424 protein-coding genes, 7 tRNA genes, 4 pseudogenes and 1 riboswitch (2 of these 436 running past the window's edge) are annotated in these 461,373 nt (G+C 41.2%); of the genes and pseudogenes, 246 read left to right on the top strand and 189 right to left on the bottom strand.

What is annotated here, in order from left to right; genetic code table 11:
• Window positions 1–93, top strand: partial view of a DEAD/DEAH box helicase gene (locus EES38_RS02430; protein ID WP_124935567.1) — the 3' end only. 1,242 nt of this gene lie to the left of the window's left edge; only the last 93 of its 1,335 coding nucleotides appear in the window; its start codon lies beyond the left edge, outside the window; its stop codon occupies window positions 91–93.
• A 35-nt stretch (window positions 94–128) separates the two neighbouring features.
• On the opposite strand, the gene EES38_RS02425 is transcribed toward EES38_RS02430, so the two are convergent.
• Window positions 129–1,775 carry a methyl-accepting chemotaxis protein gene (locus EES38_RS02425; protein ID WP_124935566.1) on the bottom strand — a complete coding sequence of 549 codons (1,647 nt, stop codon included), beginning with the start codon at window positions 1,773–1,775 and terminating at the stop codon, window positions 129–131.
• A gap of 345 nt (window positions 1,776–2,120) precedes the next feature.
• On the opposite strand from EES38_RS02425, the gene EES38_RS02420 reads away from it, so the two are divergent.
• The 4 genes from EES38_RS02420 to pstB all read left to right on the top strand — a co-directional run bounded on the left by EES38_RS02420 (window position 2,121) and on the right by pstB (window position 5,643).
• Window positions 2,121–2,942, top strand: coding sequence for a phosphate ABC transporter substrate-binding protein (locus EES38_RS02420; protein ID WP_124935565.1), 822 nt, complete (start codon window positions 2,121–2,123; stop codon window positions 2,940–2,942).
• A gap of 98 nt (window positions 2,943–3,040) precedes the next feature.
• Complete coding sequence (gene pstC, locus EES38_RS02415; protein ID WP_124935564.1) at window positions 3,041–3,988, top strand: phosphate ABC transporter permease subunit PstC; 948 nt, start codon at window positions 3,041–3,043, stop codon at window positions 3,986–3,988.
• 5 nt (window positions 3,989–3,993) lie between these two features.
• A complete protein-coding gene (gene pstA / locus EES38_RS02410; protein ID WP_124935563.1) occupies window positions 3,994–4,857 on the top strand; it encodes a phosphate ABC transporter permease PstA in 864 nt (287 codons plus the stop codon).
• Window positions 4,858–4,893: 36 nt separating this feature from the next.
• Window positions 4,894–5,643, top strand: coding sequence for a phosphate ABC transporter ATP-binding protein PstB (pstB, locus tag EES38_RS02405; protein ID WP_124935562.1), 750 nt, complete (start codon window positions 4,894–4,896; stop codon window positions 5,641–5,643).
• A 37-nt stretch (window positions 5,644–5,680) separates the two neighbouring features.
• Here pstB and EES38_RS02400 read toward each other — a convergent pair whose 3' ends face one another.
• From EES38_RS02400 to EES38_RS02390, 3 genes are all read right to left on the bottom strand, one after another.
• A complete protein-coding gene (locus EES38_RS02400) occupies window positions 5,681–6,739 on the bottom strand; it encodes a GGDEF domain-containing protein (protein ID WP_166434191.1) in 1,059 nt (352 codons plus the stop codon).
• A 34-nt stretch (window positions 6,740–6,773) separates the two neighbouring features.
• The gene (locus EES38_RS02395) at window positions 6,774–7,250 is read right to left on the bottom strand and encodes a putative pterin-binding protein (protein WP_124935560.1); all 477 of its coding nucleotides are present in this window, start codon (window positions 7,248–7,250) and stop codon (window positions 6,774–6,776) included.
• 138 nt (window positions 7,251–7,388) lie between these two features.
• Window positions 7,389–8,666, bottom strand: a complete 1,278-nt coding sequence (locus tag EES38_RS02390) for a YjiH family protein (protein WP_243694148.1) — start codon at window positions 8,664–8,666, stop codon at window positions 7,389–7,391.
• 522 nt (window positions 8,667–9,188) lie between these two features.
• Here EES38_RS02390 and EES38_RS02385 point away from each other — a divergent pair.
• Together EES38_RS02385 and shyA are read left to right on the top strand one after the other, a co-directional pair.
• Window positions 9,189–9,485, top strand: coding sequence for an isoamylase early set domain-containing protein (locus EES38_RS02385; protein ID WP_124935558.1), 297 nt, complete (start codon window positions 9,189–9,191; stop codon window positions 9,483–9,485).
• Between the two features lie 181 nt (window positions 9,486–9,666).
• Complete coding sequence (shyA, locus tag EES38_RS02380; RefSeq protein ID WP_124935557.1) at window positions 9,667–10,983, top strand: peptidoglycan DD-endopeptidase ShyA; 1,317 nt, start codon at window positions 9,667–9,669, stop codon at window positions 10,981–10,983.
• On the opposite strand, the gene EES38_RS02375 is transcribed toward shyA, so the two are convergent.
• Window positions 10,980–12,812, bottom strand: a complete 1,833-nt coding sequence (locus EES38_RS02375; RefSeq protein ID WP_124935556.1) for a putative bifunctional diguanylate cyclase/phosphodiesterase — start codon at window positions 12,810–12,812, stop codon at window positions 10,980–10,982. The two genes, shyA and EES38_RS02375, sit on opposite strands and share 4 nt — an antisense overlap.
• Window positions 12,813–12,957: 145 nt before the next feature.
• Here EES38_RS02375 and EES38_RS02370 point away from each other — a divergent pair, with 145 nt between their 5' ends.
• Window positions 12,958–13,308 carry a hypothetical protein gene (locus EES38_RS02370; RefSeq protein WP_124935555.1) on the top strand — a complete coding sequence of 117 codons (351 nt, stop codon included), beginning with the start codon at window positions 12,958–12,960 and terminating at the stop codon, window positions 13,306–13,308.
• A 30-nt stretch (window positions 13,309–13,338) separates the two neighbouring features.
• Window positions 13,339–13,953 carry a fumarylacetoacetate hydrolase family protein gene (locus tag EES38_RS02365; protein WP_124935554.1) on the top strand — a complete coding sequence of 205 codons (615 nt, stop codon included), beginning with the start codon at window positions 13,339–13,341 and terminating at the stop codon, window positions 13,951–13,953.
• A 12-nt stretch (window positions 13,954–13,965) separates the two neighbouring features.
• Here the strand turns inward: EES38_RS02365 and EES38_RS02360 are convergent, their stop codons facing one another.
• From EES38_RS02360 to EES38_RS02350, 3 genes are all read right to left on the bottom strand, one after another.
• Window positions 13,966–14,283, bottom strand: coding sequence for an AzlD domain-containing protein (locus EES38_RS02360; protein ID WP_124935553.1), 318 nt, complete (start codon window positions 14,281–14,283; stop codon window positions 13,966–13,968).
• Complete coding sequence (locus tag EES38_RS02355) at window positions 14,280–14,987, bottom strand: AzlC family ABC transporter permease (RefSeq protein ID WP_124935552.1); 708 nt, start codon at window positions 14,985–14,987, stop codon at window positions 14,280–14,282. The genes EES38_RS02360 and EES38_RS02355 overlap by 4 nt, the downstream gene beginning before the upstream one ends.
• A 106-nt stretch (window positions 14,988–15,093) precedes the next feature.
• Complete coding sequence (locus tag EES38_RS02350) at window positions 15,094–16,791, bottom strand: phospho-sugar mutase (RefSeq protein WP_124935551.1); 1,698 nt, start codon at window positions 16,789–16,791, stop codon at window positions 15,094–15,096.
• 366 nt (window positions 16,792–17,157) lie between these two features.
• Between EES38_RS02350 and aroG the strand changes: the two genes are divergently transcribed.
• Window positions 17,158–18,216: a 3-deoxy-7-phosphoheptulonate synthase AroG gene (gene aroG / locus EES38_RS02345; RefSeq protein ID WP_124935550.1), complete on the top strand. Its 1,059-nt coding sequence runs from the start codon at window positions 17,158–17,160 to the stop codon at window positions 18,214–18,216.
• Between the two features lie 45 nt (window positions 18,217–18,261).
• Here aroG and EES38_RS02340 read toward each other — a convergent pair whose 3' ends face one another.
• Window positions 18,262–19,578: an MATE family efflux transporter gene (locus EES38_RS02340; protein WP_124935549.1), complete on the bottom strand. Its 1,317-nt coding sequence runs from the start codon at window positions 19,576–19,578 to the stop codon at window positions 18,262–18,264.
• 215 nt (window positions 19,579–19,793) lie between these two features.
• Between EES38_RS02340 and EES38_RS02335 the strand changes: the two genes are divergently transcribed.
• Window positions 19,794–22,154 (top strand): Lon protease family protein, encoded by a 2,361-nt coding sequence (locus EES38_RS02335; protein ID WP_124935844.1) that lies wholly within the window; start codon window positions 19,794–19,796, stop codon window positions 22,152–22,154.
• Window positions 22,155–22,211: 57 nt separating this feature from the next.
• Here the strand turns inward: EES38_RS02335 and EES38_RS02330 are convergent, their stop codons facing one another.
• Together EES38_RS02330 and EES38_RS02325 are read right to left on the bottom strand one after the other, a co-directional pair.
• Window positions 22,212–23,315, bottom strand: coding sequence for a mechanosensitive ion channel family protein (locus EES38_RS02330; protein WP_124935548.1), 1,104 nt, complete (start codon window positions 23,313–23,315; stop codon window positions 22,212–22,214).
• Window positions 23,316–23,427: 112 nt separating this feature from the next.
• Window positions 23,428–23,841: a DUF2850 domain-containing protein gene (locus EES38_RS02325; protein WP_124935547.1), complete on the bottom strand. Its 414-nt coding sequence runs from the start codon at window positions 23,839–23,841 to the stop codon at window positions 23,428–23,430.
• A 218-nt stretch (window positions 23,842–24,059) separates the two neighbouring features.
• Between EES38_RS02325 and ppnP the strand changes: the two genes are divergently transcribed.
• Entirely contained in the window at window positions 24,060–24,344 is a 285-nt protein-coding gene (gene ppnP / locus EES38_RS02320; RefSeq protein ID WP_124935546.1) for a pyrimidine/purine nucleoside phosphorylase, read from the top strand.
• A 58-nt stretch (window positions 24,345–24,402) separates the two neighbouring features.
• On the opposite strand, the gene EES38_RS02315 is transcribed toward ppnP, so the two are convergent.
• Window positions 24,403–25,251, bottom strand: coding sequence for a pirin family protein (locus tag EES38_RS02315; RefSeq protein ID WP_124935545.1), 849 nt, complete (start codon window positions 25,249–25,251; stop codon window positions 24,403–24,405).
• Window positions 25,252–25,479: 228 nt separating this feature from the next.
• On the opposite strand from EES38_RS02315, the gene EES38_RS02310 reads away from it, so the two are divergent.
• Entirely contained in the window at window positions 25,480–25,806 is a 327-nt protein-coding gene (locus EES38_RS02310; protein ID WP_124935544.1) for a hypothetical protein, read from the top strand.
• A 4-nt stretch (window positions 25,807–25,810) separates the two neighbouring features.
• Here EES38_RS02310 and EES38_RS02305 read toward each other — a convergent pair whose 3' ends face one another.
• The gene (locus tag EES38_RS02305; protein ID WP_124935543.1) at window positions 25,811–26,938 is read right to left on the bottom strand and encodes a DUF3541 domain-containing protein; all 1,128 of its coding nucleotides are present in this window, start codon (window positions 26,936–26,938) and stop codon (window positions 25,811–25,813) included.
• 274 nt (window positions 26,939–27,212) lie between these two features.
• Between EES38_RS02305 and EES38_RS02300 the strand changes: the two genes are divergently transcribed.
• On the top strand, window positions 27,213–28,598 hold the full coding sequence (locus EES38_RS02300) for a diguanylate cyclase domain-containing protein (RefSeq protein WP_124935542.1): 1,386 nt from the start codon (window positions 27,213–27,215) through the stop codon (window positions 28,596–28,598).
• A gap of 2 nt (window positions 28,599–28,600) precedes the next feature.
• Here the strand turns inward: EES38_RS02300 and EES38_RS02295 are convergent, their stop codons facing one another.
• Window positions 28,601–30,103 carry a DUF3612 domain-containing protein gene (locus EES38_RS02295; RefSeq protein WP_124935541.1) on the bottom strand — a complete coding sequence of 501 codons (1,503 nt, stop codon included), beginning with the start codon at window positions 30,101–30,103 and terminating at the stop codon, window positions 28,601–28,603.
• 151 nt (window positions 30,104–30,254) lie between these two features.
• On the opposite strand from EES38_RS02295, the gene EES38_RS02290 reads away from it, so the two are divergent.
• On the top strand, window positions 30,255–30,803 hold the full coding sequence (locus tag EES38_RS02290) for an aldolase/citrate lyase/malate synthase family protein (RefSeq protein ID WP_124935540.1): 549 nt from the start codon (window positions 30,255–30,257) through the stop codon (window positions 30,801–30,803).
• A 13-nt stretch (window positions 30,804–30,816) separates the two neighbouring features.
• Here EES38_RS02290 and EES38_RS02285 read toward each other — a convergent pair whose 3' ends face one another.
• Window positions 30,817–31,833 (bottom strand): GGDEF domain-containing protein, encoded by a 1,017-nt coding sequence (locus EES38_RS02285; RefSeq protein ID WP_124935539.1) that lies wholly within the window; start codon window positions 31,831–31,833, stop codon window positions 30,817–30,819.
• 117 nt (window positions 31,834–31,950) lie between these two features.
• Between EES38_RS02285 and EES38_RS02280 the strand changes: the two genes are divergently transcribed.
• A complete protein-coding gene (locus EES38_RS02280) occupies window positions 31,951–33,168 on the top strand; it encodes an alanine racemase (RefSeq protein ID WP_124935538.1) in 1,218 nt (405 codons plus the stop codon).
• Between the two features lie 31 nt (window positions 33,169–33,199).
• Here EES38_RS02280 and EES38_RS02275 read toward each other — a convergent pair whose 3' ends face one another.
• Window positions 33,200–34,117 carry a chemotaxis protein gene (locus EES38_RS02275; RefSeq protein ID WP_124935537.1) on the bottom strand — a complete coding sequence of 306 codons (918 nt, stop codon included), beginning with the start codon at window positions 34,115–34,117 and terminating at the stop codon, window positions 33,200–33,202.
• A gap of 173 nt (window positions 34,118–34,290) precedes the next feature.
• Here EES38_RS02275 and ppiC point away from each other — a divergent pair, with 173 nt between their 5' ends.
• Entirely contained in the window at window positions 34,291–34,569 is a 279-nt protein-coding gene (gene ppiC / locus EES38_RS02270) for a peptidylprolyl isomerase PpiC (protein WP_124935536.1), read from the top strand.
• Window positions 34,570–34,682: 113 nt separating this feature from the next.
• On the top strand, window positions 34,683–35,285 hold the full coding sequence (locus EES38_RS02265; RefSeq protein WP_124935843.1) for a 2OG-Fe(II) oxygenase: 603 nt from the start codon (window positions 34,683–34,685) through the stop codon (window positions 35,283–35,285).
• A 31-nt stretch (window positions 35,286–35,316) separates the two neighbouring features.
• On the opposite strand, the gene speG is transcribed toward EES38_RS02265, so the two are convergent.
• The 4 genes from speG to EES38_RS02245 all read right to left on the bottom strand — a co-directional run bounded on the left by speG (window position 35,317) and on the right by EES38_RS02245 (window position 37,139).
• Complete coding sequence (gene speG, locus EES38_RS02260; protein WP_124935535.1) at window positions 35,317–35,853, bottom strand: spermidine N1-acetyltransferase; 537 nt, start codon at window positions 35,851–35,853, stop codon at window positions 35,317–35,319.
• 13 nt (window positions 35,854–35,866) lie between these two features.
• Window positions 35,867–36,262 (bottom strand): DUF2391 family protein, encoded by a 396-nt coding sequence (locus tag EES38_RS02255; protein ID WP_124935534.1) that lies wholly within the window; start codon window positions 36,260–36,262, stop codon window positions 35,867–35,869.
• A 57-nt stretch (window positions 36,263–36,319) separates the two neighbouring features.
• Entirely contained in the window at window positions 36,320–36,565 is a 246-nt protein-coding gene (locus tag EES38_RS02250; RefSeq protein WP_124935533.1) for a hypothetical protein, read from the bottom strand.
• Between the two features lie 88 nt (window positions 36,566–36,653).
• Complete coding sequence (locus tag EES38_RS02245) at window positions 36,654–37,139, bottom strand: acyl-CoA thioesterase (RefSeq protein WP_124935532.1); 486 nt, start codon at window positions 37,137–37,139, stop codon at window positions 36,654–36,656.
• Window positions 37,140–37,481: 342 nt separating this feature from the next.
• Here EES38_RS02245 and EES38_RS02240 point away from each other — a divergent pair, with 342 nt between their 5' ends.
• The 8 genes from EES38_RS02240 to EES38_RS02205 all read left to right on the top strand — a co-directional run bounded on the left by EES38_RS02240 (window position 37,482) and on the right by EES38_RS02205 (window position 44,465).
• On the top strand, window positions 37,482–38,063 hold the full coding sequence (locus EES38_RS02240) for a class I SAM-dependent DNA methyltransferase (protein ID WP_124935531.1): 582 nt from the start codon (window positions 37,482–37,484) through the stop codon (window positions 38,061–38,063).
• A 117-nt stretch (window positions 38,064–38,180) separates the two neighbouring features.
• The gene (locus EES38_RS02235; protein WP_124935530.1) at window positions 38,181–38,777 is read left to right on the top strand and encodes a thermostable hemolysin; all 597 of its coding nucleotides are present in this window, start codon (window positions 38,181–38,183) and stop codon (window positions 38,775–38,777) included.
• A gap of 6 nt (window positions 38,778–38,783) precedes the next feature.
• Window positions 38,784–40,277 carry an AMP-binding protein gene (locus EES38_RS02230; RefSeq protein WP_124935529.1) on the top strand — a complete coding sequence of 498 codons (1,494 nt, stop codon included), beginning with the start codon at window positions 38,784–38,786 and terminating at the stop codon, window positions 40,275–40,277.
• An 11-nt stretch (window positions 40,278–40,288) separates the two neighbouring features.
• Window positions 40,289–40,951: an iron-containing redox enzyme family protein gene (locus EES38_RS02225; RefSeq protein WP_124935528.1), complete on the top strand. Its 663-nt coding sequence runs from the start codon at window positions 40,289–40,291 to the stop codon at window positions 40,949–40,951.
• Window positions 40,941–41,753 (top strand): SDR family oxidoreductase, encoded by an 813-nt coding sequence (locus EES38_RS02220; RefSeq protein WP_124935527.1) that lies wholly within the window; start codon window positions 40,941–40,943, stop codon window positions 41,751–41,753. Before EES38_RS02225 ends, EES38_RS02220 begins: the two co-directional genes overlap by 11 nt.
• Window positions 41,754–41,762: 9 nt before the next feature.
• A complete protein-coding gene (locus EES38_RS02215; protein WP_124935526.1) occupies window positions 41,763–42,395 on the top strand; it encodes a tetratricopeptide repeat protein in 633 nt (210 codons plus the stop codon).
• A gap of 2 nt (window positions 42,396–42,397) precedes the next feature.
• Entirely contained in the window at window positions 42,398–43,054 is a 657-nt protein-coding gene (locus EES38_RS02210) for a response regulator (RefSeq protein ID WP_124935525.1), read from the top strand.
• Window positions 43,044–44,465 (top strand): ATP-binding protein, encoded by a 1,422-nt coding sequence (locus tag EES38_RS02205; RefSeq protein ID WP_243694133.1) that lies wholly within the window; start codon window positions 43,044–43,046, stop codon window positions 44,463–44,465. The genes EES38_RS02210 and EES38_RS02205 overlap by 11 nt, the downstream gene beginning before the upstream one ends.
• A 162-nt stretch (window positions 44,466–44,627) precedes the next feature.
• Here the strand turns inward: EES38_RS02205 and EES38_RS02200 are convergent, their stop codons facing one another.
• Window positions 44,628–46,073, bottom strand: coding sequence for an AMP-binding protein (locus EES38_RS02200; protein WP_124935524.1), 1,446 nt, complete (start codon window positions 46,071–46,073; stop codon window positions 44,628–44,630).
• A 607-nt stretch (window positions 46,074–46,680) separates the two neighbouring features.
• Between EES38_RS02200 and ectA the strand changes: the two genes are divergently transcribed.
• The 5 genes from ectA to idi all read left to right on the top strand — a co-directional run bounded on the left by ectA (window position 46,681) and on the right by idi (window position 51,088).
• Window positions 46,681–47,217 carry a diaminobutyrate acetyltransferase gene (gene ectA / locus EES38_RS02195; RefSeq protein WP_124935523.1) on the top strand — a complete coding sequence of 179 codons (537 nt, stop codon included), beginning with the start codon at window positions 46,681–46,683 and terminating at the stop codon, window positions 47,215–47,217.
• A gap of 39 nt (window positions 47,218–47,256) precedes the next feature.
• Window positions 47,257–48,522 carry a diaminobutyrate--2-oxoglutarate transaminase gene (ectB, locus tag EES38_RS02190; protein WP_124935522.1) on the top strand — a complete coding sequence of 422 codons (1,266 nt, stop codon included), beginning with the start codon at window positions 47,257–47,259 and terminating at the stop codon, window positions 48,520–48,522.
• A gap of 24 nt (window positions 48,523–48,546) precedes the next feature.
• Window positions 48,547–48,939 carry an ectoine synthase gene (locus EES38_RS02185; RefSeq protein ID WP_124935521.1) on the top strand — a complete coding sequence of 131 codons (393 nt, stop codon included), beginning with the start codon at window positions 48,547–48,549 and terminating at the stop codon, window positions 48,937–48,939.
• Between the two features lie 58 nt (window positions 48,940–48,997).
• Window positions 48,998–50,416: an aspartate kinase gene (locus tag EES38_RS02180; protein WP_124935520.1), complete on the top strand. Its 1,419-nt coding sequence runs from the start codon at window positions 48,998–49,000 to the stop codon at window positions 50,414–50,416.
• 147 nt (window positions 50,417–50,563) lie between these two features.
• A complete protein-coding gene (gene idi, locus EES38_RS02175; RefSeq protein ID WP_124935519.1) occupies window positions 50,564–51,088 on the top strand; it encodes an isopentenyl-diphosphate Delta-isomerase in 525 nt (174 codons plus the stop codon).
• Between the two features lie 13 nt (window positions 51,089–51,101).
• On the opposite strand, the gene EES38_RS02170 is transcribed toward idi, so the two are convergent.
• Window positions 51,102–52,130, bottom strand: a complete 1,029-nt coding sequence (locus tag EES38_RS02170) for a substrate-binding domain-containing protein (protein WP_439333235.1) — start codon at window positions 52,128–52,130, stop codon at window positions 51,102–51,104.
• Between the two features lie 181 nt (window positions 52,131–52,311).
• On the opposite strand from EES38_RS02170, the gene EES38_RS02165 reads away from it, so the two are divergent.
• Both EES38_RS02165 and EES38_RS02160 read left to right on the top strand, forming a co-directional pair.
• Window positions 52,312–53,433, top strand: a complete 1,122-nt coding sequence (locus EES38_RS02165) for a substrate-binding domain-containing protein (RefSeq protein ID WP_124935518.1) — start codon at window positions 52,312–52,314, stop codon at window positions 53,431–53,433.
• Window positions 53,433–55,886, top strand: a complete 2,454-nt coding sequence (locus tag EES38_RS02160; RefSeq protein WP_124935517.1) for an EAL domain-containing protein — start codon at window positions 53,433–53,435, stop codon at window positions 55,884–55,886. Before EES38_RS02165 ends, EES38_RS02160 begins: the two co-directional genes overlap by 1 nt.
• On the opposite strand, the gene EES38_RS02155 is transcribed toward EES38_RS02160, so the two are convergent.
• The 5 genes from EES38_RS02155 to proV all read right to left on the bottom strand — a co-directional run bounded on the left by EES38_RS02155 (window position 55,883) and on the right by proV (window position 60,123).
• Window positions 55,883–56,086: a hypothetical protein gene (locus EES38_RS02155; RefSeq protein ID WP_124935516.1), complete on the bottom strand. Its 204-nt coding sequence runs from the start codon at window positions 56,084–56,086 to the stop codon at window positions 55,883–55,885. The two genes, EES38_RS02160 and EES38_RS02155, sit on opposite strands and share 4 nt — an antisense overlap.
• Window positions 56,087–56,252: 166 nt before the next feature.
• Window positions 56,253–56,723 carry a MarR family winged helix-turn-helix transcriptional regulator gene (locus EES38_RS02150; RefSeq protein WP_124935515.1) on the bottom strand — a complete coding sequence of 157 codons (471 nt, stop codon included), beginning with the start codon at window positions 56,721–56,723 and terminating at the stop codon, window positions 56,253–56,255.
• Between the two features lie 74 nt (window positions 56,724–56,797).
• Window positions 56,798–57,805, bottom strand: a complete 1,008-nt coding sequence (gene proX, locus EES38_RS02145; RefSeq protein ID WP_166434203.1) for a glycine betaine/L-proline ABC transporter substrate-binding protein ProX — start codon at window positions 57,803–57,805, stop codon at window positions 56,798–56,800.
• A 45-nt stretch (window positions 57,806–57,850) separates the two neighbouring features.
• A complete protein-coding gene (proW, locus tag EES38_RS02140; RefSeq protein WP_124935514.1) occupies window positions 57,851–58,930 on the bottom strand; it encodes a glycine betaine/L-proline ABC transporter permease ProW in 1,080 nt (359 codons plus the stop codon).
• A gap of 5 nt (window positions 58,931–58,935) precedes the next feature.
• The gene (proV, locus tag EES38_RS02135; protein WP_124935513.1) at window positions 58,936–60,123 is read right to left on the bottom strand and encodes a glycine betaine/L-proline ABC transporter ATP-binding protein ProV; all 1,188 of its coding nucleotides are present in this window, start codon (window positions 60,121–60,123) and stop codon (window positions 58,936–58,938) included.
• 248 nt (window positions 60,124–60,371) lie between these two features.
• Here proV and EES38_RS02130 point away from each other — a divergent pair, with 248 nt between their 5' ends.
• The 3 genes from EES38_RS02130 to EES38_RS02120 all read left to right on the top strand — a co-directional run bounded on the left by EES38_RS02130 (window position 60,372) and on the right by EES38_RS02120 (window position 62,616).
• A complete protein-coding gene (locus EES38_RS02130; protein WP_243694132.1) occupies window positions 60,372–61,286 on the top strand; it encodes a tetratricopeptide repeat protein in 915 nt (304 codons plus the stop codon).
• Window positions 61,287–61,391: 105 nt separating this feature from the next.
• The gene (locus EES38_RS02125) at window positions 61,392–61,739 is read left to right on the top strand and encodes a helix-turn-helix domain-containing protein (RefSeq protein ID WP_124935512.1); all 348 of its coding nucleotides are present in this window, start codon (window positions 61,392–61,394) and stop codon (window positions 61,737–61,739) included.
• 157 nt (window positions 61,740–61,896) lie between these two features.
• Window positions 61,897–62,616, top strand: coding sequence for a carbonic anhydrase (locus EES38_RS02120; RefSeq protein ID WP_124935511.1), 720 nt, complete (start codon window positions 61,897–61,899; stop codon window positions 62,614–62,616).
• A 72-nt stretch (window positions 62,617–62,688) separates the two neighbouring features.
• Here EES38_RS02120 and nadE read toward each other — a convergent pair whose 3' ends face one another.
• Complete coding sequence (nadE, locus tag EES38_RS02115) at window positions 62,689–63,519, bottom strand: NAD(+) synthase (protein WP_124935510.1); 831 nt, start codon at window positions 63,517–63,519, stop codon at window positions 62,689–62,691.
• 96 nt (window positions 63,520–63,615) lie between these two features.
• Between nadE and EES38_RS02110 the strand changes: the two genes are divergently transcribed.
• A complete protein-coding gene (locus tag EES38_RS02110; protein WP_124935509.1) occupies window positions 63,616–64,137 on the top strand; it encodes a nicotinate-nicotinamide nucleotide adenylyltransferase in 522 nt (173 codons plus the stop codon).
• Between the two features lie 6 nt (window positions 64,138–64,143).
• On the opposite strand, the gene EES38_RS02105 is transcribed toward EES38_RS02110, so the two are convergent.
• Window positions 64,144–66,138: a methyl-accepting chemotaxis protein gene (locus tag EES38_RS02105; RefSeq protein ID WP_124935508.1), complete on the bottom strand. Its 1,995-nt coding sequence runs from the start codon at window positions 66,136–66,138 to the stop codon at window positions 64,144–64,146.
• A gap of 189 nt (window positions 66,139–66,327) precedes the next feature.
• On the opposite strand from EES38_RS02105, the gene EES38_RS02100 reads away from it, so the two are divergent.
• Entirely contained in the window at window positions 66,328–67,875 is a 1,548-nt protein-coding gene (locus tag EES38_RS02100; protein WP_124935507.1) for a DUF3369 domain-containing protein, read from the top strand.
• 54 nt (window positions 67,876–67,929) lie between these two features.
• Here EES38_RS02100 and EES38_RS02095 read toward each other — a convergent pair whose 3' ends face one another.
• On the bottom strand, window positions 67,930–69,876 hold the full coding sequence (locus EES38_RS02095) for a PAS domain-containing sensor histidine kinase (RefSeq protein ID WP_124935506.1): 1,947 nt from the start codon (window positions 69,874–69,876) through the stop codon (window positions 67,930–67,932).
• A gap of 162 nt (window positions 69,877–70,038) precedes the next feature.
• On the opposite strand from EES38_RS02095, the gene EES38_RS02090 reads away from it, so the two are divergent.
• Window positions 70,039–70,383: a HopJ type III effector protein gene (locus tag EES38_RS02090; protein WP_124935505.1), complete on the top strand. Its 345-nt coding sequence runs from the start codon at window positions 70,039–70,041 to the stop codon at window positions 70,381–70,383.
• A 50-nt stretch (window positions 70,384–70,433) separates the two neighbouring features.
• Here the strand turns inward: EES38_RS02090 and EES38_RS02085 are convergent, their stop codons facing one another.
• Entirely contained in the window at window positions 70,434–70,736 is a 303-nt protein-coding gene (locus EES38_RS02085; RefSeq protein ID WP_124935838.1) for a cysteine-rich CWC family protein, read from the bottom strand.
• Between the two features lie 126 nt (window positions 70,737–70,862).
• Between EES38_RS02085 and EES38_RS02080 the strand changes: the two genes are divergently transcribed.
• From EES38_RS02080 to EES38_RS02065, 4 genes are all read left to right on the top strand, one after another.
• On the top strand, window positions 70,863–71,126 hold the full coding sequence (locus tag EES38_RS02080) for a hypothetical protein (protein ID WP_124935504.1): 264 nt from the start codon (window positions 70,863–70,865) through the stop codon (window positions 71,124–71,126).
• A gap of 346 nt (window positions 71,127–71,472) precedes the next feature.
• The gene (locus EES38_RS02075; RefSeq protein ID WP_124935503.1) at window positions 71,473–72,243 is read left to right on the top strand and encodes a siderophore ferric iron reductase; all 771 of its coding nucleotides are present in this window, start codon (window positions 71,473–71,475) and stop codon (window positions 72,241–72,243) included.
• Window positions 72,244–72,293: 50 nt separating this feature from the next.
• On the top strand, window positions 72,294–73,202 hold the full coding sequence (locus EES38_RS02070; protein ID WP_124935502.1) for an ABC transporter substrate-binding protein: 909 nt from the start codon (window positions 72,294–72,296) through the stop codon (window positions 73,200–73,202).
• 151 nt (window positions 73,203–73,353) lie between these two features.
• Complete coding sequence (locus EES38_RS02065; RefSeq protein ID WP_124935501.1) at window positions 73,354–75,432, top strand: TonB-dependent siderophore receptor; 2,079 nt, start codon at window positions 73,354–73,356, stop codon at window positions 75,430–75,432.
• 40 nt (window positions 75,433–75,472) lie between these two features.
• Here the strand turns inward: EES38_RS02065 and EES38_RS02060 are convergent, their stop codons facing one another.
• The gene (locus EES38_RS02060) at window positions 75,473–75,817 is read right to left on the bottom strand and encodes a winged helix-turn-helix transcriptional regulator (RefSeq protein ID WP_124935500.1); all 345 of its coding nucleotides are present in this window, start codon (window positions 75,815–75,817) and stop codon (window positions 75,473–75,475) included.
• A gap of 112 nt (window positions 75,818–75,929) precedes the next feature.
• Here EES38_RS02060 and EES38_RS02055 point away from each other — a divergent pair, with 112 nt between their 5' ends.
• A complete protein-coding gene (locus tag EES38_RS02055; RefSeq protein ID WP_124935499.1) occupies window positions 75,930–76,583 on the top strand; it encodes a nitroreductase family protein in 654 nt (217 codons plus the stop codon).
• Window positions 76,584–76,622: 39 nt separating this feature from the next.
• On the opposite strand, the gene chrA is transcribed toward EES38_RS02055, so the two are convergent.
• On the bottom strand, window positions 76,623–77,774 hold the full coding sequence (gene chrA / locus EES38_RS02050) for a chromate efflux transporter (protein WP_124935498.1): 1,152 nt from the start codon (window positions 77,772–77,774) through the stop codon (window positions 76,623–76,625).
• 819 nt (window positions 77,775–78,593) lie between these two features.
• Between chrA and EES38_RS22885 the strand changes: the two are divergent.
• Window positions 78,594–78,962 (top strand): annotated as a pseudogene (locus EES38_RS22885) (methyl-accepting chemotaxis protein); the annotation flags it as partial.
• 44 nt (window positions 78,963–79,006) lie between these two features.
• On the opposite strand, the gene EES38_RS02040 reads toward EES38_RS22885, so the two are convergent.
• Window positions 79,007–79,393, bottom strand: coding sequence for a DUF2061 domain-containing protein (locus EES38_RS02040; RefSeq protein ID WP_124935496.1), 387 nt, complete (start codon window positions 79,391–79,393; stop codon window positions 79,007–79,009).
• A 437-nt stretch (window positions 79,394–79,830) separates the two neighbouring features.
• Here EES38_RS02040 and EES38_RS02035 point away from each other — a divergent pair, with 437 nt between their 5' ends.
• Window positions 79,831–81,369, top strand: a complete 1,539-nt coding sequence (locus EES38_RS02035) for a sugar porter family MFS transporter (RefSeq protein WP_124935495.1) — start codon at window positions 79,831–79,833, stop codon at window positions 81,367–81,369.
• A gap of 40 nt (window positions 81,370–81,409) precedes the next feature.
• On the opposite strand, the gene EES38_RS02030 is transcribed toward EES38_RS02035, so the two are convergent.
• Both EES38_RS02030 and EES38_RS02025 read right to left on the bottom strand, forming a co-directional pair.
• Complete coding sequence (locus tag EES38_RS02030) at window positions 81,410–82,786, bottom strand: GGDEF domain-containing protein (RefSeq protein ID WP_124935494.1); 1,377 nt, start codon at window positions 82,784–82,786, stop codon at window positions 81,410–81,412.
• 193 nt (window positions 82,787–82,979) lie between these two features.
• Window positions 82,980–83,405, bottom strand: coding sequence for a DsrE family protein (locus EES38_RS02025; RefSeq protein ID WP_208020385.1), 426 nt, complete (start codon window positions 83,403–83,405; stop codon window positions 82,980–82,982).
• A gap of 352 nt (window positions 83,406–83,757) precedes the next feature.
• Here EES38_RS02025 and EES38_RS02020 point away from each other — a divergent pair, with 352 nt between their 5' ends.
• Window positions 83,758–84,669 (top strand): sugar phosphate isomerase/epimerase family protein, encoded by a 912-nt coding sequence (locus EES38_RS02020; protein WP_124935492.1) that lies wholly within the window; start codon window positions 83,758–83,760, stop codon window positions 84,667–84,669.
• A gap of 33 nt (window positions 84,670–84,702) precedes the next feature.
• Window positions 84,703–85,629: a sugar phosphate isomerase/epimerase family protein gene (locus EES38_RS02015; RefSeq protein WP_124935491.1), complete on the top strand. Its 927-nt coding sequence runs from the start codon at window positions 84,703–84,705 to the stop codon at window positions 85,627–85,629.
• A gap of 57 nt (window positions 85,630–85,686) precedes the next feature.
• Here EES38_RS02015 and EES38_RS02010 read toward each other — a convergent pair whose 3' ends face one another.
• The 3 genes from EES38_RS02010 to EES38_RS02000 all read right to left on the bottom strand — a co-directional run bounded on the left by EES38_RS02010 (window position 85,687) and on the right by EES38_RS02000 (window position 89,504).
• Complete coding sequence (locus tag EES38_RS02010; RefSeq protein WP_243694131.1) at window positions 85,687–86,016, bottom strand: hypothetical protein; 330 nt, start codon at window positions 86,014–86,016, stop codon at window positions 85,687–85,689.
• Between the two features lie 208 nt (window positions 86,017–86,224).
• Window positions 86,225–88,141 (bottom strand): PhoX family protein, encoded by a 1,917-nt coding sequence (locus tag EES38_RS02005; protein ID WP_124935490.1) that lies wholly within the window; start codon window positions 88,139–88,141, stop codon window positions 86,225–86,227.
• A gap of 190 nt (window positions 88,142–88,331) precedes the next feature.
• Complete coding sequence (locus EES38_RS02000) at window positions 88,332–89,504, bottom strand: Gfo/Idh/MocA family protein (protein ID WP_124935489.1); 1,173 nt, start codon at window positions 89,502–89,504, stop codon at window positions 88,332–88,334.
• Window positions 89,505–89,827: 323 nt separating this feature from the next.
• Between EES38_RS02000 and EES38_RS01995 the strand changes: the two genes are divergently transcribed.
• Entirely contained in the window at window positions 89,828–90,706 is an 879-nt protein-coding gene (locus EES38_RS01995) for an AraC family transcriptional regulator (RefSeq protein WP_124935488.1), read from the top strand.
• A 53-nt stretch (window positions 90,707–90,759) separates the two neighbouring features.
• Here EES38_RS01995 and EES38_RS01990 read toward each other — a convergent pair whose 3' ends face one another.
• On the bottom strand, window positions 90,760–92,196 hold the full coding sequence (locus tag EES38_RS01990) for a sugar porter family MFS transporter (RefSeq protein WP_124935487.1): 1,437 nt from the start codon (window positions 92,194–92,196) through the stop codon (window positions 90,760–90,762).
• Between the two features lie 425 nt (window positions 92,197–92,621).
• Window positions 92,622–92,900: a hypothetical protein gene (locus tag EES38_RS01985; RefSeq protein ID WP_124935486.1), complete on the bottom strand. Its 279-nt coding sequence runs from the start codon at window positions 92,898–92,900 to the stop codon at window positions 92,622–92,624.
• Between the two features lie 308 nt (window positions 92,901–93,208).
• Here EES38_RS01985 and sbmA point away from each other — a divergent pair, with 308 nt between their 5' ends.
• From sbmA to EES38_RS01935, 10 genes are all read left to right on the top strand, one after another.
• Window positions 93,209–94,486 (top strand): peptide antibiotic transporter SbmA, encoded by a 1,278-nt coding sequence (gene sbmA, locus EES38_RS01980; RefSeq protein ID WP_124935485.1) that lies wholly within the window; start codon window positions 93,209–93,211, stop codon window positions 94,484–94,486.
• A gap of 80 nt (window positions 94,487–94,566) precedes the next feature.
• Window positions 94,567–95,478, top strand: coding sequence for a bifunctional helix-turn-helix transcriptional regulator/GNAT family N-acetyltransferase (locus EES38_RS01975; protein WP_243694130.1), 912 nt, complete (start codon window positions 94,567–94,569; stop codon window positions 95,476–95,478).
• A gap of 101 nt (window positions 95,479–95,579) precedes the next feature.
• The gene (locus EES38_RS01970; RefSeq protein WP_124935484.1) at window positions 95,580–97,169 is read left to right on the top strand and encodes a methyl-accepting chemotaxis protein; all 1,590 of its coding nucleotides are present in this window, start codon (window positions 95,580–95,582) and stop codon (window positions 97,167–97,169) included.
• A gap of 156 nt (window positions 97,170–97,325) precedes the next feature.
• Entirely contained in the window at window positions 97,326–99,467 is a 2,142-nt protein-coding gene (locus EES38_RS01965; protein ID WP_124935483.1) for a TonB-dependent siderophore receptor, read from the top strand.
• An 82-nt stretch (window positions 99,468–99,549) separates the two neighbouring features.
• Window positions 99,550–100,458, top strand: coding sequence for a Fe(3+) dicitrate ABC transporter substrate-binding protein (locus tag EES38_RS01960; RefSeq protein WP_124935482.1), 909 nt, complete (start codon window positions 99,550–99,552; stop codon window positions 100,456–100,458).
• A complete protein-coding gene (locus tag EES38_RS01955) occupies window positions 100,458–101,447 on the top strand; it encodes an iron chelate uptake ABC transporter family permease subunit (protein ID WP_124935481.1) in 990 nt (329 codons plus the stop codon). The genes EES38_RS01960 and EES38_RS01955 overlap by 1 nt, the downstream gene beginning before the upstream one ends.
• Window positions 101,444–102,403 carry a Fe(3+) dicitrate ABC transporter permease subunit FecD gene (fecD, locus tag EES38_RS01950; RefSeq protein WP_124935480.1) on the top strand — a complete coding sequence of 320 codons (960 nt, stop codon included), beginning with the start codon at window positions 101,444–101,446 and terminating at the stop codon, window positions 102,401–102,403. Before EES38_RS01955 ends, fecD begins: the two co-directional genes overlap by 4 nt.
• Window positions 102,400–103,173, top strand: coding sequence for a Fe(3+) dicitrate ABC transporter ATP-binding protein FecE (gene fecE / locus EES38_RS01945; RefSeq protein WP_124935479.1), 774 nt, complete (start codon window positions 102,400–102,402; stop codon window positions 103,171–103,173). The genes fecD and fecE overlap by 4 nt, the downstream gene beginning before the upstream one ends.
• A gap of 105 nt (window positions 103,174–103,278) precedes the next feature.
• The gene (gene ggt / locus EES38_RS01940) at window positions 103,279–105,024 is read left to right on the top strand and encodes a gamma-glutamyltransferase (protein ID WP_124935478.1); all 1,746 of its coding nucleotides are present in this window, start codon (window positions 103,279–103,281) and stop codon (window positions 105,022–105,024) included.
• Window positions 105,025–105,228: 204 nt separating this feature from the next.
• On the top strand, window positions 105,229–107,106 hold the full coding sequence (locus EES38_RS01935; protein WP_124935477.1) for a hypothetical protein: 1,878 nt from the start codon (window positions 105,229–105,231) through the stop codon (window positions 107,104–107,106).
• A 41-nt stretch (window positions 107,107–107,147) separates the two neighbouring features.
• Here EES38_RS01935 and EES38_RS01930 read toward each other — a convergent pair whose 3' ends face one another.
• From EES38_RS01930 to EES38_RS01910, 5 genes are read right to left on the bottom strand one after another with little or no spacing between them, the layout of a single operon-like run.
• Window positions 107,148–108,245, bottom strand: coding sequence for a DmpA family aminopeptidase (locus EES38_RS01930; protein ID WP_124935476.1), 1,098 nt, complete (start codon window positions 108,243–108,245; stop codon window positions 107,148–107,150).
• 18 nt (window positions 108,246–108,263) lie between these two features.
• The gene (locus tag EES38_RS01925; RefSeq protein ID WP_124935475.1) at window positions 108,264–109,106 is read right to left on the bottom strand and encodes an ABC transporter permease; all 843 of its coding nucleotides are present in this window, start codon (window positions 109,104–109,106) and stop codon (window positions 108,264–108,266) included.
• 9 nt (window positions 109,107–109,115) lie between these two features.
• The gene (locus EES38_RS01920) at window positions 109,116–110,006 is read right to left on the bottom strand and encodes an ABC transporter permease (protein WP_124935474.1); all 891 of its coding nucleotides are present in this window, start codon (window positions 110,004–110,006) and stop codon (window positions 109,116–109,118) included.
• A complete protein-coding gene (locus EES38_RS01915) occupies window positions 110,003–111,124 on the bottom strand; it encodes an ABC transporter ATP-binding protein (protein WP_124935473.1) in 1,122 nt (373 codons plus the stop codon). Before EES38_RS01915 ends, EES38_RS01920 begins: the two co-directional genes overlap by 4 nt.
• Window positions 111,125–111,181: 57 nt before the next feature.
• On the bottom strand, window positions 111,182–112,219 hold the full coding sequence (locus EES38_RS01910) for a polyamine ABC transporter substrate-binding protein (protein WP_208020384.1): 1,038 nt from the start codon (window positions 112,217–112,219) through the stop codon (window positions 111,182–111,184).
• Window positions 112,220–112,495: 276 nt separating this feature from the next.
• Here EES38_RS01910 and EES38_RS01905 point away from each other — a divergent pair, with 276 nt between their 5' ends.
• The gene (locus EES38_RS01905; RefSeq protein WP_124935472.1) at window positions 112,496–113,365 is read left to right on the top strand and encodes a MurR/RpiR family transcriptional regulator; all 870 of its coding nucleotides are present in this window, start codon (window positions 112,496–112,498) and stop codon (window positions 113,363–113,365) included.
• Between the two features lie 10 nt (window positions 113,366–113,375).
• Here EES38_RS01905 and EES38_RS01900 read toward each other — a convergent pair whose 3' ends face one another.
• Both EES38_RS01900 and EES38_RS01895 read right to left on the bottom strand, forming a co-directional pair.
• Window positions 113,376–115,400: an EAL domain-containing protein gene (locus EES38_RS01900; protein WP_124935471.1), complete on the bottom strand. Its 2,025-nt coding sequence runs from the start codon at window positions 115,398–115,400 to the stop codon at window positions 113,376–113,378.
• Window positions 115,401–115,561: 161 nt separating this feature from the next.
• On the bottom strand, window positions 115,562–115,960 hold the full coding sequence (locus tag EES38_RS01895; protein ID WP_124935470.1) for a GFA family protein: 399 nt from the start codon (window positions 115,958–115,960) through the stop codon (window positions 115,562–115,564).
• Between the two features lie 482 nt (window positions 115,961–116,442).
• On the opposite strand from EES38_RS01895, the gene EES38_RS01890 reads away from it, so the two are divergent.
• Window positions 116,443–117,057 carry a LysE family translocator gene (locus tag EES38_RS01890; RefSeq protein WP_124935469.1) on the top strand — a complete coding sequence of 205 codons (615 nt, stop codon included), beginning with the start codon at window positions 116,443–116,445 and terminating at the stop codon, window positions 117,055–117,057.
• 87 nt (window positions 117,058–117,144) lie between these two features.
• Complete coding sequence (locus EES38_RS01885; protein WP_124935468.1) at window positions 117,145–117,630, top strand: cupin domain-containing protein; 486 nt, start codon at window positions 117,145–117,147, stop codon at window positions 117,628–117,630.
• A 54-nt stretch (window positions 117,631–117,684) separates the two neighbouring features.
• Here EES38_RS01885 and EES38_RS01880 read toward each other — a convergent pair whose 3' ends face one another.
• From EES38_RS01880 to gcvH, 4 genes are all read right to left on the bottom strand, one after another.
• Window positions 117,685–118,074 (bottom strand): universal stress protein, encoded by a 390-nt coding sequence (locus EES38_RS01880; RefSeq protein ID WP_124935467.1) that lies wholly within the window; start codon window positions 118,072–118,074, stop codon window positions 117,685–117,687.
• Between the two features lie 172 nt (window positions 118,075–118,246).
• Entirely contained in the window at window positions 118,247–118,627 is a 381-nt protein-coding gene (locus tag EES38_RS01875) for a hypothetical protein (protein ID WP_124935466.1), read from the bottom strand.
• A gap of 437 nt (window positions 118,628–119,064) precedes the next feature.
• Window positions 119,065–121,926, bottom strand: coding sequence for an aminomethyl-transferring glycine dehydrogenase (gcvP, locus tag EES38_RS01870; protein WP_124935465.1), 2,862 nt, complete (start codon window positions 121,924–121,926; stop codon window positions 119,065–119,067).
• A gap of 42 nt (window positions 121,927–121,968) precedes the next feature.
• On the bottom strand, window positions 121,969–122,349 hold the full coding sequence (gene gcvH, locus EES38_RS01865) for a glycine cleavage system protein GcvH (RefSeq protein WP_124935464.1): 381 nt from the start codon (window positions 122,347–122,349) through the stop codon (window positions 121,969–121,971).
• A 196-nt stretch (window positions 122,350–122,545) separates the two neighbouring features.
• On the opposite strand from gcvH, the gene EES38_RS01860 reads away from it, so the two are divergent.
• Both EES38_RS01860 and gcvT read left to right on the top strand, forming a co-directional pair.
• Window positions 122,546–123,169 carry a helix-turn-helix domain-containing protein gene (locus EES38_RS01860; protein ID WP_124935463.1) on the top strand — a complete coding sequence of 208 codons (624 nt, stop codon included), beginning with the start codon at window positions 122,546–122,548 and terminating at the stop codon, window positions 123,167–123,169.
• A 201-nt stretch (window positions 123,170–123,370) separates the two neighbouring features.
• Complete coding sequence (gene gcvT, locus EES38_RS01855; protein WP_124935462.1) at window positions 123,371–124,504, top strand: glycine cleavage system aminomethyltransferase GcvT; 1,134 nt, start codon at window positions 123,371–123,373, stop codon at window positions 124,502–124,504.
• On the opposite strand, the gene EES38_RS22090 is transcribed toward gcvT, so the two are convergent.
• The 3 genes from EES38_RS22090 to EES38_RS01840 form a co-directional block, all read right to left on the bottom strand.
• On the bottom strand, window positions 124,501–125,250 hold the full coding sequence (locus EES38_RS22090; RefSeq protein WP_166434189.1) for a GGDEF domain-containing protein: 750 nt from the start codon (window positions 125,248–125,250) through the stop codon (window positions 124,501–124,503). The two genes, gcvT and EES38_RS22090, sit on opposite strands and share 4 nt — an antisense overlap.
• A 582-nt stretch (window positions 125,251–125,832) precedes the next feature.
• A complete protein-coding gene (locus EES38_RS01845; protein WP_243694129.1) occupies window positions 125,833–127,584 on the bottom strand; it encodes a GGDEF domain-containing phosphodiesterase in 1,752 nt (583 codons plus the stop codon).
• Between the two features lie 224 nt (window positions 127,585–127,808).
• Window positions 127,809–128,285, bottom strand: coding sequence for a CreA family protein (locus EES38_RS01840; protein WP_124935460.1), 477 nt, complete (start codon window positions 128,283–128,285; stop codon window positions 127,809–127,811).
• A gap of 167 nt (window positions 128,286–128,452) precedes the next feature.
• On the opposite strand from EES38_RS01840, the gene EES38_RS01835 reads away from it, so the two are divergent.
• The 7 genes from EES38_RS01835 (at window position 128,453) to cutA (ending at window position 134,587) form a co-directional block, all read left to right on the top strand.
• Entirely contained in the window at window positions 128,453–128,977 is a 525-nt protein-coding gene (locus EES38_RS01835; RefSeq protein WP_124935459.1) for a hypothetical protein, read from the top strand.
• Window positions 128,978–129,109: 132 nt separating this feature from the next.
• Window positions 129,110–130,021 (top strand): siderophore ABC transporter substrate-binding protein, encoded by a 912-nt coding sequence (locus tag EES38_RS01830; protein WP_124935458.1) that lies wholly within the window; start codon window positions 129,110–129,112, stop codon window positions 130,019–130,021.
• A gap of 19 nt (window positions 130,022–130,040) precedes the next feature.
• Window positions 130,041–130,979, top strand: a complete 939-nt coding sequence (locus tag EES38_RS01825; RefSeq protein WP_124935457.1) for an ABC transporter permease — start codon at window positions 130,041–130,043, stop codon at window positions 130,977–130,979.
• A complete protein-coding gene (gene vctG / locus EES38_RS01820; protein WP_124935456.1) occupies window positions 130,969–131,919 on the top strand; it encodes an iron chelate uptake ABC transporter permease subunit VctG in 951 nt (316 codons plus the stop codon). The genes EES38_RS01825 and vctG overlap by 11 nt, the downstream gene beginning before the upstream one ends.
• A gap of 2 nt (window positions 131,920–131,921) precedes the next feature.
• Window positions 131,922–132,683 (top strand): iron chelate ABC transporter ATP-binding protein VctC, encoded by a 762-nt coding sequence (gene vctC / locus EES38_RS01815; protein ID WP_124935455.1) that lies wholly within the window; start codon window positions 131,922–131,924, stop codon window positions 132,681–132,683.
• 296 nt (window positions 132,684–132,979) lie between these two features.
• Window positions 132,980–134,173: an acetate/propionate family kinase gene (locus EES38_RS01810; protein WP_124935454.1), complete on the top strand. Its 1,194-nt coding sequence runs from the start codon at window positions 132,980–132,982 to the stop codon at window positions 134,171–134,173.
• Window positions 134,174–134,263: 90 nt separating this feature from the next.
• Entirely contained in the window at window positions 134,264–134,587 is a 324-nt protein-coding gene (gene cutA, locus EES38_RS01805) for a divalent-cation tolerance protein CutA (protein WP_124935453.1), read from the top strand.
• A 63-nt stretch (window positions 134,588–134,650) separates the two neighbouring features.
• Here the strand turns inward: cutA and EES38_RS01800 are convergent, their stop codons facing one another.
• Window positions 134,651–135,403 carry a BUD32 family EKC/KEOPS complex subunit gene (locus EES38_RS01800; protein ID WP_124935452.1) on the bottom strand — a complete coding sequence of 251 codons (753 nt, stop codon included), beginning with the start codon at window positions 135,401–135,403 and terminating at the stop codon, window positions 134,651–134,653.
• Between the two features lie 280 nt (window positions 135,404–135,683).
• Between EES38_RS01800 and EES38_RS01795 the strand changes: the two genes are divergently transcribed.
• The gene (locus EES38_RS01795; RefSeq protein WP_124935451.1) at window positions 135,684–136,307 is read left to right on the top strand and encodes a DNA-J related domain-containing protein; all 624 of its coding nucleotides are present in this window, start codon (window positions 135,684–135,686) and stop codon (window positions 136,305–136,307) included.
• A gap of 35 nt (window positions 136,308–136,342) precedes the next feature.
• On the opposite strand, the gene EES38_RS01790 is transcribed toward EES38_RS01795, so the two are convergent.
• The 3 genes from EES38_RS01790 to EES38_RS01780 all read right to left on the bottom strand — a co-directional run bounded on the left by EES38_RS01790 (window position 136,343) and on the right by EES38_RS01780 (window position 140,191).
• On the bottom strand, window positions 136,343–138,121 hold the full coding sequence (locus EES38_RS01790) for a putative bifunctional diguanylate cyclase/phosphodiesterase (RefSeq protein WP_124935450.1): 1,779 nt from the start codon (window positions 138,119–138,121) through the stop codon (window positions 136,343–136,345).
• A 208-nt stretch (window positions 138,122–138,329) separates the two neighbouring features.
• The gene (gene fabV / locus EES38_RS01785; protein ID WP_124935449.1) at window positions 138,330–139,481 is read right to left on the bottom strand and encodes an enoyl-[acyl-carrier-protein] reductase FabV; all 1,152 of its coding nucleotides are present in this window, start codon (window positions 139,479–139,481) and stop codon (window positions 138,330–138,332) included.
• A 104-nt stretch (window positions 139,482–139,585) separates the two neighbouring features.
• The gene (locus EES38_RS01780) at window positions 139,586–140,191 is read right to left on the bottom strand and encodes an SGNH/GDSL hydrolase family protein (RefSeq protein ID WP_124935833.1); all 606 of its coding nucleotides are present in this window, start codon (window positions 140,189–140,191) and stop codon (window positions 139,586–139,588) included.
• Between EES38_RS01780 and EES38_RS01775 the strand changes: the two genes are divergently transcribed.
• From EES38_RS01775 to EES38_RS01750, 6 genes are all read left to right on the top strand, one after another.
• Window positions 140,190–140,873 (top strand): ABC transporter ATP-binding protein, encoded by a 684-nt coding sequence (locus EES38_RS01775; RefSeq protein ID WP_124935448.1) that lies wholly within the window; start codon window positions 140,190–140,192, stop codon window positions 140,871–140,873. The two genes, EES38_RS01780 and EES38_RS01775, sit on opposite strands and share 2 nt — an antisense overlap.
• Window positions 140,863–143,295: an ABC transporter permease gene (locus EES38_RS01770; RefSeq protein ID WP_124935447.1), complete on the top strand. Its 2,433-nt coding sequence runs from the start codon at window positions 140,863–140,865 to the stop codon at window positions 143,293–143,295. Before EES38_RS01775 ends, EES38_RS01770 begins: the two co-directional genes overlap by 11 nt.
• Before the next feature lie 322 nt (window positions 143,296–143,617).
• Window positions 143,618–145,045, top strand: coding sequence for an FAD-dependent oxidoreductase (locus EES38_RS01765; protein ID WP_124935446.1), 1,428 nt, complete (start codon window positions 143,618–143,620; stop codon window positions 145,043–145,045).
• A gap of 113 nt (window positions 145,046–145,158) precedes the next feature.
• Window positions 145,159–146,172: a UDP-glucose 4-epimerase GalE gene (galE, locus tag EES38_RS01760; RefSeq protein ID WP_124935445.1), complete on the top strand. Its 1,014-nt coding sequence runs from the start codon at window positions 145,159–145,161 to the stop codon at window positions 146,170–146,172.
• Between the two features lie 35 nt (window positions 146,173–146,207).
• Window positions 146,208–146,813, top strand: coding sequence for an acyl carrier protein phosphodiesterase (locus tag EES38_RS01755; RefSeq protein ID WP_124935444.1), 606 nt, complete (start codon window positions 146,208–146,210; stop codon window positions 146,811–146,813).
• A 13-nt stretch (window positions 146,814–146,826) separates the two neighbouring features.
• The gene (locus EES38_RS01750) at window positions 146,827–148,080 is read left to right on the top strand and encodes a DEAD/DEAH box helicase (protein ID WP_341824377.1); all 1,254 of its coding nucleotides are present in this window, start codon (window positions 146,827–146,829) and stop codon (window positions 148,078–148,080) included.
• Window positions 148,081–148,083: 3 nt separating this feature from the next.
• Here the strand turns inward: EES38_RS01750 and EES38_RS01745 are convergent, their stop codons facing one another.
• Window positions 148,084–148,800: a TetR/AcrR family transcriptional regulator gene (locus EES38_RS01745; RefSeq protein WP_243694128.1), complete on the bottom strand. Its 717-nt coding sequence runs from the start codon at window positions 148,798–148,800 to the stop codon at window positions 148,084–148,086.
• 99 nt (window positions 148,801–148,899) lie between these two features.
• Window positions 148,900–149,418, bottom strand: a complete 519-nt coding sequence (locus tag EES38_RS01740; protein ID WP_124935443.1) for an NUDIX hydrolase — start codon at window positions 149,416–149,418, stop codon at window positions 148,900–148,902.
• Between the two features lie 209 nt (window positions 149,419–149,627).
• Between EES38_RS01740 and EES38_RS01735 the strand changes: the two genes are divergently transcribed.
• The 6 genes from EES38_RS01735 (at window position 149,628) to EES38_RS01710 (ending at window position 153,270) form a co-directional block, all read left to right on the top strand.
• Window positions 149,628–151,289, top strand: coding sequence for an ATPase RavA domain-containing protein (locus EES38_RS01735; RefSeq protein ID WP_124935442.1), 1,662 nt, complete (start codon window positions 149,628–149,630; stop codon window positions 151,287–151,289).
• 18 nt (window positions 151,290–151,307) lie between these two features.
• Window positions 151,308–152,762 carry an ATPase RavA stimulator ViaA gene (gene viaA / locus EES38_RS01730; RefSeq protein ID WP_124935441.1) on the top strand — a complete coding sequence of 485 codons (1,455 nt, stop codon included), beginning with the start codon at window positions 151,308–151,310 and terminating at the stop codon, window positions 152,760–152,762.
• A gap of 146 nt (window positions 152,763–152,908) precedes the next feature.
• Window positions 152,909–152,984: transfer RNA gene (locus EES38_RS01725), tRNA-Gly, on the top strand.
• A 41-nt stretch (window positions 152,985–153,025) separates the two neighbouring features.
• Window positions 153,026–153,112 (top strand) — tRNA-Leu (locus tag EES38_RS01720).
• A gap of 6 nt (window positions 153,113–153,118) precedes the next feature.
• Window positions 153,119–153,194 (top strand) — tRNA-Gly (locus EES38_RS01715).
• 2 nt (window positions 153,195–153,196) lie between these two features.
• A tRNA-Cys gene (locus EES38_RS01710) sits at window positions 153,197–153,270 on the top strand.
• 4 nt (window positions 153,271–153,274) lie between these two features.
• On the opposite strand, the gene EES38_RS01705 is transcribed toward EES38_RS01710, so the two are convergent.
• Window positions 153,275–154,063 (bottom strand): lipase family protein, encoded by a 789-nt coding sequence (locus EES38_RS01705; protein ID WP_124935830.1) that lies wholly within the window; start codon window positions 154,061–154,063, stop codon window positions 153,275–153,277.
• A gap of 173 nt (window positions 154,064–154,236) precedes the next feature.
• On the opposite strand from EES38_RS01705, the gene EES38_RS01700 reads away from it, so the two are divergent.
• Window positions 154,237–155,784: a methyl-accepting chemotaxis protein gene (locus tag EES38_RS01700; RefSeq protein ID WP_243694127.1), complete on the top strand. Its 1,548-nt coding sequence runs from the start codon at window positions 154,237–154,239 to the stop codon at window positions 155,782–155,784.
• Window positions 155,785–155,814: 30 nt separating this feature from the next.
• Here EES38_RS01700 and trxC read toward each other — a convergent pair whose 3' ends face one another.
• Window positions 155,815–156,249, bottom strand: coding sequence for a thioredoxin TrxC (trxC, locus tag EES38_RS01695; RefSeq protein ID WP_124935439.1), 435 nt, complete (start codon window positions 156,247–156,249; stop codon window positions 155,815–155,817).
• 147 nt (window positions 156,250–156,396) lie between these two features.
• A pseudogene (locus tag EES38_RS01690) lies at window positions 156,397–156,714 on the bottom strand (DUF496 family protein); the annotation flags it as partial.
• 196 nt (window positions 156,715–156,910) lie between these two features.
• Between EES38_RS01690 and EES38_RS01685 the strand changes: the two are divergent.
• From EES38_RS01685 to EES38_RS01665, 5 genes and pseudogenes are all read left to right on the top strand, one after another.
• Complete coding sequence (locus tag EES38_RS01685) at window positions 156,911–157,102, top strand: hypothetical protein (RefSeq protein WP_124935437.1); 192 nt, start codon at window positions 156,911–156,913, stop codon at window positions 157,100–157,102.
• An 83-nt stretch (window positions 157,103–157,185) separates the two neighbouring features.
• Window positions 157,186–157,687: pseudogene (locus tag EES38_RS01680) on the top strand (YceH family protein); the annotation flags it as partial.
• Window positions 157,688–157,828: 141 nt separating this feature from the next.
• The gene (locus tag EES38_RS01675; RefSeq protein ID WP_124935435.1) at window positions 157,829–158,122 is read left to right on the top strand and encodes a GIY-YIG nuclease family protein; all 294 of its coding nucleotides are present in this window, start codon (window positions 157,829–157,831) and stop codon (window positions 158,120–158,122) included.
• 124 nt (window positions 158,123–158,246) lie between these two features.
• On the top strand, window positions 158,247–159,341 hold the full coding sequence (locus tag EES38_RS01670; protein ID WP_124935434.1) for an autoinducer 2-binding periplasmic protein LuxP: 1,095 nt from the start codon (window positions 158,247–158,249) through the stop codon (window positions 159,339–159,341).
• A gap of 14 nt (window positions 159,342–159,355) precedes the next feature.
• Entirely contained in the window at window positions 159,356–161,920 is a 2,565-nt protein-coding gene (locus tag EES38_RS01665; protein ID WP_124935433.1) for a LuxQ periplasmic sensor domain-containing protein, read from the top strand.
• A 2-nt stretch (window positions 161,921–161,922) separates the two neighbouring features.
• Here EES38_RS01665 and EES38_RS01660 read toward each other — a convergent pair whose 3' ends face one another.
• Together EES38_RS01660 and EES38_RS01655 are read right to left on the bottom strand one after the other, a co-directional pair.
• Window positions 161,923–162,582 (bottom strand): flagellar brake protein, encoded by a 660-nt coding sequence (locus tag EES38_RS01660; protein ID WP_124935432.1) that lies wholly within the window; start codon window positions 162,580–162,582, stop codon window positions 161,923–161,925.
• A gap of 19 nt (window positions 162,583–162,601) precedes the next feature.
• A complete protein-coding gene (locus EES38_RS01655; RefSeq protein ID WP_124935431.1) occupies window positions 162,602–163,120 on the bottom strand; it encodes a hypothetical protein in 519 nt (172 codons plus the stop codon).
• 197 nt (window positions 163,121–163,317) lie between these two features.
• Here EES38_RS01655 and EES38_RS01650 point away from each other — a divergent pair, with 197 nt between their 5' ends.
• The gene (locus EES38_RS01650; RefSeq protein WP_124935430.1) at window positions 163,318–164,796 is read left to right on the top strand and encodes a cobyric acid synthase; all 1,479 of its coding nucleotides are present in this window, start codon (window positions 163,318–163,320) and stop codon (window positions 164,794–164,796) included.
• A 25-nt stretch (window positions 164,797–164,821) separates the two neighbouring features.
• Here the strand turns inward: EES38_RS01650 and EES38_RS01645 are convergent, their stop codons facing one another.
• The 3 genes from EES38_RS01645 to yccS form a co-directional block, all read right to left on the bottom strand.
• Entirely contained in the window at window positions 164,822–165,082 is a 261-nt protein-coding gene (locus EES38_RS01645) for a hypothetical protein (RefSeq protein WP_124935429.1), read from the bottom strand.
• Between the two features lie 100 nt (window positions 165,083–165,182).
• Complete coding sequence (locus tag EES38_RS01640; protein WP_124935428.1) at window positions 165,183–165,401, bottom strand: hypothetical protein; 219 nt, start codon at window positions 165,399–165,401, stop codon at window positions 165,183–165,185.
• A gap of 85 nt (window positions 165,402–165,486) precedes the next feature.
• A complete protein-coding gene (yccS, locus tag EES38_RS01635) occupies window positions 165,487–167,640 on the bottom strand; it encodes a YccS family putative transporter (RefSeq protein ID WP_124935427.1) in 2,154 nt (717 codons plus the stop codon).
• 145 nt (window positions 167,641–167,785) lie between these two features.
• Here yccS and helD point away from each other — a divergent pair, with 145 nt between their 5' ends.
• On the top strand, window positions 167,786–169,855 hold the full coding sequence (gene helD, locus EES38_RS01630) for a DNA helicase IV (protein ID WP_124935829.1): 2,070 nt from the start codon (window positions 167,786–167,788) through the stop codon (window positions 169,853–169,855).
• 1 nt (window position 169,856) lies between these two features.
• Here the strand turns inward: helD and EES38_RS01625 are convergent, their stop codons facing one another.
• The 3 genes from EES38_RS01625 to EES38_RS01615 all read right to left on the bottom strand — a co-directional run bounded on the left by EES38_RS01625 (window position 169,857) and on the right by EES38_RS01615 (window position 172,815).
• Window positions 169,857–170,312, bottom strand: coding sequence for a methylglyoxal synthase (locus tag EES38_RS01625; RefSeq protein ID WP_124935426.1), 456 nt, complete (start codon window positions 170,310–170,312; stop codon window positions 169,857–169,859).
• Window positions 170,313–170,576: 264 nt separating this feature from the next.
• Complete coding sequence (glgC, locus tag EES38_RS01620; RefSeq protein ID WP_279432204.1) at window positions 170,577–171,827, bottom strand: glucose-1-phosphate adenylyltransferase; 1,251 nt, start codon at window positions 171,825–171,827, stop codon at window positions 170,577–170,579.
• Window positions 171,828–171,945: 118 nt separating this feature from the next.
• A complete protein-coding gene (locus EES38_RS01615) occupies window positions 171,946–172,815 on the bottom strand; it encodes a sensor domain-containing diguanylate cyclase (RefSeq protein ID WP_166434188.1) in 870 nt (289 codons plus the stop codon).
• A gap of 463 nt (window positions 172,816–173,278) precedes the next feature.
• Between EES38_RS01615 and EES38_RS01610 the strand changes: the two genes are divergently transcribed.
• A complete protein-coding gene (locus EES38_RS01610) occupies window positions 173,279–173,944 on the top strand; it encodes an SH3 domain-containing protein (RefSeq protein ID WP_124935423.1) in 666 nt (221 codons plus the stop codon).
• Between the two features lie 163 nt (window positions 173,945–174,107).
• Window positions 174,108–174,674 carry a NanQ anomerase/TabA/YiaL family protein gene (locus tag EES38_RS01605; RefSeq protein WP_124935422.1) on the top strand — a complete coding sequence of 189 codons (567 nt, stop codon included), beginning with the start codon at window positions 174,108–174,110 and terminating at the stop codon, window positions 174,672–174,674.
• Between the two features lie 40 nt (window positions 174,675–174,714).
• Here EES38_RS01605 and EES38_RS01600 read toward each other — a convergent pair whose 3' ends face one another.
• The 4 genes from EES38_RS01600 to EES38_RS01585 all read right to left on the bottom strand — a co-directional run bounded on the left by EES38_RS01600 (window position 174,715) and on the right by EES38_RS01585 (window position 179,960).
• On the bottom strand, window positions 174,715–175,335 hold the full coding sequence (locus EES38_RS01600) for a LysE family translocator (RefSeq protein ID WP_124935421.1): 621 nt from the start codon (window positions 175,333–175,335) through the stop codon (window positions 174,715–174,717).
• A gap of 102 nt (window positions 175,336–175,437) precedes the next feature.
• The gene (locus tag EES38_RS01595; protein WP_124935420.1) at window positions 175,438–176,823 is read right to left on the bottom strand and encodes an efflux transporter outer membrane subunit; all 1,386 of its coding nucleotides are present in this window, start codon (window positions 176,821–176,823) and stop codon (window positions 175,438–175,440) included.
• A gap of 9 nt (window positions 176,824–176,832) precedes the next feature.
• Window positions 176,833–178,776: a MacB family efflux pump subunit gene (locus EES38_RS01590; RefSeq protein WP_124935419.1), complete on the bottom strand. Its 1,944-nt coding sequence runs from the start codon at window positions 178,774–178,776 to the stop codon at window positions 176,833–176,835.
• 2 nt (window positions 178,777–178,778) lie between these two features.
• Entirely contained in the window at window positions 178,779–179,960 is a 1,182-nt protein-coding gene (locus EES38_RS01585) for an efflux RND transporter periplasmic adaptor subunit (RefSeq protein ID WP_124935418.1), read from the bottom strand.
• An 892-nt stretch (window positions 179,961–180,852) separates the two neighbouring features.
• Here EES38_RS01585 and EES38_RS01580 point away from each other — a divergent pair.
• Window positions 180,853–182,517, top strand: a complete 1,665-nt coding sequence (locus tag EES38_RS01580) for a putative transporter (RefSeq protein WP_124935417.1) — start codon at window positions 180,853–180,855, stop codon at window positions 182,515–182,517.
• Window positions 182,518–182,566: 49 nt separating this feature from the next.
• Here EES38_RS01580 and EES38_RS22685 read toward each other — a convergent pair whose 3' ends face one another.
• Window positions 182,567–182,758 (bottom strand): DeoR/GlpR family DNA-binding transcription regulator, encoded by a 192-nt coding sequence (locus EES38_RS22685; RefSeq protein ID WP_369333373.1) that lies wholly within the window; start codon window positions 182,756–182,758, stop codon window positions 182,567–182,569.
• Between the two features lie 21 nt (window positions 182,759–182,779).
• Between EES38_RS22685 and EES38_RS01570 the strand changes: the two are divergent.
• Window positions 182,780–183,097, top strand: a pseudogene (locus EES38_RS01570) (GntT/GntP/DsdX family permease); the annotation flags it as partial.
• 36 nt (window positions 183,098–183,133) lie between these two features.
• On the opposite strand, the gene EES38_RS01565 reads toward EES38_RS01570, so the two are convergent.
• Window positions 183,134–184,444 carry a hypothetical protein gene (locus EES38_RS01565; RefSeq protein WP_124935416.1) on the bottom strand — a complete coding sequence of 437 codons (1,311 nt, stop codon included), beginning with the start codon at window positions 184,442–184,444 and terminating at the stop codon, window positions 183,134–183,136.
• Between the two features lie 313 nt (window positions 184,445–184,757).
• Here EES38_RS01565 and EES38_RS01560 point away from each other — a divergent pair, with 313 nt between their 5' ends.
• From EES38_RS01560 to EES38_RS01550, 3 genes are all read left to right on the top strand, one after another.
• Window positions 184,758–186,533, top strand: a complete 1,776-nt coding sequence (locus EES38_RS01560) for a sensor domain-containing protein (RefSeq protein WP_124935415.1) — start codon at window positions 184,758–184,760, stop codon at window positions 186,531–186,533.
• A gap of 89 nt (window positions 186,534–186,622) precedes the next feature.
• Window positions 186,623–188,998 (top strand): glycyl radical protein, encoded by a 2,376-nt coding sequence (locus EES38_RS01555; RefSeq protein ID WP_124935414.1) that lies wholly within the window; start codon window positions 186,623–186,625, stop codon window positions 188,996–188,998.
• The gene (locus EES38_RS01550; protein WP_124935413.1) at window positions 188,998–189,897 is read left to right on the top strand and encodes a glycyl-radical enzyme activating protein; all 900 of its coding nucleotides are present in this window, start codon (window positions 188,998–189,000) and stop codon (window positions 189,895–189,897) included. Before EES38_RS01555 ends, EES38_RS01550 begins: the two co-directional genes overlap by 1 nt.
• Here the strand turns inward: EES38_RS01550 and EES38_RS01545 are convergent.
• Complete coding sequence (locus tag EES38_RS01545) at window positions 189,894–190,439, bottom strand: helix-turn-helix domain-containing protein (RefSeq protein WP_124935412.1); 546 nt, start codon at window positions 190,437–190,439, stop codon at window positions 189,894–189,896. The two genes, EES38_RS01550 and EES38_RS01545, sit on opposite strands and share 4 nt — an antisense overlap.
• A gap of 15 nt (window positions 190,440–190,454) precedes the next feature.
• The gene (gene nagA, locus EES38_RS01540; RefSeq protein WP_124935411.1) at window positions 190,455–191,603 is read right to left on the bottom strand and encodes an N-acetylglucosamine-6-phosphate deacetylase; all 1,149 of its coding nucleotides are present in this window, start codon (window positions 191,601–191,603) and stop codon (window positions 190,455–190,457) included.
• 441 nt (window positions 191,604–192,044) lie between these two features.
• Between nagA and EES38_RS01535 the strand changes: the two genes are divergently transcribed.
• From EES38_RS01535 to EES38_RS01525, 3 genes are all read left to right on the top strand, one after another.
• On the top strand, window positions 192,045–193,052 hold the full coding sequence (locus EES38_RS01535; RefSeq protein WP_124935410.1) for a tripartite tricarboxylate transporter substrate binding protein: 1,008 nt from the start codon (window positions 192,045–192,047) through the stop codon (window positions 193,050–193,052).
• Between the two features lie 77 nt (window positions 193,053–193,129).
• Window positions 193,130–193,624, top strand: coding sequence for a tripartite tricarboxylate transporter TctB family protein (locus EES38_RS01530; RefSeq protein ID WP_124935409.1), 495 nt, complete (start codon window positions 193,130–193,132; stop codon window positions 193,622–193,624).
• 10 nt (window positions 193,625–193,634) lie between these two features.
• A complete protein-coding gene (locus EES38_RS01525) occupies window positions 193,635–195,170 on the top strand; it encodes a tripartite tricarboxylate transporter permease (protein ID WP_124935408.1) in 1,536 nt (511 codons plus the stop codon).
• A gap of 45 nt (window positions 195,171–195,215) precedes the next feature.
• Here the strand turns inward: EES38_RS01525 and glpD are convergent, their stop codons facing one another.
• The 4 genes from glpD to EES38_RS01505 form a co-directional block, all read right to left on the bottom strand.
• On the bottom strand, window positions 195,216–196,760 hold the full coding sequence (gene glpD / locus EES38_RS01520) for a glycerol-3-phosphate dehydrogenase (protein ID WP_124935407.1): 1,545 nt from the start codon (window positions 196,758–196,760) through the stop codon (window positions 195,216–195,218).
• Between the two features lie 254 nt (window positions 196,761–197,014).
• Entirely contained in the window at window positions 197,015–197,803 is a 789-nt protein-coding gene (locus EES38_RS01515) for a DODA-type extradiol aromatic ring-opening family dioxygenase (protein WP_124935406.1), read from the bottom strand.
• The gene (locus EES38_RS01510; protein ID WP_124935405.1) at window positions 197,800–198,750 is read right to left on the bottom strand and encodes a glutathione S-transferase family protein; all 951 of its coding nucleotides are present in this window, start codon (window positions 198,748–198,750) and stop codon (window positions 197,800–197,802) included. Before EES38_RS01510 ends, EES38_RS01515 begins: the two co-directional genes overlap by 4 nt.
• 34 nt (window positions 198,751–198,784) lie before the next feature.
• Entirely contained in the window at window positions 198,785–199,261 is a 477-nt protein-coding gene (locus EES38_RS01505; protein WP_124935404.1) for a DoxX family protein, read from the bottom strand.
• 125 nt (window positions 199,262–199,386) lie between these two features.
• On the opposite strand from EES38_RS01505, the gene EES38_RS01500 reads away from it, so the two are divergent.
• Window positions 199,387–200,295: a LysR family transcriptional regulator gene (locus EES38_RS01500; protein ID WP_124935403.1), complete on the top strand. Its 909-nt coding sequence runs from the start codon at window positions 199,387–199,389 to the stop codon at window positions 200,293–200,295.
• Window positions 200,296–200,341: 46 nt separating this feature from the next.
• On the opposite strand, the gene yjfF is transcribed toward EES38_RS01500, so the two are convergent.
• The 9 genes from yjfF to EES38_RS01455 form a co-directional block, all read right to left on the bottom strand.
• Window positions 200,342–201,334: a galactofuranose ABC transporter, permease protein YjfF gene (gene yjfF / locus EES38_RS01495; protein ID WP_124935402.1), complete on the bottom strand. Its 993-nt coding sequence runs from the start codon at window positions 201,332–201,334 to the stop codon at window positions 200,342–200,344.
• A complete protein-coding gene (gene ytfT / locus EES38_RS01490; protein WP_124935401.1) occupies window positions 201,327–202,352 on the bottom strand; it encodes a galactofuranose ABC transporter, ATP-binding protein YtfT in 1,026 nt (341 codons plus the stop codon). Before ytfT ends, yjfF begins: the two co-directional genes overlap by 8 nt.
• A 9-nt stretch (window positions 202,353–202,361) precedes the next feature.
• The gene (locus EES38_RS01485; protein WP_124935400.1) at window positions 202,362–203,864 is read right to left on the bottom strand and encodes a sugar ABC transporter ATP-binding protein; all 1,503 of its coding nucleotides are present in this window, start codon (window positions 203,862–203,864) and stop codon (window positions 202,362–202,364) included.
• An 89-nt stretch (window positions 203,865–203,953) separates the two neighbouring features.
• On the bottom strand, window positions 203,954–204,913 hold the full coding sequence (gene ytfQ / locus EES38_RS01480) for a galactofuranose ABC transporter, galactofuranose-binding protein YtfQ (protein ID WP_124935399.1): 960 nt from the start codon (window positions 204,911–204,913) through the stop codon (window positions 203,954–203,956).
• A gap of 286 nt (window positions 204,914–205,199) precedes the next feature.
• The gene (gene grxB / locus EES38_RS01475; protein ID WP_124935398.1) at window positions 205,200–205,850 is read right to left on the bottom strand and encodes a glutaredoxin 2; all 651 of its coding nucleotides are present in this window, start codon (window positions 205,848–205,850) and stop codon (window positions 205,200–205,202) included.
• 617 nt (window positions 205,851–206,467) lie between these two features.
• The gene (locus EES38_RS01470; RefSeq protein ID WP_124935397.1) at window positions 206,468–207,427 is read right to left on the bottom strand and encodes a sugar phosphate isomerase/epimerase family protein; all 960 of its coding nucleotides are present in this window, start codon (window positions 207,425–207,427) and stop codon (window positions 206,468–206,470) included.
• A gap of 9 nt (window positions 207,428–207,436) precedes the next feature.
• Window positions 207,437–208,435: an inositol 2-dehydrogenase gene (iolG, locus tag EES38_RS01465; RefSeq protein WP_124935396.1), complete on the bottom strand. Its 999-nt coding sequence runs from the start codon at window positions 208,433–208,435 to the stop codon at window positions 207,437–207,439.
• Window positions 208,436–208,471: 36 nt separating this feature from the next.
• A complete protein-coding gene (locus tag EES38_RS01460; protein ID WP_124935395.1) occupies window positions 208,472–210,178 on the bottom strand; it encodes a purine-cytosine permease family protein in 1,707 nt (568 codons plus the stop codon).
• Between the two features lie 363 nt (window positions 210,179–210,541).
• Window positions 210,542–212,542, bottom strand: coding sequence for a sigma-54-dependent Fis family transcriptional regulator (locus EES38_RS01455; protein WP_124935394.1), 2,001 nt, complete (start codon window positions 212,540–212,542; stop codon window positions 210,542–210,544).
• 334 nt (window positions 212,543–212,876) lie between these two features.
• On the opposite strand from EES38_RS01455, the gene EES38_RS22085 reads away from it, so the two are divergent.
• From EES38_RS22085 to modD, 4 genes are all read left to right on the top strand, one after another.
• On the top strand, window positions 212,877–213,047 hold the full coding sequence (locus EES38_RS22085; protein ID WP_166434187.1) for a hypothetical protein: 171 nt from the start codon (window positions 212,877–212,879) through the stop codon (window positions 213,045–213,047).
• A gap of 30 nt (window positions 213,048–213,077) precedes the next feature.
• Window positions 213,078–213,254: a hypothetical protein gene (locus EES38_RS22080; RefSeq protein ID WP_166434186.1), complete on the top strand. Its 177-nt coding sequence runs from the start codon at window positions 213,078–213,080 to the stop codon at window positions 213,252–213,254.
• A 350-nt stretch (window positions 213,255–213,604) separates the two neighbouring features.
• On the top strand, window positions 213,605–214,738 hold the full coding sequence (locus tag EES38_RS01450) for a glycerate kinase (protein ID WP_124935393.1): 1,134 nt from the start codon (window positions 213,605–213,607) through the stop codon (window positions 214,736–214,738).
• 130 nt (window positions 214,739–214,868) lie between these two features.
• Window positions 214,869–215,705, top strand: coding sequence for a ModD protein (gene modD, locus EES38_RS01445; protein ID WP_124935392.1), 837 nt, complete (start codon window positions 214,869–214,871; stop codon window positions 215,703–215,705).
• Here the strand turns inward: modD and EES38_RS01440 are convergent.
• Window positions 215,702–217,228, bottom strand: coding sequence for an EAL domain-containing protein (locus EES38_RS01440; RefSeq protein WP_124935391.1), 1,527 nt, complete (start codon window positions 217,226–217,228; stop codon window positions 215,702–215,704). The genes modD and EES38_RS01440 overlap by 4 nt on opposite strands.
• Before the next feature lie 188 nt (window positions 217,229–217,416).
• On the opposite strand from EES38_RS01440, the gene EES38_RS01435 reads away from it, so the two are divergent.
• Window positions 217,417–218,478 (top strand): FAD:protein FMN transferase, encoded by a 1,062-nt coding sequence (locus EES38_RS01435; RefSeq protein ID WP_124935390.1) that lies wholly within the window; start codon window positions 217,417–217,419, stop codon window positions 218,476–218,478.
• Between the two features lie 147 nt (window positions 218,479–218,625).
• Window positions 218,626–219,174, top strand: a complete 549-nt coding sequence (locus EES38_RS01430; RefSeq protein ID WP_124935389.1) for a DUF2301 domain-containing membrane protein — start codon at window positions 218,626–218,628, stop codon at window positions 219,172–219,174.
• Between the two features lie 72 nt (window positions 219,175–219,246).
• On the opposite strand, the gene EES38_RS01425 is transcribed toward EES38_RS01430, so the two are convergent.
• Window positions 219,247–219,429 (bottom strand): hypothetical protein, encoded by a 183-nt coding sequence (locus EES38_RS01425; protein WP_124935388.1) that lies wholly within the window; start codon window positions 219,427–219,429, stop codon window positions 219,247–219,249.
• A gap of 406 nt (window positions 219,430–219,835) precedes the next feature.
• Here EES38_RS01425 and EES38_RS01420 point away from each other — a divergent pair, with 406 nt between their 5' ends.
• The 3 genes from EES38_RS01420 (at window position 219,836) to EES38_RS01410 (ending at window position 221,655) form a co-directional block, all read left to right on the top strand.
• Window positions 219,836–220,300, top strand: coding sequence for a DMT family transporter (locus EES38_RS01420; RefSeq protein ID WP_124935387.1), 465 nt, complete (start codon window positions 219,836–219,838; stop codon window positions 220,298–220,300).
• 50 nt (window positions 220,301–220,350) lie between these two features.
• Window positions 220,351–220,833 (top strand): NUDIX domain-containing protein, encoded by a 483-nt coding sequence (locus EES38_RS01415; RefSeq protein ID WP_124935386.1) that lies wholly within the window; start codon window positions 220,351–220,353, stop codon window positions 220,831–220,833.
• A 162-nt stretch (window positions 220,834–220,995) separates the two neighbouring features.
• Window positions 220,996–221,655, top strand: a complete 660-nt coding sequence (locus EES38_RS01410) for a cyclase family protein (RefSeq protein WP_124935385.1) — start codon at window positions 220,996–220,998, stop codon at window positions 221,653–221,655.
• A 52-nt stretch (window positions 221,656–221,707) separates the two neighbouring features.
• On the opposite strand, the gene EES38_RS01405 is transcribed toward EES38_RS01410, so the two are convergent.
• A complete protein-coding gene (locus tag EES38_RS01405) occupies window positions 221,708–221,920 on the bottom strand; it encodes a TOBE domain-containing protein (RefSeq protein ID WP_124935384.1) in 213 nt (70 codons plus the stop codon).
• A 508-nt stretch (window positions 221,921–222,428) separates the two neighbouring features.
• Between EES38_RS01405 and EES38_RS01400 the strand changes: the two genes are divergently transcribed.
• The 3 genes from EES38_RS01400 to EES38_RS01390 are packed head-to-tail and all read left to right on the top strand — an operon-like array spanning window position 222,429 to window position 226,268.
• Window positions 222,429–223,157: a gluconate 2-dehydrogenase subunit 3 family protein gene (locus tag EES38_RS01400; protein ID WP_124935383.1), complete on the top strand. Its 729-nt coding sequence runs from the start codon at window positions 222,429–222,431 to the stop codon at window positions 223,155–223,157.
• Window positions 223,158–223,178: 21 nt separating this feature from the next.
• Entirely contained in the window at window positions 223,179–224,942 is a 1,764-nt protein-coding gene (locus EES38_RS01395) for a GMC family oxidoreductase (protein WP_124935382.1), read from the top strand.
• A gap of 12 nt (window positions 224,943–224,954) precedes the next feature.
• Window positions 224,955–226,268, top strand: a complete 1,314-nt coding sequence (locus tag EES38_RS01390; RefSeq protein ID WP_124935381.1) for a c-type cytochrome — start codon at window positions 224,955–224,957, stop codon at window positions 226,266–226,268.
• A 94-nt stretch (window positions 226,269–226,362) separates the two neighbouring features.
• On the opposite strand, the gene EES38_RS01385 is transcribed toward EES38_RS01390, so the two are convergent.
• From EES38_RS01385 to EES38_RS01375, 3 genes are all read right to left on the bottom strand, one after another.
• Window positions 226,363–227,265: a DMT family transporter gene (locus EES38_RS01385; RefSeq protein WP_124935380.1), complete on the bottom strand. Its 903-nt coding sequence runs from the start codon at window positions 227,263–227,265 to the stop codon at window positions 226,363–226,365.
• Between the two features lie 183 nt (window positions 227,266–227,448).
• A complete protein-coding gene (locus tag EES38_RS01380; RefSeq protein ID WP_124935379.1) occupies window positions 227,449–228,480 on the bottom strand; it encodes a methionine synthase in 1,032 nt (343 codons plus the stop codon).
• 30 nt (window positions 228,481–228,510) lie between these two features.
• Window positions 228,511–229,485 (bottom strand): DUF1852 domain-containing protein, encoded by a 975-nt coding sequence (locus tag EES38_RS01375; RefSeq protein ID WP_124935378.1) that lies wholly within the window; start codon window positions 229,483–229,485, stop codon window positions 228,511–228,513.
• A 400-nt stretch (window positions 229,486–229,885) separates the two neighbouring features.
• Between EES38_RS01375 and EES38_RS01370 the strand changes: the two genes are divergently transcribed.
• Complete coding sequence (locus EES38_RS01370) at window positions 229,886–231,829, top strand: FAD-dependent oxidoreductase (RefSeq protein ID WP_124935377.1); 1,944 nt, start codon at window positions 229,886–229,888, stop codon at window positions 231,827–231,829.
• Between the two features lie 53 nt (window positions 231,830–231,882).
• Here the strand turns inward: EES38_RS01370 and EES38_RS01365 are convergent, their stop codons facing one another.
• The 4 genes from EES38_RS01365 to EES38_RS01350 form a co-directional block, all read right to left on the bottom strand.
• Window positions 231,883–232,833, bottom strand: coding sequence for a helix-turn-helix domain-containing protein (locus EES38_RS01365; RefSeq protein ID WP_124935376.1), 951 nt, complete (start codon window positions 232,831–232,833; stop codon window positions 231,883–231,885).
• Between the two features lie 249 nt (window positions 232,834–233,082).
• Entirely contained in the window at window positions 233,083–233,799 is a 717-nt protein-coding gene (locus EES38_RS01360; protein ID WP_124935375.1) for a helix-turn-helix transcriptional regulator, read from the bottom strand.
• 186 nt (window positions 233,800–233,985) lie between these two features.
• On the bottom strand, window positions 233,986–235,542 hold the full coding sequence (locus EES38_RS01355) for an amidase (protein WP_124935374.1): 1,557 nt from the start codon (window positions 235,540–235,542) through the stop codon (window positions 233,986–233,988).
• A 108-nt stretch (window positions 235,543–235,650) separates the two neighbouring features.
• Complete coding sequence (locus EES38_RS01350; protein ID WP_124935373.1) at window positions 235,651–236,268, bottom strand: LysE family translocator; 618 nt, start codon at window positions 236,266–236,268, stop codon at window positions 235,651–235,653.
• A 138-nt stretch (window positions 236,269–236,406) separates the two neighbouring features.
• On the opposite strand from EES38_RS01350, the gene EES38_RS01345 reads away from it, so the two are divergent.
• On the top strand, window positions 236,407–236,964 hold the full coding sequence (locus EES38_RS01345; protein WP_124935372.1) for a helix-turn-helix domain-containing protein: 558 nt from the start codon (window positions 236,407–236,409) through the stop codon (window positions 236,962–236,964).
• A gap of 97 nt (window positions 236,965–237,061) precedes the next feature.
• Here the strand turns inward: EES38_RS01345 and EES38_RS01340 are convergent, their stop codons facing one another.
• The 3 genes from EES38_RS01340 to EES38_RS01330 form a co-directional block, all read right to left on the bottom strand.
• Window positions 237,062–238,192 (bottom strand): 5-methyltetrahydropteroyltriglutamate--homocysteine S-methyltransferase, encoded by a 1,131-nt coding sequence (locus tag EES38_RS01340; RefSeq protein ID WP_124935371.1) that lies wholly within the window; start codon window positions 238,190–238,192, stop codon window positions 237,062–237,064.
• 129 nt (window positions 238,193–238,321) lie between these two features.
• Complete coding sequence (locus EES38_RS01335) at window positions 238,322–239,320, bottom strand: DUF2955 domain-containing protein (protein ID WP_124935370.1); 999 nt, start codon at window positions 239,318–239,320, stop codon at window positions 238,322–238,324.
• Entirely contained in the window at window positions 239,320–240,225 is a 906-nt protein-coding gene (locus tag EES38_RS01330; protein ID WP_124935369.1) for an HlyD family secretion protein, read from the bottom strand. Before EES38_RS01330 ends, EES38_RS01335 begins: the two co-directional genes overlap by 1 nt.
• Window positions 240,226–240,500: 275 nt before the next feature.
• Between EES38_RS01330 and EES38_RS01325 the strand changes: the two genes are divergently transcribed.
• The 6 genes from EES38_RS01325 to EES38_RS01300 all read left to right on the top strand — a co-directional run bounded on the left by EES38_RS01325 (window position 240,501) and on the right by EES38_RS01300 (window position 247,722).
• Entirely contained in the window at window positions 240,501–240,887 is a 387-nt protein-coding gene (locus EES38_RS01325) for a hypothetical protein (RefSeq protein WP_243694126.1), read from the top strand.
• A 1-nt stretch (window position 240,888) separates the two neighbouring features.
• Window positions 240,889–241,590, top strand: a complete 702-nt coding sequence (locus EES38_RS01320; protein WP_124935368.1) for a helix-turn-helix transcriptional regulator — start codon at window positions 240,889–240,891, stop codon at window positions 241,588–241,590.
• Window positions 241,591–241,653: 63 nt separating this feature from the next.
• Entirely contained in the window at window positions 241,654–242,034 is a 381-nt protein-coding gene (locus tag EES38_RS01315; protein ID WP_124935367.1) for a VOC family protein, read from the top strand.
• A 155-nt stretch (window positions 242,035–242,189) separates the two neighbouring features.
• The gene (locus EES38_RS01310) at window positions 242,190–244,151 is read left to right on the top strand and encodes a metallophosphoesterase family protein (RefSeq protein ID WP_124935366.1); all 1,962 of its coding nucleotides are present in this window, start codon (window positions 242,190–242,192) and stop codon (window positions 244,149–244,151) included.
• A gap of 169 nt (window positions 244,152–244,320) precedes the next feature.
• Window positions 244,321–245,784, top strand: a complete 1,464-nt coding sequence (locus EES38_RS01305) for a catalase (RefSeq protein ID WP_124935365.1) — start codon at window positions 244,321–244,323, stop codon at window positions 245,782–245,784.
• Window positions 245,785–245,910: 126 nt separating this feature from the next.
• A complete protein-coding gene (locus EES38_RS01300) occupies window positions 245,911–247,722 on the top strand; it encodes a SulP family inorganic anion transporter (protein WP_124935364.1) in 1,812 nt (603 codons plus the stop codon).
• Between the two features lie 7 nt (window positions 247,723–247,729).
• On the opposite strand, the gene EES38_RS01295 is transcribed toward EES38_RS01300, so the two are convergent.
• Together EES38_RS01295 and EES38_RS01290 are read right to left on the bottom strand one after the other, a co-directional pair.
• A complete protein-coding gene (locus EES38_RS01295; RefSeq protein WP_124935363.1) occupies window positions 247,730–248,338 on the bottom strand; it encodes a LysE family translocator in 609 nt (202 codons plus the stop codon).
• A gap of 26 nt (window positions 248,339–248,364) precedes the next feature.
• A complete protein-coding gene (locus EES38_RS01290) occupies window positions 248,365–249,120 on the bottom strand; it encodes an AraC family transcriptional regulator (RefSeq protein WP_243694124.1) in 756 nt (251 codons plus the stop codon).
• Between the two features lie 224 nt (window positions 249,121–249,344).
• Here EES38_RS01290 and EES38_RS01285 point away from each other — a divergent pair, with 224 nt between their 5' ends.
• From EES38_RS01285 to EES38_RS01275, 3 genes are all read left to right on the top strand, one after another.
• Window positions 249,345–250,277 (top strand): AraC family transcriptional regulator, encoded by a 933-nt coding sequence (locus EES38_RS01285; RefSeq protein WP_124935361.1) that lies wholly within the window; start codon window positions 249,345–249,347, stop codon window positions 250,275–250,277.
• A 138-nt stretch (window positions 250,278–250,415) separates the two neighbouring features.
• A complete protein-coding gene (locus EES38_RS01280) occupies window positions 250,416–251,402 on the top strand; it encodes a quinone oxidoreductase family protein (protein ID WP_124935360.1) in 987 nt (328 codons plus the stop codon).
• Window positions 251,403–251,407: 5 nt separating this feature from the next.
• Complete coding sequence (locus tag EES38_RS01275) at window positions 251,408–252,292, top strand: arginase family protein (protein ID WP_124935359.1); 885 nt, start codon at window positions 251,408–251,410, stop codon at window positions 252,290–252,292.
• Window positions 252,293–252,362: 70 nt separating this feature from the next.
• Here the strand turns inward: EES38_RS01275 and EES38_RS01270 are convergent.
• Window positions 252,363–252,449: transfer RNA gene (locus EES38_RS01270), tRNA-Leu, on the bottom strand.
• Window positions 252,450–252,695: 246 nt separating this feature from the next.
• On the opposite strand from EES38_RS01270, the gene EES38_RS01265 reads away from it, so the two are divergent.
• Window positions 252,696–253,142 (top strand): thioredoxin domain-containing protein, encoded by a 447-nt coding sequence (locus EES38_RS01265; protein WP_124935358.1) that lies wholly within the window; start codon window positions 252,696–252,698, stop codon window positions 253,140–253,142.
• Between the two features lie 131 nt (window positions 253,143–253,273).
• A complete protein-coding gene (locus EES38_RS01260) occupies window positions 253,274–254,032 on the top strand; it encodes a transporter substrate-binding domain-containing protein (protein ID WP_124935357.1) in 759 nt (252 codons plus the stop codon).
• A 52-nt stretch (window positions 254,033–254,084) separates the two neighbouring features.
• On the opposite strand, the gene EES38_RS01255 is transcribed toward EES38_RS01260, so the two are convergent.
• Window positions 254,085–256,115, bottom strand: coding sequence for an extracellular solute-binding protein (locus EES38_RS01255; RefSeq protein ID WP_166434185.1), 2,031 nt, complete (start codon window positions 256,113–256,115; stop codon window positions 254,085–254,087).
• 319 nt (window positions 256,116–256,434) lie between these two features.
• Between EES38_RS01255 and EES38_RS01250 the strand changes: the two genes are divergently transcribed.
• Genes EES38_RS01250 through EES38_RS01235 form a run of 4 tightly spaced genes read left to right on the top strand, consistent with a single transcriptional unit; the run spans window position 256,435 to window position 259,558 of the window.
• Entirely contained in the window at window positions 256,435–257,670 is a 1,236-nt protein-coding gene (locus tag EES38_RS01250) for an ABC transporter substrate-binding protein (RefSeq protein WP_124935355.1), read from the top strand.
• Entirely contained in the window at window positions 257,670–258,356 is a 687-nt protein-coding gene (locus EES38_RS01245) for a GTP-binding protein (RefSeq protein WP_124935354.1), read from the top strand. The genes EES38_RS01250 and EES38_RS01245 overlap by 1 nt, the downstream gene beginning before the upstream one ends.
• Window positions 258,353–259,381 (top strand): ATP-binding cassette domain-containing protein, encoded by a 1,029-nt coding sequence (locus EES38_RS01240; RefSeq protein WP_124935353.1) that lies wholly within the window; start codon window positions 258,353–258,355, stop codon window positions 259,379–259,381. Before EES38_RS01245 ends, EES38_RS01240 begins: the two co-directional genes overlap by 4 nt.
• Window positions 259,382–259,390: 9 nt before the next feature.
• Window positions 259,391–259,558, top strand: coding sequence for a 4Fe-4S dicluster domain-containing protein (locus EES38_RS01235; protein WP_124935352.1), 168 nt, complete (start codon window positions 259,391–259,393; stop codon window positions 259,556–259,558).
• Here the strand turns inward: EES38_RS01235 and EES38_RS01230 are convergent, their stop codons facing one another.
• The 5 genes from EES38_RS01230 to iolG (EES38_RS01210) form a co-directional block, all read right to left on the bottom strand.
• Window positions 259,559–261,487 carry a sensor domain-containing diguanylate cyclase gene (locus EES38_RS01230; protein ID WP_124935351.1) on the bottom strand — a complete coding sequence of 643 codons (1,929 nt, stop codon included), beginning with the start codon at window positions 261,485–261,487 and terminating at the stop codon, window positions 259,559–259,561. It lies immediately after the preceding gene.
• Between the two features lie 181 nt (window positions 261,488–261,668).
• Window positions 261,669–261,998 (bottom strand): DUF2750 domain-containing protein, encoded by a 330-nt coding sequence (locus tag EES38_RS01225; RefSeq protein ID WP_439333234.1) that lies wholly within the window; start codon window positions 261,996–261,998, stop codon window positions 261,669–261,671.
• A gap of 261 nt (window positions 261,999–262,259) precedes the next feature.
• Entirely contained in the window at window positions 262,260–263,156 is an 897-nt protein-coding gene (gene iolE, locus EES38_RS01220; protein ID WP_124935349.1) for a myo-inosose-2 dehydratase, read from the bottom strand.
• 108 nt (window positions 263,157–263,264) lie between these two features.
• Window positions 263,265–264,977: a solute:sodium symporter family transporter gene (locus EES38_RS01215; RefSeq protein ID WP_124935348.1), complete on the bottom strand. Its 1,713-nt coding sequence runs from the start codon at window positions 264,975–264,977 to the stop codon at window positions 263,265–263,267.
• A gap of 92 nt (window positions 264,978–265,069) precedes the next feature.
• Window positions 265,070–266,056 (bottom strand): inositol 2-dehydrogenase, encoded by a 987-nt coding sequence (iolG, locus tag EES38_RS01210; RefSeq protein WP_124935347.1) that lies wholly within the window; start codon window positions 266,054–266,056, stop codon window positions 265,070–265,072.
• Between the two features lie 339 nt (window positions 266,057–266,395).
• Between iolG (EES38_RS01210) and EES38_RS01205 the strand changes: the two genes are divergently transcribed.
• The gene (locus EES38_RS01205; RefSeq protein ID WP_243694123.1) at window positions 266,396–267,241 is read left to right on the top strand and encodes an AraC family transcriptional regulator; all 846 of its coding nucleotides are present in this window, start codon (window positions 266,396–266,398) and stop codon (window positions 267,239–267,241) included.
• 206 nt (window positions 267,242–267,447) lie between these two features.
• On the top strand, window positions 267,448–268,563 hold the full coding sequence (locus tag EES38_RS01200; RefSeq protein WP_124935346.1) for a Gfo/Idh/MocA family protein: 1,116 nt from the start codon (window positions 267,448–267,450) through the stop codon (window positions 268,561–268,563).
• Between the two features lies 1 nt (window position 268,564).
• On the opposite strand, the gene EES38_RS01195 is transcribed toward EES38_RS01200, so the two are convergent.
• The 3 genes from EES38_RS01195 to EES38_RS01185 form a co-directional block, all read right to left on the bottom strand.
• The gene (locus EES38_RS01195) at window positions 268,565–270,139 is read right to left on the bottom strand and encodes an EAL domain-containing protein (RefSeq protein WP_124935345.1); all 1,575 of its coding nucleotides are present in this window, start codon (window positions 270,137–270,139) and stop codon (window positions 268,565–268,567) included.
• A gap of 158 nt (window positions 270,140–270,297) precedes the next feature.
• Window positions 270,298–273,075, bottom strand: coding sequence for a beta-glucosidase (locus tag EES38_RS01190; RefSeq protein ID WP_124935344.1), 2,778 nt, complete (start codon window positions 273,073–273,075; stop codon window positions 270,298–270,300).
• 11 nt (window positions 273,076–273,086) lie between these two features.
• Window positions 273,087–273,317: a hypothetical protein gene (locus EES38_RS01185; protein WP_124935343.1), complete on the bottom strand. Its 231-nt coding sequence runs from the start codon at window positions 273,315–273,317 to the stop codon at window positions 273,087–273,089.
• 622 nt (window positions 273,318–273,939) lie between these two features.
• Here EES38_RS01185 and EES38_RS01180 point away from each other — a divergent pair.
• The 4 genes from EES38_RS01180 to EES38_RS01165 all read left to right on the top strand — a co-directional run bounded on the left by EES38_RS01180 (window position 273,940) and on the right by EES38_RS01165 (window position 278,976).
• Entirely contained in the window at window positions 273,940–274,842 is a 903-nt protein-coding gene (locus EES38_RS01180; protein ID WP_124935342.1) for a formate dehydrogenase accessory sulfurtransferase FdhD, read from the top strand.
• Window positions 274,839–277,151 carry an FdhF/YdeP family oxidoreductase gene (locus EES38_RS01175; RefSeq protein ID WP_124935341.1) on the top strand — a complete coding sequence of 771 codons (2,313 nt, stop codon included), beginning with the start codon at window positions 274,839–274,841 and terminating at the stop codon, window positions 277,149–277,151. Before EES38_RS01180 ends, EES38_RS01175 begins: the two co-directional genes overlap by 4 nt.
• 150 nt (window positions 277,152–277,301) lie before the next feature.
• Window positions 277,302–278,489 carry an MFS transporter gene (locus EES38_RS01170; protein WP_124935340.1) on the top strand — a complete coding sequence of 396 codons (1,188 nt, stop codon included), beginning with the start codon at window positions 277,302–277,304 and terminating at the stop codon, window positions 278,487–278,489.
• A gap of 250 nt (window positions 278,490–278,739) precedes the next feature.
• The gene (locus tag EES38_RS01165) at window positions 278,740–278,976 is read left to right on the top strand and encodes a hypothetical protein (protein ID WP_124935339.1); all 237 of its coding nucleotides are present in this window, start codon (window positions 278,740–278,742) and stop codon (window positions 278,974–278,976) included.
• 237 nt (window positions 278,977–279,213) lie between these two features.
• Here EES38_RS01165 and EES38_RS01160 read toward each other — a convergent pair whose 3' ends face one another.
• Window positions 279,214–279,690, bottom strand: coding sequence for a GNAT family N-acetyltransferase (locus EES38_RS01160; protein ID WP_208020383.1), 477 nt, complete (start codon window positions 279,688–279,690; stop codon window positions 279,214–279,216).
• Between the two features lie 96 nt (window positions 279,691–279,786).
• Here EES38_RS01160 and EES38_RS01155 point away from each other — a divergent pair, with 96 nt between their 5' ends.
• The 5 genes from EES38_RS01155 (at window position 279,787) to EES38_RS01135 (ending at window position 283,488) form a co-directional block, all read left to right on the top strand.
• Window positions 279,787–280,704: a LysR family transcriptional regulator gene (locus tag EES38_RS01155; protein ID WP_124935338.1), complete on the top strand. Its 918-nt coding sequence runs from the start codon at window positions 279,787–279,789 to the stop codon at window positions 280,702–280,704.
• 216 nt (window positions 280,705–280,920) lie between these two features.
• Complete coding sequence (locus EES38_RS01150; protein WP_124935337.1) at window positions 280,921–281,223, top strand: antibiotic biosynthesis monooxygenase family protein; 303 nt, start codon at window positions 280,921–280,923, stop codon at window positions 281,221–281,223.
• A 14-nt stretch (window positions 281,224–281,237) separates the two neighbouring features.
• The gene (locus EES38_RS01145) at window positions 281,238–281,621 is read left to right on the top strand and encodes an amino acid-binding protein (protein ID WP_124935336.1); all 384 of its coding nucleotides are present in this window, start codon (window positions 281,238–281,240) and stop codon (window positions 281,619–281,621) included.
• Between the two features lie 59 nt (window positions 281,622–281,680).
• Window positions 281,681–282,334, top strand: coding sequence for an ArsR/SmtB family transcription factor (locus EES38_RS01140; RefSeq protein WP_124935335.1), 654 nt, complete (start codon window positions 281,681–281,683; stop codon window positions 282,332–282,334).
• A 203-nt stretch (window positions 282,335–282,537) separates the two neighbouring features.
• On the top strand, window positions 282,538–283,488 hold the full coding sequence (locus EES38_RS01135) for a helix-turn-helix domain-containing protein (protein ID WP_124935334.1): 951 nt from the start codon (window positions 282,538–282,540) through the stop codon (window positions 283,486–283,488).
• A 51-nt stretch (window positions 283,489–283,539) separates the two neighbouring features.
• Here EES38_RS01135 and EES38_RS01130 read toward each other — a convergent pair whose 3' ends face one another.
• Window positions 283,540–283,872, bottom strand: a complete 333-nt coding sequence (locus EES38_RS01130) for an EthD domain-containing protein (RefSeq protein ID WP_124935333.1) — start codon at window positions 283,870–283,872, stop codon at window positions 283,540–283,542.
• A gap of 261 nt (window positions 283,873–284,133) precedes the next feature.
• Here EES38_RS01130 and EES38_RS01125 point away from each other — a divergent pair, with 261 nt between their 5' ends.
• Together EES38_RS01125 and EES38_RS01120 are read left to right on the top strand one after the other, a co-directional pair.
• Window positions 284,134–285,378 carry an MFS transporter gene (locus EES38_RS01125; protein WP_124935332.1) on the top strand — a complete coding sequence of 415 codons (1,245 nt, stop codon included), beginning with the start codon at window positions 284,134–284,136 and terminating at the stop codon, window positions 285,376–285,378.
• 70 nt (window positions 285,379–285,448) lie between these two features.
• The gene (locus EES38_RS01120) at window positions 285,449–286,318 is read left to right on the top strand and encodes an arginase family protein (RefSeq protein ID WP_124935331.1); all 870 of its coding nucleotides are present in this window, start codon (window positions 285,449–285,451) and stop codon (window positions 286,316–286,318) included.
• A gap of 239 nt (window positions 286,319–286,557) precedes the next feature.
• On the opposite strand, the gene EES38_RS01115 is transcribed toward EES38_RS01120, so the two are convergent.
• Window positions 286,558–286,989, bottom strand: coding sequence for a DUF2000 domain-containing protein (locus tag EES38_RS01115; protein ID WP_124935330.1), 432 nt, complete (start codon window positions 286,987–286,989; stop codon window positions 286,558–286,560).
• A 251-nt stretch (window positions 286,990–287,240) separates the two neighbouring features.
• Between EES38_RS01115 and EES38_RS01110 the strand changes: the two genes are divergently transcribed.
• Window positions 287,241–288,032 (top strand): CLCA_X family protein, encoded by a 792-nt coding sequence (locus tag EES38_RS01110; protein WP_124935329.1) that lies wholly within the window; start codon window positions 287,241–287,243, stop codon window positions 288,030–288,032.
• Between the two features lie 32 nt (window positions 288,033–288,064).
• On the opposite strand, the gene EES38_RS01105 is transcribed toward EES38_RS01110, so the two are convergent.
• A complete protein-coding gene (locus EES38_RS01105; RefSeq protein WP_124935328.1) occupies window positions 288,065–288,982 on the bottom strand; it encodes a GlxA family transcriptional regulator in 918 nt (305 codons plus the stop codon).
• A 117-nt stretch (window positions 288,983–289,099) separates the two neighbouring features.
• On the opposite strand from EES38_RS01105, the gene EES38_RS01100 reads away from it, so the two are divergent.
• A complete protein-coding gene (locus EES38_RS01100; protein WP_124935327.1) occupies window positions 289,100–289,624 on the top strand; it encodes a cysteine hydrolase family protein in 525 nt (174 codons plus the stop codon).
• Window positions 289,625–289,662: 38 nt separating this feature from the next.
• Here EES38_RS01100 and EES38_RS01095 read toward each other — a convergent pair whose 3' ends face one another.
• The 8 genes from EES38_RS01095 to EES38_RS01060 all read right to left on the bottom strand — a co-directional run bounded on the left by EES38_RS01095 (window position 289,663) and on the right by EES38_RS01060 (window position 297,510).
• Window positions 289,663–289,971 (bottom strand): DUF1272 domain-containing protein, encoded by a 309-nt coding sequence (locus tag EES38_RS01095; RefSeq protein ID WP_124935326.1) that lies wholly within the window; start codon window positions 289,969–289,971, stop codon window positions 289,663–289,665.
• 246 nt (window positions 289,972–290,217) lie between these two features.
• Entirely contained in the window at window positions 290,218–290,802 is a 585-nt protein-coding gene (locus EES38_RS01090) for an NAD(P)H-dependent oxidoreductase (RefSeq protein ID WP_124935325.1), read from the bottom strand.
• A 229-nt stretch (window positions 290,803–291,031) separates the two neighbouring features.
• A complete protein-coding gene (locus EES38_RS01085) occupies window positions 291,032–291,214 on the bottom strand; it encodes a hypothetical protein (protein WP_439333233.1) in 183 nt (60 codons plus the stop codon).
• 76 nt (window positions 291,215–291,290) lie between these two features.
• Entirely contained in the window at window positions 291,291–291,503 is a 213-nt protein-coding gene (cspE, locus tag EES38_RS01080) for a transcription antiterminator/RNA stability regulator CspE (protein ID WP_124935323.1), read from the bottom strand.
• Between the two features lie 306 nt (window positions 291,504–291,809).
• Window positions 291,810–293,054, bottom strand: a complete 1,245-nt coding sequence (codA, locus tag EES38_RS01075; RefSeq protein ID WP_124935322.1) for a cytosine deaminase — start codon at window positions 293,052–293,054, stop codon at window positions 291,810–291,812.
• 71 nt (window positions 293,055–293,125) lie between these two features.
• Window positions 293,126–294,382, bottom strand: a complete 1,257-nt coding sequence (gene codB, locus EES38_RS01070) for a cytosine permease (RefSeq protein ID WP_124935321.1) — start codon at window positions 294,380–294,382, stop codon at window positions 293,126–293,128.
• A gap of 207 nt (window positions 294,383–294,589) precedes the next feature.
• On the bottom strand, window positions 294,590–296,188 hold the full coding sequence (locus tag EES38_RS01065) for a pectate lyase family protein (RefSeq protein WP_124935320.1): 1,599 nt from the start codon (window positions 296,186–296,188) through the stop codon (window positions 294,590–294,592).
• 161 nt (window positions 296,189–296,349) lie between these two features.
• Entirely contained in the window at window positions 296,350–297,510 is a 1,161-nt protein-coding gene (locus EES38_RS01060; RefSeq protein WP_124935319.1) for an MFS transporter, read from the bottom strand.
• Between the two features lie 129 nt (window positions 297,511–297,639).
• Here EES38_RS01060 and EES38_RS01055 point away from each other — a divergent pair, with 129 nt between their 5' ends.
• A complete protein-coding gene (locus EES38_RS01055) occupies window positions 297,640–298,389 on the top strand; it encodes an IclR family transcriptional regulator (RefSeq protein WP_124935318.1) in 750 nt (249 codons plus the stop codon).
• Window positions 298,390–298,418: 29 nt separating this feature from the next.
• Here the strand turns inward: EES38_RS01055 and EES38_RS01050 are convergent, their stop codons facing one another.
• Together EES38_RS01050 and EES38_RS01045 are read right to left on the bottom strand one after the other, a co-directional pair.
• Complete coding sequence (locus EES38_RS01050; protein WP_124935317.1) at window positions 298,419–299,234, bottom strand: DeoR/GlpR family DNA-binding transcription regulator; 816 nt, start codon at window positions 299,232–299,234, stop codon at window positions 298,419–298,421.
• 219 nt (window positions 299,235–299,453) lie between these two features.
• Window positions 299,454–300,794, bottom strand: a complete 1,341-nt coding sequence (locus EES38_RS01045) for an aspartate aminotransferase family protein (protein WP_124935316.1) — start codon at window positions 300,792–300,794, stop codon at window positions 299,454–299,456.
• Window positions 300,795–301,181: 387 nt separating this feature from the next.
• Here EES38_RS01045 and EES38_RS01040 point away from each other — a divergent pair, with 387 nt between their 5' ends.
• The 11 genes from EES38_RS01040 (at window position 301,182) to EES38_RS00990 (ending at window position 312,300) form a co-directional block, all read left to right on the top strand.
• Window positions 301,182–302,756 carry an ABC transporter substrate-binding protein gene (locus tag EES38_RS01040; RefSeq protein WP_124935315.1) on the top strand — a complete coding sequence of 525 codons (1,575 nt, stop codon included), beginning with the start codon at window positions 301,182–301,184 and terminating at the stop codon, window positions 302,754–302,756.
• Between the two features lie 52 nt (window positions 302,757–302,808).
• Window positions 302,809–303,789, top strand: a complete 981-nt coding sequence (locus EES38_RS01035; RefSeq protein ID WP_124935314.1) for an ABC transporter permease — start codon at window positions 302,809–302,811, stop codon at window positions 303,787–303,789.
• Window positions 303,789–304,706 carry an ABC transporter permease gene (locus tag EES38_RS01030; protein ID WP_124935313.1) on the top strand — a complete coding sequence of 306 codons (918 nt, stop codon included), beginning with the start codon at window positions 303,789–303,791 and terminating at the stop codon, window positions 304,704–304,706. Before EES38_RS01035 ends, EES38_RS01030 begins: the two co-directional genes overlap by 1 nt.
• A gap of 1 nt (window position 304,707) precedes the next feature.
• A complete protein-coding gene (locus EES38_RS01025) occupies window positions 304,708–306,570 on the top strand; it encodes an ABC transporter ATP-binding protein (protein ID WP_124935312.1) in 1,863 nt (620 codons plus the stop codon).
• Window positions 306,571–306,650: 80 nt separating this feature from the next.
• Window positions 306,651–308,018 carry an amidase gene (locus tag EES38_RS01020; RefSeq protein WP_166434184.1) on the top strand — a complete coding sequence of 456 codons (1,368 nt, stop codon included), beginning with the start codon at window positions 306,651–306,653 and terminating at the stop codon, window positions 308,016–308,018.
• Window positions 308,019–308,033: 15 nt separating this feature from the next.
• Window positions 308,034–309,017 carry a phosphotransferase gene (locus EES38_RS01015; RefSeq protein ID WP_124935310.1) on the top strand — a complete coding sequence of 328 codons (984 nt, stop codon included), beginning with the start codon at window positions 308,034–308,036 and terminating at the stop codon, window positions 309,015–309,017.
• A 4-nt stretch (window positions 309,018–309,021) separates the two neighbouring features.
• Window positions 309,022–309,930, top strand: a complete 909-nt coding sequence (locus EES38_RS01010) for a choline/ethanolamine kinase family protein (RefSeq protein WP_124935309.1) — start codon at window positions 309,022–309,024, stop codon at window positions 309,928–309,930.
• A gap of 80 nt (window positions 309,931–310,010) precedes the next feature.
• Window positions 310,011–310,256, top strand: a complete 246-nt coding sequence (tatA, locus tag EES38_RS01005) for a twin-arginine translocase TatA/TatE family subunit (RefSeq protein ID WP_124935308.1) — start codon at window positions 310,011–310,013, stop codon at window positions 310,254–310,256.
• A 2-nt stretch (window positions 310,257–310,258) separates the two neighbouring features.
• Window positions 310,259–310,564, top strand: a complete 306-nt coding sequence (gene tatB / locus EES38_RS01000) for a Sec-independent protein translocase protein TatB (protein ID WP_124935307.1) — start codon at window positions 310,259–310,261, stop codon at window positions 310,562–310,564.
• 29 nt (window positions 310,565–310,593) lie between these two features.
• Window positions 310,594–311,355 carry a twin-arginine translocase subunit TatC gene (gene tatC, locus EES38_RS00995; RefSeq protein ID WP_124935306.1) on the top strand — a complete coding sequence of 254 codons (762 nt, stop codon included), beginning with the start codon at window positions 310,594–310,596 and terminating at the stop codon, window positions 311,353–311,355.
• Window positions 311,356–311,409: 54 nt separating this feature from the next.
• Complete coding sequence (locus tag EES38_RS00990) at window positions 311,410–312,300, top strand: DMT family transporter (protein ID WP_124935305.1); 891 nt, start codon at window positions 311,410–311,412, stop codon at window positions 312,298–312,300.
• 23 nt (window positions 312,301–312,323) lie between these two features.
• On the opposite strand, the gene rarD is transcribed toward EES38_RS00990, so the two are convergent.
• Entirely contained in the window at window positions 312,324–313,223 is a 900-nt protein-coding gene (rarD, locus tag EES38_RS00985; RefSeq protein ID WP_124935304.1) for an EamA family transporter RarD, read from the bottom strand.
• Between the two features lie 335 nt (window positions 313,224–313,558).
• On the opposite strand from rarD, the gene EES38_RS00980 reads away from it, so the two are divergent.
• Window positions 313,559–314,530 (top strand): calcium/sodium antiporter, encoded by a 972-nt coding sequence (locus EES38_RS00980; RefSeq protein ID WP_124935303.1) that lies wholly within the window; start codon window positions 313,559–313,561, stop codon window positions 314,528–314,530.
• Between the two features lie 57 nt (window positions 314,531–314,587).
• Window positions 314,588–315,445, top strand: a complete 858-nt coding sequence (locus EES38_RS00975; protein WP_124935302.1) for a mechanosensitive ion channel family protein — start codon at window positions 314,588–314,590, stop codon at window positions 315,443–315,445.
• A gap of 253 nt (window positions 315,446–315,698) precedes the next feature.
• Here EES38_RS00975 and EES38_RS00970 read toward each other — a convergent pair whose 3' ends face one another.
• Window positions 315,699–316,865, bottom strand: coding sequence for an MFS transporter (locus tag EES38_RS00970; RefSeq protein ID WP_124935301.1), 1,167 nt, complete (start codon window positions 316,863–316,865; stop codon window positions 315,699–315,701).
• A gap of 49 nt (window positions 316,866–316,914) precedes the next feature.
• Window positions 316,915–317,916 (bottom strand): aldo/keto reductase, encoded by a 1,002-nt coding sequence (locus EES38_RS00965; protein WP_124935300.1) that lies wholly within the window; start codon window positions 317,914–317,916, stop codon window positions 316,915–316,917.
• Window positions 317,917–318,015: 99 nt separating this feature from the next.
• On the opposite strand from EES38_RS00965, the gene EES38_RS00960 reads away from it, so the two are divergent.
• Window positions 318,016–318,924 (top strand): LysR family transcriptional regulator, encoded by a 909-nt coding sequence (locus EES38_RS00960; RefSeq protein ID WP_124935299.1) that lies wholly within the window; start codon window positions 318,016–318,018, stop codon window positions 318,922–318,924.
• 246 nt (window positions 318,925–319,170) lie between these two features.
• On the opposite strand, the gene accD is transcribed toward EES38_RS00960, so the two are convergent.
• A complete protein-coding gene (accD, locus tag EES38_RS00955) occupies window positions 319,171–320,037 on the bottom strand; it encodes an acetyl-CoA carboxylase, carboxyltransferase subunit beta (RefSeq protein ID WP_124935298.1) in 867 nt (288 codons plus the stop codon).
• Window positions 320,038–320,145: 108 nt separating this feature from the next.
• Between accD and EES38_RS00950 the strand changes: the two genes are divergently transcribed.
• Window positions 320,146–321,045, top strand: coding sequence for a LysR family transcriptional regulator (locus EES38_RS00950; protein ID WP_208020382.1), 900 nt, complete (start codon window positions 320,146–320,148; stop codon window positions 321,043–321,045).
• 146 nt (window positions 321,046–321,191) lie between these two features.
• On the opposite strand, the gene EES38_RS00945 is transcribed toward EES38_RS00950, so the two are convergent.
• Window positions 321,192–322,094, bottom strand: coding sequence for a LysR family transcriptional regulator (locus EES38_RS00945; protein ID WP_124935296.1), 903 nt, complete (start codon window positions 322,092–322,094; stop codon window positions 321,192–321,194).
• A gap of 110 nt (window positions 322,095–322,204) precedes the next feature.
• Here EES38_RS00945 and EES38_RS00940 point away from each other — a divergent pair, with 110 nt between their 5' ends.
• Window positions 322,205–323,206: an aldo/keto reductase gene (locus EES38_RS00940; RefSeq protein WP_124935295.1), complete on the top strand. Its 1,002-nt coding sequence runs from the start codon at window positions 322,205–322,207 to the stop codon at window positions 323,204–323,206.
• A gap of 246 nt (window positions 323,207–323,452) precedes the next feature.
• Here the strand turns inward: EES38_RS00940 and EES38_RS00935 are convergent, their stop codons facing one another.
• Window positions 323,453–324,646, bottom strand: a complete 1,194-nt coding sequence (locus EES38_RS00935) for a multidrug effflux MFS transporter (RefSeq protein WP_124935294.1) — start codon at window positions 324,644–324,646, stop codon at window positions 323,453–323,455.
• Between the two features lie 139 nt (window positions 324,647–324,785).
• On the opposite strand from EES38_RS00935, the gene EES38_RS00930 reads away from it, so the two are divergent.
• Window positions 324,786–325,631, top strand: coding sequence for an MmyB family transcriptional regulator (locus tag EES38_RS00930; RefSeq protein ID WP_124935293.1), 846 nt, complete (start codon window positions 324,786–324,788; stop codon window positions 325,629–325,631).
• A gap of 181 nt (window positions 325,632–325,812) precedes the next feature.
• On the opposite strand, the gene pip is transcribed toward EES38_RS00930, so the two are convergent.
• The 3 genes from pip to EES38_RS00915 all read right to left on the bottom strand — a co-directional run bounded on the left by pip (window position 325,813) and on the right by EES38_RS00915 (window position 328,634).
• Window positions 325,813–326,763, bottom strand: coding sequence for a prolyl aminopeptidase (pip, locus tag EES38_RS00925; RefSeq protein WP_124935292.1), 951 nt, complete (start codon window positions 326,761–326,763; stop codon window positions 325,813–325,815).
• 433 nt (window positions 326,764–327,196) lie between these two features.
• Entirely contained in the window at window positions 327,197–328,027 is an 831-nt protein-coding gene (locus EES38_RS00920) for an AraC family transcriptional regulator (RefSeq protein WP_124935291.1), read from the bottom strand.
• Window positions 328,028–328,040: 13 nt separating this feature from the next.
• Window positions 328,041–328,634 (bottom strand): LysE family translocator, encoded by a 594-nt coding sequence (locus EES38_RS00915; RefSeq protein ID WP_124935290.1) that lies wholly within the window; start codon window positions 328,632–328,634, stop codon window positions 328,041–328,043.
• A 373-nt stretch (window positions 328,635–329,007) separates the two neighbouring features.
• On the opposite strand from EES38_RS00915, the gene EES38_RS00910 reads away from it, so the two are divergent.
• Window positions 329,008–329,346 carry a cytosolic protein gene (locus EES38_RS00910; RefSeq protein ID WP_124935289.1) on the top strand — a complete coding sequence of 113 codons (339 nt, stop codon included), beginning with the start codon at window positions 329,008–329,010 and terminating at the stop codon, window positions 329,344–329,346.
• Between the two features lie 63 nt (window positions 329,347–329,409).
• Here EES38_RS00910 and EES38_RS00905 read toward each other — a convergent pair whose 3' ends face one another.
• Window positions 329,410–329,967 carry a helix-turn-helix domain-containing protein gene (locus EES38_RS00905; protein ID WP_208020381.1) on the bottom strand — a complete coding sequence of 186 codons (558 nt, stop codon included), beginning with the start codon at window positions 329,965–329,967 and terminating at the stop codon, window positions 329,410–329,412.
• Between the two features lie 86 nt (window positions 329,968–330,053).
• On the opposite strand from EES38_RS00905, the gene EES38_RS00900 reads away from it, so the two are divergent.
• Window positions 330,054–330,965, top strand: a complete 912-nt coding sequence (locus tag EES38_RS00900; RefSeq protein WP_124935288.1) for a DMT family transporter — start codon at window positions 330,054–330,056, stop codon at window positions 330,963–330,965.
• A gap of 88 nt (window positions 330,966–331,053) precedes the next feature.
• On the opposite strand, the gene EES38_RS00895 is transcribed toward EES38_RS00900, so the two are convergent.
• From EES38_RS00895 to EES38_RS00885, 3 genes are all read right to left on the bottom strand, one after another.
• Window positions 331,054–331,596 (bottom strand): DUF3592 domain-containing protein, encoded by a 543-nt coding sequence (locus EES38_RS00895; RefSeq protein WP_124935287.1) that lies wholly within the window; start codon window positions 331,594–331,596, stop codon window positions 331,054–331,056.
• A 131-nt stretch (window positions 331,597–331,727) separates the two neighbouring features.
• A complete protein-coding gene (locus tag EES38_RS00890) occupies window positions 331,728–332,276 on the bottom strand; it encodes a sugar O-acetyltransferase (protein WP_124935286.1) in 549 nt (182 codons plus the stop codon).
• 16 nt (window positions 332,277–332,292) lie between these two features.
• Window positions 332,293–333,228, bottom strand: coding sequence for a LysR family transcriptional regulator (locus EES38_RS00885; protein WP_124935285.1), 936 nt, complete (start codon window positions 333,226–333,228; stop codon window positions 332,293–332,295).
• Between the two features lie 96 nt (window positions 333,229–333,324).
• Between EES38_RS00885 and EES38_RS00880 the strand changes: the two genes are divergently transcribed.
• From EES38_RS00880 to EES38_RS00870, 3 genes are all read left to right on the top strand, one after another.
• On the top strand, window positions 333,325–333,759 hold the full coding sequence (locus EES38_RS00880; RefSeq protein ID WP_124935284.1) for a DMT family transporter: 435 nt from the start codon (window positions 333,325–333,327) through the stop codon (window positions 333,757–333,759).
• 3 nt (window positions 333,760–333,762) lie between these two features.
• Window positions 333,763–334,215, top strand: coding sequence for a DMT family transporter (locus EES38_RS00875; RefSeq protein ID WP_124935283.1), 453 nt, complete (start codon window positions 333,763–333,765; stop codon window positions 334,213–334,215).
• 104 nt (window positions 334,216–334,319) lie between these two features.
• Window positions 334,320–335,264, top strand: a complete 945-nt coding sequence (locus tag EES38_RS00870; RefSeq protein ID WP_124935282.1) for a cyclase family protein — start codon at window positions 334,320–334,322, stop codon at window positions 335,262–335,264.
• A 304-nt stretch (window positions 335,265–335,568) separates the two neighbouring features.
• Here the strand turns inward: EES38_RS00870 and EES38_RS00865 are convergent, their stop codons facing one another.
• The gene (locus tag EES38_RS00865; RefSeq protein ID WP_124935281.1) at window positions 335,569–337,113 is read right to left on the bottom strand and encodes an EAL domain-containing protein; all 1,545 of its coding nucleotides are present in this window, start codon (window positions 337,111–337,113) and stop codon (window positions 335,569–335,571) included.
• 283 nt (window positions 337,114–337,396) lie between these two features.
• Window positions 337,397–337,487: transfer RNA gene (locus EES38_RS00860), tRNA-Ser, on the bottom strand.
• A 323-nt stretch (window positions 337,488–337,810) separates the two neighbouring features.
• Here EES38_RS00860 and EES38_RS00855 point away from each other — a divergent pair.
• A complete protein-coding gene (locus tag EES38_RS00855; RefSeq protein ID WP_124935280.1) occupies window positions 337,811–338,488 on the top strand; it encodes a MaoC family dehydratase in 678 nt (225 codons plus the stop codon).
• Window positions 338,489–338,535: 47 nt separating this feature from the next.
• Here EES38_RS00855 and EES38_RS00850 read toward each other — a convergent pair whose 3' ends face one another.
• Complete coding sequence (locus EES38_RS00850) at window positions 338,536–340,284, bottom strand: methyl-accepting chemotaxis protein (protein WP_166434183.1); 1,749 nt, start codon at window positions 340,282–340,284, stop codon at window positions 338,536–338,538.
• Window positions 340,285–340,403: 119 nt separating this feature from the next.
• The gene (locus EES38_RS00845) at window positions 340,404–340,868 is read right to left on the bottom strand and encodes an Lrp/AsnC family transcriptional regulator (RefSeq protein ID WP_124935278.1); all 465 of its coding nucleotides are present in this window, start codon (window positions 340,866–340,868) and stop codon (window positions 340,404–340,406) included.
• A 201-nt stretch (window positions 340,869–341,069) separates the two neighbouring features.
• Between EES38_RS00845 and EES38_RS00840 the strand changes: the two genes are divergently transcribed.
• The gene (locus EES38_RS00840; protein WP_124935277.1) at window positions 341,070–342,086 is read left to right on the top strand and encodes a 1-aminocyclopropane-1-carboxylate deaminase; all 1,017 of its coding nucleotides are present in this window, start codon (window positions 341,070–341,072) and stop codon (window positions 342,084–342,086) included.
• 127 nt (window positions 342,087–342,213) lie between these two features.
• Here the strand turns inward: EES38_RS00840 and EES38_RS00835 are convergent, their stop codons facing one another.
• Window positions 342,214–343,044: a phosphate ABC transporter substrate-binding protein gene (locus tag EES38_RS00835; RefSeq protein ID WP_124935276.1), complete on the bottom strand. Its 831-nt coding sequence runs from the start codon at window positions 343,042–343,044 to the stop codon at window positions 342,214–342,216.
• A 202-nt stretch (window positions 343,045–343,246) separates the two neighbouring features.
• Here EES38_RS00835 and EES38_RS00830 point away from each other — a divergent pair, with 202 nt between their 5' ends.
• On the top strand, window positions 343,247–343,597 hold the full coding sequence (locus tag EES38_RS00830) for a DUF3024 domain-containing protein (protein ID WP_124935275.1): 351 nt from the start codon (window positions 343,247–343,249) through the stop codon (window positions 343,595–343,597).
• A gap of 74 nt (window positions 343,598–343,671) precedes the next feature.
• Here EES38_RS00830 and rnb read toward each other — a convergent pair whose 3' ends face one another.
• The gene (gene rnb / locus EES38_RS00825) at window positions 343,672–345,681 is read right to left on the bottom strand and encodes an exoribonuclease II (protein WP_124935274.1); all 2,010 of its coding nucleotides are present in this window, start codon (window positions 345,679–345,681) and stop codon (window positions 343,672–343,674) included.
• A 472-nt stretch (window positions 345,682–346,153) separates the two neighbouring features.
• Between rnb and EES38_RS00820 the strand changes: the two genes are divergently transcribed.
• From EES38_RS00820 to EES38_RS00790, 7 genes are all read left to right on the top strand, one after another.
• The gene (locus EES38_RS00820) at window positions 346,154–348,019 is read left to right on the top strand and encodes a DEAD/DEAH box helicase (RefSeq protein ID WP_124935273.1); all 1,866 of its coding nucleotides are present in this window, start codon (window positions 346,154–346,156) and stop codon (window positions 348,017–348,019) included.
• 336 nt (window positions 348,020–348,355) lie between these two features.
• On the top strand, window positions 348,356–350,284 hold the full coding sequence (gene thrS, locus EES38_RS00815) for a threonine--tRNA ligase (protein WP_124935272.1): 1,929 nt from the start codon (window positions 348,356–348,358) through the stop codon (window positions 350,282–350,284).
• A 3-nt stretch (window positions 350,285–350,287) separates the two neighbouring features.
• On the top strand, window positions 350,288–350,839 hold the full coding sequence (gene infC, locus EES38_RS00810) for a translation initiation factor IF-3 (protein ID WP_124935271.1): 552 nt from the start codon (window positions 350,288–350,290) through the stop codon (window positions 350,837–350,839).
• 101 nt (window positions 350,840–350,940) lie between these two features.
• Window positions 350,941–351,135, top strand: coding sequence for a 50S ribosomal protein L35 (rpmI, locus tag EES38_RS00805; protein WP_124935270.1), 195 nt, complete (start codon window positions 350,941–350,943; stop codon window positions 351,133–351,135).
• A gap of 41 nt (window positions 351,136–351,176) precedes the next feature.
• A complete protein-coding gene (rplT, locus tag EES38_RS00800; RefSeq protein ID WP_009841742.1) occupies window positions 351,177–351,530 on the top strand; it encodes a 50S ribosomal protein L20 in 354 nt (117 codons plus the stop codon).
• A gap of 217 nt (window positions 351,531–351,747) precedes the next feature.
• Entirely contained in the window at window positions 351,748–352,671 is a 924-nt protein-coding gene (locus EES38_RS00795) for a zinc dependent phospholipase C family protein (RefSeq protein WP_124935269.1), read from the top strand.
• A 189-nt stretch (window positions 352,672–352,860) separates the two neighbouring features.
• Window positions 352,861–354,096 carry a sugar efflux transporter gene (locus tag EES38_RS00790; RefSeq protein ID WP_124935268.1) on the top strand — a complete coding sequence of 412 codons (1,236 nt, stop codon included), beginning with the start codon at window positions 352,861–352,863 and terminating at the stop codon, window positions 354,094–354,096.
• On the opposite strand, the gene EES38_RS00785 is transcribed toward EES38_RS00790, so the two are convergent.
• On the bottom strand, window positions 354,093–354,983 hold the full coding sequence (locus EES38_RS00785) for a LysR family transcriptional regulator (protein ID WP_124935267.1): 891 nt from the start codon (window positions 354,981–354,983) through the stop codon (window positions 354,093–354,095). The genes EES38_RS00790 and EES38_RS00785 overlap by 4 nt on opposite strands.
• Before the next feature lie 108 nt (window positions 354,984–355,091).
• Here EES38_RS00785 and EES38_RS00780 point away from each other — a divergent pair, with 108 nt between their 5' ends.
• From EES38_RS00780 to EES38_RS00765, 4 genes are all read left to right on the top strand, one after another.
• A complete protein-coding gene (locus EES38_RS00780) occupies window positions 355,092–355,877 on the top strand; it encodes an SDR family NAD(P)-dependent oxidoreductase (protein ID WP_124935266.1) in 786 nt (261 codons plus the stop codon).
• A gap of 66 nt (window positions 355,878–355,943) precedes the next feature.
• A complete protein-coding gene (locus EES38_RS00775) occupies window positions 355,944–357,356 on the top strand; it encodes a DHA2 family efflux MFS transporter permease subunit (protein WP_166434182.1) in 1,413 nt (470 codons plus the stop codon).
• Window positions 357,357–357,638: 282 nt separating this feature from the next.
• Window positions 357,639–358,181 (top strand): GNAT family N-acetyltransferase, encoded by a 543-nt coding sequence (locus EES38_RS00770; RefSeq protein ID WP_124935264.1) that lies wholly within the window; start codon window positions 357,639–357,641, stop codon window positions 358,179–358,181.
• A 64-nt stretch (window positions 358,182–358,245) separates the two neighbouring features.
• The gene (locus EES38_RS00765; RefSeq protein WP_124935263.1) at window positions 358,246–358,845 is read left to right on the top strand and encodes a beta-phosphoglucomutase family hydrolase; all 600 of its coding nucleotides are present in this window, start codon (window positions 358,246–358,248) and stop codon (window positions 358,843–358,845) included.
• A gap of 46 nt (window positions 358,846–358,891) precedes the next feature.
• Here the strand turns inward: EES38_RS00765 and bamJ are convergent, their stop codons facing one another.
• The gene (gene bamJ, locus EES38_RS00760) at window positions 358,892–359,368 is read right to left on the bottom strand and encodes a BamJ family beta-barrel-assembly machinery protein (protein WP_124935262.1); all 477 of its coding nucleotides are present in this window, start codon (window positions 359,366–359,368) and stop codon (window positions 358,892–358,894) included.
• A 163-nt stretch (window positions 359,369–359,531) separates the two neighbouring features.
• On the opposite strand from bamJ, the gene EES38_RS00755 reads away from it, so the two are divergent.
• Window positions 359,532–360,179 carry an OmpA family protein gene (locus tag EES38_RS00755; RefSeq protein ID WP_124935261.1) on the top strand — a complete coding sequence of 216 codons (648 nt, stop codon included), beginning with the start codon at window positions 359,532–359,534 and terminating at the stop codon, window positions 360,177–360,179.
• A 60-nt stretch (window positions 360,180–360,239) separates the two neighbouring features.
• Here the strand turns inward: EES38_RS00755 and tkt are convergent, their stop codons facing one another.
• Entirely contained in the window at window positions 360,240–362,231 is a 1,992-nt protein-coding gene (tkt, locus tag EES38_RS00750; RefSeq protein ID WP_124935260.1) for a transketolase, read from the bottom strand.
• 74 nt (window positions 362,232–362,305) lie between these two features.
• On the bottom strand, window positions 362,306–363,256 hold the full coding sequence (gene tal, locus EES38_RS00745) for a transaldolase (protein ID WP_124935259.1): 951 nt from the start codon (window positions 363,254–363,256) through the stop codon (window positions 362,306–362,308).
• Between the two features lie 420 nt (window positions 363,257–363,676).
• Between tal and EES38_RS00740 the strand changes: the two genes are divergently transcribed.
• Window positions 363,677–364,684 carry a sugar-binding transcriptional regulator gene (locus EES38_RS00740; protein ID WP_124935258.1) on the top strand — a complete coding sequence of 336 codons (1,008 nt, stop codon included), beginning with the start codon at window positions 363,677–363,679 and terminating at the stop codon, window positions 364,682–364,684.
• A 32-nt stretch (window positions 364,685–364,716) separates the two neighbouring features.
• Here EES38_RS00740 and EES38_RS00735 read toward each other — a convergent pair whose 3' ends face one another.
• Complete coding sequence (locus EES38_RS00735; RefSeq protein ID WP_124935257.1) at window positions 364,717–365,544, bottom strand: sulfurtransferase; 828 nt, start codon at window positions 365,542–365,544, stop codon at window positions 364,717–364,719.
• A 218-nt stretch (window positions 365,545–365,762) separates the two neighbouring features.
• Here EES38_RS00735 and folE point away from each other — a divergent pair, with 218 nt between their 5' ends.
• Window positions 365,763–366,416: a GTP cyclohydrolase I FolE gene (gene folE / locus EES38_RS00730; RefSeq protein ID WP_124935256.1), complete on the top strand. Its 654-nt coding sequence runs from the start codon at window positions 365,763–365,765 to the stop codon at window positions 366,414–366,416.
• Between the two features lie 71 nt (window positions 366,417–366,487).
• On the opposite strand, the gene eat is transcribed toward folE, so the two are convergent.
• From eat to EES38_RS00715, 3 genes are read right to left on the bottom strand one after another with little or no spacing between them, the layout of a single operon-like run.
• The gene (eat, locus tag EES38_RS00725; protein WP_124935255.1) at window positions 366,488–367,876 is read right to left on the bottom strand and encodes an ethanolamine permease; all 1,389 of its coding nucleotides are present in this window, start codon (window positions 367,874–367,876) and stop codon (window positions 366,488–366,490) included.
• 28 nt (window positions 367,877–367,904) lie between these two features.
• Complete coding sequence (gene eutC, locus EES38_RS00720) at window positions 367,905–368,759, bottom strand: ethanolamine ammonia-lyase subunit EutC (protein ID WP_124935254.1); 855 nt, start codon at window positions 368,757–368,759, stop codon at window positions 367,905–367,907.
• Window positions 368,756–370,159 carry an ethanolamine ammonia-lyase subunit EutB gene (locus tag EES38_RS00715; protein WP_124935253.1) on the bottom strand — a complete coding sequence of 468 codons (1,404 nt, stop codon included), beginning with the start codon at window positions 370,157–370,159 and terminating at the stop codon, window positions 368,756–368,758. Before EES38_RS00715 ends, eutC begins: the two co-directional genes overlap by 4 nt.
• Window positions 370,160–370,332: 173 nt before the next feature.
• Here EES38_RS00715 and EES38_RS00710 point away from each other — a divergent pair, with 173 nt between their 5' ends.
• Window positions 370,333–371,364, top strand: coding sequence for a helix-turn-helix domain-containing protein (locus EES38_RS00710; protein ID WP_166434181.1), 1,032 nt, complete (start codon window positions 370,333–370,335; stop codon window positions 371,362–371,364).
• Window positions 371,365–371,367: 3 nt separating this feature from the next.
• Here the strand turns inward: EES38_RS00710 and elbB are convergent, their stop codons facing one another.
• Together elbB and EES38_RS00700 are read right to left on the bottom strand one after the other, a co-directional pair.
• Entirely contained in the window at window positions 371,368–372,021 is a 654-nt protein-coding gene (elbB, locus tag EES38_RS00705; RefSeq protein ID WP_124935251.1) for an isoprenoid biosynthesis glyoxalase ElbB, read from the bottom strand.
• 231 nt (window positions 372,022–372,252) lie between these two features.
• Window positions 372,253–373,092: an enoyl-CoA hydratase/isomerase family protein gene (locus EES38_RS00700; protein ID WP_124935250.1), complete on the bottom strand. Its 840-nt coding sequence runs from the start codon at window positions 373,090–373,092 to the stop codon at window positions 372,253–372,255.
• Window positions 373,093–373,378: 286 nt separating this feature from the next.
• On the opposite strand from EES38_RS00700, the gene EES38_RS00695 reads away from it, so the two are divergent.
• On the top strand, window positions 373,379–373,726 hold the full coding sequence (locus EES38_RS00695) for a RidA family protein (RefSeq protein ID WP_124935249.1): 348 nt from the start codon (window positions 373,379–373,381) through the stop codon (window positions 373,724–373,726).
• Window positions 373,727–373,907: 181 nt separating this feature from the next.
• Here EES38_RS00695 and EES38_RS00690 read toward each other — a convergent pair whose 3' ends face one another.
• On the bottom strand, window positions 373,908–374,837 hold the full coding sequence (locus tag EES38_RS00690) for a LysR family transcriptional regulator (RefSeq protein WP_124935248.1): 930 nt from the start codon (window positions 374,835–374,837) through the stop codon (window positions 373,908–373,910).
• A gap of 99 nt (window positions 374,838–374,936) precedes the next feature.
• On the opposite strand from EES38_RS00690, the gene yjjG reads away from it, so the two are divergent.
• Window positions 374,937–375,611: a pyrimidine 5'-nucleotidase gene (gene yjjG / locus EES38_RS00685; RefSeq protein WP_124935247.1), complete on the top strand. Its 675-nt coding sequence runs from the start codon at window positions 374,937–374,939 to the stop codon at window positions 375,609–375,611.
• A 69-nt stretch (window positions 375,612–375,680) separates the two neighbouring features.
• Window positions 375,681–376,355 carry a GntR family transcriptional regulator gene (locus EES38_RS00680; RefSeq protein ID WP_124935246.1) on the top strand — a complete coding sequence of 225 codons (675 nt, stop codon included), beginning with the start codon at window positions 375,681–375,683 and terminating at the stop codon, window positions 376,353–376,355.
• Between the two features lie 25 nt (window positions 376,356–376,380).
• On the opposite strand, the gene EES38_RS00675 is transcribed toward EES38_RS00680, so the two are convergent.
• Together EES38_RS00675 and EES38_RS00670 are read right to left on the bottom strand one after the other, a co-directional pair.
• Window positions 376,381–377,157 carry a siderophore-interacting protein gene (locus EES38_RS00675; protein ID WP_124935245.1) on the bottom strand — a complete coding sequence of 259 codons (777 nt, stop codon included), beginning with the start codon at window positions 377,155–377,157 and terminating at the stop codon, window positions 376,381–376,383.
• A gap of 66 nt (window positions 377,158–377,223) precedes the next feature.
• Window positions 377,224–377,901 carry a hypothetical protein gene (locus EES38_RS00670; protein WP_124935244.1) on the bottom strand — a complete coding sequence of 226 codons (678 nt, stop codon included), beginning with the start codon at window positions 377,899–377,901 and terminating at the stop codon, window positions 377,224–377,226.
• Between the two features lie 266 nt (window positions 377,902–378,167).
• Here EES38_RS00670 and EES38_RS00665 point away from each other — a divergent pair, with 266 nt between their 5' ends.
• The 5 genes from EES38_RS00665 to EES38_RS00645 all read left to right on the top strand — a co-directional run bounded on the left by EES38_RS00665 (window position 378,168) and on the right by EES38_RS00645 (window position 384,278).
• Window positions 378,168–378,692 (top strand): NUDIX hydrolase, encoded by a 525-nt coding sequence (locus EES38_RS00665; RefSeq protein WP_124935243.1) that lies wholly within the window; start codon window positions 378,168–378,170, stop codon window positions 378,690–378,692.
• A gap of 61 nt (window positions 378,693–378,753) precedes the next feature.
• Entirely contained in the window at window positions 378,754–380,559 is a 1,806-nt protein-coding gene (locus EES38_RS00660; RefSeq protein ID WP_243694143.1) for an extracellular solute-binding protein, read from the top strand.
• Window positions 380,560–380,572: 13 nt separating this feature from the next.
• Entirely contained in the window at window positions 380,573–381,658 is a 1,086-nt protein-coding gene (locus EES38_RS00655; RefSeq protein ID WP_124935822.1) for a microcin C ABC transporter permease YejB, read from the top strand.
• Window positions 381,659–381,660: 2 nt separating this feature from the next.
• Complete coding sequence (locus tag EES38_RS00650) at window positions 381,661–382,692, top strand: ABC transporter permease (protein ID WP_124935242.1); 1,032 nt, start codon at window positions 381,661–381,663, stop codon at window positions 382,690–382,692.
• Window positions 382,692–384,278 carry an ABC transporter ATP-binding protein gene (locus tag EES38_RS00645; protein ID WP_124935241.1) on the top strand — a complete coding sequence of 529 codons (1,587 nt, stop codon included), beginning with the start codon at window positions 382,692–382,694 and terminating at the stop codon, window positions 384,276–384,278. Before EES38_RS00650 ends, EES38_RS00645 begins: the two co-directional genes overlap by 1 nt.
• Here the strand turns inward: EES38_RS00645 and EES38_RS00640 are convergent, their stop codons facing one another.
• Complete coding sequence (locus EES38_RS00640; protein WP_124935240.1) at window positions 384,279–384,857, bottom strand: TetR/AcrR family transcriptional regulator; 579 nt, start codon at window positions 384,855–384,857, stop codon at window positions 384,279–384,281.
• Between the two features lie 84 nt (window positions 384,858–384,941).
• Between EES38_RS00640 and EES38_RS00635 the strand changes: the two genes are divergently transcribed.
• The 3 genes from EES38_RS00635 to EES38_RS00625 all read left to right on the top strand — a co-directional run bounded on the left by EES38_RS00635 (window position 384,942) and on the right by EES38_RS00625 (window position 387,569).
• Window positions 384,942–385,556, top strand: coding sequence for a glutathione S-transferase family protein (locus EES38_RS00635; protein ID WP_124935239.1), 615 nt, complete (start codon window positions 384,942–384,944; stop codon window positions 385,554–385,556).
• A gap of 57 nt (window positions 385,557–385,613) precedes the next feature.
• Entirely contained in the window at window positions 385,614–386,018 is a 405-nt protein-coding gene (locus tag EES38_RS00630; RefSeq protein ID WP_243694122.1) for an RNA-binding S4 domain-containing protein, read from the top strand.
• Window positions 386,019–386,135: 117 nt separating this feature from the next.
• Complete coding sequence (locus tag EES38_RS00625) at window positions 386,136–387,569, top strand: mannitol dehydrogenase family protein (RefSeq protein WP_124935238.1); 1,434 nt, start codon at window positions 386,136–386,138, stop codon at window positions 387,567–387,569.
• 21 nt (window positions 387,570–387,590) lie between these two features.
• On the opposite strand, the gene EES38_RS00620 is transcribed toward EES38_RS00625, so the two are convergent.
• Complete coding sequence (locus EES38_RS00620) at window positions 387,591–388,793, bottom strand: MalY/PatB family protein (protein WP_124935237.1); 1,203 nt, start codon at window positions 388,791–388,793, stop codon at window positions 387,591–387,593.
• 144 nt (window positions 388,794–388,937) lie between these two features.
• Here EES38_RS00620 and EES38_RS00615 point away from each other — a divergent pair, with 144 nt between their 5' ends.
• From EES38_RS00615 to aphA, 10 genes are all read left to right on the top strand, one after another.
• The gene (locus EES38_RS00615) at window positions 388,938–389,414 is read left to right on the top strand and encodes a LabA-like NYN domain-containing protein (RefSeq protein WP_124935236.1); all 477 of its coding nucleotides are present in this window, start codon (window positions 388,938–388,940) and stop codon (window positions 389,412–389,414) included.
• 65 nt (window positions 389,415–389,479) lie between these two features.
• Window positions 389,480–389,935, top strand: a complete 456-nt coding sequence (locus EES38_RS00610; protein WP_124935235.1) for an Hsp70 family protein — start codon at window positions 389,480–389,482, stop codon at window positions 389,933–389,935.
• Between the two features lie 111 nt (window positions 389,936–390,046).
• Window positions 390,047–391,216, top strand: coding sequence for a Gfo/Idh/MocA family protein (locus EES38_RS00605; RefSeq protein ID WP_124935234.1), 1,170 nt, complete (start codon window positions 390,047–390,049; stop codon window positions 391,214–391,216).
• A 70-nt stretch (window positions 391,217–391,286) separates the two neighbouring features.
• Window positions 391,287–391,574 carry a YciI family protein gene (locus EES38_RS00600; protein WP_124935233.1) on the top strand — a complete coding sequence of 96 codons (288 nt, stop codon included), beginning with the start codon at window positions 391,287–391,289 and terminating at the stop codon, window positions 391,572–391,574.
• A gap of 489 nt (window positions 391,575–392,063) precedes the next feature.
• The gene (locus EES38_RS00595) at window positions 392,064–392,804 is read left to right on the top strand and encodes an SDR family oxidoreductase (RefSeq protein WP_124935232.1); all 741 of its coding nucleotides are present in this window, start codon (window positions 392,064–392,066) and stop codon (window positions 392,802–392,804) included.
• Between the two features lie 13 nt (window positions 392,805–392,817).
• Window positions 392,818–394,026: an acetyl-CoA C-acetyltransferase gene (locus EES38_RS00590; protein WP_124935231.1), complete on the top strand. Its 1,209-nt coding sequence runs from the start codon at window positions 392,818–392,820 to the stop codon at window positions 394,024–394,026.
• Between the two features lie 39 nt (window positions 394,027–394,065).
• Entirely contained in the window at window positions 394,066–394,413 is a 348-nt protein-coding gene (locus EES38_RS00585; protein ID WP_124935230.1) for a phasin family protein, read from the top strand.
• A 70-nt stretch (window positions 394,414–394,483) separates the two neighbouring features.
• Window positions 394,484–396,256 (top strand): class I poly(R)-hydroxyalkanoic acid synthase, encoded by a 1,773-nt coding sequence (phaC, locus tag EES38_RS00580; protein ID WP_124935229.1) that lies wholly within the window; start codon window positions 394,484–394,486, stop codon window positions 396,254–396,256.
• A 167-nt stretch (window positions 396,257–396,423) separates the two neighbouring features.
• On the top strand, window positions 396,424–396,801 hold the full coding sequence (locus EES38_RS00575) for a SpoIIAA family protein (RefSeq protein ID WP_243694121.1): 378 nt from the start codon (window positions 396,424–396,426) through the stop codon (window positions 396,799–396,801).
• Between the two features lie 98 nt (window positions 396,802–396,899).
• Window positions 396,900–397,616, top strand: a complete 717-nt coding sequence (aphA, locus tag EES38_RS00570) for an acid phosphatase AphA (protein ID WP_124935228.1) — start codon at window positions 396,900–396,902, stop codon at window positions 397,614–397,616.
• Window positions 397,617–397,655: 39 nt separating this feature from the next.
• Here aphA and EES38_RS00565 read toward each other — a convergent pair whose 3' ends face one another.
• Window positions 397,656–398,837 (bottom strand): MFS transporter, encoded by a 1,182-nt coding sequence (locus tag EES38_RS00565; protein ID WP_124935227.1) that lies wholly within the window; start codon window positions 398,835–398,837, stop codon window positions 397,656–397,658.
• Between the two features lie 97 nt (window positions 398,838–398,934).
• Window positions 398,935–401,043 (bottom strand): 5-histidylcysteine sulfoxide synthase, encoded by a 2,109-nt coding sequence (ovoA, locus tag EES38_RS00560; RefSeq protein ID WP_124935226.1) that lies wholly within the window; start codon window positions 401,041–401,043, stop codon window positions 398,935–398,937.
• A 184-nt stretch (window positions 401,044–401,227) separates the two neighbouring features.
• Here ovoA and EES38_RS00555 point away from each other — a divergent pair, with 184 nt between their 5' ends.
• The 6 genes from EES38_RS00555 to EES38_RS00530 all read left to right on the top strand — a co-directional run bounded on the left by EES38_RS00555 (window position 401,228) and on the right by EES38_RS00530 (window position 408,551).
• The gene (locus EES38_RS00555) at window positions 401,228–402,355 is read left to right on the top strand and encodes a conjugal transfer protein TraF (RefSeq protein ID WP_124935225.1); all 1,128 of its coding nucleotides are present in this window, start codon (window positions 401,228–401,230) and stop codon (window positions 402,353–402,355) included.
• A gap of 172 nt (window positions 402,356–402,527) precedes the next feature.
• Window positions 402,528–402,941 carry a phosphate-starvation-inducible protein PsiE gene (locus tag EES38_RS00550; RefSeq protein ID WP_124935224.1) on the top strand — a complete coding sequence of 138 codons (414 nt, stop codon included), beginning with the start codon at window positions 402,528–402,530 and terminating at the stop codon, window positions 402,939–402,941.
• A 64-nt stretch (window positions 402,942–403,005) separates the two neighbouring features.
• Window positions 403,006–403,644 (top strand): 5,6-dimethylbenzimidazole synthase, encoded by a 639-nt coding sequence (bluB, locus tag EES38_RS00545; protein WP_124935223.1) that lies wholly within the window; start codon window positions 403,006–403,008, stop codon window positions 403,642–403,644.
• 199 nt (window positions 403,645–403,843) lie between these two features.
• Window positions 403,844–405,001, top strand: a complete 1,158-nt coding sequence (gene ercA, locus EES38_RS00540) for an alcohol dehydrogenase-like regulatory protein ErcA (protein ID WP_124935222.1) — start codon at window positions 403,844–403,846, stop codon at window positions 404,999–405,001.
• Window positions 404,985–407,162, top strand: coding sequence for an EAL domain-containing protein (locus EES38_RS00535; RefSeq protein ID WP_124935221.1), 2,178 nt, complete (start codon window positions 404,985–404,987; stop codon window positions 407,160–407,162). Before ercA ends, EES38_RS00535 begins: the two co-directional genes overlap by 17 nt.
• A 72-nt stretch (window positions 407,163–407,234) precedes the next feature.
• Window positions 407,235–408,551, top strand: coding sequence for an MFS transporter (locus EES38_RS00530; RefSeq protein WP_124935220.1), 1,317 nt, complete (start codon window positions 407,235–407,237; stop codon window positions 408,549–408,551).
• A gap of 4 nt (window positions 408,552–408,555) precedes the next feature.
• Here EES38_RS00530 and EES38_RS00525 read toward each other — a convergent pair whose 3' ends face one another.
• From EES38_RS00525 to EES38_RS00490, 8 genes are all read right to left on the bottom strand, one after another.
• Window positions 408,556–409,170, bottom strand: a complete 615-nt coding sequence (locus EES38_RS00525; protein WP_124935219.1) for an alpha/beta hydrolase — start codon at window positions 409,168–409,170, stop codon at window positions 408,556–408,558.
• A 117-nt stretch (window positions 409,171–409,287) separates the two neighbouring features.
• Window positions 409,288–410,952, bottom strand: a complete 1,665-nt coding sequence (betA, locus tag EES38_RS00520) for a choline dehydrogenase (RefSeq protein ID WP_124935218.1) — start codon at window positions 410,950–410,952, stop codon at window positions 409,288–409,290.
• Between the two features lie 63 nt (window positions 410,953–411,015).
• A complete protein-coding gene (locus tag EES38_RS00515; RefSeq protein WP_124935217.1) occupies window positions 411,016–411,741 on the bottom strand; it encodes a FadR/GntR family transcriptional regulator in 726 nt (241 codons plus the stop codon).
• Between the two features lie 200 nt (window positions 411,742–411,941).
• Window positions 411,942–413,408 carry an aspartate ammonia-lyase gene (aspA, locus tag EES38_RS00510; RefSeq protein WP_124935819.1) on the bottom strand — a complete coding sequence of 489 codons (1,467 nt, stop codon included), beginning with the start codon at window positions 413,406–413,408 and terminating at the stop codon, window positions 411,942–411,944.
• A gap of 385 nt (window positions 413,409–413,793) precedes the next feature.
• Window positions 413,794–413,982 carry a hypothetical protein gene (locus EES38_RS00505; RefSeq protein WP_124935818.1) on the bottom strand — a complete coding sequence of 63 codons (189 nt, stop codon included), beginning with the start codon at window positions 413,980–413,982 and terminating at the stop codon, window positions 413,794–413,796.
• 130 nt (window positions 413,983–414,112) lie between these two features.
• Window positions 414,113–415,720: a VRR-NUC domain-containing protein gene (locus EES38_RS00500; protein WP_124935216.1), complete on the bottom strand. Its 1,608-nt coding sequence runs from the start codon at window positions 415,718–415,720 to the stop codon at window positions 414,113–414,115.
• Window positions 415,717–416,577, bottom strand: a complete 861-nt coding sequence (locus tag EES38_RS00495; protein ID WP_124935215.1) for a GHMP family kinase ATP-binding protein — start codon at window positions 416,575–416,577, stop codon at window positions 415,717–415,719. The genes EES38_RS00500 and EES38_RS00495 overlap by 4 nt, the downstream gene beginning before the upstream one ends.
• Window positions 416,570–417,649: a pyridoxal phosphate-dependent aminotransferase gene (locus EES38_RS00490; RefSeq protein WP_124935214.1), complete on the bottom strand. Its 1,080-nt coding sequence runs from the start codon at window positions 417,647–417,649 to the stop codon at window positions 416,570–416,572. Before EES38_RS00490 ends, EES38_RS00495 begins: the two co-directional genes overlap by 8 nt.
• Window positions 417,650–417,861: 212 nt before the next feature.
• Window positions 417,862–418,037: riboswitch (cobalamin riboswitch) on the top strand.
• A 109-nt stretch (window positions 418,038–418,146) separates the two neighbouring features.
• On the opposite strand from EES38_RS00490, the gene EES38_RS00485 reads away from it, so the two are divergent.
• The 16 genes from EES38_RS00485 to EES38_RS00410 all read left to right on the top strand — a co-directional run bounded on the left by EES38_RS00485 (window position 418,147) and on the right by EES38_RS00410 (window position 432,100).
• On the top strand, window positions 418,147–419,520 hold the full coding sequence (locus EES38_RS00485; RefSeq protein WP_124935213.1) for a cobyrinic acid a,c-diamide synthase CobB: 1,374 nt from the start codon (window positions 418,147–418,149) through the stop codon (window positions 419,518–419,520).
• Window positions 419,517–420,461, top strand: a complete 945-nt coding sequence (gene cbiB, locus EES38_RS00480) for an adenosylcobinamide-phosphate synthase CbiB (protein WP_124935212.1) — start codon at window positions 419,517–419,519, stop codon at window positions 420,459–420,461. Before EES38_RS00485 ends, cbiB begins: the two co-directional genes overlap by 4 nt.
• A gap of 33 nt (window positions 420,462–420,494) precedes the next feature.
• The gene (locus EES38_RS00475) at window positions 420,495–421,148 is read left to right on the top strand and encodes a cobalt-precorrin-8 methylmutase (RefSeq protein ID WP_124935211.1); all 654 of its coding nucleotides are present in this window, start codon (window positions 420,495–420,497) and stop codon (window positions 421,146–421,148) included.
• Window positions 421,135–422,280 (top strand): cobalt-precorrin-5B (C(1))-methyltransferase CbiD, encoded by a 1,146-nt coding sequence (gene cbiD, locus EES38_RS00470; protein ID WP_208020379.1) that lies wholly within the window; start codon window positions 421,135–421,137, stop codon window positions 422,278–422,280. The genes EES38_RS00475 and cbiD overlap by 14 nt, the downstream gene beginning before the upstream one ends.
• A complete protein-coding gene (gene cbiE / locus EES38_RS00465) occupies window positions 422,277–422,894 on the top strand; it encodes a precorrin-6y C5,15-methyltransferase (decarboxylating) subunit CbiE (protein WP_124935209.1) in 618 nt (205 codons plus the stop codon). The genes cbiD and cbiE overlap by 4 nt, the downstream gene beginning before the upstream one ends.
• Window positions 422,881–423,459: a decarboxylating cobalt-precorrin-6B (C(15))-methyltransferase gene (locus tag EES38_RS00460; RefSeq protein ID WP_124935208.1), complete on the top strand. Its 579-nt coding sequence runs from the start codon at window positions 422,881–422,883 to the stop codon at window positions 423,457–423,459. Before cbiE ends, EES38_RS00460 begins: the two co-directional genes overlap by 14 nt.
• Window positions 423,446–424,228 carry a cobalt-precorrin-4 methyltransferase gene (locus EES38_RS00455; RefSeq protein ID WP_124935207.1) on the top strand — a complete coding sequence of 261 codons (783 nt, stop codon included), beginning with the start codon at window positions 423,446–423,448 and terminating at the stop codon, window positions 424,226–424,228. Before EES38_RS00460 ends, EES38_RS00455 begins: the two co-directional genes overlap by 14 nt.
• Window positions 424,215–425,288 (top strand): cobalt-precorrin 5A hydrolase, encoded by a 1,074-nt coding sequence (locus EES38_RS00450; RefSeq protein WP_124935206.1) that lies wholly within the window; start codon window positions 424,215–424,217, stop codon window positions 425,286–425,288. Before EES38_RS00455 ends, EES38_RS00450 begins: the two co-directional genes overlap by 14 nt.
• Entirely contained in the window at window positions 425,288–426,013 is a 726-nt protein-coding gene (locus EES38_RS00445) for a precorrin-3B C(17)-methyltransferase (protein WP_124935205.1), read from the top strand. The genes EES38_RS00450 and EES38_RS00445 overlap by 1 nt, the downstream gene beginning before the upstream one ends.
• Window positions 426,010–426,801, top strand: coding sequence for a precorrin-6A reductase (gene cobK, locus EES38_RS00440; RefSeq protein ID WP_124935204.1), 792 nt, complete (start codon window positions 426,010–426,012; stop codon window positions 426,799–426,801). Before EES38_RS00445 ends, cobK begins: the two co-directional genes overlap by 4 nt.
• 10 nt (window positions 426,802–426,811) lie before the next feature.
• Window positions 426,812–427,609: a sirohydrochlorin cobaltochelatase gene (cbiK, locus tag EES38_RS00435; protein ID WP_124935203.1), complete on the top strand. Its 798-nt coding sequence runs from the start codon at window positions 426,812–426,814 to the stop codon at window positions 427,607–427,609.
• Complete coding sequence (locus EES38_RS00430; RefSeq protein ID WP_124935202.1) at window positions 427,603–428,316, top strand: cobalt-factor II C(20)-methyltransferase; 714 nt, start codon at window positions 427,603–427,605, stop codon at window positions 428,314–428,316. The genes cbiK and EES38_RS00430 overlap by 7 nt, the downstream gene beginning before the upstream one ends.
• Window positions 428,317–428,386: 70 nt before the next feature.
• Window positions 428,387–429,136: an adenosylcobinamide-GDP ribazoletransferase gene (gene cobS, locus EES38_RS00425; RefSeq protein WP_124935201.1), complete on the top strand. Its 750-nt coding sequence runs from the start codon at window positions 428,387–428,389 to the stop codon at window positions 429,134–429,136.
• An 8-nt stretch (window positions 429,137–429,144) separates the two neighbouring features.
• A complete protein-coding gene (gene cobT, locus EES38_RS00420; RefSeq protein WP_124935200.1) occupies window positions 429,145–430,200 on the top strand; it encodes a nicotinate-nucleotide--dimethylbenzimidazole phosphoribosyltransferase in 1,056 nt (351 codons plus the stop codon).
• A gap of 133 nt (window positions 430,201–430,333) precedes the next feature.
• Window positions 430,334–431,848 (top strand): arabinosylfuranosidase ArfA, encoded by a 1,515-nt coding sequence (gene arfA / locus EES38_RS00415; protein WP_124935199.1) that lies wholly within the window; start codon window positions 430,334–430,336, stop codon window positions 431,846–431,848.
• Between the two features lie 178 nt (window positions 431,849–432,026).
• Window positions 432,027–432,100: transfer RNA gene (locus EES38_RS00410), tRNA-Gly, on the top strand.
• Between the two features lie 604 nt (window positions 432,101–432,704).
• Here the strand turns inward: EES38_RS00410 and EES38_RS00405 are convergent.
• On the bottom strand, window positions 432,705–433,373 hold the full coding sequence (locus EES38_RS00405) for a Crp/Fnr family transcriptional regulator (protein WP_124935198.1): 669 nt from the start codon (window positions 433,371–433,373) through the stop codon (window positions 432,705–432,707).
• A 189-nt stretch (window positions 433,374–433,562) separates the two neighbouring features.
• Here EES38_RS00405 and EES38_RS00400 point away from each other — a divergent pair, with 189 nt between their 5' ends.
• Window positions 433,563–435,629, top strand: a complete 2,067-nt coding sequence (locus tag EES38_RS00400) for an oxidoreductase (RefSeq protein WP_124935197.1) — start codon at window positions 433,563–433,565, stop codon at window positions 435,627–435,629.
• A 254-nt stretch (window positions 435,630–435,883) separates the two neighbouring features.
• On the opposite strand, the gene EES38_RS00395 is transcribed toward EES38_RS00400, so the two are convergent.
• The 3 genes from EES38_RS00395 to EES38_RS22300 all read right to left on the bottom strand — a co-directional run bounded on the left by EES38_RS00395 (window position 435,884) and on the right by EES38_RS22300 (window position 437,598).
• A complete protein-coding gene (locus tag EES38_RS00395) occupies window positions 435,884–437,035 on the bottom strand; it encodes a cytochrome-c peroxidase (protein ID WP_124935196.1) in 1,152 nt (383 codons plus the stop codon).
• Between the two features lie 78 nt (window positions 437,036–437,113).
• Complete coding sequence (locus EES38_RS22660) at window positions 437,114–437,269, bottom strand: hypothetical protein (RefSeq protein WP_341824384.1); 156 nt, start codon at window positions 437,267–437,269, stop codon at window positions 437,114–437,116.
• A gap of 167 nt (window positions 437,270–437,436) precedes the next feature.
• Complete coding sequence (locus tag EES38_RS22300; protein ID WP_208020378.1) at window positions 437,437–437,598, bottom strand: hypothetical protein; 162 nt, start codon at window positions 437,596–437,598, stop codon at window positions 437,437–437,439.
• Window positions 437,599–438,027: 429 nt separating this feature from the next.
• On the opposite strand from EES38_RS22300, the gene EES38_RS00385 reads away from it, so the two are divergent.
• The gene (locus EES38_RS00385) at window positions 438,028–438,267 is read left to right on the top strand and encodes a hypothetical protein (RefSeq protein ID WP_124935195.1); all 240 of its coding nucleotides are present in this window, start codon (window positions 438,028–438,030) and stop codon (window positions 438,265–438,267) included.
• Window positions 438,268–438,428: 161 nt separating this feature from the next.
• A complete protein-coding gene (locus EES38_RS00380) occupies window positions 438,429–439,985 on the top strand; it encodes an HD domain-containing phosphohydrolase (RefSeq protein ID WP_124935194.1) in 1,557 nt (518 codons plus the stop codon).
• A gap of 62 nt (window positions 439,986–440,047) precedes the next feature.
• Here EES38_RS00380 and EES38_RS00375 read toward each other — a convergent pair whose 3' ends face one another.
• Window positions 440,048–440,839: a sensor histidine kinase gene (locus EES38_RS00375; protein WP_124935193.1), complete on the bottom strand. Its 792-nt coding sequence runs from the start codon at window positions 440,837–440,839 to the stop codon at window positions 440,048–440,050.
• Between the two features lie 26 nt (window positions 440,840–440,865).
• The gene (locus EES38_RS00370) at window positions 440,866–441,672 is read right to left on the bottom strand and encodes a PAS domain-containing protein (RefSeq protein ID WP_124935192.1); all 807 of its coding nucleotides are present in this window, start codon (window positions 441,670–441,672) and stop codon (window positions 440,866–440,868) included.
• Between the two features lie 331 nt (window positions 441,673–442,003).
• Between EES38_RS00370 and EES38_RS00365 the strand changes: the two genes are divergently transcribed.
• A complete protein-coding gene (locus tag EES38_RS00365; RefSeq protein WP_124935191.1) occupies window positions 442,004–443,221 on the top strand; it encodes a cyclic di-GMP phosphodiesterase in 1,218 nt (405 codons plus the stop codon).
• Between the two features lie 102 nt (window positions 443,222–443,323).
• Here the strand turns inward: EES38_RS00365 and EES38_RS00360 are convergent, their stop codons facing one another.
• On the bottom strand, window positions 443,324–444,814 hold the full coding sequence (locus EES38_RS00360) for a sugar porter family MFS transporter (RefSeq protein ID WP_124935190.1): 1,491 nt from the start codon (window positions 444,812–444,814) through the stop codon (window positions 443,324–443,326).
• 141 nt (window positions 444,815–444,955) lie between these two features.
• Window positions 444,956–446,134, bottom strand: a complete 1,179-nt coding sequence (locus EES38_RS00355) for a Gfo/Idh/MocA family protein (RefSeq protein ID WP_124935189.1) — start codon at window positions 446,132–446,134, stop codon at window positions 444,956–444,958.
• 406 nt (window positions 446,135–446,540) lie between these two features.
• Between EES38_RS00355 and EES38_RS00350 the strand changes: the two genes are divergently transcribed.
• Window positions 446,541–447,557, top strand: coding sequence for a LacI family DNA-binding transcriptional regulator (locus EES38_RS00350; protein ID WP_124935188.1), 1,017 nt, complete (start codon window positions 446,541–446,543; stop codon window positions 447,555–447,557).
• Between the two features lie 122 nt (window positions 447,558–447,679).
• On the opposite strand, the gene EES38_RS00345 is transcribed toward EES38_RS00350, so the two are convergent.
• The gene (locus EES38_RS00345) at window positions 447,680–447,907 is read right to left on the bottom strand and encodes a hypothetical protein (protein WP_124935187.1); all 228 of its coding nucleotides are present in this window, start codon (window positions 447,905–447,907) and stop codon (window positions 447,680–447,682) included.
• 218 nt (window positions 447,908–448,125) lie between these two features.
• Entirely contained in the window at window positions 448,126–449,157 is a 1,032-nt protein-coding gene (locus EES38_RS00340; protein WP_124935186.1) for a LacI family DNA-binding transcriptional regulator, read from the bottom strand.
• 311 nt (window positions 449,158–449,468) lie between these two features.
• Between EES38_RS00340 and EES38_RS00335 the strand changes: the two genes are divergently transcribed.
• The 4 genes from EES38_RS00335 (at window position 449,469) to EES38_RS00320 (ending at window position 454,730) form a co-directional block, all read left to right on the top strand.
• Complete coding sequence (locus tag EES38_RS00335; RefSeq protein ID WP_166434180.1) at window positions 449,469–450,395, top strand: AraC family transcriptional regulator; 927 nt, start codon at window positions 449,469–449,471, stop codon at window positions 450,393–450,395.
• A gap of 130 nt (window positions 450,396–450,525) precedes the next feature.
• A complete protein-coding gene (locus tag EES38_RS00330; RefSeq protein WP_124935184.1) occupies window positions 450,526–451,887 on the top strand; it encodes a PTS transporter subunit EIIC in 1,362 nt (453 codons plus the stop codon).
• 29 nt (window positions 451,888–451,916) lie between these two features.
• A complete protein-coding gene (locus EES38_RS00325; protein WP_124935183.1) occupies window positions 451,917–453,329 on the top strand; it encodes a glycoside hydrolase family 1 protein in 1,413 nt (470 codons plus the stop codon).
• A gap of 99 nt (window positions 453,330–453,428) precedes the next feature.
• Window positions 453,429–454,730 carry a carbohydrate porin gene (locus EES38_RS00320; RefSeq protein ID WP_124935182.1) on the top strand — a complete coding sequence of 434 codons (1,302 nt, stop codon included), beginning with the start codon at window positions 453,429–453,431 and terminating at the stop codon, window positions 454,728–454,730.
• Between the two features lie 149 nt (window positions 454,731–454,879).
• On the opposite strand, the gene EES38_RS00315 is transcribed toward EES38_RS00320, so the two are convergent.
• The 3 genes from EES38_RS00315 to EES38_RS00305 form a co-directional block, all read right to left on the bottom strand.
• A complete protein-coding gene (locus EES38_RS00315) occupies window positions 454,880–455,557 on the bottom strand; it encodes an energy-coupling factor ABC transporter permease (protein WP_124935181.1) in 678 nt (225 codons plus the stop codon).
• Between the two features lie 117 nt (window positions 455,558–455,674).
• Window positions 455,675–456,403 (bottom strand): helix-turn-helix domain-containing protein, encoded by a 729-nt coding sequence (locus EES38_RS00310; RefSeq protein ID WP_124935180.1) that lies wholly within the window; start codon window positions 456,401–456,403, stop codon window positions 455,675–455,677.
• Window positions 456,404–456,591: 188 nt separating this feature from the next.
• Window positions 456,592–458,121 carry an amidase gene (locus EES38_RS00305; RefSeq protein WP_124935179.1) on the bottom strand — a complete coding sequence of 510 codons (1,530 nt, stop codon included), beginning with the start codon at window positions 458,119–458,121 and terminating at the stop codon, window positions 456,592–456,594.
• A gap of 166 nt (window positions 458,122–458,287) precedes the next feature.
• Here EES38_RS00305 and nthA point away from each other — a divergent pair, with 166 nt between their 5' ends.
• The 6 genes in view from nthA to EES38_RS00275 are tightly spaced (at most 53 nt apart) and all read left to right on the top strand, a layout consistent with a single transcriptional unit that may run on beyond the window.
• The gene (nthA, locus tag EES38_RS00300; RefSeq protein ID WP_124935178.1) at window positions 458,288–458,902 is read left to right on the top strand and encodes a nitrile hydratase subunit alpha; all 615 of its coding nucleotides are present in this window, start codon (window positions 458,288–458,290) and stop codon (window positions 458,900–458,902) included.
• Window positions 458,902–459,225, top strand: a complete 324-nt coding sequence (locus EES38_RS22570; protein WP_166434179.1) for an SH3-like domain-containing protein — start codon at window positions 458,902–458,904, stop codon at window positions 459,223–459,225. The genes nthA and EES38_RS22570 overlap by 1 nt, the downstream gene beginning before the upstream one ends.
• Window positions 459,225–459,572, top strand: coding sequence for an SH3-like domain-containing protein (locus tag EES38_RS22565; protein ID WP_124935176.1), 348 nt, complete (start codon window positions 459,225–459,227; stop codon window positions 459,570–459,572). Before EES38_RS22570 ends, EES38_RS22565 begins: the two co-directional genes overlap by 1 nt.
• A gap of 1 nt (window position 459,573) precedes the next feature.
• Complete coding sequence (locus EES38_RS00285) at window positions 459,574–460,041, top strand: nitrile hydratase accessory protein (protein ID WP_124935175.1); 468 nt, start codon at window positions 459,574–459,576, stop codon at window positions 460,039–460,041.
• Between the two features lie 53 nt (window positions 460,042–460,094).
• Window positions 460,095–461,273: a substrate-binding domain-containing protein gene (locus tag EES38_RS00280; protein WP_124935174.1), complete on the top strand. Its 1,179-nt coding sequence runs from the start codon at window positions 460,095–460,097 to the stop codon at window positions 461,271–461,273.
• A gap of 42 nt (window positions 461,274–461,315) precedes the next feature.
• Window positions 461,316–461,373, top strand: partial view of a sugar ABC transporter ATP-binding protein gene (locus EES38_RS00275; RefSeq protein ID WP_124935173.1) — the 5' end (the start) only. Its footprint extends 1,454 nt past the window's final position; 58 of the gene's 1,512 nt are visible here — the first part of the coding sequence; the start codon lies at window positions 461,316–461,318; its stop codon lies off the right edge, out of view.

Below are 461,373 nucleotides of genomic sequence, written 5' to 3'. Positions count from 1 at the left end.
AAACAGGTTAAACGTGATAAGAGTTTTTATCAAAACGTTCCTGTGGGAGATAGCGTTTTCATGCCGAAAAAGAAGAAACCTGAGAACGAATAACAATGAAAAGAACGGCCAATGGCCGTTCTTTTCGTTTATACCACTTTAAATTCGTTTAACTTTTGGTTCTGTTGTTCTGCTAGATTGGAAAGTTCATGGCTTGCCGCTGCCGATTGGGTAATCCCTGTCACATTCTGACTGACTAGCTCGTAGATATTTGAAATATTACGACCAATATCCTCAGTGACTTGGCGCTGTTCTTCCGATGAAGACGCTACTTGAGTATTTACCGAGCTAAGGCTTCTGATTGAGTCCAAGATATCATCAAGCGATATTTTAACTCGGCTTGCGACTTCACTATTTTCCTGAAGAGCAGAAAGAGTCAGTCCCATGCTGTTATTCGCTGAGCCTGATTGTTCCTGCAGTTTATTGATAATCGCCTGAATTTCTTTAGTTGAGTCCTGGGTTCGTGATGCAAGCATACGAACTTCATCAGCGACCACAGCAAAGCCTCTTCCGCTTTCACCCGCTCGAGCCGCTTCTATAGCAGCATTTAGCGCCAGTAGATTGGTTTGTTCGGAAATACTTTCAATTACCTCGATCACGCTCCCAATTCGGTCGGATTGCTCTTTTAGGGAGTTGATAATCTGCGCAGCGCTATTCAACTGAACCGACATCTCATCTGTTGCCTTAAGGCTACTATCGAACATGATAATACTTTCGGACACTAATTTATTGGCTTGAGAGGCGGCTAAGTCGGCTTCTTGAGCATTTTCAGTTACAGATTTCGCTGTAACTTCCAGTTGAGCAATCGCTGAAGAAACCTGCTCAATTTCATTTTTTTCCTGATCAGAGTTCGCACTCGACTGAGTCATGACTGCAGCTAATTCAGTAGAAGCAGAAGCAACATCAACGCTAATTCGATTCAGTGAGTCTACCGTAGACTTGAGTTGGCCGATGGTCTGGTTTACATCAAGAGCCAGAGCTGAAAGCTCATTATTGCCTTTAACTTCGATAGACGAAGTTAAATCACCTTGCGCTACTTTTTTCATTATGTGTTGTAAACGTTTTATCGGTTCAACAATAAAGCCCGAAACAAGCCAACCTAATCCAATAGCGATAAGAAGAATAACAATCAGTGAAACGATGGAATAATCCACTGTATTTGTGTGTTCTTGTTCATGGACATGTAACGAGTTGAGCGATAACTCATTCAGCCTCTGTGACAGTGCGCGAATGGCGGCAACCATTTGCTTTCCAGCATCGCGATAGCTATCACTCGCTTGAGCGTAGGTTTGCTCGAACGATTGAGGTAATGTGGTAGACCCTTGCTTAGTTCTTAGAAGAGGTAACATTGTGTTAAGTGAATACTCAACATAATGATCCATTGCCGATTTAAGATCGTCGACTTCATCTTGAATATCGGGGAGTTCTGCTATCTTATCAAGAAGCTGATTATTTGCTTCTTGATTTTCCTTAAGCACTTTGGGCAAAACATCGAGTTCGGACGATTTAAAGAGACTGTAAATCGCACTGATGCGCATACTGTAGATATTGTCGATTACCGTTGTGAGGTTATCTTTGTAGGTTATGGTATTCGTGGTAGACACGGATACCGAATTAAATGCTTCCTTTATCTTAGCTGAACTAATAAGAACACCTGTCGTTAGTAACGCGAGAGCGATGATAACAGGGACAACCACTTGAACTCGAATAGACAGTTTGCTTAACAACTGACGCATAAGTTCATACCTCTTTTATGTGAATAATTATCGTTTATTTTCTCATCATGATTCTATCTGTTTACGGTTATATTTCAATATTCAACCGCTTAAAATGAGTTTTTATTTATAATAAACAATAACTTGTATATGTAACACATTTCATTTGAGCTACGAATTAATTTGATGGTTTATGCAAGAAATAAACTGTTAATCTCGTTCAGATATTGAATGTATAAATTTCATGAATTTGCGATTTGTCATCTACGTTTAAAGTTACTGAAACACAACTGTCACATAAGCCGCCTAAAGTGACCCTCGTTGAATGAAAACATAAAGGCATAACGCCAATTAAGGATTCTAGTAATGAAAAAAACATTTATCGGTGCAGTAGCTCTTATCAGTGCTCTTTCAGTTAACGTTGCTTCAGCAAAGGAAACAATTTCAGCTGTAGGCTCAAGTAGTGTTACTCCTCTCATGGAAGTGTTTGCGGAAACTTACATGAAGACAGATTCAAATGTATTTATCGAAGTTCAGGGACCAGGTTCTTCAGCGGGTGTTAAAGCGGCTAAAAATGGTAGCGCAGATCTTGGTATGTCATCTCGTGAATTGAAGTCGTCTGAAAAAGAGCCAACGTTGGTAGAAGAAGTTATCGCTCGTGATGGTATCGCCGTCGTCGTTAACCCTAAAAATGGTGTTAAAGGATTAACATCCGAACAAGTAGCATCAATCTACAAAGGCGATATCACTAACTGGAAAGATGTTGGTGGCAATGACAAACCAATCGTAGCGATAACTCGTGATACAGCTTCAGGTACACGGGGTGCTTTTGAAGATATCTTAAGTCTGAAAAAAGAAATTAATGGAACGAAAGTATCTGCTATTTCTCAACGTGCACAAGTTGCAAATGGTAACGGTGGTCTGAAAACGATGGTTGCATCTAACCCATATGCTATCGGCTACATCTCTTTAGGTTCGGTTGATTCATCTGTTCACCCACTATCAATCGACGGTGTTGAGCCATCAGTAGATAACGTTAAAAACGGCTCTTATAAAGTCGCTCGTCCTTTCCTTGTTTTATACAAAGAAGGCAAACCATCTGCTGAAACTCAAAAATTCTTAGATTGGATGCTAACTGCTGATGCTCAGAAAATCGTGAGCGAAAAAGGCTACATCTCAATTCACTAATTAATAGTTAATTTAACGATTTGGCTCGGCTAGCGAAAAGAAACTCGTTAGCTGAGCATTTTACTTTGTATTCAAATTCTCTGTAGTTTGAGATAGATATGACCATCGCAACGACAAATAGTGAAACATCTATGAACGGTAGACAAAAAGTGAGTAATGCTGCCGAAAGTCCACGCCCTCTTCGTACGAAGAAACGTGTTGACTGGAAAGAACGAATTTTTCATTCGTTATTTCTCACAAGTGCAGTAATCGGAATTGTGTCTCTTTTTATCATTGCCTATTTTATTGTTAAAGAGAGTCTTCCCGCGTTTCAAGAAGTTGGTGTGTCCGGCATCGTTCTTGGTACCGATTGGCTTCCACCTGCGTTATATGGCGTTGCCACCATGATTGTGGCTTCAATAGTCTCTACGTTAGGTGCAGTACTGATTGGTGTGCCTGTCGGTGTACTAACTGCAATCTTTATTGCTGAAATAGCCCCCAAAAAACTGGCGGATATTATCCGTCCAGCTGTTGAACTTTTAGCTGGTATCCCTTCTGTAGTGTATGGATTTTTCGGCCTGGTTATTATCGTTCCTTTAATACAGCAACTATTCGATATTCCCGCAGGTAATACCATTCTTGCAGGAATGATAGTTCTGGGGGTTATGATTTTACCGACCGTTATTACCGTGTCCGAAACATCAATTCGCGCGGTTCCGAGAGCTTATAAAGAAGGTTCACTGGCTCTCGGGGCTTCTAATATTTTCACCATATTTAAGTTGTTGGTTCCCGCTGCTCGCTCAGGGATCATGACCGGCGTTATTCTCGGTATAGGTCGTGCTCTAGGGGAAACGATGGCCATTATTATGGTGATGGGAAATGCGCCAGCAATGCCACATAGTATTCTGGAATCAGCCCGTACTCTAACTGCGAATATTGCAATAGAAATGTCCTACGCCAGTGGGGTTCACGCGAATGCATTGTATGCGACAGGTGTGGTGTTGCTGGTTTTCATTATGGTACTGAACGGTGCGCTTCTGTATCTCAATCGTCAGAAAGCGAGGTAATTGAGATGGATAGAGTTAAATTAAAAAAACAGCGTGAATTTAAGGATGCTGTTTTAAAAGGGTTTATCTGGCTTTCAGCTGCGTTTACCGTTGGATTTTTATTCTGGATTATCTGGTACATTTTATCCAATGGCCTCAAGCACGTTGACTGGAACTTTATCACAGATAACTACACGCGTACTGGCGAAGAACATGGTATTTATCCGATGATAATCTCAACCATTTATATGGTTGTGGCGTCTATCGCTGTTGCTGCACCGCTTGGCATTATGACGGCGATTTATTTAACCGAATATGCGAAGGTTGGGAGTCGATTAGTCAAAGTTATTCGATTCTGTACCGAGTCACTTGCAGGAATACCATCCATTATATTTGGTTTATTTGGCATGACGTTCTTTGTAGCGATACTGGGATTTGGTTTTTCAATCTTATCAGGTGCGCTTACACTCAGTATTCTGATTTTGCCTGTCATCATTCGTACGACGGAAGAAGCGCTTATGGCCGTGCCTTCAACTTACCGTGAAGGTTCTTACGGACTGGGAGCATCGAAAATCTATACTATTTGGCGATTAATATTACCAAGCGCTATCCCTGGTATTCTGACCTCAATTATATTGAGTATTGGTCGAGTGATTGGCGAATCTGCGCCAGTGTTTTTGACTGCTGGTATGGTTGCTCGTATCCCGGACTCCATTATGGATTCAGGGCGTACATTAACAGTGCACCTTTATAAATTAACAACAGAATTGTTTACTGTTGAAGAGTGGAATCAGGCTTACGGAACTGCCACTGTCCTTATTGTTGTCGTCCTAGTGATCAATATGGTCACGAAACTTATTGCTAGACGATTTAATACAGCAACATATTAATTGACGACTATTTAAAAGAATTTCGAGATAGAGAATATGAATAAATTTAATATTGAAAACTTAGATCTTTACTACGGCGAAAACCAGGCACTTAAGGCAATTAACTTGCCGATTCCTTTACGTCAGGTCACGGCGCTAATTGGTCCATCTGGTTGTGGTAAATCGACATTATTGCGTTGTTTGAACCGCATGAATGACTTGATTGAAGGCGTTAAAATTACTGGTCGTCTCGAGATGGACGGTGAAGATATTTACGGCAATATAGACGTGGCTGATCTCAGGATTAAGGTTGGAATGGTTTTTCAGAAACCCAATCCATTCCCAATGAGTATTTATGAAAATGTAGCTTATGGGCTTAGAGCTCAAGGTATCAAAGATAAAAAACACATAGATGAAGTGGTTGAGCTCTCACTGCGTGGTGCAGCGTTATGGGATGAGGTAAAAGACAGACTTAAATCCCACGCCTTTGGTTTATCTGGTGGTCAGCAACAGCGTTTATGTATTGCCCGTACAATCGCAATGGAACCGGATGTCATTCTTATGGATGAGCCGACCTCCGCTCTTGACCCGATTGCAACACATAAAATTGAAGAATTAATGGAAGAGCTCAAAAAGGACTACACCATTGTTATCGTGACGCACTCAATGCAACAAGCTCGAAGGATTTCAGACAGAACTGCCTTTTTCTTAATGGGAGAGCTTGTGGAACATGACGACACATCCGTCATTTTTTCAGAACCTAAAGATGATCGTACTCGTGGTTATGTGAACGGTGATTTTGGTTAATTAAAGAATAATAATAAGCGATGGTAAATTTTGCCCCTTATCTCGAGGGGCCTTTTTGTATCCGCTTCATTTGATACATTCGACTATCCGCGATAAACATCAGTTCATTAATGTCTTTTGTATCATTGGGATAACAACTGACACCTAGACTTGTCGAGATATCCGCTTTTTTCCCTGTAGGCAAGCTAAACTGTTCTTCGAAGCACTGGTTGATCCCTTTTATTAGTTCAAGAATATCGGCTTCTTGAGTTACAGGGGAAAGAATCGCAAATTCGTCTCCGCCAATACGAAATATTTCCTCTTCACCCTCAGCCAGCCTCTCTGTTAGTCGCTTCGAGACGAGTTGTAATATCAAATCTCCAGCCTGGTGGCCATCGGTATCATTGACGGCTTTAAATCCATTTAAATCCAGTAGTACGCATGAAAAGCGTCTTTGCTTCTTGAATTTCTTAATATGACGGAATAGGGCGAGGCGATTATATAATCCTGTTAAAGGATCTGTAAGTGATAGGTTCCGATGAAAATGTGCATCTTTATAAAAAGTGAATATCACTATGCCAATAAAAACAAACGTGACAATCATGAGATAATATTGAGTCTGAGTTAAAGACTGGACATCTTCTTTACGTTCTGCATTAAACGGGCTGCTTAATCTGAAGTTTTTATTCACATACAGTAATGTATCTTTATATAAAGGTTTCATTGCCTCGTAAAAGGCTTGTAGTGTTTTTGTATCGTGGACTGCGTGGAGCTGTGACTCAAGAGCCTTATAGCGATTGAATAGAGTATTTACTGAGTGTTTAAAACTACTTGAAGTTTCGATGTCTCTCCAGCCATCAATATTTAGGATAACGTCGAACCTGCTCCAAGTGAGATCGTATTTTAACTGAACTCTTTGTTTCTCATGTTCGGAATAGGTTACCGGAGTAAAGGCGACTAATTCAGAAAATTCTTTGGCAAGCTGATATATATGCCAAGTCGCTTCGGTCTTTGCTTCGTTATAAGCATTAGAAAGCGTACGAGTTTCCTGAATAGTATAAATATTACTGACAATAAGGATAACAGAAACCACAACCAGAAGAATTCTGGCCTTCATAAGGGTTTGACTTAAGTGGTTATGGTTATGGTCTTTAATCATTGGGATTGATTTGTATTGACTTTAATTGCCATACCATGTGTGACTGATACTTAAGGCTAGTCAGATCTGGATATTTAGATAAATCATATAACATCCAAAATGGCCCTTTCTTCCTCACTGTCATCATGCCCCCATCCATTTTATAGGTAATGATGGGTTGGTATTGAGTGATATCCTCAATAGAAATTTCAGAAGTATAATCGTTTAACGCAGTTAAACGAACCGCGTGAACATTTTTGATGTTCAAGCTAGACAGTAGGTCAGTTAATTTTACGCCGATAAACTTGTGTTGTCCTTTAACCCAAGGTAATTCAATTGTGAACTTCTGTTGTGGAAGTTGGGATAGCTGCTCAAGAGTTACTGCTGCAATGTTAGTTCCCGTGTTCGAAACGAGATTGAGTTCACTTGCCTGTACTGAGCTAAATGAGCATAGCGTTAGCAAGAGAATAGAGATCCAGCTTTTCATCATCTTCAACTGTCTAAAAATAGAACATAGGTTTATCGGAATGGCGTATTATAGAGATGTTAATTCGTAAAATAAACGTATTTTGTTGACACATAAGTTAATAAAACTCTGTGTCAACAAATCAAAAATCAGTTTTAGTATTTAAAATATAAAGTTAGCTGCGATACAAATAATTGGCATTGTGATCAATGTCCTTAAAATGAAAATTATAAATAATTCAAATATATTTATTGGAATTTTACAGCCCAGTAATAAAGCGCCGACTTCCGACATATAAATTAACTGTGTTACTGACATTGCTGCGATAATAAATTTGGTTATGTCACTATCTACGGATGAAATGACAATAGCCGGAATAAACATATCAGCAAATCCAACCATTACCGTTTTGGATGCTTCAACAGCATGAGGAACGCCAAGCCACTCTAAGAATGGAATAAAGGGTTGTCCCAGAATAGAGAATGCAGCTGTATGTTCTGCCAGGACTAGTGCTATCGTACCGAGTGCCATAACCACAGGTAGTACGCCTAAGACCATATCAAGTGAATTTCTAACTCCTTCGAATAGTATGTTTCGTAGTGATTTAACACTCTCGGCCTTATTAATCGCGAGTTTAAAGCCCCAGCTAAAATAAGAGTGCCCTTGAGGAATATGATGATGTTCCTCTTGAGGTGTTGACCCATCGATATAAAGATCGTGTTTTAAGCTCAGTGGTGGAATTCTTGGGAGAATGACTGCGGCGACTAAACCAGCAAAACAAATAGTAAAATAGAACGGAACAAAGAGTGACTCTAGCTTGACCTGGGCAAGTACGATTAGAGTGAAAGTAATTGATACAGCTGAAAAGGTTGTTCCTACTACCGCCGCTTCACGTTGAGTATAAAATTTTTCTTCAAACTGCTTACTGGTTAATAAAATACCAACGCTACCATCGCCCAACCATGAGGTCATACAGTCAATGGCACTTCTTCCCGGCAGATTGAAAAGAGGGCGCATTACTTTCCCTAAAAGGGTTCCGAAAAATTCAAGCAGTCCAAAGTTTAATAGAAAAGGTAAAAGCAGGCCGGCAAAAGTAAAGACTGAAAATAGTGTAGGAAGTAGATCGTTAAGAACTAAGCCTCCAGTATTGGCATCCCAAATCCATTGAGGCCCGACTTTTTGTGATATGCAGAAAGCACAAAACCCGCCTATGAGTCTGACAAAAATCCATGTAGGGGAAGGTGATAGCAGTTGATGTATAAACGTAACGTTGCGTAGAAATTTCGGCTGATATAACGAATAAGCCAAAGAAATCAGAGCCATGAAGATAATAGTGTTCGCTACGATTATCGTGATGTTTTGTCCAATCAAGCTCCTCATCATAGCGGCTAATACAGCGACGGGAATCGTCGTATCTCCGTTATATGTCAAAGGCATCATAAACAGAAATAACCCGAATAAAGAGGGTATGCTAAAACGAAGAATTTGTTTGATTGAATAGGGTTTTGCCTGATGACTTGAGGTGTTGTCGATATTATCACTCATCTTATTACTCATTATTACTTAAATCGTTGCGCATCATCCTTGATTCGTTTCGGCTTGAATACTTAAAGAAGCGGCGAAGAATATAATGAATTAAAATTTATGGCAATATTAAAGATTGATATTGTGTTTATTTTTAAATGATTATGTTGTTAAAGGTTAAAGTGTAGATTATTAATCTAAAAGCTGGATCTGTATTTTATACGGCGTAAAGACCCAATTTTTATTTAGCTGGAAAAGAGTGATATAAGAAGTTGTAGATATTAGACAAATTTCTTATTATTCATTATATCCGGACAAAAAATCACCACTTTAAGCTGTCGTATAGCAGTGAAGATGATTGTCTGAATGAATACATCTGACATAAAAGTCGTGATGTTTATGTGTGGTTCTACCATCAGGGTTAAATGGAGTTTGCAGATGATTAATAAACGTTATTTCAAAACCAAAGACGAAGTGGAAGTGACTTTTGAGTTAGAAGTACCTGAATCCTCCTCAAAAGTATCTATAGTTGCTGACTTTTTGGACTGGCAACCAGAACCAATGAAGAAGATTGCAAAGTCCAGTATGTTTAAGTTCAAAACGCGTTTGCCAAAAGACGGCGAATTTCAGTTTAGATATCTCCTTGATGGTCAGCAATGGGTCAATGATCCAAACGCTGATAACTATATTCCGAATGGTTTTGGTGAAGACAACTCGTTGGTATCAACTTACTAGTAATGAAACCAGTCTAGTATTATCTGCCAATATCTAGTCTTGAAATGGTAGTCTCTGTCGATAATTTAACACGGCAGGGGCTTCTAGTTGTGTTTTTTGTCGTTTCTTTGACCTGTTCTAGGTGACAAGTCTGTTACAAGCATTTAATCTTGTGCTTTTGTGAAATCAGCTTGGATTTATTGTGGTACTAAAATCAATAAACGAGAGAGTTCTTGGGTTATCGAAGCGTCCCAAACTCATTTTGGCAAGCCTGCCTATTGTTGCCATTATTGCGTTTTGGGGAACTCTTAACTCAGAGACGTCAAGAACAGTTATTAATATAGAAGTGCCTGAACAAGAAATTGTTGAGAATATAATGACTGAGAATCAGAGTGAGACTATCTCTCACCCTGACTATGAATATCATATCCGTCCAGGTGATTCGCTAAGCACGATATTCTCCCATCTAGGCTTTGCCTATAAAGATTTAATGAAGGTCATGGAAACTGACCTAAACTATCTTGCCTTAGATACCATTAAGCCAGGCGATGTATTGCGTTTGTGGAAAACATCAGACGGCACTAACACGTTAGAAAAGCTGTCTCTGCAACTTAGCTTGGTAGAAAGTGTTGAGTATACTCGTCTGACCGATGGTACATATGAGTATAAACACGTTACGATTCCTGGTGTTTGGAAACCAGAAGCATTACTTGGCCGTGTGAGTGGATCGTTCTCCCAATCGGCTTATGATGCTGGCTTAAATAGCAATGAGATTGAGCAGATCGTTCAATTGCTCAAAGATAAAGTTAACTTCTCCCGTGATATTCGTGCCGGAGATAATTTTGAGGTGGTTAAATCTCGTCAATACGTTGGTGATCAATTAACTGGCAATTCAGAGATACAGGCAATAAAGATTGAAACTCGTGGTAGTACTGTTTCAGCCTATCTATATAAAGATGGGCAGTACTATGATGAGAAAGGACAGAGTTTGCAGAAAGCATTTCGTCGCTATCCGACGACTCAGCATTGGCGAGTAAGCTCTCCATTTAATCCTCATCGTCGTCATCCAGTAACAGGGCGCTTAGCTCCTCATAACGGTACTGACTTTGCCACACCAACAGGCACATCGGTTCTTTCAACGGGGGATGGTGTAGTTGAAATGATTCGTCATCATCCGTATGCGGGGAACTATGTTGTTATCAAGCATGATAATACCTATACCACGCGCTATTTGCATTTGAGTAAGATTCTGGTTCATAAGGGACAACGAGTGACTCGTGGACAAAAAATTGCTCTCTCTGGAGCAACAGGCAGGGTAACTGGACCGCATTTGCACTATGAGTTGATTGTTCGTGGACATCCAGTAAATGCTATGACGGCAAAAATTCCGATGGCAACCTCTGTCCCTAAGAATGAGATGAACCAATTTTTATCTCGCAGAAAAAAAATGGATTCGTTGATTGAGCAGCAAGAGCTTGCACTGAAAAACCACTCGGGAGATACGGTAACTAGTGGCTAATCTTTTGCCGGATTGTCGCTCAGACGTTTAATCATCGCTGTGGGGTGGAGAGGTTTGCTATAAAAGTAGCCTTGAATCCTTTGACACCCCATAGCATGAAGCCTTTCTAACGCGGTATTATCTTCAACGCCTTCCGCAACCAAATCAAACTCTAGTTGTTCAGCCAGCTGTATTATCAGCTTAACGATTTTTTCTGATGTCGGATTGATGAGCATATTTTTGACAAAAGAAGCATCTATCTTAATACAGTCTACTGGGTATGAATGGACGTAGTTTAGGCTAGAGTACCCTGTCCCAAAATCATCCAAGGCAATTTTAAATCCTGCATCTCTCAATTGATGCAAAATGTCGTTGACCATTTGATTATTTGTCAGTAATGCTGTTTCGGTGATTTCTATCGTGAAATCACAGGGTGAGAAACCCCATTCTCGAATCATATTGGTAAATGTTTCGAAATAGTTCTGAGACTGATTTAATTCCTGAGCTGAGCAGTTAATCGATAAATGAATGGGCCTTCCAATTTTTTCTTCTACCAGAGCTTTAGCCTCACAGGCTTTATGCAAGATGTGCTTACCCAGCTCAATCATCAGTCCAGATTGTTCTGCTGATGCAATGAATTCGGCTGGGGATACTGTGCCTAAACGAGCATTTTGCCACCTGGTTAAAACTTCAAAACAGTCCCAGTCTTGCCGATCTCTATGTACGATAGGTTGAAATACCACAAACAGCTCTGAATCTGATTTGGATTCCTTATTTAATTCATTTTTTAGTTCTTCAATCACCAGAGTTCGACGATGATATTGATCCAGAAGCAATGTATTGAAGCAGGAAATTTTACGAGACGAGTTTTTGCCTTCTTTCAACGCAAGACTTGCATTGAGTATTAACTGATCGGCTTCAAGTTGCTGCTCCAACTGAGTCGCTAATCCAACTCTGGCACTCAGTTTGATAAATAGTGAGCTGTTACTATAGCCCCGAGAAATAGTATTAAGGATTGTCTCACATACTTTTATTGGCTCTTCATTGAAAGTAATAAAAGCAAATTCATCCGCGGCGATGCGAAAAGACAATTTTTCGTCAGTGATAATCGACTTAATCGCAACTGCAATTGATTTTAAAACCTGATCACCAATGTAATTACCGTATATGTCATTAATGCTTTTAAAATTATCGATGTCTAACAAAACCAGAGTAAATTGTAAGTTGGTTTGAGATACCGATACTAAGCGCTCTAGCGTATCTGCAAGATAACTTCTGTTCATCATGCCGGTAAGGTTGTCATGTGATACCTCATAATTTAATTTTTGAAACAGGCCTTCCGTTTTGCTCTGACAACGAAGACAAAATGCATGTTTGATAATGAGTTGACTAGCGAAGTTATGCCAATCGAGAATGTCATCGGGCTCAGTAATCGTGTCTTTGGTAAGTGAAATAAGTACGCCCAATACTTCTCCTTTGTCCGTCAGAATTGTAGTCCCTACATACCCTTCAATCTGATTGTTCGTTAGAACATGCGAGTCAGGAAACTGGGCTGAAATCCCTTGGGGGATTATATGATCCTGTTTGCGATGGGAATTAAAATGCCTGGAAATAATAGGTTGTAGCTCGTCTAGTAGGTAATAATTTGTTGGGAAGACAGATGATATGGCTCGAATGTGACTACAGTGGCCACGATGGTCTAACGTTATAACGGTAGTGAGAGATGTTGAAAAAAGCTCGTGAATAAGAGCAACCGCGCGAGAATAGACATCATCGTCGGTCATATCATGGATCAAATTGGTAACTTGTTTAATCGCAGCCATTGACGTTAAACGAGACTTTGAATTCATATCGTGCCTTCGTCGTCTTATCCTTGTTCTTATTCATCTTTAAATGTGGTGTAATGACGAGGTTTTTTCCAGTGCGAAATGATAGTTGATGCATAACAGGCTGGAAAGGCTGGTATACAAATTAGGCATTAAATAAGGGCAATAGATGCAAGAGTCTGAATTCAATGAGCTTGTTAAGCAAGCTAGTGACAAGTCTTCGCTTCCTGAAGCGTTAACTTTTCTTAAAGAGTGTGAACTGGATGAGGTTTCATCTGCTGCTCAGGAGTTGACTGGTCAGTTTGCTTTAGCTGAAATGGACGGTGAAAAAAGAATTTACCATGTTTCAGTGGAAACGAACGAGCAGGATGAAGCAGAAGAGTTACTCGAGTTTATTATGAAAGAAGGCGATGATACATTAGTCTTTGTTTCCTGGTTTTTTTACAGTCAGTTTGATATCAAACACAGAGATGTTTATCGAGCTGTAGGGAAAACGTATAAGCAGCCAAAACGCGTTTAATTAAAAGAGTCGTCATAACAAGGAAGTTCGATGAAGCAAATTAAAGCTGGTGGTACTGTTGTAACACCATCTAAAGTAGTGTGTGTAGGTAGAAACTACGTTGAACATATTAAAGAGTTGAACAATGCCATTCCGGAACAGATGGTGTTGTTTAACAAACCGAATGCCTCAATTTCATCCGTCCTCTCTTCATTTCATGAAGAACAACTTCACTATGAAACTGAAATATGCTTTGTCGCTGAGAAAGGAAAATATCAGTATGTTGGCTTAGGTCTAGATTTGACTAAACGAGGTTTACAATCTTTCCTCAAAGAGAAGGGATTGCCGTGGGAAAGAGCGAAGGCTTTTAATGGGTCTGCCGTATTTAGCCGCTTTATCCCATTGGACAATATTGATATTGATTCGTTAAGCCTTGAACTTTTTATCAACTGTACCCGAGTTCAGTGTGGCGGTGTGAAACAAATGATGTATTCTCCAGATCTTATCCTGAGCGAAATTCAAACATTTATCCAGCTAGAAGACGGCGACGTCATTATGACTGGTACGCCCAAGGGTGTAGGTATGGTACATCAGGGGGATGCATTTTTAGCTCGGCTTAAAAGTAACGATGCAACACTGCTTGAGGTTGAATGGATTGCGCAGTAACTGTGTCAATCTTTATTGAAATACGACCAGATTGAGTGTTAAAAAAATCAGCATACTCAAGATGGTTGTTAGTAGGACATTCTTGGTTAACCAAGCGATTACGCCTGCTATCAGGGCAGACCAAATGTATGGGTTCGTGGTACTAAGGGCTAAGACGTTATCTGATGTGAAGACAATCGGTGCCCAAATCGCTGTTAGTACTGCGGGGCTTGAATAGCTAAGAAATCGTTGAATGGATGGACTCAATTTCAGAGGTAACTTGGGTTCAAGAAAAAGATAACGACTGAGAAAAACAAGGGCAGCCATTAGGGAAATCTGTAGTAATATCATTTTCTTCTGTCCATCGTTATCTCTGTTACGTACCCTGAAACCATGGCTAATACACTTGTTATGATAAGGCCGCTCTCAACATTCATCACAGTAAAAAATACGGAACTCAGGATAGCAACAAGTACCGTGACTAAAATGGGTATATTTTTAATCGTAGGAATAATAATGGCGATGAAGGTGCCCACGATGGCGAAATCCAATCCAATCGAACTCAGATCTGGTATCGATGACCCTAGAAATATTCCAACGAAACTTGCAATATTCCATATCAAATAAAAGCTAAGACCTGCTCCTAAAGCATACCAACGTTCAAAACACTGCGACTTTTTATTCCCAATAACGGCAAATAGTTCATCTGTGAGTAAAAAGCCAAGCGTAAGGCGCCACTTTAATGGGAGCTGACTGATATTCTGTCTCATTGAAATACTGTACAACAGATGACGTGATGTAATGAAGAATGTGGTTATAATCATTGTAAGAGTAGAAGCACCCGCTTTGAGCATACCGGTAGCAGCAAGTTGTGCCGCGCCCGCATACAAAACGGTTGATAAAGCCTGGCTGTCAAAAGGACTCAGACCTGAATCGACAGCGTATGATCCTGCGAGAAGCCCCCATGGAATAACCGCAATACTAAGAGGTAGAATGGCAAGGGCACCTTTCAAAAATAAGTCTAATTTTGACTGCTGTACCAGAGCGGATTCCATAACTATTACGATTATGTTGAAAATGGGATAGGCAAGATAACAGGGTGGCAAAAAATAGCAAGAGTCGGTTAGGGAGGATACGATCTTGACCCTCCCTAACTGACGTTTAACTGCTTATTTCAGATTGATGCTCTGAAATCAACATCGCTATTTGTTCATCTGCTATCGACTGTGCATCCCAATATAATTGGTTTGGTTCCATTGGGTAACATAATTCGTAATAGCATTTTATTTTGGGTTCTGTACCTGATGGCCTGACGATGACTCGACAATCTCCTTCAAGATGATAGATCAAAACGTCGCTCGTTGGGTAATCAAGCGGTTGTGAATTATTATTTACGTCCACGCTTTTCAGCGATTTAAAATCTTCAGTTAATACAACTGATCGACCGGCAATATGGGTTGGTGGAGTCGCGCGCAGCTTATCACCGATTGAATCATCCGATGACGTGAGAGCGATGCTTTTCTGTGCTGTGACATAAAATCCATGCTGATGATATAGATCAGATAACTTATCCCATATTGTTCTGCCTTGTTGTTTGAGTTCGTCTGCCAGCGATACAAACACAGCAAAAGCACTTAGACCATCTTTGTCCGAAACCAAGCTATTTACCGCATAGCCGAGCGCCTCTTCATAAGCAAACACAAATGGCTTATCTTTCGATTCTTTGCCCATTGCAACGTTAGTTAACCATTTAAAGCCAGTGAGAGTTTTGAAGTAATTAGCATTGTAAGAATTAGCCACCTTTCCCAAAAGGCTGGACGAAACAATTGTGTTTCCTATCCAACAAGGACCATCCTTCTTCGCTAGAATATAATCCGCAAGCAATATACCGACTTGGTCACCTGTTAGCATTCTAAATTGATCGTCTTCTGTTTTAGCTGCGACAGCAAAGCGGTCAGCGTCAGGGTCATTTGCACAGGCTAAGTCAGCTCCGTTTTCTTTGGCAAGTTTGATGACGAGATCCATTGCGCCAGGTTCTTCTGGATTTGGAAACTTAACCGTTGGAAATAGACCATCGGGCTGATACTGCTCCGCTACAGTAAAAAACATATTAAGATTGATTTGAGCTGCAATCGAATCAATGAACTTGCCGCCAACGCCGTGCATAGCCGTGTAAGCGACACTGACCTGCTTATGGTGCTGCGATATTGACGGTGTATTTACAAGAATGGCATCAAGGTAAGTTTGATTAAATTCTTTTGATAACCAGACCAATTTATCATTCGCTTTTGATAGCGCTATTCTCTGTAATGGTAAAAGCGTCGCTGCATCGATGCATTCGGCAATACCTTCATCATGAGGTGGAATGATTTGAGCGCCATTGCCCCAATACACTTTAAATCCATTGTATTCGGGAGGGTTATGACTTGCGGTCACAACAATTCCGGCAGCCGTTGAGTAGTTCTTGACACCGAAAGCAATCAAAGGCGTTGGAACGATATCATCTGTAAGATATACGGTAAATCCCAATGACAGTAATACTTCAGCGGAGTCTTGAGCGAATTGTTTAGAATCTGGTCTCGCGTCAAAGCCTATAATCACGCCTTTTTGTTTTGCTTCAGGAACATTTTTTATCAGGTAGTGGCCAAGTCCAAGACTCGTTTCTTGTATAACGAGACGATTCATTCTATTCGGTCCTGCTCCCACTTTACCTCTTAATCCAGCTGTGCCGAACGCGAGGCGAGAGGAGAAGCGATCTTTAATTTCAGCAACCTGATTCTCTGTAATTAAAGTTTGCAACTCAGCCTGAGTTGTCGGATCGGGGTCTTTCTCAAGCCAGCGGTCCACCAATTGTTTCATAAAAATCTGCCTCTTTTCTGTCACTTAGGATTTCATAGTGATTAAATCAGTCTACGTTAACTTTTTCCAATGTAATGTGCACGCAATCGTTAAACAGTGTATATCGATTAGCTAATTTCACCATAAAACCTGATCAATATTGGTATTAACTGAGAGTTCTATGATTTATTTAATCTCGGTGTACACTTTAATTTACAATGTGGTTTACACCTAATATATATCAATCTATTGCATTAAATATTAAATAATGCTTGCAAGAGTTTGGTTCAGCCGTTAACTTACAGAGGTCAAATAACACTGACTTATAAAAACAAGCTAACAACGAGCCTGAGAGTGCACTAATAGTAGTAAAGGATGTAGAGCAGAATGTTTCAAACAGACGATGTAAAAATTAAAAAAGTTAAAGAATTATTACCACCAGTTGCTATTTTAGAGAAATTCCCTGCGACTCATACTGCGTCATCCACTACGTTTAACGCACGAGAAGCGATTCATAACATCTTAGAAAGTAAAGATGACCGCCTTGTTGTGGTGATTGGTCCTTGTTCTATCCACGATACCGAAGCTGCGCTTGACTATGGTCGCCGACTAAAAACCCTGCGTGATGAACTTAGTGGTGATCTCGAAATTATTATGCGTGTCTATTTCGAGAAACCTAGAACGACAGTTGGATGGAAAGGATTGATCAACGACCCGTATCTAAACGATACCTATGAGATTAATGATGGATTACGAATCGGTCGAAAATTACTTCTTGATTTGACTGATATGGGAGTTCCAACTGCGAGTGAGTTCTTAGATATGATCACTCCTCAGTATGTTGCTGACCTTATTAGTTGGGGAGCAATCGGTGCTCGTACAACTGAATCACAGGTTCACAGAGAATTGGCTTCTGGCTTATCTTGTCCGGTTGGATTTAAAAATGGTACTGATGGAAATATCAAGATTGCTGCGGATGCGATTCGTGCAGCTGAAGCGTCACACCATTTCCTTTCTGTAACGAAATATGGTCATTCTGCTATTGTTGAGACAGCTGGAAACCCTTATTGCCACCTCATTTTACGTGGTGGTAAGGAGCCAAATTACAGTGCAGAGCACGTACAGGAAGTCAGTGAGAAACTGGGCGAAGTTAAATTGCCTAAAAAAGTCATGATCGACTTCAGTCATGCTAACAGTCTTAAACAATATCAACGTCAAATGGTTGTCGCTGAGGATATTTCTAATCAGCTAGCTAACGGTGAACAATCTATTTTTGGCGTTATGATTGAGTCACATTTAGTCGAAGGTCGTCAGGACCTTGTCGATGGTAAAGCGCCTGTGTACGGACAATCTATTACTGATGCTTGTATCGGGTGGGAAGATACCGAAGCCGTACTCCGTCAACTTGCAAGTGCGGTTGCAAAGAGAAGACAGCTACGCGGTTAATTTTTGTATCATTAGCGAAGCAGCATGGGTAACCATGCTGCTTTTTTATTGCTTCGCTCTTAAGACATCCATTGTATTTCTATAGAGTAACCATGCTGCTAGTCCGGCAAGAACATTACCTAAAAGTGCCCCTAAGTAAATTCCCTGAATATCAAAAAGGTATGATCCGAGCCATAGCGCGGGTAGGAAAAAGGCGAACAGCCGAAGACCTGAAATCACTAGGGCTCTATAAGAACGGCCCAAGGCATTAGATACTGAAACGATTAAAATACATATGCCGAGTGGACCCAAGCTGATAGGGACCCAGGTTAAATGCCATTCTAGAAGATGACGCACGCTATCGTCTCCTGACATCAGTCTGGTAAGTAGACCAGAGAAAATAAGAGTCACGATTGCCAAAATGGTTTGAAAGCCTAAAATGAAACGAACGGCGATGCGAACCAGTGATTCAATTTGCGCAAACTGCTTTTGTCCTAATAACCGCCCGATCATCGGTGGCATTGACATTGTCAGAGCAAGGACTGATACGATGGAAAAGAATTCGAATCTTGATCCTACTGCCCAAGCTGCGACTGCTGCAGGCCCAAATGTGGCCAACAATTTTGTGGCTAACATTGAAGAAACAGGTGGGAGTAGCTGGCTTATCATCGCAGGTCCCATGATTGAGAGTATGTTACCAATACTCTGCTTTATATCAAAATCCGCCCAATGGAAGGTCATCCAGTGTTTCTTATAGACCTTAGGAAAAACGATTAGTATACCGATAAAGAAAGATAAGGTTGTCGCAACGGCCGCACCATTAATCCCCCAATCAAGCGTAAATATGAATATTGGGTCGAGTACTAAATTCAGTAAACTTGTTACCATCATCATCGACCCTGGCAGCATTGTGTTGCCGTTAGCTCGACATAGGCTATAAAGAAAGTATAACGCTGCTCCAGTCCAAGCGCTCACCAGCCATATAGGCCAGTATCCATCAACGATAGGTAAGACTTCTGCTTGAGCATCCAATAGATTTAGGATTGGGATTCTTATTAAGTAAATAACAGCACATAGAATCGCAACAGATAAACACCCCAGTAGCAATATAAGACCGCCAAGCTGCTTCGCTAAAAGGATGTTCTCTGCCCCAATCGCTCTTGAAATGATGGCTGTTGTCGCAATTCCCAGCCCCACTTGTATTCCGATGATGATCATCTGAATCGGTAAGGTGAATCCCTGAGTTGCTAGTGGTAATACGCCTAGTTGACCAATGAATGCGCTGTCGACTAGTTGGAAACTCATCAAAGAAAGCACGCCAAAGAGCATTGGCCAAGTCATAGAAAATAGCTGTTTTGACAGTTCTTTATTCTGCTTTTGCATATTCAGTAATTAAGTCTTCTCTTATGAATTGGCGCCTAGTAGAGCATATTAAACAACGAAACCCAAGAAATTGGCTCTGAGATATTCGATAAATTTTATGATTTGTGGTCACTATTTGCGCACTTAAACCTGATTTGGAAATAAGTCACTATAAATTCAACAAATTGCATTTAAACTAGGATTCAACAAGCATGGATCGTGAAGTAGGGAAGGTTATGGCAATAAAATGTATGAATTCTGAGCAGTTATATCGTACTGCCGAGCTGGAAAACTTGCCTTGCAAATCGACTAAAGAACTGGCTCCAATTGATGAGATTATCGGTCAGGAAAGAGCACAGAAAGCGGTTGAGTTTGCAATGTCAATCAAGGAAAAAGGTTACAACATTTATGCCATAGGCCGAAATGGTTTGGGTAAACGAACCATGGTGCTAAGGTACCTTAATCGTCATCAATACAACTCAGAGCATTTGTTTGACTGGTGTTATGTTGCAAATTTTGAGGATATCCGTACCCCGAAAGTACTCAAATTACCACGCGGTGTGGGCAATAAATTGCGCGTGGACATTGAAAAGCTTTTAACCAAACTGGTTAATGGCATTCCATTGGCTTTTGATAACGAAATCTATATTAGCCGTGCTGAGAAATTAAAAAACCAGCTTTCAGCCAAGCAGCAGGATGAATTGGATGCCATCACGGCTGATGCTAAAGAAAAAGGCGTGAGCCTCACCATTACTCCTCAAGGTGACTATCAGTTCATTGCAATGAACGGAGAAGAACTGCATACAGAGGAAACATTCGACGAGCTGGATATCAAAGAGCAGGAGCGCTTTGGTAAAGTGATTGATGAATTGGAAGTCAATCTACGTAATATGGTCCGGTTGCTGACCGAGTTGGAAGAAGATTACAGCAATAAAATCAAGAAACTGAATGATGATGTCACACTTGAGGTTATTGCACATTTTATTAAAGACTTGAAAGCAGACTATTCTAAATTCCCAGAGATAAAGCAATATCTTGATGATTTACAGAAAGACATTCTTGATAACGTAGAAGTCTTCCTTGATGAAAGCAATGAGCAAGGGGAATTGGCGACTGCTTCTCTGGATAAAAAACTGCCGAGACGTTATAAAATTAATGTCATGGCTTCACATTCTGATGACTCTTTCCCTATCGTGGTTGAAGAGAACCCGAATTATCATACGTTGTTTGGATACATTGAAACCGTTACTTATAAAGGAACTGTGTTTACCGACTTTTCCCTTATCCGTCCGGGTAGCATGCATAAAGCGAATGGTGGCGTACTGCTTATGGATGCGATTAAGGTTCTGGAGCGTCCTTATGTGTGGGACGGTTTAAAACGAGCACTTCGTTCTCGCCAACTTAGCATGACGTCTTTGGAGAAAGAGGTAACTCTGACTGGTGCAGTCTCTCTAGACCCTCAACCTATTCCCCTCGATGTGAAGATTATCTTGTTTGGGGACTATCATACTTATCAACTTTTGACGAATTACGACTCTGAGTTCAGTGAGCTATTTCGTGTTACGGCTGATTTTGAGGATGAAATGAATCGCAACGAAGATTCAGAGCTGCAATATGCTCGATTCATTTCGAGCTTTGTTCATGATAACCATCTGCTACATTGCGATAAAAAGGCCATAGCCAGACTCATAGAACACAGCTCAAGACTGACAGGAGACCAAAATAAATTATCTTTGCACTCAGCGCATATTGGTAATTTATTACGTGAGTCAAATTACGTTGCTCGTCAGGCTCACTCAAATATGATTCGTCAGAGCCATGTTGATGAGGCATTGTACAATCAGGAACATCGAGTAAACCGTCTGCAGTTCGGAGTGATGGAAAGTTTTACTAATGGAACGACTTTAATCCAAACTGACGGTTCTTCAATTGGTCAGGTCAATGCCCTTTCCGTGCTGGCAACGACAGATCATGATTTTGGGGTTCCAAACCGGATAACAGCAACAACATCCTATGGTAGTGGAGAAATTATCGACATTGAAAGAAGTGTCGATTTAGGTGGTAGTATTCACTCGAAAGGTGTGATGATTTTAACCGCTTATCTTCATTCGATTTTTGGTAAAACTGCCAATGTTCCATTGACTACAACTATCACCTTTGAGCAGTCGTATGGTGGAGTCGATGGTGATAGCGCCAGTATGGCTGAAGTTTGTGCGATAGTATCGGCTTTCTCCAAGATACCAAACAGACAGGATATTGCTATCACTGGCTCTATGAACCAGTTCGGTGAAGCGCAGCCTATTGGTGGCATAAACGAGAAAATTGAAGGTTTCTTTGATGTCTGTGTTATCAAAGGTAGAAAAAATACTCAAGGCGTTGTAATTCCGCAGTCTAATATGCACAACCTGATGTTAAGACCCGACATTGTCAAAGCTGTCGAGAAAGGTGAGTTCCATATTTGGGCTATTGAGCATGTTACGGAAGCTATCGAAATTTTTACTGGCAAAGTCGCAGGACAATCTGGAGACGATGGAAGTTATCCTGTTGAATCGGTTTTCGGTATTGCACAATCGAAGCTTAATGCACTAAGAAAGTAACACTAACCCAAAAAAACGAAAGCGCATTCCTAGAATGCGCTTTTTTATGCCTAAAAATTAAACTGTTTTATCGACATTTCTCATCGTGGTGTCACCCTCCAACTCTCGTTGTAATTTGATGGTTTGTGTTGGGTAGGCGATGTCCGCACCATGTTCATGAATGATGTTCATTATTTTTATCAGAACATCTTGTTTCACTTCGTGATAACGAATCCAGTTCACCGTTTTTGTAAATGTGTAGACAAAAAAGTCGAGTGAAGACGGTCCAAATTTATCAAAGTTAACAATGAGAGTTTGTTGAGCATCAATGTCAGGATGCTCTTCAAGCATTGTTTTTACTGCTTGAACAATTTTGGCAATATGATCTGCATCGTCATAACGTACACCAATCGTCTCGTAAATTCGACGGTTTAACATTCGGGACGGGTTTTCTACGACAATGCTACTGAAAACAGAATTTGGTACATAGAGTGGCCGCTTATCAAAGGTTCTGATAATCGTCATTCGCCAGCCAATGCGTTCAACAGTACCTTCAATTGATCTATCAGGGGAGCGAATCCAGTCTCCGACTCGAAACGGACGGTCAAAATAGATCATTAAGCCACCGAAGAAGTTTGACAGTAAGTCCTTTGCGGCAAGACCGACGATCAAACCACCCACACCACCGAAGGTGAGAAGACCCGATAAGCTCAGACCAAAAGCCTGTAAAAAAGTAAGCAAACCGATAACGACGAAAAATAGCTTAGCGACCTTAGCTACGGCCTGTACGGTTGTTTCATCTTTGCTTTTAGTGGCTAAAATATAATATTCAATATTGTTCGTCAGTCGTATTAGTGTCCATATGAAAATGGCTACGACCATCAGTCGCTTACAGGTTTCTAACCAATTTAGCTTACTTGCAATATTATCTTCTAAGGCTAATCCAAGGGAAATAGTAGCTGGCCAGCACCATATCAGGACACTGATTGGGGTTTTAAGAGAATGGAGCAGCAAATTATCCCACTGAACATGAGTTTTTTCTGTGATGACGATGAGACGGCTGTACAACAAACGCCAGACACCCCAAACGACAAAACTCGCTAAAGTAATGAATAAAACACTATTATTCCAATTCTCGGGTAATGCGATGCTATCCAGATGTAGCGACTTTAAAAATTCCATAAATAGCAGAATCCATACTGTTCATATGGCGTAGAAAGCTAACAAAAATTCGCTGTTAACTCTAGAACTTAACCTGCATGTTCGTAAAAATTCTCAAAAGCGTCATCAAGCATTAGTTAAATTGATCACTGAGAGATACTTTGGGTCTGAGTATGTGACTCCTCTCAGGCTCCAGTTTTTCTTCGTCTTCCTGACGAACAAGCGTTTGGGGTGGGCTTTGGGGCTCAATTCTCTTTAGCTGAGGAATATTTTTTGTGCCTGAGATTCGGTATAAGTAGTCGCCATCTCCTGTCTCGAAGCTAATCTTAGTGCCGTTGTAATCAAAATTTGTCGTAATAAGGTGATCATTACGATAGACACCAAGTTCGTCAAATCGAAAGACGTCTCTACGTGACTCCATCACATTTAACTCAACCCAAACGCCATAAACATGTTTGGGGTCTACGTAGCTGCGATAACTAAAAAATAGTAACGCGCACAGTAGTGCCGTCATCACTAACACTATGATTGGTATAATTGTTTTCAAAAGACAACCTTGGCATTTTTATTATTTATAAAGTTAATAATTACATAATTACGACAAATGTGAAATGCATTCTGTTGTTTTTATAATCAATATGCTCTCCAAGTGTAGCATGTTGAATTTTATTGGGATCAATATATCTTGTGCATTGTTTTGATTTGAGTTAAAAAGTTGTCCCTTAGATAATGAAGAAACAGACCAGTTTAAACACGGAAGGTTATATGATTAAAGAAAACCGCTATTTTGATGATCAGGTTAAATCGCTTGGTTTTGAACAGAAAGGTGAAGCGCTTTCTGTTGGTGTGATGGAAAAAGGTGAGTACACTTTTGGCACGGCAGCGGCAGAAAAAATGACAGTCGTAACCGGTGCGTTGACTGTAAAACTGCCTGGAAGTGACGAATGGGCTACTTTTGTTAACGGTCAGGCATTTGATGTCCCAAGTGACTCGTCTTTTGACGTAAAAGTAGAAGAGCCAACAGCTTACTTGTGTGAATACATCAAGTAAATGTTTCTAGAAAGCTTCTAAAAAAGGTCGCTTGCGCGACCCTTTTTGTTTCTCTCACTTAGTAGGTCTCAAATTTCCCACTATTAAAATCTTGTATCGTTTGTTCAATCTCATCAATTGAATTCATAACAAATGGACCGTAGTGTACGACAGGTTCATGGATTGCTTCGCCAGATAAAACCAGCATTCCAAGATCTTGCATAGCTACGACACTTAGATTCTTGCCCGCAGAAAGGGTTGCCGCGACTCCCTCTTTAATGATCTGGCCAGCAACAGACGCTTCACCTTTGTATATATAAACAAAGTGTTGATGGTTACTCATTAGGTTCACTGTTGTCTCTGAACCACTAGACATCATTAAGTCAGAAACGGAATACGGAATGCTTGTGTCTTGAAGTGGACCCTCGATCCATTGGCTTCCCAGTCCGGCTTTGCCTGAAATGACTTTAAGCTGAGTTCCTGCATCGCTAGTGAGAGTTGGAATTCTCTCCGGCTGAAAATCCTCATATTTCGCTGGCATCATCTTAGATTTTGCTGGTTGGTTAATCCAAATCTGAAAACCAAGCAGTTGACCTTCTTTCATGATTGGCATTTCGCTGTGAATGATACCTCGGCCAGCCGCCATCCATTGAGCGCCACCAGACTTCAGCTCTCCTTTATTACCAAGATGATCTTGATGCTGAAAATGACCATTAATCATGTATGTTAGGGTTTCTATACCACGATGAGGGTGAGGTGGGAAACCGCCAACGTAATCGGCGTGATCATCTGACTTGAGCTCGTCTAACATTAAAAAGGGTGAAAACGATGCATCGTTAAATACAGGTATGCGGCGTATTTTTACACCATCACCATCAGATGTAGGTTGAGCCTTCATCATACGACGAACAGTAATTTCTTGTGACATAGTCGCTCCAGCGAGTTGAACAATCGCGAAATAGTATATTGATAGGCAAATTATAACGTGTATGCGAGAACACAAGCACTCTATGGATTCGCTCTTCATCATCAATAAATTCGAACGTATTGGAAATCAATAAGCTATTTAATGTATTACTTTGTTGCAAAGTTCCCATACCACTTATTGATATGTGTATATAATTAAGACAATAGGGTCCATGTTAGGGAGGTTTTTATGGCTGTTGTCCCTAAACATAATGATAGAAATAAAAAGTATGATCCAAAAGACGATTTGACGTTGGATCAAATTCATCGTTTTACTAAGGTGGCGAACCACGTTCAACATGAGAGAGATGAACAGGAGGTCATCGATAGACTAAGTGGTACGACTCAGGAAGCGTTGGAAGAGACGATAGAGCAAAAAGAAGAAGAGTTTGTTCAACAGCAAATAGAGCAAGCTAAAACCCATAAAAAGCGCCGAAGAAGCAAAAAGTTTGCTTACGCCAGCTTAGCACTGAGCTTGGCAATACTAAGCGTGGCGATCATGATGTTGTTTGGGTAGTCCATCACTTTGTCTTTGGATGGACGCCAAAAGGCAACGTTAACTTTGGTTCTGGCGTTTTTTGAAAGTTCGGGGCTGCGTTAGGCTGCTGCCAGTTGAGAAACATAATAGCAAGTACATTTCTGTGCTCTCCAAACGGAATGTCATCACTGCCATTGCTAGATGGAATCAAACGTTTATTGGGGTCATATTTCTTTATTAGGGCTTGTCTTATTTCACTTACTACAGGGTCATCACTCTGGTTTGTCAGTAAAAAACTGATTCCTATTTCTGCCAAAATGTCGGCTTTCGCTCGCAATAATAAGGTACTCATATTGGCCCTGAAATAATCGAAAATCCATGAATAGTTTCGCGGGTCGACATAGCGTTGGTAATACATAGAATCGGCAAGAATGATATGAGTTAAGCCATAAATCTTATTTTCATATTGTTGACGTGTCAGGTTTTTATCTTCGCTATCCGGATAGGTTTCCCTAAATGTCGAAATAAACTCAGATGTGTAGTCATGTTCTCCCAGTTGCTTCAACCAGAATACTTGATTTGCGAGCTGTGCAGCCCACGCTTTCATCATATTCTTATCAGTAACAAAGCGCTTGAAATCATAGTTATGCAGTATTTTTCTTAGTGCATCATTATCAACATGCTCAAGCCCATATTCGTTTAAACGTGCCAGAGATCCAATGAGTTCCGGGCCAAGAAAGAAATACTCAGGTGTATTTTTTGTCGCATCATAACGAATTTGAGAGCGTACATCTTTCGAGTTTTTATATTTCGCCAAGTGCTTCTGTGAATACAAATATATTTTTTCTGGGGTATTGATATCCTCGGCAATCCGATTGAGGTTATCAGTAATACGATAGAGATCCGCATTAACGCCATTGAGAAATTGTTTGTTTAAAGTTTGTCGGTATAGGCGTAATGAGAAATGTCCCTGATTGACGATATCCAGCTGGTAATAGTTTTGTAAATAGTTCGACAAAATATCTTGAGAAATTGTTTTTGCATCGTCTACTTGTTGCTCTTGCGCTGCTAACGTTTGCGGGGGAGATTCCGCTTCTTCACTGAAAACAGGACAGGTAAATAAATAGGAGATTGAACAGGCCACGATGTACATTTTTGGTAACAATTTCATAGATCTCGTTTTTCGCCTCCCTCAAGGAAAAACTCTCCGTCTATAATAAGACATTACAATCAGCATGTGTTAGTGCTTGGTGATGAAATGTTCCGAAATCGTTCAATATTTTTTCACTTTCCCTAGTGTGTTATTCACGGTTTAGACATAACCAGGCAGTCAACAAGTGATTGTATTCTTAAGCAAGTATGTGATAATGAAATGACTGTTCTTATTGTTCGTATCTATAGATCCGATTTTATGCTGCGTGAATCCCATTTTGAGAGAAGAATGAATGAATAAAAGGTATGGTCGTTGGCTCTTCATCTCTCTTGTCGTTGTTATTTCGATCATCAGTGCAGTGTCGATTGAGGTCCTGTCGATCCGTCATCAATATTCTCTCCAGCAGCTTACTCATCAAAAAGCCAATGAACAGTTATCTACCTTCCGCTACAAGTTAGAAGCGAGAATATTTTCTGATATTTATATAGCTAAGACGTTGGCTACGCTAACGACAGTCAATGCTGATTCTGTCGCTAAACATTGGGATAGTGTTGCACGAGGCATTATTACCCAATCTCATGATATTAGTTCAGTTGCTATCGCGCCCAACGATGTCATTCAATACGTGTATCCTTACGAAGCGAATAAAGCCGCCATCGGTACTGATTTTCGTTCAATTCCGGATCAATGGGCAACCGTTTCAAAAGCGAGAACAGTCCGGCGTGTATATCTTGCTGGACCAGTAAACCTAGTTCAGGGCGGTGTGGCCCTCATTGCTCGTTACCCAGTTTTTCTCGATCCGCCGGATAACCAGTTTTACTGGGGGGTCGTTAGTGTCGTGCTTGATATCAAAAAGTTATTTAGTGAAACGGGCTTGGAATCGCTACAGAAGCAATACGAAGTGGCAATTCGAGGTAAAGATAGTAAAGGACCTGATGGTGATGTTTTTGTTGGTGATTCGAACGTCTTTGTTGATCCTTTAGCCATTGAATCGGTTTACTTCCCTTATGGAAGCTGGAGTATCGCGGTCACAAATCGGTTTGACGATGAATCTAACGGTGGTTGGGCTAAACGAAATAGTGTCAGATTAGTTGGGTATCCAATTTTGATACTCTTTATGGTTGTTCTATCGGTTGTCTATTTCTTGTATAGCAAAGCTCGGTGGGCGTCCTTATACGATGAACTGACTCAGTTGCCAAATCGTCGATTCTTTATGGAAAAACTTGAGCGTGCATTTACTCGTTGTCAGATGACGAAAGACAAGGATAAAGACGATAAATCATGTTTTGCTCTAATTAACATTGATTTAAATGATTTTAAAGAAATTAACGATGTGTATGGACACCTTGCTGGCGATATTGTCTTAGCTCAAACAGCAAGTAGAATCATTCATTCAGTACGGCCAAATGACTTTGTCTCACGTATTGGCGGTGATGAGTTTCTCGTGATGCTGTTTCAAGTAAATTCTGAAAAACAAGTTGTTGAAGCGATTGAGCGGATTCGTCGTTCAATCGTGGAAAATCGTATCGATGTCGATGGTACCTCTTTGACAATTAGTGCAAGTCTGGGCTTTGCACTCTACTCTGATTCGTTTAAAGACGCTGAGGATATGATGATCCACGCGGACGTAACAATGTATGAAGAGAAAAAGCATAAGCACGACTCATCACCAAGCTAAAATTAGTAGCAGCATGGTAATCTGGGACAACGATTGCCTCTAGAGCAGATCAGTCTCGCCTCGTTCTCAAGTGAACGCTCCAACCACTGAATATTAAGTATTTTGGCAAGAGCAATAATCTCTTTCCTAGCCGCAATTGGTACTGCGGCGCTACCGCCGCTATTTTGACATGTTCGCTTTATCGTCTCCGCTACATCAAACATCATATCACCTTTCGCTTCGAGTGCTGGAATCAAGTCAATACCGGCGCAGAGAACACGCTTATTACCTGCGGGGTCTGTAATGTTAATAGATTCACAGCAGTACAATCTTGGCTCTCCATTTACATCCAAAACAGAGAGCTGTGCACTTGTGCCTGAGCTTGGCTGAGAAAGGGTACGAAAGACTGACCAGTGTTGGCAGGGATCTTTAACCAAACGCATATTTCCCCATGGAAGAGGGATGCCATTACCGCGATAAACGGCTTTCAATTTTCCTTTGCCAAAGGCATCAAAATAATGCCAGTGAGGGTAAGGTGAAACCACCGTCATTCTGCGCATTGCCACAGATGGTGAAACCCCAATTTTTTCATGTACACTGATTTCGTAGCCAGAACGATCAAGCAGTTGCCGATAAGGTACTTTCGGACACAGCAGTGCCCCAGCAAAAAAGCTCGATTCAAAGCTTTGCCACGCTTGCAGAATTTCACTTGGGTTTATTTCATTTTCGTTAGTTAATTGGGTCGACGTTTCCCAACTACTGGTATGCCCGATCGCTAATAGGGCTTTGCACGATTGGATGTCATGTAAGATTGAATGACCAATGAAAACACTTAAGTCATATTTTAGACGGGCCGGAAACTGCTTCATGCTCTTGTTGATATGCAGCATGTTAGGCGCTTCAAAATACGAAGTCAGTAGGTGATTGGCGGAGTTACCCAATTCATCCAAAACCTCCTTGGGAGGTTCTTCAAACCAACGAATGATGAGTCCCATTTTCTTAATAAAACCAACCAATTGTTTGACTGAAAGATTGAGCTGTTTCTTACCAATATTTTCCGCGGCTTTTTCCAGATCGGGAAATTGGTTTTGATGACTTTCCTGATGAGCTCGAATCAGTAACTGAGCAAATTCCTTTCCGGTCGTTCCGGTTTGTGTGAGGAGTTCTGGTATCGCACTTTGCAAGATAACATCAGAGAACAAAAAGTGTGGTTCTAACGCCATCCCTGCGATACCACCTCGGTTCCCTTTGACCGGATTTATATCATCGTCGGTTTGATGCCCGTCCAGAAACCACGCAATGGGTTTTTGAAAAACTTCGGCGATGACTTCCAACATTTCTGCGCTGGGAACCCGCTTACCACGTTCTATCATCGAGAGGTACGATATCGAAGGCGCGTAATCAGCACTAATACGTATACATCGGGCAGACAAGTCTTCCATTGTTAAGTGGTTGCGTTTGCGCAGATTCCGTATCTTGTTACCCAGAAAATGAGACTGTCGTATGAGGTTTTTACTTATGGTCATATTTGTAAAATTCACAATGTGAAATTTTTGTTGTGAAATTGTATCAGTAAATCGTCTAGTCTTACTTCATGCCACAGACAAATGTGACAAATATGTGAACCAAGATAATAAGTAATGCAATGGACGAGAGGGTCATACAATGAATATGAAAATGGAACGACATTTTTTTGAGGGACATTTTACCCAACATTTTTCTGAGTTAGCCGTCGCTGTCGATGCGATGCGTTCCGACAAAGACCAGGAAAAACATATGCGGGCAGTTGAGTTTTTGGATGACTCATTCCCCTTGGATGAAGGTTCACATCAGGACGTGACGCAATATGTAATGGACTATCACCATCTTCTCGCTTATTTCTCAGACGGAAGTCATTGTGGATTACGTTATCCTCAACAGTTCACTGGAATCGATGGAGAAGCCCATGCTCCGGGAGCTATTTTGTTCTCGACAGAGGAGGGTAACCATATTGAAGTAGAATTGTGTAGTGATTGTCAGCTTGCGGGACGGGTGCGTATTACCGATATTCAGGTGGAAGTTATTTCTCGACCCTTTGCTGAATTTACAGCGCAAGAAACTGATACCTTTCGCTGTTGGATCAGTTTATTGAATAAAAATTCAGCAGGACGTGCGATTATGACGTTGGAAGACAAAGAGTTTATTCACAAAGATGGCCATGAATTTACTATTTTGGTTCAGGACTAAACCTCATTAGGATCTACAGTGGCATGACCCTATTTCTACCCAATTTCTTGGCCTGATAAAGTAGCTCATCGGCTTTACTTAGTGTCTGGTCAAGAGATTGGGTAGCATTATGTTCCACTACTCCAAAAGATGCAGTAATGCTGTTTACTGACTCACCTGATTTTCGGTCCTTAATTTTGAGCTTTTCTATTCCTCTTCTTAATGCATCAGCGAGCTGTCTGGCGCTGCGCAGAGGACGGTTTGGTGCGATAATCGCAAACTCTTCTCCTCCATAACGATAAACGGAGTAATTACTGTCCGGTGTCTCTAACCTCTTCGCGACCGCTTTAAGTACGCTATCCCCAAATAAGTGGCCGAATCGGTCATTGAGACTTTTAAAATGGTCAATATCAGTAAAAATCAAACAAAATGGAATTTGACCTTCCACCATTGTTTTAAGGTCATGATCAAATGCTCTTCGATTGTGAACACCAGTAAGCGAGTCGTTTAATGCTGTGCTTTGTAAAACAATAAGTTGCTCTTTTAGTTTATCTATTTCTTGTCCTGCAGAGTTCAGGCGTTCATTGAGGAATTGAGTGGATTGGCGGATTTCTCTTGATTCTGTAACAAGCTGTCTGACTAACGACATGACCTCATCTAGGGAAAGTGATTGTTTTTCAGCGATTTCAAGTTGTTTAAAGCTCTTATCTAACATCAATGAAAACTTTTGAGTGTCGTTTGATGCATCGAACATGGAGGTGGATAACTCGAGTAGCATAATTTCGATGTCTTTTCGTAGTGATTTGAGGTCAGCCTCCGAGCGAGACGCGACGAAGCGGTCGTAGAGATCATCGCATACTGAAGGTGGACAATATCCGAGTTTGGAAATGGTTGCGTCGATCTCCCTGCAAAGATCTTTATCGATATTTTCCACATAGGAATACCAAAGTGCATAATTTTGTGGAGACGGAGCAACTTTGTTCTTTACCATTAATGGCACAGCTTGTTTAAATATCTGATTACTATTTTTTATATCGATATCGTTTTTCATAGGAAACTTTTGTAAAAAGACAGGTAATTATTAGTGTAGCCTAGGAACAGACCATTACGACAACTTAGTATATGATAGTGATTGATTTCACACGAAAAGGACATGTAGGTAGAAGTTATGTTGGATAGAGAATTTCCATTAGGGACAAAAGGAATTGCGGTCGCACTAGAGCAATACTCTCTTCGAAATGATGCGATATCGCTCCCATGTGCTGTGATTGATGAATCAACAATGACGAGTAATATTCAATGGATGCAGTCGTTCTCAGAACAATTTAATACTCAATTATGTCCTCATGGGAAGACAACCATGGTGCCTGAAATATTTAAACGCCAGTTGGCGGCAGGAGCATGGGGAATAACCGTAGCAAGTCCGGCACAGGCTGAAGTCGCTCTTAGTGCTGGAGCCGAGCATATTATTATTGCCAATCAAATTGTAGGCAGAGGAACTGCCCGTCATCTGGCGAGGCTCATAAAAGATTCGTCGGCGACTCTTTATTCTTGTGTCGATTCTATAGAACAACTAAAGCAACTCGAAAATATTGCTCAGGAAGAAAATGTTAAGTTTCCTTTATTGATCGAATTGGGGATAAAGTCTGGCCGTTGCGGCTGTCGCACTCAGGAGCAGGCGAGCGAACTGGCAGAAATGATACGTCAATCCGCCAATCTTGATTTAATGGGTGTTGAGTTATATGAAGGAGTCGTCAATGGTGAGAATGCTGCTGAGAATGTGAGAACTTTTCTCGACCGAGCATTATTGTTTACTGAACGGTTGATAAAACATCATCAGGTCACTATGCCCATTCTTACTGGTTCAGGCTCAGCTTGGTACGATGTTGTTGCCACGACATTCGCAGACAGAAATGATATCAATGTTGTTTTAAGACCAGGTTGTTATGTGGTTCAAGATTCCGGTATTTATGCTAAAGCCAAAGAGGATATTGAGAAAAGACTGGTTGGTTCGAAAAATGCGTGCTCTGTGGTCAATCTCAAATCATGTCTTGAAGTCTGGGCAAGTGTTATCTCTACGCCTGAACAAGGAAAAGCTATTATAGGGGCAGGTAAGCGTGACATGGCTTATGATGTTGGGTTACCAGTGATACTGCGCATTATTCGTGATGGTAATGAGATAGAGATAAAGTCAGGCACTTCGCTAAAAGGTGTTCATATCATGGACCAGCACTACTTCGTTCAGGATGACGGAAGTCAATTACGAGTGGGCGATATCGTCGTGTTAGGGACATCGCATCCTTGTCTAACCTTTGATAAATGGCGTTTTATTGCATTTCGCGATGCCGAAGATAATATTACTAACTGGTATCCAACTTATTTTTAGAATAACAATTCCAATAAATAGGCAATGCAGATTAGCTCTGCATTGCTTTTTCCTGAAGAGTTTTCGCCCCTTTTAGCATCGCGACGATAAGCTCTGTGGCGTTAAATTTTTCTAGAGCTTGCTGCGCCCCAACTTGTTTTGCTCTGTCGACACAGATTTCACTGGATAGAGATGTATGCAATATGGTGTAACAGTGGTTTAACTGACTGTCGTTTTGAACTTCAAATGCCAGCTCATAGCCATCCAGCCCGGGCATTTCAATATCACTAACGAGTAAATCAATCGGACGATTCTGATTTGCTCGTAGACGCATCATTTCAAGTGCTTCTAAACCATTTTTACAAATATCGTAGGAGATATTGATGCTATCAAGTGCATCAGAGAGTTGTTTACGGGCTATGGTTGAATCATCTACCAGCAGAATATTAAACGAACGTAACCTTTCTCTCTCTATATCCGTCAACATAGGGACCTTAGTTGACTCATATTGCGGATAAATTTTGGAAAGAAGAAGCTCAACATCCATCATTTGTACGATCTTATCGTTGTAACGGGTTATCCCTGTAACGAATACATTGTGCCCGGCACTCTCTGGAGCTGATTCGATGGTTTTCCAGTCACATTCGATAATTTTTTCAATACTTCTGACCATAAATGCCACGACTGTTCTTAAGCAATCCGTGACAATGAGATAGCAATCTTTGTACTCTTCGGGAGCGATTGGACGAAAGCCAATGGCGGCCGCCATATCAATGACAGGAACGGTGATCTTACGAATCGTGATCGTACCGATAACGTTTCTATGAGAGTACGGAATCTGAGTCATTGGCATATAAGAGACAATTTCTCGTATTTTTAGAGTGCCAATCGCAAAGAGCTGTTTTTGAGAGTTCAGGGTGAACATCAACATGCCTTGAGACTGATTTGCTTTGCTCGCTACTTTTGCCATAACTGCCTATCTTTTTATAAACAACCTTAAGTAAATAGTAAACGAACCTCGTAAGGGTTCAACCCTATATTTTTGATATTGATATTTTTATTGATTCACATGCTACTATTTTGAGGTGACACGCGGTAGGGATTTCTTTAAACTTCGCGTCGTTTTAGATTTGAGGATTCATTATGGCGAGAACGGCAGCGGCCTTACATATTCTTGTAAAGCACAAAAACCAAGCTGAAGACATTCTAAAAGAACTGGCGAAAGGCGCTAAGTTCCAAACGCTGGCAAGAAAATATTCTCTCTGCCCGTCAGGTAAGAAAGGCGGCGACCTCGGAGAATTTCGTCAGGGCCAGATGGTGCCAGCATTTGATAAAGTTTGTTTCTCAGGCGAGGTCTTAAAACCCACGTTAGTAAAAACCAAATTTGGCTGGCATATTGTGAAGGTTCTATACAGAACCTAAAGGTTGTTGTGCATAAGAATTATTTGTTCTTTTGACAACTTATCTTTGTTTGTCACCCAGACATAGTTAGCTTATAAAGCGGCATCTTTTTATTAGAGCGTAATTTGATGTCCATAGATCGAATGATTGACCAACTTGCCGATGTGGGTTGGTATGTTTGGGATGACTTTCTAAGCCATGACGAAGTTATCGCTTTAAAATCGTGTTTGCCAGAAAACTGGAAGCCTGCTGGAATTGGTCGTGATGATCAGCACACGCTGGCCGAATCGGTTAGACGAGATGAGATAAAGTGGATTCAACGCGATATGGGCTTACCCGTCGCGCACTACCTATCTCAGATGGAAGATATGCGTCAGCAGGTGAATCGAGCTTTATATTTGGGTCTCTTTGAGTACGAAGCTCACTTTGCTCATTATGCTGCTGGCGACTTTTATAAAAAGCACCTGGATGCCTTTCAGGGTATGAGCAACCGACGTTTAACAACAGTAATGTACTTAAACGATGAATGGGTTGCAGAAGATGCCGGAATATTAAAGGTATACAACCAGGACGATAGTGAACTAATGGACATCGAACCCAAAGGTGGCCGTCTGGTTGTATTCTTATCCGAGAAGTTTCCTCACGAGGTGCTTCCAAGCCGAAAAGATCGCTATAGCATTGCTGGCTGGTTTCGAGTGAATGGCGTTTCTGAATCTGTATTGGATATAGCACGCTAAAAAATGGCAGAGTTAACTCTGCCATTTCGCGTTATTCACCTTTCGTTGTTACAAACTTCGCAAGATAACTGTTTTGCAACATGTACATCCGTTTAACATCTTGATATCGACCATTGATAAAGAACTCCTCAATTAAGTGTCCTTCTTCGATAAAGCCTGCTTTTTCATAAACGTGCACCGCGACTTCATTTTCTATTGCCACATGTAAGTAAACTTTATGCAGGTTGAGAATCATAAAAGAATAATCCAGCGCTTTATTGAGAATATCTCGAGCAAACCCTTGCCCTTGATAGTCGGGCGCGACGATGATCTGGAATTCTGCGCTGCGATGAATGTAGTTTATTTCAATCAACTCCACTAGACCGATTAGCTGCTGATTTGAGTTTTCAACCACAAAGCGGCGCTCAGCGTTGTCATGGATGTGCTTATTGTACAGTTCTTCCAACTCGTCAAAAGACTCGTAAGGTTCCTCGAACCAGTAGGTCATAACATTGCGGTTGTTGTTTAGGTTATGAATAAATCTCAAGTCATCTCGTTCTAATGCTCTGAGTTTTAATACGTCTTTCATTTATATACCTTAATTATTCTTTATCGAAACTATCGACAACTATTGCACCCATGGATGCCGGCATTGTGATGACAATGATTCGCTTCAAACTGAGAAGTGGGTCCTGGTATAAAGGTAACTTATCCAGGGAAATTAATACCAACGCGACCACAACGGATGCAATCACATATGCGATAACAATACGAAAAATAAACACAGGTATTCGTTTGCGAATATTTCGTTGAAAAACGCTTTGGTGGGCAAACACAGCCAAAAAACACATGGACAAAAAAATAATAAAGCATAGGTTGGCGTTAGGAAGTGTTTGAGCTAGGTGCCATGCTTCTTCAGAAAAAGAAATCGGGACGGCTAGGGCGAAAGCGCCAACACAAACTTGTCCTACATCTTCCATATTAAATGAGAGTTTCATATAGCCCCATTCTCGCTTTTCATTACCACTATAATAATGAAAAATCGGGAAAAAGGATCAAAATTCTCTACAAGATGGAGCATGTCCCATATATTGGAGTAGTACGTAAAGGCTTTCTTGATTCAAGGCCACTTTGCGAAAAAGATTAGCAAAGATGTCGTCTCCACCAAAACACTGCTGTATATAGTGATTAATTTGTTCTTCGTTGTAGCCACTAACGTAAAGAGAGCGAACCCATTGATATTCAACAGACTTTGTGTTCTCAAGTGTTGAATGGCTGAGGGTCACATTCAAACTGTTCAAAGCCGCTCCTTTAATCTGATTCTATTTTCATAAACCAGATTAAAGCGGAGTTACATGAACTTATTATGACAAGCCAGATATTTTAGTATCAGAGTAAATATTTAACGTGCGCTTGCATTTCTTCTCCAATTTCTTTGCGCATATTCATTAATTTGATTGCGGATTTCTGCAGCTCTATATCCTGTTTTTCCACTGGTATCCACTCTGGAACATCTGTTGGTTTTCCCTGTTCATCTACCGCGACCATGATAACGATACAGTGTGTAGTGAGTCTGTTTTCCAACATCTTAGGATCGCTAGCCTGAACATCTATTGCAACGTGCATTGATGTTCTTCCGGTATAAACAATTTTTGCGTTCACCTCGACTAGATTCCCTACAAGAATTGGTGCGACGAAGCGAATCCCACCAGCATAAGCAGTAATACAATACTTACCACTCCACGCTGCTGAGCAGGCATAAGCAGCAAGGTCAATCCATTTCATGACGGCGCCACCATGAACTTTACCACCAAAATTCACGTCACCTGGTTCTGCTAGGAAACGAAGGGTTAACTCTCTTTTCTGCTTAGACATAGGCATACCATTTTCTGTTTAGATGGATTAGCAATGATAAATTTATTATTGTCTGAATTTATTAACAATTGAAACAAATATTTTTCATTTTAATCTTGTTGGTTATCGATTTAGAGTAAACACAGGGTAGTTACAAAAGAAAATTGAGAGTTAGTGTGTATATGTTTCAATGATTAGTGGTGAACTGTGATGAGCACGACGTTAACAATTATTTTTTGTTGCGAGAAAATCGATGTTTCAGGACTATGTTGTTGATGTAACTCTATGAAGTTCACACTGTTTTGGTTTATTCTCTGTATATTCTCCCAAAAGTAAAAAAGTTGAAGCATGATGGAGGCCACGATGGCAAACGATTGGGATGCACTTGCAACACAATGGGAAAGTGACGACGTTAATATTGAGTTCGTAGATAGAGCTTATGAGTTGCTAGATAAGACCGTCAACATCGAGGGTAAACATATTCTTGATTTTGGCTGCGGGACTGGGCTGATGACTGAGTTTTTAGCAATGAAAGCAAAATCTATTGTCGCTCTAGATGGTTCTGAGCTAATGATTGAAGAATTAGATAAAAAGGATTTAAGTAACGTCGAGCCTGTCGTGGATTTTTTAACGCGAGGCCTTGTTGCTCAGCATCCAGCATTTCGTAAGCAGTTTGATATTGTCGTTGCCAGCTCAGTTTGCGGATATTTAGATAATCTTTCTGAGGCTGTTGAAATCATTTATTCGCTTTTGGATAAAGGTGGTTATTTTATTCACTGGGATTGGATAAATGATGACGAATATCGTTCAGAAGGTGTCAGTACGATTCAAATGCAGGATGAGCTTATTCAGGCTGGTTTTAGTCGCGTTAAAATGTCGCATACATATCGTCTTAAAACAGCTAAAGGTGGCAAATCAGTAATGATGGGCGTGGCGGTCAAATAGTGATTTTCATCGCGCCTCTTCACTTCTTTATATAAAACTGGGCTTGCCCAGTTTTTTCTTAAGATTCTCTTAAGTTTACCGCGTTAATCTTTTCATCAGTGAAGTGAGGATTAACGTATGAAAACGGCTTATTCTGGATTTGAACTCAAACTTGTTGATGGGAAACATCCCCAGAAATCAGAGATTGAGAACTACATATATCAGCGATACTCTCGGGCATTTCAAGCAACCTTGAATGAGTTCATGCCTCAATATCTCGTGCTTTATCAACACGAGAAGCTGATCTCTGCTTGTGGCTTTCAACATGCTCAATATCGGCCTCTTTTTCTAGAGCAATATCTCGATGAACCAATAGAATTACTTATTAAGCGTCACTTTGGTGTAGCGACTCGTTCATCCATTATCGAATTTGGGCAACTGGCGTCATTCTCAAATCGTTTCTCTCTCATTCATTTTTCTCTTATGACCTCGTATTTAATTGAGCAGGGTTTTGAATGGTGCGTCTGTACTGTTACTGCCCCATTATTTGCGTTGATGGAGCGTATGGGCTTAAAACCATTATCGATTGGCAGTGCTGATCCTCTACGTGTGGATGGCTACTCTAATTGGGGGCAATACTATTCGCATCAACCGCAACTAGTGTTAGGAAACCTCAAGGTTGCCCAATCTCAACTGACCTCCTTAGCCACCAATGTTAATCGAAAATTTGGGTAGCCAATCATGTCTAATATAATTGAACGATTACGGATACTTGCCTCTGAAAGACCCCATGAGCTCGCGTTTGTCACGACAGAAGTTTTAACAAATAGTGATCGGCTAATTACCTATAAACAACTTATAGATGAAGTCGATAGAGTCTCTAGCCTACTTACTCGCAACGACGTACGCTGTGTTGCTATTGAGATCGAGAATGGATATGAGTGGCTAATTGCAGATTTGTCTGCATTAGCAGCTAATGTTGCTTGTGTACCCGTGCCAGTATTTTTTAGTGAATCGCAAAAGCAACATCTCTATCGAAGCGCAGGTATTGATTGTCTTGTTACGACTAACCGCTCGTCTTCCGAGCTTTGCCTTGGGCAACTCTCACCAAATGTTGATATCCAAACTTTGACCGGTTTCTCACCAGATAACGTATTGGAAGGAACAGCTAAAATTACCTTTACGTCAGGATCAACAGGAACGCCTAAAGGCGTGTGCTTGAGTGCAGAACAGTTAGGAAGAGTATCACAATCACTCTATGACCAATTACCTCAACTAAGTCAGAATCATGACCGACACTTGGTCATGTTGCCTCTGTCAACATTACTGGAAAATATTACTGGCATTTATGTACCAATTCTAGCGGGTATACCCTCGGTTATTTTGTCTGGTGATAAGGTTGGTCTTATCGGTTCGAGTCAGTTTAACCCACAACAATTTTATGCTGCCCTTGAGCAATATAGACCTGCTACATTGGTGTTGACACCTGCGTTGTTGGAGGCTCTTTTGTGGGTAACCCACGAAGCACCTGAGCTCAAGCGAGGACTTAAGTTTATTGCTGTTGGCGGAGCTAAGGTTCCTCTATCGCTTCTCGAAAAAGCTCAGTTAGCAGAGCTTCCTGTGTATGAAGGTTACGGTCTTTCCGAGTGTGCATCGGTCGTCAGTGTTAACTCACCGCAGCATGCAAAAGTCGGTACGGTCGGCAAGCCGCTTGATCATCATACTGTTACTATCGAGAGTGGGGAGATTTGTGTTTCTCCTCCTGGTTTTCTCGGATATCTCGGCGAAAAGTACACTGCCACAACTTACCCTACTGGTGATATGGGTGAATGGACTGAAAGTGGTTTCTTGCGCGTGATTGGGCGTAAAAAAAATATCATTATCTCGAGTTTTGGTCGAAATATCTCCCCGGAATGGATTGAAACTCAAGCATACTCATGGACAAGTCTGCGCAAGATTACTGTTGTTGGCGAGGGAGAAGATTCTTTATCGGCAATGGTAATAGGGAACGAAGTTCCAGAAATTGTTGAAGCGTTATACGAGTTAAATAAAACATTGCCAGACTACGCTCGCATACATAGCGTTACCGTTGTATCTGACCCATCGCAAATTACCCCACTTTTTACCCAAAATTGCAGACCCAAAAGGCAAGATATTCAGCAACAATTGCAGCACTGGAAACAAAGTGTTCAGCGTCCTGCTTATTTATCGATGTGCGAAATTAAGGCCAACTAAAAGAGGATTCTATGATGTTTTTTGAAAGACTAATAAATGAAACGGCCGGAGCCAGAGAGAAAATGTTGCAGGCTCCAATTATAGGAAACTGTCTGGCAGGAAATATTACTCTCGACCAGTATACTGCCTTTCTCAGCCAAGCTTATCATCATGTTAAGCATACGGTACCTTTGCTTATGGCGTGTGGTAGTCGTTTGCCAGCGAACTATGAGTGGTTAAGAGAAGCTATCGCAGAATACATCGATGAAGAAAAAGGACATCAACAGTGGATTCTGAATGATTTACGAGCTTGTGGATGTGATTCAGATCTGACTGAATTTGGTCATCCGGGTCGTGATATCGAGCTTATGACATCTTATTTATATCATCAGATTGATCGTCAAAATCCTATCGGATTTTTTGGTATGGTTTGGGTGCTTGAAGGGACTAGTGTCGGTATCGGTGGACAGATTGCTAAACAGGTACGAGATATTTTAGCTTTGCCCAATTCTGCACTGACTTACCTTTCATCGCATAGTGAACTCGATCAAGACCATATTCAGTTCTTCGCAGAAATCGTAAATAAGATTGATTCAGTTGAAGATCAAAATGCCATTATTGCAAGTGCAAATATGGTTTTTCATCTTTACGGTAATATGCTTCGTTCTCTCCCAGGAGAATATAATGGACGTTAAAGGTAAAGTCGTTTTACTGACTGGCGCAACAGGTGGTATTGGTGAGCAAATTGCACGACAGTTTGCCGAACAGGGAGCAAAGCTCATTTTAGTTTCGCGAAGTGAAAGCAAGTTAAGCCAATTAAAAAACCAGCTTGCTAGTGCAGAACAACACATTTGTATGCCTTGCGACATTACAAAAACAGACGCTATTAGTGATTTAGACCGACGAATCCAAGAGAGAGTTTCCACTTCAGGGCAGCGCATAGACATCGTGATTAATAACGCGGGCTCTAACCAGTTTCAACTGCTCAGCCGACGTGAGATGGATAATATTGAGAGCGAAATAGCGTTAAATCTCGTCGCACCAATTCTAATTAGCAAACTGGCAATCTGTGGTTGGCTCAAGCAGCCAGGGATAATTCTTAATATTGGCTCTACTTTTGGCGGTATTGGCTATCCGGGCTATACCGTATATGGCGCGGCTAAAGCGGGTTTATATCGTTTTAGTGAGGCGCTCAATCGGGAACTTTATGGCTCGAATATCAAAGTGCTGTATCTCGCCCCTCGAGCGACCAAAACTTCCTTGAATTCTCACTCTGTTAATAATTTAAATACTGAACTTAAGAACCACGTTGATTTACCTGAATATGTTGCCAAGAAAGCGTTGCATATCGTTGAAAGAGAGGCGTCATGTCACTGGTTAGGATGGCCTGAAAAACTCTTTGTGCGCATAAATCAATTACTCCCAAACGTTGTATCACGATCGATTCATAAGCAGTTACCTGTCATTTATCGATATATTACAGCGGCGAGGAATTAGGAGCATCTCATGAAATTTTTCGTTATTTTACCGATTATAGCGGTATCGATGAGCACATTTTATGCTCAAGCATCTATCCCTGACCCTTTGACTGGCATTCAGAAAAAATGGGCGGAGTGTCAGTATCAAAGTAAAGACGAAGACAATCAGATCTTTTGTTTTGAAAATTTGATCAAACGTAATCAACAAGCTGTTTCCAATGCGCCTGACAGGACCGATCTAAAAATATGGTTAGCCATTAACAAAAGTTCTTTAGCCGGTGCTAAGGGCGGGCTCGGGGCTCTTCCTTTAGTGAAAGAAGCAAAAAAACTTCTTGAGGACGCGATAGATGCAGATCCTAAAGCATTAGACGGGTCTGCGTATACTAGTCTTGGCTCGCTTTATTATAAAGTTCCCGGTTGGCCTGTTGCCTTTGGTGATGACGATAAAGCAGAGCAGCTTCTTAAAAAAGCATTAGAAATTAACCCTGATGGGATCGACCCTAATTATTTCTATGGTGATTTCTTAGCTGAAGATGGTAGAAACGATAAAGCTATCATATATTTAACTAAGGCTCTTAATGCTTCCCCAAGACCCGGGCGTGAGTTGGCGGATCAGGGGCGACAGCAAGAAATTAAAAAACGTTTAGCGGAATTAAAATAATCGTGAGAATTCTTTTAGTTGAAGATGATGTCATGTTAGGTGAATCGATGGTGGCATCTCTTTCTCGACAGGGATACACCGTAGACTGGCTGGAGAGAGGTGCGGGGGTTGTATCCGCTCTAAAAACGGAGACGTTCACCGCTATGATATTAGATATCATGCTACCTGATATCAGTGGTTTTAACGTCCTAAAGCAGGTTAGACAAGCTGGATTTTCGATTCCTGTCATGATTCTAACCGCGAGAGACGAAATCGAGGATAGAGTCCGTGGGCTTGATAATGGGGCTGACGATTATCTTGTAAAACCTTTTGCGTTAGAGGAACTTCTTGCGCGTCTCCGAGTGATGATTCGCAGGCTATCCGGGACGACGGAAAATAATATCGAGGTACAAGAATTATTACTAAATCTCGATAATCAGTCCGTAAGTTTTCAAGGGAACACTCTAAAATTAACCGTTAATGAATATAAGATTCTTTCTACGCTTATAAGTTGTGCAGGGAGAGTATTGAGTAAAGACCAGCTGATTCAGTCTTTACACGGATGGGATGATGGCGGGAGCGATAATTCGATTGAGGTGCATATCCATAATCTTCGTCGTAAGATAGACTCATCGGTTATTAAAAATATCCGCGGGGTGGGTTATATCATTGAAAAATAAACCCTACTCAATTAAGCGTCGACTGACTTATTCGGTCATTTCTCTCACGCTAATATTCATGTGTGTAGCTCTTTACTTTAGCTACCAATCTTCGAGACACGAGGTTTATGAAGTTTACGATGCACGCTTAAGTCAAACAGCAAAACTGTTCCTTTTGACAGTCGCATCTGATAACAATGACATCAATCTTCAGCAGTCCAACAAACGCTTAGAACACTGGCTTGAGCAAATTAAGACGCTTGCAAAAGGAAGTGATAAGAGTACAACCTATGGTCATCCTTATGAAGAGAATATCCTTATTCGGGTATACCGCGATAATCGCCTAGTTTGGAACTCACAACCCAAGGCGGGTCCTATTCCTCATAGTGATGAGTTTTCCGGTTTCGGATATACCTTCGCTGATGGGCAAGAGTGGCGCTTTTTCCAATTGCACGATATATCTCAAGACGGAATTAAAAATAATCTGTACATTATTGTCGCGGAAAAACAATCTATCCGTAATGAAATGATGGCTGAATTAGCATTATCGAGTTTATTACCACAGGTTATCTTAGTTCCTTTCATTGCATTTTTGCTGTTCTGGTTGATAGAACGTAATTTTAAGCCGATAGCCGAGTTACGTTGGGCTATTATGCAGCGGAGTGTAAACAAGCTAGATGCAATATCCGTTAGTCAAGATACTACTGAGCTATCGCCACTTGTTAACGCACTTAACTCCCTTCTTGATGAACTTGCTAATGCTTGGAAGAGAGAAAAGCGCTTTACTCGAATGGCGGCGCACGAACTTAAAACGCCATTGGCAGTACTTAGATTGAATGTCGAAAATGCACAGCTCAGCCGAACTAAGGAAGAATTAAATTCAGATTTTAAACAGATGATCAGAGGCATTGAGCGTTCGGACCGTCTTATTCAGCAACTGCTCACTTTGGCAAGAGTTGAGAGTGTGCATGAACTTCATTTTTCCAATATTGACCTGTCTTCTTTGTTGCGTGAAGTGATATCTGATCTTGTGCCACTCGCGTTGAAAAATAGCCAGGATTTATCCTTTATCGGTGAGGATGTAATAGTCGAGGGTGATGAATCATTTTTACGCCTACTCTTCACAAACTTAGTCGATAATGCAATTCGGTATTCCGGTAATAACACTCAAATCAGCGTTGATATAAAATTTGATGATGACGATTTTGTAAATGTCTTTGTCTCTGATACTGGGGCTAATGTGAGTGATGAAACTCGTGAAAAACTGTTTGAGAGTTTTTATCGTTCTAATCGAGAGCGAGGAGATGGTGCAGGTCTTGGTTTGGCAATAACAAAAGATATAGTGGAGCTGCACAATGGAAAAATTGAACTTTTACCAAGAAGTGAGGATAAGAACACGTTTTTGGTTGAATTAAAGCGCTTTAATAGTTGAGTTTCTAAAACGGAATAGGTTTTTAACCTGTCTTTATCTATGAGTTTTCAATATCGCTGATACTGAGTTAGTAACACCACTAATAACAATGGCTAGAAAGAATAGCGAAAATTAAAAACTAAATAGAAAGGTGACTGAAATGTCACCTTTTCTTTTATGATTTTAGTCTTCATGCATACTAGGTTTCAGCAGTTTGGACGAGTGTGGATAGATATTTAAGCTTTTAAATGGCTGTGATTTATCTAGTTGATAGCCTAAAGCCGTGAAACGCTCGTTTGCATGATCGGCATATTGTACAAAATACAAAGTTTCACAATCTGAGTTGTTAAAGGCTCCTCCTATCAGTTTGACCTGGTGACCAAACACGCTGCGTAGTTTGTCCTGATTTGCTGCATCCCAATCTGATTCAGGAAGCAAAGCCGTACTTATTTCTGGTAATACGCTCTCAAATGTGGCTATTGAGCCCACGGCTCCTGTTAGCTTATTGACTAGCGTGCTTTCAATAAAAAGAAAGTTAGTACTCGATTCTTGCAATGATTTAAAAAATCGTTCAGTTGAAGGAAATGCTGGATTACCTTCATATAGGACTAATGATGCGCCACTTGCTAACATTGTAAGAGACCATAGCGTTCGTGGATCAGACATTTTGAACGAAGAATAGCAAACTGTTTTCTCCGTTATTCCTAACTGTAGTTGCTGATCTTTAAGATGATTTAATATCACCGTGCCTACGGAGTGTTCTCGAATTATCTGTTCCTCGTCACAACATAAATAAAGAGGGGCGTTAAACCAGACACGTTCGTACTTGAGGCTTCTTGGAATGTAACTCGCCAGCACGGCTTCCCAGTCAGAAAAGTCGTCATTGAAATCATTACTTTCTTCATCATAGCGGATGTGTTCTACCTGACATACGATATTGAGGGAACTTAATGCTGAACAGATATGTTGGTTTAGGCGAGAGAGGTCTACTATTTTCCCATCATCGATATACCCATTCGCGCAAAACATCGCTTTAGGGCGAAGTTGTTTGAGTAAGGTTGGCGTTGCCGTTGAATCAATACATTCAGGTGCTATTGATGAATAAACAGCACCAAGACTACTGACTGCTAAAAAGGCAATGATATTCTCAATACCGACAGGCAACATCGAGGCAACAACATCAGATTTGCCAATATGATTTTGTTGTAGCCACTGTTGAATGATAGATACCTTATCTGAAAGCTCCTGCCAAGTCATTGTTTTGGCGTCGCCACTCTCACTGTAGTAGTAAATAGCAACACGTTCAGGCTCTTGATAGGCGAATGAAAGAAGATTTTCCGCATAATTTAATTGAGCGTCAGGAAACCAAATGGAGTCGAGCAGCGGATCAAAGCTTCTTTCTGAAGGTACTTTTTCTCCTAACACACATTCTCCTCGATACCCGATGACATCACAGTACTGCCAAACTTCCTGCCAAAATCTTTGGCTATGGGAAATCGACCATTGGAGAAGCTGTGAGTAGTCTGAAATTGCTTCACCCTGCATGTTGATATGTTGGATAAATTGATGCACTGAATGACTGATGGGGTAGTTTGCCAAAGTCACTGAGTTTGCTTTCCTATCGTCCATCTAGGTTGCCTACTTAATCTTTATAAGTAATTGATTAAAGTCTTATTAGATAACCTCGGAAAGTCAAATTTGCCTGCTTAATAGTGGTAAATACAGCAAAAAAAAACCACCTGTACAAATATACAAGTGGTTATAACTCGTGAACAAATTTAATTCACTAACAACGTCAGTTGGCTAGGTGACCCTTTAGCTAATAAAGGGTCATCTAATATTAAGCATGATCTATGCCAGATTTTAAGGGGGATTAAATGTCTGAATTTGGTTAATTGTGCATCATGTTGGCTATGTTATTAGCAAGATTGTTGCAATTTGCAATTGCAAAATGCAAGGGGGAGTCAAAGTGCTAATGATAATTTTATTCTTACTTGTTAGAGCAAATTTGATCTTGAGAACAAACTTAATATTGTTAATAACTAATATTTCATTTATATGTCTAAATAATTTAATTTAAATGATTTAATTAATTTTCTTGTATTTATTCTTAAAATATCAATCACTTAGAGGTTATTATGCGATTTTTACCTAAAATTAACCTTGAAATGAGGCGTTATTATGTTAGTGTTGTAAAGGAATTTTGTTAGAGTTCTAAATAATTAATGGATTGAACATGATTACTTCAGCACCAAGGGTTGCAGAACCTGTAAAACAAGAAAGAAAAAATAGCGGTACAACTTTTAGGAAGCCAACGCGTAGCGATGGCAAGCAGATACATGAATTAATCTCGAATTGTCCACCATTGGACGAGAACTCCGCGTATTGTAATTTTTTACAATCAACGCATTTTCAAGACACCTGCTTGATTGTTGAGCAAGACGGTAAGGCTCTTGGATTCATTTCCGCATACTTAAAGCCTGATGAAGAAAAGACGTTATTCATTTGGCAGGTTGCGGTTCATCCCAAGGCTAGAGGGCAAGGGCTTGCATTTCGTATGTTACAGCAGCTTTTGATACGCGATGAGCTTAGAAATGTCGCCAGCATCGAAACAACAATTACTGAAGACAACGAAGGTTCTTGGAACCTGTTCAAAAAGTTGGATAAGGCACACGGTAAACGAGGTCAAGTTACCACGTTTCTTGATGAAATTCGCCATTTCAAAGGGGAGCACGATACCGAATATTTGTATCGAATCCCGCTTAACCAATAATTCAATTTACTTACTAAACGAGGTCAATAAAACCTAGTTATGGATATCTTTAAGAAGAAAGAGTCAAACGTAAAATCTTATGCAAACAACTTCCCAGTGGTATTTAAAACTGCGAAAGGAAGCTGTCTATTCACTGAGTCAGGTGATCGTTACCTAGACTTCCTAGCGGGAGCAGGGGCATTGAACTACGGTCACAATAACGCGATTTTAAAGCAAGCGTTACTTGATTACATCGATCAAGATGGGATTACGCATGGTCTTGATATGCATTCTGAGGCTAAGGCTGAGTTTCTTCAAGCGCTTCAGAAGCATATATTGGCTCCAAGAGAACTGGACTATAAAGTTCAATTTACTGGACCAACTGGTACCAATGCCGTTGAGGCCGCGATGAAACTGGCACGCAAAGTTAAAGGGCGCTCAAATATCGTTGCGTTTACGAATGGTTTCCATGGTTGTTCTTATGGTGCGTTAGCTGCAACAGGTAATCAGCATCACCGAGGTGGAGCTGGTCATGCGCTAACTGGCGTATCACGGATTCCGTATGAAGGCTATGCGGATATTGATGGTCTTACTTTATTTGAGACTCAGTTAAACGATAACTCTTCTGGTTTGGATAAACCTGCAGCTGTACTCGTTGAAACAGTACAAGGAGAGGGTGGGTTAAACGCTGCATCAACGACTTGGTTGCAGCGTCTAGAGAAAATCTGTCGTCAGAACGACATTCTTATGATTGTCGATGATATTCAGGCGGGCTGTGGCCGAACTGGTACATTCTTTAGTTTTGAACCTGCGGGTCTTAAGCCTGATATCGTAACCTTATCCAAGTCGATTGGTGGTTACGGTCTACCTATGGCAATCGTATTGCTTAAGCCTGAACTGGATGACTGGAAGCCCGGTGAGCACAACGGTACTTTCCGCGGTAACAACCATGCCTTTGTGACAGCAACGAAGGCGATTGAGACGTACTGGCAAGATAGTCAGTTTGAAGAACATATTCAAACATGTAGCTCAATCGTGTCTAAAAAAATAAACCAGTGGATTCGTCAGTATCCGGAAGTATTCGAGCGCCAAAAAGGTCGCGGTTTAATGCAGGGTATTGAATGTGTATCCGGTGACGCAGCGAGTGATGTTGCTCGTGAATGTTTTAAAAACGGCTTAATTATAGAAACTGCAGGCCCCAATGATGAAGTGATTAAATTCTTCTGTCCTCTGACAATTAGTCAGAATGAATTAGAAGAAGGTTTGAGCATCTTTGAGAATGCAACTAAGTCAATTGCCGCTCAGTACTTGAAAAAAGCATCTTAATAAGAATTTAGCAAGGGATTAAAAATGATTGTAAGAACATTAGAAGAATGTATTAACAGTGAACGTCGAGTTATTGCCGAAACTGGCACATGGGAAAGTGTCCGTATGTTATTAAAAGATGACAATATGGGATTTTCTTTCCACATTACGACTATCTACAAAGAGTCGGAAACTCATATTCACTATAAAAACCACCTCGAATCTGTGTACTGTATTTCTGGTACTGGTGAGATAGAAGTTGTTGGTGGTGAAACGTACCCAATTAAACCGGGAACGCTTTACGTATTAGATAAACATGATGAGCACTATTTAAGAGCCTATAAAGGCCAGGATATGGTGATGGCTTGTGTTTTCAATCCTCCATTGACAGGTAAAGAGGTTCACGACGACTCTGGTGTTTATCCTATTGTTGACTAAGTAAACAATAATAGCATCGTTTCGTTGTCACCATTAGTAACTTGATCGAGGAGATATCATGTCTTACACCGTAGAGAAAATCGGTGGTACATCTATGACGGCATTTGATGCCGTCCTGGATAATATTCTATTAAAACCTGAAAACCCGTATAACCGAGTATTCGTTGTCTCAGCTTATTCCGGGATTACCGATGCACTTCTTGAGTGTAAAAAAACCGGTAAACCGGGCATTTATCAGCTTATCGCTAAGCGTGATGAGGCGTGGGAAGAGGGAATGTCTGAGTTGGAGCAGCGAATGACGCTGATCAACCAGAACATCTTTGCGGATCCGATGAGCAGAATGAGAGCGGATAAATTCATCCGAGCTCGTATCGCTGAAGCGAAAAGCTGTATCCAGAACTTGATGGAAACCTGTCAATACGGGCAGTTTTCATTGTCTCACTATCTTCCCCAGATAAGAGAATTCTTATCATCTCTTGGGGAAGCTCAAAGTGCTTTCAATACAGTACTCAAGTTGAAATTGCATGGTGTGGAAGCAACGTTTGTCGACTTATCAGGTTGGAATAAGCATAAAAACGGCTCACTTGATGACGTTATAAAAGATGTATTTAACGAAATTGATGTATCTAAAGAGTTACCGATCGTGACAGGGTATGCGTATTGTGATGAAGGGCTGATGAAAACGTATGATCGCGGTTATAGTGAGATGACGTTCAGTAAGATCGCATCACTTACCGGTGCAGATCAAGCTATTATTCACAAAGAATATCATCTAAGTACGGCTGACCCGAGAATTGTCGGACCTGATGACGTTAGGCCTATGGGTAAAACGAACTTTGACGTTGCTGATCAATTGGCGAATTTGGGAATGGAAGCCATTCACCCAAATGCGGCAGCAGGATTACGCGAGAAAGATATCCCTCTTGTTGTGAAAAATACATTTGAACCGGAACATGATGGGACATTAATCTCCAACCACTTCAATCCAGTGGAAGACAACGTTGAAATCATCGCTGGTCGTAACAAGGTATTCGCGTTACATATTTTCGATCAGAAAATGGTCGGAGTGATTGATAACGTGAGTTATGAGTTGATGGAAATTATTGCGGAAGAGCAGGTACATCTTATCGGTAAAGAGATGAATGCTAACTCAATGACGTATTACCTGAATGGTAATAGTGAAAGCTTAAATCGAGTGTTATTCCGCACTGAAAATCGTTATCCGAAAGCATCGGTTTCAGGAAAAATGGTCGCGTTGATTTCGGCGATTGGTGCTCAAATGAATACCAACCGTGTTCTTAGCGAGGGTATGACCGCCTTGAAAAACGCTGATGTGAAACCTATGGCTGTTCATTCTTCAATGCGCAACGTGAACGTTCAGTTCAGTGTCGAAGACAGTGATTATAATACGGCGATAAGGGCGTTGCATGATGCACTTATTGAAACAAAAGCCGTGCCAGAGAAGTCTGCAGCTTAATAGCATAAAATGCGGGATTGACATAAAAAGCAGGAGAGAGATCTCCTGCTTTTTCTATTTATGGCTATTCTCATATTCGAGCCCTCTTTACATTGAGCATATAGTTCCATTAAGATCCGTCGCCCTGATATCAATAGGAAAATCGCAATGAAAGATGCCAACGAATATGTTGTGTTGCTAAATGATGCTTTAGAGCCGATTGGGCACGCAGATAAAGCGACAGTTCATACCCACGACACGCCCCTGCATCTTGCTTTTTCTTGTTATATAAAAAATGGACGAGGTGAACTTTTAGTAACTCGCCGTTCGTTATCTAAAATCGCTTGGCCCGGTGTTTGGACAAATTCTGCGTGTGGTCATCCAATGCCTGGTGAAAGCTTCGATGCTGCTATCAGACGGCGAATCAAGTTTGAGTTAGGGCTCGAATTAGAACGAATTGATATGCTTTTAGAGCACTTCCAATACTGTGAACGGGATGCCTCTGGTATCGTAGAACACGAATTTTGCCCAGTATTTCTCGCAGTGACAAATTCAGAGCCAGACGTGAATCCTGATGAAGTCATGGATTACAAATGGGCTGAACCAGTGGATATTCAATCTGCGGTGAAACTAACGCCATGGGCTTATAGCCCATGGATGGTTCAGCAACTCGCGCTCATCAAATCACTTTGACACGCTATAATTTTCATTCGCCTGAATAACGAAAGGCCTCTTGTGACAGCATTTCAAGTTGTTCAGGTGACATTTTACTGCTTGCTACCGTTATTCGGCCCAAATAAATGGTGGGGACTTGATCTGCTCGACCTTCCAAATAGTATTTAATCGCTTCGGCAGTGGCCACACCCACATCGTCACTCATGCGCATTGGTGTCGCATTGAGAACACCTTCCTTGATTTTCTCCACTTCTTTTGCCGTACCGCCCCATCCAGTAATGAAAATATCATTTACCTTACCTAACTCTGTTAAAGCGTCTATTGCACCCATCGTCATAGCCGTATTCGCGTTATGGAGCATCGTCACTTCCGGAAAGTTCTTGACGATCAGTTTTGCACCATCTTCACCCCCTTTCTTTTGATACTGTCCAAAGTGCTCATACATGTTGAGCCAATTACCGTTCTCTTCGACACAGTCTGAGAATTCTTGGGAGCGTTGGTCATCCGTTACACCTGGAATACCTCGATTCAGCGCAAAATTAACATCGGTACCAAGATCCTCGATCAGATAGTGACACAAGACTTGTGCACCCATTGAACTTGAGAAATCAAACCAGGCATCAGGTGTGTAATGCCAACTCGGATTGGGTGTATGAAAAGCCCAAATAAAAGTTTTGAACTCTGTTGATTTTGACAGTTTCTGAATATTCTTTGATTGAACTTCGAGTTCTGATGGGCCGAATATGACAAAGTCGTAGGAAGAGGCGTTATCGAGAACATCATCGATATATTTTGTTTGTAGTGCGTGCTCTATTTGTCGCGACGAGAATTCTTGTATCTCGTAAGGAATATTGAGTTCGTTCAATCTCTTAATAAGAGCTTTATAATTCCTTATCCAAAAATCTGAAATATCGGCACTAGGATATATTAGTGCGATTTTTACTTTATCATCTAGATTTAATGTAGTGGGTTTACTGTTACTACTTACGGTATTTTGAAAATTACGAGTTATTACATCGCTATTTTGTTCCGATTGATTTATCGATTGTGCGGTTTTTATGTTATCTTTGCCGCTGAATGAGGGTGTTGAAAAAAACACCAGACTATAAAGTAAGATTACAAGTGGATTTAGTCTAAAAATTAGCACGATAGCAGTCCTGTTCTAGAGGGATTCTTATAGCTTTAATCATTCATATGGTGATTGTGTTGTACCAATTATATATAAATTTAGCTTCTTATTTATGAAAAATATCGTATTTTTGATCTTCACGACTTTTGGTCTATTTAGCTCAATAGTCAGTGCGAATTCTCAGCTACAAGCTGTACCCAGCTATGTAGACTACGCGAAGGCTCGCGTTGAAAGTGCAATAAAAAGCAGTACAAGTTGGGATGGACCCGTTACAGGACCAAAAATAGTAAATAATAAAACCGTTATATTTGTGGCCTCAGATCTTAGGAATGGGGGTGTGAATGCAGTAGCGAAAGGGGTGTCAGAGGCTGTATCACATACAAACTGGAACCTGAGATTTCTTGATGGACTGGGGTCTGAAGTTCGCCAAGGCGCCGCAATTCGAAAAGCGGTGGGGTTTCAACCAGACGCCATCGTGCTGTGCGGAATCGATGCTCGTCGACATGCTGATGTTCTGTTGGTCGCGAAAAAGTTAGGTATTACCGTCGTCGGATGGCACGTTATTGATGAGGCCAAATCAGACGAGAGCCTTGGTCTTTTCACCAACATTACGACCAACCCAATTGAAGTTGCCGAGGTTGCATCTCTACTAGCCGTTGCACAGTCAAATGGTCAGGCAAAAGTAGTCGTATTTACGGACCCTAACTACAGTATTGCGCTATTAAAATCCAATGCCATGATTGAAAATATCAACAAATGCGATGGTTGCCAGATACTTAACATTAGAGAGGTACCTCTGGATGAAACGGCTAAGCGAATGCCTGATGTTGTTGAAGAACTGCTAAAGCAATATCCGAATCAAATTACGCACTTTCTCGCTATTAACGACCTCTACTTTGACTTTGGAACACCGTCGTTAGAGAGTGTGCATGAAAGGAAGGAACAAATTCCTCAGAGTATTTCTGCTGGGGATGGTAGTAAAGCGGCTTATAAACGTATCAATACGGGACTATATCAATTAGCAACTGTTCCAGAGCCTTTGCATATGCAAGGCTGGCAGATAGTTGATGAGTTAAATAGGGCATTTAACCACCTCAAGCCGAGCGGATATTCTGCCCCTGTGCATCTCGTTACGGACAAAAATGTCCAGGAGCTTATCGGAAAAGGCAAAGTTGATATTTATGATCCTGACAATGGTTATCGGCACGCATATCTAACGATTTGGAATAAATAATGAAGTTTCCATCGGTTTCTATCGCAAAACGCCTTTTGTTTACGGTTATCGCATTGATCGTGATCAGTGGTTTCGGTTTTGGTCTGGTCATCAATTCGCTTTATAACGTCGAGTCAGTACTGGAATCTGAGTCTTCTCAGCATATTGAAAAATTGACAGTGAATTCCGTTATCAGTCGCCAAGTGTTTGAGTTAACGACTCGAGTTCAGTTACTCGAACAAGCATTTTTGTACAGCGAGTTAACGCTCGCGGAAGAAGGTTTTAGCATTGATCAGCAACTACAAAAGATGAGTGAACTCTCAGCAAACCCCCAGTTGAAGCTAAGAATGGATCGATTTATTGAAGATTTTCATCGTTTTCTGGGAAGCTCTCTTACGCTTAACCGTATTATTCGTGAAATGAAAGAAATTGATCAGACGTTAGCCGAGCAGTTGGATACCTTAGATTATCTCGTCGCTGACAATAAACTGAATTTGTTGTCTCAGGCAAATCAAGCTGTAGACAATAATACCCTCGATTTAGTCGACTTATTAAGAGAATCCTTTCTTATTGTGGGTAAAAGGGTCGGCACTATTCGTAGTCGAATTACCCCTGAAACGGAAAAAGTGGTGATCATCGAAGTTCAAAAAGAACTCGATATTATGGCGTTACATTTAGCTAATTTACCTGGAACGGATGAAAAGCTCATTTTACAGAAGAAAAAATTGAATCGCTCTTTGAAGAAATTCAATGCAGCTTTGCGTAAGATGCAAGCCAATCTAGAACAGCGATGGAATGTTATGGCCGCGCTTGTTACTTCTCAAAATAATCTTCTCAATTATGTTGAGTCGACCGAACATAACGTGACGTCAAGCGCTATAAATTTAACGCAAAAGCTTGAGTCAGATATAGAACAGACCCGATTAGAAGCACTGATTGTCGCATTGCTTGCCATGTTGTCTGGACTGTTTCTGATTAGTCGTGTTGTGCAGGTACATATCCGTAAGCCTCTTAAAAGTTTGGGATCAGGTTTCGAACAATTAGAATCGTCGAAGTTTCATCAGAGAATTGATTTGGGGCGCGACGATGAATGGAATGATATTGAGCGTGCCTTTAATAATATGGCGGAGAAGCTTGAAGAAACGTATTTCCAACTGAATGAAGAGAAGAAAAACTTCGATTTTCTCGCCCATCATGATCCATTGACTCATCTTGCTAATCGCTTGCTAGCAACAAAGATGACACAAGAAACTATTGATGATTCAACCTTATCTGAAAGTACGTTTAGTGTGCTGTATCTCGATGTTGACCAGTTTAAAACCATCAACGATTCATTAGGGCATTTGGCCGGAGATCAGCTATTGATAGATGTTGCAAATAGCCTAAAAAATATTATTGATGAAAAAGGATTCGTTGCTCGAATGGGAGGGGACGAATTTATGATCATTCTGAAAACAGCGCATACGATGATACAAGCGGAGATCGTTGCCGAAGCGATTAATCAGGCTCTGAGAAAACCCTATTTTGTTAATAATAAAACGATTTTTGTTTCGAGTAGCATCGGTGTCTGCATGTACCCAGAACATGGTCATGATGTTGAGACGTTAATACGTAACGCGGACACGGCTATGTATCACGCGAAAAGGAACGGGCGTGACCAATATTGTTGTTATACCGACCAAATGACGTTAGAAGCTAAGGACCTTGTGGAAGTGAGCTCTGGCCTGCGTCAGGCACTGGCTAAAAATGAGCTATCGATTCTATTCCAACCACAAATCGATTTAGCGACAAATAAAGTGGTCGGCGCTGAAGCGTTAATACGATGGGATCATCCAGAATATGGCCGGTTGTGCCCGGCAGACTTTCTTCCCATTGCAGAAAAAACCGGGTTCATTAGTGAAATTGATGACTGGGTCTTTTCTCAAGTTGTGGCGTATATCACCCGTTGGAAGAAGGCAGGTATAGACCTTTCCGGTATGAAATTCTCGGTGAATTTTTCAGCCCGGAAGTTTTACTCTGCTAATTTAGTCAATAAACTTGACTCAGTACTCGTAGGTACTGCGTGTCAGGCAGAGCAAATCATGCTCGAAATTACCGAACGTGACATGATGAGTGGTATTGAAACAAGCGTCGAAACAATAAACGAATTGAGAAAGCGCGGCTTTCTCATTGGGATTGATGATTTCGGTACAGGTCATTCGTCACTGGCTCTTTTAAAGCAACTTCCAGTCGATGTTGTTAAATTAGACAGAAGTTTTATCAAGGACATAGCTGTGGCGGATCGAGATTTTTCTATCGTTCGTTCTATTATTACTTTAACTAAAGAACTTGAATTAGATGTTATTGCTGAAGGTGTTGAATGCAAGCACCAAGCGGAAAAGTTAGTTGATATTGGTTGCCACTACGTGCAGGGTTACCGTTATTCTAAGCCGCTTGATGAGCAACAATGGCTAAAACTACTGGCGTCCGATTAGTGTAAGCTAATTACTGGCTTTACTGTTTCCCACTGGATCGGTAACACGAAAAATCGAGTGTTGTTTCTAATAATTGTGTTGTACGGACGAAAAATAATATCGTACTGATACTTTGGAAATGTCATAGACGCAGGCCAGTGTCTTTTGTCTGGCTGACTACTACTCTCTTGAATATGTATGTGTAATGCAGGCAATTTCATGGAACTTTCCTCCGAATACATTCGTTACATTTCGATGATTAGTTAATTAAACTGTCTTATTAAAATATTTGGGTGCTTGGTACGAATTCAAGGTGTGATAAGAGGACGTTGAGTCAGAATATCGTAAAAAAGCTGACTCAGCGGGAGAAATACAAGGCGTGAGAACTTATTCTGTTTCGTTGAGTAGCAGAACCAATGACTCTTTGTCATCGATCGGGGCATTCATCATTGATGCGAGTCTTTGTAATGATGAGAGGATTAGATTCTGTTCCCATGATTCGAGGTTTTGAAACTGATCGATAAAGTCCTGTTCCATTATCTGCGGTGCGTCATTTAGTATTGCTAGCCCTTGTTCAGTTAGAACAGCGTGGACCTTTCTTTTGTCTTTCGTATCTCGTTCGCGAACAACAAAGCCTCTGGCTTCTAAGCGATCCAATATGCTTGTTGCGGTCGCTTGGCTCATATTCGTATTGCTTGATAACTGGCGAATCGTAATGTTACTAGAGTGGTGGATGGCCTTCATCAGTAACAATTGAGGGCTAGTTAACCCATACTCGCGTTTGATTTTTTTTGAATATAAATCAATGGCTCTTATTATTTGCCTCAGTGATACCAGCACCTCTTCATGCGTTTCCAAAGGGGCTCTCCTCTTTCAATGACTTTCTCTACAAGGCTACGGGAGTTCCGTAGCCTTTATTATTATTTTCGTTATTATTTAGCGGCTTTTTTTGCTTCTTCAATCCAAGAATTGAACAGTTTTTGATGAGCTTTAATCCAACCGTCAGCATGTGCTTCAATGTCTTTTTCACTGTTTGCACCCTGACGCATCATCATATTTTCAGCGCTCACGTCGTTGATACTTAACTTCATGATTGTGAAAAGTTTTGCTGCTGCTGGATTTTCATCGGCAAATTTTTTATTAGCGATAATTTTCATTGTGTTCATTTGGAAGCCATAGTTCTTCCCATTTGGCAACGTTGTATCGATATCTGAACGATCTCCTGGTAGAGAAGAGAATGGAACTTCTAGCCATACAACGTCTTTTCCTGGGACAAGAACGCCACTTACCCAGTAAGGTGTCCAAGTGTAATATAGGATAGACTTGCCTGCCTTATAGCGTGAAATAGTGTCTGCCATAAGAGCCGCATATTTACCTTGGTTGATTTCAACCGTGTCACTTAGACCATAGGCTTTATTCTGATGGTTTGTGACTGCCTCACAGCCCCAACCAGGGTTACAGCCAGTCAAGTCAGCTTTTCCATCACCATCGGCATCAAATAATTTGGCAAGTTTCGGATCTTTCAACTGGCCGATATTTGTGATGTTGTATTTTTCTGCTGTTTTCTTATCAATTAAATAACCTTGAGCGGCACCTGAAATATAGTCACCACCAACAAAGAACGCTTTATCGCCACCCGCTTTTTGGAATTTTCCATCGTGCAGTGGAGACCAATAAACCGCGTGGTAAGTCGCATCACCTTCTGCTACAGATGTATAAGCCACGTTGTAGTCAACTTCTTTTGTTGGCTCTACGGTGTATCCCAATGCTTCCATTGCCTTATTTACAATTAACGTCTGAAAAGTTTCTTCTGCAACAGTGGACTGAACGGGTTGAACAGTAATGCCATCACCGGGAAGCTTTTCAGCAAAAGCGGCAGCAGACAGGGTAGAGGAAAGAACTAATCCTGAGGTTAGTATGCTTTTCCATGCAATCTTCATCATTTTCTCCTGTTTTGAGTGCTTGTTTGGTTTCATTTAAATTAATTAACGTTGTTTTCGTGCTTTGAAAAAGATTGAAACGGGGCCTTTTTCATACCAATGGGTTTTGTTATTTCTTGTTTCCGTACCTAGAGTTTGAGTAATTCGGTCTAGAAGAATCGCCAGGATAACAATGCCAACACCACCTACGGCTGCCATCCCCATGTCTAGGCGTCCAATACCACGCAGTACCATTTGACCTAAGCCACCTACCGCAATCATTGATGCAATTACTACCATTGATAGTGACAGCATAAGTGTTTGGTTTACCCCAGCCATAATAGTTGGCATCGCGAGAGGCAACTGGATTCGATAAAGCATCTGTTTTGGGCTGGCGCCAAACGCGTGTCCCGCTTCGATTAGATCTTCAGGGACCTGTTGAATGCCTAAAATGGTGAGCCTGACGATAGGCGGTAGGGCAAAGATGATCGTTACAACAACCCCAGGTACGTTACCAATACCGAATAGCATGACGATTGGTACAAGGTAGACAAATGCGGGTGTCGTTTGCATTGCATCTAATATCGGTCGGATAATTTTTGCTGCAGTATCACTCCTAGCAAGCCATATTCCAAGCGGTAGGCCGAGCAACAGACAGAAAAAGACAGAGGTTAAAACCAGAGCCAATGTAATCATTGCGCCATTCCACGCCCCGATGAGGCCGATAGCGATTAAAGAACATAGAGTTCCAATGCCGAGTCGCGGCCCTGCCAGCTGCCATGCGATTAAGAAAAGAATAAGCAACATGATTGGAGCAGGGGTTGATGTTAGCGCCGTTTGAAATGACGTTAAGATCAGATCTATCGGCACACGAATGGCCTGAAATACTGGTCGACCATGTTGAACGAGCCATTCAAGAGCAGTCTCTACCCAGTGGTCAAAAGGAATAACGGCGTCTTTAAATGGATGTAACCAGCTAAACGGATCGGGTGCTGCTGTTGCATGTAACCAATCATTTGCACCTGTGCCTCCACCAGTCGTCACTTGAGTTGCTGTTGACCACGGATCGGATGTTGCTGCCTGAGATGCCGCTCCCCATGGATCGCTATTTTGTGCTGCTTGGCTTGCTGTTTCAGTTGCTGCCATAATGATTACTCCCTATCTAAAGTCTGAAGCAGACGTGACTTAGTGATTACGCCGAAATATTTGCCATCGTCATCGACGACTGGAACGGAATATGGAACACCTGCAACCACACCAATTAACTCACCGACAGAAGTATCTGGAGAGATTGTTACTGTGTCTTGGAGTAGTGCTCCTGTTAGCGGCTTATCACCTTTCCTTGCTTCTTTGAGAGATTCGACGGAAATGATTCCTGAAAATTTGTTTGCTCTATCAACGACTACGCCATATTCACGGTCATTATCAACCAGTAATTGCAATGCAGCGCCTGGACCATCGTTATCGTGTTTTTTAAATATTGCAGCGGGATTTTTACGTGCGATATCTTTGGCTGAAAAGACACTGGCGACATTCACGCCTTTAAAGAAAGAGCTTACATAATCGTTTGCCGGCTTATGTAAAATCTCGTCTGGTGTCCCAACCTGCACTACGACACCATCTTGCATAATGGCGATTCGATCACCTATCCTCATTGCTTCATCAAGATCGTGCGAGATGAAAACGATGGTGCGTTTGTCATCGTTTTGAAGACGAATTAGCTCATCCTGCATTTCTGTTCTAATCAATGGATCGAGTGCCGAAAATGCTTCGTCCATTAATAAAATATCAGGGTCATTAGTGAGGGCTCGAGCTAGACCAACTCGTTGCTTCATACCGCCGGATAGCTCATCTGGATAAGACTCACAGTAGGCATCAAGCCCCACCCTTGCTAAAGCTTCAATCGCTACTTTGTGTCTTTGCTCTGTTTCAATACCTGCCAACTCGAGTCCAAACGCTGCGTTTTCCAATACGGTCATGTGCGGCATTAAGGCAAAGTTTTGAAATACCATAGAGATATTTTTACGACGTACCTGACGCAACTCCTCCTCAGAAATTTTTGCAATGTCTTTGCCTTTTAACATGACACTACCTCTGGTAGGCTCAATTAAACGGTTTAGGAGTCGGACTAGAGTGGATTTACCGGACCCTGACAGGCCCATGATGACGAAAATTTCTCCTTCATTAATACTGAGAGAAACGTCTTTTACGCCAACAGTCAGACCTGTTGCTTCAAAAATTTCGTCTTTGTTCTGGCCTTTTTCCATTAGAGGAAACGCTTGGTCAGGTGTTTCGCCGAACACCTTATAGAGCGACTTGACCTCGAGTATAGGTTGCATAGAACATATCCTTTGTGTAACACATAAAATTATGTATAAATTTTAAACTTATATAATGTACTCTAAACATTAAAAATTCATTATTCAAGGCTTCACATTCGGTCTCTTTCCATTTTTTAACGTTAAGTGCCTGTTTTTATCCACATTATTAATGCTATTTTTATTTTTAAATCTTTGAGTTAGAATGTTTTGAGTGCAAAATATTGTTGTAATAAGAATAATTTCAGCAAAAATGAAAGGAAGGCTGTGTGAAAAAACTTTATCTATTTCTCGCCATCGTCATCAGTTGTTGGGGCATTGCAGCGAACTCGGCTGAAGATGCAAAAGAGTCGGGACCATCTTCCGATAGTCATGCGGAACAAACGGCTGAGAAGTATTCAAATACTGACTTACTCGATCGTCCACTAATGGAACGTTATATTCTTGATGAGTTAAAATCTCTGAGGCAGGACCAACAGGATTTAGAACGCAGAGTAACTGTGCAGATTACTGATAGAGAACTCTCGGTTGCCGACAAGTCTATGAATTATGCCAACGTTACGGTCACTTACTTTTTTTACGTCATCGCAGCCGTCGCTTCACTTATTGCCTTGTTTGGCTGGCATTCTTTGAAAGAAGTAAAAACTAACACGAGAGAATTAGCGGATAAGCAACTCAACAAGATTGCCCAAGACTATGAGAAAAAATTCTTGGCGTTAGAGCGTGATTTAAAAAGAAAGACGAGAATCATTACGGAGAACAACAGAGAGATTGAGATTATCAATGAAATTCACAATCTCTGGTTACGTGCCCAAAGTATGCAAACTCCAGAACAACGAATCGAGGTTTACGATGAGATTCTCAAGATTCGACCAGGGGATCTCGAAGCTCTAACTTACAAAGCCGATGCGGTTATGGAAATGAAAGAGTATCATTGGGCAATGAGCCTTTGTAATCGTGTACTTGAACTGGACGAGACAAACGGTCCTGCACTTTATCAGCGAGCGTGTGCTTACGCTCGTTTGGGGGCAGAAGAGCAGGCTATTGATGATTTGATACGTTCTGTCGAATTAAGTCCTTCTTTGAGGGAACTCATTTCTGAGGAGCCCGATTTTGATTCTCTTCATGGCAACACTCGTTTCGATGATTTATCGTCGCCAAACATTTCAGCTGAGGAAAAATAGGGCTGAGATATGCAGCAAGTCTTATGTTCTGACTATAAAATGACATACAAGAGAGAGGTTTTTGTCATCTTTAAACCTCTCTTTTTTCACTACTAATAATGCAACATGGAACTATCAAACGAAGACCGTCTCGCCTTACAAAATGTCTGGATGTCACAAAAAGCAAAGATGCAATTAACTCAAATGGAAATGTCGCGTCGCCTTGGATTTACTCAGATCGAATTTGCCGACATCATGAAAGGCAAAAATCCATTATCGCTCCAATTTGTCCAGAATTTTTGTCAGCATCTACATGTAGACCCTTATACATTTTTACCCTCTCTAATCGCACTACGCAAAGAAAATAAAGAGCCTGTTATCATCACAACGACTGTCTCAGTTCAGGGACAAGTGCAAAATGTAAGGGTAGAAGACAACCAAGTTATTATTCAATATCAATATATTAACAATTAACTCTATGTGGTTATTTCCTCTTAAAGAGAATCCATATATACTCACGCCAAATTGAAATGTTACAAGATGTTTCAGGTGCCAGTTTTAAATAAAATTACAATAGAGCCAGTCATGCTAGCTGGCTCGATGGCAATGTCGTATTAATGGAGATAATAAGATGAAAAAACTATTAGTCGCTCTTTCTGTAAGTGCGCTTTTGGGTGGCGTAGCTCAAGCATCTGATTGGGGATATGAGGGCGAGCATGGACCTGCTCATTGGGGTTCAGTTTCAAAAACATGTGCTGAAGGCGTAAACCAAAGTCCAATAGATATTACTCGCGTAGCGCAGTCACAGCTTGAACCTCTAAACATACACTATACAGGTAAAGTGACCGCTCTTACTAACAACGGCCATACTCTACAAGCGACCGTCACTGGCGATAATACGTTGACTATCGACGGTGATGTATTCGAACTTAAACAGTTCCATTTCCATACTCCATCAGAGAACTTTATCAACCATCACCAATATGCTCTAGAAGCACACTTTGTTCATGCTGACAAAGATGGCAATCTTGCTGTTGTTGCTGTGATGTATGATGCAGGATCTGATGACGCTGACTTGGACAAGCTCACTGCTAAGATTCCAAGTGTGAATGAGACCCAGACTCTTGCAACGTCTTTTGATGTGAAAGAAATGCTACCAACATCAGTGGCTAAATATTACCGTTTTAACGGCTCTTTAACTACACCACCATGTAGTGAAGGTGTGCGTTGGTTTGTGATTAAGCAACATAAGACACTATCTAGCGATCAAGAAAAAGCTTTTTCAAGTGTAATGGGTCACAACAACCGTCCTCTTCAAGGTCTGCACGCTCGTATTGCTGACGCAAACTAAGTGAATCTTTCCTCGTTACTAAAAAGCACTTCAAATTTGAAGTGCTTTTTTGTTATCGAGAGCCAACCCTAATTAATCATAGATAGTCGGAATAGGCTGGCGCTTGTGTTGAGTTGCAAGATATATACTGACTAATTTATCTGACACTTCTTTTGGCACTGGCTTACCTTCTAAGAAATCGTCTATCTGGTCATAAGTAATGCTGAGCGCATCTTCATCTGCTTTTTGCGGCGCCAGTTCTTCTAAGTCAGCCGTTGGTGTTTTCACAACTAACACTTCAGGTGCACCTAGAGTCGCAGCAAGTTTACGTACCTGGCGTTTACTCAGGCCAAAGAGTGGCACCAAGTCACAAGCTCCGTCACCAAATTTAGTATAGAAACCAGTAATGTTTTCGGCTGAGTGGTCCGTTCCCAACACTAAACCGCCAACCAAACCAGCTACTTCATACTGAGCGACCATACGAGCACGCGCTTTGACGTTACCTTTAACGAAATCAAGCTTTGCTGCATTTGTTGGAAGTAGTCCCGTACCTTCCAGTGCCGCCTGAGAAGCGGCGTGAATACCATCAACACCTTCTTTGATATTAACGGCAACAGAATGGGTAGGCTGGATAAACGAAAGCGCAAGCTGAGCTTCGTCTTCATCTTTCTGTGTTCCGTAGGGTAGGCGAACAGCGATAAATTTGTACTCTTTAGATTGAGTTTCATCATTTAGCTGAGTTACTGCCAGCTGGGCTAAGCGACCACAAGTGGATGAATCAATACCACCACTTATGCCAAGTACGAGTGCTTTAGCACCAGATTCCTTCAATTTTCTTTTGATGAAGTCAACGCGGCGATTAATTTCAAATTCTGGGTCGATCGTAGGAAGTACGCGCATTTCTTCACGTATTAGCTGTTCCATAAGACATTCCTTTTCAAACAAGCAATAAAAAATCTATCGTAGTATCATACCGCAATACGGCCGAGAGAAAACAGACAAAACCGCAAAAGGAGTAATATGAATAAGATAGCAGTTTTTGGCAGCGCTTTTAATCCACCGAGTCTTGGGCATCAAAGTGTTATCGAATCAGTATCTCATTTCGACCTGATACTTTTAGTACCCAGCATTGCTCATGCGTGGGGAAAAGACATGCTTGATTATTCTATTCGCTGTTCCTTAGTTGATGAGTTTATCCGAGATCTAGAGCTAACGAATATCAAGCGCTCAATGGTCGAGGAAGAGCTGTATCAGCCTGGCAGTCCGGTCACGACCTATCAAGTGCTTGATGAGCTGAGTAAAACATACCCAGACAGTGAGCTAACATTTATTGTGGGGCCGGATAACTTCTTTTCTTTCGAACGGTTTTATAAAGCAAAGGAAATTATGACGCGTTTCTCTGTACTTGCTTGTCCTGAACGGGTATCCGTTAGAAGCAGTGATATCCGTGCGAAACTTTTGGACGGACGTTCTATTGAATCGTTGACGACGCCAAGTGTCGTTAAGAAAATCAACGCACTTGGCTTGTATACAGATAGTTAGCGCATACTAGATTTTAAATATGCTTAAGTTTCGTTTTACGTCTTTTGCTTCATTTTGATATTCCTTAACAATATCTGAGAGCTCATTGGCAATTCGGTCTGTTTCATGGGCGATTTCGACCAATACGTCAACATCAATGTTGACTTCTTCACTGGCTTTTGATTGCTCTGTGGTTGAATTCGCTATCGTTGTGATGTGTTCATTGACGAAATCAATCACATGCTCTAAATCCGAAATACTGGTATTAACGGTCGATACCGACTGGAAAGTGTCCTGCGTAGCTGATTTACTTTTTTCCATGCTCTCTGACGCAATAGTCGTATTTTTACTCATATTATTGAGCAGTTCACTGATATGCTCAGTAGCACTTTTACTCCTTTGAGCCAAATCACGTACTTCTGTGGATACGACAGCAAATCCTCGACCATGTTCGCCTGCGCGAGCGGCTTCAATTGCTGCATTCAGAGCGAGCAGGTTAGTTTGTTCAGAAATCCCTGTGATTGTGTCGACTATTTTACTGATACTTAGAGCATCTTTTTCCAGCTCTTGCATGCAGTCTTGGGTTTGGTCTATCTGGGTCACTAATCCTTCAACTACTTTGAAAGCATTTTGACTTTGATCCTGACAACTGGTCACTTTATCACGCATCTGGTTTGTCTCTTCTAGTGCGCGCTCAGCAGACACAGCTATCTCAGAGCTGGACTGCGAAAGTTCAGTCATTGCGGTCGCAATGTTTTCACACTTAGAAATGGTTCGTTGGCTGCTATTCTCCATGGATGTGGCTGAATGAATGATAGAAGCAAGTCTTGCTTCGCTATGATCATTTGCGTTTTTAGCATTGAGAAGGATATCGCGCACTTTATGATTAAGTGTGTAAATACTATTGCTAATGGTAGCGAGCTCGTCTTTGCCGACAGCACTGAAGTCCTTAGTTAGGTCGTGGGTCTCTGCAGATAGGCGGATATTGTTTGTCAGATTGTTTACTCGACGACGAAGACTGCCCGCACATAAGATTAAAATAATAATTAATAGTAATGTAATTGCGCCAGAAATGAGCAGAAATAGAAAGATAAGATTACTAGCTGACTGGGCAGCTTCATCTGAAGCCTTTATAATATTTTTTTGAATATTTAACCGTAACCCATTAATAAGTTTAATCTTATCTGTGGCTATCGGGAACCACTCGGTAGGGCTTGGTCCTTTGAGTTGATCTAGGGTTTGGTCCTGATTGAGGTAGCTAGTTTGAATTGTATCGACTTCTTTCCAGGCTGGTGCATTTTGAAGATTACTTAGATCTTGGCGAAACTTGACTGGAAGCGTCAGTTCAAGTTTTCTATACGCGTAGCGAAAGTCATCGATGTAACTTAAGATAGATTGGTACTGGCGTGGAGAAGAATTTTTTCTTGCAAAAGCCCCATTTAAAGCGCCGCGTATCTGTCCGGTCTTTTCTTTCATATCAACGACAGCCATTAAGCTCACGCCCAACGTTGCGATATCAACTTTACTGATAGACGCGACAAGTGATTTCGCATTATCAATTAGGAGATGATTTATATTGGAATAGTAGTCGAACGGCGATAGCTCAAGTTTCAAAGAGTCGACCTGTTGCCGAACTACGGGCAACGTCTCAAGTTCTTCGTATATTGTCTGATTAAGCGATTGAATAAACGCATTATCAAGGTATTGAGGTTTAAATTCTCTAAGGAGAGATATTTTGTCATCAACGATTTTACGTTGAACTTTAAGTTGTTCGATTTGAGCCCCCGCGCCTTTGCTGCCTATGACGCCTGCTGTTAGCCCTCTTTCCACAGCCAAATTGTGAGCTAACTCGTCAGCACGCAAAGCAAATTCAACCACTTCTTTATCTCTTAGACTGTCAGCTTTATCCTCCAGCAATTCCGCCATATCCTCGATAAAAAGAACTATACTTAGCAAAATAGGGACAGAGGTTAGGAAAATAACCATCCAGAATAAGGGGATTTTACTTAAGATTCCTTTCATTGAAACTCCTGACAATTGATATATCTTTATTGTTGTTTTACTCAAGTTTAGACAAAATTTCAGAGTGCGCTAATGCATATGTGAAATCGTGAAGTATCTATAAATTATTTGTTCTTTTTCGACAGCATTTCGGCACAATTTTTATACTGTGCTAAACCTTAGTATGTGAAGTTATGTTTAGGGGACAATATGGAACTTTTTGCCGACAAAAAGACCGATGGGCAACAGGATACGACTCCTGACACTCTTATAAAAAAGCCTTGGAAAGTCTTGCTGGTAGACGATGATGAGCAAATTCATCAGGTAACAAAACTAGCGTTATCTGGCTTTAGATTTCAACAACGTAAACTCGAACTTATTTCAGCTTATTCTGGGGAGGAAGCTAAAGCGATATGCTCGAAGATTGACGATATTGCATTGGCTTTGGTTGATGTGGTTATGGAAAGCGAGCACGCTGGACTTGAAGTTGTCAAATTTGTAAGAGAAGAACTCGGAAATAAAATGATTCGTTTAGTATTGAGAACGGGTCAGGCTGGGCAGGCTCCTGAAGACAAAGTTATTCAAGAATACGAAATTGATGATTACAAAGAAAAGACCGAACTGACTTCCCAAAAACTTCGCACGCTTTTGTATTCAATGCTAAGAGCGTATCGTGATCTTTGTTTGATTGAAACGCAGAAAGAAGGGTTGAGTCGCGTAATTCAAGCATCAGCAAACGTACAGAATACTCGTACACTCAGTAGCTATGCATCGACTGTTCTTGCACAGTTAACGTCTCTACTTAGGCTCGAGTCTTCGGCCTTCTACTGTATTGTTAAGCCCATCAATGATGATGGTGAAGACAACAAGACATTAATGGTTGCCGCAACCGGTGATTTTGTTTCCTTCTATCGGAATAGCTGTTTGAGTCTTTTACCTGACACGGTTGTGAAAAGAGTCAAAGAAGTACTCAATATTCATCAATCGATGCAGTTTGAAGACAGTTACGTTTTCTACATAAATGACGATCGTGGTTACGATAATCTGCTTTATGTGAAATTGGAATCGGATCTTAGCGAGCATGACATTCAGCTGCTCGAAATTTACATGCACAACATTGCGTTGACCTTTGAAAATATTAATCTCATGGTCGACTTGCAAGAGACATCTAAAGAGTTGGTTTTCAACCTATCGAATGCCGTGGAAGTGAGAAGTCGCGAAACTGGCGCTCATGTTCAACGGGTATCTCTTTTTAGCGCGAAGCTTGCTCGATTATATGGATTGGACGAGACGGAAGTTACGTTGATTCAACATGCTTCACCTCTACACGATGTCGGTAAAGTTGCGATACCTGACAGCATTTTGCATAAGCAAGGTAAACTCGACGCGGAAGAGTGGGCAATAATGCAAAAGCACGTCAGTTTTGGCGTGGATATTCTAAGTCGTTCAGAGCGTCCTTTAATGGTAGCAGCGAAAGAAATTGCTGGTTATCACCATGAAAAATGGGATGGTAGTGGCTATCCAAATGGTCTTACTGGAGAAGATATTCCGATCTCTGGGCGGATTGTCGCTCTGGCGGACGTTTTCGATGCCTTAGGTTCGGTACGAAGTTACAAGCAGCCCTGGAAAGATGAAGATATACGGGCGGAAATTTTAGCGCAACGCGGAAAGCATTTTGATCCAAGGTTAGTGGATCTATTTATTGAGAACTGGGATGAGTTTGTCGCGATAAGGGCTGAATATCCCGATCAATATTAAAAGCGAATGAGATAGGTGTAATAAAGGGAAGCTCAACGTTTCCCTTTATTTTATTTATTGTGAAATATTGGCTTCAACGTCAGCCATCAAAACTTTAGGTAAACTGATCTGATAGTGGACACCTTCACCTTCGATGGAGTTAAAAGAAAGATCCCCTTTAAGCTTTTGATGGACCAGGTTATAGACTAGATTCAATCCCAGACCTGAACCTCCTTTACCACGTTTTGTTGTAAAAAACGGCTCGAAGATCTTTTTGTGTAAATGTGCCGGTATACCGCAACCGTTGTCTGTGTATTCGAAAACGATGTTGTCTCCATCTTGATGGAATGTAATAACGATTTTGGGCGTTGCTGGTGGAACTTCAAACCCGTGTTTGACACTGTTCATCACTAGGTTGGAAATGATCTGTGTCAGAGTCCCAGGAAGGCTATTCATGGTTAGATCACTGTCACCTATAAGTTCAGGTGTTACCGGGATTTTTCGGGTTGCTGGATGGAGACTAGTAATTAGAGAGGAAAGAACCTGAGTGATGTTAAACTGATCTCGCGTTTCAGAAACTTGGTCAACCGCAGTTTGCTTGAAGTCCTTAACTAATTTTGCTGCTCTATTTAAGTTTTGCTCCAAAAGATTACTTCCCCCTTGAAGCTTCTCGATTTGATCCTGAAACTGCTCTGTAGTTAACGTTTGGCTATGGAATGCTTGTGCAAGTTCAGTTACGGACTCTTTGATAACAGAGGATGCAGTAACGGAGATTCCAAGCGGAGTATTAACCTCATGTGCAACACCAGCAACGAGTCCACCAAGTGCTGCTAGCTTTTCGCTTTCTATCAATTGATTCTGAGCTTTTTGGAGTTGTGTTAGACTGTCTTTAAGCTCGTGCGTTCTTTCTTGCACCAAAGCTTCCAGATTTTCGTTCATTTCCTCCAGACGAAGTTGTGCTTCTTTTAACTCAGTAATGTTGATTGCGGTACCGCGATATCCAAGGAAATAATCTTCTGAATCGACTAGCGCTTTCGCCTGAAATAAGACGAACTCTTTGCCTTTTGGATAGTTCATTTCGATTTCTAATAACTCGAACGAGCGTTTAGCCTGAATATGGGTAATAAACGTTTTACTTTCTTTTAAAAAAGGAACGTCGGTGATCTTTGGTTTAGGAATATCGTCCAGATAAAGTGCTGATGTCATTTCGTCTGAGCAATAAGTCAGCTCAAACTCGTTATTGGTTTCCCAAAGCCAGTCTGAAGCAACATCGGTAAAGTCCTGAAGTCTTTTTTGTTCCGATTTCAGGTTAGTATAGAGCGTAGCTAAGTTACTGGTAAGCTTATTGACGTCATACGCCAGCATCGAAATTTCATCGTTATCCCGAGTGATAATTTTCCGATTCGCGAGTTTTAATGGTTGCTGGGTATGCCGCGGGTTATAGCGGCGTAGATACTTCATGATGGCAAACAGTCGATCGTTAATACTGTAATGGAATATAACTAAGATGATGTAACATACGATGACTGTTTTGACTAAGTTTATGAAAAAAGTGGTAATAAATTGATTAAGAAGAGAAGAATAGATTTTTGAAGTATCAGATTCAACGATCAGTAACCCCAGTTTTTCCTGGTTATTATTAAACTTGTCATGGTAGACAATATTAAAGTTTTTACGCAGCATTGCCGCTTGAGGGCGGTGTCCTGCCGAGAGCTTATAGATTTCAGAATCTATTTCTAAATAATCGATATGAGGAATTTTTACCAATGCATTGAGTCGTTCCTGAAGCAGCTCTTGGTCAAAATTCCACAGTGAATTCGCTAATAAGTCCAGTTGAATATTTTCTATTTCTTTATGCCTTTTCTCCACATCATTAAATTGCTCAGAGTAAGACATGTAGATTTGTCCTAATGTAGTCAACAAGGTAATCGACCCACTTATGATCACCAACAGTAATATAATTCTACGGCCAAGTCGGCTGTCTGTTGGTTTATCCAGAGAATTTGGTTCCAAAAATGTCATTAAAAGATGTCCTCCGAAATCTCCCCGTATTAAGTATCGGAGTTTTTTAGAAAAGTACCTAGTCGATCTACAAAATTTGAGGGGTGTATAAGACTTTACAATCACACTGACATGCTTAAACTGAGCAAAGTTTATGAAAGCCAGAAAGTAGGAATGGAATTAATGGATGTAACTCAATTAAAAGCACAAATAGAAACAAGCCCACAGACGGTTCAATTTTCAGATGTGATTGAAGTAATCGATGCTCATTTTGAATTTACCCCAACTCATTTTATCAATGGGGATACGGTGAACGAAGCAAATCAAAATAACGGATCTTGTAAAATTTTTGCGTTTGCAAAACTCCAGGGGTTTAATGAGTCTGAAACGTTAGCGTGCTTTGGCGATTTTTATCGCAATGATGTGTTACAACATCCAGAAAATCAGGATCACCAGAATATTCGTAATTTCATCAAATATGGGTGGAATGGTATTACGTTTAGCGGAACTGCACTTACTTTGAAATAGTAAGGTTTATAGAAAGGTTTAAGGAGGCATTGCCTCCTTATTATTTTGATTTATGCCACTGGTCTACTTTTAAGGCATGAACGACAAACACATTGTTCAATACCATTGATACTCTCGCGCTCTTCCACATCAAAACACCAACACTTTTCTTCACCATTCGCGATTCCACAATAGGCTGGCTCGCCGCATTCCGGGCAACTATGTGTGGTAAGTTGACCATGTAATTGTTCGATAACCTGCTCACGGTATTCTTCTGAATAGTTTTTCCAGCCAATTATCTCTTTGATGGTTCTATTACATCCATTGCATATACCACCGTTGTTTTTACATGCTGCGACACATGGGGATTTAATCAAAACGCGACTCCTAGTATTGAGGCGGTACTATACCGTATTTTTTTGTGAGATCGCCAGTTGAAATAGAAGAGATTTCTGCATATACTAAATACAACTGATAATTATTATCATTTGAGGTTGTTAATGATGAATACACTATTATTTATTGCCTTCATTGCGATTTTGGCGGTAAAACTCTCTATTAAAAAGCGTATTGCAGCGCTATGTGCGGTTGCTATATTTGCCTTATATTTGACGACTCATCTTGATATGTTGCCAAGTTTAGTCATTCTTTATCTGATCACGCCGCTTTTACTTACTATCAGAGAATCACGCTACTTGCGCTATTCTTATGGTTTGGCAATTTGCGTTCCTGTCGGTGTAAGTTTGCTTTTAGGTCTATATTAAGTTTTTGCAAATTGCCAATTAGATATTGTTTTGCGAATGCATTATTCAACTAATGACTGTAAAATAGAGATACTTTATTTTTAGTGATTGATTTTATTGAGTTTAAAAGTTGGCATTGCTATTGCATTACCAAAAGAGATCCTTCTAAGCCGAGGATCATCTAGCCAAACTGACGTTGTTAGTGAATTTTAAAATTGTTCACATTGATGGCCAATTGCTTACTTGCAATTGGCTTTTTTATTTCCTGAATACAATTATTAAATAATAACGATAATGAGAATGATTGCCAATTGCTTTGTTCGTGAGTACAGTAGGGCTACCCGTTCGACCGCTATGTTCTTAACTCATGTATGAAATTGACTCCGATATCACTCCAAAATTTATCGCATTAATACAGCGTTACATTCCGTCCATGAAGGGAGAACTAAGAGATCCCACTCCAAGCGATATTTGTTTTTTGAACGACAATAGCATCGCGATACACAAATTGAGTGCGCATTTAAAAGATCTGCATCCTGAAGCTGGTGAAAGTTACGCAATTGTACGGAGTTGGGGAACCATAATCTGGCAGCCAGTAGTATTAGCCATTGCCGCTACGCACGGAATGGGGATGGAACTCCGTCAGACTCATATGGGGCAACATATAGAGAATGGTTCTGCTGCTAAATATTCCCTTTCTAAGGACTCTCTAAATCCTCCTTTATGGCGTGATAGAGATAAATTAATCCTCTCGAATGCACATCAACTAAAGTCGTGCATGAATCATTATTTAATCCAGACTGTAGATGCTTTGGGCATTCGTCAACTCGAGGCAAAAAGACTCCTAGCAGACCGAGTCCTATCGAGTTTGCTTTCATTTAACGAAACGCTTTTGCGCTTGGATAATGATGAACTCATTTATGTCGCGAATTTATGGTTAAACGCTTTGGATCTTGCAGGGCAAAGTGCGCTTATGACAATTTCACTGAACAATGGAACGGACAAAATAACGTTGAACCGCAAAGGGTGTTGCCTCCATTTTAGAACTAAGGGAGGAGATCTATGTGCGACGTGTCCAAGGCAAAAACAATCTATAAGGATTAAACGTTTGCAAGAAATAGGGAATGGCCATGCTTAGGGCCAAAGTATTCAGCGGGAATTATTCAGATAACAAGAGAGTTTATATACATGAGTTGGTTAAATAAGAGCGTTTTTCTGAGTTTATTACTGTGTTCGCTTTCTAGTAAGGCTTTTACTGTCACAGATAGTTTGGGTGAGCATGAATTTGAGAAAGCAGCGGTACGAGTTATTACCCTCAATTGGGGAGCGACGGAAGAGGTGATAGAACTTGGGCTCGTACCCATCGGAATTGCCGATATGAAGGGATATCGTGAATGGGTATCTCAACCCAGTTTGCCTGATAGTGTTGATGTTGGTAGTCGTGGTGAACCCAATCTCGAAGTGCTCAGTGCACTCAAACCGGATCTGATTGTCATCGGGTCAGGACAAAAAGATCTGCTAGAGCGCTTACAAGGAATAGCTCCTGTTTTATTCTTTGATAATTTTCGCAGTGATCATAAGAACTCCAAAGCAATTGATGCGTCTTTTCTGCAACTTGCCAAGGCTCTTGGTGTGGAGAGAAATGGTCAGCAACGATTGGCTCGCAGAGATGAAGTGATTAAACAATACTCTCAGCAACTCCACGAGATGTATGGCGCTAATTTACCCAATACCACGCTGATACGTTTTGTCAGCGAATCGCATGCACGAATGTATGGAAAAAACTCGACAGTCGAGTTTGCATTGCAACAATTGGGTATTAGGGAGGCGTTAGTAACAAAAAATTCCGTTTGGGGGCAGACCCAAAGGCCACTAACTGATCTGGCGAAAATTGAAAATGGTATCGTTTTGTATATTCTTCCGTTTGCTTATGAGGAGAAACTAAAATCGCTTCCCTTGTGGCAGCATTTGCCAGTGGTGAGGAAAGGAAACGTTGGAACTGTTGGTCCTGTGTGGACGTATGGTGGGGCTCTATCGATAGAATATCTTGCCCGAGAAATTACCCAATCTCTTTTGAATTTAAATCGGAGCAAATAAAAACATTAGTAGTATTAATGTTTTGCATCTACCAATAAAACTATAAATAAGAATTGTAATGATAATAATTATTATTTAAAATTTAATAATTCGTCGTTACCTTTACTATTTTAATTATTAAACGGCGAAATTTTCTGATGAGGAGTTAATCATGTTTATTCGCCGTAAAATACTGGCGAATGCGATACTTATCGCGTTCGCTAGTGGCAGCCATTCTTTTGCTTATGCCGCTGATGAGCAAAAAGACCAAGTCGATGATGTTATTGAAGTGACAGCCAGTAAGTCTGATATAGCATCGAACTACAAACCTAAAGAAACCACAGCAGCAACAGGTCTTGCTCTCAGTGCTTTAGAAACCCCGCAAGGTTTAACCGTTATATCTCAAGAGCAGATGGATGACTTTGGTATTGAAGGGCTACGAGAAGCGTTAGATCTTGTGACGGGCGTTAGTGTTGAGAGAGTTGAAACGGACAGAACGTATTACAGTGCGCGCGGATTCGATATTACTAACTTTCAACTGGACGGCACGGGTATTCCAGCCGTATGGGGTAATCAACAGGGCGATATTGACACTGCCATCTATGAGCGTGTTGAAGTGGTTCGGGGAGCAAATGGATTAACTTCTGCATCAGGTATGCCTTCTGCTACCGTAAATTTAGTTCGCAAGCGCCCCACGAAAGAGTTTAAAGGCAAATTAAAAGGTTCTGTTGGTTCTTGGGAGAAACGCAGAATTGAGGGGGATATCTCTGGGTCATTAAATGAGGATGGTTCTGTAAGAGGACGAATGGTTGGGGTTTACGGTAATAAAAACTCTTATTTAGATCGTTATGGTAAAGAAAACTATTTGTTTTATGGTGTTGTCGATTGGGATATATCAGATCAGTCGACGTTAACTGTGGGCTATTCTGACGAGACGAACAAAGCAAAAAGTCCTATGTGGGGAGCGCTGCCATTTTCAGAAGACCGTTCTGATTTTGATGTTTCCGCTAGTACTTCTGCTGATTGGGCATACTGGAATACGAACAACAAGAACGCTTTCGCCGAAGTAGAACATCATCTGGATAATGGGTGGACAGCAAAAGCTAAGTTGAACTACACAAAAGTTACAGGCGACAGTAAACTTTTATATATCTACGAAAGTTCTGGTTTGCGCGCATATTCGTCTGCTTACAGTAACGATATAGACCAAACGTTATTTGATTTTCAGCTTTCTGGAGATTACCAAATGTTCGGCCGTGAACATGAAGCAACATTCGGCTACCAATGGTATCACTCGGCGATCTGGAACCAATCGTTATATGGTCCCACTTATGATGCAATTTCTTTAGACGATGCTTTGAATGGAAGTTATTCAGAGCCCGCAATGGACAATTCCGTTAATGGAAGTAACTATGATCAATACCAGCGTGGTTTATATGGTGCAACTCGTCTGAGCGTGACCGACAAGCTGTCTCTTCTTTTGGGCGCACGAATGACGCAGGCTAGCATAGCGGGTATCGCGTACAATGAGGATAAATCGGCTGATTTTGATTACAAACTGGCGCCCTACGGTGGTGTGACATACGAGCTTCTGAATGATCTAATGCTCTATACCAGTTATTCAAAAGTCTATGAGCCGCAGAATAAGTTTGATGTTAATAATGAAGTCCTTGACCCAGTGGAAGGTTACAGCGTTGAAGCAGGAGCAAAAGTTAACTTCGCACAAGATCAGGCCTATGCTTCTGCTGCTGTTTTCCAGGCTAAACAAGATAACGTCGCTGTGGCCGCAGGTAGCAATGGCGGAACAACCTACTACGAAGGTGAAGATGGTATCACGAGTAAAGGGGTTGAGCTCGAAGTCGCGGGTGAGCTAGTTGACGGGTTGCAAGTACAGGCTGGATACACGTATACAGATGCTGAGGATTCTGATGGTTCAAGGGCCTTAACTTACGCTCCTCGTAATATGATTAAATTAGCGGGGACCTATCGATTTACCTCTATTCCAGAATGGAAAGTAGGTGCGACTTATCGTTGGCAGGACGATGTATACAGTCCGACTAATGATTATCTAAAACAGGATGCATTTGGGGTATTGGGGCTGATGACGAGTTATGAAATCACGCCTGCACTTAAAGCTTCATTAAATGTAAACAACGTTACTGATGAAAAATACCTTAATAGTGTGAAATGGGGACAAGCTTATTATGCAGCACCATTAAACGCAGTGGCGAGCGTCAGTTGGAATTTCTAGTCGTAAAAATTAAGACGGTTACCTTTATAGGTGGCCGTTTTTACAGTTCATTTTCTTCCACCCAGAGTTTTAGATCTTCAAGAAATGCTAGTGCTGTTCTACCAAATTCGGTCAGTTCATAACTCACTGCAATCGGACGGGTATTCAGCACATTTCTCGTCACCATTTTTTGCTGCTCAAGTTCTTTAAGGCGTTGATCGATCATCTTTTTACTGGCGCCACTTATCATCCGAGATAAATCGTTAAATCTCACTGGTCCATCTTTTAAATGCCAGAGTATGGTTCCTTTCCATTTACTGCCTAAGATCCGCATTCCACGCTCAATTGCACAGGGTGACTGACATTGCGGAAAATCTGATGGAGTGTCGCAATCTTTAACGGGCATAAATATGTTTCCTTGTAGGTTACTAAAAGTATACTGGTTGACTTTGGTTACCTAATCATACAAAAATAATTACTCAACAACAATTACTGGTTTTCGATTAACGGGACAAGATATGACTCATCCAATTATTTCAGATTTATCTAAACGCTATACTGTTAAAAAATATGATGCGACTAAAAAAGTATCGAGTGATGATCTGGCGACGGTTCTTGAAGCGTTGAGACTGTCGGCATCATCAATAAACTCTCAGCCTTGGAAGTTTGTTGTTATTGAGTCTGACGCTGCAAAACAGCGTTTTCATGAGACATTTGCCAATAAATTTCAATTTAACCAGAGTCATGCAAAAGAAGCGTCTCACGTTATTCTCTTTGCGCACAAAGAAGTCTATCAGGAACAAGATTATGATGCTGTTTTGAATAAACAAGTGATTGATGGACGCTTAACTGCAGAGAAAAAAGCGGATGCCTTTGCAGCTTATGGCTTTGTAAAAATGAACGAAGACGAAAAAGGGCAACACGCAGCCTGGACTAAAAATCAGACTTATATTGCGTTAGGTAATGCTCTTCACACACTTGCTCGACTCAATATTGACTCTACGACAATGGAAGGTATTGACCGTGACTTGATCAAGGAGAAGTTTGCCGATGAATTAGCTGGTTACGATTGTCATGTCGCACTAGCAATTGGCTATCATCATACTGAAGATCGTAACGCTACCGCACCAAAATCTCGTTTGGCAACCGAAGATGTAGTGACGATTCTATAGGCGATAGAAAGGGACGCCTCTTTGGCTGTCCCTGCCTTTTTACTTGAGGAACAGAACACCACTTAACGCAAAGAATAAAACGGTAATAAGGATTGGTAATTTCATTTTTCTCATGAGAATAAATCCAATCACAACCAACGCGATTTCTGATGTACCCTTCACACTACTAGTAATGACTGGGTCATAGAGCGTAGCTAATAGAAACCCGACGACTGCGGCATTGATTCCACTCATCGCCCCAGAAACCCAAGGTATCAAAGCAATTTCTTGCCAGTTCTTGAGCATAGTGAGTAACAATAAAAAGCCAGGTATAAATATGGCGAGTGTAGCGAGCAGTGCACCGATTATTGGGTTTGATGGAAGTAAGAAATATCCGAGGTAAGTTGCCAATGTAAACATCGGCCCCGGAACCGCTTGCGCCATTGCGTAACCACTTAAAAAGATATCAGGGCTGATTTGGTTTTCTAGACTCGACTCCAATAGAGGTAGAACCACATGTCCACCGCCAAATACTAGCGTTCCAGTTTCAAAAAATGGTTTGAATACAATGAATTCATGTCGATTGGAATCCAGCATAATCACGCCAAGTAGTATTGTTAGAAAAAGAATAAGTGGCGTATACGCAATTTTACTAAATACAGTAGTCCAGCTTGTAGTCGTGTTTTCAGCTTTAGTGAGCATGATACTGACGATAGCGCAGCCCAGCATCGCGAATATTTGCATTGCAGTCGAAGGAAGCGTGAGAGTGATTACCGCACTGAATACAAACAGTACTTTCGTCACATTTGATTGGCAGAAGCTCCGGAACATGCCCCATGTTGCATCAGCAACGACAATCACAGCAAGCAGCTTTAAGCCTGATAATAAGCCGATAAGAACAGTTGAATCGAGGAAGTGACTACTCACTGTAGCAAAGAGCAGCATGAGAAGAATTGACGGTAAGGTAAATCCCAAGAATGCAGATATTCCGCCTAACACGCCACCTCTGATGTAACCTATTCCAAACCCAACTTGGCTTGAACCTGGTCCCGGAAGAAACTGACTAAGCCCAACCAAATCAGCATACTGCTTATCTGTAATCCAGGCTTTTACTTCGACAAATTCACGGCGAAAGTAGCCAATATGCGCTGCAGGACCACCAAAAGAGATCCATCCGAGGGTGAAAAATGAGCGAAAGATAGAAAATAGCACAGTGAAATTCCGATTTAATCATTTAACTGGCGCAAATTTAGCTCAGATAAATGACAGAATTAAGAGTCCTAAACAGTTGGTTACAATTTCAGCGAACAGTATCATGAATAAGAATAACGTTATATTTATATATGAATTTCTGATTTAATTCGCATCACGCTATATGAATCAATGTTGTATCATAAAGAGATTAAAATGAACTTTCGTGCTTCTGTCTTTCGTAAACTGCTTATTCTTGATGCGGGAATGATCCTCGCTCTGTTTGTCGTCTTTCTTATGCTCCAGTTTTTACCATCAATTGGACTCACCATAACTATTATTAGTGTAGCTATCGCCATTAACGCTGTTGTTGCTTTGGGCGATTTTCAACGTGCGGTCGATAGTATTAATCAGGAAATATGTACTAAGACTATTAGCCAAAAAGGGTTCAGTTCTTATGGTGTAGATGGACTCAAAAGCCGAGTAGACTCGTTGTTAAATCAATACTCAGATGCCTTACAGGCGGAGCAGGAAGCTAAACAGCAAGCCGTTAACTATGAAGCTGAGATTCAAGTGTTAGAAAGGGATTACCAGAATCAGGCAACAAGACTCAGTGCGACGGTCGATTCTGCAGAGCAGAAACTCGAACAACTTACGGGTTCTGTTCAAGTTATTCTCGGTGAGTTTGATGTTCTCGCGGAGAAAAGTGTTGTGGTACAAAAAGGGGTAGAAGCCAGCTATCAAAATTTGGTTAACTCAGCCGTTGCAACGAAAAACGATGCTGATTTTATTCGCGGATTTAAAGGTCAGATTGAACAGCTAGGGACCAGTGTATTAGTCATTAGTGAGCTCGCATTAGAAATTAGTGATATCTCAGATCAGACTAATTTATTAGCGCTAAATGCCGCGATTGAAGCTGCGAGAGCAGGAGAGCAGGGGCGAGGATTTGCGGTTGTTGCTGATGAAGTGCGTAACTTAGCGACCAGAGCACGCTTGTCTAGTTCTAAGATAGAGCAGAGCATTGAATCTATTGTGAAAGAAGCTCAATCTTCTGCTGAGGCGATGCAACGCATTAGTGGGAATGTTGATCAAGCTGTTGTCTATACCAACGCTGAAAAAGAATCGGTAGGTAAAATCGAGCAGAAAGCTTGCGAGTTAAACGAGCAGTTAAGAGAGTTAACTCAACGACTACGTACTCAGTTTATTTAATGACAATCAATAATCCCAGTGTTTTGCTGGGATTATTGATTTTTTCAATGGGTGCACGTCAAACTTGGTAGCGAACTTTTCTTAAACCAAACACGTTCATGTAAATAAAATGCGAATGTGTTGATACTCGGTTCAATCAACGCCATTACTCCACCAATCAGCCAGCTTCCTGTTAATAAATAAGCGACAGAAAACGCAACAAGAAAGTGTACACAGGCGAACGATAATGTTTTTATGGATAGCTTATGAGCATTACGTTGTAACTTTGGTAGTGATAGCCAAAACTTTTCATGGCAATAAAAAGCGACTGTGTTAATTGTGGGTTCCAGCATTGCAATCATGCTACCCAAGATAATATCTCCAGTAAGCACATATGCGACTGTAAATGCGATAGTAAAATGAATTCCAGCAAATGTGATGGTCTTTTTCATATTACCTCTCCTATATGACTTAACCTTGGTGTTATTGTTGATAATAATTATCATTATTGCTATTGGTTGTTGTCTATCAATTTGATAGGAGAAAGTTAACTCAGATCCAAAATAAGAGAGTTTTTGTGATAATTATCGATATTTGACTGCAAGTTAAATTATTGTTACGGTAAAAGTGTGTTATCAACAAAAGGAATATTGTTTTGAGTACATTTCAAACGACATTAGCATTAGAGCGAACGCGTTCATTTAAATCCATTACCCATAATTTGTTCCCTTATCTAGTCCCTTAGCTTTTCTCTCAAAGTTTCTTAGTTCGTCATCACACGAATTTTTGCCGAATCACGGTACATACTATTTTGTTACATTTTGCCTTACGAGGCTCATAAGACTCGTCATTAAAGGACTGTAACTTCAGTACGCTGAGGGAATCCGTTATGTTATCTTCTAAAAGCTATAATTTACGTTACATTTTACTTATTTGTGGGGTCGCTGCATTAGGCGGTCTGTTACTTGGCTATGACACGGCCGTTATCTCTGGGGCAATCAACCCAATTCAAACCTTTTTTCAGTTAGATTCTTTCGGTGTCGGTTGGGCTGTGTCTAATGTTGCAATCGGTTGCATTTTGGGTGCGCTTGGCTCGGGCTCGCTCGCGACTAAAGTCGGACGTAAGTATGCACTGATTATTGCTGCTGTCTTATTTACGATTTCTGCACTCGGTGCCGCATTGGTTGATAGTTTTTTCTGGTTCATTGTCTACCGTATGATTGGTGGTGTCGCGGTCGGTATCGCATCTGCTGTTTCTCCGATGTACATGACGGAAATCTCTCCCAAAGACATTCGAGGTCGTGCATTGAGTATGCAAAACTTTGCGATTGTTGGTGGGCAAGTTGTTATTTTCTTCGTTAACTTCATGATTGCCAAAGGGGCGACTGAGGCATGGATGGTTGATTACGGTTGGCGAGTTATGATTGGCTCGGAAGTCATTCCATGTCTGGCCTTTTGTTTCTTTGCAATCTTTATACCTGAGTCTCCTCGTTGGTTAGTCATGGAAAGTCGTGATAAAGAAGCTCATAAAGTACTCACAAAAATTGGTGGCAACGCATATGCTGACAAGCTATTACTGCAGATCAAAGACGCTATCGCTGAGGATGAGAAAAAGCATGCAGAAACGCTTTCAGCCAGAGATTTAATGAAGCAAGGACGTTTTTGGTTTTTCGCTTTCCTTGCCTGTTCTGTGGCATTTTTCCAGCAAGCTAGTGGTGTCAATGTCATGATGTACTTCGCGCCAGTCGTACTCGAACGAGTAACGGGTAGTACAGAAACTGCGATGTTTTTAACTATTTGGGTTGGTGTTATTCAATTGCTTGGTACCGCGGTGGGTTCGGTTCTGATGGATAAAGTGGGTAGGATTCCACTGCTGAAAATCGGCTCGTTGGGTTCTGTTGTCGGACTCATGGTCACTTCATATTTTATCTACCAGTCAAGTGCTGTTACTGGCGGGTCTGCCATGACAAGCGGTTATCTGACATTGTTCGGTATGATGCTATTTATGTTGTTCTATTCATTCTCATGGAGTTTGGGAGCATGGATAGTCATATCTGAGTTGTTCCCTAACCGTATGCGCTCATTTGGTATGTCACTTGCTGTCACTGCACTTTGGTTAAGTAACTTTTTGGTTGGTCTCGGATTCCCGATTCTCAATGATAATGCTTGGTTAAACGAGCATTTCCACGGTGCATTTCCAATGTGGCTCTTTGCTGGCTTTATGGCGATATCGTACTACTTCCTTTATCGTTACCTTCCTGAAACGAATGGTATTCAGTTGGAAAAAATGGAAAAGCACGTTATCAACTATGCCAATCGGTTTAAGAATAAAGGTAAGTCTGAGACTACAGTACCAGCTCCGATGAGTAAAAAATCCAAAGCTTCAACCACTAAGTGGAAAGACGGCGGTAAAACCGAAGTGGCTTAACAGCTGATGATAAAGGCTCTGACAACATCAGAGCCTTTATTTAAACATTCAATTGTTCTTCTGTGACGACTTGATTTCTGCCCTGAGCTTTAGCTTGATACAACGCCATATCCGCACGTTTAAATATTGAAGCACTATTATCCAAATCCTGATAAGTAGCGACACCAATACTCACAGTGAATCCTGGTAGGTTTTCAATATCCAGATTTTGTACTGTACCGCGAATTTCCTCTGCGACTTTTTCTGTATAGGACACATCTTTCATTGGACAGATAATCGCAAACTCTTCTCCGCCAAGACGAAATATCATATCAACATCGCGAACACGGTTTGAAAGTGAGTGAGCCAGCACTTTCAAGACCTTATCTCCGGCTAAATGGCCATATTTATCATTTATCTTTTTAAAATAATCGATATCTAATAGCATTAGACCAAACGGGCAATCTCGCTGCGCAAGGCTAATGTGCATATTGATCTCTTCATCCCATTTGTGGCGGTTGAAAAGCCCAGTCAGTTTGTCTCGTGTTGCAAGGTAGAGCAGCTGCTTTTCTACCTGCTCTCTGGTGGCTATCTCTCGAGTTAATTTGGACATGAGAGTTTGTACATCAAACTCGAGTTCTTCTAGTTCATCTTTTGTTGTTTGAGGCTGAGGCTCGGTACTCAATTGAATGTCGCTATGCGTTTCAAGTTTTCTATCAAAAGATTTGATTTTAGTTTGAATGCTTTGAATTCGGGTCACGATGATCTGGATAATATACAGGGTAAGAAACAATCCCAGCACGAGCGCACTGGCGCCTAATACTGAATTAATGATGAAAAAGTTTTCTTCGTGCTGTTCTGTATAATAAGCGTCTTTAGTCGCGAGATTACCTAATAACGTGATGAGCTGTTTTTCTTCTGTTTCTAATTTATCAGCAAGGTTCTCGGTCAGTTTCAATTCAGTCTGACTCATACCATCCTGTTGGTAGATGTGGTCTAGATGTTGCTCATACTGCTCGCTTTGAATTCGATATATTTCAAGTTGATTTAGCACCGTTTGGTGATCTGCGGGATCCAATACAATTGAATCATTCTTCAGATTTGTTTCAAGTAAGTTGACCGCCTTATCAACCAGTTTTTTCAGTTTCTTCTTCTGAAAAACGAACTCCTGATGAGGCTTTAAATCTTGCTTCTGCCCCGATTGTTGCAGTTGATACTCTTCCAATTGGAGATGTTGTTCTAACTCAATGAACTCAATTTGAGTAATAATCTGGCTTAACGGTATATCCAGATAAGCCACTTCCTTCATATCTTGCTCGAGTTCATGAAGCTTATATGCTGAAAAGATAATGACGCAAAATAAGAAGCCAAGTAGGACGACAAACAAACCGCCTATTTTTTGTTTGATTGAGGCATGTTTTAGATTAAATAGCGTCATATTGGCCTGTGTATTTCATTGTTTTAGGTAAGGATTTTATTTTACCGAATGCTAAGGGTTTAAAACAATTAATATTTTTCTTAATAAGGTCTAATAGAATTCATTTTGCTGTAGGCCAATGAGTCAAATATCTTAGTTCATTCTTATGAATATTTTCCGTAGGGCATGAGCCATCGGTTCATACCCATGACGATCACCAAGAAAGGGTTCTCGTGTTCGTTTTAAAGAGTTCGGCCTCTATCGCATTGGGATTACTGACTTTGACCCCATCGAGTAGCTCTGATTTTTCAACATTGTAAAACTTCATGCAGCTAGGGCAGGCATAAATCACACCACCTGATTCAATGATATCTAATAGCATTCGTTGTTGATTCGTGTATTCAACATTGTTCTGCTTTGCTGCAACTAGAACACCTTTGTCGTTCAAAAACACGATGAGTGGATGACCGCGTTCCAGTTGGTTCTTACCAAACCCAATAGCCATCTCAGACCGATGGCTATCGTCACTGGTCATGTTAATAAATAATGGGTCAGCGTTTACCGCCGCGTAAGAGTAGCTGCAGACGAGTCCATAAATCGCCATACATATTGCGACCACGTATTTCAGACTTTTCATCATCATGATTCCCTTGTTGTTCGCATAGATCACTTAAAATATGGATTACAAAACTCCATTTGTGATTCTAAATAGTTAAAAAGATGAGATTTTTAGCATTAATGGTTTAAATAATAGAGTGATATATCGATATCAGGAATGCGATACGTTGCTAATGTTGAAGTTACTTCAGATCACACTTTAAACAGAATTATCACTTGATGAAGCTATTGTGCTAAAGACTCATTTTTATGTGCTAACGACCTTAATTTGACTGGTGCTAACCTTTTATTCGTACTGAAAACCGTAAAACAAACTAATTCGCAGTTGACTGGAATTACGTTGTTACGACTGAACGAAACTAAGGAACAGCCTGATGAAAATTACATTTGATACCAGTGCGTTTTGGGAAATTCAAGGCAGCAGAATACGCTCATCTATCCCTTTCGAAGAAGTGTATGAAAAAGTAGCGGAAGCTGGTTATGAGTATATCTCTCCTTATGATCTTTATTTCCCTGGTTATTGGAAACGACCTAAAGCGACAAATGAAGAAGCGTTATGGCATGCAAAAGAAATTGAAAAGAATGGCTTAAAAATCGCTTCTCTTACCACAGGTTTCCGTATTGCCGACCCCGATGAGTTCGTCCGAGAGTATGCTGTTGAATGTTGGAAACGCATGATCGAAATTGCTGATGTGATGGGGGTGAAGGTATTTAACTCAGAGCTTGGTGGCGACCGCAATCAGCCTGAACTTTGTGAAGCTAAGTTGATGCGCTCTCTCGACGAGATATTGCCGATCATGGAAAGCAAAGGAATGCGTTTGGATATGCAGGCCCATCCGAACGATTTTTATGAACGCAATGATGATACCTGCGATATCGTGCGTTGCTACGATAGCCCGGCATTTGGCTATCTTTTTGCTATCCCTCATACGTTTCATTATGACGAGGGTATTGGCGACGTCGAGTCGATGTTGAAATACGCCGGTAAGCATTTAAAACACATCATCGTTGCTGACACTTATAACTACAGCAAGTTATTCCGTTACAACGTCAATCCACCAGAGCTTTATTGGAGTGGACAGGTGCGTTGTCATGCTCATATCGGTGAAATTGGCGCTGGAGATATTCCATTCGACCGGATATTCGCCACATTGCGTGAAATGGGGTTCGGTGATCAACCCGACACGATCGCGACATTTAATCCACTTGGTTTCCCTGAAAGAGCAGTGGAAGACGGCATACAAGCCAAGTCGGTGCTTGAAAAAGAGCTACTCAACATTCGTTGATGATGATTTATTTACGATATCGAGGTATACACAATGAGTATCAGGTTTGCTAGTGCGCCCTGTTCATGGGGCGTCGAAGATCCAAATAATCCCTACATTCCTTCCTGGGAAAACGTTCTTGATGAAGTAGCTGAGGCTGGTTACAAAGGAATTGAATTAGGCCCTTATGGCTACTTTCCTCTTGATCCACCACTTGTCTCTGAATCGCTACGGAAAAGAGGCTTAAACATCATCGGAGGAACGTTGTTCGATGATTTTGTTTCCGAGAAAAACTTACCACAGCTGATAAAAAAAGCGGAGGACATATGCTCACTTATTTCTCAGTTACCTAAAGAAAAACTGGTAAATGGTGGTAAGTTTGCACCGCCATATTTGGTACTGATCGATATTATCAAACCAGAGCGCAGTCCTTATGCTGGAAATCCAGATAAGGCGCCTAGGCTAGATGATACACACTGGGCATCTTTGTTGACAAACATTGAATTTATATCGACGCTTGCCTGGACCAAATATGGGGTTCGCGCGGTCTTGCATCCACACGCTGGTGGGTATATTGAATTTGCAGATGAAATCGATAGATTTCTAGACAATTCAAGCTATGAAACGACGGGACTTTGTTTGGATGCGGGTCACCTTTACTACTCACGAATGGATCCTGCCCAGTGGCTTAAAGACAAATACGATCGAATAGATTTTATTCACTTTAAAGATATTGATAGGGCGGTTTATGATCGCGCGATTACGGAAGAAATGGACTTCTTCAAAGCTTGCGAGAATAAGGTTATGTGTCCTATCGGCAAAGGAGCAGTTGATTATGGTGCGATAATAAAGACGCTATCTGAATTGGGCTACAACGGCTGGATAACACTAGAGCAAGAACGAGATCCTCGTGAACATCACAAAACGCTGAATGATATAAAAGAGAGTCTGACTTACTTGCATGAAGTGGGGTTTAATTAGAGCGTAACCCTCGGTCGAAGCTAAGTGATTGCGGTGTGACACCGCAATCATAGTGGATTAGTGTCGGTGGCCCTCAGTGTAATACCATTCTTCTTCATATGTTACTTTTTCACGCTTTTCCCAGTGACCCGGTGGTTTACCTTTCCCATTATGTTTCCACTTAGCGCGGTGTTTCCACTCAGGGCCTCTCGGACCATCATGGTAATGGTACTCGTCGTAATGGCGAGCTGGTTCATGATAGTGTCTCTGTGGACCACAATCTCCGCTGCCAATACTAAGCCCATCCACTTTCACTTCAAGGCATTTGGTTTCAATCGAAATAGTGTCTGCCTGAGCAATACCAATAGGCAAACCAATAATAGCCGCGATCAGCCATTTTCTTAACATAAGATAGTCCTGCTGTTCTCCATCTCAAAGCATTAGATATTTGGATGGAATGAGGCGCAAGTTATGGGGCAGGTTTATGACTTAACTTTTACTGGGTATCAACGTATCGTTTGAATAAGTGGAGAAATGAAAAATAGATGTCAGTCGTTTGATGAGAAAACAGCCAGACGACGCTGGCTGTTTAAAGTATGTTATGACAAGAAAATGTCTAAGCTATTTTGGGCATTCCCGTAATATAGCCCACCGTTGAACCGTATCGATCTTTGTAATTAGCTCGGATAAAGGGATCGAGTGTTTCTTTAACCTTGTCATGTAATGGACTTTCCCAGTCGCCGGGATGTTGCGAGTTGCTCATAATGTATGTCCAGCCGTTAATCTCATCGACAGCATGTAAACCGGTAGATTCAGCACCCGCAGGGCAGGAGAGAATTCGCGCAAGATCACCGGTATCGACATTATATGCCCAGAGGAAATTATTGACGTGGTTACCACTATCTTCACCGATAAAGAGTGTTCTCAATTTTTCAGAAAACTTGATGTTGTCAGGGTTAGCGATACGATCGGCATGTGCTGTGTTACCCAGAGCATCTGGTTGAGCTAAGTCTTCACCGATTAAGTTATATGGGACTTCCATGTGTGTAGAAACCCATTCACTATCAATATTGGCGCCGTTGTTGTCCTTTTGACCGCCTTTTAAGGTGTGTTCAAAAACAGCGCCTGCTTTTGGTCCCTCTACATGGATATCCGTTGTACCGTCTGTCATACTTTTATAGATATATGACATGGCGGAGTACGCTTTCTTGTCAGCGATATTAACGGTTGTACCTTCCATTTTGGTGAAACCAAGAGATCCGCCTGCCAGCGCGGCGTAGCGATGTGTTTCTAGGAAGGCCGCGGCTTTTTCTTTCCCAGGTTTGAGTTTAACCCAGTTGTCTTTTCCGCTATAACGTATGTGAGTAAAGCTGCTGTCTTTCGGATCCTTAGTTCGAATATCCATGATATCCGTGGCTTTGATTCCGCTGTCGATTAGCTTTTTGATTTCATCGCTAGTGGCGTGTCCCAGTTTTATCCAACTGATGTCCCCCGCACCGGCACCTTTGCCCGATGTCTGAGTCCACTTCGCGACGTAAAGAGTACCAGAAGAAAGGTTACGCTTTTTATCGGCGATAAACATAAATAGCCCGCCGTTCGTCGCATCGTCACCCATGATGACTGTTCGTTCGTCTGGCATCACCTGAACAAGCTCGTGCGAAATACGTCCCATGCAGTAATGTTTTTCAATACTACCCGTTCCATCTTTATGGACCGTCACTTCTGGTAGATGTCCGTAGTTGTATGGATTGGCTCTGTTTTTATCACCGAATAAATGCTGACTAAAGCTTTTGAATTCAGCATTGTCCAGATCAGATGCATCTGGCTCATATTCTTCGCTAGATAGGTGCGTTCCCCATGGCGACAGACTTGCACCACAGGTAATCCAAAGTCCTTCAACGCCTGATGTGTCAACGTTATGGTATTTAACCAGCTTTAATGCTCCCGTTGCCGGGTTTTGATCCAAGGTTAATACCGCAATTGGCGAAGGAAGCTGACCGTACATATCTTCGTCAGCACCATTGCGACTGGTATATTCAAATTGAACAACCGCAAAAACAGGGTTGCCGTACACACCGTCTACTTTCGCATTTTCAACCATTAGAAGACTTGAACCATCTGGACAGTCGGAGAAAAACTGACGGTTTCCAGCCGTTGGGTCCAGAATTGGCTTGTTGTTGATATCATAGTATCCGCCTGCAATAACAGTTTTACCCATACCATCAGAAACATGATCGCCAGTAATAAAAAACGGTTCATATGCAAGCCTGACTTCTCTGCTGCTTCCATCTTTGAACTTGAGTTGCAGTGCCGAGCCAATCGTGGTTGTCGACATTGCTGCTGGATTGTCCAGAGTCGGAGCATCCATGGGTAAGAAGCGAATAAATTCGAGTTCTGAATTTGAGTCAGCTAAAGCAAGAGAGCTAAATCCTGCTCCCATTAGGCCTCCGGCGAGAGGTAGCATTGGCGCTCCAGCAAGAAAACGAAGCATACGACGGCGGCTGGAATCGATAGATTGAGAAGAGTGAGACATTTTTGTTTTCCTAGTACAAAGACTGACAAAGTATCTTAATGACGCGCTAAACCGAGCTATCCATTTCGGTTTTCTGGCACGTAACTAAATCCAACAAAAATGTAACAATGGAATATGACGTTCTGCTTACGCTCGTGTGACGAATTTATGTAAGCGTAAGCAGAACGAGGAGGAGCGAAGGAGAGATTAATTATTGTTGAAAGTCTACCCAGACTGCGCCTTTGTCGGCTGACTCAATACAGGTATTCACAAATTTGACTCCCATCGCTCCGTCTTTCACTCCCGGATACCATAAAGAATTAAGTGTTGCCTGATCGTCTTTGTCGGTTGCGTCCATCGCGATAGCAAAACGTCGGTACAGGTTAGCCCATGATTCAAATAGACCCTCTGCGTGTCCACCGCCGATTCGGTCATCAACCAGAGCATTATCGTAAAGATAGTCTGCGCCTCTTTCGAGTAATTGAACGGGTTTACCAGCAACTTCATATTTTAATTGGTTGGGCTGTTCATCCCACCATTCAATGCTGGCTTTTTCGCCAATGACTCTAATGATATGGCCATGTTGCGCACCGCAGTTGATACCGCTAGCCCAAAGTGATGCGAATATACCATCGTTACACTTCATCATCACTTCAGCATTGTCTTCTAGCTGGCGGCCTTCAACAAATGCTTGGGCAGCACATAACAATTTTTCGACTTTAAAATTAGGAACGATAGTTTCGCCTAAAAAGAAAACATGTGTGCCAACGTCACCCAAGATAAAGCTCGGTCCCGCAAATTTAGGATCCAACCGCCATTTGGCTCCTGGGATATCCTTTTCGATCGCTGTGTTGAAACCACCGTGTGCAAATTGCATTTTAACGAGTCTGACTTTACCTAAATCGCCATTAACGATCATTTCTCGCGCCTGATGAATCATTTGATGGCCTGAATAACCATAAGTAACACCTACGATACGGTTTTTACTTTGGGCCAATTCAACCAGTTCATCCGCTTGTTCATTGCTAAAGCATAGTGGTTTCTCGCAAACCACATGAAGGCCTGCATTCAAGGCTGCTTTACATATTTCATAGTGAGTACCATTTGGTGTGGCGATTGAAACAGCTTCTATACCGTCTGGACGCTTTGCTTCAGCAGCAAACATGCTTTGGTAGTCTGGGTAGCATCGATCTTCATCTACACCAAGCATGGTTCCGAATTCTTTGCCTCTTTCAGCATTAATATCGAATGCACCAGCGATCAATTGAAACATGTTATCGCGAGAAGCGGCAGAACGGTGCATGTAACCGATATTGCTGCCTTTACCTCCTCCAACCATAGCCCAACGAATTGGATGAGTTGTTACTTTTTCTCCATTTATCATTATCTTACTCCAAGAAATTAAAACCTAATCAGATGACTTTCTTGATTCTCTGATAAAAGCTGTTGATATTTCCTATCAACTAAAGACATCAATCAAACTTAAATTAAGCTTTCCTCACTATCAAAAAAAGAACAAAACGTAATTTCACTAGCACAAAACAACGATCAATAATTCTTAATTAATTTTTTGTGATTAAAGTAATATTTTTAATGGCACATAAATGAGTTTTTCTGAATTAAATATAAGTTTAAAACTAAAAATAATATTAAAATTATCTAGAGTTGATATTTAACTGACCAATAACGTGAATAAAGAGATAAATAATGGATTATTTTCAAAAAAATCGAAATGTTATCAATATATTCGAAGTTGAACGTGTCGTATGCTCGCAGAAAGTAGAAATGCATTCCCATAATTACTATGAACTTTTTTTGGTAGAGAAGGGGTCATGTACTCATGAGTTTAATAACAGTAAAGCTCTCTTAGTTCCAGGAGACTGTTTTCTTCTTCCTGCAAATAGGGCACATGGTTTTACGATTCATAGTGTCTCATCGATTTTTAACTGCCAGTTTTTCCTTGAAGAGCTAAGTGATGAAATAGCTTCTATGGTGATTGACCTCGAAGATATGCTTCCTAAAGATATAGCAACACCTGTCAATCTGGACTTTGATATCAATGATCAGGGTATTATTCATCTTGAGCCACATGAGATGAGCTTCCTTATCACGATGCTTTACAATATGTTGGAAGAGCAAGATAAGGGATATGAGAATTATGCGTTGATGAAGACTAAGTATCTGGAAATTCTCATCTTGATGATCAAAAGAAAAATGAAAGCTCAATATGAAAGCTACATCTATCAACTGGAAAAGAACGATAACCTTATCTTTAAGATACTGAATTCAATAGAGATGAATTTGGATGGTGACATTGATTTTCAAGCCATTGCCCAGAAACACAATATTAGCCTCAATCATTTCAGAAGAATTTTTAAAGAAACGACAGGATTGACGCCTGTAGATTATCTGAATCGACTGCGGATTACCCGAGCCAGTCACATGTTGGTATCGACAGATAAAATGATTAGTGAAATTGCTTTAGAAGTGGGGTTATACGACTACAACTATTTTTCTCGCTTATTTAAGAAGTATGTTGGCTGTTCTCCTCGTTTGTATTCTAAGTCTGCAAGAAAGTTAGCCTAAGAGAAATACGTAATGGCCAGTGAACTTCGCAGTTCACTGGCCATTTTTATCAACTACTGAACGACTTTAGCTGCATGATGGTCTTTTCTTGACGCATTATGCTTTAGGACTAGGTCTTCCATTTCTTCCAATGGAATTCCCTTTGTTTCAGGAACATAAGCTTTTACAAACCACCATGATATAGCTCCGCCTACTGCGAACACAAGCAGTGGGAAGCCACCGTGGAATCGGTCTACTAACCAAGAACTTTCATTAAGCATTGGGAATGTTTGGCTGATAACGAAGCTTGAAATCCACATTGCTGAAATTGAGAAGCCAGTGCCGACCGCTCTTAAATGGTTCGGGAATATTTCGGAGATAACGGCCCAGATAACCTGTGCCCAGGTGATACCGAATATGAACATGAAACCAAGTAGGCCAATAACAGATGCGAAGCCTTTGACACCCATAAAGAAGGTAACAAATGTGATCAACAAGCAGATTGCAGTACCGACAGAACCCCATAACAACAGTGGACGACGACCCAGGGTGTCGATAAGTTGTAGACCTACGATAACGCCTGCGAACTGTAAACCGACCAAGAAGATAGACATAAACATCGCTTCTTGTACGGAATCCGTTACATTCATGAGCAGTGTAGGGCCAAAGTACTGGATTACATTGATACCAGTTAGTTGGTTAAAGGTGGCAAGACCTACACCAATGACCAAAAAGATAACAGTACGTTTAGTAAATTTAACTTTCTCTTTTGGTTGATTCTCTTCTTGAATAGTGGAGCGTACAGATTCTTTAATCTGTTTTAATAACTCTAAAGCATGAGATTCATTAGAGATACGAGTGAGTGTTTTTAATGCTGATTCATCGCGATTTTTCATCACGTTCCAGCGTGGAGATTCTGGGATAAATCCAATCAATAGAAGGAAGAGCACACATGGGATAAGTTCAGAACCAAGCATCCAACGCCATCCCATATCTGCGAGCCAAAGGTCAGTTGCGCCGCGAGCAATTAAATAATTTGAAATAAGAACGAGGAGTTGCCCGCCGACCAAGCATACCAGATTCATGGTCGAAGCACGGCCACGCATATCTTTTGGTGCAACTTCCGCAATATAGACGGGAGAGACAACACATGCGGTACCGATAGCAAGTCCACCTATCATACGGAAAATGACAAAGACGGTGAAATCCGTTGCGATTGCAGAGCCCAGCGCCGATACAGCAAACAGTAGAGCTGTTATAATGAGGGCAATTTTTCGACCATATTTATCTGCGAGACTACCCGCGGTGAAGCAGCCGATAATACAGCCGATAATGACGTTTGATACTGCCCAACCTTTTTCAGACGCAGTGAGTTGGTAGTGTTGACTCAGTGGCTCGATAGCACCTGATATTACCGAAGAGTCAAATCCTAGCAACAATCCTCCAAAAGCAGCAACTAGGCATACGTATAGTACATACGCCACGTTGTGCTCAGACTTGGTAGTAGACATTGAGTGCTCCTTATATTTCACATAATTGCATTAGTTATTATTTTCGAAAACGATATTTATGGCATCGAGCCATATTTATCTATCTAATAAATAGGTTATGTAGAGATATAGAGAGCCGATAGAACAATAAAATTACGAATTAGCACAAAACAAGCTTATTTAATTGTTATTGCAATATTAGAGATCTTGATCAGATAATATTTTATAGGAAATAATAAAAATTGAGACTTACATTAAATTGAAATGTTTTTTATTTTTGAAGTAAATAATATTTCATTTAATTTAAAATTTATGCGAGTTTTTAATTTGGAAACTATCATGAAAATGATAGATCTTTGAAAGAGAGTTAAATTTATTTTGATAGAAACATCTAACGTGAATTTGGATTTTCAGGTTTAAAAAAACCGGCTTCAGCCGGTTTTCATTTAATTCTTTTGTTCGGACAGAGTCTTCATCTGCTTCTGTTCTTTTTTAAGCTCATCCTCTAACTTCTGATAGTCCTTATTGGGAGCACTATTCTGATCTTTGGACAACGATTTTACACATTCCTTTTGTCCAGTTTTGCAGTCAGTTACAGCCGATTGTGATTGTTTCATCTGATGAGGAACATCAGTACTAGCCAACGCGTTATTTATCCCTATGCCCCAAAATGTGAGCAGTACAGCCAGAGCAGCAAAGGGAACGATTTGTTTTATTCTTATCATGTTCTTACTGTTTCTTCTGTAACCAAAAGTACAGATTCATAGTAAAGTGAAGAAAAATGATGATCGTGAGCTGAATGAATGAGTTATGTGAATTTTATGTCAGTATTATTTTTAAGTCGTTGAACATTTGGAGTGAATTTTTGTTTACTTCAGCGGTCAAAACCTTCAATACTCTTCAACAGCTCAATTCAAAAAGCGGGGTGGGTAAGTGAGTTGCCTGCCACTGGAAGTGTCATTTTAAAAATCATAAGAAAAGTCTCTGAGTGCAGTTTGGTTTTCTACGCACAGTCAGAAAAGAGGTATACATAGTGTTCGATTCATTTTTTCCAAAACCTAAGCTGTTTTTTCTCAGCTTCGCGTTGTTCTCATTAGCTTGTGTCATTTCCTGGTATATCTTTGTTCAGGACTTGGGACCTCATCTCAGTCTTGCTTCTGCGTTTGGGGTTGAGTATCCCGCTGCTTTAGGTGAAAAAGCGTCTCAAGCGGCTAAAATGCAGTTTCAGGAAGCACAAACTAATGCCAATAATTACTGGCTTTACCAATATATGTTCGTTTGTTACGCCATTTTTGTGGGTCTATGGATGAAGTTTGGCGGTCAGAAATGGGCAAAATGGTCCGTTATGGGATCGGCATTGATCGTTTTTATTACGTGGTTCCAGGTAGAAGTCAGTGTGATGCTGAATGAATGGTACGGAGATTTTTATAATCTGATTCAAAAAGCGCTATCGGCTCCCAATAGCATTACGCTTACCGAGTTTTATTCTGAGCTATCAACGGTTATGGTCATTCTTATGGTGGCAATCACCGTGGCGGTGTGTAACGCATTCTTTGTCAGCCATTATGTGTTTCGCTGGCGTACGGCAATGACTGATTACTATACCTCTAAATGGCAGCATGTGCGCCACATAGAAGGGGCTTCACAGCGTATTCAAGAAGATACGATGCGCTTTGCGTCCATCATGGAAAGTTTAGGTGTGAGCTTTCTTAATTCGATTATGACGCTGATAGCGTTCCTGCCGATTCTATGGGGATTATCGGGTTATGTTAAAGAATTACCCATTGTCGGAGAAGTCCCCCAAGCCCTAGTCTTTGTTGCCATTCTATGGTCTATTTTCGGTACCATCCTGCTCGCGATGGCTGGTGTGAAACTGCCTGGATTAGAGTTCAAAAACCAAAAAGTAGAGGCCGCATATCGTAAAGAATTGGTCTATGGCGAAGACCATGAGGATCGCGCTCAACCTATTACGTTAAACCAGCTTTTCAGCAATGTAAGACATAATTACTTCAGGTTGTATCTGCACTATGTGTATTTCAATGTCGTACGTTATGGGTATCTGCAGTTTGGACAGTTTATTCCTATAATCGCTTTGGCCCCATCGATTGTTGCTGGTGTATTTACCCTAGGTGTTATGCAGCGAATCCTAAATGCGTTCAGTCAGGTAGAAAGCTCATTTCAGTACTTAGTTAACTCGTGGACGACGATTGTTGAACTGTTATCTATTTATAAACGTTTGAAAGCATTTGAGCACGCTGTTGATAACGGACCTGATGGTGTCGCCTTAGAAGAAGCGTATCAAAACGATTAGCCCTTTTTTGATAAAACCACTTGCATAAATTGCGTACCGCAACTAAATTTGTTGCGGTGCGCAATTTTTTTGGGTGAATTATGCAGGATTCAATATTACGTCAATACTCTAGGCAGTTAGTTCGACTGTTGGGAATGCTTGATCAAACATGTGGCGAGGTTGATTTAACGCCCGTTCAAGCTCACGCTTTGGGAGAAATTAAGTTATTACCGATGTCAGTCAATCAGTTGGCTGAGCAACTGCTAGTCGATAAGTCTAATGCAAGTCGTACTGTGAAACGTCTAGAAAACCTTGGGTTAGTCCAATTAGATGTGCATTGTGGTGATAAGCGCAGACAAATTATCTCAGTGACTGCAAAGGGGGAGACCGTTTTGCATCAGTTAGACTGTCAGCAAAGCGCTTTTTTCTCTTCTGTCCTCGCAACATTATCAGAAAACGAGGCCGACGAAATAAGGGCTGGGTGTGAGAATCTGATTAAGGGTCTGGTCAAGGCATGTCAGCATGACAGGTTTGTGATCCGTCCGCTTTGTAAAACCGATAATCCTTATATCGCTCAAGTAATCAGAGATGTTTCAGCCGAATATGGGCTGACAGCAGACAAAGGATATGGCGTTGCCGATCCGACGTTAGATGATATGTATGGAGTATACAGTCAACCTAATTGCGGTTACTGGGTCGTTGAATTGGCCGGAAAGATCATTGGCGGTGGAGGATTTGCGCCTCTAAAAGGTCGGCCCGACGTTTGCGAGCTGCAAAAAATGTACTTTTTACCGAGTTGTCGAGGTCAGGGATTAGCAAAACGAATTATCAATATGGTAGAGCAGCATGCAGTACAACTTGGATTCACAACAGGTTATCTGGAAACAACCGCATGTCTAAAGGAAGCGATTTCTTTGTATGAGAAACTTGGCTATCGTCCGTTATCAGGACCGCTTGGCAATACAGGACATGATGCATGTGAGGTTGTAATGGCTAAAGATCTGATCAATTAGTTTAAAAGACTGACTTATTTGCAATCATCAGCTAAATTTTTACTAAGAAAATAATAACAATTGAAGGGAGTATGACTCCCGTTGCGTAGTGAGAAGATAGTATGAAAATTAGTACTAAGTTGTATGCGTGTATTGCTGCACTAATCGTTTTAGTGATTGCGAGCTCTATGTTGAGTCGTTCTGGTGTTAATCGTTTGGTTTCTGCACTCGAATTCGTTACTGGCCCCGCTTGGTCAACCGCGGACGGTGCGATGGAAGGCACTATTGGATTGCAAGAGCAAGTTATCTATCTCCAGAGATTTGCAGCTGGAGAAATTGATCAAACTAAAGCCAAACAGCTTCTTCAAGATGCCGAAGCCTTAGTTGATGAGTCCTTTGCTCGCCTAAAAGCGGCGGGCTTAATTGAATCTGCTCAGACTAGCAAGCTAGATAGCTATGTCAGTCAATTTGAGCAAGCTAAACGTGGTTTGCTGCAAAGTACGCCGGAATCCCGCTCCCAGTCTTTGGTTTCTCTGCTCAATATCGTGGATGAAATGCATCAGTTTATTTCTGAATTAGAAGAGGCTGGAGATGCTAAGGTAGAAAAAACGGCTGAAGAGCTTGAGACAACTATAGCGACCATTAAAACCTCTGGCGTTTTCATCATCGTCATATCCATCATTGTTGCCATCGTTGTTCTGTGGGTCATTCAAAGCTTTATTGTCAAACCGCTTCATATCATGATTGATAGAATTGCTGAACTGGGTAGCTCGAGCGGGAATTTGAACAAGACCCTTGATGTGAAGAGCTCAGATGAAATGGGAGAATTGGCAAAGCACATTAATCAATTCATTAACGTGGTATATGGGGTCGTTTCTCAGGTATCTAATACCATTCATAAAACTACGAGTCTTGCTGATCGAATCGGTGAAAACATGCAGCAGATAGATGCGCGAGCGAGAGAGCAAAATACTGATACTGAACAGGTCGCTACGTCCATACATGAAATGTCGGCTTCCCTAAATGAAGTGGCAACTTCTGCACAAAAAACTCAACAAAGTTCATCGGACGTACAGAATCGTTCACTTTCAGGACAAAAGACACTGAACAGTACGATGAATTCATTACATTCGGTCGTTGCATCGATGGAGGAGGCGTCTTCGGTTGTGAGCACTCTGGAGCAGGATGGGCAAAATATAGGATCGGTATTGGAAGTGATCCGAGGGATCGCAGAGCAAACCAACTTGTTGGCATTGAATGCGGCCATTGAAGCCGCTAGGGCAGGGGAATCGGGTCGAGGATTCGCTGTCGTTGCCGATGAAGTTCGTAACCTTGCTAACCGAACTCATCAATCAACTATCGAAATTCAAACGGTAGTTGAACGTATTCAGAAAGGTTCCAGTGATGCGGCTAAAGCTATGCGCGACTCAAAAGACCAAACTGAAAAAGTCTCACAACAAGCAGGAGACGCCATTAGCCTATTTGATGAGATTATCGCTTCGATCGTCAGTTTTAACGACTTGAATCATCAAATAACGGCAGCAACAGAACAGCAAAGTTATGTTGCTGATGACCTCAATACTCGTGTCGGTAACATTTCTGAAGTCGCAAAAGTAAACACTCAGCTCACAAAAGAGAGTGTTGAAGTTAAGGATAAATTATTAATGGAGCTGAAAGAACTGCGAGGGCAAATCCAGCGCTTTGGCGTTTGATATCGATAATTCAGGATAGTAATTATTCATTTTATCGTGCATATGCGACCTATTTAGGTCGCATTTTCTTTACTTACAAAACTGTAATTAAAATTGTAATGAGAATGATTCTCTGTTAGTTTTTGTGAATGAGATAAATAATTCCTATACAATCTAATGATTACTCAACGATTTTCTTTAACACCACTCATGCTTGCGATGCTGGCTGCATCTTCTTTCCCAACATGGGCGACCGACGATAGTGGTAGCGTCGAGTCAAAAACGAATCAACAAATATCCTCTGACGATAGTTCTGAACCAAGCAGCTCAGACGATGTCGTCAAAGTCTATGGCCGTGCATTATCATTGTATCGAGCACAAGAAACGACTTTTGCAACGAAAACGCCAACCGATATTGATAAGACACCACAATCTGTTCAGGTTTTGCCAAGACAGCTCATCGAAGATCAAGGCGCTCGTGAGATTACCGATCTCTATCGTTCGATCAGTGGATTAAGTGCGTACAATTATTCCTACGTAACCTTTCGTGGCTTTCGTCAAGATGAGACACTTTTTGATGGCGTGAGAGGAAATCCGTTTGAAGGTTTCTCTATTCCGCAGTTGTTTAATATCGAACGAGTTGAAGTCCTCAAAGGTCCATCCGCAGCACTTAATGGTGGTGGGGAACCTGGTGGTGTCATTAATTATGTGACCAAGAAGCCAACGGTAGATACGAAACGCAAAGTCAGTGTGACAGGTGGTAATGACGATTTTGCCAGTGGAAGTGTAGAGCTCTCTGGATCGGCAAATGATGCACAAACACAACGATACCGTATTGGCGTGTATCAGGACCACGAAAACCCAGCACGTAAGAATACAGATGTAAGAAATCGAATCATCGATTTAGGTTATGAGATTGATACGTCTGAAGATACCACTCTTGGTTTGCAGTTTATGGACGTTCAGCAGCATAACGGTGGCTACCGTCTTCGTGGTATTCCTGTGGATGATAATGGTAATTTCCTGACCAGTACAGATTGGAATGCAAACGAAGCTTCGGATTATCAAGATTTAGATGCCCAGGTTTATCAGGCTCGTCTGGATCATTACTTTGATGAGCATTGGAGTGGAAATCTGACTCTGCGCTACTTCGAAAATACGGAAACACAGCGTTATCATGAGCCAAATGGTCTGTTAGATACCGATAGCGACGGTGTTTATGACACAACCAAGCGTCAGTTACGCGATCAACTTTGGAAACATAAAGCGGGTTCTGTCACAGGCAATCTAATCGCAGAATACGGTGATCATACTGTATTGATGGGCGCTGATTACTACCACATAGATACTCACTATGTTTATTACCGTGGGACGGCAAGTAATCTTAGCCTGACGGATCCCGTTTACGATGAAGATACCAGCAGTGTTGCGACGACACTAAATAAAGAGACGAATACTCGCTCTGAGCGTTACGGCTTATATCTGCAAGATCAATGGGATGTTACAGCGCGCTGGAATGTCACCAGTGGATTACGTTGGGACGGATTCAGTGATCATATTGATGATATAAAAAATGATGCTACTGACGAGTATGACGGTGGCGGGATGTCCTACCGTCTTGGTTCTACTTATGAATTGACCCAGAATGTCCATCCTTATGCTGTCGTGGCTACAGGGTTTGTACCTCAGGATGCCGCTAAACAAGCATCTTCCGCTGGTGGACCATTTGATCCAGAAGAAAGCATCATGAAAGAAGTCGGCGTTCGTACATATTGGTTGGATAACAAAGTCAACCTTAATCTTGCGGCGTACCACATCATAAAAGAGAACGTGTTGCAGGAAGATCCTGAGGATGACGATAAATACGTAGCTTATGGCAAAGTTCGTAGTCAGGGTATTGAAGCGGACGTTCTCGCTGATTTAACCGAAAACTGGGCGGCTAACCTTTCTTATGCCTACAACGATACTCGTGTAAAACAAGCTTATGACGGAATAAGCCGCAGTGTCGGTACGCGATTCGCGAATGCGCCTCACCACCAACTCGGTGCCTGGACTCGTTATGATCTTGCCTCACTCAACTCGTCAGTTGGCTTTGGAGCAAGTTATGTTAGCGAACAGCTAAGTCAGGATGGACAACGAGTCAAACCATATACTATCTACGACGCCTCTTGGCAAACGAAGGTGGATGATTGGACCGTACAGCTCAATATTAAGAACCTATTTGATAAAGAGTACGCTGTGAGTGGGTTCTTAGAAAGAACGGGTCATTTTGTGGGTGAAGGCCGTCGTGTCTATCTGACAGCAAGTTACGATTTTTAAGATAATCGATTCAATAATCCAGGTCTGACGTCATGTCAGACCTTCGTTGTTTTTGACTCACTCAACTTGAGCAGGGAGAAAAATGAAAAACTCGATCAACGCTATTTTTAAAGTCCTATGTCTATGGTCGTTCGGCATTATGTCAAGCTATGCGGTTACTGTTACCGATAGTCATGGTCAGTTTTCTATCGATCACACGCCGAAGAGAATTGTTGCTCTCGAATTCTCATTTGTTGATGCGTTAGTTTCTGTTGATGTCAGTCCAATAGGAATCGCGGATGACAATGATCCATCTCGTTTATTGCCAAGTGTACGCGATAAATTGAATAACTGGCGCTCCGTGGGTACGCGTTCTCAACCTAGTCTTGAAGTCATTTCATCTCTTAAGCCTGATTTAATTATTGCTGATGTGGATCGCCATTCGGGAATCTATAAAGAATTAAATAAAATAGCGCCAACTTTGCTGCTGCCTTCTCGTCGTGAAACGTATGAAAGCAACCTCAAATCGGCCGCTATTATCGGTAAGGTCGTTGGTAAAGAGAGCGAAATGACTCAGCGTTTAAAAGCGCACAATGAATTGATGGATGAATACAAACAACGTCTTGCTCATGCTGGATTAAATGATAAGACCGTGCAGTTTGGCGTTGCTCGTGAAAATGGGTTTTATGCTCATTCACGAGATTCCTACGCAGGTGGCGTCATCCATGCGCTGGGACTAAAAGGCTCGACGGTATTGAAAAATGAAAATGCCTCTCGTCAGATTAGCTTAGAGCAGTTATTAGCAATCAATCCTGATTACCTTGTTGTGGGTGACTATGTTGCCAATAGCATTGTTGCTAAATGGGAAAAACAACCTCTTTGGAAAGTGCTAAAGGCTGCAAAAAATCACCGTATCTATCATGTTGATGGTAACTTATGGGCTAGGTGCCGTGGCATTATGGCTGCTGAATACATGGCAAAGGATTTGATGAAGCTAACTCAGAGTAACTAATGATTCGTTATGTTTCTATTGTCCTAATACTGATTGTCGTTACAGTCCTTACCTCATGGTGGGGACTGTCTGCGTTTTCGGCGTTTCCTATTTCAAGTCATGATGCGCTGTTGGGATTATTTAGACCCGATCAGGATAGTGTTGCTCAGGTTTTAGTTCAGGATGTGCGTTTACCTCGGATTTTGGTCGCACTACTCGTCGGTGCAAGCCTTGCAGCAGCTGGGTGCTTAATGCAAGCACTGACGCAGAATCCACTCGCCTCTCCTGGACTGTTTGGCGTTAATGCAGGAGCTATTCTTGGGATTGCTCTTGTTTCAACCTTTGCTGCTGCAAGTTCTCCAATATCCAGTGCAGTGGCGGCGATGATAGGCGGTGCCACGACCTGGACATTAGTTATGATGATCGGGGGTGGTTTCAATAGGAAAACAAATAAAGCGCAGTTGGTACTCGCTGGGATTGCGATATCAGCGTTGTGCGCAGCAATAACCAAAGCATCCGTTATTTTGGTTGAGGATCAGGCATCAAGCGTTATGGTGTGGCTGGCGGGGTCGTTCGCCAGTGTTGAATGGTCCGTCGTCGACTGGTTAGCCCCTATAATCCTTGTTTCTCTATTGGTTTGTACCACCTTAGCGCCACGGCTCAATGTGTTGGTCATGGGTGACGAGAGAGCGATGACTCTTGGTGTCAACCTATCTCGGCTTAGATTTACCATCAGTATTGCGGTGTTAATTTTAGTGGGTATCAGCATCAGTGCGGTTGGTTCGATTGCCTTTGTTGGTCTGCTTGTACCGCATATCGGTCGTTATCTTGTTGGCTATGATCATCGCAAACTGCTTCCAGTTTGTATGGTTTTAGGCAGTTTTCTATGCGTGTTAGCGGATGTATTAAGTCGCGCTGTTATCTTTCCAACCGAAACACCTGCTGGGGCTGTACTGGCTCTTATTGGCGCGCCATGCTTTCTTTACCTAGTAAGGAGAAGAGCGGTATGAATCCTACCTATAAAATAGGCTCGCTTTTTATACTGATCGTCGTTATTGCAATTTCAAGCTTGATGTTAGGGGCCGTCGACCTCTCTCTAGCTCAAGTTTGGCAAGGTCTATTTGTGGGAAGCGAGTCGTACTTTACCATTCATGAATATCGTTTACCTCGCTTGATTCTGGCCATTGTCGTGGGGGCTTCGTTGGCTGGTGCTGGCACGCTCGTACAAGGGGTTGTGCGTAATCCACTGGCCTCTCCAGATATCTTGGGCATCAGTCATGGTGCGGGTTTAGCCGCGGTTTTATGGATGGTTTTTGTCCCAGGACTGAGTGTGTTTTGGCTCCCTCTGATTGCGTTAATCGGTGGTCTTTTCAGCGCCATATTACTGCTAATGCTATGTCGTAAGATGACGCAGCCGATTCGTTTGGCGTTGTCGGGTGTCGCGTTGTCTGCTTTTTTTGGATGTGCAATCGATTTTGTATTGCTCACGCAACCGATGGAGGTGAACAACGCATTACTTTGGCTAACAGGAAGCCTTTGGGGAAGAACATGGTCCCAACTTTGGATGCTAACTCCCTGGTTAATTCTAGTGCCTTTTGCCTTATGGCGATGTCATGCACTGAATTTACTGGTGCTTGGAGAGGAAAAGGCAAACACATTAGGTATTAAAGTGAACAGAACCAGACTTTCTGTTTTGTGTATTGCCATCGGGTGGACATCGGCATGCGTTGCGGTTGTGGGACCTCTTTCATTCCTAGGCTTAGTAAGCCCTCATCTTGCGAGACAAATAATTGGTGGTCGTCATCAGCGGTTATTACCAGTTTCAATGTTAGTGGGCGCGCTCCTCCTACTTGTTGCTGACCTGTGTGCTCGTATTATTCATCCGCCTCTTGAACTACCCGCAGGTATTCTTACCGCCATGCTTGGTGCTCCTTATTTTCTCTATCTATTGGTACGTTTAAAATGACAAAACAACTTTCTACGGCAAATCTCTGTGTTGGTTATCAGGATACGATTATCGTAAGTGATGTCTCTGTCACTGTGCCTCAGGGGAAGATAACGGCTCTTATCGGACCTAATGGCTGCGGTAAGTCAACCTTGTTAAAGTCCCTCGCCAGAATCCTGATACCCGTATCTGGTCAAATCCTGTGTGATAATCAAAATATCAAGCAGTGGTCTGCCAAGCGCTTTGCGCAAACACTCGCTTTACTTCCGCAGTCTCAACTGCCTCCGGAAGGGATTACTGTGCGCGAAGCCGTCGGTTATGGTAGAAGTCCCTACACAGGTTTTTGGGGACAATTATCTGATAAAGATAACCAGTTGATAGAGAAAGCAATGCAAGCAACGGGGGTAGATAGTCTGGCAGAAAAGAGAGTGACTGACCTTTCGGGAGGTCAATGTCAGAGGGTGTGGTTAGCAATGGCATTGGCACAGGATACAGAATTTGTGTTACTCGATGAACCAACGACTTATTTAGACTTAAATCATCAGGTTGAGCTAATGAAGTTAATGCAGTCCTTGCGAGATGAAAACAAAACCGTTGTGACTGTTCTACACGATATCAATCAGGCCTGCCGCTATTGCGATTATCTTATCGTTATGAAAAATGGACAGATTGTTTGTGAAGGAACGCCTGAACAGGTTTTAACAAGTGCGATGCTTGAGGACGTTTTTTCTCTCAATGCTGAGATTCACCGTGATCCTGTTTCCAAAACGCCGATTTGTGTCGTCAGATAGTAACGAATTCTCAGAAAACAAATTGGTATTACATTCTTAATACAACTAACCTTAGAAAATCTATATTTAACATGAAGTTAAAAGATAATAAAAATAGGGATTAGTATGTTTAAAAGAACACTTTTTATTACGTCAGTGTGTGTCTTTTCATCCAGTATTGCAGCAAGCGAACAAATCACAGATTCTGTTGCGCCTGAAGCGACTCAGTCTGTCGAGATGAAATCATCCGTTGTGGCGAATCAGTTTATGGTGGCCGCAGCGAATCCATTGGCTGTAAAAGCAGGTTACGATGTTCTTAAGAGTGGCGGCACCGCGGCAGATGCATTGGTTGCAGTTCAGACAGTTCTGGGACTCGTAGAACCGCAGTCATCCGGGTTGGGAGGCGGAGCGTTTCTGGTCTATTACGACGCTAAAAAGCATAAACTTACTACCTTTGATGGTCGTGAAACTGCGCCAATGAATGCTCGGCCCGAGCTATTTCAGGATAGCAAGGGTGAGCCTCTGCAGTTTTACGATGCGGTCGTTGGCGGTCTCTCTGTAGGGACTCCAGGTACGGTTAAACTCATCGCGACACTGCATGAGAAATATGGTTCTCAACCTTGGGCAGATTTATTTCAACCTGCGGAAAGGCTTGCCAGACAAGGCTTTGACGTCTCGCCAAGACTAGCGGGTGCCATAGCTGATGACCATGAAAGGTTAGGTCGATACCCTGATACCCGAGCTTACTTTTTTCATAAAGATGGAACACCTTTAAAAGCGGGAGAGCGACTGGTCAATACTCCTTATGCTGATACGTTGAAACTCCTTGCCGAACAAGGTCAAAGCGCGTTTTATCATGGGCAAATAGCAAAAGATATTACCGCTAAAGTACAAGGCGTCAGCGATAATCCTGGTGTGTTGTCTGAGCATGATTTTGCGTTGTACAAAGTCATTGAACGAGAACCAGTTTGTGCGCCTTATCATCAGTATGACGTCTGTGGAATGGGACCACCGAGTTCTGGTGCACTAACGATCGGTCAGATTTTAGGAATGGTCAGTCACTTCGACTTAGCCAAAATGGGTAAAGATGACCCTACAGCGTGGCAGATCATCGGCGATGCATCTCGTCTAGCTTTTGCTGACCGCGGCCGATACATGGCAGATACGGATTATGTTCCAATGCCTGAGGGGTTACTTGACCCGGATTATTTGGCATCTCGAGCCAAACTCATCACCCCCGGAAAAGCGCTTACTGACGTTGAGGCTGGTTCACCTCCGTGGAAAAATCGCGTAGCGATGGCGGATGATCAATCCATCGAATTTCCATGTACGACGCAGATTGTCATTGTCGATAAGCAGGGAAATATTATTTCGATGACCAGTACGATAGAGAACGGCTTTGGTTCTCGCGTCATGTCACACGGATTTCTACTGAACAATGAATTGACCGATTTTTCTTTTGCTTCCTATTCCGATGGTTACCCGATTGCGAACCGAGTTGAGCCTGGTAAACGCCCACGCTCATCAATGGCTCCGACCATTGTCATGAAAGATGATAAACCTTATATGGCAGTGGGGTCTCCTGGAGGGTCGCAAATTATCGGCTATGTTGCCTCAACACTCATTGCTCATTTCGACTGGGGATTAGATATCCAATCGGCGATATCGTTACCTCACTTATCAAACCGTTTTGGTGACTATGATTTAGAAGCGGACACCTCGGCTGTACGTTTCAAAGAGCCTTTGGAGGCAATGGGATTCAAGGTGAATATTAAAGATCTTAACTCTGGGTTGCAGGGGATTATTCTATCTGACGATAAACTTATTGGTGGCGCAGACCCCCGGCGAGAAGGGATAGCCATGGGTGACTAATGTATTGAGCCGAGTAGATATACTCGGCTCTTTTTTTATTTACGCGATTATTTCCATTCAACTTGTCCAAAAAGTAAGCCAAACGGAATCTTTTTGTTATTTATCTTGTCTTTAAATACATGGGGCTGAATACTTGGGTCATTTAGTTGAATTACTCTGATTAAAATTCAGCAACGAGTGTTAGGTGTTTACGAGGTATGAAAGATGGCATTTGATTACGGGTCGATTGATCTGGGTATCAAGAACCCGTTTAAAAAAGATGGGCTAGTAAGAGCAATCACTGGTGCAGTGATCTCAGGATTAAGTCTCTATCTTATGATATCTGCGGCGGGAGCCGTAAAAACAGAGATGGTATCAGGCTGGATATTAGCCGCATTCGGTTTCGTACTTCTGGTGTTCGGACTCAATACTCTTGGTGCTGGAGTGCTGAGTATGTTGCGCTATTTTGTCGGGCGTAATCATCCCACTTCACTTGCTTTGAATCGAAGTAAATCACAATCTAAAAACGCGCATGAAGAACAAAGCTATGTGAATTACAGCAGTGATGATTTAAAAGAAATGCTAATTGGCCGCAAAAATACCACGTTCGAAGAACCACACGGTTTTCTAGCGCGGCTGTTGCATACGGTGACTCCCAAACTCTTGTTCATGCCTTATATGGTTCGCAATTTGGGACAGTACCTTTGTTCGGCATGGGTAAGTACACTGATTATATTTGTTGTCTACGGTTTGATTGCGTTTGTTACCTTAGCCGGGTTTACTGGGGAACTAGGTGACTATATTTTCCCGGTCTATTCTGTTTACGTTGTATTCCATTTGCTCAAAGTGTGGCTTTCTGCAGGAGAGCGGATTTCGGTTACTAGACAAGGTCAAAAATACGTATCTAGCTTTGGTACAAAAGAGCTAGCAAAAACGATTGCCGCCGCAATTTTAATTCCAGTTATTGCCGCAGTGTTGATTAAATATGGGATGGATCTGTTTTCGCTTACGACAAAAGATCTTGACCAAATCAGAGATGCGATTCCTTCACTTTACCCAATTCTGTACATATTCGGAGCCTGCATTGCTGGCGTGATTGTGACCACTATTGCCGTTATCATGTTACGTCGTCGACTTGAGCTAACGGAACCTGTGGTAGAAGTTTCAGAACTACGGGAAAACTGGCAGGAATCAGTACATCCCAATGAAATTTTCATCAATCTTGATAACTTGGTTATGGCGAATCGTCGTTATAAAGAAGTTCCTAACCGAGTGTATGAAGAGTTACCTCCTAATCCTATCGAGCAAGTGGCGGGTAAAGGAGCATTTCACGGAGAAATGATTCAGGAAGTCCAGCCGCAGTATAAAGCGGTTGAAATGGGTAAGGTGTTTGACACAACCAGGCTTGTTTCAGTTGTGTTAGGTGGTTTCTTGTATGTAGTCGCTTCAATATTGTTTGTTGCACTTGCCTATGCTGTGGTTGACTTTTATGTTGCGGTGAAGGCGATGGGTGGCTTGGGGGCACTAAGCTTGAAACAGTTCTCTGTGCTTTCCCAAAACGATCTCAGCCCGGTTATTCACTACATATTAATAACCGGATTCGTTTATGCATTCGCTCGGATTCTGCTGCGTGTGGGACATTTGTTCTACGCTGAAATGTTATTTGAGAGTAACCTGATTTATATGAAGATCGAGGGTACGTTTACTGAGTCTAAAATATCGACAGGTGCGAGTATTCACGATTCTACTCGTTCTGAAAATACATTGGTTCGCTCAAGTATCACGCCTTGGGTAGTAGTATCAAGATTAGTGACCAGCACATTTGCTTCATCTGGAATGCGTAATCTTGAGTTTCCTCGTTATATTCTTGAAATGCACAAAAGCGATGAGGAGCTTAATAGTATCAAAGATGACATTATGAGCTTCCTTAAAGACAGAGAATCTATCGCTTCGATTACCAGTGAAAGAGATCTGCGGAATGCATCGCAGATATACGAGATAAATCAGCAGTCTAGAGCAACCTCAACAGCGGATAATGAACAACAACGTTTGAAAGAAGAAGCGGGCGGATACATTCAGCGCACTGAAGAAAGCGAAAGTTAAATATGAGGCGAGCGTTAAGCTCGCCTTTTTCGTAATCTAAGTTAAGAGGTTCGATGGAATGAATCGACAAGCTCAACGAGTTGTTTCGGATCAATGGCTCGACAAATTGTTCCCGCGGGCTGTTTAAAGGTCGGAGTATCCTCTGCGGCGACCATAGCATTAATCACTGACTCCTCGACACTCTCTACAGCTGCCTGATAAAACGCATCAAACACCTCGTCGTTTAAGCAGGTCATTGTGCGATAGGTTCCTGATAATTGCGGTAAGGGCTGTTCATTAGCAGTACTAAATGCCAGAAATATATCACCAGAGTTATTCCCTCCAGGAGAACCATTGCGACCGATACCGATGGCTGCTCGCTTGGCTAAGCGACGTAACTGATGAGGAGCCATTGGTGCATCCGTTGCGATAACGACAATGATAGAACCTTGTTCTGACTTAGTATGGATTCTATCTTTGGGTAGAAACTGACCTATCGGTGCACCGAGCACGGACAGCCATGGACGAATACCATGATTGGCTTGCACTAATGTTGCGACAGTATAAGTATCGCCATCAAGATTAATCAGGCGAGATGACGTACCTGTGCCGCCTTTGAAATCATACGCAATCATGCCAGTCCCGCCACCAACGTTGCCCTCTACCACGGTTCCACTTTGTGCGTTCTCTAACGCATGTCTTGCGTCAGCTTCTGTTACATGCATGGCGTTAATGTCATTTAATATGCCATCGTACGTTTCAGCTACCACAGGCATTGCCCATAGATGGTTCTGTTCCCATTCGTTTTTATACTGCTCAATCATCCACTTGACAGCGGCGTGATGGGTTATACCAACGCCATGTGAGTTGGTGATCATGACTGGACCAGTAAAGTAACCACCATCCTGAATCCAGTGGGTGCCAGTCATTTCTCCGTTTCCATTAAGGGCAAACGTGCCAGCCCACACCGGCTTGGGTGTTTTGTCGTAACCACGAGGCAGAATAGCAGTGACGCCTGTTCTTGCAGGAGAACGAGGGTTATTATCAATTAAAGTCGTGTAGCCGACGAGAACACCAGGAACATCTGTGATGGCATTGTACTTTCCAGTGACGCCAGGGAAAGGTAAGCCCAATTCTCTCGCTCTTAATTTTTCTTTCATAAGCCAACTCCATTTGCCTTATTTGCTGGAAGGTGCGTTTTTCGATCTAAAATAGATTCCAGCCGTTGCGATAATGATTGAAAACAACAACATGAGCGTTGCAATAGCATTAATTTCAGGTTTGACGCCGCGTCTGATCATACTCAATATGAAGACAGGCAAAGTTGTGGAATCAACACCACTGATAAAGTAAGTGATAACCAAGTCATCCATGGAAATGATAAAGCTGAGTAAGGCTCCCCCAACGATACCCGGGAGAATCAGTGGTAGTGTGATTCGTTTGAATGTTTGCCACTCATTGGCTCCCAAGTCGGCAGAAGCATCTTCAAGTACAGGGTTCATTCCAGCCAGACGAGCACTGACAACGACAAAAACATAGCTGGTCAGGAAAGTGCAATGACCAATAATGATTGTGGTTGTGCCAAGAGAAATTCCGATGCCAACAAAGAAAATGAGCAGTGCAATACCTAATACAATATCAGGCATCACCATCGGTGTGTACATGAGTAGCCGATAAAAAGGCTGTAGTTTAAAACGATAACGGGCGATGGATAGAGCCGCTGAAGTGCCGAGCAAAGTTGATATTACCGTGGCGCTTAAAGCAACGATAAGACTATTCACCAACGCATTTAGTAGTTGGCCGGTGGAGTCCACATACGCTGAATTCGAACTCAACTCGGTGCTCATACCGAAGATGGTTTTATACCAATCTAGAGTGAATCCATCCCAGATCATGATATTGATTGGGTTAGCATTAAATGAATACAGCACAATGAGTATGACTGGTGCGTAGAGAAAGATAAAAAATAGCGCGCTATAAGAAGTAGAAAGTAGCTTGCTTAAAATTGTTGAGTTTCCCATGTTCTACTCCTACTGCTTGGCATCGTTTTCTATGTTAGAACGGTATAAAAAGACCGCTAACAGAATGAGCATAAATAGCGTAATCACCATGGATAGAGCAGCTCCAAATGGCCAGTTACGCGCATAGAGAAACTGTTGCTCAACCATATTACCGATCATCAGGACTTTTGAACCACCTAATAGGTCAGGGACGACAAAGTTCCCCAGGCTTGGAATGAACACTAATACTGAACCTGCCATTACACCGGGTAGCGTCATTGGGATAACAATGCGACGGAATGTTGTAAAAGGCGATGCGCCTAGGTCTTGAGATGCTTGGATTAACGTTTTATCGAGCTTCTCAACACTTGAATAAATCGGTAAAAACATAAACGGGATAAAGATATAGACCATCCCAATGATCACGGCGGTACCCGTAAACATCAGATTTAGCGGTTCCTTAATGATACCCAGCCATTGTAAAAACTGGCTAGCAAAGCCTGAGTCACGCAAAATGAGGACCCAAGCATAGAGGCGTACAATCATGCTGGCAAAAAAGGGCAGTGTGATGAGAAGGACAAAAAAGGCTTTATCTCTCTTAGATAATGTTGTCATCCAGAAAGCAACCGGATAACAAATGACGAGAGTACAGACAACTGTGGCGAATGCCAGTGCCACTGAGCGACCCAAGATTTCCAGATAGACGCTGTCAAACTCTTCGTAAAAACCGTCTGCCCATCCAAAGATGCGTCCGTAGTTCCAATGATAGAAATTCCATTCGACGCCACCATACAAGCCGGGTTCCAGAAAGCTGTACGTAAGCATGATAAGCAAAGGAATAATGAAAAAAACGAATAAGAAGAGTGATGTCGGAGTTAATAACCCGAAAATCATCATTTGCTTACGTGACAACGTTCTCATGCGGCATCCTCCAGAGCTTTTTCTTTGGAGAGGACATGGGCAGAAGAACTTCGGTAATAAATCGGAATGGTCTGACCTACATGATAGCTATCACCATCGGTACGAACTAAGGCGGATATTTCTTTGCCATTTTGCAGTGTGCCGTGAAGTTGATAGTCAGTACCGACAAACACGATCTCTTTGATTGTCAGAGTCAGATGATGCAGCGCCGACTCCCCATCAATACACGATAGTGAAAAGTGCTCTGGGCGGATCAATATTCGCTGTTCAGCTCCGGTTTCAGCATCGGTTGGGCCAGTAAATAAAGTGATACCATCACATGAGGTAATGGTCTCGCCATTATTTTTTTGAATGATCTTTCCTTCAAATAAATTACTCTCGCCGATAAAGTTGGCAACGAATGTATTTTGCGGACGATGATAAATATCATCCGGCGTACCGATTTGCTGAATCTTGCCGTTATTGAGTACGACAATCCTGTCTGACATCGTAAGTGCTTCTTGTTGATCGTGGGTGACAAAAATGAAGCAGATACCTAACTCAGTTTGCAGACGTTTCAATTCAAGCTGCATCTTTAAGCGCAGGTTTTTATCTAATGCAGAAAGTGGTTCATCTAATAAAAGTAATTTAGGGCGGTTAATGACGGCTCTTGCTAAGGCAACACGTTGTTGTTGGCCGCCAGATAATTGGGCTGGAAAACGCTTTTCCATTCCGGCTAGCCCAACCATGTCTAAAATGTCTTGTACTTGTTGATTCCGTTCATCCTTTTTGACGTTTTTGATATCCAGGCTGTACCCAACATTATCTTCAACCGTCATGTGTGGAAAAAGCGCATAGGATTGAAATACGGTATTCACTAGGCGCTTATGTGGTGGTTGACTTGCAATGGATTGGCCATCGATCAAGATATCGCCTGAATCTATTCGTTCGAAGCCCGCGATCGTTTTTAGAAGTGTGGTTTTGCCGCAGCCAGACGGGCCAAGTAGCGTGATAAACTCATTTTGTGCAATACGTAAATCGATTCCATCGAGAGCTTTTATTGGGCTGCCTTCAGGCGTGGTGAATTGTCGGTACGCTCGGCGGATTCGAATATAGTCAGTAACAGGTGTAAAAGACATAGGCTCACCTTAAATACATCAGTTAGGGATAGCGGGCAAGCCCGCTATGATAAAGGCTTAGTGAGTACGAATTTTGGTCCAAACACGATCGTAAAGTTTGATACCTTTGCCCAGTTCTTCGAACAGTTGCAATTTAGCTCTCACATCTGCTGGTGGGTTAATTGCGGGATTAGTTCGGATATAATCCGGCAATAGGGCGATAGCGTCTTTGTTCGCTGTACCATTGGTTTGTTGTTTGGCATTCAGAGCCGCTATTTCAGGTTGAGTAAAGAACTCGAGGAATTTCTTGGCGTTGTCTTTATTCGGTGCAGACTTGAGAACACACATGTCTTCCTGATACATCGTGGCACCTTCTTTAGGAATCACATACGCTAAATCATCCGGGTGTTGGAAAACATAGAGCATTGCGCCTACATACCACTGTGCCGCGGCAATATCACCAGATTGAACCAATGGAATACTGTCATAAGTAAAGGAGGATACGTGCGGTTTTTGTTTGATGATGTAGTCTTGCGCGAGTTTCAAATCATCACGATCTGTTGTGTTTACGCTTTTTCCATTTTTAATTAAGCCGACACTGATGACTTCACGCATTTCATCGAGCATTGCGATTTTTTTGTTTTGCTCTGGAAGCTTAAAGAAATCGTCCCACGAATCCAGTTTGGCTACTTGTTTCTTGTTGTAAACGATACCGACGGTTCCCCATGCATAAGGTAGACAGTATTCACCTTTAGGATCGGACTTAGCTTTTAAGAAACTCTTATCGATATGGCTAAAGCCTGCATATTCGTTGATGTTCGTTTTTTCCAGTAAACCAAGCTGCGCCATGATGTCCTGCATGTGTACTGAAGGAAAAACGATATCGTAACCTTTGGCTCCAGCCTGAAGTTTTGCCAACATTTCTTCGTTAGAAGAGTAGGTGTCCAAAGTCACTTTTATGCCAGTTTGCTCAGTGAATTTTTTTAATACTTCGGGGTTAATGTACTCACCCCAGTTGTATAGATTGAGTGTTTCTTCAGCTTGCACATTTGCGGCCAGCAACGCTGAAGACATTACGAGGCTTAGACCGATAATTTTCCCAAATTTCTTGCTCATATTCGATACCTTTCCCTGTGACAATCGTTAAATGAGTCAGTGAAATTTCGGTTTTTGTTGAAAATTTCACCTTCGATTAATTGTAATTTTCGGCATGATTATTTCAATATCAATATATGTTAGATTGATAACATAAATGTTAGTTTAATAAAATCAGTGCTTTAAATATATTTTTGCTTAGGTGGTTATGGCATTTGCTGATTTTGTGCACTCTTTTGGCTAATTAAAGGGTGTCAACGCACCAGAATAAAGCGAACTATCAATAGAGAAGGGTATATGGAACATACATTTTCGTCTCAACCAGAATACGTCGCAGCATCAACCGCACAAAAATTAAAAGAGTTGATTCCAAATGTCTCAGTATCGGAAGCCAGAGTTGCTCAGTTTATCTTGCTCAACCTAGACCAAATTAGTTTCGAAACGGGCGCGTCAATCGCTGAAAAAGCAGCAGTAAGCCAAATTACAGTCAGTCGTTTTCTAAAGAGAGCCGGTTATCAGGGGATCTCGGCACTGAAAGAAGCGCTAAAAAAGGAACTTCTGCACGCTGATGGGGTAAACACTGAACGACTACCCGTAAATGCGTTTTATAAAGAAAATTTTAAAAACGAACTTCAGGCAATGATGCGATTATATGAGCAGTTCGAAAGTGGTGGCTGGGAAGCTATGGTGGGATGTATTGATGCGGCCAAACGAGTTTATGTTACTGGCTTTCAGTCAATTCGCGGTACTGCGGAAGATGTTGCTCGGAGATTGTCATTGGCGAGAGACTGCGTACAGTATCTATCGCCACATGACGGAATGTTAGCCGAATGGCTCGAGACTAAGTCTTATCGTCGTCAGGATTACGACGTGCTGATCGTTCTGGATATAGTACCTTATGCTTCAGAATGTCGACGGCTATGTGAGGAAGCTGTGCGCAAAGGAATACAGGTCGTGATTATTACCGATGAGTTCTGTCATTGGGCCGTTGAAGTGACGCCTCATGTCTTTTATTCAAAATCGAAATCGGGACTTTTTCTGGAGTCGACGTGGGGAATTGTCATGGCCACCAATATGCTGGTGCATTGTGTGGCGAATAAAAACCCGGATAGTGAAGAACGCATCAAGCGTTGGCATACTATGGCGAAGAGGCTCAGTTTATTTTAGTTTTGGGCAATTAGAGACAACAACCAATGTTCTGAACTTTTTCTATATCTGTTGGGCGACTGATATAGAAGCCTTGGAAATGATTACATCCCATTTCAATCAGTGTATCCAGTTGGCATTTGTTCTCAACACCTTCAGCAACGACCTGATAATCGTAAGTTTGAGCGATTTCGATAAACGAACGAATTAAAATATCGTATTTAGGGTTGCCAAGTTTCGCTACGTAACTTTTATCGATCTTAATCTCGTTGACCGGTAATTTCAGTAGGGAGGGGAAAGAAGTGAAACCAGTACCGAAATCATCAAGTGAGACAGAGCAGCCGAGCTGTCTCAATTCCTCAAGATTTCTAATTTCATAAGCGTTGTAATCAACAAAAAACGTTTCTGTAATCTCTATACAGATATATTTGGGGTTGATTTTATAAGCATCAATGAGCTTTTTAAATTCAACGATAAATGAGTTATCGAGCATTTCACGCGACGAGATATTAATGGAAAATCGACAACATGGTTTTTCCGTGCAACACAGGCGACTGATGGTTTTAAACGTTTCTTCAACGACCCACAAATCAATCTGTTTGATTACGCCATACTTCTCTGCGACCTGAATATAGTTTTCCGGGTCAATGTCTTTCAGTTTCTCTGAATGGCTACGGATAATGACTTCAACGCCAGTGACTTCTTCTTCATCTGCGTTATATATTGGCATGAACTGAAGATAGAACTCTTGATTTTTTAGTGAAGACTTAATGCAAGATAGGATAAATAGCTCTTCCTTATGTATTTTTAAAACGTCGTCGCTGTAATACATTAACTTTTGCTGTTGGCTCTCTGCATAACTCGTGACTAAATGGCATTTTTCGATTAATTCTTGGGCTGAGACTGGCATGTGATCCGCAGGGACAACACCTATCAGTACATCGAGTGAAAATTGGCCCTCGTCATTGATCGTGGTGCCCAAAGCACATGTGTCTAGTACGATCTGATAGCTACTTTCCTTCAGTGGCTCACCCTGTTTAATGACAATGAACTCATCTTCACTAACACGGTATATGGGAAGAGTATTGGATTTCATTTCTATCGTACAACGTTGCCAGTTTGATACAAGTAACTGAGTCGTGAGCTTTCTTCCCATTTTCTCACAAAGGCTTTTATAGTTAATCACTTTGACGCAGTGAGCCTGAAGGTTATTTTTAGATAACGATGTATAATCTCTGATTAGTTTTTCTGCAGTAAAAAAGCCAGTCTCTTTATCGGTGTATAAACGCAACCGCGATTTTTTTAGAATAACGCGAGTGTGAACGAAGTAATGTAAAAGGATCGCGATGATGAGTAGCGGCCAGGCAATTGACATCCATTCATAAAATTGACTGAAGTGAATGAAACAACCATCCAATTTCAGAGTATTAATTTTGAGCTGATATTGCCCAGCATATTGAAGAGGAATATCACTGATATAGACTTCAACGCTCATTACATCAGATAAATCGCGGTGTGAATCTTGATAGGGCACATCGAACTGATTTAGCCACCAATTCTCAACATTAAAATCTTGTAGATCAAATGTAGACTCTTTATGAGGTATAAACCGGACCGCTTGATACTTAGTGTTTGCCATATCACGCGATGGGTTATTTTCGTCATAAACCGTTTTGATAAATATGGTGACTTTACCAGAGTAGTAGGCTGATGTTGATGAAGCAGAGATACTGGCGGTGAGAGAATCATAGTCGTCAAATGAGGGATAACGTTGTTGCTCATTTTGTGGAAGGTAAAATACAACTCCACACATCGTTAAGTCATTTAGCGAAGTCGCATCACATCGTAAATTAACACTGGTGTCAGTTTGATTCAGAGTTTTCTTGTCTGTTGGCTTTCCAGCAATGGCAACTCGGCTCTCGGGCATGTTAATAAGTGAGAGTGATTTGTAGTTTGCATCAGAGCTGATGAAAATGAGAGTACAAAGAGAGATAAATAACGCGAATACAATCACCCCGCTGTAGAAAGAGAGCAGTGGGATGGTTTTCCGTATCATAGGTTCGACCCTGAATTAGCGTAATTTTTGACGATGGAATCCTAACATGGATTATTTATTGAGATAAGTATCATTATCCCATAACCTTAATAAGGATGTTGTTGTTCTCAATAGTGAGAATTAACTTAACATTATCGTCCTATTAGTATTACAAATTCAGGCTATTTCCCTTCATCATATCGCGGTAGATCATCGTTTATATCATACCAATTGGCTTTGTAATGGGTATAAATGTGACCGCTTGGTTTGACAGGAATGTTGTCATCAAATAAGGCAATGGCAACCTCCATATTCTCTTGCGATATTCCTTTCCCGCGAAAACCGATACTAGACCCACAATGGGAACAGAATGTTCTTATTGTGCCGTTTGGCGCCTGGTATTCGGCTAGAGATTCTTTTCCCGATATCCAGTTCAGTGATTTCACTTCAACTAAGGTCCCAAATGCGGCACCGTGGAACTTCCTACACATAGAACAATGACAATGAGGAGCGGATAAACTAAAGCCACCTACCGAAAAGGTAATCTTTCCACACAGGCAGCTCGCTTTGTATAACTGCATATTTCATTTCCTCTGTTTTTTATGATGATATAAATAATGTTGCAATGTAACCAGATGTTATTTTTTGAGTCGAGCTCTAAGACGAATTCGTGCTATTACCGAACGACTCATGGTGCCTGCTCAAGAAAAGAATGATATAACGGTGTTTGGTCATGGAATGATGCATCGGTTTATTGCGTGAGAGTTTCAGTACTGACGTTGATTTTTCTTTCGGCCTTCTTGCCACAATTTTTGGACATACAACACAACACTCTCACTTAGAGCAATTCGCCACAATATATTTGACTATATGCCTGATTGTGACGGTCATTCACATCGGCTATGCAGTCCTAGTTTGTCACCTTGGTAAAAAGTTAAATATTTCCAATGTGCAAAAGAGATTGGCAAAGGTTTCTGGAGGACTTTTTATTACGATGGGCGGTGGTGTCCTTCTCAGCTCTAAGCCTTAAGTTAGAATTAAAAAAAAGGAAGGAATGTAAATAATGGACTATTTCATGTTTCTATTTATCTGCTTAGTGACTACGTTTGTTCCCGGTCCGGCAGTATTTTTAGTGATTAAAAACGCGACCAGCTATGGATTGAGAAAGGCATTCGCCGGCATATTGGGTAATGCTTGCGCAATGATAACGATGGCAAGTTTGTCTGCTGCTGGGTTAAGTGTTGTGATCATGACATCAGAGTACCTATTTTTCACCGTAAAAGTGATTGGAGGCTCGTACTTGATTTACCTGGGCGTAAAAGCCTGGATAACAAGTAACACGGCTTCTTTTGAATCACATCGACTTATGGAGCGAAGTAAAAGGCAATTATTTATTGAAGCATATGTAGTCGGTGCCACTAATCCAAAGGCTATTGCCTTTTATACTGCTTTATTTCCACAGTTCATCGATACAAGTGACCCTGTACTACCACAGTTTCTAGTCTTAACACTGACATTCGCATTGTCATCTTTTTCTGCTCTCCTGAGCTATGCGGTGTTATCGAGTCGTTTTAAACAAGCTCTCTCTCGACGCTCCATTATGCAAAAGTTGAACAAAGTGGTTGGCAGTATTTTCATTCTGTTTGGTTTTTCTCTCTTTGCAAGTCACAGAGGGTAAGATGGATAAGCAAGCCGACAAGCACATTAAATAAACTCTCTTCAACAACAAGTCGTTAGCTTATAAACATTCTAAGGAGGCTGTATTATGACCGAAGAATCGAAACATAAATCGCCTATCCGAGCTGACCTAGTTCCACAATATGAAGGTAAAGCTTTCTATCCAGAACCATTTGCGTCTGTGGTGCAAGGCCGTAAAAAGAGAAAGTTGGGTGAATTTTTTGGCCTGAACAACTTTGGCGTTAACCTCTCAAATCTAGAGCCTAATTCCTGCTCTGCACTCAAACACCACCATTCAAAACAAGATGAGTTTATCTATATTGTGTCTGGCAACCCTACGCTTATTTATGGCGAAGAGAAGATCCCAATGACAGCGGGAGAATGTTTCGGCTTTGCGGCAAACACCGGAATAGGGCATCAACTTATTAATCAGACTGATCAAACCGTGACTTATATTGAAGTCGGAGATAGAACACCGCACGATTCGGTCGAGTATCCGGATGACGATCTTGCGCTGAAGATGGACACCAACGGAGGGTGGCGTTTGACTCATAAGGATGGAACCCCTTACTAGTTTAGATTTGCAGTGGCTGCGAGTAGTCTATACCTATAACAGTAACAGCTCATGCTAGTGTTCGAGATAGACGACTAATAGATCCGCTTCAACACTGTTTACAAGCTTGGGAGCGGCTGTCAGCATTCTACTCATAAATTTGTGGTGATGACCGCAAATAACCAAGTCAATATCGGATGATTTCACCATTCCCGCTAACTTCATGTGCAGATCCCCGATTACAACGTCTGTATCCTGAACTGGATACCCACATTCATCAGCTAACGTTTGTAATTGGTGTTTTAGCCTTTGTTCTTCTCTGGGTTCTTCAACGACATGGTCTATATCGACGTAGACTAAGGACAATTCGCTATTATTTGGCTTTGCTTGACCGATTGCTTTCTCGATTAAAGTACGACTCGAATCCGATAAATCGACGGCAACCAATATATGTTGATAGCTCATTACGTTTCTCCTGTTGAGATTTTCATGTGCCTATCATTAGTCTAGCAGCCAAGCAATGTATGCCAATTTTACTGGTTGGGTTTGGTGATGTGGATCGGGTGGGTCAAAAGGCGCTAGCAACTGCTGAGTTGTGAACGCCTTCTATCGTGGTTACGTAACGATACGCTTTGTTTTATTCTTCATCAATGCCGCAATCAGTGCAGCTTTGCAGAGCAATTTCATGTTCAAAAACCGCAGTATCATTACCTTCAGCCAGTAGCTCGGCAATTTCGTCCGCGACTTCTTGCTCATCTTCGGCTTCAACTTGATCGACTAATTCTTCTTCTGAGTAGCCGTAGTAGTTTAGCAATAAATACTCGCGAGCTTCGTCTTTTGTGCAAGTCACGTTCACTGAAATTTCAGGTTCAATGTCGCCTTTTTCTATAATTGCTGCTGCCTGGGCCACTACATCATCTTTCATCGCAGTCGTTAACCAACCAAGGTCGGTGCTAACTTTGGTCTTTTGACAGTTAAAACATGGAAGTTGATGAAAGTAGTATTGAAAATTGGTCATAGATCACTTCTTCTTCGAGGGTTATTTAACGGCACGATTATGCGCGTTTTCGAGTAAAATGCTATCGAATAAATCTCAATGATAAAATTGGTGAGTAAAAAATAGGTTGTCGACATTGTTGCTTGGTTGAACCTGGATTGAACTCACTCATTAATTCCCATTTTTATTGAATATATCCCTTCACTACTGATCTGTACCACCAAAACTAGACAGTTAATTAAGCGATTTTTAAATACCTGAAGTGATTCAATAATTGCTAAATTAAATAGAAACACTAAGAAGATTTTGTCCATTTCTTAGCCATAAATAGCGGTGCTGGGTCGTGATAACAAAAAGGCGAACCTCTTGGTTCGCCTTCACTATTGATGCCTCAGTCAGTCACAAACTTCATTAAAATAGTCACAAACTTTATTAATGGTCATCACTTACTGGATACCTTATCGATAGTTCTCAATACTAGGGCAGGTGCAAATTAGGTTGCGGTCGCCGTAGACATTATCGACTCTGTTCACAGTTGGCCAGTACTTCGATTGACGCGAATGTTCTGATGGAAAACACGCTAACTCTCTTGAATAGCTGTGAGTCCAATCCTCAGTCATTAGATCCACTTGAGTGTGTGGAGCATTGACCAGAGGGTTATCTTCTAGTGTCCATTCACCTGATTTCACTTTCTCAATTTCAGCACGAATAGCAATCATCGCATCACAGAAACGATCAATTTCCTGCTTATCTTCTGACTCGGTCGGTTCGATCATTAGCGTTCCGGCCACCGGGAATGACATGGTTGGCGCGTGGAAACCATAGTCCATCAAGCGCTTAGCAATATCTTCTTCAGATATACCCACTTCGTCCTTGAGCGGGCGAATATCAATGATACATTCGTGTGCGACGCGACCATTAGTTCCTTTGTAAAGAACAGGGTAGTGGTCACTTAGACGATGCGTAATGTAATTAGCATTGAGTATCGCAGTCTGAGTCGCTTGAGCTAAGCCTTCAGACCCCATCATTGAAATATAAGCCCATGAAATAGGCAGGATAGAAGCACTACCCCAGTCGGCTGCAGAAACAGCGTGAGCATTGCCATGTTCACCTGATTCAACGTGACCCGGTAAGAATGGGGCTAGGTGAGATTTAACACCAATTGGACCCATACCAGGACCACCACCGCCATGTGGAATACAGAAGGTTTTGTGCAGGTTAAGGTGAGACACATCAGAACCAATGAAGCCCGGGTTTGTCAGACCAACCTGTGCGTTCATGTTCGCGCCATCAAGATACACCTGACCTCCCGCAGCATGAACCATTTCACACACTGTTTGAACTTGCTCTTCGTATACGCCGTGCGTCGAAGGGTAAGTGATCATAATGCTCGACAGGTTCTCTTGGTGTTTTTCGATTAATGAAGCCAAATGTTCAATATCGATGTTTCCTTTCTTGTCACAGTTTACTACTACGACTTTTAGAGACACCATAGATGCACTCGCAGGGTTTGTACCGTGTGCCGAACTTGGTATCAGGCAGATATTACGATGTCCTTCGCCACGACTTTTGTGGTAGCGCTGAATAGCTAAAAGACCTGCATACTCACCAGAAGCGCCAGAGTTTGGTTGCAGAGAAAACTCATCGTATCCGGTAATCGCACACAATTGAGATTTAAGCTCAGCCGCAAGCAACTGATACCCTTTGGTTTGTGCTTTAGGCGAAAATGGGTGCATTTGTCCAAATTCTGGCCAAGTGACTGGAAGCATTTCTGACGCTGCGTTGAGTTTCATAGTGCAGCTGCCCAGTGGAATCATGCCATGGGTCAGTGAAAAATCTTTATTTTCCAGTTTCTTCAAGTAACGCATCATCTGTGTTTCGCTGTGATACGCGCTAAACACAGGGTGAGTTAGAAACTCCGACTGACGCTGACAATCTTGTGGGATGGCGGCCAACTCGTTACCTGAGATATCTTCTGAAAGGGTAACAAGGTCTTCTTTAATGCCAAATACGGCGAGAAGAGCAGAGATATCTTCTAACGATGTGGTTTCATCGAGACTCACGCCCAGTGCATCGCCGAAATGGCGTAAATTCATACCAGCAGCCAGTGCTTGCTCGTACAACTTGTCCGTATTATTGCCAGTCGTAATTTTTATGGTGTCGAAAAAGTAGGAATGACCCAGATCGAAACCATTTTTAATCAATGCTTTTGCCAGAATAGCGGTGTAGTGATGAACGCGGCGAGCTATCTTTTTCAGACCGTTCGGGCCATGATAAATCGCATAGAAAACCGCCATATTGGCAAGTAGTGCCTGAGCTGTACATATGTTGGATGTCGCTTTTTCACGACGAATATGTTGTTCACGCGTTTGCATTGCCATACGCAGAGCCTGGTTACCTTTAGCGTCGATAGAAACACCAATGACACGACCTGGCATACTGCGTTTTAGTTTATCTTTGGTTGCCATGAACGCAGCATGAGGACCACCGAATCCAAGTGGAACACCAAAGCGTTGTGCTGAGCCGATTGCAACGTCTGCGCCCATTTCACCGACGGGCTTTAATATAACCGAAGCCAATAAATCAGTAGCGACGGTAACGATTGCTTTTTTATCCTGAGCGGCCGCAATAATGTTTGTTAAATCGCGTACTTCACCTGAAGTGCCTGGATATTGAAGCAATGCGCCAAAGACTTCGTAATTTTCCAGTTCTTCAATCGGTGCGACAACAATATCAAAGCCGAAGAAGTCTGCTCGAGTGCGAACGACGTCGATAGTTTGCGGATGAATATCATCCGAGATGAAATAAAGGTTACTTTTGCTTTTGCTTGCTCTCTGGCTAAGCGCCATGGCTTCTGCTGCGGCAGTTGCTTCATCTAACAGTGATGCGTTTGAAATTTCTAGCCCAGTAAGATCAATGATCATTTGCTGAAAGTTCAGTAATGACTCAAGACGTCCCTGAGATATTTCTGGTTGGTAAGGCGTATAAGCTGTGTACCAACCTGGATTTTCCAAGACATTACGCAGTACAACGTTCGGCGTCAGGGTATTGTAGTAACCTTGCCCGATGTAGCTCTTGTTGATGATATTTTGTTTTGCGTACTCTTTTAGCTTAGCTAATGCATTCGCCTCGCTGAGTGACGCTTCCAGTTTGATTGGAGATGGTAATCGAATGGATTGTGGGATTGTTTGCTCGATTAATTCATCCAGACTAGTCACGTTCAATACATTGAGCATTGAATCTCTGTCTGATGAACTTAAACCATTATGGCGACGAATAAACTCGTTATTCGTATCGAGGCTTTGCAGCAATGAAGTCATGTTTCCGTACCTTTACAACTTACTAAGATAATTTTATGAGGCTTATTCGTCTTCGATTGAGTCTAAGTAAGCTGCCGCTTCTTTTAAGTTATCTAATTCACTAGGATCAGACATTTTAACTTTAGCTATCCACCCACCTTCATAAGGTGCTTCGTTTATTTGTTCTGGGCTGTCCGAGAGTTCTTCGTTGATTTCAACGATCTCGCCTGATACTGGTGCGTAAATGTCAGATGCCGCTTTAACGGATTCAACTAGTGAAAAACTGTCTCCGACTTCGATTTCGTTCCCCACTTCTGGTAATTCAACGAATACAACATCACCCAACATTTCTTGTGCGTGCTCTGAAATACCGATTGTTACAGTGCCATCGCCATTGTCTTTAACCCACTCATGGCTGTCCGTAAACTTTAGTGTCATGTCCATTTTTTAATCTCCGAAAATAAGAAAAGCAACAAGGCGATAACATAACGAGTCTTGAGGAAACATTCAATTAAAATTTCCTATAGGAAACTTATTTATCTTGAGTGTGTTATGTTTTCAAATTAGGCTATATTTCTATGGCGGGAAATTCATGCCACAATATTCACCAGTAACATTACGAGTATAGGAAAAAAAACGCATGCGTGATGACATGTTGGACGATTACCCCTCTTTATTACTTGCTAAGGATTCAGCAGAGAAAAATATTGAGCCACTTAAGCTCGGTGAGCGTATTAAAGAGATACGAACTAACCTTGGATTGACTTTAGAAGAAGCTAGTCACAAAACCGGTTTGGCTCGTTCAACACTAAGTAAAATAGAGAATGAGCAAATTTCCCCTACGTTTCAGGCAATGCAGAAACTTGCAACTGGATTGCAGATAAATATGCCGCAACTGTTTGAGCCACCTAAGAAAATTGCCGCTTCAGGCCGTCGGGATCTTACGCGGTCTCAACAGGGTAAGCCTCATCCAACTCCCACTTATGAACATGAGTTGCTCGCGACACAACTGTCGAATAAAAAGATGATGCCTTTCAAAACCACCGTTAGAGCTCGTAGGTTCGAGGAATATAATGATTGGGTCAGGCATGACGGAGAAGAATTTCTTTTGGTGCTTTCTGGTGAAATTCTTCTTTACACTGAATTTTATGAACCGGTCAAAATGGCAGAAGGTGATAGCGTTTACTATGATGCAACCATGGGACATATGCTGGTTTCTGCCAGTGAAGAGGATGCTGTCATATTGTGGGTAACGGCGAAGTAGTTTCCTAAAGTAAACAAATATTAGTTTGAGCGCCTTAAATGGCGCTTTTTTGTACGTATATTATACGGTTACCTCTGTTTAATATGATAAAGCTCCGTCTATTTATGTTAATAGTTGGTTATTTTGTCTGTTTTGTTTATTATTGGAAACATAAGAAACGCGGTATCTACACTTATTTACGGACAAATTACGGAGAACACTATGGCTGAACCTATTGAACAGGGAGCTTTGTTATATACACCACTTTATGACCTTCATATTGATGCTGGTGCTAAGATGGTTCCTTTTGCTGGCTATAGTATGCCTGTTCAGTACAAGCTGGGCGTTAAGAAAGAGCATCTGCATACACGTAACGCAGCTGGTCTTTTTGACGTGTCTCATATGGGGCAGTTGCTTCTATCGGGAGACGGTGCCGCTGAGTTTCTTGAGACCTTAGTTCCCGTCGATATCATTGACCTTCCGGTCCATAAGCAAAAATACGCCTTGTTTACCAATGAGCAGGGCGGAATTCTGGACGATTTGATGGTCGCTAACTTGGGTGACAGCCTGTTTGTTGTCGTTAACGCAGCGTGCAAAGAACAAGATATCGCTCACCTAAAAGGTCAATTGCCTTCTGGAGTGAAACTGGAAGAGTTAAGCGATCGTGCATTACTTGCGTTGCAGGGACCTAAAGCAGCGGAGATCTTGAAAGAATTTAATCCTGACGTAGTAGATATGGTCTTTATGGATGTGAAGTGTATCGCTCTTGATGGTATCGAATGTATCGTCAGCCGAAGTGGTTATACCGGAGAAGATGGATATGAAATCTCTGTCCCAACCAGTCAAGCCAAAGACTTAGCCTCTAAATTGATTGAGCACAGTGAGGTCGAGTGGATTGGGCTTGGCGCTCGTGACTCATTAAGGCTTGAGTGTGGCCTTTGTTTGTACGGACATGATCTCGACCAAACAACAACGCCAGTAGAAGCGAGCCTGCTTTGGGCTATCAGCGCCGTTCGCCGCAAAGGTGGTGCACGAGAGGGTGGATTTCCGGGAGCCGATATCATTTTGCAGCAAATCGAAACTAAAGAAGTTAGCAGGAAACGTGTGGGTTTGATTGGCTCTACAAAAGCACCAGTACGTGAAGGCACCGAGCTATTTGATGATAAGGACCAGCTTATCGGCTTAGTCACCAGTGGTACAGCGGGACCGACTGCCGACAAGCCTGTATCCATGGCTTATATTAAGGCTGAATTTGCGACGTTAGGTACTGAGGTATTTGCCGATGTTCGTGGTAAAAAACTACCAATGACCGTGGAAAAAATGCCGTTTGTTCCACAGCGTTACTACCGCGGTTAGCAGACAATAATATTACGCCCACTCTGTTTGGCTTGATAGAGTTGGGCGTCAGCACATTTAATGACTTCCTCTATCGGACGATTGATACAACAAAGCCCACCGGAAATAGACACGGATGGTTTTTGTGGTAACTCTTGGACCATTTTTCTAATACGCTCAACTCGATGTATTGCCACTTCTCTTGAATCGACTTTCATGATCACCAGAAACTCTTCTCCACCAATCCTAAAGGCCATATCACCCATTTTCATTTGGCTCTTAAGTACATCTGCAACGCGTTTAATGACCTGATCACCGATATCATGTCCATACTTATCGTTCACTCGTTTGAAGTGATCAATATCGAAAATACAGAGATGATAGCGCTTATCACAAGCGAGTCGCCTACTAATTTCGCTGAGGTAGTGTCGGTTATGTAAGCCGGATAATTGGTCGGTATAGCTGAGTTTTTTCAGTGTATTTTTCTCTTTCAGAAGCTGTGATAAATAATAACCGCCACCAAGAAATAAAGACAAAAGAACAATGACGATATAGAAGTAGGGTGGAATAAGATCATCGTCATTAACTATCTTAATCAGATAAAAATGCTGTCCACCGATAAACTCGATGCGATGAACCAAAGCCGTTACGTTATTATCACTAACAGAAAAAGACGACTTTTGTGCCACTGTGATGGATTCCCAAAGTTTCGGATATTGACGTTTTAGGCTAATGCCAGAGAGCATTTCAGTTCTCTTATGGCTCATGACGTGACCTTCAAAATTTGCCAAAACAACGTCATTTTGTCGGAAGGACATTAACCTTTCTAAATTTAGAGTCATGCTTAGCGTAGACTGAACGCGCTGATCAATGCATTCTGGTTGAATTATCTTGATCTTATTTAAGTTAGGTATGTATAGGGTACTTACTGATAACGTAGACGGAGTTTCCTTGGAGCAGCTTTGATTTTGATGTATTACCTTGTTTCGTTGAATGCCTTCGATAAAACCAAAAAGATGTTCGGTACCGTTAAAAGAAGAGTGTACAGATAGATTTAGGCTGCATTGATACGGAGTTTGAACTATTAGGTACCGAAGTATATTAAAGCGTTCATTTAATACTGTAGCCGATAAGCTAAGATTGCTTTCCATTCCTCTCAGTTTGCTCGATTTTAAGAAACTAATAGGAGTATTAAACACAAAAATGATCAATAACGTTGCTATGAGGCACTTTAGTTCAATATTGGCTGAAGAACGAGAAACCGTCGTCGGGTGGGTTAGCATTATTCAATAAATAAAAACGAAGCATCTCAATATCTTACACTAGCGATATGACAGTGATATTAACGTTTATTTACGATTTTCCTGAAGTAACTTTGCTGTCTCTGTTGGGTTGTAATAGAAGGCACTAGCTATCGATAATGGCTTGGCAAACCAGTAACCTTGCAATAATCCAGCGCCCATATCGCAGAATTTGTTCATCATTTGGCTGTCTTCGATACCTTCAATGACGACACTGATATTTTTTGATTTACAGAGACCGACAAGAAACTCTAAATATTGGCTAGATGCCTCATCTGCGATGGCTTTCATCGCAAAAGTACGGTCAATCTTGATCTGATTAAACGCGAAATCAAAAAAGCTATTGACGGAGCTAAAGCCCGCGCCAAAGTCGTCAAGTGAGAGTGTGAAGCCCATGTTTTTGAGAAGCTTAAGCTGATCTCTGGCGTTTTTATTTTCATCGAGCAGGAAGGTTTCTGTCATTTCCAAGACTATATTCGCGGGCGACAAGCCAATCTGTGTGGCCATCTTACGAATGTTGTCTGGGAAGTTTTTATTGAGTAACTGCAGTACGGATACATTAATATTAATCGAAATATTACTGCCATTACTGTCGTTATACTGCTTGATAAAATGGCAGGCTTTCTCAAACACGATGTAGCCCAGTTCGACTATCAGTCCTTTTTGTTCCGCGACAGGAATAAATTCATCAGGAAAGATATGACCGAAAGAAGGTGACTTCCAACGAGCTAACGCTTCGAAGCTTTGAACGTTACCTGTTTGCGCACATATAATTGGATGGTACTTAACCGATAATTTTCTGTCTCTGAGAACGTTTTTTAATTCATTTTCGATATAGAAGAATCGGTCAATACGGCTTTGCGTATTTCCATGATACACCTCTATATGTGTCGATTTTGACTGAGCCGCATATAAGCAAGTTCTTGAAGCCAAGCTCACTATCTCATCACTATCCAGCTCTTGACCTGTATCAGGATAGATCCCAAAACTTAACTTATTGGCTAGCAAGTGTCCCTGCTCATACATCAATTCGCCATAGTCGGAGGACGTTTCAAAACAGGCTTTAACGATAGGAGCAATAGAGTCAGAGCGTTGCATCAGGACAGCGTAATCACTCATGTTGATTCGATATAAGGTTGGAGAGTAATCGGCGAACGAAAGTGTTGCTATTTTGAGGTTATTGACAATATCTGTCACCAAGCCACTGCTCAGCTCATCGGGCATCGATTGTAAGTTACCAATTTTAATATAAACAATATTAAACGTTTCTTTCTGACTCTTGAGAGCATCGATGTCCAAGAATAGCTTTCTTAGATTAAACAAACCTGAAAAGGAATCGTAAAATGCGGTGTTGTTTAAAAATGATTCGATCTTTTTCTTGTCTGAAATATCACGGTGATGACCGACGATGTACTTTTCACCATTTTCAAGCAGACAAACGGCGTTGCGTTCAATCCAAACGTATTCACCACTGGTGTCTAACATCCGGTAATGGCTGGAAAGACGCTGACCTTCTTCTAGAAGCCCTATATCAATTTTCAGCTTAACGAGATCGGCATCTTCTTCATGGACGCGATGGTACCATTCGCTTAGATGAATATGTTGTGAATTTATTCCGAACTGCTTATAAAATTCTTGGTTGTATAAAGTAACACTGCCTTTAGAATCGATATGAAAGAAGCCTTCCTGGCATGCATCAAACACATTAAGTAGGCGAGATTTATGCGTCATTGGCTTACCACTGTTCTCGCTATCGTTTGAATCAACGATCTTTAGATGTCTCGCGTTAGGTTGAATCATACTGTCTTATCGTTAATTAGCCTTTATTCTCTTCAAAGTCCTTTTTGAAGATCCCGTTTGATCAATATCGGTTACTCGTCGAAAACCTTACAGGGTAACTTTATACAGAATGAATAAAATTGATGATTTAATCAATAGCTAATCTCGCTAACTGAGCATTATTTTACCAAAAAAACATTACTCTCATCTAAAATTCACAAAACTCAATCGATTACATGAATATGTTACTGTTCAGGCGCTGCATCATTATTTACGTACGCTGCAGTTCCCCACAGCGGAACGGTAGAAAGGCTATGTTTAAAACTGCCCGATGTTTCTTTCGTTGAGTAGGCGACATACATTAACGTTTGAGTTTTGGCATCGAATATACGACGAATTTTCATGGATTTGAAAAAGACGCTTTTTGACTTTTTAAATACCACTTCACCAGAGCTAGATTTATCAATATTCTTTATCATTTCAGCCGTTATCTCACCCGTTTGACGACAAGCGATTGATGAGTCAGAAGGATCAGCTAAGCTAAGATTATCTTCTATGCTTGCAATATGGCATGTTACGCCAGTAACGATAGGATCGGTCAAAAGATCGATTTTAATATCCTGAGTTGTAAATACGCCAAGGCTTACATCGCCGACTTCATTCTTATCACAAGCGGTTAAAGCGGTTGCAAGTGCAGCAACTAAAGCTAACTTTTTAAGCATAATTGTCTCCGTCTGAGCTTAAATTTATACCAGCATAATACTATAAATTTATTACGCTTTTCAGTGAATTGCTTCCTGTCTTAAATATAGGGTGTTCTTTGCTCACAACTTGTAACCCTTGTTCGAGCGGTATATCCTTACGCCGTTATTCATCTTACGAGAACTCCATGACAACCGAAGCCACTGATATTGTTACAGCAAAGAACGAATGGCTACGCAGCCATATCACAGTTGAATACCCAACAAAAGAAAGTGTTGAAGGGTTTCAGATTCAGCTAACACACAGTGAGTTATGTGATGTTATCGAGTATTCTCCGATAACGATGAATGATACGGTCTTATTTGATGTATTCCCTGTAAACTTCCATCGTTTAACGGTCTATTTTGCTGTGCTGCAAAGCAAAATGTATCCGCTCACCACAGATCAAGAAAAAGTCATTGAGTTTTTTACGCAGATTATTTACTCAGAACCATGTTCAATGTACTTAGGATTTAGGAATAGTCAGCCTGTGTTTGCTGCAATGGTAACTGTCCAGGAAGACTCAATACTCGTTTCGAACCTTGTATGTGTTGATCCTTCAGTTTCACAAGAATCGGCTGCAAGTTATCTTTTGTCACAATTATCTGAATATAAATCAAACGATTATAAGATATTTTTAGAAAGTAACCCGAGTTTTTATATTCAACTGTAAATTCTTGTAAAGACCCCTGTTTTTTTGCCAATTCCCATAAACGTGAGTTGCTGAACTATGCGACTAACGGTATATTAGCTCGAAAGCGAAATGATAATGAATATCATAAAGATTAATTTATGGGGATTTGGTATGAAATTTAAACTTGGTGTGCTTCTTGTCGCAATGGCAGTTTCTGGCTCGGCTTTCGCTGAAACAGTGACGATTCACCATGAATTAGGGGATACAAAAATAGATCATGTCCCTCAACGAGTTGCTGTTCTTGGAATTGGACCTCTTGATGCATTAGATAGTTTTGGTATTAATCCAGTTGCTGTCACTAAATTTCCCACTACACCTGATTACCTAAAAAAATATGAGTCAGATAAATACCCTTCAGCAGGCTCCTTATTTGAGCCTGATTTCGAGAGTATTTACAATCAAAAACCAGACTTGATTATTATCGGCCCACGTAATGCGAAAAGTTACGATGAACTATCAAAAATAGCGCCAACTGTTGTTTATTCAAATGATGCTGATGAAAGTTACTGGACCAGTACTCAGGAGCAATGGCGGAATATAGGTAAAATCTTCCATATTGAAGATAAAGTAGAAGCCAAGATCGACAAAGTAGACAGTGAATTCAAACAGATTCGCGCTTATAACGAAAAGCACTCGACGCCAGCAATGACAGTAATGTCTGTGGGTGGAAAAATATCATCGTTTGGTGAAAAGTCTCGTTTTTCATCAATCTATGATGACTTTGGTTTCAAAGAACTTTATCACAGCAAACAGGCTGGCCCTCACGGCAACCTGATTTCGTTTGAATTTATCCAAGAAAAGAATCCAGAAGTTTTGTTCATTGTGGATAAGGATAAACTGGTTAATAAAGGTAAGAGCCATACCAAAGACGACTTTAATAATGCTTTGGTTCAATCGACTAACGCCTATAAAGACAACCATATGATTTATCTTGATGTAAACGCTTGGTACGTTTCTATTGCTGGTGTTCATTCCACAGAGCAAATGATCCAAGACGTGAAGAAAGTTGTCCACATAAACTAGTTTTTTCTGAGTCGTTCTTTTGAAAATTTTAACTTTTATCCTCGTTACGTTAGGTCTGATCTCGCTCTTTGTCGGGGTCGGACCGATGTCCGTTTTTACTCTCTACTCGGGTGATCCTCAAGCCTGGAATCTTTTAGTTGCGAGTCGATTGCCCAGATTGATCTCTATTCTTATGGCTGGAGCAGGCTTGAGTATTGCTGGTTTGATAATGCAGCAAATCAGTCAAAATCGCTTTGCCGCTCCTTCTACGTCAGGGACGATAGAGAGTGCCATGTTTGGTTATGTGCTAAGTCTGATCTTTTTTGGGTCAGGACACTCCATTTGGCTTATCTTTGTTACCTCTATTACTGGAACTCTGATGTTTGTTTTTTTCATTCAGAATATTCAGTTTAAAAACGCAATTTTTGTGCCTTTAGTGGGTATTATTTTTGGTAATATCGTCCAGTCGATGGCATTTTTCCTCGCTTATCGCTTTGATGTAGTACAGAACTTGCAGAGCTGGACGGTGGCCAACTTTTCTACCATTCTAGAAGGTAATTACGAGTTACTGTACATCGCGATACCGATTGTTATCTTCAGCTATCTGTACGCGACCCGAATCTCTGCCGCAGGTATGGGTAAGGATTTTGCTGTTAATTTAGGCCTAAATTACAATCAAGTCGTTATTATTGGTGTGGTTTTGGTTTCAATTATGACCGCTACCGTCGTTATGATCGTTGGTCAGCTGCCTTTCTTAGGTTTAATTGTGCCCAACTTGATTTCTTTTTTTTGCGGCGACAATCTACGGAAAAATATCCCGATTACAGCTATCTCTGGAGCGTTACTGGTGCTGTGCTGCGATCTCGTTGGACGCTTAATAATCTTCCCGTATGAAATGCCTATCTCTTTTATAATCAATATTCTAGGCGGAGTGCTATTCGTTCTATTTGTCATTAAGGGACGTTTGCATGAACGATAAATCTAAGATCATCTTATTGGTCGTTATTTCCATTGTGGTAATGTCACTGTTTATTGGTGTTGGGTTAACCGCTGATAACTACGAATATTTCTTATCAAGACGCGTTCCCAAAGTACTGGCGATTATTATTGCAGGTATTGCACTTGCTCAGTCGTCCTTAGCGTTTCAAACCATTACGCATAATCGCATTCTGACACCGAGTGTTATGGGATTCGATTTCCTCTACCAATTTATCCAGATTTTTATTGTTATGGTATTTGGTGGATTAAGCAGTTTTGTCGTGAATGTGTATTGGAACTTCACGCTATCTTCTGTCGTTATGCTTGGGTTCTCCTTCTTGTTATTTACCTTTTACTTCAGGAAAGGCAAAGGGAATCTCATTACGTTACTACTGCTTGGTGTTGTGATAGGGCAGGTATTCAACAATATGGCGAATTTTATGGTTATGCTGATGGATCCTAATGACTTTGCTTCAGCTCAGGCAAACCTTTTTGCGAGCTTTAATAATGCGAACGTCAGTCTTGTATATACCGTGACACCATTGCTTTTACTGGTTTCATTTGTCCTTTATCTGATGCATCGAACTCTCGATGTCTTTTGGCTCGACCATGATAATGCGACAAGTTTGGGCGTGGACGTAGCTAAAGTGACTCGCAATACACTTTTGTTGAGTGCGATTCTGATATCGATTTCAACGGCGCTTGTTGGCCCGATTCTATTTTTCGGTATTCTGGTCACGAATTTAACCCGTGAGTGGTTCAGAACTTATCGACATAGCGTCCTGCTTACGGGGTGTTCTGCGATGGCTGTTTGTGCACTACTGAGTGGACAATGGGTGATTGAGAAGTTCCTTAATTTCGAAACGACACTGAGTGTTGTAATTAACTTTATTGGTGGAATTTATTTCTTAACTCTACTCGTAAGAAATAAAGTGGTGTAAAGATGATCAAAGTATCCAATTTAACGAAGCTATTTGGTACACAAACTGTTGTTGATAATGCGTCAACTCACTTTGAGAAAGGCAAAGTAACATCGATTATTGGCCCGAATGGCGCAGGTAAAAGTACTTTATTGTCTATGGCTTGTCGATTACTCAATCGCGACCAGGGAGAAGTCTGGATTGATGGTAAGGAGCTGGTCGAATGGGATACCAAAGCGTTAGCGAAAAAGTTGTCAGTATTGAGGCAAGCTAATTCGCTATCGATGCGTTTCACAGTAAGAGAATTAGTATCATTTGGCCGATTTCCTTACTCAAAAGGGAAGCTTACGGCCGATGACGATATCATGATTCAACGCTCACTCGAATATCTTAATATCCTTGAGATCCAAGATAAGTATCTTGATCAATTGAGTGGTGGTCAAAGGCAACTGGCGTTTATTGCGATGGTTATTGCCCAGGATACGGATTATATCTTTTTAGATGAGCCGTTGAATAACTTGGATATAAAGCACTCACTGCAAATAATGGAAACGGTAAAAAGGTTGGCTCATGAGCTTGGTAAAGCTGTAGTTGTAGTGATTCATGATATTAACTTCGCATCTTGCTATTCGGATTACATCGTCGCTTTGAAAAAGGGAAAGCTTGCTATCGCAGGTAGCGTTGAGGAAGTGGTAGATTCTGCTGTTCTGAGTGATATCTATGAAACCCCATTTAATGTGATTGAACTGGATGGGAATCGGATGTGTCTTTACTACACTAAATAGCCCTTACTTAAACCATCATAACTGTTCATGTGGAAGCTTATTCTGCATGGACAGAATTTGACCACCATCATCAACTGCGAATACGCCATTCTTGCCATTATTCAACTTTTGTTGAGAATCAAGCCTTATTTCCTACCAAAATTGTTGAACCAACTAAACTTTTGTTCAAGATCAATAAAAAATGTTGAATAGCACGCAAAATACTAAAACAAAGTTGAAAAGTTAAAAAATTATTGAATAATGGATTCAAGGACGATTATTAGTCATAAATCTAAACAAGAACAGGATGCCATCCCATGTCAAACAGTTACGTCTTAGTAATCAATTCAGGGAGTTCTTCCCTTAAATTCGCCGTGATCGATTCGGTGACCGGCGCTGCAATTGTCAGTGGCTTGGGTGAGTGCTTTGGATTACCTGAAGCAGTAATCAGTTGGAAATATCAAGGTGAAAAAACAGAAGAGTCGATCGCTGCACCCGATAACCATCATCAGCATGCTGTAGACAGAATTGTTACACTCGTAGATTCTCTGGGACTCACTAACGATGTTATCGCTGTAGGGCATCGTATCGTTCATGGTGGAGAAAAGTTCACTTCCACTGCCAGAATAGATGAAAAAGTGGTTGATGAGATCGAACAACTTGCCGATTTGGCTCCACTGCATAATATCGCTCACGCGAAGGGTATAAGAGCGGCTATGAAGGCGTTCCCAGCGCTTCCGCAGTTTGCTGTATTCGATACGGCATTCCATCAAACAATGCCAAAGAAAGCCTATACAGGCGCAATCCCAACAGAGCTTTACGACAAATACGCTATTCGTCGTTATGGTTTCCACGGTACAAGTCATTTTTATGTTAGTCGTCAAGCTGCCGATGCTCTCAAAAAAGACATCAACGAAACGAACCTGATTACCGTCCATCTTGGAAACGGTGCTTCTGTGTGTGCAATTAAAGATGGAAAGAGTGTCGACACTTCGATGGGTTTCACTCCTCAAGCTGGATTAATGATGGGAACACGCTCTGGTGATATCGACCCTGGTATTATCGAATTTCTTCTTAAGAAAGGGTGGTCACAAGAGCTAGTTTTTGAAACCTTGTATAAAAAATCCGGTTTCCTTGGTGTTTCCGGAATCACATCTGATGCACGCGGTGTTTTACAGGCCATGGAAGAGGGTAATGAGAGTGCTAAGTTGGCTTTCGAAGTCTTTACCTATCGTGTCGCGAAATATATCGGTGGTTACTTGATGGCTGTAGGCAATCTGGATGCTGTCGTGTTTACGGGTGGTATTGGTGAAAATTCACTACCGATTCGCCGCGAGATTCTAAATTATCTGTCTGCTGTGGGGTTCGTTGAAGACCGAGAAGCAAACGAAGCCGCATGCTTGGGTAAATCAGGTACTATCGCAAAATCGGATATGCTCAATGCTGTCGCGATGGTGATACCAACTAACGAAGAATTGGTCATTGCTAGAGAATGTGTAGAGCGTTTATAATCTAACAAGTTTTGAGAAGCTAATGAAATACCGCTAACCGATAGGAGGCGGTATTTTTATGTCTGAAATATAGATTATAGGTTGATATAGATGTCTTCAGATAAATATATTGTAGTTATGACTACGACGGATCAGAAAGTTGTCAGCGATAGAATCATTGAAGAGCTACTCTCTGAAAAATTGGCAGCTTGTGTTCAAGTTGAACCTATTGTAAGCCACTATTTCTGGGATGGTAAGGTATGTGAAAGCAAAGAGTTTCGTTTGATTATCAAGTCACAGGAATCGCTTTATCAGCAGATAGAAGCCAAGATAAACGAACTGCATAATTACGAAGTACCCGAAATTTTAAGTATCGATGTGAGCAACGGTTTCACTCCTTATTTGAATTGGATAAAGGAAGTGACTCTGAATTAATGAGCTCAGTAGATAGAAAATAAAAAAGGAAGCATAGGCTTCCTTTTATTATGTCTTTCAAGTTTATTCAAAGTTATCGAGCAATTTAATCGTGGAGAGAATCTGTTGACTCAGCTTATTCTTCTTCTTGAACAATAATACTGTTCTCGCCAGAAAGGAAAAGTGTTTAAGAAATCGATTTATTTTCAATAATTCTGACCAAACATTCTCAGAAACATTTTCTTTCCAGATGAGTAACGCTTCAGATTTCTGCTCAGAAGTTATGTGTTGCAAGCGGCACAAATCCATAAGCAACATGTACATATCACGCGCCATTTGTTGTGATGTTGCATTGAGAATCGACTCTTCGAAATCCAGTAGGCTCAAATTGTTCTCATCATTAATGACAATATCGCGCAGTGCGGGTCTACCGTGCGCAACGTTGTTAGCATGAAGACGAGAGAACATAGTAAATAGTTCGTTTAGTTCAGTTTGACCGATACGAGATTGTTGTATCGTATTTAAGGGCTTACCTTCGTCAGACGTCACAAAAAAGCCAGGACCCTCATAAGCAATATGGGGAACGTTAACATTCATCTCGCTTAAATAGCGAAGAACCGCTTTTTCGTGCTCGAATCGTTCAAAACTGCTCATGACTGCTTTAGTTTCAAAAAATGAAAACATTTTTATTTTTGCTAGCTGTGCAGATACCTTCCGGACGAAATTATTTTTGTCTTCACCAGAGATCTTCAGCCAGTAAGTACTCTGGTCTTCATTAATTTTAATGACACCAGATGCATTACTTTCAATTATTTTGTTACAAGTATCAGCAAGCATAATATTCTTAAAGCAGGATGTATTTTGAGATTTTAAAAAAATCAAGAAGGCTAATCAATAAAATTGTGACAAAATAATGAAACTTCTGCGTTATCTAGATGAATTTTCGTTTTAATAAGGAGTATTTAGAGAATCGATTGGCAGTCTGGTTCATGTCATTTGCTTTTTTTACTTTGCAAATCTGTGAACTGGTAGGGGGTAAAGAACGTTCTGATTCGACATTTAGTTCAACTTGGTTTTCAATAGGTATTAGGACATCATTTTCTAATGGAACAGAAATATGCAGGATAATGCAATTGTTTATTCAGACACATCCTCCTTTGATAACCCGTTAATTTGGCCCATATTCGAAGTGCTCAAATCAACTAGAGATGCTTGGAAAGTCCATACATTATCTCAGCGTTTACACGAATTAGGTTATGTCTCTACATTGGATGAGATTCCGGAAAAAGATGTTTTTAAGCGTAACTTCCTAATTATGAATGGCTTGTATCAACTTCAGGAAATTTTAATTCCTGAATACTGGTTACAAGTGGAAGCCATGAATATCCAGCTATTTGGCTCAGTGCACAGCTCCAGAACGGATATCGATACACATGACCCATTGAGAGAATACTATTTGGAGTGGCAGAACTACGACGCAACTGAAGGTGAGGTGAAACGGCTACTCAACGAGTTCTGGAAACATTATCAACGCTATGTCGGTAGCTCGGGAGCTGAATTGAGCATTGACCGTAAGCGCGCCCTTGAGCTTTTTGAATTGGACAGTCAGGCAACTAGTGAAGAAATTCGTAAACGCTGGCGAAAGCTCGCCTTAAAATGGCATCCTGACCGATCTGGCGGGAATAGTGAAACTTTTCGAGTGCTATGCGAAGCATGGAATTTACTTCGAGTCAGCGACTGAAGCTAGAAGAGAATGAGAATGGGGCTATCTGCTTACTATTGATAGTCCAGTTCGATAAGCTGTTTACGCAACTGCTCCTCAAAAATATGGGCAGGCATTGGTTTTCCATATAAATATCCCTGTCCGTAGTCGCATCCTTCGTCGATGATAAACCTTTCCTGAGAAACAGTTTCAACTCCCTCAATAATTACCTGCAGATCAAGCTTCTTCGCCACCTGAATAATGGATTTAACGATGTCTTGATCTTGACGGTTATCTTCGATTGTTTGCATAAAACTTTTATCTATTTTGATGCAGTCGAAAGGAAATTTTTTCAAGTAGTTGAATGATGCGTACCCAGTACCAAAATCATCTAAAGATAACGTAATACCAAGCTTATGCAGAACGAGAAGGATCTCATTGGCGACTTCTTCATCAGTGATCAGGCCACTTTCGGTAACTTCAATCTCGAGACTGTGCGGAGAAAGGTTGTGTTCATGTAGCAGCTCTTCAACTTGTTGAACAAATCGTACATCTTTTAGTTGCTTAGCCGATACGTTAACCGCAACCTTGAAATTTGGAGCGTATTTTTTCCATGCTGCCGCTTTTTCAATGGCTGTTTTTAGGACAAAACTACCTACTTCAAAAATAAGACCATTTTTTTCAGCAAGCTTTACCAGTGTTTCACTTGATATCTCACCTAATAACGGGTGACGCCAGCGTAACAAAGCTTCAGCTGCCAGCCAGCGCTTTGTTATTGGATTAACTTTGGGTTGGAAATACAACATTAAGTCGCCATTTCTCACCGCTTTAAGTAAGTAGCTCTCTAGATGCTGAATCCGTGTTTGCGCTTCAGCTACGGAATTTGAATGTACGCTGTATTTTTGCCCTGTATCACGGCTATTGAGCATTGCTGAAGACGCTTGATTAATCAGTCCTGAGACGCTTGTGGTTCCGAGGCCAAAAGCTACACCAATATGAGTATGCAAGTGTACGGTTTGGTTATTTATGCTGAATATGGATTTACTGACAGCAGCCACGTCATCACAGAGATCTTCCACTTCTTCTCTAAGATTTTTAGAACGCAGTAAGAACACAATATCGGTCGCATTGGGTCGAGCTATTTCGATGCTGTCTTTTTTTAGCGTTGAGGATAGTTTTTCTGCAAAAGACTTGAGAACATTCTCCCATTCATACAAGTTAAATTGGCTTTGTAGGTTTTTTGCATTTTCAAAACCGACATAGATAATAGCGACGTGATTTGGTGAGATAGCAAGTGCTTCATCGAGTTCTCTTTCCAGAGCGAAGCGGTTAAGAAATCCTGTACCAAAATCATGATACTTGTGAAATCTCAGTTCTTTCTCAATGAGTTCGTGTTTGTTCTGCTCGAAAAGACGAAAGCTACTCAATATTTGCAATTCAATTTTTTTAGCAAACTCTTTTATCAATAGCTTCTCTTGTTCACCGAGTACAACACCTTGCGGTAAGGCCGCCGTTACCAGCCCAATAGGAAGCTCGTAGGAATGATCAACCAACATTTGACAATATATCTGAACTTGATTGGAATTATCTGGCAATAGACTGTCGTCAGCAGGTTTCAGCTCGACATATGACATAATCTCAGGCTTGTCTAACATCTGCATTATCTTCGCTGATGGAATGATATGTGTTTTCTGCTTGAGCTGTGGCTGTGAAAATTGATGTTGTTTCTGGTCGTAGAGCCAGATATTGAGTTGTACCTGCCGTAAAAAACCTTCGAATACTTTTACTGATCCTGCCCAGTCTTTTAGTAAGTCTGAGAATAAGCTTGATTTTTGAAGCCTGCTAATTGGCATATACAAACATATCCTATTGGAAAAGTAATTTTTTGCTAACGGGTGTATCTCAACGCGTTTACGTTACTTTTTATGTCGCGTTGTATTAGAGATATAACATCATAAAAATGAGATCATGGATAGAGGTAATGAAATGAATAATGTCTCAAATGTGAGATGGGTGGGTAACATAAATCCTACCCACCGACAGTGACAGTAATCTCAACGTTTAATCGTTTTGTTGAAATCCGTTGAGTTTTAAGAATCGAGATTTTATCGAGTGATATGATGGGCTTAAAATGAAATTATTCTCATTTAACAGCGCAAGTTTTTCACTGACTGCTTCCTGTATCATTGGATCCATTTCACGGTCGTCCAAACGGATAAGACGCTCACTATCAACAATAATATTATCGGGATCGGATAATTTATGCTCGAAAAGTCTCAGCATCTGATCTAGCGTATCTTCATTTTGATCGTTTGACTCAAGTGCTTCATCTAAGCATATCAGGTAAGGGAGTAATCCTGGAATAACAATACTGGCTCTTGTCACTAAGGCCTTACAAACAACTGCATAGGCAGCCCCCCCAAAGTTCGCCAGTTCCATATTTAAACTGTGACTCGTTTGGTGTAAATCGACCTTCGCATGTCCTAGCGTACCGTCGAGATAAATTGGATTAGTCAGTTCTGGTCCAATATAAGAGAATGCAACTGTTTGACACCCTTCTGCAATTGATTCTGAATTAATGAGACATTCAACCCAAGCAGCCCAATCTTCACCGCCCATAACTTTCTTTGTGGAGATGATTTCATCTTCGCTTGCTGGCGGTATCTCTACTGTGCTCATTGTGTCGGTCGCGATATCGATCATCTGAGTGTGTAAAACGTTTTGCATAGGTTTGATGACTGTATGCCAATACTCACTTCCATCCTGCTTACGTCGTTTATTACTCGCTATACTGTAAACAATAAGATCAACTTCGCCTTCGAAGTAAGTCTCAATTGCTTCGATAACATCTTCTTTAAGCTGTTTGGAAAAGACATCGCCCTGAATATTAACGGCGGTATGTCCATCTGATTCAGCAAAGTGCTTAAACCATTGATTATTATAGTAGCCAGCATTCGCTGTGTTGTGGGGGGTAGGCGTTGAGTCGAGCGACACTCCAATTGTGTCAGCATTGGCGCTACCAAATGTAAGAGCAATACGTGCAGATAAACCAATTCCACTCGAGCAGCCCAGAATCAGAACTTTGAGCTTTTTTTCGCTCTTGGTTTGTTGCTGATCTTTTACTCGCAGAATTTGATTTTCAACTTCTTTTTTACAGCCTAATGGTTCCGCGTGCTTAATGATATTATTGTGTATTAGAGGTTGTATAGGCATGTGGTTAGTCCCTATTTTAAATAACCTCGTTAACCTTATCTTAACTCATTATGTATTTTATTGAGCTAAACCATCAAATATACAGAATATGCATTTAATCGTATTTATTGAGACAAGATGGGCATGATATCCGCCGCGATTTTTTCAGCTATCCAAGGTTGAGCCTTTTCGTTTGGATGTAATCCATCTTCTTTCATCCAATCTTTCTTTTGCACCACTTGTTCCATAAAGAAAGGTATTAGAGGGATGTCAAACTGTTGGGACAGTTTCGGATATATCTGACGAAGGGTGTCACTATAACGTTTGCCGTAGTTCGGAGGGATTCTAATCTGCATTAAAATCGGTTGAGCTCCGAAGTCCTGAATTTGCGTAAGAATGTTGGTTAAATTATCTTGCGTGATATTCAGGGGGAAGCCTTGTAATCCGTCATTTGCCCCGAGTTCGACGAGTACATAGTCTGGATTATGCTTTGATAAAAGAGTTTTCACTCTTGGTAGTGCGGTTGCAGTCGTATCGCCAGAGACACTTCCGTTTACAATATTCACATTGTTTCCCTTTTGGAGTAGGGCATCATGAAGTAAAGAAGACCAGGCTTTTTCGATGGGCATTTGATAACCCGCACTTAAACTATCACCTAAAATTAATAGGGTTTTCGTCATCCCTTGAAAAGAAATCAACAGTAAGAAAACTAAGGAAAGTAAACGCATTATGAGTACTCCGGTTATTTCAGCTTCTAATATAACGAAAGTTATTCCGCAAAAACAACAGCAACTTATGATTCTCGAAGGTGTAAACATAGAGATATTCGCCGGCGAAACCGTCGCTATTGTAGGAAGCTCAGGTGCTGGGAAATCAACGCTAATGTCATTATTGGCTGGGTTGGACTCTCCATCATCTGGAACAATTTCTCTTCTTTCTCAACAGCTTGATGTACTTGATGACGAGCAAAAAGCTGACTTAAGAGGAAAGGAGTTGGGGTTCATTTTTCAGAGTTTCATGCTGATACCGACATTAAACGCAATTGAAAATGTAACACTACCTTACTTACTTCAAGGCAAACGCGAAGATAACCAACGTGCTTTAGAACTCCTGACATCGGTTGGGCTTCAACAACGAATTAATCATATGCCTTCTGAACTTTCCGGTGGGGAGCAGCAGAGAGTAGCGATAGCAAGAGCGTTTATGGGGCAGCCTAAAGTTCTGTTCGCTGATGAACCGACAGGCAATCTGGACCAATCGACTGCAAAGCACATCGTTGAATTATTGTTCGAACTAAATCGGCAGCATGGCACCACATTGGTGATCATTACACATGACCCATCACTTGCGGCGAAGTGTGATAGACAGTTTTCAATGCATTCAGGACACTTAGAGGAGGTCTATGATGAATAATCGCTCTCCTCTCAAATTTTATTATCAGTGGAGCTTGCGAGAGCTTCGGTCCAGTCAGTTATGGCCGATAGCTATAGCGATAGTTTTGATTGTCGCGAGTATTTTTTCAATGTCAGCAATCTCTGAACGAATGTCTCAAGCGATAGATAAACAGGGTAAAGATGCGTTGCTCGGAGATATCGTATTTGAATCTGCTAACCCGCCTCCATCGTTACTTCTTGATGCTCAGGTTGATGGTGTTGATGCCAAATCTCTGATGACTCGTTTTTCTACAATGATGTTTAGTGGCACGTCCATGAAATTAGTCATGGTTAAGGCGGTAGAAGAGAATTATCCCTTAAGAGGAAATCTGAAACTTGAACGTGATGGTAAGATACAAGATCACGTTGAACCTGGCACTGTATGGCTAGATAAGAGCTTAATGACAGAGCTTGGACTAAAAGTGGGGGATGACGTCGCGATAGGCGATCTTGAAAGTACAATTACGGGAGTGATCGCAGAAGAGCCCGGTATTAGCTTTAATCCATTTCGCCAGTTATCGACCGTCTACATTAGTCAGAAAGACTTATCCCAAACTGGTGCTATTCAGGTCGGAAGCCGAGTCGAATATAATGTTTTTATCAACGCATCATCCTCAGCTATCGACAACGTAAAGAAATTGGTAGAACTGCAGCCTGGAGATGAGTGGGAAGATACAGATAAAGAGAGCAGAGCATCGCAGATTTTTGATAAAACGCGCCAGTATGTATCTATGATTGTTGTCGTCATTGTTCTTATGGCGACAGCTACTTTGGTCGTCACGTCGCAATCTTATGTTAAATCTCGTTCAGGTATTATTCGTGCGCTCAGAAGTATGGGGGCGAATAAAGGTTGGATTAAGCGATGGTTGGTCGTTCAACTTGGAATGATGTTAGGTGCATCCATTGTTATTGGCTTACTGCTCGGTATCGCATTTGAACGTTTATTAAGAATACCTCTCGCTTCTTTGTTACCAGACCCATTACCCGTATTGACTTTCCAACCCTATCTGATAGCAATCGTAATGTGTATCTCGGTCTTAATTCCAGCTATGGGCCTACCAATCAGTCGATTGTGGAAAACGGGAATTCAGAGTGATCGTGGGCAAAAACCGATTTTATCTGTATTGGGCAGAGCGCATATTATCCTGTTGCCACTTGTCGTTATGCTTGTGTTATTCAATGGCAACATCATCGTCTGGCTTATGCTAGCGGGTGTGGTGGTGTTATTCGTTGTGTTAGGTGGAGTTTCGCTGGGTATCATTTCTTTCGCGAATAAATTAGTTGTGCATCCAGTCCTTAAACTGGCGTTAACCCGAATGAATCATACTAAGTTTTTGACCGGTTTACAGTTAGGGGCTTTATCTCTTTCACTCATGTTAATCAGCGTTGTTTGGATGGTAAAAACCGATCTCTTTTCGGATTGGCAGTCCGTATTACCAGATAACAGTCCGAATGTATTTGCATTCAATATTTCAACGGCACAGAAAGACAGTTATCACGACCAGATAAGCGAGTTTGCAACGGAAATATCGCCTATGTTTCCCATCGTTCGCGGTAGGATAACCGAAATAAATGGAGAGAATGCTGCACAACATGCTGGTGGAGAAGATAAGAGTAATGCCTTACGCCGTGAGCTTAATTTTACTTGGGCAAATTCTATACCCGATTACAACAAGGTTTTGTCTGGAGTTTGGACGAACAGTAACGGTGTTTCCGTTGAATCTGGGGTCGCTGAGGAGCTCAATATCAAAGTCGGTGATAAGCTAAGTTTCGTCGCGAACAGTATTACATTTTCGGCTGTGGTTAACTCGATTAGAGAAGTCGAGTGGCGATCAATGAAACCCAATTTCTTCTTTATCTTCACTCCTGATGTAATGAAAGAGATTAACTCATCCTGGTTAGTGAGTTACCGCTTAGACGATACGTTTGAAAACCAATTCAGTGATCTTTCACGTCACTTTCCAACGGTGAGTGTTATCGACTTAAGAGTCCTCACGGAGAAAATCCAAGGTTTACTTGGTCAAGTCGTATGGGCCATTTCTTTATTGTCTTTACTGGCGGTAATGGCTGGGTTATTGCTCATTGTGACAGTGCTGGCTTTGAGTATCTCTACCCGGCGTGATGAGGTAAAAGTATATCGTACGCTCGGATCAAGTCAGAAACGGATTCAATGGACATTATTCGCTGAGTTTGGTTTTATGGGAGCACTTGGTAGTATTGTTGCCTGTGCTGGTGCTGAGCTAATCGTAACGCTAGTAAATCAACATGTATTTGGCATTGAGTCTTCGCTTCACTGGGGGCTGTATATGACCCTTCCCATCATTACAGTTTTGGGTTTAATACTGATGATTTATAGAAGCAGCCATGTTTTGATAAAGCAATTCTATCAACAGACGAATTAATTGAACGTTGAGTAAAGTACGCTTTTATCCACAGAAGTAGTGGATAAAGTTTGGGATAACTTTAAAAGCATTGAAATGAAGATCAATTTCAAACCTAGAAGGCTCAATGGGTGTGATTAATTTTATACTTCAGAACAATGAATTTTTTGTTATCCCAAGATCTCTAGTCAAGAGAAATTTGAGAAATTTTTATGGTGTCGTTTTTAGAACTAAGAAAACGTTTTCCTTATAAAAAATGTGATTTAAAAGCGATTTTTATCTCGTTAGAATAAACCAACGTTATACAAAAATTTTGAATGTTAAAGAATTAGGTAGGAGCTCTATGGGCAGCAAACCGACAGTGGCAATTATTGGTGGAGGTGTGGCAGGTGCAACCGTTGCTGTTCACCTTGCTGAAATTGGCATCAACGTACATCTCATAGAACGTCAGGGCGAGTTAGTTAATGGTCCACCGATATGTCACCTCCATGCTGGGGGCAACCTGTACCGTGAGATTTCTGAGCAGCAATGTATTGAGTTATTGAAGCAGTCGATAGAGTCAATTCGGCTTTATCCACAAACGATCAACGTCAGACCGACCATTATCGCTGTACCCAAGATTGACTCCGGTAGTCCTGAAACCATTATTCAACGTTTAGATGTCATCAGAGACTCGTACGCAGAACTCGTACACGATGATCCTAAAAACAAGATTCTTGGAGAACCTGATAATTATTACACACTGTTTAGTCGTGAGGAGCTCGAACAACTTGCTCGTTTAGAACAACCAAGTTATCCACAGACGACGCAGGATTGGGTTATCCCATTTGCGAAAAGTACCGACTTATCCAAGCTACAGTTTCCTGTTATTTGCGTTCAGGAGTATGGTTGGAGTGTATTCCGTCTTGGTGCAAGTGCGGTTTTAGCGCTGCAAAATATGCCAAATGCTCATTTGCATCTCAATTCTGAGTTTACTCACTTAGAAAATGAAAATGATGGTTGGTCTATTGCCTATATGGAAAATAAGACCAAGCAAAAGACGTTACATGCTGACTACTTGATCAATGCATGCGGCTACGAAACAGGAAAAGTGGACGATAAGCTTCAGGCGAAGAGAAAGCGCTATGTCGAATTCAAAGCTGCTTATGTAGCCAATTGGGCGGCGAATCCATACCATTGGCCAGAAGTTATTTTTCATGGCGAGCGTGGAACGCCAAATGGGATGGCGCAGTTAACACCATATGCGGATGGCGTCTTCCAGTTACACGGAATGACAGAAGATATTACGTTATTTCAATCCGGTTTAGCCGAGAGTACTAGTGTGTCAGCACAACCTAAGCTTCCTCTCGAATTGGAAAGAAAACTGGTTTCTGGTTGGGATAGTCATGTTGCGAATGATCGTACGAGTAAGGCTATCCATTTCTTAGCCAACTATATCCCTGAATTTGATAAAGCGGTACCGGATGGGCAGCCATTGTTTGGGGCGCAGCAGATACCAGGGGATGATGCGACTCTGCGGGCTGCGGATGTGTCATTCGAAGGGGATAATTATGCTCGAGTGGAAATTGTTAAAGGTTCGTCAGCTTATGAAGCCGCGAGAAAAATTGTAAAGAGCTGGAGGTTAGCTGAGCCAGGTTTGTACCAGCAATCAATTGAAGTACTGCATCCGATTATTACAGGCTTAGAAGCGGCAGAAATAGAAGCTCTTGCCATCGAAATGGCACAAAAACGTGGGTATCCTATTGGGCTGGCGAAAGTCGTAGGAATGTAACCTGTCTTATATTTAAGAATTTATTCTGTGTGTTCGGAAGTGATGCCTTCGAATCTTTCAAGCTACGGAGCAGATGATAGACTGAAATAAAGTCGTCAGAGGGTTAAATAATAATGAATGTTTTAGTAACAGGTGGTATGGGGTATATCGGTAGTCATACGTGTATCCAGATGATAGCGTCGGGTATGACGCCAGTAATATTTGATAATCTGTACAACAGTAAAGAAGCTGTTCTGCAGCGTATCGAAGAGGTTTCTGGAACTCGCCCTGAATTTGTTCGCGGTGATGTCCGTGACAAAGCATTACTCGTTGAAACCATGAAGCGTTTTAGCATTAACGCGGTAATTCACTTCGCTGGACTAAAAGCGGTGGGTGAGTCCGTGGCTAAACCTCTTGAATACTATGACAACAATGTAAATGGAACATTAGTACTTGTAGATGCAATGCGTGAAGCTGGCGTTAAATCGATTATTTTTAGTTCCTCGGCAACTGTCTATGGTGACCCAGCTTCCGCACCAATTCTTGAGTCGTTTCCAACTGGAGCGACTAACCCATATGGGCGTAGTAAGCTAATGGTTGAGGAATGCCTGACCGATTTTCAAAAGGCGAATCCGGACTGGAGTATTGTACTGCTTCGTTACTTTAACCCTGTGGGGGCTCATCCGACAGGCAAGCTTGGAGAAGATCCTCAGGGAATACCAAACAATTTGATGCCTTTCGTATCACAGGTTGCTGTTGGCCGTCGTGAATTTTTATCCGTGTTTGGCAGTGATTACCCAACGAAAGACGGCACGGGAGTTCGTGACTACATTCATGTTGTTGATCTCGCTGATGGACATGTCGCCGCGTTACAGAAAATCGGAGATAAATCAGGTTTACATACGTATAACCTAGGTACTGGAAAGGGTTATAGTGTTCTTGATATGGTCAAGGCATTCGAAAAAGCTTGTGGTAAAGAAATCGCCTATAAGCTTGTGGAACGACGTCCAGGGGATATCGCTGAGTGCTGGGCTGATCCAAGTAAAGCTCGTGATGAATTAGGTTGGACAGCGAAAAAGACGCTCGAAGATATGACGAAAGATACTTGGCTATGGCAATCAACTAACCCTAACGGTTATCCAGAATAGAGTCAGAGTGGCCAGCAGTTTTGCTGGCTTTTTTTATGAATTATTTAGCTCATCTGCATATTGCGCAACATTGTAATAGCTCGCCATTAGGTAATCTGCTGGGTGATTTCGTTCGAGGTGACGTACAGAAAACGTCATTTAGTCAGAAGGTTATTAATGGGATCTACCTTCATCGATGGGTTGACCGATATACTGATGAAGGTCCCTTGATCAAAGAATTGAAATCACTGTTCCCTGAAGAGTGCCGTCGCTTTTGTCCGATAGCAATGGATGTATTTTGGGATCATCTTCTGGCTAAACATTGGTCATTGTTTAGTTGCGAGAGTCTTGCAGACTTTACGCGCGAAACACAAGCCGAAATGGCGAAAGAAGAGAAGCTAGAAATACCGACACTCCCGGATAGCTATACCCATGTATCGACAAAAATGTGGTCAGAACATTGGCTAGAGTCATACGTTCACTGGGATAATACTCAAAGAGCAATACGGAATATATCGAAGCGCCGTCCACGTTTCGAACCTTTGGCTCAATGCAATTCTATTCTTGAGAAGCATTACTATACGATTGAAAAGGCTTTTGAACCTTTTTACTTGAAGTTACTTGCTGATTCTTTATCTTATGCACGAATTCAAAACGAGTAGATAGGTGTTAGTTGTGGAAAAGTTTTCAATGTTAGGTTTGAGCTCAGAGCTTTGTGCTTGTATTCAAAGTCTTTCTTTTGATGAGCCAACGGATATTCAATATGAGGCGATTCCTAAAATTCTTGAGGGTAATGATTTAATAGCAGGAGCTCAAACAGGCTCCGGCAAAACACTAGCCTATCTGCTTCCCATTATTGAAAAGCTTATGACAGTTAAGTCACTGGATACTATTTACGGTAGTCCCAAAGCACTTATTATCACGCCTACCAGAGAACTGGCGCAGCAAGTTTATACAGCTTTTGAACCTTTTGGCGAGGCTTTGGGTCTTTCTGGGGCATGCTTCTATGGTGGAGCGAGTATTAATGAGCAAAAGAAAAAATTGCGCAGTAATATCGATGTAGTCATAGGTACCACTGGGCGATTGTTGGATTTAATCCATATTCGTAGCTTAAACGTTACAAACGTCCAGCTTTGGGTTCTTGATGAAGGCGATCGTATGCTTGATATGGGCTTCACTCCAGATATCCAGAGATTGAAAAAAAAGTTCTCCGTAAAGCCGCAAACATTGCTTTTTTCTGCAACCTACAATCCTCAGGTACTCAAGTTCAGTCAAACTTTGCTTTCACAGCCTAGTCGAGTTCAAGTTGATCTGGAAAATAGTACCGTCGAAAGTATTGAACAACGGTTATACGAACTAAATCAATCGCAAAAAATGAAGGCGCTATCATTTTTGATCGGGTCAGAAAATTGGCAGCAGGTCTTAGTCTTCGTGAAGATGAAAGGGATGACTGAAACACTGGCAAAAGAGTTAAAACTTGATGGTATTAGCGCAGCGACAATTCATGGAGATAAAAGTCAGGGGGCTCGTGAAAAGGCTCTTGCCGATTTTTCAACGGGTCGTACGAGAGTTCTGGTTGCTACTGATGTTGCTGCCAGAGGTATACATATTGATGATCTACAGGTTGTCGTCAATTTTGATATGCCATTCAAAGCTGAAGACTACGTTCATCGAGTTGGTCGTACAGGACGCCAGAATAAAGCGGGTTTAGCTGTGTCTTTTGTCACAACGAAAGAAAACTCAATGTTGCGTGACATTGAACAGCTGGTAGAACAGAGATTCACTCTTCAATGGTTAGCGGGTTTTGAGCCCAAAGAAGAGATTGTGGTTGATGAAAGTCCAAATGCTCCTAAGCGAAAAGGACGTAACCACGAGAAGCAAATGCTAAAGAAACGGCTCAAAATTCATGCTTCTCGTGGTAAAAAGTAGTCACTAAATTGCGTGTAGAGTCGATGTGGCTGGTATAGCATGAAGTTCAGCCACATTATCTGCTTTGAGTCGATGAGCTCTTTCCACATGCAGTTTATTTGCCATCAAACTATTAAACAAAGACCAATGCTTTTTAAGATGCTCGATGGAGCTATCATGTTCTCCAGGCCACGTCGCTTTCAAAAAGGGCTCTAAAGATGCGGCAGCATGTGCATATAAGATTATTTCCCAATTGAGTTCGTTGACTTCAATTGGGTCTGTTGTTGAGCTATTGTATTCATTGACTAAATTCTCAATGATCGTTGAAAGCTGTGTCGAGTGCTGATAAAAATAATCGAAACGTTCGTCTTCTTCTCCTATTACATCTGAAGATAATCGAATCGGATTTTTGTTGACTAACGTAAAAGCGAGAATGCGAACAGAAAATTGGTAGAGCTTTTCGTTAACCGGTATATCAGTAGGAATAGAGTTTAAAACTTGTTTACAGTGCTCTTCCATATACTCTCGAATGGAATCGCTGATTTCATACCATATTTGTTCTTTACTCCCGAAATGGTGTCTAATTAAACTGTGAGAAATTCCTGCTCTCTCACTAATACTACGAAGTGTTACTTGTGAATACCCAAACTCACTAAATAACTCAGTTGCGACTTGTAAAATCGACTGCTTCGTTTTTTGCGCGTCTTCTGCGCTTCGTCTACCTTGGCGTCTTTTTATCATTGGTTGCTTATCTAATTTAGCTATGCCTAATATGTTAGCTATTTCTTATATTAAAGTGTAGAAAAATATATTTATTCAATAAGATGGTGAATAAATAAACTATTTTAAATAACCCAGAAGTAGTGCTTTATATATGGCGGCGATGGTTTTTGAATCCTTTATCCGGTCTTTTTGAATATGCGTATTAATTTCTGACACGGAAAGAAACATCAATTCGATAAACTCATCTTCATCGGCAGCTAATCTGTGAGTATAACTAAGCTGATTTGCTAAGAATAGATACTGAATTTCATCGCAGAATCCTGCAGCAGGAATGAGTTCTCCAAGATAAGTAAATTCTGATGCGGAGTACCCAGTCTCTTCCTCTAACTCTCGAATTGCACATTCTAGCGGGGTTTCGTTGTCCTCCTTGGTTCCCGCAGGCAATTCAATATGCCAATCGTTTAGAGAAGGTCGCAATTGTTTAATAATGGCGATTTTACCTTCGTCGTTCATCGCAATAATGACTGCAGCACCGGGATGCCTTAGCGTTGTATGGCGAGAATGACTCTGATCAGGAAAAATGTAATCTTCTTCTTCTAGGATAAATGATTTCCATTTATGAATTTCTTTCGACACCCGAGCCTCCTAGCTAAAAATGAACGATAGAAAGGTGATATTAGTCTCAATAGTAAAAACAAAGGTTTCAATATCTAATTTGATAGATTGATCTGATATATCTATTAATTGATGCTTAAGTACAGATGTGTATTGCATTTTATCGTGTTTGTATACTTGATATTATCTGTGTAGTCTCATATAGATCAATAAAAGAAGTTGAATTATTTATGGATGTCTCGAAGCTAAGCTCTCATTCTCAGCGCTCTCTGTTATCAGAACGAATTAATAAGCTGTCGTTTGCACTCTCAGATGGTATTTATGAACGTGAGCACACGATTAAAATGTGTTTACTCGCAGCGTTATCTGGAGAAAGTGTTTTCTTGTTAGGTCCACCGGGAATTGCCAAGAGTCTTATTGCTAAAAGATTAATGCAGGCATTTCATAAAAGTACCTATTTTGAATACCTTATGACACGCTTTTCGACTCCGGAAGAGGTGTTTGGCCCTTTGAGTATTCAAGAACTAAAAGACAATGGTAAATATGTTAGACTTACTCAAGGTTATTTACCTGAGGCTCAAGTTGTTTTTCTTGATGAAATCTGGAAGGCAGGGCCTGCTATTCTCAATACACTTCTTACCGTCGTAAATGAAAAAACCTTTAAGAATGGAACGGATATTTACAAAGTCCCAATGCGTCTGCTCGTAGCGGCTTCTAATGAATTACCAGAGGAAGATAGTGGATTAGATGCACTGTATGACCGTCTATTGGTTCGGTTATTTGTTAATCGAATCCAAGAAAAAAATAACTTTCGCTCGTTGTTGACGGTTGGAACTCCTCAAGAGACGAAAATTCCAGCGGATTTGGCTATTTCAGATGAAGAGTATCATCATTGGCTGGAGGATTTGCAGAGCATTCCACTAAGTGATGATATTTTTGAAAAACTGTACCAGTTGAAATCGATGGTAGAATCACTCGAATCAGATAGTTCTGATCCTGAGGCGTACTACGTTTCTGACCGACGCTGGAAAAAGGCGGTTAAGCTGTTAAAAGCTAGCGCATATTTTAATGGTCGCTCAGAACTTAATCCTCTGGATCTACTGCTGCTTAAAGATTGTTTGTGGAATTCGCCGACAACTCGTGAAAAAATCATCGATGTTGTGATGCAATTTGCACAGTCCTATGCCTTTAACCAGCAACAGGTTAAGCACAAAACCATTGTTGCAACTCAGGACATTCTAGGATTGAAAAGTGACGTTGAGGATAAACTGGCTATGAAGTTAAGTCAGGAAATCTCTTCGGGACTCATTAAAAAGGCAAGCACATTTCAAACGACTCTTGGGATATTAGAAACCTTTTCAAAACAGAATAAGTCCTTTGTTAAATTGGTTCTTTTACAAAGCTCTCCTGGAGTTTCGAGTAAAGAACATGCTAACGGAGAATGCCACTGGGTCTATGTTGAGAAAAGTGAATTCGAGAGACTCATTAGAGAGGGGAATGGCGAAGCTACCGGGTATGTTAACGAAGGCAGCGTATTATGTGCGTTGCAATTTAGCCAAGATTCGCAAAGTCGGTTTGTGATAAAGGATCTCGGTAATCGTTCTACTTTAGTTCGTGCTGTTACCAAAGATGTGAATGGTATTGCCTCTTGGTCGAGTTGGACCAACCAGTGTAATGATATAGCGAAAGAATCGACTCACATCGAACAGTTACTTCGTAAAACCAGAGCCTCGTTTCATGATGCCTTACCACACATATTCGTTGATAAAGATCTGTTGGTTAAAATCGAAAGTACAGTTCAAGATATTAAGTATCAGGGCGAAGAGTTTATGAGCTTGTGCTCAGCAACTAATGAATGGCTCGAAAAGTTACAGAGAAGTTTTGCACGCTAACAAGAGTTATATTCCCCTATGCTTGGACTCGATATTGTTAACTTAACCAATATTCTCACTGACACTGGCATCCTTGATGCCAGTGTCCAAGAGCTTATTGAAACTACTCAATACTTGTTTGTCGGGCAAGATCCAAACCTCCAGTCCCCACTTAAAAATCATGTTGCCAGATGGCAAGAGTATGTTCGCTTTCGTCTGACAAAAGTGAGTCAGACGGACCGTTTCCAAACCGAAATGGAGATGTACCAAAAGGTCGTTCACTGGAATGAAACGGAGTTTTTTACGTCTATAGAAGAAACTATGAAAAAAATGGAAGGGATTTCTTCATTTTATAGTGAGGCACGCAGACTACTTTCAGATGCTAACAATTTACGTAATCCCATGTTTCCACATTATTTTTGTGATCAATGGTATAAACGTCTGGCGGAGGAAATTCAGTTGGCCCAAGTACGCGAGTTAGAAGAGCACAAGCAAGCGTTACTTGATGATTTGTATCAGCGAATGGATACACTCAAAGATATTGATGTACTGGACGATGGTTGTGAATCGGACCCAAATGTAGTCAAACGTTACTGGAACATGGCTTCGGCGAAGCTAAGTAAATCGGATATTGGCACCATCAAAAAGCATGCAGAAGTATTAAAGAAACACAAAGCATTGCGAGAAATTGCTCAAGAGCTTGGACGTCAGGCTCATGAAGTTAAAGATCAGGCGACGGAGCAAGAGAAATATGTGGAAGAGCTGACTATTGTTGAGGAGCAATCGCAGCAGGCGACCGATGATATTGTAGGGATTCATCAAAAAGATGACGTTAACCGTTTGTTGCCCAACGAACTGCTTTTTTTATCTCACCCAGAGTTAGAGGTGGTTTTCTACAAGCATCTAGTCGACAAGGAGTTATTGAATTATCAGCTAGAGGGAAAACGCAGAAAATTAAAACAGGTCATTACTAAGAAGAAAGTCGCTGCTACTGACGAGAGCGATGAAGGCCCTTTCATCGTATGTATTGATGCCTCAGGATCGATGCAGGGGTTTCCGGAACAAGCGGCGAAAGCGCTCGCCTATGGTTTGATGCAAATAGCTTTGGCGGATAACCGGGATTGCTATGTGATGATTTTTTCTACCCAGGTCATTAAGTATGAATTAACAAAACAAGATGGTTTGAGAGAAGTAAGCGATTTTCTAAGTTCAACTTTTCATGGCGGAACGGATTTAGAGCCAGCCTTATCCGCATCGCTAGATTTGATGGAAGGCGAAAAATATCAGTACGCAGATTTGATTGTATTGTCTGATTTCGTAGCACCCAAGCAAAACGATAAGCTGATAAGTCGAGTTGAAGAGTTGAAAGAAAAAGGAAATAGATTTCATGCGGTTTCTTTTTCAAAGTATGGAAATCCTCAGTTATTAAGTCTATTCGACCATTTTTGGTCCTATCATCCGACTCTTTTTGGCCGTGTTATAAAAGGTCGATAGGACGAATAGCAGACAATATGTTGAGCTTTTATTCTGTTGAGATCGCTTTTTAATCACTTGAATTAAAAAGTTAAAATTATTTGTTGACTGATTTTCAGTATGCGTTAAAGTACGCCTCGTTCTCAGCACGAAGCGCTGAAACATATGCGACACTAGCTCAGTTGGTAGAGCGCAACCTTGCCAAGGTTGAGGTCACGAGTTCGAACCTCGTGTGTCGCTCCAAAAATTTAGAATCATCGTAAGATGGTGTCTACTTTCAAAGTGCCCTGGTGGTGGAATTGGTAGACACAAGGGATTTAAAATCCCTCGGCGTTCGCGCTGTGCCGGTTCAAGTCCGGCCCGGGGCACCATCTTATGCGACACTAGCTCAGTTGGTAGAGCGCAACCTTGCCAAGGTTGAGGTCACGAGTTCGAACCTCGTGTGTCGCTCCAAAGGCGCGTTGGCAGAGTGGCTATGCAGCGGATTGCAAATCCGTGGACCTCGGTTCGACTCCGGGACGCGCCTCCATTTCCTATCTTTCATCAAAAAAATCTTTATTTCGAATGTATTTACTCATCAAATGGTAAGTAAATGGTCTAATTAGCCAGCCAATTAGCGAACGGCTTAATCTCAGTAGTGTATTCGTATTTTCGTAAATTCTGCCATTATAAAGCCATAGCATTTTCCCGACGTGTAAATACATAATGGGTATTGGTGGCATGAAGGTGACGATATCGATATCACAGCATATCCGATATGTTTTATGTTTTAATTGATAATGTCGGTAAAATGACCATCCTCCAATCGCCGGCTGACCAAATGTAACGACCCTTTTCACGCTACCTGGTTGATGATATTCAACGTAATCAGCTAGGACACAGGACAACGCACCACCTGAAGAGTGACCGGTAAAGGAAACTCGTTTCCCTTCCTCTATAAGAGGGAAAAGTGTGTCAGCTATTTTTTCTAATACAGACTGCCCTAGATGATCATTATTTCTTGATGGAGAGCTTTCTTGAGTGAGTAGCGAATAGTATCCAGAGTGAATCGAATAGGGTAAGTCAAGTTGATGACATTGACGCTTCCAACAAGCTAGATTCAACATCCAGTCGTTAATGGAGTGAGAACCTTTTAAAACGACAATGACCTCGTCGCTTTTTTTACTCCATAATATTCTCGCCATTATTTTACCGCGCTTATTGCAGATTACTCGTTGTCCTGCTGGATCGAATCCATATCGAGTGTGACGAAAAACTCGGGGGTATGCCAGCTTACACAACACCGCATAACGCTCGTATTGATATCGCTTTAATGGCTTCATCACAGATCAACATCCATATACAGAAAAAGTGATTCTAACAGTGAACGTTTAATCATTTATGACAACTTTAATAAATGATTTTATCAATTGCTGCTTGATTTAAAACAAGTCGCATAAGTGATAATTGAAATAAATTAGCAATGAGTTTTATGTGGAATTACAAGGGTCTTTCTGTGGATGATAATCGTGTTCGTTACTCTGATACTGACAGTCTAATCTCGACGACAACAGTAGACAGCCATATCACATATTGTAATGAGGATTTTTCCCGGGTTGCGGGTTATTCACAATCGGAGTTGTTGGGCAAACCGCACAATATTATTCGACATAAAGACATGCCTAAACAGGCCTTTGCCCAGCTGTGGAATTATTTACATTCCGGGCAGAGCTGGATGGGATTGGTCAAAAATAATTGCAAGGAAAAAGGTCACTACTGGGTTTCTGCTTTTGTTACTCCAATAAAAGAAAGTGACGGTTCAATTTATGAATATCAATCCGTTCGTCATCAGCCAACAGATGAGCAGATTTCTCGAGCATCACTACTTTATGAGTTAATGCAGAAAGGGAAAAGGACTCCCAGACGTCAAGGGTGGTTTAACGTTGGTATTACACTGCAGACCCTTATTTTTCTCGCTTTTATCGTTGGCTTTGCCGTCGTTTCCGATCACATCTATCTCTTGTCTTGTGGTGCAGTCGTTACCTTTATCCAACTGCTGATTTTACTTAAACTCAGACTGCGCCTTGAGCGATTAAATACCAAGGTTCGCAAATCTTATTCCAATCCTTTGATGGAATGGCCTTATACCGGTCATTATGATGATTTTTCGTCTATCGAGCTGTCATTTACCATGAAGCAATCAGAGTTAAGAGCAGTGACTGCACGTTCCCTGGAAACGTCTGGTGGTCTTTTACTATCCGCAGAAGAAGAAATGGCGGTCAGCCAGTCGATACAAGAAAAGCTTCAAGAGCAAAATACATCAACTGACGCGATGTCTGTTGCTGCTGAACAAATGCTCAGTGCCATCGATGGCGTTTCAGACCATGCAAAAAGTAATACTGAGTTTGTCGCCGATGCAATGAAAACGGCAACAAATGGAATGGAGACAATAAAAGCGTCAGTGCGGACAGTAGAGGAGTTGGGTTCTCATCTTAATCAATCCAAGTTGGCTCTAGAACACCTATATCAAGACGTAGACGGAATAGAAGGCATACTAGTCTTGATTCATGGTATCGCGGAGCAAACAAACCTATTAGCACTAAATGCTGCGATTGAGGCTGCGAGAGCTGGTGAAGCGGGCAGAGGATTTGCCGTCGTCGCCGATGAGGTTAGAAACTTGTCGGAGAAGACCAGTGCATCCGTAGACGATATTCGCCAAAGAATAGAGCAGTTACAGTCTGCGGTCAGGAAAACCGGCGATGTGATTTCCAAAGGGCAAGCGGTATCTGCACAGAGCGTTAAACAGTCAGATATTAGTCGAGAAGCGTTTGAAAAAATCGTGGTTGATCTGTCTTCAATTGGAAAGCAATCTGACTTTACTTCTCAGTCAATCAGCGAACAGGTTGAAGTAACAAAAGGCATGGTCGAGCATGTAAAAAGAATGAGAGACGCTGTCAATGAAACGAAGGTGTTATCCAGTACTTCTGTCGTCAGGACCGGAACCCTCGTAGAACAATTAGAAAGCCTACAACGACTGGTTAGGCAATTTGCTAGTATGCAGTAGTGAGGACACACCTTGAGTCCTCTGCCTCAATTATTTATTCAGTGCTGCTGACAACCATTGATTGAATTGGCCTTTTGGTAACGCACCATTGATTGTGTCGAGTCGTTTCCCACTTTTAAAAACCATAATCGTGGGAATACTGCGAATTTGATATTGAGCTGCGAGCGTCTGCTGAGCTTCAGTATCGACTTTTATAAAGCGTGCCTTACCTTCATATTCGACAGCAATATCTTCAAATATCGGTGCAAATCCCACACACGGGTTACACCACGGTGCCCAGAAATCGATAACGGAGGGGATATCTGACTCAATAATTTGAGGAAGGTTTTGTTCTGTTCCTTCAATGGGATGACCATCAAGCAATGAAGACTGACACTTGCCGCACTTTGGTGACTCTGTAAGGCGATCAGTTGGAACTCGATTTAATCCTTTACACACGGGACAACGAGTAGTGATTGAAGACATAGTTACCTCTTGGTACTAGTAAATTACTTCTATATTGCTCTAGTTTAACTATCTCTTTTGGTCACATCAATAACCCACAGGCTTTTATAAGACGTAAAAAAAGGGAACTCCCCCCGGAGAGCTCCCTTTATAATTAAATACGCTAAATTATTTTTTGTGATTTTGAAGTTTATCTTCTTCAGTCAGTTCGTGGATGCGACGACTAAGTTCACGACGTTCTTTCGAGATTTCAGCACTCTTGATGATATGGTCATCTACGCGATCTTCGTAATCAGATTTCATTTTTTGAATAATCGCCAGGATTTCTTCCTGAGTCATGTCCGGTTTAATGTAGTCCAACATGTTTTCGAGAAGATCAACACGTTTGCGGTTGTCACGAACTTTTTTCTCATTATCGATCAGCTCGCGTTTTAGTTTATTTTTGCGTCGTGCTAAAGCAACAATTTCAAATACGCTACTCATAAGTTCCTTTCCATTTTCTAGTTATGATATATCAACTGATTAAATCATATCAAAACAATCAAGAACAGTCTTTAGATCAATGATTCTATTCGTTAGTCCTAACAAATTAAAAGCAATCTAAAATAGGGAACAGGGTTGTGTTTTACGTCCTGAGCGCTTTATCATGTGCACATTATGTTGTTCGCCGTAGTTATAAAAAATGTTCTCTTCAGAAATAGTGTGCTCAACCAGAGTTGAGGTAAAAGAAGACAAAGAATCTCGAGTTGGAGAGGCTTACAAACAAGCATGGAAAGAGCGAGATAAATTAGAGATAGAGCTTAATCGTTCAAGAGTGGCTCTATTGGATGAATTTGGTCAGCTTATCCGCTTGAATTTATTCAAAGAGCATTAAGTTACAAAATCGACAATGCTTTGCGTAATGAATTATTAAAATGAAGCTATAGAACAGAGAATAATTAGAACAGGAAGCTATTGATGAGTATTGAATTAAGTTTTGCGGAAGCGCGTGTGATTGGGTGTTTGATTGAAAAAGAGATAACTACGCCTGACTATTACCCTCTCACTTTGAACAGTTTGACTTCTGCATGTAATCAAAAGAGTAACCGAGATCCCGTTACCTCCTATTCGGAAGCCGAAATTTTAGATATTGTCGAAGGCCTAGTAGCGAAACGACTCGTTAGCGACGAAAGCAGTTTTTCAAGTCGAGTTAGCAAGTATCAGCATCGCTTCTGCAATACAGAGTTTGGGGATTTAAAACTGAATGAACAAGAGTTGGGAATTATCTGCTGCCTTCTGGTTCGTGGTGCTCAAACTCCAGGCGAACTTAGGACTCGTACAAACCGATTGTGTCAATTTACCGATGTTAAAGAAACTGAAACCGTGCTCGATAAGTTGGTTGCTCGAGAGTTGGTTGTGAAGCTAGAACGCGAACCTGGAAAACGGGAATCTCGCTACTGTCAGTTATTTACGGGTTTACCTGATAACAGCACTGTTTCTACCTCGTCGCTGGTCGGTAGCACACAAGGCGAAAATAGTGATTATGAAGAGCGTATAGCATCCCTTGAGAGTGAAGTAGCTGAACTTCGAGAACAGCTTAACACTCTTACCTCGCGTCTTGATGAGCTCTGTTAGTACTTCTTGGTGGGTCTATTTAGTTAGAACTCACCAAGGACAACTTTATTGTGGTATTTCTACCGATGTTGAGCGTCGGTTTAAGCAGCATGAGTCTGGTACAGGCGCTAAGTTTTTGCGAGGCAAAGGGCCACTTAGTTTAGAATGGTTTGCAAAAGTTCCTACTCATTCCGCTGCTTTGAAGTGTGAAGTGCGAATCAAAAGGCTATCTAAAGCGTCAAAAGAGAAGCTTATTGTTGAACCAAAGTATTTTCGTGAGTTAATCACATCTTTTAAATAATGCACTGACAAAAAGTTATCAAATTAGTTTCACAAAAATGCACTCAATGGCTATAAATTTGAGGGCAGCAGAGTAGTATGCAATAAATGACATTTGCTTTTCGTTGATTTAAGTAGTTGCCTTTATGACCAAAAACCTGTTTAAGTCCGTATTAATCGGATTTTTTCTCTTTAACTCACTTACTGCGGCGGCTGTACAAGGTTATTGGCGCTACGACGAATATCTTAATTCTCATCCCGATGAAAAAAAACTCACTGATTCCCTGATTGATACTGTCCGTAAGAAACCTGTTCCAATCACTTTAAAGCAGAAGAAGCCTGTAAGTATATCTGTAGTGTTTCCAGGTCAACAAGTATCCGATTATTGGACTCGAAATCTAAAAGCATTTGAATTGCGTTTGGATGAGTTAGGTATTAAGTACGAAATTAACCATGTTTTTACCAGGCCCAATATGGATGTTCGACAGCAAAGCCAATCGTTGATGCAAGCATTAAAAAATAATACAGATTATTTGGTTTTTACGTTGGATAGTACGAGACATAGAAAATTCATAGAGCGAGTTCTTCACAGTGCCAAAACCAAGGTCATTTTGCAAAATATAACGACGCCAGTGAAGGCTTGGGGTAATACTCAGCCTATGATGTATGTTGGTTTTGACCATGAGTTGGGTGCCTTGCAACTGGCACACTATTTTAAGAAAAAATACCCTCACGGAGCCAGATACTCTATTCTATATTTTTCTCAAGGATTTATTAGTCAGGCTCGGGGTGATACGTTTAGTAATGATTTAAAAAAGGACCCATCATTTCATCTTGAGTCTTCGTATTACACCGATGCAACAGAGGAAAGTGGCTACCAAGCAACGCTAGATAATCTGGCTCATCATCCCAATCTAGACTTTATTTACGCATGTTCGACTGATGTGGCATTGGGTGCGGTCAATGCTCTCAAGAAAAGGAAGCGCAACGATATTGAAGTCAATGGATGGGGCGGCGGTTCTGCTGAGCTTGATGCTATTGCCAGTGGCGATTTAACGGCAACTGTAATGCGAATGAATGATGATACCGGAGTCGCCATGGCCGAAGCTATTAAATTAGATCTAGAACATAGACCAATTCCTCTCGTTTATTCGGGTGATCTTGTTGTAGTTTCAAAGGACGATTCTCCCAAACGCATTGAAGAGCTGAAGCAGCGCGCATTTCGTTACTCGGACAGGTAGATTAAATTTATCCAATGAATAAATATTTTCAGAAGAAAAGAAAGATAGCTACCTATTTTACTCGCTCGATTGCGTTGGTGATTAGTGCATTAACTTTTGGGGTTCTATTTCAGAGTTATCACATCAGTAGTTCTCTTATTGCTCAAGAAGTCGAACGTACAGCGACGCAAACATCCAATTTGCAGCAGCGTGTATTTGATTTCCGACTCTCATTACTAAAAATACATCAGGACAGTAGTGCAAGTAACCCTGAGTTAGTGAAAGCAGTGAAGCAACAATCTGGCTACGCTATTGAAAAGTTTTTTAAATCCGTCGATCAGCAAGATCCAGACAATACACCCGATTTTCGTTTTCTTACCAATCTAAATGCACCGGTTTGGGATGATGGAAGTGCCGAGTTTTTTGGTATCGATAGGCAAAGACTTATTAGCATTTTTAACGCCGTTTCTCTGAATAACTTTTGGAACATTGTGAAGTTTCGTCTCAATGGGGAAAATGCGTATGTACTGGCCAGACGTGCGCCATTGGTTGATCCGGTCTCTGGTGAGGTTATTGGCTATCTTGTCGTGGCGTTCTTGCTCAATGATAATTTTCATTTAATTGAGGACCTAAGAACGCGCAGTCATTCGCAAAACCTCGTGCTAGAGATTAAGAATGAAGTGTTATCGAGCACCCTGACCGGAAAAGAATCTTACGAACTGAATGATATTTTACAAGACAACATTACCTACAATCAGGATGATCAAATTTTTATCAACAAAACACATTTAAGTATTGATGACATCCCGACTCAACTGACACTGTACTCAGTGCAAAGTAATCAAAATATTCATAAGCTGAGATTTAACTTTTATCTAGCAGTCATCTTTACGTTATTGGCCACGATTGTTTTTTCCTTCATTCTTTGGCGTTGGCTCCATAAACGTATTAGAGCGGAGATCGAAACGCTCATGCACTTTACTTACACTATCGCTGAACGAGGTACTGAAGTTAAATTTGATGGTTCAACAATCGCTGAGTTTGACCATTTTGGTAGGGTATTAGAGCACACCTTTCATCGCTTATCAGAGCAAGAAAAACAGTTCGAAAATCTGTTCAATTACTCTATCGTACCTACAATACTTTGGGGGACGAACAGCAGTCTTTTGCGTATGAATCCCGCGGCAGTTAAACATTTCTCTAAAGATGTGGATGGGAATAAACCACTCTATTTAGAGCTAAAACAGAAGCTGAGTAAAACAATCTCTGATGTCAGCCATGGAAAACGTTCCGGTGAGGTTATTACTGAAATTAATGGTAGAACATTGAGATGGACGGTTTCCCCCATTTCATCTGCAAATGGATTAGAGTCAATCTTGACCCAAGGTCAGGATATCACCAGTATTGCCGATGCTGAGAAGCAAAGCCGACTTGCGAAGATAGAAGCCGAACGTACAGCTGGTGCTCGAGCTGACTTCCTCGCAAGAATGAGTCACGAAGTCAGGACACCTCTCAATGGTATTTTAGGTGTCGCACAGCTTCTCAAACAAAGTTCGACCGATGAAAAACATCAAGAGCAGGTCGGAGTCTTGTGTGCTTGCAGTGAACATCTACTCGCGGTTTTAAATGATATATTAGATTTCTCAAAACTTGAGCATGGTAAATTTAATATCACCATTGCCGAATTCAATTTAGTAGACACAGTTAATGCTGTTGAAAAAATCTACCGTCCATTGTGTGAAGAAAAAAGAGTGCATTTTAACTTAGTGCATAATCTTGAGCAGCCAACTATCGTTTTTAGTGATCAGATCAGGCTGAATCAAATTATTTTCAATCTATTAAATAATGCGGTGAAATTTACTGAAAGCGGCGATATTACAATTAAAGTTCAATTAACAGGGCAACAGACTATTGAGCCGCAACTCATCGTTGAAATTAGTGATACTGGTATTGGGATTGATGAAAAAGAGCAAGCGATTATTTTTGAACCATTTATACAGTCTTCGTCGCGTGTATCTAAAGATCATGGTGGTAGTGGGCTAGGGCTTTCAATTGTAAAGAACTTAGTAGAACTTTTTGGAGGCCAAATATCACTCAGTTCTGAGATGAATAAGGGCAGTACATTTAGCTTTTCAATACCGATGCAAATAAAGAACCAATTACCGGGGACGCAACCGACATCAAACGATATTCTGATTCATTCAAACCTTTATTTCACTTCAGAACCAAGAGTTCTTGTTGTAGAAGATAACAAAACAAATGCTTTTATAGCGCGTGCATTCTGTGAAAAGTTTGGTTTAAAGGTTTCTTGGGCTAAGGACGGGGATGAAGCGATTGATATGGTTGGAAAAAGTAACTTTGACCTCATACTTATGGATAATCAATTACCGCGTCAGGATGGTATAGAAATAACGAAAATCATGAGAAGAGAATTAAATGTGAGAGCGCCTATCTTTGCGTGTACCGCTGACGGTAGTAATGAAACGCAAGAAGCATTTCTTAATGCTGGTGCTGATTTCATCATTGTGAAACCGATCAGAGAGGAGAAAGTACAGCAGGCATTAATGTTCTTTAAGAGCGCCTTCTATCGAAGAAACTAATATCAATTTACATCTGGGTGGCAGTGCTCAAAAAGGGCGGATTTTAAGTCTGTGTCGAAAGGCATCACATCATCAAAAGATACACCCAGAACGCAGTTAGATTTATGTGGAATTATATTGATCACTTTACCGGTAAAATGGCTATTGTTTTCACCAATTAATGCCATTTTAATCTCAACTTCGTCACCTTGTTCGATGAAAGAGGGCATATCCATCAAAACACCACACCCAGATACAGAAAAGTCTATTAGTCTTCCTTTATGGCACCGTTCGTTCTCATGGACTTCTACAGGAACGCTAAACTTAAATCGATGGTGTTCTCGTATTGCCTTAGACATATAATCATGAGGCATTTTTAGAAATATCATGGGAAACGGTTGTGTAGAGATATCGAGAATATTTGTTCTGAATGCAATGACATGACCTAACTCGGAGTTGCTTTTGGCTCTTACCGTCGCCCTTATATTTCTTAGCTTTCGAATGATAAGATCTTGAAGGACTCGTTTAGGATAATCAATAATAATGCATTGGTGATTTTTATAGCCAATCAGCTGAGACTGAAAATTATAGGTTTCACTTTCACCAAATTCTAAAGTGATGAACACTTTCGTTCCTGCTGGAATAAACTCTAACAATTTTTCCATGTATTGCTGATGGACCATTGATTCACCTGCCTAAGACTCAAAATAGTGCCCGAACGTTCATCTCGATTTGTGGACCCCAAATACCGTTATTCACAAAACCCGCCCCCAACGATAATTGATCGGTCGAATGAAATCTAATACCAGCGTTAAAGATGGAATGATCGTCAATCGTACCGACTTTTATCTCGGTCTCTAATTTTTCTGCAATCCAAAGCCTCAGGCCTACATTAAGTTCTAGTAGTGTTTCTGAGCTTTTATTTTCATCATTGGGGTAATCGACGTAATGCCCCAGAGCCTGACCGTATATATCGACGAAATCGTTTAGCGGCCCATTAAACCCAATACCTCCCGCAGCATCGCCATCATGTTCAAATTGGGAGTCCAATCGTGCGAGAGCATGAAAGTTGTCGGTCAAGCTCACACTGTACTCTGCTCCCATAGACTGCGGACTTGAACCTACGCGGAACTCAAAATAATTATAATCAAAGTTATTGGCATACGCAGAAGACGAAATGAGAGCGAATGGGATGAGCCATTTAGATATTTGTGATGCCATAGTGTCAGTCTCATGCTTAATTTCTTGTATTTAATACATTAAGAATACATAAAAATCAGAAAAAAACAGAGTAAAAACATTTGGTATTGTGTAGCGGCTATCTCTATTATTGACCAGCGATAACAATATTACACCTGCGTTGAGCTCTAAAGCCTAGTTGCTTATCATGCAGTCAATACAGAATTTATGAGTAAACGATGAAATCATCATTGAAAACATTAATGGTTCAGGGAACAACTTCCGATGCAGGCAAGAGCGTACTTGTCGCTGGGCTGTGCCGAGTACTTAAGCGTAAAGGCATCAAAGTTGCGCCTTTTAAACCACAAAATATGGCTCTTAATAGTGCTGTAACGGCTGATGGTGGCGAAATCGGTCGAGCTCAAGCTGTACAAGCCCTCGCTTGTGGAATTGCTCCGACGGTACATATGAACCCTGTCTTATTAAAGCCCAATTCGGATACGGGAGCTCAGGTAATATTACAGGGACGAGCGATTACTAATATGGAGGCCAACGCCTATCACGATTATAAGAAAGTCGCGAAAGCAACTGTCATGGACTCTTATAATAAACTGCTGTCAGCCTACGATAGTGTGATGGTTGAAGGTGCGGGGAGTCCAGCGGAAATTAACCTACGGCATAATGATATTGCCAACATGGGATTTGCTGAGGAAGCTGATATACCCGTCATCATAGTGGCAGATATCGACAAAGGCGGCGTATTTGCACACCTATACGGCACATTAGAACTACTTTCACCGAGTGAGCAGCAAAGAGTGGTTGGATTCGTTATAAACCGTTTTCGGGGTGATCTATCTATTTTGCAGCCAGGCTTAGACTGGCTAGAGGAGAAAACAGGTAAGCCCGTATTGGGGGTACTACCTTATTTGCACGGTTTTGATCTTGAGGCGGAAGATGCGATCGATAAAAGTCAGAACCTGTCAGATAAAGTTCAGATACGTGTTGGTGTACCTATTTTTTCCCGTATAAGCAATCATACTGACTTTGATGTTCTGCGAAAGAACCCAGATATAGATCTGCGTTATATTCAAAAGGGGGAACGTATTGAGGGTCTCGATCTGGTTATTTTACCTGGTTCTAAGTCTACGCGAGCCGATCTCGCATACCTGAAATCCCAAGGCTGGGATCAAGATATTTACCGACATCTCAGATTTGGTGGAAAAGTATTGGGTATCTGCGGTGGTTACCAGATGTTGGGTAAAACCATTGATGACCCGTTTGGTGTAGAAGGAGACTCAGGGAAGAGTGAAGGGTTGGGGCTGTTAGATATCAATACTGTTCTTACTCAGCAAAAGCATTTGACCAATGTTGTTGGCAAGCTCTCTCTCTCAGGATCTCAGTATGTTGTTAAAGGCTATGAGATTCATGTCGGAGAGTCGACCTTAGAGCCTGATTCTGAAGACCAACCTTTGATTCAGTTGGAAGACGATGGTTTTGATGGCTATCTGAGTTCTACCAATCAAGTATTGGGTTGTTATTTACACGGTCTCTTCGATGAGTTTGATGTTACTAAAGCAATTTGTCAGTGGGCTGGGGCACAAACAATTCAAGAATTTGATCACCAAACGAACAAAGAATTAGCCATTGACCGCATTGCTGATGCAATTGAGGCTCATCTAGACCTCGAACAATTATGGCCGGAACTGACTTTAAGATAAAGTGAAGTATGAAGAGTCTAGTTGCTTAGACTCTTACATCGAGCAGTGAACCAATCATCTCTTGGTTCTTTTGAACAATGTTGGTACCAACCCGATTGTACTGAACGGCTTGACTTAAATCTAATAAAGGGTCGGTGTTGTTTTGAGATGATGGGGTTGATTGATTAACTTGAGATGGTAAGTTTTCTATTCCTCCAGCACGGAAGGAATCCTCTTTATTCTGGACAGCGTTGGCCTGAATCTCTTGGGCTGCTTTTGTGGCAGTCTGAGACGCTTGGTTAATCATATTGTATCCAGATTGAATAGAAGAATTCACGAGTTATCTCACCAATAACGATTCGTACAATTTTTAATCATTTTAGGGTTCAAAGAACCAAATAGCAAGCTCAACTTCTCGCTGAGAATAACTCTGCTATTGTGTCTAATTCTTCTACTGTCAACAATTCTTCTTCACTCTCATCCAAAGAGTCCTGAATCTGTTCTTTCAAAAAACGCAATTGCACCGGAGAGAGTTGCTTTAAGGTTGAAATCACTTCGTCAAAAGTTTCATCTGAGACCTGTTGGTAATCTCCGGTAACTTTGTAATGATAGCTTGTACAATTCATTAGAAAATCTCCCAAAATACCTGAGTAGTGTAAATTGTAAGCACTTATGAATTGTCCAAGCTTTGTCATTGTTGTGTTAATAATATCAATTAACGCGAGCAGTAAACTTGCTGCTGAGTGAGTAAAGTTCTGGAATCATCCGATAGATTAGATGTAATTGCTGTAAAATAAGTCGAACTGAGTCACTATCTTCCTCTCGCCATTCCGTTAGTCTTTTCTCCAGATCAAGGTTATCGATCTTTTGTTTATCTTCAGATAGGTTTGAATTAGCAAGTTGTAGCGTTATCTGCTCAAGGTGTTGATGAATAACCTTATGAGCATCTTGAATCAACTTGTGTGTCGCTATGTCGTCTAGCCGAGTGCGATGTGCGCCCAATGTAGAGATATAGCTTAGCAATGCATGTGTTAAAGTTAGAAAGCGAAATGCTTCGTTGACTGAGGTGCGATATTTGCCGGGCTCAGCAATCATATTGTTTACTGAAAAGGTAAGCGCTGCGTCTTGGTTGTGAGCATCTCGACGAGCAATACGATAGTTAAGGTTGTCTTTTTTACCGATACGATATTGAACGATGATTTGATCGAGATAATGCATATTTTTATCGATGGCATCAGCCATGCTTTTATGTATCTTTTTGGAATGCCAATCGGGCAAAATGTAAGCTACGGCACCGACTGCCAGCGCACAACCAATAATGGTGTCAATAAGTCGGGGAATTACTACGGCTAAACCAACGCTAAATTGATTAAAGCAAAAAAGAACCAGTATTGTGATAAATCCCGTCGCGTAGGCGTAATTATTAATTCTAAAAGCAAAGAACAGAACGCCAGTAACGATAATCATCGCGAATTGACTTAACTGTGACGGGAACAGGGTTAACATCAACGAACCGATGAGAAGTCCAGATATTGTGCCTATGACCCTAAGAACGATACGTTGTTTTGTCGATGAGAAGTTCGGTTGGCAGACAAATAGGGTTGTCAGCATAATCCAATAGCCAAGAGGTAAATCAAACAACTGAAGAATGAGATAGCCCGAAGTTAAGGCGATCGACATGCGGATAGCGTGTCTGAATACAATGGATTCCTTATTCAGGTTATCAAGTACTCTTTGCCCCATATTTTTGAGTGAATGAGGTGAATTATCGCTGAGCTCGTTCTCGTCGATCGTTTCTATATGAGGTTTACTAATATTGTTGAGTAGCCTTTCTACTGTTGATAGGTTGTTAAATAGATATCCCAACTGGTTAAGTAATGGTTTCAACTGAGGATTATGCTGGCTTTTAAGATAAGCCATAGAGTCTTGCAGTTCTTTTAACGCTTGAGATGTTGCATCGGTATGTTCATAAGTCCTACCAAGCTTTAAATCTTCTGCAATATGTCTGCATGCTTTTGCCTGTTCCAGCATAAGAAATTTAAATCGAAATAGAATATCTGAATGCAAGAACTGCTGTGCAAGATCTTGGTAGCGATAGTGAGAAGAGGTAACGCGCTCATGTATGTCCTGAGCAAGAAAATAGACTTTGAGGTACTTATCGTTTGAACTGCGTATCACGCCACGTTTTGAACGAGCTACTAGCGTAGCTTTACAATGGTTAAGCGCCATAACTGTTGACGCATTCAAATTAGCTTCTCTAATCCGATACGGCTGTAGCTCCATCTGCTCTGTTGGATGAAACAATTCGCTTTTCATTTCGATGTAGTTTGAGATGTTATTGAATACATCGGACAGACTCTGTTGGATCGGTCTTCTTGGAAAAAATACGGCCCATGCAAATGAAAGAAGGTAATACCACGCAGCACCTGTTAAAAGAAGTACGGGTTGAAACCAAAAATTAGGACTCATTTTGGCGCCAAGCATGGTGTAAACAGCAATCAGTAGAGAGCCAAATGCAATGCTTGCGTATCTGGGACCAATTGCGCCCAACATGATAAAGCCAAAGGTTGATGAAAAAAGACCAATAGCAAATAATATGGGGTAGTTGAATAAAAGTTGTATCGAAAACGTGGCAATGGCGAAGCAAATAAGCGTTAAGAAGTTGGCTTTTAGGCGACCTGTTAAGCTCTCATCTTGCTCTGTTAAGGCTGCGGCAATTACACCCAGAATTAGCGGAGTCATCCATGTATTTAAGCTGTAGTAATAGGTCGGTACAGCTATCCCCATCAACGCAATAAATATCATAATTGCGTAGTTGATGGTTTTATTCGTCCAATAACTGAGTAACAAGCTAATAAGTCTCACTTTTTTTAACCACTCAAACAGAAAAGTGTTAGGCTATCAGCTTAACCAATTAATACACTGATCTAAATAAATATTCGTTACGAAAGTAGTGAACTGGTCAACAATGGTTCAATTAATGTCTGAATTTCAAGTTAGAGTAGCTCCGATGTTGTTAAAAGCCAGCAAAAGTGCGCAGTATTTCATTCACGATGAATACCATCAGGTCGAATTAGTCGAAAAAACGATTGTTGTAAGCTCGGAGTTAGCGGAAGAACATATCCCTTTCCTGTTGTGGGATGGATCTGTCAGAGTTCGACGTGGTATCTGTTGGGGAGAGCTGGAGTTTTATTCGCATACTGAAGGTGACCAGCGCATTAGTTGGCTCGTGCGAGGGCTACCATGGCAGCAGTGTGAAGATTTTGCTCGTCTAGCTGTAGAACAATACCGTCAGTGGCATCAGGAACAATGTGAGGCTTTAGCTAACTATATGCCAAAATGGCAGTCTGATCTCTCTGATTTGCTTGAGCTTAACTCGTATCTATCGCATTCGAGATTGGAAGAATGGCATGCTGGAGTTAGTGCTGGGTTGGATGACCTGTCTCTATCGATTAAACACATTCAACAGCGTTTACCTGAACTGTCTCAGGAAATTGCTATTTGGTATACCAACTCAGAACAGTTACTAGAGAATAGAAATACGTCATGGCTCTACAAAGAACGTGAGCGATGGCGTGATCTATTCTCTCAAATCGAATCTTCGCCACTGAATGAATCACAACAAAGAGCCGTTTTACTTAATGATGATAATAACCTGATTTTAGCCGGAGCGGGTTCGGGTAAAACGAGCGTATTGACCGCTCGGGTTGCTTACCTGATCGAAAGTGGTTTGGCTAAGCCGGAAGAAATACTTTTGCTTGCGTTCGGCAAAGAAGCCGCGATGGAGATGTCTGAGCGATTACGTAGCCGTGTCGGTCCTGCCGCAAAACATGTCACTGTTTCAACTTTTCATCAGCTCGGTCTTAGTATTATTAAATCCTCTAATGAAGAAAGCGTTGATATTTCTCCTTTAGCGACCAACGACGAAGCGAAAGCGGCATGGGTTATGGATTGGCTGAAGAAGCATTGGATGACTCCAACTAACTACAAACGTTGGCAAAAGCATTTAACTCAATGGCCCATAGCGTACATTACTGGCGATGATGAACTTGGAAGCCACGTTGAAGACGAAAAGTTAATTTCATGGCTGGTCAAGCAGCTTGATGTTTTAGCCATGATAAATATGAGCAAAAAAGATATTCAGGAAAGTATTGTAAATGACAATGATTTTACGCGCTTGAATAGTGAACTTTCACTCTGTTGGCCTTGCTATTTGGCCTGGAGTCAGATGTTAAAACAGGAGAACCATCTTGACTTTAACCTGATGATTTCTGAGGCAACTAAGTTAGTGAAAAGAGGAAAATATGATTCCCTATGGACTCATATTATGGTTGACGAATACCAGGATATATCGCCCGAACGGTTAGAGTTAGTGGAAGCGTTATGTGCTAAGACTTCTAAACAAAATGGAGCGATCTTATTTGCTGTCGGCGATGATTGGCAATCAATCTATGAGTTTGCTGGCTCAGATGTGAATCTAACGACTGATTTTAAGATTCGTTTCCCTAACTCGGTTATTTCTTATTTGGATACAACCTATCGCTTTAACAATAAGATTGGTGATGTCGCGAATCAATTTATACAGAAAAACCCAGAGCAGTTAGTCAAAGAGTTACACAGTTTTACGACGGTAAAAAAACCAAGAGCATACTTGCTGAACCAAATTAAGCTTGAGAAAACGTTGGACGATCTGAACCGAGGATCGAAAAGCCACAAATCGGTTCTATTGCTAGGCCGAAATCACTATCACAAACCTGAGCTATTTGAGGACTGGCAAGAGCGCTATCGTAACTTGTCCCTAAAATTTATGACTTGTCATGCGGCAAAAGGGAAAGAGGCCGATTATGTGTTTATTCTTAATGTTGATGATGGACAATTCCCAGCGAAAGTTAAGAACAGGCATTTAAATAATGTTCTTACCAGCAAGCATGAGTCATACCCGAATGCTGAAGAGCGACGATTATTCTATGTGGCGATGACGAGAGCAAAAGAGAAATTGTGGATTGCGTTTAATAACAAAGGCTCCTCTTTTGTAGAGGAGCTTCGTTCGGGACATTATCCGATCAGACAGATTAAGTAACTTATTTGCGCTTATTGAGATATGAGTCGTAGTCTGGGATTAAAATATCCACTTCAGAGTCGATCAACGCTGATGCAAAGATAAAATCAGCACTAGCTTGGTTGGTTGCAATAGGGATATTCCACACGCTGGCGATTCTAAGCAGTGCTTTTACATCTGGGTCATGTGGAACAGAGTTCAGTGGATCCCAAAAGAAAACCAATACATCAATTTCTTTTTCAGCAATAAGCGAACCTAATTGTTGGTCGCCTCCCATAGGACCGCTAATCAGACTTTTTATTGCTAAGCCCGTTTCTTTGCTCAGCAGATAACCAGTAGTTCCGGTAGCATAAAGGAAGTGCTTCTGTAATTTTTCTTTATTATCAGATACCCATTTCAGTAACTCTTTTTTACAGTTATCGTGGGCAACGAGTGCGACATGCTTGTGCGCAGGAATGGTACGAGTTGTCTTATCCATTTACATCTAGACCTTAATAAAATGAGTAAATTTTCAATAAAGTTATATATCTAACTTTCCAGTCGTCATTTCAATCATATTGTGCTCAAAATGAGGGGATGGCACAAAAAAGGGGAATATATATTCTTAAGATTTACTGTTTTTAGATTTATTGTAAAAGCTCATAATAGTGTTTCCTGATTAAGCTAATACATTTTATTAGTACGCCACACTATTGGAATTTAGTGTGGCGTTTTCTTTATGTTCTCTGGAAGAATAATATCATTATTGGTCGAACTTGTATCCTTCAGGAATGACTACAATACCTTTTTCAGAAATATGAAATCGTTTTGCATCTTCTTTCCTGTCAATACCGATTTCGGTATTTGGCGGTATCGTGACATGTTTATCGATGATGCAGTTTGCTAACTGGCATCCTTCGCCAATGGTCACATCATCAAAAATGATAGAATCAGAGACTGTGGCACTATCATGGATTCTGACATTCGAAGAAATAATTGAGTGATGAACCGAACCGCCTGAATTAATCACGCCGTTTGCGATAATTGAGTTAATGAAAATACCTTCATTACCTGTTGCTGAGGAAACCGTTCTTGCTGGTGGATATTGAGGTTCATATGTTCTGATTCCCCAATCCTTCTGGTAGAGATTCATCGGCGGCATTGGTTCTAGCAGATCCATATTCGCCTGATAATAAGAGTCAATGGTACCTACATCACGCCAGTAACTGTCTTTGGCAACGCGTCCCTTATCACCACCAAAATTGTAAGCAAGTACCTGATTGGTCTTGATAAGTTCTGGAAGTATATCCCGACCAAAATCATGGCTTGAATCTTCAAGTTTGGCATCATTGATAAGTGCTTCTTGAAGTATGTCCATGTTGAAAATATAGATTCCCATGGATACCAAACTTCTGTCTGGGTTGTTTGGCATCGGTGGCGGATCTTTGGGCTTTTCTATAAAAGAAGTTACTTTGTACTGTTCGTCTACAGTAATGATGCCAAAAGAAGAAGCTTCATTGCGAGGTACATCCATACAGGCGATAGTTGCCACCGCATTTTGTGCTTTGTGCTCTTCTAACATGGCCGCGTAATCCATTTTGTAAATATGATCACCTGAAAGCACTACGACGTACTTTGCATCACTGCGTGATAACAGCCATAAGTTATGATAGATAGCGTCTGCTGTGCCTTCGTACCATGCACCGCCCTTGCGCATTTGAGGTGGTACTGCAGTGATGTATTCGCCCAGTTCGGGATTAAAAATCGACCATCCATCGCGCAGATGTTTTTGCAAGGAGTGTGATTTGTATTGAGTTAATACGAGGATTTTTCTTAGCCCAGAATGAAGGCAGTTCGTTAGTGTAAAATCGATGATTCGATATTTGCCCCCAAATGGAACAGCTGGTTTCGCTCTGTTATCTGTCAGAGGTGATAGGCGGGAACCGATACCTCCAGCGAGCACAACTGTTAGTGTGTCTTGCATCTTTTTCTCCCTAATTGTGTGCAATTCCATTCTCTAATATAGTCAGATCAATTTTTGAGCCAACTTAGTGCACATTATAAAAACAATAGGTTACTAGTAGAATATCAATCCGTTGATAAGCTGTTGTGCAATTAGTTATAGCACTGCACTACTGAAGAGCATATTCGACTTCAGCGGTTTGTGAAGACGGTAAAGGTAGAATTTTATTTCTTCCAGCAGACTTCGCATTGTATAGAGCGATATCTGCACGTTTATAAACTTGTTCTGGGCTACTCGTCACATCGGTAATCCCACCGCTTATCGAACAGGGAATGTCGTGATTCTCGTGTATAGCATGGCGTAATCTATCGATTATATATGCAGCATCTTGTAATGATGTCTGACGCAGTATGATAGCAAATTCTTCGCCGCCAACACGAGCGATAATATCGGTTTCTCTCAAATCTTTTTTAAATTTTCCAGACAACATTTGAATCACGTAATCGCCATGATCATGCCCTAGCTGATCGTTTATTTGTTTGAAATGGTCAATATCAATCATAGCAACACAGGCTGATGATTTATCTGGATAGCGTTCGACAAGCTTGCACAGGCGGCGCAGTTCGTCATCAAATTTGCGTCGATTCCACAGTCCTGTTAATGGGTCTTTTTCACTCAGAATTCGGAGTTGATGTTCTATTTCTTTCTGATGAGAAATATCTACAAAAGACATGATGTAAAATGGTGGGTGGTCTGTTGACGTATTGATAGCTTGAATCTTTATCAGTTGTGTTAATACGTAACCGGATTTATGAATTGCTGATAGCTCGCCTTGCCATACTCCCGAGGATGCAAGGCTGGCAATAATCTGCTTTTTTTCTTTGTAAGAATCGGTGAAAACGATATTGGGAAAAGGAGTCAGACGCATTACGTCTTTTAATTCGTAGCCATTCAGCTTAGTAAACTCTTTATTGATTTTTATGATGCGGTACTTGCTATCAAGAATGATACAGGCAGACATTTCACGAAATGCATTCATCAGGGTCGGGTTATAAAATGGTTCTTGATGCTTGTGTCGAGTTAATTTTATTAATAAAAAAATCAGTACGAGAATGAAACCGAACAAGAGTGTGTAGTAAAAATTGCTTAAGATGGCCCCAGTTGCCGTGTTTTCTGATGCTGTAGCCGGCAGAGCTATTAAAAATGTCGTTGATGGAAACAAACGCACAGCCCTGTGTAAAACGTTGTTATAATATTCCATTTTATTGATATGTAATTATTTTTATGAAATTTGATGAATTTGCTAGTATGTCGATCTTCGTCTCCTAAATCAATGCAACAGCTCAAATATAACACCCAATATAGTGATATAAATATGAGTAACCGAATGATTAAGCGTGAATTTTTCTTTCGCTATTCATTCGGCTAAAGTATTACTTAACATTACCGATGTTTATAGAGTTAGCTTAAAGTTTTAATACGCCACAAATTAGGAAGGCATCGTGAAAAAAATTTTACTCATCGTGATCCTATTATTAGGGCTTGGTGGTGCCGGGGCTGGTTACTACCTCTTTTTTATGAAGCCAGCTCAAGAAACTGAAGTCGCTAAAATGGAAGACGATACCAAGGATAGTAAAAATACCGGGAGTGAAACCCAACCGAATCAGCCTGCGCCTTTTCTTGTTAAAGATTACTATGCCAAAGATCGCAAAGTAGCAGTTCGAAACGGGCCAGGAGAAAGTTTTTTACCTGAACGTTATCTCTATATTGGTGATGGCGTAACGGTTATGGAAGAGAAAGATGGATGGGGTCGAATCTCTGGCTATTACGTCTATAAGCAGGGTGGTAAAGAGATGGCTGAATGGGTCAAGATGGCGCACTTAGCTCATGTAAAGCCCGTTATTAATGAGCAGGAGCAAGAAGAAATTATCAGTAGCTACATTCATGCTTCCGACGACTTTAAAGATTACCGTGAAAAGTTTATTCATGTAACGGAGAAACTCCTCACCGAAAAAATATGTGAGCCAGAGGATTTTGAAGAACTTAAGGGCTGGATGAAGTCTTTGAATTACCCCAATCGTAACGTTTACTTTGTTTATTGTGGCGGTCTGAATGTTTCCGATAAAGTCTATTTTGATGTTGATAGTGAAGAAGTCTTTTATAATTAAATAGTTAAGAGTGAAAGCGGGATTTTCATGCTTAAAGGCAACTTATTTTTCTATGTTGCCTTTTGTTACATTAGGCCCATCATAAACCCTATCTAATTCACAAATTACTCGTCGGTTTACTCTTATCATGTGCAGACTCAAAAAGTAGATGAAGTAGGTAGATATGATAATTAGTAAATTTGGCTGCTCAGATAATCAGGCTCTATTTTCTCCACTGGTAAACGATATTTTTGACTACGTGACCAGTATGGATCTAGATAATTTGGCTCCCGGAAAATACGATATTAAACATATTGAAAGTGATGAAGCGTTCTTTCTTGTCCAAGAATACGAGACTCTGGAAGAGAGTCAGTTTGGAGCAGAGTTTCATCAAACTTACACCGATGTCCAATTCTTACTTTATGGTGAGGAGAGGTTTGGGTGGGCTATAGCATCTGATGAAGAGTATCGTATATTACATCGCACATGTAATTTTGATCAAGACAGAGACATTGGCTTCATCGGACACAATAATAACCTGCTCGATCTAAATGAAAATATTATGAAACCTGGGGCTTTTTATGTGTTCACTCCGAGAACAATTCATATGCCTTCGCTTGCTATCAGCACCCCGACGAAAGTAAAAAAAATTGTTATCAAGATCGAAACATCTCTTTTGTCTGACTCCGTTAATTTCAAACCGATGTCTACAGTAATCAATGAGTCACCCAATTTGTGGGCGGTTGGTTAATTGTAACCCCACTATTTCCACTATTTTTTCTTCGCTTTGGCTAGCCTAGAGCTAGCCAAGCCGCAACTCCCGCCATCAGTGACCCTGAGATTCTATTCATTACAACGACATTTCCGCGATTCAGTAGCGCCTTACGCAGTGTTTGTCCTCCACATGCATACATCATCAGACATGTGAATTCCAGTACTAGAATAACACTAATTAGACTGACGCATTGGGCTGGGAGTGGTGCCTCGGAATGAATAAATGGTGGTAACAATGCAATGAAAAACGCCCAACCTTTTGGATTGGCTATTGCGGTTATGAATCCTTGGGAAGCCAGGGTTTTGAAATCAGCTTTAACTGCTTCATCTAAGTTTTCTGGAATGGCTAATCGACCTTTTGAACGCCACATTTGAATGCCTAGATAAAGTAGATACAGAGCGCCGACACTCTTTAAAATAATAAATAGGGTTGGATGATTAAGAAGAATAGCTGCAACACCAATTATTGCTAATGTCGCGACTAAACCAACCCCAATGAGTTCTCCAACCATCATTAACATAGCGCGTTTTACACCAATGGTCATACCCAGCGTTAGGGCCAATGTCATACACATTCCTGGTGTGGCGGAAACGAAGAAAAAAGTCGGTATAAATACCCAGAGAGTTGAAGATTCCATTTCGATACAACGTGAAAAGTCTAGATAAACAGAGATACTCTTATAGTGTGGATAGGCGAAAGAATCAAGACAAGTTTGGAGTAAACCTGTCTTGAATTTCGATCAATTCATTACTGGCGCGATATCGCTGCCCCCGAGAGCCTGATAAACCGTTGCCTGGATGTTGTAGCGGTTATATCTATTCTCTAACAGTGATTCTTCTGATTCTCGCAGTGTTTCTTGCGCATCTAGCCAATCCTGAATACTAACTGCACCATATCGATACTGACTCGCGTAAATCTTTTCAGCAGCAGCGGCTGCATCGTATTGTTCTTTCAATTTGGTTGCTTGGTAATCATATTGCTCTTTGGCCGAAAGCGCATTATCAACATCTTCATATGCTTGATAAAGTGTTTGTCTATAAGTTACAACTGCACTTTGGTAATCAATATCGGCTATCTTGTCATTGATTTTCATTTGATTCCATTCGAGGAAGGGGAGAACCAGTCCCGCACCCAAAGTCGCAATTGGGTTATTTAGTAAATTACTCAGTTGGCTCGAAGAGCTACCCAAGTCACCAGTTAACGTTACTGTGGGGAGGTAAGCCGCAAATGTTGCATCTTTTGTCGCAAGCGCTTTTTTGATGCTGTAGAGCGCGGATTTTACATCTGGTCTTCGAACCAGAATATCAGAAGGAACCCCTGCCTTGATTGCAGGGATTTGCCTATCGGGTAAAGAATTTATAGCCACGACATTGTTATCAAGTGGCTGGTTTACCAGCGTTGCTATTGAATTCTCAGCTTCATGTAATTGTTGCAGCAGTTCACTGTGTGTGGATTCTTGTCCTGCGAGACTGCGTTTCGCTTCAAGTACATTCAACTGTGTTACCGCACCACTTCGATACTGGTTTTCAGTTAATGAAAGCGTCTGTTTAGCGTAGTCGATACTTTTGGTACTCAGACTAATCCTGTCTTTTAGGTAACCAATTTGCCAATAAAGGGAGGCTGTTGTCGAAACAAGACTCTGAGCCGTTGCTTCCCGATCTTCTTCACTGGCGATGGCAGCCCATTTATTCGCATCTATTTCAGAAGACACTCGTCCCCATAAATCGAGCTCATAACTGATCGAAAGCGATGTAGAATAACTTTTACTGGTATCACCATTTTTAAGATCTTTGCTCTTTGATCCCGACGTCGAGGATGAAATGTCTGGGTACCGATCCGTAGCAGACAAGCCGGCCTGCAGCCGAGCCTTTTGCAGTGTGAGCGTAGCAAGTGCCATGTCACTATTTTGCTCCAGAACTGTTTGAATTAGTGAGTCGAGTTGCGCATCACCAAACTTTTTCCACCACGGATCGATATTGGTGGACGTATCAACTTTTTGTTGTTGCCAAGAATTAGGTATTGAGACTTGAGGAGCCTCAAATTCTGAATGCGTCAGTGAGCCGCATCCCTCCAGAAAAAAGGCGGATAGACAAACATATATGAGTGTTGGTTTTGTTGTAAACATAGTTTGTAACTACTCTCTGGCTAACGCGTCAATAGGATCAAGCTGTGCGGCATTTTTGGCGGGTAGAAATCCAAAAACAATACCAATTAATGTTGAACAGATAAAAGCAGCAACGATAGAGGTGGTTGAGTACACCATCTCAAAGCTTCCGCCGGAATATGAAAAGAGAACACCGATAAGGAAGGCTAGGCCAATACCGATAACGCCGCCGCTCAGACAAACTAGAACGGCTTCAATCAGAAACTGACGCAAAATATCACTTTGTCTTGCGCCTACAGCCATCCTCACACCGATTTCTTTTGTTCGTTCTGTTACGGACACGAGCATGATATTCATGACACCAATACCTCCTACAACCAGTGAAATCACAGCAATAGCAGAAATGAGTAGTGTCATTGTTGCTGTTGTCTTTTCTATATTCTGGCGAATTGTGTCGGTATTAATAGTGAAAAAGTCTTGTTTACCGTGACGCATCTTTAACAGCGAAATAATGGCTTGTTCACCGGAGGCACTCGTGACTGACTCTCCCAAACGAACCGTTATTTTATCAACTGTGTCTTGGCCAAGCATTCTGTGAGCGACAGTTTGATAGGGAACCCAAACGTTTAATGAGTCACTATTGCCAAACGCACTCTCTTTAGGTTCAGTAACACCAATAATACGGACGGGTAGGTTATCGAGAAAAATCACTTTACCTATCGGATTGGTATTGCGGAACAGTTCCGTTTTAGTGTTGTCATCTATGACGGCTAGCTGAGCGAGTTGATCCGCACTATCGTCATCCCATGCTTGCCCATTCGCAAGTGTATAGCCTTCTACACGAAAATACTGAGTACCTACACCTTTAACCGTTGTTGTGACAGCATGGTTAGTATATCGAAGCGTCACACTTGAGCTAATAGCTGGAGTGACACTATCAACGAACATTAGATTACTAATTGCATCTGCATCTGTTGCGACAAGAGTTTTCACTCGTCCTGAGCGCCGATCACCAAACCCTGTTCCTGGCATAATATCGATCGTGTTTGTTCCCATCGACTGAATATTTTTAAGGATGGCTTGACGAGAGCCTTCGCCCAGTGCAACGACAGATACAACGGATGCAATACCAATTATTATCCCTAACATCGTCAGAAACGTTCTAAGCCGGTGACTGGACATGGCAAGCAGAGCCATCTTAAATGCCTCGGCATAACGATCTAAACCTAACCAGGATTTCTTCTCTATCGTTTTTTCGGGCAGAGTATTTCCTGAGTCCGATGTGTCTGATTTTTGCGTATCACTGATGATTTCGCCATCTTTGATTTCAATAATTCTATCCGCATATTGCGCGACATTCATATCGTGCGTTACCAGAATGATCGTATGGCCGTCTTTATGCAGTTCTTGCAAAAGCTCCATCATCGATTCGCCGCTATGGCTATCAAGAGCACCGGTTGGCTCATCAGCAAGAATAACATCACCACCGTTCATGAGGGCTCGGGCGACACTCACTCGCTGTTGCTGACCTCCACTAAGCTGATTTGGCTTATGATCAAGACGATTATCAAGGCCAAGTCTGGTCAGTAACGCCTCAGCTCTTTCGCTCCTCGTCTTTTTATCTTTACTCGCGTATACCGCTGGAACTTCGACATTTTCTACGGCATTGAGGTCGCCAAGAAGGTGATAGCGTTGAAAGATAAAACCAAAATACTCACGACGAAGTCGCGCGAGATCATCTCTGTCCATACAAGAGGTATTTTGTCCGTTTATAAGGTAATCACCACCAGTGGGCTTATCTAGACAACCTAGTATGTTCATGAGTGTTGATTTACCGGAACCTGATTGCCCGACAATAGCAACCATTTCTCCCCGTTTAATGGAAAGGCTTACTCCTTTAAGAACAACCAGATCCTGATCGCCTGCAGGGAAGGTTCGATATATATTTGAAACTTCAAGAAGTGTATCAGTCATCTTTAGAATCCCATTGGTCCACGGCGCATCTTATTCGTGAATGAATCCCCACTTGGCATGCCGACTACGATCTTATCTCCTTCGTTCAGACCAGAAAGAATCTCTGCATTGATTTTGTTGTTTATACCGACTTTAACCTGTTTATTTTCCAGAATACCTTTCTTGTTGAGCACGGGAACAGAATACAGGCTCTGACTTTTATCAACGACGCTAAGAACTTGTGATGGAACCAGTAGAGTACCGTTGGATTGATTGAGCACGATGGTGACTTGCGCTGTCATCCCGATACGTAGTACGTGTTCAGGGTTAGTCACATCAAAAAGACCATTATAATAGACCGCATCGTCATCATCCGGAGTCATATCACTATCATCACCATCCATAGATGTCGGTCCAGGTTCAACTGAGCGTAGTGTTCCTTCGTAACGCTTTGTTGAGTTACCCAAAATAGTGAAGTAAACGGGTTGACCTGCGAACGTATTGATAACATCAGCTTCGGATATTTGTGCCTTAACCGTCATGGTGTCCAAATCAGCAAGTTCAACGATGGTTGGTGTTGTTTGGTTTGCATTAACGGTTTGGCCCACTTCGACTGCTGTATAAACAACCGTTCCATCCATCGGTGCATGAATTTTTGTATAACTGAGGTCTACTTTGGCGCTATCGACCGAAATTTTAGCTTGGTCAATTTCAGCGCTTAGCTGATCTAACTCTGCTTTATAAACTGCAAGATCAGACTCAGCAGATTCATAATCAGCACGAGAACTAGCATTGTCTGCAAGCATCGCCTTTTGGCGTTTAAACTCTAATGTTGCCTGCTTTATCTGCGCCTGCTTCGCCTTATATTGTGCCCTTAGGCTGCTTAGCGATGCCTGAGCCTCTTTGAGAGCATTCTGTTGTGTTAAACTGTCTATCTCGGCAATCAAATCGCCTTGTTTGACTTCATCTCCCAATTTTACATCTAGCTTAGTGACTTGACCTGATACTTGAGCGCCGACACTGACTAATTTCGATGCTTGAAGCATACCACTGGCCAGAACGGTGTTTTCTATGTTCCCTTTGCGCACGGTTTCAGTGGCGTATGAGGGAGCTTGTTCTTCATTGAACCAGATAAAGTACGATGCGGTGCCAGCGATAAGAAGAGTAGCCACAAGAATAACTGTGTTTCTGACTTTTTTTGACATGTGTTTTGTATCCAATGAGATAGCATCTGAAATGCAATAATTGGGAATAATTTGCCACAACGGCACACCAATGAGAACCCGTCAAAAATCAGTAGCTCGGCTTACAATGGATATGTAAAGAGGTTTTACTAAGGTAAAAATGTGTTTTGACGTTGGCGATCGCTGAACTTAAATGGTTAAAATTTATAAAAATCAATCTCTTATTTTTTATTTCCTAACGGCTTATCTTGCTTTCGTGCCTTAAAAGCGTATTGCGAGTTTGATTTGATTATACAAATATTTACCAAAATTTACGTTTAGGAAATGATATTTATTATCAATAATCTGCGTGTTGTTCAAAAATATATCAATTTCTTGTATTTTACAAAATCTAATTTCTTCTTTTCGTTCTGTATAAAAAACACAAAATAAAATACTTAGAGTGCTTAGTATTTTATTTTTAATGTATAACATGAATACCGTTGTATAAAATTTTATAACATTTGTTTCCAATGTTTTTAATTTGTTAGTTTTAAGTGATCATTATATTAATTTTCCCTGTTTTACTCATATGTACAAAAGTTACAAAACGTCAAATATCCATATCACATAAATAGAAATATTTCACAGATCACACATTTTAAAGTTATGATTTTATTGATAATTAATGGTATTTCATTAATATTTTGTTACATTTAAATAATAAAATTGAGTGATGTATCTCATTTTTATTATTTTCTTATTTATATGGATTATTTCTCTGCATTTTTTAACCCTTATCAAGGATTAAAGACGAATAAAAACCTTAAATATACCTAGACAAAAACTTTAAACCTCAATTAATTACGCTTAGGAAACGTACAAATATGTATGAGGGATTCCCAATTTTAATCTTGATAACGGAAACACAATTATGAGTGAAATTGCACTTTCTATCCTGGTACTTGCCGTCGTTGCAGTTATCGGGTTGTGGTTAGGTGGCTTCAAAATAAAAGGTGTTGGTCTTGGGATTGGTGGTGTTTTATTTGGCGGTATAATAGTCGGGCATTTCACTAACCAATTTGGATGGCATCTTGATAACCACGCGCTCCACTTTATAAAAGAGTTCGGGCTAATTCTGTTTGTTTATACCATTGGTATACAAGTTGGTCCTGGTTTTTTTGCTTCTTTAAAAAGTAGTGGCCTGAGACTAAATGCTTTGGCGGCTGGAATCGTCATCTTAGGTGGTCTCGTTGCTGTTGCTTTACATTACATCTTTGATCTACCACTTGACGTATTTCTTGGTATCTACTCAGGAGCGGTAACGAATACACCTTCTCTGGCGGCAGGGCAGCAGATACTTCAAGAACTTGGCGAAGGTGTCGCAAGAACTGATATGCTAGGTCTTGGTTACGCAATGGCATACCCATTTGGTATTTTGGGTATTCTGCTTTCTATGTGGATCATCCGTATCGTCTTCGAAGTCAATATCGACAAAGAAGCTGATGATTACGATGGAAAAACAAACAGCTCTAAAAAAGATTTGCTGTCTGTTAATGTCATCATCGAAAATCCAAACATGGAAGGTATGCAATTCAAAGAGCTTGAAGGACTTATCGGACAAGAGATCGTCTGTTCACGTATGAAATGTGATGGCAAGCTAAATGTCCCTGGTCCCGAAACTGTTCTTCACGTCGGTGACTATCTGCATTTTGTGGGGGCAAATGCAGACATGTTACATAAAGCAGTTGTGATTGTCGGAAAAGAGGTCAAGGAATCACTTTCTACAAAAGGAACAGATTTCAAAAGCGATCGTATTGTTGTGACCAATGAAAAAGTGTTGGGTAAGCAGCTCGGCGATTTACATCTTAAACATGAACACAGTGTTGTTATATCACGTTTAAATCGTTCTGGTGTTGAGTTGGTCGCGAACCGACATTCCGTTCTGCAATTTGGTGACATCCTTTATATTGTTGGGCGCCGTGAAGACATTGAACATGTGGGTAACCTACTAGGTAATGCCGCGAGTAAATTACAACACGTTCAAATGCTACCTATTTTCATCGGTATTGGCTTAGGCGTGTTGCTTGGTTCTATTCCATTCCAACTACCTCATTTACCGGCGCCATTGAAATTAGGGTTGGCTGGTGGTCCATTGATCGTTGCGATTATCCTAGCAAGAATTGGTAGTATCGGCCGTCTGTATTGGTTCATGCCACCAAGTGCTAACTTAGCGTTACGTGAAATAGGTATCGTGTTATTCCTTGCTGTGGTGGGCATTAGCTCGGGCGGTAACTTCTTTACAACCATTGTGGAAGGCGAAGGGTTAACCTGGATGGGCTATGGTATCTTCATTACCTTAATACCGTTACTCGTCATTGGTTTCATTGCACGATTCATAATGAGGCTGAACTACTTATCGATTTGTGGTTTGATGGCTGGGTCCATGACCGATCCACCGGCGCTTGCATTTGCGAATGCAATCCATGCGACTAGTGGAGCGTCAGCTTTGGCCTATGCAACCGTTTATCCTCTTGTTATGTGTTTGAGGATACTCTCACCGCAAATTATCGCCGTTCTCTTGTGGGTTGCTGCATAAAGTAAGTTCTTAAATAAAAGTTAAAAACCCGGATTTCTCCGGGTTTTTTTTATGCTAGAAGGACTTCAATACCTTTTAGTTGCAGATCTTCAACCACTTGATAAGGTAGGCTATTGTCTGAGATAACATAGTCGAAAGACTCAATCGAAAGTGCATGAAAAGGTGCAATACGCCCATACTTGGATGCATCAGAAAGTAAATAGCTTTCACTCGCTGCACTGACTATCGCCTTTTTGACAATAATATAATTCTCTGGACTTCGTTAGACCCTGTATTTGTTGCGCTTTGTTGTGCTGTCGGTCCTGTGGGCTTTTCTCACTTAAATGACTCATACTTCCATATTATCAATAGAACATTGGGTATCTCTGAGTTACCTGATCAGTTAAAAATCTGGACGCTTAGCTCGACTATTGCCTGGGCAATCGGTTCAAGTATCGTTCTGCTACTCAATCTGATATTTGGTAAAGGTGGAACGATGATAGATCCACTGGTTCCTTTACTGGTTCTTGCAGCTATTGTTGTGTGGGTAAGGGCCAAGTCTCGGACGACCGAGGAGAAAGGTAGTCTAGCTCATCATTAACAACATAATAAAAACAGGGAGCAATGCTCCCTGTTTTTATAGATAGGGCAGGTGAGTGTTAAGACTGTATAGCCACAGAATAGCAAAGCAAAAGACAAACATAATCAGTGCATAACGCCAGTTTAGTCTCAACAGTGATTTTGCGTTGATATCGTATCGAGATTGGATGCTGAGTTGGACACCTGAAAATGGCGATATAGCAATCCCTAGAGACCAGCCCATAAGAAGTGTTAAACCCAGTAAATTGGGATCGCTAACGGAAGGGGCTAAAATGCCTCCCGCGAGTACGACGCTGGTCACCGGGTGCATTCCTGTTAATGCCAGAATAACGAGTATAACGAGGGTAATACTGGCTTCGAGAGGTCCGTAGTGAGGAGGAGCAATATGTAAATCTAATGCGGTCATTGTCGCTGCGAACCCTGCTGCGAGCAATGCTGCAGAGGCGAAAAGAACCACCTCATTACTTGAATTGACTACGCCTTTTTCGATATGAGTTTTAAATGAACTAACACCAGACCGGATACCCAGCTTGAAAATAAGCAAGCCAAATGTAAAAACAATACTGGTCAAAGAAACAAGAGTAAGAACACTGATCCTTGGCTCAATTTCGTGAATACCAATCACTATCAGCGCCAAAAAGCATGGCATCCACAAAGAATCCAGCGCCATTGGGTAGCCTTCTAGCTGCTTTGAATCTGGGGTACGCAAAATTTCCCAAGCACTAACCAGAATAGCAACAACACTCAGTGGAAGGCCGTAAATCACGAGTGTATTTAGTTGTGCTCCGGGGGCACTTATCAGAGTAAGGCCCATCGCAGCAAAAAATGGTGACCAGAATGCACAGATACAAAACGCTCTGAGGAGCAGGAGCGCTTGAAGATCAGATATCTTTTTTTGTGCAGCTAGCTTGTCTCCAACAATAATAACAGAAGACATATTCAGAACGGCACCAAACAAGTGAGCGCCAACTAACGTTCGGAATAAAGCTCTTCTACCTATAGGAAGATCTTTTGTCTTGTTGGTTAAATTGGTCGTACAGACTTTTAGAAATCCAACAGCGATAAGCATGGTTACAACTTTCTGGTTTGCTTCCAATGCACGAGTCAGATCTGGCCAGTGTCCGCTGTAGATAAGACTAAATAAGATACCAGCACTGCCAGCGAGAAGAAGGATCGCAATTTGCTTTTGTTGGTTTGGCTTAATTCTGGGGAGCAGAATAAAAGCACATATCCAAATTGGAATTCCAGCGGTAAAACTAGGGATTGAGGGTACGAAAGATGAGACGAGTGAAATCAACAGGCTAATAAATAATAACCAACCGACCAGTTTATCTAATTTAAATTCCATTTAAGACGATAACATCCATGAGAAAAAGCTGCCAAAAAAACATGTTACCAAAGCCACCGTAAAACAAAATTATTTTTTAAATGGATACTTCTCTATCTGTATGTGCACAGTATATTTTTATCCATCAATACAAATTAAGTGCTCGAATAGCAGGGCTGAATTAATTTTGATACATGAATAGATAATACCTTGATAGTAATCAAGAATATAATCTCAACTATGAATCAGAATAGAGAATTGATGAATAAATAGGCGGTTATTCGCGTTTTTATTTTTGTTTTGGTCGTGTTTACACCAATTGGAAAAGTAATTGATGAAAAGGGTATACCCGAAACGCTTCAACCAGGATTCGATGTCTTTATTGCCAGCAGAGGTTAATAAGTTCGATATAGCTAATTGCTGCCTCGACATTTCAGACGAAAACCTATTTTATTCTATTATTGAAAACAGCAGTAACATTATTGTTTTAACGGATAGTGAACGTAATATTATCTATGTAAATCATAAATTTGAAGAGGTAAGTGGCTATTCGAAGGAACAAGTTGTCGGGAAGAACCCAAGGTTTCTAAAGTCGAATAAAACGCCTGCAGCAACTTACGATTCGTTATCGAAAGCGTTAGCGGAAGGTAAATCTTGGAAGGGAGATTTTACCAATAAACATCCTTCAGGGAGAGAATACATTGAAGAGGCATTGATAACGCCTTTAAAAGATATCTACGGTGACATTAAATTTTACTTAGCCGAAAAAACGAATGTCACTGAGTTAAGACGAGCCCAGAAAGAAATATGGAATCTTGCTTACCTCGATCAATTAACTTCTTTACCGAATAGAGAACAATTTCTTGAGCAATTAAAAACACGGATTATTCAAAACAAACCAAGTTGTCGTTGTTTTTCTTTGCTATTTATAGATCTTCGCCGTTTCAAAGAGCTCAATGATGTGCATGGGCATACATACGGTGACATTGTTCTTAAAATTGTCGCGCGACGATTTCAAGCGGAAACGGGCGCTAATGATTTTCTCGCACGCGTAGGTGGCGATGAATTTGCCGTATTACATTCAATAACCGATCCCGATTCCACAGAACAAACAGCAATGAGGATTACTCAATCGTTAGACAGTAGTATTTCGGTTGATGGTCAAGAACACTATCTTGGAATAACCATTGGCAGCGCGCAATGGCCAAAGGATGGAGATAATGCGAAACCTTTGCTTATTGCTGCTGACGTGGCAATGAATCAGGCTAAAGCCCAACACATCAACTATTGCGCATATGATGTTGATATTGGGAATACACTAAGCCAACAGGCTAAGATGGGACATGCGTTGGAAAGGGCGGTCAGTCTAAATGAGTTAACTTTTGTTTATCAGCCTAAGGTTGAGTTAAGTACGGGTTCTATTGTAGGGGCTGAGGCGCTTTTACGTTGGAACAACCATCAGTTCAATCATATTGGTCCCGATGTATTTATCCCGTTAGCTGAGTCTCGTAATCTGTTAAATGAAATTGGTGACTGGGTAATCGAAGAATCCTGTCGAACACTCAAAAAGTGGCAAGGAGAAACAGCATTCACCTACCCATTGTCAATTAATGTATCAGTGCAGCAACTAGATAATCCCAATTTTTATCAAAAGCTGATGTTAGCCGTCAGCAACTATGGTTTAACGCCCGATCAAATCGATCTTGAAGTGACTGAATCGGTTATGATTCGTGATTCTGGCCGGGTCATTTCCTTACTTGAAAAACTATCGGACGTTGGTTTCTCAATCTCTATTGATGATTTTGGTAAAGGGTATTCATCACTTTCTTACTTAAAGCACTTGCCAGTCAATCATCTCAAAATTGATCGGTCTTTTATTTGTCGTCTGGAATATGAGAAAGACGATCGGTCTATCGTCAAGTTCATGGTCGATTTAGCGCACAACTTAGGCTTAAAAGTGATTGCAGAGGGGATTGAAACCTTTGCTCAACATCAATATTTGTCTTCTATTGGATGTGATTACGGACAGGGCTATTACTACTCCACTCCCGTTAATTTTCTGCAGATAACAGAGCTATTTCTTTCTGGTGAATCCCTTCTGAATAACTAATTTAGATTTGTTTTAGAGCAAGTTTTTATCGGCATTGACAGAGTAAACTCTCTTTTATTGTGCGCTATAACATACAAGGATGTGCCTTTATGCCTCTTTCAGCAAGAATCGAACGTTTACGTCAGAACTATATACATTCCAAGCCCTCTATCTGTTGTGAAAGAGCTCGGATATATACCGAGTCTCACAAACGTACGGAAGGGCAGCCCGTCATATTGCGCAGAGCTCAAGCGTTCTATGATTTTTGCCATGAGTTTGGTGTTGAGATATTTGACGATGAGTTGATTGTAGGTACTGCGGGAAAATATCGACGCTCGGCTATATTAACGCCCGAGTTTTCATGGCAATGGGTCGAAAAGGAGATGGATACCTTTTCATCGCGCGCTCAAGATCCTTATGAAATGACCGATGAACAGCGTCAATTTGTGCGCAAAGAAATTTTCCCGTATTGGCATGGTAAGTCACTTGAAGAGCATTTTCTTGCGACTCTTCCTATGCAAACAGCCAAGATAACAGTCGATACGGGAGTTGTTGATAACGATTCTAAGTGGCGTCAGGCGGTAGGGGAAATTACACCCGATTACCAAGATGTTCTGTTTAAATACGGATACGGTGGACTGCTTCAAAGAGCAGAGTCAAAACTTGTTACACTGGATTACTCATCGTTAAGAAATATCGAACAGACTCATTTTTATCAATCGCAAGTGCTTATCTGTAAGGGCATTATTCAATTAGCGAACCGCTATGCAGAAAAGGCGATTAGTCTCGCATCGACAGAACCTGACTCGAACAGAAAGGCAGAATTAACCCGGATGGCTGAAGTTTGTTCACGAGTACCCGAGCATCCACCACAAACGTTTCACGAAGCTTGCCAGTTCATTTGGTTTGTGCAGTTGGGGGGGATTATCTCTGAAAACCCTTTGGCGCTAAATCCCGGACGATTTGATCAGTATATGTATCCATATTTCTTGGCGGATATGAAAAAAGATCAACACTCTGAAAGCAGTATAAAGGAGTTGATTCAGGCGTTATGGCTCAAATACTCAGAATGGGTTTGGACGATTTCTGAAAACACCGCAGGCTATTTCGCTGGCTACAATCAATTTCAGAATCTGACGGTTGGAGGCCGAACCCGAGATGGAGCAGATGCTACTAACGAGTTAACGTATCTGTGTCTTAAAGCAACGGAAGAAGTTAAATCACATCAGCCAGGGTTGAGTGTTCGGGTACACAGTGACTGTCCACCTGAGTTTATGAACGCAATTACTCATTTAGTGAGTACGGGCACCGGATTCCCTGCTATACACAATGACCAGGCTGGTTCACAGATGCTAATGCAGGCAGGATATGAACCAGAAGACGCCAGAGACTGGAATAACTGTGGTTGCGTTGTCCCTCATTTCAGAAAAACAGAACAGTGGACATCGGCGGTGAATGTGAATTTTGCTGCGGCAATGGAATATGCATTGAATGAAGGTCGTAGCCGGATCACTGGCGAGGTGATGGGGATAGAGACACCGCCTGTTTGGACACTGGAAAGTTACGAACAAGTTAAATCTGCAGTTTATGAACAAATGGCGTATTTAATTTATCATTCAGTCGTAGCGACGATTGTAGCTCAGAAGCTTCATACTGAGATTGTCCCGCGTCCATTCTTATCGTCAACGAATGAATTGTGTATTGAGAATGGCCGTGACCTGTCCAATGCCGGTGCGAAGTATCACGTTGGTCCTGTTTTAACAGGTATTGGGCTTGCCGTTGTGGCAAATTCACTAGCCGTCATAAAAAAATTGGTGTTTGAAGACAAGCAAACTACCTTGAAAGAACTCATGGTCGCTCTAAATGCTGATTGGAAAGGCTATGAGGCGTTGCGTTCGAAAGTTCGTGATGTACCCAAGTATGGTAATAATGATGATTACGTGGATTCGATAGCACGCGATATCGCTAATTTTTACTATAGGGAAACTCGGCGACATAAAGATATCTTTGGTGCGCCATTCAACTCTGCTTTCATGGGGATTTCTAACTATATTCCTACCGGTCGAGTCGTGGGTGCAACGCCTTGTGGCAGAAAATCGGGTCAACCAATTACCGAGGGGGTCTCACCCTACGCAGGAACAGACGTATCTAGCCCATTAGCAGCAATGAAATCCAGTGCAAAAATGAACCATGATGTTCATACCGGCGGTACGTTGTTGAATCTCCGGCTTAGTCCTGATCTCGTCTCTACAGCAAAAGGGAAAAGGGAACTTGGTAATATCATCCAAGCGTATTTTTCTCTGGGGGCATTTCATGTTCAGTTTAATACGCTATCAACTGAAATATTAAGAAAAGCGCAGCAACAACCTGATGAATATCGTGATTTACTCGTTAGGGTCGCCGGCTATAGTACGCAATTTATCAATCTCTCTCATGAAATGCAGGAAGCCATTATTGCCCGTACCGCTCATGGAGAGATGAATTAATGGTAAAGGAAGAAACGGCGGTTATTCTGCAAATGCAAAACTATTCTATCCATGATGGAGACGGTGTGAGAACCACCGTCTTTTTTGCAGGTTGCCGGCTACGTTGCCAGTGGTGTGCTAACCCAGAGAGTTGGACAGATAAACCTAAGCTTGCTTTCCACAAAAGTCGTTGTGTTGAATGTGGCCTTTGCCAGCTCGGATGTGATCGAAACTTGCAGCCGACCAACATTTCGAGCCTGTCGGGATGTGATGCTTGTGGAAATTGCGTGGATTCGTGTCCACATGATGCTTTAAGTCTTACCGGAACAGAATGCTCGGTTGAGGATGTTGTTCAACGCGCTACAGAACAAAGTGTGTTTTACCGCTTTAGTGGAGGCGGTGTTACGTTGTCGGGGGGAGAACCTTTTTTACAGCACCGCTTCTTAAATCACTTAGTACCAAGTCTCACACGTATCGGTATTTCTCTTTGGGCTGAGACGTGTGGTTACTTTGATATGGAAAAAGTACGCCATCTAATATCTGATTTTGAGCATATTTTTATTGATATAAAACACATGGATCCTGCGCATCATCATCGTCTAACAGGTAGAAATAACAGACGCATACTGAGGAACATTATTGAAATTCACAAATTAGGTATTCCTGTGACTGTTCGCGTTCCATTAATTCCTGGAGTCAATGACGATGAAGTGAACTTACGAGATACAGCACTATTTATGGCAAATAACTTAGCTGGAGCAGAAATCGAAATTCTTCCCTATCATTCTTTGGGGGAGGGGAAATACACAACATTGGGAATGAAAGACCAGTGCCACACTTTTACTCCACCGCTTCAAGATAGTGTAGAGCGGTCTTATCGCTATTTTACCGATTTAGGCATTCACCGCAGAACCGATTAGTTAGGGTAACTAATGATATTATGGAAGGTTACTATTGGCGTCAAAGCTCTATATTCATGCTGTTGATCTGCGTGAAATCGATGAGTATCACCCGGATTGAGCTCAATCCATTTATTATCAGCAAAAAGTTGTAGCTTGCCATTTTTGACCCAGATGGTTTCGACCACGCCATTAGAATGAGGGCTGGATGTTTGTCTGTGATGGTTAAATAGAGTGACTTCCAGCATTTCGAAACCAACGCTGGTGTCATATCGATTTAATGTTGTTATTTGCATGTCCGGATCATTAACAAAGTCATCGTGATTTAATATGGCCGACGTTTCTGTGGAAGATAAGAAAGCAGAGAATGATGTGCCCAAACCGCTGGATATTTGCCACAGTTTTGCGATTGTTGGACAAGACTCCATTCGCTCTATTTGTCCCAACATTGCTTTTGATACACCAGTCAACTTTGCTACGGCATCTAAACTAAGTTTTCTCTGTTTTCTGTAGCTTTTTAAATAGTCTGCGATTCTTGTTTTCAATATCTCTTCATGAGTCATGATGATTAATAATCCTTAAACAGCTGTGTCAGCCCAAACACCGTTGACCATCGTTCTTAAGACATTTAAATCTTTATCGAGGACAGTAAGATTCGCAATTTTATCTGGTGTGATAGAGCCCAGTTTATCCGAAGCTTTAATGGCTCGCGCTGGGTATAAGGTCGCCATTCTAATGGCCTCCTCCAGAGAGATATTGAGGTTGTCAATGAGCAGTTTTATGCCTTCTATCATTGTCAATGCAGAGCCTCCCAAGGTGCCATTTTTGTCAATACACTGGCCATTTTCAACAAATATTGTGGCTCCGCAAAACTCAAACTGGGTCATGCCCTTTGGCGGCATAGACCCTGCCGTCGCATCGGTAACCAGGTAAAGTTTGTTTCCTAAAATTTGTTTAGCAAGACGGATATTGGACCAGTGAACGTGGATACCATCTGCAATAATTCCACAATAACATTGATGATCGAGTAGAGCACCCACAACGCCGGGTTCTCTCGCATTTTGAATTGATGTCATCGCATTGAATAAGTGGGTCCCGCTTTGAATACCTGCTTTGATACCACTAGTTGCTTGAGCATATGTTGCTGCCGAGTGACCAATACTCACGACGATCCCGCTTTCAACTAAGCGCTGAATATGAACGTCACTATTTTTCTCTGGAGCCAGCGTAATTTGTCGTATCGCATGCCGATGTGCAATGAGCCAGTCAATGATTTGGTCTGTTGGTTGACGAATTTGCTGTTCTGGGTGAATTCCCCTTTTTACAGGATTAGTGAACGGGCCTTCTAAATGCATACCCAAGACTTGATGCTGGTGTTTTTGCATAAATTCGTCACAGGCTAATACGGCTTCCTGTATTTTTTGATCACTGTCGCTGATAAGTGTAGGTAGAAAACTGGTTGTTCCAGACTTAAGGTTGGTCGCCTGCATGTGATAAAGCGTGTCTAATGATGGTGAATCGTTAAACATCACTCCGCCACAACCATTGACCTGTAGGTCGATAAATCCCGGACTAAGGTAGGCGCCATCTAAGTCGATAATTTTAGTATCTAAAGGGATGTCTTTTGGTGAAATTAAGGACTGAATTTTGTCTTTTTCGATTAAAACTGCAATGTCTCTTAGTGAATCATAGCCAGTTAATATCTGACAATTTATTAAAGCGAGCACTGTTTTCTCCTTAATTCCCAACTGACTGCCTACTAGCCGGACGTGATCCCTTTATGATAAGGCTCTGATTTTGTATCGCAAAGAAAAATATCGGAAGTTTTACGATTCCATGCCTAATGGTTAGGTTGTTAGTTGAAAATAACTTATAACTTTTTTACGTTTTTCAGATGAGCTTAACAAGGATACCCTGCTTGTAGTCGATGCGGACGGCGGCCTAAATTTTGAATAATTGCATACAAAAAGAGCACAATGGACGAAATGTGATGAGTTTGTTTGTTTGTGTACTAGTACGATGGTACAATGAGCGAGAAAAAATCACGTAATTCGTTAATAAAGGTTGATCTAATTTGAATATTTATTATGTTTAACGGGTCTTGGGCTGCGGCGAAGGCAAGAGATCAAGTATAACAATAAAAATCATAAGAAAGACAGGACGAGAAGATGTATAAAAAAATATTAACCCGTACAGTTTTATTTACAGCTGCGGCATTAACGGCGGGTGTAAACGCGGCCGAATACCCAACAAAAAATGTTCAAGGCATCATCATGTGGGGTGCTGGCGGTTCTACTGACAGTGTTATGAGAACCGTGACGCCAGATGCAGAAAAAATTCTGGGTACTGACGTAATTTTGGTTAATCGCCCAGGAGGCGGTGGTGCTTTAGCAACAAAATTTGTGAATGCGAAAAAGGCGGATGGTTACACCGTTCTTATGGGGGCCGAAAATCCTCAGATTTATAAAGTGCTAGGGCTTTCGCAATTCGATTACAGTGATATGATCCCAGTCTCTTTATTGGCACAAGGCATTTCTGTTTTTGTCGCTCGTAACGAAGCACCATACAGTAACTTGAAAGAGTTTGTTGATTACGCGAAAGCGCATCCAAATGACGTTAAAGTGGGTTCTACAGGTCCTTCTGGTCTTCCTTCTATCTTGTTGTCCATTTTAAAAACAGATCAGCACTTTGATGTAACTTCAGTTCCTTATAATGGGGATGGTCCTGCTCTGACGGCGCTGTTAAGTGGTGCTGTTGATGTAATGCCTATTACTTATGGTGTCGCAAAAGAATATCTTCGCGCTGGTAAAATGAAAGTCATTGGTTTGATGGATAAAAAACCAAATGCACAACTGCCCGACGTGAAGCCCGTGACTGATTACTTCCCACATTTAGAAAGCAAACTGCCTTACAGCGCTTTCTTCGGTATCTTCGTTAAGAAAGGTACGCCACAGGAAGCCGTTGATAAATTGTCCAACGCTTTCAATACTGCTGCCGCTCAGGGTAATTTCAAGAAGTTAATTGAAGAAAAAGGTTATGAATACCTTGGTATGTCAGGACAAGATGCCGCGGATTATGTAGAGCGCTTCCGTAAAGTGGGCTCTTGGACTGTGTATGAAGCGGGTGCAGCAAAGTTCTCACCTGAGAAATTTAATATCGGGAAAATTGGTAACTAAACCAACTGCTTCTCGAGAAAAGGGGCTTTAAGCCCCTTTTAGTGTATTTGTATTATGGAAACTAAGGAAATGAGTATATGACCACAAAAACTAGTAGGGGGCCCGGAGAGCTAGTTTTTAACGGAATTTTGGTATTGGTAAGTATGTTTTTGGTTTACCAGTCATATCAGATTTCCGGCATTGGAAAATTAAGTTCACCGGGCTTTTTTCCCTTGGTCGCCTCTTTTGTCATGTTGCTGTCTTCTCTTTCGACGTTTTGGACAACATTACGTGTCAAAGCACCGTCACATTCTCTGGAATCCTTTTTTGAGCGAATTTTGCCTAAAAATATTCTGATCATGTTGGCAAGTGTGCTGTTTTTTGTTCTGTGCTTAGACACATTAGGTTTTATAAGCGCTGCGTTCTTGTTTTTATTTTTCACTTTCACGGTATTTTATCGTCGTGGATGGGTTATCTCTCTAGTTTTGTCAGTCATCACTCTGACTGTGGTATTTGTTATTTTTCGAATGGTCTTCTTAGTTGTTCTTCCTGAAGGGGAATGGTTAGGTTCACTCGGCATTCCAGGATTTTGAGGTATAAACAGTGGACATATTTAGTACATTTCTAACCAGTTGGACATCGATTGAACTGTTGTCTCTCACCGCTTTAGGTGCGTTTTTAGGTATCTATATTGGGGCGATTCCTGGCTTATCGGTGACGATGGCCGTATCAATTCTGATTTCGTTTACATTTTCATGGGATTTAAATAATGCACTGTGCCTAATGGTTGGTGTGTATATGGGGGGCGTTTATGGGGGTTCTCGTACCGCGATTCTACTTAACATCCCTGGTGCGCCATCCGCTATTGCAACCGCTCTTGATGGTTACCCTCTAGCTCAAAAAGGGGAAGCGGGAAATGCGATCGGTTTATCAACAGTCATGTCCGTGATTGGCGGTTTTGTTGGTATTATCGTGCTGTCTTTTGCGGCTCCGGCAATCAGCTCAATTGCGATTAAACTTCAGCCCAGAGACTATTTGATGATCGGCGTTTTAGGTTTAATGCTCATCAGCTCTATGTCTCAAGGTAACTTCTCCAAAGGATTATTTACCGGTGGTTTAGGTGTCGTAGTAGGAACGGTCGGACTTGATCCTATGACAGCAGAAGAACGTTTCACCTTTGGTATCGTGGAACTTTGGGATGGTATTAGCCCTGTGGCAGTAATGATAGGTATGTTTGGCCTGTCTGAAGTCTTGGTTCAATTGCACTTTATGGATAAGCCTGCGGTTAAGCAAAAACTGACCAAAATCGTTCCTAATTGGATGGACGTAAGAAAATACTTACCTCTCAGTCTGAAATCTTCATTGCTTGGTGTTATCGTGGGTGCTCTTCCTGGGACAGGCGGCGATATCGCTTCGTTAATGGCGTACGATTATGCCAAGCGATCAACCAAGAATCCTAAAGTACCGTTTGGTAAAGGTGCAAAAGAAGGCTTAATCGCGCCTGAATCAGCAAACAATGCTGCAGTTGGTGGGGCATACATTCCCATGTTAACACTGGGTATTCCTGGTGACGCTGTAACTGCAGTATTTATCGGAGCCCTGTTTATCCACGGTTTGAATCCTGGACCACTATTGATGACTGATAATCCAGACATCTTTTGGTTTACCGTGGGGAATCTGGCGCTCGCTAATATTTTTGTTCTTATCTTCGGATTAACCGGCGTACGTGTATTCAGTAAATTGGTGACTTGCCCTAAAGGTATCTTAATTCCATTGATACTCATTTTATCTGTTGTTGGAGCATACGCGATCAACAATTCTATTGCAGATGTATGGTGGATGTTGTCATTTGGGGTCATTGGTTATTTTATGCGAATGTACCGTTATCCGGTAGCTCCCGTTATTCTTGGCGTGATATTAAGTGATCTTATGGATCAAAACTGGCGTCGAGCGATGTTGATTGAGCAAGATAATGTAATGGGTCTACTGCACAGCATTGTTACTAATCCTATTTCAGTGTGCTTGTTTGGGTTGATCGTCTTTATTTTATTAACACAAACTCACGTGTGGGCTAGTTTTAAAAAAAAATTAAACGCCAATCGTAATGCGGATCAACCAAAAGAACAGTTAGAAGATTAATAGAAAAGGCCCTGAACTGTCAGGGCCTTTTTTGTGGGGGGGGTTTTAGTGATTCACTACGCTCAAATTGACGGTTCTATTTGTTTGGGTCTTTTGTTCAATATATGACGCTATGGACTGTTGCTCTTCTTCGTTTAAATAGAGTCCAAGTTTCGTTCTTCTCCAGAGAAAATCTTCTCCATTTTTAACGAACTCGTTTTGGATCATATAGTCTATCTCCACTTGGTAGACGTCGTTTGCAAATCGAATTCCCATGTCGTTTTCATCGTTGACGCTTTCAAGCAGGCTATGTGTATTCATACCGAACTGAGTCACAAATCGGTGTGCGAGCTTTTCACTCAACCAAGAGTACTTTTGCTGAATCTGTATCGCTAATACATCTCGACTGCAGCTGAAGTTGCCACCCGGAAGCGTTGCATTTGTTGTCCAAGGTACTCCCATGTTGGGGAATATAGGTTGCAGTTTTTTCATCGCTGATTCGGCAAGCTTTCTATATGTGGTGAGCTTACCGCCAAAGACAGATAATATTGGCGCCTGACCATCTTTGGTTAGTTCTAGCGTATAGTCACGAGTTATTGCTTGTGGAGAGTCAGACTCGTCATCACAAAGTGGACGAACACCGCTGTAGCTCCAGACGATATCTTCACGACCAATTTGATTCACGAAGTGTTGATTCACGATATCGAGTAAGTAGTCTGTTTCTTCTGGCGATATTTCGACGTTTCTTGGATCGCCTTTGTACTCCATATCGGTGGTACCAATAATCGAGAAATCATTTAAATACGGGATGACGAACACAATACGCCCATCTTTGTTTTGCAGAATATAAGCTTTATTTTCATTGTGTATTTTGGGGACAACCAGATGAGAACCTTTAATCAGGCGAATATTACGTGGGGAATCCGCATGTAATCCATCGTCAAACACCTGTTTAACCCAGGGGCCAGCAGCGTTAACCAACGCCTTCGCTTTTCGTTCGAAACGCAGGTTATTCGTTTGATCGTAGATAGTGACTGTCCAAATCCCATTGTGTTGGACGGCTGATTCAACTTTGCAGTAGTTTTTTACTTCTGCACCATTACTTTGTGCTGCAAGTATATTGAGCAGAACCATTCGAGCATCATCAACCCAACAGTCTGAGTACTCAAAACCCACCTTGATTTCGTCTTTTAAGAGACCAGATTTAGCTAGATTAACTTTGTGGCTAGCGGCAAGAGTGGTTCTTTTACCTAGGTGATCGTACAAGAATAGGCCACAGCGGATCATCCATGCAGGTCTTAAAAATGGTCGGTGCGGTAAACGAAAGCGCATAGGAATTGCGATATGGGGGGCTTTTCGTAACAACACTTCCCGTTCTGCGAGTGCTTCAGAGACCAAACGAAACTCGTAATGTTCTAAATAGCGTAAACCACCATGAATCAGCTTTGAACTGGCGGATGAAGTTGCACTGGCAAAATCAGAAGCTTCATATAATCCCACCGATAGTCCACGACCTGTGGCATCTGCCGCTATACCAGCACCATTAATGCCACCGCCAATAACTACTAGATCCAGTAATTGATCATTATTCTGTTGAGCTTTTTTCTGCATTTGATAAACCTTGTCATTTCACTGGTCGAACGAATGAATTAATAGTAGTTAAATTTTCGTTTTATTGTCAAATATAATGTTCGAAATTGTTCGTTCGCTCATTGCTGTTGTTTGGAAATAGCGAATATGGCGATAGTAATAGAGTTTTATGACCGTAAGATGGTACGAGTGAGTAGATAGAGGCATTATAAAAAATGCCGATCTCAATGAGATCGGCATAACATGTTCGAGTGAGCAGAGGCGAAAAACACGCGTTAATTGAAGCGATACGCATCGAGAGCGAGTATTTCGTATTCTGAATCCTTGTGGATTCTTTTACCCGGAGTGGCGTTACTTGCACCCCAAGCCGCCATTAGTGGTAAAAAGTGTTCTTGGCTTGGATGATTAAAGAAAACATGCGGTGCCTGTTCCATATAGTTGAACAGAGATGACTGATCATTTTGTTCAAGCTTTTCTTTAATCCAACCAGTAAATTCTTCGACTTTACCGACTCTGTTCTTGTCTGGAACCGGATTAAACACTTCACGAAGGTTATGGCTGACACCTCCGGAACCAATGATGAGAATATTTTCGTCTCTAAAATCGGCCAGCATCTCTCCATAGCGATAATTTACTTCTGCACCTAATAAGCTATTTATTGATACTTGAACCACTGGAATATCGGCATTTGGATACATCAAACTCAAAGGAATCCATACACCGTGGTCCCAACCTTGCTCATCTGACATCATTGGTTTGAGTCCATGAGCTTCAAATTTTTGAGCAATTCGCTTGGCTAATTCTGGATCGCCCGGAGCAGAGTACTCCATGTCATAAAGTTCTTGAGGAAAGCCATAAAAATCATGAATTGTTTTTGGCGCAGAACCGCTTGTTATGACAATGCCTTTTCTCAAATCAAAGTGGGCAGAAAACACAATAATGGCTTTCGGTTTTTCAATTGTATTCGCGAGATCTTTGATGAAATGAGACGTCGCACTGTTTTCTACAGCCATCATTGGAGAGCCGTGAGAAATAAAGAATGTGGGCTGTTTTACCGTACTCATAACGTAGTCTCCGGTCCAACAGGAACGATCCCTGTTGGATTTAATGACTTAATCGAATAATAACCTTGTTTAATGTGGTCAATATTGACCGTTTCTTTAATGCCTTCTATTTCAAATATACGTTGCATGTATTTTGATAAGTGTGGCATTTGTGCAACCAAGTTTCGGTTACATTTGAACAAACCGTAGTACGCAACATCAAAGCGAACGAGTGTCACAAACGTTCTTACATCCGTTTCTGTAAGTGCATTTCCAAATAAATATTGTCTGCCATCAGATAATTGATTCTCTAGTTTATCCATTGTTCTGAAGACATTTTGATAAGCTTCTTCGTAGGCAAATTGAGTGGTAGCAAAGCCCGCTTTGTAGACGCCGTTGTTGAAGTTGTTGTAGATGTCTTCATTCCAAGCATCGATATCGCTTAACAATTCTTCTGGTCGTAAATTGAGTGTTGAGCCAGTCAGGTGGTCAAATGCATTGTTGAGCATTTTTACAATATCCGCTGATTCATTACTGACAACAACACCTTGTTTTTTGTCCCATAGGACTGGTACGGTTGCTCGACCTGTAAAGTTTGAGTCTGCGTGACTGTACAATTGGTGCATATAAGCAAAGCCATTTAATGTATCTTCATCGGCACCAGGGTAGCCACCAAATTGCCATCCCTGGTCACTTAGTTTCGGATTCACAACAGTCACCGTAATGTAATCCGTTAGACCTTTTAGGGCTCTTGCCATTAATGTTCTCGAGGCCCAAGGACAGATAAAAGCGACATAGAGATGATAACGATCTTTTTCCGCTTTGAATCCGCCAACCCCTGTTGGTCCTGCAGAACCATCTGCAGTTATCCAGTTACGAAAGCTTGAAGTCTGTCTGACGAAGCGGCCTTTTTCATCTTTGTCTTGCACTGGTTGCCAATCTTCTGTCCATACACCATTTACTAACATCGCTATCTTCCTCCTATGCCTGATTTCTTGTTAATTACGCTCTAGCTAATTTTGCACTATGTTGATTTTGCGCGATTCTGTTCAACAGCCAGCTATCAACAGAGTAACGACCAGCACCTTGGATAAAGAGTGTTACAGTAACTGCAAACAGTGCTAGGGCATATTCAAAGCCATCGTTTGCTAGGAACAATCCGTTCGGAAAGTGGTGTGTAAACGCCATTAGCATGGTAAAGGCGGTAACGAGTGCCGCAGGTCTGGTTAATAGTCCCAGAACAAGAGCTAGTCCACCGAAGAATTCTGCGCTACCAGCGAGCAACGCCATAACGAAGCCTGGGTGGAAACCAATACTATCCATCCATTGTCCTGTGCCAGTCAGACCATATCCGCCAAACCATGCGAACAGTTTTTGTGAACCATGGGCTGCTAGTGTAAGTCCAACGGGGACACGCAGAACAAGTGAAGATACCCCTAATTTTGAATCGAGAAGTTTAGTTGCTATTGAAGTTGCCATCGTATTTATCCTTGTAAAGTAGTGTGGTTTTCGTTTTGTTGAGTTAACTATATTACTAGTAATGTGTTTGATAAATGGCGCTTGCGTGTAATAATTATCAATGATGTGTTGATAATGGATGGGTTATGGACAAATTAGATACAATGCGCGCGTTTACGGTCGTTGTGCAGGAAAATTCGTTTTCTAAAGCGGCTGATAAACTTGAGATATCGCCACAACTGGTCAGTAAATACGTATCGAGTCTCGAAGAATCTTTGGAGACTCGTTTGTTGAATAGAACAACTCGCAAGATTAGTGTTACGGAAGCCGGGCGGGCATATTACGAACGCTGTATGCAGGTTCTCATCGATATTGAAGAGATGGAAAACTCGCTCGCGAATCTGCATCAAAATATCTCAGGGCGTCTTTCTGTAAGTGCACCCATGTCATTTGGTATTAAACACTTGCCCAATTTACTGGCTGCTTTTAAAGAGAAATATCCCGATGTTACTGTAGATATTAATCTAACTGATAAAAAGATAGATTTGGTTGAAGAGGGGGTTGATGTTGCATTGAGGATTGGTAAATTGACCAGTTCTTCTCTTATCGCAAAAAAGATAACCGATATCCACATTTGCGTTTGTGCTTCACCTGATTATCTACAGAAGTTTGGCGAGCCTAAAGTTCCAAGTGAATTGGAGCAGCATCGTTACCTAAAATACAGCTATGCAGATTCATCCGTATTTCTATCTGGGCTAGCGAATCGTAAAGATACGCTCAATCTAAAAAGTCATCTGACATCTAATAATGGGGACATTCTTGTCGCAGCCGCAATTGCGGGCGAAGGGATTGCCATTCAGCCGACATTCATCGCGGGCGAAGCGTTAGCGAATGGAAAACTTAAACGAATTCTTACTGATTATGAACCTGAGCCACTAGGATTGTATGCTGTCTATGTAAACCGTAAATTTCTCGCGGGTAAAGTGCGCAGCTTTATCGACTTTGTAAATGACTTCTATGAAGACGTACCTTATTGGGATGTCGGAGTATTGTAGATCAGCCAGTCATCCACTCAGGCAAGAGTGGATGACAGTTTATGCGTCAACTGGTTAGATGGGCTTTTTGTGTGACGACCACTTTTCTGTTTTGCGAGAAAACTGTCAGTAATCTTTGTAAACCGATAAAGCTGAATAACAGAATACCGATGATAATTTTCGTCCACCACGAACTGAGAGTTCCATCGAAGGTAATATACGTTTGAATGACGCCTTGGATCAATACACCAAACAGACTACCAAATACGGTTCCAACCCCTCCAGACAGTAATGTTCCACCAATAACCACAGCTGCTATGGCATCCAATTCGACACCTACAGCCGCGAGTGGATAGCCAGCAGAGGTGTAGATTGCGAATACGATACCTGCGATGGTCGCGAGTAAGCTTGAAAGTAAATAGATTCCAATTGTGGTCTGCTTTACGGGAACACCCATGAGTTCGGCAGATTGAATGTTTCCGCCTACTGCGTATACGTTATTGCCGAAACGAGTTCGGTGAGCAAGCACCATTCCAATCATGACAACACATAACATGATGATAGCAATCAGACTTAGCCGACCGCCACCTGTTAGTTTCCAGGATGCTCTGGAAAGTTCATAGAAAACAGGGTTATCAATGGGTAATGATTGCTCCGAAATGAGGAAGCTAGCACCGCGAAGAAAAAACATTCCCGCGAGCGTCACGATAAAGGCGGGAATTTTCAGCGTGTGAATAATCCACCCCATAAACGCTCCAAATGCGGCCCCAAAACAGAGTGATAGGATAATCGCTATATAGGGGGACACGTGATAGTCACCGATAAGTTTTGCCAGAAAAATACCGGTGAAGGCGATAACAGAGCCGACAGAGAGATCAATACCACCAGAGAGTATTACAAACGTCATTCCAACCGCGACTATTCCCAGAAATGCATTGTCTGTCAGTATGTTACAAATAACTCGTGTGGAAAAGAATGTTGGATATTCGACAGCACAGAACAGATAACTGGCGATGAATACCATCATAGTGATAAACAATGGAAGTTGACGTTTAATCATGATGGTTACCTCGTTTAAATTTCTGCAGTAAGGCGGGAGATTGCATGACCAGAACCGTTAAAACGACGACCGCTTTGACAATTTGATTCCACTGGGGCTGATAGCCTGATAAGAGGATACCAGTATTAACTCCCTGAATAATGAGCGTACCAATAATGGCCAAGAACAAGTTAAAACGTCCTCCCATTAATGATGTACCACCAATGACTACGGCTAGAATAGCGTCCATCTCCAACCATAAACCCGCATTATTCGCATCCGCACCTTTGATGTCTGCAGCAACGATGATGCCGGCAATAGCCGCCATTAGACCACTGATGACATAGGTACTGAGAACAATCACTGTTGTATTGACACCCGCATTTTTGGCTGCGCGGATATTGATACCGACTGACTCGATAAACAACCCTAACGCGGTTTTTTTCGTCAGTAACCAAATGAGAATGGCGGCAATAATAGTGATCACGACGGGCGTTGGTAGATATAAAAACGAACCACTGCCTATCCATGAAATGGCACTATTGCTGAAAGTAACAATTTGCCCTTCAGTAATAAGTTGGGCGACGCCACGACCCGCAACCATGAGGATGAGTGTCGCAACAAATGGTTGAATTTTTAATATGGCGACAAGGAAACCGTTCCACAATCCGCACAAGACGCCAGAGGCAACGGAAATGAGTAAAATCATCTCCAAAGAGTATTCACCACCGCGAACTAAGCTCGCCATGGTCGCCCCTGAGATAGCCATAACGGCACCAACAGAAAGGTCGATTCCTCCGGTAGCAATCACAAGAGTCATACCAATACTTAGAAGTGCGACGGGTGCACATCGGTTAAGGATGTCGATTAAGCTGCCAAATAGCCTGCCGTCTTGTAGTTCGATTGAGAAAAAATTATCTGCAACCATACTGTTCACGAGCAAAACGATAATTAAAGCGGCGATTTGTGGGGAACCTGTTGGGAATTTAACTTTACCCAAGGGACCCGGTGACTTTTTAGGAAGTATAGAGGTATTCATGTTTCCTCCTTAAACCGCGATAGCATTCATGATGGCTGGCACGGAAAGTTCTTGTGCTGAAAGCTCTGCTACCTGCTTTCTATCTTTAAGGACAATGACACGGTCTGCATAGCCAACAAGCTCTTCAAGTTCTGATGAAATAACAAGTAGCGCTAACCCATTGGCACATAACGTTTCTATTAGCCGAATAATTTCAGCATGCGCACCAACGTCGATTCCCCGAGTAGGCTCATCTAAAATAAGAAATTTTGGTTTGGTCAGAAGCCATCTGGCAAGAAGCACTTTTTGTTGGTTACCACCGGAAAGGAATCCAATTGGTTGTTCTATATTCGGGGTTTTGATTCCCAATTGTTTTACATAGCGTTCGCTCACCTCAGCTTGTTCTTTGCGCGACAGAGGTCGGTACCAACCTTTTTGAGCCTGTAATGCCAAGATAATATTTTCACGAACCGACGCGCTGGCAATGATCCCATCGGTTTTACGATCTTCAGGGCAAAAACCGAATCCCATCAGTGAAGCTTGTTGAGCTGAGCGGATTTTTATTGGTTTCTCATTGATTTCACAGCTTCCTGAATCGTTCGGCTGGATACCAAAGATGACTTGAGCCGTTTCGGTTCGACCTGAGCCGAGTAGACCGGCTAAGCCAATGATCTCTCCAGGATAGATATCCATGTCAAACGGTAAAATCGTTCCTTTCTTACCAAAATCTTTAAGTTTTACCAATGGATCAGTTGTTCTGCGAGTCTTACCTGCACGTTTTAATGCATTGTCTTCCAGTTCTCTTCCTAGCATCATTTTTACTAAGGTTAGCTGGCTGGTTTCGCTGGTAACGCAACTACCCACCAATTCACCATTACGAAGTACAGTGATTCGATCGGTAATTTCATAAACCTGATCTAAGAAGTGGGTGATGAAGATTAGGCTAATGCCCTGAGCCTTTAATTCGCGCATGATGCGAAAGAGAAGTTTAACCTCATTCGTATCAAGGCTGGCTGTGGGTTCGTCTAAGATTAGTACTTTTGCTGATAGCGAAACTGCACGAGCTATTGCAATAATTTGCTGCATTGCGACTGAGTATTGATTGAGCGGAAGAGAAACATCGATATCGAAGCCGAAAGAAGCCATGATCTTATTGGCTTCTATAGTCATTGCTTTTCGGTCTATAAAACCAAACTTTCTAATTTCCCGACCAATAAATAGATTATCAACAACGGACATATTGGGGAGTAAATTTACTTCTTGGTACACCGTACCAATACCTAGTGATTGAGCATGAGCCGTACTTTGGGGGGATACCTCTTTATCTTCTAGGTATATACGACCAGCATCTTTTTGATAAACACCGGTAAGTACTTTTACTAATGTTGATTTGCCCGCTCCATTTTCACCAAGCAATGCCATGATTTCACCTTTATTCAGTGAAAAATCCACATTACTTAACGCTCGAACACCAGGGAACACTTTATCGATACCTGTTGCCGATAGAATAGGACGTTTAGACAGGGTAGACATAAATCCTCCTAATTTACCCAAGTACTCCCCTGAACCATCGCTAATTCAGAGATGGTTCAGGGGGTTATTTCTTGTTGGGAAGAGAAGGTTTAATAACCCATGTCTTTTTTACGTTCTAGCTGTTCTTTTGCATTACTTGGAACAAATAAAAGTGACTCTGTTGTAATTTGTTTGGGAGGTTGAACCCCCTGACTTTTATAAGCGATTAAGGCATCTAATGCTGGACCTGCCATATTCGGTGTTAACTCAACTGACGCGTTTGCCTCTCCCGCCATCATGGCTTTGAAAATATCAGGGACACCATCAATAGAGATTATTTTTATATCTTTGCCTGGTTTTAGGCCCGCTTCTTTTATTGCCTGAATGGCGCCTATCGCCATATCGTCATTATGTGCATAGACTGCGCAGATACTTTTGCCGTTGTCTTCTGCTTTTATGAAGCTCTCCATGACTTCTTTACCTTTGCTTCGAGTAAAGTCTCCAGATTGAGTACGAATAATCTTCAGGTTGGGGTTTTTATTGACGACATTTAAGAATCCTTCCCGACGGTCAAGAGCAACACTAGCACCGACAGTGCCTTGTAGTTCAACCACATTACACGGTTTGCCAGCCTCTTCTTTAACTAACCAATTGGCTGCTACCTCACCTTCGTAGACATTGTTTGCTGTTACAGCGGTCATATAAAGTGATTTGTCTTTTACACTAATGTTTCTATCGAGTAGAAATACCGGGATATCAGCATCTTTGGCTTCTTCAAGAACTGGTCCCCACCCAGTTTGAACAACTGGTGCAATAAAAATAGCGTCAACACCTTGCGCTATAAATGAGCGGACTGCTTTAATCTGGTTCTCCTGCTTCTGTTGTGCATCAGAAATTTTGAGTTTCACGCCTCGTTTTTCCGCCTCTACTTTTGACACGCTGGTTTCAGCTGCACGCCAACCAGATTCTGAACCAATCTGAGAGAATCCAACAGTTAAAGAGCTTGCATAAATTGAAGTGGTAAGAAGGGTAGAGCTAATCGCCAAAGTCAGAGCTAATGGTTTAATCATAATGGTTACCTTTTGCCTCGTTCACGTTATTGGAATTCGTCATATTGCGATGACGTTATTTGTTGTAATTTTGTAAACAAAAGCATAAGGGCTTTTTGACAAAGGCTAAGAGACCAACTTCACACTCGATTCTTAGCAGCCTAATTATCCATAGCAATAGCTAAATTCGCCATAAATCAACAGTGTTTAATGAACAAAGGGTAAATAGTGGAATTGCGACCACCAAAACAAAAGGCTACCTAGAACAGGTAGCCTTAAGATTATTCTAAATTATTAATATTACAGACTATACTGCAACATCGTAATAGACGGGGATTTGAGTAAGGGCGGTGACTTCGTCTACGTATTGCTTAACTCGAGGTGGAAATTTAATTCCCTTGATCACTGTTAAGTTTCTTAGTGTAGGGTAGAAATTCACGTCATCGTAACTGAGTTGATTGCCATTTTCTGATGGCAACGTTAGAAAGTCGATTGACTCGAGAGCTTGATTCATTTTTGGCAAGAAGATGTCTGTTTTAGCAATAGCATCTTCAAAACTCATCGAAATCATGGCTGATTTATTTTTAGTAAACCACGCTTTGGCTTCTGCACTACCAAATTCAGGTAGCGTAATATGCATCCAACGAGGGTGAACTAGCGGCCCTTCTACACCGGCAACAGATTGATTCCAAGCTGATATTTCTGCCTGTTTTTGGCCTGGAAGAAGCGTGGGTTCACCATTAAATTCATCAAAATATTTAACGATGTCTAAACTTTCAGCCATGTAACTACCGTCAGGCTTCTGGACGATAGGAACCATATTTGCGCCAACTTTTTCAATACGAGCATCAACGTCATGATTCTGGATATACTCGAATTCTACATCGAGTTTCTTGAAATTCGCTGTCATCATCGCTTTGATGCAGAATGGGCAATGTTCAAAAACAAATAGTTTCATCTTTTCTCCTTGTTGATGAGGCGCTTTGATGTCACACAATAAAGCTTATATTGTGAATATTCTATTTCAAATCAATAAATATTGAAATTTTTATTCCTTTAAAGCGTGAATTTTAGTATAAATACTTTGCGATTTATGGGGACATGATTCCAATGACATCTGGTCACAAACTATAAATGGATTGCATAAGGTCTATTTTAGAAGGGATGAATACCCGTCGCACTCTGATTGACTGCTTAGCTGATATAGCTTGGTATTCGTTAGAGTGACACAGATGCCGAAAAATTTTGCAGCAACTGTGTCAGGGGTGTAGTACATCGTGCCCTCACGAATTCGAGGTTTTTAGAACTTAATCCGGTTATCCTAAAACTTAGTAATTCGTGTGATGTTCTACCACTCCATTCTAGCAATGATTACGTCCGTTGGGATGAGCTAAAAACGTGGTTTCTATCACGCTTTAGATTAATTTTGTGTCTAATTTTATGACATATGATAGTTACGTACGGCGAATTATCCAAATGTAACTGATTGAACATGATTATTGTTTTATGCAAAACATAAAAAAGGAGCATTTTTGCTCCTTTTTACTTTGCACTACATTGAGTTATAGCCAGATATTAGATCTGAGGCAGTTCGTAGTCTGACGGTTCAAACATTGCGACACGTTTGAGAAGATCGACTGATTTGATAACCCCCTCCATTCTCGAAAGATTCATATCTTCATGCTCGATATTGAGTGTCAAATCTGGGCTAACGTAAGTTGCGAGAAGATAAACAAACTCTCCCCACCATGCTTCAGGTTGTCCATAACCTAATGTGACGTAAGACCAGCTTCGCTCTTTAATCATATGCATAGGCCGATGATCGAGCGCTGTGGATGTACCACGATTGAATTTATCAATATAGGCATCTTTCGCATGCACAGAATAAATCATGTCTGCGGCTTCTCGGATAAACGCCATGGGATCACCGCCCATCCACAGAATATGGCTCGGGTCAAAGTTCAACCCAACCGTTTCCCCCCCAATTTCTCGAATATGTCTAAATGTTGGTAAGTTATAAGCCAATTGCTGGCCTAATAGTTCAACACAGAGTTTGACTCCAGATTCACGAGCGACATAGGAAATTTCACTCCAGTACTTTTCTGCAACTTCCCATTGATACGCAAGTATATCCTGAGTTTCTGGTGGCCAGGAGGTGACAATCCAGTTGGGATATTGATCTCCTCGACCACCAGGAAGTCCAGACATCATCACCACTCTTTCAACGTTCATCAATTCAGCTAACTTTATCGTATCATCAACGCATTTTGCGTGGATGGCTCCCGATTCTCCTGGATGGAGCTGATTGCCGTTGGCGTTGAATGATGAAATCGTTAAGCCATGATCATCCATTTTTGTTTGGAAGTCTCTTCTCGCTTGAGAACTGGCAAGGAGTTTTTGGAGGTCGATGTGTGGTGCTGTCGACCAGTTGCCAGTTGCAAACTCAAGGCAATCTAATCCGAGCTGAGATGATGTTTTGATAACATCATCGGTCGATAGATTGGCCAGACTGTCTGTTACAAGACCTAATTTCATGCGATCTCCCTATAGACTGACTTTGACGACTTTGCCTGTGTTCATTGATTCAATAGCGGCTTCAGCCAAAAGGAGCGCTTTAAGGCCGTCTTCTGCACTTGTTGGTGGCTGCTCTCCTTTATTGATGGCGTCAATAAACGCAGCCCATTGGTTCTTGAACGCGTCTACGTAACGTTCGAGGAAAAAGTGCAGTGGTTTTTGTGCCTGAGAGCCGCCTTCATCGGTAATTTTTACTAAGGTTGTTGTTGGAACGTTCTGAACTGACAAGCAACCTTTTGAGCCATGAGCTTCGATACGTTGGTCATATCCATAGCCGGACCGACGACTGTTATTGATTACCGCAATTTTTCCTGATGCAGTTTGTAGTGTTACAACCCCAGTATCGATATCACCAGCATCTTTAATCGATTGTTTTACCAACGCTGCGCCACAAGCGGAAACCAATACGGGCTCCTCGCCAAGTTGAAATCTTGCCATATCAAAATCATGGATTGTCATATCTCTAAACATTCCGCCTGAGGCAAGTAAGTAGTCGTCTGGTAGTGGAGATGGGTCACGAGAACAAATTTGTAAATGTTCTAAATCGCCAATTTCTCCCGCTCTTAGCGATTTATTCAGGTGAGCATGATTGGGGTCGAAACGGCGGTTAAAGCCTATCATGCATGGCACGCCCGTTTTTTTTACATCTGCAACACACTGTTTTACTCGCTCGATATCCAGATCGATAGGTTTTTCACAAAAGACCGCCTTTTTACCTGCTTGAGCTGCCATCACTGTAAACTCAGCATGTGTGTCGGTACTTGTTGCTACCAATACGATGTCCACATCGGGCGAGTTTATAGCGTCTTGAACGGATAGTACTTTGGCTCCATATTTACCCGCTAACTCTTTAGCTGATGATTCAACCATATCGGACACAGAATAGAGTTCTGTATCAGGGTGTGCAGTGATGTGTGTAGCGTGGACGTGAGCAATACGGCCAGCGCCTAATAATGCAACTTTATACATTTTACGTACTCCTGGTTTAACGTAATTGGATAAAAACTATTCTTCACCTGTATCGGATTTAACGACGTGATAAAGGGCTGAACAGAAATAAATGATTGTTGGTATTAGTACTGCGGTTTTGAAGTCCGCTAGTTCGTTAACAAAATTGCCATGGAAATTAAACGCTCTGATACCCATATAGGCCATAACGATTAATGCTGCGATGGCAATCCACTTAGACAATTTGATGTCAAATGGAACTTGGTGTGCTTGGTTTTCTTCTTGCTCTTCAACATCTGATGGATCGAAAGGAGGCGCGATATAAAGTGTTTCCTGATCACTTGTTATATGGCTTGCTTCCATTTTGACCATCACTAAGTAGAGTACGAGAGCGAACACAAAAGCAGGAATAAATGCATAGAAAAGATCAATCATACCGCTTAGCACTGCACTGTATGAGAGTACAACTGTAAGCCCCCATGTCACAGCCGCTGGTTTGCTCAAGCGCTGACCTTTAATTTCATTCCAGCAACGTGCAATATTAAGTTTAGGCAGAATGAAAAACTCTGCGACTAAAATTCCCCCAATCGGTAGACTCAACAGATTGACGTATGCAAGTAGAGGCATCCAGTATTGGAAAACAAATGGAAAGCACCCAATAACCATTCCGATGATGCCCGCCACAACAGTCGTTTTAGTTCTGGAATTGCTACCAGTTAACGCCTGAAATGCAACACCAGCTCGGTAGAAAGATGGGTTGGATGTTGTCCAGCCAGCCAAAAGAACAGCCAGAATACCGATATATCCCAAAGCTTGATAAGCAACGTCTCCAGAGTCGATAGTCAGAATGTTTTTCTGTAGAGCCGTCGCCGCTAGGGCACCCATTAAGCCAGCCATGCACCAAGCCATTGTGTGACCAATAAACATGCCGAACGCGGAAAAAAAGCCGTACCAACTTTTGCGGGCAAAGCGCAGTATACTCATATCACCCATTGAAAGATGGAATGGAAGGTTGCAGCCCCAAGCAAACGCTGCGATTTGCCACATTGACAGTGATGGTCTGCCATCAGGCGTAACTCCAGTCCAAACAAACTCACGTGCAATACTTGGGATTTGAGATAACGATACCGAGTCTTGACCAAGAGTTACGTATGCTAAATAGGGGAACGCTAGCATACCGCCAAGGACAAAGCATAGGGTTAACCAAGGCGCACAAATACTCGCAAATTGAGATAAGCGTTTAAAACCAGCGACAGCGAGGTAAACGACTATCATGCCAATACAGCAGGCGAGAACAACAAAGCCAATTGATTGTGGGTACCACGCTGTGTTGTTCTGCATTCCAAACAGAACACGCATTGCTGAAGCGGATACCGTGATCATCGCGGCTCCACACAACAAGAATGAAAGTCCGTTGATCAAATTAAATAAACTGCAGAATTTTGGCCCACAGACTTTTTCGAGTAAGGCATATAGACTGAGCCTTGTTTTTGTTGCAACAGGAGCACATAACAAACCCCAGCAGAGGACGGCCATGATATTACCCAAAACCAAGCCAACCACGACATCAAATGCCTGAGCTCCCCACATAACAAAAGTCACGCCGAACACGAATTCAGTACCTGCGACGTGTTCGCCGGAGAAAGCACCAATAAAGTGTCCTGCGCCTAAAAGGTTTCGGTTTTCTATCGGTTTATCTGCGGATTCTTCTGCAGAGGTTGTTATGGAGTCGGTAACCGGAGTATCAATTGTTGTATCACTCATGATTAGATTCCCTCAATGTTTTACGTTATTAGAAAATAAAAATTCGATTTATATAAATATTGTTATTTAGGTTGTTAGAAGGATATTTCTTCTCCTTGTTTATATTCCTAACTTTGATTTTTACTTATTTAATTAAGGCAAAAGGTATGCCAATAATAAAAGGGCTTTTATGTGATAGGGAACTCATGAATAAAATGGAATTGTGTAAAATATCTTTACATGTAAAGTGACATGTAAAGATATTTTACACTGTATCCTGCGTGTCTTTGTATGGAAAATATTTTATAAACAGCATTTTATGATATATTTTTTGGGGTGTTAGTAACGCTGGGCTAAGAAGCGGCGAAGTTTCGTATTTATGGTTTAATTTCTGAATTGCTCCAAATTAATTGCCCATTTTTTTAATTTACTGTAGAGGCTTGGGCGTGAAATACCAAGATCTTGTGAACTCTTTCTAATATTACCTTGGTTCTTAATCATAATAGTAATAATATGTGCTCTTTCTTGAGCCTCTAAATTAATATAATTTGAAGTATCTAAAATAGATGTTTTTTGAGATCGTTTCAGATCCACCAAATTCATATTGTTTGGCGAGTTTTCTTGGGTTAATTCAGGTGGGAGGTCCTGAAGTCTAATTGTTAAACCCGTAGTCAGATTAAGTATTCGTTCAACGATATTCTCTAGTTCTCGTACATTTCCCGGCCATGGATAATCCAGCATAGATTCCATCGCTTCGGAAGAAAAAGTGGGGCTTATCCGTTTGAGATTATTACAAATTCGGTCAGCAAAAAACTCAATCAAGGATTGTATGTCTTCTTTGCGATCCCTGAGCGCGGGAATAATGATAGAAATTACGTTTAAGCGGTAATATAAATCTCTACGAAATGAGTGGTGATCCACCATATCCAATAAGTCACAGTTGGTTGCAGCAATAATTCGGACGTTCAATTTGAAGGGCTTTGATGACCCGATTCGTATCACTTCGTTTTCTTGTAAAACACGCAATAAACTGGTTTGTGCTTCTAATGGCATTTCTCCAATCTCATCTAGAAATAGTGTTCCGCCTTCGGCTAACTCAAACTTTCCAGGTGCTCCACCACTTCTAGCACCAGTATAGGCGCCACTGACATACCCAAAAAGTTCACTCTGCACAAGATCGCGAGGAATGGCACCACAGTTAACGGCTATGAAAGGGCCATTGCAACGACTGCTGGCGTTGTGGATGGCTTGCGCAAACAGCTCTTTACCCGTTCCACTTTCTCCTGTTAGCAATACTGTGCTTTCGGCTCGGCTACAAGATTGTGCCTGTGTAATGGTGCTGACGAGCTTTTTCGATTGGCCGATAATTTGGTTGAAGGTATAAGTTGCACCAGCACCCATCACTCTGCGAGTTATAGCCTGAATGCGTTTATTTTCTCTTAGTGAGAGGACTCTGCCACCGTCAGGCGTTTGCATGAGTGAAATTAAGCAAGATATGCGCTGATTAGGCGCAGGAATAAAGACAACTTCACGATCATTGCAAGGAGACATTAACATTAACTCAGTATCTTCTGGGCTGAGAATTCGATCTATATGTGTACCAATTAGGTTTTTGCCAAAAAAGATTTGGTTTGCGTAGCGGTTTGCTGTTTTTATTAAGCCATTTCTATCAGTAACAATGACACCTTCATTCAATGTCTCTAGTATCGAGCGTTGCTCGGCGAGTAGTTGGCGTAAAATCAGTTGTTGCTCAATTGCTTCCGCTGCGGCTTTTACTGTGCCAAGAGTGTGCTTATTAAATTCTCCACGAGTCCCAGTGAGAGTTAATACACCAATCAGCTCTCCCTCATTATTCCGTATGGGTGCCGCAGCACAATGCTGGTTTCGTTCTCGTAAACCGAGTTTCCAGTTTTCTCCGCTCGCTGTGTAAACCAAGCGGTTTTCAATTAAGCACCTCGCTGTGCTGTTCGTACCTAAAATATCTTCGGTAAGAATACTGCCGACAGGCGTTAAATCTAATCCACAGTACGCCAGAGTCACTCCACCTGAGTTAGTCAGGTTTATATGTCCATGAGGATTAAATGCGAGCAAGTTATCCATGATTCCCTGAGCGACGTTAATAAGCTCTTTCTGAGCTTGCAGAATATCCTTCAATTCGGCTTTACTCACATAGGTATAACTGAATTGATTAGGGTCTACGTTTGCGTTTCTCGATCGTTGCCAAGACAATAAAATAGAAGGGCGAATTTCGCTCGGGCTTTCATGTTGCAAGAACTTTTTCCAACCTTTCCAAAGCCGACAATTAAACTCCTCAATATCCTCATTTCCAGGAAGACCTTCGATATCATCATAAGTAACATTGAAATTTGGTTTATCGTTAAACATGTTTGGCCTTTTCAGAGATGTAGGAAGGGAAACGTATCGGGTGCCCAGATTATGACCTATTCTACCTATGTTTGACTTACCTATTTTGTGATTGATTTCCCTCAATTGACGTTCGAATGAGGGATGGTGTTAATTGTGTGCTTCAAGACTGATTTTATTCACTTCTTTTCGAAATTACCTTTCAAGCGACCAACTGAATAGCTGTATCTAGGTGATATTTATGAAATAAAAATTTCATTTAAAAATAAATTACAATATTTATTGCAAGTTATGTGACTGGTGTCTAAAATATCACCACAAACTGAAATAAAATTACAAAAAGTAGGAGTTCAATATGTTTACCCAATATAAATACAGCGTTTTTAACTTCGATAGTCCTTTTTACCAAACAGGAAATGAAGTCGCTAACCGTCCCACATCTGGCAAAGCAAATAAAGTTGCCAAACCTGTAAAACGTTCAACGCTCTCATTTGGCAAGTTTTTTCTTCGACCAGAGATCGCTTAAGCTAGTCGATATGAGAGGAGTCAAAATATCATGTTGATCAAATTAACCTGTAGTATCTCTAACCTTAATGACTCGTGCAGAGCGAAACTGGTAGATTCTCAGAAATTTGGTTTTGCACACAAATCTTTAGGAAAACCTTCAGAGCAAGAAGGAATATTAAGTTTCATTGCTCAGCACACGGCGGGAAATCTGACGTTAAGCGCGTAAACTTAAGTTCTAAAATTGAATGGGGGGAGTTATATAATGATGATGAGCTCTCCTCGATATAACCTCGATAGAGTTTCTGCGTTCTATAAATTTGTAACTAATACTGAAATTTAATTACAGAGTTAACTGTCGTTGACCAATGATTACTGCTTTATCCCATTCCATTTCAACTTTTAACAGAGTTACCTTCATTGTTATTTCTACCTATTTTTTATTATCTCTAATCGCACGCAAGCTGAATATTGATCATGTGAGACGCAAAAGTCTTGATTGGATAAATAATCTACAAACCGTCCAGTTATATTGCTATATTGAAAATTCAATGCTCTAGCGGAACATAAGGACGTGAAATGAAAATTGTCATAGCCCCAGATTCCTTTAAAGAAAGTCTGACTGCAATGGAAGTTGCCGAGTCTATAGAAAATGGCTTTAAAGAAGTTTTCCCCGAGGCCGAGTACGTAAAAGTTCCTATGGCCGATGGTGGAGAAGGGACCGTTCAGTCAATAATTGATGCGACCGGAGGATCACTTGAGTCCGTAACAGTAACCGATCCACTAGGTCGATTAGTAGAAAGCTTTTGGGGACTCTCTGGAAATGGAAAAACGGCTGTTATCGAAATGGCTGCAGCATCTGGAATTCATTTAGTTCAACCCAGTGAGCGAAATCCTCTAATTACCTCTACTTATGGTACTGGCGAGCTGATATTAGCGGCACTTGATCGAGGTGTTGATAAGATAATTCTCGGTATTGGTGGCAGTGCGACAAATGATGCTGGCTGTGGAATGCTGCAAGCTTTGGGCGCTAAGCTCTTGAACCAGAGAGGTGAATCAATAGGACCTGGCGGTGGTGCGATAGATGAACTGGCTGATATTGATCTTAAGGGATTGGATCCTCGGTTAGCAAAGGTGACGTTTGAGGTTGCTTGTGATGTTGATAATCCTCTTTGCGGACCAAAAGGGGCATCGGCGGTCTTTGGGCCGCAGAAAGGGGCAACCGATGATATGATCACTCAGCTAGACGCGAATCTTTTGCACTTTGGTCAAAAGGTGAAAGAAACAACAAACGAAGATATTATTCATCTGGCGGGTGCCGGTGCAGCTGGCGGGCTTGGTGGATGTTTAGCTGGTTTATGCGGTGCCGTTTTAAAACCGGGCGTGGACATTGTCATAGAAGCGGTTGCTCTTGCACAAGCTATGCATGACACAGATTTGGTCATTACTGGTGAAGGCCGTATTGATAGCCAGACGATTTACGGTAAAACACCGATTGGTGTTGCAAAAGTGGCAAAGCAGTTTGATATTCCTGTTATCGGTATAGCGGGAGCGTTAACTTATGACTGTGGTGTCGTTCACGAGCACGGTATTGATAGCGTATTTAGTGTTGTTCCCAGAGCTGTCGAGTTAGATATGGCACTTAAAGAAGCGGATAAGAATATTTATTTGTGCGCAAAAAATATTGCAGCTCTACTTAAAATATCTCTGTAGCCTGTTTCTGGCTACTTTGAATAAATTCGAAAATTCATTCAGTAAAGAAGCAATCTGTTTAATATCAACTATCCTTTCAAAGAAGTAAGTGTGACTTAATTTCAATATATCCAATCGAGGATGATATTAAATGGATTGCGTTCTCTCTGATGCTGAAATTCAGACGCTTCTATTCAAAGAAGCGCCTTATGGCGATTTCACAACCTCTCTTTTAATCGGGTACAGTACAGCCTCCATGGTTTTTAGTGCAGAGAAAGATATGTCACTATGTGGCGTGGAAGAATCCGCGAGAATGGCAATGCTCAAAGATCTTCAAGTAGAGATTCATGCGCGGTCTGGGGATTTTATTCAGGCGGGAGAACCAATTCTCACCATTTCAGGTGGGATTGGAGAGTTGTTCACTGTTTGGAAGGTAGCGCAGACACTAATGGAGTGGATGAGTGGTGTCGCATCTTATACCTCTGAATTGGTAAGAGCTGCTGATGGCGTTACAGTTGCCTGCAGTCGTAAACAAATTCCTTTTACGAAAGCTCTGTCAGTCAAAGCCGTTCGGGCTGGGGGAGCAATAATGCACCGGCTCGGGTTTTCGGATAGCTTACTTATTTTTTCTGAACACAGACAGTTCTTCAATCGAACGGAACAAGAAGTCATTGATTATCTGTCCCATAGTGCACCTGAATACAGAACGTCCGTCGAAGTACACTCTATTGATGAAGCAAAACGTTGGATTCGTAGTGGCGCTGAAATAATACAGCTCAATCAATTTTCTGCCTATGATGTAGCTGTGTGTAAGCAGTTTGTTAATTGGGAAGGATTCAAAACTAAGCTTGCCGTTTATACTGATATTACTTTGCGAAATGTGAGTGATTTCGTTTCCTCAGGTGCCGATATTCTGGTGACATCAACGCCATACTACGCTCAGCCTAAAAGAATCAAAACACAGCTAACTGGAGGTACGGGCAGTTAACTTGTCTTAATGTACTTGTCTATGAACTCTTCAATCGATATAGGTTTTTCATAAAGATATCCCTGATACAACGTTACGTTCTTGTCTCTTAAATATTGCTCTTGGGCTTCGGTCTCAACACCTTCAGCAATCGTTTCGACGTTAAGCCGCTGCGCTAGGTCAATAACATTATCCAATAACTCTATACGGTAATTAGAACTATTAATGGCCTTCACATAACTCCGATCAACTTTTAGATAATCTACGTCCATTTGATGTAAATACTTTAGCGAGCAATGTCCAGTACCAAAGTCATCCAAAGCAATTAATACATTTTCTTCTTTTAGCGCGTTTATCTTCTGTATGTAAATCGATTCTCCGGGTAACTCCAATCGCTCGGTAATCTCAATCACCAGGCTGTAATTTTGCCCTTCTAGTTCTCGCTGGAACTGGCGACAGTCGTTTAACAACATGTCATCAGAAAACTGAACGGCAGAAGCATTGAAGCCGATATGTAAAGGAATCGATCGATGATTTTGGTTGTATAGCTTTAACTTACTGGCAACCTCTACCATCAAATGCGTGGTAATCTCCTTGATTTGTCCTGTATGTTCTGCTCGGTCGATAAAGTGATAGGGTGAAAGAATCTCCCCATTTCGTTTCCAACGCACTAATACCTCAGCGCCAATCATAAACCCTGAACGATCAAATAGAGGTTGCAGATAAGGTATAAATTCATGACGTCGAATACCAACTTGAATTTTGAGAGTCAGCAGATCGACATTAGATAGATATCGATATAAATGGTTGGCTATTGCAACACCAGCGAACAGCCAGAGGAATAGAATATAACCATAATCTCGGACTAGAAAAGTGGAGAAGGACATAAGTGAGTAGTAATAGCCCGTGCTGAAAAGGGATGTTTGCTGGCTTTCCACAACGATATCTTTGGGTTCAGCGATCCAACTCATTCCGTCTGGACTGATAATCGTATTCTTGATTCGAATAAAATTACTAAAATCGCTGTTGGTATTACGAAGGGCCTCAGTTATTTCCTTAGGATGTAATACAAATCCGACAATACTTTCATTACCTAGCCCAAAATGCACAACAATTAAACCAGAATGATCGCTGTTAAACGTCGAACGAATTTTTTGTTTTACGAAGGTTATTTCTACGGTTTTATTCCCCATATCAAGAGTGTCTTCAAGAGGAATCGCGCTTTTCCCAGATATGGTATTGCAAGTAATTATGCCATTTTCTACGAGTCCGATACTTCGGATATGAGAGCTAGATAAAATGACATTATTGGCTTGAACTAAAAATGTTGTACAGCTTTCACTATGGGCGAATTTTTCTAGTGAGTTATGGTAACTTTTATCAAATTCTTTGAGCATATGATTGAAACGATCATAGACGAATTTTGATTCAGTATTTGCTTTGTGGGTAAAGCTGAAATACGCAACGAAAACAATCAGAATAAAACCAATTGTCGTGAAGAAGAAAGAGAATAACTTGGATGTTTGGTCTTTTTCTTTACTCATACTGCTGTAATGTCTTAATAAGACTGAAATATTGTTCTTCTTATAGCGTAGACGATATTTTTTAACAATAGATAACTATATTTAGAGTTTATATTGTTGATCAAATTATAATTTGCTTGGGTTAATACATAGTATTCATCTGTTACTGCTGATAAAATTTCTGAATTACGCTAATGATGGAATAAGAAATGTCTGTATTTCGAATAATCACACAAAATCCATGTATAAAGGCCGCAGGATTCGTTGTTGTACTTCTGGCAGCCGGATGTTCAAAACAGCCTGAAATCAAAAAAATTGAAGGTTTTGCTCAGGGGACGACATATCACATCAGTTGGTGGTCTGATAATCCTGTAGAACAGTCGACCATAAAGTCGTTGTTTTCTCAAAAATTGGCTAGTATAGATAAAGAATTATCGACCTACAGAGATGATTCTTATATCTCTGAATTCAATCATAGTAAGTCGACTGAATGGCAACCTGCGTCTGATGATTTCATACAACTGTTGCACTATGCGCAAAGTGTCAATCAGAAAACCGATGGGTGCTATGATCCTACGGTGGGACCACTATTTAACCTTTGGGGCTTTAAGAAAGATGTCTTGCATGTTCCTAGTGAAGAGCAGATTAATGCAGTACGCGGACAATTGGGCCTGGATAAAATCGAGATTGATGAACAAGGTAAACGCATCCGAAAAACCAATGAAGGTGTACAGTTAGATTTTTCATCCATGGGTGAGGGATACACCATTGGTAAACTCAGTCAGATACTTGAAGATAATGGTATTACTAATTATCTGGTTGAGTTTGGTGGAGACATGAAAATAAGAGGGCACAAACCTGGCGATGTTAAATGGCGCATTGCAATTGAAAAGCCAATATCGCAAAAAGAAGGTATTCAGCCATATCAGCTAGTGACAATTAACGATGAATCTGGTGTGACTCTCGATACATCAGGAACGTATCATCATTCTTTCGATGAAAATGGTAAAGAGTATCCACACATCCTTGATCTTCGCACTGGAGCTCCTGTTAATCATAACCTGGTATCCGCATCGGTGTTTGGTTCGACTCCAGCATTAAGTGATGCATGGGCGACTGCCATGCTATGTCTTGGGCCGAAAGAAGGAGCGGCAATAGCGAATAAAGAACAGCTTGAAGTCTTCTTTATTCAAAAGTCGGGTGATAACTTTACTCATTTCCAAAGTAAGGCACTGGCATCTTCAACTCGTATCTCTTTCGATCAAAAGTAATAACTAGGTCCTTTCCCGATTTTGGGGAAGGACCTTCTTCTCAAATGTTGTCACTACTTCACATATAACCATATTTTAATTATGGTTTTTCTTCTTTCTGGTTAAAATATTGGCTATTCATAGAATGTCACTAGAAAGAGAGGAACGATGGCTAATCCTGAACATGTCGAGAATTTGGACATTTTAGATAAACTCAGTGTCTGTTTCTATCGAACTGGAATCACGTTATTTGGTATCGGTATCATTTGTCATGCGATTATTTTATTAACGCCATACGATACGCCTGAGTCACTGCATTATCTATTTGTGTTTTTATCGGTAGGCAGTGCTTTATGTGCGGCAAATGTACACGTTTACAGTAAGCTTGTTCGTTATGCGATTGCGTGGCCTGCATGGCTTGGAATCGTGTTATTCTTGTACGACCAAAACATGAAAGTGAGTTGGCTCGCATTGGGGCTTCTATTTATTACTTTTTCCGGGATTGCTCTTAAAGAGTCATTTTGTTTTAAAGTGTTTGGATTGAAATTTATCCCTGTCTTATTAGCAGCAAGCGTACTACTGATCTTCATGGAGCTCTGGTGGCAGGTAACGATATTAGAGCTTATCGCTGGATTAGTTTTGTGTTATCTAGCAAAAGAAAAATGGAAAATGCCTCTTCATTATGACATTGGTGATAAATCGCGTTACCAAATTTAATTTCTTTTTGTTTGGGTTAGCGACGATAACGCCGCGTTACCCAAAAAATACCCCAGTTGTATTCATACGGATTTAAGCGCTAAAAATTACGTCTCCTTTTTCATTCTTAAACAAGTGTGCTTGTCTACTTTGTATGAGTTGAACTGCGTGCAGTGGAGTGACATGATGGATTTCGCCTTTGGCATACACAACAGGTGCATCCCATGGATTATCTTGATGAGTGCCACTTTGGTCAAATTCGACTAAAACTTTCATACTTTACTTCTCCTCAATGATGGCTATTTGTGATTTTATTTTGTAACCATTTATTAACAGTAAAGGACTTTGCGTGCCACTGCACTATACAAAAGTGAAAGTTAAGTTTGATAAAATATAAAAGCATGTTTCACGTTAATGTGATCTTGGTTGGTTATATTTCTCCTTTATTGAGAAAATAACCTGTATTATCTCCATGTCTTCTGCTGATTTTTCACACATACTCAATATAACTCATAAGCATTCTGTATTTTTAAATGTTTTATTTGTGTTAAATGTTATTGAATAAGAAAAGGTTTATTGTACTTTCTCTATCTAACATCGCTAGAGTGGCGCAGCTTAGGTGTTGCTGCATTGAAGACTCCGATATTAAGTGAATTGCGATCTTGATTTTTAAGGGTACATCATGAGTTATATCTATTTTGTACTGGCACTCATTGCAGGTGCAGCACTATCTATTCAGGCTGCGATTAATAGTCGATTGAGTGATGGAATTGGTGGTCAGCCTTTGGTTGCTTCTTTAATTTCCTTTGCTATTGGTTCTATATGCTTGGGTGTCATCGCCCTCTTTTTTGCCGATTGGCAACAAGTTACATCGTATCTACCTCAGCAGGCTCTTTGGCGTTGGGTTGGTGGGGCTTTGGGCGCCGGAATTGTTTTTACATCCGTATTTCTTGCTCAGAAGCTCGGTGTCGCGAATACAATGTTCTTATTTATTATTGGCCAACTCTTTATGGGAATGGTGATTGATTCCATGGGATTAATTCAAATGCCCGTCCGCCCGGTGTATTGGTGGAAGTATGCAGGAATGACTGTTATGTTAGCTGGGCTTGCATTATTTATGTTTGGTGAAAAATGGTTTTCACGTTGAGATAATGTGGCATAAGATAATAAATTCATTGATTTATACAGGTTGAGGATATGGCAACGCACCGAATTCGTTCTGCTGGAATTTTGTTAGTTCATAATGCGGTACTCTTAGTGAAAATTAAGGATGAGACTGGAGTGTACTGGATTCCACCTGGTGGCGGATTTGAAGAGGGTGATATCAGTACGAAAGGTTGCCTAAAAAGGGAATTTAAAGAGGAAGCAGGAATCGATGTGACTGTTGGCGATCTCATTTGCGTTCGAGAGTTTCTTGAAACGACTGCTGATCGTTATAACGCCGAGTTTTTTTATCACATTATCGATTTTTCGGGTATACCTAACACAGAAAATCTAAAAGGGCTCAATGACGAAGACATTATCCAAGGCGTAGAGTGGGTACCGGTAGAGAAACTATTTTCTATCCGTACTTATCCTTCAGACATTAGTGAGATAGTAAAAGCCATTAAACAGAAACATTATTCCCTGCACTTGGGTAGTTATATTCAAGGAAACGATGAGACAACAGACTATCTATAGTTATTTCCCTTTAAATTAGCTCTTCTTTATTCCTACTATCTTGTTTGTCGGGTATCCCTCATTTGGCATATTTGAACTAACTTTTGTCATTCTCAAACCAGAAAATTTCATAAATTTGTCTAGAGTGTTAACTAAGAATGACGAGACAGGGAATGAAGGAATATGTCTTTAAAAAAATTAGTAGTAAAGGAATACATTGAACTTAACCATAAGATAGAACATGGGATGGAAACCTATCCAGGGCTAAGTAAAGTCGAAGTTTATGAATTTATGCCCCGTTTTGGTAATAACGCATTAATTGACGGTATAAACTTGTTCGGCATCTCTGGAACATATATTGATGCGCCTTATCACGAAGATCCTAATGGCGATAAAATCTGCGACTATCCGTTAGAAAAATTGGTTAACCTACCTGTGATCGTTGTGGATAAACCTGAAAGTCGAGTTTCTTTTGAAGTTGAAGACTTTGCTGGATTAGATGTAGATGGCTGTGCGGTATTACTTAATAGTAAACACGACCGATTTTTTGGTACTGAAGAATACGGGAAAAATACCCCCTATTTATCAGAAGCCGCCGCCTTGTACCTTGTTCAGAAAGGTGTCGCTCTCGTAGGCATTGATTCGCCGTTGGTTGATAATATAGAGACATCTGAGCATGCTATTCCAGTTCATGCGACACTTTTGACTAATGGCGTCGTAATTTGTGAGGATATGACGAATATTGAATCAGCGAAAGGTAAGACCGCTTATTTGACTGCTGTACCACCTAGAGTTCCGCTAGCCAGTTTCCCTGCGCGAGTTTTTGCGACTGTTTTAGACTGATACCAGATGATTTGTCACTCAGATTTTTTAGTTCTGAGTGACAAGACTAACCTTAGTCGTCAATACCGACCATGACATCAGTTGCTTTAACAACAGCAGTCGCAGAACTGCCAACTTTCAAACCTAACGTTTCTACAGCAGATTTAGTGATGATAGAAGCGATTACTGTGCCTCCTGGTAGCTCGATCAATACTTCGTCATTTACAGCACCTTCATGAATTGCAGTAACTGTACCTGATAGTTGGTTTCTAGCGCTAAGTTTCATAAACAATATCCTTATTAAAAAATGCGATGGTTGTGAGTTGAATAGCAAAACTATTCATAAAAAAATACCATTCTGTTAATAAGGTTACTATGGTTATTTTTTGCTCCAAATAGATAATCTTCATTGTGAGATAACTTATATTTCTATAGTGAATTATTGATGAATTTATAATTCATATCTATGATTTATGGGGGTGGTGAATTGATATGTTGTGTCAATAATAGCTCGGCCATTTTACCTATAGATAACTAATTTAAAATGAACAGAGCATTTATATATCAATAAATTATATAAAAATGATTTTATACTAAAAATTTCCGGTTTATTTTTACAATCTGCAATTCTGAGATTATTCTTTGCCAACATTCTGTTACAATTGACATTGATCAATAGATGTTTCGAAATGCTTTATTTCTGAGCAATCTATCATTGACTGCTTATAGTCCATTCATCGCTTTACTTACCTTTAAGTGATTATTTAATCAAATAGCCTAAAAAGGATTATTTTATGGATAGAAGACAAGCACTAAAATTTTTAGGGCAAGCCGCTGCTACTGTTGCGATTGCACCTAGCCTGAGAGCTGAGGAGTTGAAAGAAGTCCCTCTTCAGACTCAAATGAGTGCTGACCATTTACCTACTCCTGCGAAAGCTGGGGCGTATCGCGTACTTACCGATGCAACCGATCGCAAAACTTTAACTGCCATTTATGACAGATTGATTCCAGGCGACGATCTTGGTCCATCTGCGAGTGCATGCGGTTGCATCGAGTTTATTGATGATCAGCTTGCTGGCGATTATGGCGCAGGTAAAGCACTTTATCTAGAAGGCCCTATGGATCGTGAAAACGAAGAAAAAATCTTGGGGCAACCACAATTTTTGGCGACGCCAAGAGAGCGTTATCTCCAAGGATTAAAAGCGATCGAAGCTTATTCTCAAAAGCAATTTGGTAAACCCTTTTCAGAACTATCTGAGAAGCAGGTCGATGCGTTTTTAACAGGATTGGAAGCCGGGAAAGTCAATCTTGGTGATGACGTAAATGGTCAGGCGTTGTTTGAACTAATGCTACAAAACGTAAAAGAAGGGTATCTTGCTGACCCAATTTACGGTGGTAATAAAGATATGGCTGGTTGGAAGATGATTGGCTTCCCTGGAGCGCGTTACGATTACAGACCGTATATCGAACGTCGTGGCGAAAATCTGGAACTCATACCAGTAAGCCTCATTCCAAATGATTAATCCCGCCGGAGAAGCATAATAATGATAAAAGAAAGAGCAAAAGTCGATGCCGTAATCGTTGGTCTTGGGTGGGCTGGTTCCATCATGGCTGAAGAATTAACTCGTGCAGGACTTAATGTCGTGGCAATCGAACGTGGCGCATGGCGCGACACTTCAACTGATTTCCCACCAGCCGTTGACCCAGATGAGTTAAAATGGCAAACACGTCGTTCAATGACTCAGCCAATGAGTGTGGAAACGACAACCTTCAGAAATAATGTCAATCAAAAAGCGGCTCCGGTTCGTAACTGGAACGCATACCAATTTGGTTGGAACGTTGGTGGTGCAGGTACACACTGGGCTGGCATGTCTTGGCGTTTTAACCCATGGGACTTCCAAGTCTTGACCAAAACGATTGAGCGTTATGGTAAAGAGCGTACAAAAGGTATGCAGCTACAGGATTGGGGTCTTACATACGAAGATATGGAACCGTACTACGATCGTTTTGAACGGATCGCAGGTACATCAGGTAAAGCGGGTAATATCAACGGTGAAAAATTTGCTGGTGGTAATGTGTTTGAAGGTCCACGTAGACGCGAATATCCAACGCCAGAGCTGAAAGATACGTATTGGATGTCTAAGTACCGTAAAGTCGTAAGCGACATGGGCTATCATCCATTTACTATTCCTGCCGGTAACCTCTCTCAAGCTTATGTTAACCCTCTTGGCGTGACCATGGGTCCTTGTACTTACTGTGGTTTCTGTGATTTCCACGGCTGTGGTAACTTCTCTAAATCATCTCCTCAAGCTTGTGTATTACCTGCTTTAATGCGTAGAAGTAATTTTACTGTGTTAACTGAAACTGAAGTTCTTCATGCGGTAAAACATGAGGATGGTAAAACAGTTAAGGGAGTGAAATTCATCACTAAAGAAGGCGAAGTTGGTTTCCAACCTGCTGATGTAGTTTGCTTTACTGCATATCAAATGGATAACGTTCGTCTGATGTTGCTATCGCAAGTTGGCGAACAATATGATCCTAAAACGGGTCAGGGTACAATTGGTCGTAACTACAACTATCAAACATGTTCTTCTGTTACTGGTTTCTTCGATAACGAATACATGAACCCATTCATCGGTGCTGGTGCCTTAGGTGTTCAGATTGATGATTATAATGCGGATAACTTTGATCATAGTGATTTAGACTTCATTGGTGGTGCAGGCATTATGGCGTTTAACACCAATGGTCGTCCTATCCAAAATGCCAACACCGTTCGCCCTGGAACTCGTCGGTGGGGTTCTGAGTGGAAAAAAGCGATTTCTCGTGATTATCAAAATGCGGCGTCTATGTTCTGTCAAGGTACATCAATGCCATCTCAGGGTTCTTACTTGAGTCTTGATCCTGAGTATAAAGACCGTCATGGTCAGCCTCTTTTACGTGTTACGTTCGACTGGAACGAAAACGACCAAAGAATGGCAAAATACGTAACGGAAAAAGCAGTCAATATTATGAAGCAGGCTGGCGGTAAAGAGATCATGGTCGATAACCAGGCTGAAGCAAGTTGGAATCCATATAAACAGCACAGTTCACACACTATCGGTGGTGCGGTTATGGGTGCAGATCCAACGACATCAGCGGTAAACACCTATCTGCAAAGTTGGGATGCGCATAATTTATTTGTTGTTGGTGCTTCTGCGTTTCCAAACAATGGTGGATTTAACCCAACAGTGACTGTTGGTGCATTGGCTGTTCGTGCTGCAAGAGCAATCCACGAATCGTATGTTAAAAATCCAGGACCGTTGGCGTAAGGAGACAATAAAATGGCAAATAAGAAACGAGGAATAGTTAAAATTCTTCTAGCAGTTGTCGTTGTCGTAATAGTTGTTGCAGGTGTTCGTTTATGGCAAACGCTTGACACTTCTCGTTCTGACGCTGCAGATGATACCGTTAAGCTTTCTGACTATAAGGCTAATGATCCTGAAGCTGTAAAACGTGGTGAGTATGTGATGCGAGTGGGCGACTGTTCTGCCTGTCACACTGCCGGTCATGGCACTATGGGTGGTGGTTACGAAATTAAAACACCATTTGGCTCGCTATACAGTTCGAATATTACGCCTGATGCTGAAACAGGTATCGGTAATATGACTGAGCGAGATTTCTTCAACGCAGTGCGTCAGGGAATCGGCTCTCATGGTCTTCTGTACCCAGCGATGCCTTATACTGCTTATGTCAAAATGACTGATGAAGATATGCATGATCTTTGGGCATACTTCTCTACTGTTAAGCCAGTTAAGAATGACATTGAAGAAACTAAAGATATGCCATTCCCATTCAATATTCGTCTTGCGATGTCTGGTTGGAACCTGCTGTTCTTCAAGAACGAAGGTATTGAACCTGATACAACGCAAACTGAAGAATGGAATCGTGGACAATATTTGGTTGACGGTGGTGGTCACTGCTCCGCATGTCATGGCCCACGTAACTTCCTTGGTGCTGAGATTCAAAGCGAATACATGGAAGGCGGTAATCTTGGTGAGTGGTATGCGCCTGGTCTAACGTCGAATCCTCATATCGGTATTGGCGGAATGTCAGAACAGCAGATCATGGATTACTTGAAAACAGGGTCTGATGGTATTGCTGTTGCAACAGGCCCAATGGCTGAAGCGGTAGAGCACTCAACTCAGTACTTTACAGACTCAGACCTAAAAGCTATTGCTGTTTATCTGAAGAGTATCCCTGCGGCTAAAGGTGGTGAAAAACATCCTAAACTTGATGTACCAGAATCAGCGGCTTTGGATTACGAAGTAAACTGTTCTGCGTGTCACGGTTTGAAAGGTGAGGGTATCAAAGGTATGGTTCCTGCGTTTGCGAACAACCGAGTAATTGTTGCAGATGATCCTACAAACTTGATTCATGCAATGCTTAAGGGCGCGCGAGCCGCTCATACAGAGACAGCGCAAACTGCGGCTGGTATGCCATCTTTTGCTTGGAAGATGAATGATCAGGAAGTTGCAAACGTACTGAATTATGTACGTAATACCTGGGGTAATACCGCTAAAGAAATTACGGCAAGTCAGGTTGCAGAGATGAGAGATTCACTCGGTGCCAGAGAGAAAATTCAAGCTGGTAAATAGTTTCTTTTAGTTTATATCCAAAGGGCTTCTGATTTCAGAAGCCCTTTTTTTATCCTTAACTCATCTTTTAATGACTCGATGGAAAGGTATAATCTCACGCATGCGAAATGGGTGGCAACTTAGGGGAAGCTCTATGAAGCTTAATTTTAACCTGAGAAAGCAGCACGCCAAAAACAACCATTAGTCCACCCACCACATGGAATAAGTGAATTGTCTCTCCCAATATAATTGCCGCAAAAGTGACCGCAATTACTGGTAAAAGATTCATAAACATAGCGGTAGAGTCTGCACCTAGTGCATTTATTGCTTTTACCCACAACCATGGCGCTATGACGGAAGCGGCTATACCGGCGTAAGCAATAAGAGGTGCTGATTCGATAGTAGGTAAAAGATGGTCTGAGCCCATCCATAGTGGAATAAGCATGATTACGGCACTAATCCCCTGCAAATAGATTAGTGTCCAATTGCCGAATGGCATTTTCCATTTCTTGAGTAAAACGCAGTAGAAAGCGTAGACGAATGAGGCCGCTAACATTAATACGTCACCTTGAACGATTTTCTGGCGTAGAAAAAATAGTAGGTCTCCTTGACCTAACATGTAGGTCAATCCGACTAATGAGATACCGGCACCAATAACACTTTTTAATGAAATCCGTTTTTTTAGCAAAGGGACGCTAGCAAATACACTGAATAAGGGCACTAAGGATGAAATTAATGACATGTTTGATGCTGATGTTGTTTGACCAGCGTAGTATCCCAGAGATTGATTAATGACCAAACCTAAAGCAGAAAGAATAATGATTTGGAATAAGTGCCGTTTCACAGCCTGCCACTGACGTAAGACGCTCGGTAAACAAAAAGGCGTTAAAATGATGACTGCCACTACCCAACGATAAAAACTCATCGCTCCTGGTTCTATGACAAAAGAAGCCATTTTATTTACGATAGTGTTTCCACCCCAAATAAGCACAGTAAAGAAAGGAAGCATATAAATCATAGGACTACTCACACGAGAACAGGAATACGAATAGTCTCTCACGTCTTTATGGATTGAAGTATCTCTTAAAAGACATAAGGAATGGGTGTTAAGACATTATTTTAAGCATGGTTATTTGTGGGGATGAGTGCCAGTGTAATAAACTCATCACGTTATTATGCTGGCACTTAGGAGGTCAAAACTTTATAAAGACGCAAGTTCGTTTCTTAGAATCTCTGCGCCGGCACTCAATGCATTGAGTTTTGCTCTTGATACTTCACGTGATAAAGGTGTCATACCACAATTGGTACATGGATAGAGCTTATCAGCATCAACATATTTAAGTGCTTCTCGTAACGTCTTTGCGACTTCTTCTGGAGTCTCAATCGTATTCGTTGCCACATCGATTGCACCTACCATGACTTTTTTGCCACGAATCAGTTCTAGTAATTCCATTGGAACGTGTGAGTTGTGGCATTCTAATGAAATGATATCAATGTTGGATTGTTTTAATTTCGGAAAGACTTCTTCGTATTGTCGCCATTCGTTACCTAACGTTTTTTTCCAATCTGTATTGGCTTTGATTCCATAGCCATAGCAGATGTGTACAGCTGTTTCGCATTTTAGTCCTTCGATCGCACGTTCAAGTGTTGCGATGCCCCAGTCATTGACTTCATCAAAAAAGACGTTAAAGGCAGGTTCATCAAACTGAATGATATCAACACCTGCTGTTTCTAATTCTCTTGCTTCTTCATTAAGGATCTTTGCAAATTCCCAGGCAAGTTTTTCTCTGCTTTTATAATGATCATCATACAAGGTATCGATCATTGTCATTGGTCCTGGAAGTGCCCACTTGATCGGTTTGTCGGTCAATTGACGCAAGAACTTGGCATCTTCGACAAAAACTGGTTTTTGTCGAGAGACCGGACCTACAACGCTTGGGACGCTGGCATCGTAGCGATCGCGAATTTTTACTGTTTTACGATTTTCGAAATCGACACCATTGAGATGTTCAATGAACGTGGTAACAAAGTGTTGGCGAGTTTGCTCGCCGTCGCTCACAATATCAACACCCGCTTGTGCTTGCTCCTGAAGTGCGATTCGCAGAGCATCTTTTTTCCCATCGATTAGTTCTTGTCCTTCTAGTTTCCAAGGAGACCAAAGTACTTCTGGCTGAGCAATCCATGTTGGTTTAGGCAAACTACCAGCTGTTGAAGTAGGAAGTATTTTTTTCATATTAAGACCGTCTTATATTTGAAATCATTGTTAGGCGTAATTTGCTGACCACTGCTCAAGAACAGTTTGGTATGGTTTGATGAAATATTCTTCAGCAAACTTACCTTGCTCGATAGCGAGTCGGCTGCGTTCTTCACGGTCATAAATAATTTGCGTTAAAGAATGCTCGTTATTTTTTAAATTCGGCTGATAACTTTCACCCGCTGGAGTGTGAGCGTTGTAGATCTCAGGACGATAAATCTTTTGGAACGTTTCCATCGTACTAATGGTGCTAATGAGTTCCAGATTGGTGTAGTCGTTTAATAAATCACCGAAGAAAAAGAACGCAAAAGGGGCAACACTATTTTTGGGCATAAAGTAGCGAACCTGTAGCCCCATTTTCTTAAAGTATTGCTCTGTTAAAGATGACTCATTTGGCTCGTATTCAAAGCCTAAGATCGGGTGGTTATTTTCAGTGCGAGTGTAGACTTTACTATCGGATACACTGAGGCAAATCACGGGTGGTTTAGCAAAATTATCTTTATAGGTATTAGAGTTAACAAAAGCTTTAAAAATGTTGCCATGCAGCTCGCCAAAGTTATCTGGAATACTGAACTTAGGCTGATTTTTATTGTGATCCAGTAATAGTACGCTGAAGTCGTAGTCTCTTACATACGAAGAAAAATTATTGCCAACAATACCCTCGATTCTCTGGTTCGTTGTGTGATCAACAATATTGGTTTTTAGCACTTCTATGGAAGGAAAAGTCTCTCCACTTTCTACTAAGTCAATATCAACGGATACGATTTCGAGCTCAACAGAGTATCTATCACCCGTGTTGTTATCCCAGGTTGCCAAATCGTTAAAGCGATCATCAATCATTTTTAATGCATTACGTAAGTTCTCTTGACGATGCTCGCCTCGTGCTAGGTTAGCGAAGTTGGTGGTAATGCGAGTGTTGTCTGATGGATGATAATTTTCATCGAGACGAATACTTTTAATCTTAAAGGTAAAGTCATTATTCATAGTGATTCGGTTCCAATTAAGCTGAGATAAAAACTGATTAACTCGTTTCGTTGGAATTAACCCATGTTACGGCGAAACGAAATATCATCTATCGTTATATTGATGAGGTTTTTATAACCGGAACTCAATATGAATAAAAATGGTATTCCATCATGTGGAACATGACAAATATTCATGATCGTAATTTAGCTCCTGAACCAGATGCTTACATTGATGAACTGAAGCATACATTTTAAGCGTTCGTTGGCTTTCATTGGATAGTCCAGCCAATTATTGATCTCAAATAAGATTTATAAATACTGTCCATTTCTTCATAGGCGAATGGCTTTTTTCGACGAGTTGAATGGGCTGAAAGTTCTTATGATGACTCCAGAATTAGAATTAATTTCTGGAGTGAACAATGAACTATACAAATTTATTAAAACCCGGTCAGATGGGACCAGTAAGCCTAAAAAATAGAATCGTTATGCCGGCGATGGAAATTTTGGCTGCTGGCTTCAACGGGGAAATGTCAGATGATTTAATTAAATATTATGAAAAGCGCGCCAAAGCGGGGACTGGACTTATCGTAACGGCTTATGCCAGTGTCGACGATGAGTTTTCACAGTCATTTGCGGGGGCTCAATTAAAGTTAACCGACCCTCGTCATACGGCTGGTTTTACTAAATTGGCTCGAAACTTACATAAGTATGATACAAAAGTATTTGTACAAATCTATCAGGCCGGTCGTCAGGCGGTACCATCGAAGATTACTGGTAAACGTATCGTTGCACCAAGTGCGGTAGGTTTTTCTCTTTATGAGCAAATTCCTGAAGAGATGACCGTGCAAGAGATTGAAAGCTCAGTGCAGAAATTTATTCGTTCTGCTCGTATTCTAAAAAACGCAGAGATTGACGGCGTTGAAATTTTAGCTGCTGGCGGCTATCTGATAAACCAATTTTTAAGCCCATACAGTAATAAACGTTCTGATCAATATGGCGGCAGTTTTGATAATCGGATTCGTTTCTTAACGGAGATAATTCGGGGTATTCGTGCTGAATGTGGTAAACAGTTTGCGATAAGCGTGCGTTTTAGTGCTGATGAATTTACCGAGGGTGGATATGGACTGGATGAAGGTGTTCGAATTGCGCAAAGGCTAGAGGAATTAGGCGTTGATGTACTCAGCGTAAATAATGCTAACCAAGAGCATCGCTACTATATTATTGAACCCATTACGATCAAGACTGGTTGGAAGTCACATATCATTCGTACCATCAGTGATGCTGTTGATATCCCGGTAATGGCAACGAATGTGATTAAGACCCCTGATCAAGCTGAGCAAATGCTAGCTGAAGGACTCATGGATTTTGCGGCCATCGCAAGGGGAATGATGGCTGATTCTGAATGGGCTCGTAAAGCTTACGAGGGGCGCGGAAATGAAGTCAAACCATGTATAGGTTGTTTGTACTGTTTGGATCAAACGGCCAAGTTCCAACGTAGTATTTGTGCGGTAAATCCAACGGTTGCTCGTGACAATGAATTTCCAGAATTAACGCGAGATCTTGAAGGTAAAAATGCGGTTGTAGTCGGGTCTGGCCCCTCTGGGATTGAATCGGCTATGGTTCTTGCAAAGCGTGGTTGTAACGTTACCGTATTCGAGAAAAATAGCTATTTGGGTGGTGCTGTAGAGCTTGGTGCCCGTACCCCCGATAAAGAAGTTCTTTCTACATTGATCGACTACTACCGAATTCAAATCGACAAGTTAGGTATTACTGTTAAGTTTAATACAGAAGCAACACCGGAAATGATTTTGAGTTTGAATCCCTACGCTATTTTCGTTGCAACTGGCGCTGAACCGATTATTCCACCTATTGAGGGCATCTCTAAGGACTCTGTTTATACGGTTAACCAAGTCCTCAATGACGGTTTCGTTCTCGATAATAAACAAGTGGTTGTTATCGGTGGTGGTATGACTGGTTGTGAGGTCGCTGAGCATCTAGCGCTACAAGGGAATTCGGTAACACTAGTCGAAATGCAAGACAAACTTGCGCCGGAAGTTTCACCAGATAATCTTTTTACCGTGATGAAAAATTTAGAAAAGCACAACGCAAAAATTATGCTTTCTCACCGATTAGAAAAATTTGAAGACGGAAATATTCTGGTCAATGATCTTGCCAGCGGTGAAGTCAAGTCGATTCCTGCTGATTGTGTCGTTCTTTCTTTGGGGAACCGTCCACTTAAGAATTTGTTTAGTGAACTACAAGATTGCCACGATAAGGTCGTTGCGATTGGAGACTGTGTGAAAGTTGGGCGTGTGGCTCAAGCGGTACAAAGCGGATTTGAAAAGGCTTACGTTTTAGAGTAACCAGTGGGGCATGATCTATCTGCCTTCTTATGCGGGCGGATAGGTCAGTTAATTTATTGTTTACGAGTTCGAATCTGAGTTGGAGACTGTCCAAATTGACGTTTAAAAAGCCGGCCAAAATGTGACAAATCGTTGAATCCATTCCTTAATGCAATATCAGTAATAGAAGATGATCTTTGACTTAAGATCATCTGATAAGCACAATTCAATCGCTTAGTTTGGAGCCAATGCATTGGTGTCTCGCCAATCTCTGCGAACAAACGATTCAACGTTCGGATGGAAATATGCTGTTGTTCTGCGATTGATTTTAAATCTAATGTGTCATCCTGAAGATGATTGAGCATAAACTCTTTAATATTCTCCAAAATAATCTTTTGACGCGTCATATTGATATCATCACGTGACCCTAACAGCGCTTTTTGCAGGCAACCGGTTAACAACGCTGTAATAGGTTCTGAAATGTCATTGGAAATCATCACATTGGAATCAGACCCCATAATATAGGCGCTATTTAGAAATGAGGCGATGCTATTCGCATAAGCGGAATCTCTTGGGATAATTGATCCACCCAGTTTATCCAAATTGGGTATCCTGCTTTCTAATACACCACGCGGAATCTTGTAAAAAATAGAACGGTATTGATCTGGGTACTGATATAGATACGGATACGCCGAATCATGAATAAGAATATCACCCTCTTTTTGTGTCACTTGTTTGCCGAACTGAGTGAAATACCCGACACCACGTAGCATGACTGAGATAAAGATATCGTCCTTTTGGTCTTGGCGAATGTTATGAGATGTTCTTGAATAATCAACGCCACCAGAGTCAATGTGGCTGAGTTCAGACAGACCAAACTCTGTGACCTGAGCGGTTGCGTGAAAGTTACTTTTCAACAATATGTTATGGCACGGAGCATAGATTTTTGACACGGCATCATTCCAATACCCAACGATTTGTTTTGAATCCAAATTTTGAGTTGAAATTATATTAGTCGCGACCATTTCGTATTCCTGCAAACCATACACGTTAACGACATAATATAGCGTAGTCAGTGGTTAAAATGCTTGATCGACCTCATTCCACGAAAAAATACAGTCTTGATAATGACATTGCCGTATTAGTGTCAATGTAGACTTGCACTGTTATGCTATCGCGAACAATGATGCTTGTTAGATGGGATTTTGCATTGGTTTGGTGCAAAGAGCCATTATCACCCCCGTACTCTCCAATTATCAATTAATAGTGAATGACTATAACGACTGGCTGATAATCGAGACCAATTCAGTTCGATTTGAGCAATCGAGTTTATCAAAAATATGTTTAATGTGAGTTCGGACAGTTGAGTGACTAATTCCCAGAAGTTGCGCTATTTCTTTATCGGTAAATCCTTTACAAATAAACGTTGTTATTTCTTGTTCTTTTCTAGTTAACGTAGATTCTTCTTGGGTATTTGGTAACGATCTGCTGAAATAAGGTGCGAGTGTATCCAAAAGCATCCGTTCTTTATCACCAAATTCAGGTGCACCACAGGATCTCCATATCCGCATGTCACCAACATCAATATTATCTCGGACAAAATAGACATTGATGCCGTGGTGCATCTTATTTGGTTTTAAAAACTCGTTATAAAAACCGGTTTTCTCGAACTGATTTCGTGAGATCACTTGCTCAACCGTTGTAGCTGTACGACGTTGGCGCAACTTTGAGGTAATTGGATCGTTAAATTGCCAATATGAGTCATGCTCCTGTATTGCTTTAGAGTCAATATTATAAGAAATGCCTTTGCTTGAGACCCCGGTCTCTGACTCAACGACATATGATGCGCCGCAGTCTGCGTTAAGAAGAGCAGTGATCTTTTTAAGTGCTTTTCCTCTTAAGCTTGGTCGGTAGCCTGGCGAATTAATATCCCAGATAATTTCAGAGAAAAGGTTAAGCTCTTGTCTAGATAACTCAAAGCTACTGAGCATTTTTCATTCCTTTATCGTCAGTTGTCCACGCTCTATATTAAATCAGTGAAGCAATATTTGTTCCTAATCTGCGCCTAACTTTATTTATGATGTGAACGATATGAAATGAACGAAAAGAAATTGTATTAAGATGCGAAAATAAGCACGTAAATGCCCTCTCGGGTGAGGGCAGGAATATTCCAGAAGTTACGATTTATCCAGTTTAGCCGGAGGAATACTTGTCGGTGGTTTTCTAAAATGAGTCGTTTGTTCAAACGAATAAGCCGCACCGACTATAGTCGATTCTGAAAATGGGCGACCAGCTATTTGGAGTGAGCTGGGCAAATTTCCATGGGTAAACCCCATTGGTACCGTAATGGCTGGTAAACCAGCATGTGCGATCATCGAGTTATTATTGCCGCCATCGCCTGACAATCCTTTTAATTTTCTGGGCGGTTGTGTCCAAGTTGGATAAACGACGACTGAGACAAACTGATTATTCATTTCACCGACCAGTGTTTTTTGTAATTCACTAGTACTAATTTTATCTAACTTATCATTTTCGACGCGCTCTTGTTCAGTGATGTTAGCTTCATGTTCGAGGAAAGGTTTTACCTCTTTCACATATAAACCAGAATCAACTAGTTGATTGAAATCTTTTATAGGCGAGGCTTTACCTTGACCAGTTAAATAAGCATTAAAATCGTACTTCATACGATTGGGCCATGGTAGATTGGCTTTTGTATCTAGATCCGGAATTTTGATATCGACTAAAATAGCGCCTTGTTTTTTCATCGACTCTAGTGCTTGTTCAAATCGTTTCAACACTTCTGGATCAGTAGATTCAGGCGTTACCATTTGACGCAATACACCGACTCGCATTCCGTTAAGCGCATGTTTATTTAAGGCTGTCTTAGCCTTAAACTGGGGAACAAAGCGTGCTTTATCAGTGACTGAATCTTTATAATCAAAGCCTGATGTCGCTTCAAATAAGAGAGCCGCATCGGTAACGTTTCTTGCCATTGGACCAGCTGTATCACGAGTCATCCAAATAGGAATAACACCATCCCTGGAACTCGCTCCAAGAGTGGGACGTAAGCCGACGAGGTTTTGTAGGCCGCTTGGTCCACGAATCGAAGCGCCTGTGTCGGTCCCTAGACCGGCAACACCAAAGTTGGCTGCCACCGATGCTGCTGTACCACCACTCGAGCCGCCTGTTGTTCTCGTAACGTCATACGGATTTCTCGTCAGTCCGCCCAAAGAGCTTTCGCTATAGTCTGGTGTCCATGCAAATTCAGCAAGGTTAGATTTTGCTAATATGATAGCGCCATGATCACGCAGTCTTTCAACCTGCGTGGCATCGTCTTTAGCTATGTTTTTTGCAAGTGCTTTTGAACCAGCGGTTGTTGCTAATCCTTTAACATCAATATTGTCTTTTATAATTAATGGCGCACAGGTTAAAGAACCTGGATTACTTCCATTTTTGACCATATAGTCGATATTTTTCGCCGCGTCTAAGGCCTTAGGGTTCACTTGAATAATTGAATTAATGGGGAGCTTACCGGATTTATCGTATTGATTAATACGGTCGATATATGACTTAACAATATCAGTACACGATACTTTTTGTGTGATGACAGCCTGACTAATCTTTTGAATCGTTGTTTCATTAAGCTCAAAGGTAGTTTGCTGTTGAGCGGCCATTGTTGGCGCAGAAAGAACGGAAGCTATACAAAGTGATAACTTTAGTTTCTTGTGGTACATAACATTATCTTCCTTAATAAGTTAATGCTGAGGAAGTAATATTGTGCGAACTACTATTATTTATGTATATCCTCAAATTAGAGGAGCCGATTCACTAAGCGTTTACATTTATCCTCCAACTGCTTCATTTAGAATTTCCTTTAGTACCGGAATAACAGATACCACTAAAAGGAAAGCCATTGTTAGATTAAACCATCTTAAATAACGGGCATCGTTAAGTTTTTGATTAAGAAAAGAACCAAACAGTAGCCAGACGCCAACACATGGAAACGAAACTAGAAAGAACGTAGTCGCGATAGTTAAATTTTGCGCTGTGTATTGATCTCCGGAAGTAGTGAAGCTGGAAATTGCCCCAATTGCAACCACCCATGCCTTGGCATTGACCCATTGAAAGAAAGCGCCATTTAAGAAGCCTAATGGCTTGCTGTACTGATTTTCATTGTGCGCTGAACGACTACGGGCAATGAGCCAAGCTAGGTATAGTAGGTAAGAGACTCCCGCAACTTTGATGAAAAGTGTTAACTGAGGAAAAAGAGTGAAGATTTGGCCAAATCCCAATCCAACAACTAATAGCATCACAGTAAATCCGACACAGATACCGCTTAATAGGGGAACACTCTTCCGGATACCGAAGTTGAGTCCCGATGTTAGTAGCATAATGTTGTTAGGGCCAGGTGTTACTGATGCAGTGATGGCAAATAAAGCCATAGAATATAGGTAGTCCAATGTAATTTTCCTTAGATACATCAATGGATGTGTTTTTTAAAATGAACGAATGGATTTTATATTGGACAAATAAGATTCAACTGTCAAATAAAACGATCGTTTGTTAAAATGAACGAAAATTTGAGCGTATTTTATCTTATGAATAGAAATGAACCGCCAATTGCACGAATTGCTGCAACGTTAAATGTGGAACGAAAGAAGGCCGGCCTGAGTATTGCTGAAGTCGCTCGACAAGCCAATATCGCGAAATCGACCTTATCCCAACTTGAAAATGGAGTCGGTAATCCCAGTCTCGAGACTTTGTGGTCGATTTGTATGGTGCTAGATATTCCAATATCGCGTTTGTTAGAACCAGCAAAACCGGAAACGAAAGTCATTCGTTATGGAGAGGGCATTACTGTCATCTCGAAGCGCCAATCTTATCAAGCAACTTTGCTTGCGGCATGTCCACCGAACGTAAGTAGGGATATCTATTGGATTGAAGTTGAGCCGGGACAGCCGCATTATTCTGAACCTCATAGCTCAGGCGTAATAGAGCATGTCATCATCACTAAAGGTAGAGCCAAGCTAGGATTAGTGTCTGAAACTTATGAATTAAGTGAAGGTGATTATATTTCTTATCCGGCGGACTTACCGCATATGTTCGAAGCATTAGAAGAGAGTGCCAGTGCTATGCTGATTTCGGAATATCGCTAGGAATCGATTCGAACAGTACCAGTTTACCAGTCGCTAATATTATTAAAATAAAGCCACCGGAGAAGATGGCTTTATTTAATAGATTTCTTAGTTGGTATTAATTCCAAACCTGCTGTGCAATTTCACACACTAGGCGGATTTTTGCCCATTGCTCTTCCTCAGTTAGCTTATTGCCTTCTTCTGTTGATGCGAAACCACATTGAGGGCTAAGGCAAAGATCATTTAGAGGGACGTAATTTGTTGCTTCGTCTATTCTGGCTTTGATTGCGTTAATATCTTCCAGTTCTGGGAATTTCGAAGTGATTAAGCCTAAAACGATTTTACTGCCATTGTCTTTCCAGTGACTGAGTGGTGCAAAATCGCCAGAACGGTCATTGTCGTACTCAAGGAAAAAACCGTCGTAGTTACATGCAAATAATTCTTGCGCAACAGGCTCGTATCCACCTGAGAATAACCATGAAGATGCGTGATTACCACGACAAATATGCGTAGTAATGACCATATCTTGCGGTTTTGCTGTTAGAGCATCATTAATTATGCGTGTACAAGCGTCGGCAATTTCCTTTGGATCAATACCTTTATCTTTTAGCTCTTGCTGTTTATTCGCATCACCTAAGAATGCCCAGTTCGTATCATCAAACTGCAGGTAGCGACAACCTGCTGCATAGAACGCTTTGATGGCGTCTTGGTAGGTACGAGCTAAGTCTTTATAAAAGGCGTCTTTTGAAGGGTAGATATCAAGAACTTTTGATGAACCATCATTGGCAAGAATTTCCTGACGAAGAATCATCGTCGGTGCTGGAATTGTCGCCTTAGCTACCGTATTTTCATCATTCTCGATCAGTCGTTGTAAGAATTTAAAATGCTCAATGAACGGGTGATTATCGTCGAAAGATAGATTATCCACCACGCGTATATTGTACGATGGCGCTGCTTTACCATGAAACTTCTGGTTGTAACCAGTATTAGGCACATACCCTTCGATACCGTTCAGGTTTTCTAGAAAATCAATGTGCCAAAAGCCGCGACGAAACTCACCGTCAGTTACTACCTTTAGACCAGCCAACTTTTGCTTTTCAACTAAGTCAGTAATGGCTTTGTCTTCAATACTGGTCAGTTGTTGTTTAGAAATATTGCCCGAAGCACAATCACGGCGAGCTTGGTGCAGATAGTCTGGACGCAGAAAGCTACCTACGATGTCAGCGCGAAATGGGGGATGAATAGCCATGATGATATACCTCTTGTTGGACTGTTTCTGGTGTCTATATTAATAGACGTCTAGAAGTCTTTTAAAGCATATTTATTTCACAATGATTATGAATTTTTTTCATGTTTGTATTAATATATTTTAATTATTCTAATCGATAGATCTATTCAGTTTACGATTGGATAATATTTCAAGCCAATGAGCACTGACGTAGATAATAAGAAGGGCAACGACCAACTCAAATGCTCGTAGCATAATCGAGTTTAAGCCAAAATCGTTACCGTATTTCCCAATATACAACTGGTAAGGAATTAGGAAGCCCATGAGGGCATCTGTGTGGATTGGACGTTCTATTGGGTCTGAGTGGTTACACCAGAGCAGAATAGTAAAAACCAGGGCATACGAAATAAAGAGGTAAGTGAAGAGATTAATCTCTGTACCAGAAAAGAACATGGATACAATAACGGCAAGGCTACAGCCACCTACCTGGGAAAGCATTTTATCGCTCGAATGGTTTTTCATCATACTATGCGAAGGTTGCATTGCCGAAGTAATTAATGGCACAAGACAAAATACCGCGGTCGTCACTTCATTAATCATAATGAAGCTTAAGCCGAAACCAACCAGACAGAGTAATTTTAATCGGTCGACACCCGTCACTGTAATCTCAACGGGCTTTGGTCTCACGATGTTCGCTTTGACGGGCATCACATGGTTAATGAAGCTTGCAACTAAGCCGACAATTAACGTGCTCAAAATCAGGTCGTGAGAAATTTCTGGGATGGATAGAATAAAACCAGTGCTATTGGAATAGGTGTTGATGAAGATGATCATGAACAGCGGTAGTGTAGCCATTCGAACTTTTAGGTTTGTATTGGCATGACGCCTGACATGATCGAAGTAGATCATGGTACAAGTCCAGATGATGAACGGGTGCGCTGCAAAAAGTTGATTGAGAACGATAGCGCCTAACGCAGAGAGCAATGACGGCAAAATGCGTTTGATGATGTCCCAGATGTGTTTGGAGTAGCAGGTGTTGGCAATCACAACGGCAAACAGAACAATGTAGACGCTCACGTTTAAATGCAGCATTTTACTTAACATTAAACAACTTACGATAATGAGAGTCTTACGGGTAAGTTCGTACATTAGTAGACAAACCTAAACCAGCTTAAAACGGTCATCCATACATCAGACACATTCATGGTATCGCGCACCATAACGCTGGCTCGACTTCCAGCAACAACTTCTTGTGGGCGCTGATTCGGTTGAACGCGGACTCGAATTTTTTGTTGTGGTCGAATCCAACGAGTTTCATTCGATATTTGTCCTAATTGATTTTTTGCACTTAGGCCCGAACTGATAGCGTGGTCAATAGAAACGATGGTGCCCTGATATACTTGATTGGGAATGGCGTCATAAACGATATTGACCGTATTATGTGTCTTAAGAGCTGAGAGCCCCTTTTCAGTGAAATCGACCTCTAGCCATTGGTCATTATTTTTAACAAGATGAATAACAGGAGTGGTGGGAGAGACATACATGCCTTTACTGTAAGTTAGATTGGTGACAATCCCAGTACCTTTGGCTTTAACCAAAGTTCTATCCAGATTTAGCTTGGCTAGGTTTCGGTCCGCTTCTGCTGCCATAAATGCGGCTTTTGCTGCTCGCTCATCTGAATAAGCATCGTCATAGGCTTCCTGACTGACAGAAGAGTTGTGACTCAGTACGCGAACTCTTTTCAAATATGTTTGGGCTTTGTCCCAGCGACTCTGAGCCTGAAGATAAGTCGCCTGTGCTCGTTGCAGGTCAATCTCGTATTCGCTTTTATCAATGACAAATAATGGGGTACCAGCTTCGACATGCTGTCCTTCTTTTACAAAGACATCTTTGATGTAGCCTTTTACCTCAGGAACAACATCGACAGAAGTCGTCTTTAACGTTGCTTGTGTTGTAAAGGGCAACAGATTGTCACTAATGACTAAAAACAGACTGAAACCAGCCGCAACCACAAGAGTCACTGTCGTGATGTACGCATAAATGTCGCGTTTCATTGAACTTCCTATGTGAATAATTCAGACTAATGGACAGCACAACAAGGTAGCGTGATTCAGATACTACTATGTCATTCAGTTATCTCAGAGGTGAGGCAGTACGAATGATTTCAAATAGGATATTGTTCACCAAAGAAGGAGGGTAAACAGTCGCTTGTGTGCTTATAACTCGAAAGGTTAAATCCTTAGTGATATTTATACAAACAAGTTTATTTTCTATAAGGTATAAAAATATTTATATCAGATAGCAAGGGCAGAGGAAGGTAATGACTGGCATGACTCAAAAACCGTTGGTAATGACTGTACCGATACTATTAGCTCTATTCAGTTTGTCTGGTCAGGGTGCCGTATTAGATACACCAAACTACATAGTGGACATCGAATTGCACTGTGCTGAGGGAAATGTTTCATGTGACAATGTCACTTACAAAGGGGTTTCAAAGCGAAGTAGTAATCAGATCATTCTTAAGGGACATACACTCCACCGTTCTTGTAGCGATGGTAAAACACCTTGTCAGTTTGTGGGCTATGAGTTTGTTAATGGTAAGGTTCAATATCGAGTATTCGAGACCGGACTGTTACAAGTAAAGAATAACCACGGTGTCACTCTGATAGAAGAACAAGGGCAGTGGAATTACGATTCAACATCAGGGAAAGAATAATATGTCCAGAAGTCAGAGGCTATTCGACCTTCTACAATACTTGCGGCGCCACCGGTATCCTATTTCTGCTCGCCAAATTGCGCAAGAATTTACGATTAGTGTTCGTAGTGTCTACCGCGATATTGATTCTCTCAAAAGTCTTGGCGCGGATATTCAAGGAGAAGCTGGGGTTGGTTATTTACTAAAAGATACCTTTAACTTACCGCCTTTAATGTTCACGCCTCAGGAGCTGGATGTTTTATTGCTGGGAGCTAATTGGGCGGCTAAGCAAAATGGTGGGGAGTTTTCTGCCGATGCAAAAAATGCCATAGCCAAAATTTCGGCAGTATTACCTGATTCGGCAAAAAAACTGCAATATCAAGATGTCGTTCGTGTTCCGGTATTAACCAAGGCATCGGATTTGTGCGTTTCTCTAGACAAAGTCAAACGTACTATCTCTTCGCAAATAAAAGTGAATGTTGAATATAGAGATGTGCGCGATACCACAACGACTCGCATTATTTGGCCGTTACTACTTGGTATTTTTGAGAACTGCTTTGTTCTTGTGTCCTGGTGTGAGAGTCGCAGTGATTTTCGACATTTTAGACTCGATAGAATACAAAGTTGGACTGAGTCCGAGCAACGTTATGAGCGCAGCCGCTCGCTACTCATTCGTGAGTGGGAACAAAAAGAGAACATTTCATCTTCGGTTATTCAATACTGACAAAAACTGTCATTCCTTAATATTAAGCTCATTGCATCACTAAAATAACGTTGGGAAATACGAATGTTTACTATCGATGCAGTTGTACTTTACGTCAAAGATTTAGATAAAACAGAGCAATTTTATTCAGCACTTTTTTCTACTACTGGTAGCCGATTTTCACCGACCTTTTTGTCTTTTGAGCTGTCGCAACATCTGTCTGTGCACTTCAAACTGGCCTCGGCCGTACTTCCTGAATCCGAGGTTACTGGGGGCGGTGGAGAACTGGTGTTAGCAACAGCAGGAGAGTCAGAGTTAAACAATCTTTTTAATGAGTGGATTAAATGGGGTGTTTCTGTTGTGCAAGAACCCAGCTATTTACCCTTTGGCTATACGTTTGTCGTGGCTGATCCCGATAATCATCGTATTCGCGTTTGGTGTAAGAGTATGCATAAAAGCTTGTAGTTACCTTTATGCAAAACGTTTTTGTGAACATTTCGTTTCATATGTGAAACGGGATAACAAAAATCACTGATATTAAAGCAATTGCTATCACTAGGGGGTAAAAGCGAGATTTTATATGGCGTACACTGGTCTGGTTATAAGCTGAGGCGATTGATATGAACTCTGATATTCTTGCTGGACCAATTTTACGCCGTACCACACCCAATCGCATTTGTGTATGGATTGCTACGTCGAAACCCATGGGACTGACTCTAACGATTATGGATGAAGCGGAGTCTGTTCTCGGAAGTGGTTGCATGGAATTAAGACATTCTCAAGGTATCAAGCTCGGAGAACAGCTGTATGTCCATTTACTCCAAGCTCGTGCAGGAACGATAGGGTCTTTCCCCAAAGATAAGATGCTGTTTTATCGAGTAGATTATAGTGAAGAGGGCATTCAACGTCCTTTTATGGATGATACAGAATGGTTAGATCTAGCTTACGGTTCGTATTCTTACCCAAGTTTTTTTATTCCTTCAGAACTAAAACGTCTTCTTCATGGCAGTTGCCGCAAACCTCATGGTCAGTCTTCTGGTCAAGACGCTCTTATCTCCGCTCATCGGCTGATTAAATCAAACCCAGAGAACTTAGATGAGCGTCCCGCATTATTATTAATGAACGGTGACCAGATATACGCCGATGATGTGGCTGTTTCCCTGGCTGCGACTTTACGTACGAAAGCTCATGAGCTCGTTGGGCATCCAGAAGCGTTACCGCTCATAGGGAACCCTGACAATATACCACTTCATGATCGTAAAGATATTTTGGATCATTTTGATTCAGGGTTTACCTCTCAAGAGTCTTATAACCATCTGTTTTCATTTGGTGAATATGCTGCAATGTATCTGTACAGCTTAGGCAATTACCAACAGTGGGAACCGGTTTGGGATTGGGATCGACTAAAAGATGCTGGTATCAAACAGGAAGAGCAAGAATTGTGTGAAGAGGCTTATGCGGAACAGAAAGAGTTTTTAAGCCGTTTTCATAATGCGCTACCGATGATTCGAAAATCTCTCGCGAATATTCCGACTTACATGTTATTTGATGATCACGATGTCACCGATGACTGGAATATTACTCATTGCTGGTACGACAATGTAAGAGATTCTGACTTAGGGCGGCGTATCGTCTCTAATGCGCTGGCGGCATGTTGGGCATTTCAAAGTTGGGGAAATGACCCAGATAACTTCGACAAAGATACCATTTGGAGTATCGAGCAGTATCTTCGCGATGAAACTAACGATCCCGCGATTGGTGAACGTTTTGACCTGTATATGTGGAAACATCGTGGTTGGGGCTTTTCCATTCCGACTACCCCCCCAGTGATAGCCGTGGACTCACGCACGCAGCGTCAATATGATGTGTATAACATGCCTGCACGTCTGATGGATCGCTATGGAATCGACTGGCTGAGAGTGGAATGGTCAAAACTGGTGACCGATAAGAACTTGGCTCAAGATGTGTGGCCTATCGTGATTACAGCGACGCCAGTCTTAGGATTTGACCCAATAGAAGGGCTGCAAAATAAGAGTTTGCGTATAACTAAACTGATTTTACAGGCTATTTTCAAACGAATTCCTCTTGTTTCGAATCTTCTTCTCGCACCTCTGGATCGTGCTCTGATCAATGGACTCGATATCGAATCATGGTCTGCCAATAAAAAGGGTTACAAGGCTTTATTTGATGCGTTGCAACTGCACATGAATTTACCGGGTTGTATCTTTCTTTCCGGTGATGTGCACTATGCCTTTACTTCGAAAGGGAGTTTTGAATGTGATGGGAAAGTATTTCCATGCGTTCAGCTTACTAGTTCAGCGATGCACAACATGCCAAGCGAGACCAATCAGAAATTTTTACAAAAATTGAGTGAAATAATTCCACGTGGAAGTCTTAGAGTATGGCTTGCGCTTGGTTGGCGCAAACGTTGGTCTAGTCACTCTCAATTAATCGGCAGTAAAGAAAATGGTCAGGCAATCTATGGTGATGGGAACATTGGTCTAGTGGTATTGAGTAGCGGTAAGCCTTTATATCATCAGCTTCTTACCGGAGATGGCACAAGAACATATGTGATCGAATAAGGTGATAATTTTTATTCATCGAATCTTTCGTTTATTAAAAATCATTGAATATTTGTATAATTCAATGAGTTGGCACACCTGTTGCTACTTTCATATTAATCGCGCTGTATAACAAGGCGCCACTCAGCCTTCAGGCTCAGTGAATTATTACACGGAAATGGAGAGCAGCATGTCTAATGATAATCGTCAGCCTACAACGACAGACGCAGGTATCCCAGTGTCAAGTGATGAACATTCACTTACCGTAGGCCAAGATGGCCCAATCGTTCTACACGACCACTATCTCATAGAGCAAATGGCGAATTTTAATAGGGAACGTATTCCCGAACGTCAGCCTCATGCAAAGGGGAGTGGAGCGTTCGGCTATTTTGAGGTAACAAATGACGTATCTAAATATACTAAGGCGTCTGTATTTCAACCCGGAGCGAAAACAGACGTATTAATGCGGTTTTCAACTGTGGCTGGTGAGCGAGGTAGCCCAGATACGTGGCGTGACCCTCGGGGATTTGCCGTTAAGTTCTATACCGAAGAAGGTAACTTCGATATGGTTGGGAATAATACGCCGGTATTTTTTATTCGCGACCCTATGAAATTCCAACACTTTATTCGATCCCAGAAACGTCGTGCCGATAACAACCTGCGTGACAATGATATGCAGTGGGACTTTTGGACACTGTCTCCAGAATCCGCTCATCAAGTAACTTGGCTCATGGGGGATCGTGGCATACCCAAAAACTGGAGACATATGAATGGCTATTCTAGTCACACTTACATGTGGGTTAATGCAGAAGGCGAACGTTTCTGGGTGAAGTACCATTTCATTTGTGACCAGGGTAATGACTTCTTGACCCAAGAGCAGGCGGATAACCTTGCCGGAATGGATGGAGACTATCACACCAGAGATTTGTTTTCGTCTATCCAAAACGGCGACTTCCCGAGCTGGACACTTAAAATGCAGATCATGCCGTATGATGATGCTAAAACGTATCGCATTAATCCATTCGACCTGACGAAAGTGTGGCCACACAGTGATTACCCTCTAATCGAAGTGGGTAAGTTAGTCTTGAATCAAAACCCAACCGACCATCACACGCAAATCGAGCAGGCTGCGTTCGAACCCAATAATATGGTGCCTGGTACAGGTCCAAGTCCGGATAAAATGTTGTTAGGTCGAATGTTCGCCTATGCAGATGCGCACCGCGCAAGACTGGGTGTTAACTATAAGCAGATCCCTGTGAATGCGCCTAAATGTCCATTCCACAGTTACAGTAAAGATGGAGCGATGAGAACGCAGAATGTATCTGATCCTGTTTATGCTCCCAATAGTAAAGGTGGTCCGGCTGCTGACAGTGAGCGATATCCAGAGACGGCTGTTTGGGCATCGGATGGTGAAATGGTTCGTCAGGCATATACTCTTCGTCCAGATGATGATGATTACAGCCAAGCGAATGATCTAATTAACAAAGTGATGGACGATGCAGGAAGAGAGCGACTTGTTAGCAACGTGGTTGGTCACTTATGTCAAGGTGTGAGCAAACCTGTTTTAGAACGGGCATTCACTTACTGGAAAAATATCGATGAAGCTATTGGTGAACGTATCGAAATAGGTGTTAAACAAACCTTAGAAATATAATAGTTCAACTGATGATTTTTAATTGTAGCCCCTGCTTTTGAGCTGGGGCTTTGTCATTAGGCTCTGATCTTTATCGTATTTCACCGTTTTGACTGATAGTTTGCTCACGGAAGCACAGACCAAACCATGTATACTTTACAGTATGCTAAACGTATATGTGAGTGCAATTTTTTGGCTAAAATACTCTTCTCTCAATGGTTTCCCGGACTGGCTCAACTGAGACAGTATGATCGAGGATGGCTAACAAACGACATTCGAGCGGCTTTCTCGGTGGTTGCTGTTGCTTTGCCCGTGGCGATTGCCTATGCGCAGTTGACAGGTGTTTCTGCCATTATTGGGTTGTATTCCTGTGTTCTGCCCATGCTCGTCTATGCTGCGATGGGAACATCAAGACAACTGATCGTAGGACCAGATGCGGCAACTTGTGCAGTGATCGCTGCGGTTGTCACTCCGTTAGCGGCAGGCGATCCGACAAAACACTGGCAGCTCGTTATCACCATGACCGCAATGACAGGGGTGTGGTGTGTCCTTGCGAGCCGTCTGAACCTAGGTATTTTTGCAGACTTTCTTTCGCGCCCAATTTTGCTCGGCTTACTCAACGGTGTCGCCTTAACTATCATTGTGAGTCAGTTTGCCAAAGTCGTGGGCTTGAAGTTTGAACAGCGATATTTGCTCGAAAGATTGTGGGAGACTCCACAGTTACTCACCATGCTACATTGGCCGACAGTGATGCTGAGCGTTGTGACTCTGATTATTTATCTGGCAACCAAACGCTTGCGGCCTACCTGGCCCGCAGCCATGCTGGCGATTGCAGTGACAACAGCATCCGTCTGGCTTATGGATTTACAGAATGTCGGGGTCGCTGTCGTTGGGCCTACTCAGGGAGGATTGCCAACATTTCAAACTCCTGAGTTTGCTTTTGGTGAGTTGCGTGAGTTGGTTATCCCTGCGCTCAACCTTGCTATTGTTAGCTTCGTAAGTATGATGCTGACTGCGCGTAGCTTTGCTGCCAAAAACGGCTATGATATTGATGCCAACATAGAATTTAGGGCGCTAGGGTTTGCCAATATTGCTGCCGCTTTTTCGCAGGGATTTGCAATTAGTGGTGCAGACTCTCGTACTGCTGTGAATGATGCTAATGGCGGAAAATCACAACTAGTTTCGATTATCGCCGCTCTTTCTATCGCAGTAATCGCCATATTTATTTACCAGCCTCTACAGTTCATTCCGATATCATCTTTAGGTGTGGTTTTGATCATTGCTTCATTATCTTTATTAGATTTGAAGTCTATTTGGGGATTAAAAAAGCGCGACAAGGATGCTTTTTACTTGGCAAGCATTACCTTCATTTCTGTCCTGATTATCGGCGTTATACCTGGAATAACTCTCGCTGTTTTGCTGGGTCTCTTTCAATTTCTTCGAATCGTCATGCGGCCAAGTGATCAGATCTTGGGATTGGATGAAAAAGGCACTATTCGTACCCTTGACGGTTCTGGAAAAGCGGCCGAAATTCCGGGAATGGTACTCTATCGCTTTAATTCTCCACTCACTTATTTTAATGCGCCTTATTTTAAGCGCCGACTGCTTGAGCAAGCTGAAAAGTCAAAAGATGTTGGCTGTGTTGTTGTCGATGCTGTTTCGAGTTTCACTCATCTTGACTTAAGTGTCATGGCAACTATCGCTGACGTACATGACATTCTTAAGAAACGCGGTATTCGTTTGGTGCTAGCAGGACGCAAGCGCCGGTTGCGTCAATGGTGTGAATTAACGGGGATCAGTACAAAAGATGGCGGAGTGTTACTTCGTGCGGATATGTATTTGGCAATAAAATTAAGTGGGTATTATCTCCATGCTGTTGATGAGGGACAGGTTCCTGCTGTTCAAAAGGAACCTGATTTAGAGGAAGGCACAAAGACTGTAAGGGAAGAAGTAGCGTAGTATTTGGCTACAACAATGGAACAATGCCGTAGTAATAGCCGATATCTACGGCAACAATAAGCAGTATCGTGGACATAGCATAGTTAAATAAGCTAAACCAATGTTGCTGATGAATTCTATTGCCAATTATCTGACCCGCGATGGCATAACTGCCTGGTGCTCCAAAGGCGAGGATAGCAAGTAGCATTGACCAAAGTGGTATTAGATGACCCTCTATACCAGCTGCGGGGAATTGGATTGTTGCTATGGGTAACGTTGCAATCATGCCTTTAGGGTTAAACAGTTGCATCCATAAACCATCAAAAAATGATAGGTCTTTAAGAGAGTGTTCGTTACTCTCTTCTGAAATATTCACCCTTGATTTGGCGATCTTGTAGGCGATATAGAGGATGTAACTGCTTCCTATCAAGCTCATAAAAGGCAAAATATTTAATGTAGTGATCAATCTTCCTACGAAACTTAAACACATGAAAAGAATAAACATAGCGCAGCCGACGCCAGCGAAAAAGCCGACATGTGCTTTTGTTTTACCTAAGATACCACAGCGTAATCCGAGTAAATTGACAGGACCGGGCGAGTACATAATGCCAAGGGCATACGCAAGAATAGCGAGCATGATTAACTCCAGAAAAATGTATCGATTTAAGCGAAAAGTTGGGTTTGTAGTTGCTTTGGTGTGATGCCAAACATTCGTTTGAAGTGTCTATTTAAGTGACTGTGGTCAGAAAAACCCGAGTGAAAGCTGACGTCTTGTAAAGAGAGGCCTTGCAAAAGTAAATTACGGGCCTGATTGACTCTGCAATTCACAACGTATTGATGTGGCGTTATGCCAAATTGATGTTTGAACGCACGAATAAAATGATACTTCGACATACTCGCACTAGACGCAATATCATCAATCGAAATATCAGCACTTAGGTTTTCTTGTACAAAGTTCTTTGCTCTGTTTAAGAGCGTATCATTGCGGCGTGTTTCTATATTTGTCACACGTTGACCTGATACCTTGACGAGCTCTGTGGCAATATCGAGTAGGGCACTTTCATGTTCGATTTTTGAGCTATTTTGCTGATGTATAAGCTGGTACATATTGAGTATGTACTGACGCAATTGAGTATTCTCTACTAGAGGCTTATCAAATCGTAGGACATGGTTTGTGGCCACTCCTACAGCTTTAAAGAGTGGTTGTATCTCATTAGGATGTATATAAAGCATGGAATAGCGAAGTGGTTGAGATAGGCCAGAATGTCCATCATGAACTGCTTCTGGATTGAAAAGCATAACACCACCCGCAGGACTTTTATGATAGGAATCTTGATAAAAGAAATCCTGGCGGCCTTCTAGCGTTACACCAAGAGAATATTCTTCATGAGCATGCTTCGAATAACTAAAATCACTCATCTTAGCGCCGAGAGCGGTTACCCTATGTAGCTCTCTGTTATTGATAAAATGAAACTGATTTTCTTTGATCACCACAGAACCTTAATCTTAGCTTTAGTAATGAACATACTATAGTTGAGTCAGAACACGAAAACTTGAACAAAATTGCTGAGATGAAAATTAACCTAAACATGCTAATCCGCCCAGTGTAAACTTAACACTTAATAATAATTTGGTTTTCTATTATGAGTCGAACATTTTCAACCCACGATGTACGTACAGAGGATAGCTTTGATTATTGGCAAAATCTCATCTGTACAACGTATTCGGCGCCAACTGATAATAAAAACCTAACGCAAGGTAAGTTTGAAGGCTCTTTGCTTGTTAAGTCACTTGGAGCGAGTGCGCTTATGACGCGTATTCAATCAACGCCGATAGAATATAACGAGAGTGATGCGGAAACCTATAACGATAACTATTTTATCTGTTATTCAATGTGTGAAGTGGCTTACCTGACTCAAGATGGTTCTACATCTGAACAACGCATTGGCGATATCGTTGTTTATGATAACAACAAACCATTTTCCTACGCATTTCCCAAAGGAGACAATCAGATCGTCATTTCTGTCCCTCACAGTATTATGAATACGAAAGTTGACCATATTGGACTGATATTAAATAAGACGTTGAAAGCCGATCAAACTCTCAGTCAGTTCATTGGGAACATGATTATTCAGGCTTGGGAAATGGAGGAACAGGACAACGTGATTGGTGACACGGTTTTGTTCTCTATTCTTGATGTTTTAAATGTGGCATATCAGGTTGTGTTGGGATCGATTAACTCGAGAATAGCAAGCAATCAGGCCGATAATATTTCGCGTGTTGAAGACTATATATTAAGTCACTTGGGGGATCATGAGCTGTCCGTAGAGAAAATATCCTTTAATGTCCATATGTCTTCTCGAACGATTAGCAGACTGTTCAGTAAAAAAGGTACCTCAGTCATGAAATGGGTCTGGGCTCAAAGACTTAAGATGTGTCATAAGACATTACTTTCTGGTCAATATAAAACTGTTAGCGAAGTTGCCTACCAATATGGCTTCTCTAATATGGCTCATTTCAGCAAACTGTTTAAAGAGACCTACGGTGTGAGTCCGTCAAATCTACGTGAAATATAACGAATCTGACATTCTGGGAATAGAATCTGGCATGCAGAGAATAACGCCTTTCTCAACTATTCATCGATAATATTCGACACGAAACGATAGCTCTGTTGAGCTGTCGGTGTTTTATCACTCCCAGAGTCGAGGTTATTAATGAAAGCTCTTGTTGCAACAGCCTTTGGCGTAACTCCTGAAATGGTGATTGAAGAACGACCATCACAGGAAGTAAAGCCTGGTTTCACTAAAGTGAGAATGCATGCCGCAACGGTCAATCCTCTCTCTCAACAAATACGTACTAACAATGTTCCCGCAGCAAAGGCTCCCTTAGTTTTAAGCAATGATGGTTCAGGTGTTGTGCTCGAAAGTGAGGTATTTGCTATTGGGAGCAAAGTTGCGATCTATGGTGGTGGATCCCTAGGTATTACGGAAGATGGATTGCAGCAACAGGAAGTTGTTGTAGAGAATAAGTGGATCGTAGAACTACCCAATAACATAAGCCTAGATGAAGCCGCAGCCATTCCAATTAACTACGTTTCAGCCTTTCAAGCTATTCATCGTGTAGGACAGTTTAAAAAGGAACAAACAGCACTCATATCTGGCGCTTCTGGTTCGTTAGGTAATGCTCTCATTCAACTTGTAAAAGCAGCTGGTGGTAAAGCTATCGCTGTGGTTTCTACATCAGATAAGGTTGCAAACGCTAAACAGTCTGGAGCGGATGATGTCATTGACCTTTCGTCACAGGATTTGGTGGAAGCCACAAAGTCACTAACCAATGGTGTGGGGGCCGATATTGCATTTGACCCGGTTGCTGGTCCTGTTTTAGGACAGTTACTAAGTGCCTTGAAAACCCGTGGTGCTGTCGTATCAATTGGCTTCGCTGGAGGCCAGACAGCAGAAATCGACGTAGTTGATGTAGTCGTTTATGAGAAGAAGCTGCTTGGCTTTGATGCCCATTTAGAAACAGATGAAGACGTCAAGTTCGTCTTTGAGCAGCTTAAAGAATTGATTAAACACGGTAAAGTTAAACCAAGAATCGATAGCGTTTATACCCTGAATCAATATCAAGAGGCGTATGACCATCTGATATCAAGAAAAGCTCAGGGTACGATTTTATTGCGTCTCCAAGATGCTAAGGAATAAATTTTATGTCTAATACTAATGAGAACCGTACATTAAGACTTGTTTTCCCTCAGTGGCAGGGGGGGAATAATCCACCGTATTTTTTTGGTGCACAGCTTTTAAACTGGTTAGCACCACAGACTGATGGACCTGTTGAGCATGTCGATGTCGATGAACCAACAAATACACCGTTGCAAAATGAAGATGGTCTTGTAGCAAGAAATGCGTTGTTAAAACAGCTACGAGATGCACGTGCGAAAATTGAGAAACATGATCCGGAGAAAATTGTTGTCATCGGCGGAGATTGTTTGGTCGACCTAGCGCCATTTGCCTATCTTAATGAAAAATATGACGGTGAACTGGCTATTTTGTGGGTTGATGCGCACCCGGATATTATGACTCCTGAGCAATTTGAGCATGCCCACGCCCAGGTTCTGGGAAACCTATTGGGGTATGGCGATGCTCAGTTTGTTGAGCATGTAAAAGCGCCTATAAAAGCACAAAACGTTTGCTATCTAGGGGTAAATGATGCCTCAGATTGGGAACAAGGGCGTATGTCTGAGCTTGGATTACGAAATGTAAGTCCTAAGCAATTGAGAGAAGAAGGTAGCACTCCTCTAATCGAATGGTTCAAATCGACAGGTGCTAAACATCTTGCTATTCATTTGGATTTGGACGTTTTAGATCCTGAGTTATTCCACTCGTTACTCTTTTCAAACGTTGAGTATGACCCGAAAATGTTTGATGGTGTTGCCAAAGGTAAGTTAAGCATGCGTGAAGTGATTGCTGCTTTGGCTGATGTTTCTAATATCTCTGATATTGTCGGTATTGGTGTGGCTGAATATCTACCTTGGGACTCTCTTGCATTAAAAACAATGCTTGAAAAGTTACCGTTAATCGGAAAAGCTTGATAGCAATTTAGAATATAATTTATTGATTTAAAATAAAAAAGCCCGTTTTAAGAACGGGCTTTTTTGTATTTGGTGCAGATGGGGAGACTTGAACTCCCACGGCCGTGAGGCCACTAGCACCTGAAGCTAGCGTGTCTACCAATTCCACCACATCTGCGTGCTCGCTAATATCCTGCTAAACCATTTATGTGAAAAGTGGCACATATATGAAAGGTGATTTGAATCACAATTTTTTGCATTAATTGGTTGTTATTTAATCTTTATTAGCGAGTTAGCCTCTTTTTAATGCATGGTTTATATATCACTAAGGACAATTACGCATGCAAATAACGGCGCGAATTTTGATAGAGCTATTATTCATTAGCGGTTAACTTACAATTAAATGCAAAAGGGAATCTATGTAATGGCAAAAGTAACCTTCTATCAAAAGCCTGGCTGTATAAATAACACCAAACAAATAAAGCTACTAAAAGCCGCAGGGCATGAAGTTGAAGAACGGGATCTACTGAAGAAAGAGTGGAGTGTGGCGGAGCTACAACGTTTTTTTGCAAAAAGTAAATCCATTGCAGACTGTTTTAACCGAACCTCACCTGCGGTTAAGAGTGGTGCTATTGTTCCTGAGTTACTTAGCGAAGAAAAGGCTTTCGCTGTCATGATAGCCAACCCCATCTTAGTTAAACGTCCACTAATGATTATTGATGACGTGTATTTCATACAGGGATTTGATGCCGGCTTTATCGATGACCTTATCGGATTGACTGCCTTAGAAGGATGTGAAGACAAAGTCGCAAGGCTAAGAAGTCAGGATCTGGAAACTTGTCCTAACTCAGTGAAAGAACGGGAAAATTAAGTTCGGATATGTAAATTTAAAATGACAGTTTTATAAATTATTTTATTGGTGCTAGCTATGTCGGAGCTGAAATTATTCATGTTATAACTAATGATTAACACATTGATTACATAGTACAAGGATGAATAATAATGCTAAAACGTAGTTTTGTATTGCTGCTATCACTGGTTTCCATGTGGGCACAGGCGGATTTGTTAACAGATATTCAGGAAAGAGGGTATATCCGAGTTGGTACGACGGGTGATTACAAGCCTTTTAGCTATTATGATGGAAAGGATTTCTCTGGATATGATATTGATATAGCGAAATATTTTTCTAAAGAGCTGAATGTTGAAGTTAGATTTGTTCAGACGAGCTGGAAGGAACTTGTACCTGATCTGGAAGCTGGAAAATATGATATTGCAATGGGTGGTATTACTCGTCGAACCAGTCGCCAATTGGCTGCCGAGCAAACTCAGGGTTATATGACGTTTGGTAAATTATTTTTAGCGAAAGCTGGTCATGGTAGTTCTTATGACACGTTGGAAAAGGTCAACCTCCCATCGGTAAAAGTTGGTGTGAATATTGGTGGTACGAACGAGAAATTTGCCGAGCAGTATCTACCCAATTCAACATTGGTTAAGTTTGAAAATAATCTTGATGTACCAAAGGCCGTCATCGCTGGCGATGTTGATGTCATGGTTACCGAAACGCCAGAGGCTCTTTTTTATCAAACAACAAACAGTGCTTTAGAAGCCGTTCGCAAGGACAACCCTTTTACTAAAAGTCAGTTTGGCTATCTAATTCCAAAAGGAGAGCAGCGCCTGCTGAATACCATAAACTTTCTAATGGATGAGCTTAAGTTAAAGGGTATTGATAAAGAATTAATGCACAAGAACCAGTTAATGTAAACGCTCCATTTCAATTCATCAGGTCCTTTCCCTACAAAGAAAGGACCGCTTTCTATTCGTCAAAATAACCTGCGGACTCCATCTGTTGTTGTGTAGTTTGCTGCGAATATTTTAAGGCATCTGAAACTGAAAGTTTTCCTTCCAGCATTTTTGCCATGTATTGTCCTACCTGCGCTCCAATAGATACGAATTCCGGGATACTGACATATTGAATGCTGTTATAAGGTACTAGCTGAGACACCGCATTTTCACTCGACGCGCGTTGTATAGCTTGGTAAACAAAGTCGGAAAATGGAGCGGCTTTTTGATACTCCTTGGAATGATAAGTTGAAAATCGGGTACCAGGAGGAACTGAAGTCCAGCGGTTTATTTCACCAACATGCTGAATGTACGCTTTGCTTGTTGCCCACTCAATAAACTTTTGTGCTGCTAATTTATGTTTTGAAAGTTGGGAGATTGCCAAAGACCAAGACCATAGCCAGCTTGATGTAAGGACCTGCTTAGGGGAAGATGTAAACCCAACACTATTTGATACTTCGGATAATTCAGGATTAAAAAGATACCCAGCCGCAACAGTTGCATCGATCCAGAGCGCACAGCGGCCTGATGCAAACAGCTGTAAATTTTCGTGATATCCATTTTTACTAGCGCTTGGTGGACCGTAGTTTTTCAGTATATCCCTATAGAAGGTAACGGCCTTTTTCCATGCGAGAGAATCTAGTTGTGGGTGCCAGTTATTATCAAACCAACGGCCTCCAAACGCGTTCGCAAAAGAAGTAATGATTGACGTGTTTTCTCCCCAGTCTGCTTTGCCCCGAAGGCAGATACCGTAAGTCCCTTTCTCTGGATTATGCAGTTCACTGGCTAGCCGTTCGATATCAGAAAAGGAGGGTTCGATAGGCATGACAAGATTCTTCTTTGCTAGCAGGTCTTTACGGTAATAAGTCATGATACTTTCGACATAAAATGGTAGAGCGTAAAGATCGCTATCGTAAGATAAAGCGTCTCTGACACTCGGAAATATATCGTTAATATCATAAGAGTCAGACAATTTGTCTAATTTATGTAACCATCCATTTTTGGCCCAGATAGGCACTTCATAATTACCTATCGTCATGACATCGAACTGACCGTCAGAAAGGGCCTGATCGGTTAATAGGCGTCTACGTAAAACTGTTTCATCCATTACCCTCCAGTCAATTTTTATATCAGGATGAAGGGTTTCAAACTCACTAATATGCGAGCGCATAATGGTCATGTCGCTATTTTTTAACGTACCGACTGTGAGGTGTATTTTCTCGTCGTCACGATTAGGTTTAGGACGAAGTCCGTACTGCTCCTGGATGGATATGAGTGTTCCGTCTTCAACCAATTTGGCTAATCCATTGTTGAAGACGCGGGATAAATTTTCACTTCTTGGGCTGGATTTTAAAAAACCAACGTGGAAACTTTTATGTGCCAGTGGGGGCTCGAGAAATTCCAGTTGACCAATATAGTTTGGACGAGAAGACAGCATCAAAAACGCCGCCGTATACTTATCGGTTAGCATAAAATCGACTCTATCTGAGAAGAGCATGTCTAGCGCCTGAAGCCCTTGCCCCACATTGATAAGTCGAATAGAAGAGTTAAGATCTAATTCTGCTAAGAGATGACTTCCTCTGATTTGAGCCACTGTTTTACCTGTCAGGTCGTCAAATTGTTGCGATACTGAACGGTTGAGAGTAGGACCACTTTCGTCTCTTTTCTTCAGTAACCCAATCTGCCCTCCAGGGAATCCATCTGACATGATCAGCTGTGAATCGTCGAATTCACTATCGTAGAGTGGCATGAGCCCGTCATATTTGCCCTGCGATGCTAACGCTACAGCCCTAGACCAAGGGTAAAAAGCTACATTGAGTTGGTAACCTTCTCTTTTAAAAGCTTGTTTTACTACCTGAAATGCGTAGCCATATTCGAGTTGTGTCTGGCTTATATAGGGTGACCGCTCTCCGGTTACCAAAGTTACTGTGTTGGCAAATGTCGCTAATGGAATAATGAACAGCCCCGATAAAAGGATGAATATATATTTATTGGCTAAACGCATATTTTCTCCCATTAAACTTTTGCCCTTAAGTATAGTTTGAGTAACAAACGTACAAATATAAGCGTCGAAAAATGTGAAATCTGTTGGTCCTGTATACCTCTGGTCATAAACATGACAAACGTTGATATGTATCCGACAATCGAAAGTCTTTTCGTCTCGAGTTGATTTGGTAAGTTGTTATGATGAAGATAGTTTTGGTAAAATGGCTAATATTATCATTTGGTTATAATCGATCCGTCTAGGAAACTTCCTTTGAAATTGATTGGTATGTTTCATGCAGTTTTTATTTGAACTCATCAAGCAAGCGTAAAGGGATTTCATGGCTCATGAACTTAATGTGGATTGGAAAATAGCCGACATTGTCAACGCGTATCCAGAAAGCATCAGCGTCTTCATTCGATTTGGTCTTGATGCGTTGGTCAGTGAAAGCGGACTTAATGCCTTAGGGCCATTTTTGTCTCTGTCTACGGCACTTCATACGCGAAAAATAGATGAACAGGAATTTGTTAATGCACTTACGAGTGCGTTACAAAAATTACCGGAATTAGAAGCGCCGGGACTCGACAGCACTAAAAATCAAAGTGGTTTGACCTTGTTAGCTCTGATGCCATGTGGATTAAAAGTCCCATTTAGTCGCGATGTGTCCAGTTTTATGTCCGAATTAACGAAGTTGGATAAAAGTCTTGATATTAAGTACGCAGTTGAAGGCAATTTAAATCAGGAATTGTCGTACTATTCTTACGTTCCTCAAATAACGTCACCCGATGAATTGCCTGATATCATCGTATCATCTGATTTTAATACGTTTTATGGGCACGATTTCCAGCAGAAGTTTGTAAACAACGGTATTTATACCGGATATGGACAATTTGAACTGAGCCCTAGTTTTAAAGAAGCCGGAATTTCCGATCCCATGGGGCGATATAGCGTGTTAGGCGTAAATCCCTTAGTCATTGTCGTTAATAAAGATCAATTGCAGGGTAGGCCAGAACCCACATCATGGGCCGACTTGCTTCATCCTCGCTGGCGAGCAAGTATTACATTGCGGGGTGGAAATGAATTCTTCTGTCATGCGGTATTACTTCCAACGTACCTACGCCATGGAAATGATGGTCTCAAAGCTCTGGCTGACAATGTGCGTCAAGGATTACACCCCTCCCAAATGGTAAAACAAATCGATAAGAATGCCCCGGGTGCTATCTATGTTATGCCGGAATTCTTTGCTCATCGCGTCAAGAATCAACAGCGCTTAAATATCGTTTGGCCACAAGAAGGAGCGCTGGCGAGTCCGGTAACGCTCCAAGTTAAATCTGCAAAAATTGATCAACTAAAACCGATCCTTGATTATTTAGTGGGAGAGGACTTGGCAAAGACTTTAGGCAGCGCTAGATTTCCTGTGCCTCACGCCCAGGTCGTCAACGATGTTCAGAGCAAGCCGCTTATGTGGTTAGGTTGGGATTTTCTTCGGTCACGGGATTTGCTATCCGTAAACAGCGATATAGATAAAGTCTTTCTGCAAAGAGCGATAGATGCAATAGCTGAGGCGGATGCGTAATGAAAATGGTGACGTTCGCGGGACCACCATCGAGCGGTAAAACGTCGGTAATTTTACGCACAGTCGTTCCGTTATCGGAACAGGGGCTCAAAGTCGGTGTGATCAAATTTGATTGCCTGACGAGTGATGACCAGCAACGTTACACTCAAGCGGGAATTACGGTTAAAACAGGACTGGCTGGCGGGTTATGCCCAGACCACTTTTTTATATCCAATATTGAAGCTGCCGTGCAGTGGGGATTGAGGGAAAAACTCGATTTATTAGTGAGTGAAAGCGCTGGTTTATGTAATCGCTGTTCACCTCATATAAAAGGAGTCCTTTCTGTGTGCGTATTGGATCATTTAAGCGGTGTTCATACACCCCGTAAAATTGGCCCAATGCTTAAGCATGCAGATATTGCGGTATTAACCAAGGGAGATATCGTGTCTCAGGCTGAAAGGGAAGTGTTTGCGTTTCGGGTTAAGCAGGTGAGTCCGAAAGCCGCAATCATGCCTGTTAATGGTTTAACCGGGCAAGGACACCTTCTTTTACAGAGACAATTATTGACCGCGCCAGATGTCAATTCGCTTAATGATTATCGACTCCGCTTCGTGATGCCTGCTGCTTTATGCTCGTATTGTTTAGGTGAAACCCGAATTGGTCCTGATTGCCAAATTGGCAATGTTAAAACGATGGACTTCTCATGATGATCAATATGACTAAATGTACAACACGCGACCTATGCAATGACTATCCCTTTATTTACGATTTTTTTTCATCGCTAAACATTGAGTTTACACCCAGTGCCGTAACACTGGGATCGTTTATTGAAGACATTCCTCAATCGCAATTAGAGCCATTTTTCTTAACCAAAGATACGTTGCTTCATCAGTGCATTGAATTTGTTGAGCAGATGCTGGTATTTCAGGAAAATGATAAGTTTAAAATCGCCCAAGTTACTATCAAGGCTGGATTTGATAAAAGTGGTGAAAGAGAAAAGCAGGATATTGAATTACGTTGTGGCGAAGTCATTTGTGTCGTTGGGCCCACTGGTTCAGGGAAAAGCCAACTCCTTGCTGATATTGAAAGTCTTGCTCAATTAGACACTCCCTCAAAGCGTCAGGTGTTGTTAAATCACCAAGTTCCTGATGAGCATATGCGTATGAGCGGCGATCAGCAACTGGTCGCTCAGCTTTCGCAAAATATGAATTTTGTCATGGATCTGAGTGTGGAAGAATTTATCACCATGCATGCTGAGAGCCGCATGGTAAAAGAGATACCATCCACCGTAACTCAGGTATACGAATTAGCAACGGATCTTGCAGGAGAACCTTTTACACTTAACACTCCCGTAACGGCGCTTTCTGGTGGGCAATCAAGAGCGTTAATGATTGCGGATGTGGCATGCCTAAGTGCTTCACCGATTGTCCTTATCGATGAGATTGAAAATGCAGGTGTTGATCGTAGAAGAGCGCTCGAACTATTAGTGAAGAAAGAAAAAATGGTCTTGATGGCGACACATGATCCACTACTCGCATTGTCTGGTGATCGACGAATTATTATTCGAAATGGAGGTATTGCCGCGGTTCTCGAAACAAGTGAACAAGAGAAGCTCGCTGTATCTGAGTTGGTGAAGCTCGATGCGTTTCTTGGCTCAATGCGGAACAAAGTGCGACTTGGCGAGAGGATTGCATTTGATTTATTACAAGCTGGCCTGAATTTTAAAGACTAGGGAGCGGAAATGTTTACAATCCAACCTCAATGTGATTCTTGTGGAGAATGCAGGGAATGTTGTCCAATAGACGGAGCAATAGATGAGGGAAGTCCATATACAATCAATACCGACCTTTGCGCTGAATGCGGTGCATGTGTTGACGAATGCTCGCAACAGGCAATCGTCGAACAATAGTTATGATGAATGCAGAGTAGTATCACCGTGAAAAACCTCAGCTCGATTTCGGCCATTATTTTTGGCTGAGTATAGTGCTTTATCTGCTCGTTCAAGAATCATGTCCGTGCTGGAGTCACTCGGTTTTATTTGTGTTAAACCGATGCTGATAGTACAGGAAATTAAGTCACCTTCAGAAACCAACGTTGCTTGTTCTACCCTTGTTCTTAGTCTATTGGCAAAATGTAGGGCGGACTCTTCAGAAGTACCAGTGAGAATAAGTCCAAACTCTTCACCACCAAGACGGCCTGCAATATCAACCTTTCTAATTTCATCTTTAATAATAGATGCAACTGTTACCAGCATTTTATCCCCCATACCATGACCGTATGTATCGTTTATGACCTTAAAATCGTCTAAATCGAGCATCGCAACAGTGATCAACGACTGCGGTTGACGAACACATCGTTCGAGTTCCACATCCAGTCGCTCCATAAACACACGTCGCGTTGGAAGCTGAGTAAGAGTATCTGTGGACGCCAACCGATGAAGCTCATTTTCTAATCTTAAACGTTCAGTGATATCGCGTGACGAGGCATAAAAAAGGTCTTCACCCTCGTTGGTGTGAATCCATTTGCAATGTATTTCAACATCGAAAATAGATCCGTCTTTTCTCTTGTGCTTAGTCTCTAGTGTTCTTGGTTCGTTGGTGAATGAGTTCATCGCTGCGATAATTTCATCTTTCGGTATCATGGCATCCCAATCACTCACATTCAGTTTTGACATTTCATCTTGCGAGTAGCCAAGCATTTTCGCAAAAGATTCACTGAAAACAACGATATTGCCATTTTTGTCGAGAACGTGGATGCCATCGCTTGCCATATCCATAAAGACTTGGTTTTTAATGAGAAGATTGTTTACCTGTTGATTGAGTTTCGTAAGTTCTACGATATGTTTTTCTCTCTCTCGGTAGTCGGTAAAAAGTCTGTTTAACAAAAGAGAAAAAATAACGCCAAACACAATCATGATTAAGACAGTTAGAGCGGAACTGTAAAGCAGTTTTTTAGAAGACAGCGCTTTCTGAAAAATTGAATACTCGTCTTTTAACGCCAGAATTAAAAATAGGTTCTGTTGATTTGGTAAACTCAACTCTCTTGAGAAGAATCCATTTCCCTGGAAAGTGTGGTTTTGTATCACTTGATCAAATTCAGGCAACTCACTTTTAATGCTTTGTTTATCGGTATAGCTGCTCCAATTTCTTTCACTATCGTGATGCAATAATATTTCCCCGTCTCTGTCTGTGAGTATCAAATCATAGAGAGGCGTATCGCTCAGTCGATCAAATAATGGCTGCATAAAATAATTCACCAAAAGAATACCAGCGAACTCATTTTTATTGGATATTGGTAGCACTGAGCGAAGAGTGGGTTTAAATGGTATCTCAACTCTGCCATTATCTTCGTTTAGATCGATATTTGAAAACCAGACTTTATTGAGAGGCTGCTTTTTTGAATCAAAGAAGAAATAGCGATGCGCTTTATTTTGTAATGCAGAATCAGCCACAATCTTAGCGTTATCGCCAATTCTATCTCGATCAATGCGAATAACTTCCATGCCATTTTGATCAATAAAGCGAATTTTCATTATGTCTTGCTGACTTTGAGCTAACGCAAGGGCAAGCTGTTTTAGTGGCTCTGCGGATGAATTGTAGAAAAATTGGCTGAAGGCATCGCTATTATGAATAGCAAGAAGCGTCACTTTGGAACGGTCAAAAAACTGATCAAATACGAGTTGGCGTTCAGCTGATTTTTTTGCTGCGTTAGCTAAAGCGATTGTTTCAGTTTGGCCTGACTGAATAAACTGGCGAGTGATCACGTCCGTCGCAAATATAAGCGACCCGAAAGTGAGCATGACAAGTAATAATTTATAAAGGCTACTATGCAATTGCATGAACTTCTCAATAGTAATTCCAATTATCAGTATCAATCATAAAATATATGATTCGAAGAAGTTGCTCTGTTATTTGGTTAAACAGAGTCGTTATTATGATTATTTAGCTAACTGATATTTGAATAGTCTTAGATTAGACAAAATTAATGGACGTCACAAGTTAACGCCCATAATTGATTCATTATTTGCGTTTGTTTTCGCGTTTTTGCAGTTCGAACTCAAATTCATCTGGGTAAAGTACGATTCCTTCACCATTTATATCAGGAAAGACAATAATAGAGAGTTCATCTTGCTCAAGACCCATTGTCCAACGACTTTTCCACTTCGCTATTGATATGGATTCTGCCTTAAAACCCTCCCAGTCTCCAGTCGCCCATTGCTCTGCATGAGCAGCGCTTGGCCAGACAGGAACGCAATCGTCTTCTTCCGCAGTCATGAGAACGCTGCCATGCTCATCAATTAAAAGCCAAATCTTCAACTCTGCGGCAACAGTTTTAAAAAATTGGTTCATACGTTCGCTTGGATCTTTTGGAAGGTTTTCGAGAGAGACTAATTCAGTCATTTACTGCCCTTAATAGCGGTATTTGGTTGAGTTAGGGCAAGTATAACGGGATATTGATCGGTTTATGAAATTTTTCTTAGTTGCTTTGTAGTCAAGTTGTTGAAAGTGTCTTATAAACCAGAGTTAGGCGAGGAAAGGTCGTAACAGAAATCTTTTTAAAAAGAATATCAGTCTGTCACCTAAGTCTTCGATGGCAGACTGGAAAGTGTATCAAAGATCGGCAACATCTCTGATATATTGACGAGCTTTTTGCGCATATTCGAGAGGATCAGCAGTTGCAGGGTCTTGTTCAGCTTCGACCACCATCCAACCTTCGTAGCCATTTTGATCAAGAATATCGAACACCGGTTTAAAGTTGATGACTCCGTCACCTGGAACTGTGAAAGCACCCAGTCTTACACCATCGAGAAAACTGCGATGTTCTGCAATAACCTGTTGGCGTTTTTCGTCACGAATATCTTTTAGGTGGACGTGAGGGATGCGTTTTACGTATTTACTCAAAACATCAATAATCGCTTGCTGATTACCTTCAGAGTAATAAATATGTCCCGTATCTAATAGCAGACCCACTTCATTATCCGTTATTTCCATAAAGCGGTCGATTTCCGCAGGAGTTTGAATTGCTGTTCCCATATGGTGGTGTAGGCATACCTGCATGCCTTTTTCCGCGGCAAGCTTGGCTAATTTGTTATATCCCTCAGCGACGCGTTGCCATTGCTTATCATCAAAGCTTGGTTTTTCATCAAATACTGCTTTGTCTGTGCCCTGAATACTGCCACTTTGTTCAGAGCAGCCGATAACTTTTGCGCCCATTTCATATAAAAAATTCATATGAGAAAGGAAGCCGTTAATGGTTTCGTCTTCTTTACCATCAGCAAAGAATGTACTAAACCAAGCATTACAAATTTGAATACCACGCAGTTGCAATTTTTCTTTTAACAGTGCGGTATCACGTGGGTATTTATTGCCGACTTCACTTCCTGTAAAGCCAGCGAGAGCCATCTCACTCACGCATTGTGCGAAGGTGTTTTCGCCTCCCAGACTAGGCAGATCGTCATTGGTCCATGCGATAGGAGCGATGCCTAATTTCACTTTATTTTTATCCATTGATGTTCTCCAATTTTATTTGTTTACCGGAGAAACTGGCGTTTCTCCGGTTATTGTTATTGGTTATTTGCCAAAAGTATGACTTCCAGCGAAACTCTAAGAAAATAATTAGTGTTCTATTTGTTGCTGCTCTTCATCCTTGTTCATACGAGGGCTATTCACTAGCGCTTTTGCGATTGAGCCGAAGATGTAGATCAGAGCAATCGTCGCCAAGATGTAGTACACAGTGAGTACCCAATCTGGTTTGTTTTCTGCGAGAAAGACATACATAGAGACAGAAGCCAGACAAACTAGGGTTGCAACAGGTTTGCCCATATTCCATGGTTTGATGTCTACTTGTTCAGTGTAAACATCTTCGTAGGCTTCTTTTTGTGGATAGAAGTAGCCTACAGTTAGCATGAACGCTACGTTTAGCAAGAACAGAATGCCCACTAGATGGAAGAAGTGCAGATCTATTTTGATAACAAAGTTGAATAGGATATAGGCTGCCATACCAAAGACTAAACCAAGTTTTGCCGCGATTGCTGGAACGCGTTTAGTCAGTAGACCAACTAATACGACGCTAAGAATAGGCGCGTTGAAGATACCTTGTAATTGTTGAATCAGGTAGAACAATCCGTCTGGTGCGTTGGCAACTAACGGAGCCACACCCATGGCGACAAAAGCTAAGCCCAGGCCAAGGTATTTACCCAATTTTACTGTTTGAGCTTCAGAAGCCTGAGGGTTTAAAGATTTTTTATAGATGTTAACGGTAAACAGGGTTACAGATGAGTTTAGACCACCGCTGAAGGTAGAAAAAACAGCACCGACAACCACTGCAGCGAAGAAGCCCACTAATACTTCAGGAAGAATCAGATGGACCAACGCTGGGTAAGCATTATCTGGGTTATCAAGTTGTCCGTTAAAAATATGATAGGCAATGATACCTGGCAATATAATGATCGATGGAACAACCAGTTTAAAGAATGCACAAAGCAGTACACCTTTTTGACCTTCAGCGAGGTTTTTAGCGCCCAATGCTTTTTGTACGATCGACTGGTTAGTACACCAGAAGAACATATTAGAGATAATTAAGCCTGTAAACAGAGTTGAGAACGGGACTAAAGAGTCACTACTACCGATAGAATTAAACTTATCTGGGTGACTTTCATACACTTCAACCAAGCCGCTCCAAATGTTTCCATCACCTACATAAGCGAGAGCGAAACAGGTTACCATCAAACCACCAGTGATAAGACCCACACCATTTACAGTATCGGCAACGGCGATAGCTTTAATGCCACCAAATACCGCATAAACAGTACCTAATAGGCCTACACCCCAAACCATAAACCACAGCGCTGTTGTTTTATCGATACTGAAAACATTGGATACCTGGAACAGGCTTTCTAAAGCCAAAGCACCGGTATAAAGAACGATAGGAAGTAACGAAATAACATACATTGCAAGGAATAGAATGGATGTAATAGTTAAAGTTTGTTTGTCAAAACGTCTTTCTAAGTACTCTGGAATTGAAGATATACCTAACTTCAGATACTTAGGTAAAAAGTACATAGCGAATAGGACAATGGTTAATGCAGCCATAACTTCCCACGCCATTACGATGAACCCCGTACGGAAAGATAAGCCGTTTAGTCCCACTAAGTGTTCAGTGGACATGTTCATCAGTAGCATAGAACCACCGATGTAAACGCCAGTCAGAGAGCGACCACCAAGGAAATAACCTTCTGAGGAATCAGTAAGGTGTGCGTTGTGGGTTTTTCGGTAAGCTATGTAAGCAACTAGCCCCGTAAACGCCAGAAAAGATAAGAGAGATAACATAGAACCTCCAGATCCGTTGTTTTCACGTTATTTGAATAGACTGATTTATTGGATAAATAAACCGGCGGCAATGTCGCCGGTAGTTTCGATTTTTATAATTTTATTTCTTTGCCTGTTTTTAACGATTCCAGTGCTTTATCGGCTAACAGTAAGGCTTGCTGTCCGTCATAGCCGCTGCATTGTGGCGTCGCTTCTCCTGCGATAACGTCAACGAAATGACTCCATTCAGCTTGATAAGCGGATGCGTATCTTTGCAGGAAGAAAAACTCTGGTTTTGCAGAAACACAGCCATCATCGGTCCACTGTTCTACTGCGTTTTCGTTGATATTTTTCGCTTGAAGAAGTCCTTTTTCACCATGAAGTTCAATTCGTTGGTCATAACCATAGCCAGAACGACGACTGTTGGTAATCGTTGCCATGGCACCTGAAGGGAATTTCATAACGATGAAAGCGGTATCGATATCACCAGCCTGACCAATCGCAGGATCAACCAAATTGCTGCCCTGAGCGTAAATAGAAACAGGATCTTCACCCATGATGAATCGGGCCATATCAAAGTCATGGATAGTCATATCGCGGAACATTCCGCCAGACACTTTTACGTATTCTGCTGGTGGAGGTGATGGATCGCGAGAGGTAATAATCAGCGATTCGGCTTTGCCAATCGACCCTAGGCCAAGTAGTTCTTTGACACGTTTAAACTGAGGGTCATAACGGCGATTGAAACCGACGAACAATGGTACGTTGTATTGCTTCACCACTTCCAGACACTCTTTTACTCGCTCCATATCTAAGTGTATTGGCTTTTCACAAAAGATAGCTTTGCCTGCTTTTGCTGCGAGACTAATCAGCTCAGCATGAGTATCTGTCGCTGAAGCGATAAGTACCGCATTAACGTTTGGATCTTTTAGAGCTTCGTCGGTCGTTTGCTGTTTAGCGCCGTATTTACTACAGAGCTTTTCTGCATTTTCTCCATATGGGTCAACCACAGAATATAAACAAGTTTGTGGGTGATTTGCGATATTAGCGGAGTGAACCTGACCGATTCTTCCTGCGCCAAATAGTGCAACGTTGAACATAATGTACCTCCGAATAGATTCTTAATAATGTCGATTCCGGCGACATTAAAAATAAAGTTCGGAATAAAATATTCCCTAGTGTCACTGACAAATTACGTTGTTTTTAGTGATGCAAACTCATCATTTATCTTGGCGCGTTATTGATTAAATAACGTACTGTAAATACTCACCACAACATAAAATATAGTTATGGTGATTTGTCATCATCATCAAACCCCTTAATTTGCTCGAGGTCACATTTTTATCCGTAATTGTGATGCTGGGCATAAAATGTAATATTTGCATTAGGTTAATCCCTGACCAGCCCTGATATCATGGTATCCAAACCTAAAAACGTACATGTCTGAAACTATGCAAAAATTGTCTGAAATCACTATAGATGAATTGAAAGAGGTCTATTTTGGCGATATCAAGTATCCTGTAGGGGGGACACAAGGCCCGAGAATTCAAAGGGGAATCCAGTTTTTCCACCTATTAAGTGGGCAAGTAACATTTGAGATCGAAGAATTTGAAATACATCTCAATCCTGGCGATTTCTGCGTGTTGCTCCCGGGGCGCCATGAGTTTCACCGGTTTAGTCAAACTGAAGAAAGTGTCCATACCTGGTGTCAGTTAGATTTTTACGGGAATACAGATCATTTGCGTCTTCAGCTAGAACCTGTTCCGCCAAAAGTAGAAGCGAATAGCGATATTATTCGTTATATGGATTTGGGATTATCTCTAACGCGCTCGCCAGAGTTAGATACTCACGATGCTTTACTTGAATTAGGAAAGTCGTTGCTGCGTTATTACATCAATTACGCTTTTCGCTTGGCATCGCCAGATGAGGCCAAGCCTCCTTTACCGCGTAGTGTATTGTTGGCGTGTGACTTCATTAGCCGCAATATCACCCAGCCGCTAACGCTACCTGTAATAGCGGATGCAGCGCACGTGTCGGTAAATCACTTGATTCATCTATTCCGTACGCACTTATCGATAACGCCGATGAGGTATCTTTGGCGCATCCGATGCGAACGCGCTACGGTGATATTGGGTAATACGAACAACATTCCAATAGCGCACATAGCGGAGCAGATGGGATTTAGCTCACCGTATCATTTCTCCCGAGTTTTTAAGCAAAATTTTGGTATTTCACCCTTACAATTTCGCAAGCAGAAAGAGCACCGACATCAAAGAGAAGACTAGAAATTGGCTGCAATAGTTTGGGTGTGATACGTATCGACTCATAGTGAAAAGCGGAATTTCAGACAAATTATGAATCATTCCAGACATGTACGAATGCCGATCCACACCTTTACCATAGAGCCCGTGAAATCCAATAACGTACGGTGAGATAACGTCAAAGCTGCCGTATAAAAAGTAAGTTCAAAAAAATAAGGGACAATTTATCTATGGCTACACTACGTGTCGGAATGATTGGTTCGGGGTACATGGGCAAAGCACATGCGATCGCTTATCGTAATGCCTCCGCGGTATTCAAACTTTCTGCGAAGGTTGAATGTGAAATGCTCGCGGATGTGGATATGGAGCTAGCTGAACAAAAAGCGACAGAGTTAGGCTTCAATCGCTTTACAGATGATTGGCAGCAGTTAGTTAAAGATCCTAATGTTGATATTGTTGATATATGTGCACCTAACTTTTTACACAAAGATATCGCGCTAGCCGCCATTGCGAATGGAAAACATGTTTATTCTGAGAAACCACTGGCACTCAATTCTGTTGATGCGCAAGGAATGACGGAGGCAGCAGAGAAAGCGGGAGTTAAGACACTCGTTGGTTTTAATTACATCAAGAATCCAACGGTGCAACTTGCCAAGCAGATCATTGAGAATGGTGAGATAGGGGGCGTTGTTCATTTTAGAGGAACCTTTAATGAAGATTATCTTGCTGATCCAAACGAACCTTTTAGTTGGCGCTTAAAACGAGAGTTTTCCGGAACGGGTGCTTTGGGTGATATGGGCTCTCATATCATCAATATGGCTCAGTATCTGGTGTCACCATTAAGTTCTTTGTGCGCGGATATGACCACTGTTCATCAAACAAGAAACGACGTGAACGGTCATCAAGGAAACGTCGAAAATGACGATCAAGTCCATATGATGGTGCGTTTTAGTAATGGCGCGATAGGAACGATCGAGTCCTCCCGTATTGCCTGGGGGCGTAAAAATGGACTCTGGTTTGAGGTCAATGGGACTAAGGGCACCATTATCTATGATCAGGAACGCTTATCAGAATTGCGCTTGTACATTTCTGACGATCAGCATGGCCGACAAGGTTTTCGTACGATTTTAACCGGTCCTGCCCATCCCGATTACCAGCATTTTTGTGTCTCTGCAGGTCATGGACTCGGTTATAACGACATGAAAGCGGTAGAGATTCGGGACTTAATCGAGGGCATCGCTACAAATACACCGATGTGGCCAGATTTCAGAGCCGCATGGGATGTGACGAAAGTGATTGATGCAGCAGAAACATCGTATCAACGGAAGGCTTGGGTGGACCTCTAGTTTAGAGACATGGCTCAGATAACTTCATCTGAGGTGATGATATTGACGGCTCAGAACTCATGCTTCCTACTTTTGTTGGTTGCAAATAGAGTTCGATGAACTCTTCAATTGGGACGGGACGGCCAAGCATAAAGCCTTGGTAGTAATCAACACCGCGAATTTTGAGGTATTGGAACTGAGCTTCGGTTTCAATGCCTTCTGCAACGAGCGGAACATCTAATCGAAAAGCCAGGTCAATAATATTCTCCAGAATCTTGGTGTGAGAATTGCTGTCAATGGTATCTACGTAACTTCTGTCGATTTTTAAAATATCAATATCCACCTGATGAAGGTATTTTAAAGAGCAGTGGCCGGTCCCGAAGTCATCTAGCGCAATGGATACATTTCGTTTCTTCAAGCGTTCAATGGATTCGGTATATAAATCATTACTTGCAAACTCTTGTCGCTCTGTAATTTCGAACGTTAAATCGATATTGCTGTTCGACAGCTCCCCCGCTAACTTATTACAATCATCAAAGAGCCTTTCACTTTCAAATTGTATTGGGCAGACATTGAATGCCAGTTTGAAGCGGCGATTATCAGGTAAAGAAGTATTTTTTAGTTTATCGATACATTGATCGACTAAGCTCGATGTGATTTCTCCAATCAAACCAGAATCTTCTGCTTCTTTAATAAAATAAAGTGGAGGCACGACGCCTTTTACAGGCGAAATCCAGCGAACCAGAACTTCAGCACCAACAACTTTTCGGTCATTATCAAAGACAGGCTGTAAAAAGGGGACGAACTCATTTCTTTTTATTGCACGCTTAATTCTGCGTACAGGGATTCTAAGGTGGGCGTTATTAAAACCGATATAGATAGCGAGTGCTGCGATGATACACCATAACAATGCGGATGCGCTGTATTGGTCTACTGCAAAACGAATAAGCTGAGGAAGTGTTGAATAATAAGAAATACTGTAGAAAGGCTCGGATAGTTTTTGATGGTTCAGACTAGCATAATTGGCGACAACACCTTCATTTTTTAATGATGCGTTTGGCAGATTTAATATAAGTGAATAATAGGGTGATTGACCTAAGATCCGTTGAAATGCTTTTTTATACAGAGTAAAAAGCGCGAACTTGTCCGCATCTATTTTTATTGCCAGTAAGAGAGATGCTTGATCGCCCAGTCGTATTCTAGAGTTACTGGGAGTGTACCCTGAGTAAATAAGTTGTATTGAGTCTTCGTTATTCAACGTTATGGGGTTTTTGTACTGGATCTGTCGATTGCCGAATATAGTACTGCAGTTAATTTCGTTGTTTTCGACAATGTTTATACCTGCCAGCATAGGCATCATAAACACGAAATCGTTACCGGATTGGATCACAGCATCGCAATTTTTATTATCAATGAGGTTATGCAGTTCGCTACGATAATATCCTTCCATTACATTAATTGTATTGGCTATTTCTGATGAAGCTCGCTGCGCAGCGGCCAACCTCTCGCGATTTAAACTATTGCTTGCAAGAACACAGATAATAAAGAAACCAAACACCAAAAACGCAACAGAGCACGTCAATTTCTTAATATTCATAACGTATTATCATCAATAATATATACGAATCATCAAGCTAGCATATTTTAGTAAATGTGAATAGATACTTTTATCAACTATATTTTATTTACAATAAGAAAAAAACCGAGCCTATAAGGCTCGGCTTTGTTTCGATCCGATATAAATAAGGATGATGATTAGTAAGCGTATGCTTCCTCATCTTGCACCAACACAGCCTGTTTTACGGGATCAGGTAGTGGGTTTGATGATTTAGTATCAAGAGACAATTTCTGAGATGCTTTAATGGTTGCTGTCAACGTCAGGTTATCCGAACTGTCACCGACTTGGATAACATAGTTGCCTTTATCAATATCCCAGCTATCCGAACTTTCCTTAAAGTAAGCGAACGAACGAGCATTCAGTGGAATGGATACCAGCTTGCTCTCACCGGGCTCTAGGTACACTTTACTAAAGCCTTTCAGCTCATGTTCTGGACGATCTGCTGATGAATTATGTGGCTTCACATAGAGTTGAGCCGTTTCATAACCCGCTTTGCTTCCCGTATTGGTCACGGTAAAGTTCGCATATACAGTACCGGACTCACTGATTGTGCCAGATAATGACAAATCACTGAACGAGAACGTAGTATACGATAAACCAAAACCAAACGGATACAGAGGTTTATGACTTGATGCTTCGTAACCACGGTAGCCAAAGAATAGTCCCTCGGAGTACGACATTGTTTCGCCCGCATCGTCGCCTACATAATCGTCAGGATCAGAATACGAAGAGTATGTCGGATTGTAACTTACTTTTTTATCGAGAGAGATTGGCAGTTTACCCGATGGGTTAACATCACCATACAGAATTTCTGCCAGCGCCTGACCACCCAATTGACCGCTATACCATGCATGAAGAATACCTTTTACTTTATTGGCCCAAGGCATCATATTCATTGCACCGCCACCATGCATAACGACCACAGTATTCGGGTTCGCTTTCACGACTTTATTAAGCAGTGTTTTTTGTTCTTCAGGAAGATCAAAGTCTGGGTCAAAACCTTCGCCTTCGTATTGGTAATCTCGACCGACAAAAGCGATAACAGCATCATAGTCGCTAAGATCGGAAGGTGGAGTGAGTGATGCCCAACTTACTTGAATACCATTCAACCCGCCAAGTGAACTCTGAAAATATTGTTCGCGGCTATATTCCACTTTCACGGTATACAGTTTGCCAGCTTTAAGGCGACCAGTATCCACTGAAACAGGCACTGCATCCGGCACATCATCCGCTCGAGGTTCACCGTCACTATCAAGGATTAGCTCATCATTTAGCCATACTTTTACTGGACCATCTGCACGAACTTTAAAGACATGTTTTCCAGTAATTGTTGGACGAATTTCAGCAGTAAAGCGCGCTGAAAACGAGCCTAGTGTTGGCGTTACATCATCTAAATCACGGCTACCAGATGATTGCTCACTTGTGACTGAACTGCAATCCAGTGATTGCTCCGATATGGTTTCTGAGTCATCTTCAACACAGGCATTCTTGATGACGTTAGTCATCTCAGTCCAATCGAAGTTAATCCCTTGTTCGGTGCGGGTTAATACTGGCTCTCCAGTCAAATCAGTATTGGAGTAATATTGAGCTTTCACGCCAACTAAACACGTATCGTCACTTTTTGTGCAATCAGGCTGTAACCATAGAGCACTTTTCGGTGTCAATGACATGCTGCTGATGAACGTAACGTTAGATTCTGAACTGTTTAGAGATTTCAAGCCGCTTAGTTCAGAAACATAATCTGATTCAGCGACAGAATACGCAGTACCAAATGGAGTGCTAGGCGCGTTTTGCGCTGCGTCGCCAATAACAGCGATTTTGGCTGATTTACTAAGTGGAAGGATGGCGCCACCATTACTTGAATCATCATTTTTTAGTAAAACGATGCCTTCACGTGCTGCGTCTAAAGAAGCCGTCAAACCATACTCTGGGTAATCTAAAGTGTGCGCTTCGAATGTCGCTTCATCAAAGCCATAACGGACCAAAGATCGTAAGTTTCTTTTTACTTTGTCATCGATGACATTCTGAGTTAACCAGCCACTATTGATGTACGGTTGAAGCGTAGACTCAGTAAACTTCAAGCCCGATGGCATATCTAGGTCAGTACCTGCCCAAGCACCAGCAAAAGCGTGTTGAATCGAGTTAAAGTCAGATAGTACAAACCCTTGATAACCCCATTCGCCTTTAAGAATATCAGTAATGACGTGATGGTTTTCACATGCATAGTCGCCGTTGACCTTGTTGAATCCGCACATGATCGATGCAATATCTGCGTTCTTTACTAAGGATTCAAATGGTACAAGATACATCTCATGAAGAGTACGATCGTCTACTTCTACGTCTAAATAGTGGCGATTCGCTTCTTGTTCATTGGCGACGAGATGCTTAGCGCCGGCTTGCACGCCTTGAGCCTGAATACCGTTAGTGATTGCTGGTGCCATTACAGCACATAAGAATGGGTCTTCACCACAAATAGATTCAGCCGTACGGCCATTGAAAGGGGTTCGGTAAAGGTTTACGACGGGGGAGAGCATTTGTTCTCCGCCAGCGCTGCGGGTTTCATAACCCAGAGCCAAGCCGACTTCTTGGGCGCGTTCGATGTTCCAGGTTGCGGCTAACGCTGTTTGAGAAGGATAGCTCGCGCCGAATGTCGTTCCATCAACATGTACACCCATAGATGAGTCATACGCAACAGTTCCGTCTATACCAAACCGTTCAAGCTTCGGAATCATGTGACCGTCGTCAACACGGATAAAACTAAACTTTTCTGACTGAGTCATATTGTCGAGGATCGAGCTAACACGAGCTTCGACTTCAAGCCAACTTTTGCCGTTGTAGTCTGCATGAGCCACGGTTGGCAACACGGCAAGACTTATCGTTAACGCTAACGGCGTCATCGTAATTTTTGTCTTCATGGATGCGCGCCTTATTTCGAATTGAGATCAATGGATGTCGAATCGTTCGTCTTAACGTCTGCTTGCAGCAGGTCACGTTCGCCATGTTTGTTCGTTTCTTTAAAGTCACCGGCGCGAGTTATCGCTTCCTTTTTTGATTCATATTCTTGTCTGGCTTTACCATCTTCATTTGTGTTAGCCGCAGCCACTGCATTTGAAAACAGTCCTACCAGCAAACAGCTAAGCAGTACTTTTCTTGTCATTATGAACTCCAGATTAGAGATTTTTATTTGGTCATTTTTCTTAGTTACCGTTGCTTGAAAGACAGAATAAATAGGCGGTAACTTTACTATTATTATTATCAATACATAAAACTAAACCATACAGTACGGTTAAGTCAATAGTGAGACAAAATGATGTTTCAATAAAATTATTGAGACATGTGGTCATTTTCTCATTTATGAAAGGTCGAGTAGTCTGGAGGTTTTAGAACATGAATTCAATAGATGAACTATCAAGATATTGTCAATATTATCATTAAAAGTAAATATATATGTGATGTGAATTTAATTAAGGTGATTGATTTTCTGTATAAATGTTCAATGGTTCCAAAATTGATAAGTGTGATTTAAGAAATGAAAAATTATGAGAAATTCACATTAAATACATCAAAAACAATTAATTAGTTGGTTGTTGTTTTGTTGTTAGCTTGTTTTTATGTGCGGATAAATTGCCATTTTCTTGACCATGAACAAAGTAAGGAGTAATTTGCAACTAGTTGTGTAATACATCCTTACAAAAATTTAGATCGTGTTATCTGCCTTAGAAGTTTGACTCTTTTCCCCGGCAGCTCACAAACGATTGTTCATCATTCAAAAGGTACTCATGGGCATCCCGACAAGCATTGGCACAAATATAATTATTGATAATAATGTCAGCATTAGCCGTGTAAATCGACAAAAGTATCGTACCGATAACGGTATTATCGCTGAGTCAGACCAGCTTGCAGTTGAAGAGCCACTGCAGGTGAGTTTGTACTTCCAGGATGATAAATTTCCTGAAGAGTGGACGATGACCATGCGTTCACCCGGAAATGATGAAGACCTCATAATCGGAATGCTACTTACACAACAGATTATAACGTCTGTTTCTGACGTTATTTCGCTAGACAGAGAAGACGACGATGTTAGCTATGCTGATAATCATTGGGTAGTGACTTTAGTGGGTAATCGACCTGAGTCTCTTAGTTTGAAACAGCGCAGTTTAATGAGCCACTCAAGCTGTGGTATTTGTGGTTTAACCTCAATAAAAGCATTGCAGCTTTGTGACTTTATCGAATTGGATCAATCTCCTTTATGGATTTCTCCTAGCGATATTCTAGATTTCCCCAACAAACTTTCGATGCACCAGACCTTATTTTTTGAAACAGGAGCGGTGCATTCTGCCGGTTACTTCCACAACAATCAGTTAATTGCAATTGCCGAGGATATAGGACGTCATAACGCCGTCGATAAAGTTGTCGGCCATATAAATCGATATGATTTATGGCGACCCAAAGGTGTTTTGGTGTTGAGTGGTCGAGTTAGCTTTGAGTTGATGCAAAAGGCCGCATTGGCAAATATTGCCGTAGTGATTGCTGTTGGGGCGCCATCTCGTCTTGCCGTCGATATTGCGCGTCAGTTCGATATGACGCTTATCGGGTTCACCAAAAAATCGCAATTCAACATTTATCACGGTGCTTGGCGGTTGCAGGCACAACACAGTCAGAATAATGAGTACGCATTATGAGCATTAAAGAATATTCAGGGTCCGCTGGCGGATGGGGTGCATTACGTAGTACGGCCCATCACTTATTTAAAAGTCACAATGTGGCAAAAAATATTTCCAACCTTTTGAGAACTAACCAAGACCATGGTTTTGACTGTCCAGGATGTGCATGGGGTGAAAAAGGGGTTCCAGGACGTTTTCGCTTCTGTGAAAATGGTGCAAAAGCCGTCAACTGGGAAGCAACAAGTTTAAGGGTCGGCAGAGACTTTTTTTCACAGTATTCGGTAACTTGGTTAAATAAACAAACGGATTATTTTCTTGAGTATCAGGGGCGTTTATCTGAGCCGATGTCTTACAACGCGGAGACGGATCACTATGAGCCAATCTCTTGGGATAATGCGTTCAAATTGATCAGCGAAGAATTAAATAAACTCGAAGATCCTAATCAAGCTGAATTTTATACATCAGGGCGTGCAAGTAACGAAGCTGCGTTTTTATACCAACTGTTTGCCCGTCGCTTTGGAACCAATAATTTCCCAGACTGTTCGAACATGTGTCATGAAGCAACGAGTGTGGCTCTGGCAAAAACGATTGGTATAGGCAAGGGCACCGTCACGATAGAAGATTTCGAAGAAGCGGATGCGATTTTTCTCTTTGGTCAAAACCCTGGTACCAACCATCCTCGTATGCTGGAAACATTAGCGTCAGCCAATAAGCGAGGTGCTAGAGTCGTTGCATTTAATAACCTTAAAGAGCGTGGACTGGAGCGCTTTGCCAACCCTCAAAACCCAATCGAAATGTTATCTAACGGTTCGACACCCACTACCAGTCACTACTTCCAGCCAAAACTCGGTGGCGATATGGCGGTGGTTCGAGGCATCGTTAAAGTTCTTTATGAACGTCATAAAAACGCAGTTGCTAACGGGAGTAGGGTATTCGACGTTGATTTTGTTGCAACGCATACTGAAGGTTTAGATTCCTATTTAGACCTAGTAGAACAAACAACTTGGCAACAGATAGAAGAACAATCTGGTTTAACCAAAGAGCAAATCACAACTGTCAGCGATATCTATCAAAATGCTAAAAGTGTCATTGTTACTTGGGCTATGGGAATTACCCAGCACAAGCATTCGGTTGCGACAATTGAAGAGTTGGTCAATCTTCAACTCTTGAACGGTCACGTTGGAAAACCGGGTTCAGGTCTGTGTCCTGTGAGGGGGCACTCCAATGTACAGGGGGACAGGACGGTTGGAATTAATGAAAAGCCGAATCAAGCCTACCTTGATAAAATGGAAGAAGTCTTTGGCTTTGAGCCACCAAGATCACACGGACATAATGTGAGTCATGCGCTACAAGCGTTAAGCCGTGGTGAGAGTAAAGTATTCATTGGGTTAGGTGGTAACCTTGTGTCTGCCGCACCTGATACGGAGCGAGTCGCACAGGCTATGAGAAATGCCGATTTGACCGTGAGTATTGCGACTAAGTTAAACCGCACGCATGTTAGCCCGGGGAAACACTCACTGATTCTTCCATGCCTTGGTCGTACTGATATCGATATGCAAAAAGCCGGCGAGCAGAAGGTGACAGTAGAGGACTCGTTTTCAATGGTGCATGCATCCTCAGGGCGAGTGGATGTGACTGGTGAAGCTATGCGTTCAGAGCCAGCCATCATTGTGGGCATGGCGAAAGCAACTTTGGGAGAATCCAATCCGATCGATTGGCAATCGATGATGGACAATTACGATAATATTCGTGATTTGATTGAGCAAGTTATTCCGGGTTTCGCGCCATTTAATCAGCGTCTGGATCAACCAGGCGGTTTTTATCTCGGTAACTCAGCTCGCGAATTAAACTGGAAAACCACAACAGGTAAAGCACAGATTAGTACCAACTCATTGCCTGAGAGTGTTATTCCCATGTTTACTGGAAAACGTGACAAGAAACTTCCAGTTTTTGTCATGCAGACAATGCGTTCGCACGATCAATATAATACGACTGTATACGGTTACGATGACCGCTACCGTGGTGTTTTTGGTGAACGAAATGTGGTCTTTCTTAACGCTGCTGATATTGAAAAGCTGGGAATGAAAGCTGGTGATTTGGTTGATATCGAAACCCTGTGGAACGACGATGTAGAACGCGTTATCTCAGGCTTTAAACTCGTCGAGTTTGCCATCCCCAAAGGAAATATTGCTGCGTATTTTCCAGAGGCCAATGCGTTGATTCCACTGGACAGTGTGGGTGATTTTAGTGATACCCCAACGTCAAAATCCATTCCGGTTACTATTCGAGCATCTCAGTCAGTTCACACCTTGGTTAAATCTGCTTAGTAAATATTTCTCTCTTACCAAAAGGAGGCTAGGCCTCCTTTTTTATCGCTCGCGTTTTATTAACTAATAGATGTGTCATCCTAGCTTTTGCAAGAGAAACACGTAGAATATGAAACTTTGCAAATTCTCACTGCGAACATTCTTAATTCAATGCCAAAATCAAATACGACAACGTTATTAATCTTCTGTATCTTATTGCTTTCTATTAACTTACGCGCTCCTTTTACCAGCTTGGCCCCGCTCATCGCACAAATTATGGATAGTTTGCAAATTTCGGCAGTGAGTATGGGTATTATCACGTCAACTCCGTTGATCATGTTCGCTCTAGCATCCCCCTTTTGTCCTAAATTGGGCAGTAAATTAGGGTTAGAGAAATCGATTTGTTTTGCATTGGTACTAATTGGTTTGGGAGTGGTATGTCGATCATTTGGTCACTTTCACTGGCTATTTATTGGGACGATTCTTATAGGTCTTGGAATAGCCATTGGTAACGTTTTAGCGCCAGCGGTCATTAAATCTTCATTTCCCGGAAGGATTGCAACCATTACTGCATTGTACGGTATTTCGATGGGCGTGGGCTCAACATTGAGCTCTTCTATTATGGTTCCAGTAAGTAGTATGGCTGATGACCTCGCTATTGGCTGGCGGATTGCGTTAGCCGGCAACTTGATTTTTCCATGTCTGGCTCTTATTTTTTGGCTGCCCAGACTAACTGAAAGTAAAACCCGCAATGAGACCCGAAATAGGGAATACTATCCGTTGAGTAAGTTAATGCGTCAACCTCTTGCATGGTTCTTTACGTTTGCATTGGGGTTGAACTCTTTTACTTTTTATACATTCTCTGGATGGTTACCCAAAATTCTCGCGGCATTGGGATACAGCGAGTTAGATGCTGGCTACGTCTATGGGTTTTTACAATTTTCGACCATCGTACCTGGTCTGTTGCTCATTCCTATCATGAAAAGAACCCAGACTATTCCGCTGTTGTTTGTCGGCGCAGCTTTGTTAAATGGGGTGGGGGTTGCAGGCCTCATGATGGCCCCTGGATGGGCTATATTCTGGGTGGCTCTGTTTGGACTCGGCAACTGCTCGACGTTCATTTTAGCATTATCTATTTTGGGCCAGATATCTGTGACTTCTACTCAAGCTGCGACGTTATCTGGTATGGCTCAATCGATAGGCTACACTCTCGCAGCGCTTGGTCCAGCGATTATCGGTATGGTTTACAGTCAAACCGAAACTTGGTCTTTGCCCCTTGCTATCATTACCGTTGTTGCATTTTTGTGCGCTATATTTGCGTTTCTTACCACTCGGAAAGGAAGCTTGACGGTGGACTAATGGTCTGTAGCGCAAAGTTAGTTGTAGATAGCTAACGTGAGTAGTAGACTTGCACCCTCTAGAGCGCCTGACGTCTTATATGTGCTAGTTAACTAATGATATAACACTATCTAAACCCCACTATTAACTAAAACACCAACAGAAGTGTAGTTATATGGAGAGCAGTTATATTCTACTATCCAAAAACTCTTCAGGCATTGGACTTGGGATATTGCTACCGTAAACACTTTTAATTTGCTGGAGAATGATAATGGGTAATAGTTGGTCGGACATTTTTCCGTGGGCTGCCGGAGCCTTCAAGCTTATTATATTAGGTATTGGCGCCTACTTAGCGATCAGATGGCATTTTGATGAAGAAGCTAGAGTACGAGAGGAAGAAGGCGTCGCATTCGATAGAGCAAAAAATATAAGAAAGATGGTCATTCTTCTCGTTATGTTACTGCTTCTTATCGCTCTAACAGTTTATTTGACTAACTTATTTTACTGATGGACCTTTTCGTTAAGATTCAATGCTTAGTCGTCTAAAATAGTCGTTTAGGGAGAGGAGACTCAAACACGTCGCTCCTCTCTTCTACTTATCGTGATACTGGTAGATATTTAATGTTGTATATCAAGGATTCATATATCGGGAAACCAGTTCTCACAAGCATGGAACATTTCATCATAAGTCAATGAATAATGACGCTTGCTCGTAAATAATCAAACTAACTCATATGATAGCGTCCTACTCGAGAGCAAAGTGCTTTAGCGATTCTCCAGTCAAACGATAAATACGCCACTCTGATTGTTCTTCTGCACCGATATGATGATAGAAATCGATCGCAGGTTGGTTCCAATGTAAAACCGACCACTCGAAGCGTCCACATCCTTTCTCGATGGCGATATTAGCAAGTGTCTTCATGAGCAGTTTACCCGCACCAGAAGAGCGAAAGGATGGTGTCACATACAAATCTTCCAAATAAAGGCCATTCTTCCCTAACCAAGTGGAGTAATTATAAAAATAGACTGCGTAACCTACAGGCTGATTATCTACTTCACAGATAATTGCCTTAGCGGTGGAATCTTCACTAAATAAACTTAAAACAATGTCGTCGACATTCGCTTCAACACAATGCAGAGCCTCTTCGTATTCTGCTAGCTCTTTAATGAAATTTAAAATGGTATTGGCATCTGTCGATTTAGCACTTCTTATTTTCATCATATTCTCGGTTCCTGATGTGTTTTAATGCTCGAAGTATACTCATCAAATTGATATGATTTAAGTGCATTGTTTACATCATTAACCTGCATGGTATTCATGAAGAATTTTGAAAATATCGACCTGAACTTAATGAAGGTCTTTTACTACATCTATCAAACTCAATCTGTATACCAAGCGGCTGAGAAATTGAACATAAGCCAATCGGCATGCAGTCATAGTCTCTCTCGTTTGAGAGAGCGCTTAGATGATGAACTCTTCATTCGGATCGCTGGCAGTATGGTTCCTACAAAACAGGCGGAACTGCTTGCCGAATCTATTCTTCCAGCACTTGATTTATTATATTTAGGGCTTAAAAGCGCGATTCCTTTTGATCCCAGTATTGGTCAGCATCACTTTGTTATATCAGGTTATGACTTTAGCGCTTGGTGTTTAATGCCGAAATTAACAGCCTATTTAGCTAAACACTTTCCTAATATCAGCGTCCGAGTCGTCCAAAGTGACGTCCAGATACCAGCAAAGCAATTAGAATCTGGTGAGATCGATGTATCTCTCGGGTTTGATCATGAAGCTGAGCAATCTAGTCATATTGGGAATGCTATGTGGTTGAGCGGCAAATACAGTATTGCTATGGATAATCAGCATCCAGTGTTAAAAAACGCTAATGCAATGGAGCTTGAGGATTTTCTCAAATATCCGCATGTACTTGTTACGCCATGGAATGAGCAACGAGGGATTGTTGACGCGACACTGGGTAAACTGAATAAGAAAAGAAATGTGGCTATTACACTGCCAAGTGTTCTTAGTGCGCCTTATTTGCTGAAAAACACCAATTATTTTCTCGCTGTACCTGAGATATACATAGAAACATTAGCGGAAACATTGCAATTGGACTTTGTGGTTCCTCCCTTTCATTTACCGGATTATCAGATAAAAATATATTGGCATAAGACCCGAGAGAAAGAGCCTAAAGTAGACTGGCTAATCAATTTATTACTGAGCTTATCTCCCAGCTAAACTATCGCTTGAGAAATTTTCAGGCTAACAGCTATACCATTTTTGCGTACCTTCCAATCGATTGTTGTTCAGGTAGATTTAATTGATGTAACTGATAAACATGATCGTTCCCTATTAAAACATATCCAGTATCCATACTTCGCTCCTCAACGAAACGTCGCTATTTCCAATTGGCTATAGTACTCGGAGATTTAAGTAACAATGATGGAGAAATAAATGATAGCTGTACTATTTGAGGCGACGGCGGTTGCAGAACAGACAGCCCGCTATTTTCAGTTAGCAGAGCAACTAAAGCCACTTCTAGGTGGGATAGATGGTTTTATATCCATCGAACGTTTTCAAAGTACGACGAATCCAGACAAATTTATATCTTTATCGTGGTGGGAAAATGAAGAAGCAATCAAGTATTGGAAAAGTAACGTGCACCACCAGCTAGCACAAAACGAAGGAAAATCCTCTATTTTTGCTTCATACAAAATCAATGTTTTAACTTCAACCCGAGAATATCAATCTCAATAATATGTGGATAGAAAATGTACGATATACATATCATTTTAAAAAACAGTCCTGGAGAATTATCTCGTTTTGGTGAAATTCTTGGGAGGCACGGTATTGGATTAGAAGGTGGAGGTGTGTTTACTCATGATAAAGCTAGCCATGCTCATTTTTTAGTGGCTGATGGTGAGAAAGCAAGAGATGTACTTATTGCTAACGGATTTGACGTCAAAGGGGTTGCTTCTGTGCTTATTCGAAAGTTAAAACAAGAGCAACCAGGCGAGTTAGGCGCAATTGCTAAAGCGATAGCAGATGAAGGCGTTAATATTATGGTGCAGTACAGTGACCATGATAATCGGTTGATACTGGTAACCGATAATTATACATTGGCTGAAAATGCAACGATTGATTGGGCCATCTAAACTTGAGTAAGCAAAGTATCTCTTTAACAGAATATGCAAACTATAGTCAGGAAACCGATATGGCAGCGTTAGCTGCTGCTATGTCTGATGCCTCTCGAATGAAAATACTATGTGCATTGATGGATGGAAAAGCTTGGACAGCTACAGAACTTAGCGCTATAGCCGAAATTGCACCTTCAACGGCGAGTGTCCATCTAGCTCGCCTTTTAAAAGCTGACCTTGTTGTATGTCTGTCTCAGGGGAGGCATAAATATTTTCGTTTATATGGTCAAAACATTGCTGGTTTACTCGAAAATATGATGGGTATAACTTCTCAAACAAGTCGCCTGTCTCGTACTAAAGTGCCTAAAGAACTTCTAAAAGCAAGAACATGCTATGACCATCTGGCTGGAGAAATAGCAGTTAAATTATACGATGCGATGATAAATAATGATTGGATCGCGAGTGATGGCAAAGCGCTTACTGTAAAAGGAAGAGAAAAGTTATCACTGTTAGGAATTAATATCGATACGAAAACTCGACGAAGAAAATGCTGCCCGTGTTTGGATTGGAGTGAAAGAAAATTCCATATTGGTGGTCAGTTAGGTGCATTGTTACTGAGTTTCTTTGAAAGCCAGAACTGGATAGAACGAGTACCCGGATACCGTGAAGTGGTGATTACCAGTAAAGGTGCAAGGGAGCTGAAAAAGCATTTTCTCATTGATGAAATATAAACTCATCACTGGGTTTCCGACTAAACGAATAGTAGCAGGGAAACGCTATCTAAAACCTATTGCACCAAAGTGGGGATTGAGCAGATCAAGTTTGATCATTATTAACGTAAGGGAAATAATATCTTATTGTTTCTATTGATTAAAAAAGAGGACTAATTTTTGCATTGAGTTTCAATATTTTAATTGTGATTCAGGGCAACCGAATGAACTTATTACATAGCACAAGTGCCGTCAATTCTTCTGAAAGGTTCGATTATTGGGAAAGTATTATCTCTGATAATTATGTAAAAGTTCATTGTGAATTAGGGGCTCATAAAAGTAATGGCGTAGACGCCACATTATCAGGACATAATTTTGGTGGTTTTGTCTTAAATGACCACAGTATTAATGTACCGATGAAATATAGCCGCTCTGAAAAAGATGTATACCACGATCAAAGTGAGGATCTACAATTTATTCTACTGTTGAATGGTTATGGTGAAATACTACAAGATGGTCGTAAGGCTGATATAAGTTCCGGCGATATGGTTTTGTATGATTCATCTAAACCGTTTGAGCTGAGTTACTCTGAGAACCATCGCGCCCTCAATATCAAGTTCTCTAAGAGCTTGATGCGTACAAACCTGAATGATGTATCTCCTTATATTGCTCGTACTCTCAAATCCAATACTGCGATGGGCAGGCTCACTGCTTCAACGATGAGAGAATATGCGACACTTCCCAATCTTGCTAACGTAACCGCAGAATTGACTCTTTCTTCAGCGTTGATGGATATCATCTCAACGGCACTTAGAGTCGAATTGTATTCGGATAGCTATACAGTGGATATTAAGAAAAGGCAAAAGTTGGATAGAATTAAACAAGCACTTTTATTGAAGCTTCCTGATCCTGAACTCAATGCGAGTTCGATTGCTGAAATGCATTATATGACGACACGCACGTTGAACCGTTTGTTCGCAATAGAGGGTACAACTGCGATTAAATGGTTATGGGAGCAAAGACTGGAACTCGCCTACAAAATGCTTTTGTCTAATACGTCCAAGCGTATCTCAGATGTTGCTATTCAGTGTGGTTTTAATGATTTTTCGCATTTTAGCCGGGCATTTAAAAAGGCCTATGGAATGTCGCCAAAAGAGCTTTTAGAAATGAAGTAGGGTGGCGATAGTCAGGAAGAGCCAGGCAGAACTCGCCCTTCCTAGTCACTGTTATTTCACTTCGACAATAGTTAGAGGCAGGGAAATCATATTTTCGAAATCGATGAACCGTTCGCTGTCGCTCGATATTGCAATCAATTGATTGGTAAACTCAGAATCTTCTGCTGACTCATAAGTGTAAATCGATAGTGCATCATATTCCTCATACTCACTCGTTGTATAGGTATCTCCTACGTTTTCCGGCTTTCTGATTGGATGTTGCGTATAGCTCATCAAACCTCTTGCATTATTCAACATCACATCTCGATGGTTTTCGTACAATTCTAAAAACGTTTCTTTTGTCATTCCTGGTTTTCTTTTCATTAGATAAGCGACAGTATGCATTATTAATCCTTAATGTTCGTCATATTACGATGTTGAGTTTCCATCCGCTTGGAAGGTAAATACGAAGTTAGCACTCTCTATATTCAAAAACTTGACTCAAACTACCGTCAAGGTTGACTTTTTTGGACAAAAAATTGCGTTAAATAAATTGTCATTTTAAGTAAATATTCCTGTCCTATTGAGTCAAGAATATTTGCGGCCCAATTTGTTTAATAGGTCTTGCTAATGGCATAAACAATTAACTTATTAAATGGATGTAATATGAAAAAAATGACAACAGAGTGGAAACTGGTTCTACTGCTTGCCATATTATTTGGCATCATTGGGTTAGATCGATTTGCGGTCGTATACCTATTTCCTGTCATTGTTCCGGAACTCGGTATCAATAACACTCAAGCCGGTGCAATCGCTTCAATTCTTGCGTTTACATACGCTATCTCTACTTGGTTACTAGGAAGTTATTCTGATCGCCATGGTCGTAAAGGTGTCTTAATCTTTTCTACCATTTTCTTTTCCGTTATGACATGGCTGACCGGTATTGCAAAATCGTTTCCTTCTATGTTGGCGATTAGGGCTCTTCTTGGTATTGGTGAGGGCGGCGTATTTAGTACCAGCGTCGCAACGATTTCGGAAAATGTTAAACCGGAGAAAAAAGGTCTAATGATGGGGGTCCACCAAGCGTTTTTCCCATTATTAGGTATCGGACTCGGTCCAATCATTGCTACTCAGCTTAATGAAGTTATGCCATGGGAAGCAGTGTTTTTTGTGGTCGGTATCCCGGGAATACTGCTTGCGTATGGCCTGCATAGGGTCATGAAAAATAAATCTATCGTCCAATCTTCTAGTAAAAAAGCGACTACAGAAGCCGAAAAGGTCAGCGCTTTTACTGTTCTTAAAGTTCGCAATGTATGGGTTGCTACCTTGATGAGCTGTTGCTTTCAAAGTGGGCTTTATGTTTTCTCTACGTTTGTCGCTTTGTACTTGACTCAGGTTGTTCACTTAGAACTTTCCGATGTTGGATTTATCATCTCAGGTTGGGGATTTGGTGGTGCACTAGGCATGATCATAATGCCTTCACTTTCTGACCGTTTAGGAAGGAAGCCCGTCGTATTTGTGTGTTCAGCAGTCTATGGTGCGCTCATGTTCTTGTTTGCCTTTAGTACAGACTTGAGTCAAATCCAAATGTTTTCACTCTTAGCGTTTGCCGGAATCTTTGGCTTTGGTCTTGCCCCGATATATTTGGCTATTATTCCTGCAGAAAGTGTTCCACCAAAGCAGGCTGGCAGTGCTGTAGGTATTCCTACAGGTGTTGGCGAAATGGCTGGTGGTGTCATGATGCCAATTGTTGCAGGTGGTTTAGCAGACGTCTTTGGTTTACACGTCACGATGGAAATTGTTGGTGGGGCATTTACTCTAATTGCCGTCTTATCATTACTGTTCATTGAAACCGCGCCGGTAAAAATTCAGCAACACAAAGTCTCCACTCCAGCAGCAACAAACTCATAACTATTCTACAAATATCGAATACAACATAAGCCCCGAACGTTTGGGGCTTACTTTAAATAAAGGAGAATTTATGTCTAACTCAAAAACGCTACGATTGCACTTTCCACAGTGGCAAGGGGGTAATAATGAAGCCTACCATTTCGGATCACAAATGCTCGCATTTCTAGCGCCAGAACCGAATGGTCCTGTAGAAGAAGTACCTGTATCGTCTCCTGAAGGCATAGAACTCTCCGAGGAAAAAGGCTTAAAAGGCCGAACTCAATTACTTGAACAACTACACAGTGCTAAATCGATAATCGAAAAGCATCAACCAGATAGCATTGTGGTTCTTGGCGGTGATTGTCTTGTTGATCTGGCGCCTTTTAACTATCTCAATGAAAAGTATGAAGGCGAGCTGGGTATCATTTGGGTTGATGCCCATCCGGATATCATGACGCCTGAATACTATAATCATGCACATGCGATGGTTCTCGGTAACTTGCTGGGTATCGGTGATGATGATTTTAAGTCTGTCGTCAATAAGCCGGTCAAGCCAGAAAATGTACTATTCGCTGGATTGGGTCCAACTCTTGACTACGAAACTGACTTTATTCAAAAAAATAACATGGCATTTGTGAAGCCTGAAGAGTTGAGTGAAAACAGCAAACCAGTAACAGACTGGATCAAAGCAAAAGGCATTACTAAAGTTGCTATTCACTTGGACTTAGATGTGATGTCTATCGCTGATTTTGGCTCTCTCTATTTTGCTGAAAGAGATGTTCCGGCCGATAAGTTTGAAGGTCTAACACAAGGAGCGATGAAGCTAACCGCAGTGCAGCGCCTAGTGAATGATATCGGCGATACAATTGAAGTCGTCGGGTTAGGTGTAACAGAACATTTACCGTGGGATGCACTTCGTCTTAAGAATATGTTAGCTAGTTTTCCGTTACTGGGTAAGTAAACATTATGGTATTTAGAGTCAAACTCTTTGTCTAAGTCCGAAATACGGAAACCATTTAATGGTGCCATCGAAACAACTTAGACATCACGATACATTCAGCTTTGACTCTGCCTGTTTAAATTGGAGTAATTTACAATAAGTGTAAGTTACTCCAATTGTTTATAACGTAAACAACGAGCGAATTGGACTGACATTGGTGAAAAGCTACCCACGAACTACTTTTAATCGTTCCTACAGCCTTACTTATACAAACTGTATTTTTTAGTAAACTCGCGGAGCGTCTCTGTCTCGCCAAAAAGACAAATACCCAGATATTCTAATTCCTTTTCTTTTACGGTATTTGTTATTGCTTGCTGCTCTAACGATCCCCCTTCGATCATCGTGCTAGTAAAGTCAGCGAATTTAATCCCTCGACTCAATGCTTCTTCTCGTAGTTTTCGGATCTTGTTTGAATTATCCGCTTTCAACACAATAAACGGATAGTGAGAAATACCTGGGTGGAGATTACCATCGAAGTCGACATAATCAACATGGACTTTCTCACTAGAGTCTAATTGACTAGATAGACCGACACTGATGTGTCCTAGTACGTTCAAGGTTCTGCCCAAATCCATTTTCTTGTTCAACACTGCGATAAAGCGCTTGTGATTTTCATCTGGTAAGTCAACCATGCTCTCTCCTTATTAAGATGTAAAACGCCAAAACCAATTGAACTGACTTTATAATATGGTTATTTGGTCAATGTATTGAAAATTCAAGCAATTTAGTTTTGATTTACTATATGAAAAATTTTTAGGAGGATAATTTGGTAAATTGCAGTCTAGTGAGCAAGTGGGTAGGGCGACCCAAATACTGTATAATTCGCAGATTAAAAAACCATTATTTAATAATGTTTCGCTGAGTTTTAGAACTAGGATTGACGTTGCAGTTAATTAACTTTAAACACAAAACACGACAAGGACCCGACTATCGTCACGGAGACCAAGTGTCTTTTATCGACATCAAGCAGACTTTTGGTATTGGTAGTATTCGTGTTGGTAAATGGGTGAATAACGAGGAAAAAGACCTGGCGGCGAATCTGATTTTTGATTCACTGGCTGACTTGGCCTATATATTGGCCTTGCCTCCTGAAGCTATCGGTCTTCGGGGGAATCTCAATCTGGCATTTGGCACTGGTGGTCGTAAAGGGGTTCAAGCACATTATGCGCCCAATCAGCGCGAATTAGCCTTGGCAAAAAATGCTGGAGCTGGTGCGTTGGCTCATGAGTTTTGGCATGCTTTTGATCACTATATTGCGGATAAAGCGTTTGATATTGGCGATAGATCGGCGCCGCAGAAGCATATTCTATTCGCTAGCGATTGTTGGTTAAGTAATACCAAACATTTGCCACATCCATTGAACGAAAGGTTGCTAGAAATCTTTGATGCCACTTTGCTCAGTGATGATGGCCAAGATAACCACGATTATGTTTCGCGAAGTGTCAAAGCGGATAAAGCAGCTGGGATGGCGTATTTCTCACAGCCGACAGAGATGATGGCACGTGCATTTGAGTCCGTGATTGAGTCTTGCTCTGAAATCCGAAATTCCTACTTAGTTTCTGGTACTACTCATCGAGATAATATCGTTATCTATCCAGACATCGACCATCGTCATCTCATTTTTAACGCATTACAAGCGTATTTTCGACCGCTTGGAGATGCACTAAGTCGTTAAGTTTCCGTCAGACTAACGCTATGAGTCTATTCCTACGAACCAAAACGACGACGAAATTCTTTGGGCGTTAATCCGGTTATATTAATGAATGATTTTCGGCAGGCACTTGTATCTTCATAGCCGATATTATTTGCTATCCAGTCGAAAGTGTATGTCGTAGTTTCGAGGTAGTCACAAGCATGCTGTATACGTAGGCGCTGCAAATACTGATTTGGATTCATTCCGGTCGCCTTCTGAAAACGACGTTGTAACGTACGCATTGTGAGATTTGCTTGTTTAGCTAGTTCATGAATAAGTAGGCCATTGGTATATTCTTGATGCATTTGTTGTTGCACGGTAACGATGGCTTTATCTCCATGAGAAAATGTTGGATTAAATTGCTTATAGTACTGTTGTTCTCGATGAGCTGTGTCCATCACTAGCGTTTTTCCTAACCTACTGACAACGAGCTGTGAGCTATATTTAGCAATGATTTCAAAACCTAAATCTAACCAAGACATTATCCCTCCAGCGCTAATAATGTCACCGTGATTGATGAGTATTTTATTGGTGTCTGTAGGAATTGTTGGAAATTGTTTTTTAAACTTGTCTGATAGCGACCAATGAGTGGTAACGGTTCTAGAATCGATAGCACCTGTCGCTGCAAGTATAAAGGTACCTGCACAAGCAGAGCTCAATATTGAGCCTTCTTGATATTTTTGCGTCAGCCATTGAACAAATTCCTCCATCGGATGAATGTAGTAATCACTCATCGCGCATGGAGGAAGTATTACAACAGTAAATAGCGAGTTAGGTAAGTTTGTACTGGCAGTGATAAGTGGTTCGAACCGAACTGGTACTTCTAGTTCACTACAAATTCTGTTGGCGAGATTGAACATTTCCTCCAGTCCATACACTGCTGATTTAAGTACTGATGGATAATCACAAATACCGCAAATGATTGTTTTCATGCTTTTAAATTGGATCTGTCGTTTATTGCCTATTTTGTGTCATTTTAGCCTCTGCCACATATAAGACCAAGTATCCATAATCTATTTTCTAATTATCGATGAAAAGGATACGGTCCTATGAATACACAAGCTCTACTTATTATAGATTTTCAGAATGATTATCTTCCAGAGGGACGTTTCCCTCTTTGGAATACATTAGAGGTGTTGCGAAACACCAATGAATTGATTTGTGATGCGATTGAGAAAGGCATACCTATTTGCCTAGTTCAACATATTTCTTTAGCACCAGCGGGAGAGGCTAAATTCTTTGAAAAAGACAGCTTTGGTGCAGAGATCTGCGAGGATATTCTGCGCCTATGTCGAAATGCAAAAATAATTGAGAAACAGTATGCTGATAGCTTTTACAAAACCCAATTAGAAGAATATCTGAGTCAATTAGGAACGAAAGAGCTACTGGTTTGTGGAATGATGACGCAAAACTGTGTCACGCACACTGTACTCTCTAAGAGTGCTGAGAAATACCGAGTTTCAATCGTTGCCGATTGCTGCACCACAACCGATCCAATGATTCATCATCTCGCCATCAATGCCATTTCTAACCGGGTTCCGATTCTTTCTGTCAGCAACGCCTTAAAAGCATAATGGTGAGACCACGTTTTTCTTGAGAGAGGTGGTTTATCCTACCTCTCTTGCGGCTTAATATGTTTAACGCTAGCGGCGAACGATTTAATTTCTTCGATTGTGTAATTGGTTACAACACGGTTTTTGGATGCGGGACGTTCGGCGAAACTGACGCCAATTCTTCTGGCTAGTTTAGGACGGATTGGTCTTGGTGTTAAGCCTCCACCGCAGTTGGGGCAGACGTTCTCTAAGATGTGTTCAACACAATCCTCACAGAACGTGCACTCAAAGCTACAGATCATCGCTTCGGTTGACTCTGGTGGCAGATCTTTATCGCAGCATTCGCAGTTGGGCTTTAACTCCAGCATCCGTTTATGTCCTTATAAAGTGTCATTAGGTCGTTCCATCTGTAACCACGATAATATTAGAGCTTCTCTAATTTTGATATATGTTTAGGGACAATATAATCTTCATCAAATATTGAACTAGCCACTTTACCATATTCACACTTAATTCCGATTTGATTGATAGCACTATGGATAAAGCATGTCGAACATTCACACTGTTACCCCTTGAAGCTAATCCCTAGATGATAATTATCCAGAGCGGACGAATTAAATTTTAGATCGTATTTTCCTCAGGAATTTTTCTACACGATCAGGTGGAGCATTCTCGCTTTTATAAAGAGATAACATCTGAAATCGACACTTTTTAGTGCAGGCTCCTAATAACGCTATTTTTAGCGTTCTATAGACAGGTTTCCAAAGGACAAAAACATCGACCCACCAAGGCGAGCCAAGTGTTGTAATAGCATAGACTTGCTTTAGATTATCTAGGCAGGGTTGTATCGCTCCAAGATCGGATGCGTGATTATACGCATGCGTAGGAGCCCAAACACGGTCAAACCAACCTTTCAAAATCGCGGGAAACCCAAACCACCATGTTGGAAAAATTAGCACTAGAAACTCTGTCTGTTTGAGTTCATTTATATCCTCTAGGATGTCTGAACTATCAAACTCGTCTCTATAATAGCTTTCACGTTCGGTTGAATTTAATGTTGGGTTGAATCCTTGCTGATACAAATCTTTGACCGAGACAGTATAACCTTTCCCAACCAGATGCTCGATTGTATGTTCTGCGATATATTGACAAAGACTATTTCTTAAGGGGTGAGCGATAACGACTAAACACTTCTTCATAATGAATACTCAATTAAAAGCATATTGATAGGCTAACACGAGGGACGCTAGAGTGAATACCTATTGAAAGTGTCTTTTTAAGATTGCAAAAACAGTGGTTTATATGATTCGAAACGCTTTAATTAGAAGATGAAGTGTGATGACGATATTGTCAGAATGGTTAAGTGACCCTATATAAAATAGGGCCGCTCGGTTAGGCGGCTTGCCTGAAAAGCTATGTGCAAATTATTTACTGATACTGAGAAAAGAATTTTTCGGCGCTTGCGAAGAGAGAATCACAGTGCTTTTTCTGCTTATTGTACTCATCTGAGCCTTCTTCCATTGAAGCGAGAACTTCTTTTTCTTTATGGTAGTTTGCTACCATTTGCTCAAACTTAGCTTCACAGCCATTTTTCCAAGCTTTTTCTTTCATTTTTTCTTGTTTTCTACCCGGTTTAGGTCTTGGTTTTCTCATAGGTTTTCCTTTGGAAGACGATATTAAAGGTGGGTTATATAATTGTTATATTTGTAGCGTTCGGGCCTTTCTTACCTTGCTCAACAGTGAAGCTGACCTTCTGACCCTCTAAAAGCGTTTTGAAGCCTTCAGATACTATTGAATTGAAATGAACGAATAGGTCTGCGCTACCGTTATCTGGAGTGATGAACCCAAACCCTTTTGTTTCGTTAAACCACTTTACGGAACCTGTTGTTTTGTTTGACATAAAAACCTCATTAATAATTTAAAGTTCCAAATAGAGGCTATTTAATGGAAGATAAAGAAAAAGTTGCCGCAGGAGTTGAATAACGAAAAGAGATTCGGAAATAAACTTAGTAGAGACTTGGACTCAATGATTCATCAATAGCTCATGTTCAGAGCTGGGTACACTTTACACGTAATCTATAAAATAGATAGGATTTTTTAGTTTAATTTATTATTACCCTTATGCAACCTTGGTAAGTTCAGGAATTAGCGAGCATAAATTCAGCGATTGTTTAACCTTTTCAATGCTCGCTATTCAATTAAGTTCTTATTGGAATTCAATGTCTTGGAGTAAAACTGATGGCTTACGTTTTATAAGGACTTTACCTTTACGTACAGACCACAGCACTTCGGCTTGTTCCCGAATGACCGATACATCATCCTCACCCTGAAGAATAATAAAGTTAGCCGGTTTGCCGATACCAATGCCATATTGCTCGCATAGATGCATGACTTTAGCACCATTATCAGTAATGAAGTCTAGAGCGGTTTTAAAATCGTCATAGCCCATCATATGGCATGCGTGAAGAGCGAAATCGACTTGACGCAGAAGCTTGCCATTACCAAGACTGTACCAAGGGTCTTGGATTGAATCCTGAGCCAAAGCAACCGTGATACCTGCATTTCGCAGTTCTTTAACGCGCGTAATACCACGTCGTTTAGGAAACGTATCAAATCGACCCTGTAGATGTGTATTCTCTGTCGGACACGAGACGAAGTTAATTTCGGACTTTTTCAACAACCGAAAGAGCTTAGAACAGTAGGCGTTGTTGTATGAATGCATTGCGACCGTGTGGCTAGCCGTGACTTTATCTGCCATACCACTTTCCAGTGCTGCAGTAGCAAGAACCTCGAGGAAACGTGAATTACCGTCGTCAATCTCGTCACAGTGTACATCGACTAATTTATTGTGTTGCTTAGCTAGTTCGACAACCCAACGCATCGATTCGACGCCATATTCACGGGTGAACTCGAAGTGGGGTATACCTCCTACAACATCGGCACCAATTTCTAGCGCTTCTTGCATTAACTCTTTTCCGTTAGGAAATGACAGAATGCCTTCTTGAGGAAATGCGACAATTTGCAAATCCAGGTATGGCGTAAGCTTTTCTTTTAATGGGACGATGGCTTTTAATGCGGTGAGTGAAGGATCAGTCACATCAACATGAGTTCTGATATGTTGGACTCCATTACGAATCAGAAGCTCTGCAGCTTTCATGACTCGTGATTGAACATCTTCAATACTGAGCATTTCTTTACGTTCAGCCCAGCATTCAATTCCTTCAAACAATGTTCCGCTCTTATTCCATCGAGGTTCTCCGGCGGTTAATACCGCATCAAGATGAATATGCGGTTCGACAAAGGGAGCACAAAGGAGTTGGCTGTTGGCGTTTATATCAGCTTCTTCATCTAATAGGTTTGGCTGCTTTTCAATTTTGGTAAAAATGCCATTAGAACAATGAATCGTGAAGAGTTCAGGATGGTGACGAAGGCGGGCATTTATAATTTTCATAAGCTTCCCCTTGTTATTATAAGTCCGGTGTCTATTCGCACCGGACATTTTATGGTTGATTGAGTTAAATTTTAGCTTACTCTTGCTGCGTTACCTCGTGTTGAAAACACAGAAACGAGGATTGCATAACAAATTGATGCGGTGACCATACCAATAATAGGCGGCATCCATGGTGACGCGTAAGCCGCAGCCGAACCCAGAATATAAGCAGATAGTCCCTGAGAATCAAAGGCTGGTAGAGAAGCTGAATTCAACTTTGGTGGATTTCCTTTATGAACCAACCAGAAATTGGTCATGATTATTGCGCCAATAGGTGGGATAAACGTACCGAGTAATACTAAAAACGGAATCAGGTAGTTATACATACCAAAGATAGCTAGTAGTGTACCGATTCCAGCACCAACGATGGTAATCAAGCGGCGTTTCTCTGTACGGAATAAATTACAACCCGCCGCCGCGAAGTTATAGATGGTGTTGTCTTGTGTCGTCCAGATATTGGCAAACAGCATTAATACAGCGGTCAGCATAAATCCCTGAGCTACGAGAACATCGACAATATCCGATTGCTGATAAATCATTGCACCAAAGGCGCCAACGAAAATCATCAGCCCATTGCCGATAAAAAAGGCTAACAGAGTGGCTATAACGGCCGTTTTACCTGTTTTTGAAAAGCGGCTCCAGTTGGTTGCCTGTGTACCACCACTGATGAAAGTGCCGATAACTACAGTAACTGCTGCACTGAAAGTCATATTATCTTTAGGTTGAATCCCGACTAGTCCCGCAATGCCTTGCGCATCAATAAACCCTTTGTAGAAGCAGATACCGATAAAGACCAACATAAGGGGGACTGAAATTTTGGATATGATCTCCATTGCCCGATAACCGATTGAGGCTGAAATACAAAAGCCAAACCCAAATACAATCATGAGTGGAACTTCCCAGCTTGCATCTAGGCCACAGAGTTTAGTTAAGACAATAGCGATTGTTGCTACGCCCCATGCATACCAGCCAATTTGTGTAAAACCAAGGACAAAATCCGATAACTTACTGCCGACTTCTCCAAAGCAATATCGACCTAAAAGTACCGTATTCAGCCCAGTTTTATAAGCGATATATCCTAATGCGGCAGCGTATATTCCTAAAATGAGGTTTCCTACAATTAATACGGGCATCAGGTCCGTGATTGAAAAGGCGGTTCCTAGGCTACCGCCAGCCCACATTGTTGACGTAAAAAAGGTAAATCCGAGCAATACAGCGGCCATCGATATAAGCCCTTTGCGGTTTTGCTGGGGCACTTCACTTAGAGGGTAGTCATTATTTCCGTTCATGGTGCGCAGTCCTTTGTCGTGAGTTATCTAGATAGAAACAATATTTGTGCCATAACTTCAGAGGTTTACGTAGGCAAAGTAAGATAACGGCTTAAGTAATCTTTGTACTCGGAATATTGGCTTTAAATGCACTTATATGGGACTGGTTGAACTAAGATAGGGAGAAAAAGCCACTTGGTGTGGCTTTTCCTGACGAACGTTGAACGCTTATTGTGGACCTGTACCACCGTCGACTTCACTCCCAAGAGAGCTGGCCGATTCTAAGGTGTAATCATACATATCAATATCGCTGAACACCGTTGCGCCACTGTCGATATATTGAGATGTAGAAGACGCGCCAGTGTAAGTATTCCCTGATGCCTCAAAATAGGCTGAGCCCATATTCCATTGTGGACGTGCGCTATTTTCAAAGTAGTTATTTTCGACTAACACTTCTGCACTGTCATCGGCCCCGATTGAGAAATAGGTAATGTCTTTCCAATAGTTATTGAATAGATGAACCCGTGCCTTTGAACCGTCAATCTTCGGATTACGACCTGCCGCTGTATCCCAAAAGTTATGATGGAAGGTGACTTGAGAGTCTTGAATTAGGTGAGTGTACCAATGCTGATTTGCACAGACTTCTGCGTTGTATCCGTAGAAGCGGTTCCAACTCAGAGTAACATTCTCACTTTCATCGACATCTATATAGCCATCACTTATTTTGCTAAACGCAACGTGGTCGACCCATACGTGGGTGCTATCGTTGACGGTAATACCATCTCCTGCTTCAACAAGAGCAGGGTTGATATTGGAAATCGTCAGGTTTTTCACTATGACGTTTTCAACACCGCTAAGGTACAGGTTCGCCCCAATAAGTTTCGAACCGCTGCCCAATCCAACAAGTGTTTTATTCGATTTTACATAAATCGTCGATTCATTGCGTGTGACGTTGACGGTGCTGTTACTGCTGCTACCCAGATCGCTACAACTTTGTGAGCTGGTGGGTATGCGATACCACGTCTTGCCATCGTCACCCCAAGTCGCACAATCAAGAGCACAGGCAGCTACTGTTCTGTCGGATGTTCTACAGTCGATCGTTGTATTGTCTGGAATTTGGATAACGTAAGCTGAACTCGAAGTCAGTACAGAAGTAAGGGCACTACAACTTGATACTGTAATCGTACTGCCAGCTGACCCGCCAGTGGTGGTGCTCAGGCCATCATCACCAGATTGAGCCGCGAAGCCCACTAAGTCCGAGTCGGAATCACCACATGAACCGCTCACCGGATTGATATACCATCTTTGCGAGCTTAAAGACTGGTCATCGTTTTGATAAACATTGGAACCGTTAGTTGAGCCTCCCACCGTGAGAGATTTCTGAGAATTTTTGTTAACGATTTTGAAACCGCCAGATGACTGAGCTTTAAGTTCCCAACGTTGGTTATCACCGCTCCAGTCAGAGTAAACCAATACATTGGCTCCATCCGAAGTTGAGGAGTTTAATACGTCTAATACCTTACTGTTATAAACGGATTTGATGGTCCAATAATTATCGCTTTGCTTGGTCAAAACAAATTTCTGATTATTTGGGGCCCAGTATTCATAAGTTATGACGTTAGGTGCTGATGTAGAATCGTTAGTGTTAACATCGAGAGCGAGCCCCGATCCTTTGTTAACAATATAATAGGTATTGCCTGATGTTGGTGTTGAAGAACAGGTTTCTGTTGCTGCATGAGCGGCGACAGATAAGAGAGACACGATTGGCAACAAGAGAATTCTTGCTGCCGGAGACCACTGACGTTTAAAAAACGATTTAAATTTCATTGTTATTCTCTGTTATTGAGATAAAGGAAATTTAGTTTTTTCGTATGGCATTCTGAATACGTCAATATTGTGTAAAAATTACCCTATGAATTTAAAAATAAAGATACATTCCCAAGATCAATTAATTTTAATTAACAATAAAGTTAATTAAAGCCAGAGGATTAACTGTTACTAGTTTGACTAACGCTCTGTTTCTTCGAAAATTTAGTAAATCCAATAAATACGATAAAACTGATCGCAATAGAAAACGCTGCTGTAATGGCAAACAAAGCATTTTTACCCACAGGAATATAGGTAAGAAACGAAGATAGGAACTGTCCGCTAAAAATAGCCATTGATAATCTTGCCAAATTACGCGCCCTAAATTCGGGCAGACTAATGTCCACGATAATATGATTGACTAGAGGGACTGACCAGCCGAATCCAAAACCAATAAAAAATCCACCCACCAGCATTAGGTTTGTATTCGTTGCGAAAAAAAATAAGGTATGCCCAATAGCGTATAGAAAAAAGGCTATAGGTAACACTTTTCTTTCACCGAACAAGTGAATAGCTTTCGGCATGAACCAGGCCGCAGCAACAGCGACAAGGGAGATATAAGCAAGGAACAATCCTGTTTGGGACTCGTTGAGTCTCATAGTTGCAAGACGGTCGGGTAGAGAAATAATAGCCATGAAAAAGACCATTAATGAGCATAGCGCGGCAAACCAGGTTAGACGCACGGTTGCCGATGCTTCGTACGGTAATTTTTTATGCTGAGAGCGAGTCGGAGTATGCGGAGCCTTTATACATGCTTTTACAGCGATGAGCAGGAGCCATGCAAATAAATAGAGACCAAATGGTAGAGACCAATGGAGGGTTGCTAAAATGCCACCGACAAAGAGAAATATAACGCCTCCCAACTCAATTGACATACCTTGCAGCGCTATCATTTTCATTCTTTGGCTGCCATTGTAGAGTTCCGAGATCAAACCTGTTCCCGATGTCATGACTAGGGCTGTTGCGCCTCCCAAAAGTAATCTATCAACGAATAGCAAGGGTATGTTGGTTATAAACGCACCAATTACACCTAACCCTCCATAGGCAAATAACCCGCCGCACAGACCTTTATATAACCCCAGATTATCGATAAATTTGGCGGCGAGTGGTCCAAAAACAACGACGCCAAGAGCAGGCAGTGTTACTAACCAACTAGAAGCGTTTTCTACGCCGAGGTTTTGTGCTATCAAAGGAAGACCTGGGACAATGACGCATCCAACCATGATGGTTAAACATGCGACGGAAAGAAGAATTAAACCAGTAAATGGAGATGTTGCTCTCATTGCGACTCCTTACTATCTCACCATTTGTCCGCTATGTGGACGAGGTGTTTGTTATGTGGTTATATTATTGGGTTTAATCCGAGTTAATGTCAATCGATGCTTAATGAACCCTTTAGGGAGAGGGCTTTTATGGAAAAGCAGCCAGAGAAGGGCGGAACGCAAGTTATTGCCCGCACAGCTAAAATTTTGAATATCCTTGCGATGCATAAAGAAGGCGTGACGATCACGATGCTTGCAAGGCAAACAGATTTACCTCGTTCGACGGTTCACCGGCTGGTTGCTTCTTTGGAAGAAGAGCAGTTGGTTATCCACCATGAGGAGGGGGTTAGACTTGGGCCCGCATTACTTGCATTGGCAACAGCTGCACATACTGATTTTGTGACTGTTGCGCGTCCAGCGATAGAAGCTCTGGGGCGCAGAACAAGAGAAACCATTGATGTATCTGTATATCGAGGTTCTTACGCGGTTTCGGTGGATCAATACCCATCGGATTACGAGCTGCGTGTTGTATCACCGATAGGCACGGCTTTTCCTATCAATACGACTGCTCATGGAAAAGCGATGTTAGCTCAACTCACGCAAGAGCAACTCTATGCTGTATTAACCAACGGATTAGAGCAGAAAACGCAAAACACGATTACCAGCCATGTTCAGCTTATCGAAGTCATCGATAATATTAAGAAACGAGGCTTCGCGATTGATTCGGAAGAGCATGCATTAGGTGTTTGCGGTTTGGGCTTTGCTATCAATTGTGGCCACAATGCGATTTATGCAGTATCTATGGGTATTCCTGCGCTCAGATACTATGAGAATAAAGATTGGTATTTGACTGAATTAATGAAAACGAAATCAGAAATAGAACAGCAGATCCTGTCATAGAAATCCGCTGTTAGTTTGGATAGATAGTATCAGGCCTGAACAATGGCTTTGTGGATCTGGCAACGGGGGAAATCCAAATCCGGATCGTCGGTTTCATCGATAACAAGGTGGTCAATATACTCTGGAGAGCATATTTTTACCCGGCTTTGCACACCAAGTTTATCAGCATGGGCCAGAATAATGCGTTGATTCGCGTGATTCATCATGGCACGTGCTACTTCCGCTTCACGCAGATGATAACTCGAGAATCCATAGACACTGTGTGCACCAACTGGTGATATTATCGCGTAATCTGCGCGAAACCGATCGATATCAGATAGGGTTAATTCACCGTAAGTTGCGTTTACTTCTGCATTTGGAATACCGCCTAAAAGCAACACTTCGAAATCTGGTTTTGTGCTTAGAATTCCAGCTATTCCAATTGAGTTGGTCATAATTTTAAGGCGATTGGCTGATTGAATGAGCGTATTTGCAAACGTTAAAGTCGTGGTTCCTGCGTCAATAAATATGGCTGAACCATCTTCAATAAGCTGGCAAGCGAGTTTGGATATCGCTTCTTTTTCTGCAACTTTTTCTTTTAATCGTTGTTCAAATCGGCTTTCTGATGGTGTTTCTTGATGGGGCAGAGGTGTTTTAATTGAAGTGGATGGTTCTGCTTTTACTGATTTTATCAGTACCGCACCTCCATGAACTCTCTGCACGACGCCTTGTTGCTCTAGTTCTAATAGGTCTCGTCGAACCGTTTCTCTGGATACGGAGAGTCCATCAACCAAATCATTCGTTGATATTTTCCCTGTGACAGAAATTCGGCTGACGATTTCATTGTGTCGTTCGTGCGTCCACATAGGTCTAATTACTCCATAACCTTTGACCATTATCATTATTGTGAGGCATAGGAATAAAACGTAAACCCCACTTAAGGTGAGTAAACTACCAATAATTACACATTGAGTCTAATTAAATTACACAGTGTACTGTGAGGCCGTCATGTCTTATTTGGTAATAACGCACCAAAAAGAACGTTATTACCATCTTCACGTCTTACAATTTTCATAAAGTTACGCTTATGGGCGCAACGTTTTGATGGTTTTCTCTAGCGAACTGACAAGCCAGTCTATATCGTGTTCTTGAAACGCGAGTGTCGGGCGTAATTTCAGTACGTTACCATGAGGTCCAGCGACAGACGTTAGAATGCCTTCTTCGCGCAGTACTTCAAGTGAATCGAGAGCGAGGGAACGATCCGGTGTTTTGTCGTCTTTATTGGTCACAAATTCAAAGCCAATAAATAGACCAGCGCCACGTACATTACCAACACAGTCGTACGTTTTCTCAAGATGTTTTAGTTCATTTAAAAGCGTAGCCCCAACTTTCTGGCTGTGTTCCTGAAGTTTTTCTTCTTTGATAACCTTAAGTACAGCCTGAGCCGCCGCCATTGAAACCGGGTTACCACCAAAGGTATTAAAATAAGGAATGTGATCGCTGAACGAGGCCAAAACATCGTCTTTGGCAAGAAGACCGGAAACTGGAATGCCGTTACCCATTGGCTTACCTAACGTTACCATATCTGGCACTAAACCATGTCGAGCAAATCCCCAGAATGCGTCACCCGTACGACCAAAACCAGGTTGAACTTCGTCTGCGATGAATACGCCGCCATTTTTATGGACGGTATCAATTGCAGCTTGCATGAATCCCTTTTCTCCAGGTAGTACACCATCAGAAGAGAAAATAGAATCGGCCATAAATCCAGCGAACTTAATGCCATGAGCTGCCATATCATCGATTTGCTTTTGTATTTCGTTCGCAAACCAAGCCGCCATATTATCGGTTTTTACTCGATATGGATCAGGGGCCTGCACTAATCTTGTGGTTGAGGCTAGGGCTTGTCCTGTACCGAGCGCTGGCGAGGCTCCAGAAGTAAGTTCACTGGTTCCGTGATAGGCCTCTTGAGTTACGATAATGCCTGTACCTCCGGTATAAGCACGAGCAACACGCATTGCTAGATCGTTGGCTTCAGAACCAGTACACATATACATCGCTTTATTTACAGCACTAGGTACTGTTTCCAAAATGGACTCTGAGTAATCAAGAATTCGTTCATGTAAATAGCGCGTGTGTGTATTGATTTCTTGCATTTGCTGGTTTACTGCTTCAATAACAGCGGGGTGACAGTGACCAATACTGGCAACGTTATTGTAAACGTCAAGGTACTTACGACCTGATGCATCCCATAAATATTGGCCTTTACCTTTAACCAGATGAACTGGATTGCGATAAAACAGTCTATAAGAATTACCCAGAACTTTTTCTCTTTTATCCGTTAGCTTACTTATATCGTCACTGAGCATGTCCCTATGCTCAGGACGAAAACTATTTGTATCCATTATTGTTGATAAGGTCGCCATCTCTCTCTCCCTTTTATGTCATTAAGACGTGACTATGCGCATACTTTGCGTCGTTGTGTGCATTTTAGTCACACCTCTCATTCAAATGCAACAAAAAGCAACATAAAACAACAATAATTTGTATTTCGCACCATTTTGATCAGTTTAATACCCATAATTGTGCACATAAATGCAACAAAAGAATGGGTTCCTGTCGTTGTTATTTCGATTAATTATTGAATTGTAAAGAAAAAATATATTTTTGTTGAAGTTGGCATGGTTGGTGCTATGTGTAAATGCAAGTGAAAGCACATTTGCTTGTCACTATTTGCCAATCAACACGAATAGGATGAATTGTGTGAGTTTGGTTAATTGAAACGAACAAGTATTACATGGAAGGAGAGATAGATGGATAGAAGGTCGTTTTTACGTTCTGGAATAGCCACGATGGGGCTAGCCGGAGTCGCAAGTGTTAACCCAAACTTTTTTATATCGTCAGCCTTTGCTGCTAAGCAGAAAACAATGGTGTTTTTATCGGCAGAAAATATAACAGGTAACTGGGATCCAACTGCACATACAACCTTATCTCAATCTACAATCGAAGGCTTTGTGATGGGATTTCTTATTCGTTCTCCGATGAGACCGAATAATCCAGAGGAAGTCGTTTATGATCTAGCAACAGCTTACGATCAAATCGACGCGCACAAAATCAAGTTTACTCTTCGTAAAGGGGTTAAATTCCATGATGGACGACCTTTTACTTCTGAAGATATTAAGGCCACATTTAAATATGCGTCTCGTCTTGATCGACCAAGACAGAGTTTTCCCGGAGGGCCAGATACTTTTGATGTCGAAACACCTGATGAGCACACGGTGATTTTTGATACATCGAAAGGCGGCTACGGTGCCGGACTATTTTTATTCCTAGCTTCTTATATTCCAATCATGTCCGCAGCGGATATCGCTAAAGGCACTGGTGGTCCACTGACTCAACGTTTGAACGGAACTGGTCCATTTACGTTTGGCGAACAGAAAGGGAACACTACTCGTCTGTTAGCTAACCCTGGCTACTACGCTGGTGCGCCGAAAGTACCTGGTGTTGATTACGTCTTTACTGGTGACGCAACGACACGCATGTTATCGCTTATGAGCGGTGAAGCCGACGTGATTGAGCGTTTGGAGCCAGAGCAGGTAGAAACACTAAGTGCTAAAGACGATATTAAAATTTCTAAAGTTCTATCTGTTGAAAACAAATACTTGTTCTTCCGTTGCTCTAAACCACCTTTCAATGACTGGCGCGTTCGTCGTGCAGCCTGTCATGCAATTGATCGTAGCACTATTCTCGAACTGCTCGGGGACGCTGGAAGTGAATCAAAGAACTTTGTTTCACCGATAAAATTTGGCTATATCGATTTAGAAAATTATCCAGAGTACAACCCAGAGGAATGTCAGCGATTGCTGGCTGAGGCTGGCTTCCCGAATGGTGAAGGTTTACCAAAACTCGAGTATCTAACCTCTACTGGTTTCTATCCTAAAACAAAAGAGTATGGCGAAGTTATTACTGCCATGCTGCAAGAGCAAGGTTTCCCAGTGGAACTGAACGTGATGGAGGTTGCAGCGTGGAATGAACGCTTGTACGACCGTCCGGGAGGTGGCCCTGGTCATATGGTTGACTGCGGTTGGTCGCCTGGTTCTCCTGAGCCTGACTTGGTACTTCGCGCGCATTTCCATTCCAGCTCTAAACGTATCTGCGGCATTGTTGATCCAGAAATTGATAAAGCACTGGATGAAGAAAGAGATGCCCCTTCTTTGGAAGAACGTAAGAAGTCGTTGCAAACCAACCTCATGCCGATGCTTGCAGATAAAGCGCCTGCTTTATCTCTGTTTACTTCGGTAATGATTCATGCAATGCGCAAAGATGTAGATGGTCTGTTTTTCTACCCAGACGGCCTCATGAACGCAACTGATACTTCCGTCGTTTAACGTCGAAAGTATTTATTTAGTAAAGAAGCAAATCAGAAATAAAGGGCAATGTATGTTTATTTTTAGATTTCTACTGAGACGATTGAGTCAGGGATTACTGATCGTTTTAATTGTTTCAGCACTCATCTTTACTTTACTTAGGGTCGTCCCAGGCGACCCGGTAAGGTTGATGGTTGGCGGTATGGCACCAGATTCTTTGGTGGAACAAATTGCTACCGACATGGGACTTAGAGATCCAATTCCGGTGCAATTTTATCACTACATGTCTAAGGTCGTACGGGGTGATTTAGGGCAATCATTTGTTCGTCCGGCAAATGGCGCTGCGGTTGGCGGTGCAAGCTTTGATGATAGTACTCGTGGTGAGCGGGCTGAGGTGTTAGACCTGATTGCAGACGCAGCACCCAAAACGCTTCAACTTGCAGTGTTAGCAATGCTATTTGGTTTGATCATTGCGGTACCTATTGGTATCGGCGCTGGTACTCATCCGGGTAAATGGCCCGATAAACTGGCTCTTTATACCAGTTCAATGTTCGTAAGCTTACCTAATTTTTGGGTAGGTATTGTTCTCGCGTTGATTGTCTCCGTCAATCTCAAGCTATTACCGGCTGTTGGCTACAAAGGTTTTGAATACACAATCTTGCCTGCTTTCGTGTTAGCAATTGAGCTTGCGCCATTCATCATTCGTTCTTTATCGGTGTCGGTTGCGGGAGTGATGTCGGAAAACTTTATTGATATCGCCAAGGTTCGAGGTCTATCAAAACAACAAATCATATTTAAACACGCCGTTAAAAATGCCTCTGTGCCTGTTCTGAATATGATTGGTGTTCAATTCTCTATGCTATTAGGTGGCGTTCTGGTGGTGGAATTTATCTTCAACTACCCCGGTATTGGTTTGCTAACTATTAACGCCGTTATGCAAAGGGATTTTCCTCTTATTCAGGGTATCGCCATCGTGACTGCTGCAGCATTCGTTCTAATTAACATTGCAGTAGACCTTATCTCTAACGCAATTGATCCAAGGTTGGACTACTAATGGCTGAACTTAATGTAATCAATCAGGGTGCAATGTCAAACCCGAAAGCAGCACGTTCAATCGTGTCTCGTATCTGGAGTACCGCGTTTAAGTCAACTGAATTCAAAGTGGGTTTTATTGTCTTCGTCGTACTGTTATTAGCGGCTATTTTCTATCCGATGCTAAGCGGTATCGAACCAACCAAAATAGCGATCCGTGAAAAGTTACTACCACCCGTGTTTATGGGGGAAAACTGGACTTGGGCGCATCCACTTGGGACTGACCAACTTGGCAGGGATATGTTGTCTCGTTCATTGGTTGGCTTGCGCTACTCGTTGTTTATTGGTGTGCTCACAACGGTGCTAATGCTCATTGTTGGTGCATTGATTGGTCTGGTAGCAGGGTATTACTCACGCAAAGTTGATACCGTTTTAATGCGTATTACCGACGCTCAGCTTGCCATTCCAATGATTATTTTGGCGATCACTATCTTGGGTGTTTCCAGACCAACGATACCCTCTATTATCCTTGTGCTTGGCCTCGCAGGGTGGCCTATCTATGCGCGGGTAATGCGTTCAACCATTATGTCTGAACGAAAGAAAGAGTATGTGCGTGGCGCTTTGGTTATGGGCGCAACTGACTTTCGCATCATGTTTATGTTGCTTTTGCCTATCGTTTTGCCACCAATGGCGTTTGTTGCGGTTCTCGATATCGCTCGCATGATGATATTTGAAAGTGTGTTGGGCTTTATCGGACTGGGTGTTCAGCCACCAACGCCTACTTTTGGCAACATTATTGCAGATGGTCGTAAGTACTTATTGAATGCATGGTGGATTGCATCGATGCCTGGCCTGTTCCTGTTTATCACACTTACCAGTATTAATCTAATGGGCGCAGCATTAGAGCGTGCTCGAAACAGTGTTTATGGAGGCGCTTAATATGCAACAACCTCTTCTATCAGTAAAGGGACTAACTGTCGTCAGTGATGAAAGCAGCGGTTCGAAAACGATTCTAAAAGACGTGTCTTTTGAGCTAAATCCAGGTCAGATTCTTTCTGTCATTGGCGAGAGTGGTGCGGGTAAAACCGTATTGGCGAAAACGATTGTTAGTTGGCTTCCATCTACTTTATCTGTGAACTCTGGCGAAGTGATTTTTCGTGGGAGTAACTTGCTGGATGACCCGAAGTCAGCATCAAAGCTGGCAGGTAAAGACATCGCGTACGTTGGGGGTAACCCTGCTGGAGCGCTTGATCCAACTATGACTGTTGGTGCTCAGTTAGTCGAAAAGTTAATCGCAGTTTGTCCTGATGTAAAAGGGGCGGAGGCTAAACAGAAAGCCATAGAACTGCTTGAAGCGGTGCGTATTCCAGCTGCTAAAAGCCGATTTGATGAGTACCCAATGCAGTATTCTGGCGGGATGATGCAACGTGTGATGATCGTCGATGCATTGCTTTCGGATCCCGCATTATTGGTTGCAGATAATATTACCCAACCTCTGGATGTGACGGTAGCTGCACAGATTCTTAAATTGATGCGCGATCTAAATGATAAGTTTAATACAGCGATTCTGTTTATTTGTTCTTCGTTACCCGTGGCATGTGACGCTTCCGATAGTGTACTTGTACTCAATCAGGGAAGAGTCGTGGAACTACAAACACCGGAAAAATTGGTTAACGCACCGACTCATCATTACACGCAGGCGTTAATCAAAGAGTTACCCAAACTGTGGGATAGCTCGATTGAAGTGAAAAAACAGTCGAAAAGTGATAAGCCGATTATGTCGGTACGCGGTGTGGGTAAGTCCTATACGGTGCAAAACCGAAATGGGTCTAAATCGGTTGTTCAGGCTGTACGTAATGTCGATTTCGATGTGTATCAGGGTGATAACTTTGGTCTTGTGGGTGAGTCTGGTTGTGGTAAATCCTCATTAATGCGTTTGCTAACTGGACTTGAGAAACCAGACCAGGGGCAGATTTTGTTCGATGGTGAGGATATTACGTTCAACTGCTCGCAGGCGAGATTACGCGAGCTACGTCGTTCCTTTCAGTTAGTGCTTCAGGACCCTTATGGTTCATTGCCACCTCAAACGTCAATCGGCGCTATCCTTGAAGAGCCACTGATTATTCATAAGTTGGGGAATAAAAAGGAGCGTAAGGAAAAGGCACTCGAAGTTATGCGTGAAGTTGGTCTTCCTGAGCATCTATATCACGAACTGCCTAACGGTTTGAGTGCGGGACAACGCCAGCGTCTTAACGTTGGTAGGGCGATGATTCTTGAGCCCAAACTGCTGATTATGGACGAGACGCTTTCTGCGCTTGACCAAACTGAGCAGGGTAAATTACTGGAGCTATTCGAGAAACTACAGAAGCAACATGGCTTCACCTACATCTATATTTCTCACGATCTCGCGATGGTTCGACGCGTGTGTTCGCGTATCGCCGTAATGTATTTGGGAGAAACGGTTGAAGTGGCGCCAAACGAAAGGCTTTTCTTTGACCCAGGTCATCCGTACTCAAGAGCACTGCTTTCGGCGGCCCCAACATTGGAAAAACGACGCTACGATCCGAAAGAATGTTTGTTAGAGGGTGAGCCACCAAACCCGATCGACTTGCCTGCAGGTTGCGCATTTAGAAGTCGTTGTCCGCACGCTCATGATCGATGTGAAAAAGAGAACCCAACGTTGACCAGTCGTGGTGATAGAGCACTAGCAGCTTGTTTTCTCAATGACAAAAAAATCACACTGACTCAAGAGGATGAACCTTTAGAACATCACAAGGAAAAGAAAGTCGCGACAATAAGTTAGTCGATTTTTAGTTTGTTTTTAACAAGACGAGTGAGCTGTTCCACTAGGAATAGTTAGGAAAGGAATAAAGGAAAATGGATATGTGGAAATTATCAGCAACAGAACTTTTGGCTGGATATAAATCAGGTGAGATTTCACCAGTAGACGTAATTAAATCGGTGCTACAACGATCTAAAGAATTAAACCCGATCCTTAATGCGCTCTATGATATTCAAGAAGAAAAAGCGATTGCAGAAGCAATCGAATCAGAAGCGCGTTGGAAAGCTGGGCAGCCAAAGGGACCGCTAGATGGTGTTCCAGCCGTCGTTAAAGACAGTATCGATGTTGCAGGCATGCGAATGTTTCGCGGTGTCAAAGCGAGATATGATATAGAGCCTTCTACAGAAGATTCACCTCCAGCGGCGCGATTAATTGAAGCTGGAGCAATTATCTTTGCAAAGACAACGATGCCAGACATGGGCTTTTTGGGAGCTGGAGTTAGCTCTTTCCATGGAGTGACAAGAAACCCTTGGGACACTTCACTGAATACCGGTGGTTCATCAGCGGGTGCGGGTGCTGCAATTGCTTCTGGTATGGCACCACTTGCCATTGGTAGTGATGTCGGCGGCTCGGTACGTCTGCCTGCAAGTCACTGCGGAATCGTTGGTTTGAAACCCACCGCTGGTGTTGTTCCTCATCTGCCATACAGCCGAGACCGCGTTGTTGGTCCTCTGACTCGTACAGTAGAAGATGCCATCCTGCTTATGTCAGTCATTGATGGCCCGGATTCAAGAGCGTTTGAAAAAGGCGCAAATATTCCGAGTCAATTGGACAAGTTAGATCTAACAGGAAAGAAAATTGGAGTTTTGACTGATATGGGATGTGGTGAAAAAGCCCAGCCTGAAGTTGAAGCGCTAGTAAGAAAAGCAGCGTCAGTATTTGAAGAACTTGGGGCTGAAGTATCGGATATCAAGGCACCACTCGATTTTAGTTTCCTCGAAGATATGCGTGTTTATTTCTCCGTCAAGGCGGGGATGGAACGAGCTTCGTTACCTCAAGGCCGCACACGAGATGTGTTGGATGTTGTGAATGCTCAGTGCGATTCCGTAGAAGGTATTCCAGCAACACAATACGTTATGGCTGCTAGTCGTTTTGATAAAGCTCAACGCTTAGCTGCTCAAATGGTCGATAAATATGATTTCGTATTAGCACCAACAATGCCGATGCCGAACTTTGGCGCTGAAATGGCTGGCGCGAATGAAGACCGTCCACAGGACCACGTAGTGTTTACGGCGCTATTTAACCAAACAGGACAACCTGCAGCCGTTATGCCGTGTGGTTTTGTCGGTACTTCTCCTGTAGGACTACAGATTATCTCGTCTCTAAATAAAGATACTGAGATTCTTCAGGCTTGTTTGAGCTATGCCGAAGCAACCTCATATCACTACACGTTTCCAACGGTTGCTTAGGTATCGGAGGTGAGCATGATGACAAGTACTCCAGTAAATGAAGAGCTGTTGAAGACCAGTGTTCGTCAACTCTCGGTGATTAATCGTTTTGGAAGCGACAAAGATAAAGAGCAGCCTGCCGATCCGTTTCCTGCTATTGCTATGCCTGCACATAATGGTCTTGATGGTTTGATTCGACCGGTAGTAAGCGGATCCGATTCTTGTTTAGCAAAAACGTACCACCATGAAGCGTTAGCTCCCTACTCATTTGCTAATGCGGTTCAGGCGTTCACTAAAGCTGGTCAGTTAGGTATAGGTGCAAAACTGATCGCAAGTGATGCTGCGACGGAAAGCTTATTTTTGGAATATCTTAATCAGGGATGGGAAACGGCGGTTGTAACAGACTTTAAAGACCCGAATAGATTAGCGAAGCTCGTTGAAGTGAAGAAAGCTTGGCATATCAAAGGTAGTTCTAAATTAGATCTGTCTGCCTTTGATGTTTTTGATGCTTACCAGAGCGTTTGGAATGCATTGCCTAATCCACTGCCAATGCCTGTGAATACAGATATTACAATGGAAAAGTTAGCCGCTATAGTTGGTGAAATCCAACAAGCGTTCAAAGTATCTGGCTCTGACCTTGCTATTCTGCATGGTGAAAACACCATGTCGAACGTGTTGATTTCAGACAAAGATGACATCAAGTTAGTAGACTTTGATCGAACAACCATTTCCGACCCGATGTGGGATATCGCGGCGATGTCTTTGGAAGTCTGTACTGACGACGACGATCGTAATCAGTTACTAGAAATGTATTTTGGAGCAACGACTCCGGCGTTATTAGCAAGGCTGAAGCTATACAGCGTTGTAGATGATGCAGTCTGGGCTATGTGGGCTCTGTTAGGAGAAACAAACCCATATCGCAAAGGTCCTGAACTGTATAAATATGCAGCGAATCGACTTGTTCGTATTCGCCACCATTTATCCTCATCCGACTTATCGAAGCTGATCAAGGAGATGTGACGCTATGATGAATGATATACAAACCGTTCTTAAAGATATTCCTAACTTTGTTGGGCGCGATTTAGCCGTAAAGCGAATCAATGGCGGAATTACTAACGTGAACTGGTGTGTTAGTGATCAATCCAATGGTGAAAAGTTTTTTGTCAAGTTGCACGGTGAAGGTACAGAGAATTACATCAACCGAGCGACGGCGTTAAAAGCCGCGACCATTGCTGCTGGAAAAGGTATTGGCCCTGGCGTGTTATTTTATGATGAGAAGATGGGCGTTGAAGTCCATGAATTTCTAGATACTTATAGAAGTTGCGATATCCTGGATGTTCAGGATGCCAAAATCCGTGGCAATATCATGTCTGCCTATCATTCTGTTCATCAGGACTTAATTCTTGAGGAAACAAATACTGGATTTCAGCAGCTCGAGACACTGATAAAGCAGGCAAAACAAGTATGTCCGACATTGCCAAAGGACATTGAAACGCTAATTGCACATTGTTATCAGGCAAAAGCAGCGATAGAAGCCTCTGGTATTGATCTCTGTGGTTGTTACAATGACTCTTATATATCGAATTACATGCGTAATGATGCTGGCGTCATAAAAATTATTGATTGGGAATATGCCGCTAATAACGACCCATATTGGGATGTTGGTATGTTCTGCATCGAAAGTTTTTTCGACGAATTGTCAAATATCGAAGGTATTATTGAGATGTACAATGGCAAAGCGACTTCGGATCTTGTCGCCAGAACCTATCTTTATATCGGGGTAGCACTGGTTCGATGGGGCTTGTGGGCGCTAAGCCAACAGTATGTTTCGTCTATCGCATTTGATTACGGTAAGTATTCGCAAATATTATTGTTGCGCGCCCGTAAACAAATTCTCAATGAAAATTGGGCGTGGTCGTTAAGTAAAGTCTAGTAATAAGGTGCTTCCAGAATGTTGGGAGCACTGAATCTTTTCAGAAGCTTATATTTATAAACTCAAAGGGAGTCTCAGTTATGCTTGGTGGAATCAGTATTTGGCAATTGGTTATTATCGCTGCAATCGTTGTGTTGTTATTTGGAACAAAAAAGCTACGTAACGTTGGTGGTGATTTAGGCTCTGCGATTAAGGGGTTTAAAAAAGCAATGAATAATGATGAAACGGCTAAACCGGAAGCAAAAGCAGCGCAAGCAGCTCAACTTGAAGGCAAAGATGCGGATTTTGCGGATGTGAAATCAACATACGGCAAAGAGCAGGCGTAATTATGTTTGATATCGGTTTTAGTGAGTTGATGCTTATTTTTGTTATTGGTTTGGTTGTATTAGGTCCTGCGCGATTGACCGAAACCATTCGAATGACATCGAAGTTTATTCGCAAGGCGAAATCGACCATGCACAATATGAAAACCGAGCTATTAAACGAAGCCGAGCTACAAAACGTTCAGCATGAGATGAGAGATGTAGAGAAGAAGGTTAAGGATGAACTGTCTTCTCATTCTCACTCATTGAATGAAGTCAGAAAGGAAACGGCTGACACGGTATCGGAATTGGATCATTCGATTCGTTCTTAATTCGATAATGTGCAAACAGGGAGAGTAGTATGCCTGAAGTCGAGCAAAATCAAACGTTAATTGGTCATTTGATTGAATTACGCAATCGATTATTGAAGTCCTTAATCGCCGTTCTTGTGGTGTTTCTTGGCTTGATTTATTTCTCGAATCATATCTATGAATTCATTTCACAACCACTCATAGCTCAATTACCGAAAGGTGCGAGCATGATTGCAACGAACGTGACATCACCATTTTTTACTCCACTGAAATTGACGATGTTTGTTTCCTTGTTTATCGCGATCCCTTATGTATTGTTTCAAGTTTGGGCATTTATTGCGCCGGCGTTATACAAACAGGAGCGACGATTGATTATGCCTCTGATGTTTTCCAGTTCGTTGTTGTTTTACTGCGGTATTGCGTTTTCCTATTTTGTTGTGTTTCCGTTGATTTTTAAGTTTTTCACAGCGATTTCATTAACGGGGGTTCAGTTTGCTACCGACATCGAAAGCTATTTAGACTTTGTTCTTTCGCTCTTTTTTGCGTTTGGAGTGGCTTTTGAGATACCGGTTGCGATTATTTTATTATGTTGGACTGGAGCAACCGACCCTAAAAGTCTTGCGGCAAAAAGGCCGTACGTTCTTGTTACTGCATTTGTGGTCGGTATGGTATTGACACCACCGGATATTATTTCTCAAACGTTACTCGCCATTCCTATGTATTTACTATTTGAAGTTGGCGTCTTTTTCTCCCGATTCTACGTCAATCGTAATATCAGCGACACTGATGAAGAATCTCAAATTTATTCTTAGTCTGTTATTTTCTTTAATCAGGAACGACCATGTCCTGATAAGTTAGAGGTTATCATGACGTTTCGTCATTTTTTGGTTGTTCTGATCGTCGTTACGGTCTGGGCATTTAATGTTATTGCTATCAAACTGGGTGTTACGGAATTACCCCCGCTTTTCATGACCATGTTACGTTTTCTCGTTGTGGCGATCATTGTCGTACCTTTCACCCGAGTCAATAAAGCTCAGTTTAAATCGGTTGCCATTCAGGCGGTAACTTTTGGTTTTTTACACTTCTCACTCTTGTTTGTTGGCACACAATACACCGATGCAGGTACCGCTGCTGTACTCGTCCAGTTAGGAACACCATTCGCCATGATTCTCGCTGTTTTCTTTCTACAGGAAAAACTTCGTGTGATTCAGATTGCAGGGATCACGTTGTCTTTCATCGGTGTATTTTGTTTATCAGGCAGTCCGTCTTCGAGCTCACCGATTGCACTTATTCTGCTGATTATTAGTGCGCTGGGCTGGGCCATTACCAATATCGTCGTTAAGCGTTCTGTGCCAATCCATCCATTAACAATGGCAGGGTGGATGTCTTTTCTCGCGATCCCAATTGTTGGTCTTTCGTCTTTTGCGGTGGAGCACGATCAGATTGCGATGTTGATGGAGGCGTCATGGAAAGGATGGTTTGCCGTACTGTACAGCGCGATCGCATCGTCCATATTCGCGTATTCTCTGTGGTATTGGTTACTGAAAATTTATCCGGTCAATAAAGTTGTCCCATATTCTCTATTAAATCCTGTGTTCGCTATTTTTATGGGAGCATGGATTCTAGGCGACAGTCTTAATGCGTATAAATTGATAGGGGCAGCGTTAATTATTGGGGGGACCTTTATCGCTCAGGTTAATTTGACCTCCTTTATTAACAAACGTAGAGCAAAGAAAGTCTCGATGTCGATTGAATAATCTACCTGTCAAACATACGCGGCTTAGGCCGCGTATTCTGCTTTTGGGGAGGTTCTTTGATAGCTTTTCCAGCCGTTCAGAATAAGACAGCATATCGCGAGCCAAATAGGAACATAGGTGAAAAAATCGATTGGGCTGAATCTGCTTCCAGGTAAAATAAGGGAAACAACAAACAGTAATAATGGCTCAAGATAACCGAGCATTCCGAACAATGACATTGGTAGCAGTTTGCTTCCCGCGATAAAGCAGAGCAGTGCAACGCCGCCAAGTATTCCAAGACCTGCAATGACTAGCCAGCCGTGTTGTTGTACGGCGAAAAAGTCTGGGCTCCAATTCTGCGCATGAACGAATAGTATGCCAATGGGCAGCATGAGTAGATGTTCAATGAACATACTGTGAATCGCACTTAGGCCTAACTGGCGTTTAAGAATAAAGTAGGGCGGGTAACCCAACATCACCAGCATTGATACCCAAGACAGGTTGCCATGAATAACCAGATTACTGATCACACCAAGCGTTGCCAATGTAACGGCGAGTTTTTGGTAGTTTGATAGTTGTTCCTGAAAGATTAATCGTCCGCACAGCACCATTGATAATGGCATCAGGAAGTAACCCATTGCGAGCGCTTCGCTACTTTGATTTAAAGGTGCCCAGGCAAATAAGAATAACTGGAGGGATATGAGCGCTGTACACACGAGGAGAATAAGTAAATGCTGGGGTGTTTTAAATATTTTGATAAGTTGCTTACTAATGGGGCGCCATTCTTTAAGTAGGCTGATCATAAGACCCACAAGAATAACCGTGCCCATGACTCGCCAGCCAAAGACTTCGTAACCATCTAAAGGCGCTAAAAAAACAGTGTAATAGCAAAGTACGGCAAACAATACAGACGCCGTCATACAAAATAAAACGCCAGCTAACAACGCAGACTCCTTTCATGATTATTCGTGTTCAATGACTCTTCCTGAATCGATCGCCCGTATCTTGTACCAATTTCGCTGGTGGTGCAATCTTGTTCTACACTTGATGGTTCATTTAAAGTATAAGAAGCAACTAACGCGATAGTTTATTTAAGTGACAGTGTCATGCATTATAATGCTTGCTTTTTTGGGGGATGCTTAGTTAAATGCTAAGCGTTCCAACCCGCGAAGATGCAGATTCCTTTTACTCTCCTTTTTTCTTCGCAAAAAACATTATCTTCATACCTGTAAGAAATGTATTTCTGTGAACTTTTTTATCTTGATGTAGGGTTATTGCTATGGTTTTAGCTGGGTTGGCTATTGTCGTTGGGTTTATTGTGCTTGTCTGGAGTGCTGACAAGTTTGTGGAAGGCTCCGCTTCTGGAGCTGCCTATGCTGGTATGCCTCCTTTGCTGATCGGCATGCTGGTGGTCGGGTTCGGCACATCTGCCCCGGAAATGGTCGTATCTGCGCTTGCAGCACTTGACGGCAATCCCGCTCTCGCACTTGGTAATGCTCTCGGTTCAAATATCGTTAATATCAGTCTGATTTTAGGGTTGACTGCCATCATCTCTCCAATCGCCGTTCACTCTGCGATTGTTAAGAAAGAGATTCCAATTTTACTTATCATCACATTAGTGTTGGGCGTGATGCTTTGGGATTACTACATTTCAACCTTGGAGGCGTGGATTCTCATCGTAGCCTTTATTGGTGTGATTGGCTGGTCGATTATCGGTGCAGTTACGTCCAAAAAAGACTCATTTGAAACGCAAATGGAAGGGCAGATGTCAGGTCCAAGTTTGACGCTGAAAAAATCGCTCTTTTGGATTATTACGGGACTCGTTTTACTTATCGTAAGCTCCAGACTGCTTGTTTGGGGGGCGGTTGAAATTGCAGAACAATTAGGAGTTAGCGAGCTTTTGATTGGTCTAACGATTGTCGCTCTTGGTACTTCTTTACCTGAGCTGGCAACGTCGATTATGGCCGCTCGTAAAGGCGAGCACGATATTGCGGTGGGTAACGTCGTGGGCTCTAACATGTTTAACTCACTCGCAGTGATCGGTATTGCTGGGACCATAAAACCAATTGACCAAATCGGAGCGGAAATATTCTGGCGCGATTGGCTTTCTATGTTGTTTATTACTTTTATGCTTCTGTTAGCTGCAATCAAATTTGGTAAAACGCGTACCATTAGCCGTATGGAAGGTGTGGTGTTTATCATTTGCTATATCAGTTACAATTTTTATCTGATCCATAGTAGCCTCGGCTAATTAAGTCATTCAGAAATACAAAAATAATCTTGTTCAGCAGCTTTCACTGGAGAAAATATGGACAAAATACTCGCATTTTATAACGATCATCAGACTCTGATTCTGGATGTTCTGCAAAATACTCTGACAGCAGTACTGATCATCATATTGACTGTTGTTATCGCAAAACTGATTCGTAAGGCAATCTTTAGTAGCGTTATGCGGCTAAGTAATCGCGATGAGATCGTTTCCAGACTCTTCTCTAAAGTAGCGTCTTACGCCGTTTATGTTGTCGCTCTGGTTATCATTCTTGATTTGTTTGGTGTTAATACAACGAGTTTAGTTGCTCTTGTCGGTGCCGCTGGCTTAGCGATTGGTCTTGCATTAAAAGACACACTTAGCAACATTGCTGCTGGTATAATGCTTTTATTTTTAAAGCCGGTTAAGCAAGGTGAGTTCGTTGAATTCGCCGGATTCTCAGGTACGGTAAAAGACATTGGTCTTTTCACACTAATCCTCGAAACAGGTGATGGCTTGTTTATTTCAAGTCCTAACCGTGTTGTCTGGGCTTCAACCATTAAAAACTACAGCCGTAACAGTCGTCGTCGTATGGATATCACTGTGGGCATTTCTTATGAGGATTCAATCGATGTTGGCCTCAATGTCCTCAAAGATTTGGCATTAAGCCATGAAGCTGTCCTTCAAGACCCTGCGCCAAAAGTATTAGTAACAATGCTTGCCGATAGCTCTGTGAACCTTCAGCTACGCGCTTGGTGTCCGCTGGATACCTATTGGGATACCTACTGGAGCATCCAGCGTCAGCTCAAACCTAAGATTGAAGAAGCTGGCCTGTCGATTCCATTCCCGCAACGTGATTTACACGTTACGATGATCAACAAAGATGCACCGGTGAAAGAAAGCCCATCAACGCATTAATGAATCGTTTAAAGCCCCTTTTAGCTAGGGGCTTTTTTGTGCAAGTAAGAAAGTAGCTAGATTGAAGCTAGTATTCGGGAAACGTAACCAGTTTTTGGACAGGAATGATTTAGAGCTTTAATTTGAGATAGTCTGTTTGGGATTACTTCAGTTTATCCGGACTTTAAGTTATCTAGCGAACTAATGGCGATTCATAACTCGGAAACCGATAACCCTATTGAGCCAAGATAACGATATTTCATTTTTACTCCTTTTATTTACTTTTTAAACAAGCAATAGCTAAACCGACAAGGGTTAAAAATGCCCCCGCGATAGGTATATTTAATAATGAAACTCCGAAAGCTATTAGTATTCCGCCAAACCAAGCCCCAACAGCATTGCCTAAATTAAATGCTGCTATATTACAAGACGAAATCATACTTTTAGATTGTTGCGTGCTATCAAGAGCTTGTACCTGAAGTGGAGGTATAGTTGCAAACATTGCAGTCCCCAGCAGGAACACCGCGATACATGCCGTAGTTTTTGTTTGTATTGCTAACGGAAACAAACACAGTATTAAAAATAAGAACGACAGTGTGGTAATGAGTGTTTTTTGTGTGCCTTTATCAGTCAGTTTCCCCCCAAAATGATTACCAACAACCATCCCCACTCCAAAAAGAAGTAAGACCGAGGGTATAGTGCTAACATTCATTAACGAAATGTTCTGAAGCATTGGCTCAATATATGTGAATGTCGTAAACACACCGGAAAAACCAAATGCTGTAATGAGTAAAGATTTTAAAACTTTGAAATTAGCGAGAGCTCTAATTTCATTCCTGATTTTAGGGACGTCAGATGGTTCATCTCTTTTGTTTGGTATTAACGCTAAGATTGCTACGGCAGATATACAGCCAATAACGGTTACCATAAAGAAGGCATATCTCCAGCCATATAGTTGACCAATCCATGCACCAAAGGGAACACCTAGAATATTTGCTAGCGTAGCACCGAGAAAAACTGATGATACGGCTGATGCTCTTTTTGATGGTGGCGCTATTTCAGCCGCATACACAGAACTAATTCCGAAAAATGAAGCATGTATAAAAGCAGTTACAACACGAGCAATAACTAAGAATGTCATGCTATCGGATAGACCACAAAGCAGATTACCGGTAGAAAATATCAACATTAATACAAGTAATACTGGTTTTTTTGGGAAACGGCTCAGCAGAGGTGTAAGTAAAGGCGCCCCTACCACAACCCCAAAAGCGTATGCGCTAATAGAATAAGCGGCGATTGTCATAGAAACATGAAAGTCACTAGCAACACTAAGAAGTAAACCCATTATTACGAATTCAGTAGTACCTATACCAAAAGATCCGGCAGATAACGCATACACAGCAAGTGGCATACCTGCTGTACGCGGAATAGCAATATTCATGAAGTTCCTTATATGTTCCACCTTAATAGAGGTGGACTTTGATGAGTGACTAATAATTCTCAATTAAGCTAAAATCGCCGTCTGTATAGCGCAAACCCGATATATTTTGCGGAGAAAAAATTTGATCAATTAAACGAATATCATCTTTTGAAAGATTCAAATCGATAGCTCCAACGTTGTCTTTAAGATGTTCGATTTTTCTTGCTCCAGGTATCGGAACAATCTGCTCGCCTTTACTCATGACCCAAGACAAGGCTATCTGAGCGAGAGAACATTCGTTGTTCTTTGCCATATTTTTCAGCTGATTAAGCAGAAGAGTATTCTCCTCCATAGCATTCTGTTGAAATCTCGGAAGACTTCTTCTAAAGTCATCGTTTACAAATTTGGAAACATCGTTAATTTTTCCAGTCAAAAAACCTCTGCCTAAAGGACTATACGGCACAAAACCAACATCTAATTTATTACACGCCTCTAGAATTCCGTTTTCTGGATCTCTAGACCATAGAGAATACTCTGACTGAACAGCAGTGATTGGGTGAACCTTAGTTGCTCTGCGCAAAGTATCTAATGAGACTTCAGATAAACCAATATGCTTAATTTTGCCTTCTCTAATAAGATCTGACATTGTTCCTACTACTTCTTCAATCGGTACGTCGGGATCAACTCTGTGTTGATACAATATGTCGATAGCGTCAATATTTAATCTTGTTAATGAGCCCTCTACGGCTTTACGAATATGTTCGGGTCTGCTATCTACGCCCGCCATTCTTTCAAGGCCGTGGCCAGATGGTAGAATGCGGAAACCGAATTTAGTTGCAATTTTTACCTTATCTCTTACTCCTCTTATAGCTTTACCGACCAAAACTTCGTTTTCAAACGGGCCGTAAACTTCGGCTGTATCCAGTAGAGTTACACCCATATCGATAGCTGCGTGAATAGTATTAATTGCATCATGATCCTTTGAGCCTCCATAGGCAAAGCTCATTCCCATACAGCCCAAACCTAAACCTGATACTTCGAATTTTTCTTTACCCAGAAACCGTTTTTGCATTTATTTCACCTCAATAGAATTTACGCTCATAAATTTACTTTTAATTTTTCAATAGAACAATTAATATATAATTAATGCCGTATTAAAAAATCATTAACAATGAAAAATATTCCCGATATTCAGCAAATTGAAATTCTAATTCTGATTGTGAGACATGGTAGTTTTAGAAAAGCCGCGAAGGAGTTAAATCTTTCCCCACCATCATTAACTAGTTCTATAAATAACCTAGAAGAAAAGCTTGGCATAAGAGTTCTGAATAGATCCACCCGTAGTCTCTCTTTAACGAAGGCGGGGAGGATATTCCTTGAAGAAATAACGCCTATATTTTATAGCTATAAAGAAGCTATTGATAATTTAAATATTCATAGAGAGAAACCATCTGGTTTAGTAAAATTTAATTTACCAAAAATAGTGTTAGATCTCTTTTTTGAATCGTATTTTCTTAACTTTAAGATAGATAACCCAGATATTGAATTAGAATTACATACAACGGATAAAAAAATTAATATTATCGATGAGGGATTTGATGCGGGTATAAGATATCATTCTGATATTCCAAAAGATATGGTCGCAATCCCGATTGGAGAGAAACCTTCACTTATCCCAGTCTGTAGTCCTTCATATCTCCGAGAATATGGTTCTCCAACCACACCAGAAGATCTCATAAATTTTAGATGTATTAATAGATGCTTTCCAAGTGGTCAATTATACAAGTGGGAATTCAAAGACAAAGATAATAATTTAATTAATATAAATGTTAGTGGCGATTTAACTCTTGATTCAGATTTAGCAATGATAAAATCTGCTGAGGCTGGTATTGGTATCGCTTTTGTTTATGAAAGTTTAGTAGGTGATAAAATTAAAAATAATTCATTAGTTAGATTGCTACCTGAATATAATTACCCTTGCGATAATTTCTGCTTATATTATCCAACCAGAAAATACATACCAACACCTTTAAAATCATTAATAAACTGGATACTAACAAAAAATAAAAATTATCAATAATTTTCCTAAAAAAGAGTGAACTTAACACTTGTTGAACTAAGATAAATTAATTTATTTACATATAAGAAAGTTAAGCCAAAAATCTTTTCAAATAATGATCATAAATATTTCTACAATCAGGAAGAAGAACTTAATCAAGTTCGTAACGCAAGTTACGTTGCGTAACCTGCGTGATTAACTTGTAATTCTGAGACGGATAAATTGAGTAAGCTGCATTAGTTAGCTAGGTCAGATTAGTGACACGAACTATACATCTAAAGAGATAGTTGTATTTGTCATTTTCGCAATTATCCCACTTATTTTTTTACGCATCGCCCGTCTATCAGTAATCATGTCTAATGCACCATGCTCTAATAGGAATTCACTCTGCTGAAATCCTTCAGGTAGTTTTTCTCGAACGGTTTGTTCTATAACACGCCTTCCCGCAAATCCGATTCTGGCTTTAGGCTCACCAATATTAATGTCACCTAACATAGCTAAGCTAGCTGAAACACCACCATAAGTCTGATCTGTCAGTACCGATACATATGGTAATTGAGCCATTGATAACTGATTCAAAGCGGCACTTGTTTTGGCCATTTGCATTAGAGCCATTAGCGACTCCTGCATTCGGGCACCACCACAAGCAGAAAAGCAAACTAATCCACAATTTGTATTAATAGCAGTTTCGACTGCCCGAACAAAACGTGCACCTACAACAGAGCCCATCGAGCCCGCCATAAAAGAGAATTCGAATGCGCAGGCAACAATAGGCAAACCCATCAGTTTTCCCTTCATCACAACTAATGCATCTTTTTCTCCTGTACTTTTCTGAGCTAGAACAAGGCGTTCCTTATAGCGTTTCATGTCCTTAAAATTTAGTAAATCTTTCGGTTCATATTCACCGGCGATTTCAATTCGTCCTCCTTTATCCAAAAAACTGTCTAAGCGTAAGCGTGCCGAAAACCTCATATGGTTATCGCATTTTGGACACACCATTAGATTCTTCTCAAGGGTTGGACGGTACAAGATCTCTTCACATGAGGGGCATTTAATCCATATCCCCTCTGGAATCGATACTTTTCGTGTACGGATTATATTCTTCTTATCTAATAGCCTTTCTAACCAACTCATGGGAAACCTTATCCAAATAACTTTAGTGGGAAGTATTGTATAAACTTGATTCTGGTAATAAAGTGCTGATTTTGGGTTTAATAATCCCAATTAATGGGACTAAGCAAAATGCTTGATAGGATTGAACAGCAGTGGCTAAAAAGTTTTCACTGTGTCTATGAGAACAATAGCTTTAAACGGGCTGCGGAATTTCTAGGTTTGCCAACCTCAAACGTCAGTCGCCATGTGGCGTTACTTGAAGAGCAACTGGAAACGCGCCTATTTGACAGAACTACACGCCGAGTTACACCAACAGATGCCGGAGAGCATCTTTATTTGCGTACACAGCCATTGGTAGACAAGCTTAATGATGCTCTTGAGGAAGTGACTCAGCACTCTCATGAAGTCATGGGGCAGCTTAAAGTTTTAATGCCTGATGCGCCTGCATTAGCTCAAGCAGTCGTTTCTTTTTGTACCCAGAACCCATCGATTTCACTATGTTGTGAGACGAGCATAAGCCCAAAAGAGGATTTACTTGATGGATTTGATATTGTTTTAAGCTTTCATCGTGGAAAGCTTGAAGACAATAATTGGGTAGCTAAGGAGATTAAGCGCTGGCCGAGTTCTGTTGTGGCATCACCAAAAATCCTACAGAGTTTTCCCAAACCTTTTCAGATTACCGATTTGAAACATGTTCCATGTATCAGTAGCTTTACCGCGATAAATGGAACTCCCTGGGTATTCAAAAACGCTAAAGGTGAGCTTATTACCCAAAAAGTACAATCTTCCTTTAAAGTAAACAGCGGACACCTTGCCAAAACGGGGGCAATATCTGGTCTAGGTCTTGCGATACTGCCTAAAGAATTTTGCCAAGCAGAGATATGTTCAGGCACTTTGGAGGAGGTAGAGATGGAGTATCGCCCTGATGATTTAGTGCTGTATGCTTTTTATTCTTCGAGAAAACACTTGGCTAAAAAAATCCCGATGTTCATTAAACATATAAAGTACCACGCACATACAGTCAATTGAATCCAATATGTTATTAGATGTGCTAGGGTTAGATCACTCTAACAAACCATGTGTATGTTCTTTTTCTAGCTTGAAGTGGGGTAAAAGTGCTTCAACATAACATTAATTTTACCTGAGGTGCTTACACTGATGAGTTCAAATATACTTCAACTCGCGGGATATTTTTCTTTCATAAAATCAATAAAAGCTCTTACTGGCTTAGACGTATGTTTCTGACGTGGATAGTACAAATGCCAGCTTAAATATGGACGACAAAAATCTCTCAGCAACGGTATCAGTTCACCCCTGTCAAACCACGGTTGTAATATATGTTCCTCCCATAACATGATTCCTGCGCCTTTTAGCGCTGACGATAACAATAAATCTCTCGATGTCGAAACAAGAGGACCATCGACACCGTAAGATAACCAATGTCCGTCAACATAAAACTCCCACCGGTAAATACTCTTATCGCTTAGGAATCTCCAATTTAAGCATCGATGGTATCGAAGATCATTTGGTGTCTGTGGGATATCATATCTTTCCAGATATTCAGGACTAGCGGCTGCAACAAGTTTTGTTGGCGGTGCCAATGGATACGCAATCATATCTTTTTGAACGTATTCTCCTAAACTTAGGCCAACATCAAACCCCTGAGAAATAATATCAATAACATTATCTTCGACGATGATATCCAACATAATATCTGGAAATCGAATATTAAACTCGCCAATATATGGAGTTAACAATTCTTTAGCGGCCATGCTATTTGAATGTATCTTTACGCATCCTATCGGGGTAGATGCATTAGACTTTAGTTCCGTTAATACGGACTCAATTTCAACTAGCGCAGGTTCAATACGTTCAAACAATGCCATACCTTCTGTTGTTAATGAAACACTGCGAGTAGTACGATTTAGAAGTCGTACATTTAGATGTTTTTCTAAACGGCGTATGATTTGACTAACTGCTGATGGAGTCATTTTTAATTTTCTAGCAGCCCCTGCGAAGCTCCCCAATTTAGCGACCGTTTTAAATGTTTTTAAATCAGAGTATTCACTACTTTTCATAATTATCCATCTTAAGCTTACTAATCCATTAATATAATGCAGTATTAAACAAATAATTTAAATATGACACACTGGTTTCTATCAAAAGGTAAAGCAATAGGAAAGCAGTTATGAACACGTACCGGATTCTAGGAACTCAGGGACTAAAAGCATCTAAGCTAGGCTTGGGCTGTATGGGAATGAGCCACGCTTACGGCGAGTCTAACGAAAAGGAGTCGAAAATGGCTCTGGATTATGCAGTGAATAATGGTATTACGATGCTCGATACAGCAGAAATGTATGGTCCCTATACAAATGAAATGCTAATTGGGAATTGGCTTGCAGACGGTCCCATGAAACGAGAGAAAATCGTATTGGCAACCAAATTTGGTTTCGATATCACTAAAACTAGAGCTTCAGGTCTAGACAGCAGGCCAGAACATATACGTGATGTTGTTGATGCTTCGCTAGAAAGATTGAAAACTGATTATATAGATATCCTTTATCAACACCGAGTTGATCCTGACATTCCTATTGAGGACGTTGCTGGAACAGTAGGGGAATTGGTCAAAGAAGGAAAAGTTAAATATTTCGGTATGTCAGAGGCTAGTAGCACTACTATAGAAAATGCTCATCGAGAGTTTGCTGTTTCAGTCTTACAAAGTGAATACTCATTGTGGGAGAGAAATATTGAAACAGAAATATTACCTCTACTTCGCAAGCTCAAGATTGGTTTGGTTCCCTTTAGCCCTCTTGGGAGAGGGTTTTTCACCACAGAGGCAAAAAGTTCAGCTCAATACACCAAAAGTGATTTCCGCTCATGGGGAGATCCTCGCCTACAAGGAGATAACTATGATAAAAACTTACAGTTACTGAACGTTATAAAATCCTTCGCCCTTGAACTTGATGCAACCCCAGCACAAATTGCGTTAGCTTGGCTATTACATCAAGGCGATGACATAGTTCCTATTCCTGGAAGTCGCAAAATACATCACATAGAGGATAATCTTGGATCAGTCAGTTTGACACTATCTGATGAGCAGTTGACAACTTTGAGTAACCTTACTTCGAATATTGGAGTTGCTGGCGAACGTTACACAAAGGAATTTCTCAAATTTACTGACCGCAAATAATAGTGGATAGTTTTGCCTATAATACTACTCAGTATAGTAATTCACTACTGAGTAGTACACTGAATGCTCGCCAGCATGGTAGTTACTTTTAGCATTACAAAAATTAACCTAAAACTCCTCTACCAGATTACGAGCGCTGATACATTACCAGCTTTAAAAGAGGCAGAAATGAGCTAGAAATTGAATAATAGCTAGATGATCTTAGATGAAAATAAATATGGAAAACATCTAAAACGGTGGTCTATTTTACTCAACTATTACACTTTCTTTTACTGTGGTATTTGGTAGTAACAGCGTTACAACACTAGCAAATGTAAATACCAACATAATCCAAGCCATCGTCCAGGGTGTGCCATCGTTAAAAAATGTTAAAAAAAGTGTAGATACAATACCGCTTCCATATTGCAATGCTCCCATGACTGCTGAAGCAGAGCCAGCTAAAAATGGGGCAGAATCTAATGCGGCGGTTGTGGTATTGGCGGCGATGATCCCATTCATCGAAAAGAATAAAAAGATTGATAGTACGACAGCGATAACCCCTCCAATTTGTAACTTCACCACCAAAGCCAATGCAGCTGCTGCCAGTAAAGAAACGAAAACGGCCGCTTTTAACAATTGTTTTAATGGGTATCGTAAAACAAGGCGACGGTTTATCATACTCATTACCATAACGCCCAAAAGATTAAGTCCAAAGAGTAATCCAAAGTATTGCGGAGCTATTCCAAAATAGCTTATGTAGACAAATGGCGAACCAGTCATATAAGCGTATGCAGCAACATAGAAGAATGTAAGACAAAGCGTATATTTCATGAAGGTTCGATTCTTCAGGAGTACTAGATAGTTATGGAATGCGTTTGTAAAAGACAGCTTTACTCTCTTCTCTTCAGGTAACGTTTCAGGTAATGCAAACAATGAGATAAACATGATTACGCCGAGAACGACCAACATTCCAAAAATGACTTGCCAACGACTAAAACGAATTATCTGCCCACCAATTAAAGGACCGACAATTGGTGCAACAGCCATAAAGAAAAAGAGTGTTGAAAACATCTGCGCCGCCTTAATACGGCTAAAAGAGTCTCTGATCATTGCCCTCGCAAGCATGGGACCAGTACAAGCACCAAATGCTTGAACAATTCGCCAAAGTACTATCTGCTCAATATTGATAGAGATCGCACATCCAGCTGAGCCTACGATAAACATCAACATACCAATGAAAAGAGGCAAACGACGCCCAAAAGAATCGCTGATAGGTCCCCATAGTAATTGAGCAATAGAAAATCCTATGAGAAAAGAGGTAACGGTTAATTCAACGTCCCCATGCAGTTCTTTCTCCATCAATGGCATAGCGGGTAGATACAAATCAATAGATAGAGAGGCAAACGCCATCAGTATGCATAGGATTGCTAGAAAATGTGGTTTGGTTAACTTATCATTCATTACTTCTCTTACCCTCGACTCAACCGATGTCAATTTGTCTTAAGTCATACGACCCAGACGAAGGTGGTCATTATGAAATGGGCAAGAATTCGCGCAAGTAAGTATTTATATGTATATAAATTGTATAGGGTAAGTAGTCGTGCAAAACGAAAATCTAAAGCTTTTAGGTGATTTTTTACGCATAAAGAGAGAGCAGGTTCAACCTGAATCGATTGGACTATCAAAACCTTTTCGCTCTAGAGCTAAAGGATTGAGAAGAGAGGATGTGGCATACAAAGCGGGTATCAGTACCGTTTGGTATAGCCAAATAGAACGTGGGCAAGCATTGGGTATCTCTATGCAAGTTTTAACAGCGATATCAGATACATTGCTGTTATCTCCTTCTGAGTACAAATATATTTGTAACCTAGTTCACTCACTACCCGACGAACAACCTGTTGTTCAATCTGCGACAATAACATCAAAAACCAGCCAGCTCCTGTTTCAACTGAACCCATTGCCCGCATTATTACAAAATGAATATCTCGATATTATTGGCTCTAATAAAGCATTTGATCTCATGGTCGGGTTTTCTTTAATGGAAATCGAACCTGAAAATAGAAATTACTTATATCTAATAATCTCAAATACTGACTGGAACAAATTTCTCAATATCGATAGCAAATCTAAGCTTGAAAGACAGATATATCGAATAGCAGGATTTCTGAGAAATGCGCTGGCTGCGAATCCTAATGACGAAAAATTAAAACTGAAAATTGAGGCATTTACTACGCTATCTCCGATATTTGCGTTAGCTTGGCAGCACAATGTCGTGCTACAGCCTGAGGAAATTTTATATACTTACAATCATGCTTCTATTGGGGATGTAACGTTAGATAAACAAATATGGTGGAACATTGATGGAAAATCGAATAGCCGACTCAATATTTATTACCCTAGTAACGGTGTTGATGAACAACATCTAGCTGAACTGTTTGATGCCTGAGTGACGGAACCATCAACTCCAAAGCATTACTAAAATTTGGTCAACTTTTAGATAATAGTGCTAGTAGCACGTCATAATGCTAAAATGTTTTGGGGCAAAACTGGCACTCGCACCAGCCCAAAAACGCGATGGTTGACTGTCTGGTTGATGGTATTGTTAGAGAGGAATAAACAGCAACCGTTTATTCGCGAAACTTATCCAGGGCAGCCGTCATCGCTTCAGAAAACCCGATTCCACCATGACCTGCTCCTTCGAGAATCCACAACTCACTTTTCGGCCAAGCGAGGTGTAAATTCCAAGCAGTATCCAGCGGCCCAGAAATATCCCATCGCCCATGGATTAAAACCGCTGGTATGTCTTCTAATAGTTGCATCCCCGCCATCAACTCACCATCAGTCAAAAAACAACCTTGACTCCAGTAGTGTGTTACTAGTCGAGAAAAAATAAGACTAAACTGAGGATCACGATAGCGCGGTGAGGGCTTCCAGCCTGGCATTAGTGAAACATGGGTATCCTCCCAGCGGCACCACTCGAGTGCAGCCCGTTCACAGACTTTCGGATCTGAATCGGTTAATAGTCTTGCATATGCAGCACATAAATCACCTTCCCTTTCCGTTTCAGGTACAAACGAGCAAAAACGCTCCCACTCACGTGGAAAGATCCTTCCCATATCTCGAGTGATCCAATCTACTTCTCGACGTGTTCCGGTGGTCACTGACCCTAAGACCATCGCTTTGACTCGATCGGGATAACGTTGCGCATATACAAGACCTAGAGTTACTCCCCAGGAGCCACCAACAACAACCCATTTGTCGATCTTGAGATAATCTCGCAGTGCTTCAATATCAGCAATTAGGTGATCAGTAGTATTCGCGCTCAGGTCAGCGTTAGGCTCAGAAACAAGTGGAAGACTACGCCCACAACCTCTCTGGTCAAAGAGTACAGCACGATATACTTTAGGGTCGAAATTACGCCTAGAACCAGGCCCACAGCCGCCTCCAGGCCCACCGTGAAGGTAAATTGCAGGCACCCCTTCTGGGTTACCAACTTCTTCCCAATAGATGTGGTGACCGTCACTTACCTCTAGCATGCCCGAGTTAAACGGTTCGATCGGTGGATAGCGTTTTGTCATTTTTCTTGATCCAATCTAATAATGCCGAGATAAATAGATATAGCTCTAACCGTGTTTTTCATTTTGGGCAAAAAGTTTATCAACAACAAACCGTAAAAGGAAAACCTCATAATACCGCAATGAGTGTACTCACTTTTCAATGGCTCAGGGTTACTTTTCGATGCTGGAAAACAAGCACACCGTATGATGAATCGAAGTATTTAATTTTCTTTGTATACATAAAGGGGCAGAAACGTTTTAGAGCGGGAACTTAATTTTCCCAGTTTGGATAGGAAAAATATTTCAATCAATATTCGCTTTATAACATACAGTCGTAGAGTTTAAATGTGAGTGCATTTCCTTCCCACCTTTCTGCAATTGCTTATTCATATGTACCAGCGTATCTACTATTTGTCTTTCAATTTCCAACCACTAAACGTTATATATTCAACGTTCACACACTAATAAAATGTGATTGGTAATATTTGGGCGTAACCGCTAAACGCTTTTTAAACTGTCGTTGAAAGTGAGCTTGATCTGAAAAGCCTAAGCTATGTGCCACCTCTGTTAGAGAGCTTCCCTTTCTCAACATTACCTTAGAACGCTTTATCTTTTCATCCATCAAATAGGCGTGGGGTGGTAGCCCATACTGGATCTTAAATGCTCTAAGTAACTGGTATCGACTCAGTCCGGCTTCCTTAGCTAAGCTCTCTAGTTCGTGATGCTCTGCTATACCATCAAGTAGCATCTCTTTGATTCGCTTGATGGGCGGAACGAGGAGTTTTCCATTTTTGACTGAAGTTGATTTGTAGAGACTGGACTTAATAAAATCATAAAGACATGACTCAATGTTTAGGCTGGAGGATTCATCTTCTAATGCAGAAAAGAGTGCCAAATATTGATGTTTTAGAGACTCATTGCGTTCATAATCAGCATTAAAAGGCTGGTAGTCCATGCTAACACACTGACTTTCCTCACGTAATACATCTTGCTGAAACTGACCCATTTTTAAGGCATTGACAAACAACATACTATAAGACCACACATCTTGTTCTGGATTACAAGAATGAATATCAGAAGGGTTAATTGTTACTATGTCTCCGACTCCTATGGTATGAGACTTATTTCGATTTTTATAAACAGCGCAACCTTGTCTAATGACACCAAAGGAAAATTCGTCATGTGAGTGAGCTTCGTAGCAAGCATTACTCTTATTAGCAACTCTCAATTCTATCCATGGAAGGACTGAGTTTTGCTTAAAACGAGTACTGTTATCTCTTTTCATACTAAAATGTTTCTCAGTTCCAAATCATGATTACGGACACAAGCAGTATCATCGCTGTTATCCGATTAAATATCTGCTGCTTTCTTTTATCATTTAGGTAACTGGTGAGTATTGAACCAACTACTGCCCATATACCTACACCAACCAAGCAAGCAATTAATGAAACTAATGTGTACATCAATAACCATGACTTCTGGTCACTTTGCCCAACAACAAAAAGGCTAATACCTGACATAGCCACTAACCAAGCTTTGGGGTTTAACAATTGAAGCAACGCACCATTTGTCCAACTTAAATGATGCCTCTCTTCAACGCTCAATCTTTCCACAGGAGCCAAATATAGCTTGTATGCAAGATAGCAGAGAAACGCACTCGCTATAAACTGCATCCAAAGCTCTACCTTGGGTAAACATTTGACAAAGGTATTTAGAGTAATACCAGTGATAAACACTACCATTGTATAAGCTAACGATGCTCCTAACACATACGCTGCTGCGATATTTTTACCGAGTTGAGCGACTGTCGAAGCCGCAATAAGGTTTACTGGACCAGGAGTAACTGCACCAACAAATGCGAAACTGACCATCGCTACAATCGAACTATCCATTTCATTTCTTTCTATATTTCGAGTAATACCTAGAAAATAACAAGTAATAGAATGACGGTATTGAATGATATTGCACAGATACTTTTGATTAAAAGTGAATAGCTACCAGTATAAAGCCCATTTTAGCATTACCAAAAGTATGTAGAATAAATGGCAGGCTCAACAACAAAACAACTAAGCGTAACTTCCAATGGGGCACCTCCAAATTAGACTATAAACCGCTGACTGAAACATCTTCTAATATGAGGGAGTTTCGAGCATGCCTAGTGAATGTTCAAAATTGCACCAAGTGACCTCTGTGAGCAACTAAGTCTTTATTACGTTCTCTCCAGGTCGTGTTAAAATCTTTGTATCAGAATTACCGAGAGACCCTATGTTCATCCACCACGTTAACGATATCGACTGGCTAGTGATTACCGCTTATGAAGAAATCAAACAAATGTTTATCGAAGATGCTGGTTCGATTCCCTCATGCTTCTCATGCGCTAGTGAGTTAAGCCTGATTGATCAAGCTAAGCGTACTTATGGATATTTGCGTCCGCTCAAAGGTGTAGTCACCGATACAGGAACATTTCAAAGTAAGGATAATGAGGAAGACCTGAACCCACAGCTTGCCTGCATAGTTGAGGGACGCGGACGGGTGTTTATCTATCACGGTGGCTTTGTAGCGTTTGTCGATGACGAACAAACCTTTATTACCCGACTGGATTAATAATATATTTATTTAGCGTTTCATCGATTAAAGCATGTGATGTGATCGGTTCTCGAAGCTTGCTTAACCGACCACATTCCTGACAAAACGCAGCATCTCGTTTGTCTCGTTGTGATAACTGTAGGGCTGTGAGCTGCTGTATACAACAGATTCGCCTGCGGACAGGATTTGGGTTTCGTGCGCAAAAACCAAAGTCAAAGAACCTTCGATAATATGCACCATCTCATACCAGCCTTCAGGGTCGGATTCTGCTTGATACTTATCGCCAGGAGCAATACTCCACATCCAAAGCTCGACTTGGTTTTCTGCCGAGAAAGAACAAGAAAGAAAAGCTTCACTGCCTGATTTTTCACCTCGCCAGGTCAAAACGTTACGTTTCGTTTTGCCTTCATTGTCGTACGGGCTGACGATATGGGCAAAACTTGCACCTAAAACGGCGGCAAGTTGGGACAGCTTAGCCAAGCTGATATTAGAATTACCATTTTCCAATGCCGCAACCATACGTCGGCTGATGCCTGATTTATCCGCCAACATTTGTTGACTCATCTGATTTTGGGCTCTTAAGCGCTTAAGGTTTGCCGCGACATGTTCAAGTACCGCATTAGTTTCATCTTTAATCAAATAAAATCCTTGTGCAGTATATTGCACCAATCCGTTGGGTTGTGGTAGATTGTGTACTATATTGCACTCATCCTTATCTCATTTCAATGAAATCAAACAATATACTGCTACAACGGCTAGCGTCAAAAGCGCCTCATCTTGCGATGGTATTTGTCACCATCATTTGGGGGACAACATATTTACTCGTTCAACACGGGTTAACGGCCAGCTCGCCAATGTTTTTTGTTGGTTGCCGCTTTGCTGCTGCCGCGTTCGCTGCATGTTTGATTTCATATAGAAAGTTGCGACATGTTACCAAACAAGATCTTTGGGCTGCATTAGTCATTGGTTTTTCGATCACCGTCGGTTACGGTGCTCAGACGATTGGCCTGCAGTACATCACTAGCTCTGAATCGGCATTTTTTACTGCTCTATTTGTTCCGTTTGTCCCATTTATACTCTGGGTTGGTTTTAAGAAAGTACCTCATATGATGAGTTTGATCGGGATCGTGCTTGCTTTTATTGGCCTAATACTACTTTCAGGGAATGACCTTTCTTCTATTTCATTCAACTTTGGCCAAATGATTACGATTCTGAGTGCGTTTTTTGTGGCGGGAGAAATCATCTTAATCAGCCATTTTGCACCGCGTGTGAATCTGCAAAGGGTGACTGTGCTACAGCTAATGTTCGCCTCTTTGTTCGCTTTTATTTCTATGCCGTTAGTCGGAGAGACGACCATACCGCCATTCTCAATGACGTTATTTACGATGGTTGTTGGGTTGGGCTTAGCCAGTGCTTTTATCCAATTAGTAATGAATTGGTCTCAACGAGTCGTTGAGCCTTCTACTGCTTCCGTGATCTACGCGGGAGAGCCTGTTTGGGCTGGTATTTTTGGCCGTATGGCCGGTGAAAGACTTCCACCGATTGCTTTGGTCGGTGGTGCGTTAGTTGTACTGAGTATTTTGGTAAGTGAATACCGACCTAAAAAGAAAAATCAGGTTCAGGAGAGGGCGGCTTAGCATAAAACGAATGACAGCATTTGGGGCGATGTTGTCATTCGATAAAATGTCTATAGCTTCCTAATAATACTAATAGAAGTGTGATGAATTATAAGGTTTGTTCGATTGAAACATGAGTTGCAGGCTTTCTTTTTCCTGAGGCAATATAAAACATCATACAAGTAGAGATGATTAGCAGTAACCCAAACACACCCACAAAGCCATACATGAAGTAGAGAACGGTTGGAATCAGAACAGAATCTGAAGGGTTATCGGGATTATAAAAGACCTTAACAACTTTACCTTTAGAGAACTGATTTTTAATCTTCATGGCGTCATCTTTATTGGGATATTCCACCACAGCACCATTGATCGAGTTGCTATTATCATTTCGTAATAATTGCCCACCAACCTCGTAAATGTAAGCGATTTTATTCTCATAAGTATAGAAATACCGTATCTCCTTGTTCTTATCATCGTTTTCCCTTTTTATCTCGGTGATAGATGACTGGGTAATCAGCCCCCCGGTATGTGGCCAATTTAGTGTTTGATACGATTGATATAGGATGTAGCCAGGGAAGATAGTCCCAGCCGCGCTTAAAACAAATAAGAACCACAAAATGAACGGTATTTTCTTAAAAATATTCAGCATAAGACCTCAACGAATGAATACCGTCAAAGTGTATAACTAAAAGATGAGGGGATGATGACCACCTTTGAGAATACTATTATAAATTTGGATGGACTATCGGCGTTAAGCCGTTTCGATGAAATACGCCAATTCTAGTTTAAACGTCGGATCAGTTTTGCTGGTGTCCCACCAAATAAACTGTCGCTAGGAACATCTTTGGTTATGACTGAGTTGGCGGCAATAACGGAACGAGCGCGGATTGTAATACCTTGGTTGAGAACAACGTTACCACCAATCCAGACATCGTTTTCTATTATGATAGGCTTACTGAATGTTTCCCATTGGCGGCGTTGACGATAGTCCAACGAATGACTAGGGGTATAAAATTGGGCATTTGGACCAATGAGGACGTTGTCACCAATTGTTATTTTGGCGTTATCTAAGAAGGTGGCGTTGGCATTGATAAAGCTTCTTCGACCTATGGAAATTGTCTTACCAAATTCACAATAAAATGGAGAGCGAATGATACTGGTTGGTGCGAAAGAACCCATGAGTTGTTGTAACAGATCTAATCGCATATTGCTTTCAATTGTATTATTTAAGGTAAGTAAAGTCTTTGCAGCGGTATCACGTATCGCACATATCGCTGGATCCATATCGTCGAATGGTTCGCCCCGCAGCATCTTTTCAAATTCTGTCATGTTTTGACCACGTTAGTTAATCGATATTCCAATAGGGTGGTTTACCATAGATTTCCAAGAAGAAATCAATCAATACTCTAACATTCAACGTTGGATGCCGCGAATGCGGATAGATTGCACTGATGTACTGTGGTTCAGTCTGAATCGTCGTCTCAAAGTCAGGTAGAAGATTAACAAGAGCACCTGATTTTAGGTGTTCTCCAATTAACCAGTCGGGGAACAGCACAACCCCCATACCGCTGAGGGCGCAGGATAGTAACGATTCAGCATTGTTTGAAGACATCAGTATATTAAGTGAGTACTGATGCCATTCCTGTTCATTTTTTCTAAAGCGCCATTGATTAGGCCCAGACGAGCCTTTGTAGACTAAGCATGAATGTTGAATTAACTCATCAGGTTCCATCAGAGAACCGTATCTATGAATATAGTCTGGTGATGCAGCCAGATGATAAGTTTGATTGGCGAGAACACGAGCATGGAAAGTTGAATCGTTAAGTGTGCCTATACGAAAAATGACATCTGCTGCATTCAAATGCGGATCGATGAAATCATCGGTGAGAGTGAGTTCGATTTCAACGTTTGGGTAGGTCTGGCTGAACTTAGCTAACCATGGTGCGATATGGTGCTGACCAAAGAATACTGGAGCATTGATTCGTAATAATCCTTGAGGGGTATCAGTTCGCGATTGAAGCTCATTCGCTACCTGGTTGAACTGATTGAGAATTTGCCTGGCGTAGGTTTCTAAAATCCGACCAGATTCTGTTGGGATAATGGCACGAGTATTACGATAAAAGAGCTGATGTCCCAAAGTATCCTCTAACTGATGAATAATGCGCGATACCATCGATGGCGAGACACCTTCCTGTCTTGCGACATCAGAAAAGTTTCTCAGATCATACACTGCTAAGTAGAGGCGAAGCGATTTAGTATTGATTGAATCGAGATTTTTCATTTGTGCTTAATATGCAAAAGTGATTACTAAATTATGTCATTTTTTACATCGAATACCTAGTGTAGTCTCAGCTCTTTTAATTCAGAGGAGCATAGAATGCAATTGATATTAATACTGCTGGTTATCTGCGGTGGTATGGGGCTTTCTATAGAGGCAGGGTTACTTGGACCTCTGGCTGAGCAGGTTGGAGAGCTTTGGGCAACCTTGAGCATATTTGGTGTGGGCGCTATTTTGACCTTTTTACTGATGCTATTTTTTAGCCCACGTAACAGCCCGTCATTTTTCAGCCAACCAGGATGGACGTTGACCGGCGGCGTCCTGGGACCTATCTATGTTGTTGTTTTAACCATTGTCACGCCACACATTGGAATCGCAATGACCATGATAGGTATTCTTGCCGGGCAGATATTTAAAAGCCTACTTATTGATCATTACGGCTGGTTTGGGGTCGCAAAACGTACCGTTGACCGTAAACGCATCACAGCACTGATCTTTATCGTTATTGCACTTGTTTTAATGGCTGAGGGGTAAAGCATGATTATATTAATGGTTTTATTATCAGTGCTGGGTGGCGCTGCGCTAAGTGTTCAGGCGGCCGTTAACGGTAGGCTAGGAGATAACGTTGGCGTATTTAAAAGTGCCTTTCTAACGTTTTCAGTCGGCGCAGTCATTACTGCATTACTCATTTTCTATTTCGAACCACCACAGTCTTTAACGCTTCTTGATGTGCCTAAATGGCAATTATTAGGAGCGATGTGTGGCGTACCTTATATCGTCATTATGGTGTTGGCAGTACAACGCATCGGCACAGCTGTGGCGACGGTCGCTGTCATCTTCGGTCAATTGCTTATGAGTATTTTGATTGATTCATTTGGTTGGTTAAATAACGCCGAGATTGCCTTTTCATACCAGCGTCTAGGCGCAATTATTTGCTTGGGAATCGCACTCTATTTTATTCACTCGAGTAACCGGGCCAAGGATCAATAAATTGATATATAAGATATTTAATGCATAAGTAATAGACATGCTCTGTCGACAGTAGTACGTTAATTTAGGTTACATAATCATACGACATAAGGAGGTGTTGGATTATGCGAAAATTACGTACTGCTATTTTTACTGGTCTACTAGGAATAACGTCACTTTCATCAAACGCTTTTGCTGGGCAAAACAGCGGACTGTGGGATTTCTATTTTAATACGTTGAAAGACGCCAAGTATATTGATCTTACGCATGCGTTCGAACCGACTCAGCCTGTTTGGCCCGGCTTTGGTAATGCTAAATTCAAACCTGCGGTTGCTGGACAAACGATTGACGGCTACGTAAAAAAAGGCGAAGAGTATACGTATAAAAAACATGGGTTTATTGCAACATCTTATGACTTAACAACGGATCAATACGGTACTCAGCTCGATCCTCCAGCCCATTGGAATGATATGGGGGCAACCATTAGCGATATACCTGCTACATTCACTCTTCGTCCTTTGGTTCTTATCGATATTCATGACAAAGTAAAAAAGGATAGTGGATATACGATGCAGGTAGAGGATATTAAGGCGTGGGAGTCGAAATACGGAGAAATACCCGCCGGTTCTGTCGTCATGGTTCGTTCCGATTGGTATAAGCGCTGGAAAGATATTAAGGCGTTCAATCATACTCCGTTCCCCGGAGTGGGTTTAGATGCTCTCAAGTTCTTACATCTTAAACGTCATATTCTCTTCCACGGTCATGAGCCTTTAGATACGGATAATACGCCGAATTTAGAAGGTGAGGATTGGTTAATGCATCACAATTTCGCTCAAGCTGAGGGCGTTGCGAATTTAGATAAGGTCCCTGAAAGTGGTGCTCTTATAGCAATTGGATTTGCCAAGCCTAAAGGCGGTACTGGTGGTTATGCACGCTATATTGCTATTGCGCCCAAAGATTGGAAATACGGCGCTTCTGTTACTGAAATATCAGGTGCACCATTACCGATCCAGCCTTACCCTTTGCAACGAGATAAAAATGGTGTTTTAAGACCGATTAAACCGGAATAACAATTAGTCTTGGCGGTTTCAAATTAGTTTGAAGTCGCCGGATTTCATGGTGGACATATTGGATTATCCTTATTTTAAAGATGTTTTGCTCAATGCTGGGATCGGACAGGCTGATATTGATTCTAAAATTTTGCCACTTTTTCAAACTTCAACTGTTACTAAAGAAACACATCTATTGCAGATAGGGGATAGGTTTGATTCTGTCTTTATCATACGAACTGGCGCAGTGAGACTCTACTACTTAAGTCCGTCACTTTGGCGAGGAAATAAAAATAAGTGATTGGTTATAAATACCGAACATTAATTAAGCATCTTGTTTAACTAACAGTTCACGAATCTCTTGTTTGGGGAGAGATTTGTAAAAATACCATCCTTGAACAAGGGCTTCGGGACTTCGGCTTTTTATTAGGTCGTACTCCGCTTTTGTTTCTACGCCCTCAAAAATCACAGTCTTATTTAACCCATCTATCAAATCTAAGATAGCAAAAATCATCTTTTGCTTCATATCATTAGTGAGCGACTGTGTAAATATACGGTCGATCTTAATCACGTTAAAATCGATTTCAGTTAACCATACAAGGTTAGCGACACCTGTGCCAAAGTCATCGAGGGCAACATTAAAACCGTGTTCTCTGGCTTTTTTAGAAAATGCAGCAAGTTCACATAAAGGTAACCCAATACGTTCGGTAATTTCGATTTTTATTTGAGAGGTACTAATACCGAATTTCGATACGACGCTATGAAGAAAATCTAGGTAGTTATCGCTTTGTATTTCAAATGAGTCAACGTTGAGAGATAAAGAAAATGACGCATCTTCCTGGAGAATTTCAGCCATGTCACCAATTGATTTGACTGTACTGATATCAGAAATATTGGGATAAAGTGATAGTTTGTGTGCGACACTCAAGAACAGTTCAGGTGACACTCGTCCAAAAATTTCATCATGCCAACGGATTAAACTTTCGACACCAATAATACGGCCAGATTCAACGCAAATGATTGGCTGGTATTCCATATAGATTTTATCGTTAGCAATAGCTTTTCGTAAACGGAACTCCATCGAACGTCTCTTATCCCGATAGGATTGGTAAGAATAGGTAAGTAAAAAGCTCACCGCCAGACACAAGAGGATTATTGACGTTGATATATTAGTGCTGTAGTAAAATATTCCCGCCCGCTTATTAAATGTATTAACGCAATAGCTGTACATTGTGCTGCAAGTCGTTGTGTTAAGTTTTAGGTGAGAGAAAGACGACGTTACTTGATTTTGTGATTGGTAAAAAACAAAAACATGCTCTCTATCCTTGATTTTTATTTCAAAAGAAAAATCAGGCTGGCTTTCCTCGAAGCGCTTAAACGCATCCGGAATAGTGAACGCAATTCCCTGATTGAGACGGGTAATATCATGAACGAGATTGATCGGGAATACACGATGTAAATTTGAATAGAGATGATATCCCGATGGCGTTGTAAGTTTGTTCTCTGGCAGCGTAAACGGCTTTTCCAAGACTCCCCAATTCGCAGTACATATGACTTGGTTTTTATCCTCTATACCTAAGTCATACACGTAGGGTAATTTGTTTGAAATGACTCTTAGCTGATTGATGGTTTCATTATCACAAACAGATAACTGGTTCTGTTTAATTTGCAGCAACGACGAGGCGAGTTGATTTGTTACGGATTCTGCGTGTGAAAGCAAACCCTTTGCGAATTGATTCTGTTCGTTTCTCTGAAAAGTATACGTAACGATATTTGCTATTGTAATGAGAATCGCAAAAGAAACGACGACGACACTCAGGCGTCCTATTTTATATTGGCTCATTAAAATGGCTTCTCTTTTACGACTCATTGAAACCTTAACATACTACATTTACTCAAATTATTACCAGTCTGTTTGGCATTTATGATACCTAGATATGTAAAAACTAGACTAGCATACGTTTGAATGTTTATTGGGATTATAAGCGCAGTTGAGTCACCTTGCTCAAAAGATCGAAGAGCACATAGCGGAGGATAATAGACCGAAAAGGGATGTTTCAACAGGTACATATGTATCACCTTTATGTATCAGTGACTTTTGTACCGTAGAAACGAAAAAAGCTGTTGATAATCAACAGCTTTTTTCATAGAAGTGGCGGAGAGATAGGGATTTGAACCCTAGATACGCTATTAACGTATGCCGGTTTTCAAGACCGGTGCTTTCAACCACTCAGCCATCTCTCCGTGTGAGCGGTATAGTATTGATATCTCCTACCGTTGTAAAGAGGCAAATTTTGAGGTTCGTACCGTTTGCTGAAATAATGTACGGTAATAGGCCTTGCAACCGTAAAATTTGCATAAAAATCACGATCTTTTAGTGCCTTTTGGCAAAAAATACCCTATTTTTAGTATATCTAATAAAATGGTGTTTTATTTTTAACTGCATGATTAGTAATAAAAATAAGGTGTTCAGTTAACGTATGTACGCTCGAAAGTATTTGCACGTTCTTGTGAAGTGCTTCAAAATTAGCAATATAACTTTTCTTATTTGTAAGAAAGAGGTCTAGATGAAGGTTGTAGAACTTTTCAAACAGCGTGGTGAGATAATAAGCAAGCATCAAGCTGCTTTGGTAGAAAGAATGTCTCCGGCAGTGCGCGAGTATTGGGAAGATTTGTTGACAAAAACAACCAGCTTCCATTTGTTCTCGTGGAGTAAAGATTTCCATCAGCCAGCGGTAAACGAAGATATTCATATCGAAGAACCGCTAGAGATGAAACCTGAAGCACAAGCTCTATATCAGGAACTACAAGCCAAAGTGGGTGAGGTTATTCACGTTGGTGAATGGTTGGATGTAAGTCAAGACCGTATAAACCAATTTGGACTGGTTACTGAGGATACTCAGTGGATTCACACGGACCCTGAACGTGCGGCAAATGAATCACCGTTTAAAACGACAATAGCTCATGGTTTTTTGACTCTTGCTTTGTTACCAAAGTTAACAGATAGCGTGGATCCTGAAAGACCACTGTTTCCAACTGCGAAAATGGTTGTCAATATCGGCCTGAACGAAGTACGTTTTCCTTACCCTATTAAGTCAGGCGATAACGTAAGAGCAAAGAGCACGTTGACTAAAGTGACTCCAATACGCAAGGGCTTGGAAATTGAAAGAGAAATCCGAGTAGAAATTGAAGGTGTGAGAAGACCAGGATGTGTCGCTGTGTCTGTTATTCAACTTCATTTTTGATAAATGTATGAGTTAAAACTAAGGGCTTCGAATGAAGCCCTTTTTTATTAGTTAATTTTAAACTGTCCGACAATGGAAAGTAGCTCTGAATTAGATTGCGTTAAATGTTGCGTGCTCCCTGAAGTGCTCTCACTATTTCGGCTTAATCGGGCGACTGTCTCAGATATTTCATGCATCGTCTGTTGTACCGATTCACCAATTTGTCTCTGGTCATGAGCAGATGAGGCGATCTGTTCAACTAACGAATTGATTACGTCAATCGACTGTACCATGCTATCGAGTGAATTTACGACACGCGTTGTTGCGTCCGATGCTTTTGAACAGCTTTCTTGTGTTGTCGACATTTGTGCAACGACTTGTTGGGTCCCGTTCTTTAGTTGCGCAAGCATTGCGACTATTTCTTCAGTACTTTTGTGAGTTCGGGATGCAAGTGCACGTACTTCATCTGCAACAACCGCAAAACCTCGTCCTTGTTCACCAGCGCGTGCGGCTTCAATCGCTGCATTAAGTGCCAACAAGTTAGTTTGTTCTGCTATACCTGTTATTTCGCTAAGAACTCGTTCGATATTATCCGCATATTCGGTCATTTGAGTGACAGAATGTGATGTTTTATCAATAGAAGAAGATAGGGCTTGCACACTTTGCGATGCTTCTTGCACCACTTTAATTGACGCTGTCGCTTCCTGATTAGTCAATGCGGTTTGTTCTGCGGTATTTGATGCGTCAGCCGATACTGTGTTGGCTGATTCTGCCATTTCCAAAATGGAAGACACTGAACGGTCGACTTGATTTTTAAATGAGGAAAGGGACGAATTATTTTCAAGTGTTTGTGATTCTAACTCTTTTATCTCAGAAGCGATATTATGAGTCGAGGCTTGGATCTTTATAAGCAGTTGTTGCAAATGTTCGATGAATTTATCGATTCCTTTTGCCATATCTCCCAATTCATCATCACTTGTAACGTTCAACCTTTGCGTTAAGTCACCTGAGCCATTTGAAAGTTCAGTAATAAGTGAACGTAATAAAAGGACAGGCTTAAACAAACGATTAATCGTGATAAGTGCTAACGGCAATATGATGGCAGATACAATTATCAGGATAATAATAATTTGATGGATTAAAGCCTGTGTATTTTTTTGAATAACCAATGGATCAATATAGCCGGTGAGTTGCCATAGTTTAGCACCGACTTTAATTTCCATAGATGTGGGTAGAAGATTGTCTCTATCAGGCGTATTTGAAAAGATTAAGTTGCCTTCTGAATCGGCGAGTTTCCATGAAGAGCCTTCAACCGTCATTTCACTGAGTAATGATTGCATAGCTGAGAGATCGACAAAGAAAATGTTCGCGTTCCCATTTCCCTGACCAACAGTGATCGTGACCATTGGCTTTTTGTCTTTAAGAAAAACATCGCTCACAATAGTCTTGTGCTCTTGTGCCTGCTTCGCTAGTTCGAGGTAAGGCTTAGCTTTTTCTTTATCTCCTAGCGCACCATTTTTATCGATCAACATATTAAAAGCGATTTTATAGACGTCATAAAATCCTGTTTTTTCGATAGTCGCCTTTACTTCGTTAAGACCAAAGTTTGAAGAGTTCGCTAAACGAATGTCTGAGTTGATAGAGCGAGAAACGAGTGCTTTAACTGAGTTAATTTGGCTTTCAATATTTCTGCGGTCAGACGATGAAATATAGTCGCTGATGACATATTGAGATGAAAAAAATGCGGCAACAACTGTCGTAATGATCAGCAACGCCGACATAAGCAAGAGCTTAAGTTTAAAAGATATCCGTGCCATATACTTACATTCCATTGAATTAGTTTTTACGTAAAATTAACAGCAAGTTAACGGCCTAGGCAATCAAATCTTGATAGATATCTCAATATTTTTCAATTTAATATGTGCTTAATTTTATATTAAAACTTAAGTGGAGCGCCTGTTACAACTTCTTTCATAACGAAAAACGTTCTAATCTGACGTACACCTGGTAGAGATAGAAGCTGTTGGGCGTGTAATTGATTGAATGCTGCCATATCCTTTACCCGCACGCGAAGAAAGTAATCAAACTCACCCGCTACAAGTTGACAGTCGATAATAACCGGAAGGTTTGCCACTGAATTTTCAAATTCTGCAAAACTATCTGGGGTAGAGCGATCGAGCACGACACCAACTATTACTAGGGCACCTAGCTGTACTGCTTCAGGCTCGATATCCGCAGATACGCCAGAAATAATCCCTTCTTTAAATAGTCTATCGACACGGCGGTGACACGTTGCAGGGCTGATATTCACTTTGAGAGCGAGGTCGGCATTTGTCATCCGCCCATCCTGTTGTAGCAGGCGAAGCAGCTTGATATCGATACGATCTAACGATTCTGTCATGAAATAATATTCCATAATTAATAATTTAATTGCATTTATAATTACATATAAAACCATATAAAGAAATTAACAATTAAAATTACATTAAAATTAGGAAGCACATTTCAAATAAGATTCGGTAGTCTATTTACATCGCCTGAATTCGATACAGGCAAGTCCACTTATAGAATCATTCGTTTTGCTGAGTATATGGAGATACCCATGAATCTAGAAAAATTTGAACGTTACCCGCTTACATTCGGCCCAACACCCATTGAAAAACTGAACCGCCTTTCAGAGTATTTAGGAGGTGATGTCGATATTTACGTTAAACGTGAAGACTGTAACTGTGGCTTGGCCTTTGGTGGTAACAAGATTCGCAAATTGGAATACATTGTTCCTGATGCTATTGCTAGCGGTGCGGATACGTTGGTTACTATTGGTGGAGTACAGTCCAACCATACTCGTCTAGTTGCTGCAACAGCGGCTAAGATTGGTATGAAGTGTCGTCTCGTTCAAGAAAGCTGGGTTCCTTTTGAAGATGCGGTTTATGATCGTGTGGGTAATATTCTAATGAGCCGTGTGATGGGGGCTGAAGTAGAGCTTGTAGACGAAGGCTTTGATATCGGTATTCGTGAGAGCTGGGAAAATGCGATGGAAGATGTGAAAGCCAAAGGTGGAGTTCCGTATCCTATTCCAGCTGGAGCTTCTGAACATAAATACGGTGGTTTAGGCTACGTACATTTTGCTGAGGAAGTTCGCCAGCAAGAAGCTGAAATGGGTATCAAGTTTGATTACATCGTTGTATGTACGGTAACAGGCTCTACGATGGCAGGTATGGTGGTGGGTTTTGCTGAAGATGGACGAGCCAGAAACGTGATTGGTATTGATGCCTCTGGTACACCAGATCAAAATCATGATCAGGTGCTGCGTATCGCTCAAAATACAGCCGATCTTGTGGAGTTAGATAAGCCTATTACAAAAGAAGATATCGTTATTTTTGATGATTATGCTTATCCAGCTTACGGTGTACCATCAAACGAAACGAATGACGCTATCCGTATTGCAGCGAGAACTGAGGGCATGATGACCGACCCTGTGTATGAAGGTAAGTCTATGCAAGGTATGATTGACCTGACAAGAAAAGGTTTCTTCCCTAAAGGTTCTAAAGTCCTTTATGCTCACTTAGGTGGTGTTCCGGCTATCAACGCGTATAGCTATATTTATCGTAACGGTTAACATTCCTGTAAGGCCTTTTTTGTTCCTCAATGTTGTAGAAAGGCCTCTTTTTATTCTCAGTGGTTATACAGCTAGCCACGAAAAAGGAGAGCGAAGCTCTCCTTTGTTTTGAATATAATTAAAGCTACTACTCTTCGTTTATACGCGGAATATATCCGTACTCTTGCACAAGCTCTCTAATATGATCAGAAAGAAGAAAATCGATAAATTTTTTCTCAGTCTCAGAAATTTTATCTTTATAGTAAAGCGTCAAAAATGGTCGAGATAGCTGATATTTACCATTAGAGATATTCTCAACAGTAGGTTCAATTCCTTCAAACTTAACGGGTTTCACTGAGCGATCTACCGATCCGGTAGAGATAAAGCCAATCGCTTGTGCGTTATGATTCACTAACGTTTTGACCATGCTGTTGCTGTTTACGACTAAATTGTTCGGGCTAATATCAGAAACTAGTCGATCGTTAACGACTTTGGTCAAACCAATCAAGCTCTCGAAACTGAAACGTGTTCCTGACGAGGCTTCGCGAGTAACAACGGCTATTTTCTGATCTTTTCCTCCCAACGGTTTCCAGTTGGTTATCTTGCCTTGATATACGTCGTAAAGCTGGTCACGCGTAAGATTTGTCACTGGATTAGCCATATTGACAACAACGGCTAGACCATCGTAAGCAAGTAAATCTACCTTTAAGTTTGAAGAGAGCTCTGCCTCAGTCAAATAGCGTGAGCTCATCGCGATATCTGTTACTCCCTTTTTGAGCAGAGTGACACCTGCGGTGGAGCCAACGCCCTGTACAGCAACATAAACATCAGGATGAGATTTATTATATTCTTCGGCAATAATATCCATAATCCTGGATACAGAAGTAGAACCAGATATTGTAATTTGTTCTTGAGCCAAAGCCGTATTGCCAATGAACAGTTGGATACCCAAAAGTAAAGAGATTGCTGCACGAATCATCGTTCGCTCCATTAAGTATGAAAACGGGAAGTCTATGAGATTTTGATGACAGTTTTGTGAAATATAGTTCTGATGCCAATAATGAGCAATTTTCGTTTTCTTAGTTGAGATGCGTTATACTCATCCTAAGTCAGATCAATGTATTGTGTTTCTCTTGGTGAGAGGATACAGTCATTTTTCGTACCTGAGCTATGAGGTTTGAATGTCCGTCGTAAATTTGATGCAGCGCCAAATTGAGCGCAGGGCTGATCTACTTTGTCAAAACCGAAATAAAGGGTTACCAGTCGGTATCGGCAAATGTTGTTATGAGCCTGTCAACAACGGTGTGCAGTTCATAAAACATCACTATAAACTGGATTCAAGTCATTTTGATTACTCTACGTTAGTTGCTCAAGTGACATGGGAAGAAGCGAAGAGGGCATGGTTACTGACGATTCCTAATGAATCAGAAGGAGAGTGGGTACCTTATCCTTTCTTAGCACAGAGTGATGATTTAACTGCTGTGATTCGTGAGATTGAAAAAGATCCTAAGTCTCTGTTTTGGGATATGTAAAATAAATTTAAAGAAATAAAAATCAAGGGGCATTTAGCCCCTTAATTATAGGTAATGACATTAAATTTGTACGATTACTTCTCGGTATTATTTTCCGGCTCAACTTCCGCTTTTGGCGGCTCAGCAAAAACTTGGGTTGGTTTTGCTACGATGCTACGGTTTTCTTGGTTTACATCAGCAAGAACGACTTCTAGAGTGTCCCCTAATTTGTAGACCACTTCTTTATCAATTGAGATCATGCCTGCATCTGGGTTGGATTCCAGGCGAGATTTATTATCAACAATTAGTGCTCCAGGGATAAATGCACTTGCACCGTTTTCGAGAAGTCTCACGCGCATCCCAGCTCGGTTGATATCGAATATTTCTGCCGTAAAGCGAGTTTCTTTTTGTGGTTCTTCCGCCAGAGTACGCGCGTATAGCCAGTCGCCAACAGTTCGTTCTGCAATCTTGTGATGCTTACGATGAATCGCAAGCTCTTCACCTACCTGATCATCAGGCTTTTGTACTGGCTCTTTACCGAGGATATGGGCTTTTAGCATTCTGTGGTTGATCATATCACCGTATTTACGAATCGGTGAGGTCCAAGTCGCATAAACGTCCAGACCCATAGCAAAGTGAGGAAGTGGTTGATTACCGGTTTCACTGTAATTTTGGAATTTACGAACGCGGTTATCTAAATAAGATGTTTCTTGAGATGACAACCAACGACGCAGCGAAGCAAATCCTTCAACAGTAGCTAGTGTTTCTGCAGTTTGTTCAGTCATACCATGTTCGACAACGAGTTCTAGTACATCGGCGATTTTATCTGCTTTAAAACCAGCATGAGTATTAAATACACCAGTACCAAACGCAGCTTTGAGTGTTTTACCCGCACAGATGTTTGCCGTGATCATTGATTCTTCAACAAGGCGGTTCGCGCTACGACGCATATCTGCATGAATAGCGATAACATCATTATCTTCACTTAACTCGAAGCGATAATCTGGGCGATCTGGGAACACAACCGCGTTCTTTTCACGCCAATCCGCACGTGCTAGAGCAAATTCTTGAAGGTCTTTTACAACTTGAGCGATGGTTTCTGATGGAGTCCAGTTTGCACAAGAACCCGTTTCAAGGAAGTCAGAAACGTTATCATAAGCTAGGCGAGCATGAGATTTCATATTTGCTGCGAAGAATTCGATATCGTCGCCGATTACACCCTCTTTTGATACTGTGACACGACAGCATAACGCGGGACGCACTTCTCCTTCGATAAGAGAACATAGGTCGTCAGCGAGATCACGTGGCAGCATCGGAATATTACGGCCAGGTAGATAAATTGTGTAACCGCGTTCACGAGCTACTTTATCGATGCTGTCATCAGGAGTGATATACGCAGTTGGATCAGCAATCGCGATAACTAGCTCGAAATCACCTGCTTCGTTTTTGCGAGCGTACAAAGCATCATCCATATCTTTTGTCGATTCACCATCAATCGTGACAAACGGCGTTTCAGTCATATCGATACGTACAAGATCTTCATCGTCTTTCTGAACCCAGTTATCGATTCCCTCTGGTTCTTTATTTGGTAAATCGTTCTGAGCTAGTGTTACCCACCATGGGGCAATTTTATCGTCCGCATCTGTGATCTTTTTGGAGACTTCCGCGAAAAAGGTATTATCGCCTTTCAGAGGGTGGCGAGTTAGATTTGCAACAACCCAATCACCTTCTTTGAGATAATTTTCATCCAACCCTTTACGAGCACGAGCTTTTAAAGGCTGCTTTTTTAATTGAGGGTGGTCTGGCGCGATACTCATCTTACCTTTGTTCAAGACAATACGACCAATGAAACGAGTTAGCGCAGGTTCTAGAAGTTCTTCAGGTTCCGCGACTTCACGTTCTTTCTCCGTACGGATAATAGCCATGACTTTATCACCATGCATACATTTTTTCATGTATGGAGGCGGTATGAAAAAGCTGGTCTTATTATCCACTTCGAGAAAGCCGAAGCCCTTGTCAGTTGCTTTAATAAAGCCTTCTTTTTTAGGAAGGTTTTCTTGGATTTGTTGCTTTAGTTGAGCAAGTAAAGGGTTGTCTTGAAACATTAGTAATTTTTAAACCTTTGGATGAGCGGAAGCTTGTATGCCCCAAATTCTGTCTTTGTCAGTTGCTAAAGAACTATAATATTAGTTAATAGATACTGACAGACGATGAAATTTAATTCGCGACTAAGCTGCAAATAGTACAAGGTAATTGGTGTAAAGTATATTGTTCATCACTTGCACGAATAAATTCCTTGATTAAACAATGACAAAGCTAATTTTTGAGCATTGCAACGAAGTGCATTTGGATATTATTCGTATTTGCAATAATTTTGTGATGAATTTCAATTTTTACTGGCTTTTTTTATTCATTTAAGGAATAATCCGCCACCTTTGTTATGTCCCTAGCCGCTTTGGTGCGTTTGAAGAAGTCTTCAGAATATCCGCATCGGAAAGGAAGCTGTAAGAAATTAGATTGGAAGTGGTAAAGCGCGTGGGACCATCGTTAAACAACTATTAGTAAAATGGGAATCCCATGCAAGAAAATGTAATTCAATTTAATGAATTAGCCCTTAACGAATCTATTCTTTCTGCTTTAGAAGGTATGGGTTTCGTGTCTCCAACACCAATCCAGGCAGCTGCCATTCCTTTCTTGTTAGAAGGTCGTGATGCTTTAGGTAAAGCACAGACTGGTACAGGTAAGACTGCAGCATTCTCTCTGCCGCTTCTTAATAAACTGAATTTAAAACAACATAAGCCTCAAGCTATTGTTATGGCTCCTACTCGTGAGCTTGCGATTCAGGTTGCTGCAGAAATTAAAAATCTGGGACAAAACATCCATGGCTTAAAAGTATTAGAGATCTACGGTGGTGCTTCTATCGTCGATCAAATGCGCGCGCTCAAATCAGGTGCACACATTGTTGTTGGTACTCCTGGTCGTGTTAAAGATCTTATCACTCGCGATCGCCTTCAACTAGATGAATGTCATACGTTCGTATTAGATGAAGCTGACGAGATGTTGAAAATGGGCTTTGTCGATGATGTTACATGGATCATGGAACAGGCTCCAGAAACAGCGCAACGTGTTCTTTTCTCGGCGACAATGCCACCAATGGTTAAAGATATTGTTGACCGTTTCTTACGTAATCCAGCACGTATTGACGTTGCCGGTTCAAACCAGACTGTCGAGAAAGTTGAACAGCAGTTTTGGGTCGTAAAAGGCGTAGAAAAAGACGAAGCTATGATGCGTATTCTTGAAACTGAAGAAACAGATGCGTCAATCGTTTTTGTTCGCACACGTCAGGATACTGAACGTCTAGCAGATTGGTTAAGTGCTCGTGGATTCAAAGCATCTGCGCTACACGGAGATATTCCTCAGTCTTTGCGTGAAAGAACCGTTGATCATATCAAAGAAGGTGTGATTGATATTCTGGTTGCGACTGACGTTGTTGCTCGTGGTCTTGATGTGCCACGTATTACTCACGTATTTAACTACGATATTCCGTTTGATGTTGAATCATACATTCACCGTATCGGTCGTACTGGTCGTGCAGGACGTAAAGGTAAAGCGATTCTTTTAGTAAGAACGAACCAATTACGTATGCTTCGTACTATCGAACGTGTGACTCGCTCTTCTATGGAAGAGATTCAGCTTCCAATGCGTGACCAAGTTGCTGAAGCTCGTTTAGTTAAACTGGGTCAAGAGCTAGAGTCTGAAAAAGAGCATAAAGCGTTAGAGAAATTCTCAGAATTAGTGGAGAAGCTTCAATCGTCGCTTGAAATTGATGCGAGTACACTAGCCGCTATTCTTCTGAAACGCCAACAAGGTAAACGTCCGTTGTTCTACGTAGGCGATGACCCAATGATCGCAGAACTAGAACGCGATAAGCAGCGTCGTCGTGAACGTCGCGATAATGGTGGTCGTCGTGAGTCTAACAACCAAGATTGGGATACTTACCAACTTCAGGTTGGTCGTGAGCAAGGTGTTCAGGTTAAAGATATCGTTGGTGCACTTGCGAACGAACTAGGCTTAACAAAAGGTGCTATCGGTGCGATTAAACTTGCCCCCGAGCATACTTTTGTACAGCTACCAAAAACAATGTCTAGTGATGTTACTCGTAAACTGAGCAAACTACGTATCCGCCAAAAAGAAGTCGGTGCTGTCGTTTGTGATTTCGATGATTTCCGTGAATCCCGTGGTGGACGTCGTGATGGCGGTCGTCGCGATGGAGCCCGTAGAGAAGGTGGACGTCGTGAAGGTGGTCGTAGTTTCCGTAGCGAAGGTAACGGCAGCTCTCGCAACGGTGAACGTCGCTTCGATAGAAATCGTGGTGGTGATAGTCGCGGTGCTCATCGTGGAGAGCGTGGGCATAGTCGTCCAGCTCGTCGCGCAGACGCGTAAGTAGAAAGCTTTATCTTATAGCTCAGCCCACACGAATGTGTGGGCTTTTTATTTAAAAGTGCGAAGAGCGTTTGGTCTCAAAGACTTGTTGGTGTATACTGCGCTTCTGTACTTATAAAGTATGTTTTTGCTCTCAACGAGTGAGTGTTTTTGGTCTTATTAAACGTTTGTCGTTTCCTATTCACTCTGGTGTTTCTGGTCTTTTTGCATCCGTATTTGCATAAAGAAAGTAACCTTCGAGCAAAGTATGTAGTCTGTCTTTGTGATTTCAAACGACAGTAAATTTTTTAAATGCATGTGTTGCTTGGTGTGCAACACCACTGTAAAGGATATATCATGCCTATTATTACTCTTCCTGACGGTAGTCAACGTCCATTCGAAAATCCTGTTTCTGTTCTAGAAGTCGCTCAGTCAATCGGTCCTGGTTTAGCTAAGGCAACGATCGCTGGTCGTGTTGATGGACAACGTGTCGATGCATGCGATGTGATTGAGAACGATGCAAGTCTAGAAATTATCACGAATAAAGATGATGTTGACGGATTAGAAATTGTACGCCACTCATGTGCGCACTTACTTGGTCATGCTCTTAAGCAGCTTTATCCTGAAGCGAAAATGGCAATCGGTCCAACGATCGACAGCGGCTTCTATTATGATATCGATTTAGAGCACTCATTGACTCAAGAAGACATTGAAAAAGTCGAAGCTCGTATGTTAGAGCTAGCAAAAACGAAATACAGTGTCGTTAAGAAAAAAGTAAGCTGGCAGGAAGCTCGAGATACATTTGAATCTCGAGGTGAACCATACAAAATTGAAATCCTTGACGAAAACGTCTCTCGTGATGACCGTCCTGGGTTATATCATCACGAAGAATACATTGATATGTGTCGTGGTCCTCATGTGCCTAACATGGGCTTCTGTCAGCATTTCAAACTATTAAATGTTGCTGGCGCATATTGGCGTGGTAATAGCGACAACAAAATGCTGCAGCGTATTTACGGCACTGCATTCCACGATAAAAAGGCGCTGAAAGCGCATTTGACTCGCTTGGAAGAAGCCGCTAAACGTGATCACCGTAAAATCGGTAAGCAGTTGGATTTATTCCACATGCAGCAAGAAGCACCAGGTATGGTGTTCTGGCATCACAATGGTTGGTCTATCTTCCGTGACCTTGAGGTATTTGTACGTCAAAAACTGACTGAATACGACTATCAGGAAGTGAAAGGTCCATTGATGATGGATCGTGTACTTTGGGAACGTTCTGGTCACTGGGACAAGTACTCAGATGCAATGTTTACAACTAGCTCTGAAAACCGTGATTACGCTATCAAACCAATGAACTGTCCAGGTCACGTACAAATATTTAACCAAGGGCTGAAATCTTATCGTGATTTGCCACTACGTATGGCTGAATTTGGCTCTTGTCACCGTAATGAGCCATCAGGTTCGTTGCATGGTTTGATGCGAGTTCGTGGTTTTACTCAGGATGATGCACATATTTTCTGTACTGATGATCAAATTCAGGACGAAGTAACATCTTGCATCAAAATGGTTTACGATACTTACCAGACATTCGGTTTCGAAAATATTGTTGTTAAACTTTCTACTCGCCCTGAAAAGCGCGTTGGTAGTGATGAAATCTGGGACAAATCTGAAGAGGCACTTAAACTCTCCCTACAAAACATGGGTATCGAATACGATATTCAGGAAGGTGAGGGGGCTTTCTACGGTCCTAAGATTGAGTTCACGCTGCATGACTGTTTGGATCGTGCATGGCAGTGTGGTACTGTTCAATTAGACTTTAATTTGCCGAACCGTTTGGGTGCAACTTACGTTGGTGAAAACAATGAACGTTTAGTTCCGGTAATGATTCACCGTGCTATTTTAGGTTCTTTAGAACGTTTTATCGGTATTCTTATCGAAGAATATGCTGGCTTCTTCCCAACATGGTTGGCTCCAGAGCAAGCAGTTATTCTGAATATTACTGATAAACAGGCTGATTACGCTCAAGAAATTGCTCAAAAACTACAAAAAAGTGGTATCAGAGCAAAAGCGGACTTGAGAAATGAGAAAATTGGCTTTAAAATCCGCGAACATACTTTGAAACGTGTTCCGTACATGCTCGTATGTGGCGACCAAGAAATGGAAGCTGGCGAAATTGCAGTACGTACACGAAAGGGTAAAGACCTAGGTAAATTTAAATTGGATGATTTCATTACTCATATCCAAACCGAAGTGTCTTGCCGTAAACTCAATCTGGAGGAATAAACTATTAAAGGTGGAAGACGCGGCCAAGTACCGGCCAAACAAAACCCGCACCGTATTAACACTGAAATTCGCGGTGTACGTGAAGTTCGTTTATCAGGCGCTGAAGGCGAAGAGTCCCGCATCGTTTCATTTAATGAAGCGCTAGACATTGCAGAAGAAGCTGGAATGGATCTAGTGGAGATCAGCCCGAACGCTGAACCACCTGTCTGTCGAGTGATGGACTACGGTAAATTCCTCTTTGAGAAGAGTAAAGCTGCTAAAGAGCAGAAGAAGAAGCAAAAACAGGTCCAGATTAAGGAACTTAAATTCCGTCCTGGGACTGACATCGGAGACTATCAGGTAAAACTACGCAACCTGTTGAGTTTCCTTGAAGAAGGCAACAAAGTGAAGGTAACAGTTCGCTTCCGTGGCCGAGAAATGGCACACCAAGACATCGGTGTTGATGTTCTCAATCGCTTGAAAGAAGACACTGCTGATGTGGCAGTTGTTGAGTCTTTCCCTAGTCGTATTGAAGGACGTCAGATGATCATGGTTCTTGCCCCTAAGAAGAAGTAATTAACGGCTTGCAAGTAATATAGCCCTGCCATTTAACGGTGGGGTTTTATTCGCCCTAATTACATTGTATTAACATTGATAACAATGCGGAGTTATTCATCATGCCTAAGATGAAAAACAATAAAGGTGCTGCTAAGCGTTTTAAGAAAACAGCTGGTGGTATTAAAGTTAAGCACGCGACTAAACGTCACATCCTGACTAAGCGTACTACTAAGAACAAGCGTCAGCTACGTCCAAACTCTCTACTTCCAAAATGTGAAGTAGCAGCAGTTGCACGTATGTTGCCATACGCATAATTCTTTTTAGTTTTTAATTCGTTTAGTTTAGGAGAAGCATAATGCCTCGCGTAAAACGTGGTGTACAAGCTCGTGCACGTCATAAGAAAGTTCTAAAGCAAGCTAAAGGTTACTACGGTGCTCGTTCACGCGTATATCGTGTAGCGTTCCAAGCAGTAACTAAAGCTGGTCAATACGCATACCGTGACCGTCGTGCGAAGAAACGTCAATTCCGTCAACTATGGATTGCACGTATCAACGCAGCGTCTCGTCAGAATGGTCTATCTTACAGCCGTTTCATCAACGGTCTTAAGAAAGCATCTATCGAGATCGATCGTAAGATCCTTGCAGACATCGCAGTATTCGACAAATCAGCATTCGCTGTTCTAGTTGAAAAAGCGAAAGCAGCTCTGTAATAGCGCTTATCGAAGTAATTTCTAAAGGAGAGCTTAGCTCTCCTTTTTTATTGCTGAAACATTTATCGCTCGCTTTCTCAAATAAATCGCACTCGAAGTAATATGAGATGTATTTTATATGAGACTCGCGTCTTATTTTCATTTAAGCCGTATCTTCTCTTTCCTATCTGTGCCTACTATTAATAATTATTTCTAATTTTAGGTTAGGTATTCACCTATGCCGGGTACTTTTGCATATATTGCTGCGTTACACCTTGCAACTGAGCCATCGAAATTAGCTGGACTGGGCTCTATGCCCAATGAGGCAAAAAAGATACTGTCAACGTATTCGAGATATGCTGAGTTGGGTGCATTAAGTCCTGATTATCCATACTTGATATTTGGTGATAGAGAACAAAATCGCTGGGCTGAACTCATGCATAGCGAAAAAGTGGGTGAACTGATTCGATCGTTTATTTTCCATATATCATCTGCGTCAACGAGTGAAAAAAACCGTTGCTTTGCTTGGTTAGCTGGGTATGTATCCCATGTCATAACTGACATCACGATTCATCCCGTGATTGAACGTCGTGTTGGACGTTACTCAGAAAATAAACTTAACTATAGGATGTGTGAAATACACCAAGATACTCATCTACAGCACTATTTAGGGCTGGAAGAATCTGAATTTTTACAACGGATAAAGACAGATATTGTCTCCTGTCACGAAGACAAAAATCCCCACTTAGCGGATGATGCTATACGCAATTTTTGGTCGATGGCGTTGACTGAAGTGTATAGCGGATATTCAGCGAAATCTTTACCTAATATTAATTTATGGCATAAAACGTTCGTCTCTAAGATGGATGAATTCTATTCTCTTGTAACAGATTTTCCTTTAGCTCATCACGCCGTAAAAAAATATGGGATAATACCTCCTGATAAATCCGAGCTAGATGGTTCATTTCTTACCGAATTGAAAACGCCTTTGGGTGTTATGCATTACGACGAGATTTTTAATCGCACGGTAGATAACATTCAATATTACTTAACTGAACTAGCAAAAGTCATTTTTAGCGAAGGTGATGATCAGATCTTTTTAAATTGGAATCTAGCGACTGGTCGTTGTCCTGATGGGACATATACCGCCTGGCAAATGTAGTTTTCTACATACGCTCGAAATATTGGTTTAGTCGTTTCAAACGCTCTCAACTCTTCATTATATAAATCTCATTGACTATAGCAGCGAATTTCGTTTTACTACGCGAAGCGCAAGCATTTCTCAGGGGACTGATAACAAACTTATCAGCCGTCTTGTCTATCAGCACTTTTTCTTATCCGGTAGCATTCAATGAACACAACGCTCAAACCATCAAGATTTGCTTTTTTTAAAGGTGAATCGGGACTCTATTTTGGTATCAATGGTCTTACTGCTTTGGCGTTTTCATTCATCATTCCCGTCATGAGTTTATTCTTAATCGAAGAGCTTCATATCGAACCGGGTTATATCGGTTTTTATACGGTTGGTACGGCTCTCAGCACCATGCTGATCAGTCAGGTGATGGGGGCGTTATCTGACAAAGGTGTGAGTGGTAAATATTTATATCTGGTCACCTCTGCGGCACTTGTCTTTGGCGCTTTGTCCTTCGCTCTACTTCAAGAATTTTGGCAGGCGATGCTAGTTGGGATCGTATTTATGTCATTTGGTGCTTCTTCGATTCCTGTTTTGTTGGCAATGATTAGACATTATGCGGAACGTTCAGGCAAAAATAGTACAAAGATTAACTCTCAGATGCGTTCGTCTGTGTCCTTGCTTTGGATTGTTGGTCCTGCATTAGCATTCGCCTCTGTTGACCAATTTGGTGCCAGAACCAATTTTATAATGGCGGCCTTTATTGCATTCTGTGTTTTTATGTTGGCGTATATCAAATTGCCAGTCATGAAAAGAGAGCCGGCAATTGAAACCGACAATAATGTAGGCCATAAAAAGAAGGCGCCATTGCCCGGTAAAGTGTGGTTCTTAGGTGTGGCGATATTTTTTGCTAGCGTATCGAACAGTACCTATATTAACGCGATGCCGCTGTATCTAACGAAAGAGCTCGGATTTGATCTTTCGTTACCAGGTGTATTGTTGGGTTTAACTGCAGCATTGGAAATACCGGTGATGTTAATTGCTGCTAGCTGGTCACAAAAGTTCGGCAAAGTGCAACTCATGATCATGAGCTTTATATCAGCGATGATTTTCTATGCAGGAATTCAGTTTGCTCATACCGTAACAACGTTCTTAGCACTACAGCTTTTCAATGGTTTGTTCTTCGGTATATTTGTTGGGCTTGGTGTTACTGTTATGCAGGATTTCGCTCCTAAAACGATTGGCAAAGTCTCTGCTTTCTACACTAATACTATGTCAATCGGAACAATGTGCGGCACTTCGATGATGGGCGTAATAGCTCAATACTACAATTATAAAGCAGCTCTATTCTCATCACTTATTACGGTATTTATATCATTCGTATTGTTTTGTGCATTCTATTTTTATTCGAAACACCATAATCCAATCGATCTTGCAAAGGAAGCTAGTCTCTAATGATGAGACTGTTCTTCAAAATGCGCTTTTAGGTAGTCGACAAAGACCCTTACACGAGGAGCGAGTTCTGTTTGCTTCATAAAGACCGCGTGAATCGGAGCCGCGGCTTGGGTCAACTCCGGTAGCAATTGGACTAAACTCCCTCGTTCCAAATCTTCCATCACATCTGAAAAAGATTTAAGAGCGATACCTAGACCATTAATAGCGAGGATATGGGCAGTTTCACCATCATTACAGCTGTATTTGCCATGGATATGGACGTTGTGACTATCGAAGCGCCAAATCGTATTACGATTATCCCCGAGTACGATGCAGTTGTGGTTTTCAAGCTCCTCAAGACTCTTTGGCTGTCCAAAGCGAGAAATGTAATGTGGGGACGCACACAGAACACGCTTATTATTCATCAATCGACTTGCGACCAGTCTAGAGTCTGCTAATTCGCCGATACGTATAGCGACATCGATATTTTCAGAGACAATATCAAGTACATCATCCGTCAGTCGCACAACGATATCGATATCTGGATATTCTTCGCAGAACTTGGGAATTAAATTAGCGAGATAACGCCGTCCGATACTGTAAGACGCTGTAATTTTTAGTTCACCTGAAATGATCGCACTTCTTTTTAATAGAGCTTCTTCTGCGTTATTTAATTCGTTGATGATACGGCTCGCGTAATCATAGAGGAGTATTCCATCATCTGTGATAGAGAGCTTTCTTGTGTTGCGATAGACAAGTTGAACACCAACTCGACTTTCCAAATTTGCCAACCGCTTACTTGCCGCTGCAAGGGAAATATCAAGAGCACTCGCTGCGAGAGTTAGACTGCCTAACGAAACGACTTTTTCAAATACCTGTAAGCCTAGCAAATCATCTATACGTTTCATTGTTAACCAAACCGAAAATCTGACTTTTATTTCTCTCCATTTAATCAACAAAGAACTGCATTTACAATTTAATTGTTAAATTGTGTGCATATTCGATAAGGAGAAGACATGAAACTTGATCTAACAGGTAAAACAGCTTTAGTAACAGCCTCAACGGGCGGGATCGGATTCGCGATCGTTAGAGGACTACTGGATTGTGGATCCAATGTTATCATCACAGGAAGAAGTGATTCATCGGTCGAACATGCCAAAGCAGCGCTATTCAGAGAGTTTCCTGACGCAAATATTTCCGCAGTCATAGCGGACTTCTCAAGTGAATCTGGCTGTACTTCCGTTATTAATCAGGTCAAAGACGTAGACATATTGGTGAATAATGCGGGAATTTACGGCCCCCAAGATTTCTATGAAACTGACGATGAAAAATGGAATGAGTTTTGGGAAACCAATGTAATGTCCGGCGTGAAACTCGCGAGAGCGTTTACACCTCAAATGGTGGAGAAAAAGTGGGGGAGAGTCGTATTTATATCCTCTGAATCCGCGAGAAACATTCCTGCTGACATGATTCACTATGGCGTCTCAAAAACAGCGCAGTTGTCGTTATCACGCGGATTAGCAAAGCGTCTTGCAGGTACAGGCGTCACTGTAAATGCGGTCCTTCCCGGACCTACCCTATCTAGCGGATTCAAAGATATGTTTCCCGACTTAAATGGCGATGAGCTATTGGCAGCGGCGAAAGACTTTGTCATGACACAGCGACCAAGCTCAGTGATTCAAAGAGCTGCATCAACGGATGAGGTCGCCAATATGGTTGTCTATGTTTGCTCTCCTTTATCATCGGCTACATCAGGTGCGGCATTAAGGGTCGATGGTGGTGTGGTAGACGATATCGTTTAGGTTTGCCTAGAAAAAATAATAACAAAACTTAAATAATAATTTATTCCTGATAAAAGGATGTATCCAATGACTCTAAGCGAAGATCAAGTAAGGCGAATTACCTCTACTCTCATTGTTGCTGCGGCGCTATTTATGGAAATGATTGATTCAACAGTCATTACTACTGCGTTGCCTGCGATAGGTGAATCTTTCAATACCGCAGCAGCGAACTTGTCTGTTAGTGTGTCATCCTACTTGGTTGCGCTAACAATTTTTATTCCGCTCAGTGGTTGGTTGGCAGAGAAATACGGTGCTAAACGACTGTTTTGTTTGGCAATCGTTATTTTTTCATTTTCGTCCTACCTGTGTTCCATCAGTGTGGATGTGACAACATTTACACTCTCGAGAATTCTACAAGGTATTGGTGGGGCAATGATGGTGCCTGTGGGGAGATACATTGTTTTTCGCGAAACCCCTAAGGAAGGGCTAGTTACTGCCGTGGCATTACTCACATGGCCAGCTTTATTCGCGCCTGTTTTAGGCCCTGTCACGGGCGGTTGGATAACAGAAAATTGGGGGTGGACATGGATCTTTATCATTAACATCCCAATTGGTATTGTAGTCTTCCTCGCCGCCGTATTTATATTGCCTGATGTTAAGCGTACGCCAGATCTTCGTTTCGATACGCTAGGGTTTATTCTTACTGCTCTTGGTTTTGGCGGTATCATGGCGGGGGTTGAGTTAATGAATGGTACGTCAGGTGACTATCTCTTACCAGGGCTACTCGTCACGTTGGGCATTGTTATAAGTATTATTGCTATTCGTTACTTAAAGAACGCCCAGAATCCTCTTTTTACGCTAGAGCCATTTAAAATACATACATTTAAAACGTCTTCGCTATCTGGATCTGTTTTTGGTGTTGCTTTATCTACGGTGCCGTTTTTGTTTCCTCTGGAAATGCAGTTAGCACTTGGCTACGGTGCGACGGAATCAGGGGCGATGCTACTATGGCTTTTCTTAGGAAACCTGTTTATGAAACCGTTGACGACTTGGGTGATGAATCAGTTTGGTTTTAGACGAATACTGCTAATAAATGGGTGTCTTATTGCGCTAAGCTTTATTGGATTGTCATTATTAACCAGTGAAACACCGAAACTATTAATTGGTGTCCTACTGTTTGTTTCAGGGATGTGTCGTTCTATGCAATTCACGGCATTCAACACATTAGGCATGTCAGATGTACCTAATGAACAGATGAAAGACGCCTCAATGATATCGTCGATCGTGAGTCAGATGAATATTGGTGTAGGTATTGCTGTGGCTTCTTTGATACTTGGGTTAGTCGTTCAATTTAGTGGTTCTACGTTAACTGATTTGAGTGTGGCAAACTTTGCGACAACGTATCTAGTGGTTGCCGTATTTACCTTGTTAGCACTACTTGATATTCGAACATTAACATCCGAGTCTGGTGATTCAGTATTACATCATAAGCATGGGTAATTTCTACTAGCCGAAATGAGAAAAGGCCTGCCTCAGTGGCAGGCTTTTTGCTATTTAATGTAATACTGACCAGTCTTTTATATGAATTGTTTCCTTTGAGACAGAATGTTTGTTTGCTATTCGACATACAGAGCAGTGTAAAAACAAATATCTTGTCGAATTTTATGGTTGGTTATCAAATAAATTTGAATAAAATGTAATTGGAATGTTATCCTATTCGGTGCTCCAATAGTGGTATAAAATTTGAGCATTAACCTAACAGGAAGTTAGAAGGGCTGTATTATGGAAATTAGATTAGCAGAATATAACGATTATCAAAAAATTGCAGAATTGCATGCTAGTAGCTGGCAAGAGAATTATCAAAACGTAATGGATGCCAGTTATCTTGAAAACGATGTCTTAGAAGATCGTCAGCTAATTTGGCAAACTCGTCTTATTAACCCACCAATGAACCAGCACGTCGTTGTTCTTGAAGATAATGGCGTTATATGCGGTTTCGCTTGTGCATTTGGTAATCATGACTTTGAAAAGGGCTCGATTATCGAGTCGTTACATGTTGCTAAAGAGTTTCAGGGGAAAGGACTTGGAAGAGTACTTATCAAGGCTATCGTAGAGTGGATCGAGCACTTTTTCCCCGATAGTGGCGTCTATATTGAAGTCATGGCTAAAAACACTCAGGCAATTGAGTTTTATGATGATTTAGGCGGTTCACATCTCAGTGACCGTGTTTGGCATTCTCCTTGTGGCATTGATATCAATGAGTGGGTTTACACTTGGGAAACACCAAAGGCGATTCTCAGTGCTGTTGATACTGTTGCTGCATAACATACTAGGATTCATATCTAATCTTATATATGCTAAACGATAAGTGTTGTTACAAGAGGTACTTATGGCTATCGATTTAGCTCAATATAAAGGACTAATTTTTGATATGGATGGAACGTTGGTCGATTCAATGCCCGCCCATATTGAATCTTGGCGTGTTGCTGCAGAACATTTTGGTTTCCCTTATATACCTGAATGGTTTCATGCAAGGGGGGGGAAACCAAGTGGCAAAATTGCTCTCGAACTGAATGAGCTTTACGGTCTTTCATTAGTTCCAGAGGAAGTTTCTGATTATAAACAGCAGGCATTTCGACATTTAGAATTTGAAAATGGGCGAATTGAAGAGACATGCTCAATTCTATTTGCCAACGTTGGTTATAAGAAGATAGCTGTGGGTACTGGAAGTAAAAAAGAAAATGCCCTAATGCTGCTTGAACAAAATGATTTGTTGAATAGCCTCGATGCTATCGTTACCGCAAATGACGTTGAGCTACATAAGCCCCATCCACAAACATTCCTCAAAGCGTGTGAGCTTATTGGACTTCGACCAGAAGAATGTGTGGTCTTTGAAGATACAGCTCTTGGTATGCAGGCTGCTCATGCTGGTGGTATGGATTGTATATTAGTGACTGATAGTGGTTTGAAACTTTATCCAGCTAGTTAAACTATAAAGGCACTTGCTAGGTGCCTTTAAATTATGTGGCTGCTGATTATTTTATTTCGAGCAACTCTATCTCAAAAATCAGTAATGCACCTGGGGGTATTGAGCCTATAGGTCTTTTCCCGTAGGCAAGTTCATTTGGTACGTATAGACGAATTTTCTCACCTTCTACCATGGCCTGCACGCCTTGTTGCCAACCTTTAATCACCTGCTTCAAGCGAAATTCAATTGGCTTGTTTCGTTGGACTGAACTGTCAAATACCTTACCGTTAAGTAGCGTTCCATGGTAATGCACTTTCACTTTATTATTCAATGTGGGAGAGATAGTCCCTGTGCCAGCTTGTAGCACTTCGTATTGGAGACCAGTCTTTGTGGTGATGACTTCTTCACGTTGGCCATTTTCCTTCAGAAACTTTTCTCCCTCTTCGATAAATTGTTTAGCTCGTTTAGTATTGCGAATATTTCGCATAAAAAAGAGGCCAGCAATAACGAACAGAATCGCAATCAATATGTAGTTATTATCCATATAGGTACCTATTATCTAAGACTGAACCATTTCACTAAAAACAGCTTACGAAATCAAATCTTCCTTATTGAATTAAGCGTTTATCGATGAATTAACGTTTATTTTGGTAAAGAATTTGTAACTCTGCCGATAAACTTATAAGCCGATTCTTCGAGAGTACACTATGAAATACCTGATTTTCGTTTTAATTTTTGCGCTATCTGGGTGTGGTAGTCTACTAACTAACCAATACTTCAATAGTAAGAAGTTATTAGATACAGCGCCGAAGGAAAGTGGTGACGTCATGTATCCCGAGTGGGGAGAAGGTGAGAATGTCACTGAAACAGACAGTTTAGTGCAGTCTGTGCAAACTCAACCTCAGTCGTCGCCTAAGAGACAAATAGATTACTCAACCCTGGGTACCTTGACTCAATATCTTTCAGCACAAAATATTGAATACGAGGTATTACAAGGTAACTTTCCGGTCGTGCGTATAAAACGAATCATACGGTTTGATACGGGTTCTGATAAAGTATCTTATGATAGTCGGGCGTGGATTTATAAAATCAGCGATTTTCTTTCGGGTAAAAATAATATTGAAGTTATCGTAGATGGCCATGCAGACAACACTGGCGGAGATGGATTAAACGATAATTTATCGAGACGCCGCGCTATCGCGGTAAAAGCACTATTGGTTGATGCCCCCAATGTTTATACGAATTCTATCTATACACGTGGTTTTTCGAGTGCTGTTCCTTTGTGTGGAACAAGTAATACTAAGAGCAGTTCGTGTAACCGGCGAGTTGAAATTTTCTTCATCGTCACATCTTAAAAGATAACTCAATAGAAACGCTCGCCTTAGGCGAGCGTTTTTTTAACATGACGAGAGAGGTTAGATAATCTCGTTAGCGGTTTTCACTACGTTTTCAACACTAAAGCCGAAGAGTTTGAATAGTTCACCAGCTGGCGCAGATTCACCAAAGCTTGTCATCCCAATCACTTTGCCACCGAAACCGACGTATTTATACCAGTAATCGGCAATACCTGCTTCAATAGCAATTCTTGCTGTTACGTTAGAAGGTAATACGGACTCGCGGTACGCGTCATCTTGTTTATCAAAGATATCGGTAGCTGGCATTGATACAACACGTACCTGTTTACCCGCTTTGGTTAGTTCATCAGCAGCATTCACGGCAAGTTCTACTTCAGAGCCTGTCGCTATCAGAATAAGCTCAGGTGCACTCTCTGAGTCTTTAATGATATAACCACCTTTAGCTATATTCGCCAATTGCTCATCTGTTCTTGGTTGTTGAGCAAGATTCTGACGAGAGAAGATGAGAGCACTAGGGCCGTCCTGGCGTTCGATAGCCATCTTCCATGCAACAGCAGACTCAACTTGGTCACATGGACGCCATGTACTTATGTTAGGTGTTAGTCTTAATGATGCCATCTGCTCAACAGGTTGGTGTGTCGGGCCATCTTCACCCAAACCTATAGAGTCATGGGTATAAACCTGAATGTTACGTACCTTCATCAAGGCTGCCATACGCATAGCATTACGCGCATATTCCATAAACATCAGGAAGGTTGCACCGTACGGAATGAATCCACCGTGTAAAGCAATACCATTAATTATGGCAGTCATACCGAATTCACGTACGCCATAGTGGATATAGTTACCTGATGCATCTTCTGCGGTAAGAGATTTTGAACCTGACCACATAGTAAGATTAGAAGGCGCTAAGTCAGCCGAACCACCCATAAATTCAGGCAATAATTTACCGAAGGCTTCCAAAGCATTTTGAGAGGCTTTACGAGAGGCAATGTTAGCTGGATTTGCTTGAAGATTAGCAATGATTTTAGCCGTTTCTTGCTCCCAGTTTGCGGGTAATTCGCCATTCACACGACGCTCATATTCGGCTGCTAATTCTGGGTAAGCTGCTTTATACTGAGCAAACTTCTCGTTCCAAGCTGCTTCTTTCGCTGCGCCTGCTTCTTTGGCATCCCACTCTGCATAGACATCTGCAGGGACTTCAAATGGTCCGTATTCCCAACCAAGTGCCTTCTTAGTTGCGACGATTTCATCAGCGCCTAGTGGAGCACCGTGTGAGTCGTGAGAACCTGCTTTGTTTGGTGAACCGAAACCGATAACGGTTTTAGTACAAATAAGAGTAGGGCGAGAGGTATCTTGTTTTGCTTCGTTTATCGCTGCATCGATCGCAGTTGCGTCATGGCCGTCAACTGAGCGGATAACCTGCCAACCATAAGCCTCAAAACGCTTAGGTGTGTCATCGCTAAACCAGCCTTCAACTTCACCGTCGATAGAAATACCATTGTCATCCCAAAAGACTATCAGCTTTCCTAAGCCTAGTGTGCCAGCTAATGAAGATACTTCGTGTGAAATACCTTCCATCATGCAGCCGTCACCCATAAACGCATAGGTAAAGTGATCTACGATATCATGACCATCTTTATTAAATTGAGCGGCAAGAGATTTTTCAGCTAATGCCATACCAACTGCATTAGATAAGCCTTGTCCAAGAGGACCTGTTGTTGTCTCAATTCCGGCAGTGTAGCCATACTCTGGGTGACCAGGCGTTTTTGAATGAAGTTGGCGGAATTGTTTTAACTCTTCGATAGGAAGATCATAGCCAGTTAGGTGTAGTAGAGAGTAAATCAGCATTGAACCATGCCCGTTTGAAAGCACGAAACGGTCTCTGTCTGACCATTTAGGGTTCTGTGGGTTATGGTTTAGATGTGAGCGCCAAAGTACTTCAGCAATGTCAGCCATACCCATAGGTGCTCCTGGGTGGCCAGAATTGGCTTTTTGTACGCCGTCCATACTTAATGCGCGTACTGCATTAGCAAGATGTTTACGATTCATAATTGGGTTCCGATCTGTTTCGATTTTGTTGTAAAAACAAATGGGAGCTCTCGCTCCCATTATCTATATTCTTGTTATAGTTTTGCTTTAATCATTTCTTCTAATTTGCCTTGGTCCGCAGCGAAGTTTCGGATACCTTCAGCTAATTTTTCTACTGCCATCGCATCAGAGTTGTGTTCCCACAAAAACTCAGAATGTGTCATCAGGGTAGGAGCAGATTTAATATCCGTTGTTGGTGTCAGTTTGGCTTCGAGTACACCATCTGCATCTTCTAACTGTTGCAGTAGCTGAGGGCTGATAGTTAGGCGGTCACAACCTGCAAGCTCGATAATTTCACCGATGTTACGGAAGCTTGCACCCATCACGATTGTTTTATAACCGTGCTCTTTATAGTAGTTGTAGATACGTGTTACTGAATGAACACCTGGATCTTCTGATGGCTCGAATTCTTTACCTTCTTTGGCTTTGTACCAGTCCATAATACGACCCACGAAAGGAGAGATAAGGAATGCGCCAGCTTCAGCACATGCACGAGCCTGAGCGAATGAGAACAACAGAGTTAGGTTACAGTTGATGCCTTCTTTCTCTAATACTTCTGCAGCACGGATACCTTCCCAAGTTGATGCTATCTTAATAAGGATACGATCATTGGTAATGCCCGCATCGTTGTACATCTTGATCAGCTTGTGTGCTTTTTCGATGGTTTTTTCTGTGTCAAAAGAGAGGCGAGCATCAACTTCAGTTGAAATGCGTCCTGGAATGCTCTTTAGAATTTCTTTACCGATAGTGACCGCCAGCATGTCGCCAGTATCTTCTAGTTGTTGTGCTTTGTCGTCACTTTGAGATTTTGCCCATGCAACCGCTTCATCAATGAATTTAGCATACTCTGGAATCTGTGCTGCTTTGAGGATCAATGATGGGTTTGTCGTTGCATCTTCCGGTTGGTATTTTTTGATTGCGTCGATTTCGCCTGTATCTGCAACTACTGTCGTTAATTTACGTAGTTGCGCTAATTTAGTACTCATATTCGATCATCCTATTTCGTTGGGCATTTGTTCTAAGTCTAATATATCGCTCAGTATTCGTTTGCCTAATTTCTGAACAATTGATGCATACTCTAACAGATGCAAACTCATGAAAATGAGCATATGTTCACATTGTGAGTATTTGATGCCTAGATAATTAACTCATTCAAAAAAAATGTCAATCGGAACTCTCTATAACTACAATAGAGACTGTCTATATCACAAAAATTTCACTAAACAGTCGTATTTTGGGTGAGTTTTACGCTTTAATAGTCGAAAGCAACGTTTAAATTGTTATTGAACATTTGTATCCTTGTTGAGCAAATGGTGCTACCGTAAATGAAAAATACATATGTTAAGTCAATGAGCATTAGTTCTTGATAAGCTACTTTACGTTTATGTAATTAAGATGGTCCCGATATGAATACAATCAGCCAAGATATCTCAATTGAAGATACCAACCTGTTGACGGAAATTTCTGTTGCTTATTACCAGGATGGAGCGACTCAGGAAGAAATATCAAAAAAATTTGCGATTTCCCGTGCGAAAGTTGGGCGTTTGTTAAAGCAGGCTAGAGATGAGGGCGTTGTTGAAATTACGGTCAAATACCATCCTGTCTTTAGTGCTAAGGTTGAGCAACGGTTGATGGAGCGCTTCAACATCAAGCGAGCACTGATCGCGCTAGATCAGCCTAATGAGGAACTTCAGAGACAGCAAGTTGCCAGTCTGGTGGCCAACTATCTATCTAACTCACTTAAGAACGGTATGGTTGTGGCAATAGGCCAAGGGCGTAATGTTTCCTCTGTTGCGCATCACAATGGCGTTATTACTCAGCGTGACGTTAAGTTTGTGTGTAGTATCGGGGGCATTCACCCTCGAGGCGGACAGTTTAATGCTGACCATATCTGTAGGCAGTTTGCAAAAAAATATGGCGGGACCTCTGAGACATTGTATGCCCCTGCATACGCGGTTAACCGTGAGCAGAAGTTAGCCTTCATGCAAAATGAAACAGTGAAGCAAACGTTAGATCTTGCAAGAAAAGCTGACGTTGCTTTAGTGGGTATCGGTGATATGAGTGAAAACAGCTATATGGTCGATTTAGGTTGGTTCACTCCACAAGAAGTTGTTCAGTCTAGGCTCCAAAACGGAGTTGTCGGTGATTTTGCCGGATACGATTTTTTTGATATCCAAGGACGAATAGCAAACACAGTAATGAGTGATCGCATCATTGGTCTGGGTATCGAAGAATTTAAGCCCATCTCTGAGGTGATTGCTATTGCATCGGAAAACAGTAAACCGTTAGCGTTACTGGGCTCATTGAGAACTGGAGCGGTAGACGTATTAGCGACTAGCGTAAGTAATGCCTTGACGATTTTAAACCTAGATGAACAAATGACTTACCGTCAAGGGACAATGACGAGCGTTTAAAAAAGATAAACACTCGTCATTAAGACTCATAATTATTCAATGGGACGACTTGTATCTTTTCCCCATTCGGCCCAGGAACCGTCATAAACTTTGATATCTTCGTAACCGACACAGCTAGCCGCTAATGCAAGGATACATGCAGTTACACCTGATCCGCAGCTGAAAATAACTTCGCTGGTTTTGTCTGGAATTACTTGATTAAAAATAGACTCCAGTTGATCCATTTGTTTTAGTTTCCCATCATCAATAACGTCTGCAAACGGAAGGCAGACAGCAGCTGGAATGTGACCTCGACGAACACCTTCTCGAGGCTCAGGTAGCTTACCCAAAAAACGGTCTAACGCTCTAGCATCAACAGTTGTACTATTTGACAAAGTAATTTTCTCTTCAACGTAATCTGCGTTTACAAAAGAGTTGGGAATCATAACACCCGAAAAATTCCCCAGATTTTCTTTAGATTGATAGACAGTATCTAATGGATATCCAGAACACTTCCATGCAGACAGTCCACCATTGAGCACATAGACATTGTCACACCCCATCGTTTTAAACATCCACCAGGCTCTAGGTGACGCGTAAGTACCACTGTTGTCATAGACGATAATTGTATCGTCATTATTAATCCCCAAAGCTTGGACACGTTCATTAAAATAGCTTTGTTTAGGGAACATATGTGGTAGTGCGGAGGTTTGATCACAGATATCTTTATCGTAGTCAAAACGAATCGCTCCAGGGATGGTGTGTTCTTTGTCTTTCTCTTTCTCGGCCGGAATTTGAAAATCAATACTACAATCCAAAATTACGATATTTGGTTCGGTAAGGTGTTGATATAACCAGTCAACTTCTTTTATAGGTAGCATGAGGTCACTCTCTAATTTTTATGTTTTAACTATATTAGAGCACTATCTTATCGCTATTCAACTAAGACACGGTAAGTTAACAGTCTAATTTTCATTACTTGGGCTAAAGAACGAATTAATTCCCATTTAAAAATGTGGATGTAATTATTCTAATTTGCGAGTATCCTTGTCGACCATCCGTTCAGGATGCATGTTAATTCCAAGAGGTAAAGTGAGTCATGTCAGGTTTAAGCGAGTCAGCAGTATTAGTTAAAAATGCTCTCGAAAGTCGTGGTTTGGAAACTCCAATGAAACCAAACGACATCAGTCAACAAGAGAAGAAAGAAAAGATCGAACACCACATGCGTGAGATCCTAAATTTACTCGGGCTGGACTTGACCGATGATAGCTTAGAAGAAACGCCTCATCGCATAGCTAAAATGTATGTTGACGAAGTTTTCTCTGGATTGGATTATCGTAATTTTCCTAAGATTACGGTTATCGAAAACAAAATGAATGTCAGCGAAATGGTACGTGTGAAAGACATTACTGTTACAAGTACTTGTGAACACCATTTAGTGACTATCGATGGCAAAGCCGCTGTTGCGTATATTCCACGCGGTAAAATCATTGGCCTATCTAAAATAAACAGAATTGTTCGCTTTTTTGCTCAGCGTCCGCAAGTTCAGGAGCGCATGACACAGCAAATACTCGTGGCATTGCAAACGTTGCTTGAGTCTGATGATGTTGCGGTAACGATTGATGCTACGCACTACTGCGTCAAATCTCGTGGTGTTATGGATGCAACGAGCGAAACAACAACGACAGCATTGGGTGGTATCTTTAAATCGAATCCATCGACTCGTTCTGAATTTCTGTCCGGGCTGAAATAGCTTTTCTGCGATATAGAAATAGAAAAAGGACATCAAAAGATGTCCTTTTTAGTTTTTATAACAAAGTGAAACTAGTTATTAGTTTGCGCTTGAAGCATTTCATTACCTTCCTGTACTTCCTTTTCGTTGTGAGTTGCTTTGAAGTAAATGAAACCCAGAACGAATAGTACTGCGAAGATAACAGCAATTAGGAAGTTATAGTAAACCATTGCAACCAAAGCTAGTACAGCAAGAGCTAATGCTACAGCTGGAGCAAATGGGTACATTGGAGCCATAAATGGACGCTCAAGATTTGGCTCAGAACGACGAAGTTTGAATAATGACAGCATCGAAACAATGTACATCACGATTGCGCCAAATACAGCCATAGTTACTATGTTTGCTGTTAGAGGTTGACCACCAATAACAATCAAGTTGTCAGAGAAGATTGCCGCAATACCAACAACACCGCCAGCCAAGATAGCCCAGTGTGGAGTCTGGTAACGAGAGTTAACTGCTGCAAGTGATTTTGGTAGGAAGCCTGCACGAGCTAGGGCAAAAATCTGACGAGAATAGCCCATGATAATACCGTGGAAAGACGCGATCAAACCAAATAGGCCTAACCAAACTAACATATGTAACCAACCACTAGAGTTACCAACAATCATTTTCATGGCTTGAGGTAGTGGATCGTTGATATTTGCAAGTGTACGCCAATCGCCCGCACCGCCAGCAAAGAACATAACACCAACAGCTAGAACAACAAGCGTTAGAATACCAGCAATGAATGCAACAGGAATTGTACGTTTTGGATCTTTTGCCTCTTCTGCGGCCATTGATGCGCCTTCGATAGCAAGGAAGAACCAAATCGCGAATGGAATAGCGGCAAAGATACCTGAAATAGCAGCTCCAGAAAATTCATCACTACCAGCCCAACCATTAGCGGCAAAGTTCTCCATAGAGAAGCCTGGAGAGACAACACCCATAAATACCAGTAGTTCGACGATTGCTAAAATGGTTACGAAAAGTTCGAAAGTAGCAGCAACACTAACGCCGACAAGATTTAGACCCATAAACACAATGTACGCAACGACTGCAACTAGCTTAGGATCCAATGTAGGGAATTGCACATTTAGATACGCACCGATTGCCATTGCAATTGCTGGTGGAGCAAAAACGAATTCAACCAAGGTTGCGAAACCAGCGATGTATCCACCCGTAGGCCCAAATGCACGATAAGCATAGGCAAATGGTCCACCTGCGTGGGGAATTGATGTTGATAGTTCAGTGAAACTGAAGATAAAAGCAGTGTACATAGTTGCGATTATTGCAGTGGTAATAAGGAAGCCAAGAGTACCGGCCTGCGCCCAACCATAGCTCCAACCAAAATATTCACCGGATATTACCAAACCAACGGCGATACCCCATAAATGAAATTTTCCAAGGGTCCTTTTCAGGCCTGGTTTGTTTTCATTTTCCATACTACTTTCCTCTATTAATATCCATATTTCATTTAGATGTGGTTAAACAAAATGTTTGTGAAGATGTATTTTCCAGCTGGATGTCATCTGAACGGTCTTTAAGACCAACCCCAGTGAGTTCCAGGCGATGCGATTCTGCTAGCAAGTAGAAACACTTGTGAACAGCATTTGGATATTTGAGCCCTTGTGGTCTCACATTAGAAATACAGTTACGTAATGACTCTTCAATACCTCTAACTGCTTTCCAAGTGATATACAAACCCATGCTATCCGGGGAACTAAGTCCGGGTCTTTCTCCAACTAATAGGATGACCTCTTTTGCATTTAGGGTTTCACAGACGTCGTCACCGACGGCTACTCGGCCCTGTTCCACGACAAAGATTGGGGCAATATTCCAATCTCGTTTTGGATCCTCATTAAGGGTTTTCACCATTAACTCAATGAACGGTTTAGCGTGATTTGAGATAGCGTATGATGAAAGTCCATCGGCTATCACGAACACGACATCGTATTGTGGTTGCGTATCGTCACGCATTTGTTGAACTTTATAAATTGATGCTTCGTCTAACTTGCGCCCCAAATCTGGGCGTTGTAGATACTCCATCCGATCTCGAGCCTCACTATGCAGTCTTACTATCGGTAATAATGGTTGAAGCAGCGTCGAGCTTGCGAATTGTTCGCTTAGATTTTCGAAATCCAGAGGAACATGCACGGCATCGATTGCCTGTGCATGGGAAAGCTGAAATTTCAAAAGCTCAGATGTAGGAATACTTGTTCCTACACGACCAATACCAATTCTTGCATCTGTGAATTGGCGTAACTTTGCCCATGGATCTTCATGAACAAGCTGTTTTTTTATTGGTGTGACGTTAGATGCGCTCATGACGCCTCCTGAATCTGTTTAAGTGGTAGTGCGAATGATTCAGGTAACTTGTCTGTCAACTGAGAATGTGTATCTTCTGGCGAGATTTTCATGTCTTTTAGCCACTGGTCGAATTCAGGTGCTGGACGGCTGCCCAAGACTTGACGAGCATACAATGCATCATGAAATGACGTTGTTTGGTAGTTCAACATGATGTCATCTGAACCAGGGATCCCCATGATGAACGTACAACCTGCAACACCGAGGAGCGTTAGCAGGTTATCCATATCATTTTGATCAGCATAGGCATGGTTTGTGTAGCAAATATCACATCCCATCGGCAGGCCAAGAAGTTTGCCGCAGAAGTGATCCTCTAAACCAGCACGCACGATTTGCTTACCATCGAACAGATATTCTGGGCCGATAAAGCCCACTACAGTATTAACGAGTAGAGGATTAAAATGTCGGGCAACTGCGTAAGCACGCGTTTCGCATGTTTGTTGGTCAATACCATGATGTCCATTTGCAGACAGAGCACTTCCTTGTCCGGTTTCAAAGTACATGACATTGTTACCCACGGTCCCTCTTTTCAGAGACAAGGCCGCGTCGTAACCCTCTTGAAGAATATTGAGATTGACACCAAATCCAGTATTTGTTGCTTCTGTGCCACCGATCGATTGAAAAACTAGGTCGACAGGTGCTCCTTTTTCTATGCATTCAATTGTGTTTGTTACGTGAGTCAACACGCATGATTGAGTAGGAATCTGGTAGTGTTGAATCACCTCATCCATTAATTTCATTAATTTTGTTGCTTGCGAAACGCTGTCTGTCGCCGGGTTGATACCGATGACAGCATCTCCATTACCGTACATTAGTCCATCGAACATTGATGCCGCGATACCATTGATATCATCAGTTGGATGATTCGGTTGCAAGCGCGTTGAAAGGTGTCCAGGTAAACCGATTGTGTTACGAAACTTGGTAACTACATGGCATTTCTTAGCAACCAGAATCAAATCTTGGTTACGCATTATTTTACTTACTGCTGCTACCATTTCCGGTGTGATACCGGGCCGAACACGAGCAAGCTCAACTGATGTAGTCGATTCTTGGAGTAGCCAGTTACGAAAGTCACCAACAGTTAAATGGCTTATTTCGCTGAATGCCAATTTGTCATGAGTGTCGATGATCAAACGAGTAATTTCATCTTTCTCATACGGGATCAAGACTTCGTTTAAAAAGGTTTTAAGTGGCGTTTCTGCCAATATCATTTGGGCAACAACACGTTCTTCGGCAGACTGAGCTGCTACTCCAGCAAGCTGATCTCCAGAGCGAAGAGGAGACGCTTTCGCCATTACTTCCGCAAGATTTTTAAAGTGGTATACTTGCGTGCCAAGTTGATATTGATAACTGGATGCCATAAACACCTCTTAATTGTGTAGGCTTAAAGTTTGCTTAGTGAACTAAACTTGTAAGAAGCGATTACTGTTCCAACGGTCTAACGGAATTGTGCAAATCGATAAATTTTATATTTATCAATGTTTTAATGTTCGTTTTAATTGGGTTTGCGCAAAAATGGGGAGCTGCGTTATTTATGAATTTTTCGCAATTGCATCATGAAGGAAATTCAAATGCACCAGTGAGGTGCAAGTTGGTCGCGTATGACGTCAACCAGCAGGCTGAGAGTTTAGTCCGTTGGGAACAACAGTATAATCAGCATAGTCAGGGCGCATTTACGGGTTATCTCGATGAGCTGAAGCTGGGAGGAATGCACCTTTTTGAAGAATTCACTAGCCAAACACTTTTACAACAATGCTGTGTTAATGAAGATAGTGTCTGGTTGGGTTTTTCCCTCCAACCACAAAGACCCAGAATTAACGGAAATGAAATTGGTGAAGGACAGCTGATGGTTCGTCCGTCTGGCGTCGAATTCGAGCTTCTTACACCGCAACAGTTCCATATTTTTGGCTTAGTCCTAAACAAACAAGCGATTGCTGAACAACTTCAAGGTTTGGATAAAGATCTCTGGTTAAAGGAGTCGGATAAACTGCTTGTGACTCGACCAAATAACTTTGTCGCCTATGAGTTGGCGAAGACAATTTCTTTAATGCTCAATGAACGCAGTCCGATTATTGAAGGTTTGACTGAGGAAGAGAAGAACCAAAGAATCGAGCGGATTCAACCGATAGTTGCTTCCAGAATTGCTGATCTTTTAGTTCAGACTGAAACTGGTATGAAAGAAATCAATGTCAACCGACCGGAGAAACGCAGAGTTATCGATCGCATTCGTGCTCACGTCGAACGTACCGGACGTTATCCATTAACCGTATCCGAGTTATGTGAAATTGCTTTTGTGAGTCGAAGAACCTTGCAATATAGCTTCGAGCACGAATTAGGGGTTTCGCCTATTCAGTACCTGAGAGACTGTAGACTCAATGAGATTCGTAGGATCTTAATTGAAAGTAACGAACTGATCGTTATTTCAGATTTGGCAATGGAATACGGGTTCTATCATATCAGCACATTTAATGAGCATTACAAAGTGCTATTTGGGGAAACGCCAACTCAAACAATGCAAAGAGCTGGCAATTATCATTTTGGCGTACTATCTACACCGATAAAGTGATTATTACTTAATCGATTTAATGAGAGCTTTGACCAGTTTATTAATTCCAGTAGCTGCTTCGCTTATTGATTTTGCTTCCATATAGGCAGGAGTAGAGTAAACATTGTAGTTCTCATCGTAGACAATATCTTCAACATTGCATTCTACATGTTCTCCTCCCATTGAGTTAAACGCTGCAGCAGTATCTGGATCGTATCCTATCGTCGCCTTTACGCCTTTAGCGTAGATCATCGGAATGATAGTCGGAGCGATACAGAGATACCCAGCAGGTTTTCCTGACTCAGCAAAACTCCTGCAAGCTGAGGCGACAAATGTATTGATACTGCACTCGGCACCATTAACTGCAAAATCCGTCAGGTTTTTTGCAACCCCAAAGCCTCCGGGTACGATTAAAGCGTCAAAATTAGATACTTCTAGATCAGCCAAATCAGAAATATTACCTCGAGCTATTCGAGCAGATTCGACCAATACGTTCCTCGTCTCGTCGGATATTTCTCCGGTTTTGTGGTTAATAACGTGTAATTGTTCAATATCGGGGGCAAAGCATTCCCATTGCGCATCATTTTGTTCAATAGCCAATAGGGTTAGTACGGCTTCATGAATTTCACTACCGTCGTAAACCCCGTTTCCGGCTAGGATAACCGCTATTTTCTTCATTATCTTCTCCTAGAGTTGAGTTGTTTTTCATTCGTAATCAATGCCAACAAAGCTGCAATGACTTGCCAACGATAGGGGGCAACAAAAGCGCCGAGTTTGAGAAGAATGCGCAGGTTTTTATTCTTAGATCTATTCATTTATGACTAGCGAATTTAGAGGGGAATGAAGAGCATATTAGGTGAGTTTTACCAAGCTAACCAGCTTAAAAATGATCCCTGGTTAGCGTTAGTGTTATTTTTCGGCTTGCATTCCCATGATTAAATTGTGCCAGTTACGTTGGTTATCCATATCAAATTGAGCTTCATTTTCATGCGCTTCTTGGAAGAGCTTAAGAGCTAAAGTTTGACTCATTGATTGATATAACCAATACGCTTCTTCACGGAGCGCTTCTTCGATCGGTTTATCTATAGATGCGTATACGGCTCTTTTACAGGCTTTAATAGAAGCTAATGGGAAGTGAGCGATTCGGTTTGCTAAGTTTTCGACAAATGCTCCGATTTCATTGGCATCAAGTGCTCTATTGATGGTGCCAATTCTTTCAGCTTCGTTCGCATCGAAGTCTTGTGCACCTAAAATAACCTCTAGTGCTCGCCCCAAGCCTGCTTGGCGTGCCATTCGAGATGCCCCGCCTCCACAAGGTAAAAGTCCCATAGCGACTTCCATTTGCATGAACTTCGCTTTACCTCTGGCAGCAAAACGCATATCACACGCTAGCATAAATTCATGTCCACCACCGCGAGCAAATCCTTCAATTTTAGCGATTGTGGCTTGTGGTAATTCGGAGATTCTTTGAATAATTCGTTGCAGGGGTAGTAGTTCAACGTCCTCTCTAGAGACAGCCTCTGTGGACATCTCTTTTAGGAAGGTTGTATCGGCATGAGCGATAAATATTTCTGGGTGTGCTGATTGAAATACAACGACTTTAATTGTCGAGGTTTGTTCTAAATATGCGGCGAGTGAATCCAAATCATCGAGGAGTTGTAAACTCAAAATATTAACGGGAGGATTATCGAAAGTGACCCAGGCGACGCCCTGCTGTTCTGATACTGAAAAAGTCTGATACATAGACATGAATGAACTCTCCAAATGTAATGAAATATTAGGGGGTTAAACAAAAAATTGACGGATAAAATTTTACATAACAAAGATGATTCATATTTGCGAAAGCGAACTAATAAACATGTTTGAAGAATGCATAATCTTATTGAATGCAAAAGAGAAATTAGCTCAACTTACTAAAAGACAAAATATGGGCAAGCTATGGTACTATTTTGCAACTTGGAACCAGCTACCGCGAATTCAAGGATGTGATTAGCTTTCCAAACTATTCCAATAAATTCAGCCCAAAGGAAAAATCATGACAATTGAAAGAATTGAGTCGACTGAACGCATGAGCCGTATTGTGAAGCACAACGGTACGATTTATTTATGTGGTCAAACTGCAGGTGATGCGGAGTGGGATATTACCGAGCAAACCCAACGCTGTTTAGATAAAATCGATGCCTTGTTAGAAAAGGCTGGCTCAAATAGAGATAAAATATTGTCTGTTACGATTTATCTTCGTGATATGAAAGATTTCGCTGCAATGAATGCAGTTTGGGATGCTTGGATTGAGAATAATGAAAAGCCAGCGCGTGCATGTGTTGAAGCAAGAATGGCTCGCGATGTTCTGCTAGTTGAGATGTCGGTTATTGCGGCTCAATAGCCCAGGTGAAGTTAAAACCACTGGTAATTTAAATGGATCTTGTAGAAAAAAGAAAGAGCCCTAGTTTATGTACAGCGTTAGTGTTAGCTGGTGGATATGCGAGAAGGTTTAAATCTGATAAGCGAATAGCGACTAGAGGGCGTGCACTAACAATAGTACAAAGATTACAGTTCGTTTAGCACTAATCAGAGTGCTGCTCACCTCGGTCCCAGTAGGGCAGAATTGGGTCAAATCGCTGTTGGACAAATTCAATAAAGGCTCGGACATGTGTCGGAACGTAGTGACGGTGGGGATACACTGCGTAAACAGCATGTTCAGGTAGTTGATATTGATTCATCAATGGTATCAGCTTCCCAGAGCGAATATCTGGCCCAACGATAAAAGTCGGTAACTGAGATATTCCAAGCCCCTCTATTGTTGCCTGACGAATTCCCTCACTATTATTTAGTCTTAAATTTCCTTTAGGAGGGACAGAGTATATTTGACCCTGGCGATTAAACTTCCATTCAGTCCCCCCCTGAAAGTAAGAGTAGACTAGGCAGTTATGCTCTTTTAGATCACTCGGAACAACTGGTTCGTTATGCTCTTGCAAATATTGAGGAGAGGCACATAAAACGCTTTTACATAGTGTGAGTTTCCTAGCAATTAGGTTTGAAGAGGGCAACTCTCCAATACGAATTGCTAGGTCATAGCCACTTTCTATTAGGTTGATCATCTTATCTTCGTATTGAATGTCGAGTTCAACCTCTGGATTGCGGGTTAAAAATTCGGTTAAAAACGGCGAAATATGACGTACACCGAAGGACATTGGGGTGGTTATGGAAAGTTTCCCTTTTGGCTTCGCCTGTAATTCTGTCACCGCATCGACGCCATCCAAAGTAAATTGGTAAGCTTTATTGATGTGAAAAAAGTAACGTTGCCCTGCCTCTGTTAAATTAATTTGCCTAGTGCTTCGATGAAATAGACGTACTCCCAATTCGTGTTCAAGTTGAGATATTCGTTTACTAACCGCAGATTTTGTAATGCCAAGGTGACTTGCGGCAGTTGAAATATTTCCGTGTTCCACAACGGCTATAAAAACAGGGATGGATGCAAAACGGTTGTTATTCATCAATTGTATCCTATAGGGAAACAAAGGGTTTACTTGGTCCCTAATTATCAATTATTAGAAAACACTATACAATGTTCATGTTTTAAAAGGAGACGATGTATGCAGTTAGACTGGTTAGTATTTGATGCCGATGAAACCCTTTTCCATTTTGATGCTTTTAATGGTTTGAAGCGCATGTTTTCTGGTTACGATGTCGATTTTAATAGGGCTGATTTTGAACAATATCAGTCGTGTAATCTTCCATTGTGGAAAGCGTATCAGAACAATGAAATTACCGCTGATGAGTTAAAGCATACTCGGTTCGAATCATGGGCTTCTCACCTTGGTGTTACAACCAAGCAACTTAACAGCCAGTTTCTTGAAAATATGGCTGACATATGTGCTTTACTTCCTGGTGTGGAATCTCTATTGCAGTCCCTTCATGGACATTACCGCCTCGCGATCATTACTAATGGCTTTGTTGATTTGCAGGAAGTTCGACTAAAGAAAGTGGGTATTTTTCATATGTTTGATCATCTGGTGGTCTCTGAAAAAGTCGGTGTTGCGAAGCCCCATAATGATATCTTTTTTCATACCCATCAACTAATGGGTATGCCTGACAAACAAAAAGTGATGATGATCGGAGATAATCTCCATTCAGATATTTTGGGCGGCTTAAAGTATGGCTTTAAAACATGTTGGTTAAACCGTACTAACGACAGTTTATCTGAAGGCATACAACCGGACTTCGAAATTAGCGAAATGAGCCAACTGATTAATGTTATTAACAGCTAGATGCTTTGTGTTTTAGTCATGTTACGTTAAAGTCTAAAGCTATTATTCGAGTCGTTAATCGGAAATTCGATGCAGTATATTCAAATAAAAGAGAGTATTGTCGAGCAGATAGAGCAGGGGTTATTGGTTCCAGGGCAAAAGCTACCATCTGAAAGGCAACTAGCGGAGTCGTTTTCTACTACTCGAGTGACGTTAAGAGAAGCTCTCTCAATTCTTGAAACGAATGGTTTGATATACAGAGAAGACCGACGTGGCTGGTTTATTGCTTTTCCCAGAATACGTATTCCGATGAATGACATTGTAGAGATAGCTTCCTTTGTTCCTGAAAATCGATTCTATGCCAATTCTGTTTTGTCCATACAAACGATTATGGCTACCAAAGAAATTAATGCGCTAATGGATCTACCGCCTTTTAGTAAAGTTCATATCGTACAGGTACTTCATGAGATAGACGCTCGCCCTGTGGCACTATCACGTTATTGGATGAAAGAAGCGCTTACTCCAAAACTACCACAAGCAGTAGAAGAGAGTGGGTGTGTGCTTAACGCTTTTCAGCCAATTCTTGCCTTACTGGATAAAACCTTTTCTGTGACTGTAAAAGGATTGGAAGGAGACGCGGCTCTCAAATTACGAGCAACTGAGGGCACGCCTGGTCTGCTGGTTAAAAGAACTTTTAGGCAAGATGATAAAGTAGAGTTTGTAGAAATAACGAGCTGGCGACATGATGCCATTGAACTATATTGAGCCCATATTCGGGCTCTAATCGCTTTTACTCGTTTTCTAAGTCGGCACGTTTGAGAACTTTATGCCCATCTTCTGAAACCCCATTTTTCCAATAACTACTAATATAGATATTGTCTTTTTCGACACCGCGTTCATTTCTGAAATACTTTCGCAGCGCTTTCATTGTATCAAATTCACAGGCACACCATACATCTACCTTGCCCTCGGGCCATTTTGCATTGACCACACTGTCGGCTAAATTCCCTGTATCCGACAGGATCCAATGAAGTTCCACATTCTCAGGCCTTTTTAGTTCCTGAATATCGTCTTGGTGTGCTACCTCAATAAAGATATGACCTTTCGTATCGGGAGATAAGCCTTTGAGAGTAACAGCGAGAGCTGGAAGTGACGTCATGTCAGCGACAAATATAGCAGCATCTCGATTAAACTTAGGATAATCACTTTTACCCGGACCGACCAAAGAAATCGTATCTCCAAGGACAACAGACTCAGCCCAACGGGATGCAAATCCACAACTCATATCGTCGGTAATGTGTCTGACAATATCAACCGTAATCTCACCCGTATCACTGTTGAGCTCACGTATGGTATAGGTGCGCATCAAGGGAGTTTCATTTTCGGATAGTGAAGAGATATCCGAGCTTCCTTCTTTAGTAAATAGAAACTTAAAATATCCGCCTACAGAGGAATCTGTAAACTGCTCAGTATTAGAAGAGCGTAGCGTTAGCCTTCTGATTGATGGAGAAATGTCGTTGATTGATGTCACAATTGCGATATAGGGGATGCGTTTTGGTTTTGCCATAACTTTCTTCTTATTTCTTTTAGTTTAGAATAACTATACATCAAAGATAGTGCGAAATACTCTCATTTACATTTGTTTACTTTGCAATGCTTTTTTTAGACCAAATTGGGTCAATACAGCGGATACAGTTATTAGAAAATAACATAATAATTCGACACTCTCTTCTGCCACATTTTTGACCGCTCTTTGATAATCCTGTCCCATAAGTTCTTGCCAAAAGCTCCCCATGCCATATAAACGCGAGAAAACAAGCAGAAACATAACCCCCACGATCAGAATTTTCATATCAGGATAGTTCAGTATGATGGCCATCTGCTTAATCGCATCAGCTCCCTCTTTACACGCATTATAAATGGCCGCAGCAGCGACAAATAATGCTGGATAAACCCATGAGCCGTGGTGGAGATAATCAAATAGAAAATCAAGCTCTCTTATGAACATCACCATAAAAAATCCGCTAATTAATAGGGCTGCTTGTTTGACTCTTGGATTCTCAATCGAAACTCGATAAAAAGCGATAGAACTAATGCCTAGTAGAATTTGTTGAACACATTCTGTGATTGATGTTTCGTTGATCACCGGACCAAATAGGTCAACGTCGAGGTGAATGCAAGCAATCGTCGCCAAACATATAAAAAGCATAACACCAGCATAGGAGAGGTTTTTTATAATAACGGATTTAGCTTGGTTGCTTATGTCGTTGACTTCAGTATTGTCTGAAGTGATGGAATGCCGATTTCCCATATTGAACCTCTTTGCAAGAAAATTGGATACTAAAAATAAAACAATCAATAAAAATTAGGTGTGATTTATATCACAAAATCAATAGCAATAAAACACTGTTCGATTGCTATTTGCAAGGAAAATGATAATTAACAGTATTAGTAGGTTGGATAATGAAAAAAGTTACATTGAACCTGATGGAGCATTCAATCGGAGTAATAGTGCACATTCATCACTAGAATATTGTGGTATTATCAATGTCTTAAACGGAAAAATGAATACGATTTATGAGACACCTAAGGACAGCAATTCACCCTGATCTCCATACGCTTTCTCAGTTTCAGTCAATTACTCGTCGAGCATCCAGAGCGATTGCGACAAGCGGCGAGAACATATTACTGATTTATACAGAAAAATATGACGACTATACTTTACCAGGTGGAGGGCTTGAGGAAGGCGAAGATCCGATCGCAGGGATGATACGTGAGCTGGAGGAAGAAACTGGCGCCAAGAATATTCGAAATATTGAAAATTTTGGTATCTATGAAGAGTTTCGTCCATGGTATAAGAGTGATGCTCAAGTTATGCACATGATTTCTTTTTGCTATATTTGTACAGTCGATGCTGAGTTAGGTGAAACACGTTTAGAACATTATGAGGTAGAGAATGGCTCTCGACCTGTATGGGTTAATGTACATCAAGCCATAGAACATAACGAAACGATCCTGTTACAAAGTCATCAAAAAGGATTGAGCATTGAGCGAGAAACGTTTCTCTTACGCTTGGTTGCTGATGAAATCATGGGTTATTAAAGCCAAGAGCAGTCTTGGCTTAAACTTTGTTTCGAATGAAAGGTTTATTATGAAAGGCAAGATGCCTACTATATTTTTTGTGCTCTGGGCGTGCCTTAGTTTTTCGACTTCAGCCAAAGTGATTGAGACCGATAGACTTGTTGGCTTTGGTGAGCCTAAATACCCATCAGATTTTTCACATTTCGACTACGTCAATCCGCAAGCACCTAAGTATGGAAAGGTAACGTATGGGCAGGTGGGAACATTTGATAATTTCAATCGATATGCTTCCAGGGGAGTAGCTGCAATCGCCTCTGGTAATCTTTACGACTCACTGATGTATTCACCAAGTGATGAAATAGATACATATTACCCACTAATCGCTCAAAAAGTCCGTTATTCAGATGACTATTCTTGGCTCGAACTCGATGTTAATCCGAATGCTAGGTTTCAAGACGGTGTACCGATAACTGCGGAAGACGTCGCATTTAGCTTTCACAAATTTATGACTGAAGGCGTTCCGCAGTATCGTGTTTACTACAAAGATGTTAAGTCATTTAAAGCACTTAATAATAAAACAGTGCGTATAGAAATGTCGGTGCCAAGTCGAGATAAATTATTCAGTCTGGCTGAAAACACGAAAGTATTACCCAAACATTTTTGGTATGACAAAGCTCTAAATGAGCCTTTGATGACTCCGCCTGTGGGAAGTGGTCCTTATAAGGTCCAAACATATAAAATGGGGCAAAGTATTACCTATGAACTCGATAGACATTATTGGGCGAAAGATCTGCCCGTTAACGTAGGGCGTCATAATTTTGTGCAGATCCAATACGATTATTATCGAGATGACACCGTGATGCTAGAGGCTTTTAAAGCTGGGGAGTTTGATTTAAGGCAGGAGACCTCAGCAAAGCTATGGGTAAATTCATATAAAGGGATCAATTTCGACAAAGGTTATATCGTCAAAGAAGTTATCCCTCATATGAATCCGGCCCCGGCACAAGGGTTTGTTTTTAACACTAAAACCACTATTTTTTCTAATCCAAAAGTTCGCGAAGCGCTGACCTATGCCTTAGATTTCCAGTGGATGAATAAGACCTTGTTTTATGATCAATATTCACGAACTCGGAGCTATTTTCAAAACACTGAATTTGAAGCTAAAGATATTCCATCGCAGGCTGAACTAAATATACTAAAACCGTTTTCCGAACAACTTCCGTCGAGAGTCTTTACAAGTGACTACGAACCGCCAGTCACTGATGGTAGTGGCTTTATTCGACCTCAACTAAGAAAAGCCTTTGCCCTACTCAAAGAAGCTGGATGGGAAGTTCGAAATCAGGTCATGACCAATGTATCCACCAATAAGCCATTTGTGTTTGAGCTATTGGCATACAGCCCGGTTACAGAGCGAATAGCCATACCACTACAAAGTAATTTGAAGCGACTTGGTATTACAATGAATATTCGTATGGTCGATACGACTCAATATATTAAACGCCTAAGAGACCGCGATTTTGATATGGTATCTTCACAGTTCGCAGCCAATGCTTATCCTAGTCCGGATCTTATGATTGTGTGGAATTCCCATTATCTTGATTCCACTTATAACACAGCTGGAGTAACCGATCCCGTCGTTGATTTTCTAACTGAACAGATTGTTAAGAATCAGGAGCATCCAGATAAACTCATTCCTCTGGGCAGAGCACTTGATAGAGTGTTGCAATGGGGATTTTACATGATTCCACAGTGGTATATTAGTGAATATCGCGTGGCTATGTGGGATAAATTTGAACGTCCGGATACTATGCCTAAGTACGATTTAGGACTAGATACATGGTGGATTTCTAAGGATAAAGCGATGAAACTCCCTATAAAAAGACAGTAAGAAGGGATAGATGATGACAGCATATATATTCCGACGACTACTTTTAGTTATCCCCACACTTTGGGCCATTATTACCATCAATTTTTTTGTTATTCAGATTGCTCCGGGCGGACCCGTTGAGCAAGCAATAGCGCAGATTGAAGGACACACTAGCGGTGTGATGGATCGTTTCTCTGGAGGTGGGACCGAAGTTAATTCAGCGTCGGTCAATGCGGCAAAATCAGATTATAAAGGGTCAAGAGGGCTTGATCCTGAAGTCGTGGCCGCAATTAAAAAGCAGTTCGGCTTTGATAAACCAATTTCTGAACGCTATTGGGACATGCTTAAAAACTATATCACTTTTAATTTTGGCGAAAGTCTCTTTAAGGGTGGAAACGTTATAGATTTGATTAAAGAAAGACTCCCGGTATCAATATCTCTGGGTCTGTGGAGTACATTGATTATTTATCTTGTATCCATTCCTCTTGGTATATCAAAAGCCATTCATCACGGTTCGCGTTTTGATATTTGGTCGAGCGCTATGGTTATCGTTGGGTATGCCATCCCAGGTTTTTTATTTGCGATTATTCTTATTATATTGTTCGCGAGTGGTAATTACTTCAGCTGGTTTCCTCTACGGGGTCTTGTCTCGGATAATTTCTCACAACTAACTTGGTATCAGCAAATAGGCGATTATTTTTGGCATTTAACGTTACCAATTTTAGCCATGGTGATTAGTGGCTTTGCGACATTGAGCATGCTGACTAAAAACTCATTTCTTGATGAAATTAATAAACAGTATGTTGTTACGGCCAGAGCGAAAGGATTAGATGAAGGGCGCATTCTGTACAAGCATGTGTTTCGTAATGCGATGTTGATTATTATTGCAGGGTTTCCGAGTGCGTTTATCAGTATTTTCTTTACCGGTTCGATGCTAATAGAAGTCATGTTTTCGTTGAATGGAATTGGGTTGCTGGGCTTTGAGTCAACAATACAGCGCGATTATCCAGTGGTTTTTAGTACGTTATATATTATGACTCTACTTGGTTTAATTTTAAGTATTATTTCGGATTTGACCTATACATGGGTCGATCCACGCATCGATTTTGAAGCGAGATAATTATGGCTGTCAACCCTATTCATTTAGAAAGATGGAGTCGGTTTAAATCGAATCGCCGAGGTTTTTGGTCGCTGTGGATTTTCCTCCTGATCTTCGTCGTCAGTTTGTTTGCAGAATTTATCGCAAATGACAAACCTTTACTCGTTTCCTACGATAATGCGTGGTATTTCCCGATATTTTCGTCTTACCCTGAAACACAATTTGGCGGAGAGTTTCTCACTGAAGCGGACTATACAGATCCTTTTGTTGAAAACCTTATCAGCGAACATGGATTTATGATTTGGCCGCTAATTCGATTTCATTACGACACCATTAATATGAATATTCCTGGTGGAGCCGTACCGTCTGAACCTGATTCTGTGAATTGGTTGGGAACGGATGATAAGGGGCGGGATGTTCTATCTCGGATTATTTACGGGTTTCGAATTTCGGTGTTATTTGGCTTTATTCTAACTATCGTCTCATCTATTGTCGGTGTTTTTGTCGGTGCTACACAAGGATATTATGGTGGTTGGATTGATTTATTGGGGCAAAGATTTATTGAAGTTTGGTCTGGGATGCCAACACTTTTTCTGCTTATTATTTTATCAAGCTTTGTTCAACCAAATTTCTGGTGGCTACTGGCAATAATGGTGTTATTTAGTTGGATGAGTCTTGTCGGCGTCGTTAGAGCTGAATTTCTGCGTGCGCGTAACTTTGATTATGTGAGAGCGGCTCATGCTTTAGGTGTCTCTGATGCCAGAATTATGCTTCGACATATGTTACCTAACGCTATGGTAGCCTCACTGACGATGATGCCTTTTATTTTATCAGGTTCAGTAACAACCCTCACTTCGCTGGATTTTCTTGGTTTTGGTTTGCCTGTTGGTTCTCCTTCATTAGGCGAGTTATTAGCTCAGGGCAAATCAAACTTACAAGCACCTTGGTTGGGTATTTCAGCATTCGTAGTTCTATCGCTCATGCTTACCTTGCTTGTTTTTGTTGGTGAAGCAGTAAGAGATGCTTTTGACCCTCATCAACATAGGAAAGCCTAATGACCAATCAAGTAATTAGAGTGGCCGATCTATCAGTAGGTTTTGTGCGTCAAGGAAATACCGAGAAGGTAACTGAAGGGGTAAGTTTCACTATTCACCGTGGTGAAACGCTAGCTCTCGTTGGGGAAAGTGGTTCAGGCAAGTCAGTGACCGCAAATGCCATATTGCGTTTATTACCGAAAGGCTCCTCTCAATATTTAAATGGCACAATAGACTTTAATGGTGTTGATACTTTGAGCTGTTCTGAGAGAGTCCTAAGAGGGATCCGGGGCGGAAAAATTGGCATGATCTTTCAGGAGCCAATGGTATCACTGAATCCACTTCATCGTATTGGTAGACAACTTACGGAAACTCTCGCTATTCATAGGGGCATGAGAACTAAGAAGGCTGAACAGTTATCCATAGAATGGATGAAAAAAGTGGGGATCAGGAACCCTGAGGCTAAGATTAACGCTTATCCTCATGAGCTGTCCGGTGGTGAAAGACAACGGGTCATGATAGCGATGGCACTGATCAATGAGCCTGAATTACTGATTGCGGACGAGCCAACAACGGCACTCGATGTGTCAGTACAAGCTCAGATTCTCGAACTCTTAAAGCAACTTCAACAAGAATTAGGTATGGCGATGCTGTTTATTACGCACGACCTAAGTATTGTAAAGCAAATCGCCGATAAAGTAGCGGTAATGAAGCAGGGAAAACTTATTGAACAGAACGAGACAGAAAAGTTATTTAGTGATCCTCAACACCCTTATACAAAGCTATTGATAGATTCTGATCCGAAAGGCAATCCGATTGAAGTCGACTCGTCTGCTAAGCCAATCATAGAGGTAGATAAGCTGAAAGTTTGGTTTCCGATTAGAGGTGGTTTTTTTAGAAAGACAATTGATTATGTTAAAGCGGTGACTGATATTAGTTTCTATATTCAGCGTGGACATAGTATCGGAATCGTTGGTGAAAGTGGATCGGGTAAATCTACTACAGCTATGGCAATCTTACGTTTGATCAGTTCTGAGGGGCGTATTCTATTTGAAAGGAAGGATATTCAAGGATTAGATAGAAAAGCGTTATTGCCATATCGAAACAAAATTCAGGTTGTATTTCAGGACCCTTTTTCAGCATTAAACCCAAGAATGTCTGTTGCTCAGGTCATTGGAGAAGGTTTAAAAGTGCACTCCGAATTAAACGAAGTGCAGATTGACGAAAAAATTTGCTTAGCGATGCGAGAGGTTGGGTTAGAGCCTGATTGGCGGTTTAGATATCCGAATGAATTTTCTGGCGGCCAACGGCAACGAATTGCGATAGCGAGAGCCTTGATATTGGAGCCAGAAGTGATATTACTTGATGAGCCGACGTCATCTCTGGATAGAACGATACAGGCGCAAGTCCTTACGCTTTTAAAGTCACTACAAAAGAAAAGAAATCTAACGTACTTGTTTATTAGCCATGATCTCAATGTCGTTCGATCACTATGCCACTATACGATAGTGATGAGAAATGGTGAGATTGTTGAGCAAGGGGAAACGGAAAGCGTATTTACTCATCCGAAAGATTCCTATACGCAAACATTAATCGCATTAGCTTAGCTACAGCGCTTTTATAATGGTTAGAATACTGGTTACTGAACTTTCAATGTCTTGATAGCGTTTTGCTTTGCTCATTACTCTCATTCCTTGCATTTGAACCAAAATTAATCGGGTTAGAGCATCAGAGGACACAGCCGAAGTGATCTCGCCCGCACGTTGGCCATTTTTTACAAGATGTTCTAACCTGCTGTAGATGGCATTAAAAAGTTGTTCGCCTTTATCTAAAACATGGACATCATGGCCTGCATGTTCAATGATCGCATTCTGAATAAGACAGCCATGACAGTTCAAACGTTGCCGCTCGGCGAAAAGTAGAAGAAATTTTTCTAATTCATTCAGCCCTCCGTTTTCATTATCGAGCAAAGAAAGATTTGGTAATGAAATTTTACTGAAATAATGATCCAAGGCTTCAGCGTAGAGGTGCTTTTTATCTCGAAAAGTATTGTACAAACTAAACCGGTTAATCCCTAAGCTGGATACAAGATCAGCAATAGAGGTGTTCGCATACCCTTTTTCCCAAAATAAGTTCATCGCTTGCTCAAGCTTTTCATTTCTGTCAAAAGAAACTGTTCTTGCCATAAAAATCACCAAAAAATTCTTGACTGATCGTTTAGAAACTATTTAGATTCTAATCTAAACGATCGTTCTGATAAAGGAAAAGTTATGAAGTTGTATGAATTGGCACCATCACCAAGCTGCATTCGGGTCAGTATTTTTTTAAAGCTCTTAGACGTTGAGATTGAACGACATCCCGTAGATTTACGCAGCGGCGAGAATCTAACTACAAAATTCACTGAGTTGAGTAAAAACGCCAAAGTACCCGTATTGCAAATCGATGATGAAACCTACATTTCTGAAAGCGTCGCAATCTGCCGATATATCGATGGTGTAACGCCGAATGAACAGCACCTGTTTGGAGAAACTGTCCTTGAGCAAGCCTCAGTTGAAATGTGGAATCGAATTGTCGAATGGCAGGGACTGATACCTGCTTTTCAAGCATTTAGGAATATCTCTAAAGCATATGCTGATAGAGAAACTTGCTCCGATGAATGGGGAGTAGTGAGTAAAGGTCGGACTGAAGAATTCTTACCAGTTTTAGACAGCCAGCTAGCGAGTAATGAATTTGTTGCGGGTGATAAGCTTTCGATTGCCGATATTACAGCTTTCGTCTTTATTAAATTCATTGAATCTCGATTATCAATTCAATTAACTGATATGTATCCAAATATCTTTAAGTGGGTTGCTAAATTAAATGAAAAAGATGCGTTTAACATGTGATCTTCTCGTATAAAAGAGTACACTCTGGCGCAAGTAAAGATGACTGACGGTTAGTCCATGCAAGAACATAATTCAGACGATATGATGGAAGAAATTGAGATTGAAGCCATTGGCATTGAAGTCGATTCTCAACCTATTGAGCTTTATAAAGTATTGAAGATCGCTAACGCAGTGAGTGGCGGTGGTGAAGCAAAATACGCAATTTCGGAAGGGTACGTCGCAGTTAATGGTGAAATAGAAACCCGTAAAAGATGTAAGATCTATGACGGCGATTTAATTGAGTTTAATCAGGAATTTTATTTGCTGATTTGTGACAATCCAGTAGAAGAAAAAGTGATTGCTGAATCGACTAACAAAAGTCCTGCACCAAAGCCTAAGAAGAGTGAAGAAAAATTGCAAAAACCAGAAGCTGAAGATGTATCTCAGCCTAAATCGGGTCGTTCTCAGATTAAGTTTTTCTAATTTTTTATACTCATAATAAAAATCCTGCACAATGCAGGATTTTTTGATCGTGGCTATTGCCAGTGACGATCCATTAAATGTTATCGTTAGTTTCAGAATGATTAAGAAGACAATGACATGGTTAGACAAAGAGAAGCGACATTAATCCATATAGGTTGCGGTGCTTTTTTTCGCGCCCATCAGGCAAAATTTACCAGTGAGTTGAATTTAAAGTCTGATACTGACTGGAAATATTGTGTTATCAGTATGCGTAATGGCTCTGAGCTGCTTTCTCGCCTTAAACGTCAAAGCTACCGCTATCACTTATTGGAACATTCAAATGTAGGTAAAAACTTAAGCCTTATAGATGTCATCAATGAGTGTTTAAGTCTTGTGGAAGATGGTATTGATGCCATAGTTAAGCGTTTGTGTGTGGAAAGCGTTGCTGTGGTTTCGCTGACTATAAGTGAAAAAGCCTACTATATCGACCCTTCTTCTGGACAACTAGATAGCACTCACAGCGATATAGTGCATGATATTGCTAATCCAGCGAAACCGAAAACTGTTATAGGATTATTGGTTCGCTCATTACAGCTTCGTCGCGATACTGGAGTCGGTGCATTTACAGTGATGTCTTGCGATAATTTGTCCAACAATGGAAAAGTATTAAAAGCGGCAATAACTAAATATGCTTTGTTGGTTGATCCTAGTCTAGCGGATTGGATTGAAAGCGAAGTGAGATTCCCCTGTACCATGGTGGACCGCATTGTTCCTGCACCAAATGAAACCACATTCGAAGACATTAGACAGTATAGTGGTGTTTATGATCCTTGTTCTGTCAGTAGCGAATCATTCAAGCAATGGGTTATTGAAGAGAGTTTTTCTAAGGACCGTCCTCAATGGGAGAGTGTTGGCGCTCAACTAGTAAAAGATGTAAAACCTTATGAAGAATTAAAGCTGAGATTACTCAATGGTAGCCACTCGTTTTTAGCCTACTTAGGATATTTAGCCGGATATGAAACGGTAGATGCTGCAATAACGAATCCCGTGTTTAGGTCTGCGGTAAAAAAACTCATGCTCGAAGAACAGGCGGAAACATTGTTCGTTCCAGATCACGTCGATCTGAACGCTTACGCTGATGAATTAGTAGAACGCTTTGCAAATCCAAACCTAAAGCATAAGACGTATCAAATTGCGATGGACGGAAGTCAAAAATTGGCACCAAGAATACTGACATCATTAGCTATTCAATTACAACGCAAAGGTAATTATGAGTTACTGTGTTTGGCTGTTGCAGGGTGGATGTTATTTGTCGGGGGAGTGGATGAGGACGGGTTGAAATATACAGTGCAGGATCCAATGTCTGAGAAGTTCGCCATGATCTATAAAGATACAAAAACTGATGACGATATCGTTAGAGAACTATTATCCATCTCGACAATTTTTCCCGCCGACCTGTCTAATAACGAGCTATTGCTCAATGTAATTTGCGGCATGTATCGGGCGCTTAAGCAAGATGGTGTCGTCAAGACCATTCATTCTATCGTTAAAAAGTCTTCAATGGGTGGATAGGCAACTCCACCCATTGCTTAGTTAAATTAAAACAGATTTAATTCTTTCTAATCCTTTTTTCACAATACTTTGCGGACATGCAATGTTCATACGTATAAATCCCTTGCCGTTATCAACAAACATATTCGCGCCTTCAACTAATACACCGGCTTCTTTTGCGAATAGAACGCCTGCATTCCCCATATATTGGGTATCTTTCAAATAAGCGGATAAATCTATCCAGGCTAAGTAGGTTGACTCTGGCACGATAAACTTGGCTAAAGGCATATTTTGGTGGAGAAACGCCTCAACTAAAGCAAACGTTTCATCTAAATATAATCTCATTTCGTCAAGCCAGTTATCACAATGTGTATATGCTGCTTGAGTGGCAGCGATACTTAATGGAGAGAGAATTTCTCCGTGTTTGGTTTGCCACTCTGCACGGATTATGTCGTTAGGGATGTAAATATGTGAAATCAAACATCCAGCAAGGTTGAATGTCTTACTTGGTGCGGTACAAGTGATAATGCGGTCATGGTCAGGGTAGAGAGACTGCAGTGATGTGAAATGTTGCTCGTGTCGAAGTAAGTCGCAGTGAATCTCGTCGGAAATAATCCACACATCATGCTTTAAACAAATTTCAACCAGTGTTTTTAACTCTTGTTCAGTCCATACTCTGCCCGTTGGATTGTGAGGATTACACAAGATGAAAAGCTTAATATTATTTCTGCTATCCGCTAACTTAGTTTCGATATCAGCAAAATCAATAGTGAAATGACCATCGTTATTGAGTAATGGAGACGTGAATACTTTCCTATTGTTCGAATCGCCAGCTTTCTTAAATGGTGTATACGATGGGGTCGTTATCAGGATATTTTCTTTTGCATTCGTGAGTAAAGGCACAAGTCGATTCAGTGCTGGAACTACGCCGGGCGAGAACACCATATAATTTGTATTTATAGTTACACTGTAACGTCTTTTGAACCACTTTGATAGTGCGATATAGTAATCAGGGTCGTAGACTTCGGTATAACCGAGTATCTTCTGGTCAAGCCTTGATTTGATTGCATCACGTATTTCAGGGGGAGTTGCAAAATCCATATCCGCAACCCAGAACCGCAGTAAATCATCTTCAAATGCAACGGGGTAATCCTGTTCTGCGCCTAAAATAGATTGTCGCCATCCTTCAACACTTAAGCTGTTGGTGTTAGTCCGGTCAATTATCTCATCAAAGTTGTATTGCATTTCGTTCACCCAGCCGTTTACTATGCGTATTGTTCAATAAACTAACACAGAGCTCGAATTTATCAAACGAACTATAGCTACTGCGATAACATGTTTGGGATGAATATGTTATCTTCAAACTTTAACCCCTATTAAAGTAGAAAAATGGAAAAAATCGTAATTCTAGTCGATGTACAAAATGTGTATTACACGGTCAAAGAGGCTTTTCAGCGTAATTTCGATTACAACGTATTTTGGCGTGAAGTAACAAAAGATCGTCAAGTAGAAAAAGCGATTGCCTATGCGATAGATAGAGGTGATGAAAAGCAGCGCCAATTTCAAAACATACTCAGGGCTATCGGTTTCGACGTTAAACTAAAGCCATTTATTCAACGAGCTGACGGGTCTGCAAAGGGCGATTGGGATGTAGGTATAACCATTGATGCTCTAGAATATGGCAGGGAAGCTGACAAAGTCATTTTAGTTTCTGGTGACGGTGATTTCGGTATTCTATTAGAGACTTTGAGTGAAAAATATGGAGTAGAAACGGAAGTGTTTGGTGTTGCGAAGCTGACTGCTGCCAACCTAATAAATTCTGCAACAAAATATACCGCAATTGATGAGAAACTTTTACTAAATTAGGTATCTAATATTAATAAAATTTAGCCAGTTAACGTAATGAATTGGGAAAGATACTAAGAGGATGTATGCGGTTAAAGAGCTTTAAAACTCTGTGGTTATTCTTGATGTTCTTAAGTTACTCCTGCTTCGGTAAAGACGAGACTAAAGTTGTTATTGAGCACAATTCACCTATTGTTCAAGGTGGTGCTTTGACACAAGATGTTGGTATTGAAATGTGGGGTGGCACCTTAAATCCTATAATCTTCATGGGATGCGATTTACCATGTACCGAGGATCAGATGTTTAGCACCGCTGATGCTGACCAAATCGATATGACGATCAAGCTGGTGCGGGGAACATCAAAATACTCGAAGGATGGTACGTATCTTGGTACATACAAAATAGATGGGTTGATTCCTGGCCCAGAAGGAAGAACCTTGCTTAATATCGAATTCGGTGCATCTCAAGGAGATTTGTGGTTTTCGGCAAAGGACCTCAACGGATTATCTCGAATTAAAATCACCAAAATTGCGAACAAATAAAACAAATATTTTACATTATGTCTATGGGTTCATGTAATCGAATCCCTAACTCCGATAAAGTAGTCTTTGAATTGCATAACAACGCGTTCTGGCGAGATAAAGGAGAATTACATGAATCCGTTAAAAGTTGGCATCATAGGGATAGGTGATATCAGTGATGTTTATATTAATAATTTAAAACGTTACAGTGATGTACTTGAAATCGTTGCCTGTGCTAGCCGTGGATTAGAAAAAGCAAAACAAAAAGCAGAGCAGCACAGTATTCCAAGACCATACGCCTCAGGTATGGATGTAATCAATGATCCCGATGTGGATATTGTCCTCAACTTAACTATTCCTGCCGTTCATAACGAATTTAATATTGCTGCGTTAAAAGCAGGTAAGCATTTGTATTCTGAGAAACCACTCGGTTCTGATTTAGAAGGTGCAAAAATTATCATGCAGCTAGCTGCAGAAAAAGGATTGATGGTCGGGTGTGCACCAGACACTTTTATGGGGGCGAGACTACAAACCTGCAGAGAGTTAATTGATAATGATGTTATCGGTGATTTGATTGGGGCTAGTGCATTTTGTATGTACCATGGTACCGAAACCTTCCACCCAAATCCTGATTTCACTTATAAACCGGGAGCAGGGCCATTACTCGATATTGGTCCTTACTACGTCACAGCGTTATTAGCTCTGATGGGGCCAGTTAAATCTTGCTCTGCGATGGGCAAACGTTCATACGAAAAGAGAGAAATTCTGTCTCAGCCTCGTAAAGGTGAATATATAGACGTTGAAGTGGATACCCATATTCTTGGTAACCTTGAGTTTCAAAATGGCGCTATGGCGACGATGAATATGAGCTTTGATATTTGGGATTCGGAACTTCCTCGAATCGAAATATACGGTACCAAAGGTACATTATGTATTAAAGACATCGATCCTTTAGATGGTCCTAATCTGTTCGGTGGCGATTTATTGCTAAAAACAAAAGAAGATTATCGTTGGTATGGCTTTCCTCGTGCCTCCGAGCATAAAGCTTGGGTCAAAGTACCAAGCGACAGACCATTCGATTCTGTTTCTCATGCTGTTAATAGTCGTGGTATCGGTATGGTGGATATGGTATATGCGCTTAAAAATGGTCGTAAGCCAAGAGCGAGTGGAGAGATGGCCTATCATTCATTAGAAGTAATGACCAAAATGTTATTGTCCGCTCAAGAAAAGAGATTTTATGATATCGACAGCACATTTGAGTTACCTAAAATATTGGACATACAAAAGGGTTTTAATGATTAACTAATTCCTTTAAATCCCCTACATAATATGATGCAATGAGAATATGTAATTAATCGAATTTAGGAAGATTATGTTTATTATTTCATTGCATTATATTTGTGAAATTGATGATATAGAAAAGCACTTGCCTAATCACATAAGTTTTTTAGATAAATATTACTCACAGGGCATATTTTTAGCCTCGGGTAGAAAAGAGCCAAGAACGGGGGGAGTAATATTGGCGGTGGCAGAAAACCGAAGCCAAATCGAAGTTATTTTAGAGGAGGATCCTTTTCATCAACACTGCCTTGCCGAGTACACAATAACTGAATTCATCCCAACGAAAGCGTGTTCTGAGTTATCCTTTTTATTGCAGTAATACTTATTGATAAATTTAATAAGTTGTCATCCAATCTATTTCAGATAAGCATTGAATGAATTAATATAATTTATTCAATGTTTTCATATTACTAACTTTATGTAACATTGAAAGTATTATTATATTTTCATATATCAAGTTTATTATAATTTCATTTACTTGTCTTATACTGCAAATATCGAATAATACACATCATTTCATATACTTACCTTGTTTATTTTATAATTTCATCATTTAAAATTCCTATACAAATCAACAAATTAAATGTATTGATATAACTCTATATACAACTGGATTTATATGGGATCTGTGTCTACATTTATAAATATTAAACGCAGAAAATTTGAAAACCACTGAAACTGAATTAGTTTAAAAATAAGGCAAAAAATTCAATGAATTAAAAATGCCTAAGAATAAAAACTCAGTTGGCAATATTAAGTTGCCTATGGATAAGCAAAAGTAGATTCGCTCTAAAGGATGGAGTAATACATGAAAAAAATCGCTTTGATCACGGGATCAAAAGGCGGAATTGGTTCTGCTATTTCTACTCAACTAGTAAAAGATGGTTTTCGCGTTATCGCATGTTATCTAAACGGAAATTATGACTGTGCCATTCAATGGTTCAACGAAAAAGGTTTTACCGAAGAACAAGTTAGATTGTTTGAATTAGATGTGACTAATTCTGAAGAGTGTGCCGAAAGGCTTGGCGGTTTGCTTAAAGAAGAAGGACACATTGATGTTGTCGTAAATAATGCTGGTATCACGCGAGACTCCGTTTTTAAAAAAATGACATCTCAACAATGGCATGATGTTATCGACACCAACCTCAACAGTGTTTTTAATGTTACGCATCCTTTCTTTGAATCCATGTGCACCAATGGGTTTGGTCGTATTATCAATATCTCTTCTGTCAACGGCATTAAAGGTCAGTTCGGCCAGACGAACTACTCGGCTGCTAAAGCGGGCATGATCGGTTTTACCAAAGCGTTAGCGTACGAAGGAGCAAAAAGCGGCGTGACAGCCAACGTAATCGCTCCAGGATATACCGCAACTCCAATGGTTGAGTTGATGAAAGACGAAGTCCTTGAATCAATAAAAAATCAGATTCCGATGAAGCGCTTGGCGAAGCCTGAAGAAATCGCAGGAGCAGTGGCGTTTCTTGTCAGTGATGCTGGTGCGTACATAACCGGTGAGACTCTGTCTATCAACGGCGGTTTGTACATGCAATAGGGGAGCATCACTTATGGAAAAAGTTTTTATTGTAGCGGCTAAACGTACACCAATAGGTAGTTTTGGTGGCTCTCTGAAAGGAACATCAGCAGGTAACCTGGGAGCTGCAGCGATTAAAGGTGCTTTAGATAGCGCACAAATTAAACCTGAAATTATTGACGAAGTCATTATGGGAAATGTTGTTGGTGCTGGTCAAGGTATGGGGGTTGCTAGACAAGCGTCTATATATGCGGGTGTCCCGGATTCTGTTCCTGCTTATGGCGTCAATATGATTTGTGGCAGCGGGATGAAGTCTGTCATGGATGGTGTTGCTCACATCAAAGCGGGTGACGCTGACATCGTTGTTGCCGGTGGTGTTGAAGTTATGTCACAAATTCCGTTTGGAGCGTCGGGCAACATTCGTAATGGACACAAAATGGGTAGCATCGAAATGGTCGATTTAATGATTAATGACGGCCTAACCGATGTCTTTAACCAATATCATATGGGGGTGACTGCCGAAAATATCGCAAAAAAATTAGGCATAACCCGTGAAGAGCAAGATGAATTTGCGCTTGATAGTCAACAGAAGGCGGTTGCTGCTGTCGAGTCTGGCAAGTTTAAAGATGAAATTGTTCCGGTCGAGGTAAAAGTTCGTCGGGACACAATTTCGTTTTCAGATGACGAGTATCCTAAGAAAGATGCCACGTTAGATGCACTCACTAAGCTACGTCCGGCTTTTGATAAAGAAGGAACGGTTACGGCTGGCAATGCATCTGGCATTAACGATGGAGCGAGTGTCGTCGTTTTGGCATCTGAGACCGCTTGCCAAAAGCATGGTTTAACGCCTCTTGTCGAGGTCGTGTCTTATGGCCAGTCGGGTGTGGACCCGAAAGTGATGGGATTAGGTCCCGTTGATGCCATCAAGTCCGCTTTATCAAAAGCAGAACTTAATATAAATGAGATTGAATTATTTGAGCTTAATGAGGCATTTGCTGCACAAGCTCTAGGTGTCGTATATCAACTGTGTGATCACTTTTCGATATCGAAAGAATCTATTTTGGAACGGTCAAACGTTAATGGGGGGGCGATTGCCCTAGGTCATCCTTTAGGAGCTTCAGGGAATAGGATTTTAGTCAGTTTAATATATGAAATGAGAAAGCGCTCTAACAAGTACGGCTTAGCATCACTTTGTGTCGGTGGAGGCATGGGAACTGCAATTATTGTTAAGAGCTTAGATTGAAACGGAATAACAAAACATTCACAACCAGGAGAATGCACCATGTATACAGATTTCTTCAAAACCTTTTCTGATCAAACCCAGAAAACTTTTGAACCTTACATCAAATTTAATAAATTGATGGCTAAAAATGCCGAAGCGTTAACCGAGCTACAACTATCAGCCGCTAAAGCATACAGCGATTTAGGCTTGAGCCAGATGAAAGCTGTTAGCGAGATTAAAGATGTCGCAACGTTGACTGAGTTTGGTACAAAGCAAATGTCTGCGATGACACAACTTTCTCAGCAAATGATGGATGACAGCACTAAGCTTCAGTCCATTGCAAAAGAATTCAAAGACGACATTGAAAAGCTAGCGTCTGAAAATCTTAAAACTGTTACTCCAGCATAGACTTCATGTTGATGTTTAAGCACACCGCTCAATTTGTGGGCGGTGTTTTTCCGAATATAGGAGTAATTCAATGTTTCAACACTTATTTTCGGACTACATTGTAAAGCTTCAAGAAACAAACCAACAGTTATGGAAAGACTTCGATATCAATAAGGCGGCAATGAATTCACCAATCAACAAAGCACTACAAGAGGTGAATTATGATGATACTGCAAAAATGTTTGAACAGGCGTTGAAACAGCCTTCATCGATGTTGAAAATGCAAACTGAGTGGTGGGAACAGCAGTTACAAATTTGGCAAAACGTAGTACTTGCTGGTAATAAAGAGCAAGTTGTAGTGCCTGATAAGAGTGACAAGCGGTTCTCAGATGCTTCTTGGGAGTCAGATGCATTCTTTAGCTTTATTAAGCAGTCCTATTTGCTATATAGCAAATCGTATTTAGATACGATTAATTCAATTGAAGGACTTGATGAAAGAACGAAAGAAAGACTCTTGTTTTTCTCGCGTCAGGTCATCAATGCCTTGTCTCCTTCTAACTTCATCGCAACGAACCCTGAACTTCTAAAACTCACTCTTGAGCAGAAGGGAGAGAACTTGCTCGCGGGATTAGAATTATTAAAAGAAGATGTTGATGCCAGTGCGGATATTTTGAAAGTTCGTATGACTGGAACGGATTCTTTCAGAGTTGGTAAAGAAATCGCGATGACACCGGGTGATGTCGTTTACAAAAATGAGTTATTCGAGCTTATCCAGTATAAGCCGATGACTAAAGCGGTAAATCAAACGCCTCTGTTAATTGTTCCTCCATTTATCAATAAATATTATATTCTTGATCTTAAAGAGAAAAACTCAATGGTTCGCTGGTTACTTGAGCAGGGCCATTCTGTATTTATGATGTCATGGAGAAACCCTGGTAAAGCGCAAGCTAATCTTGAGTTTGGTGATTATGTTACTGAGGGGGTTGCTAAAGCAGTAGCAGTGATAGAAGACATCACTGGACAAGAAGAGATCAATGCTGCTGGCTATTGTATTGGTGGTACTGTTCTAGCTTGTACAGTTGCGTACTATGCTGCTAAGCGCATGAAAAAGCGTATTAAATCAGCGACGTTTTTCACTACATTGCTCGATTTTTCTCAACCTGGTGACGTAGGCGTATTTATAAATGATCCAGTTTTAAATGCATTGGAAATTCAGACTAACCAAACGGGTTATATGGATGGAAGAATGCTCAATGTGTCATTTAGTCTATTGAGAGAGAACAGTCTTTATTGGAATTATTATATTGATAATTACCTTAAAGGCGTGAGTCCAATGGATTTTGATTTGTTGTATTGGAACAGTGATAGTACAAATGTAGGCGCTACCTGTTACAACTTCTTATTGAGACAACTCTATTTTGAAAATAAATTGATTCAGGATAAAGGGGTCAAAATTGGAGGTGTTTGGATCGATCTCAATAAGATACGGATACCTAGTTACTTCATTTCGACCAAAGAAGATCACATCGCTTTGTGGGAAGGAACGTACCGAGGCGCGTTGAATACTGGCGGCAATAAGACCTTTGTTTTGGGTCAGTCGGGTCACATTGCTGGAATTGTCAATCATCCGGCCAAAAATAAGTATGGTTATTGGCTCAATGATAATTTAGACGAGTCAGCCAACGATTGGTTTGATAATGCTACTTTTAGTGAAGGATCGTGGTGGACGCATTGGAACAATTGGTTACAGCAATTTATACCAGAAGAGAAAGTTACGCCATATCCGCAAGGTTCTGAGCAAAATCCAGTGATTTGTGCAGCACCAGGGGAATACGTGAAACAGACTCTGCCAATTAAAGAGTAAATTATCAACGTCCATACTTGTATAAAAGGTCCGGTGAATCGGGCCTTTTTTATATAACCGTTATTTTAGTGAGGTAAATATTGTTTATCGTCATGGTGTCACGCTTTTCCGCTGAATGTTATATACCCTTAGAGAGGAAGGTACCGTACTAAACGGAGGATAGCACTATGATGAACAGGCATAGCATTACTTTTGGTATGGAAAGATACGACCAGCAGATGGTGTTGTTGCTTTCAGTTAAGGGAAAGTTGACTCACGAAGACTATCTCGATGTGACTCCTATGCTTGAATCTGCATTTTCTGAAGCTGGGGATAAACATGTGAAGATGTTAGTCGATATTGAAGACTTTTCTGGCTGGGAAGCGAGAGCAGCATGGGATGATTTTAAGTTAGGGCTAAAACATAAAGCAGACTTTGAGAAGATTGCAATATATGGTCATAAATCTTGGCAACAAGGAGTGGCAAAAATAGCAGATTGGTTTATCGCAGGACACACAAAGTCGTTTGAGAATTACCAATCCGCCATTATTTGGCTGACCAGCTAAATACCATTCAAAATTTTAATGTGTTAACTTGAGATTGCCCGTTTGATAACGGGCATTTTTGTTCTTACATTTTTTATCGCTTATTAAAGGAATACTCTATGAAATTAGTTAGGACTGCTATTCTCTCTGTGTTTATTGGTTTGACGCCGTTTATTCATACCGCTTTTGCTGATCCAAAACAGCCTGGTACAGAACCTGGGTTAAGTAGTGTTGATATGATAAATAACAGTCAGGATGCGTCTCTCAACTGGGTGTCCGTTGATGAATTAGCCAAGGAGCTAAAAGGTAAAAAGCCTTTCGCCGTTGGATTCGATATTGATGATACTGTGTTATTTAGTTCACCCGGATTTTTACATGGACAAAGTGTCTTTTCTCCTGGCGGTTACAGTTATTTATCAAATCAAAAGTTTTGGGATAAAATAAACTGTGAATGGGAAGTGTTTAGTATGCCTAAAGAGAGTGCAAAGGCATTAATAAAAATGCATGAAAAGAGAGGCGATGATATTTATTTTATTACGGGGCGTACGGGATCTTCATGTGAGATTACGACGAAACTCATCAAGGATACATTTGACATAAAAAATATGCATCCAGTAATTTTTGCTGGTTCCAGTAAGACTGAATATACAAAAACAAAATATATTAAACAGCATAATATCAAAATTTATTACGGCGATTCTGATGGCGATATTATTTCAGCCAGAAACGCTGATGCTGAAGGTATACGTGTTATTCGAGCGGCAAATTCTAGCTATAAGCCAGTTCCTAAAAATGGTATCTATGGGGAAAGAGTCGTTAGAAATTCGCAGTACTAATCAAAAAAGTAAAGGCGTCATAGACGCCTTTGTTCACTTCTATCTCCACTGAAGCACTCTTACTTCAAGTCCCTCTTCAGGATGTTTAGGAATGTTAAAAGATAAAATCAGGGATAATAGAGCAATTGCTGCTCCGAGGAAGAATACGGTAGCTGGCGACACCATCCAAATGAGACCAAAAGAGACGGGAATAATTACCGCTGCAATGTGATTGATCGTAAAAGACACACCTGCTGTCGAGGCCATGTCTGCGGGATCAGCTATTTTTTGGAAATATGTTTTTATGGCTAATGCTAGAGCGAAGAATAGATGATCCACTACATATAAACCTGCAGCAACATGTTCATTAGTGACGTACCCATAGCTGATGAATATAATGATTAAACCTGTATATTCGAATATCAGTGCATTCCGTTCTCCAATAACTCCGATTAATCTGCCAATTCGCTTTGCAAATAAAAAGTTGAAAAGATAATTAATCAAAAAGAGTAGAGTAATATCTGATGCTGAATAGCCGAATTTTTCAACCATTAAAAATCCAGCGAAAACAGTAAATATCTGTCTGCGTGCGCCACTTAAAAATGTTAGGCCATAGTATAGCCAATATCTTTTACGCAAAACGAGTTTCTTATTTTGCGGTGTTTTAGCAGAAAACTCCGGAAATAGAAATGCTATGGCTAAAACAATAATAAATCCAATTCCTCCCGTAATAAGATAGACAGTCTTGTAGTCGAATTTAAAAATATCCAACATTAACCAGAGGATACCATAAGTCAATAAAGAGGCGAGGGCACCGACTGAAATGAGTTTACCGAGCATCTCTGGAGCTTCATCTTTATTTAGCCATTGTAATGATAACGATTGTTTTAGAGTCTCGAAGTAGTGAAAACCCGTAGACATAACTAAGGTAGTAAACAGCATTCCAAAAAGGGATGGGAAAAAGCCGGTGATTGCTGTTCCTAAGCTTAGCATTGCAAGGGATAGGAGTAAGAAGCGCTGTTCGCGAATAAATAACAAAATAAATACGGCACTAAAGGCTAGAAAGCCTGGTATCTCTCGAACACTTTGAAGCAAACCCATATCTGCGCCCGTGAATTGTGCTTTCTCAATAGCAAAGTTATTAAGTAAAGCCATCCAGCTGGAAAATGCTATGGGAACAACAATGGATACGAGCATTAAGAAGGTTGTTGGATTACGCCAACGTGAATTGGGTTGTGTCATATGATATCTCCATAAATGCGTCCGATATCATACGACTATCGAAAAGAATTAAAAACCTTAAATAAGAGAAGGGATTGCCTTCTCTTAGTTGTATATTTTATTTCTTTTGCCAAATAGTGACTTCGGAAAGTGAGTGTTGAAACTTATGGCTTGTTTCTCTGATAACGAACGGAATATTTTGAGGTGCAGCAACCAGAGCGAATTGCTCAGATAGAATGTCACTTATTCCATCAAAAGTACGATATGTCTCGCCATCTTTTTTATATCCACCCAACCAGTCCTTTTTCTTAGTATATTCCTCCAACCAAGTGTATGGAGATGCAATAACTAAGTACCCACCCGATTTTACTTTCTCGGATATAGAGCGCAGAAACTTGGCCGGGTCATATAATCGATCGATTAAGTTTGCTGCCAACACTAGATCATAATCATTGAAATGAGGTTTTAAATTGCAGGCGTCTCCTTGATAGAAAGCAACTTTATTGGAGCATTCACTGAGTTCTAGCTCGCTAAGTGACCGTTCCTTGTAGAAAACCAGATCGCCTTCATCAGCAAGACTGTATCTCACAAGCCCTTTAGTCTGGAGTTGATTTGCAATGTTGATAAAGCGAGCTGAGAAATCAATACCAGTCACGTGGCTAAAATGCTTAGCCAGTTCAAATGTACCTCTACCTACAGCACAGCCAATATCTAACGCCGTTGAAGGAGAAACGGGTATTGATATGTTTGCCAAAATATATTCAACGAGAGCTTTAGGGAAATTAGGGACTGAGAAATACTGATCTCCGTAGTGGAATTCAGCGTATTCCGAGAGCATTTTATCCGTTTCATAATTCAAGTTTTCTGTATTAGGTAACTCGTTTGCTAAAACGTAGCGAAAACCTGCGTGTTGGAAAAAGTGGCGGCGAAACGCATATCTTGACCACGGTAGTGCTTCGTTTCCTGTGGATATCCAAGACCCTCCTTTAATGATGTTATGTCTACTATCAAACGTTGGCGTAGTGAAATCGTCATAAATAGGATGAACATCAAAACCCTCAAAAGGAAAGGTAGGAGTCTCCGTCCATTGCCAAACATTACCAACAATATCGTACAAATCACCCTGTTTAAACATATTAACAGGGCAACTAGACGCCCATTGAACAAGGCCTATATTAGCTTGCGTTGGTTCGTCTTGCGTGATTGGAGCAACATCATTCTCTTCAACCATTCTCCACCACTCGTCTTCAGTGGGTAAGCGGATACACTGTCCTAATTGTTCTGATTTCCAGTTACAAAATGCTTTTGCTTCGTGATAATTTACATCGACGGGCCAGTCCCAAGGCATTTCAATTTCAGAAGTCATTGTTCGATAATACCAAGCGCCATTTTTCTCTATCCAGAACTCTGGGCAGATTGCGTTGGTGTATTGCCGCCAAGAAAGACCTTCATTTTCCCAGTATTTATCCAATTGATAACCATTAGAATGAACAAATTCCAGATATTCACCATTGGAAACCAGAAATTGACTGGCTTGAAATGCATCCACTTTTGCTTTGTGTTGTCCATACTCGTTGTCCCACCCATAAAAGCGATCATCGTAGGTCTTACCCAGTGAAACTCTGCCACTATTCACTGTTATGAGAGTATTTTTCGGTGCAACACCACTTTCTGGATAAATTGGGTAGTCATCAGATTCATTCACGTACGAAATTGAGTGCTGGCGAATCAACACTGAAGACGTTTCAAGATGAATACGTTCATGTTCAATCGCCATGGCAATAGCCCAAAAAGGGTTGGACCAATTAATCGGCGTGGTTAATGGAGCATTCATGATAAGATCTTCGACTATAAACCTTACTTCATCTCGGTAGGCTTTAACTTGTTCTACTGAGGGCCATTCATAATGAGTTTCGTCGAGATCGTCCCAACTCATTTCATCGACACCAACAGCGAACATAGATTCAAACTTGGGATTTAGTCTTTTTTCAATTAAACCAACCATCAGTAATTTGTTGATAAAAAAAGTCGCCGTATGGCCAAAATAAAATATAAGTGGATGGCGAAGGGTAATCGGCTTTTGATAATAAGATTCCTCACTAGATAGCGTAGAAAATAGCTTTTCATATTCCGAATAGGTTGAGCGAAAATAATTCAGTAATTTATGGCGTACGGTTTCAATTTCTTTAGTCGTTAAATCGGGTGGTACTGATAGTTGCTTGAACATAATGTTTAGCTTCCTTTACCTGATATTTCCGTTTTAGTTATAAGTTCATTAGAAAATTGTAGTTCTATATTATCTGCAACGACATTATTTGATTGTTAAGTAACGATTAAAATTCGACTTTAAGCCGCCTTAATTTTGTATTGTGCTATTCTTTCATTGCTAATGTGAATGTAAGGATATAATAATGAATAACTTATCAATAATAGCAGTGTCCGTAAGTTTGGGTATCGTATTGCCAGTCAATGCGGCAAATTGGGTCTCTGATGCAAGAGGCGGCGGTATGGGGAACACGGGTGTTACCTCAGCCGATTACCTTCTAGCTCCATTTTATAATCCCGCACTGGTATCCGTTTATCGTAACTCAGATGATTTTGGTTTACTTCTGCCTGCGGTAAATATCAATGTGCGAGATCAGGACGACACACTGAGCGTGGTGGATGATCTTCAAGACGCAATTGACCGTTATGAAGCGACGAACAATGCGAGTACTTTAAATCAAATTGATGGTTACCTTGATGACCTATCAAATAATCGACCATTAAATGCCAATGCTGGTGTTGGAATCGCGATTGCGGTACCGAATGAAACGCTCTCAGTTAACGTCTTTGGGCGCGGCTACGCTGAGTTAGAAGCGAGCACTGATATTAGTAATAGTGCGGATCCCGAGACTCGATACCAACAATCACGTATTGATGTGAAAGCATTTGGTTATAGCGAATTTGGTGTTGCTCTTGCAAAACAGTTTATGTTGTATGATCAAACGGTGGCAATTGGTGTTTCTCCTAAAATCCAACAGATGAAGACGTATCAAGATTCGGCTACTGTTGAAGACTATAATCTTGATGACTATGACGAAAGTGAAGTAAAAAAGAATGCAGCAAACCTTGATGTGGGTGCCGTATTGTTAATGAATGAATTTCGAGTCGGCGTTGCAATCAAGGATCTGTTCAGCAAAACAATCAATACTTACGATAATACAGATAGCTATAAGTTAGATACACAAGTTACCTTATCGGGTTCCTACGTCAGTGATTTCTTTACCGCAGCGCTAGACGTTGATGCAACTAAACAGAAGCGTTTTAGCGGAAGTTATGATGATACTCAATTTATACGGCTAGGCGTTGAAGCGAATGCTTGGGGCTGGGCTCAACTGAGAGCGGGATACGAAATCGATATGGAAAACACAATTGATAATTCCGTAACGCTTGGATTAGGAATTAGTCCGGGAGATGTGGTTAGCTTCGATATTTCGGTTAGCGGAGCTGATGAACATCAGTTAGGCGCTGCTGCTAATCTTGCCTTTACTTTCTAACACCTTCCCAGTGGCCGCCGTTATGGTGCAGCGGTCACTGAAACTCTACCTGTCCATGTCGACGCACTTCTGTTATTTTATTTAAAAATGAAACGTTATATATTGTTTCTATTATAAAAATTCAATGCCGTTTTACATCTGCCGAATTTAATATTAAGTAGGAAGTTAGCTTATGGATGAACTAAAGAAAGTCAGTGGCAAAGCGCTCAGTCTGGTCGAATTATTCGGACTCATTATGATAGCTCTAATGACCATAATCGCAATGTTAAGTGAAGTATGGATAGTGGTAGAGAATAGAGCGGTTACGCTGGCAGATCTCTTGCTTTTGTTTATTTATCTCGAAGTCTTGGCTATGGTTGGTTTATACCTAAAATCTGGTCGATTACCGGTTAGGATGCCTTTGTATATTGTCATCGTTGCATTGGCTCGCTACATGGCCCTTGATATGAAAAATCTTGATACAATTAGAATGCTTGGTATCTCAGGCGCAATTCTTGTTGTCGCATTGGCTATTTTAGTCATCAGGTTCGGACATAAAAGATATCCCTATGGTGAGATCGATAAAGCAGCGGAGATTAACAAATAGTGGCTTTAATTTTCTAGACATCAAGCGTCTTAAATAAGAGAATCCTACTTTTTACGGAAATACAATGGAAATTACCGCCGCAGAAAGGGATGCTTTTTACAAAGTGATCCACAGCCGTCGCGACGTAAGACGTGATTTTTTATCTAAACCTATCCCAGACGATGTTCTCGAAAGAGTTTTACTAGCAGGGCATCATGCTCCGAGTGTTGGTTTTATGCAGCCTTGGGATTTTATCGTGGTCTCTGATGCCGACACCAAGCAAAAAATAAAGTTTGGTTTTGAGCAGGCTCATAAAGAGTCTGCTCAGCAGTTCTCAGAGGATAAGCGCGAACGATACTCGAGTTTCAAGCTTGAAGGTATTACTGAAGCACCTATTGGGGTCTGTGTGACTTGCGATCGATCTCGTAACGGTCCTGTTGTTATTGGTCGAACGATAAAGCCCGAGATGGATTTGTACAGTGCTGTGTGTTCTGTTCAAAACATATGGCTGGCAGCTAGAGCAGAAAATCTGGGCATGGGATGGGTTAGTATAATTCATGACGATATTCTTCGGGACACTCTTGGTATTCCGCAAGATATCAATATTATTGGCTACTTGTGTTTGGGGTATGTATCCCAGTTCAGAGATAAGCCTGAACTAGAAGAGTTTGGATGGTTACCTCGAGAAAACTTTAAAAATGTTGTTCGCTATGGCAAATGGTGATTTCCCCATAGACTGCTATTGTAATCAATATTTTTGTCCTACCCGATAGTAAAACTTCAAACTCCCTCACAGCCAGACTAATACCTTAGTCTGGCAACCGTGCACAACATTGATTCTGATCTACACTTATCCTTAAACCAAATATTCATATACCAATTAATTCGGCTAGGTTTATTGATTTAGTGTTTCCGGGGGATTAATGGCACTTTATGAGATGAGAAAATTTGTTGCTCCAGAATTTATTTTTGGCGTTGGAGCAAGGCATCGCGTTGGTTATTACGCAAGAAATATGGCAGCTAAAAGAGTATTAATAGTTAGCGATATTGGTGTTGTTGCTGCGGGTTGGGTCGCTGAAGCAATATCTGATCTTGAAGAGATGGGAATAGAATCTGTTGTGTTTACAGGTCTGACATCCAACCCTAAAGATCATGAAGTGATGCTTGGAGCAGAATACTACCGAGAGCAGGAGTGTGATGTCATTGTCGCGGTTGGTGGTGGCAGTGTCATTGATTGTGCGAAAGCGATCGGTATCGTTAACACCAACGAAAAACACATTTTAGATTTCGAGGGTATAGACCATGTTGATATACCCGGACCTCCTTTAATTTGTATTCCTACGACAGCTGGAACGGCAGCGGATATCTCTCAGTTTTGTATCATCATGAACAGTGAAGAGCGTTATAAAGTCGCCATCATTAGTAAGTCGGTGGTACCAGATGTTGCTCTGATCGACCCAGAAACCACGACCACCCTAGACAAAGGGTTAACAGCATGCACTGGTGTTGATGCTTTGACTCACGCTATAGAAGCTTATGTATCAACAGCAAGTTCACCTATCGTTGATATTCATGCATTAACCGCCATTAAACTAATATGGGAAAATATTGAAACTGCTGTCGCATTGCCTCACAAGATTGAATCGCGTGAAAATATGTTACTTGGCACGTTACAGGCGGGGTTGGCGTTTTCAAATGCAAGTTTAGGTGCGGTTCATGCAATGGCTCATTCTCTGGGAGGATACCTTGACTTACCACATGGAGAGTGTAACGCACTGTTACTTGATCATGTTATTCGTTTCAATATGAAGAATAGTGGGGAGAGATACAAGCAGATTGCTCATGCGATTGGGTTGGATACGTCGGGTCTGTCTACTGTCCAGTGTACTAACCGAATTACACAGATGATTAGCGACCTGCGTGATAGAGTGGGGATCGTTAATCGACTCTCTCTTGTCGGTGTTCATACCACTGATATCCCAGATCTAGCAAATCATGCCTATAACGATGCCTGTATTGTAACTAATCCAAGGCATGCCTCTCTCGCAGATATAAAGGCAATTTATGGTGAAGCGATGTGATAAATCTGATTGGAAAAGCCAGCGAGAACAAATTATCGGATTGGGTGACCGATCGGTCAGGAAAAATTATTACCCCCAACTCAAGAAAAACGTTGAGCGAGTTGAGCGATTTAGAAAGTTGCTCGACTTTTCTTCTGACTCTGTAATGCTCGTAAAACTCCCTCATGGTGAAATCTGTGATGTTAATAAAGCGACCCAAACGCTACTCCACTTGTCTAACGAAGATATCATCGGAAAGACATTAAGACAGATTGAAGGAAAATCGCAGAATGATATCGTGCAGCAAATGGTTCCTCTCCTTGAGCGTGTTTCTTTTCCAGAGGATAACGAAAAGGACGTTGTCACAGAGCTTTCCTATAGAGATGGATCGAAAGATCACTCTGTTTGTTGGATTGAGTTAGCGATTCGTAAAGCCAAGGTCGAAATGGACGAGTATTTGATCGTCGTCGGTCGAGACATCACGGAACGAAAAAATAACGAAGAAGTACTTAAGGTACTGTTAAACGAGAAAGAAGCTTTGTTAGACAATGCTCTGATTGGGATGGCATGGATTCGGGACCGAACTATTATTTCTTGCAATAAAAAGCTTGATGAGATGCTAGGCTTCAAACATGAAACGGCGGTAGGTAAATCAACTCGAATCCTTTACGAGAGTGATGATACCTACTCAGACTTTGGTGTTGAAGCGTATCGGGCTCTTGCACTAGGGGAGGCATTCACGGGCACTATCAAGTTGGCGCGCGTTGATGGAGATAGCATTTGGTGCCAACTAACGGGAAATGCAATCGATCCCGCACATCCTCAGGACGGCAGCGTTTGGATCTTTAACGATGTCAATGAGCATATGCTCACACAAGAGAAAGCCGTCTTCCTGTCTCAGCATGATTCGCTAACTCATCTGCCAAACCACCGATTATTCGAGGACCGACTGATTCAGGCAATTGCGTCAGCTGATAAAAATAGACCTTGTGTAGCAGTCATTAATCTCGATATTGATCGATTCAAAAATGTAAATGATCTGCTTGGTTACAATGGTGGGAATGAATTACTCATAGAAGTCGCGAAGCGTTTGGAAACGACCATCGGCGATCAAGCAACGATATGTCGTCAGGGAGGGGATGAGTTCTTATTTCTAGTAAATAGATTACATGATGCTGAAGCGTGTCTTCCTATGCTTAGCCAAATTTTTTCTACATTCAACGCTGACTTTCATATTAACCGGCAAGAGCTGTCCTTGACGTGTTCTTTAGGCGTCTCTATCTACCCACAAGATGGTCACGATTTTGCAACATTACTCAATAATGCGGATATTGCGATGTATAAGGCAAAGGACAGTGGGAGAAATTCTTATCAGTTCTTCAGTGCGGACATGAACTCTGTCGCTGAAGAGACGCTCACGATTGCATTTGGACTGCACAAGGCACTAGAACAACATCAATTTGAACTTCATTATCAGCCACAAATTGATATTGCTTCCGGAAAGCTGATTGGTGCAGAGGCATTGCTGAGATGGAAACATCCAGAGCTAGGTTTAATTCCGCCCAATAAATTTATACCCGTAGCTGAAGATACCGGAATGATCATTTCGATTGGTAAATGGGTAATTGAAGAGGCTTGTAGAGAAGTCAAAACTTGGTCAGATATGGGATTAGCTGAGCCCGTTGTCGCCGTCAATCTATCTGCTATACAGTTCACTAATGATGATATAGAAACGACGGTGAGAAATGCGATTGTTACGTCAGGGATCAGACCCGAAATGCTCGAATTAGAGCTGACAGAGTCAATTATCATACGTGATGCTGAGAACGTATTGGCAAAAGTGAAACGACTTCAGTTGATGGGATGTAAATTATCAATAGATGACTTTGGTACAGGTTATTCAAGCCTTGCTTATCTTAAGAGGTTTGCTGTCGACAAGCTTAAAATTGATCAGGCGTTTGTTCGAGAGTTACATCAGAATCAGGATGATGCCGTGATTGTTCGTACTATTATTCAAATGGCAAATAGTTTAGGGCTAAAGACGATCGCGGAAGGCATTGAAACTCAGGAAGTGTTGGATTTATTGAAATTGTATCGATGTGATGAGGCTCAGGGGTATTTCATAGCACGACCGATGCCATCTGAAGAGTTTGTTATGTTTATGCGAAAATATCTTGCTTAAGTTTTGCTCAGATTCTATTTTTTGCGGTTTTGCTGTAAGCTATCTTCATGATAATTAAACGAGATAGTTGCAATGAGCAGTGAAATGCTGGAAACGCTCTACGAAAAATTACTCAATGAAGAAGATGCTCGGGCGTGTAAGGCAATACCTGAGTCTGCATGTAAGGAAGTTCCCGGTAACTTTATGAAGATGGTCTTTGCTCAGTTTTTTACCAAATTGGGCGATGCATTAATTAATCCTAAAGTAACGCTTCCTTGGATAATGCAGAGTATTGGCGTTCCCGCTTCTCTAATTGGTTGGCTAGTACCAATCAGAGAGTCGGGATCGTTACTTCCACAATTAGCAATAGCAAGTTATATCCGTACCCTTCCAGTAAGAAAATGGACATGGGTAGTGGGTAGTTTATTACAAGCGGCGAGTATACTGGCTATCGGGGTTGTGGCACTGACGTTTGAAGGTGCAACCGCCGGCTGGTACATATTATTGCTACTTGCTTTATTCAGCTTGGCCCGAGGTCTCAACTCAGTAGCGTCGAAAGATGTGCTCGGTAAAACAATACCAAAGTCTCAGCGAGGACAGGTAAACGGGTGGTCTGCGAGCGCTTCAGGGTTTGTAACCATCATATTTGCTGGTTTGATGGCTGTTTCGCAGTTATACGGATGGAAAGGGACTGGCGTTTTTTATGGATGGTGCCTGGTTGCTGCAGCCGCTGTATGGCTGATAGGAGCTGCAATATATAGTGGAATTGATGAGTATGAAGGCGAGACTGATGGTGGGAAAAATGGTTTATTTGAAGCATTGAAGCAGTGTCGTCTACTATGGACAGATCGCGCATTTCTTAAATTTGTTATCACCAGAACGCTTTTTCTTTGTACTGCGTTGAGTGCTCCTTACTATGTCGTTTTAGCACAGAAAACCATTGGTGGTGATATGTGGATCCTAGCGATGTTTATGTTTGCTAGTGGTTTGGCTTCGTTGTTAGCTGGTCCTTTCTGGGGACGCTTTGCTGACAAGTCGAGTAAGAAAGTCATGATGTTAGGTGCCTCAATGAGTGCTCTTATTGGTGTGGTGTTATATCTGATTTATATCGGGATTCCTTCACTAAAAAGTGCTTTCTGGTTATTACCTGTATTGTACTTCTTAGTTTGTATCGCACATGATGGCGTTAGGGTAGGTCGAAAAACCTACTTAGTCGACCTATCTGAAGGTAATAAGAGAACCAGTTATGTGGCTGTATCTAACACTGTAATCGGAGTGATGCTACTCATTATGAGCAGCATTGGTTTACTTGCTGAAGTCATCTCGTTGGAAGCGTTAGTCTTGGTATTTTCAGGTATAACCATCATTGGCGTATTAATGGCGACAAGCTTGCCGGATGTGTCAGATTAGCACTTTAAAAATGGTTATTTGTAAAAAAGCTGTCGGCAAGCTCGACGGCTTTTTTTGAATACAGTAAGCCCATATGGTTGGTATTCACGTAGGCTTCATCCGTTGCCCAACGAGTATGAGCATCCCTGATAGCAACCGTGCCATCACCATCTTCTATACCAAAAAAATACCCAATACCTATATTACTCGTGCCAATAATACTGCCGGTTGGAAATGGTAGTTGCTGATGTATTCCTTGGGTTAATATTTCTTTTGTCGTTGAACCCTTACCAAAGAGCCAGTCGGAGTATTCTTTATCACTAAGGTGTTGCGCTACGGTACTGCCATTATAAGGGGTGCCAAGGGTGATTACCTTAATTATGTCTGCACGTAGCTTATATCGTGAAAGGTACTGATGAATGACCAGTCCCCCCATAGAATGACCAAGGAACAATATCTCGTTTTCTTTAATCTCTGAACACAGCTGATCCAGCTTGAAAAGTGTTAAATCGGAGTATTGACGTGTGGTGTACTCAAAGACGTAAGTGCGATAGCCTTTTTCAATAAAGTACTTCTCTACCCACTTCATGGTAAATGCGTTCATGTAAAGCCCATGAACAATAACAACAGCCTTCGTCATAATAGCCTCCGAGTTAAACCCCAGAACGTTTACTTAAACCTTATGCTATCACTGACAATAGAAAAAGAAAGCCAGCTATCTGTCAGCTGGCTAAGAGAGTTAAGTAAATTATGAGAATTAAGCTACACTTTTCACTTGTGGCGAGACATATCGATAGTATTCAGCGTCCTTAGCTGGTTCCATATAATTACCGAGGATAATATCAGCGGCCTTTTCAGCTACCATGATCGTTGGCGCATAGAGATTACCGTTCGTAATGGAAGGGAATACTGAAGCATCGACAACTCTTAGGTTATTGATCCCATGAACCTTGAGCTCAGCATCAACCACAGCCATATCGTCGTAGCCCATTTTACAAGTGCAGCTTGGATGGTAAGCACTTTCACCTTCACGAGCGACAAAGTCGAGTATTTCCTCATCAGTTTGCGCGCGGGGTCCAGGTGACAGTTCTTCTCCTCGTAAGTGGTCAAAAGCAGGCTGCTCGATAATGTTTCTCGACACTCTAATTGCTTCAACCCATTCACGTCTTTCTTGCTCTGTTGATAGGTAGTTAAATACGATTTCAGGCTTAGCTTCTGGATCAGATGAGCGGACTTTAACATGCCCACGAACGTCTGTGTTCATTGGCCCCACATGCAATTGGAAACCATGGCCATCATGAGGCGAAGAACCATCATAGCGTATTGCTAGTGGTAGAAAATGAAATTGAAGGTTAGGGTATTCGACTTCATCATTACTACGAGCAAATCCACCCGCTTCAAAATGATTTGTTGCTGCTTCACCTTTGCGCAGGAATAACCACTCTGCACCTATTTTGGGTTGATTGTACCACTTGAGCGCCGGATATTTACTCACAGGTTCTTTGCATTCGTACTGCACGTATAGTTCGAGGTGGTCCTGTAAATTTTCACCTACCCCTGGTAAATGATGAACGGTTTTAATGCCTGCGGCAGAAAGTTCTTCACTGTTACCAACACCTGAATGCTGTAAAAGTTTAGGGCTATTAATCGCACCACCACAAGAAATGACTTCTTTACCAAGAGCGGTTATTAATTTATTCCCTTTTTTGTACTCGACGCCTTTAGCTGTTTTCCCATCAAACAGTATTTTTTGTGTTTCAGCACCAGTGAGAACAGTAAGATTTTTTCTGTGCATTACTGGATGTAACCAAGCGCGAGCTGCGCTCATGCGACGTCCACGATAAATGTTTTGATCGAAAGTTCCGAAACCTTCCTGCTGATATCCGTTAACATCATCTGTTAAAGGATAACCTGCTTGTTGTGCCGCATCAAAAAAAGCTTGGAATAGCGGGTTATCACATTTCGCAGTCGACACGTTCAGTGGACCATTAGAACCATGATACTTATCTGCTCCAATTAGGCGGGTTTCGCATTTTCGGAAATAGGGGAGGCAATGAGCATAATCCCACTGCTCCATACCATCATTCTTCGCCCACTTTTCGTAGTCCATAGCATTACCACGAATATAAATCATGCCATTAATACTACTACTTCCCCCGAGTACTTTGCCTCGTGGATGGGCGATTTTTCGATCGTACATATATGGCTCTGGTTCAGACTCATAGAGCCAATTATAAGTACCGTCAGTAAGAAGGTAGGTCAGTGCTGCCGGCATATGAATACGAAAATCAAAACGATAATCTGGTTTGCCTGCTTCGAGTACGAGTACTTGATGTTCTGGGTTCGCGCTTAACCGGTTAGCTAAGACGCAACCAGCTGCACCAGCACCGACAATAATATAGTCGTAAGTTTGAGTTCCCATGTTGCCTCCGAATTAGTTGTGTATTTATTGTTGAGCTGTTGGAGGCTTTCTTTACTAATTTCTTTATTTTTCAATGCATTGAGAAAGTAATTGATAATGAAAACTAATCGATGATTGAATTTTTAATGGTTCTGAATTGAGCAGATGATTAACTGTCGTCCGCCAATTTTGTATTGTTAGTCTGCGGAATTCATCGTTCTGATATAACCTGAAGTCATGTGAACTGAATCCTTGTTGAAGTGCGTTAATAACCCAGTCAAAGATAGGGTTATCCGCCATACGTGCAATCTGAATATTAAGAGCCCGGTCTATTTCGCCCAGCAGATTCAGATTAATATTTTCGTCTTTGCCTGCGAGTTCGAGCTGTTCTATTAGCTCAATGAGTTTTTGTTTTTGTTGGTCAGTTGCTCTGGTCATGGCGAGTAATGCTATTTGGTGATCCACCGATTCACGAAACTCGGCAACTTTATCTGTGCTTACATGACTTTGCTTTAAAAATAACGCGAGTGACTCACTGATGTTTTTAACGTCAATATGTTTAACATACGCACCACCTGTTTTGCCTTTACGAATTTCGATAAGACCTTTTTGCTTAAGTGCCTGTATTGCTTCGCGAATGACACCTCGCCCAGTAGCAAACTGCGTTTGTAACTCGCGTTCGCTTGGTAAACCATCGCCAGGTTTGAGTGTTTCCGACATAATTGCCGACTCTATTTGTAGAGCGATGTCTTCACTTGCGAGTCCAACTTTCGCTGGTTTAAACAAAAAATTTTTATCTAATTCCGTCATGTAGCAATCAAAACATACTTAATGGTAATACCAAAATAACATTAAAGTTCAGTTATTGGCAAATTAAATGTGATTTACAGTGTGAATTATATCTAATGGTAGTACCAAATAGTGGCATTACTCTTACATATTAAAAACAGGAATTAAAAAGACCGACGGACGTCGGTCTTGAATTAGTTACGATAGTAAGGACAAGTTACTTAAAGGTAGCGTTTAGCGTTGTATGTAGGATGCATGAAGTTTTCTGTATTTAAGATCTCGGACAATTGATCTTCAGAAAGTAAGCCACGTTCCAAAACAACATCACGGACACTTTTACCTGTTTCAGCACAAATTTTTCCAACAATATCACCCTGATGATGACCAATGTACGGATTTAAATAGGTTACGATACCGATTGAGTTGTAAACGTAGTTCTCACATACTTCTTTGTTGACAGTAATACCATTGATGCATTTATCACGTAATGACGTACAAGCGTTGGACAATAGAGATATTGACTCGAACATACATTGTGCGATAACAGGCTCCATGACGTTTAACTGGAGTTGGCCACCTTCTGCGGCGAATGATACTGTCGTGTCGTTACCCACTACTTTAAAACAAACTTGGTTCACAACTTCAGGCAGCACCGGATTAACTTTTGCAGGCATAATAGATGAACCTGCTTGCAATTCGGGTAGGTTGATTTCATTAAGACCCGCTCTTGGACCAGAGGACAGTAGCCTTAAATCATTGCATATCTTAGAAAGTTTAACGGCAAGTCGTTTTAATGCCCCGTGAGCCATGACATAAGCACCGCAGTCGGAAGTTGCTTCGATTAAATCTTCCGCAGGAGTTACCTCTAGGCCGGTAACTTCGGCAAGATAACTAACCGCAAGAGCCTGATAGCCGGGAGCTGTGTTTAAACCAGTTCCAATTGCTGTTGCACCGAGGTTAACCTCCAGTAGCAGTTTGGCAATGTAGTCTAGGTTTTTAATCTCTTCTTTCAGAGTGACATCCCAAGCATGGAACTCTTGACCTACAGACATTGGTACTGCGTCTTGAAGTTGAGTACGACCCATTTTGAGAACATCAGCAAACTGCTCAGCCTTTGCGGCAAAGCCTTCTCTTAAATACTGAATTGTGGAGACAAGTTGGAGAATACTGTTATACACCGCGATTCGAAAACCTGTAGGGTATGCACAGTTAGTTGATTGGCTTTTATTAACATGATCATTCGGGTTCACATAACTGTATTCACCCTTAGGTTTGCCAACGAGTTCCAACGCGAGGTTGGCAATCACTTCGTTGGTGTTCATATTGATCGATGTACCTGCTCCACCTTGATAGGCATCAGTAGGGAACTGATCAAAACACTTGCCAGTTTCAAGCATTACATCACAGGCTCGAATAATAAGGTCTGCGATGTGGCTTGGGATGACACCCAGTTTTCTGTTGGCTAAAGCGGCTGCTTTTTTTGTCATCACCATTCCACGCACCATCTCAGGTACATCAGATACCTTTTGCTGCGAGATAGTGAAGTTTTCTAGCGCTCTTAATGTATGAATTCCATAGTAAGCGTTAGCTGGCACATGCCTTTCACCCAGTAAGTCTTCTTCAATACGCGTAGCGCGAGTTTGTTCAACTGTTAAATTTGACGTTGATACGTTAGATAGCTCAGCCATCATTTTGTAGGTTCCTTGCATCTTTATGAGAATAACATTTGTCTTTATTAGTAGTTATCGACGTATTTATGTTTAAAGAAACCCGTTCTCTAGGCATTTCGTCGGCAAACTGGCCGGCGGAAGCCCGTATACTAACTCATAAATTTAGTAAGATCTTTATATTTTTTATTGCTATATCGCCAAATTTATATTTTAAATTCTGGTTAAACGTTTGCTAATTAAATAATATTTAAATAATGTCGCATTTATACAATGATTTGTTAATTTGATTTTACTAAGGACGATATTCTTAAAAATTTTTCAATTAAAAAATTAAAAAAAAATTTAAAAATAAAGGAGAGCGAGCTGCTCTCCTAAAAAGTAATTTGTGTTTGACACCAAGTGGTTATCGCCAGTCATCTTCCATAAAAGGGTTTCCTTCTGGTGCATAAGGATCACTTTCTCTCGGATGACCAAGCTGCTCTCTTATCACCTCAAGTTGTCGCTCAAGCGAATTAACTTTCTGAAAGTCACCTTCTGAGCAGGCGATATAAATTTGTCTTTCAAGCGAGTCAATACGATCTTTAATTGTCATCATATCGGACCTCCTTCTCTACATCACATCGTATTACGTTTGTTCTGTGCTTCAATGTTAGTGTAGACAAAAAATTCGGATTTTCTAACACCAAGAGGGCTGGTTAATTAAGACATAATGAAGTGTCGACTTATCCTACTGAGTTAACGTAGTAAACCTCATAAGGAATATTTAATACTTCGAAATGAGCTAACCATCGCCATTGAGAATCATGAAGCTTATCGCCTGGACCTTTAACCTCGATCCACTTCCACTCGTTATCTTTAAAGGCGATTAAATCGGGTTGACCTTTTCTATAGGCTGACAGGTCGGTTAGCATTAGCTTGAACAGTGAGATTAATTGGTCTCTGTCTACCGACGCTATGACTAAGTCGATGATCTCGGTATTCATTAAATCCCAGTGAACAAAAGGATTAGCCACACCAAACTTTTGCGAAAATACTTCTTTTAGGTGATGTATTCCCTCACTTTGGATATGTTCAAGCGTGTTGTGAATGAGCTCTTTCCTCTTTGCTGCAAAGTCGTGATGGTATAGGTCGAGAGGGCGGCTCTGGTACGCGTTAATAAACACGTTCGGAATTGGAGCAAAGATGACATCCCAAAAAGCTAACCCGAACAGACCATTAAGAAAATGATTTTCAAGATAGTATGCTGACCATCCATGGTGCTCGAAATAGGCTTTTACGGCAAATTCTACTCGATTGTTGGATAAGTCTAATTGAATCGTGCAGGCGTTTTGCGCAGGTTTTTTATTGTTTGGAACTCGCACGCCGAGCTTTCTTTTGATCTGGGTTGCTAGACGCTTTGCTACTTCTTTCTCATTGACGTCTAATGGAGCGATCAACATGGATTCAACGGTACGTTGTGCAATTTCTAGTTCATTATTTCTAATGTGAATTCTTGTCTGGCGCTCTCTTGTTGGTGTTTGTTGAGTTTTTTGATACCAACTCAAGGCGAGTGAGTCATCGTTTTTCCGCTCCAAGTCACGAGCAAGAGTATTGATGAGTTTCTGCCGTTTACGTTCTATATGGAGATGCTGAGAAGGCGAAGGGACGGAGCCAAGCATTTCCGCTAGCTTATCGACAGTCACGTCAGTCATCTCCCAATATTGATTGGCGATCGTTTGCAATTGGAGTAAGTCTTCTATCTCATGGCGGTTGGAAAAAAAACGGTGAGATGAATCAAAAGGATAAGTTTCAAATAAATGAATGCCTAATTGCTCGGTTACGAACTGTGAGAAGTCTTGGCGACTATTACCGAAGAAAAGAATACACATCTCATTCAAAATAGGCTCATGTTGTAAATATATAATATTGAATGGGTAGTGGGTTGGATTGACAATGTCATCCGATGCTACTGCTTCTATTAGGTCATCCTTCTTAAGGGATTTTTGCAGCTGTGGAAATTGTTTGTGTATTTCCGGTTTTGTGAGTAATGCTCGGCAGAGTTCTTGTGAGGTGATTTTGGGGTTTATTGTGATAAAGCCGAGTTTGTCCAGTGCCATGAGGCTATCTTGAAGATTTGGTATTTCTGCATAATTTAGCTTATCACTACGAAACCAGCATCCCTTACGCATTAATAGCCGAACTACCAGGCACTGCTGTTCAATATTTAATTGGTGGTAGCGTTGAATCCACTGTGTCGTTTCTTCTGTTAGTAAATCTGAGTACCAACCAGTTGCGTGACTCACTAAGCGGTTGAAATTCGATAGATAGTAGTCTTGATCTAGCGTGATCAACTTACTCCTCCTTCGACCATATTGGCTAACCGTTGTATTGGATAGGTCGTTAAAACCTGCTCCTGATCCAATTTGCTCAACACTGAATGGATATTATGAAGTTGTTTGTTGTAAAGAAGACCAACGATGCTTCCACTGTGCGCGATACAGCATCCGTATAGTCCAAATTGTTCACTGATATTAATAATACTTTCTAGCATTGGCTTATTTAATATTGCCTGATTGGCTCTTGCGCTGATGGTTGCAGCCCTACCAATCATAAAGGGCTTATTCCGTAGAGCACCATGACTAAATGTTGTAAATGACTCTTGCAATAACGGCGCTGCGTTGACTAGCGGAAACGAGCGATCTATCTGGTGGAAATCTTTAGTGAGTAGAGTTGTAGAGGGCTCTAAAATGAGTACGGATGGTAGCTCGGTAAGATGAAATTGCTCAGATAAGATCCCGCGATTATGATCAAATAATGCCAAACCGGTGAACATGACACTGTCACTTGGTTCAATTGCTGTAGCGAGTGTGGCGATTTCTTCATCTTTGATTGGATTATTTAAATAGCGGGACAGTGCTTTAATCGTTGCACATATATCAGCAGTGCTACTTGCGTATCCTTTACCAATCGGTAAATCAGACGTGTGCTCAACACATAACCCATCTCGATACTCTGAAGGCAGATTAAAAAAGGCCAGTGTGCTTAACAACGCTTCTTCGATTCTAGGCATGACGGGAAAAGTCTGAACACCGCTTTTAATCCGGACTGTTGAGTAGAGATCAATCGGACATGAAATAAGCTTTTCGCTTCCCTGTATCCATCCCTGTAATAATTCACCGCATGTGCCGGGATATTTCGCCTCAGCCAAGATGAAATACCTTAGATAAACATTCTATGAGTCGCTCATTGTCCTGATGAGATTTAATAGCGACACGGTAAAACTGCGTATCGAGACCGATATAATTCGCGCAACTTCGAATAAGAATATTGTGATTGAGTAGTTCTGTCTGAAGATCGATTCCTAAAGAGTTAACTTTAAAAAATATATAGTTAGCAGAGGGAGACCACACTTTTAATTGGCTAAACCTTTTCAAGGCTTCAAATAGATAATGTTGTTCATCAGCCAACCATACCAAAGTATTGGTGTGATATTCTTGATCGTCAAATAGGTACTGTCCCGCGATAGAGGCAAATACATTGATCGACCAAGGTCGCTGGCGCATTTTCATTTGCTTTACTAATCCAAGGTCAGAACTGACGAGGTAGCCAAGTCGTATTCCCGGCATCGAATAAAACTTAGTCAGTGAATACAGTAGGCTTATGTTGGGATAGTTTACCATCAGATCTCGTCTTGAGTGATGTTCACCAGCAAAATCCATAAAAGACTCATCTAACATGATCTTGATATCTAACGTCTCAGCAATCTTTACGATCTCCGACAGCAGTTCTCTATCAATGAGCTGCCCTGTGGGGTTATTGGGCATGCAGATAAACATACAATCGATATCTTTTGTTAATAACTGAAGTACGTCTTGAGTGAGCTGAAAATCGTTTTCTTCTAATAGGATATGCGTGACTATTTCACAGTCTATCTGTTCTAGCGCACGTCGATATTCACCAAAACTAGGCTCAATTAAAAGCGCTTTACTAGGGGCCTGTGCCGCCACCCATTCATATATTAGCTCTGTAGCGCCATTGCCGACCGCAATATGCTCTAGAGTCACATTGATATGATGAGAAATGGCGGTATACAAATCAAAGTAATCGATGTCGGGATATCGTTCCGATTCATCAATTTTCGTTATCAACGCATTTTTAACGATGTTAGAAAGCCCCAATGGATTAATGTTGGCGCTAAAATCGACGATATCTTCCTCTTTTTTCCCTAAAATTTGCGCTACTTGACGTGTATTTCCGCCATGTTGACCACTCTTCATCATTATCGAGTCCTTAAATCCTGGCTATAAACTCTTTGAAAAACTGAATTGATAACATTGAGTTACCAATTTTGATATCTAAGTTTGTGGTAAAGAATTGTAAATGTATTTTTGTATGATTCAGATTACCTGATTGATACCGATATTAGAAACAGAATAACTTCATTCTAAACACATATTTATCGGGCGATTAGCCTATGTTATTGTCCATAACATAACAATCAATTTATGACGACGCATCAACGAATCGTTGATAGGAAGAGAGGTGCAATTCCTCAGCAGCCCCCGCTGCTGTGATGCTGACGAGTCTATGATAGCCACTGTTCAATGAATGGGAAGGCGTAGATGAGAATGACGCTAAGCCAGAATACGGTCTCATAAATTACCCGAAATTTCGGTGGGAAATTGTTGGGAAGCCATATCTTTGCTGTAGCCCTACGGCATGGTACTGCTTTCCTGATTACTCACCATTAATTATAAGAATGAAGAGTAAGTAAAGAATGAAAGCAATCTTAATTGGCGGTACGAACAGTGGAAGTGGTAAAACGACAATGACGCTTGGAATCTTAAAAGCGTTGAGCCGTAGGGGTCTAGCTGTTCAGCCTTTCAAAGTTGGTCCTGATTATATTGACACATCATGGCACACCCATGTCTGTGGCGTGAAATCGCGCAACTTAGATGCATTTATGGTTCCTGAAGAGCAACTATTTAATTCGTTTTACCATCATGCTCAACAGGCAGATATATGCGTAATTGAAGGTGTAATGGGATTATACGATGGCTATGGCACCGATCCTCATTACTGTAGCAGTGCTGGAATGGCAACTGCGCTGGGATGTCCTGTCATTCTGACTCTTGATGGGCGCGCTGTATCCACGTCGGCTGCTGCAACGGTTCTAGGGTTTCAAAAAATGGATCCCAATCTTAATATCGCGGGCATTCTGCTAAACAACGTTACCACTGAAGGGCATTTCGAGCTGATCAAAACGGCGATTGAAAAGTATTGCCAAATACCTGTTATAGGTCGCTTACCAAAACTACCGGATATCGAACTACCTTCTCGTCATCTTGGTCTCGTCACTGCAGTGGAGCAGGATAAATACAATGAAAAGTGGGAGCTATTAGCTGATGAGGTCGAGAAATATATAGATATTGATAAGTTACTTGATGTTGCGAAGTTGAAAATACATGAATCTAGTGCTTCTCACGTGCCAGAAATTATTTCTGATCAAGGAAAAGGACTGACACTTGCGTTAGCGTATGACGAAGCGTTCAACTTTTACTATGAAGATAACCTCGAATTTTTAGAAGCAACTGGGGTAGAAATCAAAAAGTTTAGTCCGTTAAAAGATAGCCATCTACCAGATGCGGATATGATTTATTTGGGCGGTGGGTATCCTGAAATCTATGCGGAACAATTGGCAAAAAATGTTTCCTTGCTTCAAGCGATCAAATCGGCGCATGAATCCGGAAAAGCGATTTTCGCTGAATGTGGTGGGCTAATGTACTTAGGTAGCACCATAGAAGATGAATCGGGTCTTCAGCATAAAATGTGTGACATTTTACCGGGTAAAAGTTTTATGACAAAAGCACTTAAACGCTTTGGTTATTGTACGGCTCAAGCCAATCATGACAATGTATTGATGAAAGTCGGTCAACAAATTCGTGGGCATGAATTCCACTATTCAGATTTTGATAGTGAACTTGAGCCAGCACTTACGTTTACCAAGGAAAGAGATGGTGTTGAGTTGAGCCGTTGGTCTGGTGGTTATCAAGTCGGAAATACCTTTGCTAGCTATTTACACATACATTTTGGGCAGAATCCACAATTGATTCTCAACTGGTTTGCAACAGCCAGAGGAACAAAGAGGTGAGTTCACTCTTATTTATCATGGCTTACCTGATTGATTTGATGTTGGGTGACCCAATGAACTGGCCTCATCCTATTCGATGGATAGGAAATAGCATTAGTGCGGTTGAAAGGCGTTTACGCGAATTATTTGCTAAAGCATCAGAGCTTTACTTTGCTGGCTTATTGTTGTGGCTCGTTATAGTTGGTGGTAGTTACGTGGTAACGCTGGCTGTAATTTGGTTAGCGTATTCAATGTCGGATGTGTTGGGCTTTTTACTTCAGCTTTGGTTGGCGTATACCGTCTTAGCGACGAAGTGCTTGAGTGATAGTGCCAAATTAGTCTATGACGCGCTAGTTTCGGGTGATATAGAGCAGAGTCGACTAAAACTGTCTTACATTGTTGGTCGAGATACTACTCAGCTCAATGAAAAGCAGATTTCCAGAGCGGTAGTGGAAACGGTGGCTGAAAACACGGTAGATGGTGTCATTGCTCCACTGTTCTATTTGTTTATTGGCGGGGTTCCTTTGGCGATGGCGTATAAAGCGGTGAATACGCTTGATTCAATGGTGGGCTATAAAAATGAGAAGTATGGAGAAATCGGTTACTTCTCAGCACGACTTGATGATGCCGCGAATTACATCCCGGCCAGACTCAGTTGGCTGTGTTTTACGTTAGCCGCTAAATTGATTAATTGTAATGCAAGGCAGGCATTTAAGATCGGATGGCGCGATAGAAACAATCATAAAAGTCCTAACTGTGCCTGGTCTGAAGGTGCGGTGGCAGGGGCTTTAGGCATCCGACTCGGTGGACCTAATGTCTATTTCGGCAAACTCGTAGAGAAACCTTGGATTGGTGATGATGTCCGAGAAATACATTATCAAGATATTCTTACCACGATTCGGTTAATGTACATTGCTTCTGCAATAGCATTATTCATATTTTGTTTATGTTACTGGCTATAGGTATGTAAGTAACATTTAGGAGAAGGAAGACTCATGGAATACGTAAAACAACCGCAGAAAATTGAAGAGAAAAGCTTCGATATAATCTCCGAAATATTACGCCATGAGTATCCTGAACATGAATTTAGCTCACCACTTGAAGAACTGATCACGAAACGTGTTATCCACACTACGGCGGATTTTGAATGGCTTAACTTACTTCGCTTCTCGATATCAGGATTAGAGACTATCTGCGATATCATTCAGTCTGGTGGCAATATTTATACAGATACCACAATGGCATTGTCCGGTATTAATAAACGTTACTTAGCCACATTGAATTGTGATCCTAGGTGCTATATCGCAGAAACCAATGTCGCAGCTATAGCAAAAGAGAAGAATATCACCCGCTCTATGGCGGCTGTCGATCGCGCATTGACCGAAGGGGGCGATAAAATATTTGTATTTGGCAATGCTCCAACGGCGTTGTTCCGGCTTTTGGAAAATGAAAACAGCGTCAAGGGTCGTATAGCCGTGATTGGCGTACCGGTGGGGTTTGTTGGCGCTGCAGAATCTAAACAAGCGTTGTATGAAAGTGATTTACCCTATGTAACCGCATTGGGTAGAAAAGGTGGAAGTAACGTCGCAGCCGCTATCGTCAATGCGATTCAGTATTACCTGCGAGACAATGCTGATGAGCAAAACTAGTGAAATCAATCTAGAACCCGTCTGGCAGAAAGGTAAATGTTATAGAAAAGGGTTCACTACGGGCACGTGCGCTACCGCGGCAGCCAAAGTCGCGAGTTTGATGATCTTACAACAGCAAGTCATTCATCAGGTTTCTGTAGATACACCTGCTGGGATTAAGTTGAACCTTTCCGTTGAAACACCCATGGTGACAGGTAAGGACTCTGCTGTTGCCGCAATAAAAAAAGATGGCGGAGATGATGTCGATGCGACTCACGGCATGCTCATTTTTGCACGGGTTGAAATGCGGCAAGATAACCTGATTCAAATTAAGGGCGGCGAAGGTATTGGGCGCGTAACCAAGCCAGGAATCGGTCTCCCACTTGGTGAAGCGGCGATAAATAAAACGCCTAGACAGACCATAGAACAAGCGGTGAGAGAAGTCATAGGGCCGCTAAGAGGGGCAGATATAGAAATATTCGCTCCTGAAGGACAAGAACGCGCAAAAAAAACGTTCAATGGTCGTCTCGGAATCGAAGGGGGCATTTCAGTTATTGGTACGACTGGTATCGTGACGCCGATGTCGGAAGATAGCTGGAAACGTTCGTTATCTATTGAGTTACAACAAAAAAGAGAAATGGGTAGTAATCAGGTGATTTTAGTTCCTGGTAACTATGGCGCTCGATTTGTTTCGGAAAAACTCCATTTGTCATCTCATCATGTGGTAACGATGAGTAACTTTGTCGGATTTATGCTGCAAGAGGCTGAACGTTTACAGTTTCGTCATTTATTACTTGCAGGCCATGTTGGAAAATTAATTAAAGTGGCTGCGGGGGTATTTCATACACATTCTCACGTCGCTGATGCGCGGATGGAAACGTTAGTCGCCCATCTGGCCTTATTAGGTATGGGACAACAAGAGCTAAAGAAAGTGTACTGCAGCAACACGACAGAAGAAGCGATTATTCTTATTAAACAGTTTGGTTTTGAGCGGGTGTATGAACAGATCGCCCAATCTATTGTCGAGCGAATTAATACAATGATGCGCTATGCCAAGAATTCATTTACATGTGATGTTGTATTGTTCTCTATGGATAACACCATTCTTGGTTCAAATCGGAATGTTGATGCAATTACAGGAGAGTTCAAATGATTCAGGTGGTGGGGATTGGCCCTGGAAATAAGGATTTGTTAACACCTCAGGCTCACAATGTAATACAAGATGCGGATTTTTTGTTTGGCTGGAATCGGGCTTTGTCATTATTTGAAGATACACATGCAGATAAGATTGAAATTGGTTGTGATCTTGTCAATTTAATAGGGCTGTTAAAAAAACATAACGACAGTAAGTGTGTTGTTCTTGCTTCAGGCGACCCTTTGTTATTTGGAATTGGAAAGAAGATTGGAGAGGAATTCGGTCGACAAAATGTTGAGTTCATTAGCGGAATAAGTTCCGTTCAATACTTCTTCAGCCGTATCGGGTTGGATATGAATGATATCTACATAACCAGTTGTCACGGGCAAGTTCCAAATTATGATTTCATAGCAAGATTAGACAAAGTTGCGTTAGTCACAGACAAGTTCAATAGCCCATATAAAATAGCGCAAGAAATGCTATCACGTGGTGTGAATTGCACTATGTACGTTGGAGAAAACCTCGCTTATCCAGAGGAGTGTATTGAAACCTATCAATTGTCGCACGCTCTTCCTCCTAAAGATAAGAACTATCAGTTAAATGTTGTGGTACTGAAAAATGAAAGACAGTGAATTTATCAGGGTAGATAAAGTCCCTATGACTAAACAGGAAGTTCGTTCCGTCTCTATCGACCGGCTAGAACTTCAACATGCACGAAAATTCTTAGATATAGGTGCGGGGACGGGAAGCGTAGGGATAGAAGCCGCAGTTCGCTACCCTAATTTACATGTACTCGCGATAGAGCGAAATAACAGTGCTGTTGATGCGATAAAAGCAAACTGTCAGAAATTTGATTGTTCAGAAAGAGTTCGAATTATTCCTCATGAAGCACCATGCGAAATTTCAGGAAAAGTGGACGCTGCGTTTATCGGTGGCAGTGGAGGTAATCTTGTTGACATCATAGACTGGGCATTTTCTCAGTTAATCCCACGTGGTCGTCTGGTGTTAAACTTTATTCTTCAGGAAAATCTTCAGGAAGCACTCAAGCACCTTGAAAGTAAAAACGTCGAAGAACTTGTTTGTACTCAATTACTCGTATCGACAATGACGAACCTTGGGGATGGTAGTTATTTCAAACCGAATAACCCGACATTTATACTTTCGTGCAAAAAGGGAGTCGAGCATGCAACGAGTTAAACACGAGGGGGCGATTGATAAGTCGCTTGTTTATTTCGTAGGAGCTGGACCAGGCGATCCTGAGCTATTAACTCTTAAAGGGCATCGATACCTCTCTCAGGCTGACATTGTTATTTATGCTGGCTCGTTAGTGAACCCTGAGTTGCTTCATTATTGTAAAGAGGAAGCAGTTTGCATTGATAGTGCACCATTAAATCTAGGACAGATCTTGGAAATAATGGAACAGGGAATTAAAGGAGAGAAGTTAGTCATTCGTCTGCAGACCGGAGATTTGTCGCTATATGGTTCTATCCGCGAGCAGGGAGAAGAGTTAGAGAAAAGGGGAATTGGGTTTCGCTCGATTGCTGGTGTCAGTTCCTTTCTTGGCGCAGCGGCAGAATTAGGGGTGGAATATACTGTCCCGGAAGTAGCGCAAAGCTTAATTATTACGAGAATGGCTGGTCGCACTCCGACTCCAGAACTGGAAAATCTTGCTTCTTTTGCTCGTCATCAGACTTCAATGGCTATCTTTCTTTCCGTTCAAGGTATCGAAAAAGTGGTTGAACAACTAATACAGGGCGGATATGACGTAAGCACGCCTGCCGCTGTCGTCTACAAGGCAACTTGGCCTGACTGCCAAAAGTTGGACGGTACGCTAGAAACCATTGTGGAAAAGGTAAAGAGCGCGAATATTAATAAAACAGCGCTTATACTTGTAGGTAAGTTTCTTGGTAAAGAATACCATTATTCAAAGCTTTATGATGCGGAGTTCAGCCATGAGTATAGATAAAAAAGATACAACGTCACTTTTCTGTTTAACTCCAGGGGGGATGGATCTCGCAAAACGTATACGCCAGTTTCAGCCAGTAAAGGCTTTTTGCCCAAAGAAGTATGTTGAAGCTGGATTCAACGCATTTGAAGAAAGCTTTGCACAAACGATAACGGATAGATTTCGTCAGGATAAAGCGCTTATCGTTATTGGTGCGACAGGTATTGTTGTTCGGGTTCTCGCGCCATACTTAACCGATAAATTCCACGATCCGGCAGTGATTGTTATCGATGAAAAAGGTCAAAATGTCATTAGTCTGCTTTCAGGACATATCGGAGGAGCGAATGAACTGACTCGTTACCTCGCTGCCGCTTTAAATGCTAATCCCGTTATTACAACGGCAACGGATGTAAACGAAGTCAGTGCACTGGATTCATTAAGCAAAGAAATGAAAGCTGAGTTGCAGACCCCTCGAGACAGTGTAAAAACGATTAATCAACTACTTGTCAGCCATAAGAAAGTAGGGCTTTACGTCGACCCCCAGTTATCTAACTTAACCTCGTTTGATATATCTGTGTTTGATACCAAGGGCTTTATCAAGCTTGGCCATTTAGAAAAGAAGCCAGTGGACCTCGCTGCGATGGTTTACGTGAGTATTTTTACGACGGATCCTTATTGGCCAGTCCCAGTTCATCGGCTCATACCAAAGAGAGTAGTCCTTGGAATAGGGTGCCGAAGGGGCATAGATAGTCGCGTGTTATCGTTGATGGTAAGAACGAAGCTTGAAGCACTACATATTGAGCCTCTTGCCGTTGCGCAGATAGGTACGATCGATATCAAAGGGGATGAAAGAGCTTTGCTTGATTTAGCAGATGAGTATCGTATTGAAGAACTCGATTTATTTGCTGCCCAAGAGCTGCATGATTGTGCTGCTCACTTTCCTTCATCACCGTTTGTTGAGAAGACCGTCGGAGTGGGATCCGTTTCTCAGCCTGTCGCGTGGCTATTAAGTCAGGGGCATATTATCGGCGAAACAACTAAGCAAAATGGAATCACAATTACGGTAGGAGTTTCACAGTAATGCTATACATCATAGGAATAGGACCTGGTGGTGAAGAAATGATGACTGTACAAGCTCTTGAGGCAATAGAGCAATGTGAAGTGATCGTTGGTTACAAAACTTATACCCATTTAGTTAAAAATTTGGTCGGTGATAAACACGTAATCAAAACGGGGATGTGTAAAGAGCTCGAGCGCTGCCAGGCCGCGATTGAATTAGCTCAATCCGGAAAAAACGTCGCTTTAATCAGTAGTGGGGACGCTGGTATTTACGGGATGGCCGGTCTCATTCTCGAGTTAAAAACCAAGCAGGACGTGGCAGTTGAGGTCAAATTAATCCCTGGAATGACAGCCAGTATTGCCGCCGCATCTGCTCTTGGTGCGCCACTAATGCATGATTTTTGCCACATCAGCTTAAGTGATTTATTGACGCCGTGGGACGTGATTGAGAAACGTATCGCCGCAGCAGCGCAGGCTGACTTTGTCATCTGTTTTTATAATCCGCGTTCTCGCGGTCGTGAAGGCCACCTTGCGAAAGCATTTGAGCTCATGTCGCCCTATAAAGCAGGCTCAACGCCTGTCGGGATTGTTAGAGAGGCCGGACGCAGAAAAGAAGAAAAATGGATCACGACACTGGATGAAATGGATTTTTCGCTTGTTGATATGAGAACGATGGTCATCGTGGGAAATCAGTCTACGTATGTAAAAGATAACCTTATGGTTACCCCCAGAGGTTATAACGTATGACTATAACGAGAGTCGCCGTCTTTGGTGGTACGTCTGACTCAAATACGCTTTGCACATGGTTAAGGAAAAAGAACATCCCCTTTGAGCTCAGTGTCGCGACAGATTCTGGGAAAGAAATGGCTCAACGTGTGACGTCTGATTTTCGCATAGGAAGGCTTGGGCCTGCTGCTATGATTGAATGGTTGAAACGAGGACAATTTTCATTAGTGATTGATGCTTCTCATCCCTATGCTATGGAGCTGCACAAAACAATCGTTACCGCTTCTCAGGCGATGGGCTTGCCGACTATCAGACTGGAACGCTCTAGTGATATCAGTGATGAAATTCAAAAGGCGGCCAATGTGTATTGGGTAAATAGTCCTGAGCAGGCCTGTGAACTTGCAAATCAACTTCATTGTCGCAGCATTTTGCTGACGACTGGCAGCAAAGATCTTAAGTTATATCGAAATTCGTTACAGTGTAACAAGCTGTATGCTCGAGTATTACCGAATACCGTAGCGGTTGAACTGTGTGCGAATGTAGGATTTTCTCTTGATGAAATTATTGCGCTAAAAGGTCCATTCAGCCAGTCATTTAATGCCGCGCTATATCAGGAGTTAGGTATAGAGTTGGTTATTACCAAAGAGTCTGGCCAGGCAGGAGGATTTGTAGAAAAAGTGACTGCGAGTATCGACTCTGGAGTGTTATGCATTGTGATTCGACGTCCGCAACAAGATGCTCTTGTATATGACTATACCGTCTTCGAATGTAATGAACTTGAGTCGATAGTTACAAAATATATAAATTAAGGGGATTAGCATGAAAAAAGCGCTGTTGGTTATCAGCTTTGGAACCAGCTATGCTGACACGTTCGAGAAAAATATCGTTCGTTGTGAAGAAGAATTGAGTATGACTTTTTCTGATAGAGACTGTTTTCGCGCGTTTACCTCCGAAATGATCATTCGTAAGCTTAGCAAACGGGATGGGCAACAAATAGACAATCCCAAAAAGGCGCTACAGCGTTTGTATGATATGGGCTATGAAGACGTACTGGTTCAGTCGCTGCATATTATCAATGGTGATGAATTTGAAAAAGTCTCGAAGCAAGTTGATGCTTACCAGAATAAATTTCACCGTTTAAAACTCGGTACTCCACTTTTAAGTAGTTTCGACGACTTTACCCAAGTAATAGAAGCGATATCCTCAAATTTACCTCAATTAAATGACAACGAACATGTGGTACTTATGGGGCATGGAGCCACTCATCATGCGTTTACTGCATACGCATGCCTTGATCATTTATTGCAGTCAAAACAATTGCCAATTCATGTTGGCGCTGTTGAAAGTTATCCTGAAGTATCACTAGTTATTGAACGCCTTAAACGCAATAGTGCCGAAAGAGTTCATCTCATTCCACTAATGCTTGTAGCAGGGGATCATGCGATAAATGACATGGCTTCGGATGATGAAGATTCATGGAAAACGCAAATGCAAAGTAATGGGATTGCTGTGACAACTTGGTTGAATGGCTTAGGTGAAAATCCCGCTATACGAGAAATGTTTGTCAAACATTTGCGAGCTGTTGCTAACGAACTAGAGGACGAAGAAGTATGTTAGGGCAAGGGACATTATATGCTATAGGTACCGGCCCTGGTGCTTCGGACTTAATCACGGTTAGGGGAGCTAACATTCTAGCGTCTGTCGATGTCCTATATACGCCATCAGGTAAACGTGGTGGTGACAGTCTCGCGTATAAAATCGTCAAAGAATATGTTGGGGATAGCGTTGATGTTAAGACGCGTCACTTCCCTATGTCGAATAGTGATAACGAAAAAATACAAGCATGGGATGCTATAGCGGATGAGATCCAAAATGACGTTCGAAGTGGCCGAGACGTGGCGTTCATTTCACTTGGTGATTCTATGCTATTTAGTACTTGGGTTTTTCTACTAGAGCGTTTAAAAAATAAGATTACGATCGAAATCATCCCGGGAATTAGCTCATTTTCGGCAATTTCATCTTCGTCGTTGTTACCTATGGCTATGGAAAATCAAACAATGGCTGTTGTGCCTTGTACGATTGAAGTGGCAAAAATTGAGCAGGCTTTACTCGACAATGATGTCGTTATTTTGATGAAGGTCTACGGGCGCTTCGCAATGATTCGCGGCATATTAAACCGGCTCAATTTATTGGATCACGCTGTGCTGATGGCTAATGCGACGATGGACGGGGAAATTATGCATAAAGGGCTTGCGAGTCTTAATGATGAACAAGAATTACCATACTTTTCCACAGTTATTGTGAATAAGTCTGAACTGGCGTAATGTTAGGCAGAATTTTTTTCTTATTCATCAGCAAGATGAATGAAAATTACGACAGTTTATAGGTATAAATATGAAAATGTTTCTCGCGATGCTGCAATTTATGACGAGAATTCCTGTTCCCTATCAATGGACTGAGGATCTCGATTTTTCTAAAAGTTATCGAGGAATTATTTGGTTTCCCATCGTTGGTGCCGTAGTGGGTATGTTGGCTTCTCTTATATTCCATATTTTTTATGCTGGATTTGAAGTTGGTCCATGGTTATCCGCTGCGATGTATGTGTTTGCGCTTGCTTTGATAACAGGTGGGTTGCATCTTGATGGTCTCGCTGACACGTGTGACGGTATATTCTCAGCTCGTAAGCGAGAGCAAATGCTTGAAATAATGAAGGACAGCCGAATAGGAACTCACGGTGTTCTTGCGTTAATCTTTGTGCTTGTTATTAAAATGTTGATCGTGGCTCAGTTAGTTATCAAAGGCGAAATTGGCTATTTATCTGTATTATTTTCTGCTCCGATCGCGAGCAGAACTTTGATGGCTGTATTAATGCATCATCAAAAATATGCTCGTGAAGAAGGCTTGGGTAATATCTTCATTGGGAAAATAGCGACGTCAGATTTTTACTGGTGTATTGGTTTGGGTGCGCTTTTTTGTATTGTGGTTACAGGCTTATTCTGGCCGTTTATTCTCTCCTTGGTATGCGCTTATCTCATTCGTGTGTACCTAAATAAAATTTTAGGTGGACAAACAGGTGATACATTGGGAGCAGCATGTGAATTATTAGAGCTCGTTTTCTTGATGTTCGTTCTCATTATTTCTTAAGGTTGATAATGAAATCTCTCCAGCACATCTTAAATGAAATTAAGCCGATAGATGCAGAAGCTATTCTCCAAGCTCGTCATATCCATGACGGATTAGTAAAGCCTATTGGCAGCCTTGGTCGCTTAGAAGAATTGGGTGAACAGCTGGCCGGTATTTATCGACGAGATCATTGGAGTAAGCCAGAAAAGAAAATCTATGTTATGGCGGCAGATCATGGTGTATTCGATGAGGGGGTGGCTGTCACACCACAAAGCGTTACCGAGCTTCAAGCCAGAAATACTGTGTTAGGGCGTACTGGTGTTTGTGCTCTTGCCATGACAACCAATACAAAAGTGGAATTGATCGATACTGGGATGGCCTGTGACGATATCGAAGGGCTCCGTTCCATTAAAGTCTGCAGAAGTTCGCGTAACATTGCGTTAGAACCTGCAATGACTCGGGATGCTGCAGAAACGGTTCTGCTCAGGTCCGTTGAATTAGTTAAACACGATGTTGCTTGTGGTATTAACGTTTTCGGCGTTGGCGAGCTTGGTATTGCTAATACGACACCGGCTGCCGCCATTATCAGTGTGATAACGAGTAATGAACCTGAAGATGTGGTTGGACTCGGAGCTAATTTACCTCGTGCCAAACGAGCCCATAAAGTTTCCGTGGTCGAGAGAGCTATTTCCATCAATGGTCCTATAAGGAGCGATGCTATCGATACTCTGGCTAAAGTTGGGGGGTTCGATTTGGCGGGAATGACGGGCATAATTATCGGTTGTGCTTATGTCGGTGTCCCTGTCGTACTGGATGGCTTCCTTTCCTATGCATCCGCGCTTATTGCTTGCCAACTCAACCCACTTATTCGCGACTATCTCATTCCATCTCATTACTCTGCAGAACAGGGCAGTGAGATTGCCTTACGCTACCTCGATCTCAAACCATTTTTCGATCTTAACATGCGTCTGGGAGAAGGTAGTGGCGCAGCGTTAGCCATGGGGCTAATTGATGCTGCATATTCTATGCGCACTCAGATGGGAACATTAAAAGATCATGGTCTCCAGCTATCATCACCTCAATAAAATTAATTTCTTTATCACAAAATCATAATCACAGTGGATTCATGCCTATTTGTAGCGGATTTCTACATAGGGTATACGTGTTTAGTCTCTATGCTTAAGTAACGGAATGAGTTACTTAGGAGTATGACATTACATGAATGCGAATAAAAAAACAGCACGTTGCACGGTTCATAGACAGCTAATCATTGCGGATATTGATGAGCGTATCTTTGGATCTTTTATCGAGCACATGGGGCGGGCTGTTTACCAAGGGATCTATCAGCCTGATCATCCAACTGCAAATGCTAAGGGTTTTCGTGAGGATGTGATTAATACAATTCGCGATCTTGACGTTCCTATTATTCGTTACCCTGGGGGTAACTTCGTTTCCGGTTACAATTGGCAAGATGGTATCGGTCCAAAGAGCGACAGACCAACTCGACTTGATTATGCTTGGTCATCTGTTGAATCGAATCAGTTTGGGATCAACGAGTTTTCTGACTGGTTAAGACTGGTTCACTGTGAGGGTATGATCGCGGTTAATCTTGGCACTGGTACACCACAAGATGCAGCCTATATGGTGGAATACTGCAATATAGAAAAAGGTACGTATTGGAGTGACTTGCGTCGCACTCATGGTTATCAAAAACCACATAAATTCAAAGTCTGGTGTCTTGGTAACGAAATGGATGGACCATGGCAGACTTGTGCTATGACAGCGGAAGAATACGGGAGAAAAGCCTGTGAAACAGCAAAAATGTTGAAATGGGTCGATCCAACAATAGAGCTTGTCGTGTGCGGAAGTTCTTCTAAAGACCTGCCTACGTTCCCTGAATGGGATCGTGTCGTTTTAGAGCATTGTTACGACTACGTTGATTATATTTCCCTTCATCGATACTACGAATATAAAGGTGACCTCCAAACATTTCTTGCTTCCTTTTTTGATTTAAATGATTTTATTTCGACAGTCAAAGCCACAGCTGATTATGTCAAAGCTAAAAACAGAAGCCGTAAAGATATGATGCTTAGCTTGGATGAATGGAATGTCTGGTACATCACGAATATGCAAACACAACGATGGAAAGCCGCGCCTGCTATCGCTGAAGATCAATACACACTTCTCGATGCCCTTGTTGTGGGAGGCTTGGTTACGACGATAGTCAATAATGCTGATAGAGTAAAAATTGCTTGTTTGGCTCAGTTAGTCAATGCATTAGCACCGATACACACGTCAAAGGACCGTGGAGTACTGCTGCACTCAACTTTTTATCCATTTTTTCAAGCGACTCATTACGCCAAAGGGCGCGTTTATCGATGTACTCTAACGTGTGAAAGTGTGAATACATCGCTTTATGGAGACGTCCCAGAATTGGCTACGTTATTTACTTATGATGAGCAAAGAGGAGAGGCCGCGCTTTTCGTTCTCAATAGCAACCTAAGTCAGGATGTGGAACTAAACCTTGAGTTGGTTCAGTTTGGTGAGCTTAATTTGTTTGAGCATCAGGTTTTGGCTGGAGAAGATTTATTTGCAAGCAACTCTTTTGCTCAGCCCGATGCAGTACGACCAAAAGTATATAATATCAATAACCTGCAGTCTGACGCGTTTCTAGTCAATTTGCCCAAAGCGTCTTGGAACATGTTCAGGTTTAATAAGAGTGTCGGTCAGTAAAAACTCAGTGTTATGCACGACAAGGATAGGGAAGCAATGCCGTTAGTGGATGACTTTTAAGCGTTCGATAACCATTTGATATCAAATTGTTTATTATGTGCGCAAACAATCAAAAAAACGAAAAAAGCCCTTTTAATTTTCTCTGAATGTGGCATATTAGACCCATCAACACGATGCAGCGCGTATCGTATAATGGTAATACCTTAGCCTTCCAAGCTAAAGCTGCGAGTTCGATTCTCGCTACGCGCTCCAAGCCTTTTCCTTTCAAGTTCATTACAATACTTGCTCGATAAATAGAAACCTTTTCCTATTACCTTTACTTAAACATTGTTTGTTAACTCTTGCTGTTGTCAATTTTGGACTATGCATGGAGCATTTTGAGATGAGTCATAACGCAAAAGAAAAACATAATATGTACTCACCTAAATTTAAAGACATGCTAAAACTCACTAAAAAGTAAGTGTTGTAGCGGCTTTTTAGTGGAAATTTAGAAAATTAAATCGGAATGTTACGAACAAATTAGTGACATATGTTTACTTATCTACTTTAATCTAGTGTTTAACCCTCTTTCCACAAAAACATTAACTGGAGCCAAACAATTCGGTGGTTGGCTGTCAGGACCTCTATGGGTGAACTAAAAGTGGAAATAGCACAGACGTTAATTGAATGAAACAGTTATATATCGCTTGAAGCAGCTAATTTGAGCATCACTCACTCGTAATTACAAAGTATAAGTTGGCAGACTTACGCCTTAATAAAAGCTCTAAACAAGTTAACTGAGGTTAATGCTCCGGACACTCAGTGTATAGCTTATAGATGAAGGATTTAGCGGATCATTTATTACTAATAAAACTGGTTAGACTAATGACGTACACTTCAACTCAAGTTTTTTAAAATTAGTTATTACTATTTTATTCCTACATGTTTCTATAATTTTTTCATCCCTAAGGTTTTTTAACGATTTTACAACAGAAATTCGTGTTGCACCTATTAATGCAGCAATTTCAGTTTGACTTAAATACACGTTATTTTCTTGGGTGGAAGTGTTTTTTATATAAATAAAAAGAATGTTACAAATTCTAGTAATAACAGGTTCATAGGTTTGAGTTGTAGCACAAAAAAATAGTAAGTTGGTGAATTTACAATAATGGTTTACCATTTCTTGACACAATTCAGTAGACTCATGCATCATGTTGCGAATAACGTCAACGTCAAAAGCAAATGCTGTTACATCTGATATAGCTACTTGCATGATAGAGTATTCGAGAACAAAGTTATGTTCTGTACAGATTAACGGATAAATCCCACCTTTCCCCCAAAAACCGGTAATTTTTTCTTCTCCATTTTTATGCATCACAGAGACTTTGGTCAGTCCATCAACTATATAGAATATTTTTGTAAAAGGTTTACCTAAGTCACATAAAAAATCACCTTTTTTAAAATGGCAGGTCTCATGAGGCGATATTTTAAATAGCTGTTCGTAAGGAGTGAACTCATTGGTAAAAATATATCGGGTTAATAACAAGCGTTCACTCCTTTAATTAGTGAATAACTATTTTTAATGAGATTAAAAATAATTATCAATTAGGTGTTGTTTGGTTAACAAAAATAAACATTATTTTATTAGTGAATAAATTTATTCAGAGGTTCTATTTCCAGCATTGTTACCATCGGTAGATAAAAATATTACTACATTAATAGGACTAAGAATAATATGAAATTTCAACATTTGGTGAAATCAGGAAAGATCGGGAATTTGGTGTTAAAGAACCGAATGATTATGCCAGCGATGGAAACATGGTTAGCATCTGTGGATGGGACCATTACTGATGCGGTAGTTAATCACTATAGCCGAAGAGCAGAAGGTGGCGTTGGTTTGATTATTACTGAAATGGTTAACCCAACTCCGGGTTGTGTATGTTTCCCTGGCGAACTGGATCTGAGTAAAGATGCTTTTATGCCAGGTTTTAGCCGTTTAGCCACTGCAATCCATGCTGGTGGAGCAAAAGCTGCACTTCAGTTATGTCATGGTGGGGTATTTGCCAGAAACTTAACGTCAAACTTACCAGCTTTTACACCGTCAGGAGTAGGAACTTTCTCTTTAGAAGGTGCTGAACTGAAAGTCATGACAAAAGAAGATATCGAACAGGTGGTTGACGATTATGGCAGAACGGCATTACGCGCTAAAGTTTGCGGATTCGATGCTGTCGAAATTCATGCTGGTCATGGTTATCTTCCTGTAGAATTTTTATCTGGATATTATAACCGAAGAACGGATGAATACGGTGGTTCTGTATACAATAGAACCAGATTCTGTCTGGAGATTATTGACGCTATTCAAAAATATTGTGGAAAAGATTTTCCGATCATATTTAAACTGTCAACAGAGGACTTTACTCCAAATGGTATTACCTTAGATCAGGCTGTAGAAATCAGTAAATATGTCGAAGAAGCTGGTGTTGCTGCCATTGTTGCGACCGGAGGAACACTTGAATCACGTCTTCATGACTACATGGATGTTATGAATGAAGGAAAAGATGCTGATGGTTTAGGGCTATCTCGAGGTGTTAGTACAGCAACATGGATACCGCCAACATACAGTCCTCGCGCTATTTATGCTGAAAATGCAGCTGAACTGAAAAGGCATCTGAATATCCCTGTAGTTACGATTGGTGCAATACGACCAGAAAAAGCAGAAGAAATGATTGCAGCAGGAGAAGCGGATTTTGCAGCCATTGGCCGACAAATTCTCGCGGATCCAGATTATCCAACAAAAGTAAAAGAAAACCGAATAGAAGATCTACGCCAATGTCTAAGATGTGGTGAATGTCTTGGCGGTGGTATGAAATGGAACAGTCTGGTTTGTGCCGTTAACCCTGAAGTCGGTCGTACATATAAGCCTTTTATGACAATTTCCAAAGCTGAAAAACCGAAAAAAATTGCGGTTATTGGTTCAGGTCCCGCTGGTATGCAGGCAGCAATTAATGCCAGTCAAAAAGGTCATAGTGTGGTTCTGTTTGAAAAAGATAACAGACTTGGCGGGCTTATGTATTATGTCGGAATACCTGATTTTAAAGAAGACTACCGACGCTTTACTCAATATTTGATTAATGAAGTTAGAAAATCAAATGTTGATATTCGTATGAATACTGAATTTACTCCTCATACCGCTGATACGGAAAACTTTGATAAATTCATCGTTGCTACAGGTTCAGAGCATTTCATTCCGAATATTGAAGGTACAAGAGACTACAATATCCTTAATCCTCTGGAAATTTTAGATGGAAAAATTCCGGATGGTAATGAATTTATCATTTGTGGGGCAGGGTTGGTAGGATGCGAAGTGGCTATGCACCTTTCTGAAATGGGTAAGAAAATTACCATGATTGATATTGTTCCGAATTCTAGCCCGGCTCATTTGTATGGTGTGGATTGGGTAATAAATTCGAAACTTGCCGAGGATCATGTACAGGTTAAGCTTAGCAATAAAATTTTAAAGATGACCGATAAATCAGTAATCTGTAAAACAAGAAAAGAAAATGAACCTCATAATCCTAAAGATGTATTGACTCCTTATGACCTATCAAAAGAGTTTGATGGTGATACCGTAGAGTATGAAGCAGATGGAGTAATCTGTGCTCTTGGTATGAGATCAGTCAATAATCTTATTACGACGATGGAAGAGTGTGGTTATGACTATGAAGTTATCGGAGATGCGTATAAACCGCGTAAAATTCTCACTGCGGTTCATGAAGGATACCATGCCGGTCGTCGAGCTTAGTCTATTTGAGGAAATTTGATTTTGTAAAATACAAACAATCAAATCACTGATAATCCTGCACGTTAACAGTCAGCTTATAGTCTATTTTTGATTGTAAGCTGACATTAATTTTATATTGATCTCTCGTCTTTTGCGAGCAGTTTATAAATTATAAAGGAATGTTTAAATCGATTTTTAATCGTCACTACTCAGCGAGTTATTGATTTTCCTCATATAGTTCGGCGTCCTTGGAACAATTCAACGCTTTGAAGCTTTTATGGTTCGATAAGATGCTCATAACGCTGGTCAGTGAGAGCCTTCATAAAGGCGACTAATGCATCCACTTCTTTATCGGATAGCGCTGGAGCCTTAAATTCGTCTGTTTCCAAAGCTAAATTTACCGCAACCTCTGGTTCACGCCAAGGTTTGCCTGTTTCGGGGTTAAGCGTGCGCGTTGGGTTGTTGAATTTATCGTAAAAGAGAACAACGGTGCGTAAGTCTTTAAATATCCCATTGTGCATATAAGGCCCGGTTACTGCTACATTGCGTAAAGTAGGGACTTTAAACTTACCCATTTGTTTTTCATCATGAATTCTGGGGTGTTCGAGTAACCCTCTATCAATATGCTCTTCTCCAAGGCCATTATATTCACGAACAATTTTATTTAAGGGTACGCCTAGATTGTGATACTGATAGTTACTGAATGTTTCGTTCTGGCTATTAGGAAAGGTTTTAAGCTGATGACAACGGTTACAATTCGTAAATTGCTGAGAGAAAAATAAGGCTTCACCAAGTGATTCTTGTTTAGATAATTTTACTTCTCCACGAAGATAGCGGTCGTATTTCGAATCGTATGGAGAGAAAAATTCCGTTCTTTCGAACTCTGCAATGCTGTCGGTCATTGCCTTGTATGCTGAATCAGGTTGGCTAAAAATATCCTCACCAAACAATGCCTTAAACGAAGAAACGTAATAACTGTTTTCTTTTAATCTTTCAATAACTGCTTCTTTATTCGGCATACCCATTTCTACCGGGTTAACTGGTGGACCACCAGCTTGACCAGATAAGTCTCGCTCTCTGCCGTCCAAGAATAATCCGCCTTTAAATTCTCCTTTATTATTGATAGTGATGCGAGGGATTGAGCTTGCGTAAGAAATGGTTGGCGTGTTGCGATCACCAAAGGATTGTTCATCGTCACCTTTAGAAACCATTCCATTTAATTCGGATTTACGGTCGTCAATAAAAGCGTGGTTAGGATTATGGCAAGAGGCACATGATTGAGTTCTATTCTTCGATAAGTTGACATCAAAAAACAGTGTTTGTCCTAAAATGGCTTTGTCTGAAGACGCTAAGTTTTCCGAATGCGCAACGGGTGAGATTAGTAGAAATGAATAACTGAGCCAAAAGTAAGACTTTATTGAACGCACACAAACCTCTATAAATCTAGATACTCTTTTTATCAGAGGATAATATCATTTACTAAATGCGAATAACATTCATATCAATTATGATTTAATGCGCGAAATCAAATAAGGTGAATTTCTTACATTTAATGTGATTAGCTGTTTATTATTATATTGCTTCTCTCTTAATCCCATTTGTATTTTTACCTCGGCACAATATTCTGTGGTGGGTCTGAGTAAAAGTCTACGAATCCCGATAGGCTCTCCTGACTCAAAGCAGTATCTGTATTCACCGCTTTGTATCCGAGCAATAGACTGCTTAATATTTAGTAATAACTTTTGTTCTTGATTAATTATTCGTGTCGAAATTGATGATAGCTACTTACTTGATGCTCTGTCGTTTACATCACTAAAGCTCATTGGATTCATATTGTCTTGGGTGGCTTGTTGTATATGCTCCTTTGTTGATTGGTAAAAGGTAAGTAAATTTTTTCAAAGAAGGCGAGTTGTTCTTCGTTCATATACTTGGAATCAGGTGCGGCGAGAAGATCGTCTTCAGTAAGCGCATGGTCTTTTACCGATTCCATGTGGTTTCCTCTAAATAATCGTTCAATAACTTGTGATTTATGTGAAATGTTATAATGTATCAATAGTATTTTGAAGCAACAGAATATGAAGTAACTTCATTTCTTTCGTCATCATTCGTTCACATTGGTTTTATACCGTATTGCCAACTTAACAATGACCAAGAAAGTTCTCTACAGAGAGTAATTAGAAATGAAGCGCGGCAAAATAAATACCTGGTTAGTGGTTTACATTGGCGTGAGCTATTCACTGCTTGTAATGTGTGGACTTGTATCAATGCTACACATAAAAAATTATCCTCGAGTTCGTTAGCGATAGGTATTATCCCTTTAATATTCGCTACGGTGTCACGTAATTTGATTCGGGAAATCTAATCGCTCGAATCGATATCTCTATAGAAAGCAACAAAAATAAAATGATAGAAATACGGTATGACTAAAAATATCCACCCTTTAGATAAGAGCTTAATCAAGCTTTTACAAAATCGCGGGCAAACGAAACGAGAAGCTGAGGAATACATAAAAAAGCATGTCTATAAGCTCGGAAGTGACGAAGTCGCTAAAATAAAAAATTATAATGCGCATTTCGGACTACATGCGAAAGAGAAATTGATTGAAGAAATTCTTGAACTACGTAGAGAATCTTTAATTAAGCGCTTAGAAAGTTGCTAATTGGTCAATACACAAAATATCAGTAGAGTGGAGCCGCGCTAACAATGAAATAATTTCGACTATTGGCCCTAATTTCCGTTTCGCTAAGTGGATTCTCTTGGGGGCACAACCTATATTTTATTTAGCTATAATTTGTAGTTGATAATGCTTGGGTACACTCTATGCCAAACACCTTGTTTCTAAAGAAATCGACATCAAAAGTTCCGGATGTAAAGCCGGTCAATAACTTCAAGGATGAACCTCTTTCGCCATGGAAAGTCGCGTTAATTGACGATGAAGATGATGTAATTTCAGTTTCCGAACTCGTTTTAAAGCGTGTTCTTGTCGATAGTCGTCCTTTGGAGTTTCTTAAGGCACATTCAGCCGAAGAAGCTAAGCAATTGTTTGAACAGCATACCGATATCGCTTTGGCATTAGTAGACGTTGTGATGGAAGATGATCATGCCGGTTTGGATTTAGTTAAATGGATACGTGAAAAAAATAAAAACACAACAACTCGGCTTGTCTTACGTACAGGTCAACCCGGAGAAGCACCTGAAGAAGATGTCATCAGAGAATACGATATCAATGACTACAAAAATAAAACAGAGCTCAACTCAACACGTTTGAAGACTACGATCTATTCCGCTATTCGTTCCTACCGAGACATTATAGAGGTAGAGCAGGGACATCGAGGGCTTGAAGATGTGGTGAGCGCTACAACAAGGGTGCTCCAAGCGTCTACTAGCGAAAGTTATTGCGTACAGGTTTTAAGAGAGATTAAAGATCTTATTGGTCAGCAGGATGTTAGTTTTTATCTTCAATATCAACTAGTCAATGCTCTAGGTAATCAAGAGCGTATTTTGCTCTGTTATGATGGAGTGAACTATCAGATAGATGTCGATCTAGAGCATGATATTTTTCCCAACCATATTCGTATGCAAGTTAACAAAGCGTTACACGATGAGAAAAATACTACGTCGGAAGATACGTTTTGTAATTTTACCCGATTGGCTGATACTCGAGAAAGTGCAGTTTTGGTAACATTTTTATCGCCGTTGTCTCAACTAACGGCCCGTTTATTAAATGTTATGCTTACCAAGATATCGATTATTTTCGAAAATCTGACCAGGCAGGAAGATATTGAACGAACTCAACAGGAACTGATGTATATTCTTGGTGAAGCGATAGAAAAGCGTAGTAAAGAAACGGGATCACATGTGCGAAGAGTTTCATTGATCTGTGAGTTTCTCGCTCAGCGTCTTGGTTTGGATGAACGATTAGTTCAGCTAATTAAACATGCCACGCCAATGCATGATATTGGTAAAATTGCGGTTCCAGAAAGCATTCTGCATAAGCCCGGTAAACTAGACACTGAAGAATGGGATATTATGAAAACTCATGCTCCGGTTGGGTTTGACCTCTTGTGTAATTCGAAACGAGCCTTACCTCAAATTGGTGCCAGTATTGCTTTATTTCACCATGAAAAATGGGACGGTTTTGGTTATCCTGTTGGACTACAGGGTGCAGATATCCCAGTTGAAGGTCGTATCATGGCTATCGCAGACGTTATTGATGCACTCGCTGCTCGTCGATCTTACAAAGAGCCGTGGAGCCCAGATCGCATTTTAGAATTACTAAAGGAAGAGCGAGGGCGTCATTTCGACCCTGAAATTTGTGATTTAGCCATTAACAATTTCGATCGTATTATGGCGTTGAGAGACATTTATCCAGATTAGTTTGATTTTCACTCATTCAGTGGTGAACAACGACGTTGCTCACCACTACAATACTGAACTAGCTAGTTATGAGTTCTTTCTTTAACACTGAATTCAATCGTAAACTCCACGCCTTTGTTTTCCTCGCTACGACATTTAATTGAACCGCCAAGTGCGTTTTTAATGATGTTATAGGTAACGTTTAAGCCTAAACCTGTGCCACCCTTGGATCGGTTAGTCGTGAAAAAAGGGTCGAATATTTTAGGTAGGTTGTCTGCACTGATACCTTTCCCATCATCTTTGTAAGTCAATATGAACCTATTATTCGTACTCTCCGCGACGTTAATTTCGATCGTGCCTTTATTGAGCTCACTAAAGCCATGGTTAATCGAATTCATGATCAAATTAGTCAAGACTTGGGAAATTAAACCAGGTATTGTGATGACGTTGTAATGTGTAGCGCAGTGAATAGTGATTGTAGTAGATGCTTTACGGGCAACCGACGAAAGGCTAAAAACGATTTCTTCTAAATAGTCTTTAAGATTAATGATACGTTCCTCCTCGCTAGTTTGGTCGACGGCAATTTGCTTGAAGCTTTTAATTAGATGTGCCGTTCTCTCTAAGTTTTTGTTGACGATCTTAGACAACTCTTCTGCACTATTTAGATAATCCTCAAACGCGGTCTCATCAAGTTCACCATTGGTATACCGTTTACGTATTGCTTGTGTCTCTTCAATAGACTGCGTGATACCGGTGAGTCCGACACCTACAGGGGTATTAATTTCGTGGGCAACGCCTGCCACCAAAGAACCAAGACTGGCCATTTTTTCTGATTCGACCAGTTTATCTTGAGTCTGCTTGAGATTCTCTAGCATACTTTCAAGATTATTATTGGATTCATCTAACTCTTTATTTCGCTCATAAAGCTGAAGTTCGAGCTCATTTTTTCGGATATATCACGAATAACTGCGTAAATGGAGTCGACATCGTTTAGTTTTACTTTGGTTATAATGACTTCTGTCCAAAAGTTGGTTCCATCAACTTTTCTATGAATCCATTCAAACCGAACACTGCCTTTTGTAAACGAGTCCTTGATTAGTTCTTTAGCGACGTCGCCTGATAGTCGACCGTCTGCTTGATATTGTGGAGAGATATCTCTTGGGTGGGTACCAATAACCTCTTCTTTTTTTGTGAACCCAAATAGTTTAAGAAAGGCCTTATTACAGTCGGTGTACTTCTCCCCATCAAAAACGCTCAGGCCATCCATTGACTCATTAAATAAGGTTTCAAAGATTTCTTTTTGCTCAGCGACTTTGAGCTCTAATTCTTTTTTTTCCGTAATATCACGCCAGTTCGCGTGTACTACAACTTCGCCGTTGAGAATCATTTTCGTAATTATGACTTCGCAGGAGAATAACTCACCGTTATATTTCTTGTGATTCCACTCAAAGCGCACACTTCCTTCTTCATAACATCGTCGTATGTACTCCATACCTTTTTCTTCTGAAGACATACCATCGGATTGAAATTCTGGCGAAAAATCAAAGGGTGTAAGACCTATAAAATCTTCCTTGTGATCCAGTCCGACCAAATCGAGCATGGATTGGTTGCAATCGACAAAGATGCCGTCTTTAAAAAGTGCAAGACCATCTTTAGAATCTCTAAAAACGGTTTCAAACCCGTTATCTTGTACATTAACTTCGTTCATGCTTTCTCAATTCCGAACTGTGTAACTGAAACTATCTCTATCAATCAAGCTAGCAAAGAACTGGGAGAATGCCACATAGCTCACAACAAATTTGGACTCAAGCTACTGTTTATATTAAGTTACTCGTTGCTAAAATTTGAAATCATTTTGTCTAATCACATAAGTAAAGTTGTATCAATATAATAATGATATAAGACTCAGTTTCTAAAAGCATAATAACGATGCTATAATCTCAAATGCCAAAAACTATAGTTATAACTAGCTGTTAAATTTAACTTTTTATACATGGAAGGTTTAGGGTTTAAATGATAATCCATTCGCAAGGGTAAAATTGTTGAAGAAAGTGGAAAAGTCGGTTCGGGTAGCAATTGAAAACGTCCAAGTTGGCATGTTCGTCACCGCTATTGAGTATAACCGTGTCGTGAATTTAGCGAGTGCTGGTGTGGTGAAACGTAAAGAAGCGATTCAGCAATTAGCCGACAAAGGTGTGTCGTATGTTTGGGTCGATGTAAAGCAGTCATCACCGGAGTGTAAGATTGTGATTGCCCCAGATCCTATTGAAGACGAACCTGAAGTTACTGGTGATGAAGCTCTTAATGCAAAGCCAGTTAGAGTTACCAAGAGAGATGTTGGGATAAGACGTAAAAAAGCTAAGAAGATCGTAACTGAAGCGAAAGGTTTAGCGAATAAGATTTTACGCGAAACGTTCGATGGTAAAGCCATTTCACTTGGTGAGGTGGAAGATTGGGCTGATGGCGTTGTTGACGCCATTATGGATGACTCAGATGCGATCAACTTTGTTTCTGCGCTCAGAAATAAAGATGCTTACCTACTAGAGCATTCAGTTAATGTGGCATGTCTACTCGTGTCATTTGGTTCATATTTAAAATTCGATAAGTTAACCCTCAGACAGTTAGCCATTGGCGGCATTATTCACGATCTTGGTAAGACAAAAGTGAAAAATGAGGTGTTAAATAAGCCCGGTAAACTCACTGATGAAGAGTTTGAAGAAATGAAAAATCATCAGGTTTACGTTGTGGATTTACTTGCGCAGATAAAAGGCTTGAGTGAGATCAGCAAAAACGTTTGTTTAATGCACCATGAAAAGTTAGACGGTAAAGGTTACCCAAACCAATTGACCGCGGATGAAATCACAATTTATGGGCGCATGAGTAGTATTGTTGATATTTATGATGCCTTAACAGCTGAACGTTGTTACAAAACAGCTATGTCACCACAAGATGCGTTTAAAATTTTACTTGGTATGACGCCTAATCATTTAGATCAAGAGTTAGTGTATAAGTTCATAAACTGTCTTAGTGTCTATCCTATTGGATCTTTGGTTCAATTAAGCGATGGAAGTGTAGGCTTGGTGGAAGAAACGAACAAAGCACAACCTCTTAAGCCAACGGTAAAATGCTTTTATTCGTTAAAATATAATAAATTTATCAGCGTGAGAAGCATCAAGTTGACTCAATCAAAACTTACGGTAGAGAGAGCCGTAGCCCCTAAAACGCTCGGAGTGGATATTTCGTTGTATTACGAATAAACGTTGTGTTATTTATAGCGCTGTATTCGTCTATCGATATTTAAAAACACGTTATATTACTGGTGTGATATAACGTGTTTTTTTATTCATACTCAGACGTAATTAGTTTATGTGAGCATGAGTACTATCGTGTTTGTGTTGTTCTTGTTTGCTGACGAAACACTCTTCCATTTCTTCCAGAGGTATTCCTTTTGTTTCAGGAACGTAACGGCGAACAAATAGATACGCTAGAATCATACAACTCGCAAAAACCCACATTGGAAATGCGCCCTTGAAGTGCTCATTAAGGTAAACGCTGTCATTCATGACAGGGAATGCCAGGCCAATAATAAAGTTACTTACCCACACGGCTCCGATAGCGATTCCCATGCCAAGGGAGCGCATTCTGTTGGGGAACATTTCAGACACAACAAGCCAAGCACCTAGAGCCCACGATAAGGCGAAGCAGATCATAAATGTGGCCATTCCTGCTAACGTCCAATATCCCATTACCATTGCTGCTTCACCAGTCAAACTATGCGATTGATAAATAAAATACGAGGTCAGCAATAGGCCAAATGCGCACCCAAGAGAGCCAAATTTTAACAGTGGTACTCGACCGATTTTGTCCATGAGTAGGGCACATAATGCAGTACCGATTAGCTGGACAACCCCAATCCATATTGTTAAGAAAAGCGCTACATCATTATTGCCTGTGACTCTTTCTAAAATAACAGGGGCATAGTACATCATGATGTTTACGCCACTAGCCTGACCAAAGATAGAAATGAAGCAAGCAACAAATACAATAAACCAGAACAGTTTTTCTTTATGAACAGCCATTGATTTCTGACGTTGTTTAGCAACTTCTGCCTCTCGGTTAGATTGGTCGATTTGCTGCATTAAAAATACGGCATGTTGTTCGTCACGGAAGATCTTGACGAGCACTTCTTTTGCCTGCTCAGTTTTTCCAACGAGCATCAACCAACGTGGGGACTCTGGAATAAATAAAGAGAAAATAATAAAGAGAGCGCAAGGAATCGTTTCAGAGCCGACCATGATTCGCCATCCGACATCATTTAGCCAAGCATCAGTCATTCCTTTTGCAATAAGATAGTTGACGGTAAAGATGAGTACCTGACCGCCCACAATAGCAAAATTCTGCATTCCAACCGCGCGTCCTCGAATCTGTTTTGGCGATACTTCTGACATATACATAGGAGAAACAGAAGAGGCGATACCCACTGCGAGCCCGCCAATCATCCGATAAACAATAAACCAGAAGAAACTGGTAGCAAGTGCAGAGCCTGCTGCTGATATTGTGTAAAGGATCGCCGCAAGAATTAACGACTTTTTACGACCATATTTCTTGGATAATGGGCCAGACCAAAAGGCACCAATGATACATCCTATTGCTACATTAGAGACGGCCCAGCCAACACCGAGAGGACTAAGGTCGAAGTAATTTTTTATCGGATTTACAGCACCAGAAATGACGGCGGTATCGTAACCCAGTAGCAAGCCGCCGAGTGCCGCAACACCACAGATAAACAATACGTATTTTATACTGTAGTGACCATCCTCTTGGCTTGTGCTTTGAACGTTATTGGACATAAAGCCTCCATAGAGAGTTATGTATATAATTGTTTTTATAGAAATGATTGAAGCGAAAGGAAAAGGGTGGAGAAAGAAGAAACCACCCTTTTGTTTGTTAATCAGCTCCTACTGCCCTAAAAGCCGATTACAAATTTTCAGTTATTCGTATTTCACCCAGCTTGAATGACTATCAGCAGAGCGAACACAATTTTCTATCCAACGAACACCTTCTAAACCTGCATTGATGTCTGGGTAGATATGATTTTCCAGAGTTTGCTTATCACCGGTTTTAGTGGCGTTGATTGCAATAGCACATTGGAGATAGATATTCGCCCACGATTCAGCAAGACCTTCTGTGTGCAACGCACCGAGGCGCTCATACTCAAGACCTTCTTCGTACAAATAAGGCATACCGTGGTGCATGACCTGATTTGGCTGACCTTGAACTTGATAAATCAATTCTCCTGGATTGTAGTCACTCCATTCAAGGCTGGCTTTTGACCCGATAACACGAATACTTTGACTATCCATAGACCCTGCATTTATCGACGATGCCCACATGCGACCAACGGCACCGTTATCGTAGTGCATGATGACCATCGCGTTATCTTCTAACGGAGCACGAGAAGGAATAAAACTTTGGCGGTCGCACATTAACTCAGTGATTTTCATATGTGGCGCAACAAGTTCAGAGATGTAGTACGTGTGAGTTGAAATGTCACCAAGTACGAATGTTGGACCTGAGATTTTAGGGTCGACACGCCATTTCTGAGCATCATTATACTTGTCACCTTCTTCAGTGGCGCTAAAGCCATGGGTGTATTGCATGTCGATCATACGTACATCGCCTATGTCACCGTTGAGGATCATCTTTCTCATCTGGCGAAGTAGGGGGTGTCCGGAAAAGCCGTAAGTTACGCCAACGACGAGGTTTTTGGACGCTGCTAAATCTTTAATTTCTTGTGCTTCCTTTACGGTGAAGAACAACGGTTTTTCACATATTACGTGTAATCCCGCATTGAGTGCTGCCTTGGTTATTTCGTAGTGGGTACCATTAGGCGTAGCTATAGAAACAACTTCAACTCCGTCATCTCGACGTGCTTCCATTTCCAAAAGTTGGTGATAATTATCGTAGCAACGGTCAGGGTCCATCCCCAGATTAACGCCGAAGTCTCTGCCACGTTCTGCATCAATATCGAAGGCTGAGGCGACTAATTTGAACGCCGTATTATCACGTAATGCGCCGGAACGGTGTTTATAACCGACCTGACTTAAACGACCGCCACCAATCATGGCCCAACGAAGTGGTTGTGGAATTGATTTTTCGCCTATTTTCATAATCTTATGTCCGTTATTGGTTAGTATTATAGTCATTTGCTCCCGGGAGCAAATTTTGGTAAAAAAAGAGAATTGCCGATTTTTACTCTCGAATCTTTATTTGCTCCCGGGAGCAAATTTTATTAAAAAATTTTTGATTTACTCAGCCAATCAAAACAAAGTTAGTCCCTAAAATACGCAGAATTTTGTGATTTATATCGCACTAAATTCTTGTTTGAGGGGCTTGTTTGTCCCTTGGCTTGTTCAGACGATAATTCATGATATTTGGAATGGAAAATTTCTTAGAATAAAATTTTGAAAATGGTCACAAACATTCTAGGTTATTTGCTCCCGAGAGCATTTTGTGATGGTTGTCGTATACTTTGGTTTTGTATAAAGTTATGGGATCTATTTCAGGGAAGTAATCATGAGTGATGATATAACCATAAAAAAATCAAAGGCGACCGCAAAAGACGTCGCTTTAAGAGCTGGTGTGTCAAAATGGACGGTAAATCGCGCATTTACCAAGGGGGCATCTATATCGAAGAGTACCATGGAGAAGGTACTAAAAGCCTCAGAGGAACTGGGTTATCGGCCGAACTTACTCGCTCGTAGTCTTTCAAAAAAACGTACAAATATTGTAGGTATTGTTGTAGATCAGCTGAAGAATCCAAATATTGCTCCCGTATTGGATGAAATTACAACCCAGTTACAAAATAACGGATTTATGGCTCTTCTTCTGAATATTTCCAATAAGCACAGTTATGAATCTGTCTTACGTCTTGCTGATCAATTTCAGGTCGATGGATTATTGTACTCCGGTACGGTGTTGTCTGATGAATTAATATCGCTTGCTAGAGACAAACATAACATTGCTTTAGTACAAATGTTTCGCAACAGTTTAAACCCTGATATCCAAGTCGTGACAAGTAACGGATACGCTGGTGGACAAGAAGTTGCACATTTATTATTCAATCAAGGTTATCAGAGGTTTGGCTATCTTAAGGGCCCCGATACGGATACCAGAGAACTACTGAGACTCGATGGATATAGAGACTATCTCAATGCACAAAAAATTGAGGTTGATACGGTTATTGTGGCGGGGCAGTATGAGTATCATCGGGCATACGATGAAATGGTTAGATATCTAAATAATACCAGTACAGATTTATTGATCGATGCTTTATTTTGTGAAAACGATATTCTTGCTTTAGGAGCGATAGACGCACTTAGAGATCATCCGAGTCATCACCATATTGGAATCGTTGGTTATGATGATATGAACCTAAGTGATGTAACAGCCTATCAGTTAACGACATATAGCCAACCTAGAGCGGATATTATTTCTCGTTCAATTAAGCGTCTTCTTAAGCCGGATCTGGAAAACAATAAGGAATTACTTCGAGGAAAATTGGTACGTCGAAAATCGCATTTAAAACCGTAGCAAACTAGGTAATTCAGCTTGAAGAATACTGAAAAATGAGTATTTGGATTAGATTACCACTCAGATACAAGTATTACTAAATTAGTGATATCTGTTATTGGATTTTAAAAATAAAGCCCGACTTAACGCCAGGCTTCTAAACCATAATAGCCAAGCATCATTGCATAATGCCTTACTTTTTCTTTGTCACCCTCTAACATAGCGTGATGGAGTGATGATGTTAGATGGGCAATAGTGTCTTCAATGTCTCCTCGGAGAGGCATATCTACTGACATCAACTCACTCGGGCTGTTACTGAATCTGTTTAAAGGGCTGTCTGACGAATTTAAAAGATCCTTATTAATCTGCATAGTCGTGTCCTTGTTGCTGCGTTGAGTATTACCACTACCGGGCGCGCTGGTCGCGATACACATTTCTTATCTATTTAAGAATAGCAACAGGATCTCAATAATGCGTTAAAATTTAATGTCAAAATCCCAATTTTAAGTAACACTTTGAATTACTGAGGTATCTAAAAACTGTTAAATAAGAGTACTTGTTCTCTTATTTTAACTCTAAAGGGTATTTTCTATATTAGTCGTCTTACTGAATCACGCATGATCACTTCACTGTGTAACTCTGTAACAGGTTGATTCTGTGTTTCAATGGCAGACATTCTTGCGAAGAGAATATTACAGGCTCGCTCCACTATTTCGCGAACTGGAAGTTGAACTGAACATAGTGTCGGTTGTGTGTATGACGCAATATCTTCATTATCAAACCCAAAGACAGAGATATCTTGTGGAACCTGTTTACCGTTTTCCAATAATGCTTTTAAGGTTCCGATTGCAATGGGATCGTTGTAGCACGAAATGGCTGAAAAACTGACATTTCTTTTGAGCAATGTTTCACATGCCTCGAAGCCCCCATCAAGAAAAGGTCTTGCTTCGACGACTAACCTGGGATCATATTCAATATCATGCTCAGCTAAAGCCAATCTGTATCCTTCAAACCGTTGACGGCCTGTATTAATATTCTGTGGTCCGCATAGGTAGGCAATCTGTCTATGCCCAAATTCAATCAGTTTATTTATAGCTAAATAACCTGTTTCGACATGGTCAAACCAAACACATTGATCGAGTTTTCCTTCTAATTTGTAATTCAACATGACCAATGGAATTGGGAGGTCATCGATCGTCTTTATCAATTGATTCCGACCTTCAGACGTTTCAATATGCGATGTTTTATAATACAAAATACCATCACATTGCCTATCAACAAGTTCACGGATAGAGCGTATACCACTTTCCAAGGTATTTTCAGTAGTTTGTGTAATTATCAAAAATTTACCGGCATTAGCGGCCATAGAGTGAGCTAGATCCATCAGCCCCATAATATATTGTGAACGATGATAACCTGAAGGCAGAATCAGCCCGATGCTGTTCGTCATTTGATTCGACAACGATTGTGCGAGAACATTAGGACGATAATCGAGTTCCTTTATCGCTTTAAATACGGCATCTCTTGTGCTCTGTGAAATTCTTCCCTTTCCATTCATTACTCGCGACACGGTTGTTTTGGAAACACCTGCACGTCGTGATACATCAATAATTGTTGCCATTGCTTTCTTACCAAAAATCCTTTTAGACGATTCTAACCAAGTTATTGCCGTGGTTCATAGTGCTTTCTTTACTACCAAAAACAGGGTTGTAGCGTAAATGTTAATTTTACGTGATCTTGATCACGTTACATTTTTATAGCAATGGCTTATTATTACGCTGAACAACCGGTTGCGCAAGTTGTTAATATGCACTTTTACATCGATATGGAGGTCAATGTGAATATGTTAAAAACTGGTAGTTTCTACCAATTTGAGGGTGGTATACCGATGTTGAACAAGAGCATATGGTTAACATATGGAGTGAATTATTTATGAAAAACATATGTAACACTTCAACGATCGAGGCTAACGAGCGTCTCGATTATTGGCATTCTAGTGTTTGCCAAACATATGCCAGCGTTGATATCCAGTCATGCATAAGAGATTACCAAGGAACGATAAGTAAAAAGCAATTTGATGAATTGACGATTACAGCGTCGACTGGAGATAAGATAAATTTTCAACGAACCAAATCCAAAATTTGTACAGATATTCGAGAAGAAATTCAGGTGTCACTACTTTTAAAGGGTGATGTCTCGATAGAAAGCAACGGTGTTGTCACTAAAGCAACGCCCGGCGATATCTTGATATATGATTCAACACGTCCTTTTGAACTGCGGATGGAGCAATTCTCGACGTTAACCACATTGATTCCTAAGTCATTGTTAGCTATCGATGAACTAGGTGGGGTCTTGTTTGAGAAAAGCCAGTTAGTGACATCTATTATCAGTAAAGTTTTGTTAGAAATTTCCTATTCTGACCTAGATTGTCCGACTATCAGTCAGAATTCAATTACATCGAATTTCGTTAATCTTATAGAAAGTAACTTAAAAGGGCATAGCTCATGCGATTCCAAAGGTATTCGTATTGATAGTCAGGTAGATAGAATAAAACAATATCTGGAAAGCCAACTGAGTAATCCTGATGTGACTATTGAATCCGTTGCGAACAGTATGTCTATGTCGCCAAGGACTCTTTATCGAATATTTTCTAAGGAAGGTGAAACTGTTATGGGGTGGCTTTGGAAAAAGAGGCTATCGGAAGCGCATCGTGAAATTAGTACCGGTCGTTTCAAACGTGTAGGAGTGGCAGCGTTAGAATATGGATTTAGCGATTTCTCTCATTTTAGTCGTGCGTTTAAGAAACAGTATGGATATACACCGACTTCATTATTAAAAAATGGGAAAATAACTTTTTGAGTAATTAATGAAAATGCCAATTATAGACAAATCCTTGTCATTTTGAGTCAAGAATACATTGATTAATCCCTGTAGTTTATAGATGAATTATAGTTAATAATTATATTATCTTTTCTATAAAGGGATTTTTATGGATAACCAAAAAATAGCAATCGAAATACTACCTTTAATTGGTGGTAAAGAAAATATATCTCATTTAACACATTGTATTACCAGGCTAAGAATTACATTAAATTCTTTTGATAATGTTGATAAAGAAGCAATTAGTAATATCCCAGGTGTGTTAGGTGTTAATGAAAATAGTGGTCAGTTACAAATAGTTTTAGGTAATAGAGTTTCTGATGTATTTGATGCAATGAAATCTCTTGTTTATGGGTCAAAAGAGCCACAAGAAACTGAAGATACTAATACGAATAGCGCGAAAAAAGGTATTGTTGCCAATCTACTCGATGCTATCGCTGGTATTTTTTCCCCAGTAATTCCCGCAATCGTTGGTGCAGGCCTGCTGAAAGGCATCATCGTGATGCTGACTTCATTTAATCTTGTCCACCCAGATAGCGAAACCATCAAAATACTCTCTGTGATAGGAGATTCGGCTTTCTATTTCCTTCCAGTAATACTTGGAGTTAGCTCTGCAATTAAGTTTAAGTGTAACCCTTATATCGGTGCAGCTCTGGGTGGAATATTGATTCATCCACAGTTAACCGCGCTGATGCAAAGTAGTGGCGACTACATGCATTTATTTGATATTCCTTTGAAATCAACTATCTACATGAGTTCTGTTTTACCAATTATATTGACAATTTGGTTCATGTCTTATGTCGAAAAAGGGTTAGCAACGTTTATTCCTAAGTCATTGAAAGGCGTATTTCAACCTGTATTAACACTTATCATAGTTGCTCCGGTTATGCTCGCTGTGTTGGGGCCTGTTGGATCGGTTATTGGTAATGTTGTCGCATCAACGTTCATTCTAATTTATAACCATGTCGGCTTTCTTGCTGGGGCACTACTTGGTGGATTCTATGGTCCTATCGTTATTACTGGTATGCACTACGGCTTCTTACCTGTCATGTTTGAATCCATTTCTCAGACGGGTTTTGACTACATTATGGCTATTGGTATCGCCGCTAACTCAGCACAAGCTGGTGCTACATTTATGGTCTTCTTAATGACTAAGAGCAAGACCTTTAAGTCGATAGCTGGTGGTGCCGCGGTGAACGCTGTTATCGGTATCACAGAACCTGCGCTATTTGGTGTAACGGTTAGGCTTAAGAAGCCATTAATCGCTGCATGTATTGGCGGAGCGCTTGGTGGTGCGGTGATGGGGTTATTCCAGGTAGGCGCAACAGGCATTGGTACTGGGCCACTTGCAGGTTTAGCTTTCTTCTTTGGTCCTAAATTCATCTATTTCATCATTGGTTGTTTAGTTTCATTCATTTCTGCTGCGCTACTTACTCGAATCTTTGGATTCGAAGACGTTAAACAACCGTAATTTCAACATAATAAGGAAGAGACAATTGTATGAATAAGTCTGTATTCCCTGAAAACTTCATGTGGGGCGGTGCCGTAGCTGCGAACCAATGTGAAGGGGCCTATAACAAATATGGTAAAGGTTTATCCGTTGCTGATGTATTACCAAGTGGGATAACTGGTCCCATTATGGAGTCGGATCTAGGACAATATCCATTTCATGATGCGATCGATTTTTATCATCGCTACAAGGACGATATTGCACTCTTCGCTGAAATGGGCTTTAAGTGTTTCCGTTTATCCGTCGCCTGGACGCGTATTTTCCCCAACGGTGATGATGCACAACCTAACGAGCAGGGACTTCAGCATTATGAAGATGTGTTCAATGAACTACTGAAACACGGTATAGAGCCAATGGTGACCATCTGTCACTATGATATGCCATTATCGCTGGTAAAACGATTTGGTGGTTGGCGTGATCGCAAGTTGATTGACCTTTATGTTCGCTATTCAAAAGTTCTTTTTGAACGGTATAAAGATCAGGTCAAACTATGGCTGACGTTTAATGAAATCAATATCATTTCACATTTCCCATTTACAGGTGGTGGGTTATTGCTTGATGAAAATGACCCGAATAGAGAACAGATTATTTATCAGTCAGCGCATCACCAATTTGTTGCAAGCGCACTGGCTGTAAAAGAGTGTCATGACATTATTCCGGATGCCAAAATTGGTTGTATGTTAGCGTTTATACCGTTTTATCCGTATAGCTGTAATCCTGATGATGTTCTGGCTGCGTATCAGCAACAGCAGGAACAACTGCTCTTTAGTGATATACAAGCTCTTGGTGAATACTCTATTTTTGCTAAGAATTACTTTAAAGGGAAAGGGATTGATATTGAATTTGCAGATGGTGATGAAAAGATCCTAGCTGACAATATCGTCGATTTTGTGAGCTTCAGTTATTACATGAGTTGTGCTTATGCTTCCGATGATAGTGGTAAAGAAACAACAGACGGTAATATTCTTGGTGGCGTAAAAAATCCGTATCTAGAGACCTCAGATTTTGGCTGGCAACTGGATCCGAAAGGGCTACGCTATACCTTAAATCTACTGTATGACCGATATAAAAAGCCATTATTTATCGTAGAAAATGGACTTGGAGCGATTGATACAATTGACAGCAATAATAAAATTAAAGATGACTACCGAATTAGCTATTTACATGACCACCTAGTTGAAATTAATAATGCGTTAATTGATGGTGTTGATGTGATTGGATATACGAGTTGGGGTCCAATTGATATTGTTAGTTCATCTACTGGTCAGTTGAAAAAGCGTTATGGATTTATTTATGTCGATATTAATGATGAAAGAGAAGGTACTTTAAATAGATATAAAAAAGATAGCTTCTTTTGGTATCAAGACGTAATAAATTCTAATGGTAATACTCTTTTTAAATAAAATTAATTAAATAAATTTAAAATAATACACTCCGTGGGTTTGATAGATATCTTACCCACTGAGTTTCTGCGCCTAAAATTTAAATAAGGAAATATTAAAATGTTAGGGAATAAAAATAAACTCGCCATGTTACCTCTTGTATTTGCTATTAGTACTAGCTTTGCATATGCAGCTGATTTCCATGGCTACGTTCGCGGTGGAATATTTACATCAACTGATGGAGAAATGAAAAGTTATCGAATTAATAACCTCGGTAGATTTGGTAACGAAGTCGATGGTTATTATGATATTGCCTTAGAGCAAGGCATCTTTGAAGATGATACTGGCCGTAAATTCACAGTGCGCGTTGATGCTGAAGGGAATATGGATATGAGAACAAACTGGGAATCTGTTGGAACAGATACTTCCAGTGAAGATGACTCTTACTCAACAACAAATAACCCATTAGCGATTACTCAGTATTATCTAAATGGCGAGGGCTTTATTCCATCACTACCAGAAGCAACATTCTGGGTGGGTAAGCGTAACTATAAGTCCAGAGAGCTCCAAATGATGGATTATAAACTGGTGGGTATTTTCGGCCCTGGCGCAGGTATCGATAATATTAATTTAGGGGAAGGTAAATTCTCTGTTGCTTGGGTTCGTAATGACTCTTATGCGGATGTGCGTGTTTCTGACGCAACCGCCGAACAAACATTGAATAATACCAACATACTCGATTTGAGATATGCGGATTTGCCGTTGTTCGGTGATGCGAAAGGGGAATTTATTGTTGACTACGGCATAGTGAATAAAACCGATGCACAGCAATATAACGAAGATAATGGTACCAATTACGCGTCAGAAAACTCCTTACAAACATCGTTTATATTAAGCGTACCTGTTGGTAAAGGATTCAATGACACATTTGTTCAGTACGCAGATAAAGGATACGCATCCAACATGGTAAACCATGGCTACCTTTTAAATGCAAACTCTGACTACTCCAATGCAAAAGGTTATCGCGTAACGAACTACGGCGAAGAGTACATTACAGACAATGTAGTGATGAATCATGCCATTTCTTACGGTTATGCGGATAACTTAGGTGATGGTTTAGGCTACGACAAAGCGAGCGATTTCTCTATTGCTGTTAGACCAGAGTATATTTGGGACAAATACAATAAATCAGCACTTGAACTTTCTTGGTTTAACCGTGATGAAAAACTTGGCTCAGATTCAACATCTTATCAGGGTAATAAAGTCACGCTAGCACACATTATTTCAGTAGGAGAAAGTCAATTTGTGCGACCTGAAGTGAGACTATATACCACCTACCTTAAAGCGGATGACGAGACCCCATTTGCTGATGGTAAAGATAGCCAGGTAAGCGTGGGTATTCAAATGGAAGCTTGGTGGTAAGAAATCCTGAACTTACTGTCTTTTGATTAAGTTGATTTTGGCGTGGTTTGTACCACGCCCTTTTTTATCGGTAATTTTTTAATAAGGCTAGTAACAAGAAACAAAAAAGGCTCTGTTGAAAGAGCCTAGAATTATCGAGATGAAGCGGACTATGAATTTAGATACAGCTTACTCTGGAATAGAGAAATAGGTGATTTTGAGATAGATTTTGCCGTGTAAAGCAACGCGAGATCAATAATTGGCTCAACGAGAATAACGGACAGATAAGCCGAAGCAAAAATGGAGACATTCGTTAGGTTTTCAGCAGTAAATCCCTGACCGTAGAAAGACCAAAAACCTACCCAAGCAACAATACCACCTTGGAAAGTAAGCGATAATTTTAGTGCTTGGCTGTAACCAATATCTTTATACGCAGTGCCTTGAGAAATAATTTTGCGTGCAGCGATATCCATCAAAAATAGTGGCGCTAATAGGGTGGTTACATTCATACCATATTGAGGAAGGTCAAACGGTGCGAATACTAACCCTTGAATCAGTAAACCGCCTGCGAGTCCTATAGCTGCTGGTGCTGCTCCAAACAATAAGAATAGAGATGAACCCAAGATGAGATGGACTTCTGAAACACCGACCGGAGGGTGTGGTAACAATTGAAATAAACATAGGACGACGATTATTGAAATAGCACCACGCGCGCATAGCATAGAAATGTTTGACGATTCTTTTAAATGATCGCGGATGAGCTTACTTGCATAGCCGAGTGAGCCAGCGGCAGTAGCGTAACTAAGTAGGAGCTTTGCTCCGTCAACAACATGAGGTTCAATATGCATAACGTTCTCCCTGTTTATGCTTTTGAGTAGTAGATAGTTTAGTGACTGTGTCCAGTTAAGTTAACTAATCCTTAGCATCACGGGTATCCTCAATATTATTGATTTTTTACTCCTAGTTTAACGAACTGTCATAGTTTGTGAGCTTAACAAGGCTGCTAACTCCGCCCGGTTGCTGCATTCTAGTTTATTCAAAACGCGTGTAACGTGAGTACGTACCGTACTAAAGCCAATATTCAGATATTCAGCCAGTTCTTTATCGGTAAGGCCTTTGCTGATAAAAAGTGCAACTTCTTTCTCCCGCTTAGTCAGACTGGAATAGAGATTGGCGCTTTCTTCAAACTGCAAAATACTGCGTTTAAGGTGAGGCTCTAATAGGAGTAAGATTTCTTTATCTCGTTGACCGAATTCACCGGCATTTTTATCACGCCAGAGACGAAAGTCTCCAATGTCTCTTTTACCATCAAACAGGTAAAGGTTTATACCGAATTTCATCCCTTCGTTTCTCATGACGTCATTGTAATAATCGGTCATATAGTAGTCTCTGTATGGCATAACCTCAGGCACGACAGAACAACCTAATTGACGCATCTTAAACGTAATGGGGTCGTGATATTGGTAGTGCCTTTGATATATATCCGCCGATTGCTGTGAAATGTTGCGATTATATGCTTGAGCAAACTGACGCTCTGACTCATCCCAAACGTAAGAGCATGAATACTGCGCATTGAGTAAGTCTGAAATATCACTGAGTATTTTACACCTAACGTCGGTATCGTTAGAAAGGTGTTCTAATTCGTAAATAATATTGGTTAGCTTTTTAACTTCGCTAAAACTCATATCATACATTGCTCTGTCCTTGAGAAATGAAATTATTAACTCGTTACAGCAAGTTACGTGCCGATTAAAATAGGTGTCACTACGTACCTTATGAATCAAACTTGTTCTATGTTGGTGCAAATAAATTCATTAATGGAATCTTATAGTGCAAAAAAAAGACTGAGTTGCCTCAGTCTTAGTAATAAGTCGAGTTTAGATTACAGCGGGCAGTTTTCCTGCCAATTGTAAGATTTTGCGAAGTTTTCACCAGCGGTGATTAGGGTCGCATCATCCATATTCTTACCAACGAGCATTAACCCAACAGGTAATCCATTAAGTGTGCCACACGGAATAGAGAAAGCAGGGTGTCCAGTTACGTCAAAAGGCATGGTGTTTTGCAGCATATTTGAGGCATCGATAATGTCTTCTATCGGACTGTAAGCTTCTGGTAATTTGTCGGCGGTATGGGGAATCGTTGGCATAACAATTATATCGACATCTTGAAATGCTTTGTCGTACGCATCGATTAACGCGAGTCTCAGATTCTGAGCTTTTGCGTGATAGCGGCCATGGTACTTGTCTCGCATATGAGTGCCCATAAATAGCATGGCTTTTGTCGTGTAGGGAAGCTGATCAGGACGAGATTTCCAGCGACTACCAAATGCTTCTATGAGAGAGCGAGCGTATAAACCATTCCAGTGGTCACCTTGGCCATTTCCTTGAAAGATTAATTGAGCCGCACCTTCCATGACAAGGCCGCTATGAATAGCGCACCCATCGAGATGCATTGGTACACTAACTTCCGAGACTTCAGCTCCAAGTGATTTGAAGTGGTTGATGGCATTTTTTACGATTGCATCAGATTCAGGATCGCTGTTTGCGTGGCCAAAGCCTTGAGTAAGGATACCTATTTTTAGACCTTTCACATTTTTTTCTAACGCACCAAGGTAGTCCTGAGGTTTAGAAATCGTTGTTCTAGGGTCAAAGCGGTCAGGTCCTGCGATTACCGTCAATAACTTGGCCACATTTTCCGGGCTATCACACATCGGCCCAAGGTGATCCATGCTGTAAGCAATTGGCATCGCACCTGTTGCCGGAACGAGTCCCCATGTAGGTTTTAAACCATAAATACCACACCAAGCAGCTGGCGTTCTTACCGAACCACCTTGATCTCCGCCAATTGACATGCTGATCTCACCAGATGCTACGAGAGCTGCATTACCACCTGATGAACCTCCTGCTGAATGCGCTATGTTACGTGGGTTTAAAATAGGACCTGTATCACATGTGTAGCTTTGACTTGATGTGCATAACGCTTCGCAAGCGGCTTTACCAGCGATAATTCCACCCTCATCTAATACGCGTGAGACGACAGTCGCATCAATATCCGGAACATAGCCTTCAAGTATGCGAGTACCATTCATCATGGGTACACCTGCTACACAGATATTGTCTTTTATAGCAACACGTTGACCAGCTAATAACCCACTATCAGCACCTTTAATATCAGTTTTCCAATACCATGCTTTTAAGGGGTTTTCCTCTGGTGTTGGAGCGTGTCCTGGTGTTCTTGGGTACTTAATTTCGGGTAGTGGTTCATTCAATTCATCAATACGATCGTATTGTTGAGAGATAGGTGCGATAAATTTTGAATACATCTCTGCTTCGTCATTGGACATGCTCATGCCGAATGAAGAAGCCATAGCAAGAATTTGCTCTATTGATGGCGGAATAACTTTTTGTGACATTTTAGTTTGACCTTATTTTGGCTGATTCTTCCTTTTCATTTAAATCGCATCTCTCCTCACCTGACTATCAACAATATTGATGATTTTTATTTTGTATATTTTTAGGCAGTATATTGTAAAAGATGTTAATTAATTGTTATTGGAACGATAAGAGAGGGAATTCAAGATGTCAGGAACAATGCCTCCATCAGATTATATGTTGAGAATAAAAGCGATCGAAACTCTGCTATCCGAGAAGGGGTTAATCGATTCAAGTGCGGTTGACGCGATGATTGATCTATACGAAACCAAGCTTGGTCCTAGAAATGGTGCAAAGGTGGTCGCTAAAGCATGGTCAGACCCAGAATATAGAAAGCGTCTTTTAGAAGATGGTTCGAAGGCGATAGCGGAGTTGGGCTATAGCGGTGTTCAGGGGGAAGAAATTATCGTATTGGAGAATACTCCTGAACTACACAACGTCATCGTATGTACCTTATGTTCATGTTATCCATGGCCTGTGCTAGGTCTGCCACCGAACTGGTATAAAACGGCTGCATATCGTAGTCGTGTCGTTGTAGAGCCAAGAAAAGTTATTGCTGAATTTGGTTTACATATCGATGAGAGTATCGAAATCCGTGTGTGGGACAGTAATGCAGAAATTCGTTACATGGTTTTACCGATGCAGCCAAATGAATCAATCGGTTTATCTGAAACAGAACTTGTTGAGTGGGTAACCAGAGATTCGATGATTGGCACTGGCCTTCCTAAATGTCCAGAAACAATGGTAGCGGAGGAAGCCTAATGAACAGTATTCATGATATGGGTGGCATGCTTTGTTACGGTCCAATTGAGTATGATGGTGGCTCTGAAGCTCCATTTAGGCATGATTGGGAACGACGCACATTTGGTATACATATGCTCACTCAGCTAGAGGGCATGATGTATCCGGACGAGTGTCGGCACGAGATGGAGAAAATGCATCCTGTTGAGTACCTGGATGCGCCATATTACGAGCATTGGTTATACGCGACTGAAAATCTGCTGTTTGCCAAAGGTATTCTGACTCGCGAAGAAGTTGCTGAACGTATTGAAATGCTGCGTACAGAAATGAAAGGAGAGGAATAATGCCTATCAGTGCAAACGAAGTGATCGATATGATCATGAACAGTAAACATCCTGAACACACATCAGAGATAGAACCCAGATTTCAGGCCGGTGACCGAGTTCGTGTCACCAAAGACATAACTTACGGTCATACGCGAGTTCCGAGTTATCTTCGCGGGCGCGTTGGTACTGTCAAACATTTATATGGCATTTATATTTTCGCCGATACAAGAGCTCACGGGAAAGGAGCATGTCCAGAGCCTTTATATAGCGTCCACTTCGATAAGGACGATGTATGGGGAGAAGGTGGTGATACTAACACATCAATTCGAATTGATATGTACGACAGTTACTTAGAGGAGATCTGATATGAATGGGTGCAATGATTTACTTCTTCATGATGCTCCTTCAAAAGAAGCGATGCTGAAAGATGATGGAATTATTTTTGAAGAGCCTTGGCAGGCTCAAGCGTTTTCAGTAACAGTTCTTTTAAATAAGGCAGGTCTATTTGACTGGAAAGTATGGGTTAAAACGTTTGCTAAGCATATCAGCACATATCCTCGTAAACCGGATGAAACCGATCAGCAAGCCTATTATCGCCAGTGGTTATCTGCTTTAGAAGAGCTTTTGGACAGTATTGGTCTCACTGATCAACAACTCCGAGGATTATATAAAGAAAACTGGCGTCGTTCTTACGTGGCTACTGATCATGGTCAGCCCATTGTGTACCGAAAAGATCTACCTAATTTAAAAAATCCGGATCCTCACCACCACCATCATCATCATGGTCCAAAACCTGAGCCAATCTGTGTGAGTCTGGCAAAGCAATCAAAATAGTTTATTGATAGGGATTTCGTTCAATATTGATTTTAACCTTAAGGGAATAATTAATGATAAAGCATGTGGTTAGCACGAATCTAAAGAAAAAAATCTTCACATCACGGTTTAAGTCGACTGTTGTTTCGTCGTTGGTTCTTACGTCTTTGGGGATGGGATTGGCTTCTGTCGCTCATGCCGAAGAGAAAATGAAAGTCTATGTGAGTTTTGGCTTTTATGGAAACACATGGATGAAAGAGAACCGTAATATGATGACTGCATTCTCTAAGAGTAAAGATTATAAAGATAAAATCGATCTTCATGTCCAAGTCGTTGATAACGGCGATGCACAACGTCAGGCGCAGCAGATTAACGCAATGATCGAAGCCGGTGCCGACGTGATTGTGATATATCCCTCATCTCCAACTGCGTTAAATCGTTCCATCAAAAACGCATGTCGACAGGGTATAACGGTCATGACGTGGGATTCTACTGTTACAGAAAAATGTGCGACAAACGTTCATGCTGATAATGCTGCTCAGGCCACAACAGAGGCAAAGTGGGTTGCTGAGCGAGTTAAAGGCAAGGGTAATGTTCTAATGATCAACGGTCTGAATGGTACGGCGGCAAGTGATGAGCGTGTTGTTGCGGCTAAGAAATTCTGGAAAGAAAACTACCCTGATATCAACGTGGTTGGTGAGGTCGAAGGCAAATGGACCGATCCAATTGTACGTGAAGAAGTGAGTAAATTTATGGCACTGCGTAGCTGGGATAGTATTGACGTTGCTTTCGCACAGCTTGGTTGCGCACCATTTTATTCTTTACAGGACGAGGCTGGTATTCCAGATGATAAGAAGGTGCCATGTGCTGGCGCAGCTGAAAATGCGGAGCTACTTGCTCTTGTACCTAAAGATGCTGCTGTTCCAGGCGCGACAGATACCTATCGTGCTCGTGGAATTGATGGCTTCGGTCACATTATCGGTCCCGCACTTGGTGTTAAGGCGATGAAATTAGGCATTGACGCACATGAGCAAGATAAGAAACTGCCGCACGATATCATTATCGAGGCGCCAGTCGTCACTAAAGCGAATGTCAAACTCTGTAAAACGGGTAGCTACGAAGAGATGAGTCAGGGATGTAACGTATTTCCGCCATCCATCATGCCTAACCCCGAAACACACGTTGGTGTCTACGATAAAGAGATCCCTCAGGTTGCCCTTAAAGCCGCTCTTGATAGTCAACCAGAGTATTAAACCGCTTAAATTTACGTAGAAATATAGTGACAGGATGTATATATGAATGCGATAGAGATGATTGATGTCCGCAAGGCATTTGGACAAACAGTCGCTCTGG

The organism is Vibrio viridaestus, from assembly GCF_003856525.1.
Lineage (GTDB): Bacteria > Pseudomonadota > Gammaproteobacteria > Enterobacterales > Vibrionaceae > Vibrio > Vibrio viridaestus.
This window is presented reverse-complemented; position numbering and strand designations above follow the sequence as displayed.

Excerpts from the sequence above, each read along its gene's own strand:
- EES38_RS02425 (WP_124935566.1), bottom strand. The coding sequence starts at position 1,775 with ATGCGTCAGTTGTTAAGCAAACTGTCTATTCGAGTTCAAGTGGTTGTC.
- EES38_RS02420 (WP_124935565.1), top strand. The coding sequence starts at position 2,121 with ATGAAAAAAACATTTATCGGTGCAGTAGCTCTTATCAGTGCTCTTTCA.
- pstC (WP_124935564.1), top strand. The coding sequence starts at position 3,041 with ATGACCATCGCAACGACAAATAGTGAAACATCTATGAACGGTAGACAA.
- pstA (WP_124935563.1), top strand. The coding sequence starts at position 3,994 with ATGGATAGAGTTAAATTAAAAAAACAGCGTGAATTTAAGGATGCTGTT.
- pstB (WP_124935562.1), top strand. The coding sequence starts at position 4,894 with ATGAATAAATTTAATATTGAAAACTTAGATCTTTACTACGGCGAAAAC.
- EES38_RS02400 (WP_166434191.1), bottom strand. The coding sequence starts at position 6,739 with ATGAAGGCCAGAATTCTTCTGGTTGTGGTTTCTGTTATCCTTATTGTC.
- EES38_RS02395 (WP_124935560.1), bottom strand. The coding sequence starts at position 7,250 with ATGATGAAAAGCTGGATCTCTATTCTCTTGCTAACGCTATGCTCATTT.
- EES38_RS02390 (WP_243694148.1), bottom strand. The coding sequence starts at position 8,666 with ATGATGCCTTTGACATATAACGGAGATACGACGATTCCCGTCGCTGTA.
- EES38_RS02385 (WP_124935558.1), top strand. The coding sequence starts at position 9,189 with ATGATTAATAAACGTTATTTCAAAACCAAAGACGAAGTGGAAGTGACT.
- EES38_RS02375 (WP_124935556.1), bottom strand. The coding sequence starts at position 12,812 with ATGAATTCAAAGTCTCGTTTAACGTCAATGGCTGCGATTAAACAAGTT.
- EES38_RS02370 (WP_124935555.1), top strand. The coding sequence starts at position 12,958 with ATGCAAGAGTCTGAATTCAATGAGCTTGTTAAGCAAGCTAGTGACAAG.
- EES38_RS02365 (WP_124935554.1), top strand. The coding sequence starts at position 13,339 with ATGAAGCAAATTAAAGCTGGTGGTACTGTTGTAACACCATCTAAAGTA.
- EES38_RS02360 (WP_124935553.1), bottom strand. The coding sequence starts at position 14,283 with ATGATATTACTACAGATTTCCCTAATGGCTGCCCTTGTTTTTCTCAGT.
- EES38_RS02355 (WP_124935552.1), bottom strand. The coding sequence starts at position 14,987 with ATGGAATCCGCTCTGGTACAGCAGTCAAAATTAGACTTATTTTTGAAA.
- EES38_RS02350 (WP_124935551.1), bottom strand. The coding sequence starts at position 16,791 with ATGAAACAATTGGTGGACCGCTGGCTTGAGAAAGACCCCGATCCGACA.
- aroG (WP_124935550.1), top strand. The coding sequence starts at position 17,158 with ATGTTTCAAACAGACGATGTAAAAATTAAAAAAGTTAAAGAATTATTA.
- EES38_RS02340 (WP_124935549.1), bottom strand. The coding sequence starts at position 19,578 with ATGCAAAAGCAGAATAAAGAACTGTCAAAACAGCTATTTTCTATGACT.
- EES38_RS02335 (WP_124935844.1), top strand. The coding sequence starts at position 19,794 with ATGGCAATAAAATGTATGAATTCTGAGCAGTTATATCGTACTGCCGAG.
- EES38_RS02330 (WP_124935548.1), bottom strand. The coding sequence starts at position 23,315 with ATGGAATTTTTAAAGTCGCTACATCTGGATAGCATCGCATTACCCGAG.
- ppnP (WP_124935546.1), top strand. The coding sequence starts at position 24,060 with ATGATTAAAGAAAACCGCTATTTTGATGATCAGGTTAAATCGCTTGGT.
- EES38_RS02315 (WP_124935545.1), bottom strand. The coding sequence starts at position 25,251 with ATGTCACAAGAAATTACTGTTCGTCGTATGATGAAGGCTCAACCTACA.
- EES38_RS02310 (WP_124935544.1), top strand. The coding sequence starts at position 25,480 with ATGGCTGTTGTCCCTAAACATAATGATAGAAATAAAAAGTATGATCCA.
- EES38_RS02305 (WP_124935543.1), bottom strand. The coding sequence starts at position 26,938 with ATGAAATTGTTACCAAAAATGTACATCGTGGCCTGTTCAATCTCCTAT.
- EES38_RS02300 (WP_124935542.1), top strand. The coding sequence starts at position 27,213 with ATGAATAAAAGGTATGGTCGTTGGCTCTTCATCTCTCTTGTCGTTGTT.
- EES38_RS02295 (WP_124935541.1), bottom strand. The coding sequence starts at position 30,103 with ATGACCATAAGTAAAAACCTCATACGACAGTCTCATTTTCTGGGTAAC.
- EES38_RS02290 (WP_124935540.1), top strand. The coding sequence starts at position 30,255 with ATGGAACGACATTTTTTTGAGGGACATTTTACCCAACATTTTTCTGAG.
- EES38_RS02285 (WP_124935539.1), bottom strand. The coding sequence starts at position 31,833 with ATGAAAAACGATATCGATATAAAAAATAGTAATCAGATATTTAAACAA.
- EES38_RS02280 (WP_124935538.1), top strand. The coding sequence starts at position 31,951 with ATGTTGGATAGAGAATTTCCATTAGGGACAAAAGGAATTGCGGTCGCA.
- EES38_RS02275 (WP_124935537.1), bottom strand. The coding sequence starts at position 34,117 with ATGGCAAAAGTAGCGAGCAAAGCAAATCAGTCTCAAGGCATGTTGATG.
- ppiC (WP_124935536.1), top strand. The coding sequence starts at position 34,291 with ATGGCGAGAACGGCAGCGGCCTTACATATTCTTGTAAAGCACAAAAAC.
- speG (WP_124935535.1), bottom strand. The coding sequence starts at position 35,853 with ATGAAAGACGTATTAAAACTCAGAGCATTAGAACGAGATGACTTGAGA.
- EES38_RS02255 (WP_124935534.1), bottom strand. The coding sequence starts at position 36,262 with ATGAAACTCTCATTTAATATGGAAGATGTAGGACAAGTTTGTGTTGGC.
- EES38_RS02245 (WP_124935532.1), bottom strand. The coding sequence starts at position 37,139 with ATGTCTAAGCAGAAAAGAGAGTTAACCCTTCGTTTCCTAGCAGAACCA.
- EES38_RS02240 (WP_124935531.1), top strand. The coding sequence starts at position 37,482 with ATGGCAAACGATTGGGATGCACTTGCAACACAATGGGAAAGTGACGAC.
- EES38_RS02235 (WP_124935530.1), top strand. The coding sequence starts at position 38,181 with ATGAAAACGGCTTATTCTGGATTTGAACTCAAACTTGTTGATGGGAAA.
- EES38_RS02230 (WP_124935529.1), top strand. The coding sequence starts at position 38,784 with ATGTCTAATATAATTGAACGATTACGGATACTTGCCTCTGAAAGACCC.
- EES38_RS02225 (WP_124935528.1), top strand. The coding sequence starts at position 40,289 with ATGATGTTTTTTGAAAGACTAATAAATGAAACGGCCGGAGCCAGAGAG.
- EES38_RS02220 (WP_124935527.1), top strand. The coding sequence starts at position 40,941 with ATGGACGTTAAAGGTAAAGTCGTTTTACTGACTGGCGCAACAGGTGGT.
- EES38_RS02215 (WP_124935526.1), top strand. The coding sequence starts at position 41,763 with ATGAAATTTTTCGTTATTTTACCGATTATAGCGGTATCGATGAGCACA.
- EES38_RS02200 (WP_124935524.1), bottom strand. The coding sequence starts at position 46,073 with ATGGACGATAGGAAAGCAAACTCAGTGACTTTGGCAAACTACCCCATC.
- ectA (WP_124935523.1), top strand. The coding sequence starts at position 46,681 with ATGATTACTTCAGCACCAAGGGTTGCAGAACCTGTAAAACAAGAAAGA.
- ectB (WP_124935522.1), top strand. The coding sequence starts at position 47,257 with ATGGATATCTTTAAGAAGAAAGAGTCAAACGTAAAATCTTATGCAAAC.
- EES38_RS02185 (WP_124935521.1), top strand. The coding sequence starts at position 48,547 with ATGATTGTAAGAACATTAGAAGAATGTATTAACAGTGAACGTCGAGTT.
- EES38_RS02180 (WP_124935520.1), top strand. The coding sequence starts at position 48,998 with ATGTCTTACACCGTAGAGAAAATCGGTGGTACATCTATGACGGCATTT.
- idi (WP_124935519.1), top strand. The coding sequence starts at position 50,564 with ATGAAAGATGCCAACGAATATGTTGTGTTGCTAAATGATGCTTTAGAG.
- EES38_RS02165 (WP_124935518.1), top strand. The coding sequence starts at position 52,312 with ATGAAAAATATCGTATTTTTGATCTTCACGACTTTTGGTCTATTTAGC.
- EES38_RS02160 (WP_124935517.1), top strand. The coding sequence starts at position 53,433 with ATGAAGTTTCCATCGGTTTCTATCGCAAAACGCCTTTTGTTTACGGTT.
- EES38_RS02155 (WP_124935516.1), bottom strand. The coding sequence starts at position 56,086 with ATGAAATTGCCTGCATTACACATACATATTCAAGAGAGTAGTAGTCAG.
- proX (WP_166434203.1), bottom strand. The coding sequence starts at position 57,805 with ATGAAGATTGCATGGAAAAGCATACTAACCTCAGGATTAGTTCTTTCC.
- proW (WP_124935514.1), bottom strand. The coding sequence starts at position 58,930 with ATGGCAGCAACTGAAACAGCAAGCCAAGCAGCACAAAATAGCGATCCA.
- proV (WP_124935513.1), bottom strand. The coding sequence starts at position 60,123 with ATGCAACCTATACTCGAGGTCAAGTCGCTCTATAAGGTGTTCGGCGAA.
- EES38_RS02125 (WP_124935512.1), top strand. The coding sequence starts at position 61,392 with ATGGAACTATCAAACGAAGACCGTCTCGCCTTACAAAATGTCTGGATG.
- EES38_RS02120 (WP_124935511.1), top strand. The coding sequence starts at position 61,897 with ATGAAAAAACTATTAGTCGCTCTTTCTGTAAGTGCGCTTTTGGGTGGC.
- nadE (WP_124935510.1), bottom strand. The coding sequence starts at position 63,519 with ATGGAACAGCTAATACGTGAAGAAATGCGCGTACTTCCTACGATCGAC.
- EES38_RS02110 (WP_124935509.1), top strand. The coding sequence starts at position 63,616 with ATGAATAAGATAGCAGTTTTTGGCAGCGCTTTTAATCCACCGAGTCTT.
- EES38_RS02105 (WP_124935508.1), bottom strand. The coding sequence starts at position 66,138 with ATGAAAGGAATCTTAAGTAAAATCCCCTTATTCTGGATGGTTATTTTC.
- EES38_RS02100 (WP_124935507.1), top strand. The coding sequence starts at position 66,328 with ATGGAACTTTTTGCCGACAAAAAGACCGATGGGCAACAGGATACGACT.
- EES38_RS02095 (WP_124935506.1), bottom strand. The coding sequence starts at position 69,876 with ATGACATTTTTGGAACCAAATTCTCTGGATAAACCAACAGACAGCCGA.
- EES38_RS02090 (WP_124935505.1), top strand. The coding sequence starts at position 70,039 with ATGGATGTAACTCAATTAAAAGCACAAATAGAAACAAGCCCACAGACG.
- EES38_RS02080 (WP_124935504.1), top strand. The coding sequence starts at position 70,863 with ATGATGAATACACTATTATTTATTGCCTTCATTGCGATTTTGGCGGTA.
- EES38_RS02075 (WP_124935503.1), top strand. The coding sequence starts at position 71,473 with ATGTATGAAATTGACTCCGATATCACTCCAAAATTTATCGCATTAATA.
- EES38_RS02070 (WP_124935502.1), top strand. The coding sequence starts at position 72,294 with ATGAGTTGGTTAAATAAGAGCGTTTTTCTGAGTTTATTACTGTGTTCG.
- EES38_RS02065 (WP_124935501.1), top strand. The coding sequence starts at position 73,354 with ATGTTTATTCGCCGTAAAATACTGGCGAATGCGATACTTATCGCGTTC.
- EES38_RS02060 (WP_124935500.1), bottom strand. The coding sequence starts at position 75,817 with ATGCCCGTTAAAGATTGCGACACTCCATCAGATTTTCCGCAATGTCAG.
- EES38_RS02055 (WP_124935499.1), top strand. The coding sequence starts at position 75,930 with ATGACTCATCCAATTATTTCAGATTTATCTAAACGCTATACTGTTAAA.
- EES38_RS02040 (WP_124935496.1), bottom strand. The coding sequence starts at position 79,393 with ATGAAAAAGACCATCACATTTGCTGGAATTCATTTTACTATCGCATTT.
- EES38_RS02035 (WP_124935495.1), top strand. The coding sequence starts at position 79,831 with ATGTTATCTTCTAAAAGCTATAATTTACGTTACATTTTACTTATTTGT.
- EES38_RS02030 (WP_124935494.1), bottom strand. The coding sequence starts at position 82,786 with ATGACGCTATTTAATCTAAAACATGCCTCAATCAAACAAAAAATAGGC.
- EES38_RS02025 (WP_208020385.1), bottom strand. The coding sequence starts at position 83,405 with ATGATGAAAAGTCTGAAATACGTGGTCGCAATATGTATGGCGATTTAT.
- EES38_RS02020 (WP_124935492.1), top strand. The coding sequence starts at position 83,758 with ATGAAAATTACATTTGATACCAGTGCGTTTTGGGAAATTCAAGGCAGC.
- EES38_RS02015 (WP_124935491.1), top strand. The coding sequence starts at position 84,703 with ATGAGTATCAGGTTTGCTAGTGCGCCCTGTTCATGGGGCGTCGAAGAT.
- EES38_RS02010 (WP_243694131.1), bottom strand. The coding sequence starts at position 86,016 with ATGTTAAGAAAATGGCTGATCGCGGCTATTATTGGTTTGCCTATTGGT.
- EES38_RS02005 (WP_124935490.1), bottom strand. The coding sequence starts at position 88,141 with ATGTCTCACTCTTCTCAATCTATCGATTCCAGCCGCCGTCGTATGCTT.
- EES38_RS02000 (WP_124935489.1), bottom strand. The coding sequence starts at position 89,504 with ATGATAAATGGAGAAAAAGTAACAACTCATCCAATTCGTTGGGCTATG.
- EES38_RS01995 (WP_124935488.1), top strand. The coding sequence starts at position 89,828 with ATGGATTATTTTCAAAAAAATCGAAATGTTATCAATATATTCGAAGTT.
- EES38_RS01990 (WP_124935487.1), bottom strand. The coding sequence starts at position 92,196 with ATGTCTACTACCAAGTCTGAGCACAACGTGGCGTATGTACTATACGTA.
- EES38_RS01985 (WP_124935486.1), bottom strand. The coding sequence starts at position 92,900 with ATGATAAGAATAAAACAAATCGTTCCCTTTGCTGCTCTGGCTGTACTG.
- EES38_RS01975 (WP_243694130.1), top strand. The coding sequence starts at position 94,567 with ATGCAGGATTCAATATTACGTCAATACTCTAGGCAGTTAGTTCGACTG.
- EES38_RS01970 (WP_124935484.1), top strand. The coding sequence starts at position 95,580 with ATGAAAATTAGTACTAAGTTGTATGCGTGTATTGCTGCACTAATCGTT.
- EES38_RS01965 (WP_124935483.1), top strand. The coding sequence starts at position 97,326 with ATGATTACTCAACGATTTTCTTTAACACCACTCATGCTTGCGATGCTG.
- EES38_RS01960 (WP_124935482.1), top strand. The coding sequence starts at position 99,550 with ATGAAAAACTCGATCAACGCTATTTTTAAAGTCCTATGTCTATGGTCG.
- EES38_RS01955 (WP_124935481.1), top strand. The coding sequence starts at position 100,458 with ATGATTCGTTATGTTTCTATTGTCCTAATACTGATTGTCGTTACAGTC.
- fecD (WP_124935480.1), top strand. The coding sequence starts at position 101,444 with ATGAATCCTACCTATAAAATAGGCTCGCTTTTTATACTGATCGTCGTT.
- fecE (WP_124935479.1), top strand. The coding sequence starts at position 102,400 with ATGACAAAACAACTTTCTACGGCAAATCTCTGTGTTGGTTATCAGGAT.
- ggt (WP_124935478.1), top strand. The coding sequence starts at position 103,279 with ATGTTTAAAAGAACACTTTTTATTACGTCAGTGTGTGTCTTTTCATCC.
- EES38_RS01935 (WP_124935477.1), top strand. The coding sequence starts at position 105,229 with ATGGCATTTGATTACGGGTCGATTGATCTGGGTATCAAGAACCCGTTT.
- EES38_RS01930 (WP_124935476.1), bottom strand. The coding sequence starts at position 108,245 with ATGAAAGAAAAATTAAGAGCGAGAGAATTGGGCTTACCTTTCCCTGGC.
- EES38_RS01925 (WP_124935475.1), bottom strand. The coding sequence starts at position 109,106 with ATGGGAAACTCAACAATTTTAAGCAAGCTACTTTCTACTTCTTATAGC.
- EES38_RS01920 (WP_124935474.1), bottom strand. The coding sequence starts at position 110,006 with ATGAGAACGTTGTCACGTAAGCAAATGATGATTTTCGGGTTATTAACT.
- EES38_RS01915 (WP_124935473.1), bottom strand. The coding sequence starts at position 111,124 with ATGTCTTTTACACCTGTTACTGACTATATTCGAATCCGCCGAGCGTAC.
- EES38_RS01910 (WP_208020384.1), bottom strand. The coding sequence starts at position 112,219 with ATGAGCAAGAAATTTGGGAAAATTATCGGTCTAAGCCTCGTAATGTCT.
- EES38_RS01905 (WP_124935472.1), top strand. The coding sequence starts at position 112,496 with ATGGAACATACATTTTCGTCTCAACCAGAATACGTCGCAGCATCAACC.
- EES38_RS01900 (WP_124935471.1), bottom strand. The coding sequence starts at position 115,400 with ATGATACGGAAAACCATCCCACTGCTCTCTTTCTACAGCGGGGTGATT.
- EES38_RS01895 (WP_124935470.1), bottom strand. The coding sequence starts at position 115,960 with ATGCAGTTATACAAAGCGAGCTGCCTGTGTGGAAAGATTACCTTTTCG.
- EES38_RS01890 (WP_124935469.1), top strand. The coding sequence starts at position 116,443 with ATGGACTATTTCATGTTTCTATTTATCTGCTTAGTGACTACGTTTGTT.
- EES38_RS01885 (WP_124935468.1), top strand. The coding sequence starts at position 117,145 with ATGACCGAAGAATCGAAACATAAATCGCCTATCCGAGCTGACCTAGTT.
- EES38_RS01880 (WP_124935467.1), bottom strand. The coding sequence starts at position 118,074 with ATGAGCTATCAACATATATTGGTTGCCGTCGATTTATCGGATTCGAGT.
- EES38_RS01875 (WP_124935466.1), bottom strand. The coding sequence starts at position 118,627 with ATGACCAATTTTCAATACTACTTTCATCAACTTCCATGTTTTAACTGT.
- gcvP (WP_124935465.1), bottom strand. The coding sequence starts at position 121,926 with ATGACTTCATTGCTGCAAAGCCTCGATACGAATAACGAGTTTATTCGT.
- gcvH (WP_124935464.1), bottom strand. The coding sequence starts at position 122,349 with ATGGACATGACACTAAAGTTTACGGACAGCCATGAGTGGGTTAAAGAC.
- EES38_RS01860 (WP_124935463.1), top strand. The coding sequence starts at position 122,546 with ATGCGTGATGACATGTTGGACGATTACCCCTCTTTATTACTTGCTAAG.
- gcvT (WP_124935462.1), top strand. The coding sequence starts at position 123,371 with ATGGCTGAACCTATTGAACAGGGAGCTTTGTTATATACACCACTTTAT.
- EES38_RS22090 (WP_166434189.1), bottom strand. The coding sequence starts at position 125,250 with ATGAGCCATAAGAGAACTGAAATGCTCTCTGGCATTAGCCTAAAACGT.
- EES38_RS01845 (WP_243694129.1), bottom strand. The coding sequence starts at position 127,584 with ATGATTCAACCTAACGCGAGACATCTAAAGATCGTTGATTCAAACGAT.
- EES38_RS01840 (WP_124935460.1), bottom strand. The coding sequence starts at position 128,285 with ATGCTTAAAAAGTTAGCTTTAGTTGCTGCACTTGCAACCGCTTTAACC.
- EES38_RS01835 (WP_124935459.1), top strand. The coding sequence starts at position 128,453 with ATGACAACCGAAGCCACTGATATTGTTACAGCAAAGAACGAATGGCTA.
- EES38_RS01830 (WP_124935458.1), top strand. The coding sequence starts at position 129,110 with ATGAAATTTAAACTTGGTGTGCTTCTTGTCGCAATGGCAGTTTCTGGC.
- vctG (WP_124935456.1), top strand. The coding sequence starts at position 130,969 with ATGAACGATAAATCTAAGATCATCTTATTGGTCGTTATTTCCATTGTG.
- vctC (WP_124935455.1), top strand. The coding sequence starts at position 131,922 with ATGATCAAAGTATCCAATTTAACGAAGCTATTTGGTACACAAACTGTT.
- EES38_RS01810 (WP_124935454.1), top strand. The coding sequence starts at position 132,980 with ATGTCAAACAGTTACGTCTTAGTAATCAATTCAGGGAGTTCTTCCCTT.
- cutA (WP_124935453.1), top strand. The coding sequence starts at position 134,264 with ATGTCTTCAGATAAATATATTGTAGTTATGACTACGACGGATCAGAAA.
- EES38_RS01800 (WP_124935452.1), bottom strand. The coding sequence starts at position 135,403 with ATGCTTGCTGATACTTGTAACAAAATAATTGAAAGTAATGCATCTGGT.
- EES38_RS01795 (WP_124935451.1), top strand. The coding sequence starts at position 135,684 with ATGCAGGATAATGCAATTGTTTATTCAGACACATCCTCCTTTGATAAC.
- EES38_RS01790 (WP_124935450.1), bottom strand. The coding sequence starts at position 138,121 with ATGCCAATTAGCAGGCTTCAAAAATCAAGCTTATTCTCAGACTTACTA.
- fabV (WP_124935449.1), bottom strand. The coding sequence starts at position 139,481 with ATGCCTATACAACCTCTAATACACAATAATATCATTAAGCACGCGGAA.
- EES38_RS01775 (WP_124935448.1), top strand. The coding sequence starts at position 140,190 with ATGAGTACTCCGGTTATTTCAGCTTCTAATATAACGAAAGTTATTCCG.
- EES38_RS01770 (WP_124935447.1), top strand. The coding sequence starts at position 140,863 with ATGATGAATAATCGCTCTCCTCTCAAATTTTATTATCAGTGGAGCTTG.
- EES38_RS01765 (WP_124935446.1), top strand. The coding sequence starts at position 143,618 with ATGGGCAGCAAACCGACAGTGGCAATTATTGGTGGAGGTGTGGCAGGT.
- galE (WP_124935445.1), top strand. The coding sequence starts at position 145,159 with ATGAATGTTTTAGTAACAGGTGGTATGGGGTATATCGGTAGTCATACG.
- EES38_RS01755 (WP_124935444.1), top strand. The coding sequence starts at position 146,208 with ATGAATTATTTAGCTCATCTGCATATTGCGCAACATTGTAATAGCTCG.
- EES38_RS01745 (WP_243694128.1), bottom strand. The coding sequence starts at position 148,800 with ATGATAAAAAGACGCCAAGGTAGACGAAGCGCAGAAGACGCGCAAAAA.
- EES38_RS01735 (WP_124935442.1), top strand. The coding sequence starts at position 149,628 with ATGGATGTCTCGAAGCTAAGCTCTCATTCTCAGCGCTCTCTGTTATCA.
- viaA (WP_124935441.1), top strand. The coding sequence starts at position 151,308 with ATGCTTGGACTCGATATTGTTAACTTAACCAATATTCTCACTGACACT.
- EES38_RS01705 (WP_124935830.1), bottom strand. The coding sequence starts at position 154,063 with ATGAAGCCATTAAAGCGATATCAATACGAGCGTTATGCGGTGTTGTGT.
- trxC (WP_124935439.1), bottom strand. The coding sequence starts at position 156,249 with ATGTCTTCAATCACTACTCGTTGTCCCGTGTGTAAAGGATTAAATCGA.
- EES38_RS01685 (WP_124935437.1), top strand. The coding sequence starts at position 156,911 with ATGTTCTCTTCAGAAATAGTGTGCTCAACCAGAGTTGAGGTAAAAGAA.
- EES38_RS01675 (WP_124935435.1), top strand. The coding sequence starts at position 157,829 with ATGAGCTCTGTTAGTACTTCTTGGTGGGTCTATTTAGTTAGAACTCAC.
- EES38_RS01670 (WP_124935434.1), top strand. The coding sequence starts at position 158,247 with ATGACCAAAAACCTGTTTAAGTCCGTATTAATCGGATTTTTTCTCTTT.
- EES38_RS01665 (WP_124935433.1), top strand. The coding sequence starts at position 159,356 with ATGAATAAATATTTTCAGAAGAAAAGAAAGATAGCTACCTATTTTACT.
- EES38_RS01660 (WP_124935432.1), bottom strand. The coding sequence starts at position 162,582 with ATGGTCCATCAGCAATACATGGAAAAATTGTTAGAGTTTATTCCAGCA.
- EES38_RS01655 (WP_124935431.1), bottom strand. The coding sequence starts at position 163,120 with ATGGCATCACAAATATCTAAATGGCTCATCCCATTCGCTCTCATTTCG.
- EES38_RS01650 (WP_124935430.1), top strand. The coding sequence starts at position 163,318 with ATGAAATCATCATTGAAAACATTAATGGTTCAGGGAACAACTTCCGAT.
- EES38_RS01645 (WP_124935429.1), bottom strand. The coding sequence starts at position 165,082 with ATGATTAACCAAGCGTCTCAGACTGCCACAAAAGCAGCCCAAGAGATT.
- EES38_RS01640 (WP_124935428.1), bottom strand. The coding sequence starts at position 165,401 with ATGAATTGTACAAGCTATCATTACAAAGTTACCGGAGATTACCAACAG.
- helD (WP_124935829.1), top strand. The coding sequence starts at position 167,786 with ATGTTGTTAAAAGCCAGCAAAAGTGCGCAGTATTTCATTCACGATGAA.
- EES38_RS01625 (WP_124935426.1), bottom strand. The coding sequence starts at position 170,312 with ATGGATAAGACAACTCGTACCATTCCTGCGCACAAGCATGTCGCACTC.
- glgC (WP_279432204.1), bottom strand. The coding sequence starts at position 171,827 with ATGGAATTGCACACAATTAGGGAGAAAAAGATGCAAGACACACTAACA.
- EES38_RS01615 (WP_166434188.1), bottom strand. The coding sequence starts at position 172,815 with ATGAATGCATTTCGTGAAATGTCTGCCTGTATCATTCTTGATAGCAAG.
- EES38_RS01605 (WP_124935422.1), top strand. The coding sequence starts at position 174,108 with ATGATAATTAGTAAATTTGGCTGCTCAGATAATCAGGCTCTATTTTCT.
- EES38_RS01600 (WP_124935421.1), bottom strand. The coding sequence starts at position 175,335 with ATGGAATCTTCAACTCTCTGGGTATTTATACCGACTTTTTTCTTCGTT.
- EES38_RS01595 (WP_124935420.1), bottom strand. The coding sequence starts at position 176,823 with ATGTTTACAACAAAACCAACACTCATATATGTTTGTCTATCCGCCTTT.
- EES38_RS01590 (WP_124935419.1), bottom strand. The coding sequence starts at position 178,776 with ATGACTGATACACTTCTTGAAGTTTCAAATATATATCGAACCTTCCCT.
- EES38_RS01585 (WP_124935418.1), bottom strand. The coding sequence starts at position 179,960 with ATGTCAAAAAAAGTCAGAAACACAGTTATTCTTGTGGCTACTCTTCTT.
- EES38_RS01580 (WP_124935417.1), top strand. The coding sequence starts at position 180,853 with ATGAGTGAAATTGCACTTTCTATCCTGGTACTTGCCGTCGTTGCAGTT.
- EES38_RS01565 (WP_124935416.1), bottom strand. The coding sequence starts at position 184,444 with ATGGAATTTAAATTAGATAAACTGGTCGGTTGGTTATTATTTATTAGC.
- EES38_RS01560 (WP_124935415.1), top strand. The coding sequence starts at position 184,758 with ATGAAAAGGGTATACCCGAAACGCTTCAACCAGGATTCGATGTCTTTA.
- EES38_RS01555 (WP_124935414.1), top strand. The coding sequence starts at position 186,623 with ATGCCTCTTTCAGCAAGAATCGAACGTTTACGTCAGAACTATATACAT.
- EES38_RS01550 (WP_124935413.1), top strand. The coding sequence starts at position 188,998 with ATGGTAAAGGAAGAAACGGCGGTTATTCTGCAAATGCAAAACTATTCT.
- EES38_RS01545 (WP_124935412.1), bottom strand. The coding sequence starts at position 190,439 with ATGACTCATGAAGAGATATTGAAAACAAGAATCGCAGACTATTTAAAA.
- EES38_RS01535 (WP_124935410.1), top strand. The coding sequence starts at position 192,045 with ATGTATAAAAAAATATTAACCCGTACAGTTTTATTTACAGCTGCGGCA.
- EES38_RS01530 (WP_124935409.1), top strand. The coding sequence starts at position 193,130 with ATGACCACAAAAACTAGTAGGGGGCCCGGAGAGCTAGTTTTTAACGGA.
- glpD (WP_124935407.1), bottom strand. The coding sequence starts at position 196,760 with ATGCAGAAAAAAGCTCAACAGAATAATGATCAATTACTGGATCTAGTA.
- EES38_RS01515 (WP_124935406.1), bottom strand. The coding sequence starts at position 197,803 with ATGAGTACGGTAAAACAGCCCACATTCTTTATTTCTCACGGCTCTCCA.
- EES38_RS01510 (WP_124935405.1), bottom strand. The coding sequence starts at position 198,750 with ATGTTAGTAAATGGTGTATGGACAGAAGATTGGCAACCAGTGCAAGAC.
- EES38_RS01505 (WP_124935404.1), bottom strand. The coding sequence starts at position 199,261 with ATGGCAACTTCAATAGCAACTAAACTTCTCGATTCAAAATTAGGGGTA.
- EES38_RS01500 (WP_124935403.1), top strand. The coding sequence starts at position 199,387 with ATGGACAAATTAGATACAATGCGCGCGTTTACGGTCGTTGTGCAGGAA.
- yjfF (WP_124935402.1), bottom strand. The coding sequence starts at position 201,334 with ATGATTAAACGTCAACTTCCATTGTTTATCACTATGATGGTATTCATC.
- ytfT (WP_124935401.1), bottom strand. The coding sequence starts at position 202,352 with ATGAATACCTCTATACTTCCTAAAAAGTCACCGGGTCCCTTGGGTAAA.
- EES38_RS01485 (WP_124935400.1), bottom strand. The coding sequence starts at position 203,864 with ATGTCTACCCTGTCTAAACGTCCTATTCTATCGGCAACAGGTATCGAT.
- ytfQ (WP_124935399.1), bottom strand. The coding sequence starts at position 204,913 with ATGATTAAACCATTAGCTCTGACTTTGGCGATTAGCTCTACCCTTCTT.
- grxB (WP_124935398.1), bottom strand. The coding sequence starts at position 205,850 with ATGAAACTATTTGTTTTTGAACATTGCCCATTCTGCATCAAAGCGATG.
- EES38_RS01470 (WP_124935397.1), bottom strand. The coding sequence starts at position 207,427 with ATGAAATTAGGTCTTGTAACAGACAGTCTGGCCAATCTATCGACCGAT.
- iolG (WP_124935396.1), bottom strand. The coding sequence starts at position 208,435 with ATGTATAAAGTTGCATTATTAGGCGCTGGCCGTATTGCTCACGTCCAC.
- EES38_RS01460 (WP_124935395.1), bottom strand. The coding sequence starts at position 210,178 with ATGAGTGATACAACAATTGATACTCCGGTTACCGACTCCATAACAACC.
- EES38_RS01455 (WP_124935394.1), bottom strand. The coding sequence starts at position 212,542 with ATGTTTAACGATAAACCAAATTTCAATGTTACTTATGATGATATCGAA.
- EES38_RS22085 (WP_166434187.1), top strand. The coding sequence starts at position 212,877 with ATGTTTACCCAATATAAATACAGCGTTTTTAACTTCGATAGTCCTTTT.
- EES38_RS22080 (WP_166434186.1), top strand. The coding sequence starts at position 213,078 with ATGTTGATCAAATTAACCTGTAGTATCTCTAACCTTAATGACTCGTGC.
- EES38_RS01450 (WP_124935393.1), top strand. The coding sequence starts at position 213,605 with ATGAAAATTGTCATAGCCCCAGATTCCTTTAAAGAAAGTCTGACTGCA.
- modD (WP_124935392.1), top strand. The coding sequence starts at position 214,869 with ATGGATTGCGTTCTCTCTGATGCTGAAATTCAGACGCTTCTATTCAAA.
- EES38_RS01440 (WP_124935391.1), bottom strand. The coding sequence starts at position 217,228 with ATGAGTAAAGAAAAAGACCAAACATCCAAGTTATTCTCTTTCTTCTTC.
- EES38_RS01435 (WP_124935390.1), top strand. The coding sequence starts at position 217,417 with ATGTCTGTATTTCGAATAATCACACAAAATCCATGTATAAAGGCCGCA.
- EES38_RS01430 (WP_124935389.1), top strand. The coding sequence starts at position 218,626 with ATGGCTAATCCTGAACATGTCGAGAATTTGGACATTTTAGATAAACTC.
- EES38_RS01425 (WP_124935388.1), bottom strand. The coding sequence starts at position 219,429 with ATGAAAGTTTTAGTCGAATTTGACCAAAGTGGCACTCATCAAGATAAT.
- EES38_RS01420 (WP_124935387.1), top strand. The coding sequence starts at position 219,836 with ATGAGTTATATCTATTTTGTACTGGCACTCATTGCAGGTGCAGCACTA.
- EES38_RS01415 (WP_124935386.1), top strand. The coding sequence starts at position 220,351 with ATGGCAACGCACCGAATTCGTTCTGCTGGAATTTTGTTAGTTCATAAT.
- EES38_RS01410 (WP_124935385.1), top strand. The coding sequence starts at position 220,996 with ATGTCTTTAAAAAAATTAGTAGTAAAGGAATACATTGAACTTAACCAT.
- EES38_RS01405 (WP_124935384.1), bottom strand. The coding sequence starts at position 221,920 with ATGAAACTTAGCGCTAGAAACCAACTATCAGGTACAGTTACTGCAATT.
- EES38_RS01400 (WP_124935383.1), top strand. The coding sequence starts at position 222,429 with ATGGATAGAAGACAAGCACTAAAATTTTTAGGGCAAGCCGCTGCTACT.
- EES38_RS01395 (WP_124935382.1), top strand. The coding sequence starts at position 223,179 with ATGATAAAAGAAAGAGCAAAAGTCGATGCCGTAATCGTTGGTCTTGGG.
- EES38_RS01390 (WP_124935381.1), top strand. The coding sequence starts at position 224,955 with ATGGCAAATAAGAAACGAGGAATAGTTAAAATTCTTCTAGCAGTTGTC.
- EES38_RS01385 (WP_124935380.1), bottom strand. The coding sequence starts at position 227,265 with ATGATTTATATGCTTCCTTTCTTTACTGTGCTTATTTGGGGTGGAAAC.
- EES38_RS01380 (WP_124935379.1), bottom strand. The coding sequence starts at position 228,480 with ATGAAAAAAATACTTCCTACTTCAACAGCTGGTAGTTTGCCTAAACCA.
- EES38_RS01375 (WP_124935378.1), bottom strand. The coding sequence starts at position 229,485 with ATGAATAATGACTTTACCTTTAAGATTAAAAGTATTCGTCTCGATGAA.
- EES38_RS01370 (WP_124935377.1), top strand. The coding sequence starts at position 229,886 with ATGAACTATACAAATTTATTAAAACCCGGTCAGATGGGACCAGTAAGC.
- EES38_RS01365 (WP_124935376.1), bottom strand. The coding sequence starts at position 232,833 with ATGGTCGCGACTAATATAATTTCAACTCAAAATTTGGATTCAAAACAA.
- EES38_RS01360 (WP_124935375.1), bottom strand. The coding sequence starts at position 233,799 with ATGCTCAGTAGCTTTGAGTTATCTAGACAAGAGCTTAACCTTTTCTCT.
- EES38_RS01355 (WP_124935374.1), bottom strand. The coding sequence starts at position 235,542 with ATGTACCACAAGAAACTAAAGTTATCACTTTGTATAGCTTCCGTTCTT.
- EES38_RS01345 (WP_124935372.1), top strand. The coding sequence starts at position 236,407 with ATGAATAGAAATGAACCGCCAATTGCACGAATTGCTGCAACGTTAAAT.
- EES38_RS01340 (WP_124935371.1), bottom strand. The coding sequence starts at position 238,192 with ATGGCTATTCATCCCCCATTTCGCGCTGACATCGTAGGTAGCTTTCTG.
- EES38_RS01335 (WP_124935370.1), bottom strand. The coding sequence starts at position 239,320 with ATGTACGAACTTACCCGTAAGACTCTCATTATCGTAAGTTGTTTAATG.
- EES38_RS01330 (WP_124935369.1), bottom strand. The coding sequence starts at position 240,225 with ATGAAACGCGACATTTATGCGTACATCACGACAGTGACTCTTGTGGTT.
- EES38_RS01325 (WP_243694126.1), top strand. The coding sequence starts at position 240,501 with ATGACTCAAAAACCGTTGGTAATGACTGTACCGATACTATTAGCTCTA.
- EES38_RS01320 (WP_124935368.1), top strand. The coding sequence starts at position 240,889 with ATGTCCAGAAGTCAGAGGCTATTCGACCTTCTACAATACTTGCGGCGC.
- EES38_RS01315 (WP_124935367.1), top strand. The coding sequence starts at position 241,654 with ATGTTTACTATCGATGCAGTTGTACTTTACGTCAAAGATTTAGATAAA.
- EES38_RS01310 (WP_124935366.1), top strand. The coding sequence starts at position 242,190 with ATGAACTCTGATATTCTTGCTGGACCAATTTTACGCCGTACCACACCC.
- EES38_RS01305 (WP_124935365.1), top strand. The coding sequence starts at position 244,321 with ATGTCTAATGATAATCGTCAGCCTACAACGACAGACGCAGGTATCCCA.
- EES38_RS01300 (WP_124935364.1), top strand. The coding sequence starts at position 245,911 with ATGTATACTTTACAGTATGCTAAACGTATATGTGAGTGCAATTTTTTG.
- EES38_RS01295 (WP_124935363.1), bottom strand. The coding sequence starts at position 248,338 with ATGCTCGCTATTCTTGCGTATGCCCTTGGCATTATGTACTCGCCCGGT.
- EES38_RS01290 (WP_243694124.1), bottom strand. The coding sequence starts at position 249,120 with ATGAGTGATTTTAGTTATTCGAAGCATGCTCATGAAGAATATTCTCTT.
- EES38_RS01285 (WP_124935361.1), top strand. The coding sequence starts at position 249,345 with ATGAGTCGAACATTTTCAACCCACGATGTACGTACAGAGGATAGCTTT.
- EES38_RS01280 (WP_124935360.1), top strand. The coding sequence starts at position 250,416 with ATGAAAGCTCTTGTTGCAACAGCCTTTGGCGTAACTCCTGAAATGGTG.
- EES38_RS01275 (WP_124935359.1), top strand. The coding sequence starts at position 251,408 with ATGTCTAATACTAATGAGAACCGTACATTAAGACTTGTTTTCCCTCAG.
- EES38_RS01265 (WP_124935358.1), top strand. The coding sequence starts at position 252,696 with ATGGCAAAAGTAACCTTCTATCAAAAGCCTGGCTGTATAAATAACACC.
- EES38_RS01260 (WP_124935357.1), top strand. The coding sequence starts at position 253,274 with ATGCTAAAACGTAGTTTTGTATTGCTGCTATCACTGGTTTCCATGTGG.
- EES38_RS01255 (WP_166434185.1), bottom strand. The coding sequence starts at position 256,115 with ATGCGTTTAGCCAATAAATATATATTCATCCTTTTATCGGGGCTGTTC.
- EES38_RS01250 (WP_124935355.1), top strand. The coding sequence starts at position 256,435 with ATGGCTCATGAACTTAATGTGGATTGGAAAATAGCCGACATTGTCAAC.
- EES38_RS01245 (WP_124935354.1), top strand. The coding sequence starts at position 257,670 with ATGAAAATGGTGACGTTCGCGGGACCACCATCGAGCGGTAAAACGTCG.
- EES38_RS01240 (WP_124935353.1), top strand. The coding sequence starts at position 258,353 with ATGATGATCAATATGACTAAATGTACAACACGCGACCTATGCAATGAC.
- EES38_RS01235 (WP_124935352.1), top strand. The coding sequence starts at position 259,391 with ATGTTTACAATCCAACCTCAATGTGATTCTTGTGGAGAATGCAGGGAA.
- EES38_RS01230 (WP_124935351.1), bottom strand. The coding sequence starts at position 261,487 with ATGCAATTGCATAGTAGCCTTTATAAATTATTACTTGTCATGCTCACT.
- EES38_RS01225 (WP_439333234.1), bottom strand. The coding sequence starts at position 261,998 with ATGAACCAATTTTTTAAAACTGTTGCCGCAGAGTTGAAGATTTGGCTT.
- iolE (WP_124935349.1), bottom strand. The coding sequence starts at position 263,156 with ATGGATAAAAATAAAGTGAAATTAGGCATCGCTCCTATCGCATGGACC.
- EES38_RS01215 (WP_124935348.1), bottom strand. The coding sequence starts at position 264,977 with ATGTTATCTCTCTTATCTTTTCTGGCGTTTACGGGGCTAGTTGCTTAC.
- iolG (WP_124935347.1), bottom strand. The coding sequence starts at position 266,056 with ATGTTCAACGTTGCACTATTTGGCGCAGGAAGAATCGGTCAGGTTCAC.
- EES38_RS01205 (WP_243694123.1), top strand. The coding sequence starts at position 266,396 with ATGTCTGAAACTATGCAAAAATTGTCTGAAATCACTATAGATGAATTG.
- EES38_RS01200 (WP_124935346.1), top strand. The coding sequence starts at position 267,448 with ATGGCTACACTACGTGTCGGAATGATTGGTTCGGGGTACATGGGCAAA.
- EES38_RS01195 (WP_124935345.1), bottom strand. The coding sequence starts at position 270,139 with ATGAATATTAAGAAATTGACGTGCTCTGTTGCGTTTTTGGTGTTTGGT.
- EES38_RS01190 (WP_124935344.1), bottom strand. The coding sequence starts at position 273,075 with ATGAAGACAAAAATTACGATGACGCCGTTAGCGTTAACGATAAGTCTT.
- EES38_RS01185 (WP_124935343.1), bottom strand. The coding sequence starts at position 273,317 with ATGACAAGAAAAGTACTGCTTAGCTGTTTGCTGGTAGGACTGTTTTCA.
- EES38_RS01180 (WP_124935342.1), top strand. The coding sequence starts at position 273,940 with ATGGGCATCCCGACAAGCATTGGCACAAATATAATTATTGATAATAAT.
- EES38_RS01175 (WP_124935341.1), top strand. The coding sequence starts at position 274,839 with ATGAGCATTAAAGAATATTCAGGGTCCGCTGGCGGATGGGGTGCATTA.
- EES38_RS01170 (WP_124935340.1), top strand. The coding sequence starts at position 277,302 with ATGCCAAAATCAAATACGACAACGTTATTAATCTTCTGTATCTTATTG.
- EES38_RS01165 (WP_124935339.1), top strand. The coding sequence starts at position 278,740 with ATGGGTAATAGTTGGTCGGACATTTTTCCGTGGGCTGCCGGAGCCTTC.
- EES38_RS01160 (WP_208020383.1), bottom strand. The coding sequence starts at position 279,690 with ATGATGAAAATAAGAAGTGCTAAATCGACAGATGCCAATACCATTTTA.
- EES38_RS01155 (WP_124935338.1), top strand. The coding sequence starts at position 279,787 with ATGAAGAATTTTGAAAATATCGACCTGAACTTAATGAAGGTCTTTTAC.
- EES38_RS01150 (WP_124935337.1), top strand. The coding sequence starts at position 280,921 with ATGATAGCTGTACTATTTGAGGCGACGGCGGTTGCAGAACAGACAGCC.
- EES38_RS01145 (WP_124935336.1), top strand. The coding sequence starts at position 281,238 with ATGTACGATATACATATCATTTTAAAAAACAGTCCTGGAGAATTATCT.
- EES38_RS01140 (WP_124935335.1), top strand. The coding sequence starts at position 281,681 with ATGGCAGCGTTAGCTGCTGCTATGTCTGATGCCTCTCGAATGAAAATA.
- EES38_RS01135 (WP_124935334.1), top strand. The coding sequence starts at position 282,538 with ATGAACTTATTACATAGCACAAGTGCCGTCAATTCTTCTGAAAGGTTC.
- EES38_RS01130 (WP_124935333.1), bottom strand. The coding sequence starts at position 283,872 with ATGCATACTGTCGCTTATCTAATGAAAAGAAAACCAGGAATGACAAAA.
- EES38_RS01125 (WP_124935332.1), top strand. The coding sequence starts at position 284,134 with ATGAAAAAAATGACAACAGAGTGGAAACTGGTTCTACTGCTTGCCATA.
- EES38_RS01120 (WP_124935331.1), top strand. The coding sequence starts at position 285,449 with ATGTCTAACTCAAAAACGCTACGATTGCACTTTCCACAGTGGCAAGGG.
- EES38_RS01115 (WP_124935330.1), bottom strand. The coding sequence starts at position 286,989 with ATGGTTGACTTACCAGATGAAAATCACAAGCGCTTTATCGCAGTGTTG.
- EES38_RS01105 (WP_124935328.1), bottom strand. The coding sequence starts at position 288,982 with ATGAAAACAATCATTTGCGGTATTTGTGATTATCCATCAGTACTTAAA.
- EES38_RS01100 (WP_124935327.1), top strand. The coding sequence starts at position 289,100 with ATGAATACACAAGCTCTACTTATTATAGATTTTCAGAATGATTATCTT.
- EES38_RS01095 (WP_124935326.1), bottom strand. The coding sequence starts at position 289,971 with ATGCTGGAGTTAAAGCCCAACTGCGAATGCTGCGATAAAGATCTGCCA.
- EES38_RS01090 (WP_124935325.1), bottom strand. The coding sequence starts at position 290,802 with ATGAAGAAGTGTTTAGTCGTTATCGCTCACCCCTTAAGAAATAGTCTT.
- EES38_RS01085 (WP_439333233.1), bottom strand. The coding sequence starts at position 291,214 with ATGAAAGAAAAAGCTTGGAAAAATGGCTGTGAAGCTAAGTTTGAGCAA.
- cspE (WP_124935323.1), bottom strand. The coding sequence starts at position 291,503 with ATGTCAAACAAAACAACAGGTTCCGTAAAGTGGTTTAACGAAACAAAA.
- codA (WP_124935322.1), bottom strand. The coding sequence starts at position 293,054 with ATGAAAATTATAAATGCCCGCCTTCGTCACCATCCTGAACTCTTCACG.
- codB (WP_124935321.1), bottom strand. The coding sequence starts at position 294,382 with ATGAACGGAAATAATGACTACCCTCTAAGTGAAGTGCCCCAGCAAAAC.
- EES38_RS01065 (WP_124935320.1), bottom strand. The coding sequence starts at position 296,188 with ATGAAATTTAAATCGTTTTTTAAACGTCAGTGGTCTCCGGCAGCAAGA.
- EES38_RS01060 (WP_124935319.1), bottom strand. The coding sequence starts at position 297,510 with ATGAGAGCAACATCTCCATTTACTGGTTTAATTCTTCTTTCCGTCGCA.
- EES38_RS01055 (WP_124935318.1), top strand. The coding sequence starts at position 297,640 with ATGGAAAAGCAGCCAGAGAAGGGCGGAACGCAAGTTATTGCCCGCACA.
- EES38_RS01050 (WP_124935317.1), bottom strand. The coding sequence starts at position 299,234 with ATGTGGACGCACGAACGACACAATGAAATCGTCAGCCGAATTTCTGTC.
- EES38_RS01045 (WP_124935316.1), bottom strand. The coding sequence starts at position 300,794 with ATGGCGACCTTATCAACAATAATGGATACAAATAGTTTTCGTCCTGAG.
- EES38_RS01040 (WP_124935315.1), top strand. The coding sequence starts at position 301,182 with ATGGATAGAAGGTCGTTTTTACGTTCTGGAATAGCCACGATGGGGCTA.
- EES38_RS01035 (WP_124935314.1), top strand. The coding sequence starts at position 302,809 with ATGTTTATTTTTAGATTTCTACTGAGACGATTGAGTCAGGGATTACTG.
- EES38_RS01030 (WP_124935313.1), top strand. The coding sequence starts at position 303,789 with ATGGCTGAACTTAATGTAATCAATCAGGGTGCAATGTCAAACCCGAAA.
- EES38_RS01025 (WP_124935312.1), top strand. The coding sequence starts at position 304,708 with ATGCAACAACCTCTTCTATCAGTAAAGGGACTAACTGTCGTCAGTGAT.
- EES38_RS01020 (WP_166434184.1), top strand. The coding sequence starts at position 306,651 with ATGTGGAAATTATCAGCAACAGAACTTTTGGCTGGATATAAATCAGGT.
- EES38_RS01015 (WP_124935310.1), top strand. The coding sequence starts at position 308,034 with ATGATGACAAGTACTCCAGTAAATGAAGAGCTGTTGAAGACCAGTGTT.
- EES38_RS01010 (WP_124935309.1), top strand. The coding sequence starts at position 309,022 with ATGATGAATGATATACAAACCGTTCTTAAAGATATTCCTAACTTTGTT.
- tatA (WP_124935308.1), top strand. The coding sequence starts at position 310,011 with ATGCTTGGTGGAATCAGTATTTGGCAATTGGTTATTATCGCTGCAATC.
- tatB (WP_124935307.1), top strand. The coding sequence starts at position 310,259 with ATGTTTGATATCGGTTTTAGTGAGTTGATGCTTATTTTTGTTATTGGT.
- tatC (WP_124935306.1), top strand. The coding sequence starts at position 310,594 with ATGCCTGAAGTCGAGCAAAATCAAACGTTAATTGGTCATTTGATTGAA.
- EES38_RS00990 (WP_124935305.1), top strand. The coding sequence starts at position 311,410 with ATGACGTTTCGTCATTTTTTGGTTGTTCTGATCGTCGTTACGGTCTGG.
- EES38_RS00980 (WP_124935303.1), top strand. The coding sequence starts at position 313,559 with ATGGTTTTAGCTGGGTTGGCTATTGTCGTTGGGTTTATTGTGCTTGTC.
- EES38_RS00975 (WP_124935302.1), top strand. The coding sequence starts at position 314,588 with ATGGACAAAATACTCGCATTTTATAACGATCATCAGACTCTGATTCTG.
- EES38_RS00970 (WP_124935301.1), bottom strand. The coding sequence starts at position 316,865 with ATGAATATTGCTATTCCGCGTACAGCAGGTATGCCACTTGCTGTGTAT.
- EES38_RS00965 (WP_124935300.1), bottom strand. The coding sequence starts at position 317,916 with ATGCAAAAACGGTTTCTGGGTAAAGAAAAATTCGAAGTATCAGGTTTA.
- EES38_RS00960 (WP_124935299.1), top strand. The coding sequence starts at position 318,016 with ATGAAAAATATTCCCGATATTCAGCAAATTGAAATTCTAATTCTGATT.
- accD (WP_124935298.1), bottom strand. The coding sequence starts at position 320,037 with ATGAGTTGGTTAGAAAGGCTATTAGATAAGAAGAATATAATCCGTACA.
- EES38_RS00950 (WP_208020382.1), top strand. The coding sequence starts at position 320,146 with ATGCTTGATAGGATTGAACAGCAGTGGCTAAAAAGTTTTCACTGTGTC.
- EES38_RS00945 (WP_124935296.1), bottom strand. The coding sequence starts at position 322,094 with ATGAAAAGTAGTGAATACTCTGATTTAAAAACATTTAAAACGGTCGCT.
- EES38_RS00940 (WP_124935295.1), top strand. The coding sequence starts at position 322,205 with ATGAACACGTACCGGATTCTAGGAACTCAGGGACTAAAAGCATCTAAG.
- EES38_RS00935 (WP_124935294.1), bottom strand. The coding sequence starts at position 324,646 with ATGAATGATAAGTTAACCAAACCACATTTTCTAGCAATCCTATGCATA.
- pip (WP_124935292.1), bottom strand. The coding sequence starts at position 326,763 with ATGACAAAACGCTATCCACCGATCGAACCGTTTAACTCGGGCATGCTA.
- EES38_RS00920 (WP_124935291.1), bottom strand. The coding sequence starts at position 328,027 with ATGAAAAGAGATAACAGTACTCGTTTTAAGCAAAACTCAGTCCTTCCA.
- EES38_RS00915 (WP_124935290.1), bottom strand. The coding sequence starts at position 328,634 with ATGGATAGTTCGATTGTAGCGATGGTCAGTTTCGCATTTGTTGGTGCA.
- EES38_RS00910 (WP_124935289.1), top strand. The coding sequence starts at position 329,008 with ATGTTCATCCACCACGTTAACGATATCGACTGGCTAGTGATTACCGCT.
- EES38_RS00900 (WP_124935288.1), top strand. The coding sequence starts at position 330,054 with ATGAAATCAAACAATATACTGCTACAACGGCTAGCGTCAAAAGCGCCT.
- EES38_RS00895 (WP_124935287.1), bottom strand. The coding sequence starts at position 331,596 with ATGCTGAATATTTTTAAGAAAATACCGTTCATTTTGTGGTTCTTATTT.
- EES38_RS00890 (WP_124935286.1), bottom strand. The coding sequence starts at position 332,276 with ATGACAGAATTTGAAAAGATGCTGCGGGGCGAACCATTCGACGATATG.
- EES38_RS00885 (WP_124935285.1), bottom strand. The coding sequence starts at position 333,228 with ATGAAAAATCTCGATTCAATCAATACTAAATCGCTTCGCCTCTACTTA.
- EES38_RS00880 (WP_124935284.1), top strand. The coding sequence starts at position 333,325 with ATGCAATTGATATTAATACTGCTGGTTATCTGCGGTGGTATGGGGCTT.
- EES38_RS00875 (WP_124935283.1), top strand. The coding sequence starts at position 333,763 with ATGATTATATTAATGGTTTTATTATCAGTGCTGGGTGGCGCTGCGCTA.
- EES38_RS00870 (WP_124935282.1), top strand. The coding sequence starts at position 334,320 with ATGCGAAAATTACGTACTGCTATTTTTACTGGTCTACTAGGAATAACG.
- EES38_RS00865 (WP_124935281.1), bottom strand. The coding sequence starts at position 337,113 with ATGAGTCGTAAAAGAGAAGCCATTTTAATGAGCCAATATAAAATAGGA.
- EES38_RS00855 (WP_124935280.1), top strand. The coding sequence starts at position 337,811 with ATGAAGGTTGTAGAACTTTTCAAACAGCGTGGTGAGATAATAAGCAAG.
- EES38_RS00850 (WP_166434183.1), bottom strand. The coding sequence starts at position 340,284 with ATGGCACGGATATCTTTTAAACTTAAGCTCTTGCTTATGTCGGCGTTG.
- EES38_RS00845 (WP_124935278.1), bottom strand. The coding sequence starts at position 340,868 with ATGACAGAATCGTTAGATCGTATCGATATCAAGCTGCTTCGCCTGCTA.
- EES38_RS00840 (WP_124935277.1), top strand. The coding sequence starts at position 341,070 with ATGAATCTAGAAAAATTTGAACGTTACCCGCTTACATTCGGCCCAACA.
- EES38_RS00835 (WP_124935276.1), bottom strand. The coding sequence starts at position 343,044 with ATGATTCGTGCAGCAATCTCTTTACTTTTGGGTATCCAACTGTTCATT.
- EES38_RS00830 (WP_124935275.1), top strand. The coding sequence starts at position 343,247 with ATGTCCGTCGTAAATTTGATGCAGCGCCAAATTGAGCGCAGGGCTGAT.
- rnb (WP_124935274.1), bottom strand. The coding sequence starts at position 345,681 with ATGTTTCAAGACAACCCTTTACTTGCTCAACTAAAGCAACAAATCCAA.
- EES38_RS00820 (WP_124935273.1), top strand. The coding sequence starts at position 346,154 with ATGCAAGAAAATGTAATTCAATTTAATGAATTAGCCCTTAACGAATCT.
- thrS (WP_124935272.1), top strand. The coding sequence starts at position 348,356 with ATGCCTATTATTACTCTTCCTGACGGTAGTCAACGTCCATTCGAAAAT.
- rpmI (WP_124935270.1), top strand. The coding sequence starts at position 350,941 with ATGCCTAAGATGAAAAACAATAAAGGTGCTGCTAAGCGTTTTAAGAAA.
- rplT (WP_009841742.1), top strand. The coding sequence starts at position 351,177 with ATGCCTCGCGTAAAACGTGGTGTACAAGCTCGTGCACGTCATAAGAAA.
- EES38_RS00795 (WP_124935269.1), top strand. The coding sequence starts at position 351,748 with ATGCCGGGTACTTTTGCATATATTGCTGCGTTACACCTTGCAACTGAG.
- EES38_RS00790 (WP_124935268.1), top strand. The coding sequence starts at position 352,861 with ATGAACACAACGCTCAAACCATCAAGATTTGCTTTTTTTAAAGGTGAA.
- EES38_RS00785 (WP_124935267.1), bottom strand. The coding sequence starts at position 354,983 with ATGAAACGTATAGATGATTTGCTAGGCTTACAGGTATTTGAAAAAGTC.
- EES38_RS00780 (WP_124935266.1), top strand. The coding sequence starts at position 355,092 with ATGAAACTTGATCTAACAGGTAAAACAGCTTTAGTAACAGCCTCAACG.
- EES38_RS00775 (WP_166434182.1), top strand. The coding sequence starts at position 355,944 with ATGACTCTAAGCGAAGATCAAGTAAGGCGAATTACCTCTACTCTCATT.
- EES38_RS00770 (WP_124935264.1), top strand. The coding sequence starts at position 357,639 with ATGGAAATTAGATTAGCAGAATATAACGATTATCAAAAAATTGCAGAA.
- EES38_RS00765 (WP_124935263.1), top strand. The coding sequence starts at position 358,246 with ATGGCTATCGATTTAGCTCAATATAAAGGACTAATTTTTGATATGGAT.
- bamJ (WP_124935262.1), bottom strand. The coding sequence starts at position 359,368 with ATGGATAATAACTACATATTGATTGCGATTCTGTTCGTTATTGCTGGC.
- EES38_RS00755 (WP_124935261.1), top strand. The coding sequence starts at position 359,532 with ATGAAATACCTGATTTTCGTTTTAATTTTTGCGCTATCTGGGTGTGGT.
- tkt (WP_124935260.1), bottom strand. The coding sequence starts at position 362,231 with ATGAATCGTAAACATCTTGCTAATGCAGTACGCGCATTAAGTATGGAC.
- tal (WP_124935259.1), bottom strand. The coding sequence starts at position 363,256 with ATGAGTACTAAATTAGCGCAACTACGTAAATTAACGACAGTAGTTGCA.
- EES38_RS00740 (WP_124935258.1), top strand. The coding sequence starts at position 363,677 with ATGAATACAATCAGCCAAGATATCTCAATTGAAGATACCAACCTGTTG.
- EES38_RS00735 (WP_124935257.1), bottom strand. The coding sequence starts at position 365,544 with ATGCTACCTATAAAAGAAGTTGACTGGTTATATCAACACCTTACCGAA.
- folE (WP_124935256.1), top strand. The coding sequence starts at position 365,763 with ATGTCAGGTTTAAGCGAGTCAGCAGTATTAGTTAAAAATGCTCTCGAA.
- eat (WP_124935255.1), bottom strand. The coding sequence starts at position 367,876 with ATGGAAAATGAAAACAAACCAGGCCTGAAAAGGACCCTTGGAAAATTT.
- eutC (WP_124935254.1), bottom strand. The coding sequence starts at position 368,759 with ATGAGCGCATCTAACGTCACACCAATAAAAAAACAGCTTGTTCATGAA.
- EES38_RS00715 (WP_124935253.1), bottom strand. The coding sequence starts at position 370,159 with ATGGCATCCAGTTATCAATATCAACTTGGCACGCAAGTATACCACTTT.
- EES38_RS00710 (WP_166434181.1), top strand. The coding sequence starts at position 370,333 with ATGAATTTTTCGCAATTGCATCATGAAGGAAATTCAAATGCACCAGTG.
- elbB (WP_124935251.1), bottom strand. The coding sequence starts at position 372,021 with ATGAAGAAAATAGCGGTTATCCTAGCCGGAAACGGGGTTTACGACGGT.
- EES38_RS00700 (WP_124935250.1), bottom strand. The coding sequence starts at position 373,092 with ATGTCTATGTATCAGACTTTTTCAGTATCAGAACAGCAGGGCGTCGCC.
- EES38_RS00695 (WP_124935249.1), top strand. The coding sequence starts at position 373,379 with ATGACAATTGAAAGAATTGAGTCGACTGAACGCATGAGCCGTATTGTG.
- EES38_RS00690 (WP_124935248.1), bottom strand. The coding sequence starts at position 374,837 with ATGAATAACAACCGTTTTGCATCCATCCCTGTTTTTATAGCCGTTGTG.
- yjjG (WP_124935247.1), top strand. The coding sequence starts at position 374,937 with ATGCAGTTAGACTGGTTAGTATTTGATGCCGATGAAACCCTTTTCCAT.
- EES38_RS00680 (WP_124935246.1), top strand. The coding sequence starts at position 375,681 with ATGCAGTATATTCAAATAAAAGAGAGTATTGTCGAGCAGATAGAGCAG.
- EES38_RS00675 (WP_124935245.1), bottom strand. The coding sequence starts at position 377,157 with ATGGCAAAACCAAAACGCATCCCCTATATCGCAATTGTGACATCAATC.
- EES38_RS00670 (WP_124935244.1), bottom strand. The coding sequence starts at position 377,901 with ATGGGAAATCGGCATTCCATCACTTCAGACAATACTGAAGTCAACGAC.
- EES38_RS00665 (WP_124935243.1), top strand. The coding sequence starts at position 378,168 with ATGAGACACCTAAGGACAGCAATTCACCCTGATCTCCATACGCTTTCT.
- EES38_RS00660 (WP_243694143.1), top strand. The coding sequence starts at position 378,754 with ATGCCTACTATATTTTTTGTGCTCTGGGCGTGCCTTAGTTTTTCGACT.
- EES38_RS00655 (WP_124935822.1), top strand. The coding sequence starts at position 380,573 with ATGACAGCATATATATTCCGACGACTACTTTTAGTTATCCCCACACTT.
- EES38_RS00650 (WP_124935242.1), top strand. The coding sequence starts at position 381,661 with ATGGCTGTCAACCCTATTCATTTAGAAAGATGGAGTCGGTTTAAATCG.
- EES38_RS00645 (WP_124935241.1), top strand. The coding sequence starts at position 382,692 with ATGACCAATCAAGTAATTAGAGTGGCCGATCTATCAGTAGGTTTTGTG.
- EES38_RS00640 (WP_124935240.1), bottom strand. The coding sequence starts at position 384,857 with ATGGCAAGAACAGTTTCTTTTGACAGAAATGAAAAGCTTGAGCAAGCG.
- EES38_RS00635 (WP_124935239.1), top strand. The coding sequence starts at position 384,942 with ATGAAGTTGTATGAATTGGCACCATCACCAAGCTGCATTCGGGTCAGT.
- EES38_RS00630 (WP_243694122.1), top strand. The coding sequence starts at position 385,614 with ATGCAAGAACATAATTCAGACGATATGATGGAAGAAATTGAGATTGAA.
- EES38_RS00625 (WP_124935238.1), top strand. The coding sequence starts at position 386,136 with ATGGTTAGACAAAGAGAAGCGACATTAATCCATATAGGTTGCGGTGCT.
- EES38_RS00620 (WP_124935237.1), bottom strand. The coding sequence starts at position 388,793 with ATGCAATACAACTTTGATGAGATAATTGACCGGACTAACACCAACAGC.
- EES38_RS00615 (WP_124935236.1), top strand. The coding sequence starts at position 388,938 with ATGGAAAAAATCGTAATTCTAGTCGATGTACAAAATGTGTATTACACG.
- EES38_RS00610 (WP_124935235.1), top strand. The coding sequence starts at position 389,480 with ATGCGGTTAAAGAGCTTTAAAACTCTGTGGTTATTCTTGATGTTCTTA.
- EES38_RS00605 (WP_124935234.1), top strand. The coding sequence starts at position 390,047 with ATGAATCCGTTAAAAGTTGGCATCATAGGGATAGGTGATATCAGTGAT.
- EES38_RS00600 (WP_124935233.1), top strand. The coding sequence starts at position 391,287 with ATGTTTATTATTTCATTGCATTATATTTGTGAAATTGATGATATAGAA.
- EES38_RS00595 (WP_124935232.1), top strand. The coding sequence starts at position 392,064 with ATGAAAAAAATCGCTTTGATCACGGGATCAAAAGGCGGAATTGGTTCT.
- EES38_RS00590 (WP_124935231.1), top strand. The coding sequence starts at position 392,818 with ATGGAAAAAGTTTTTATTGTAGCGGCTAAACGTACACCAATAGGTAGT.
- EES38_RS00585 (WP_124935230.1), top strand. The coding sequence starts at position 394,066 with ATGTATACAGATTTCTTCAAAACCTTTTCTGATCAAACCCAGAAAACT.
- phaC (WP_124935229.1), top strand. The coding sequence starts at position 394,484 with ATGTTTCAACACTTATTTTCGGACTACATTGTAAAGCTTCAAGAAACA.
- EES38_RS00575 (WP_243694121.1), top strand. The coding sequence starts at position 396,424 with ATGATGAACAGGCATAGCATTACTTTTGGTATGGAAAGATACGACCAG.
- aphA (WP_124935228.1), top strand. The coding sequence starts at position 396,900 with ATGAAATTAGTTAGGACTGCTATTCTCTCTGTGTTTATTGGTTTGACG.
- EES38_RS00565 (WP_124935227.1), bottom strand. The coding sequence starts at position 398,837 with ATGACACAACCCAATTCACGTTGGCGTAATCCAACAACCTTCTTAATG.
- ovoA (WP_124935226.1), bottom strand. The coding sequence starts at position 401,043 with ATGTTCAAGCAACTATCAGTACCACCCGATTTAACGACTAAAGAAATT.
- EES38_RS00555 (WP_124935225.1), top strand. The coding sequence starts at position 401,228 with ATGAATAACTTATCAATAATAGCAGTGTCCGTAAGTTTGGGTATCGTA.
- EES38_RS00550 (WP_124935224.1), top strand. The coding sequence starts at position 402,528 with ATGGATGAACTAAAGAAAGTCAGTGGCAAAGCGCTCAGTCTGGTCGAA.
- bluB (WP_124935223.1), top strand. The coding sequence starts at position 403,006 with ATGGAAATTACCGCCGCAGAAAGGGATGCTTTTTACAAAGTGATCCAC.
- ercA (WP_124935222.1), top strand. The coding sequence starts at position 403,844 with ATGGCACTTTATGAGATGAGAAAATTTGTTGCTCCAGAATTTATTTTT.
- EES38_RS00535 (WP_124935221.1), top strand. The coding sequence starts at position 404,985 with ATGGTGAAGCGATGTGATAAATCTGATTGGAAAAGCCAGCGAGAACAA.
- EES38_RS00530 (WP_124935220.1), top strand. The coding sequence starts at position 407,235 with ATGAGCAGTGAAATGCTGGAAACGCTCTACGAAAAATTACTCAATGAA.
- EES38_RS00525 (WP_124935219.1), bottom strand. The coding sequence starts at position 409,170 with ATGACGAAGGCTGTTGTTATTGTTCATGGGCTTTACATGAACGCATTT.
- betA (WP_124935218.1), bottom strand. The coding sequence starts at position 410,952 with ATGGGAACTCAAACTTACGACTATATTATTGTCGGTGCTGGTGCAGCT.
- EES38_RS00515 (WP_124935217.1), bottom strand. The coding sequence starts at position 411,741 with ATGACGGAATTAGATAAAAATTTTTTGTTTAAACCAGCGAAAGTTGGA.
- aspA (WP_124935819.1), bottom strand. The coding sequence starts at position 413,408 with ATGGCTGAGCTATCTAACGTATCAACGTCAAATTTAACAGTTGAACAA.
- EES38_RS00505 (WP_124935818.1), bottom strand. The coding sequence starts at position 413,982 with ATGACAATTAAAGATCGTATTGACTCGCTTGAAAGACAAATTTATATC.
- EES38_RS00490 (WP_124935214.1), bottom strand. The coding sequence starts at position 417,649 with ATGATGAAGAGTGGTCAACATGGCGGAAATACACGTCAAGTAGCGCAA.
- EES38_RS00485 (WP_124935213.1), top strand. The coding sequence starts at position 418,147 with ATGAAAGCAATCTTAATTGGCGGTACGAACAGTGGAAGTGGTAAAACG.
- EES38_RS00475 (WP_124935211.1), top strand. The coding sequence starts at position 420,495 with ATGGAATACGTAAAACAACCGCAGAAAATTGAAGAGAAAAGCTTCGAT.
- cbiD (WP_208020379.1), top strand. The coding sequence starts at position 421,135 with ATGAGCAAAACTAGTGAAATCAATCTAGAACCCGTCTGGCAGAAAGGT.
- cbiE (WP_124935209.1), top strand. The coding sequence starts at position 422,277 with ATGATTCAGGTGGTGGGGATTGGCCCTGGAAATAAGGATTTGTTAACA.
- EES38_RS00460 (WP_124935208.1), top strand. The coding sequence starts at position 422,881 with ATGAAAGACAGTGAATTTATCAGGGTAGATAAAGTCCCTATGACTAAA.
- EES38_RS00455 (WP_124935207.1), top strand. The coding sequence starts at position 423,446 with ATGCAACGAGTTAAACACGAGGGGGCGATTGATAAGTCGCTTGTTTAT.
- EES38_RS00450 (WP_124935206.1), top strand. The coding sequence starts at position 424,215 with ATGAGTATAGATAAAAAAGATACAACGTCACTTTTCTGTTTAACTCCA.
- EES38_RS00445 (WP_124935205.1), top strand. The coding sequence starts at position 425,288 with ATGCTATACATCATAGGAATAGGACCTGGTGGTGAAGAAATGATGACT.
- cobK (WP_124935204.1), top strand. The coding sequence starts at position 426,010 with ATGACTATAACGAGAGTCGCCGTCTTTGGTGGTACGTCTGACTCAAAT.
- cbiK (WP_124935203.1), top strand. The coding sequence starts at position 426,812 with ATGAAAAAAGCGCTGTTGGTTATCAGCTTTGGAACCAGCTATGCTGAC.
- EES38_RS00430 (WP_124935202.1), top strand. The coding sequence starts at position 427,603 with ATGTTAGGGCAAGGGACATTATATGCTATAGGTACCGGCCCTGGTGCT.
- cobS (WP_124935201.1), top strand. The coding sequence starts at position 428,387 with ATGAAAATGTTTCTCGCGATGCTGCAATTTATGACGAGAATTCCTGTT.
- cobT (WP_124935200.1), top strand. The coding sequence starts at position 429,145 with ATGAAATCTCTCCAGCACATCTTAAATGAAATTAAGCCGATAGATGCA.
- arfA (WP_124935199.1), top strand. The coding sequence starts at position 430,334 with ATGAATGCGAATAAAAAAACAGCACGTTGCACGGTTCATAGACAGCTA.
- EES38_RS00400 (WP_124935197.1), top strand. The coding sequence starts at position 433,563 with ATGAAATTTCAACATTTGGTGAAATCAGGAAAGATCGGGAATTTGGTG.
- EES38_RS22300 (WP_208020378.1), bottom strand. The coding sequence starts at position 437,598 with ATGGAATCGGTAAAAGACCATGCGCTTACTGAAGACGATCTTCTCGCC.
- EES38_RS00385 (WP_124935195.1), top strand. The coding sequence starts at position 438,028 with ATGACTAAAAATATCCACCCTTTAGATAAGAGCTTAATCAAGCTTTTA.
- EES38_RS00380 (WP_124935194.1), top strand. The coding sequence starts at position 438,429 with ATGCCAAACACCTTGTTTCTAAAGAAATCGACATCAAAAGTTCCGGAT.
- EES38_RS00375 (WP_124935193.1), bottom strand. The coding sequence starts at position 440,839 with ATGCTAGAGAATCTCAAGCAGACTCAAGATAAACTGGTCGAATCAGAA.
- EES38_RS00370 (WP_124935192.1), bottom strand. The coding sequence starts at position 441,672 with ATGAACGAAGTTAATGTACAAGATAACGGGTTTGAAACCGTTTTTAGA.
- EES38_RS00360 (WP_124935190.1), bottom strand. The coding sequence starts at position 444,814 with ATGTCCAATAACGTTCAAAGCACAAGCCAAGAGGATGGTCACTACAGT.
- EES38_RS00355 (WP_124935189.1), bottom strand. The coding sequence starts at position 446,134 with ATGAAAATAGGCGAAAAATCAATTCCACAACCACTTCGTTGGGCCATG.
- EES38_RS00350 (WP_124935188.1), top strand. The coding sequence starts at position 446,541 with ATGAGTGATGATATAACCATAAAAAAATCAAAGGCGACCGCAAAAGAC.
- EES38_RS00345 (WP_124935187.1), bottom strand. The coding sequence starts at position 447,907 with ATGCAGATTAATAAGGATCTTTTAAATTCGTCAGACAGCCCTTTAAAC.
- EES38_RS00340 (WP_124935186.1), bottom strand. The coding sequence starts at position 449,157 with ATGGCAACAATTATTGATGTATCACGACGTGCAGGTGTTTCCAAAACA.
- EES38_RS00335 (WP_166434180.1), top strand. The coding sequence starts at position 449,469 with ATGAAAAACATATGTAACACTTCAACGATCGAGGCTAACGAGCGTCTC.
- EES38_RS00330 (WP_124935184.1), top strand. The coding sequence starts at position 450,526 with ATGGATAACCAAAAAATAGCAATCGAAATACTACCTTTAATTGGTGGT.
- EES38_RS00325 (WP_124935183.1), top strand. The coding sequence starts at position 451,917 with ATGAATAAGTCTGTATTCCCTGAAAACTTCATGTGGGGCGGTGCCGTA.
- EES38_RS00320 (WP_124935182.1), top strand. The coding sequence starts at position 453,429 with ATGTTAGGGAATAAAAATAAACTCGCCATGTTACCTCTTGTATTTGCT.
- EES38_RS00315 (WP_124935181.1), bottom strand. The coding sequence starts at position 455,557 with ATGCATATTGAACCTCATGTTGTTGACGGAGCAAAGCTCCTACTTAGT.
- EES38_RS00310 (WP_124935180.1), bottom strand. The coding sequence starts at position 456,403 with ATGTATGATATGAGTTTTAGCGAAGTTAAAAAGCTAACCAATATTATT.
- EES38_RS00305 (WP_124935179.1), bottom strand. The coding sequence starts at position 458,121 with ATGTCACAAAAAGTTATTCCGCCATCAATAGAGCAAATTCTTGCTATG.
- nthA (WP_124935178.1), top strand. The coding sequence starts at position 458,288 with ATGTCAGGAACAATGCCTCCATCAGATTATATGTTGAGAATAAAAGCG.
- EES38_RS22570 (WP_166434179.1), top strand. The coding sequence starts at position 458,902 with ATGAACAGTATTCATGATATGGGTGGCATGCTTTGTTACGGTCCAATT.
- EES38_RS22565 (WP_124935176.1), top strand. The coding sequence starts at position 459,225 with ATGCCTATCAGTGCAAACGAAGTGATCGATATGATCATGAACAGTAAA.
- EES38_RS00285 (WP_124935175.1), top strand. The coding sequence starts at position 459,574 with ATGAATGGGTGCAATGATTTACTTCTTCATGATGCTCCTTCAAAAGAA.
- EES38_RS00280 (WP_124935174.1), top strand. The coding sequence starts at position 460,095 with ATGATAAAGCATGTGGTTAGCACGAATCTAAAGAAAAAAATCTTCACA.